The 455,331-nt window shown below is 64.1% G+C and carries 411 protein-coding genes, 8 tRNA genes, 3 rRNA genes, 2 pseudogenes and 1 riboswitch (2 of these 425 cut by a window edge); of the genes and pseudogenes, 177 read left to right on the top strand and 247 right to left on the bottom strand.

All coding sequences use genetic code 11. The annotated features are described in order from the left end of the window. The 5 genes from leuS to ACYUME_RS03365 all read left to right on the top strand — a co-directional run. Positions 1-217, top strand: the 3' end of a protein-coding gene (gene leuS, locus ACYUME_RS03385; protein ID WP_460418054.1) for a leucine--tRNA ligase. Its footprint begins 2,390 nt before the window's first position; only the last 217 of its 2,607 coding nucleotides appear in the window; its start codon lies off the left edge, out of view; it ends in the stop codon at positions 215-217. 61 nt (positions 218-278) lie between these two features. Beyond that, entirely contained in the window at positions 279-884 is a 606-nt protein-coding gene (locus tag ACYUME_RS03380) for an LPS-assembly lipoprotein LptE (protein ID WP_279881328.1), read from the top strand. A gap of 37 nt (positions 885-921) precedes the next feature. Continuing rightward, complete coding sequence (gene holA, locus ACYUME_RS03375) at positions 922-1,959, top strand: DNA polymerase III subunit delta (protein WP_279881326.1); 1,038 nt, start codon at positions 922-924, stop codon at positions 1,957-1,959. A gap of 151 nt (positions 1,960-2,110) precedes the next feature. Further along, a complete protein-coding gene (arfA, locus tag ACYUME_RS03370) occupies positions 2,111-2,275 on the top strand; it encodes an alternative ribosome rescue factor ArfA (RefSeq protein WP_050707056.1) in 165 nt (54 codons plus the stop codon). A gap of 61 nt (positions 2,276-2,336) precedes the next feature. After that, on the top strand, positions 2,337-3,650 hold the full coding sequence (locus tag ACYUME_RS03365; RefSeq protein WP_460418053.1) for a lytic murein transglycosylase: 1,314 nt from the start codon (positions 2,337-2,339) through the stop codon (positions 3,648-3,650). Positions 3,651-3,729: 79 nt separating this feature from the next. Here the strand turns inward: ACYUME_RS03365 and ACYUME_RS03360 are convergent, their stop codons facing one another. From ACYUME_RS03360 to ACYUME_RS03300, 13 genes are all read right to left on the bottom strand, one after another. After that, the gene (locus ACYUME_RS03360; protein WP_460418052.1) at positions 3,730-4,668 is read right to left on the bottom strand and encodes a S66 peptidase family protein; all 939 of its coding nucleotides are present in this window, start codon (positions 4,666-4,668) and stop codon (positions 3,730-3,732) included. 99 nt (positions 4,669-4,767) lie between these two features. Beyond that, on the bottom strand, positions 4,768-5,784 hold the full coding sequence (lipA, locus tag ACYUME_RS03355) for a lipoyl synthase (RefSeq protein ID WP_279806618.1): 1,017 nt from the start codon (positions 5,782-5,784) through the stop codon (positions 4,768-4,770). A gap of 2 nt (positions 5,785-5,786) precedes the next feature. Next, on the bottom strand, positions 5,787-6,434 hold the full coding sequence (lipB, locus tag ACYUME_RS03350) for a lipoyl(octanoyl) transferase LipB (protein ID WP_279881317.1): 648 nt from the start codon (positions 6,432-6,434) through the stop codon (positions 5,787-5,789). Next, entirely contained in the window at positions 6,434-6,709 is a 276-nt protein-coding gene (locus tag ACYUME_RS03345; RefSeq protein ID WP_011535839.1) for a DUF493 domain-containing protein, read from the bottom strand. Before ACYUME_RS03345 ends, lipB begins: the two co-directional genes overlap by 1 nt. 73 nt (positions 6,710-6,782) lie before the next feature. Continuing rightward, a complete protein-coding gene (locus tag ACYUME_RS03340) occupies positions 6,783-7,943 on the bottom strand; it encodes a D-alanyl-D-alanine carboxypeptidase family protein (protein ID WP_279881314.1) in 1,161 nt (386 codons plus the stop codon). A gap of 273 nt (positions 7,944-8,216) precedes the next feature. Next, positions 8,217-9,215, bottom strand: a complete 999-nt coding sequence (locus ACYUME_RS03335) for a septal ring lytic transglycosylase RlpA family protein (RefSeq protein ID WP_279881312.1) — start codon at positions 9,213-9,215, stop codon at positions 8,217-8,219. Beyond that, the gene (mltB, locus tag ACYUME_RS03330; protein ID WP_460418051.1) at positions 9,216-10,226 is read right to left on the bottom strand and encodes a lytic murein transglycosylase B; all 1,011 of its coding nucleotides are present in this window, start codon (positions 10,224-10,226) and stop codon (positions 9,216-9,218) included. A gap of 17 nt (positions 10,227-10,243) precedes the next feature. After that, on the bottom strand, positions 10,244-11,347 hold the full coding sequence (gene rodA, locus ACYUME_RS03325; RefSeq protein ID WP_460419278.1) for a rod shape-determining protein RodA: 1,104 nt from the start codon (positions 11,345-11,347) through the stop codon (positions 10,244-10,246). Positions 11,348-11,385: 38 nt separating this feature from the next. Then, positions 11,386-13,284 carry a penicillin-binding protein 2 gene (mrdA, locus tag ACYUME_RS03320; protein ID WP_460418050.1) on the bottom strand — a complete coding sequence of 633 codons (1,899 nt, stop codon included), beginning with the start codon at positions 13,282-13,284 and terminating at the stop codon, positions 11,386-11,388. Between the two features lie 17 nt (positions 13,285-13,301). After that, on the bottom strand, positions 13,302-13,769 hold the full coding sequence (gene rlmH / locus ACYUME_RS03315; protein WP_258644430.1) for a 23S rRNA (pseudouridine(1915)-N(3))-methyltransferase RlmH: 468 nt from the start codon (positions 13,767-13,769) through the stop codon (positions 13,302-13,304). Between the two features lie 9 nt (positions 13,770-13,778). Then, positions 13,779-14,207 (bottom strand): ribosome silencing factor, encoded by a 429-nt coding sequence (rsfS, locus tag ACYUME_RS03310; RefSeq protein ID WP_279881306.1) that lies wholly within the window; start codon positions 14,205-14,207, stop codon positions 13,779-13,781. Between the two features lie 44 nt (positions 14,208-14,251). Next, positions 14,252-14,911, bottom strand: a complete 660-nt coding sequence (gene nadD / locus ACYUME_RS03305) for a nicotinate-nucleotide adenylyltransferase (RefSeq protein ID WP_460418049.1) — start codon at positions 14,909-14,911, stop codon at positions 14,252-14,254. A 1-nt stretch (position 14,912) separates the two neighbouring features. Next, on the bottom strand, positions 14,913-16,184 hold the full coding sequence (locus tag ACYUME_RS03300; RefSeq protein ID WP_279881302.1) for a glutamate-5-semialdehyde dehydrogenase: 1,272 nt from the start codon (positions 16,182-16,184) through the stop codon (positions 14,913-14,915). 296 nt (positions 16,185-16,480) lie between these two features. Here ACYUME_RS03300 and ACYUME_RS03295 point away from each other — a divergent pair, with 296 nt between their 5' ends. Both ACYUME_RS03295 and ACYUME_RS03290 read left to right on the top strand, forming a co-directional pair. Beyond that, the gene (locus ACYUME_RS03295; protein ID WP_279881300.1) at positions 16,481-17,173 is read left to right on the top strand and encodes a DNA-3-methyladenine glycosylase; all 693 of its coding nucleotides are present in this window, start codon (positions 16,481-16,483) and stop codon (positions 17,171-17,173) included. Positions 17,174-17,176: 3 nt separating this feature from the next. Continuing rightward, positions 17,177-18,493 carry a bifunctional DedA family/phosphatase PAP2 family protein gene (locus ACYUME_RS03290; protein WP_279881297.1) on the top strand — a complete coding sequence of 439 codons (1,317 nt, stop codon included), beginning with the start codon at positions 17,177-17,179 and terminating at the stop codon, positions 18,491-18,493. A gap of 206 nt (positions 18,494-18,699) precedes the next feature. Here ACYUME_RS03290 and ACYUME_RS03285 read toward each other — a convergent pair whose 3' ends face one another. From ACYUME_RS03285 to ACYUME_RS03275, 3 genes are read right to left on the bottom strand one after another with little or no spacing between them, the layout of a single operon-like run. Continuing rightward, a complete protein-coding gene (locus ACYUME_RS03285; RefSeq protein ID WP_279881295.1) occupies positions 18,700-19,290 on the bottom strand; it encodes an LON peptidase substrate-binding domain-containing protein in 591 nt (196 codons plus the stop codon). A 9-nt stretch (positions 19,291-19,299) separates the two neighbouring features. Continuing rightward, positions 19,300-20,016 (bottom strand): LrgB family protein, encoded by a 717-nt coding sequence (locus ACYUME_RS03280; protein WP_279881293.1) that lies wholly within the window; start codon positions 20,014-20,016, stop codon positions 19,300-19,302. Beyond that, positions 20,013-20,375, bottom strand: coding sequence for a CidA/LrgA family protein (locus ACYUME_RS03275; protein ID WP_279881291.1), 363 nt, complete (start codon positions 20,373-20,375; stop codon positions 20,013-20,015). Before ACYUME_RS03275 ends, ACYUME_RS03280 begins: the two co-directional genes overlap by 4 nt. Positions 20,376-20,525: 150 nt before the next feature. On the opposite strand from ACYUME_RS03275, the gene ACYUME_RS03270 reads away from it, so the two are divergent. The 7 genes from ACYUME_RS03270 (at position 20,526) to ACYUME_RS03240 (ending at position 29,643) form a co-directional block, all read left to right on the top strand. Next, a complete protein-coding gene (locus ACYUME_RS03270; RefSeq protein WP_279881288.1) occupies positions 20,526-20,981 on the top strand; it encodes a MaoC family dehydratase in 456 nt (151 codons plus the stop codon). Positions 20,982-21,145: 164 nt separating this feature from the next. Next, positions 21,146-22,879: a C13 family peptidase gene (locus tag ACYUME_RS03265; protein ID WP_460418048.1), complete on the top strand. Its 1,734-nt coding sequence runs from the start codon at positions 21,146-21,148 to the stop codon at positions 22,877-22,879. 27 nt (positions 22,880-22,906) lie between these two features. Further along, the gene (locus tag ACYUME_RS03260) at positions 22,907-23,548 is read left to right on the top strand and encodes an oxidoreductase (RefSeq protein ID WP_279881283.1); all 642 of its coding nucleotides are present in this window, start codon (positions 22,907-22,909) and stop codon (positions 23,546-23,548) included. Between the two features lie 422 nt (positions 23,549-23,970). Further along, positions 23,971-27,621 (top strand): hypothetical protein, encoded by a 3,651-nt coding sequence (locus ACYUME_RS03255; protein WP_460418047.1) that lies wholly within the window; start codon positions 23,971-23,973, stop codon positions 27,619-27,621. A gap of 95 nt (positions 27,622-27,716) precedes the next feature. After that, on the top strand, positions 27,717-28,514 hold the full coding sequence (locus ACYUME_RS03250) for an RHS repeat-associated core domain-containing protein (protein ID WP_460419276.1): 798 nt from the start codon (positions 27,717-27,719) through the stop codon (positions 28,512-28,514). Positions 28,515-28,523: 9 nt separating this feature from the next. Next, positions 28,524-28,781: a hypothetical protein gene (locus ACYUME_RS03245; protein ID WP_279881277.1), complete on the top strand. Its 258-nt coding sequence runs from the start codon at positions 28,524-28,526 to the stop codon at positions 28,779-28,781. A 229-nt stretch (positions 28,782-29,010) separates the two neighbouring features. Next, entirely contained in the window at positions 29,011-29,643 is a 633-nt protein-coding gene (locus ACYUME_RS03240) for an immunity protein Imm33 domain-containing protein (protein ID WP_460418046.1), read from the top strand. Positions 29,644-29,765: 122 nt separating this feature from the next. Here ACYUME_RS03240 and ACYUME_RS03235 read toward each other — a convergent pair whose 3' ends face one another. From ACYUME_RS03235 to ACYUME_RS03220, 4 genes are all read right to left on the bottom strand, one after another. Further along, positions 29,766-30,026 carry a YceK/YidQ family lipoprotein gene (locus tag ACYUME_RS03235; RefSeq protein ID WP_460419274.1) on the bottom strand — a complete coding sequence of 87 codons (261 nt, stop codon included), beginning with the start codon at positions 30,024-30,026 and terminating at the stop codon, positions 29,766-29,768. A 23-nt stretch (positions 30,027-30,049) separates the two neighbouring features. Further along, positions 30,050-30,679: a flavin prenyltransferase UbiX gene (ubiX, locus tag ACYUME_RS03230; protein WP_279881272.1), complete on the bottom strand. Its 630-nt coding sequence runs from the start codon at positions 30,677-30,679 to the stop codon at positions 30,050-30,052. Next, on the bottom strand, positions 30,676-32,025 hold the full coding sequence (gene mpl / locus ACYUME_RS03225) for a UDP-N-acetylmuramate:L-alanyl-gamma-D-glutamyl-meso-diaminopimelate ligase (RefSeq protein WP_279806599.1): 1,350 nt from the start codon (positions 32,023-32,025) through the stop codon (positions 30,676-30,678). The genes ubiX and mpl overlap by 4 nt, the downstream gene beginning before the upstream one ends. A 66-nt stretch (positions 32,026-32,091) precedes the next feature. Next, positions 32,092-34,068, bottom strand: a complete 1,977-nt coding sequence (locus tag ACYUME_RS03220) for a sigma-54-dependent Fis family transcriptional regulator (RefSeq protein ID WP_460418045.1) — start codon at positions 34,066-34,068, stop codon at positions 32,092-32,094. 265 nt (positions 34,069-34,333) lie between these two features. Here ACYUME_RS03220 and exaC point away from each other — a divergent pair, with 265 nt between their 5' ends. The 9 genes from exaC to ACYUME_RS03175 all read left to right on the top strand — a co-directional run bounded on the left by exaC (position 34,334) and on the right by ACYUME_RS03175 (position 43,731). Continuing rightward, positions 34,334-35,854: an acetaldehyde dehydrogenase ExaC gene (exaC, locus tag ACYUME_RS03215; RefSeq protein WP_279881266.1), complete on the top strand. Its 1,521-nt coding sequence runs from the start codon at positions 34,334-34,336 to the stop codon at positions 35,852-35,854. A gap of 229 nt (positions 35,855-36,083) precedes the next feature. Next, the gene (gene eat / locus ACYUME_RS03210; protein WP_279881264.1) at positions 36,084-37,532 is read left to right on the top strand and encodes an ethanolamine permease; all 1,449 of its coding nucleotides are present in this window, start codon (positions 36,084-36,086) and stop codon (positions 37,530-37,532) included. Positions 37,533-37,583: 51 nt separating this feature from the next. Next, on the top strand, positions 37,584-38,984 hold the full coding sequence (locus ACYUME_RS03205) for an ethanolamine ammonia-lyase subunit EutB (RefSeq protein WP_279881262.1): 1,401 nt from the start codon (positions 37,584-37,586) through the stop codon (positions 38,982-38,984). 2 nt (positions 38,985-38,986) lie between these two features. Further along, positions 38,987-39,805 carry an ethanolamine ammonia-lyase subunit EutC gene (gene eutC, locus ACYUME_RS03200; RefSeq protein WP_460418044.1) on the top strand — a complete coding sequence of 273 codons (819 nt, stop codon included), beginning with the start codon at positions 38,987-38,989 and terminating at the stop codon, positions 39,803-39,805. A 105-nt stretch (positions 39,806-39,910) separates the two neighbouring features. After that, positions 39,911-40,369 carry a GNAT family N-acetyltransferase gene (locus ACYUME_RS03195; protein ID WP_279881258.1) on the top strand — a complete coding sequence of 153 codons (459 nt, stop codon included), beginning with the start codon at positions 39,911-39,913 and terminating at the stop codon, positions 40,367-40,369. 352 nt (positions 40,370-40,721) lie between these two features. After that, entirely contained in the window at positions 40,722-41,369 is a 648-nt protein-coding gene (locus ACYUME_RS03190) for a DedA family protein (protein WP_279881255.1), read from the top strand. Between the two features lie 7 nt (positions 41,370-41,376). Continuing rightward, entirely contained in the window at positions 41,377-42,192 is an 816-nt protein-coding gene (locus tag ACYUME_RS03185; protein ID WP_279881253.1) for a M90 family metallopeptidase, read from the top strand. Positions 42,193-42,285: 93 nt separating this feature from the next. Continuing rightward, complete coding sequence (gene ppa, locus ACYUME_RS03180) at positions 42,286-42,813, top strand: inorganic diphosphatase (RefSeq protein ID WP_003255365.1); 528 nt, start codon at positions 42,286-42,288, stop codon at positions 42,811-42,813. Between the two features lie 219 nt (positions 42,814-43,032). Then, a complete protein-coding gene (locus ACYUME_RS03175) occupies positions 43,033-43,731 on the top strand; it encodes a LexA family transcriptional regulator (protein WP_279881252.1) in 699 nt (232 codons plus the stop codon). A 333-nt stretch (positions 43,732-44,064) separates the two neighbouring features. Here ACYUME_RS03175 and ACYUME_RS03170 read toward each other — a convergent pair whose 3' ends face one another. Continuing rightward, positions 44,065-46,995 (bottom strand): TonB-dependent receptor, encoded by a 2,931-nt coding sequence (locus tag ACYUME_RS03170; protein ID WP_460418043.1) that lies wholly within the window; start codon positions 46,993-46,995, stop codon positions 44,065-44,067. 172 nt (positions 46,996-47,167) lie between these two features. On the opposite strand from ACYUME_RS03170, the gene ACYUME_RS03165 reads away from it, so the two are divergent. From ACYUME_RS03165 to ACYUME_RS03140, 6 genes are all read left to right on the top strand, one after another. Further along, positions 47,168-47,707 (top strand): sigma-70 family RNA polymerase sigma factor, encoded by a 540-nt coding sequence (locus tag ACYUME_RS03165; protein ID WP_460418042.1) that lies wholly within the window; start codon positions 47,168-47,170, stop codon positions 47,705-47,707. Next, positions 47,700-48,629, top strand: coding sequence for a FecR domain-containing protein (locus ACYUME_RS03160; RefSeq protein ID WP_460418041.1), 930 nt, complete (start codon positions 47,700-47,702; stop codon positions 48,627-48,629). The genes ACYUME_RS03165 and ACYUME_RS03160 overlap by 8 nt, the downstream gene beginning before the upstream one ends. A gap of 145 nt (positions 48,630-48,774) precedes the next feature. After that, the gene (locus tag ACYUME_RS03155; RefSeq protein ID WP_460418040.1) at positions 48,775-49,491 is read left to right on the top strand and encodes a response regulator transcription factor; all 717 of its coding nucleotides are present in this window, start codon (positions 48,775-48,777) and stop codon (positions 49,489-49,491) included. Beyond that, entirely contained in the window at positions 49,491-50,828 is a 1,338-nt protein-coding gene (locus tag ACYUME_RS03150; protein WP_460418039.1) for a HAMP domain-containing sensor histidine kinase, read from the top strand. Before ACYUME_RS03155 ends, ACYUME_RS03150 begins: the two co-directional genes overlap by 1 nt. 83 nt (positions 50,829-50,911) lie before the next feature. Beyond that, positions 50,912-53,140, top strand: a complete 2,229-nt coding sequence (locus tag ACYUME_RS03145) for a TonB-dependent siderophore receptor (protein ID WP_460418038.1) — start codon at positions 50,912-50,914, stop codon at positions 53,138-53,140. 58 nt (positions 53,141-53,198) lie between these two features. Beyond that, a complete protein-coding gene (locus ACYUME_RS03140; protein WP_460418037.1) occupies positions 53,199-54,104 on the top strand; it encodes an alpha/beta hydrolase in 906 nt (301 codons plus the stop codon). An 11-nt stretch (positions 54,105-54,115) separates the two neighbouring features. On the opposite strand, the gene ACYUME_RS03135 is transcribed toward ACYUME_RS03140, so the two are convergent. Then, positions 54,116-55,072 carry a hypothetical protein gene (locus tag ACYUME_RS03135; protein WP_460418036.1) on the bottom strand — a complete coding sequence of 319 codons (957 nt, stop codon included), beginning with the start codon at positions 55,070-55,072 and terminating at the stop codon, positions 54,116-54,118. A gap of 120 nt (positions 55,073-55,192) precedes the next feature. Next, a riboswitch (FMN riboswitch) is annotated at positions 55,193-55,334 on the top strand. 81 nt (positions 55,335-55,415) lie between these two features. Here ACYUME_RS03135 and ribB point away from each other — a divergent pair. After that, positions 55,416-56,066: a 3,4-dihydroxy-2-butanone-4-phosphate synthase gene (ribB, locus tag ACYUME_RS03130; RefSeq protein WP_460418035.1), complete on the top strand. Its 651-nt coding sequence runs from the start codon at positions 55,416-55,418 to the stop codon at positions 56,064-56,066. A 47-nt stretch (positions 56,067-56,113) separates the two neighbouring features. Here ribB and ACYUME_RS03125 read toward each other — a convergent pair. Both ACYUME_RS03125 and ACYUME_RS03120 read right to left on the bottom strand, forming a co-directional pair. Further along, positions 56,114-56,364 (bottom strand): annotated as a pseudogene (locus ACYUME_RS03125) (DUF3077 domain-containing protein). Continuing rightward, a complete protein-coding gene (locus ACYUME_RS03120) occupies positions 56,361-56,606 on the bottom strand; it encodes a hypothetical protein (RefSeq protein ID WP_460418034.1) in 246 nt (81 codons plus the stop codon). The pseudogene ACYUME_RS03125 and the gene ACYUME_RS03120 overlap by 4 nt, the downstream one beginning before the upstream one ends. A gap of 781 nt (positions 56,607-57,387) precedes the next feature. Here ACYUME_RS03120 and ACYUME_RS03115 point away from each other — a divergent pair. The 4 genes from ACYUME_RS03115 to ACYUME_RS03100 all read left to right on the top strand — a co-directional run bounded on the left by ACYUME_RS03115 (position 57,388) and on the right by ACYUME_RS03100 (position 62,592). Continuing rightward, complete coding sequence (locus ACYUME_RS03115) at positions 57,388-57,630, top strand: exodeoxyribonuclease VII small subunit (protein WP_279881229.1); 243 nt, start codon at positions 57,388-57,390, stop codon at positions 57,628-57,630. Further along, positions 57,627-58,514, top strand: a complete 888-nt coding sequence (gene ispA, locus ACYUME_RS03110; RefSeq protein WP_279881227.1) for a (2E,6E)-farnesyl diphosphate synthase — start codon at positions 57,627-57,629, stop codon at positions 58,512-58,514. The genes ACYUME_RS03115 and ispA overlap by 4 nt, the downstream gene beginning before the upstream one ends. Positions 58,515-58,749: 235 nt before the next feature. Then, positions 58,750-60,645 (top strand): 1-deoxy-D-xylulose-5-phosphate synthase, encoded by a 1,896-nt coding sequence (gene dxs / locus ACYUME_RS03105; RefSeq protein WP_460418033.1) that lies wholly within the window; start codon positions 58,750-58,752, stop codon positions 60,643-60,645. A gap of 60 nt (positions 60,646-60,705) precedes the next feature. After that, entirely contained in the window at positions 60,706-62,592 is a 1,887-nt protein-coding gene (locus tag ACYUME_RS03100) for a TonB-dependent receptor domain-containing protein (RefSeq protein ID WP_460418032.1), read from the top strand. Here ACYUME_RS03100 and ACYUME_RS03095 read toward each other — a convergent pair. The 12 genes from ACYUME_RS03095 to nrdR all read right to left on the bottom strand — a co-directional run bounded on the left by ACYUME_RS03095 (position 62,570) and on the right by nrdR (position 71,386). Next, positions 62,570-63,379, bottom strand: coding sequence for a cobalamin-binding protein (locus ACYUME_RS03095; protein ID WP_460418031.1), 810 nt, complete (start codon positions 63,377-63,379; stop codon positions 62,570-62,572). The two genes, ACYUME_RS03100 and ACYUME_RS03095, sit on opposite strands and share 23 nt — an antisense overlap. Then, positions 63,379-63,798, bottom strand: a complete 420-nt coding sequence (locus tag ACYUME_RS03090; protein ID WP_460418030.1) for an MFS transporter — start codon at positions 63,796-63,798, stop codon at positions 63,379-63,381. Before ACYUME_RS03090 ends, ACYUME_RS03095 begins: the two co-directional genes overlap by 1 nt. Beyond that, positions 63,795-64,412, bottom strand: a complete 618-nt coding sequence (gene ribA / locus ACYUME_RS03085; RefSeq protein WP_279881216.1) for a GTP cyclohydrolase II — start codon at positions 64,410-64,412, stop codon at positions 63,795-63,797. The genes ACYUME_RS03090 and ribA overlap by 4 nt, the downstream gene beginning before the upstream one ends. A 261-nt stretch (positions 64,413-64,673) precedes the next feature. Then, positions 64,674-65,417: a substrate-binding periplasmic protein gene (locus tag ACYUME_RS03080; RefSeq protein ID WP_460418029.1), complete on the bottom strand. Its 744-nt coding sequence runs from the start codon at positions 65,415-65,417 to the stop codon at positions 64,674-64,676. A 16-nt stretch (positions 65,418-65,433) separates the two neighbouring features. Then, entirely contained in the window at positions 65,434-65,937 is a 504-nt protein-coding gene (locus ACYUME_RS03075) for a phosphatidylglycerophosphatase A family protein (RefSeq protein WP_023632630.1), read from the bottom strand. Then, entirely contained in the window at positions 65,934-66,890 is a 957-nt protein-coding gene (gene thiL / locus ACYUME_RS03070) for a thiamine-phosphate kinase (RefSeq protein WP_460418028.1), read from the bottom strand. The genes ACYUME_RS03075 and thiL overlap by 4 nt, the downstream gene beginning before the upstream one ends. An 18-nt stretch (positions 66,891-66,908) precedes the next feature. Next, complete coding sequence (nusB, locus tag ACYUME_RS03065) at positions 66,909-67,409, bottom strand: transcription antitermination factor NusB (RefSeq protein ID WP_460418027.1); 501 nt, start codon at positions 67,407-67,409, stop codon at positions 66,909-66,911. Next, entirely contained in the window at positions 67,406-67,882 is a 477-nt protein-coding gene (gene ribH, locus ACYUME_RS03060; protein ID WP_003255395.1) for a 6,7-dimethyl-8-ribityllumazine synthase, read from the bottom strand. Before ribH ends, nusB begins: the two co-directional genes overlap by 4 nt. A gap of 91 nt (positions 67,883-67,973) precedes the next feature. Next, positions 67,974-69,065, bottom strand: a complete 1,092-nt coding sequence (gene ribBA, locus ACYUME_RS03055) for a bifunctional 3,4-dihydroxy-2-butanone-4-phosphate synthase/GTP cyclohydrolase II (protein ID WP_460418026.1) — start codon at positions 69,063-69,065, stop codon at positions 67,974-67,976. An 18-nt stretch (positions 69,066-69,083) separates the two neighbouring features. After that, positions 69,084-69,749 carry a riboflavin synthase gene (locus ACYUME_RS03050; RefSeq protein WP_460418025.1) on the bottom strand — a complete coding sequence of 222 codons (666 nt, stop codon included), beginning with the start codon at positions 69,747-69,749 and terminating at the stop codon, positions 69,084-69,086. 42 nt (positions 69,750-69,791) lie between these two features. Then, positions 69,792-70,919, bottom strand: a complete 1,128-nt coding sequence (gene ribD / locus ACYUME_RS03045; RefSeq protein ID WP_460418024.1) for a bifunctional diaminohydroxyphosphoribosylaminopyrimidine deaminase/5-amino-6-(5-phosphoribosylamino)uracil reductase RibD — start codon at positions 70,917-70,919, stop codon at positions 69,792-69,794. A 2-nt stretch (positions 70,920-70,921) separates the two neighbouring features. Beyond that, on the bottom strand, positions 70,922-71,386 hold the full coding sequence (nrdR, locus tag ACYUME_RS03040) for a transcriptional regulator NrdR (RefSeq protein ID WP_009685710.1): 465 nt from the start codon (positions 71,384-71,386) through the stop codon (positions 70,922-70,924). 105 nt (positions 71,387-71,491) lie between these two features. Between nrdR and ACYUME_RS03035 the strand changes: the two genes are divergently transcribed. The 3 genes from ACYUME_RS03035 to trxA (ACYUME_RS03025) are packed head-to-tail and all read left to right on the top strand — an operon-like array spanning position 71,492 to position 73,523. Then, on the top strand, positions 71,492-71,944 hold the full coding sequence (locus ACYUME_RS03035; protein WP_460418023.1) for a YbaY family lipoprotein: 453 nt from the start codon (positions 71,492-71,494) through the stop codon (positions 71,942-71,944). Continuing rightward, entirely contained in the window at positions 71,945-72,604 is a 660-nt protein-coding gene (locus ACYUME_RS03030; RefSeq protein WP_460418022.1) for a class I SAM-dependent methyltransferase, read from the top strand. It begins immediately after the preceding gene. 31 nt (positions 72,605-72,635) lie between these two features. Next, entirely contained in the window at positions 72,636-73,523 is an 888-nt protein-coding gene (gene trxA, locus ACYUME_RS03025; protein WP_279887401.1) for a thioredoxin, read from the top strand. Positions 73,524-73,613: 90 nt separating this feature from the next. Here trxA (ACYUME_RS03025) and ACYUME_RS03020 read toward each other — a convergent pair whose 3' ends face one another. Next, on the bottom strand, positions 73,614-73,958 hold the full coding sequence (locus ACYUME_RS03020; protein ID WP_460418021.1) for a hypothetical protein: 345 nt from the start codon (positions 73,956-73,958) through the stop codon (positions 73,614-73,616). Positions 73,959-74,092: 134 nt separating this feature from the next. On the opposite strand from ACYUME_RS03020, the gene ACYUME_RS03015 reads away from it, so the two are divergent. The 5 genes from ACYUME_RS03015 (at position 74,093) to ACYUME_RS02995 (ending at position 78,067) form a co-directional block, all read left to right on the top strand. Continuing rightward, positions 74,093-74,668, top strand: a complete 576-nt coding sequence (locus ACYUME_RS03015) for a DUF2796 domain-containing protein (protein ID WP_460418020.1) — start codon at positions 74,093-74,095, stop codon at positions 74,666-74,668. Continuing rightward, complete coding sequence (locus ACYUME_RS03010) at positions 74,669-75,379, top strand: ABC transporter ATP-binding protein (RefSeq protein WP_460418019.1); 711 nt, start codon at positions 74,669-74,671, stop codon at positions 75,377-75,379. Then, positions 75,379-76,644 carry an ABC transporter permease gene (locus ACYUME_RS03005; RefSeq protein WP_460418018.1) on the top strand — a complete coding sequence of 422 codons (1,266 nt, stop codon included), beginning with the start codon at positions 75,379-75,381 and terminating at the stop codon, positions 76,642-76,644. The genes ACYUME_RS03010 and ACYUME_RS03005 overlap by 1 nt, the downstream gene beginning before the upstream one ends. A gap of 9 nt (positions 76,645-76,653) precedes the next feature. After that, complete coding sequence (locus ACYUME_RS03000) at positions 76,654-77,274, top strand: DUF3299 domain-containing protein (protein ID WP_460418017.1); 621 nt, start codon at positions 76,654-76,656, stop codon at positions 77,272-77,274. A gap of 109 nt (positions 77,275-77,383) precedes the next feature. Then, complete coding sequence (locus ACYUME_RS02995; RefSeq protein WP_279887390.1) at positions 77,384-78,067, top strand: OmpW/AlkL family protein; 684 nt, start codon at positions 77,384-77,386, stop codon at positions 78,065-78,067. Here the strand turns inward: ACYUME_RS02995 and ACYUME_RS02990 are convergent. Then, positions 78,055-79,266 carry an MFS transporter gene (locus ACYUME_RS02990; RefSeq protein ID WP_460418016.1) on the bottom strand — a complete coding sequence of 404 codons (1,212 nt, stop codon included), beginning with the start codon at positions 79,264-79,266 and terminating at the stop codon, positions 78,055-78,057. The genes ACYUME_RS02995 and ACYUME_RS02990 overlap by 13 nt on opposite strands. A 102-nt stretch (positions 79,267-79,368) precedes the next feature. On the opposite strand from ACYUME_RS02990, the gene ACYUME_RS02985 reads away from it, so the two are divergent. Further along, positions 79,369-79,809: a winged helix-turn-helix transcriptional regulator gene (locus ACYUME_RS02985; RefSeq protein WP_279887385.1), complete on the top strand. Its 441-nt coding sequence runs from the start codon at positions 79,369-79,371 to the stop codon at positions 79,807-79,809. Positions 79,810-80,018: 209 nt separating this feature from the next. Here ACYUME_RS02985 and ACYUME_RS02980 read toward each other — a convergent pair whose 3' ends face one another. Beyond that, the gene (locus tag ACYUME_RS02980) at positions 80,019-80,951 is read right to left on the bottom strand and encodes an NAD-dependent epimerase/dehydratase family protein (RefSeq protein ID WP_279887383.1); all 933 of its coding nucleotides are present in this window, start codon (positions 80,949-80,951) and stop codon (positions 80,019-80,021) included. Further along, positions 80,944-81,828, bottom strand: coding sequence for a sugar nucleotide-binding protein (locus tag ACYUME_RS02975; RefSeq protein ID WP_279887381.1), 885 nt, complete (start codon positions 81,826-81,828; stop codon positions 80,944-80,946). The genes ACYUME_RS02980 and ACYUME_RS02975 overlap by 8 nt, the downstream gene beginning before the upstream one ends. Before the next feature lie 270 nt (positions 81,829-82,098). Between ACYUME_RS02975 and ACYUME_RS02970 the strand changes: the two genes are divergently transcribed. From ACYUME_RS02970 to ACYUME_RS02960, 3 genes are read left to right on the top strand one after another with little or no spacing between them, the layout of a single operon-like run. After that, complete coding sequence (locus ACYUME_RS02970) at positions 82,099-83,139, top strand: hypothetical protein (protein ID WP_460418015.1); 1,041 nt, start codon at positions 82,099-82,101, stop codon at positions 83,137-83,139. Positions 83,140-83,155: 16 nt separating this feature from the next. Next, positions 83,156-83,965 carry a TSUP family transporter gene (locus ACYUME_RS02965; protein ID WP_460418014.1) on the top strand — a complete coding sequence of 270 codons (810 nt, stop codon included), beginning with the start codon at positions 83,156-83,158 and terminating at the stop codon, positions 83,963-83,965. A 9-nt stretch (positions 83,966-83,974) separates the two neighbouring features. Further along, positions 83,975-84,814 (top strand): alpha/beta hydrolase, encoded by an 840-nt coding sequence (locus ACYUME_RS02960; protein ID WP_279887376.1) that lies wholly within the window; start codon positions 83,975-83,977, stop codon positions 84,812-84,814. Between the two features lie 147 nt (positions 84,815-84,961). On the opposite strand, the gene ACYUME_RS02955 is transcribed toward ACYUME_RS02960, so the two are convergent. Further along, positions 84,962-85,774 carry a helix-turn-helix domain-containing protein gene (locus tag ACYUME_RS02955; RefSeq protein ID WP_460419272.1) on the bottom strand — a complete coding sequence of 271 codons (813 nt, stop codon included), beginning with the start codon at positions 85,772-85,774 and terminating at the stop codon, positions 84,962-84,964. Between the two features lie 181 nt (positions 85,775-85,955). On the opposite strand from ACYUME_RS02955, the gene ACYUME_RS02950 reads away from it, so the two are divergent. Then, positions 85,956-87,398, top strand: a complete 1,443-nt coding sequence (locus tag ACYUME_RS02950) for an alanine/glycine:cation symporter family protein (RefSeq protein WP_279887374.1) — start codon at positions 85,956-85,958, stop codon at positions 87,396-87,398. 75 nt (positions 87,399-87,473) lie between these two features. Continuing rightward, positions 87,474-88,463 (top strand): asparaginase, encoded by a 990-nt coding sequence (locus tag ACYUME_RS02945; protein WP_460418013.1) that lies wholly within the window; start codon positions 87,474-87,476, stop codon positions 88,461-88,463. Positions 88,464-89,431: 968 nt separating this feature from the next. On the opposite strand, the gene ACYUME_RS02940 is transcribed toward ACYUME_RS02945, so the two are convergent. From ACYUME_RS02940 to ACYUME_RS02845, 20 genes are all read right to left on the bottom strand, one after another. Further along, a tRNA-Sec gene (locus ACYUME_RS02940) sits at positions 89,432-89,527 on the bottom strand. Between the two features lie 6 nt (positions 89,528-89,533). Continuing rightward, positions 89,534-91,456: a selenocysteine-specific translation elongation factor gene (gene selB, locus ACYUME_RS02935; RefSeq protein WP_460418012.1), complete on the bottom strand. Its 1,923-nt coding sequence runs from the start codon at positions 91,454-91,456 to the stop codon at positions 89,534-89,536. Beyond that, on the bottom strand, positions 91,453-92,880 hold the full coding sequence (selA, locus tag ACYUME_RS02930) for an L-seryl-tRNA(Sec) selenium transferase (RefSeq protein ID WP_460418011.1): 1,428 nt from the start codon (positions 92,878-92,880) through the stop codon (positions 91,453-91,455). The genes selB and selA overlap by 4 nt, the downstream gene beginning before the upstream one ends. 135 nt (positions 92,881-93,015) lie before the next feature. Next, positions 93,016-93,936: a formate dehydrogenase accessory protein FdhE gene (fdhE, locus tag ACYUME_RS02925; RefSeq protein WP_279883004.1), complete on the bottom strand. Its 921-nt coding sequence runs from the start codon at positions 93,934-93,936 to the stop codon at positions 93,016-93,018. A 4-nt stretch (positions 93,937-93,940) separates the two neighbouring features. Beyond that, positions 93,941-94,597, bottom strand: a complete 657-nt coding sequence (locus ACYUME_RS02920; protein WP_279883002.1) for a formate dehydrogenase subunit gamma — start codon at positions 94,595-94,597, stop codon at positions 93,941-93,943. Then, positions 94,594-95,544, bottom strand: a complete 951-nt coding sequence (gene fdxH, locus ACYUME_RS02915) for a formate dehydrogenase subunit beta (protein WP_460418010.1) — start codon at positions 95,542-95,544, stop codon at positions 94,594-94,596. Before fdxH ends, ACYUME_RS02920 begins: the two co-directional genes overlap by 4 nt. Beyond that, entirely contained in the window at positions 95,544-98,612 is a 3,069-nt protein-coding gene (gene fdnG, locus ACYUME_RS02910; protein WP_460418009.1) for a formate dehydrogenase-N subunit alpha, read from the bottom strand. The genes fdxH and fdnG overlap by 1 nt, the downstream gene beginning before the upstream one ends. Before the next feature lie 204 nt (positions 98,613-98,816). After that, the gene (locus ACYUME_RS02905; protein WP_460418008.1) at positions 98,817-100,274 is read right to left on the bottom strand and encodes an N-acyl-D-amino-acid deacylase family protein; all 1,458 of its coding nucleotides are present in this window, start codon (positions 100,272-100,274) and stop codon (positions 98,817-98,819) included. A 1-nt stretch (position 100,275) separates the two neighbouring features. Continuing rightward, entirely contained in the window at positions 100,276-101,136 is an 861-nt protein-coding gene (locus ACYUME_RS02900) for a MurR/RpiR family transcriptional regulator (RefSeq protein ID WP_460418007.1), read from the bottom strand. A gap of 11 nt (positions 101,137-101,147) precedes the next feature. After that, positions 101,148-102,497, bottom strand: coding sequence for a GntT/GntP/DsdX family permease (locus ACYUME_RS02895; protein WP_460418006.1), 1,350 nt, complete (start codon positions 102,495-102,497; stop codon positions 101,148-101,150). Between the two features lie 276 nt (positions 102,498-102,773). Next, positions 102,774-103,709, bottom strand: a complete 936-nt coding sequence (gene kdgK, locus ACYUME_RS02890) for a 2-dehydro-3-deoxygluconokinase (RefSeq protein ID WP_460418005.1) — start codon at positions 103,707-103,709, stop codon at positions 102,774-102,776. A gap of 100 nt (positions 103,710-103,809) precedes the next feature. Next, positions 103,810-105,027, bottom strand: a complete 1,218-nt coding sequence (locus ACYUME_RS02885; RefSeq protein WP_460418004.1) for an amino acid deaminase — start codon at positions 105,025-105,027, stop codon at positions 103,810-103,812. Positions 105,028-105,064: 37 nt separating this feature from the next. Then, positions 105,065-105,829 (bottom strand): IclR family transcriptional regulator, encoded by a 765-nt coding sequence (locus tag ACYUME_RS02880; RefSeq protein ID WP_460418003.1) that lies wholly within the window; start codon positions 105,827-105,829, stop codon positions 105,065-105,067. 110 nt (positions 105,830-105,939) lie between these two features. After that, the gene (locus ACYUME_RS02875) at positions 105,940-106,329 is read right to left on the bottom strand and encodes a RidA family protein (RefSeq protein ID WP_186709494.1); all 390 of its coding nucleotides are present in this window, start codon (positions 106,327-106,329) and stop codon (positions 105,940-105,942) included. A gap of 29 nt (positions 106,330-106,358) precedes the next feature. After that, positions 106,359-107,156 carry an amino acid ABC transporter ATP-binding protein gene (locus ACYUME_RS02870; RefSeq protein WP_460418002.1) on the bottom strand — a complete coding sequence of 266 codons (798 nt, stop codon included), beginning with the start codon at positions 107,154-107,156 and terminating at the stop codon, positions 106,359-106,361. Further along, the gene (locus tag ACYUME_RS02865) at positions 107,153-107,815 is read right to left on the bottom strand and encodes an amino acid ABC transporter permease (RefSeq protein ID WP_460418001.1); all 663 of its coding nucleotides are present in this window, start codon (positions 107,813-107,815) and stop codon (positions 107,153-107,155) included. The genes ACYUME_RS02870 and ACYUME_RS02865 overlap by 4 nt, the downstream gene beginning before the upstream one ends. A gap of 10 nt (positions 107,816-107,825) precedes the next feature. Then, the gene (locus tag ACYUME_RS02860; RefSeq protein WP_460418000.1) at positions 107,826-108,488 is read right to left on the bottom strand and encodes an amino acid ABC transporter permease; all 663 of its coding nucleotides are present in this window, start codon (positions 108,486-108,488) and stop codon (positions 107,826-107,828) included. Between the two features lie 52 nt (positions 108,489-108,540). Continuing rightward, positions 108,541-109,389: a transporter substrate-binding domain-containing protein gene (locus tag ACYUME_RS02855; protein ID WP_460417999.1), complete on the bottom strand. Its 849-nt coding sequence runs from the start codon at positions 109,387-109,389 to the stop codon at positions 108,541-108,543. A gap of 336 nt (positions 109,390-109,725) precedes the next feature. Continuing rightward, positions 109,726-110,274, bottom strand: a complete 549-nt coding sequence (locus ACYUME_RS02850) for a single-stranded DNA-binding protein (RefSeq protein WP_279882984.1) — start codon at positions 110,272-110,274, stop codon at positions 109,726-109,728. Between the two features lie 9 nt (positions 110,275-110,283). Then, the gene (locus tag ACYUME_RS02845) at positions 110,284-111,678 is read right to left on the bottom strand and encodes an MFS transporter (protein ID WP_460417998.1); all 1,395 of its coding nucleotides are present in this window, start codon (positions 111,676-111,678) and stop codon (positions 110,284-110,286) included. Positions 111,679-111,807: 129 nt separating this feature from the next. Between ACYUME_RS02845 and uvrA the strand changes: the two genes are divergently transcribed. Beyond that, positions 111,808-114,642 carry an excinuclease ABC subunit UvrA gene (gene uvrA, locus ACYUME_RS02840; RefSeq protein WP_279882980.1) on the top strand — a complete coding sequence of 945 codons (2,835 nt, stop codon included), beginning with the start codon at positions 111,808-111,810 and terminating at the stop codon, positions 114,640-114,642. Between the two features lie 72 nt (positions 114,643-114,714). Here the strand turns inward: uvrA and bfr are convergent, their stop codons facing one another. From bfr to tyrS, 56 genes are all read right to left on the bottom strand, one after another. After that, positions 114,715-115,179: a bacterioferritin gene (gene bfr / locus ACYUME_RS02835; RefSeq protein WP_028690240.1), complete on the bottom strand. Its 465-nt coding sequence runs from the start codon at positions 115,177-115,179 to the stop codon at positions 114,715-114,717. Between the two features lie 163 nt (positions 115,180-115,342). Next, positions 115,343-116,782: a catalase gene (locus ACYUME_RS02830; RefSeq protein WP_460417997.1), complete on the bottom strand. Its 1,440-nt coding sequence runs from the start codon at positions 116,780-116,782 to the stop codon at positions 115,343-115,345. Between the two features lie 171 nt (positions 116,783-116,953). Beyond that, positions 116,954-117,340, bottom strand: coding sequence for a 50S ribosomal protein L17 (gene rplQ, locus ACYUME_RS02825; protein WP_003255451.1), 387 nt, complete (start codon positions 117,338-117,340; stop codon positions 116,954-116,956). A gap of 42 nt (positions 117,341-117,382) precedes the next feature. Beyond that, positions 117,383-118,384, bottom strand: coding sequence for a DNA-directed RNA polymerase subunit alpha (locus tag ACYUME_RS02820; RefSeq protein ID WP_003255452.1), 1,002 nt, complete (start codon positions 118,382-118,384; stop codon positions 117,383-117,385). Positions 118,385-118,406: 22 nt separating this feature from the next. Further along, complete coding sequence (gene rpsD, locus ACYUME_RS02815) at positions 118,407-119,027, bottom strand: 30S ribosomal protein S4 (protein WP_134693401.1); 621 nt, start codon at positions 119,025-119,027, stop codon at positions 118,407-118,409. Positions 119,028-119,042: 15 nt separating this feature from the next. After that, on the bottom strand, positions 119,043-119,432 hold the full coding sequence (gene rpsK / locus ACYUME_RS02810) for a 30S ribosomal protein S11 (protein WP_003255454.1): 390 nt from the start codon (positions 119,430-119,432) through the stop codon (positions 119,043-119,045). 18 nt (positions 119,433-119,450) lie between these two features. Next, the gene (rpsM, locus tag ACYUME_RS02805; RefSeq protein ID WP_003255457.1) at positions 119,451-119,807 is read right to left on the bottom strand and encodes a 30S ribosomal protein S13; all 357 of its coding nucleotides are present in this window, start codon (positions 119,805-119,807) and stop codon (positions 119,451-119,453) included. A 131-nt stretch (positions 119,808-119,938) separates the two neighbouring features. Continuing rightward, complete coding sequence (gene rpmJ, locus ACYUME_RS02800; protein ID WP_002555468.1) at positions 119,939-120,055, bottom strand: 50S ribosomal protein L36; 117 nt, start codon at positions 120,053-120,055, stop codon at positions 119,939-119,941. A gap of 29 nt (positions 120,056-120,084) precedes the next feature. Further along, positions 120,085-121,416, bottom strand: a complete 1,332-nt coding sequence (gene secY, locus ACYUME_RS02795; protein ID WP_003255459.1) for a preprotein translocase subunit SecY — start codon at positions 121,414-121,416, stop codon at positions 120,085-120,087. Next, positions 121,417-121,851 carry a 50S ribosomal protein L15 gene (gene rplO / locus ACYUME_RS02790; RefSeq protein ID WP_011531896.1) on the bottom strand — a complete coding sequence of 145 codons (435 nt, stop codon included), beginning with the start codon at positions 121,849-121,851 and terminating at the stop codon, positions 121,417-121,419. A 3-nt stretch (positions 121,852-121,854) separates the two neighbouring features. After that, complete coding sequence (rpmD, locus tag ACYUME_RS02785; protein ID WP_011531895.1) at positions 121,855-122,031, bottom strand: 50S ribosomal protein L30; 177 nt, start codon at positions 122,029-122,031, stop codon at positions 121,855-121,857. A 2-nt stretch (positions 122,032-122,033) separates the two neighbouring features. Then, on the bottom strand, positions 122,034-122,534 hold the full coding sequence (rpsE, locus tag ACYUME_RS02780) for a 30S ribosomal protein S5 (RefSeq protein WP_011531894.1): 501 nt from the start codon (positions 122,532-122,534) through the stop codon (positions 122,034-122,036). A 3-nt stretch (positions 122,535-122,537) separates the two neighbouring features. Beyond that, the gene (gene rplR, locus ACYUME_RS02775; RefSeq protein WP_011531893.1) at positions 122,538-122,888 is read right to left on the bottom strand and encodes a 50S ribosomal protein L18; all 351 of its coding nucleotides are present in this window, start codon (positions 122,886-122,888) and stop codon (positions 122,538-122,540) included. Positions 122,889-122,898: 10 nt separating this feature from the next. Next, a complete protein-coding gene (rplF, locus tag ACYUME_RS02770; RefSeq protein WP_011531892.1) occupies positions 122,899-123,432 on the bottom strand; it encodes a 50S ribosomal protein L6 in 534 nt (177 codons plus the stop codon). Between the two features lie 12 nt (positions 123,433-123,444). After that, entirely contained in the window at positions 123,445-123,837 is a 393-nt protein-coding gene (gene rpsH / locus ACYUME_RS02765) for a 30S ribosomal protein S8 (protein ID WP_134693400.1), read from the bottom strand. A gap of 209 nt (positions 123,838-124,046) precedes the next feature. Continuing rightward, on the bottom strand, positions 124,047-124,352 hold the full coding sequence (rpsN, locus tag ACYUME_RS02760) for a 30S ribosomal protein S14 (RefSeq protein ID WP_279882975.1): 306 nt from the start codon (positions 124,350-124,352) through the stop codon (positions 124,047-124,049). A 13-nt stretch (positions 124,353-124,365) separates the two neighbouring features. Further along, entirely contained in the window at positions 124,366-124,905 is a 540-nt protein-coding gene (gene rplE / locus ACYUME_RS02755) for a 50S ribosomal protein L5 (RefSeq protein WP_012316517.1), read from the bottom strand. Between the two features lie 20 nt (positions 124,906-124,925). Then, positions 124,926-125,240, bottom strand: a complete 315-nt coding sequence (rplX, locus tag ACYUME_RS02750; protein WP_003255476.1) for a 50S ribosomal protein L24 — start codon at positions 125,238-125,240, stop codon at positions 124,926-124,928. Positions 125,241-125,251: 11 nt separating this feature from the next. Next, a complete protein-coding gene (gene rplN / locus ACYUME_RS02745; RefSeq protein ID WP_008089810.1) occupies positions 125,252-125,620 on the bottom strand; it encodes a 50S ribosomal protein L14 in 369 nt (122 codons plus the stop codon). 23 nt (positions 125,621-125,643) lie between these two features. Then, complete coding sequence (gene rpsQ / locus ACYUME_RS02740) at positions 125,644-125,910, bottom strand: 30S ribosomal protein S17 (protein ID WP_003255478.1); 267 nt, start codon at positions 125,908-125,910, stop codon at positions 125,644-125,646. Positions 125,911-125,912: 2 nt separating this feature from the next. Then, positions 125,913-126,104, bottom strand: coding sequence for a 50S ribosomal protein L29 (gene rpmC / locus ACYUME_RS02735; protein ID WP_002555481.1), 192 nt, complete (start codon positions 126,102-126,104; stop codon positions 125,913-125,915). Continuing rightward, complete coding sequence (rplP, locus tag ACYUME_RS02730) at positions 126,104-126,517, bottom strand: 50S ribosomal protein L16 (protein ID WP_009397508.1); 414 nt, start codon at positions 126,515-126,517, stop codon at positions 126,104-126,106. The genes rpmC and rplP overlap by 1 nt, the downstream gene beginning before the upstream one ends. 12 nt (positions 126,518-126,529) lie before the next feature. Then, positions 126,530-127,216: a 30S ribosomal protein S3 gene (gene rpsC, locus ACYUME_RS02725; protein WP_011531889.1), complete on the bottom strand. Its 687-nt coding sequence runs from the start codon at positions 127,214-127,216 to the stop codon at positions 126,530-126,532. Positions 127,217-127,229: 13 nt separating this feature from the next. Beyond that, positions 127,230-127,562: a 50S ribosomal protein L22 gene (rplV, locus tag ACYUME_RS02720; protein ID WP_003103908.1), complete on the bottom strand. Its 333-nt coding sequence runs from the start codon at positions 127,560-127,562 to the stop codon at positions 127,230-127,232. A gap of 11 nt (positions 127,563-127,573) precedes the next feature. After that, positions 127,574-127,849 carry a 30S ribosomal protein S19 gene (rpsS, locus tag ACYUME_RS02715; protein WP_003255482.1) on the bottom strand — a complete coding sequence of 92 codons (276 nt, stop codon included), beginning with the start codon at positions 127,847-127,849 and terminating at the stop codon, positions 127,574-127,576. A gap of 16 nt (positions 127,850-127,865) precedes the next feature. Continuing rightward, positions 127,866-128,690 (bottom strand): 50S ribosomal protein L2, encoded by an 825-nt coding sequence (gene rplB / locus ACYUME_RS02710; RefSeq protein WP_016393391.1) that lies wholly within the window; start codon positions 128,688-128,690, stop codon positions 127,866-127,868. A 14-nt stretch (positions 128,691-128,704) separates the two neighbouring features. Then, positions 128,705-129,004, bottom strand: a complete 300-nt coding sequence (rplW, locus tag ACYUME_RS02705; protein ID WP_003255484.1) for a 50S ribosomal protein L23 — start codon at positions 129,002-129,004, stop codon at positions 128,705-128,707. Next, positions 129,001-129,603 carry a 50S ribosomal protein L4 gene (rplD, locus tag ACYUME_RS02700; protein ID WP_003255485.1) on the bottom strand — a complete coding sequence of 201 codons (603 nt, stop codon included), beginning with the start codon at positions 129,601-129,603 and terminating at the stop codon, positions 129,001-129,003. Before rplD ends, rplW begins: the two co-directional genes overlap by 4 nt. A gap of 12 nt (positions 129,604-129,615) precedes the next feature. Continuing rightward, positions 129,616-130,251 (bottom strand): 50S ribosomal protein L3, encoded by a 636-nt coding sequence (gene rplC, locus ACYUME_RS02695; RefSeq protein WP_011531887.1) that lies wholly within the window; start codon positions 130,249-130,251, stop codon positions 129,616-129,618. A gap of 80 nt (positions 130,252-130,331) precedes the next feature. Beyond that, positions 130,332-130,643 (bottom strand): 30S ribosomal protein S10, encoded by a 312-nt coding sequence (rpsJ, locus tag ACYUME_RS02690; RefSeq protein WP_003186070.1) that lies wholly within the window; start codon positions 130,641-130,643, stop codon positions 130,332-130,334. 141 nt (positions 130,644-130,784) lie between these two features. Continuing rightward, positions 130,785-131,978, bottom strand: a complete 1,194-nt coding sequence (tuf, locus tag ACYUME_RS02685; RefSeq protein ID WP_182323863.1) for an elongation factor Tu — start codon at positions 131,976-131,978, stop codon at positions 130,785-130,787. A 27-nt stretch (positions 131,979-132,005) separates the two neighbouring features. Beyond that, a complete protein-coding gene (gene fusA / locus ACYUME_RS02680) occupies positions 132,006-134,153 on the bottom strand; it encodes an elongation factor G (protein WP_054893561.1) in 2,148 nt (715 codons plus the stop codon). A gap of 30 nt (positions 134,154-134,183) precedes the next feature. Then, a complete protein-coding gene (rpsG, locus tag ACYUME_RS02675; protein WP_003246741.1) occupies positions 134,184-134,654 on the bottom strand; it encodes a 30S ribosomal protein S7 in 471 nt (156 codons plus the stop codon). A 106-nt stretch (positions 134,655-134,760) separates the two neighbouring features. Continuing rightward, positions 134,761-135,132: a 30S ribosomal protein S12 gene (rpsL, locus tag ACYUME_RS02670; protein ID WP_003255492.1), complete on the bottom strand. Its 372-nt coding sequence runs from the start codon at positions 135,130-135,132 to the stop codon at positions 134,761-134,763. A gap of 211 nt (positions 135,133-135,343) precedes the next feature. Beyond that, entirely contained in the window at positions 135,344-139,543 is a 4,200-nt protein-coding gene (gene rpoC / locus ACYUME_RS02665) for a DNA-directed RNA polymerase subunit beta' (protein ID WP_279882972.1), read from the bottom strand. 64 nt (positions 139,544-139,607) lie between these two features. Beyond that, on the bottom strand, positions 139,608-143,681 hold the full coding sequence (gene rpoB, locus ACYUME_RS02660) for a DNA-directed RNA polymerase subunit beta (RefSeq protein ID WP_460417996.1): 4,074 nt from the start codon (positions 143,679-143,681) through the stop codon (positions 139,608-139,610). A 219-nt stretch (positions 143,682-143,900) separates the two neighbouring features. Then, positions 143,901-144,269, bottom strand: coding sequence for a 50S ribosomal protein L7/L12 (gene rplL / locus ACYUME_RS02655; RefSeq protein WP_011531883.1), 369 nt, complete (start codon positions 144,267-144,269; stop codon positions 143,901-143,903). 78 nt (positions 144,270-144,347) lie between these two features. Next, on the bottom strand, positions 144,348-144,848 hold the full coding sequence (gene rplJ, locus ACYUME_RS02650) for a 50S ribosomal protein L10 (RefSeq protein ID WP_009397369.1): 501 nt from the start codon (positions 144,846-144,848) through the stop codon (positions 144,348-144,350). Positions 144,849-145,045: 197 nt separating this feature from the next. After that, positions 145,046-145,741, bottom strand: coding sequence for a 50S ribosomal protein L1 (gene rplA / locus ACYUME_RS02645; RefSeq protein ID WP_194791184.1), 696 nt, complete (start codon positions 145,739-145,741; stop codon positions 145,046-145,048). After that, positions 145,741-146,172 (bottom strand): 50S ribosomal protein L11, encoded by a 432-nt coding sequence (gene rplK / locus ACYUME_RS02640; RefSeq protein ID WP_084859380.1) that lies wholly within the window; start codon positions 146,170-146,172, stop codon positions 145,741-145,743. The genes rplA and rplK overlap by 1 nt, the downstream gene beginning before the upstream one ends. A 120-nt stretch (positions 146,173-146,292) precedes the next feature. Continuing rightward, positions 146,293-146,826 (bottom strand): transcription termination/antitermination protein NusG, encoded by a 534-nt coding sequence (gene nusG, locus ACYUME_RS02635; protein WP_011531880.1) that lies wholly within the window; start codon positions 146,824-146,826, stop codon positions 146,293-146,295. Positions 146,827-146,835: 9 nt separating this feature from the next. Further along, positions 146,836-147,204: a preprotein translocase subunit SecE gene (gene secE / locus ACYUME_RS02630; RefSeq protein WP_460417995.1), complete on the bottom strand. Its 369-nt coding sequence runs from the start codon at positions 147,202-147,204 to the stop codon at positions 146,836-146,838. A gap of 44 nt (positions 147,205-147,248) precedes the next feature. Continuing rightward, a tRNA-Trp gene (locus ACYUME_RS02625) sits at positions 147,249-147,324 on the bottom strand. Between the two features lie 54 nt (positions 147,325-147,378). Then, entirely contained in the window at positions 147,379-148,572 is a 1,194-nt protein-coding gene (gene tuf, locus ACYUME_RS02620; protein WP_182323863.1) for an elongation factor Tu, read from the bottom strand. Between the two features lie 80 nt (positions 148,573-148,652). After that, positions 148,653-148,728, bottom strand: a tRNA-Thr gene (locus tag ACYUME_RS02615). Between the two features lie 28 nt (positions 148,729-148,756). Next, a tRNA-Gly gene (locus ACYUME_RS02610) sits at positions 148,757-148,830 on the bottom strand. A gap of 24 nt (positions 148,831-148,854) precedes the next feature. Next, a tRNA-Tyr gene (locus ACYUME_RS02605) sits at positions 148,855-148,938 on the bottom strand. Between the two features lie 152 nt (positions 148,939-149,090). After that, the gene (locus ACYUME_RS02600; RefSeq protein ID WP_460417994.1) at positions 149,091-149,516 is read right to left on the bottom strand and encodes a hypothetical protein; all 426 of its coding nucleotides are present in this window, start codon (positions 149,514-149,516) and stop codon (positions 149,091-149,093) included. 7 nt (positions 149,517-149,523) lie between these two features. Further along, on the bottom strand, positions 149,524-150,273 hold the full coding sequence (locus tag ACYUME_RS02595; RefSeq protein ID WP_460417993.1) for a pantothenate kinase: 750 nt from the start codon (positions 150,271-150,273) through the stop codon (positions 149,524-149,526). Then, on the bottom strand, positions 150,263-151,222 hold the full coding sequence (gene birA, locus ACYUME_RS02590; RefSeq protein WP_460417992.1) for a bifunctional biotin--[acetyl-CoA-carboxylase] ligase/biotin operon repressor BirA: 960 nt from the start codon (positions 151,220-151,222) through the stop codon (positions 150,263-150,265). Before birA ends, ACYUME_RS02595 begins: the two co-directional genes overlap by 11 nt. 292 nt (positions 151,223-151,514) lie before the next feature. After that, positions 151,515-151,630 (bottom strand): 5S ribosomal RNA (rrf, locus tag ACYUME_RS02585). 149 nt (positions 151,631-151,779) lie between these two features. Then, positions 151,780-154,672, bottom strand: a 23S ribosomal RNA gene (locus ACYUME_RS02580). Between the two features lie 244 nt (positions 154,673-154,916). Beyond that, positions 154,917-154,992 (bottom strand) — tRNA-Ala (locus ACYUME_RS02575). A 6-nt stretch (positions 154,993-154,998) separates the two neighbouring features. After that, positions 154,999-155,075 (bottom strand) — tRNA-Ile (locus ACYUME_RS02570). Positions 155,076-155,152: 77 nt separating this feature from the next. Further along, positions 155,153-156,689: ribosomal RNA gene (locus ACYUME_RS02565) — 16S ribosomal RNA — on the bottom strand. The 16S, 23S and 5S rRNA genes sit together here with 2 tRNA genes alongside, the layout of an rRNA operon. A 997-nt stretch (positions 156,690-157,686) precedes the next feature. After that, positions 157,687-158,886 carry a tyrosine--tRNA ligase gene (tyrS, locus tag ACYUME_RS02560; protein ID WP_460417991.1) on the bottom strand — a complete coding sequence of 400 codons (1,200 nt, stop codon included), beginning with the start codon at positions 158,884-158,886 and terminating at the stop codon, positions 157,687-157,689. A 213-nt stretch (positions 158,887-159,099) separates the two neighbouring features. Between tyrS and ACYUME_RS02555 the strand changes: the two genes are divergently transcribed. Further along, positions 159,100-160,521, top strand: coding sequence for a peptidoglycan DD-metalloendopeptidase family protein (locus tag ACYUME_RS02555; protein WP_460417990.1), 1,422 nt, complete (start codon positions 159,100-159,102; stop codon positions 160,519-160,521). A gap of 4 nt (positions 160,522-160,525) precedes the next feature. After that, positions 160,526-161,617 carry an anhydro-N-acetylmuramic acid kinase gene (locus ACYUME_RS02550; protein WP_460417989.1) on the top strand — a complete coding sequence of 364 codons (1,092 nt, stop codon included), beginning with the start codon at positions 160,526-160,528 and terminating at the stop codon, positions 161,615-161,617. A 61-nt stretch (positions 161,618-161,678) separates the two neighbouring features. Here the strand turns inward: ACYUME_RS02550 and erpA are convergent, their stop codons facing one another. Continuing rightward, positions 161,679-162,029 (bottom strand): iron-sulfur cluster insertion protein ErpA, encoded by a 351-nt coding sequence (gene erpA / locus ACYUME_RS02545; protein WP_166885563.1) that lies wholly within the window; start codon positions 162,027-162,029, stop codon positions 161,679-161,681. A gap of 166 nt (positions 162,030-162,195) precedes the next feature. Continuing rightward, the gene (gene argC, locus ACYUME_RS02540; protein WP_279887114.1) at positions 162,196-163,230 is read right to left on the bottom strand and encodes an N-acetyl-gamma-glutamyl-phosphate reductase; all 1,035 of its coding nucleotides are present in this window, start codon (positions 163,228-163,230) and stop codon (positions 162,196-162,198) included. Between the two features lie 139 nt (positions 163,231-163,369). On the opposite strand from argC, the gene hemJ reads away from it, so the two are divergent. The 6 genes from hemJ to ACYUME_RS02510 all read left to right on the top strand — a co-directional run bounded on the left by hemJ (position 163,370) and on the right by ACYUME_RS02510 (position 167,782). Then, positions 163,370-163,795, top strand: a complete 426-nt coding sequence (hemJ, locus tag ACYUME_RS02535; protein ID WP_279887116.1) for a protoporphyrinogen oxidase HemJ — start codon at positions 163,370-163,372, stop codon at positions 163,793-163,795. Positions 163,796-163,825: 30 nt separating this feature from the next. Next, positions 163,826-164,782 carry an NAD(P)H-dependent flavin oxidoreductase gene (locus tag ACYUME_RS02530; protein ID WP_460417988.1) on the top strand — a complete coding sequence of 319 codons (957 nt, stop codon included), beginning with the start codon at positions 163,826-163,828 and terminating at the stop codon, positions 164,780-164,782. Positions 164,783-164,834: 52 nt separating this feature from the next. After that, positions 164,835-165,617 (top strand): SDR family NAD(P)-dependent oxidoreductase, encoded by a 783-nt coding sequence (locus tag ACYUME_RS02525; RefSeq protein ID WP_460417987.1) that lies wholly within the window; start codon positions 164,835-164,837, stop codon positions 165,615-165,617. A gap of 64 nt (positions 165,618-165,681) precedes the next feature. Continuing rightward, positions 165,682-166,020 carry a histidine triad nucleotide-binding protein gene (locus ACYUME_RS02520; RefSeq protein WP_460417986.1) on the top strand — a complete coding sequence of 113 codons (339 nt, stop codon included), beginning with the start codon at positions 165,682-165,684 and terminating at the stop codon, positions 166,018-166,020. A gap of 66 nt (positions 166,021-166,086) precedes the next feature. Further along, complete coding sequence (coq7, locus tag ACYUME_RS02515) at positions 166,087-166,734, top strand: 2-polyprenyl-3-methyl-6-methoxy-1,4-benzoquinone monooxygenase (RefSeq protein ID WP_279805750.1); 648 nt, start codon at positions 166,087-166,089, stop codon at positions 166,732-166,734. A 10-nt stretch (positions 166,735-166,744) separates the two neighbouring features. After that, positions 166,745-167,782, top strand: coding sequence for a DUF2157 domain-containing protein (locus ACYUME_RS02510; RefSeq protein WP_460417985.1), 1,038 nt, complete (start codon positions 166,745-166,747; stop codon positions 167,780-167,782). Positions 167,783-167,847: 65 nt separating this feature from the next. Here ACYUME_RS02510 and ACYUME_RS02505 read toward each other — a convergent pair whose 3' ends face one another. After that, the gene (locus ACYUME_RS02505; RefSeq protein WP_213659316.1) at positions 167,848-168,270 is read right to left on the bottom strand and encodes an OsmC family protein; all 423 of its coding nucleotides are present in this window, start codon (positions 168,268-168,270) and stop codon (positions 167,848-167,850) included. A 189-nt stretch (positions 168,271-168,459) separates the two neighbouring features. On the opposite strand from ACYUME_RS02505, the gene crp reads away from it, so the two are divergent. Beyond that, a complete protein-coding gene (gene crp, locus ACYUME_RS02500) occupies positions 168,460-169,104 on the top strand; it encodes a cAMP-activated global transcriptional regulator CRP (protein ID WP_279805747.1) in 645 nt (214 codons plus the stop codon). Here the strand turns inward: crp and ACYUME_RS02495 are convergent. The 4 genes from ACYUME_RS02495 to ACYUME_RS02480 all read right to left on the bottom strand — a co-directional run bounded on the left by ACYUME_RS02495 (position 169,101) and on the right by ACYUME_RS02480 (position 172,455). After that, positions 169,101-169,805, bottom strand: a complete 705-nt coding sequence (locus ACYUME_RS02495; RefSeq protein WP_279887123.1) for a lipoate--protein ligase family protein — start codon at positions 169,803-169,805, stop codon at positions 169,101-169,103. The two genes, crp and ACYUME_RS02495, sit on opposite strands and share 4 nt — an antisense overlap. A 167-nt stretch (positions 169,806-169,972) precedes the next feature. Next, entirely contained in the window at positions 169,973-170,806 is an 834-nt protein-coding gene (trpC, locus tag ACYUME_RS02490) for an indole-3-glycerol phosphate synthase TrpC (RefSeq protein ID WP_279887124.1), read from the bottom strand. Further along, positions 170,803-171,852, bottom strand: a complete 1,050-nt coding sequence (gene trpD, locus ACYUME_RS02485; RefSeq protein WP_279887125.1) for an anthranilate phosphoribosyltransferase — start codon at positions 171,850-171,852, stop codon at positions 170,803-170,805. Before trpD ends, trpC begins: the two co-directional genes overlap by 4 nt. 9 nt (positions 171,853-171,861) lie before the next feature. Continuing rightward, positions 171,862-172,455 carry an aminodeoxychorismate/anthranilate synthase component II gene (locus ACYUME_RS02480; RefSeq protein ID WP_279887134.1) on the bottom strand — a complete coding sequence of 198 codons (594 nt, stop codon included), beginning with the start codon at positions 172,453-172,455 and terminating at the stop codon, positions 171,862-171,864. A gap of 375 nt (positions 172,456-172,830) precedes the next feature. On the opposite strand from ACYUME_RS02480, the gene estP reads away from it, so the two are divergent. Beyond that, a complete protein-coding gene (gene estP, locus ACYUME_RS02475) occupies positions 172,831-174,732 on the top strand; it encodes an esterase EstP (protein WP_460417984.1) in 1,902 nt (633 codons plus the stop codon). A gap of 32 nt (positions 174,733-174,764) precedes the next feature. Here estP and trpE read toward each other — a convergent pair whose 3' ends face one another. From trpE to ACYUME_RS02430, 9 genes are all read right to left on the bottom strand, one after another. Beyond that, the gene (gene trpE, locus ACYUME_RS02470; protein ID WP_279887127.1) at positions 174,765-176,246 is read right to left on the bottom strand and encodes an anthranilate synthase component I; all 1,482 of its coding nucleotides are present in this window, start codon (positions 176,244-176,246) and stop codon (positions 174,765-174,767) included. A gap of 70 nt (positions 176,247-176,316) precedes the next feature. After that, positions 176,317-177,135, bottom strand: a complete 819-nt coding sequence (locus ACYUME_RS02465; protein WP_460417983.1) for a phosphoglycolate phosphatase — start codon at positions 177,133-177,135, stop codon at positions 176,317-176,319. After that, positions 177,132-177,806, bottom strand: a complete 675-nt coding sequence (rpe, locus tag ACYUME_RS02460) for a ribulose-phosphate 3-epimerase (RefSeq protein ID WP_028689018.1) — start codon at positions 177,804-177,806, stop codon at positions 177,132-177,134. The genes ACYUME_RS02465 and rpe overlap by 4 nt, the downstream gene beginning before the upstream one ends. Before the next feature lie 195 nt (positions 177,807-178,001). Continuing rightward, entirely contained in the window at positions 178,002-178,829 is an 828-nt protein-coding gene (locus ACYUME_RS02455; protein WP_279887130.1) for an ABC transporter permease, read from the bottom strand. A gap of 11 nt (positions 178,830-178,840) precedes the next feature. Beyond that, on the bottom strand, positions 178,841-180,088 hold the full coding sequence (locus ACYUME_RS02450; protein WP_279887131.1) for an ABC transporter permease: 1,248 nt from the start codon (positions 180,086-180,088) through the stop codon (positions 178,841-178,843). 149 nt (positions 180,089-180,237) lie between these two features. Further along, positions 180,238-181,272 (bottom strand): ABC transporter substrate-binding protein, encoded by a 1,035-nt coding sequence (locus ACYUME_RS02445; protein WP_279887132.1) that lies wholly within the window; start codon positions 181,270-181,272, stop codon positions 180,238-180,240. Positions 181,273-181,312: 40 nt separating this feature from the next. Next, positions 181,313-182,425 (bottom strand): ABC transporter ATP-binding protein, encoded by a 1,113-nt coding sequence (locus ACYUME_RS02440; RefSeq protein ID WP_279887133.1) that lies wholly within the window; start codon positions 182,423-182,425, stop codon positions 181,313-181,315. 208 nt (positions 182,426-182,633) lie between these two features. Then, positions 182,634-183,263: a response regulator gene (locus ACYUME_RS02435; RefSeq protein ID WP_460417982.1), complete on the bottom strand. Its 630-nt coding sequence runs from the start codon at positions 183,261-183,263 to the stop codon at positions 182,634-182,636. Beyond that, positions 183,260-185,662, bottom strand: coding sequence for a PAS domain-containing sensor histidine kinase (locus tag ACYUME_RS02430; protein WP_460417981.1), 2,403 nt, complete (start codon positions 185,660-185,662; stop codon positions 183,260-183,262). Before ACYUME_RS02430 ends, ACYUME_RS02435 begins: the two co-directional genes overlap by 4 nt. Positions 185,663-185,756: 94 nt before the next feature. Here ACYUME_RS02430 and ACYUME_RS02425 point away from each other — a divergent pair, with 94 nt between their 5' ends. After that, the gene (locus tag ACYUME_RS02425) at positions 185,757-186,755 is read left to right on the top strand and encodes an alpha/beta hydrolase family protein (RefSeq protein ID WP_460417980.1); all 999 of its coding nucleotides are present in this window, start codon (positions 185,757-185,759) and stop codon (positions 186,753-186,755) included. 63 nt (positions 186,756-186,818) lie between these two features. Here the strand turns inward: ACYUME_RS02425 and ACYUME_RS02420 are convergent, their stop codons facing one another. Genes ACYUME_RS02420 through ACYUME_RS02410 form a run of 3 tightly spaced genes read right to left on the bottom strand, consistent with a single transcriptional unit; the run spans position 186,819 to position 189,272 of the window. Next, a complete protein-coding gene (locus tag ACYUME_RS02420) occupies positions 186,819-187,583 on the bottom strand; it encodes a TerB family tellurite resistance protein (RefSeq protein WP_279884826.1) in 765 nt (254 codons plus the stop codon). 1 nt (position 187,584) lies between these two features. After that, on the bottom strand, positions 187,585-188,256 hold the full coding sequence (gene murU / locus ACYUME_RS02415; protein ID WP_279884828.1) for an N-acetylmuramate alpha-1-phosphate uridylyltransferase MurU: 672 nt from the start codon (positions 188,254-188,256) through the stop codon (positions 187,585-187,587). Then, positions 188,253-189,272, bottom strand: coding sequence for an aminoglycoside phosphotransferase family protein (locus tag ACYUME_RS02410; RefSeq protein WP_279884830.1), 1,020 nt, complete (start codon positions 189,270-189,272; stop codon positions 188,253-188,255). Before ACYUME_RS02410 ends, murU begins: the two co-directional genes overlap by 4 nt. A 132-nt stretch (positions 189,273-189,404) precedes the next feature. Here ACYUME_RS02410 and ACYUME_RS02405 point away from each other — a divergent pair, with 132 nt between their 5' ends. The 11 genes from ACYUME_RS02405 (at position 189,405) to ACYUME_RS02355 (ending at position 203,498) form a co-directional block, all read left to right on the top strand. Then, a complete protein-coding gene (locus tag ACYUME_RS02405; protein WP_460417979.1) occupies positions 189,405-192,212 on the top strand; it encodes an LPS-assembly protein LptD in 2,808 nt (935 codons plus the stop codon). Beyond that, positions 192,193-193,512 carry a peptidylprolyl isomerase SurA gene (surA, locus tag ACYUME_RS02400; RefSeq protein WP_279884833.1) on the top strand — a complete coding sequence of 440 codons (1,320 nt, stop codon included), beginning with the start codon at positions 192,193-192,195 and terminating at the stop codon, positions 193,510-193,512. Before ACYUME_RS02405 ends, surA begins: the two co-directional genes overlap by 20 nt. Next, a complete protein-coding gene (gene pdxA, locus ACYUME_RS02395; protein WP_279884835.1) occupies positions 193,509-194,498 on the top strand; it encodes a 4-hydroxythreonine-4-phosphate dehydrogenase PdxA in 990 nt (329 codons plus the stop codon). The genes surA and pdxA overlap by 4 nt, the downstream gene beginning before the upstream one ends. Continuing rightward, a complete protein-coding gene (gene rsmA, locus ACYUME_RS02390; protein ID WP_279884836.1) occupies positions 194,495-195,295 on the top strand; it encodes a 16S rRNA (adenine(1518)-N(6)/adenine(1519)-N(6))-dimethyltransferase RsmA in 801 nt (266 codons plus the stop codon). Before pdxA ends, rsmA begins: the two co-directional genes overlap by 4 nt. A gap of 188 nt (positions 195,296-195,483) precedes the next feature. Continuing rightward, entirely contained in the window at positions 195,484-195,864 is a 381-nt protein-coding gene (apaG, locus tag ACYUME_RS02385; RefSeq protein WP_279884838.1) for a Co2+/Mg2+ efflux protein ApaG, read from the top strand. Further along, positions 195,864-196,730, top strand: a complete 867-nt coding sequence (locus ACYUME_RS02380; RefSeq protein ID WP_460417978.1) for a symmetrical bis(5'-nucleosyl)-tetraphosphatase — start codon at positions 195,864-195,866, stop codon at positions 196,728-196,730. Before apaG ends, ACYUME_RS02380 begins: the two co-directional genes overlap by 1 nt. Then, complete coding sequence (glpE, locus tag ACYUME_RS02375) at positions 196,727-197,056, top strand: thiosulfate sulfurtransferase GlpE (RefSeq protein ID WP_460417977.1); 330 nt, start codon at positions 196,727-196,729, stop codon at positions 197,054-197,056. The genes ACYUME_RS02380 and glpE overlap by 4 nt, the downstream gene beginning before the upstream one ends. A gap of 282 nt (positions 197,057-197,338) precedes the next feature. Next, positions 197,339-199,261: a PrkA family serine protein kinase gene (locus tag ACYUME_RS02370; RefSeq protein WP_279884842.1), complete on the top strand. Its 1,923-nt coding sequence runs from the start codon at positions 197,339-197,341 to the stop codon at positions 199,259-199,261. A 119-nt stretch (positions 199,262-199,380) separates the two neighbouring features. Further along, positions 199,381-200,652 carry a YeaH/YhbH family protein gene (locus tag ACYUME_RS02365; protein WP_279884844.1) on the top strand — a complete coding sequence of 424 codons (1,272 nt, stop codon included), beginning with the start codon at positions 199,381-199,383 and terminating at the stop codon, positions 200,650-200,652. After that, positions 200,649-202,217, top strand: coding sequence for a SpoVR family protein (locus ACYUME_RS02360; RefSeq protein ID WP_279884846.1), 1,569 nt, complete (start codon positions 200,649-200,651; stop codon positions 202,215-202,217). The genes ACYUME_RS02365 and ACYUME_RS02360 overlap by 4 nt, the downstream gene beginning before the upstream one ends. Positions 202,218-202,277: 60 nt before the next feature. Then, positions 202,278-203,498: a multifunctional CCA addition/repair protein gene (locus ACYUME_RS02355; protein WP_460417976.1), complete on the top strand. Its 1,221-nt coding sequence runs from the start codon at positions 202,278-202,280 to the stop codon at positions 203,496-203,498. Between the two features lie 87 nt (positions 203,499-203,585). On the opposite strand, the gene folK is transcribed toward ACYUME_RS02355, so the two are convergent. Beyond that, positions 203,586-204,095, bottom strand: coding sequence for a 2-amino-4-hydroxy-6-hydroxymethyldihydropteridine diphosphokinase (folK, locus tag ACYUME_RS02350; RefSeq protein ID WP_460417975.1), 510 nt, complete (start codon positions 204,093-204,095; stop codon positions 203,586-203,588). Beyond that, on the bottom strand, positions 204,086-204,442 hold the full coding sequence (gene folB, locus ACYUME_RS02345; protein WP_110994292.1) for a dihydroneopterin aldolase: 357 nt from the start codon (positions 204,440-204,442) through the stop codon (positions 204,086-204,088). Before folB ends, folK begins: the two co-directional genes overlap by 10 nt. Before the next feature lie 74 nt (positions 204,443-204,516). Between folB and plsY the strand changes: the two genes are divergently transcribed. Further along, positions 204,517-205,086: a glycerol-3-phosphate 1-O-acyltransferase PlsY gene (gene plsY, locus ACYUME_RS02340; RefSeq protein ID WP_279884852.1), complete on the top strand. Its 570-nt coding sequence runs from the start codon at positions 204,517-204,519 to the stop codon at positions 205,084-205,086. A 25-nt stretch (positions 205,087-205,111) separates the two neighbouring features. On the opposite strand, the gene tsaD is transcribed toward plsY, so the two are convergent. Beyond that, positions 205,112-206,137 carry a tRNA (adenosine(37)-N6)-threonylcarbamoyltransferase complex transferase subunit TsaD gene (gene tsaD, locus ACYUME_RS02335; RefSeq protein ID WP_279884853.1) on the bottom strand — a complete coding sequence of 342 codons (1,026 nt, stop codon included), beginning with the start codon at positions 206,135-206,137 and terminating at the stop codon, positions 205,112-205,114. Between the two features lie 205 nt (positions 206,138-206,342). Between tsaD and rpsU the strand changes: the two genes are divergently transcribed. The 5 genes from rpsU (at position 206,343) to ACYUME_RS02310 (ending at position 214,702) form a co-directional block, all read left to right on the top strand. Next, on the top strand, positions 206,343-206,558 hold the full coding sequence (gene rpsU, locus ACYUME_RS02330) for a 30S ribosomal protein S21 (RefSeq protein ID WP_003255575.1): 216 nt from the start codon (positions 206,343-206,345) through the stop codon (positions 206,556-206,558). Between the two features lie 279 nt (positions 206,559-206,837). Beyond that, positions 206,838-208,826 (top strand): DNA primase, encoded by a 1,989-nt coding sequence (gene dnaG / locus ACYUME_RS02325; RefSeq protein ID WP_279884854.1) that lies wholly within the window; start codon positions 206,838-206,840, stop codon positions 208,824-208,826. Between the two features lie 67 nt (positions 208,827-208,893). Then, complete coding sequence (gene rpoD / locus ACYUME_RS02320; RefSeq protein WP_279884857.1) at positions 208,894-210,744, top strand: RNA polymerase sigma factor RpoD; 1,851 nt, start codon at positions 208,894-208,896, stop codon at positions 210,742-210,744. Between the two features lie 120 nt (positions 210,745-210,864). Beyond that, positions 210,865-214,608 carry an EAL domain-containing protein gene (locus ACYUME_RS02315; RefSeq protein ID WP_460417974.1) on the top strand — a complete coding sequence of 1,248 codons (3,744 nt, stop codon included), beginning with the start codon at positions 210,865-210,867 and terminating at the stop codon, positions 214,606-214,608. Between the two features lie 17 nt (positions 214,609-214,625). Then, positions 214,626-214,702 (top strand) — tRNA-Ile (locus ACYUME_RS02310). A 90-nt stretch (positions 214,703-214,792) separates the two neighbouring features. Here the strand turns inward: ACYUME_RS02310 and gapS1 are convergent. The 3 genes from gapS1 to ACYUME_RS02295 form a co-directional block, all read right to left on the bottom strand. Further along, positions 214,793-216,394, bottom strand: coding sequence for a GapS1 family protein (gapS1, locus tag ACYUME_RS02305; RefSeq protein WP_460417973.1), 1,602 nt, complete (start codon positions 216,392-216,394; stop codon positions 214,793-214,795). A 462-nt stretch (positions 216,395-216,856) separates the two neighbouring features. Continuing rightward, positions 216,857-217,000 carry a phage integrase gene (locus ACYUME_RS02300; protein ID WP_460417972.1) on the bottom strand — a complete coding sequence of 48 codons (144 nt, stop codon included), beginning with the start codon at positions 216,998-217,000 and terminating at the stop codon, positions 216,857-216,859. A 111-nt stretch (positions 217,001-217,111) separates the two neighbouring features. Further along, positions 217,112-217,768 carry a hypothetical protein gene (locus tag ACYUME_RS02295; protein WP_460417971.1) on the bottom strand — a complete coding sequence of 219 codons (657 nt, stop codon included), beginning with the start codon at positions 217,766-217,768 and terminating at the stop codon, positions 217,112-217,114. Between the two features lie 894 nt (positions 217,769-218,662). Here ACYUME_RS02295 and ACYUME_RS02290 point away from each other — a divergent pair. From ACYUME_RS02290 to ACYUME_RS02270, 5 genes are all read left to right on the top strand, one after another. Beyond that, positions 218,663-219,367: an F-box domain-containing protein gene (locus ACYUME_RS02290; RefSeq protein WP_460417970.1), complete on the top strand. Its 705-nt coding sequence runs from the start codon at positions 218,663-218,665 to the stop codon at positions 219,365-219,367. Continuing rightward, a complete protein-coding gene (locus tag ACYUME_RS02285) occupies positions 219,364-219,999 on the top strand; it encodes a hypothetical protein (protein WP_460417969.1) in 636 nt (211 codons plus the stop codon). Before ACYUME_RS02290 ends, ACYUME_RS02285 begins: the two co-directional genes overlap by 4 nt. 15 nt (positions 220,000-220,014) lie before the next feature. Further along, positions 220,015-220,620 carry a hypothetical protein gene (locus ACYUME_RS02280; RefSeq protein ID WP_460417968.1) on the top strand — a complete coding sequence of 202 codons (606 nt, stop codon included), beginning with the start codon at positions 220,015-220,017 and terminating at the stop codon, positions 220,618-220,620. Positions 220,621-220,763: 143 nt separating this feature from the next. Then, positions 220,764-221,138 (top strand): hypothetical protein, encoded by a 375-nt coding sequence (locus tag ACYUME_RS02275; RefSeq protein ID WP_279884863.1) that lies wholly within the window; start codon positions 220,764-220,766, stop codon positions 221,136-221,138. A 188-nt stretch (positions 221,139-221,326) separates the two neighbouring features. Next, complete coding sequence (locus ACYUME_RS02270) at positions 221,327-221,788, top strand: Lrp/AsnC family transcriptional regulator (RefSeq protein ID WP_279884865.1); 462 nt, start codon at positions 221,327-221,329, stop codon at positions 221,786-221,788. Between the two features lie 15 nt (positions 221,789-221,803). Here the strand turns inward: ACYUME_RS02270 and ACYUME_RS02265 are convergent, their stop codons facing one another. Continuing rightward, on the bottom strand, positions 221,804-222,094 hold the full coding sequence (locus ACYUME_RS02265; RefSeq protein WP_279884866.1) for a DUF3077 domain-containing protein: 291 nt from the start codon (positions 222,092-222,094) through the stop codon (positions 221,804-221,806). Between the two features lie 458 nt (positions 222,095-222,552). Here ACYUME_RS02265 and ACYUME_RS02260 point away from each other — a divergent pair, with 458 nt between their 5' ends. The 12 genes from ACYUME_RS02260 to ACYUME_RS02205 all read left to right on the top strand — a co-directional run bounded on the left by ACYUME_RS02260 (position 222,553) and on the right by ACYUME_RS02205 (position 234,745). Further along, positions 222,553-222,915 carry a toxin gene (locus ACYUME_RS02260; protein WP_279884867.1) on the top strand — a complete coding sequence of 121 codons (363 nt, stop codon included), beginning with the start codon at positions 222,553-222,555 and terminating at the stop codon, positions 222,913-222,915. Next, on the top strand, positions 222,893-223,207 hold the full coding sequence (locus ACYUME_RS02255) for a helix-turn-helix domain-containing protein (RefSeq protein ID WP_460417967.1): 315 nt from the start codon (positions 222,893-222,895) through the stop codon (positions 223,205-223,207). Before ACYUME_RS02260 ends, ACYUME_RS02255 begins: the two co-directional genes overlap by 23 nt. A 160-nt stretch (positions 223,208-223,367) precedes the next feature. Further along, positions 223,368-225,050, top strand: coding sequence for a flavin monoamine oxidase family protein (locus tag ACYUME_RS02250; protein ID WP_279884871.1), 1,683 nt, complete (start codon positions 223,368-223,370; stop codon positions 225,048-225,050). Between the two features lie 16 nt (positions 225,051-225,066). Beyond that, positions 225,067-225,849: a carbon-nitrogen hydrolase family protein gene (locus tag ACYUME_RS02245; RefSeq protein WP_279884873.1), complete on the top strand. Its 783-nt coding sequence runs from the start codon at positions 225,067-225,069 to the stop codon at positions 225,847-225,849. Between the two features lie 169 nt (positions 225,850-226,018). After that, the gene (pqqF, locus tag ACYUME_RS02240) at positions 226,019-228,334 is read left to right on the top strand and encodes a pyrroloquinoline quinone biosynthesis protein PqqF (protein ID WP_460417966.1); all 2,316 of its coding nucleotides are present in this window, start codon (positions 226,019-226,021) and stop codon (positions 228,332-228,334) included. Between the two features lie 168 nt (positions 228,335-228,502). Beyond that, on the top strand, positions 228,503-228,574 hold the full coding sequence (gene pqqA, locus ACYUME_RS02235; protein ID WP_003243383.1) for a pyrroloquinoline quinone precursor peptide PqqA: 72 nt from the start codon (positions 228,503-228,505) through the stop codon (positions 228,572-228,574). Between the two features lie 77 nt (positions 228,575-228,651). Next, entirely contained in the window at positions 228,652-229,563 is a 912-nt protein-coding gene (gene pqqB / locus ACYUME_RS02230; RefSeq protein WP_460417965.1) for a pyrroloquinoline quinone biosynthesis protein PqqB, read from the top strand. Between the two features lie 117 nt (positions 229,564-229,680). After that, the gene (gene pqqC, locus ACYUME_RS02225) at positions 229,681-230,436 is read left to right on the top strand and encodes a pyrroloquinoline-quinone synthase PqqC (protein ID WP_279888757.1); all 756 of its coding nucleotides are present in this window, start codon (positions 229,681-229,683) and stop codon (positions 230,434-230,436) included. Next, on the top strand, positions 230,433-230,708 hold the full coding sequence (gene pqqD, locus ACYUME_RS02220) for a pyrroloquinoline quinone biosynthesis peptide chaperone PqqD (protein ID WP_050703489.1): 276 nt from the start codon (positions 230,433-230,435) through the stop codon (positions 230,706-230,708). Before pqqC ends, pqqD begins: the two co-directional genes overlap by 4 nt. 52 nt (positions 230,709-230,760) lie before the next feature. After that, the gene (gene pqqE / locus ACYUME_RS02215) at positions 230,761-231,900 is read left to right on the top strand and encodes a pyrroloquinoline quinone biosynthesis protein PqqE (protein ID WP_460419269.1); all 1,140 of its coding nucleotides are present in this window, start codon (positions 230,761-230,763) and stop codon (positions 231,898-231,900) included. Beyond that, on the top strand, positions 231,881-233,701 hold the full coding sequence (locus tag ACYUME_RS02210) for a S9 family peptidase (protein WP_460417964.1): 1,821 nt from the start codon (positions 231,881-231,883) through the stop codon (positions 233,699-233,701). Before pqqE ends, ACYUME_RS02210 begins: the two co-directional genes overlap by 20 nt. A gap of 246 nt (positions 233,702-233,947) precedes the next feature. Then, positions 233,948-234,745, top strand: a complete 798-nt coding sequence (locus ACYUME_RS02205) for a heparin lyase I family protein (RefSeq protein WP_460417963.1) — start codon at positions 233,948-233,950, stop codon at positions 234,743-234,745. 47 nt (positions 234,746-234,792) lie between these two features. On the opposite strand, the gene ACYUME_RS02200 is transcribed toward ACYUME_RS02205, so the two are convergent. After that, complete coding sequence (locus ACYUME_RS02200) at positions 234,793-234,951, bottom strand: YqaE/Pmp3 family membrane protein (protein ID WP_033696002.1); 159 nt, start codon at positions 234,949-234,951, stop codon at positions 234,793-234,795. A gap of 156 nt (positions 234,952-235,107) precedes the next feature. Then, positions 235,108-236,385: an aspartate aminotransferase family protein gene (locus tag ACYUME_RS02195; RefSeq protein WP_460417962.1), complete on the bottom strand. Its 1,278-nt coding sequence runs from the start codon at positions 236,383-236,385 to the stop codon at positions 235,108-235,110. Between the two features lie 209 nt (positions 236,386-236,594). Between ACYUME_RS02195 and ACYUME_RS02190 the strand changes: the two genes are divergently transcribed. After that, positions 236,595-237,518 (top strand): LysR family transcriptional regulator, encoded by a 924-nt coding sequence (locus ACYUME_RS02190; protein ID WP_460417961.1) that lies wholly within the window; start codon positions 236,595-236,597, stop codon positions 237,516-237,518. A gap of 381 nt (positions 237,519-237,899) precedes the next feature. Here the strand turns inward: ACYUME_RS02190 and ACYUME_RS02185 are convergent, their stop codons facing one another. From ACYUME_RS02185 to bioB, 9 genes are all read right to left on the bottom strand, one after another. Further along, positions 237,900-239,678: an acyl-CoA dehydrogenase C-terminal domain-containing protein gene (locus ACYUME_RS02185; RefSeq protein WP_460417960.1), complete on the bottom strand. Its 1,779-nt coding sequence runs from the start codon at positions 239,676-239,678 to the stop codon at positions 237,900-237,902. A gap of 123 nt (positions 239,679-239,801) precedes the next feature. Beyond that, positions 239,802-241,085, bottom strand: coding sequence for a GGDEF domain-containing protein (locus ACYUME_RS02180; RefSeq protein ID WP_460417959.1), 1,284 nt, complete (start codon positions 241,083-241,085; stop codon positions 239,802-239,804). Between the two features lie 380 nt (positions 241,086-241,465). Then, on the bottom strand, positions 241,466-243,271 hold the full coding sequence (locus tag ACYUME_RS02175) for a phenylacyl-CoA dehydrogenase (protein ID WP_279884006.1): 1,806 nt from the start codon (positions 243,269-243,271) through the stop codon (positions 241,466-241,468). A gap of 268 nt (positions 243,272-243,539) precedes the next feature. Next, positions 243,540-243,836 carry a pyrroloquinoline quinone biosynthesis protein PqqE gene (locus ACYUME_RS02170; RefSeq protein WP_279884008.1) on the bottom strand — a complete coding sequence of 99 codons (297 nt, stop codon included), beginning with the start codon at positions 243,834-243,836 and terminating at the stop codon, positions 243,540-243,542. Positions 243,837-244,015: 179 nt separating this feature from the next. Further along, on the bottom strand, positions 244,016-244,696 hold the full coding sequence (gene bioD / locus ACYUME_RS02165; protein ID WP_460417958.1) for a dethiobiotin synthase: 681 nt from the start codon (positions 244,694-244,696) through the stop codon (positions 244,016-244,018). A gap of 1 nt (position 244,697) precedes the next feature. Further along, the gene (gene bioC / locus ACYUME_RS02160) at positions 244,698-245,522 is read right to left on the bottom strand and encodes a malonyl-ACP O-methyltransferase BioC (protein ID WP_279884012.1); all 825 of its coding nucleotides are present in this window, start codon (positions 245,520-245,522) and stop codon (positions 244,698-244,700) included. Continuing rightward, positions 245,515-246,246 (bottom strand): alpha/beta fold hydrolase, encoded by a 732-nt coding sequence (locus tag ACYUME_RS02155; protein WP_279884014.1) that lies wholly within the window; start codon positions 246,244-246,246, stop codon positions 245,515-245,517. Before ACYUME_RS02155 ends, bioC begins: the two co-directional genes overlap by 8 nt. Beyond that, positions 246,239-247,411, bottom strand: coding sequence for an 8-amino-7-oxononanoate synthase (gene bioF, locus ACYUME_RS02150; protein ID WP_460417957.1), 1,173 nt, complete (start codon positions 247,409-247,411; stop codon positions 246,239-246,241). The genes ACYUME_RS02155 and bioF overlap by 8 nt, the downstream gene beginning before the upstream one ends. Positions 247,412-247,413: 2 nt before the next feature. Continuing rightward, positions 247,414-248,472, bottom strand: coding sequence for a biotin synthase BioB (gene bioB, locus ACYUME_RS02145; protein ID WP_460417956.1), 1,059 nt, complete (start codon positions 248,470-248,472; stop codon positions 247,414-247,416). An 89-nt stretch (positions 248,473-248,561) separates the two neighbouring features. Here bioB and ACYUME_RS02140 point away from each other — a divergent pair, with 89 nt between their 5' ends. The 4 genes from ACYUME_RS02140 to rarD all read left to right on the top strand — a co-directional run bounded on the left by ACYUME_RS02140 (position 248,562) and on the right by rarD (position 252,151). Continuing rightward, positions 248,562-249,299 (top strand): phosphoribosyltransferase family protein, encoded by a 738-nt coding sequence (locus ACYUME_RS02140; RefSeq protein WP_460417955.1) that lies wholly within the window; start codon positions 248,562-248,564, stop codon positions 249,297-249,299. Positions 249,300-249,357: 58 nt separating this feature from the next. After that, the gene (locus ACYUME_RS02135; protein ID WP_279884022.1) at positions 249,358-250,122 is read left to right on the top strand and encodes a TOBE domain-containing protein; all 765 of its coding nucleotides are present in this window, start codon (positions 249,358-249,360) and stop codon (positions 250,120-250,122) included. 102 nt (positions 250,123-250,224) lie between these two features. Further along, the gene (locus ACYUME_RS02130; protein WP_279884024.1) at positions 250,225-251,199 is read left to right on the top strand and encodes a serine/threonine protein kinase; all 975 of its coding nucleotides are present in this window, start codon (positions 250,225-250,227) and stop codon (positions 251,197-251,199) included. 64 nt (positions 251,200-251,263) lie between these two features. Beyond that, positions 251,264-252,151: an EamA family transporter RarD gene (rarD, locus tag ACYUME_RS02125; RefSeq protein ID WP_279884026.1), complete on the top strand. Its 888-nt coding sequence runs from the start codon at positions 251,264-251,266 to the stop codon at positions 252,149-252,151. A 332-nt stretch (positions 252,152-252,483) separates the two neighbouring features. Here the strand turns inward: rarD and ACYUME_RS02120 are convergent, their stop codons facing one another. After that, positions 252,484-253,002 (bottom strand): glycine cleavage system transcriptional repressor, encoded by a 519-nt coding sequence (locus ACYUME_RS02120; RefSeq protein ID WP_279884028.1) that lies wholly within the window; start codon positions 253,000-253,002, stop codon positions 252,484-252,486. Positions 253,003-253,459: 457 nt separating this feature from the next. On the opposite strand from ACYUME_RS02120, the gene ACYUME_RS02115 reads away from it, so the two are divergent. Then, the gene (locus ACYUME_RS02115) at positions 253,460-255,637 is read left to right on the top strand and encodes a malate synthase G (protein ID WP_460417954.1); all 2,178 of its coding nucleotides are present in this window, start codon (positions 253,460-253,462) and stop codon (positions 255,635-255,637) included. 84 nt (positions 255,638-255,721) lie between these two features. Here ACYUME_RS02115 and ACYUME_RS02110 read toward each other — a convergent pair whose 3' ends face one another. After that, a complete protein-coding gene (locus ACYUME_RS02110; protein ID WP_279884032.1) occupies positions 255,722-256,171 on the bottom strand; it encodes a response regulator in 450 nt (149 codons plus the stop codon). A 210-nt stretch (positions 256,172-256,381) separates the two neighbouring features. On the opposite strand from ACYUME_RS02110, the gene ACYUME_RS02105 reads away from it, so the two are divergent. The 7 genes from ACYUME_RS02105 to ACYUME_RS02075 all read left to right on the top strand — a co-directional run bounded on the left by ACYUME_RS02105 (position 256,382) and on the right by ACYUME_RS02075 (position 264,870). Next, positions 256,382-258,319 (top strand): putative nucleotidyltransferase substrate binding domain-containing protein, encoded by a 1,938-nt coding sequence (locus tag ACYUME_RS02105; protein ID WP_460417953.1) that lies wholly within the window; start codon positions 256,382-256,384, stop codon positions 258,317-258,319. After that, positions 258,316-259,026 (top strand): 3'-5' exonuclease, encoded by a 711-nt coding sequence (locus tag ACYUME_RS02100; RefSeq protein ID WP_279884035.1) that lies wholly within the window; start codon positions 258,316-258,318, stop codon positions 259,024-259,026. The genes ACYUME_RS02105 and ACYUME_RS02100 overlap by 4 nt, the downstream gene beginning before the upstream one ends. Positions 259,027-259,314: 288 nt before the next feature. After that, positions 259,315-259,833 (top strand): RNA polymerase sigma factor, encoded by a 519-nt coding sequence (locus ACYUME_RS02095; protein ID WP_460417952.1) that lies wholly within the window; start codon positions 259,315-259,317, stop codon positions 259,831-259,833. Beyond that, positions 259,830-260,786 carry a FecR domain-containing protein gene (locus ACYUME_RS02090; RefSeq protein WP_460417951.1) on the top strand — a complete coding sequence of 319 codons (957 nt, stop codon included), beginning with the start codon at positions 259,830-259,832 and terminating at the stop codon, positions 260,784-260,786. The genes ACYUME_RS02095 and ACYUME_RS02090 overlap by 4 nt, the downstream gene beginning before the upstream one ends. A gap of 211 nt (positions 260,787-260,997) precedes the next feature. Then, complete coding sequence (locus tag ACYUME_RS02085) at positions 260,998-263,430, top strand: TonB-dependent siderophore receptor (protein WP_460417950.1); 2,433 nt, start codon at positions 260,998-261,000, stop codon at positions 263,428-263,430. A 154-nt stretch (positions 263,431-263,584) separates the two neighbouring features. Next, entirely contained in the window at positions 263,585-264,697 is a 1,113-nt protein-coding gene (locus tag ACYUME_RS02080) for a PepSY-associated TM helix domain-containing protein (protein ID WP_460417949.1), read from the top strand. Then, positions 264,694-264,870, top strand: coding sequence for a hypothetical protein (locus ACYUME_RS02075; protein ID WP_198742816.1), 177 nt, complete (start codon positions 264,694-264,696; stop codon positions 264,868-264,870). Before ACYUME_RS02080 ends, ACYUME_RS02075 begins: the two co-directional genes overlap by 4 nt. Positions 264,871-265,054: 184 nt before the next feature. Here ACYUME_RS02075 and ACYUME_RS02070 read toward each other — a convergent pair whose 3' ends face one another. The 8 genes from ACYUME_RS02070 to glnE all read right to left on the bottom strand — a co-directional run bounded on the left by ACYUME_RS02070 (position 265,055) and on the right by glnE (position 275,173). Continuing rightward, entirely contained in the window at positions 265,055-266,497 is a 1,443-nt protein-coding gene (locus ACYUME_RS02070) for a lipopolysaccharide kinase InaA family protein (protein ID WP_460417948.1), read from the bottom strand. Continuing rightward, entirely contained in the window at positions 266,497-267,249 is a 753-nt protein-coding gene (locus ACYUME_RS02065) for a lipopolysaccharide kinase InaA family protein (protein ID WP_460417947.1), read from the bottom strand. Before ACYUME_RS02065 ends, ACYUME_RS02070 begins: the two co-directional genes overlap by 1 nt. Then, positions 267,246-267,980 (bottom strand): lipopolysaccharide kinase InaA family protein, encoded by a 735-nt coding sequence (locus tag ACYUME_RS02060; RefSeq protein ID WP_279884047.1) that lies wholly within the window; start codon positions 267,978-267,980, stop codon positions 267,246-267,248. The genes ACYUME_RS02065 and ACYUME_RS02060 overlap by 4 nt, the downstream gene beginning before the upstream one ends. Then, complete coding sequence (gene rfaP / locus ACYUME_RS02055; RefSeq protein WP_279884049.1) at positions 267,980-268,786, bottom strand: lipopolysaccharide core heptose(I) kinase RfaP; 807 nt, start codon at positions 268,784-268,786, stop codon at positions 267,980-267,982. Before rfaP ends, ACYUME_RS02060 begins: the two co-directional genes overlap by 1 nt. Then, complete coding sequence (locus tag ACYUME_RS02050) at positions 268,783-269,907, bottom strand: glycosyltransferase family 4 protein (protein ID WP_460417946.1); 1,125 nt, start codon at positions 269,905-269,907, stop codon at positions 268,783-268,785. The genes rfaP and ACYUME_RS02050 overlap by 4 nt, the downstream gene beginning before the upstream one ends. Next, a complete protein-coding gene (gene waaC, locus ACYUME_RS02045) occupies positions 269,907-270,965 on the bottom strand; it encodes a lipopolysaccharide heptosyltransferase I (protein WP_279884053.1) in 1,059 nt (352 codons plus the stop codon). Before waaC ends, ACYUME_RS02050 begins: the two co-directional genes overlap by 1 nt. Further along, the gene (waaF, locus tag ACYUME_RS02040) at positions 270,966-272,015 is read right to left on the bottom strand and encodes a lipopolysaccharide heptosyltransferase II (protein WP_460417945.1); all 1,050 of its coding nucleotides are present in this window, start codon (positions 272,013-272,015) and stop codon (positions 270,966-270,968) included. Positions 272,016-272,239: 224 nt separating this feature from the next. Further along, positions 272,240-275,173, bottom strand: a complete 2,934-nt coding sequence (gene glnE, locus ACYUME_RS02035) for a bifunctional [glutamate--ammonia ligase]-adenylyl-L-tyrosine phosphorylase/[glutamate--ammonia-ligase] adenylyltransferase (RefSeq protein ID WP_460417944.1) — start codon at positions 275,171-275,173, stop codon at positions 272,240-272,242. Positions 275,174-275,556: 383 nt separating this feature from the next. Here glnE and aceE point away from each other — a divergent pair, with 383 nt between their 5' ends. From aceE to ACYUME_RS02010, 5 genes are all read left to right on the top strand, one after another. Beyond that, positions 275,557-278,202 carry a pyruvate dehydrogenase (acetyl-transferring), homodimeric type gene (gene aceE / locus ACYUME_RS02030; RefSeq protein WP_279884058.1) on the top strand — a complete coding sequence of 882 codons (2,646 nt, stop codon included), beginning with the start codon at positions 275,557-275,559 and terminating at the stop codon, positions 278,200-278,202. 13 nt (positions 278,203-278,215) lie between these two features. Continuing rightward, positions 278,216-279,850, top strand: a complete 1,635-nt coding sequence (gene aceF / locus ACYUME_RS02025; protein ID WP_460417943.1) for a dihydrolipoyllysine-residue acetyltransferase — start codon at positions 278,216-278,218, stop codon at positions 279,848-279,850. Between the two features lie 504 nt (positions 279,851-280,354). After that, positions 280,355-283,048 (top strand): putative bifunctional diguanylate cyclase/phosphodiesterase, encoded by a 2,694-nt coding sequence (locus ACYUME_RS02020; protein WP_460417942.1) that lies wholly within the window; start codon positions 280,355-280,357, stop codon positions 283,046-283,048. A 178-nt stretch (positions 283,049-283,226) separates the two neighbouring features. Further along, on the top strand, positions 283,227-283,895 hold the full coding sequence (gene msrA / locus ACYUME_RS02015; RefSeq protein ID WP_279886221.1) for a peptide-methionine (S)-S-oxide reductase MsrA: 669 nt from the start codon (positions 283,227-283,229) through the stop codon (positions 283,893-283,895). Positions 283,896-283,898: 3 nt separating this feature from the next. Continuing rightward, entirely contained in the window at positions 283,899-284,513 is a 615-nt protein-coding gene (locus ACYUME_RS02010; protein ID WP_460417941.1) for a glutathione S-transferase, read from the top strand. Between the two features lie 190 nt (positions 284,514-284,703). On the opposite strand, the gene creD is transcribed toward ACYUME_RS02010, so the two are convergent. The 12 genes from creD to pilM form a co-directional block, all read right to left on the bottom strand. Then, positions 284,704-286,032, bottom strand: coding sequence for a cell envelope integrity protein CreD (creD, locus tag ACYUME_RS02005; RefSeq protein WP_460417940.1), 1,329 nt, complete (start codon positions 286,030-286,032; stop codon positions 284,704-284,706). 125 nt (positions 286,033-286,157) lie between these two features. Further along, positions 286,158-286,505, bottom strand: coding sequence for a YgiW/YdeI family stress tolerance OB fold protein (locus ACYUME_RS02000; protein ID WP_279886229.1), 348 nt, complete (start codon positions 286,503-286,505; stop codon positions 286,158-286,160). A gap of 285 nt (positions 286,506-286,790) precedes the next feature. After that, complete coding sequence (hemE, locus tag ACYUME_RS01995; RefSeq protein ID WP_279886231.1) at positions 286,791-287,855, bottom strand: uroporphyrinogen decarboxylase; 1,065 nt, start codon at positions 287,853-287,855, stop codon at positions 286,791-286,793. 252 nt (positions 287,856-288,107) lie between these two features. Then, positions 288,108-289,526 carry an FAD-dependent oxidoreductase gene (locus tag ACYUME_RS01990; protein ID WP_279886233.1) on the bottom strand — a complete coding sequence of 473 codons (1,419 nt, stop codon included), beginning with the start codon at positions 289,524-289,526 and terminating at the stop codon, positions 288,108-288,110. A 122-nt stretch (positions 289,527-289,648) separates the two neighbouring features. Beyond that, complete coding sequence (gltB, locus tag ACYUME_RS01985; RefSeq protein WP_460417939.1) at positions 289,649-294,094, bottom strand: glutamate synthase large subunit; 4,446 nt, start codon at positions 294,092-294,094, stop codon at positions 289,649-289,651. Between the two features lie 375 nt (positions 294,095-294,469). Continuing rightward, the gene (locus ACYUME_RS01980) at positions 294,470-296,071 is read right to left on the bottom strand and encodes an AAA family ATPase (protein ID WP_460417938.1); all 1,602 of its coding nucleotides are present in this window, start codon (positions 296,069-296,071) and stop codon (positions 294,470-294,472) included. Between the two features lie 15 nt (positions 296,072-296,086). Further along, a complete protein-coding gene (gene aroB, locus ACYUME_RS01975) occupies positions 296,087-297,184 on the bottom strand; it encodes a 3-dehydroquinate synthase (RefSeq protein ID WP_279886241.1) in 1,098 nt (365 codons plus the stop codon). 96 nt (positions 297,185-297,280) lie between these two features. Then, the gene (gene aroK, locus ACYUME_RS01970) at positions 297,281-297,799 is read right to left on the bottom strand and encodes a shikimate kinase AroK (protein WP_279886243.1); all 519 of its coding nucleotides are present in this window, start codon (positions 297,797-297,799) and stop codon (positions 297,281-297,283) included. A gap of 4 nt (positions 297,800-297,803) precedes the next feature. Continuing rightward, a complete protein-coding gene (locus tag ACYUME_RS01965) occupies positions 297,804-299,030 on the bottom strand; it encodes a type IV pilus secretin PilQ (RefSeq protein WP_460419267.1) in 1,227 nt (408 codons plus the stop codon). Next, positions 298,996-299,997, bottom strand: coding sequence for a pilus assembly protein PilP (locus tag ACYUME_RS01960; RefSeq protein ID WP_460417937.1), 1,002 nt, complete (start codon positions 299,995-299,997; stop codon positions 298,996-298,998). The genes ACYUME_RS01965 and ACYUME_RS01960 overlap by 35 nt, the downstream gene beginning before the upstream one ends. Then, the gene (locus tag ACYUME_RS01955; protein WP_460417936.1) at positions 299,994-300,533 is read right to left on the bottom strand and encodes a PilN domain-containing protein; all 540 of its coding nucleotides are present in this window, start codon (positions 300,531-300,533) and stop codon (positions 299,994-299,996) included. Before ACYUME_RS01955 ends, ACYUME_RS01960 begins: the two co-directional genes overlap by 4 nt. Then, positions 300,530-301,417, bottom strand: a complete 888-nt coding sequence (gene pilM, locus ACYUME_RS01950; protein ID WP_460417935.1) for a type IV pilus biogenesis protein PilM — start codon at positions 301,415-301,417, stop codon at positions 300,530-300,532. Before pilM ends, ACYUME_RS01955 begins: the two co-directional genes overlap by 4 nt. A 172-nt stretch (positions 301,418-301,589) precedes the next feature. Here pilM and ACYUME_RS01945 point away from each other — a divergent pair, with 172 nt between their 5' ends. Further along, positions 301,590-304,040, top strand: coding sequence for a penicillin-binding protein 1A (locus tag ACYUME_RS01945; protein ID WP_460419265.1), 2,451 nt, complete (start codon positions 301,590-301,592; stop codon positions 304,038-304,040). 186 nt (positions 304,041-304,226) lie between these two features. Here the strand turns inward: ACYUME_RS01945 and ACYUME_RS01940 are convergent, their stop codons facing one another. The 3 genes from ACYUME_RS01940 to rpmE all read right to left on the bottom strand — a co-directional run bounded on the left by ACYUME_RS01940 (position 304,227) and on the right by rpmE (position 306,714). Next, positions 304,227-305,495 (bottom strand): malic enzyme-like NAD(P)-binding protein, encoded by a 1,269-nt coding sequence (locus ACYUME_RS01940; protein ID WP_279886257.1) that lies wholly within the window; start codon positions 305,493-305,495, stop codon positions 304,227-304,229. A gap of 179 nt (positions 305,496-305,674) precedes the next feature. Continuing rightward, a complete protein-coding gene (locus tag ACYUME_RS01935; protein ID WP_460417934.1) occupies positions 305,675-306,496 on the bottom strand; it encodes a thermonuclease family protein in 822 nt (273 codons plus the stop codon). A 2-nt stretch (positions 306,497-306,498) separates the two neighbouring features. Continuing rightward, positions 306,499-306,714 (bottom strand): 50S ribosomal protein L31, encoded by a 216-nt coding sequence (gene rpmE / locus ACYUME_RS01930; RefSeq protein WP_011531746.1) that lies wholly within the window; start codon positions 306,712-306,714, stop codon positions 306,499-306,501. Positions 306,715-306,883: 169 nt separating this feature from the next. Between rpmE and ACYUME_RS01925 the strand changes: the two genes are divergently transcribed. From ACYUME_RS01925 to ACYUME_RS01915, 3 genes are all read left to right on the top strand, one after another. Beyond that, positions 306,884-309,103, top strand: a complete 2,220-nt coding sequence (locus ACYUME_RS01925) for a primosomal protein N' (protein ID WP_460419263.1) — start codon at positions 306,884-306,886, stop codon at positions 309,101-309,103. A 189-nt stretch (positions 309,104-309,292) separates the two neighbouring features. Further along, on the top strand, positions 309,293-311,029 hold the full coding sequence (gene argS / locus ACYUME_RS01920; protein ID WP_460417933.1) for an arginine--tRNA ligase: 1,737 nt from the start codon (positions 309,293-309,295) through the stop codon (positions 311,027-311,029). A 1-nt stretch (position 311,030) separates the two neighbouring features. Beyond that, entirely contained in the window at positions 311,031-311,729 is a 699-nt protein-coding gene (locus tag ACYUME_RS01915) for an SPOR domain-containing protein (RefSeq protein WP_279886264.1), read from the top strand. 40 nt (positions 311,730-311,769) lie between these two features. On the opposite strand, the gene ACYUME_RS01910 is transcribed toward ACYUME_RS01915, so the two are convergent. Further along, positions 311,770-312,195, bottom strand: a complete 426-nt coding sequence (locus tag ACYUME_RS01910) for a TM2 domain-containing protein (protein WP_279886269.1) — start codon at positions 312,193-312,195, stop codon at positions 311,770-311,772. Between the two features lie 157 nt (positions 312,196-312,352). On the opposite strand from ACYUME_RS01910, the gene ACYUME_RS01905 reads away from it, so the two are divergent. After that, the gene (locus tag ACYUME_RS01905) at positions 312,353-312,997 is read left to right on the top strand and encodes a C40 family peptidase (protein ID WP_460417932.1); all 645 of its coding nucleotides are present in this window, start codon (positions 312,353-312,355) and stop codon (positions 312,995-312,997) included. 243 nt (positions 312,998-313,240) lie between these two features. On the opposite strand, the gene ACYUME_RS01900 is transcribed toward ACYUME_RS01905, so the two are convergent. Both ACYUME_RS01900 and ACYUME_RS01895 read right to left on the bottom strand, forming a co-directional pair. Beyond that, the gene (locus tag ACYUME_RS01900) at positions 313,241-314,191 is read right to left on the bottom strand and encodes an IS110 family transposase (RefSeq protein WP_460415301.1); all 951 of its coding nucleotides are present in this window, start codon (positions 314,189-314,191) and stop codon (positions 313,241-313,243) included. 535 nt (positions 314,192-314,726) lie between these two features. Next, positions 314,727-315,722 (bottom strand): type IV pilus twitching motility protein PilT, encoded by a 996-nt coding sequence (locus ACYUME_RS01895; RefSeq protein ID WP_460417931.1) that lies wholly within the window; start codon positions 315,720-315,722, stop codon positions 314,727-314,729. A 65-nt stretch (positions 315,723-315,787) separates the two neighbouring features. On the opposite strand from ACYUME_RS01895, the gene ACYUME_RS01890 reads away from it, so the two are divergent. The 9 genes from ACYUME_RS01890 (at position 315,788) to ACYUME_RS01850 (ending at position 322,350) form a co-directional block, all read left to right on the top strand. Continuing rightward, positions 315,788-316,474, top strand: coding sequence for a YggS family pyridoxal phosphate-dependent enzyme (locus ACYUME_RS01890; RefSeq protein ID WP_279885794.1), 687 nt, complete (start codon positions 315,788-315,790; stop codon positions 316,472-316,474). A gap of 38 nt (positions 316,475-316,512) precedes the next feature. Continuing rightward, positions 316,513-317,331: a pyrroline-5-carboxylate reductase gene (gene proC / locus ACYUME_RS01885; RefSeq protein ID WP_279885792.1), complete on the top strand. Its 819-nt coding sequence runs from the start codon at positions 316,513-316,515 to the stop codon at positions 317,329-317,331. A 10-nt stretch (positions 317,332-317,341) separates the two neighbouring features. Then, entirely contained in the window at positions 317,342-317,932 is a 591-nt protein-coding gene (locus ACYUME_RS01880; RefSeq protein WP_279885789.1) for a YggT family protein, read from the top strand. An 88-nt stretch (positions 317,933-318,020) separates the two neighbouring features. Then, positions 318,021-319,160 (top strand): homoserine O-succinyltransferase MetX, encoded by a 1,140-nt coding sequence (metX, locus tag ACYUME_RS01875; protein WP_279885787.1) that lies wholly within the window; start codon positions 318,021-318,023, stop codon positions 319,158-319,160. A gap of 7 nt (positions 319,161-319,167) precedes the next feature. Further along, positions 319,168-319,788 carry a methionine biosynthesis protein MetW gene (metW, locus tag ACYUME_RS01870; RefSeq protein ID WP_279885785.1) on the top strand — a complete coding sequence of 207 codons (621 nt, stop codon included), beginning with the start codon at positions 319,168-319,170 and terminating at the stop codon, positions 319,786-319,788. A 23-nt stretch (positions 319,789-319,811) separates the two neighbouring features. After that, positions 319,812-320,246 (top strand): DUF4426 domain-containing protein, encoded by a 435-nt coding sequence (locus tag ACYUME_RS01865; protein WP_279885783.1) that lies wholly within the window; start codon positions 319,812-319,814, stop codon positions 320,244-320,246. Further along, positions 320,243-320,839: an RdgB/HAM1 family non-canonical purine NTP pyrophosphatase gene (gene rdgB, locus ACYUME_RS01860; protein WP_460417930.1), complete on the top strand. Its 597-nt coding sequence runs from the start codon at positions 320,243-320,245 to the stop codon at positions 320,837-320,839. Before ACYUME_RS01865 ends, rdgB begins: the two co-directional genes overlap by 4 nt. After that, complete coding sequence (gene hemW / locus ACYUME_RS01855; protein ID WP_460417929.1) at positions 320,836-322,014, top strand: radical SAM family heme chaperone HemW; 1,179 nt, start codon at positions 320,836-320,838, stop codon at positions 322,012-322,014. Before rdgB ends, hemW begins: the two co-directional genes overlap by 4 nt. Positions 322,015-322,023: 9 nt before the next feature. Further along, the gene (locus ACYUME_RS01850; RefSeq protein WP_110735365.1) at positions 322,024-322,350 is read left to right on the top strand and encodes a DUF3392 family protein; all 327 of its coding nucleotides are present in this window, start codon (positions 322,024-322,026) and stop codon (positions 322,348-322,350) included. 632 nt (positions 322,351-322,982) lie between these two features. Here ACYUME_RS01850 and trmB read toward each other — a convergent pair. The 4 genes from trmB to ACYUME_RS01830 all read right to left on the bottom strand — a co-directional run bounded on the left by trmB (position 322,983) and on the right by ACYUME_RS01830 (position 325,255). Further along, on the bottom strand, positions 322,983-323,705 hold the full coding sequence (trmB, locus tag ACYUME_RS01845; protein WP_460417928.1) for a tRNA (guanosine(46)-N7)-methyltransferase TrmB: 723 nt from the start codon (positions 323,703-323,705) through the stop codon (positions 322,983-322,985). A 9-nt stretch (positions 323,706-323,714) separates the two neighbouring features. Continuing rightward, complete coding sequence (locus tag ACYUME_RS01840; RefSeq protein WP_460417927.1) at positions 323,715-324,527, bottom strand: thiazole synthase; 813 nt, start codon at positions 324,525-324,527, stop codon at positions 323,715-323,717. A 53-nt stretch (positions 324,528-324,580) separates the two neighbouring features. Further along, entirely contained in the window at positions 324,581-324,781 is a 201-nt protein-coding gene (thiS, locus tag ACYUME_RS01835) for a sulfur carrier protein ThiS (protein ID WP_279885776.1), read from the bottom strand. Positions 324,782-324,883: 102 nt separating this feature from the next. Then, entirely contained in the window at positions 324,884-325,255 is a 372-nt protein-coding gene (locus ACYUME_RS01830; protein ID WP_460417926.1) for a DUF423 domain-containing protein, read from the bottom strand. A gap of 64 nt (positions 325,256-325,319) precedes the next feature. On the opposite strand from ACYUME_RS01830, the gene mtgA reads away from it, so the two are divergent. Continuing rightward, positions 325,320-326,030, top strand: coding sequence for a monofunctional biosynthetic peptidoglycan transglycosylase (gene mtgA, locus ACYUME_RS01825; protein ID WP_460417925.1), 711 nt, complete (start codon positions 325,320-325,322; stop codon positions 326,028-326,030). A gap of 159 nt (positions 326,031-326,189) precedes the next feature. Here the strand turns inward: mtgA and rpoH are convergent, their stop codons facing one another. From rpoH to ftsY, 4 genes are all read right to left on the bottom strand, one after another. After that, positions 326,190-327,044, bottom strand: coding sequence for an RNA polymerase sigma factor RpoH (gene rpoH / locus ACYUME_RS01820; protein WP_460417924.1), 855 nt, complete (start codon positions 327,042-327,044; stop codon positions 326,190-326,192). Between the two features lie 110 nt (positions 327,045-327,154). Then, positions 327,155-328,183: a permease-like cell division protein FtsX gene (gene ftsX / locus ACYUME_RS01815; RefSeq protein ID WP_460417923.1), complete on the bottom strand. Its 1,029-nt coding sequence runs from the start codon at positions 328,181-328,183 to the stop codon at positions 327,155-327,157. Beyond that, the gene (gene ftsE / locus ACYUME_RS01810; protein ID WP_011531723.1) at positions 328,180-328,851 is read right to left on the bottom strand and encodes a cell division ATP-binding protein FtsE; all 672 of its coding nucleotides are present in this window, start codon (positions 328,849-328,851) and stop codon (positions 328,180-328,182) included. Before ftsE ends, ftsX begins: the two co-directional genes overlap by 4 nt. Further along, complete coding sequence (ftsY, locus tag ACYUME_RS01805; protein WP_460417922.1) at positions 328,848-330,374, bottom strand: signal recognition particle-docking protein FtsY; 1,527 nt, start codon at positions 330,372-330,374, stop codon at positions 328,848-328,850. Before ftsY ends, ftsE begins: the two co-directional genes overlap by 4 nt. A gap of 234 nt (positions 330,375-330,608) precedes the next feature. On the opposite strand from ftsY, the gene ACYUME_RS01800 reads away from it, so the two are divergent. The 6 genes from ACYUME_RS01800 (at position 330,609) to ACYUME_RS01775 (ending at position 337,823) form a co-directional block, all read left to right on the top strand. Continuing rightward, positions 330,609-331,964, top strand: coding sequence for a M16 family metallopeptidase (locus tag ACYUME_RS01800; protein ID WP_460417921.1), 1,356 nt, complete (start codon positions 330,609-330,611; stop codon positions 331,962-331,964). Further along, positions 331,957-333,450 carry a M16 family metallopeptidase gene (locus ACYUME_RS01795; RefSeq protein WP_460417920.1) on the top strand — a complete coding sequence of 498 codons (1,494 nt, stop codon included), beginning with the start codon at positions 331,957-331,959 and terminating at the stop codon, positions 333,448-333,450. Before ACYUME_RS01800 ends, ACYUME_RS01795 begins: the two co-directional genes overlap by 8 nt. Next, positions 333,450-334,052, top strand: coding sequence for a 16S rRNA (guanine(966)-N(2))-methyltransferase RsmD (gene rsmD / locus ACYUME_RS01790; RefSeq protein WP_460417919.1), 603 nt, complete (start codon positions 333,450-333,452; stop codon positions 334,050-334,052). The genes ACYUME_RS01795 and rsmD overlap by 1 nt, the downstream gene beginning before the upstream one ends. A gap of 80 nt (positions 334,053-334,132) precedes the next feature. Then, on the top strand, positions 334,133-335,422 hold the full coding sequence (locus ACYUME_RS01785; protein WP_460417918.1) for a M16 family metallopeptidase: 1,290 nt from the start codon (positions 334,133-334,135) through the stop codon (positions 335,420-335,422). After that, a complete protein-coding gene (locus tag ACYUME_RS01780) occupies positions 335,415-336,770 on the top strand; it encodes a M16 family metallopeptidase (RefSeq protein WP_460417917.1) in 1,356 nt (451 codons plus the stop codon). Before ACYUME_RS01785 ends, ACYUME_RS01780 begins: the two co-directional genes overlap by 8 nt. Positions 336,771-336,830: 60 nt before the next feature. Further along, positions 336,831-337,823: a hydrolase gene (locus ACYUME_RS01775; RefSeq protein WP_460417916.1), complete on the top strand. Its 993-nt coding sequence runs from the start codon at positions 336,831-336,833 to the stop codon at positions 337,821-337,823. 171 nt (positions 337,824-337,994) lie between these two features. On the opposite strand, the gene ACYUME_RS01770 is transcribed toward ACYUME_RS01775, so the two are convergent. Together ACYUME_RS01770 and ACYUME_RS01765 are read right to left on the bottom strand one after the other, a co-directional pair. Further along, positions 337,995-338,849 carry a sulfurtransferase gene (locus ACYUME_RS01770; protein WP_460417915.1) on the bottom strand — a complete coding sequence of 285 codons (855 nt, stop codon included), beginning with the start codon at positions 338,847-338,849 and terminating at the stop codon, positions 337,995-337,997. A 35-nt stretch (positions 338,850-338,884) separates the two neighbouring features. Next, positions 338,885-339,550 (bottom strand): TetR/AcrR family transcriptional regulator, encoded by a 666-nt coding sequence (locus ACYUME_RS01765; RefSeq protein ID WP_279885759.1) that lies wholly within the window; start codon positions 339,548-339,550, stop codon positions 338,885-338,887. A gap of 144 nt (positions 339,551-339,694) precedes the next feature. Here ACYUME_RS01765 and ACYUME_RS01760 point away from each other — a divergent pair, with 144 nt between their 5' ends. From ACYUME_RS01760 to ggt, 6 genes are all read left to right on the top strand, one after another. Next, positions 339,695-341,125: a coniferyl aldehyde dehydrogenase gene (locus ACYUME_RS01760; protein ID WP_460417914.1), complete on the top strand. Its 1,431-nt coding sequence runs from the start codon at positions 339,695-339,697 to the stop codon at positions 341,123-341,125. A 13-nt stretch (positions 341,126-341,138) separates the two neighbouring features. After that, the gene (locus ACYUME_RS01755) at positions 341,139-341,624 is read left to right on the top strand and encodes a twin-arginine translocation pathway signal protein (protein WP_460417913.1); all 486 of its coding nucleotides are present in this window, start codon (positions 341,139-341,141) and stop codon (positions 341,622-341,624) included. 41 nt (positions 341,625-341,665) lie between these two features. Next, a complete protein-coding gene (locus tag ACYUME_RS01750; RefSeq protein ID WP_460417912.1) occupies positions 341,666-343,264 on the top strand; it encodes a GMC family oxidoreductase in 1,599 nt (532 codons plus the stop codon). Positions 343,265-343,375: 111 nt separating this feature from the next. Then, positions 343,376-343,855, top strand: a complete 480-nt coding sequence (coaD, locus tag ACYUME_RS01745) for a pantetheine-phosphate adenylyltransferase (RefSeq protein ID WP_279806894.1) — start codon at positions 343,376-343,378, stop codon at positions 343,853-343,855. Between the two features lie 109 nt (positions 343,856-343,964). Further along, positions 343,965-344,216: a YfhL family 4Fe-4S dicluster ferredoxin gene (locus tag ACYUME_RS01740; RefSeq protein WP_009396754.1), complete on the top strand. Its 252-nt coding sequence runs from the start codon at positions 343,965-343,967 to the stop codon at positions 344,214-344,216. Continuing rightward, positions 344,216-345,898, top strand: coding sequence for a gamma-glutamyltransferase (gene ggt, locus ACYUME_RS01735; RefSeq protein WP_460417911.1), 1,683 nt, complete (start codon positions 344,216-344,218; stop codon positions 345,896-345,898). The genes ACYUME_RS01740 and ggt overlap by 1 nt, the downstream gene beginning before the upstream one ends. Before the next feature lie 90 nt (positions 345,899-345,988). On the opposite strand, the gene mutM is transcribed toward ggt, so the two are convergent. Both mutM and ACYUME_RS01725 read right to left on the bottom strand, forming a co-directional pair. After that, a complete protein-coding gene (gene mutM / locus ACYUME_RS01730) occupies positions 345,989-346,801 on the bottom strand; it encodes a bifunctional DNA-formamidopyrimidine glycosylase/DNA-(apurinic or apyrimidinic site) lyase (RefSeq protein WP_232854886.1) in 813 nt (270 codons plus the stop codon). A 3-nt stretch (positions 346,802-346,804) separates the two neighbouring features. Continuing rightward, complete coding sequence (locus ACYUME_RS01725; protein WP_279888466.1) at positions 346,805-347,623, bottom strand: HDOD domain-containing protein; 819 nt, start codon at positions 347,621-347,623, stop codon at positions 346,805-346,807. Between the two features lie 216 nt (positions 347,624-347,839). Here ACYUME_RS01725 and ACYUME_RS01720 point away from each other — a divergent pair, with 216 nt between their 5' ends. Continuing rightward, positions 347,840-349,036 (top strand): class I SAM-dependent rRNA methyltransferase, encoded by a 1,197-nt coding sequence (locus tag ACYUME_RS01720; protein ID WP_279888458.1) that lies wholly within the window; start codon positions 347,840-347,842, stop codon positions 349,034-349,036. Between the two features lie 274 nt (positions 349,037-349,310). Next, positions 349,311-351,152: a dihydroxy-acid dehydratase gene (gene ilvD, locus ACYUME_RS01715; protein ID WP_460417910.1), complete on the top strand. Its 1,842-nt coding sequence runs from the start codon at positions 349,311-349,313 to the stop codon at positions 351,150-351,152. Between the two features lie 143 nt (positions 351,153-351,295). On the opposite strand, the gene ACYUME_RS01710 is transcribed toward ilvD, so the two are convergent. Continuing rightward, positions 351,296-352,351, bottom strand: a complete 1,056-nt coding sequence (locus ACYUME_RS01710; RefSeq protein WP_460417909.1) for an HAD family hydrolase — start codon at positions 352,349-352,351, stop codon at positions 351,296-351,298. A 247-nt stretch (positions 352,352-352,598) separates the two neighbouring features. Here ACYUME_RS01710 and ACYUME_RS01705 point away from each other — a divergent pair, with 247 nt between their 5' ends. Next, the gene (locus ACYUME_RS01705) at positions 352,599-353,990 is read left to right on the top strand and encodes an L-cystine transporter (RefSeq protein ID WP_279888461.1); all 1,392 of its coding nucleotides are present in this window, start codon (positions 352,599-352,601) and stop codon (positions 353,988-353,990) included. A 66-nt stretch (positions 353,991-354,056) separates the two neighbouring features. Here ACYUME_RS01705 and ACYUME_RS01700 read toward each other — a convergent pair whose 3' ends face one another. The 8 genes from ACYUME_RS01700 to ACYUME_RS01665 form a co-directional block, all read right to left on the bottom strand. Continuing rightward, positions 354,057-356,447, bottom strand: coding sequence for a TonB-dependent siderophore receptor (locus ACYUME_RS01700; protein ID WP_460417908.1), 2,391 nt, complete (start codon positions 356,445-356,447; stop codon positions 354,057-354,059). Positions 356,448-356,561: 114 nt separating this feature from the next. Beyond that, complete coding sequence (locus ACYUME_RS01695; protein WP_279888463.1) at positions 356,562-357,545, bottom strand: FecR family protein; 984 nt, start codon at positions 357,543-357,545, stop codon at positions 356,562-356,564. Further along, positions 357,542-358,075 carry an RNA polymerase sigma factor gene (locus ACYUME_RS01690; RefSeq protein WP_279888464.1) on the bottom strand — a complete coding sequence of 178 codons (534 nt, stop codon included), beginning with the start codon at positions 358,073-358,075 and terminating at the stop codon, positions 357,542-357,544. Before ACYUME_RS01690 ends, ACYUME_RS01695 begins: the two co-directional genes overlap by 4 nt. A 96-nt stretch (positions 358,076-358,171) precedes the next feature. Then, the gene (locus ACYUME_RS01685; protein WP_279888465.1) at positions 358,172-359,194 is read right to left on the bottom strand and encodes a DUF5924 family protein; all 1,023 of its coding nucleotides are present in this window, start codon (positions 359,192-359,194) and stop codon (positions 358,172-358,174) included. Positions 359,195-359,316: 122 nt separating this feature from the next. After that, positions 359,317-360,723: a M16 family metallopeptidase gene (locus tag ACYUME_RS01680; protein WP_279887662.1), complete on the bottom strand. Its 1,407-nt coding sequence runs from the start codon at positions 360,721-360,723 to the stop codon at positions 359,317-359,319. A gap of 30 nt (positions 360,724-360,753) precedes the next feature. Then, entirely contained in the window at positions 360,754-362,412 is a 1,659-nt protein-coding gene (locus tag ACYUME_RS01675; protein ID WP_460417907.1) for a Na/Pi cotransporter family protein, read from the bottom strand. Between the two features lie 352 nt (positions 362,413-362,764). Next, entirely contained in the window at positions 362,765-363,535 is a 771-nt protein-coding gene (locus ACYUME_RS01670) for a TerC family protein (RefSeq protein ID WP_279887660.1), read from the bottom strand. Between the two features lie 72 nt (positions 363,536-363,607). Then, positions 363,608-364,915 (bottom strand): CitMHS family transporter, encoded by a 1,308-nt coding sequence (locus ACYUME_RS01665; RefSeq protein WP_279887659.1) that lies wholly within the window; start codon positions 364,913-364,915, stop codon positions 363,608-363,610. A gap of 269 nt (positions 364,916-365,184) precedes the next feature. On the opposite strand from ACYUME_RS01665, the gene ACYUME_RS01660 reads away from it, so the two are divergent. Further along, complete coding sequence (locus ACYUME_RS01660; protein WP_279887658.1) at positions 365,185-365,589, top strand: GFA family protein; 405 nt, start codon at positions 365,185-365,187, stop codon at positions 365,587-365,589. Between the two features lie 505 nt (positions 365,590-366,094). Here the strand turns inward: ACYUME_RS01660 and aguA are convergent. After that, positions 366,095-367,201, bottom strand: a complete 1,107-nt coding sequence (gene aguA / locus ACYUME_RS01655) for an agmatine deiminase (RefSeq protein ID WP_279887657.1) — start codon at positions 367,199-367,201, stop codon at positions 366,095-366,097. A 224-nt stretch (positions 367,202-367,425) separates the two neighbouring features. Then, positions 367,426-370,326 (bottom strand): aminotransferase, encoded by a 2,901-nt coding sequence (locus ACYUME_RS01650; RefSeq protein WP_460417906.1) that lies wholly within the window; start codon positions 370,324-370,326, stop codon positions 367,426-367,428. 148 nt (positions 370,327-370,474) lie between these two features. Between ACYUME_RS01650 and ACYUME_RS01645 the strand changes: the two genes are divergently transcribed. The 3 genes from ACYUME_RS01645 to ACYUME_RS01635 are packed head-to-tail and all read left to right on the top strand — an operon-like array spanning position 370,475 to position 374,144. Next, positions 370,475-372,289 carry a sensor histidine kinase gene (locus ACYUME_RS01645; RefSeq protein ID WP_460417905.1) on the top strand — a complete coding sequence of 605 codons (1,815 nt, stop codon included), beginning with the start codon at positions 370,475-370,477 and terminating at the stop codon, positions 372,287-372,289. After that, positions 372,286-373,692, top strand: coding sequence for a sigma-54-dependent transcriptional regulator (locus tag ACYUME_RS01640; protein ID WP_279887654.1), 1,407 nt, complete (start codon positions 372,286-372,288; stop codon positions 373,690-373,692). Before ACYUME_RS01645 ends, ACYUME_RS01640 begins: the two co-directional genes overlap by 4 nt. Further along, positions 373,689-374,144 (top strand): thioesterase domain-containing protein, encoded by a 456-nt coding sequence (locus tag ACYUME_RS01635; RefSeq protein ID WP_460417904.1) that lies wholly within the window; start codon positions 373,689-373,691, stop codon positions 374,142-374,144. Before ACYUME_RS01640 ends, ACYUME_RS01635 begins: the two co-directional genes overlap by 4 nt. A 103-nt stretch (positions 374,145-374,247) precedes the next feature. Here ACYUME_RS01635 and cysQ read toward each other — a convergent pair whose 3' ends face one another. Next, complete coding sequence (cysQ, locus tag ACYUME_RS01630) at positions 374,248-375,090, bottom strand: 3'(2'),5'-bisphosphate nucleotidase CysQ (protein ID WP_460417903.1); 843 nt, start codon at positions 375,088-375,090, stop codon at positions 374,248-374,250. Beyond that, positions 375,087-375,653 (bottom strand): ADP compounds hydrolase NudE, encoded by a 567-nt coding sequence (gene nudE / locus ACYUME_RS01625; protein WP_279887651.1) that lies wholly within the window; start codon positions 375,651-375,653, stop codon positions 375,087-375,089. The genes cysQ and nudE overlap by 4 nt, the downstream gene beginning before the upstream one ends. Positions 375,654-375,717: 64 nt before the next feature. Here nudE and yrfG point away from each other — a divergent pair, with 64 nt between their 5' ends. Then, entirely contained in the window at positions 375,718-376,380 is a 663-nt protein-coding gene (yrfG, locus tag ACYUME_RS01620) for a GMP/IMP nucleotidase (RefSeq protein WP_460417902.1), read from the top strand. 83 nt (positions 376,381-376,463) lie between these two features. Here the strand turns inward: yrfG and lysM are convergent, their stop codons facing one another. Then, complete coding sequence (gene lysM / locus ACYUME_RS01615) at positions 376,464-376,904, bottom strand: peptidoglycan-binding protein LysM (RefSeq protein ID WP_186731827.1); 441 nt, start codon at positions 376,902-376,904, stop codon at positions 376,464-376,466. Between the two features lie 174 nt (positions 376,905-377,078). Between lysM and fdhD the strand changes: the two genes are divergently transcribed. The 5 genes from fdhD (at position 377,079) to ACYUME_RS01590 (ending at position 382,891) form a co-directional block, all read left to right on the top strand. Continuing rightward, a complete protein-coding gene (gene fdhD, locus ACYUME_RS01610; RefSeq protein ID WP_279887649.1) occupies positions 377,079-377,906 on the top strand; it encodes a formate dehydrogenase accessory sulfurtransferase FdhD in 828 nt (275 codons plus the stop codon). An 8-nt stretch (positions 377,907-377,914) separates the two neighbouring features. Further along, positions 377,915-380,260 carry an FdhF/YdeP family oxidoreductase gene (locus ACYUME_RS01605; RefSeq protein ID WP_460417901.1) on the top strand — a complete coding sequence of 782 codons (2,346 nt, stop codon included), beginning with the start codon at positions 377,915-377,917 and terminating at the stop codon, positions 380,258-380,260. A gap of 357 nt (positions 380,261-380,617) precedes the next feature. Next, the gene (locus ACYUME_RS01600) at positions 380,618-381,097 is read left to right on the top strand and encodes a glycine zipper domain-containing protein (RefSeq protein WP_279888816.1); all 480 of its coding nucleotides are present in this window, start codon (positions 380,618-380,620) and stop codon (positions 381,095-381,097) included. A gap of 209 nt (positions 381,098-381,306) precedes the next feature. Next, positions 381,307-382,116, top strand: coding sequence for a CheR family methyltransferase (locus tag ACYUME_RS01595; protein ID WP_460417900.1), 810 nt, complete (start codon positions 381,307-381,309; stop codon positions 382,114-382,116). 118 nt (positions 382,117-382,234) lie between these two features. Next, positions 382,235-382,891, top strand: a complete 657-nt coding sequence (locus ACYUME_RS01590; protein WP_279888819.1) for a response regulator transcription factor — start codon at positions 382,235-382,237, stop codon at positions 382,889-382,891. Here the strand turns inward: ACYUME_RS01590 and ACYUME_RS01585 are convergent. Continuing rightward, the gene (locus tag ACYUME_RS01585) at positions 382,881-383,315 is read right to left on the bottom strand and encodes an acyl-CoA thioesterase (RefSeq protein WP_460417899.1); all 435 of its coding nucleotides are present in this window, start codon (positions 383,313-383,315) and stop codon (positions 382,881-382,883) included. The two genes, ACYUME_RS01590 and ACYUME_RS01585, sit on opposite strands and share 11 nt — an antisense overlap. A gap of 105 nt (positions 383,316-383,420) precedes the next feature. Between ACYUME_RS01585 and ACYUME_RS01580 the strand changes: the two genes are divergently transcribed. Together ACYUME_RS01580 and ACYUME_RS01575 are read left to right on the top strand one after the other, a co-directional pair. Beyond that, positions 383,421-383,885 carry a hypothetical protein gene (locus ACYUME_RS01580; RefSeq protein WP_460417898.1) on the top strand — a complete coding sequence of 155 codons (465 nt, stop codon included), beginning with the start codon at positions 383,421-383,423 and terminating at the stop codon, positions 383,883-383,885. After that, the gene (locus tag ACYUME_RS01575; protein ID WP_460417897.1) at positions 383,885-384,157 is read left to right on the top strand and encodes a type II toxin-antitoxin system RelE/ParE family toxin; all 273 of its coding nucleotides are present in this window, start codon (positions 383,885-383,887) and stop codon (positions 384,155-384,157) included. Before ACYUME_RS01580 ends, ACYUME_RS01575 begins: the two co-directional genes overlap by 1 nt. A 57-nt stretch (positions 384,158-384,214) precedes the next feature. On the opposite strand, the gene ACYUME_RS01570 is transcribed toward ACYUME_RS01575, so the two are convergent. Further along, positions 384,215-385,756, bottom strand: a complete 1,542-nt coding sequence (locus ACYUME_RS01570; RefSeq protein ID WP_460417896.1) for a phosphoenolpyruvate carboxykinase — start codon at positions 385,754-385,756, stop codon at positions 384,215-384,217. 179 nt (positions 385,757-385,935) lie between these two features. Then, entirely contained in the window at positions 385,936-386,838 is a 903-nt protein-coding gene (gene hslO / locus ACYUME_RS01565) for an Hsp33 family molecular chaperone HslO (RefSeq protein WP_460417895.1), read from the bottom strand. Positions 386,839-386,946: 108 nt separating this feature from the next. Here hslO and ACYUME_RS01560 point away from each other — a divergent pair, with 108 nt between their 5' ends. Further along, positions 386,947-387,747 carry a phosphatase PAP2 family protein gene (locus ACYUME_RS01560; RefSeq protein WP_460417894.1) on the top strand — a complete coding sequence of 267 codons (801 nt, stop codon included), beginning with the start codon at positions 386,947-386,949 and terminating at the stop codon, positions 387,745-387,747. 40 nt (positions 387,748-387,787) lie between these two features. Here ACYUME_RS01560 and ACYUME_RS01555 read toward each other — a convergent pair whose 3' ends face one another. Then, positions 387,788-388,189, bottom strand: coding sequence for an RNA-binding S4 domain-containing protein (locus ACYUME_RS01555; protein WP_460417893.1), 402 nt, complete (start codon positions 388,187-388,189; stop codon positions 387,788-387,790). A 109-nt stretch (positions 388,190-388,298) separates the two neighbouring features. Here ACYUME_RS01555 and rimB point away from each other — a divergent pair, with 109 nt between their 5' ends. Both rimB and rimK read left to right on the top strand, forming a co-directional pair. Further along, on the top strand, positions 388,299-388,781 hold the full coding sequence (gene rimB / locus ACYUME_RS01550) for a retropepsin-like aspartic endopeptidase RimB (RefSeq protein WP_460417892.1): 483 nt from the start codon (positions 388,299-388,301) through the stop codon (positions 388,779-388,781). After that, positions 388,778-389,683, top strand: coding sequence for a 30S ribosomal protein S6--L-glutamate ligase (rimK, locus tag ACYUME_RS01545; protein WP_046857513.1), 906 nt, complete (start codon positions 388,778-388,780; stop codon positions 389,681-389,683). Before rimB ends, rimK begins: the two co-directional genes overlap by 4 nt. Positions 389,684-389,790: 107 nt before the next feature. Here the strand turns inward: rimK and ACYUME_RS01540 are convergent, their stop codons facing one another. After that, a complete protein-coding gene (locus tag ACYUME_RS01540) occupies positions 389,791-391,104 on the bottom strand; it encodes an ATP-binding protein (protein ID WP_460417891.1) in 1,314 nt (437 codons plus the stop codon). Between the two features lie 94 nt (positions 391,105-391,198). Continuing rightward, positions 391,199-391,939, bottom strand: a complete 741-nt coding sequence (gene ompR / locus ACYUME_RS01535) for an osmolarity response regulator transcription factor OmpR (RefSeq protein ID WP_279882817.1) — start codon at positions 391,937-391,939, stop codon at positions 391,199-391,201. Positions 391,940-392,168: 229 nt separating this feature from the next. Here ompR and ACYUME_RS01530 point away from each other — a divergent pair, with 229 nt between their 5' ends. The 4 genes from ACYUME_RS01530 to ACYUME_RS01515 all read left to right on the top strand — a co-directional run bounded on the left by ACYUME_RS01530 (position 392,169) and on the right by ACYUME_RS01515 (position 397,308). Beyond that, positions 392,169-394,493: a Tex family protein gene (locus ACYUME_RS01530; protein ID WP_460417890.1), complete on the top strand. Its 2,325-nt coding sequence runs from the start codon at positions 392,169-392,171 to the stop codon at positions 394,491-394,493. Next, on the top strand, positions 394,493-394,876 hold the full coding sequence (locus ACYUME_RS01525) for a PaaI family thioesterase (RefSeq protein WP_279882813.1): 384 nt from the start codon (positions 394,493-394,495) through the stop codon (positions 394,874-394,876). Before ACYUME_RS01530 ends, ACYUME_RS01525 begins: the two co-directional genes overlap by 1 nt. A 228-nt stretch (positions 394,877-395,104) precedes the next feature. Next, positions 395,105-396,682, top strand: a complete 1,578-nt coding sequence (gene gshA, locus ACYUME_RS01520; protein ID WP_460417889.1) for a glutamate--cysteine ligase — start codon at positions 395,105-395,107, stop codon at positions 396,680-396,682. Beyond that, on the top strand, positions 396,682-397,308 hold the full coding sequence (locus ACYUME_RS01515; protein WP_460417888.1) for a TetR/AcrR family transcriptional regulator: 627 nt from the start codon (positions 396,682-396,684) through the stop codon (positions 397,306-397,308). The genes gshA and ACYUME_RS01515 overlap by 1 nt, the downstream gene beginning before the upstream one ends. A gap of 154 nt (positions 397,309-397,462) precedes the next feature. Here ACYUME_RS01515 and ACYUME_RS01510 read toward each other — a convergent pair whose 3' ends face one another. The 8 genes from ACYUME_RS01510 to ACYUME_RS01475 form a co-directional block, all read right to left on the bottom strand. Next, positions 397,463-397,678, bottom strand: a complete 216-nt coding sequence (locus ACYUME_RS01510; protein ID WP_008095172.1) for a TOBE domain-containing protein — start codon at positions 397,676-397,678, stop codon at positions 397,463-397,465. A 30-nt stretch (positions 397,679-397,708) separates the two neighbouring features. Then, positions 397,709-398,521, bottom strand: a complete 813-nt coding sequence (gene ssuB / locus ACYUME_RS01505; RefSeq protein ID WP_279882827.1) for an aliphatic sulfonates ABC transporter ATP-binding protein — start codon at positions 398,519-398,521, stop codon at positions 397,709-397,711. Beyond that, a complete protein-coding gene (ssuC, locus tag ACYUME_RS01500; protein ID WP_460417887.1) occupies positions 398,521-399,318 on the bottom strand; it encodes an aliphatic sulfonate ABC transporter permease SsuC in 798 nt (265 codons plus the stop codon). Before ssuC ends, ssuB begins: the two co-directional genes overlap by 1 nt. A gap of 10 nt (positions 399,319-399,328) precedes the next feature. Then, positions 399,329-400,477, bottom strand: coding sequence for an FMNH2-dependent alkanesulfonate monooxygenase (ssuD, locus tag ACYUME_RS01495; protein WP_460417886.1), 1,149 nt, complete (start codon positions 400,475-400,477; stop codon positions 399,329-399,331). A 60-nt stretch (positions 400,478-400,537) separates the two neighbouring features. Continuing rightward, positions 400,538-401,503 carry a sulfonate ABC transporter substrate-binding protein gene (locus ACYUME_RS01490; protein WP_279882803.1) on the bottom strand — a complete coding sequence of 322 codons (966 nt, stop codon included), beginning with the start codon at positions 401,501-401,503 and terminating at the stop codon, positions 400,538-400,540. A 95-nt stretch (positions 401,504-401,598) separates the two neighbouring features. Beyond that, positions 401,599-402,192, bottom strand: coding sequence for an NADPH-dependent FMN reductase (gene ssuE / locus ACYUME_RS01485; protein WP_279882802.1), 594 nt, complete (start codon positions 402,190-402,192; stop codon positions 401,599-401,601). Positions 402,193-402,550: 358 nt separating this feature from the next. Further along, positions 402,551-403,189, bottom strand: a complete 639-nt coding sequence (locus ACYUME_RS01480) for a peroxiredoxin (protein WP_213659137.1) — start codon at positions 403,187-403,189, stop codon at positions 402,551-402,553. A gap of 164 nt (positions 403,190-403,353) precedes the next feature. Continuing rightward, a complete protein-coding gene (locus ACYUME_RS01475) occupies positions 403,354-404,709 on the bottom strand; it encodes an OprD family outer membrane porin (protein WP_279882799.1) in 1,356 nt (451 codons plus the stop codon). A gap of 560 nt (positions 404,710-405,269) precedes the next feature. Here ACYUME_RS01475 and tauA point away from each other — a divergent pair. The 4 genes from tauA to tauD all read left to right on the top strand — a co-directional run bounded on the left by tauA (position 405,270) and on the right by tauD (position 408,835). Continuing rightward, positions 405,270-406,241, top strand: a complete 972-nt coding sequence (gene tauA, locus ACYUME_RS01470) for a taurine ABC transporter substrate-binding protein (RefSeq protein WP_460417885.1) — start codon at positions 405,270-405,272, stop codon at positions 406,239-406,241. 13 nt (positions 406,242-406,254) lie between these two features. Then, on the top strand, positions 406,255-407,034 hold the full coding sequence (gene tauB, locus ACYUME_RS01465) for a taurine ABC transporter ATP-binding subunit (protein ID WP_460417883.1): 780 nt from the start codon (positions 406,255-406,257) through the stop codon (positions 407,032-407,034). After that, positions 407,031-407,870 carry a taurine ABC transporter permease TauC gene (gene tauC / locus ACYUME_RS01460; protein WP_460417881.1) on the top strand — a complete coding sequence of 280 codons (840 nt, stop codon included), beginning with the start codon at positions 407,031-407,033 and terminating at the stop codon, positions 407,868-407,870. Before tauB ends, tauC begins: the two co-directional genes overlap by 4 nt. A gap of 131 nt (positions 407,871-408,001) precedes the next feature. Continuing rightward, the gene (gene tauD, locus ACYUME_RS01455; RefSeq protein WP_460417879.1) at positions 408,002-408,835 is read left to right on the top strand and encodes a taurine dioxygenase; all 834 of its coding nucleotides are present in this window, start codon (positions 408,002-408,004) and stop codon (positions 408,833-408,835) included. Between the two features lie 106 nt (positions 408,836-408,941). On the opposite strand, the gene betT is transcribed toward tauD, so the two are convergent. Both betT and epsC read right to left on the bottom strand, forming a co-directional pair. Further along, positions 408,942-410,903, bottom strand: a complete 1,962-nt coding sequence (gene betT, locus ACYUME_RS01450) for a choline transporter BetT (protein ID WP_460419261.1) — start codon at positions 410,901-410,903, stop codon at positions 408,942-408,944. A gap of 318 nt (positions 410,904-411,221) precedes the next feature. Beyond that, positions 411,222-412,154, bottom strand: coding sequence for a serine O-acetyltransferase EpsC (gene epsC, locus ACYUME_RS01445; RefSeq protein WP_279882789.1), 933 nt, complete (start codon positions 412,152-412,154; stop codon positions 411,222-411,224). Positions 412,155-412,515: 361 nt separating this feature from the next. Between epsC and tcyJ the strand changes: the two genes are divergently transcribed. The 3 genes from tcyJ to tcyN are packed head-to-tail and all read left to right on the top strand — an operon-like array spanning position 412,516 to position 414,750. Continuing rightward, positions 412,516-413,322, top strand: coding sequence for a cystine ABC transporter substrate-binding protein (gene tcyJ, locus ACYUME_RS01440; protein ID WP_279882787.1), 807 nt, complete (start codon positions 412,516-412,518; stop codon positions 413,320-413,322). Next, the gene (gene tcyL / locus ACYUME_RS01435; RefSeq protein ID WP_110735554.1) at positions 413,319-413,987 is read left to right on the top strand and encodes a cystine ABC transporter permease; all 669 of its coding nucleotides are present in this window, start codon (positions 413,319-413,321) and stop codon (positions 413,985-413,987) included. The genes tcyJ and tcyL overlap by 4 nt, the downstream gene beginning before the upstream one ends. Before the next feature lies 1 nt (position 413,988). Further along, entirely contained in the window at positions 413,989-414,750 is a 762-nt protein-coding gene (gene tcyN, locus ACYUME_RS01430) for an L-cystine ABC transporter ATP-binding protein TcyN (RefSeq protein WP_279882784.1), read from the top strand. A gap of 16 nt (positions 414,751-414,766) precedes the next feature. Here the strand turns inward: tcyN and ACYUME_RS01425 are convergent, their stop codons facing one another. The 5 genes from ACYUME_RS01425 to trxA (ACYUME_RS01405) form a co-directional block, all read right to left on the bottom strand. Next, a complete protein-coding gene (locus tag ACYUME_RS01425; protein WP_279882782.1) occupies positions 414,767-415,417 on the bottom strand; it encodes a gamma-glutamylcyclotransferase in 651 nt (216 codons plus the stop codon). Between the two features lie 297 nt (positions 415,418-415,714). Then, positions 415,715-416,683 carry a CDP-6-deoxy-delta-3,4-glucoseen reductase gene (locus tag ACYUME_RS01420; RefSeq protein WP_460417875.1) on the bottom strand — a complete coding sequence of 323 codons (969 nt, stop codon included), beginning with the start codon at positions 416,681-416,683 and terminating at the stop codon, positions 415,715-415,717. After that, positions 416,683-418,149: a 4-hydroxy-3-polyprenylbenzoate decarboxylase gene (gene ubiD, locus ACYUME_RS01415; protein WP_186660587.1), complete on the bottom strand. Its 1,467-nt coding sequence runs from the start codon at positions 418,147-418,149 to the stop codon at positions 416,683-416,685. Before ubiD ends, ACYUME_RS01420 begins: the two co-directional genes overlap by 1 nt. A gap of 206 nt (positions 418,150-418,355) precedes the next feature. Continuing rightward, positions 418,356-419,615, bottom strand: a complete 1,260-nt coding sequence (rho, locus tag ACYUME_RS01410) for a transcription termination factor Rho (RefSeq protein ID WP_011536308.1) — start codon at positions 419,613-419,615, stop codon at positions 418,356-418,358. Positions 419,616-419,924: 309 nt separating this feature from the next. Further along, positions 419,925-420,254 carry a thioredoxin TrxA gene (gene trxA / locus ACYUME_RS01405; protein WP_279882778.1) on the bottom strand — a complete coding sequence of 110 codons (330 nt, stop codon included), beginning with the start codon at positions 420,252-420,254 and terminating at the stop codon, positions 419,925-419,927. A 244-nt stretch (positions 420,255-420,498) separates the two neighbouring features. Between trxA (ACYUME_RS01405) and ppx the strand changes: the two genes are divergently transcribed. Then, positions 420,499-422,001: an exopolyphosphatase gene (gene ppx, locus ACYUME_RS01400; protein ID WP_279882823.1), complete on the top strand. Its 1,503-nt coding sequence runs from the start codon at positions 420,499-420,501 to the stop codon at positions 421,999-422,001. Between the two features lie 123 nt (positions 422,002-422,124). On the opposite strand, the gene ppk1 is transcribed toward ppx, so the two are convergent. Continuing rightward, a complete protein-coding gene (gene ppk1, locus ACYUME_RS01395) occupies positions 422,125-424,356 on the bottom strand; it encodes a polyphosphate kinase 1 (protein WP_279882776.1) in 2,232 nt (743 codons plus the stop codon). A gap of 19 nt (positions 424,357-424,375) precedes the next feature. Further along, complete coding sequence (hemB, locus tag ACYUME_RS01390; RefSeq protein ID WP_279882774.1) at positions 424,376-425,386, bottom strand: porphobilinogen synthase; 1,011 nt, start codon at positions 425,384-425,386, stop codon at positions 424,376-424,378. 208 nt (positions 425,387-425,594) lie between these two features. Between hemB and ACYUME_RS01385 the strand changes: the two genes are divergently transcribed. Continuing rightward, a complete protein-coding gene (locus tag ACYUME_RS01385; protein WP_279882772.1) occupies positions 425,595-426,239 on the top strand; it encodes a DedA family protein in 645 nt (214 codons plus the stop codon). 549 nt (positions 426,240-426,788) lie between these two features. Here ACYUME_RS01385 and ACYUME_RS01380 read toward each other — a convergent pair. Then, positions 426,789-427,367 (bottom strand): annotated as a pseudogene (locus ACYUME_RS01380) (sterol desaturase family protein); the annotation flags it as partial. 113 nt (positions 427,368-427,480) lie between these two features. Here ACYUME_RS01380 and elbB point away from each other — a divergent pair. After that, the gene (gene elbB, locus ACYUME_RS01375) at positions 427,481-428,149 is read left to right on the top strand and encodes an isoprenoid biosynthesis glyoxalase ElbB (protein ID WP_460417869.1); all 669 of its coding nucleotides are present in this window, start codon (positions 427,481-427,483) and stop codon (positions 428,147-428,149) included. 114 nt (positions 428,150-428,263) lie between these two features. Here the strand turns inward: elbB and ACYUME_RS01370 are convergent, their stop codons facing one another. Both ACYUME_RS01370 and ACYUME_RS01365 read right to left on the bottom strand, forming a co-directional pair. Beyond that, the gene (locus ACYUME_RS01370; RefSeq protein ID WP_279809131.1) at positions 428,264-428,716 is read right to left on the bottom strand and encodes a YaiI/YqxD family protein; all 453 of its coding nucleotides are present in this window, start codon (positions 428,714-428,716) and stop codon (positions 428,264-428,266) included. Between the two features lie 180 nt (positions 428,717-428,896). Next, positions 428,897-430,828: an FTR1 family protein gene (locus ACYUME_RS01365; RefSeq protein ID WP_460417867.1), complete on the bottom strand. Its 1,932-nt coding sequence runs from the start codon at positions 430,826-430,828 to the stop codon at positions 428,897-428,899. Positions 430,829-431,045: 217 nt separating this feature from the next. Between ACYUME_RS01365 and ACYUME_RS01360 the strand changes: the two genes are divergently transcribed. From ACYUME_RS01360 to ACYUME_RS01345, 4 genes are read left to right on the top strand one after another with little or no spacing between them, the layout of a single operon-like run. Further along, a complete protein-coding gene (locus ACYUME_RS01360) occupies positions 431,046-432,437 on the top strand; it encodes a COG3014 family protein (protein WP_279882766.1) in 1,392 nt (463 codons plus the stop codon). 15 nt (positions 432,438-432,452) lie between these two features. Further along, on the top strand, positions 432,453-432,821 hold the full coding sequence (locus ACYUME_RS01355) for a YcfL family protein (protein WP_279882764.1): 369 nt from the start codon (positions 432,453-432,455) through the stop codon (positions 432,819-432,821). Between the two features lie 21 nt (positions 432,822-432,842). Beyond that, entirely contained in the window at positions 432,843-433,430 is a 588-nt protein-coding gene (gene lpoB / locus ACYUME_RS01350) for a penicillin-binding protein activator LpoB (protein WP_460417865.1), read from the top strand. Between the two features lie 3 nt (positions 433,431-433,433). Continuing rightward, positions 433,434-434,177 carry a penicillin-binding protein activator LpoB gene (locus tag ACYUME_RS01345; protein ID WP_460417863.1) on the top strand — a complete coding sequence of 248 codons (744 nt, stop codon included), beginning with the start codon at positions 433,434-433,436 and terminating at the stop codon, positions 434,175-434,177. A gap of 141 nt (positions 434,178-434,318) precedes the next feature. Here ACYUME_RS01345 and ACYUME_RS01340 read toward each other — a convergent pair whose 3' ends face one another. The 6 genes from ACYUME_RS01340 to ACYUME_RS01315 all read right to left on the bottom strand — a co-directional run bounded on the left by ACYUME_RS01340 (position 434,319) and on the right by ACYUME_RS01315 (position 440,429). After that, positions 434,319-435,737 carry an efflux transporter outer membrane subunit gene (locus ACYUME_RS01340; RefSeq protein ID WP_460417861.1) on the bottom strand — a complete coding sequence of 473 codons (1,419 nt, stop codon included), beginning with the start codon at positions 435,735-435,737 and terminating at the stop codon, positions 434,319-434,321. Beyond that, complete coding sequence (locus ACYUME_RS01335) at positions 435,734-436,609, bottom strand: HlyD family secretion protein (protein WP_279882754.1); 876 nt, start codon at positions 436,607-436,609, stop codon at positions 435,734-435,736. The genes ACYUME_RS01340 and ACYUME_RS01335 overlap by 4 nt, the downstream gene beginning before the upstream one ends. Next, complete coding sequence (locus ACYUME_RS01330; protein WP_016392395.1) at positions 436,606-436,818, bottom strand: DUF1656 domain-containing protein; 213 nt, start codon at positions 436,816-436,818, stop codon at positions 436,606-436,608. The genes ACYUME_RS01335 and ACYUME_RS01330 overlap by 4 nt, the downstream gene beginning before the upstream one ends. Next, entirely contained in the window at positions 436,815-438,902 is a 2,088-nt protein-coding gene (locus ACYUME_RS01325) for an FUSC family protein (RefSeq protein WP_279882752.1), read from the bottom strand. The genes ACYUME_RS01330 and ACYUME_RS01325 overlap by 4 nt, the downstream gene beginning before the upstream one ends. Then, positions 438,899-439,336, bottom strand: a complete 438-nt coding sequence (locus tag ACYUME_RS01320; RefSeq protein WP_279882750.1) for a MarR family winged helix-turn-helix transcriptional regulator — start codon at positions 439,334-439,336, stop codon at positions 438,899-438,901. The genes ACYUME_RS01325 and ACYUME_RS01320 overlap by 4 nt, the downstream gene beginning before the upstream one ends. A 280-nt stretch (positions 439,337-439,616) precedes the next feature. Further along, complete coding sequence (locus ACYUME_RS01315; RefSeq protein WP_279882748.1) at positions 439,617-440,429, bottom strand: tetratricopeptide repeat protein; 813 nt, start codon at positions 440,427-440,429, stop codon at positions 439,617-439,619. Between the two features lie 206 nt (positions 440,430-440,635). Between ACYUME_RS01315 and ACYUME_RS01310 the strand changes: the two genes are divergently transcribed. After that, complete coding sequence (locus ACYUME_RS01310; RefSeq protein ID WP_279882746.1) at positions 440,636-441,193, top strand: WYL domain-containing protein; 558 nt, start codon at positions 440,636-440,638, stop codon at positions 441,191-441,193. Between the two features lie 90 nt (positions 441,194-441,283). Here the strand turns inward: ACYUME_RS01310 and ACYUME_RS01305 are convergent, their stop codons facing one another. The 7 genes from ACYUME_RS01305 to ACYUME_RS01275 all read right to left on the bottom strand — a co-directional run bounded on the left by ACYUME_RS01305 (position 441,284) and on the right by ACYUME_RS01275 (position 450,214). Next, positions 441,284-442,147 carry an ABC transporter permease gene (locus tag ACYUME_RS01305; protein WP_279882744.1) on the bottom strand — a complete coding sequence of 288 codons (864 nt, stop codon included), beginning with the start codon at positions 442,145-442,147 and terminating at the stop codon, positions 441,284-441,286. A gap of 13 nt (positions 442,148-442,160) precedes the next feature. Then, positions 442,161-443,024, bottom strand: coding sequence for an ABC transporter ATP-binding protein (locus tag ACYUME_RS01300; protein WP_279882742.1), 864 nt, complete (start codon positions 443,022-443,024; stop codon positions 442,161-442,163). Between the two features lie 6 nt (positions 443,025-443,030). Beyond that, a complete protein-coding gene (locus ACYUME_RS01295; RefSeq protein ID WP_460417858.1) occupies positions 443,031-444,050 on the bottom strand; it encodes an ABC transporter substrate-binding protein in 1,020 nt (339 codons plus the stop codon). Positions 444,051-444,068: 18 nt separating this feature from the next. Continuing rightward, positions 444,069-444,968: a TauD/TfdA dioxygenase family protein gene (locus ACYUME_RS01290; RefSeq protein ID WP_460417857.1), complete on the bottom strand. Its 900-nt coding sequence runs from the start codon at positions 444,966-444,968 to the stop codon at positions 444,069-444,071. 340 nt (positions 444,969-445,308) lie between these two features. Further along, entirely contained in the window at positions 445,309-446,685 is a 1,377-nt protein-coding gene (locus tag ACYUME_RS01285; protein WP_279882736.1) for an HlyD family type I secretion periplasmic adaptor subunit, read from the bottom strand. After that, on the bottom strand, positions 446,675-448,831 hold the full coding sequence (locus ACYUME_RS01280; protein ID WP_460417855.1) for a type I secretion system permease/ATPase: 2,157 nt from the start codon (positions 448,829-448,831) through the stop codon (positions 446,675-446,677). Before ACYUME_RS01280 ends, ACYUME_RS01285 begins: the two co-directional genes overlap by 11 nt. Before the next feature lie 45 nt (positions 448,832-448,876). Continuing rightward, the gene (locus tag ACYUME_RS01275; RefSeq protein ID WP_460417853.1) at positions 448,877-450,214 is read right to left on the bottom strand and encodes a TolC family outer membrane protein; all 1,338 of its coding nucleotides are present in this window, start codon (positions 450,212-450,214) and stop codon (positions 448,877-448,879) included. 348 nt (positions 450,215-450,562) lie between these two features. Here ACYUME_RS01275 and ACYUME_RS01270 point away from each other — a divergent pair, with 348 nt between their 5' ends. Continuing rightward, positions 450,563-455,331: the start of an immunoglobulin-like domain-containing protein gene (locus tag ACYUME_RS01270; RefSeq protein ID WP_460417851.1), read on the top strand. It continues 11,854 nt past the right edge of the window; only the first 4,769 of its 16,623 coding nucleotides appear in the window; the start codon lies at positions 450,563-450,565; its stop codon lies off the right edge, out of view.

Genomic DNA, 455,331 nt, shown 5'->3' with positions numbered 1-455,331 from the left:
GGTCGATGAAAGCGCCCTGGTGCAAGACACCGTGACGCTGGTGGTGCAGGTCAACGGCAAGCTGCGCGGCCAGGTGGAAATGCCCGCCGCCGCCAGCCGCGAGGAAATCGAAGCCGCAGCCCGCAACAATGAGAACGTCCTGCGCTTCACCGACGGCCTGACCATTCGCAAGGTCATCGTCGTACCGGGCAAGCTGGTCAACATCGTCGCCAACTGATGGCAACGCCCGCCTGCCGATCCGGCAGGCGGGCGTATTCGGTCCACGAGGGAGCTACAACATGATCAAACGCAATCTGCTGGTAATGGGCCTGGCCGTCATGCTCAGCGCCTGCGGTTTCCAGCTGCGCGGCACCGGCACCAACGAGCTGAGCATCAAGGAGCTGGATCTCGGCGCCCGCAACCAGTACGGCGCGACCGTCATGCAACTGCGCCGCACCCTGGAAAGCAGCGGCGTCAAAGTCTACTCGGGCGCGCCCTACAAGCTGGTGCTGACCAACGAGCAGGAGAGCTCGCGCGCCGCAACCTACACCGGTGGCAGCCGCTCGGCGGAGTTCGAGCTGACTACCGTGCTGAACTACTCGATCGAAGGCCTGAACGACAGCGTACTGCTTGCCGACAAGCTGCAAGTGCAGAAGTACTACGTGTACAACGGCAACAACATCAACGGTTCGGGCCAGGAGGAGAACCAGGTTCGCGAAGAGATGCGTCGCGACCTCGTGCAGGGCATGCTCGCTCGCCTGCAGCAACTGACCCCGGCACGCCTCGACGACCTGCAACGCAAGGCCGACGAACGCGCCAAGGCTGAAGCCCAGGCTCTCCAGGAAGCTCAGCGCGTGCGCGACGAGACGCCTCAGCAGTCGCCGATGGAAATCCCGGCTCCCTGAGCCTGAACGGGGCACCTGAGGTGCCCCGTACCTTGCCATGAAGCTTTCCCCCGCCCAACTCAACAAACACCTGCAAGGCCCGCTCGCGCCCGTCTATATCGTCAGCGGCGACGATCCGTTGCTCTGCCAGGAAGCCGCCGACGCCATCCGCGGCGCGGCGCGCCAGCAAGGCCATGACGAACGCCAGGTGTTCAGCGCCGACGCCAACTTCGACTGGGGCAACCTGCTGCTGGCCGGCGCGAGCCTTTCCCTGTTCGCCCAGCGCCGCCTCCTGGAACTGCGCCTGCCCTCCGGCAAGCCTGGTGACAAGGGCGCCTCGGCCCTGATCGAATACTGTGCCAACCCCGCCGAGGACACGCTGTTGCTGATCAGCCTGCCCAAGCTCGACGGCAGCGCGCAGAAGACCAAGTGGGGCAAGGCACTGATCGAAGGCGCGCACTGCCAGTTCATCCAGATCTGGCCGGTGGACGCCCAGCAACTGCCCCAGTGGATCAACCAGCGCCTCACCCAGGCCGGCCTGTCCGCGCAGCGCGATGCCGTCGATCTGATCGCCGCGCGGGTAGAAGGCAACCTGCTCGCCGCCGCCCAGGAGATCGAGAAGCTCAAGCTGCTCGCCGAAGGCAACCAGATCACCGTGCAGACCGTCCAGGCGGCGGTCGCCGACAGTGCCCGTTTCGATGTGTTCGGGCTGGTCGATGCCATCCTCAACGGCGAGGCGGCGCATGCCTTGCGCATGCTCGAAGGACTGCGCGGCGAAGGCGTCGAACCTCCGGTGATTCTCTGGGCCCTGGCCCGCGAGCTGCGCCTGCTGGCGGGTCTCGCCCAGCAGTTCAGCCAGGGCGTGCCCCTGGACAAGGCCTTCAGCCAGGCGCGACCTCCGGTGTGGGACAAGCGCCGTCCGTTGGTGAGCAAGGCCCTGCAGCGCCTCTCCGCGCAGCGCTGGGCCATGCTGCTGCAAGATGCCCAGCGCATCGATGCGCAGATCAAGGGGCAAGCCGAAGGCTCGCCGTGGACCAGCCTGGCGCGGTTGTCGCTGCTCATGGCCGGACAGCGCCTGGCGCTGCCCGCCGAGTAAGGCACATCGCGGGTCAAGCCCGCTCCCACAGAGGTATCGTGGGAGCGGGCTTGACCCGCGATGAGGGCCACCGCAATAAACACAATCAATTGGCTCACATAGCGCTACAGGCCTAGAGTGCGTCCGCAATCCACCCCACCGGGAACCCGCCATGAGCAAGAAGCCGAAAAAGCACGGCCCCAACAAGGCCAAGTCGATCATCGCCCAACCGCTGTTCCGCTGCCGCCAGGAACGACCGGAAAAGGGCAAAGGCAGCTACCGCCGCGAAGCCTTCCAATCGAGAGATTGGGAGGCTTCCTGCTTTATGGCGGCATGAAAGGCACGAACAGCCCAGTCATGGTATGGTCGGCACCTGACCTGCAATTCTGGATTCGTGCATGCCCTCTCGTCTCACTCTCCGCTGGCAGCCCCGCCAGCTGATCGCGGCCACCAGCTTCATCCTGCTCGTCGCCTGCGCCGAGAAACCTACCGCCGCCGATGCCCTGCCGCTGGCCCCCGCCCAGCCCGCTCCCGTCGTCACGCTGCCTGGCGCCACGCCTGCAGTCGGTACCGAAATCCAGCCTCTGCAGACATTCGCCCAATGGCAGGCGGGCTTCCGCCAACAAGCCCTGCAAGCCGGTATCGGCGCCAGCCTGTTCGATCGCGCCTTCCTCGGCGTCACCCCGGACATGGACGTGATCAAGGCCGACCGCAGCCAACCTGAATTCAGTCGCCCGGTCTGGGAATACCTGGACGGCGCCCTGTCGCCGCTGCGTGTGCGCAATGGCAAGAAACTGCTGGAGCAGAACGCCGAGCTGCTGACCCGTATCGAGCAACGCTACGGCGTCGACCGCCAGGTCCTGGTCTCGGTGTGGGGCATGGAGAGCAACTTCGGTCAGTTCCAGGGCAACAAGTCGGTGATCCGCTCGCTGGCGACGCTGGCCTATGAAGGCCGCCGCCCGCAGTTCGCCCAGGACCAGCTGATCGCCGCCCTGCAGATCCTGCAGAACGGTGATATCCAGCCTGACGCCATGCGCGGCTCCTGGGCCGGCGCCATGGGCCAGACCCAGTTCATCCCGACCACCTACCTCACCCACGCGGTGGATTTCGATGGCGACGGCCGCCGCGACATCTGGAACAGCACCGCGGACGCCCTGGCGTCCACCGCGCACTACCTCCAGGCCTCCGGCTGGAAGCGTGGCCAGCCTTGGGGCTTCGAGGTGCAGGTGCCTGCCGGCTTCGATTACTGGCTGGCCGATGGCAGCCAGCGCAAGAGCGTCAGCGAGTGGTTGCAGCTGGGCGTGAAACTGCCGGCCGGCACCCAGTTGCCAACAGGCAGCAGCCAGCTGTCGGCAGCCCTGCTGCTGCCAGCCGGCGCCCGTGGTCCGGCGTTCCTGGTGCTGGACAACTTCCGCGCGATCCTCAAGTACAACAACTCGTCGTCCTATGCGCTGGCGGTGAGCCTGCTGGGCGATCGCTTCTCCAACTGGGGCTTCATCGCCGGCAGCTGGCCCAAGGATGACCTGCCACTGAGCCGTACCGAGCGGATCGAGCTGCAGACGCTGCTCAATGCCAATGGCCATGAGGCGGGTAACCCGGACGGCATCATCGGCGCCAATACCCGCAAGGCGATCCGCAATGCGCAGCAGGCGCAGGGTTGGCCGGCGGATGGTTATCCGACGCACAAGCTGCTCGATAGCCTGCGTCGCTAGAAACGGGCGGGGGCGCTTTGCGCCCCTTTCGCGACACAAGGCCGCTCCTACAGGGGGTTGTGGCCTGGCCCAAGCAATCTCAAGCCCTGAACAGATCCTGCAATAACACCAGACTCTGCTCTTCGGCATCCAGTCGCACGCTTGCGCCCAACGGCAGGCACACATTCGGATCGCAATGCCCGCTGCGCCAGCCGGCCAGCACCGGCACCCCGAGCGGGCCGAAGATGTCCAGCAGCAGCGGCGTCATCGCCGCCACCGTGATCCCGGCAAAGTCCCCCACCAACACCCCACGCACCCCTTCCAGCTTGCCGGCCAGGCGCAACTGCGTCAGCAAGCGGTCAACACGATAGAGCGGCTCGTTGACGTCCTCGATGAACAGGATGCTGTCGCGCATGTCGACCTCGGCCAGCGTGCCCATCGTGGCCCCGAGCAACGACAGGTTGCCACCGACCAGCCGCCCACTGGCGACGCCAGGCGTCACGCAGGTGAGCGCAAACTCGGCCGGATGGGCGATGGCGTCGCCCGCCCGCAACGCGCCACCCAGCAGCCCGAACAGCGAGCTGACCGTCGGTTCAAGCTTGCCCCCCAGCAGGTCGGCATTGAGCATCGCGCCATGGAAGGTCAGCAGCCCGGCATGCCGGTTGATCGCCGAATGCAACGCGGTGATGTCGCTATAGCCCACCAGTGGCTTGGGGTGACGTCGAATCAGCTCGAAGTCGACCCGATCCAGCAGGCGCATGCTGCCATAGCCCCCGCGCATGCACAGGATGGCGTCGATATCGGGGGCGCTGAAGGCATCGTGCAGATCCTTCAGACGCTGTTCGTCGCTGCCCGCCAGGTAGCCATCGGCCAGCAGCGCGCCAGGGTAGACCCGGCACTGGCGGCCACGGTCCTCGAACCACTGGCGGGCCTTGTCGGCATCCAGTCGTGCCGGCCCCGCAGGGGCGACGATGGCGAATCGGGCATTGCCAGGCAGGGCCTTGGGCAACAGGTTTTCAACAGACTCCAGGCCATTCATCACGCCACTCCTTGCAGCTTGTCGCTTGAAACTTGCAGCTCAAAAAAAATGCCGATGCCACCTTCCGGCGCGCATCGGCATGTTCCGCTCAAGCCTGGCTCAGAGCTTGATCTTGGCTTCGTGAGCCTGCTGGTCGGCGTGGTACGACGAACGCACCAGCGGGCCGGAGGCGACGTTCTTGAAGCCCATCTTGTAACCTTCCTCGGCGAACCAGGCGAAGGTGTCCGGGTGCACGAAGCGCTGTACCGGCAGGTGGTTACGCGACGGCTGCAGGTACTGGCCGAGGGTCAGCATGTCGATGTCGTGCTCGCGCATGCGGTGCATGACCTCGATCACCTCGTCGTCGGTCTCGCCCAGGCCCAGCATCAGACCGGACTTGGTCGGCACATGCGGGACCATCTGCTTGAACTTCTGCAGAAGATCCAGCGACCAGTCATAGTCCGAGCCCGGACGCGCGGCCTTGTACAGGCGCGGCACGGTCTCGAGGTTGTGGTTGAACACGTCCGGCGGGGTCTGCGCGGTGATTTCCAGCGCCACGTCCATGCGACCACGGTAGTCCGGCACCAGGGTCTCCAGCTGCACGCCCGGCGACAGGGCGCGGATCTCGCGGATGCAGTCGGCGAAGTGCTGGGCGCCACCGTCACGCAGGTCGTCGCGGTCCACCGAAGTGATCACCACGTACTTCAGGCGTAGGTCGGCGATGGCGATGGCCAGGTTCTTCGGCTCGTCGACGTCCAGCGGCTTCGGCCGGCCATGGCCGACGTCGCAGAACGGGCAGCGCCGGGTGCAGATGTCACCCATGATCATGAAGGTCGCGGTACCGCCCGAGAAGCACTCGCCCAGGTTCGGGCAGGAGGCCTCTTCGCACACGCTGTGCAGCTTGTGCTTGCGCAGCAGTTGCTTGATGCGGTCGACTTCCGGCGAGACCGGGATACGCACGCGGATCCAGTCGGGCTTTTTCGGCAGTTCTTCGGTGGGGATGATCTTCACCGGGATGCGCGCGACCTTCTCGGCGCCACGCAGCTTCACGCCGGCCTCGACTTTCTTCGGCGCGGGACGCGGGGTCACGTCTTGCGTGGGGATCAGGTTCGGCACGGCTTCTTGCACAGTTGTCATAATCAGTCGATTCCGCCCGTCAGGGTCGTCTGCTCAGCATAGTCGAGGTGCCTGACCAGCTGTCCGCGCAGCCTTGTCCTGACCTCGTCGAGTTCGATCGGACCTGCCTGGTCGCGCAGCTGGGTCATGGCCAGCCCCGCATACCCACAGGGGTTGATTCGGCGGAATGGCGCAAGGTCCATGTCCACGTTCAGAGCAAGGCCGTGAAAGGAACGACCATTGCGGATTCGAAGGCCAAGGGATGCGATCTTCGCACCGTCGACATAGACGCCCGGCGCGTCGGGCTTGGCGTTGGCCTGCACGCCATAGCTGGCGAGCAGGTCGATGAGCGTCTGCTCGATGCGGCTGACCAGTTCGCGCACTCCAAAACCCAGGCGGCGCACATCCAGCAGCAGGTAGGCGACCAACTGACCGGGGCCGTGGTAAGTGACCTGGCCGCCGCGGTCGGTCTTCACCACCGGGATGTCGCCCGGCACCAGCAGATGCTCGGCCTTGCCGGCCTGGCCCTGGGTGAATACCGGCGGATGCTCGACCAGCCAGACTTCGTCCTGGCTGTCCGGGCCGCGTTGCTCGGTAAAGCGACGCATGGCCTCCAGCACCGGTTCATAGGGCTGCAGGCCAAGATCGCGAAAACCGAGACAAGCGGGCATCACAGCACCATTTTCACGATGCCGGTGGCACGCAGGGCGCTGTTGATGTCGTGCAGCTGGTTCTCGCTCTCGGCAACGATATGCAGTTGCACCGTGGTGTACTTGCCTTCCTTGCTCTGGCGCTCGGCCAGGGTCGACAGGTCGACCTTGGCGTGCTTGCTGAGGATCTCGATCACGGTGTCGCGGAAACCGACAACGGTGTCGCCGATCACCTTGATCGGGTAGTCCTCGCAGGGGAATTCGATCTTGTGCGACTTGACGTCTTCTTCGCTCATGGCGGAAACGGCCTCGTAAGCCGTGGCAGCAACATCGCCCCCGCCTGGTTCACGGGGGCGTGCAGGTCACGTATCAGTTGAACAACCCGTAGAAGAACAGGCGGATGCTATCCCACATACGGCCGAAGAAACCAGCTTCCTCCACGCCGTCGAGGGCGATGAGATCGGCGCTGTGAACCACTTTCTCGTCCAGTTTGACTTCCACTTTGCCGATCACGTCACCTTTGGCGATCGGCGCGGTCAGCTGCGGGTTCATGGTCATCGATGCCTGGAGGCGTTTCAATTGGCCTTTAGGCATGGTCATGGTCAGGTCGTTGGCCAGGCCCGCCTTGACTTGGCTGGTGGCGCCCTTCCAGACCGGCGCCTGGGTCAGCTCGGTGCCCTTCTGGTAGAAGGTCTGGGTTTCGAAGAAGCGGAAGCCGTAGGTCAGCAGCTTCTGGGTCTCGGCGGCGCGGGACTGCTCACTGTTGGTGCCGAACACCACGGCGATCAGGCGCTGGCCGTCACGCACGGCCGAGGCGACCATGCAGTAGCCGGCCTCGTCGGTGTGGCCGGTCTTCAGGCCATCGACGGTCTTGTCACGCCACAGCAGCAGGTTGCGGTTGGGCTGCTTGATGTTGTTCCAGAAGAACTCTTTCTGCGAGTAGATGGCGTAGTGCGCCGGATCTTCGTTGATGATCGCGCGCGCCAGGATCGCCATGTCGTGGGCCGAGGAGTAGTGCTCCGGGTTCGGCAGGCCGGTCGGGTTCATGAAGTGGCTGTTGGACATGCCCAGGTCGGTGGCAGTCTTGTTCATCATGTCGGCGAAGGCGTCTTCGCTGCCGGCGATGTGCTCGGACAGGGCGACCGAGGCGTCGTTGCCCGACTGGATGATGATGCCGTGCAGCAGGTCGCTGACGGTGACCTGGCTACCGACCTTGATGAACATGCGCGAACCACCGGTACGCCAGGCGTTCTCGCTGACGGTGACCGGGTCGTTCTCGCCGATCTGGCCACGGCGGATGTCCAGGGTGGCGATGTAGGCGGTCATCAGCTTGGTCAGGCTGGCCGGCGGCAGGCGCTCGTCACCGTTGTTCTCGACCAGCACGTTGCCGCTGGACGCGTCCATGAGTACGTAGGACTTGGCAGCCAGCTGTGGTGGTGCCGGCGTCATCTGCTCCGCCGCGAAGGCAGCGGGCGTGATCATCAGCAGAACGGGCAGGCAAAGTCGTTTGGCAAGGTTGGTGATATTCATCCGTCTCTCGTAAATCGCTAATGGTCTGATGTTCCGTGGGCAAGTTCGTTTGCCCAGCGCCCCGTCAGTCTAGTTCTATGGCCTGCGGCCTGGCCCGCGAGCTGCGGCGTAATGCCGCTGCGGGCAAAACGGGCATTGTACATGCCATTGCCCGGCAATTCATGAACAAACCGACAGATCGGTGTGCTCTGCTTCGCGGGAAAACCCGCTCCCACAGGATCTGTGCAAAACCCTGTGGGAGCGGGTTTACCCACGAAAGGCCCGACGCGTACGTCAGTCAGTGACGACCTTCGCCTGCCCCAGGTTCGCCAGGCGAATGCTGTCCTGGGCCTGCTGGATTTCGCCCTGGCTGTTGATCGGCCCCAGGCGTACCCGGTGCAGGGTCTGCTGGTTGCGCACGATGGAGCTGATGAACACCGGCGCGCTGACCATGGTGCTCAGCTTCGAGCGCAGCAGTTCGGCGGCATCCGGGTTGGCGAACGCGCCCACCTGCAGGAAGCTGCCACCGTTGGCGTTCGGCACGTTGTTGCCGCCCACCTGCACCGGCACCACCGGCGCCGCGTGCTGCTGCGGTGGTGGGGTCCACTGCTCGACCCGGCCAGTGCTGACGGCAATCGGCTGGGCCTGGGCCACCTGCGGCTCCTTGAGCATCATCGGTGGCTGCTGGCCGCGCTGGGCCCACCATTGCTGCGGGTCGATACCTTCGACGCGCACGTGCGCGGTGCCGCTCTCGGCATAGCCGAGCTTCTTCGCCGCGGCGTAGGACAGGTCGATGATGCGATCGGAGTAGAACGGGCCACGGTCGTTGACCCGCAGGATCACGCTGCGTCCGTTGGCCAGGTTGGTCACCCGCACGTAGGCCGGCAGCGGCAGGGTCTTGTGCGCCGCGCTCATGCCATAGAGGTCATAGAGCTCGCCGTTGGCGGTGTTCTGCCCGTGGAACTTGGTGCCGTACCACGACGCGGTGCCCTCGGCGCGGTAGTTGCGCGAATCCTGCATCGGGTAGTAGGTCTTGCCCAGCACCGTGTACGGGTTGGCCTTGTAGTTGCCGGTATGCACGGTCGGGGTGGCGTCGGGAATCTTGTTGACGTCCACGTCCCACCAGGGCGCGCCGTCCTTGTGGGCCCGGTTGATGTCCAGGCCCGGCTGCGCACGCACGGTATTGCCCGTTTGCGGGCTCGAGGGCCGGCTCGAGGAGCAACTGGCCAGGACCAGGCCCACGGCGACGCAAGTCAGCAGTTTTGCGGTATTGAGGGTAAAGAGTTCGCGCATTTACTTGACGCCCCGTGCCAGAACCAGCTGCTGGGAAAGCTGATGCACCGCCATGGCATACATCACGCTGCGGTTGTAGCGAGTGATCGCATAGAAATTCTTCAGGCCCATCCAGTACTCGGGGCCATTTTCACCTTCCAGGCGGAAGGCGGTGACCGGCAGATCATCGCGCAGCGCATCATGACTCGACCAGCCCAACGCCCGCAACTGCGCGACCGTCTTCACCGGCTCGATGCCGCTGGTCAAGCCTTCGTCGACACGCTCGCCGCTCACGTCTGCGCGGCTGACCACAGGTTCCCCGGCGACCCAGCCGTGGCGCTTGAAATAACTGGCGACGCTGCCGATGGCATCGTCCGGGTTGTTCCAGATGTTGATGTGGCCATCGCCGTCGAAGTCCACGGCATAGGCACGGAAGCTGCTCGGCATGAACTGCGGCAGGCCCATGGCGCCAGCATAGGAGCCCTTGAGCGTCAACGGATCGAGCTGTTCTTCGCGGGCCAGCAGGAGGAATTCGCGCAGTTCCTTGCGGAAGAACTCCGCGCGCGGCGGGTAGTCGAAGCCAAGCGTGGACAGCGCGTCGATGACCCGGTAGCTGCCGGTGTTGCGGCCAAAGAAGGTCTCCACGCCGATGATCGACACGATGACCTGCGCCGGCACGCCATATTCCTGCTCGGCGCGCGCCAGCACGGCCTCGTGCTGGCGCCAGAAGTCCACACCCCGGGCGATGCGCGCGTCGGTGATGAACATCGGACGGTATTCCTTCCACGGCTTGACCCGTTCGGCCGGCCGCGAGATCGCGTCGAGGATCGCCTGCTTGCGCTGCACCTCGCGGAACACGCCTATCAACTGCTCGCCGGCAAAGCCGTAGTCGCGGGTCATCTCGCCGACGAATTCGGCCACTTGCGGCGAGCCGTCGTAATCGCCGGCATTGGCCTGCTGGACTGCGCCGAACAGACTCATCGCGCCGATCCACGGCGCCAGACGGGCCGCCCAGCCACGCACTGCTTGCATGAAATTCTTCACCTTTTTCAAACCTGCGCGATCCATTTGCGGTGCGTGTGGATCGACATCAGAACGCCAAACGCTGACAGCAGCGTCACCAACGAAGTTCCGCCATAGCTGATGAAGGGCAGCGGCACGCCCACCACGGGCAGAAGGCCGCTGACCATACCGATATTGACGAACACATAAACAAAGAAGGTCATGGTCAGGCTGCCCGCGAGCAGCTTGCCGAACAAGGTCTGGGCCTGGGCGGTGATCATCAGCCCGCGACCGATCAACAGGATGTAGATCAGCAGCAGCAGGCAGATGCCGACCAGGCCGAATTCCTCGCCGAGCACGGCGATGATGAAGTCGGTGTGGCTCTCGGGCAGGAAGTCCAGGTGCGACTGGGTCCCCAGCAGCCAGCCCTTGCCGAACACCCCGCCCGAACCGATCGCCGCCTTGGACTGAATGATGTTCCAGCCGGTGCCCAGCGGGTCGCTTTCCGGGTCGAGGAAGGTCAGCACGCGCTGCTTCTGGTAGTCGTGCATGACGAAGAACCACATGGCCACCGCCACCGGTACCGCCGCGGCGATCACGCTGACGATCCAGCGCCAGCGCAGCCCGCCCATGAACAGCACGAAGGCGCCGGAGGCGAGGATCAGCAGGGCGGTGCCCAGGTCCGGCTGGCGGACGATGAGGATGAACGGCACGCCGATCAGGATCAGGCTGATCGCCACATGCTTCAGGTGCGGCGGCAGGGTGCGCTTGGACAGGTACCAGGCGATGGTCGCCGGCATGATGATCTTCATGAATTCCGAGGGCTGGAAGCGGATCACCCCGGGGATGTTGATCCAGCGCGTGGCGCCCATGGCGTTGTGGCCCATGACGTCGACCACGATCAGCAGGAACACCCCGGCCAGGTAGGCCAGCGGCACCCAGCGCGCCATGAAGCGGGGTTCGAGCTGGGCGATGACGAACATCGACACAAGGCCGATGCCGAACGAAGTGGCCTGCTTCATCAGCAGGTCCCAGTTCTTGCCGCTGGCCGAATAGAGCACGAACAGGCTGCCGGCGGCCAGGGTCAGCAGGATGAGCAGCAAGGGGCCGTCGATGTGGATGCGCTGCAGGAAGCTGGCGCGTCTGCGCATCACGTCCTCGCTGGAGAGCATGCGGTCGAAGTTGTTCTTCACGGGGCCGATTCCTGGGCGACTGTGGCGGGGGCGAACTCGGGCTTGAGCCGGCCATTCTCGTCGAGCAGCCAGGCATCCATCACCTGGCGCACCACGGGGGCGGCGACGCCGGAGCCGGACTCGCCGTTCTCGACCATCACCGAGACCACGATCCTCGGTGCCTCGGCGGGGGCGAAGGCAACGAACAGGGCGTGGTCGCGGTGACGTTCCTGCAATTTGTTGCGGTCGTACTTCTCGCCCTGCTTGATCGCCACGACCTGGGCCGTGCCGCTCTTGCCGGCGATGCGGTACTGCGAGCCGATGGCGGCCTTGCGCGCGGTGCCACGGGCGCCGTGCATCACCTGCTCCATGCCGTGGGTGACCCTGGCCCAGTCGGACTTGTCGCGCAGGATGATGTTCTCCATCGGGTTCTCGTCCACCGGCGGCTGCCCTTCGATGGTCTTGGCCAGGTGCGGGCGGTTCCACACGCCCTTGTTGGCGATCAACGCGGTGGCCTGGGCCAGTTGCAGGGGCGTGGTCTGCATGTAGCCCTGGCCGATGCCGAGAATCAGGGTCTCGCCGGGGAACCAGGCCTGGCGACGCGTGGCACGCTTCCATTCGCGGGACGGCATCAGGCCCGGCGATTCTTCGAACATGTCCAGCGAGACCTTCTGGCCGATGCCGAACTTGTTCATGTAGGTGGAGAGGCGATCGATGCCCATCTTGTGCGCAAGATCGTAGAAGTAGGTGTCGTTCGAGCGCATGATCGCCACGTCCAGATCCACCCAGCCATCGCCGGTGCGGTTCCAGTTGCGGTACTTGTGGTCGTAGTTGGGCAGTTGGTAGTAGCCCGGATCGAACACCCGGCTGCCCGCGGTGACCACGCCACTGTCGAGACCGGCGATGGCCACTGCGGGCTTGATCGTCGAGCCCGGTGGATAGAGGCCGCGCAGTACACGGTTGAACAGCGGCCGGTCGATCGAATCGCGCAGCTCGGCGTAGGCCTTGAAGCCGATGCCGGTGACGAACAGGTTGGGGTCGAAGCTCGGCTGGCTGACCATCGCCAGCACTTCGCCGGTACGCGGGTCGAGGGCGACGATCGCGCCACGTCGCCCGCCCAGCGCCTGCTCGGCGGCTTCCTGCAGCTTGATGTCGAGGCTCAGCACGATGTCCTTGCCCGGTTTCGGGTCGGTGCGCTTGAGTACCCGCAGCACCCGGCCACGGGCGTTGGTCTCGACTTCCTCGTAACCTACCTGGCCGTGCAGCTCGTCTTCGTAGAAGCGCTCGATGCCGGTCTTGCCGATGTGGTGGGTGCCGCTGTAGTTCACCGGGTCGAGGGTCTTGAGCTCTTTTTCGTTGATGCGCCCGACGTAACCCACCGAATGGGCGAAATGCGCCCCTTGCGGGTAATGACGCACCAGCTGCGCCGCCACTTCAACGCCGGGCAGGCGGAACTGGTTGACCGCGATGCGGGCGATCTGTTCTTCGTTGAGCTCGAACAGGATCGGTACCGGCTCGAACGGCCGGCGCCCCTGCTTCATGCGCTTCTCGAACAGGGCGCGGTCGTCGGGAGTGAGCTCGAGCACCTCGACGATCACATCCAGCACTTCCTGCCACTTGCCGGCGTTGCCGGCGCGCTCGCGGGTCATCACCAGGCTGAAACTGGGGCGGTTGTCGGCCACCACCACGCCATTGCGGTCGAAGATCAACCCGCGGGTCGGCGGGATCGGTTGCACATGCACCCGGTTGTTCTCCGACAGTGTCGAGTGGTAGTCGTACTGGATGACCTGCAGGTAATACAGCCGGGCGATCAGCACGCAGACGAGCAGCACCACCGCCACGGCGCCCACGACGACGCGGTTGCGCACCAGGCGGGCGTCTTTCTCGTGGTCCTTGAGGCGGATCTGCTGCGGCATCGGACAGGCTTACAGGTTCATTTGTGGTAGGGATGCCCGGACAGCACGGTCCAGGCGCGATAGATCTGCTCGCCGATGAGTATCCTTACCAACGGGTGCGGCAACGTCAGCGGCGACAGCGACCAGCGCTGCTCGCTGCGCGCGCAGACTTCCGGCGCCAGCCCTTCCGGGCCGCCCACCATCAGGTTGACCGTGCGCGCATCCAGGCGCCAACGGTCCAGTTCGCCCGCCAGTTGCTCGGTACTCCAGGGCTTGCCATGGACCTCGAGGGTGACGATGCGTTCCCCCGGCTGCACCTTGCCCAGCATCGCCTCGCCCTCCTGACGGATCAGGCGGGCGACGTCGGCGTTCTTGCCACGGGTGTTCAGCGGGATTTCCACCAGCTCCAGCGCAAGCTCCGGGGGCAGGCGCTTGGCATACTCATGCCAGCCTTCCTCGACCCATTTCGGCATGCGCGAGCCGACCGCGATCAGACGCAGACGCACGATGCTTCCTTATTCCCGGTCCTTGAGCTTGTCGGCGTAGTCGTGGGTGTTCTCCGGGCTGTGGTGCTTGCCATCGGCGGCACGGCTCTGCTCGGCACCCAGCCACAGGCGCTCCAGGTCGTAGAACTGGCGGGCGGCGGCGGTCATCATGTGGACGATGACGTCGTTCAGGTCCAGCAGCACCCAGTCGCTGTCGCCCTTGCCTTCTTCGCCCAGGGGCTGGGCGCCCTTGGCCTTGACCGCTTCGCGGACTTTTTCCAGCATCGCGTTGATCTGGCGATTGGAAGTACCGGTGGCGATGATCATGTAGTCGGTCAGGCTGTGCTTGTCGCGCACGTCGATGACCTGGATGTCCTGGGCCTTGACGTCTTCCAGCGCGGCCTTGGTCAGTTCGACCAGCTCTTCGCCACTGATGCCATTGATTTTCTGCTTGGTCATATAAAACTCGTTCAACTCATTGAATGAGGCGCCCACGGGCGCCGTCAGTTGGACACACGATACAGATCATGCGCCTCGATATAGGCCAGTACTGCGTCCGGCACCAGGAACCGCGCCGACTTGCCGCTGGCCAGCAGCTGTCGGATTTGCGTGGCGGACACCGCGAGCGGTGTCTGCCAGACGAACGAAATGTGCCCCGCCGGGCCGGACATGGCGGTGGGATCGCTCTCCGAGCGCGCCGCCAGCAGGTTGCGCAGCTCGTCAGGGGGTTCGACGTCGGCATCCGGGCGTTGCAGCACCAGGATGTGACAGTGTTGCAGCAGCTCTTCCCAGCGGTGCCAGCTGGGCAGGCCGCAGAACGCGTCCCACCCCAGCACCAGGAACAACTGGTCGTGCGTGTCCAGCTCGGCACGGATCGATTCGAGCGTGTCGATGGTGTACGACGGCTTGTCGCGCGCCAACTCGCGGGCATCGACGCTCAGGCAGCCCACCCCGGCCACCGCGCAACGCACCATGGCCAGGCGGTCCTGGGCCGACACTTGTGGCGTGTCACGGTGCGGCGGGCGAGCGTTGGGCAGCAGGCGCAGCTCGTCCAGGCGCATGAACTCGGCCACTTCCAGCGCGCTGCGCAGGTGGCCGATATGCACCGGGTCGAAGGTACCGCCGAGAATGCCGACGCGCCGGACTGCCACAGCGTTGCTCAACTCAGCACGGCTCCTGGCCGCGCAGCTGGCCGTCGCCGATCACCACGTACTTCTCGCAGGTCAGCCCCTCCAGGCCGACCGGGCCGCGGGCATGCAGCTTGTCGGTGGAGATGCCGATCTCCGCGCCCAGGCCATATTCGAAGCCGTCGGCGAAGCAGGTCGGGGTGTTGAGCATGACCGACGCCGAGTCGACCTCGGCGATGAAGCGCCGGGCCTGACCCTGGTGTTCGGTGATGATCGAGTCGGTGTGGTGCGAGCCGTAGTGGTTGATGTGCTCGATGGCCTGCTCCAGGCCTTCGACGACGCGGATCGACAGGATCGCGTCGAGGTATTCGGTGTGCCAGTCGTCTTCGCTGGCAGGCTTGGCGTCGATGATCGCCCGGGTGCGCTCGCAGCCACGCAGCTCGACGCCCTTGTCCTGGAAGCGGCGGGCCATTTCCGGCAGGAAGCGCTCGGCCACGGCCTGGTCCACCAGCAGGGTTTCCATGGCGCCGCAGATGCCGTAGCGATAGGTCTTGGCGTTGAACGCCACGCGCCAGGCCTTGTCCAGGTCGGCATGGGCATCGACGAATACATGGCAGATGCCGTCCAGGTGCTTGATTACCGGCACGCGGGCATCGCGGCTGATGCGCTCGATCAGGCCACGGCCACCGCGCGGGACGATCACATCGACGTACTCCGGCATGCTGATCAGCGCGCCCACGGCCTCGCGATCGGTGGTCTCGACCACCTGCACCACCGCCGGCGGCAGGCCGGCCTCGGCCAGGCCGCGCTGGATGCAGGCGGCAATGGCGCGGTTGGAGTGGATGGCTTCGGAACCGCCGCGCAGGATGGTGGCGTTGCCCGACTTGAGGCACAGGCTGGCGGCGTCGATGGTCACGTTGGGACGCGACTCGTAGATGATGCCGATCACGCCCAGCGGCACGCGCATCTTGCCGACCTGGATACCCGATGGGCGGTAGCTCATGTCGCGGATCGCGCCGACCGGATCCGCCAGGCTGGCCACCTGGCGCAGGCCGGTGATCATGCCGTCGATACGCGCCGGGGTCAGCGCCAGGCGATCGAGCAGCGCCGGCTCCAGGCCGTTCTTGCGGCCGTTGGCCAGGTCCTGTTCGTTGGCTGCAATAAGCTCGGCGCGGGCGGTGTCCAGCGCATCGGCGGCGGCCTGCAGGGCGCGGTTCTTCTGCGCGGTGCTGGCACGGCCGATCACCCGCGAGGCCTCACGGGCGGCGCGACCCAGGCGGGTCATGTAGTCAAGAACGGACTCAGTCATGGGCTCGGTGTCTTGGCGAAGGGGAAATCGGCTGATTATAACTGGCGCGCTCGGGTACGCCCAGCGGCGGGAGGCGGATGGTCGAAAATGGTGGGAGGAATGTGTAGGAAAGATGTAACCACCCGTATCGAAAAACGCCTCAACCTCATCGCGAGGCAAGCCCGCTCCCACGCCAGCCGCGTTGTCCAGGCATTGTCGTGGGAGCGGGCTTGCCCCGCGATGGCGTCAATCTGATTCAGCCTCGATTAAGCCATTCATTGCTATCATCGCCGCCCCGACCACCACGAACCGTCCGCATGTCCGAACCCGCCCCCTGCCCGGCCCGCGCCCTGCCCGACAGCTTCTTCGACCGCGACGCCCAGACCCTCGCCCGCGCTCTGCTGGGCAAGGTCATCCGCCATCGCCACGGCGATCTCTGGCTGGCCGCGCGGATCATCGAGACCGAGGCCTACTACCTCACCGACAAGGGCAGCCACGCCTCCCTCGGCTTCACCGAGAAGCGCAAGGCGCTGTTCCTCGATGGCGGCCACATCTACATGTACTACGCCCGCGGTGGCGACTCGCTGAATTTCAGCGCCCACGGCCCGGGCAACGCGGTGCTGATCAAGTCCGCCTACCCGTGGATCGACGCCATCTCCGACGCCAACTGCCTGGCGCAGATGCAGCTGAACAACCCCGACGCCAGCGGCAACCTGCGTCCCCCCGAACGCCTGTGCAACGGCCAGACCCTGCTCTGCCGGGCCATGGGCCTGAAGGTGCCGCACTGGGATGCGCAACGCTTCGATCCCGAGCGCCTGTACGTCGAGGACTGCGGCATTGCCGTGCCCCGGGTGATCCAGACCACGCGCCTGGGCATCCCCCATGGCCGCGACGAACATCTGCCCTACCGCTTCGTCGACGCCGAATTCGCCCGATTCTGCACCCGCAACCCTCTGCGCCGCGGCCAGGTCGAAGGACGGGATTTCTTCATGCTCGAACAAGGAAACTGAACCATGGGTGAATGGCTCGACAGCCTGACTGCCTGGCTTGGCGCCAATCCACAATGGCTGGGCCTGGCGATCTTCGTGGTGGCCTGCGTGGAATGCCTGGCCATCGCCGGCATCATCGTGCCCGGTACCGTACTGCTGTTCGCCGTCGCCGTGCTGGCCGGCAGCGGAGCCTTCAGCCTGGGCGAAACCCTGTTGCTGGGTTTCTTCGGCGGCATGCTCGGGGACGCGATTTCCTACGGCATCGGCAAGTATTTCCACCAGAACATCCGGCGCCTGCCGCTGCTGCGCAGTCATCCGCAGTGGATCGGCAGCGCCGAGGCGTACTTCCAGCGCTACGGCATCGCCAGCCTGCTGGTAGGCCGCTTCATCGGCCCGCTGCGGCCGATGCTGCCGATGGTCGCCGGCATGTTCGACATGCCGCTGCCGCGCTTCATCGCCGTGAGCCTGGTGGCCGGCGCCGGCTGGTCGGTGGCCTACCTGCTGCCCGGCTGGGCCACCGGCGCGGCCATGCGCCTGCCGCTGCCGGAAGGCTTCTGGCTGGATGCCGGGATCGTCGCCGGCACCCTGGCCGTGCTGATCGGGCTGAGCCTGAGCAGCAGCATGCGCGACCAGCGCCATGGCACCCGTCTGATCGCCGCGCTCAGTGGCGTGGCGCTGGCGGCACTGTTCCTGGGCTGGCCTTACCTGAGCGAGTTCGACCAGGGCCTGATGACGCTGGTACAGGAACATCGCAGTCAGGCCATCGACGGCGCCGTGGTGCTGGTCACCCGACTGGGCGACTTCCGCACCCAGTTCTTCCTGGGCGGCCTGCTGACCGGGCTCCTGCTGCTGGCCCGGCAATGGCGCCATGCCTTGTTCGCCGGCGCGGCACTGATCGGCACGGCGCTGGCCAACGGCTCGCTGAAATGGCTGTTCGCCCGCGCCCGCCCCGAGGTGCTGGCCGACCCGCTGACCAGCTACAGCATGCCCAGCGGCCATAGCTCGGCGTCGTTCGCCTTCTTCCTGGTACTGGCGGTGCTCGCCGGGCGCGGCCAGCCGCCACGCATGCGCCTGACCTGGGTACTGCTCGGCTGCCTGCCGGCACTGGCGATCGCCCTGTCGCGGGTGTACCTGGGCGTGCACTGGCCGACCGATATCCTCGCCGGGGCGCTGCTGGCCTGCTGCGTGTGCGCACTGAGCCTGACCCTGGTGCAACACCGCCAGCCGCTGGTGGCGCTGCCACAGAGGGTGTGGTGGCTGGTGCTGCCGGCGTGCATCGCGCTGCTGGCGTTCTTTGCCCTGCATGCGCTGCCCAAGGCGTTGTTGCGGTATCAGTATTGATACGGCCATTTTGCAGCACCGCGAATCCCTGTAGGAGCGGCCTTGCCGAGGCGTCGGACCGGTCGGAAAGGGGTGCGAAGCGCCCCCAGATCTGCGCATCAAGCTGATATTGTCGGGGCCGCTTTGCGGCCCTTTCCGACCGGTCCGACGCCTCGGCAAGGCCGCTCCTACAGGGATCGCATGGGCCGCTGGGGGAGCGAGCCTGATCAGGCGAACAACTCGCCCTGGATGCGCTCCAGCAGTGCCTGGATCGCTTGCAATCTCAGCTGTGGCGAATCGATGGCCAACAGGTCGAGCTTGTCCTCTTCCATGAACGGCAGCAGGTAGGCCAGCTGGTTGCCCAACGACTGCCGCCCGTCCACGTCGCGGGGCATGTCCAGCGCCTCGACCATCGGGTGCTCGCCAAGGGCCAGCAGCAATGCCAGCAAGTCATCGTCCTGCTCCACCAACGGGCTGTCCGCCAACTCCGGCAGCCACTGCACCTCGCCGACCATCAGCTGGTCCTTGCGCACCTCGGTCTGCTCGACGCGAAACCGCCGCACGCCTTCGACACGAATACCCAGCAGGCCGTTGTCCTGCTGCACGAAATCGCGGATCAGCGCCTCGCAGCCCACCGAAGCCACCATCGGTGGCGCCTTGCCCACCTGCTCGCCTTCGAGGATGCACACCACGCCAAAGCCTTCGCCTTGCTTCATGCAGCGGCCGATCATGTCCAGGTAGCGCGCCTCGAAGATCTGCAAGTCGAGCAGACACCCGGGGAACAGCACGGTATTGAGAGGAAACAGCGGTAGCGTCATATCGAATCCTCAAGCCACCAGGCTGACCGCCAACGGCAGGAACACCGCCGTGGCCACCCCCATCAGGCTCATCGCCAGCGCGGCGAAGGCGCCGCATTCGTCACTTTCCTGCAAGGCCACCGAGGTGCCCACCGCATGGGCGGTCACCCCCAGCGACATGCCCCGAGCCTCGGGGCTCAGCACACCACAGCGGGTCAGCAACGCCGGGCCGAAGATCGCCCCGATCACCCCGGTGATCAGCACGAACACCGCCGCCAGCGCCGCCACGCCGCCAATCTGCTCGGCCACCAACATGGCAATCGGTGAGGTGACCGATTTCGGCGCCATGGTCATCAGGATCATCCGCTCGGCACCGAACCACCAGCCTAGCGCCAGGCATGCCACGGTGGCGAACAGGCCTCCGACTACCAGCGTAGTAAATGTCGGCCAGAACAGTTGGCGGATGCGCCGCAGGTTCAGATACAACGGCACCGCCAGGGCCACGGTGGCCGGCCCCAGGAGGATGTTCATGATCTCGGTGCTCTTGCGGTATTCTGCGTAGTCGATGCCGCAGAGCAGCAGGATGCCGATCACCAGCAGCATCGACACCAGCACCGGCTGCAGGAAGATCCAGCGGGTCTTTTCGAAGGCGGCCAGCACCAGCTGGTAGGCGGCCAGGGTGACACCGATGCCGAACAGCGGGTGATGAATGACCGCCTCCAGGGCGCCGTGCCAGTCAAGGATCATGGCCGCTCCTCGCGCTTGCTCTGGCGATGCATGAGTTTTTGCATCAGCACACCGACGAACACCAGGGTGGCCAGGCACGAGATCAGCAAGGCGCCGACGATGGCCCAGAAGTCCGCGGCGATGTCCTTGGCATAGACCATCACCCCAACGGCCGGTGGCACCAGCAGCAACGGCAGGTAGCGCAGCAGGCTGCCGGCGGCTTCGTTGAGCGGCTTGCCGACCTCGCCACGGATCATCAGGAAGGCCATCAGCAGCAACAAGCCGATGATCGGCCCAGGCAGGATGTGCAGGAACAGGTGGTTGATCGCCGTTCCCAGCAATTGGAACAGCACCAGCCAGGTCAAACCACGCAGCAGCATAAAGACCTCCCTCAGAGCATGGCGGCCATTATAAGCACGCTAAGCAACTGTCTATAAGGCGATATTCGGCGAAAAGCGGGCAACTTGACTGAAACGATTGGCCGTGCTGATCTTGCACCTTCGTACCAAATGACAACCTGGAGAGTCGCGATGCCCTATGTACCGGTTACAGAGCTTTCGCAGTACGTTGGAAAGGAACTGGGACGTTCCGACTGGCTGAAGATCGATCAGCAACGCATCAACCTGTTCGCCGAGGCCACCGGTGATTTCCAGTTCATCCATGTCGACCCCGAGAAAGCGAAGAAGACGCCGTTCGGCACCACCATCGCCCATGGCTTTCTCACCCTGTCGCTGATCCCCAAGCTGATGGAAGACATCCTCGTGCTGCCCGAAGGGCTGAAGATGGTGGTCAACTACGGCCTGGACAGCGTGCGTTTCATCCAGCCGGTGAAGGTCGACAGCAGGGTGCGCCTGAAGGTGGACCTGGGTGAGGTGACCGAGAAGAAACCAGGGCAGTGGTTGCTCAAGGCCAGCGTGACGCTGGAAATCGAAGGCGAAGAGAAACCAGCCTACATCGCCGAACCGCTCTCCCTCTGCTTCGTCTGAGCAGTCACATACCGGCTCGAATCCTGTGGGAGCGGGTTTACCCGCGAATGCGATGGAAGACTCAGCGCCCGATTCGCGGGCAAACCCACTCCCAAGGATGCCCCTCATTCACGCACCTCGGCATTCTGCGGCATACTCGGCGCATCCTTCGCCCGGACTCCGCCATGCGCCCACTGCTGCCCCTGACCTTGATCCTGCTGCTCGCCGCCTGTGGCGAAGGCGAGCCTCTCTCGCCGCCGGACGCACGCCTGCCCGACGGCGGCCGCTACCGCGGCCAGGTGGTCGATGGCCTGCTGCAGGGCGAAGGGCGCATCGACTACCCCAACGGCAGCTGGTACGCCGGCACCTTCAAGGACGGCCAGTGGCATGGCCAGGGGGAGTGGCACGGCAGCAATGGCGAGGTCTATCGCGGCCAGTTCAGCGAAGGCCTGTTCCAGGGTCTGGGCGAGCTGAGCACGCCCGGTAGCCACTACGCGGGCACCTTCAAGCATGGCCGACGCGACGGCGAAGGCACGCTCAAGCAGAACGACCAGACCTACAGCGGCCAGTTCAAGGACGACCAGTACGATGGCGCGGGCCAGCTCGAACTGGCCGACGGCAGCCGCTACCAGGGCCTGTTCGCCAAGGGCAAGCCCAATGGCGCCGGCGTGCGCAGCGACGCCAGCGGCAACCAGTTCAGCGGCCACTTCAGCGACGGCCAGCTGCAAGGTGCCGGCACCTATGACAGTGTCGACGGCGAACAGTACATCGGCGAATTCAAGGACAACCACCTGGAAGGCCGGGGCCGCTACGAGAATGCCGACGGCGATGTGTGGATCGGCGATTTCAAGGACGGCTCGCTGAGCGGCCAGGGTGAGCTGCTGGGCAGCGATGGCAGCCGCTACAAGGGCGGTTTCCGCGAGTGGCGCTTCGCCGGGCCGGGTACCTTGCAGCTGGCCGACGGCAGCCAGTACGTCGGCGGCTTCGCCGATGACGCCTACCATGGCCAGGGCCGCTTGACTCACCCGGATGGCCGGGTCGAGAGCGGCACCTGGGTCAATGGTGTGCGTGTGCGCGATGCCAAGGGCAAGTGGCTCCCCGATCCACTGGAGCTGGCCTTGCTCAATCAGGGCCAGCTACTGGACCAGGCCCTGGCCAAGGTGCCTCGCTCGACCCCACCGGTGCAGCTGTACAGCCTGGTGGTGGCCGGCGATGGCCAGCAGAGCGTGTTCCTGCGCGAGGCCGACTATGTCAGCAACATGCTCAAGGTGCGCTTTGGCGCTCACGGCCAGGTGACCCTGGTCAATCACCGCGACCACATGGTCGACCGCCCCATGGCCACCCGCGAGAACCTCGCCCGCGCCGCACGCATCCTGGCCGAGCGCAGCGGTCCCGAGGATCTGGTGTTCATCTACCTCACCAGCCATGGCAGCCAGGACCACCAGCTGGTGCTCGACCAACCGCGCCTGCAGCTGGCCGACCTGTCCGCCGACGCACTGGCCAGCGCCCTGGCGCCGCTGAAGGACCGCGACAAGGTGATCGTCATCTCTGCGTGCTATTCCGGGGGCTATATCGCCCCGCTCAAGGATGACCGTACCCTGGTCATGACCGCCGCACGCCCAGACCGGGTCTCGTTCGGCTGCTCGGAAGAGGCCGACTTCACCTACTTCGGCGACGCCCTGTTCGCCCAGGCGCTGAACCAGACCGACGATTTGAAACAGGCGTTTGAACTGGCGCGCCAAAGCGTTGCCGAAAGGGAACGAAGGGAAGGTTTCGAAGCCTCGGAGCCGCAGCTCTGGGCGCCGCCGGCAGTGATCAGCCACTGGCAGCGCCTGCGCCGCCAACAGGCCGAACAAGCCCTGCGCAATGAAGCCCAGCCAGCCTCGGGGGAACAGGCGAAAACACCTGGCGCCCACTAAGCTGTGTAGTAACGAGGGAGAGACATCATGTATCTGACGCCTCAACATGTCCTGCTTGCCGGTGCCACGGGTCTGACAGGTGAACACCTGCTCGACCGCCTGCTCAACGAGCCCACCATCAGCCGCGTGCTGGCCCCGACCCGCCGCCCCCTCGCCGAACACCCGCACCTGGAAAACCCGGTGGGCGACCCGGCCGTGTTTCTCCCACAACTGGCCGGTCGCGTCGATATCGCCTTCTGTTGCCTGGGCACGACGCTCAAGCAGGCGGGCTCGGAAAACGCCTTCCGGGCCGTCGACCTGGACATGGTCGTGGCCTTCAGCAAGCGCGCCCGCGAGATGGGCGCGCGCCACCTGCTGGTGATCAGCGCGCTGGGCGCCGATGCGAAGTCGACGATCTTCTACAACCGGGTCAAGGGCGAGATGGAAGAGGCGCTCAAGCAGCAGGACTGGCCACAATTGACCATCGTCCGGCCTTCGTTGCTGCTGGGCGAGCGCCTCGAGCCACGCCTGGGCGAGCGCATGGCGGCGCCCTTCGCTCGCCTGATACCTGGCAAGTATCGCGGCATCGAAGCCTGCACCCTGGCCCGGGCCCTGTGGCGCCTGGCGCTGGAAGAAGAAGATGGCATTCGCGTCGTCGAGTCGGACGAACTGCGCAAGCTGGGCAAATAGTCGGCGTTCCATCCCTCACGGCCCCTTTTGCCGGCGGGGCTCGTCCCGTTCCAGATCCGCTGCGCGCCCGCGCAGCGCCTGTGACGCCCTCTATGCACTGAAAGATGCAAAGTGTTAGCATTCGCATTACGCTGCTGAAGGCTCTACTTCAGTGGTTTCATGGATGATCGACAGATATGGACAGCAAAATTTCGTCTCCCCAGGCGCCCGCTCGCCTGCCCTGCAATGCGCGCCCGACGACAGCCTTGCCTCCAGGCAACCGTGGTTGAGGTCGCTGCCCCAGATACCTGGTCGACCAACCACACCCTCGCTGCCATGGCGTGACTGCTCAGCACAGACCCACCGCACTCGTCCTCCCCCAGTTCGGTGCGATAGCTGACGCTGCGCCATGGACTCAATCAATGAGATGGAAGAAGCACTGGATGGCTTTGAAGTTCCCCCTTTTCACGGCGCGCGCCCGCTGCGGCCTTGCCTGTATCTCGCTGGTCTGCAGCCTGCTTCCAGCTTCACCCGCCTCGTTCGCTGACGAAGAGAGTGGCGGCTATCAGCCTCGACGGGACAACCCGCTCGACTTTGGCGATCAGATAGACCGGGTGGACCTGCGCAGTGGCAACCTGATCTTGCGCAACAAGGATATTTCGATTTCCGGCAATGGCGGGCTCGACCTGGAGGTGTGGCGTCAGTACGACATGCGCTCGGCCTCGTCGGGGCTGGTGGCCACGCACAACAACTCCTGGCGCTGGGCCGCCATGGGACCAGGCTGGAGCATCAGCGTCGCGCCAAGGATATCGGAGCGCATCTATGCGCATGACCATGATTTCCAGAACTACTACGACACCGCGCAGCTGGATGTGATGTGCAACGCCAACAGCCCTACCGGGCGGGATATCCAGCGACCGCTCCTGCAGCTGCCCAACGGCATGGAAGAAGAAATCTTCCCAGGCCCGAACCAGACCGCCTACACCAAGAGCAACTGGAGAATCACCTGCGCCGGAGGCAACCTGCTCGCTCAGGCACCGAACGGTACGACCTACGACTTTGGCACTTACGCTACCCGCAAAGTCGGTGTCTACATGCGTACATCGATGGATGAACGTTACGAGGCGGACCCAATGACCTACGGCAAGGAGTTGCCGCTGGAGATCTATTTCCTGGCCCGCTCCGCGCGTGACACGTCGGGCAATACGCTTACCTATGCCTACCAGCAGTTCGGCCCGGCGATTCCGCCATGGGGCTACCCCAGCGGACCGTCACGCGCCAGCTTCGTGTACCTGGATCCCGGCCCGATCGAGGCAACGGTGGAACGCTCGGCCTTCGTGTTGTCGTCGGTCACGGCCAGCGATGGACGGCAACTGACCTTCAGCTACGATCCGAACACCCGAAAACTGCTTTCGATCCTCGACGGTACCGGCAGGAAGTGGAGCTACGCCTACCAAGGCGCCGACAACTACAACTCCAGGTCCCTTGTCTCCGTCACCCTGCCGACCGGCGAGCAGTGGTCGTACGCCTATGCCCCAGGCGCCTGGCAGGACGAAACCTTCGCGGTCAGGCGTGGCAGCATGGTCAGTGCCCAGCCACGCAAGCTGATCAAGATGACGCTCCCTACCGGTGGTTCGGTCAGCTACACCTACGGCAGCTTCCAGTACATGGGGCGGATCAACCTGCAGCAAGGCGAGCGCATCACCAGCCGCACACTGTCCACCGGCCAGAAGTGGACGTATGCCTTCACCCGTGGCCAGCGCACCTACGACACCACGCAGGTCGATGCCCCGGACGGCAAGTACGTCTACCAGTTCATGGGCCCTGCATTCCTGGACCTGACCGAAAGGGGCATGCCCAGCGCCTACCAGAACAACGCCTGGCAGATCGGCCAGTTGATGTCGGTCACCGACCCCCAGGGCAATCAGGAAAGCTACACCTACGACAAGCGCGAACTGTCGCCCTATGAAGTGTGGGTGGTCGATGTTGGTCGCACCTTCGACGCGAAGTCGTGGGCACCGCTGACGACCAGCCGCACCTATACCCGCGACGGCGCCACCTACAAGACCGTCTATTCGGCCTTCGACGCCTACGGCAACCCCGGTACCCGCACCGAGACCGGCCCCAACGGCGGCAGCCGCACCACCACCCTGACCTGGCACAACGACCCGGCCCGCTGGATCATCGGCCTGCCCAAGGACGAGACCTCCCCGGGCCTGGCCATCACCCGCAGCTATGACGCCAACGGCAAGCTGCTGAACATGACCCGCAACGGCGTGCCCGTCAGCTACACCTACGACGCCCAAGGCAACCTCGCCAGCAAGACCCTGCCCGGCAATCGCGTGCATGGCTACGCCAACTACAAGCGCGGCATCGCCCAGCACGAGACCCAGCCCGAAGGCGTCGTCATCGCCCGCGTCGTCGATGACGCCGGCAACGTCACCGCCTACACCGACGGCGAGCAGCACACCACCCGCTACGCCTATGACGGCCTGAACCGCGTCACCGCCATGACCCCGCCGCTGGGCACCGCGCAGACCACCGCCTACACCGCCACCAGCAAGACCGCCAGCCGTGGCGCCCTGGTGGAAACCACCCAGTACGACCCCTTCGGCCGCGTCGCCAGCACCACCCTCGGCGGCATCACCACCCGCTACGAGTACGACGCCATGGGCCGGCGCAGCTTCGTCTCCGCCCCCAATGCCGCTACCGGCACCCGCTACCAGTACGACCCGCTGGGCCGCCTGACCCGCGTCACCCACGCCGACAACAGCTTCCAGGCCATCGCCTACGGCCCCGGCAGCCGCAGCGTCACCGATGAGCGCGGACAGACCACCACCTACACCTACCGCGCCTATGGCGACCCGAACCAGCCGCAGCTGATGGCCATCGCCGCCCCCGAGCCCAGCGCCAGCGTCATCCTCGCCCGCGACGGCGCCGACCGCCTCACCGCGGTCACCCAGGGCGGCAAGACCCGCACCTACGGCTACAACGCCAACGGCTACCTGACCAGCGTCACCCAGCCGGAAACCGGCACCACCACCTACGGCCGCGACATCGCCGGCAACCTCACCAGCCGCCAGGTCGGCGCCTCCGCCGTGAGCACCTTCGCCTACGATGGCCAGAACCGTCAGGTCACCGCGCTCTACCCCAGCGACGGCCACAGCATCCGCAACACCTACGACCGCACCGGCAAGCTGCTCGCCAGCGTCAGCCCCAGCGGCAACCACAGCATGACCTACGACGCCGCCGGCAACCTGGCCAGCGAAACCGTCGCCCTCGACAGCCAGGTATTCACCGCCCGCTACGCCTACAACGGCAACGACCAGTTGAGCAGCATCACCTACCCGCACTCCGCCCGCGTGGTCAGCTACAGCCCCGATGTGCTCGGCCGCCCCACCACCGTCTCCGGCTACGTCAACAACGTCAGCTACTGGCCCTCCGGCATGGTCCGCCAGATCACCTACGCCAACGGCACCCAGAGCAGCTACGAGCAGAACGCCCGCCTCTGGCCCGCCAGCTTCAGCACCGCCAAGACCGGCGTGGCGACCTACCTGAACAGCGCCTACGGCTACGACGGCAACGGCAACCTGCTGAGCGTCAGCGACAGCGTCGACGGCGCCTTCAACCGCACCCTGGGCTACGACGCCATCAACCGCCTGACCAGCGTCGCCGGCTTCTGGGGCGCCGGCAGCATCGCCTACGACGGCGGCGGCAACCTGCTGCGCCAGACCCTCGGCGGCGCCACCCTCGACTATGCCTACGACGCCCAGAACCGCCTGGCCGCGGTCAGCGGCCTGCGCGCCGCGAGCCTGGGCTACGACGCCTACGGCAACGTCGCCAGCAGCGCCGGCAACAGCTACCGCTACAACGACGTGCCGAACCTGGTGTGCATCAACTGCGCCACGCCCGCGAGCAAGGTCGAGTACCAGTACGACGGCCTCAACCAGCGCAGCAGCGTGACCCGCGCCGGGCGCAAGGTCTACGAGATGCACGACCGTGACGGCAGGCAGCTGATCGAACTCGATGGCGGCACGCTCACCGAATACTTCTACCTGGGCGACAAGCGCATCGCCCAGCGTGTAACCCCATGAACGGACGCCCAGGAACACACAGGATGAATACCTTGAAACACTTCGCCAGGCGGCTGTGCGCCGCTCTCCTTTGCCTGGCCATGGTCAACAGCGCCATGGCCGACGTGGTCACCTATTTCCACAACGACATCTCCGGCAGCCCGCAAGCGGCCACCGACGCCGCCGGCAACCTGCTGTGGAAGGAGAACTACAAGCCCTACGGCGAGAAGCTGAATCGCGCGCCCGCCAGCGCCGGCAACAAGATCGGTTTTCATGGCAAGGCGTTCGACGACGGCACCGGGCTGTCGTACATGGGCGCGCGCTACTACGATCCGGTGCTGGGGCGGTTCATGGGTGTCGACCCGGTCGATTACCAGGAAGACAACCTGCACAGCTTCAACCGCTATGCCTATGCCAACAACAATCCGTACAAGTACGTCGACCCGACGGGTGAATATGCCTTCCTGATTCCAATGGCCGTGTATGCGCTGACCGCATTGTCGGCGGCCCTGACGATCAGCTCGGCGATGAACGGCTTTAGCCAGCAGTCCCAGGGCGATGTCAGCATTGGACCGTTGGCATTTCCCGGCCAGGATATCAGCAGCCCGAACAACTGGAACATCGGCGCAGTTCATGCCGAACAGGATGACACGCTGTCCAAAGACAGAATCGAGCATGGAGAGAAACGCGCTGAACAGGCCAAGACTGACTCACATCGCCAAGTAGGCGACAAGAATCGGGTCGTCGAGACGGGCAAACGTTATCTCGATAACGACAGCGGTCACAATGTTCACGTAAGTGGTGACAGGGTCGTAATTACCGATCAGCATGGCAATACTGTTTCGCAGTTCAAAAATACGAGAAAAAACACCAACAGCCGAGTACAGAGCGGACGTTGGATTCCGCAGGATTGAGGAAGAGAAATGTTCAAGTCCCATCAGATTTGGAAACGCATCGACGATCAGACCGCCGTCATTTACTACTGCTTTGAAGATCTAGGCAACGGTCGGTACTGCGTACAGAACGCCGAATTCGTTCGTCTTCCGATCGATGACAGCGGGATGGCGGCAAAGCGCAGGACAATGGAACTTTTCATCGAGGAGTGCCCATCGGAACGTAGCGACTGGGCGGATACACTTGCAGCGGCGGTCACACTCCACGACGCCGAGTTTGGCAATTAAAAACAAGCCATGGTTCCATTCTCACAACCCTCACCACTGTCAGCTCAGGGCATACGAATATCTGACTGTTAACCGAGGCTGAGGAAAACGAGTTGATTGCAAAAAAGGACTTGCCTATTTTTCTGACTCGGAACGCCAGCATTTCCAGAAAGGCACTCTTGTAACTCTGAATGCTTTGGCTGCCGCCACGCTCGAGGAAGCCAAAGCAGGGTGCAACGAGGCATCAAGCATGAAAGTCAACAGTATCAAGACAGGCTCTGGGCTGACCTTAAGCACTGAAGGACTCGCAAAGCGGTTTGGCTTCGACATCAGCGCGACCATCGACAACCCTGGGCTGGAGGAAGCCGCCATCGACTTTATCGAGTGGGTGGTTCGCTATGTCGAAGCTGGCTTCAAGATCGCGTCAGAAGAGACCTTGGGTTATGGATGCTGGATCACGAAAATGCATCTCAGCGACAGGCGAGAGCTGGTTTTCTTCGAGCAGGAACCTAAAACCGGAGCCTACGTCCCAGGTATCAGTACCACGCTACAGCTATGGTCCGAGCAACAAGCACTGTGTGCCAGGGCAGGCGCGGATTATGTCGCACCTACCTTCGACCAGATGATCGTCATTTCCGATGGTGTCATCGAGGGCGACGCTGCCGAGGGCGTGCGCTATCCATCCCCGGAGCACATGTCTGGCTGGTGGATCACGACAGACCGCTTCAACGACGATATCAAGACCTTGAAGACGGTTCATACGCAACATGTGGCGATCAACCGACCAGACCTTGTGAAATACCTGGGGCTGCCATTTGGCTACCGGTTCCACGGTCCCAGCGACGACGTATGGGCGGACGAAAAAATAACAGTTTGCGTTTGACGCACAGACAGCCCGAACACATTGCCTGGGCGAAGCTGGATTACCACATCAGCCGTACCGCCGATCCAGACACCAACGTAAGCCTTGTGGTCGCCGTGGCTCCGCGCCACTCGACAGGAACATCAGTAGCCGCCAGAAGCCTGGAAACCGATGCCCAGCGCTGTCAGCAACGACAACGGTAGCAACAGCGTATCGAGCAACGCGCTTCCAGGAAGGTCCAGCCCCGGATAGGCCGGAGCCCTGGCCCCGAAGCGGTCCTCAGGGCAGCATCCACCGTTGATCACGTAAAGATCCAGGCGCGTTCCGGCATACACCACCGGCGCTCCCGGCTTGTTGGCATCGAGCGTACGTACCGTGGCGCAGCCCCCGATCTGAGCCAGCATCAGCAGCCCCGCCAGGGTGCGCTTCAATCATCGACTCCGTAGTGATGCTCGCCCCAGCGCGGCAACATGTCCTGGGGGATATGCAGCAGGTTGAGGATGCGCGCCACGACGAAGTCGACCAGGTCGTCGATGGTCTGCGGCTGGTGATAGAAGCCCGGCGCCGCTGGCAAAATCACCGCGCCCATCTGCGACAGCTTGAGCATGTTTTCCAGGTGGATGGTGGAGAACGGCGCCTCGCGCGGCACCAGGATCAGCTGCCGGCGCTCCTTGAGGGTCACGTCGGCGGCACGCTCGATCAGGTTGTTGCAGGCACCCGTGGCAATGGCCGACAGCGTGCCGGTGGAACACGGCACCACCACCATCGCCGCTGGCGCACCGGAACCCGAGGCCACCGGAGACATCCAGTCCTCCTTGCCGTACACGCGAATCTGCCCGTCGGCCGCGCCGGTGTACTCGGTGAGGAACGCCTGCATGGCCTGGGGCTTGGCCGGCAGCACCACGTCGGTCTCGGTGGCCATCACCAGTTGCGCGGCCTTGGAGATGAGGAAATGCACCTCGCGATCCTCGCGCACCAGGCAGTCGAGCAGACGCAGGCCGTACTGCGCCCCGGAGGCGCCGGTCATGGCCAGGGTGATGCGTTCCGGGCCGCTCACTTGAGGGCCTCGGCCAGCTTGCCGTGCAGCCCGCCGAAGCCGCCGTTGCTCATGATCACCACATGGGTACCCGGACGCGCCTGGCCCTTGATCCGTTCGATGATGGCTTCGAGGCTGTCGGCCACCACGCTCGGCACCTTGCACTGCGCGGCGGTGCCCGCCAGGTCCCAGCCGAGGTTCGGTGGCGCGTACCAGATCACCTGGTCGGCATCGTTGACGCTTTCCGGCAGGCCGTCACGGTGGGCGCCGAGCTTCATCGAGTTGGAGCGCGGCTCGATCACCGCGATCACCGGCGCCTCGCCAACGCGCTTGCGCAGGCCATCGAGGGTGGTGGCGATGGCGGTCGGGTGGTGGGCGAAGTCGTCATAGATGGTCACGCCCTGCACTTCGGCGACCTTTTCCATGCGCCGCTTGACGCTCTTGAACGCGCTCAGGCCCTCGATGCCCATGGCCGGCGCCACGCCGACATGGCGAGCAGCGGCCAGGGTGGCCAAGGCATTGGCGACGTTGTGCTGACCGGTGAGCGCCCAGTCGACGACACCCTGCGCCTCACCTTCGAACAGCACCTCGAAGCGCGAGCCGTCGGCGCTGAGCAGGCGTGCCTGCCATTGCCCGCCTTCGCCGGTGGTCTGCACCGGGGTCCAGCAGCCCATGCCGATGACGCGCTCCAGCGCCTGCTCGGTGGTCGGATGGATCACCAGGCCTTCGCTGGGAATGGTGCGCACCAGGTGATGGAACTGCCGCTCGATGGACGCCAGGTCCGGGAAGATATCCGCGTGGTCGAACTCGAGGTTGTTGAGGATCGCCGTGCGCGGATGGTAATGGACGAACTTCGAGCGTTTGTCGAAGAAAGCGCTGTCATATTCGTCGGCCTCGACCACGAAGAACGGCGTATCGCCCAGGCGCGCCGACACCGAGAAGTTCTGCGGCACGCCACCGATCAGGAAGCCCGGGCTCATGCCGGCATGCTCCAGGACCCAGGCCAGCATGCTGCTGGTGGTGGTCTTGCCGTGGGTACCCGCTACCGCCAGCACCCAGCGCCCCTGCAGCACATGGTCGGCCAGCCACTGCGGGCCGGAGACATAGGGCAGTCCCTTGTTGAGCACGTACTCCACCGCCGGGTTGCCCCGCGACATGGCGTTGCCGATCACCACCAGGTCGGGTGCCGGCTCCAGCTGGGCTGGATCGTAGCCTTGGGTCAGCTCGATGCCCTGGGCTTCGAGTTGGGTGCTCATGGGCGGATAGACGTTGGCGTCGGAGCCAGTGACGCGGTGGCCCAGCTCCTTGGCAAGCACCGCCAGCGACCCCATGAAAGTGCCGCAAATACCGAGAATGTGAATGTGCATGATCGACCTCGCAAAACGTCGAGGCAGGGTAGCCCAGGGCGAGGGAAATCGCACCCGCTGTTTCGCTCAACCGGCCCTGGCGATGCCGTGTTTGCGCAGTTTTCGATACAAGGTATTGCGGCTGATGCCCAGGTGCTCGGCGACGCGGGTCATGTGCCAGTGGTTTGCCTCCAGTACGGCGAGCAGCGCATCGCGCTCGGCATGTAGGAGCGGCCTTGTGCCGCGAAAGGGCTGCGCAGCAGCCCCGGCGATTTCAGCGACATGGTCAGGATCCTGGGGCCGCTCTGCGGCCCTTTCGCGACACAAGGCCGCTCCTACAGAGGGCGCGCCATGGCGGACAATTGCCGGGAGATCGGAAAACTCGATATGCGCGCCTTCGCACAACGCCACCAACGTGCGCAGCACATTCCTCATCTGCCGCACGTTACCCGGCCAGGTGAAGTCCAGCAGCGCCTGGCGGGCGGACGGATCGAGAGCGATGGCCTGGCCCTCTGCCTCCTGCGCCAGCAGAAAGTCCAGCAACTGCGCCTTGTCGCTGCGCTCGCGCAGCGCCGGCAACGCCACCTCCAGGCCATTGAGGCGGTAGTAGAGGTCTTCGCGGAAACCACCCTGCTCCACCCGTTCCAGCAGGTCTCGGTGGGTGGCGCTGACGATGCGCACATCCACCGCCTGGGGCTCGCCACCGATGGGCACCACCTGACGCTCTTCGAGTACCCGCAGCAGGCGTGTCTGCAGCGCCAGCGGCATGTCGCCGATCTCATCCAGCAACAAGGTGCCGCCATCGGCCTGCAACAGCTTGCCGCGCATGCCTTCCTTGCGCGCGCCGGTGAAGCTGCCGCCGCGATAGCCGAACAGCTCGCTCTCGATCAGGCTCTCGGGAATCGACGCGCAGTTGATCGCCACGAATGGCTTGTGCCGGCGCGAGCTGGCCTGGTGCATCGCCTGGGCGAAGGCCTCCTTGCCACAACCGGTCTCGCCACGCAGCAGCAGCGGCACGTCACGCTCGAACACTCGCACGGCGCGGCGAAAGTCCTCGCGCAAGGCCGGATCGAGCAGGCAGATACCGGGCTCGCTGGCCTGGGGCAAGGCCACCGGCACCGACCACACCGGTGCTCGCGCCTGACCGCGCAGGCTGGCGAATACCTGACGGCCATCGCAGGTGTGCAGTGGCCAGGCGGTGGTGCCCTGGGGCGTGGCGCGGCTGAACAATTCGTCGTGGCTGCAGGCGAAGAACCTGTCCAATGGCTTGCCGAGCACACCGCCGCGGATGCTGCCCAACAGGTTCAGGGCGCTCTGGTTGGCGGCGCAGATCCGCCCATCGCCATCGACGGCCAGCAGGCCTTCGCTGAACAGCCCGACCGACTCCGCCTGCAGGTGGAAGCGCAGCAACCATTGCTGCTCGAAATGACGCAGGAAGTAGCAGCTTTCGATCATCTTCGCCGACAGGTTGACCAGGGCCATGGTGTGGAACTGGCTCTGGCGTGACAGGTCCGGCCGCGCCGAGGACACGTCGAGCACCGCCAGCAGCTCGCCATGGGGATCGAACACCGGGCTGGCCGAGCAGGTCAGCCCAGTGTGGCGACCCCGGAAGTGCTCGTCCTGGTGAATGGTCAGGGCCTGACGCTCGACCAGGCAGGTGCCGATACCGTTGGTGCCCTCGCGGGCTTCGCTCCAGTCGGCGCCCAGCCACAGCCCGGCGCGCTCGAAGATACGCCGCTCGCTGGGCGCGGTGACGCAATTGAGGATCACCCCGCGGGCATCGGTCAGCAGCACCGCGTGCCCGCTGCCGGACAACTGCTGGTGCAGGCTGTTCATCTCGCTGTCGGCTATCTGCAACACCTGGCGCAGGCGCTCGCGGCTCTCCAGCAGGCGGCCGTGCTCGAGCACGACGGGGGCCTGAGCCCGCGCAGGGTCGAGGTGGTAGTCCTCCAGGCAACGCAGCCAGGAACGGGCGATGGACGGGTCGCTGCCCGGCCCGCTGGCCTGGCCCTGGGCGACCGTGAGCACCTGCTGGGCATGGCGGCTGAACGGATTGCTCTGCATTTGTTGTTGTGCTCCGCAGATAGAGTCCCGCCAGCATCCTCCAGGCGCCGGCGCTTTGCAACGGGGCACTGACCCTGCGGTCACGCCCTGTGTCGAAAACGGTACAAAGTGTCACCCAGACCGTGCCAGCACTGGTACAAGGCAGCGCCGACCTGTCGACAGGGTTGATCCAAGTCATTGATACACAAGGACCTCCAGGCACTGGCCCGACCTTTGCTCTACGCTTGGAAACTCCGCAACAATCACAACGACCAGGAGACACACCATGCGTTACGCACATCCCGGTACCGAGGGCGCGAAGGTTTCCTTCAAGAGCCGCTACGGCAACTACATCGGTGGTGAGTTCGTTCCTCCGGTAAAGGGTGAGTACTTCACCAACACCTCGCCGGTGAACGGCCAGCCGATCGCCGAGTTCCCCCGCTCCACCGCCGAGGACATCGACAAGGCGCTCGACGCCGCCCACGCCGCCGCCGACGCCTGGGGCCGCACCTCGGTGCAGGACCGCTCCAACGTGTTGCTGCGCATCGCCGACCGCATCGAGCAGAACCTCGAACTGCTGGCCATCACCGAGACCTGGGACAACGGCAAGCCAATCCGCGAAACCCTCAACGCCGACATCCCGCTGGCGGTCGATCACTTCCGCTACTTCGCCGGCTGCATCCGCGCCCAGGAAGGCGGCGCCGCCGAGATCAACGAAACCACCGTGGCCTACCATATCCACGAACCGCTGGGCGTGGTCGGCCAGATCATCCCGTGGAACTTCCCGCTGCTGATGGCCGCGTGGAAGCTGGCCCCGGCCCTGGCCGCGGGCAACTGCGTGGTGCTCAAGCCCGCCGAGCAGACCCCGCTGGGCATCACCGTGCTGCTGGAGCTGATCGGCGACCTGTTGCCCAAGGGCGTGCTCAACGTGGTGCAAGGCTTTGGTCGCGAGGCCGGCGAAGCCCTGGCCACCAGCAAGCGCATCGCCAAGATCGCCTTCACCGGCTCCACGCCGGTGGGCTCGCACATCATGAAGTGCGCCGCCGAGAACATCATCCCGTCCACCGTCGAGCTGGGCGGCAAGTCGCCCAACGTGTACTTCGAGGACATCATGCAGGCCGAGCCTGCCTTCATCGACAAGGCCGCCGAAGGCATGGTGCTGGCGTTCTTCAACCAGGGCGAAGTGTGCACCTGCCCGTCGCGCGCCCTGGTACAGGAGTCGATCTACCCGCAGTTCATGGAAGTGGTGATGAAGAAGGTCCTGCAGATCAAGCGCGGCGACCCGCTGGACACCGAGACCATGGTCGGCGCCCAGGCCTCCGAGCAGCAGTTCGAGAAGATCCAGTCGTACCTGAAGATTGCCCAGGAAGAAGGCGCCGAACTGCTGACCGGCGGCAAGGTGGAGCAGCTCGAAGGCGCGCTGGCCAGCGGTTACTACATCCAGCCGACCCTGCTCAAGGGCAACAACAAGATGCGCGTGTTCCAGGAAGAGATCTTCGGCCCGGTGGTCAGCGTCACCACCTTCAAGGACGAAGCCGAGGCCCTGGCGATTGCCAACGACACCGAGTTCGGCCTTGGCGCTGGCGTGTGGACCCGCGACATCAACCGCGCCTATCGCATGGGCCGTGGCATCAAGGCCGGCCGCGTGTGGACCAACTGCTACCACCTGTATCCGGCGCATGCCGCGTTCGGTGGCTACAAGAAGTCCGGCGTCGGCCGTGAAACCCACAAGATGATGCTCGACCACTACCAGCAGACCAAGAACCTGCTGGTGAGCTACGACATCAATCCGCTGGGCTTCTTCTAAACCGCGTCGCCCTTTTCGCGGGTAAACCCGCTCCCACAGGTACAGCATAAAATTCAAAACCAGTGCCGAATCTGTGGGAGCGGGCTTGCCCGCGAAGAGGCCAGACCTGCATAAACCAGAAACCAGGGCGGTTTTCGTGTATCAACCGCTCTGGCCCGCTTCCTGCAAAACGAATCACCAGTGGCCGGCAGTCCCTCCGGCAACCTAAGAAAAACAACAGGTGAACCCTATGCCAAGCGATCATTCCGGCAGCACGCCGGCGAGTTCCTCCGTCGACTTCGAAAAAGTCGGCTCGGACTATTTCCAGCAACGTGAACTGAAAAAAGGCGCCGCCGGCTGGGTCCTGCTGGTGGGCCTGGGCGTGGCCTACGTGATTTCCGGCGACTACGCCGGTTGGAACTTCGGCCTGGCCCAGGGCGGCTGGGGCGGCATGTTCCTCGCCACCTTGCTGATGGCCACCATGTACCTGTGCATGTGCTTCTCCCTGGCCGAGCTGTCGTCGATGATCCCCACCGCCGGCGGCGGCTATGGCTTCGCCCGCAGCGCCTTCGGCCCCTGGGGCGGCTTCCTCACCGGCACGGCGATCCTCATCGAATACGCCATCGCCCCCGCGGCCATCGCCGTGTTCATCGGCGCCTACTGCCAGTCGCTGTTCGGCATCGGCGGCTGGATGATCTACCTGGCCTTCTACATCGTGTTCATCGGCATCCACATCTTCGGGGTGGGCGAGGCACTGAAACTGATGTTCATCATCACCGCCGTCGCGGCCGTCGCCCTGGCGGTGTTCCTGATCGGCATGGTGCCCCATTTCGATGCAGCCAACCTGTTCGACATCGCCAAGACCGACGCCGTGGGTGCCAGCAGCTTCCTGCCGTTCGGCTATGTCGGCGTGTGGGCGGCGATCCCTTATGCGATCTGGTTCTTCCTGGCGGTCGAGGGCGTGCCACTGGCCGCCGAGGAGACCAAGAATCCGAAGCGCGACCTGCCTCGCGGCCTGATCGGCGCGATGCTGGTGCTGCTGGCCTTCGCCCTGCTGATCCTGGTGGTCGGCCCTGGCGGCGCCGGTTCCGAAGCCCTCAAGGCCTCGGGCAACCCGCTGGTCGAGGCGCTGTCGAAAGCCTACGGCGGCTCCACCTGGATGGGCAGCTTCGTCAACCTGGTGGGCCTGGCCGGACTGATCGCCAGCTTCTTCTCGATCATCTACGCCTATTCGCGGCAAATCTTCGCGCTGTCCCGCGCCGGCTACCTGCCGCGCAAGCTCTCGCAAACCAACAAGAGCAAGGCGCCGGTGCTGGCCTTGGTGATCCCCGGGATCATCGGCTTCGCCCTGTCGCTGACCGGCCAGGGCGACCTGCTGATCCTGGTGGCGGTGTTCGGCGCCACGCTGTCCTACGTGCTGATGATGGCCGCGCACATCACCCTGCGCATCCGTCGCCCGAAAATGGAGCGCCCGTACCGCACCCCCGGTGGCATCTTCACCTCGGGCGTCGCCCTGGTGCTGGCCTGCATCGCCGTGGTCGCCGGTTTCCTGGTCGATCCACGGGTGGTGATTGGCGCTGCGGTGATCTATGCAGTATTAATTGCCTACTTTGCTTTCTACAGCCGTCACCATCTGGTGGCCGGTACCCCGGAAGAGGAATTCGCCGCGATCCAGAAGGCCGAAGAGGCCCTGCACTGAGATCGCCGACCCACGCCGCAGGCCAGCCCTGCGGCGCCCTGGAGAGTCTGTATGGCAAGTTTCACCCACACGGTAGGCAACCAGGTCTACCGCTTCGACAGCCTGAAAGAAGTCATGGCCAAGGCCAGCCCGGCCCGCTCGGGCGATTACCTGGCCGGCGTCGCCGCCAGCAACGACGGCGAACGCGTCGCGGCGCAGATGGCGCTGGCCGATATCCCGCTCACGCATTTTCTCAGCGAAGCGCTGATTCCCTACGAACAGGATGAAGTCACCCGGCTGATCATCGACAGCCACGACCGACAAGCCTTCGCCCCGGTCAGCCACCTGACCGTCGGCGGCCTGCGCGACTGGCTGCTCGGCGAGCAGGCCGACGAGCACAGCCTGCGCGCCCTGGCGCCAGGGCTGACACCGGAGATGGCGGCGGCGGTGTCGAAGATCATGCGCGTCCAGGACCTGGTGCTGGTGGCGCAGAAGATCCGCGTGGTCACCGCGTTCCGCGGCACCATGGGGCTGCGCGGGCGGCTGTCGACCCGCCTGCAGCCCAACCACCCGACCGACGAGCCAGCCGGCATCGCCGCCAGCATTCTCGACGGCCTGCTGTACGGCAACGGCGACGCCATGATCGGCATCAACCCCGCCACCGACAGCATCGCCTCGATCTGCGCGCTGCTGGAAATGCTCGACGCGATCATCCAGCGTTACGACATCCCCACCCAGGCCTGCGTGCTGACCCACGTCACCACCTCGATCGAGGCGATCAACCGCGGCGTGCCGCTGGATCTGGTGTTCCAGTCGATCGCCGGCACCGAGGCGGCCAACGCCGGTTTCGGCATCAACCTCAACGTCCTGCGCGAAGGCTACGAGGCAGGCCTGTCGCTCAAGCGCGGCACGGTCGGGCAGAACCTGATGTATTTCGAGACCGGCCAGGGCAGCGCGCTGTCGGCCAACGCCCACCACGGTGTCGACCAGCAGACCTGCGAAACCCGCGCCTACGCCGTGGCCCGCCACTTCAAGCCGTTCCTGGTCAACACCGTGGTCGGCTTCATCGGCCCGGAATACCTGTACAACGGCAAGCAGATCATTCGCGCCGGGCTCGAGGACCACTTCTGCGGCAAGCTGCTCGGCGTGCCCATGGGCTGCGACATCTGCTACACCAACCACGCCGAAGCCGACCAGGACGACATGGACACCCTGCTGACCCTGCTGGGCGTGGCCGGGATCAACTTCATCATGGGCATCCCCGGCTCCGACGACATCATGCTCAACTACCAGACCACCTCGTTCCACGACGCGCTCTACGCGCGCCAGACCCTGGGCCTCAAGCCCGGGCCGGAATTCGAGGCCTGGCTCGGGCGCACCGGCATCTTCACCCAGGCCGACGGCCGCATCCGCTTTGGCGACAACCTGCCGCCAGCCTTCCGCCACGCCCTGGCGCACCTGGGGCAGAGGTAACCATGGAACGACACACGCCCACCCCGGAAAACCCCTGGCTGGCGCTGCGCAACCTGACTCCGGCGCGCATCGCCCTGGGCCGCAGCGGCATCAGCCTGCCGACCGGCGCCCAGCTGGATTTCCAGTTCGCCCATGCCCAGGCCCGCGATGCCGTGCACCTGCCGTTCGACCATGCCGGCCTGCGCCAGCAGCTCAGCGACCGTGGCCGCGACAGCCTGCTGCTGCACAGCGCCGCCAGCGACCGCCACCAGTACCTGCAACGCCCCGACCTGGGCCGGCGCCTGCATGAGGACTCGGCGCAGCGCCTGCGCGAGCATGCCCGGGCCAACCCCGGCGGGGTCGACCTGGCGATCGTCGTGGCCGACGGCCTCTCGGCGCTGGCCGTGCATCGCCACACCCTGCCGTTGCTCGCTCGCTTCGAGGAGCAGGCCGCCGCCGACGGCTGGACCTGCGCCCCGGTGATCCTGGTCGAGCAAGGACGGGTCGCGGTCGCCGACGAAGTGGGCGAACTGCTTGGCGCGCGCATGACCGTGATGCTGATCGGCGAGCGCCCGGGGCTGAGCTCGCCTGACAGCCTGGGCCTGTACTTCACCTATGCGCCCAAGGTCGGCCTGACCGATGCCTACCGCAACTGCATCTCCAACGTGCGCCTGGAAGGCCTGAGCTACGGCATGGCCGCCCATCGCCTGCTGTACCTGATGCGCGAAGCCTGCAGACGACAGCTATCGGGGGTGAATTTAAAGGACGAAGCAGAGGTCCATAGCATCGACAGCGATGACTCTTCGTCAAAAACCGGCAATTTCCTGCTCGGAGAGGGATAAGAAACTGTCATGGAAGGCGGATTGCGCTTCTAGCCTGCATTAGGCAGCATGCACCGAACGCTGCTGGCAATCCGCGTATCCCCAAATGGACTCAGAGGCCCGCCCATGCGCATCATCAAGGCAACCCTGGAACACCTCGACCTGCTTACCCCGCTGTTCGTCAAGTACCGCGAGTTCTACGGGCAACTGCCTTACCCGGACAGCTCACGGTCGTTCCTCGAAAAACGCCTCAAGCGCGGCGAGTCGATCATCTACCTGGCCCTGCCGGACGATGGCGACGACCGCCTGCTGGGCTTCTGCCAGCTCTACCCGAGCTTCTCGTCGCTGTCGCTCAAGCGCGTGTGGATCCTCAACGACATCTACGTGGCCGAGGACTCGCGGCGCATGCTGGTGGCCGACCACCTGATGCGCGAAGCCAAGAAGATGGCCAGGGAAACCAACGCCGTGCGCATGCGCGTGTCCACCAGCAGCGACAACGAGGTGGCGCGCAAGACCTACGAATCCATGGGCTTTCGCAAGGACACCGAGTTCGAGAACTACATCCTGCCGATCAGCCAGGATTGATGCCAGGCGCCCTGGCGCTCTCTTTGGGACAGACGCCCCAATCCGGTACTTCGTGGGAGCGGGCTTGCCCCGCGAACACCGGCACAGCCGGTGCCAGGCACCGCGGCGCTTGATTCGCGGGCAAGCCCGCTCCCACAGGAACCGCGCTGCAGCAGTGTTCCCTCAGGAAGCCCAATTGCCCAGTCGTAACGCTCGGCTACAAACTCTCCCGGCGCATTCCGGACTTCGCCGTATAATGCCCCTCCTGTCATGTGTGAAAAGTTACCTGCTCAACCGGTAGAGCTTTCCAACCCCATGGCGCTGTCCGTCATCGCGCGCCCGTGGAAGCGGGTCAAGAACACAGGTGCTGTACATGGATTTCAACCCGCTGGACCTCATCCTGCATCTCGATGCCTACCTCGATCTGCTGGTCACCAACTACGGCCCCTGGATCTACGCCATCCTCTTCACCGTGATCTTCTGCGAGACCGGCCTGGTGGTGATGCCGTTCCTGCCCGGCGACTCACTGCTGTTCATTGCCGGCGCCGTGGCCGCGGGCGGCGGCATGGACCCGGTGCTGCTGGCCGGCCTGCTGATGGCGGCGGCGATCCTGGGCGACAGCACCAACTACGTGATCGGGCGCACGACGGGTGAGCGATTGTTCCGCAACCCCAACTCGAAGATCTTCCGCCAGGATTACCTGCAGCGTACCCACGACTTCTACGCACGCCACGGCGGCAAGACCGTCACCCTGGCGCGCTTTCTGCCGATCCTGCGCACCTTCGCGCCGTTCGTCGCCGGTATCGCCCACATGCACTACCCGCGCTTCCTGGGCTTCAGCGTGGCCGGCTCGCTGCTGTGGGTCGGTGGCCTGGTGACCCTGGGCTACTTCTTCGGCAACGTACCGTTCATCAAGCAGCACCTGTCGCTGATGGTGGTGGCAATCATCGTCCTGTCGCTGGTGCCGATGATCCTCGGCCTGCTGCGTGGCCGCTTCGGCCGCACGGCCAAAGCCCACTGACAGCCACATGTGGTCGTTCAGCGCCTGGCGACGGCGGCGCACCCTGGCCCGCTACCCGATCGACGCGCAGCTCTGGCAGGCGATCCGTGAGCGACTGCCGCTGCTCGACGGCATCAGCGACGAGGAAGACCGCTGGCTGCGCGAAGCCTGCGTGCTGTTCCTGCACGACAAACACCTGACCACCCTGTCGGGGGTCGAGCTGGACGATGAGCAGCGCCTGTTCCTCGCCGCCCAGGCGCAACTGCCGTTGCTGCACCTGGGCGACCTCGACTGGTACCAGGGCTTTCACGAGATCATTCTCTACCCCGACGACTTCAAGAGCCCCCAGCGCCACCGTGACGCCAGTGGCGTGGAGCACGTGTGGGACGCCGAACACAGCGGCGAGGCCTGGCAGCAGGGTCCGGTGATCATGGCCTGGCCCGGGGTGCTGGCCAGCGGCGGCTGGGAGGCCTACAACCTGGTGATCCACGAGCTGGCGCACAAGCTCGACATGCTCAACGGCGATGCCAACGGCCTGCCGCCCCTGCACAACGGCATGCGCGTGCAAGACTGGGCCCAGGCCATGCAGCAGGCCTACGACGACATGAACCGCCAGCTCGATGCCAACCCGGACGCCGAAACGGCCATCGACCCCTACGCCGCGGAAAACCCGGCCGAGTTCTTCGCCGTCACCAGCGAATACTTCTTCAGCGCGCCCGATCTGCTGCACCAGGCCTATGCGCAGGTCTACCAACAGCTGTCGCTGTTCTACCGACAGGACCCGCTGAAGCGTCTGACGCGCCTGCAGGCCGAACACCCGGACTACCGCGAAAGCCACGTCTGAAACGCCCGCACATCAGGCCGGACGTGGCACCCGCTGTGGGAATGTGCCTATAATCGCCGCCACTTTTTTGATCAAACACGGGGGCATTGCCCAATGAGCTACAGCAAGATTCCAGCCGGCAAAGACCTGCCGAACGACATCTACGTCGCCATCGAGATCCCGGCCAACCACGCGCCGATCAAGTACGAGATCGACAAGGACAGCGACACCCTGTTCGTCGACCGCTTCATGGCCACCCCGATGTTCTACCCGGCCAACTACGGCTTCATCCCCAACACCCTGGCCGACGACGGTGATCCGCTGGACGTGCTGGTCGTGACCCCGTACCCGGTCGCCCCTGGCTCGGTGATCCGCGCCCGTCCGGTTGGCGTGCTGAACATGACCGACGACGGCGGCGGCGACGCCAAGGTCATCGCCGTTCCTCACGACAAGCTGAGCCAGCTGTACGTGGACGTGAAGGAATACACCGACCTGCCGGCGCTGCTGATCCAGCAGATCGAGCACTTCTTCGCGAACTACAAGGATCTGGAGAAGGGCAAGTGGGTCAAGATCGAAGGCTGGGAAGGCGCCGACGCCGCCCGCGCCGCGATCACCAAGTCGGTCGCTGCCTACAAAGGCTGAGCCCGATAGTGAAAAGCCCTGCTTCGGCAGGGCTTTTTTGTGGGCGCGTGCTAAAGCCTCTTCCGAAGTATGGCCTCAAGCCATGTGACACGAAGCAGAAGCAAGGGAATCCTCCTACCCAGTCCTAAGCTCCCTCCTTACAACCCACCATTTTTCCTACAGATCGTCTCTACATCAGGTTGATTTCCACACCATTCGCGGGTGTATAGACTCGGCGCCATGAACACATCCGGCGACCGCCTCAAAGCCCTCCTGCAAGAGTGCAACCTGACCCCTTCGGACTTTGCCGCCCAGCGCAACGTCACCCCTCAGCACGTCAACAACTGGTTCAAGCGCGGCGTGCCATTGGCTCGGCTCGACGAGATCGCCGACCTGTTCTGCGTGAACCGGCGCTGGCTGCGCAATGGTGAAGGCCTCAAGCACCCGGCTCCGCTGAGCGCCGTACCGCCCGTCCCGCCCCACGACATCGCTCTGCCCCCGTTACTGGCGCTGGGTGGCGAGACCGTCGACCTGCCCCTCTACCAGACACATCAGGGCGCGCTGGAGCCGGTGCCCGGGCGCCACCAGTCAATCCCTCGCCAAGTGCTCGACACCCTGAGCGTCCAGGCGGAGAAAGCCATCTGCTTGCATATGCCGACGAACAACATGGCGCCGCTGGTTCCCCAGGGCACGCTCCTGGCCATCGACCGCTCCTTCACCCGAGTCGTCGAAGGCGAGTGCTATGCGCTGCTGCACAACGGCCGCTTGCGGGTCCATCACCTCACCCTGGGCCACAACGGTACCCTGTGCCTGCACAGCCACGACCGGCTCAACCACCCCATCGAGCGCTACACCGCCTACCAGCGCCGGGTCCAGGGCCTGGAGATCCTCGGTTGGGTGTTCTGGTGGGCTTGCCTGCGCCCGGCACGGCCTGATTGACACACCGGGCGGCACTTTTTGCTGGGCATCGCCAGCGCGCCCTAGTATGCTACGCCGCACATCACGCCCCCTGATGGTGCAAGCCGCATTCCAGAGGGTCTGGCGACGCCTCACACAGCCGTCCGCCATCTTTTTCAGGCCATGTTGCCAACCGTTTAAGGCGGTTGCGGCTTATCAAAAATGAGCCAAGACCGTCCCCGAGAAGCCGGCCACAAGCCGGCTTTTTAATGCCTGGCGCAAACAGGCGCCCCGCGTGTTGCCCACCTCTCCCGAGCATACGGATGCGCCGATGCGATCCGCCCGCGAAGCAGGCAACGCGTACCTGCCCGCCACTCAGAACCGCGTCACCATCCCCACCCGCCAGGTCCGCCCCGGCGCCGGCATGAAGCTCTGCGCCAGCGGATCGAGGTAATAGCGGTCCGTGAGGTTCTGCACCGACACATTCAATTCGGTGTGCTCCAGCAGCTTGTACTTGAGGAACAGATCGAACAACGCCACCGAGCGATAGTCGATCTGCGGCGTGGTCGCGCCGGTCTGCCAGGGCTTGTCCATCTGCGCGGTAGGCCCGGAGGTGTAGGTCATGCGCCCACCCACGGTCAGTGCCTCGTCGAAGAAGCGCAGCCCGGTGAGCAGGTTCGCCGAGAAGCGCGGTGGGTTCTGGGTATTGGTGTACGAGCCCATGTAGCTGCCCGGCGTGCAGTCCGGGGTGTCCTGGGTGCGCTGATACTGGTTGGCGCTGGCGCGCAGCTTGGCTGCGAAGGTCGCGTCGCAGGTTTCGGTCTGCAGGTAGTAGGTGGCCGACAGGTCGGCGAACACCCGCCCGGCATCGTAATGCGACTGCAACTCCAGGCCACGGGTGCTGTAGCTGTCGGTGTTGCTGAAGGTCATCCGCCCCCACAGCCCAGGGCTCGGATCGTAGTAGCGAGTGATGTAGTGCTTGATGTCGTTGTCGAAGTACGCAAGCTTCGCCGACAGCGAGTCGCCATCGGTGAGGAAATTGCTGCGCAAGGCGCTGACACCCACTTCCCAGCTACGCGAACGCTCGGGCTTGAGGTGCTTGCCCGGGGTGACCTGCTGGGTGCCCTGGCTGGTCTCGAGCAGCGAAGGCAGGCGCAGGCCCTGGGTGTAGGAGGCATACACGAAGGTGTCGGGCAGGAACTCGACATTGATGCCGAAGGCCGGCGAGAAGCCACCACCGCTGCTTTTGCCCTGTGGGGTGTAGTCATAACCGGTGACCACGTTGGTGATGCTTTCCGGATGCACCACCACGTTGGTCGCGCCGGATTCGTTGAACGGCACGCCATTGAACGGTTCGTTGCTGTTTTCGAAGACGATGCCGTTGTTCAGCCGCGGGTCGGTGGCATCGGTGTACTGGCCGTTCTGGTCGGGGAACCAGGTCATGCTGCCCCAATGCCCCGGGCTGCTGGCGGTGATCCAGCGCATCTTGCGGTCCTCGCGGCGGGCCTCGGCCAGCACGGTGTTGTCCTTGGTCCGATAATGGGCGTAGCGGCCACCGCCCCACAACGTCACCTGTTCGACGGGCTTGTACTCCAGATTGCCGTTGAAGCTGAACTCCTGGCGCGTGGCGTCACGCAGCATGCGGTTGGCATTGATGTCGTGCTGGGTGACCAGCATCCCCTTCTGCGGCTGCAGGTCTTCGACCTGGAAGCCAGCGCCCAGGTCCAGCTTGAAGTCGCCATGGGCGGTGGCAAAGCGCGAGACGTTGCTCAGGTCGCCACCGATACGCCGGTCATCCTGGCGCGCCCAGCTGCGATCAGTGCGGAACAACTGGGACTTGGGGGCCATCCAGGCGGCGCTCAGGCCGGCGGTCTTCGCATGGGTCATCCACAGGCTGCCCGTGAGGTCCACCAGTGGATTGCCTTCGGGCAGGTAGTGATAGCGCGCATTGTAGGTGTCGATATCGACCTCCGACGCCGGGTACTGGTAGATACCCGCCGTGCCGAAGCGGAAGATGTCCGACGGCATGATCTCGCCCATGCGCCCTTCGAAACGGCGATAGCCCAGATCCAGGGTGTGATCGTCGGCCAGCCGCCAGGTGCTCTTGAACAGGTACGAGTCGGTCTTCGACGACGAGTTGAGTACTTCTTCGCCAGCGTTGTAGGTGCTGGCCACGCTGGATTGCTCACGTCCCCAGCGGTCGTAGAGGCGATAGCGGTCCTGGCCTTTCTTGCCGGAGAAATAGTTACCCTGGCTGCGGTGCGCATAGGCCGCCACCAGGTCGACACGCTCGTTGCTGTAGGCAAAGGCCGCACTGCCGGACTGGGCCTCGGAGCCGAACAGGCTGGCGCGGTTGTCCCGTGGCACCGCGCTCAGGTCCTCGTCCCTGGAGTGGCTGTTGCGATGTTCCGGATCGACGCCGTTGTTCCACAGGTTGCCGGTCAGCCGAACGCCAACGCTGTTGCCATCGACCAGGATGTCGTTGACACCGAGCGTGGTCATGTCGACCGTGCCGCCAATCGCGCCGTTACGGATGCTGGGGCCCTTGCTGACGGTCACCTCGCTGAGCAAGTCCGGGTCGACGTAGCTGCGCTGCTGGGTACCGCCGTAGCCGCGGTACACATCCAGCGCCTGCTCCGAACCGTCGACCCGCACCGCGACCCGGCTCTGCCCCTGGATACCGCGAATGTTGACGTCCAGCGCGCCGCCGTTGCGGCTGTCACCGACCTGTACACCCGCCACGCCCTTGAGCATGTCGCCCACCGACACCGTGCCGAAACGGTCGAGGTCGTCCCGCGACAGATGTACCGTCGAACGCGGCGCCCGGTAGGTCTCTTGCTGCGCATCGAGCAACTGGGTCGAGTCGACCACTGTCGGTGTCAGCTCGGTCGCCGCGCCCGTCACCTTGCCCTCCGGGATGAGCACATAGGCGCCACGCGAGCCCGCCAGCAGCTGCAAGCCGGTGTTGGCCAGCAAACGCCGCGCGCCTTCGCGCACGCTGTAGCGCCCCTTGAGCGCCGGGGCGGCGCGCCCACGGGTCAGCTCGGCGTCATAGGACAGCAACATCCCCGACTGGCTGGCGAACACGCCCAGCGAGGTCCCCAGCGGGCCCTGGGCGATGTCATAGTCACGCAGCGTGGCATCGTCCATCTGCGTGGTTTCACGCGGGGTGCTGTCGTTGGCCTGGGCCAGGGGCAGGCCGCCGGCCATCAGGCAGCCGAGCACCGCGCAACGCACGGCGAAGCTGATCGGGGACAGGCGTTGCAAGGGGCGTGAAACAGGGGAAAGCCGAGGGGCTGCGGGCATGCTTTTCTCGCTCGTAAGGTCTGCGCCCGGCACTGGATGCGGGCTCCTGCCCTCTCTGTCGCACGAGTTTGAAAAAGGTATATGCAGGCGATTCGCATTTTCACTTGCCCTTGTGATCCAGGCAAATCTAGTGATAATTGTTTGCATTTGCAGCCCTTGACCTCGTCGAGCCATGACCGCCTTGAAGCCCCCCTATCTGCGCAGCCCACCCTGCGCCGTCACCACGCTGTACCTCGAGAACCATGCCTGGCTGCGCGGCTGGCTGGCGTATCGTCTCAGCTCATGGGGGCGCGGCGTGGCCGACGACCTGGCCCAGGACATCTTCGTGCGCGTGCTCGCCAGCCGCGGCACACTGCCGCCCGAAACCATCCGCCAGCCGCGGGCCTATCTGACCCGCATCGCCAACTGCGTGCTGGTCAGCTGGCGTCGCCGGCACTCGCTGGAACAGGCCTGGCTCCAGGCCCTGGCGCTGGTGCCCGAGGCAGAACAGCCGTCTCCCGAGCAGCAGAGCGTCATCCTCGAGACCCTGCACGAGATCGACGCCATGCTCGACACCCTGCGCCCACGGGTCAGGCAGGCATTCCTGATGGCGACCCTGGACGGCATGAAGCAGAAAGACATCGCCCAGGCCTTGAACATCGCCCTGCCCACGGTGAAGAAATACATCCACGAGGGCTACGTGGCCTGCCTGAGCCAGATGCCCGATGAATGACCAGCCCATTGCCCAGCCTGTACTGGCCAAGGCCGCCTCGTGGCTGCTGCTGATGCAGGAGGGCCCGCTGAGCCCGGCGCAACAGGTCGAACTGGAACACTGGCGGCGCAGCGACCCGCAGCATGAGCGCGCCTGGCATCGCGCCCAACGCCTGCTGTCGCGGCTTGGCACCCTGCCGCCGACGCTGGCCACGCAGACCCTGGCCCGCCCAGCGCACAGCAGCCGCCGTGCGGTGTTGCGCTCCCTGCTCCTGTTGGTCGGCGTGGCGCCCCTGGGCTGGTGGATCTGGCGGCGCGGCATGGCCGGCAGCGATTACCTCACTGCCGTGGGTGAGCGTCGCGAAGTGCTACTGGCCGATGGCAGCCAGCTGTTACTCAACAGCAATACCGCGTTGAGCGTGCGCTTCAGCGCCGAGCAACGCCTGCTGCGCCTGGATCGAGGCGAGATCTACATCGTCACCGCACCCGACCCGCGCCCGCTGCGGGTGCAGACCGAACAAGGGGTGATGGTGGCGCTGGGCACGGCGTTCAGCGTGCGGCAGTTGCCGCAAGAGACTCAGCTCGCGGTCTACGAAGGCGCCGTGCGTATCCAGCCCGAGCGGGCCGACAGCCCGACGGTCATTCATGCAGGGCAACAGGTACTCTTCACCCGCGACCGGCTCGGCCCCATCGAAGCCACGCGCGCGACCCGGCTGGCCTGGCGCAACGGCTTGCTGGTGGCCGACGACATGCCGCTGCTGCAGTGGACCCAAGAGATGATGCGTTACGGCGAGCAAGCCCTGATCTGCGATCCGTCCGTGGTCGATCTGCGTATTTCCGGCACCTTCCCCCTGGACGACCTGCCCCTGGCCTTGGCGATGCTGAGCCAAAGCCACCACCTGCGGACCCGCAGCGAGAGCGCCGGGATATTCATCAGCCGCTGAGCCAGGCTGATGGCCAACCACGGTGCCGCGCTGCCACGCGGTCCCTGTGGGAGCGGGTTTACCCGCGAAACAGGCGCCACCTGACGAATGCCAGCATCCGGCCATTGCCCAGGTGCCGGGCTCAATGGGATGATTCGTATTTGCAATGAATTCTCATCAAGGCCATCCCGTGTCCCCCAAGCTCCTGCTCGCCGAAGACGACCCCCGCCTGCGCATGGGCCTGGAACAGCATTTCCAGCAGCGCGGCTTCACCGTGCAGGCCTGCGAGCATGGCACCCAGGCCCTGACCGCCTTGCAGCAGGGGCGCTTCGATCTGGTCCTGCTGGACATCATGCTGCCCGGCATCGACGGCCTCAGCCTGCTCGACGAGCTGCGCCGGCACCAGGCGGTGCCGGTGATGCTGATGTCAGCGCTGGGCGCCGAACAGGACCGCATCAGCGGCTTCACCCGTGGCGCCGACGACTACCTGCCCAAACCGTTCAGCCTGGCCGAACTGGATGCCCGGGTCGATGCCCTGCTGCGTCGCGTGGCGCTCGACCGCCGCCCAGCGGCGCCCGTGGCGCATGCCAGCCTGCACTTCGACCCCGTCAACCATGACGTTGCCCACCAGGGCCGCAGCGCCGGCCTGACCGGCTCGGAGTACCGCCTGCTGGCAACCTTGCGCGAGCACCCCGGCGAGGCCTTGAGCAAGCCGTTCCTCTACCAGAGCGTGCTGCACCGCCCCTATACCCGTCTCGATCGCGGCCTGGACGTGCATGTCTGCAACCTGCGCCGCAAGCTCGCTGGCATCGGCGCGGGCCATCTGGAAATCCAGGCGGTACGCGGCCAGGGCTACGTCCTGGTGGAAACGGAGCCCCACTGATGCGCCGTCACCCGCTGCTGTGGAAGCTGGCCCTGCTGCAGGTCGGCTTCTGCCTGCTGCTGACCTGGCTGATCTGGACCTGGGGCCTGTCGGTCGAGCGCAGCACCTACTTTCTCGCCCCCGCCGAGCGCGCCTTCCTGGCAGGCTTCGCCGAACAGGCCGAGCAGGCCTGGCACCGTGAGGGCGCAACCGGCGTGGAACGACTGCGCGACCAGTTGCAGCGCCAGGAAGACACCTGGGTGGCCATCGTCGGCCCGCGCCTGGAAAGCCTCGGCACCACGCCGCTGAGCGCCGAGGAAGCCGGCCGGCTGACCTTCATGCGCAAGCTCGACTGGCCGATGAGTCGTCGCCTGCAGGACGAGCTGCCGTACGTGAGCATCGAATTCCCCGATCATCCGCAAGAGGGCCGGCTGGTCATCCAGCTCCCCGAGCACCTGCTGCCCACCGGCCTGACGCCCTGGACCCACGTGGTCACCCATGGCGTGGCTCCGGCGCTGCTCGCCCTGCTGCTGGGGCTAGCGCTGTACCGCCACCTGGTGGCCCCGCTCAACCGCCTGCGCGACCGTGCCGACGCCCTGCGCGCAGACGACCTGGACAGCCCCGGCCTGCCACTGCAGGAGCGCCGCGACGAGCTGGGCGAACTGGCCCAGGCCTTCGAGCACATGGCCGCGCGCCTGCGCCAAAGCCTCGACCAACAACGCCTGCTGCTGCGCACCCTGTCCCATGAGCTGCGCACGCCGCTGGCGCGCCTGCGCATCGCCCACGACAGCGGCCTGCCCGCCGAGCAACTGCGCCAGCGCCTGGACCGCGAGGTGGACGACATGCAGAAACTGCTCGAAGACACCCTCGACCTCGCCTGGCTGGACACCGAGCAACCGCAGCGGGTGACCGAACCGGTGCTGGTGCTGTCGGTCTGGGAAGCCCTGGCCCAGGACAGCTGCTTCGAAAGCGGCTGGACCAGCGAACGGCTGCCATGCGCGCTCGGCCTCGACTGCCAGGTACAGGCGCATCTGGACAGCCTGGCCCAGGCCCTGGAAAACCTGCTGCGCAACGCCGTCCGCCACTCACCGCCTGGCGGCCGGGTCAGCCTGGACGGCTGGCGTGAAGGCCCGCACTGGCACCTGTGCCTGCGCGACCAAGGGCCAGGGGTACCGGAGGACGAGCTCGAACGGATCTTCCAGCCCTATCGCCGCCTGCCGGGCAGCGGCGCCGGCTTCGGCCTGGGGCTGGCCATTGCCCGGCGCGCCATCGAACTACAGGGTGGCCGGCTGTGGGCCAGCAACGGCTATCCCGGCCTGTGCCTGCACCTGCTGCTGCCGGCCAGCGAAAGTGTTTAGAAAGTTAATGCGCTTTACTCTCAAATAAGAGTTATTACCATCTGTGATCTCTTGAATTCAGCCCGCCGTGCCGGAGATCCCACATGTCGCCCCGCCCGCTTCCCTTCGCCCCCTTCCTGCTGCTGTCCAGCTGCCTGCTCAGCGCCGCCGTGCAGGCCGCCAGCCAACCCGAACCGATCGAGCTGGAAAGCCAGAGCGTGGTAGCCACCGCGCTGGAGGAGACCAAGCAGGCACCGGGCGTGTCGATCATCACCGCCGAGGACATCAAGAAACGCCCGCCGGCCAACGACCTGTCGCAGATCATCCGCACCATGCCCGGGGTCAACCTCACCGGCAACTCCACCAGCGGCCAGCGCGGCAACAACCGGCAGATCGATATCCGCGGCATGGGCCCGGAAAACACCCTGATCCTGGTCGACGGCAAACCGGTCGCCAGCCGCAATTCGGTGCGCTACGGCTGGCGTGGCGAGCGCGACACCCGCGGTGATAGCAACTGGGTGCCGGCCGACCAGGTCGAACGCATCGAGGTGATTCGCGGCCCGGCGGCGGCGCGCTACGGCTCCGGCGCCATGGGTGGGGTGATCAACATCATCACCAAGCAGGCCGGCAACCAGACCCACGGCAACATGACCGTGTACCAGAACTTCCCCCAGCACGGTGACGAAGGCGCCACCAAGCGCGTGAGCTTCGGCCTCAACGGTCCGCTGACCGACAGCCTCAGCTACCGGGTGTACGGTAACGTCGCCAAGACCGATTCAGACGACTGGGACATCAACCAGGGCCACCAGTCGGCGCGCACCGGCAACCAGGCCGGCACCCTGCCCGCTGGCCGTGAAGGCGTGCGCAACAAGGACGTCAACGGCCTGCTCAGCTGGCACCTGAGCCCGGAGCAGACCCTCGACTTCGAGGCTGGTTTCAGCCGCCAGGGCAACATCTACAGCGGCGACACCCAGAACACCAACTCCAACAGCACGGTTAAGAACCTGCTGGGCCACGAAACCAACATCATGTACCGCGAGAACTACGCCATCACCCACCGTGGCGACTGGGATTTCGGCAGCACCATGGCCTACCTGCAGTACGCCAAGACCCGCAACAGCCGGGTCAACGAGGGCCTGGCCGGCGGGACCGAAGGCATTTTCAGCAATGCCGATTTCTACACCTCGACCCTGCGCGACCTCACTGCCCACGGCGAGCTCAACCTGCCGCTGCACGCCTGGCGCGAGCAGACCCTGACCCTGGGCAGCGAGTGGAGCCAGCAGAAACTCGACGACCCCAGCGCCAACACCCAGACCACCAGCGAAGGCGGCAGCGTGTCGGGCCTGACCAGCACCGGCCGCAGCACCACCTCGCAGGCCCAGATCTTCTCGCTGTTCGCCGAGGACAATATCGAGCTGCTGCCCGGCACCATGCTTACCCCGGCCCTGCGCTTCGACCACCACAGCATCGTCGGCGACAACTGGAGCCCATCGCTCAACCTGTCCCATGCGCTGAGCGACACCCTCACCCTCAAGGCCGGCATCGCCCGGGCCTACAAGGCCCCGAACCTGTACCAGCTCAACCCCGACTACCTGCTCTACAGCCGCGGCCAGGGCTGCTACGGACAGAGCACCAGTTGCTACCTGCAAGGCAACGAGCATCTCAAGGCCGAGACCAGTGTGAACAAGGAGCTGGGCATCGAGTTCCAGCGTGACGGCTGGGTCGCGGGGCTGACCTACTTCCGCAACGACTACAAGAACAAGATCGACTCGGGCCTGAGCAAGATCGGCAACGCCGTCGGCGGCAGCGGCAGCTACGCCAACGCCGCGATCTACCAGTGGGAGAACATCCCCAAGGCGCTGGTCGAGGGCCTGGAAGGCACCCTGACCATCCCGCTGGCCGAACAACTGAAGTGGAGCAACAACTTCACCTACATGCTCCAGTCGAAGAACAAGGAAACCGGCGACACCCTCTCGGTGACCCCGGCCTACACCCTCAACTCGATGCTCGACTGGCAGGCCAGCGACGACCTGTCGCTGCAACTGAGCGTGGCCTGGTACGGCAAGCAGAAACCCAAGAAGTACGACTATCACGGCGACCGTGTGACCGGTTCGTCCAACGACCAGCTGGCGCCCTACGCGCTGGTCGGCGCCAGCGGCACCTACGCCATCAGCAAGAACCTCAGCGTGACCGCCGGCGTCGACAACCTGTTCGACAAACGCCTGTACCGCGCCGGCAACGCCCAGGGCGTGAACAACATCGAAGGCGCAGGCGCGGCCACTTACAACGAACCAGGCCGCACCCTCTACACCAGCCTGACCGCCTCCTTCTGAGGCCATGCCGCTGCCGCGTCGCCCGACGCGGCAGCGGCGTGCATAACGAGATCGTCTGATGAAAATCCTTCCCCTGATCCTGGCCCTGGCCATGACCGGCCCCGCCCTGGCGCAACCGGCGCCCGAGCAGAAGATGGACAGCAGCGTGCTGCAACGCCAGGACCTGGCCTATCGCTTCAGCCACCTCGACCTGGACTCGCGCGACGGCCAGCGCCACTACCGCCTGTGGATCGGCAAGCCCGACCGCCCCGCGCCCGCCAGTGGCTATCCGGTGCTGTGGATGCTCGACGGCAACGCCGCCATCGGCGCTCTGCAGGCGCGACAACTGGAAAAGCTCGCCGCGGGCCAGGCGCCGCTGCTGGTCGCCATCGGCTACCAGACCGACCAGCGCATCGAGCGTGCCGCCCGCACCTACGACTACACCCCGGTGGTGCCTGGCCTGACCGAGCAGCGCGATCCGCTGACCGGCCAGCCCAGTGGCGGCGTGGATGTGTTCCTCGATCTGCTGGAGCAACGCATGCGCCCGATGGTCGCCGCCACCGCGCCGATCGACCCCGCCCGCCAGACCCTCTGGGGCCATTCCTACGGCGGACTGGCGGTGCTGCACACCCTGTTCACCCGGCCCGGCCTGTTCAGCGAATACGCGGCAGCCAGCCCCTCGCTGTGGTGGCGCGACGGCGCCATTCTCAAAGAAGCACAGGGCTTGCGCGAACGCTTGCCCGACCGGCATCCACGACTGCTGTTGATGCGCGGGAGCGCAGAGCCGCTCACTCCACGCGGCCCGATCCAGGCAGATACGCTACATCCCATACGTGAGCTGACACGGGACCTGGAGCAAGCGAGTGGATTGACGGTATGCCTCGCGCCATTCGAAGGGCTGACCCACGGCGCAATGCTGTCAGCATCGCTACGGCGCGTCGTGGAGGAGATGTCCAACCCACAGCGAACGCCGGCCTGCACCTGATAACAGCCCTCTCAAGGGGCGTGCGTCGGAACTTCGCTGATGCGACAGGGTAACCTGATGAAGCGATAGTCCTCATCACCGTCGGGAACGGCCACCACGGCCAGCTTGAAGCGAATCTGCACGAGAGTCGCGTCCTTCGACACCTGATGTTCCAGGCCGCACGCCTCGGGAGGCAGATGAAACGAGCTGAACACCAGCGCTTGTTTAAGCTTCTGACTGGCGTACGTCGTCGAAACGAGTTGCGATGCCGTGTGCAGCACACCGATCGTGGTGAAGTTCAGCGCGAGCAAGAGAGAGGCTCGTCTAAAATGCGCCAGCCACAGGCGGCAACCTTCGAGTGGGCGTTCTCGTGGGCTCAGATACCCAAGCCGTGCGCTCAACGCCTTGTGCTGTTTTGTCCATTTCGGCCCATACACCAGAAACCAGGACACCAACGCCCCCAGTGGTAGCAAGCCCAACGGCCAGACAATCACCGACACGATCAGTACGAACAGGTTCTGTCCACGCGGAAAAGCATTGGCCTCCAGCCCGGTGAATTGACTGATCGTCGCATCAGCCAACGGACCTGCCAGATAAGGAATCGCGGCACTGATCAGGCCTACCGCCAGCAACAGCACGGCGCGGTACTTCTTCAGCTCACTGCGGATGCCCTGATCTTGCCAGCACAGGAGGAGTCCTCCCAAAGAGACCGCCAGCAACAAGGCATAAGCTATCCAGGGTGCAGGGGGGCATTGAAGAAACTCGATAGTCAGCGCGCACGACACGAAAACAGTAAAGCTCGCGAAGATCAGCAGCGCCATCCAGTCACTGACCGTCGCCGCCTGGCGAAGCATGCGCAGCCTCGCGGCCACTCCCGGCGCATGCGAGGCCTGCCGCCCTTGCATGCGCCACTGCGCGACAAATGACACAGGCAGCGCCAGCACAAACACGGTATTGATCAAAACAAATGCAATGCCCACAACTGCCATTCCCTTGACTCAGTCCTTGACGCACACCACTTGCCTCGGGGCATGCACAACCCCGCATGATACCGCCAAAAGTCGTAGACCAGCCGCTTGCCAACCAGGTGGCACATTGCTGTATGCTTGCCCGGTCTTCAGGGCGGGGTGAAAGTCCCCACCGGCGGTAAATCGAAAGATGAGCCCGCGAGCGCCCCGGCCATGCCGGGGGTCAGCAGATCTGGTGAGATTCCAGGGCCGACGGTCATAGTCCGGATGAAAGAAGGCGTTTGGCAGGGGGCCATCGGTGCGCCCTTGCGCGCGCATTTTGTTCGCCCCGAGACGTTCATCGATCATTCACGAGGAGCGTTTCATGTCCACCATGCATTCCAAGCAATTCCCCAACGTCAGCGCCGCCATCGCCGCCTTCCAGGCAGGGCGCCCTGTCTTGCTGCTCGACGACGACGACCGTGAGGACGAAGCCGACATCGTCGCCGCCGCCGAGAACCTGTCGCTGCAGACCATGGCCATGATGATCCGCGATTGCAGCGGCATCGTCTGCCTGTGCCTGGACGAAGCCACCGTCGACGCCCTGCAGCTGGCGCCGATGGTGCAGAACAACCAGGCCCGCCACGGCACCGGCTTCACCGTCACCATCGAGGCCGCCGAGGGCGTGAGCACCGGCGTGTCGGCCCAGGACCGCATCACCACCATCGAAGCGGCGCTGCGCTCCACCGCGCAAGAGCGGCATATCGTCAGCCCAGGCCATGTGTTCCCGCTGCGCGCCCGCGACGGTGGCGTGCTGGCCCGCCGTGGCCACACCGAAGGCTCGGTGGACCTGGCCCGCCTGGCCGGCCTGCGCCCGGCGGCGGTGCTGTGCGAACTAATGAACCCCGATGGCAGCATGGCTCGCGGCGAGCAGGTGGCGGTTTACGCACGCCAGTACAACCTGCCGGTGCTGACCATCGAGGAACTGGCGCGCTATCGCGAGGCGATGGTCGAGCTGGAAACGGAAATCGCCTGAACCTGTGGGAGCGGGTTTACCCGTGAAGGGCCGCAAGGCGGCCCCACTCACCGCTGCCGATTCAGCCCCAGCTCCATGTCATCGATCAGCCCCTTGGCCAGGCCGCTGAGAATCCGCGCGGCGCTGCCCGCCATCAGATCACCCTCCACTCGGCCTCGGTGGTGAAGTGCGCCACGCAGCCAAGCAGCACCGACAGGTCGCTGAAGGCGTGATCGAATGGGATACCGGGTTTGATGCAGAAAATCTCGAGGCAGGTGGTCTGGCCCTGGGTCGGGCCGGGCTTGAGGTCGGCGCTCATATCGGTGCCCCTTTGGCTCGGGCATGGCGGATCAGGGCCAGTACCAGTTGCGAGAGGATCTCGGCGCTGTCCATCATCACGTCGAGACGGTCGTCGGGCTGGCAGTTCACGTAGGCGTGGACCGTGTCGGCGAGGGTTTCCATCAGCTTGTTGGCCTGGGCCATGGCTTCCTCGGGGGCGAGGTCGCTGATGATGGTGACGTAGGGTATTGGGTAGGGTGGGTCAGGTACTTGTTTTTTCATCTGTTTTCTCTGTGTCAAAGCGAAGAAAAAACCGCCCGTATCCTTCTCACAGATGTGGGTGGCAGCCGTGCGCGAGGTGAGAAGTCCGCGGACACAGAAACGCGGCCAGACCGAAGCCTGCCCACGCACGGCTGCCATGAAAGCAATGCCATGACTGTGTAACTCGCGACGGGCTTCTCACACCCGGTCGCCAAATTTGACGACCCGGCGACGTTACCCCCGGGGTATTTCCCAGCCAATGCGGAGCCTTCCGGCAGGTGCGTAGGATAGGTCTCAAGCGCTGTCAGGCTGAAGGATTTGGTTTCAGATTCGGAATTGTCTTACGGGCTTGGGATGAGGGCTTTCGAGGGTCCGTGGTGGGGCTGCCAGGGGCCTGGCGATAGCTTTGCAGCGCCTGTGAGATCGAGCGCCGCCCGCGCGGCGCATCGCGACGCAAGGCCGCTCCTACATCTGTTTCGGGCCAATTATTCCTGTGAGAGTACCGCTGTCCGCCTTGGCGCATGTCTCAAGGCAGATGGGGCGCCAGCGGTGCCCACGCTGAAACCGCGTCGGGCGAACAAGGCGGACCAGGCAATGGCGCAGGATGGACTGGCCCGAAACAAATGTAGGAGCGGCCTTGCGTCGCGATGCGCCGCGCGGGCGGCGCTCGATCTGATAGGCGCTGCAAGGCCTGCGCCGAACACCACGGCAAAATAAGACCAACGACACCCCCCGGTAATTTGCTCCCCCTGCCCCGCTCTGCTAGTGTCGCGCCGTTCTGAACACCACCGAGACAGTCGCCATGGCCCGCAAAAAAGCCTCCCTCGATTTCGAGCAATCCCTCGCCGACCTGCAAGCCCTGGTCGAGCGCCTGGAGAACGGCGAATTGTCGCTGGAAGAATCGCTGGCCGCCTTCGAGCAAGGCATCGCCCTGACCCGCGATTGCCAAGGCGCCCTGGCCCAGGCCGAACAAAAAGTGCAGATCCTGCTGGAACGCGACGGCGAGCTGAGCGCACAGCCGTTCGACGCGGAGCCGCAGGCATGATCGCCCAGTACCAGGCCAGCGCCCAGGCCCGCGTCGACGCGGCCCTCGAGCCGCTGTTCCAGGCCCCGTCCAAAGAGCTCGAACGCCTCTACGCCGCCATGCGCTACAGCGTGATGAACGGCGGCAAGCGCGTGCGCCCGCTGCTCGCCTACGCCGCCTGCGAAGCCTTCGGCGCCCCGGCTGAACAGGCCAATGGCGCCGCTTGCGCAGTGGAGCTGATCCACGCCTATTCGCTGGTCCACGACGACCTGCCGGCCATGGACGACGACGACCTGCGTCGCGGCCAGCCGACCACCCACAAGGCGTTCGACGAAGCCTGCGCCATTCTCGCCGGCGACGGCCTGCAAAGCCTGGCCTTCGGCGCCCTGCTCGACCCACGCCTGAGCCCGCAGCCAGACGCCATCCGCCTGCAGATGGTCCAGGCCCTGGCCAAGGCCGCCGGCCCCGCCGGCATGGTCGGCGGCCAAGCCATCGACCTCGGCTCGGTGGGCCTGAAGCTCGACCAGCAGGCGCTGGAATACATGCACCGGCACAAGACCGGCGCGCTGATCGAAGCCAGCGTGCGCCTCGGCGCCTTGGCCAGCGGCCGCGCCGGGCAGGCCCAGCTCGATGCCCTGCAAACTTATGCACAGGCCATCGGCCTGGCCTTCCAGGTGCAGGACGACATCCTCGACGTGGAGAGCGATACCGCCACCCTCGGCAAACGCCAGGGCGCGGACATCGCCCGCGACAAACCGACCTACCCGGCGCTGCTCGGACTGCAAGCGGCCAAGACCTACGCCCTGGAGCTGCGCGACCAGGCGCTGGCGACGCTGCAAGGCTTTGGCGAGCACGCCGAACCGCTGCGGGCGCTGGCCCGCTACATCGTCGAACGCCGCCACTAAGGCCTGAGATAGACCCTGTAGGAGCGGCCTCGTGCCGCGAAAGGGCCGCAAAGCGGCCCCGGCGTTTTTTGCGTCAACGCTGAAATCCTGGGGCTGCTGCGCAGCCCTTTCGCGACACAAGGCCGCTCCTACAGGATCCGCGTTGCATTGACCTCTCTGCACACCCGTCCGAATGGGCAGCTTTTCCTACAATGGGGTAAACTGCCGCGTCTTCACACCTATAACGACACGCCTGATGCCCACGACGTTTCAAGAGATCCCCCGCGAACGCCCGGTCACGCCGTTGCTGGACCGCGCCGACACGCCCGCCGGCTTGCGCCGCCTGGCCGAAGCCGACCTGGAGAGCCTGGCCGACGAGCTGCGCCAGGAGCTGCTCTACACCGTGGGCCAGACCGGTGGGCACTTCGGTGCAGGCCTGGGCGTCATCGAGCTGACCATCGCCCTGCACTACGTCTTCGACACCCCGGACGACCGGCTGGTGTGGGACGTCGGCCACCAGGCCTATCCGCACAAGATCCTCACCGGGCGCCGTGAGCGCATGCTCAGCCTGCGCCAGAAGGACGGCATCGCCGCCTTCCCGCGCCGCAGCGAGAGCGAGTACGACACCTTCGGTGTCGGCCACTCCAGCACCTCGATCAGCGCCGCCTTGGGCATGGCCATCGCTGCCCGCCTGCAGAACGACCCACGCAAGTCGATCGCCGTGATCGGCGACGGCGCGCTGACCGCCGGCATGGCCTTCGAAGCGCTGAACCACGCGCAGGAAGTGGACGCCGACATGCTGGTGATCCTCAACGACAACGACATGTCGATCTCGCGCAATGTCGGCGGCCTGTCCAACTACCTGGCCAAGATCCTCTCCAGCCGCACCTACGCCAGCATGCGCGAAGGCAGCAAGAAAGTGCTGTCGCGCCTGCCCGGGGCCTGGGAGATCGCGCGGCGCACCGAAGAGTACGCCAAGGGCATGCTGGTGCCGGGCACGCTGTTCGAGGAGCTGGGCTGGAACTACATCGGCCCGATCGATGGCCATGACCTGCCGACCCTGATCGCCACCCTGCGCAACATGCGTGACCTCAAGGGCCCGCAGTTCCTGCACGTGGTCACCAAGAAGGGCAAGGGCTTCGCCCCGGCCGAGGTCGACCCGATCGGCTACCACGCCATCACCAAGCTGGAGCCGGCCGACAAGCCGGTCGCGCCGAAGAAGGCCAGCGGGCCGAAGTACTCCGCGGTGTTCGGTCAGTGGCTGTGCGACATGGCCGCCGCCGACAATCGCCTGGTGGGCATCACCCCGGCGATGAAGGAAGGCTCGGACCTGGTCGACTTCAGCGAACGCTACCCCGAGCGCTACTTCGACGTCGCCATCGCCGAGCAGCACGCGGTGACCCTGGCCGCGGGCATGGCCTGCGAGGGCGCCAAGCCGGTGGTGGCGATCTACTCCACCTTCCTGCAGCGCGCCTATGACCAGTTGATCCACGACGTGGCGGTGCAGGACCTGGACGTGCTGTTCGCCATCGACCGCGCCGGCCTGGTCGGCGAGGACGGCCCGACCCATGCCGGCGCCTACGACCTGTCGTACCTGCGCTGCGTACCCGGCATGCTGGTGATGACCCCGAGCGACGAGAACGAGCTGCGCAAGATGCTCAGCACCGGCCACCACTACAAAGGCCCGGCCGCCGTGCGCTACCCGCGTGGCACCGGCCCCAACGCGCCGATCAGCGGCGACCTCGAGCCGCTGGAGATCGGCAAGGGCGTGGTCCGCCGCCAGGGCGGCAAGGTCGCCCTGCTGGTGTTCGGCGTGCAGTTGACCGAAGCCTTGCAGGTGGCCGAGCAGATCGACGCCACCGTGGTCGACATGCGTTTCGTCAAGCCGCTGGATGAAGCGCTGGTACTGGAGATGGCCGCCAGCCATGAGCTGCTGGTGACCATCGAGGAAAACGCCATCATGGGCGGTGCCGGCGCCGCCGTCGGCGAGTTCCTCGCCCGCGAGGGCGTGGTCAAGCCGCTGCTGCACCTGGGCCTGCCGGATATCTATGTCGAGCACGCCAAGCCTGCGCAGATGCTGGCCGAGTGCGGGCTGGATGCCGCCGGGATCGAGGCCGCGGTCAAGCTGCGCATGGCCAAGCTCGGCCTTTAAAACCCGATCGCGGGGCAAGCCTGCTCCCACGCGTGGGAGCGGGCTTGCCCCGCGATTGCAATGGAACTGCCCATGAAGATCCGCGCCCTCCCCCTGCTCTGCCTGCCCGCCGCCGCCCTGGCCGCCGAACCCTCCCGCGACGACGCCCTCAAGCTCCCCGATGTGCTGATCAGCGCCAGTCGCCAGGTCGAATCGCGCAGCGCCACCAGCGCCGCCAATACCGTCTTCACCCGCAGCGACATCGACCGCCTGCAACCCAGCAGCGTCACCGACCTGCTCACCCGCGTCCCCGGCGTGCAGGTTGCGCCAACCGGCGGCCGCGGCAGCCTGCCGGGCATCTTCATCCGTGGCACCAAGGCCGCGCAGACCCTGGTGCTGGTCGACGGCGTACGGATCGCCAACGCCACCTCCAGCGACAGCGGCCTGCAGTTCCTCGACATCGACCAGATCGAGCGGGTGGAGGTGCTGCGCGGCTCGCGCTCGGCGGTCTACGGCAGCGACGCCATCGGCGGGGTGATCCAGATCTTCACCCGCCGTGGCGATGGCCAGGGCCTGCACCCGCGCGCGCGCCTGGCGGCTGGCAGCAACCAGACCTGGCAGCGCAGCCTGGGTCTGTCCGGGGGCAGCGGCGCGACGCGCTTCAACCTCGGCGCCAGCCTCGACGAAACCGCCGGGATCGACTGGACCGGCCCGTCGCTCGCCAGCGATGGCGACCACGATGCCTACCGTAATCGCTCGTTCAACCTGAGCCTGAGCCACGCCTTCGACGAGCGCTTCGAGGTGGGTCTGAACCTGCTCGACAGCCGCGGGCGCAGCGAATACGACAATCCGTTCGGGCGTTACGACATGGCCAGTTTCCAGAGCTTCGGCCAGAAACCCTACACCGACTTCACTGTCAGCAGCCTGGGCACCTACCTTGATGCCCAGCTCACCGACGCCTGGCACTCGCGTCTGGAGCTGGGGCACAGCGAAAACCGCGACGACAAGCGCGACAAGCTCAGCGACGAGCGCTTCGTGTTCAACACCTACCGCGACCAGCTGACCTGGCAGAACGACTTCGCGCTGGACGCGCGCAATACCCTGCTGGCAGGCGTCGACTGGTATCAGGATCGCGTCCACGCCAGCACCGATTTCACCGAGGACAGCCGCTTCAACCGCGCCGTGTTCATCCAGCACCGCTTCAGTGGCGAGCACTTCTCCACCGAGCTTGGCGTGCGCCGCGACCAGAACCAGCAGTTCGGTGGCCAGACCACCTGGAGTGGCAGCCTGACGCTGCCGGTCGATGCCGACAACGATGTGCTGCTGTCCTACAGCGAGGGTTTTCGCGCGCCGACCTTCAACGACCTGTACTACCCGCAGTACAGCAACCCGAACCTCGACCCCGAGCGCTCGAAGAGCTACGAGCTGCAATGGCGCAGCCAGCTGAGCCGTGACAGCCGCCTCGAAGCCTCGCTGTACCGCACCGACCTGCGCGACGCGATCGTCTTCGGCGCGGGCTCCATCCCCCGCAACGTGGCCACGGCCCGCATCAACGGCTTCGAACTGGGCCTGGAGCAGCAGTGGGGCCAATGGCGCAGCCAGCTCGGCCTGGCCCTGATCGACCCTCGCGACCGCGACAGCGGACATACTCTCGCTCGCCGCGCACGGCGCACCCTGAGCCTCGACCTGGACCGCCAGTTCGACCGTTTCAACCTGGGCGCAAGCTGGCAGGCGGTGAGCAGCAGCTATGACGACGAGGCCAACCGCAACGCGCTGGGCGGCTACGGCCTGCTCGGGCTACGGGGCGGATGGGCGGCCAGCGACGAGGTCAAGCTGGAGCTCAAGCTCGACAACCTGCTGGACAAGCGCTACAGCCGCGCCCTCTACAGCTTCGACGGCAACCAGCATGGTTACCGCGAAGAGGGTCGCACCTGGCTGCTGAGCGTTACCTGGACGCCGGCGCTCTAGCCGCCAGCAAGGCACACAGCCGGGCGGTGGCCTCGATCATCTGCCCGCTGGGCCGCTCCAGGCCCTTGTCCGGCACCACCAGCAAGCGATCACCGGCCACCGCGCTCAACGTCGGCCAGCGCCGCCAACTGGCCAGTTGCGCCTCGTCGCCGGCCAGGATCACCTCGGGATCGCGCAGCAACACCGACTCCACGCTCACCTGCGGCGCGGGCAGGGCCAGGTCATCGAACACATTGCGCGCCCCGCAGACCCGCAGGGCGTCGCTGACCACTTGCTGGCCGCCCAGGGTGTACAACGGCTTGTCCCAGACCTGATAGAACACCCGCAACGGCGTCTGGCGCCGGTAGCGCTCGCGCAGCGCCTGCAGACGCTCGCGCAGGCCGGCGGCATAGGCGTCGCCCTGCGCGGGGCGACCGATGCGCCGGGCAATGGCCTGGATCTGCCCGATCAGCTGGTCGAGGTCGCCGGGCTCGGCGCTGAACGTGTCGATGCCCAGGCGCCGCAGCTGGTCGCGCTGGGCAGAGGACACACTGCCGGGCCAGAGCAACAGCAGGTCCGGCTTGAGGCTCAGCAGGCGCTCCATGTCCAGCTGGCCATGACGGCCGACCGAAGGCAGATCGCGCAGGGTCGCTGGGCGCTCGCCGCCGTCGAGCAAGCCGACCAGCAGCTCGCCGGCTTCCAGTTCGAGAACGATTTCGGTCATCGACGGCGCCAGGCTGACCACCCGTGGCCCGGCCTCGGCCAGGGCGCCGACGCACAGCAGGACGATGGCGAGAAACGCCCGCATCAGCCGAGCTGGCGCGGCAGGCGATAGAGGTACAGCAACACCACGGTGGACAGCGCCAGCAGGATCCGCGGGACGGCCTCCAGCCCGACCAGCACCGACAGCGCCGCGATCCAGGCCGGGAAACAGGCATGCAGCATGGCCAGGCGGCGTACCCTTGCCAGTTCGATCCAGGCGGCGGGCTCGTCCGCCGTGCCCAGTTGCTTGTCGGTGGCGATCAGCGCCCGTTTGTAGGCGCCGAAGCGCGGCAGGCTGAGAAACATGCTGGCGGCGCCGGCGATGAACAGCGGCATGGCCAGCACCGGGATCAGCGGCTCGCCGCCGCCGAAGGCCCAGGCCATCACCGGCAGCGGCAGCAGGCCGACGGCCAGGTACTGCCACCAGGCCAGGGCCAGCCGGCGCTTCACCTCGCTGCGGGTCACGCCTGGGGCACCTCGCCCTGGTGCTTGTTGCCCATCATGTGGCCAAGCTTGTCGGCCTTGGTGGCCAGGTACAGGCGGTTGTGCGGGTTATGACCGGTATGCAGCGGCACGCGCTCGGCGACCTTGATGTGCATGTCGGTCAGCGCCTTGACCTTACGCGGGTTGTTGGTCATCAGGCGCAGCGATTTCACGCCCAGGTGCTCGAGCATCGGCAGGCACATGCCATAGTCACGCTGGTCGGCGGCGAAGCCCAGGCGCTCGTTGGCCTCGACGGTGTCGGCGCCGCCGTCCTGCAGCTCGTAGGCGCGAATCTTGTTCAAAAGGCCAATGCCACGGCCTTCCTGGCGCAGGTACAGCAGCACGCCGCGGCCTTCGCGGGCGATGGCCTGCAACGCGGCTTCCAGTTGCGAACCGCAGTCGCAGCGCTGGCTGAACAGGGCATCGCCGGTCAGGCACTCGGAGTGCAGACGCCCCAGCACCGGCTCGCCGTCGGCGATGTCACCCAGGCTGAGCACTACGTGCTCACGGCCGGTGGCTTCGTCGAGAAAGCCATGCATGGTGAAGATCGCGAAGGGGGTCGGGAGTTTGGAGGCGGCAACGAAGACGACGGGCACGTGGTGCTCCTGGAAAGTAGGAATTTTCAGATTGGCCGATTGTATCAGCAGCCCGGCGCGGGTGCGCAGGGTGAATATCGTGGCTTAAGATCGAAAAGTTCGATGCTTATGGAACAAGGACCAAATCCTGTAGGAGCGGCCTTGTGTCGCGATGGGCCGCAAAGCGGCCCCCGGGTCTCAGCGAGAAATCAGCCATTGCTGGGGCCGCTGTGCGGCCCATCGCGACACAAGGCCGCTCCTACAAGAACAGCGGTACAAGCCTCAATGCGGCTGGCTATCCACCGTGAACGGATACGGCTGCTTCCAGCGCTCGAAGATCGGCTTCAACTCACCGCTGCGTACCAGCAGCTCCATGCGCCGGTCGAACAGATCGCGCAGGACCTTGCCTTGTTCGCTGCGGGTGAACGCAAGATACAACGGCAGTTCGGCGACATGGCTGCGGCGAAAACGCGTGGGATCGGGCGCCTGGCCAAGCACATAGTCGACCTCGGTGAGCGCATCGATGTAGAAGTCGACCCGGTCGTGCTCGAGCATCGGCAAGATACCTTCTCGGCGCTGGATCTCGCGGGAGTTGCGGACATTGGGCAGGTAGCTGGCATAGTCGTAGCCACGTACCCAGGCCAAGCGGTACTGGCCGATGGTGTCCAGCGTGGGCACCGGCTTGCCGGCCAGGCCCAGGGCGTAGATATGGTCCTGGTCGAAGTGCCAGCGCGGATAGAGGTTGTCGTCGTTCTCTTCCTTGTACGACCCCACCCAGGCGTCCGCCTCGCCACGTTTGACCAGCCCCACCGCACGGCTGTAGGGCGCGCTCTGTACCACGACCTTGACCCCGGCTGGCTCGAACACCTTGCGCAATACGTCCCAGGCCAGCCCGGTGCCGTCGGCGTTGGTATAGTCGATCCACTGCTCGCTAACCAGCCGCACCTGCGTCGGCGTCTCCTGGGCCACCACGCCCGGGCCTGCGACAAACAGCACCAATGCCAGCAACACAGTCCTCAGGCCCATCGCAACGCTCCTTGTATCAGGCCACCGCCCACACCAGAACCTGCATGCCCAGCCAGGCGAACACGCCGGCCAGGATATCGTCGAGCATGATCCCGAAGCCGCCATGCACATGGCGGTCGACCCAGCGGATCGGCCACGGCTTGAGGATGTCGAAGAAACGGAACATCAAGAACCCCGCCAACAGCCACTGCCAGCCTTCCGGCACCAGCCACAGGGTGATCCACATGCCGACGATCTCGTCCCAGACGATGCCTTCATGATCGTGCACGCGCAAGTCGTTCGCCACCTTGCCGCACAGCCACACGCCGAACAGCATGCTGATGCCCAGCAGCAGCCAGTAACCCCAGTCGGGCAGCATCTGCCACAGCGGGATGAACGGCAGCGCCACCAGCGAACCCCAGGTGCCCGGCGCCTTGGGCAGGGTACCGGAGCCGAAGCCGAAGGCGATGAAGTGCCACGGGTTGCGCCAGACCGAAGGCGGAACGAACTCCGCAGGCACCTGGTTGGGGTGGTCGGTCACGGTGTCTCCCTAAAATGTTGATAGCCCCGCTGCACGGGGGTGATGTCCTGGCCTTGGGCATCGAGCAAGGTCACACCCTGCCCTTCGCGCACATGGCCGATGACATGCGCCGTGTCCGGCAGGCTGCAAAGCGCCGCCTGCGGCACGGTGAACGCCAGCACGTAGTCGTCGCCGCCGGTCAGTGCCGCCCAGCGGGCCGCCTCGTCGCCGAGCAGCGCCTGCAAAGCAGCTGACACTGGCACCTGCTCCAGGTTCACCTCGAGGGCGACGCCGGATGCCTTGGCGATATGCCCACAATCGGCCAGCAGGCCGTCGGAGATATCCAGTGCCGCCGTGGCCAGGCCGCGCAGGCGCTCGCCCAGCACCAGCTGCGGCAGCGGCGACCAGTAGTGCTCCAGCAACGGACCGGCCACATCGGCAGCCGCCTCGCGCTCGCCCAGCACCAACGGCAAGGCCCCCGCCGCATTGCCCAGGCAACCACCGACACACAGCAGGTCGCCCGGCTGCGCGCCGCTGCGGCGCAGGGCCTGGCCCGCGGGTACCCGGCCGAACACGGTCACGGTGATGCTCAGCGGCCCACGGGTGGTGTCGCCGCCGATCAAGGTCATGCGGCAACGGTGAGCCATGCGACCGAGGCCATCGGCGTAGGCTTCGAGCCAGTCCGGGGCGAACTCGGGCAGGGTCAGGGCGAGGGTGAAGCCGATGGGCGTGGCGCCCATGGCCGCCAAGTCGCTGGCCGCCACGGCGAGCGAGCGCTGACCCAGCAGCAGCGGGTCGCAGGTGGTGGGGAAATGCACACCGGCCACGAGCGTGTCGGTGGAGATCGCCAGCTGCTCGCCGGCGGGCAGGTCGAGCAGGGCGCAGTCGTCGCCGACCCCCAGGGCCACACCCTCGCCGCCCTGCGCACAAGGCGCGGCGGCGAAGTAGTGACGGATCAGCTCGAACTCACCCATGGCTCGTCAGCGCCGCGATCAGCGCTTGTTCGCCTTGACTTCCGCCTCACGCAGACGCGGAGCCAGCTTGTCCAGCACACCGTTGACGAACTTGTGGCCATCGGTGGCGCCGAACACTTTCGCCAGTTCGACACCTTCGTTGATGACTACGCGGTACGGCACGTCGACGCGCATCATGAACTCCCAGGTGGACAGGCGCAGCACGGCCAGTTCGACCGGGTCGAGCTCTTCCAGCGGGGTGTCCAGGCAAGGCTTGAGGGCCTCGTCGATTTCGCCCTTCTTCGCCGGGACCCCGTGGAGGATCTCGCGGAAGTAGGCACCATCGACATCGGTGAAATCGTTATCGACCCGGAACTGCGCTTCGACCTCGTTCAGCGAATGCTGGGCCATGTGCCACTGGTAAAGCGCTTGCGTGGCGAGCTTGCGGGCTTCGCGGCGCTTGGCGCTTTTCGAGGGCTTGCCGGCATCCGCGGGTTTTGGATCGCGCGGGTTGAAACGATCGCTTTCGTCGCTAATCACTTGGCCTCCAACTGCGCCAGCAGACTGACCATTTCCAGGGCGGACAGGGCAGCTTCGGCACCTTTGTTGCCGGCCTTGGTGCCGGAACGCTCGATGGCCTGCTCGATGGAATCGACGGTCAGCACGCCGAAGGCCACCGGTACACCGAACTCCATGGACACCTGGGCCAGGCCCTTGGTGCATTCGCCCGCCACGTATTCGAAGTGCGGGGTACCGCCACGGATCACCGCGCCCAGGGCGATGATCGCGTCATAGGCGCCCTGCTGGGCGACTTTCTGGGCCACCAGCGGGATTTCGAACGCGCCCGGGGCACGGATGATGGTGATGTCGCTTTCGCTGACGCCGTGGCGTACCAGGGCATCGACTGCACCGCTTACCAGGCTTTCGACGACGAAGCTGTTGAAGCGGCCAACCACCAAAGCATAGCGACCTTTGGGGGCGATGAAGGTACCTTCGATGGTCTTCAGGGTCATTCCGATGTTCTCATCTTCAAGAGCGAGGCCGCGCTGTGGCGGCCTCGGGAGGGTTTGGACTCGAGCGGGAGGGCGATCAGACCGCCTCAAGTCACTCGGAGGGCACGTATTCTACAACTTCCAGATCGAATCCGGATATCGCATTGAACTTCATCGGCGAACTCATCAGGCGCATCTTGCGCACACCGAGGTCGCGCAGGATCTGCGAACCGGCACCGACGGTGCTGTAGGTGGTCGGTGCCTTGGGCTGAGCATCGCCGGCGCTTTCGCGGATATGCGCCAGCAGCACGTCGCCGTCCAGCGGGTGGCCCAGCAGCAGCACCACGCCGCTGCCGGCCTCGGCCACGGCGCTCATGGCCGCGCGCAGGCTCCAGCGCCCCGGCTGCTTGACCATCAGCAGGTCACGCAGCGGGTCCATGTTGTGCACGCGCACCAGGGTCGGCTCTTCGGCGCAGATCTTGTCCAGGGTCAGGGCCATGTGCACGTCGCCTTCCACCGCGTCACGGTAGGTGACCAGGGTGAACTGGCCCAGCTCGCTGTCCAGCGGCTGCTCGGAGACGCGCTGCACGGTGCGCTCGTGGATCATGCGGTAGTGGATCAGGTCGGCGATGGTGCCAATCTTGAGGTTGTGCTCGGCGGCGAACACTTCCAGTTCGGCGCGACGCGACATGGTGCCGTCGTCGTTCATCACTTCGCAGATCACCCCGCTGGGCTCGAAACCGGCCATGCGCGCCAGGTCGCAGGCAGCCTCGGTGTGGCCGGCACGGGCCAGGGTACCGCCAGGCTGGGCCATCAGCGGGAAGATGTGGCCGGGGCTGACGATGTCCTCGGCCTTGGCGTCCTTGGCCGCGGCGGCCTGCACGGTACGGGCGCGGTCGGCGGCGGAGATGCCGGTGGTGACGCCTTCGGCGGCCTCGATCGACACGGTGAACTTGGTGCCGAAGCCCGAGCCATTGCGCGGCGCCATCAGCGGCAACTTGAGCGTTTCGCAGCGCTCGCGGGTCATCGGCATGCAGATCAGGCCACGGGCGTGCTTGGCCATGAAGTTGATGTGCTCGGGCAGGCAGCATTCGGCTGCCATGATGATGTCGCCTTCGTTCTCGCGGTCTTCGTCATCCATGAGGATGACCATTTTGCCCTGGCGGATGTCTTCGACCAATTCTTCGATGCTGTTGAGCGCCACGCGGCACCCCCTTCTCAATCAGGATTTCAAGAAGCCGTTGGCGGCCAGGAAGCTTTCGGTGATGCCACTGCCTTTGCCCGGCTCGGCGGCCTTGTCGCCCAGCAGCAGACGCTCCAGGTAACGGGCCAGCAGGTCGACTTCGAGGTTCACCCGACGCCCGGGACGGTAGTCGGCCATGATGGTTTCGGACAGGGTGTGCGGAACGATGGTCAGCTCGAACTCGGCGCCATCGACTTCGTTGACCGTCAGGCTGGTGCCATCGACGGTGATCGAGCCCTTGTGGGCGATGTACTTGGCCAGCTCTTTCGGAGCGCGCACGCGGAACTGGATGGCACGCGCGTTATCGGCGCGCGAGACGATCTCGCCGACACCATCGACGTGGCCGCTGACCAGGTGGCCGCCCAGGCGGGTGGTGGGGGTCAGGGCCTTTTCCAGGTTGACCCGGCTGCCGCTCTTGAGGTCGACCATGGCGGTACGCTTGAGGGTCTCGACGCTGACGTCGGCCCAGAAGCCATCGCCGGGCAGCTCGACGGCGGTCAGGCACACGCCGTTGACCGCGATGCTGTCGCCGAGCTTGACGTCGCCCAGGTCGAGCTTGCCGGTTTCGACGTAGACGCGCACGTCGCCGCCCTTGGGAGCGAGGCTGCGGATGGTGCCGATGGATTCGATGATGCCGGTGAACATGCGGTTCTCCTCAGGTACGGACTGCGCGAGGCAGGCCAGGCATTATACGCCGCTGGCCGGCAGGGGAACGGCGGTGACTCGCCAGTCATCGCCAACCGCGCGCATTTCGATGATTTTCAGTCGCGGCGCTTCGCTCATCTTCGTCAGCGGCCAGTCCAGCAGCGGGCGGGCTTCAGAGCCGAGGAAGGTGCCGGCGACGAACAACTGGTATTCGTCGACCAGGCCTTGGCGGGCGAATGCGCCGACCAGGCCGGCGCCGGCCTCCAGCAGGATTTCGTTGACCCCGCGCCCGGCCAGGGTGCGCAGCAGTGCCGGCAGATCGACGCGCCCCTCGCTGCCGGGCAGGTTGATCAGTTCATGGCCGGCGGCCGCATAGCGCGGGTCCTCGCCCACGGCAGTCACCACCAGCGCCGGACCGGCCTGGAAGAACGGCGCGTCCAGCGGCAGACGCAGGCGCCCGTCGACCAGCACGCGCAACGGTGGACGCGACAGGGCCAGGGCGGTGAGGGTGTCATCCAGGCCGAGTTCTTCGCCGCGCACGGTCATGCGAGCCTGGTCGAACAGCACGCTCTCGGCGCTGGTCAGTACCACGCTGGAACGGGCACGCAGGCGCTGCACCGCGGCACGCGCCGCAGGGCCGGTGATCCACTGGCTCTCGCCGCTGGCCATGGCGGTGCGGCCGTCCAGGCTCATGGCCAGCTTGGCGCGCACGAACGGCAGGCCCTGCTCCATGCGCTTGAGGAAGCCCGGGTTGAGCGCGCGGGCCTCGGCCTCGAGCACGCCGCTGGCGACTTCGATGCCGGCCTCGCGCAAACGCCGCAGGCCATTGCCGGCCACTTGCGGATTGGGGTCCTGCATTGCCGCCACCACCCGCGCCACACCGGCGTTCACCAGCGCTTCGGCGCACGGCGGGGTACGACCATGGTGGCTGCAGGGTTCGAGGGTGACATAGGCACAGGCGCCACGGGCACGCTCGCCGGCCTGGCGCAGGGCATGGACCTCGGCGTGCGGCTCGCCGGCGCGCACATGCCAGCCTTCGCCGACCACCTCGCCGTCGCGCACGATCACGCAGCCCACGCGGGGGTTGGGGTGGGTGCTGTACAGGCCCTTGCGGGCCAGTTCCACGGCCCGGGCCATGTAGTGGGCGTCGAGAATGGCTTGGCTGGACATGCTTACTCTTTGGCTGGCTCGCGGGCCAGGCGGTCGATTTCTTCGCGGAATTCGTCGAGGTCCTGGAAACGCCGGTAGACCGAGGCGAAACGGATGTAGGCCACCTCGTCGAGCTTGCGCAGCTCGGCCATCACCATTTCACCGACCACCAGCGACTTCACCTCACGCTCGCCGGTGGCGCGCAGGCGGCTCTTGATATGCGCCAGCGCCGCTTCCAGGCGCTCGACGCTGACCGGACGCTTCTCCAGCGCGCGCTGCATGCCGGCGCGCAGTTTGTCTTCGTCGAACGGCTGGCGCGTGCCGTCCTGCTTGATCAGCCGGGGCAGGACCAGTTCGGCGGTTTCGAAGGTGGTGAACCGCTCGCCGCAGGCGACGCATTCGCGCCGGCGGCGCACCTGTTCGCCCTCGGCGACCAGGCGCGAGTCGATGACCTTGGTGTCGTTGGCACCGCAAAACGGACAGTGCATGGTGGCAGGCAACAAAAAAAGGGAGGGCCATGGTAGCGCATTGCACTGGCAAGACAAGCCAAAGGGGTTACCATCCATGCAAATCTGCCCGTGAAGGACTCTTCCATGCATCATCGAGCACTCGTCGTGCTGTGCTGCGCCGCCCTGCTCACCGCCTGCGGCAGCGACCGGCCAAAGCCGGAACAGGCCCCCGCCCCCGTGCCGGCGAAAGTGGCGAAGAAAACCGAACCGCTGGGGCCGCTGCCCGCCTACCAGCGCGAACTGAGCGGCTCGTTGCTGGAAGTCCCGGCAGGCGCCGACGTCGAGCTGGCCCTGCTGGTCATCGACGAACGCGGTCGCCCACAACAGCTGCTGGCCAGCAGCACCCTCACCGGCACCGGCCAGGCCCTGCCCTACCGCCTGCGCTTCAACCCCGAGGCATTTCCCGCTGGCGCGCGCGTCGAACTGCGTGGCCGCGCCAGCCGCTCCGGTCAACTGATCATGCACCTGCCCCCCGTGCGCATCGCCCAGGCGCAAACCCAGGCCACCGGCCCGCTGCGCTTCGAAAAGGCCCCATAAGTGGCGCCGCAAGCCTTGCAGCAAGCCCTCGGCAAGCTGATCGGCGAAGCGCGCCTGGTGACCTGCGAGCTGCCTGGGTCCGCGCTCAAGCTGTGGTTGATCGACGAGCAGAACATGGATCGCGAATTCACCAGCGAGGAAACCCGACGCATCCTCGAAGAGCCGCCCTACTGGAGCTTCTGCTGGGCCAGCGGCCTGGCCATGGCACGCTACCTGGCCGAGCACCCCGAATGGGTGCGCGGCAAGCGTGTGCTGGACTTCGGCGCCGGCTCCGGCATCGCCGGGATCGCCGCCGCCCGGGCCGGCGCGCTAGAGGTGGTGGCCTGCGACCTCGACCCGCTGGCCCTGGATGCCTGTCGCGCCAATGCCGCGCTGAACGGGGTGACGCTGAACTACAGCAGCGACTTCTTCGCCGAGACCGACCGCTTCGACCTGATCCTGGTCGCCGACGTGCTCTACGACCGCGCCAACCTGCCGCTGCTGGACCAGTTCCTCAGTCGTGGCCGCCAGGCCCTGGTGGCCGATTCACGGGTGCGCGATTTCAGCCATCCCCTGTACCGCCCGCTCGGCGTGCTCGAGGCGCTGACCCTGCCGGATCTGGCCGAACCGCACGAATTCCGCCGGGTCAGCCTGTACCACGCCAGCCGCGAGCCCTTATAGTGGAGGCATTCACGGATTTGCGAGAGTCGCGATGAGCCAAGCTCCTGTTAACACAAGCCTGCCATTTATCTTCGATGTCACCGATGCCACTTTCCAGCAACTGGTCATCGAGAACTCCTTCCACAAGCCGGTGCTGGTCGACTTCTGGGCAGAGTGGTGCGCACCGTGCAAAGCGCTGATGCCGCTGCTGGCGAAGATCACCGAGGGCTACCAGGGCGAACTGTTGCTGGCCAAGGTCAACTGCGACGTCGAACAGCAGGTCGTCGCCCAGTTCGGCATCCGCAGCCTGCCGACCGTGGTGCTGTTCAAGGACGGCCAGCCGGTCGATGGTTTTGCCGGCGCCCAGCCCGAATCGGCGATCCGCACCATGCTCGAACCCCACGTGCAGATGCCCGCGCCGCCCACCGCCGCGCCGCTGGAGCAGGCCAAGGCGCTGTTCGCCGAAAGCCGTTTCAGTGAAGCCGAGGCCCTGTTGCAGGTGCTGCTGGGTGAAGACAACAGCAATGCCGAGGCGCTGATCCTCTATGCCCGCTGCCTGGCCGAGCGTGGCGAGCTGGGCGAGGCCCAGGTGGTGCTCGATGCGGTCAAGACCGACGAGCACAAGGCCGCCCTGGCCGGCGCCAAGGCCCAACTGACCTTCCTGCGCCAGGCCGCCAGCCTGCCGGAAGCCGCCGAGCTGAAAAGCCGCCTGGCGCAGAACCCGCAGGATGACGAGGCGGCCTATCAGTTGAGCATCCAGCAACTGGCGCGCCAGCAGTACGAGGCCGCGCTGGAAGGGTTGCTGAAGCTGTTCCAGCGCAACCGGGCCTACGAGAACGGCCTGCCGCAGAAGGCGCTGTTGCAGGTGTTCGAACTGCTGGGCAGCGATCACCCGCTGGTCAGCGTGTACCGCCGCAAGCTCTCTGCCGCGATGTTCTGACCCCCTTCGCGGGCAAGCCCGCTCCCACAGGCATTGCAGTGCAAATCCTCTGGGAGCGGGTTTACCCGCGAAGAGGCAGGAACAAGCAACTCAGCCTACCCAGCGATACACCGGCGCATCCACGCCGCTCTCCACCTTCACCTCGCTGCTATGACGCAAGCGCACCAGCAGCCGCTTGCCCGCCGCCACGTTCCCGGCCAGCCCCTCCAGGCGCTCCAGCAACTCCGGCCCGCTCATCTGCCCCGCCTGGCGCAGCACCTCGCGCGCCGCGTTCCACTGCCCATCGTCCTGGCGCGGTGCCGGACTGGAACTGACCGGCGTGACTGCCACAGGCAGTGGCGTCTCAAGCCGTCGCCCCAACTGCGCCCATTCCTCCGGCGCCAGCTCGAGGGTCAAATCCACCGGCCACTCACCGATCTGTCCACGAATTCTCACGCTGTCTTCCTCGCTCAAGGGCTCGATGCCGCCATGCTCCCATGAAGATGAAACCTGTGCCAGGCAGGCTGGCGATGCCAGGAAAAATTGTTATAACATCACAAAATCTTTCCAAGCCGCCTGTGGAGCCGTCCATGCGTCGTCTGTTGCTCGCCCTGCCCTTCGCCCTGCTGCCCCTGGCCGTGGCCCATGCCCACGGCGACCATGATCATGATCACGCCCATGGCACCCTGGGCGCCCACGAGCATGGCGTGGCCAAGCTCAACGCGGTGCTCGACGGCAACACCCTGGAGCTGGAGCTGGACAGCCCGGCCATGAACCTGGTCGGTTTCGAGCACGCCGCCAGCACCGATGCCGACAAGGCCAAGGTCGCCGCCGCCCGCCAGCAGCTCGAGCAGCCCCTGAAGCTGTTCGGTGTCTCGCCGGCCGCCGGCTGCAAGGAAGAGGCCCAGGAACTGGAAAGCCCGCTGTTCGGCGACACCGCCCATGCCGACGAAGAGGGTGACGAGCATGACCACGACCACCAGCATGCCGACGTCAACGCGCACTACCAGCTGAGCTGTGCCACCCCAGGCAAACTCACTCAGATCGACCTCGGCCCGCTGTTCAAGACCTTCCCGCAGACCCAGAAGATCAACGTGCAGCTGATCGGCCCGAACGGCCAGAAAGGCGTGGAAGCCACCCCCGGCAAGGCCGTGGTCGCGTTCTGAATGAGCCAGGCGCTGATCGAACTGCATGACCTGGTGTTCGCCTGGCCCGGCCAGGCGCCGCTGCTGGAGATCCCGGCATTTCGCCTGGAGCCCGGCGAAGCCCTGTTCCTCAAGGGCCCGAGCGGCAGCGGCAAGACCACGCTGCTTGGCCTGCTGGGCGGGGTCAACCGGCCAGGCCAGGGCACTGTCCACCTGCTCGGCCAGGACCTGGCGACCCTGGGCCAGGGCGCGCGTGACCGCTTCCGGGTCGACCACACCGGCTACATCTTCCAGCAGTTCAACCTGCTGCCGTTTCTGTCGGTGCGGGAAAACGTCGAGCTACCCTGTCGTTTCTCGAAAAGCCGCGCCAAGCGCGCTGCCCAGCGCCATGGCAGCATCGACCAGGCCGCCGCGCAGCTGCTCGAGCATCTGGGCCTGGGCGATCCCGACCTGCTCGCGCGCCGCGCCGACAGCCTGTCGATCGGCCAGCAGCAGCGGGTCGCCGCGGCCAGGGCGCTGATTGGCCAGCCCGAACTGGTGATCGCCGACGAGCCGACCTCGGCGCTCGACGCCGACACGCGCGAGGCCTTCATTCGCCTGCTGTTCGACGAGTGCCGCGCCGCTGGCTCCAGCCTGCTGTTCGTCAGCCATGACCAGAGCCTGGCGCCGCTGTTCGATCGCCATCTGTCCCTGGCCGAACTCAACCGCGCCGCCAAGCCCCGGGAGGCCTGATGTACCTGCTTCGCCTTGCCCTGGCCAGCCTGGCCAACCGCCGTTTCACCGCGTGCCTGACCGCCTTCGCCATCGCCCTGTCGGTGTGCCTGCTGCTGGCCGTCGAGCGGGTGCGTACCGAAGCCCGCGCCAGCTTCGCCAGCACCATCAGCGGCACCGACCTGATCGTCGGCGCGCGCTCGGGTTCGGTGAACCTGCTGCTGTACTCGGTGTTCCGCATCGGCAACGCCACCAACAACATTCGCTGGGACAGCTACGAGCACTACGCCAAGGACCCTCGGGTGAAATGGGCGATCCCTATCTCGCTGGGCGACTCGCACCGTGGCTACCGGGTGATGGGCACCACCACCGACTACTTCGCGCATTACCAGTTCGGTCGCCGCCAGCACCTGCAACTCAGCCAGGGCCGGGCGTTCGCCGACGACCCGTTCGAGGTGGTGCTCGGCGCCGAAGTGGCCGAGGCACTGCACTACAAGCTCGGCGAAAAGCTGGTGCTGGCCCATGGTGTAGCCGCCATCAGCCTGGTCAAGCACGACGACAAGCCGTTCACCGTGGTCGGCGTGCTCGCGCGCACCGGCACCCCGGTGGACCGCACCCTGCACATCAGCCTGGCTGGCATGGAGGCGATCCACATCGACTGGCACAACGGCGTGCCGGCCCGCGGCGCCGGGCGCATCAGCGCCGAGCAGGCGCGCACCATGGACCTGCAGCCCAGCGCCATCACCGCCTTCATGCTCGGGCTCAACAGCAAGATCGCCACCTTCAGCCTGCAACGCGAGATCAACGAGTACCGTGCCGAGCCGCTGCTGGCGATCCTGCCTGGCGTGGCCCTGCAGGAGCTGTGGAGCCTGATGGGCACCGCCGAGCAGGCGCTGTTCGTGGTGTCGCTGTTCGTCGTGCTCACCGGCCTGATCGGCATGCTCACGGCGATCCTCACCAGCCTCAACGAACGCCGCCGGGAAATGGCCATCCTGCGCTCGGTGGGCGCGAGGCCCTGGCATATCGCCGGGCTGCTGGTGCTCGAGGCACTGGCCCTGGCGCTGGCGGGGATCGCCGCCGGGCTGGGGCTGCTGTATGCGGGCATCGCCCTGGCCCAGGGCTACGTACAGGCCAACTATGGGCTATACCTGCCCCTGGCCTGGCCGAGCGCCCACGAGTGGACCTTGCTGGCCATCATCCTCGGCGCGGCGCTGCTGATGGGCAGCGTGCCGGCCTGGCGCGCCTATCGGCAGTCGCTGGCCGATGGCTTGTCGATTCATCTTTAAGAGACAGACATGACCCTAGCCTTCGCCGCCTGCTTCGCGGGTAAACCCGCTCCCACAGGGATCGCCTCGCCTCCTGTGGGAGCGGGTTTACCCGCGAAGCAGGTAACACCAGTCCTTCAGTACCTCCTGCTCGCGCTCCTGGTCGCGCTTTCGCTGCCCCTCTGGGCCGCCGATGCCCGCGAGCTGGACTGGCCCGCCCTGATTCCCGAGGGCGCACCGGTCATCCCGCCGCAACTGACGCCGCTGCACGACCTGTCACAGATCGGCAACGCGCTGGCCGCCGAGGCCGCGCCCGCCGCCCGCCAGCAGGCGCCCAACGCCCCGGTGGTCAAGGCCCTGGATGGCCAGGCGGTGAAGATCCCCGGCTACATCGTGCCGCTGGAAGTCAGCGACGAGGGGCGTACCACCGAATTCCTCCTGGTGCCCTACTACGGCGCCTGCATCCATGTGCCGCCACCGCCGTCGAACCAGATCGTGCATATCTTCAGCGAGATGGGCGTGCGCATCGAGGACCTCTACCAGCCTTACTGGATCGAAGGCACGATGCGGGTCAAGGCCAGCAGCAGCGAACTGGCCGACGCGGGCTACCAGATGGAGGCCGAGAAAATCTACGCCTACGAGCTGAAATGAGCACCGCGCCCGCCCAATGACGCGGCTTCGTTGAGCTGGGTCAAACTTTCTGTTTAGTCGGCTTCGTACCATTGGACTACTCGATTACTCACGTCCTTTGGGAGCTTCCATGAACAAGTCCTTGCTCAGTGCCTCGCTCGTCGCGTTGGCGCTCGCAGCCCCTGTTGCCCACGCCCACCAGGCAGGCGATTTCATCATTCGCTCTGGCGCCATCACCACCGCGCCAAACGAAAACAGCGGCGACATCAAGCTCGACGGCGTCAAGGCTTCGGGCACCAAGGCGACTCTGGACAGCGACACCCAGCTGGGCCTGGCCTTCGCCTACATGCTCACCGACCACATCGGCATCGAGTTGCTGGCCGCCACGCCGTTCAAGCACACCGTGGGCGTGAAGGGCCTCGGCCCAGGCCTGGACGGCAAGCTGGCGGACATCAAGCAGCTGCCGCCGACCCTGTCGCTGCAGTACTACCCGATGGAGCCGTCCTCGAAGTTCCAGCCGTACGCTGGCGTGGGTATCAACTACACCCTGTTCTTCGATGAAGACCTGAGCAGCAATCGCAAGGCGCAAGGCTTCAGCAACATGAAACTGCAGGACTCGGTCGGCATCGCCGGCCAGCTGGGCATGGACTACATGATCACCGACAACCTGCTGTTCAACGCCGCGGTCTGGTACGTCGACATCGACACCAAGGCCAGCATCAACGGCCCGAGCGCCCTGGGCGTCGGCAAGACCAAGGTCGACGTGGACGTCGACCCGTGGGTCTACATGGTCGGCCTGGGCTACAAGTTCTGATCCTGCGGCAAGCCCGCTCCGCCTGGAGCGGGCTTGCTCACCTGCCGCCACAGATGGCCCCAGCAACCCCAGGCCAGCGCACTGATCCCCGCCCCCAACCCGCACACCGCGCCCCAGCCCCACCGCGCGTAGACCCAGGTCGCCGCCACCGCCCCCAGGCCGCTGCCCAGCGAATAGCAACACATGTAGGCGCCGATCAGCCGGCTCGCCATTTCGCTGCGCCCCGCCAGCAGCAGACTCTGATTGGTCACATGCACCGCCTGCACGGCCAGGTCGAGCATCAGCACGCCGAGCACCAGCGCCGGCAGTGACTGTTCGAGGTACGCGCTCGGCCACCAGGACAGCGTCAGCAAGCCCAGCGCCCAGCCGACGACGGCCCGACCATGCCCGCGATCGACCAGGCGACCGGCACGTGAAGCCGCCAGCGCGCCTGCCATGCCGGCCAGGCCGAACAAGCCGATCTGGGTGTGATCGAGCGACAGCGGTGCGGCGCTCAGCGGCAGTACCATCGCGCTCCACAGCACGCTGAATGCGGCGAAGATCAGCAGCGCGAACACCCCATGCCGACGCAGCAACCGGTCATGCCGGTACAGGCGCACCACCGACCCCAGCAATGCCCGGTAGGTAGGCCGCTCACCCTGCAGGCTGGCGGACGGCAGCCGCCAGGCGAGCAGTGCCGCCATCAGCAGCGCAAGCCCTGACGCGCCGAAATACACGCCATGCCAGCCAAACCGGTCGGCCACCATGCCCGACACCAGCCGCGCCAGCAGTATCCCCAGCACCACGCCACTGGTGACCGTGCCCACCGCCTGTCCCTGCTGCGCGGGCGTGGCCAGGGTAGCGGCATGCGCCACCATCACCTGCACCACCACCGCGGCCAGTCCGACCATGGTCAGCGCCGCCAGGAGCATGGCCCAGTCCACGGCCAGCGCCACCGCGAGCAAGGCACCCGCCGACGCCAGCAACTGGCCGAGGATCAGGCGCCTGCGATCGACCAGGTCGCCCAGCGGCACGATCAGCAGCAGCCCCAGGGCATACCCGGCCTGGGTCATTCCCACCACCAGGCCCGTGCGAGCGCTGCCCACCCCCAGGCTGGTCGCCATCGACTCCAGCAGCGGCTGGGCAAGATAGACCGTGGCCACGGCCAGGGCACAGGCGGCGGCCAACAACAGCGTCAATCCACGGGTGAGCGGCGGCATGGGCTGATCCTCGACAAACTGGTTTCTTTTTAAAACCACAAGATTGGCTTTCTAGCAAAGGTGGTTTTAATCTGCAACCAAACTTTCTCCAGGGAACGCGCCATGCTCGACGAAAACAACCAGCAATGCCCCGTGGCCCGCGCACTGCAGGTGCTGGGCGACCGCTGGGCGCTGATGATCCTGCGCGATGCCTTCGATGGCCTGTGCCGTTTCAGTGAATTCCAGCGCAACCTGGGGCTGGCGAAGAACATCCTCGCCGCGCGCCTGAAGCTGCTGGTGGAGGCTGAGCTGCTCGTGCAGCAGCCGGCCTCGGATGGCAGTGCGTACAAGGAATATGTGCTGAGCGAAAAGGGGCGCTCGGTATTTCCGATCGTGATCGGCTTGCGCCAGTGGGGGGAGCGTTACCTGTTCACGGCGGGGGAATCACGCTCGCAGCTGGTCGATGATCGCGGCCAGGCTCTGGAGACGCTGCAGGTGCGGGCCCGGGATGGGCGAGCGGTGGGGCCGGAAGATTGCCGACGGCGGGTGGTCCGGCATGCGTGACGTCATCGCGGGGCAAGCCCCCACAGGGACCGCACTAATCCCAAGCCTTGCGCAACGCCTGTGGGAGCGGGTTCACCCGCGAAGCAAGCGACGCGGTGCTTGGCACCGGCTACGCCGGTGTTCGCGGCTAAAGCCGCTCCCACAGGGACCGCACTGATCCCAAGCCTCGCGCAACTCCCGTGGGAGCGGGCTTGACCCGCGAAGTGAACTCAAGCCTTGCCGAGCAACCGCGCCAGCCCCTCGACGAACGGCGTCGGCTCAGGGAACGTGAAGCGCGTCAGCAAGCGCGAATTGTCCGCCCGCGAATGGCGGATATCCCCCGAGCGGGCCTGGCCGTAGCTGACTGCCGGCAAACCGCCCACCACCTGCTCCAACGCCTTGAGCAACTGATTCAGCGAAGTCGCCTGGTTCAGGCCGATATTCACCGCGCCTTCTTCCACCACCGGCTGCTCGAGTGCCTGCACCATCACCTGCACCAGGTCGCCGACATACAGGAAATCGCGGGTCTGCTCACCGTCGCCGAACACGGTGATCGGCGTACCCCGGGTAGCGCGCTCGCAGAAGATGCTGATCACCCCTGAATACGGCGAGGAGGGATCCTGACGCGGCCCGAAGATGTTGAAGAAGCGGAACACCACCGGCTCCAGGCCATGCTGGCGACGGTAGAAGTCCAGGTACTGTTCGCTGGCCAGCTTGTCCACCGCATAGGGCGTCAACGGCGCCTTGGGCGTGTCCTCGGCGATCGACTGGCCTTCGCCATTGTTGCCGTACACCGCCGCGCTGGAGGCGAACAGCACGCGACGGATGCCATTGAGGCGCATCGCTTCGCAGACATTGAGCGTGCCGATGAAATTGCTCTGGTGGGTCTTCACCGGATCTTCCACCGAGGCCTGCACCGAGGCCACCGCGGCCAGGTGCACCACCGCCTGGCAACCCGCGGCGGCACGCGCGACCAGGGCGGCGTCGGCGACATCGCCTTCGAGCAGTTCCAGGCGCGGATGGCCGAGCTGCAGGTTCTCGCGCTTGCCCGTGGACAAGTCATCGAGGATACGCACCGCGTAGCCTTTCTCCAGCAACGCGTCGCACAGGTGCGAGCCAATGAAGCCGGCACCGCCGGTGATCAGGATGGGGGCGTCAGCCATGTCGGTAGAAACGGTCCAGTAGGGGCGGCAAGCCGGCGCGCCAGGCGCGCGGCTTGATGCCGAAGGTGTGAAGGATCTTCTTGCAGGCCAGCACCGCGTGCTGCGGCTCTTCGCTGGCGTCCGGGCGCGCGGCGTGGGCCTGGGCGGTCGGCGCCTGCACGGCCAGCTGCCGCCATTGCGTGGCTTCGGCGAGGATCGCCTGGCCCAGCGCCAGCGGCGTGGTGGCCTCGTTGCCGGCGTAATGATAGGTGCCCCACAGCGGCGCCTTGCAGTCGAGCTGCTTGAGCACCGAGAGGATGACCCGGGCGGCGTCGTCCACCGGCGTCGGGTTGCCACGCCGGTCATCGGCCAGCAGCAGTTCCTGGGGGTGCTCGGCGCGGGTCAGGAAGCGCCCGAGCGCGCCATCGACGCTCTCGTCGAGCAACCAGCCGAAACGCAGCAGCACATGATGCGGGCAGGTGGCGCGCACGCTCTGCTCGATACGCCAGAGGGCCTGGCCACGCAGCCCGAGCGGCACGGGTTCGTCCTTCTCGCTGTAGGCCGTGGCGCGCGAGCCGTCGAACACACGGTAGCTGGAAGGCTGCACGAGGATGATCTCGTGGTGCTGGCACAGCTCGGCGAGCCGCTCCACCGCGCGCTCCTGCAGGGCCAGACGCTGTTCGCTGACGGACTCGGCCTGGAACCAGTCGAAGTAGTAGGCCAGGTTGACCACCACGTCGGGGCGCTGCTCGTCGAGCAGCAGGGTCAGGCTGGCCGGGTCCCAACCGTGCTCCGGAGGGCGCGGCGCCAGGAAGGCGATGTCTTCCTCGGCCCCGAGGCGAATCAGCGCTTGCCCGAGGGCATTGCCACCACCCAACAGCATCAGGCGCATACGCATAGAGTCAACAGGTCCGGTCAGATCGATGGAGGAAAGGAGCCATTTTGCTGTTTCCGCAGGGGGAAGTCCAACCTGGGCCAGGCACGGGCGCTTTTTGCGCAGATAGGCGCCAGATCCCACCACCCTAGCAACTAGGAAATGACTGATCAAAGACAAGGAATAGTCTGACTTTCGGTTTGCCCGCGCGATAGGTCCAATTGCCGCCTTGCCCATGACCCGAGGTCTCGGACTGGGCTTGCCAGGACAACCCAATGACAAGGATAGAGTCAGATGAACGACCCGGAAGTCGCTTGCGTGCAATTCACCCCCTCCCAAGCCCAGGCGCTGGCCGTTGCCAGCCAGGCACTCGCCGAACTGGGTGGTCCCCAGGCCCAGGGCGCGGCTCGCCAGGCCCGCGCCCACGCCGAACGGCTCACGGCCAGCCTGACGCCCGGCCAGCAAGCGGTGCTGCGACGGTTCGCCCAGGGCAACCTCTCGGCGCTGCTGTTCTCGCAGATGCACGCGCCGGACGATACGCCGCCCGAACAGCTGCCCGCCCTGGCGGAGCTCGAGCAGGACGCCGACTGCCGCTACCTCGCCTCGCGCAACCAGCTGCTGCTGGAACTGGCCCACTATCGTGCCTTCGCCTTCGATATCGACAATGACGGCAAGCTCGTGCGCCTGGTCGCCAACTTCAAGGGCGGCGGCAGCACCCCGCGTCCCGGCGAAAACCGCCAGGCGGCGGTGGAGCTCAGCTCCCACTCAGGCCTCAACCTCGGCCCGCACACCGAAGCGCCCTATAACTGTTCGGTACAAAGCCGACACGGCCACTCGCCCGCCCCCAGCGCGCTGATCCTGACGGCCCGCTGGAACCCGGCAAGGGAGCCGACCCGGATTTTTCCGCTGCCGCCGATCATCGAGCAGCTGGGAACCCTGCACGCCCTGGCGCTGACATCGCCATCGTTCGACTTCAGCCGCAGCGAATGCTTCGTGCAGGGCCAGGGATCGGCTGGCAAGGCCACCTCGATGCTGCAGTTCGACCCCAACGGCGGCTTCAGCATGCGCTACAACGCCTACCGTTTCTCACTCAACGACGGCGCCAGCGAGGCTGCCGCGCGCGCGTTCGATGCCTTCCAGAACCTGCTGGGCTCGACCCCGCCCCTGCCGTTCGTGCTGGAGCCCGGCAACGCCTTGCTGATCAACAACTGCCGGGCCCTGCACGGTCGCGACTCCGTCCAGGACAACCGCCGCCTGCTGGTACGTCTGTTCGCCTACTCGCCCTTCGCCCGCCCGCTGGTGATCAGCGACGACCCGCTGCTCGTTCGCGGCTGACCAGGAGTGTTCGACCGTGCTGGAAACCTTGCCCCAAGCCCTTGATCTGGAACTTCTGCTGCTGCTCGCGGCGGTGGCGTTGTTGGCCGGCTTCTTCGACGCGATTGCCGGAGGTGGCGGCCTGCTCACCCTGCCCATGCTGTTCATCGCCGGTATCGATCCGCTGGCGGCCATCGCCAGCAACAAGTTCCAGGCCGCCTCGGCGACGGTTTCCGCAACCGTCGCCTTTGCCCGCAAGGGCATGATCGATTGGCACAGCGGCCTGCCCATGGCGCTCATGGCGTTCATCGGTGGCGCGCTGGGCGCGCTGTCGGTGAGCCTGGTGCCGCAGGCCCTGCTCCAGGCCTGCGTGCCGGTGTTGCTGATACTCGTGGCGGCCTGGTTCGCGTTCAGCCCGAAACTTCAGGAGCAGCAACGGCAAGCGAAAGTGTCCCTCAGCCTGTTCTGCCTGGGCGTCGCACCGCTGATCGGCTTCTACGACGGGGTGTTCGGCCCAGGCGTCGGTTCGTTCTTCATGCTTGCCTGCGTGCTTCTGCTTGGCCAACACTTGATGCGCGCGGTATGCAGCAGCAAGCTACTGAATGCTGCCTGCAACCTGGGCGCGCTGTCGGTGTTCGCGCTGGGTGGGGCGATCATCTGGCCACTGGCCCTGGCGATGGCCGCCGCGGCGATCGTCGGCGCCCAGCTGGGCGCGCGCTGTGCCGTGCGTTTCGGCACACGCCTGATCAGGCCGCTGGTAGTCTGCGTCTGCTGCGTCATGGCGCTCAAGCTGTTGAGCACACCCGGCAACCCCATCGTCGAATGGCTGAACACTCAATTCTCATAGGAGCAGGAGATGGACCTCGAGCCGAGCGTTGCACCACGCGCCCTCTGGCAATACGACGAACCCGCGCCCGGTCCGGAGCGATTCATCGAAGAACGCTTCGACGGTTATCGCCAGCAGGCCCGTCTGCTGCTGGCGCATACCGAGCGCTCGGCACCGGTGTTCGTCGTCGGCGGCGCCCGGTCGGATTTCACTCGGCTCAATCCGCTGCTTTACCGCCTGCAACAGCGGGGCATCGGCTCGCTGACCGGCAACCTGTCCGGGCACAGCCGGGCAAGCGAACCGGGGGCAAAGGACGCCTCGCTGGCCAGCAACCTGCAGGAAGCCCTGCGTTTTCACCAGCACCTCGACAGCCGCAGCGACACCGTGATCGGCCATAGCCTGGGCGGCGCCCTCGCCCTCAAGCTGGCGGCCCAGCGATCCCAGGTACGCAAGCTGGTGCTGATCTGCCCGGCGGTCTACCCCGATGCGGCCCATGCCGCGCCGTTCGGTCCGGCGTTCAGCGAAGCGATCCGCAAGCCTTTTGCCTTTCTCGACTGCGACAGCTATGCCTTCCTGCGCCAGTTCCAGGGGCGGGTGCTGCTGGTGGTCGGCGAGTACGACGGGCTCAACTCCAAGGTCCACGGCCAGGGCCCCGGCACCTCGGCGGGCACGCGAAACCTGGCGGGGGTGGAGCGTTACAGTCCGATTCCCGAAGAGGTCACCCACACGCTGCTGCGTTCAGTGCCGGCCCGCCATGTGGAGTGCCTGATGCTGACCGATTGCGACCATGGCATCGCCGCGCACCTGCGCGACAGGCCGCAGGTGGCGGACCAGGTGGCCGAGAGCGTGGCGGCGTTCATTCTCGATTGACCGCTTGGTCCTGTCCCTTTGGGGCGGGTTTAGCGGATCGCCGCGCCGCGGCGAAGCAGGCAGCGCGGTGCATGGCACCGGCTTCGCCGGTGTTCGCGGGCAAGCCCGCTCCCACAGGGGCTGCGTCATGCCCGGTGGTGACGGCGCTCACTCGATCTCGAACAGGCCGTTGCTGATCATCCCGGCGCTCAGCCGGTCGCGGATGTCATCATCGATGCGTGGATCGTCCGGGCGGTACAGCTTGATCTGGCGATAGGCATTGATGCGGTTGATCTCCTCGCCCAGGTACTCCCAGACCACCCGGGTGCAGGCCGGGTTGCGCCGGTCACCGCTGGAAACCCCGGTCTTGAGGCCGTTGAGCCGGCTGATGCGGCTCTTGAAGCTGGGGATGAGAATGGTCTGGCTCATCTCGTTGAAGGTCAGCGATTCGTAGTCGATCAGGAACATCCGGTCCTGCAGCTGGAACGCCGCGCCCAGATAACGGCAACGCACCTCGGCATGCTGCTCGAGGCCACTGCTGCGCTCCTGGCGTTCCTGGCGCTCGAACAGAAAGCTGCCACGTTCCTCCCACAGGTGCACCAGCGACACCAGGATCGAGCCCGGCACCGACATGCAGTTGGCGTATTCGAAGTAGTAACCGCAATAGCGCGACAGGTTGCCGGCTTCTTTATGCAGTGGCTTGAACAGTTCGCTGATCGGGTCGTCCTGATTGCCGAAACGCGGTTCCTGGCTGCGCGCGCCGATCAACCGGGCGAACTGTTCGGGCGGCAAGCCCAGCTCGTAATCCTCGACACCAAAGAAGTCGCCGATGCGCTTGAGGTTGTAGGCCGTCGGGCGGCTCTGGCCGCTCAGGTACTTGTTGAATTGCCCGCGGTTGATCGACAGCTGCCGGCAAACCTCCGAGATAGAGCGGTAGTGGCTGCAGGCCAATTTGAGGTTGACAGCGAAATGATCGCCCATGATGCGCGGGTCCAGGTGATGCGAGTGGCGCAAGTCTAGCATCAAGTCGCACCAAAACGGAGCAACCCGCGAAATTGTAACCACAGTTGTCATGGCCAACCATGCGCCCCCAATGAATCGCGGTGCGCCTGCCGCCCGCTGGTCTTTCCACGCGAAGAATAAGAATCGAGGTCATTTTTCAATGCTCGAAGCACTCAACGATTTCCTTTCGGGGAAACTGCTCATCGTGCTGATCGTCGGACTCGGCGGTTATTTCACCATCCGCTCGCGGTTCGTCCAGTTCCGCCACTTCGGCCACATGTTCGGTGTCTTCAAGGAATCCCTTCGCGGCCAGGCAGGCCAACTGAGCTCGTTCCAGGCCCTGATGCTGAGCCTGGCCGGTCGCGTCGGCGCCGGTAACATCGCCGGTGTCGGTATCGCCGTGACCCTCGGCGGCCCGGGCGCCGTGTTCTGGATGTGGGTCACCGCCCTGGTCGGCATGGCCAGCAGTTTCTTCGAGTGCACCCTGGCCCAGGTCTACAAGCGCGCCGATGGCGACGGCCTGTATCGCGGCGGCCCGGCGTACTACATCCTGCATGGCCTGAAGCTGAGAAGCATGGCGATCGTGTTCTCGATCCTGCTGCTGGTCACCTACGGCTTCGCCTTCATCGGCGTGCAGTCGTACACCGTGACCCACTCGCTGCAGAACGCCTTCGGCTTCGAGCCGAGCCGTACCGGCATCGTGCTCGCGGTACTGCTGGCCATCACCTTCATCGGTGGCATCAAGCGTATCGCCGCGGTGTCCGACCTGCTGGTGCCGGTCAAGACCCTGGCCTACATCGGCGTGACCCTGTACGTGATCGGCACCCAGATCGAACACGTGCCAGCGATGCTGGAAACCATCTTCAAGAGCGCCTTCGGCCTTGATCCTGCGTTCGGCGGCCTGCTCGGCAGCGCCATCGTCATGGGCGTGAAGCGTGGCGTGTTCGCCAACGAAGCAGGCCTGGGCAGCGCGCCGAACGTCGCCGCCGTCGCCGCCGTGAAGCACCCGGGCGCCCAGGGCGTGGTCCAGGCCTTCAGCGTGTTCCTCGATACCTTCGTGATCTGCACCTGCACCGCGCTGCTGATCCTGCTGTCGGGCTTCTATACCCCGGGCTTCGAAGGTGACGGCATCGTCCTGACCCAGAACTCGCTGGCCGCCGTGGTCGGTGACTGGGGCCGCCTGTTCGTCAGCGTGGCGTTGTCGCTGTTCGTGTTCACCTGCATCCTCTACAACTACTACCTGGGCGAGAACAGCCTGCAGTTCCTCAGCCGCAACCGCGTGGTGCTGATGATCTTCCGTGGCCTGGTACTGGCGCTGGTGATCTGGGGTTCGGTGCAGAACCTGTCGACCGTGTTCGCCTTCGCCGACATCACCATGACCTGCCTGGCCTTCGTCAACCTGATCGCCCTGGCCCTGCTGTTCAAGGTCGGCCTGCGGGTGATGCGCGACTACGACGAGCAGCGCAAGGCTGGCATCAAGCAGCCAGTGTTCGACGCCAGCAAGTTCGCCGACCTGGACCTGGACCGTGCCGCCTGGCCGGCCATTTCGCCGGCTGAAACAGCCACTGACAAAGCCGACGCCCAGGCGCAGCTGCAGCGCTGATATCCTCCCCTGCCCCAGCCGCCCCGTCCGTGGGCGGCTGCCTCTTCTTTCGCTACATCGCTACGGAATGTCTCCATGCGTGCAGTCAAGAATCTTCTCGTCCTCTATACCGGTGGCACCATCGGCATGCTGCAGACCACCGAAGGCCTGGCGCCCGCCGGCGGCTTCGAAGCGCGCATGCGCGAGCATTTCGCCGCCTGCGGCGATGCGCCGGGGGTGCAGTGGTCGCTGCGTGAGCTGAACCCTCTGATCGATAGCGCCAACATGCAGCAGGGCAACTGGCTGGCGATGCGCGACGCCATCGTCGAGGCGGTCGAGCGCGACGGCCACGATGGCGTGCTGGTGCTGCATGGCACCGACACCCTGGCCTACAGCGCCGCGGCCCTGTCGTTCCTGCTGCTCGGTTTGCCGGCGCCGGTGTTGCTGACCGGCTCCATGCTGCCGGCCGGCGCGCCGGACAGCGATGCCTGGGCCAACCTCGTCGGTGCCCTGGGCTTGTTCGAAAGCGGCCTGGAGGACGGCGTGCAGCTGTACTTCCACGGTCAGCTGCTGCACGGCTGCCGTGCCTCGAAGCTGCGCAGCGAGGCGTTCGACGCCTTCACCGTGCTGCCGCGCCATCGTGAAGGCGAGCGTGCGCGAGAGCTGCCGACCCGCCTGGATTACCGTCAGCCGCGCCAACCGGTGAAGCTGGCGGTCATGCCGGTGTTCCCGGGGCTGGCCGCGGAGCATCTGCGTGGTCTGTTCGACAGTGGCATCCAGGGGTTGGTGCTGGAGTGCTACGGTAGCGGCACCGGGCCGTCCGACGACCAGGCGCTGCTCGACGTGCTGCATGACGCCCGCCAGGGCGGCGTGATGATCGTCGCCATCAGCCAGTGTCCGGAAGGGTCGGTGGTGTTCGACACCTATGCCGCTGGCAGCCGCCTGCGTGATACCGGGCTGGTCAGCGGTGGGGGCATGACCCGCGAAGCGGCGCTGGGCAAGCTGTTCGCGCTGCTCGGGGCGGGGTTGGATGTCCAAGCGGCGGAGCACTGGTTCGCCCTGGACTTATGTGGTGAGCGCGCTTAGGCGCGGTAGCCTTCAGAGCGACACACGAACCGGCTTTGGCTTTGGCTTTGGCTTTGGCTTTGGCTTTGGCTTTGGCTTTGGCTTTGGCTTTGGCTTTGGCTTTGGCTTTGGCTTTGGCGATCAGAAGTCTACCCCCATAGCCCACTAGCGACAGCTGCGCCAGCCCAGGCGCCGCCCGTACCTTCGCGACTTCAGGAGGCCGAACGCAGGCCTTGCGGAGGGAGGTGACGGGCATGGATGCCCGTCAAGCGCTGCGGCCCAGGATGGGCCGTTCAGCGCGGTCCTCCCGGGAGCAAGGCCGGAGTGAGGGGACCCGGAGCGAAGCGTAGGGCCGGATGATGGAGCGCAGCGTTTTTTGGTTACTTTTTGTCGCGTTTGACAAAAAGTGACCCGCCGTAAGGGCGGAAAGGTGACTATGCGTCGTCATCGTAAATGAATGCGCTTACAACTATAAGAACCGCCGCCGATCGTCTTTGACTTTGACTTTGACTTTTAAATATTTTGTTTTGAAAGTTATATGCACATTCATTTGCGATGCCGACGCATAGTCACCTTTCCGCCCTTACGGCGGGTTACTTTTTGAAGGATCAAAAAGTAACCAAAAAATCCTCGCTCCATTCATCCGGCCCCTACGCTTCGCTCCGGGGTTCCCTCGCTCCGTTCTTGCTCCCGGGAGGACCGCGCTGAACGCCCCATCCTGGGGCGCAGCGCTTGACGGGCATCCATGCCCGTCACCTCCCTCCGCAAGAACTCCGCTCGGCCTCCTGAAGTCGCAATTGGCGGCGCCTGAACTATCGCGCGCTTAGAAGCAAGATCAAGATCAAGATCAAGATCAAGATCAAGATCAAGAAACATGAATAGGTTATTTCATTATGACTGACCTATTAGGCCGCTAGATGAAGCGCTGCCGGGAAACAGAAATACTTCCCAACTTTGGGCTTATATCACAAGCCCAAAGTCAAAAGAATTGGCGGAAGGCAGCGGGAGTCGAACCTGCCCGGGAACGGCTGCCGTCCCCAACCGGGTTTGAAGCCCGGCCGCGCCACCGGGCGCGATTGCCTTCCTTGAAATCAGAGCCCGCTCTGCGACTGGGCCAGGGCGCTGTCGCCGCGAATATGACGCTGGTCGCCAACCCGCCGGGTCAGGCCAACGCGGTCGAAGTACTCGAGTATCTGCACACTGCGCTTGCGACCGATGCCCAACATATCGCGAAACACCGCGACCTGCACTATCGGCGATACCGCCGCCTCACGCAACAACAGCTCTGCCATGCGCCTTAGCGTCGCCTCCGGGTAGAACAGGTCACGCACCACCTGGTGCAACAGACCAAGCCGGGCCAGCTTGCGCAACAGCAACCGCACCTCGCCCTCGTCGCAACACTCCTCGGCGGCCAGCACCCGCACCCACGGCGGATCGAACTCACCTGCCAGCAAGCGCGGCAGCAAACGCTCCCATAACGCCGTATCGGCCTCGCTCAGCTGAACCTGATGGTCCGGCAGATGCAACCACGGACCACTGCTACTGATCGCCCCCTCGCCCAGCAACTCGTCCAACAGACTGACAAACGCCGGACGCTCCAGCGCCAGCGCGGTGAAACGGCGCAGGCGGTCGCGGTCCGGCCCGAGCTGGTCAGGTTCCTGCTCATGGAACTGCGCCAGGCGCTGCAGCACTTGCGCCTTGAGCGCCGCCCACTGATGACGAGCGAACAGCAACTGCCCCTGACGGGTGGCGACCACCAGCACCGCGTCCGGCAACTGCCAGGTTTCGCGCAGACGATTGAACTGACGCTCCAGACGCTGTGGGTCAAGCCCTCCCGGCGCCGCATCGAGCAGCGCCGGCAACGCCTGTTCCAGCTCGTCGGCATCACGCAGCACCTGCAACTGACGCAGGCGCGCTTCACTGCGGCGCTGCCGGCTCGGCGCGAACGGATCGAGCACCCGGCCACCGCCCAAGGTGCGCTGGGCACGCTGGTCGCGCAGCACCAAACGATCGCCATGCACGGCCTGCAACGGGGCATTGAGCAGCAACTGGGCGAACATGCGCTGGCCGGCCGCGAGCTGTTCACCTTCCAGCAACGCCACCCGCGCCGTCACATCCTGGGTGCCCAGATGCACATGCACCGCACTGAAATGTTCGAACGTGCGCGTCTCGCCCGGCAACAAGGCCAGCTCGATATCGACCCGCACACTGGGCGCGTGCAACCACTGCGGGACCAACCAGTCGCCGCGGTGCACCTGCTCGACCGCCAGCCGTTCGGCGGCGATGTTCAACGCCACCCGTTGCCCGGCTTCGGCCACCAGCGCCGCCTGGTTCTGCGCATGCAGGCCACGTACCCGCACCGGCTTGCCGGCCTTGCCCAGCAGCAGCGTGTCGCCGGCACTGACCTGCCCGGCCAGGGCTGTGCCAGTGACCACCACGCCCGCCCCGGAAACCGCGAAGGCACGGTCCACGGCCAGGCGGAACCCACCACGCGCACTGCGCCGACGCACCCGCGCCGAAGCGGCCAGCAACGCGGCGCGCAAGGCATCGATACCCTCGCCGTCAAGGCTCGAAACAGGCAGTTGCAGGGCTCCGGCATACGGCCCGGGCGCCAGCAGCGCGCTGACTTGCGCCTGCACCTCGGCCAACCGTTGGGCGTCGACCCGATCGCACTTGCTGATGACCACGAGCGCCTGCGGGATCCCCAGCAGCTCGATGATCGACACGTGTTCGCGGGTCTGCGGCATCACCCCGTCATCGGCAGCCACCACCAACAGCACCAGGTCGATGCCATGGGCGCCCGCCAACATGTTGTGGATAAAACGCTCATGCCCCGGCACATCGATGAAACCGGTCAGCGGCGCGCCCTCGGCCAGGGCGGCATAGCGATAGCCGAGATCGATGGTCATGCCACGGGCGCGTTCTTCCTGGCGTGTGTCACCGACCTGACCGGTCAGGGCCTGGAGCAGCGCGGTCTTGCCATGATCGATGTGCCCAGCGGTGCCGACGATCACTGCACCGGCCCCAGTTGCAAGGCCGCAAGCTGCGCCAGCCACTGGGCTTCGTCATCCAGCTGGCGCAAGTCGAGCCACAGGGCATCGTCGTCGATGCGGCCAAGCACCGGCACCGGCAGGTCGCGCAGGGCACGCTCCAGCACGTGCAGGCCGCGACCGCGCAGCTTCTTCGACACCAGCGGACGCAGACACAGCGCCGCGCTTGGCAGCCGCGCCACAGGCTGACTGCCGCTGCCGATCATGCCCAGGGCCGGTTCGACGCGGACGCTCCATTGCACGCCCAGTCGCGCGGCCAGCTCGGGCGCCAGGCGCTCGGCCTGGGCAGCGATCTCGGCCTGGGGCCGGGTCAGCAGGCGCAGACTCGGCAAGCACTCGGCCAGACGGTCCGGGTTGCGGTACAGCGCCAGCACCGCTTCAAGCGCCGCGAGGGTGATCTTGTCGACCCGCAGGGCACGCTTGAGCGGGTTCTTCTTGATCTTCGCGATCAGTTCCTTGCGCCCGACGATGATCCCCGCCTGCGGCCCGCCGAGCAGTTTGTCGCCACTGAAGGTGACGATGTCGGCGCCATCGGCCAGTGCCTGGCGTACGGTCGGCTCGGCCGGCAGGCCCCAGCGGGTCAGATCGAGCAGACTGCCGCTGCCCAGGTCTTCCAGCAGCGGCAACTCATGTTCATGGGCGATACGCGCCAGTTCCACGGTGGGTACCTGGGTGGTGAAGCCCTGGATGCTGTAGTTGCTGCAATGCACGCGCATCAGCAAGCCGGTACGCGGGTTGATGGCGGCTTCGTAGTCGCGGGCGTGGGTGCGGTTGGTGGTGCCGATCTCGCGCAGCTTCACCCCGGCACGGGCCATGATGTCGGGGATGCGGAACGCACCGCCGATCTCGATCAGCTCGCCACGGGAAATGACGCCCTCCTTGCGTGCCCCCAGGCTGTTGAGCGCCAGCAGCACGGCGGCGGCGTTGTTGTTGACCACGGTGACGGCCTCGGCACCCGTCAGCTCGCGGATCAGGCCTTCGATAAGATCGTCGCGGTCACCGCGCTTGCCGGTGGCCAGGTCGAACTCCAGGTTGAGCGGATAGCGCGCGGCAGTCTGCATCGCCTCGACCGCGACCTCGGGCAGCAAGGCCCGGCCGAGGTTGGTGTGCAGCACGGTGCCGGTCAGGTTGAAGACACGGCGTACCTGGCTGCGCTGCTGGATGGCCAGGCGCTCGCCGGCGCGGCCCAGGAGCACTTCGGCGGCCAGTTCGGCGCTACCGAGCTGACCGAGGCGCGCGGGTTCGCGCAGGTCGTCGAGCAGTTGGCGCAGGGTGGCCAGCACCGAGTCGCGGCCATGGCGGTCGAGCAGTGGGGCACAGACCGGGTGGCGCAGGAGGGTGTCGATGGAGGGCAGGCGTGGGGTGTCGCTGGCGAGGCTTGAAGACATGCGGTACTACCTATGACTGATCCGTTGTCTGGTCGGGTGCAATCGCGGGGCAAGCCCGCTCCCACGCCGATCGCATCCATTGCGTGGGAGCGGGCTTGCCCCGCGATCCGGTTCAACTCGATTGCAGTGTAGACACTACCCCGGCGCCAGCAGCAGGTTGGGGGCCAGCCGATGGAACCCCTCCTCGTCCAGACGCATGTCCAGCGCCAGGCTCGCCAGGTCATCGGCCAGCGGTTCGGCCGCGGCATCGTTCTCCAGGTAGTTCTGCTTCAGGTAGCTCTGGCACCCGGGGCAGCACTCGGCGCGCAGCGGCGCCTTGCCCGGCGCGTGGCGGTCATCCTCGAGGTTGCTGTAGCGCAAGTCCTTGCTCGACTCGCAATACACGCACTTGACCCGCACCACATGCCATTCGCAGGCACACAGCGAGCAAGCCAGGTAACGCAGGCCATTGTGCTTGCCGCGGTTGCGCACCACCCCGGCCATGGCCGGTGATCCGCATGCCGGGCACTGGGCCAGGCTGCCCGCGGGCTTGAGCTCCGGCGCCGGCAGCGCCAGCAGCCAGCTGGACCACGCCGCCTGCAAGGCGGCACCGAGGAAAGGCACCAACGCCGCTGGCACGGCGTCGTACTGACCACCGAGCAAGGCAATGGCCCAGCCCTTGCGCTGGGCATCGTCACTGCCAAGCAGCGTACTCATCGCCTCGGCCAGCGGTCCATCAGGCGGGGCCTCGAAACGCTCAAGCAGCGCCTGCAACCAGACCAGCCACGGCCCTTCACGCACCAGGCTGTCCGCCGCCAGCGGCGGCAATCCATGACTTATGCACAGGCGTTGACGCTCGTCGGCCACCGGCACACCCGCCGGTGGGTTATCCACAAGCTGCTGCTGAATCCGGCAAAGCCTGGCCATCAACCGCAGGTAGTCGCCAAGGGCGTTGCCCTCGGCCAACTGCTCCAGCCGTGCGGCCCGCACGTCGAAGAGGTTGGCCGGCGGCAGGTGCAGGAACGGCGGCATCACCGCCGATGCTTCGATCTGTCCGGGTTCGAGAATCGTGCTCAAACGATCATCCTTCTTTTCCACCGGGGTTACGCGACGTCTTGTCGCCGGTCACCTCCCGGTACCACAGTTCATGGTGCTTACGCGCCCAGGCGCGGCTGACCCAGCCATGCAGCATGGCGCCGATCGAGCCCTTGATCCAGATCCCGGCATAGATATGCACGATGATGCTCAGGATCAGCACGAACCCCGCCAGCGCGTGGGCCAGGGTGGCCAGGCGGATCGCGCCGATATCGAAGAAATGGCTGAAGTACGCGCGCCAGATCACCACGCCACTGAGCAACAGCACCAGCATGCAGGCCAACAAGGTCCAGAACAGCAGCTTCTGCCCGGCGTTGTACTTGCCGATCGGCGGCACGCCTTCTTCCTTGTTGAGCATCACCCGATCGATGCGGCGCAGCCACAGCCGGTCGTTGGCGGTGATGAAGTTGGCGCGCCAGAAACGCAGTACCAGGCCCAGGAAGAACACGAACATCGCCACGCCCATGAACGGGTGCAGGATGCGCGTCCAGGGCCCGCCGCCGAACAGCTGGCTCAGCCAGAACAGCGCCGGATGGAACAGCGCCAGCCCCGACAGCCCGGCCATGATGAACAGGATCGCGACAATCCAGTGGTTGGTCCGTTCGTTGGCGTTGTAGCGCAGGATAGGCTTGTTATCGTTCATGGCCGCTGCTCCCCCTGCCCGCCCGGGCGATTCGGGTCATACACATGCACCGCCGGGTCGACCTGATGCACGCTGTCGTCCACAGGTTCTGGATGCTCGTCCTCTTCGACCCGTTGCGGACCGACGCGCACGTAGTGGAAGAACCCGGCCAGCACCGCCGCGCCCATGGCCAGCAGCGCCAGCGGCTTGCTGAAGCCCTTCCACAGGCCGACCAGCGGGCTGATCACCGGCGCGTCCGGCAGACCGGCGTAGATCCGTGGCGTGTCGGCGTGGTGCAGCACGTACATCACATGAGTGCCGCCGACACCGTCCGGATCGTACAGCCCGGCATTCTCGTAGCCGCGCGACTTCAGGTCGACGATGCGCTCGTCGGCATGCACCTTCATCTCTTCCTTGCTGCCGAAGACGATCGCTCCGGTCGGGCAGGTCTTCACGCAGGCCGGCTCCAGGCCCACGGCCACGCGGTCGGAACACAGGGTGCACTTGTACGCCTTGTGGTCCTTCTGCGAGATGCGCGGGATGTTGAACGGGCAGCCGGTGATGCAGTAGCCGCAGCCGATGCAGTGGTCCTGGTTGAAGTCGACGATGCCGTTGACGTGCTTGATGATCGCCCCTGGGCTGGGGCAGGCCTTCAGGCAGCCCGGCTCGGCGCAGTGCATGCAGCCGTCCTTGCGGATCAGCCACTCCAGGTTGCCGTCGTCACGCTCGTGCTCGGTGAAGCGCATCAGGGTCCAGCTCTCGGCGGAGAGGTCCTGGGGGTTGTCGTAGGTGCCGTGGTTGTGGCCGACCTCGTCACGCAGTTCGTTCCACTCCGAGCACGCCACCTGGCAGGCCTTGCAGCCGATGCACTTGGTGGTGTCGATCAGCTTGGCGACTTCCTGCTGCAGGCGTACCGAAGGTGGCACGGTGGTGGTGGCCGAGCGGGCGATGATGTCTTGGCTGGCCATCAGAGTTTCTCCACTTTGACGAGGAACGACTTGGACTCCGGCGTCTGCGTGTTGCCATCACCGAGGAACGGCACCAGGGTGTTGGTCAGGAAGCCCTGGCGCGTGAGGCCGGTGAAGCCCCAGTGCAGCGGGATGCCGACCTGGTGCACGGTCTGGTTGTTGACCTGCAGCGGACGGATCCGCTTGGTCACCACCGCCACCGCATCGATATACCCGCGCTTGCTCGACACCCGCACCCGGTCGCCGGCCTTGATGCCCTTCTCGCTCGCCAGCACCTCGCCGATCTCGACGAACTGCTCGGGCTGGGCGATGGCGTTGAGGCGGCAATGCTTGCTCCAGAAGTGGAAGTGCTCGGTCAGCCGGTACGTCGTCGCCGCATGGGGGAACTCGTCATGGGTGCCGAGGGTGTCCCACACCGAATCGAAGATCCGCCCGGCCGGGTTGCTGGTGGCCTTCTTGTTCTGCGGATGCAACGGGTTGATGCCGATCGGCGTTTCGAACGGCTCGTAGTGCTCGGGGAACGGCCCCTCGGCCATCTTGTCGACGGCGAAGAATCGCGCCACGCCCTCGGGGTTCATGATGAACGGGTTCATCCCGGCTTCTGGCGGCGAGTCGGCCTTGAAGTCCGGCACATCGGTGCCGGTCCAGGCCTTGCCGTTCCACCACACCAGGCGCTTCTTCTCTGGGTCCCAGGGCTTGCCCTGCGGGTCGCTGGAGGCGCGGTTGTAGAGAATGCGCCGGTTGGCCGGCCAGGCCCAGGCCCAGTTCTGCACCTGGTGCATGCCGTACGGGTCGCTGTTGTCACGCCGGGCCATCTGGTTGCCCTGCTCGGTCCAGCAGCCGGCGAAGATCCAGCAGCCGGACGCGGTGCTGCCGTCGTCCTTCATCTGGGCGAAACCGGCAAGCTGCTGGCCAGCCTTGAGCGTGGCGCCGCTGGCGTCGGCAAGGTCGCTGACCGCCCAGCCGTTCATCTCCTTGGCCAGCTCTTCGGGGGAAGGCTCCTCGGGAATCTTGTACGGCCAGCTGATGTTGAGCATCGGCTGCGGATAGGCGCCGCCCTCCTTCGCGTAGCGCTGACGCAGGCGCAGGAACAGCTCGCTCATGATGTGCACGTCGGTGCGGGTCTCGCCCGGGCCGTCGGCGCCCTTCCAGTGCCACTGCAACCAGCGGCTGCTGTTGACCAGCGAGCCATCCTCCTCGGCGAAGCAGGTGGTGGGCAGGCGAATCACCTCGGTCTGGATGCTGGCCGTGTCGACATCGTTGAACGCGCCGGCATTGCGCCAGAACTCGGAGGTCTCGGTGGCCAACGGGTCCATGATCACCAGCCACTTGAGCTTGGCCAGGGCGGCAGTGACACGGTTCTTGTCCGGCAGCGCGGCGATCGGGTTGAAGCCCTGACACATGTAGCCGTTGACCTTGCCCTGGCCCATCATCTCGAACATGCGCAGCACGTCGTAGGCCGGCACGTCGAGCTTGGGCAACCAGTCGTAGCCCCAGTTGTTCTCGGCGGTGGCGTTGGCGCCGTACCAGGCCTTCATCAGGCTGACGTGGAACTTGCCGTAGTTCTGCCAGTACGACAGCTGTCCAGGGCGCAGCGGCTTGGAGGCGCGCTTGTCGATATAGGCGGCGTAGTCCTGCTCGGCGTCGCCGGCGAGCGTCAGGTAGCCCGGCAGCGAGTTCGACAGCAGGCCCAGGTCGGTCAGGCCCTGGATGTTGGAGTGCCCGCGCAGGGCGTTGACTCCGCCACCCGGCATGCCGACGTTGCCCAGCAACAGCTGCACCATGGCGGCGCTGCGGATGATCTGCGCGCCGATCGAGTGCTGGGTCCAGCCCAGGGCATAGAGGATGGTCATGGTCTTGCCCGGCACCGAGCAGGTGGCGATCTCTTCCCAGACCTTCATCATCTGTTCCTGCGGCATGCCGCAGGTCATGCTCGCCAGCTCCGGCGTGTAGCGACTGTAGTGCTGCTTCATCAGCTGGTAGACGCAACGCGGATGCTGCAGGGTCGGGTCGACCTTGGCATAGCCATCCTCGCCCAGCTCGTAGCCCCAGCCGGACTTGTCGGCGTACACGCGCTTGGCCGCGTCGTAGCCGCTGAACAGCCCGTCCTCGAAGCCGTAGCTGTCTTTGACGATGAACGACACATCGGTGTAGTTGCGCACGTACTCGTGCTGGATCTTGTCGTTGCTCAGCAGGTAGTTGATCAGCCCGCCCATGAAGGCGATGTCGCTGCCGGTGCGAATCGGCGCGTAGTAGTCGGCCACCGAGGCGGTACGGGTGAACCGCGGGTCGACCACGATCAGCCGGGCGTTGTTGTGCGCCTTGGCTTCGGTCACCCACTTGAAGCCGCACGGGTGCGCTTCAGCGGCGTTGCCGCCCATCACCAGGACCAGGTTTGCGTTGGCGATATCGGACCAGTGATTGGTCATCGCGCCACGGCCATACGTCGGGGCAAGACTTGCCACCGTCGGGCCGTGTCAGACACGCGCCTGGTTGTCGAACCCCAGCATGCCCAGCGAACGGATCACCTTGTGCGTCAGGTAACCGGCCTCGCTGGACGCGGCGGATGCGGCGAGAAAGCCCGTGGTCAGCCAGCGGTTGACCGTCTGCCCCTGGGCGTTCTTCTCGATGAAGTTGGCGTCGCGGTCCTGTTTCATCAGGTCGGCGATGCGATCGAGGGCTTCGTCCCACTCGATGCGGGTCCACTCGTTGCTGCCCGGCTTGCGCACCTCGGGGTACTTGAGGCGGTTCGGGCTGTGGATGAAGTCCAGCAGGCCCGCGCCTTTGGGGCACAGGGTGCCGCGGTTGACCGGATGGTCCGCGTCGCCCTCGATATGAATGATGTTCTGCTTGACGTTCTTGCCCGCGTCACCCTGGCTGTACATGATCAGGCCGCAGCCGACCGAGCAGTAAGGGCAGGTGTTACGGGTTTCTTTGGTGTGCGTCAGCTTGAAGTGACGCACCTGCTCGGCGAACGCAGGTGTCGGGGCCATGCCCAACGCCGCTAGGCTCGAGCCTCCAAGGCCGACGGCGGCGACCTTGAAGAATTGCCGACGGTTGAGATCCATCGTGCACTCCTGATCAGGTTCTCGGGCGCGCGGGACTTGGCCGGCGCCTCAGGGACTTCACGGTGGCGGTAGACAGACACCGCCAACTGTTAAGACTAGACAAGATTCCGGGAAGTGCGATGACGGAGGTCAATGGGTGCCGCTATTCCCCAAGCCGGCTCCTACAGGGCCTGCGGCGTTCGTGAGGGTAACGCGCTCCTACCTTTACCTGAAACCCGCGCGCACATCCCCCTCGCGCGCGAGGAAGCGCCCTTCCCTTCTACCGTTCGCCTGGCCGTCGCTGTAACTCAACACGCCGTTGACCCACACCCCCTCGATCCCTTCCGCCGCGCGCTGCGGGCACTGGAAATCCGCCACATCGCGGATGCTCAACGGGTCGAACAACACCAGGTCCGCCCAATGCCCCACACGAATCTCGCCACGTTCCTTCAAGCCAAAGCGTGACGCCGACAACCCGGTCATCTTGTGCACCGCGGTGTGCAGCGGAAAAAGCCCCACGTCACGGCTGAAGTGCCCAAGCACCCGTGGAAACGCGCCCCACAAACGCGGGTGCGGGAATGGATCTTCCGGCAAGCCGTCAGAGCCGACCATGGACAGGGGATGGGCGAGGATTCTCCGCACATCCGCCTCGTCCATGCCGTAGTACACCGCGCCAGCCGGCTGCAAGCGCTGAGCGGCATCGAGCAACGGCACGCCCCACTCAGCGGCGATATCGATCAGGTCACGGCCGCCCACCTCGGGATGCGGCGTGGACCAGGTGATGGTGATGCGATGAGCGTCGGTGACTTGCTTGAGGTCCAGGGTCGAGGAGCTGGCCGCGTAGGGATAGCAATCGCAGCCCACCGGGTGGCTTTTCGCGGCGTGTTCGAGGGCCGCCAGCAACTGCGGGCTGCGCCCCCAGTTACCGACACCGGCACACTTGAGGTGGGAAATGATCACCGGGGATTTCGCGTGACGGCCGATCTGAAACGCTTCGTCCATGGCCTCCAGCACCGGTTCGAACTCGCTGCGCAGGTGGGTGGTGTAGATCGCGCCAAAGGCGTTCAGCTCTTCGGTCAGTTGCATCACTTCATCGGTCGATGCAGAGAAGGCGCTGGCATACGCCAGGCCTGTGGATAACCCCAGCGCCCCGGCTTCGAGGCTTTCACGCAGTTGCTCGCGCATCGCGCTGATCTCGTCCGCCGTGGCGGTGCGCAACAGGTCGTCCAGGTGGTTGCTGCGCAAGGCCGTGTGGCCGACCAGCGCGGCGACGTTCAGCGTGGTGTGGGCCGCCTCGACCGCCGCGCGGTAGTCGCTGAACGTGGGGTAGACAAACGCCGCAGCCGTCCCGAGCAGGTTCATCGGGTCCGGCGGGTTGCCCTTCAGCGTCACCGGCGCCGCGCTGATCCCGCAATTGCCGACGATCACCGTGGTCACGCCCTGGCTGAGCTTGGGCAGCATCTGCGGCTGGCGGATGACGACGGTGTCGTCATGGGTGTGGACGTCGATGAACCCCGGGGCCAGCACGCGGCCGGCGGCATCGATTACGTCGGCGGCGACGGCATCGCGCAGGTCGCCGATGCGCGCGATGCGGCCGTTCAGGATCGCCACGTCGGCAGGGTAGCCAGGGGTGTCGCTGCCGTCGATGACCAGGGCGTTGCGAATCAGCGTGTCGTACTTCATGTCAGTCTCCCAGCGGCAAGTGGTCGTCGCCGCCGCGATAATCGTCGAGGGCGAGCTTGATTCGCCGCAAACGTTCTTGATTGTCTTCGGGGTTGGCCAGCGCCAGTTCGGTGGCGAGCACGTCGATCGCCAGCAGCATGCCGTAGCGCGCCGCAGTCGGTTTGTAGATGAAGGATGTCTCGGCGCCTTGCAGGGGCAGCAACACGTCGGCCAGCAGCGCCAGCGGCGAGTCGGCTCGGGTGATGGCGAGGATGCGCGCGCCGTAGCTGCGGGCCAGCTCAACGGCCTCGAGCAGCTCGGGGGTGAGGCCGGTCAGCGAGCAGGCGATCACCGCGTGCTCGGCACTGAGGCTGGCGGCGGTGACGCGCATCATGACCGGGTCGTGCCACACGGCGATCGGGTAGCCCAGCCGCACCAGCCGCACTTGCAGCTCATCGCTACACAAGGTCGAGCAACCGCCCATGCCGAACGCGTGGATCATCCGCGCCTTGCCCAGCATTTTCACCGCATCGGCGAAGCGCGACTCATCGAACCCCGCCAGATGCTGGCGCAAGGTCGATTCGACATCACCGACGATCTGCCCGTAGAACGCCGACTGCTCGGGTGTGCCCGCCGGGTCGAGGAAACGGCTGCCGACGCCACTGGCCTGAGCCAGTTGCAAGCGCAAGTCGCGCAAGTCACGACACCCCACCGTGCGCGCGAAGCGCGACAAGGTGGCGGTGCTGACGGCCGCCCGCTCCGCCAGTTCGTCGAGGCTGGCGGACGCGGCAAAACCTACGTCCTCAAGCATCAGCCGGGCGATACGCCCTTCGCCGGCGCTGAAGGAATCCTGGCGGACGCGGATCTGGTAGAGGATGTCCATGGCGGCTCCAGCTATAGCAGGTAGGAAAGGCCCACGGTCAGGGCAAACGCGACCACCGAAATGATCGTTTCAAGCACGGTCCAGGTCTTGAAAGTCTGGGTGACAGTCATGTTGAAGTATTCCTTGATCAACCAGAAGCCGCCGTCATTGACGTGGGAAAAAATCACCGACCCGGCACCGGTCGCCAGCACCAGCAACTCCGGGTGCGGGTAGCCCAGCCCAATGGCCACCGGCGCGACGATCCCCGACGCCGTGGTCATCGCCACCGTTGCCGAACCAGTGGCGATGCGCATCAGCGCGGCAAACAACCAACCCATGATCAGCGGCGACAGGTGAAACGCGTGGGCAAGGCCGACCACCTGGTCGGTGACACCGGCGTCCACCAGAATCCGGTTCAGGCCACCGCCGGCGCCCACCAGCAAGGTGATGCTGGCGGTCGGCGCCAGGCATTCGTTGGTGAACTTGAGGATGGATTCGCGATTGAAGCCTTGGGCCAAACCGAGGGTCCAGAAGCTCAGCAAAGTGGCCAGCAGCAAGGCGATCACCGAGTTGCCGATGAACAGCAAGAACTGGTTGAAGCCACTGCCCGGCGTGGAGATCAGGTTGGCCCAGCCGCCGATCAGCATCAGCACCACCGGCAACAGGATGGTCGCCATGGTGATGCCGAACCCCGGCAGGCTGTCGCGCGGCTCACGCTCGAGGAACTGGCGCTCCAGCGGGTTTTGCGCCGGTAACTGGATGCGCGGCACGATGAGTTTGGCGTACAGCGGGCCGGCGATGATCGCCGTCGGCACGCCGATCAGGATCGCGTACATCAGCGTCTGCCCCACCGACGCGTGATACACCTGCACCGCCAGCATCGCCGCCGGGTGCGGCGGCACCAGCGCATGCACCACCGACAAGCCGGCGACCATCGGCAAGCCGACCATCAGGATCGACACGCCAACGCGACGCGCCACGGTGAAGGCAATCGGCACCAGCAACACGAAGCCGACTTCGAAGAACAATGGCAGCCCAACCAGGAACGCGATGCAGACCATCGCCCAGTGCACATTTTTCTCGCCGAAACGGTCGACCAAGGTTCGCGCCACCTGCTCGGCGCCGCCCGACTCGGCCATCATCTTGCCGAGCATCGTCCCCAGCGCCACCACCAGCGCGATGTGCCCCAGGGTTTTGCCGACACCGGCCTCGTACGCCGCCACCACGCCGGATGCCGGCATGCCGGCCAGCAAGGCCAGACCGATGGAGACCAGGGTGATCACGATGAACGGATTGAGTCGGTAACGGGCGATCAGAACGATCAGCGCAATGATGGCGACGGTGGCGTAAACCAGTAGCCAATAGCCGGGGGACAGGGTCATGCGGTACTCCTCGAAAGGGTCACGTCGAATGTTTTGTGAAAGTCATAAAACATTTCCGCTAAGCCTTTTCAAATTGCATGAAACTAATTTTCGTAGAGAGGCAAGCGCTGTCGTAAAGAGACATGGAGGGTCGCTATTTTTGAAATTCAGCCTGGTGGATTTTCATGCTCCGCGCCTTGCGCGCGGCCATGGCGCACTCAGACCGGGCCAGTCATTTGACCCGGTACCTGAGTGTGAACGGTGAGGTTCCAGACGCGATCGACACGCGGCGGCCATTCAGCTTCGGGGAATCAGGGCCCCCGGCTGCTGGATCACCCGGCTCGCCAAGCAATGCCCTGCCGCTGCGGCCTCTGCCGGGCTGGCGCCACGCAGCCGACTGGCCAGATACGCCGCACTGAACGAATCCCCGGCCGCCGTGGTGTCCACCACCCGCTCGACGCGCTGCGCCGGAACCTCGAACGAGGCCTCGTCACAGCGAATCAGGCAGGGCTCGGCGCCGCGCTTGAGGACCACTTCAGGCGTGCCGATTTGCGCGTAGGCCGCGAACACCGCTGGGCAATCGGCAAACCCAAACAGGGCCTGCTCATCGTCCACCGTCAATAGCGCCAGGTCGACATAGGGCAGCACCTCGCGGTACGCCACCTGTGCCTGCTCCACCGTGCTCCACAACCGCGGCCGGTAGTTGTTGTCGAAGACCACCCGCGCGCCCCGCTGGCGAGCCTCTATCAGCGTTTCAAGGAGTTTCTCGCGCCCCTCCTCACCCAGCACCGCCAGGGTAATACCGCTGAAGTACAGCACATCGTAAGCCACCAGCGCCGCCAGAATCGGGGCCGCCGCCGGCGTGGTGAAGCAATCGCGCACGGCGGCTTCGTTGCGCCAATAGAGAAAACGACGCTCCCCCGAGGCATCGGTCTGGATGCAGTACAAACCGGGCAAACGCCCCGGTAAACGCTGGACCATGCCCAGGCCAATGCCTTCGTCGGACCAGCGCTGGCACATGGCATCGCTGAAACTGTCATCGCCCAGCGCGGTGACGTAATCCACGCGGGCGCCATCACCCATTTCCCGCGACAGATAGACGGCCGTGTTCAGGGTATCGCCGCCAAAGCCCTGCTGCAGGCTGCCGTCAGCGCGCTGCTGCAGCTCGATCATGCACTCGCCGATCAACGCGATGCGCGAGGTACCGGAGCCGAGCCTGCTGATCCTATTCATGGTTGTGGGTTCTCGATCGTTCTGCTGTTTCGGGGATGGACAGGCTGCCGCCGCGCGCGAGCATTACGCCCGCGTGGCAGCCGTGCTGCGGCCGCTAACCTTAGAAGCAGGTTTCCAGGCTTTCGATGACGTTCAACTGCTCGTCCACCAGGCAACCGGTGCGCCATTTGTCGAAGGTCAGGCACGGGTGAGAGGTGCCGAACGAGATGATGTCGCCAACCCGCAATTGAACCTCGGGGGCTACCGTCATGAACGCGTGCTGATCCATCACGGCCGTTACCGTGCAGGCACTGACATCGTCGCCGACCGCCGGTACCACACCGGCCCGGTAGCGCAGCAATGGCATCGGCAGCCCGGCGTCATACGCCACGTCGCGCTTGCCCAGGGCGATCACCGCGAAGCCCGGCTCCGGCAACGACTGCACATGGGCCCAGACCTCCAACGCCGGGCGCAGGCCCTCGTGCAGATCGCTGCGACGGTCGAGCACACAGCATTGCGCTTGCTTGTAGATGCCGTGGTCGTGCGCCACGTAACTGCCGGGGCGCAGCACACTGAGGAAACGCCCGGTGGCGTTCTGCGCTTCGAAGGACTCGGCGATCAGGTCATACCAGGCCGACCCCGAGGCGGTGATGATCGGTTGGTCGAGGGCGAAAGCCGCGCTGTCTTGCAACTGCACGGCCAACTGCACCAGCGACGCGGCGAACGCGCGAATCCCGCTGACCGCGTGGTCGCCGTGAATCACCCCTTCGTAGCCTTCGATGCCGGTCAAGGCCAGGGCCGGCTGCGCCTTGATCGCCTCGGCCAGCGCCAGCACTTCGGCCTCGCTGCGGCAACCACAACGGCCACCGACCACGCCGTACTCGATCATGACGTTCAAGCGCAGGCCGCGTGCGGCGAAGAACGCCCCTAGGTCGGCGACGTTGTCCGGGTGGTCGACCATGCAGTGGAAGTCGAATGCCGGGTCGGCCAGCAACTCGGCGATCAGCGCCATGTTCGGCGCCCCCACCAATTGGTTGGCCATCAACACCCGGCGCACGCCATGGGCATAGGCGGCGCGGGTCTGCACCGCGGTGGCCAGGGTGATGCCCCAGGCCCCGGCGTCCAGTTGGCGACGGAACAACGCCGGGATCATGCTGGTTTTGCCATGCGGCGCCAGTTCCGCGCCGCTGTCGCTGACGAACGACTGCATCCAGCGAATATTGTGCTCCAGCGCTTCGCGGTGCAGCACCAGCGCCGGCAGGCTGACGTCGCGCACCAGGCTGGCGCCGGGCTGGCCGATGCCCTTTTCCACGGCGGCGATGTTCAAGGCAGAAGACATGCTCTCACTCCTCACGCACAGCCGCGAACGGCCACGGTCATTCATTGATGCGACGGGCCAGGTTGTTGGCGCTTTCGATCAACACCCGGCGATAGTCGTTGTAGTTGTTCTTGGCATCGGCCCGCGGGGCGACGATGCACAGGGTCGCGATGGCCACGCCGTCACGGTCTTTGACTGGCGCGGCAAAGCAATGGGTAAAAGTGTCGGCGACGCTGTCGAAGGAAAAGAAGCCATCGATGCCGGCCTGGCGGATCTCCTTGAGGAATTGCTCCAGCGGCAGGCGTTCGCCATCGGGCAGGATGAAGTCATCGTGATCGATCAGTTCGACGATCGCCTGGTCGCTCAGGTGCGCCAGCAACAGGCGCCCGGAGGCGGTCCAGGGGATGGGGGCGTCTTCGCCGATGTCCGAGGAAATGCGGAAATGCCGCTCCCCTTCACGCATCAGCGCAACGGTGTACTTGCGCCCGTTGAGCAGGCACATCTGTGCGGTTTCGCGGGTCTGGCTGACGATTTCCTGCAGGGCGTGATCGGCCTCGCGCGTCAGGTCGAAATGCCGCAGGTGGGCCTGCCCGAGAAAATACAGCTGACGGCCGAGGTAGACATGACCGTCCTTGCCCACCTGCTCCAGGATCCGACGTTCCAGCAACGACGCGACCAGTTCGTAGACCGTGGATTTCGGGCTGCCGATACCATGGGCGATATCGTTCGGCCGCAGAGGCTGGCCGACTTCCTTGAGGTAGTCGAGGATATCGAACGCCCGGTCCAAGCCACGAGCCCGGCGCTTGATAGTGTCATCGGTCATTTCAGTGGGTTCCCTTGCTAATTCGTTCGTAGGCGCCGACGCAGGTTGCGCATGCTTGAGATCGGCAAAAGATTGCAGCCTTCGACAACGCCTACAAGTGCCACCGAGCGTCAGCCCTTTTTCTTGTAGGCGATGCAATCGATCTCGACCTTGCAGTCGACCATCATGCTCGCCTGCACACAGGCCCGGGCCGGTGCGTGCTCGGGTTTGAAGTATTCGGAGAAGACTTTGTTGAAGCTCCAGAAATCCCGTGGATCTTCCAGCCATACGCCAGCGCGCACCACGTCTTCGAGGCCATAGCCGGCTTCTTCGAGGATGGCGATCAAGTTGCGCATGGTCTGGTGGGTCTGCTCGACGATGCCGCCGACGATGATTTCGCCATCCACCGCAGGCACCTGACCTGACACGTGCAGCCAGCCATCGGCTTCGACAGCGCGGGCGAAAGGACGGGGCTGGCCGCCACCAGCGGTGCTGCCCGTGCCGTAACGAGTAATGCTCATGGGTGTTTCTCCTGGTTGCAAATTGACTGTTAAAAGCGGGTGCTTTTGAGAAATTCCGCCAAGCGCGGAGACTGCGGGCGCTCGAAAAGGTCCTTGGGAGCCCCCTGCTCCTCGATACGCCCTTGGTTCATGAAAACGATCGTGTCCGAGACTTCAAAGGCAAAGCGCATCTCGTGGGTCACCAGCAACATGGTCATGCCGTCCTCGGCCAGCCCCTTGATGACGCTCAATACTTCGCCCACCAGCTCCGGGTCGAGGGCCGAGGTGACTTCATCGAACAGCATCAGGCTCGGCTTCATCGCAATCGCCCGGGCAATCGCCACGCGCTGTTGCTGCCCGCCAGAAAGCTGACCGGGAAAATGGTCACGGCGCGCCAGCAGGCCCACGCGCTCCAGCCATTTTTCCGCCAGCACCACCGCTTCGTCCTTGTGCAGTTTTTTAACCTTGAGCAGACCCAGGGTCACGTTCTGCAAAGCAGTCAGGTGTGGAAACAGGTTGAACTGCTGGAACGCCATGCCGGTCATGGCCCGATGTCGGGCGATGACGTTTTCCGAGTGGCGCACACGCTTGCCGTTGACCTCGTGGTATCCGATGGACTCACCCTCGAGCAGGATGCGCCCACCCTGGAACTCTTCGAGCATGTTCACGCAACGCAACAGCGTGGTCTTGCCCGAACCGCTGGAGCCAATCAGCGTGACCACGTTGCCGCGCTGCATCGTCAGGTCGACGCCTTTGAGCACTTCGAGCGGACCGTACTGTTTGTGCAGGCCGCGAATCTCCAGCAGGGCCTGGTTGGTGTTCTGGGTAGAAGCTGCAACGTGAGTCATGGCAAGGCCACCCGCTTTTCAATATGCCGGCCGAGTAATTCGATGGCGTAGTTGATGATGAAAAAGAGAAAACCGGCGAACAGGTAGAACTCCAGGGTCATGAACGTCCGGGCAATGATCTGCTGGGTACTCAGCAGCAACTCGGCCACACCGATCACCGAGAGCAAGGTCGAGGCCTTGACGATTTCGGTCGAGGAATTGACCCAGGTCGGCAACATCTGCCGCAAGGCCTGGGGCAACAACACATAGCCCAGCGCCTGATAGAACGTCAGGCCGATGGCCTTGCTCGCTTCCATCTGTCCACGCGGCAGCGCTTGCAACGCACCCCGCACGATCTCGGCGACGTGAGAGCCGCAGAACAGTGTCAGCCCCAGCACCCCGGCCTGGAACGCATTGATCTGCCAGCCCAGCGCCGGCGCCATGTAGAAACAGGCCAGCACCAGCACGAACACGGGCGTGCCACGAATCAGGTCGACGTAGAAACGAAACGGCGCGCGCGCCCAGAACCTGCCGTAGGTCAGCACCAGCCCGGCAACGACACCGATCAAGGTGCCGAGCAAAATCGCCAGGACGGAGCACTGCACACTGGTCAGAAAGCCTGACCACAGGGCTTCGCGGGCGCTCCACAATTCATGCAACCAGCTTGGGGACTCGTACATGAGCACCCTCCTATCGGCGAATCGCCAGACGCTGCTCGAGGTAACGCAGCAGCAGGGCGATGAGGTAGCAGGCCGCGACATAGAGCGCTGTGGTCACCAGCCAGGTTTCAATCACCCGGTAGCTCTCGACATTGATCTTGCGCGCGTAATAGGTCAGCTCCGGCACGGCAATCGCCGCCGCCAGCGAGGTGTCCTTGAACAGCGAAATGAAGTTGTTCGACAAGGCGGGCAGCACATTGCGCAACATCACCGGCACCGTGATGTACACCTTGATCTGCCACTCGCCGAGGCCAATGGCCAACCCCGCCTCGCGCAGGCCCTTGGGAATGCTCAGCAAACCGCCACGGAACACTTCGGTCAGATACGCCCCGGCATACAGCGACAGGGTGATGATGAACGAGGGAATCTTGTCCAGGCGGATCCCCAGGCCTGGTAGCGCAAAGTAGATCAACAGGATCAACACAAGAATCGGCGTGTTGCGGATCACCGTCACGTACAGCGATGCCAGCACCCGCAATGCTCGTTGCTTCGAGAGCAAGGCAAACGCCATCAACAGGCCGATCACGCAACCGATGGCGATCGACACCAGCGCCAGCTCGAGCCCCAGTCCGAGCCCCGCCAGCAAGGTGTCGAAATCACGCCACACGGCGGCAAAGTTCAACTGATAGTTCATGGTCAGCAGTACCTTGAGCGGGGAACGCTAGAGGCGCCCCGCTCTTGCGGAGTCATTTGAATTCGACGGGGAAACCAATGGCCGGGGTAGGCAGCTCGACACCAAACCATTGCTTGAACGACGCCGCGTAGGTCGGGAACTCAACGCCGGTCATGGCTTGGTGCAAGACGGTATTGACGAAATTCAGCCAGTCCTGGTCGCCGCGTTTGACTGCACAGGCGTAGGTTTGCGGGCTCCAGGCATAGGCCGGGCTGCGATAACGACCGGGATTCTGCACCATCAGGTACTTGACCGAAGACTGGTCTGTGGCGGCCGTGTCGGCCCGACCGGAGTTCACGGCCTGGTACATCAGGTCAACGCTGTCGTATTGGTCGACCTTGGCCTTGGGCAACGCCTGGTGCACCAGTTCCTCGGCGTAGACGTTTTGCAGCACGGCCACGGTGACGCTGTCACCTGCCGCTTTCAGGTCTTCGATTTCCTTGTACTTGCTGTTGGCCGGCAGCAGCAGGCCAACGCCTTCGCGGTAGTACGGCAGGGTGAACGCCACTTGCTGCGCACGGCTGGCGGTGACGGTAATGAACTGGCAGCTCATGTCGACCTTGTCGGTCAACAGGTTGGGAATCCGTGCGTCCGACGACTGCACCACGAACTCGACCTTTTCCGGGTCATTGAACAACCCCTTGGCGACCATCCGCCCGATGTCGATATCAAAACCCTGCAACTTGCCATCCGCGCCCTGGAAGTGCCATGGCGCGTTGGTGCTGCCTGTGCCCACGATGAGATGGCCACGCTTCAACACGCTGTCGAGCTTGCTGTCCGCCGCCTGGGCAATGCCCACGACCGCAGCTGAAGCCGCAAAGAGAAAAGCACACGCTCTAAACAAGGAAAGTCGACGCTGCATGACGGGCACTCCTGGAAGTTGTCTATTCCGTTATAGCGGAAGTTAGTTTGCAACAACGGAATAGACGGCAGAAAGTGTGCCATAGCCGAGAAGATAAATCCCAGAGCCATTCGAATATGAAGTGAATCAATAGGATGCGTGCTGCCGCGAGCGCAGCATCAAGGCAAGAACAGCGAGGGCAGTGCTACCAATGACCACATTGGGCGCGTAACGCCCCACATGAGGGCAACTGAAGAGTGGACAAACGAAACCAGGCGCATGCCGCTCGAAAATGAAAAACCCCCGCAAGGCGGGGGTTTCAGGTGAAAGCTTTACACGTAAAGGCTGAGGTACGGCTTAGAACGGAATATCGTCGTCGAAGCTGTCGAAATCAGCGGCTGGCTGCGGAGCGGGCTGTTGCGGCGCCGGGCGCTGCGGGGCCTGCTGCGGGCGTGGAGCCTGCTGACGTGGGGCCTGCTGGTTGTACTGCTGCTGGCCACCACCCTGGTTGTAGTTGCCGCCACCCTGGTTGTACGGATCGCCACCCTGCTGCTGACCCTGCGGACGACCGCCGAGCAGCTGCATGGTGCCGTTGATGTCGACGATGATCTCGGTGGTGTAGCGCTTGATACCGTCCTTTTCCCACTCGCGGGTCTGCAGCTTGCCCTCGATGTAGCACTGCGAACCTTTCCGCAGGTATTCGCCGGCGATCTCGGCGACCTTGCCGAACAGCGAGACGCGGTGCCACTCGGTGCGCTCGACCTTCTGGCCGGACTGCTTGTCGGTCCACTGCTCGCTGGTGGCCAGGCTCAGGTTGGTCACGGCGTTACCGTTGGGCAGGTAGCGGACTTCGGGATCCTGACCGCAGGTGCCGACCAGAATGACTTTGTTAACCCCACGGGCCATAACGTTCTCCTAGGCTTCGCACGCCGAAGAGGCTGGATTCACCAGACGCTCGAGGGTCGCACGGTCCAAAATTTTCGTATCCAGTTTGATGTAGATGGCGGCTTCGTCTGCCACCACCACGGCGTCGGTCACACCCGGCACGGCCATCAGGCGCTCGGTCAGCCCGGCTTCCCGGACCGCTTCTGGCGCCAGCGGCATGCGCAGGCTGGTCACGTAAGGCGGCTCGTTCATGCGCAACGCAGTGATCAGCCACAGGGCGCAAAGGCCCGCGCAACCCAGGAACACCGTGCTCAGGCCACCGTGCTGGAACAACCAGCCACCGATGATTCCTCCCAGCGCGGCGCCGAGGAACTGACTGGTGGAATACACCCCCATCGCAGTCCCCTTGCCACCGGCTGGCGACACCTTGCTCACCAGCGAAGGCAGTGACGCCTCCAGCAGGTTGAATGCGGTAAAGAATACCACGGTGCCGAGCACCAGTCCGCGCAAGTTGTCAGCCCACTGCCAGAAGAACACCTCCACCAGCAGCAGTACACTGACCGCGCCGAGCAGGACGCGTTTCATCTTGCGCTTCTTCTCCCCGTAGATGATGAAGGGGATCATTGCAAAAAATGAAACCAGCAACGCGGTCAGGTACACCCACCAGTGCTGCTCTTTCGGCAGGCCGCCGCGCTCGACGAAGGCCAGGGGCAGCGCGACGAAGCTGGCCATGAGAATGGCGTGCAGGACGAAAATGCCCACGTCCAGGCGCAGAAGGTCCGGATGGCGCAGGGTCGGGCCCAGGGCCTGGCGGGCGACGCCGGACTCGCGGTGCTGCAGGGTCTTGTGGGTGTTGGGCACGACGAAGGCGATCAGGGCGATACCGACCAGGGCAAGTCCCGCGGTGGCGAGGAACAATCCTGACAGGCCAAAGGCACGAGTCAGCAACGGACCGACCACCATCGCCACGGCGAACGACAGGCCGATGCTCATGCCGATCATGGCCATGGCCTTGGTGCGGTGCTGTTCACGGGTCAGGTCCGACAACAACGCCATCACCGCCGCGGAAATCGCCCCCGCGCCCTGCAGGATGCGTCCCGCGATCACCCCCCAGATGGAGTCGGCCTGCGCCGCCAGCACACTGCCCAGGGCGAAGATCACCAACCCCAGGTAGATCACCGGACGGCGGCCGATGCGATCGGAAATCACCCCGAACGGAATCTGCAGCACGGCCTGGGTCAGGCCGTAGGCGCCGATGGCCAGGCCGATCAGCGCGGGCGTTGCGCCGGCCAGGTCCATGCCGTAGGTGGCCAGCACCGGCAATACCATGAACATGCCCAGCATACGAAAGGCAAAGACCAGGGCCAGGCCGCTCGCGGCGCGGGTTTCGCTGCCACTCATGCGCTCGTTGTGGGTGTCGTGCATGGATTAACCTCGTGTGAACCGGCGGCGATTCTATCAGTCCGACGCCTTGGCGGCATATACGCGACGCTTTGCCGCGTACTGGCAGCGCGCCGTATACTCCTTTGTTTATGCCCGCCGAGCGAGGCCGTAGTGGACAAGATCCTGATTCGTGGGGCACGCACCCACAACCTGAAGAACATCGACCTCACCCTGCCTCGGGACAAGCTGATCGTGATCACCGGCCTGTCCGGCTCCGGCAAGTCTTCGCTGGCGTTCGACACGCTGTACGCCGAAGGCCAGCGCCGCTATGTCGAATCGCTGTCGGCCTATGCCCGGCAGTTCCTGTCGATGATGGAAAAGCCCGACGTCGATACCATCGAAGGGCTGTCGCCGGCCATTTCCATCGAGCAGAAATCGACCTCGCACAACCCGCGCTCGACCGTGGGCACCATCACCGAAATCTACGACTACCTGCGCCTGCTCTACGCCCGCGTCGGCACCCCGCGCTGCCCGGACCACGATATCCCGCTGGAGGCGCAAACGATCAGCCAGATGGTCGACCTGGTGCTGGAAAAACCCGAAGGCAGCAAACTGATGCTGCTGGCGCCAGTGATCCGCGAGCGCAAGGGCGAGCACCTGGCGGTATTCGACGAACTACGCGCCCAAGGCTTCGTCCGCGCTCGGGTCAACGGCAAGCTCTACGAGCTGGACGAACTGCCCAAGCTCGACAAGCAGAAAAAGCACAGCATCGATGTGGTGGTGGACCGTTTCAAAGTCCGTGCCGACCTGCAACAGCGCCTGGCGGAATCGTTCGAGACCGCGCTCAAGCTGGCCGACGGCATCGCCCTGGTCGCGCCCATGGACGGTGAAGAAGGCGAAGAGATGATCTTCTCCGCGCGCTTCGCCTGCCCGGTCTGCGGCCATGCGATCAGCGAGCTGGAGCCCAAGCTGTTCTCCTTCAACAACCCGGCCGGTGCCTGTCCGACCTGTGACGGCCTGGGGGTAAAGCAGTTCTTCGACACCAAGCGCCTGGTCAACGCCGAGCTGACCCTGGCCGAAGGCGCGATCCGTGGCTGGGACCGGCGCAACGTCTACTACTTCCAGATGCTCGGTTCATTGGCGGCGCATTACGGCTTCAGCCTCGAGGAGCCGTTCGGCCAGCTCTCGGCGGATCACCAGAAGGTGATCCTGCAAGGCAGCGGCAAGCAGAGCGTCGACTTCAAGTACCTCAACGACCGTGGCGACATCGTCAAGCGCTCGCACCCGTTCGAGGGCATCGTGCCCAACCTCGAGCGCCGCTACCGCGAGACCGAGTCGGCCACCGTGCGCGAAGAACTGGCCAAGTTCCTCGGCACCCAGCCCTGCCCGGACTGCCGCGGCACCCGCCTGCGTCGCGAGGCCCGCCACGTCTGGGTCGGCGAGAAGACCCTGCCGGCGGTGACCAACCTGCCGATCGGCGAAGCCAGCAACTATTTCAGCGACCTGACCCTGACCGGGCGTCGTGGTGAGATCGCCGCGAAAATCCTCAAGGAGATCTGCGAGCGCTTGCAGTTCCTGGTCAACGTCGGCCTCGACTACCTGACCCTGGACCGCAGCGCCGAGACGCTGTCCGGCGGCGAGGCCCAGCGCATTCGCCTGGCCAGCCAGATCGGCGCCGGCCTGGTCGGGGTGATGTACATCCTCGACGAACCGTCGATCGGCCTGCACCAGCGGGACAACGACCGTCTTTTGGCCACCCTGAACCACCTGCGCGACCTGGGTAACACGGTGATCGTCGTCGAGCACGACGAAGACGCCATCCGCCTGGCCGACTATGTGGTGGACATCGGCCCCGGCGCGGGCGTGCATGGCGGGCAGATCGTCGCCGAGGGCTCGCCCGAGGAAGTCATGGCGCACCCCGACTCGCTGACCGGCAAGTACCTGTCGGGGCGCAAGAAGATCGTCGTGCCGGCCAAACGCACACCGCGCGACAAGAAACTCGCGCTCAAGCTCAAGGGTGCGCGCGGCAACAACCTGCAGAACGTCGACCTGGAAGTGCCGATCGGCCTGCTCACTTGCGTGACAGGGGTGTCCGGCTCGGGCAAATCGACGCTGATCAACAATACCCTGTTCCCGCTGGCCGCTACCGCCCTGAACGGCGCGAGCAGCCTGGAGCCGGCCGCCCACACCAGCATCGACGGCCTGCAGCATCTGGACAAGGTGGTCGACATCGACCAGAGCCCGATCGGTCGCACACCGCGCTCGAACCCGGCGACCTACACCGGCATCTTCACCCCGATCCGCGAGCTGTTCGCCGGCGTGCCGGAGTCCCGCTCGCGTGGCTATGGTCCAGGGCGCTTCTCGTTCAACGTCAAGGGCGGGCGCTGCGAAGCGTGCCAGGGCGACGGCCTGATCAAGGTTGAGATGCACTTCCTGCCGGACATCTACGTGCCGTGCGACGTGTGCAAGAGCAAGCGCTACAACCGCGAAACCCTGGAGATCAAGTACAAGGGCAAGAACATCCACGAGGTGCTGGAAATGACCATCGAGGATGCCCGCGAGTTCTTCGACGCGGTGCCGGCCCTGGCGCGCAAGCTGCAGACACTGATGGACGTGGGCCTGTCGTACATCAAACTGGGGCAGTCGGCGACAACGCTGTCCGGTGGCGAGGCGCAGCGGGTCAAGCTGTCACGCGAGCTGTCCAAGCGCGATACCGGCAAGACCTTGTACATCCTCGACGAGCCGACCACCGGCCTGCACTTCGCCGATATCCAGCAGCTGCTGGATGTGCTGCACCGCCTGCGTGACCACGGTAATACCGTGGTGGTGATCGAGCACAACCTGGATGTGATCAAGACCGCCGACTGGCTGGTGGACCTGGGGCCGGAGGGCGGCTCCAAGGGTGGACAGATCATTGCCTGTGGCACGCCGGAGGAACTGGCCGAGAAGAAGCAGTCGTATACCGGGCATTACCTCAAGCCACTGCTGGAACGTGACCGGGCCTGATTCCAGGCCCAACAAAAAAACCCTGTGGGAGCGGGCGAGCCCGCTCCCACAGGGGCATCTGCAATAGCGAAATTACATCTGCGACTGCAGGTAGTTCTCCAGGCCAATGGCCTTGATCAGCCCCTGCTGCTTCTCCAGCCAGTAGGTGTGATCTTCTTCGGTATCGGCCAACTGCGCACGCAGGATGTCGCGGCTGATGTAGTCCTTGTGCAGCTCGCACAGTTCGATGCCCTTGCACAGCGCGGCGCGAACTTTGTACTCGAGCTTGAGATCAGCCTCGATCATCTCTGGCACGGTGCTGCCCACTTCCAGGTCGTCGGCGCGCATGTCCGGCGTGCCTTCGAGCATCAGGATGCGGCGCATCAGGGCATCGGCGTGCTGGGTCTCTTCCTCCATCTCGTGGTTGATGCGCTCGTAGAGCTTGGTCAGGCCCCAGTCTTCGTACATCCGCGAGTGAATGAAGTACTGATCGCGCGCTGCCAGTTCGCCCTTGAGCAACGTGACGAGATAGTTGATTACGTCCGGGTGACCTTGCATCGCCCTGCTTCTCCCTGTGAATACGTCAATGGGACATAGTGTGAACCAGGTTTTGCTCGCGGTCACTGAAAAACGCGCAATTAGAAGCAAAAAATCGGTTAAACAGTAGTGATATTCATTGAAAAACCGCCCAAATGAGGGCGGTTCTTCTTATCACTTCGACTCAGGCGAGATTCACGCCCAACGCCTTGGCGACTCCTTCTCCATAGGCCGGGTCAGCCTTGAAGAAGTACTGCAGCTGGCGCTGCACCACATCTTCGCTCACGCCCGCCATGGTTCCGGCGATGTTAGCGATCAACAGTGCCTTCTGCTCGGCGCTCATCAGACGGAACAGCGCGCCGGCGTGGCTGTAGTAGTCGTCGTCCTCACGGTGATCGTAGCGATCCGCCGAGCCACTCAGGGCCAGCGCGGGCTCCGCGTGGCGTGGCGACTGCTTCGCCGCGCTAGCGTAGCTGTTGGGCTCGTAGTTCGGCGCGCTGCCGTAGCTGCCAGTGGCCATGGAGCCATCGCGCTGGTAGCTGTTCACCGGGCAGCGCGGCGCATTGACCGGCAGCTGCTGGTGATTGGTACCCACACGGTAGCGGTGCGCATCGGCATAGGCGAAGACCCGGCCCTGCAACATGCGATCCGGCGACAGGCCGACGCCCGGGACCATGTTGCTGGGGCCGAACGCCGCCTGCTCGACTTCGGCGAAGTAATTGAGTGGGTTGCGGTTAAGCTCCAGCACGCCAACTTCGATCAGCGGGTATTCCTTCTGCGACCAGGTCTTGGTCACATCGAATGGGTTCTCTGCCCGGGCGGCCGCTTCGGCTTCGCTCATGACCTGGATGCACACGGTCCAACGCGGGAAGTCGCCACGCTCGATGGCCTCGAACAGGTCACGCTGGGCGTAGTCCGGATCGGTGCCGGCCAGGCGGGCGGCGTCGGCCGGCGCCAGGTTCTTGATGCCCTGCTGAGTCTTGAAGTGCCATTTGACCCAGGTGCGCTCGCCCTTGGCGTTGATCAGGCTGTAGGTGTGGCTGCCGAAACCATGCATGTGTCGGTAGCCGTCCGGGATACCGCGGTCGGAGAACAGGATGGTGACCTGGTGCAAGGCTTCGGGAGAATGCGACCAGAAGTCCCACATCATCTGGGCGTTCTTCAGATTGCTCTGCGGGTGGCGCTTCTGGGTGTGAATGAAGTCAGGGAACTTCAACGGGTCACGGATGAAGAATACCGGGGTGTTGTTGCCGACGATGTCCCAGTTGCCTTCCTCGGTATAGAACTTAACCGCGAAGCCACGTGGATCACGCTCGGTATCGGCGGAGCCGCGCTCGCCACCGACCGTGGAGAAGCGCAGGAAGGTTTCGGTGCGCTTGCCGATGGCATCGAACAGCTTGGCACTGGTATAGCCGCTGATATCACGGGTGACGGTGAAGGTACCGTAGGCGCCGGAGCCCTTGGCATGTACGCGGCGCTCAGGGATGTTCTCGCGGTTGAAGTGGGCCAGCTTCTCGATCAGATGGAAGTCGTCGAGCAGCAGCGGGCCACGTGGGCCGGCGGAACGGGAATTCTGGTTGTCAGCAACGGGGGCACCGCTGGCGGTGGTGAGAATCTTGCTCATGGGCTCTCCTTATCGGGTCTCGAACTGCCGGCTAATCGGCTTGGAGAGAGTATTGACGAGCAGTGTTACAAGAACAAATTCATTAAGTGACTTGTATCAATAGAAAATAACAATTCACCAGACAACAAAAAACCGGGCCTAGGCCCGGTTTCTTGTAGCAGACAGAACGTCTTACTCGGCAGCTTCTACAGCACCACCGACCGGACGATCAACCAGCTCGACGTACGCCATAGGCGCGTTGTCGCCAGCGCGGAAACCGCACTTCAGGATGCGCAGGTAGCCGCCCTGACGGGTGGCGTAACGCTTGCCCAGGTCGTTGAACAGTTTGCCAACGGCGGACTTCGAACGGGTACGGTCGAAGGCCAGACGACGGTTGGCTACGCTGTCTTCCTTGGCCAGGGTGATCAGCGGCTCGGCAACGCGGCGCAGTTCCTTGGCTTTCGGCAGGGTGGTTTTGATCAGCTCGTGCTCGATCAGCGACACTGCCATGTTCTGGAACATAGCCTTGCGGTGAGAGCTGGTACGGCTCAGGTGACGTCCACTTTTACGATGACGCATGATTCATTCCTTACCAAACACTACGTTCGGTGATTACGACGATCAGGCAGTCGCCTTGTCGTCTTTCTTAAGACTTGCAGGCGGCCAGTTGTCGAGGCGCATGCCGAGAGACAGACCACGGGAGGCCAGGACGTCCTTGATTTCGGTCAGGGACTTCTTGCCCAGGTTAGGAGTCTTCAACAGCTCTACTTCGGTACGCTGAATCAGGTCGCCGATGTAGTAGATGTTCTCCGCCTTGAGGCAGTTGGCCGAACGTACGGTCAGTTCCAGGTCGTCAACCGGGCGCAGCAGGATCGGATCGATCTCGTCTTCCTGCTCGACCACGACCGGCTCGCTGTCACCTTTGAGGTCGACGAACGCGGCCAGCTGCTGTTGCAGGATGGTCGCGGCGCGGCGGATAGCCTCTTCAGGGTCCAGGGTGCCGTTGGTTTCCAGATCGATGACCAGCTTGTCCAGGTTGGTACGCTGTTCAACACGGGCGTTCTCGACCACGTAGGCGATACGACGCACCGGGCTGAACGAAGCGTCCAGCTGAAGACGGCCAATGCTGCGGCTTTCGTCCTCGTCGGTTTGACGGGAGTCGGCCGGCTCGTAACCGCGACCACGAGCTACGGTGAGCTTCATGTTCAGGGCGCCGTTGGACGCCAGGTTCGCGATTACGTGATCGGGGTTGACGATCTCGACATCGTGATCCAGCTGAATATCGGCAGCGGTAACCACCCCCGAACCCTTTTTCGACAAGGTCAGCGTAACTTCGTCACGACCGTGCAGCTTGATAGCCAGGCCTTTCAGGTTCAACAGGATTTCAATGACGTCTTCCTGTACACCTTCGATCGCGGAGTACTCGTGGAGTACGCCATCGATCTCGGCCTCGACTACTGCACAGCCAGGCATGGAGGACAACAGGATGCGGCGCAGCGCGTTGCCCAGGGTATGGCCGAAGCCACGCTCGAGAGGCTCGAGCGTGATCTTGGCGCGGGTTGGACTGACAACCTGCACATCGATGTGGCGGGGTGTCAGAAACTCATTTACCGAAATCTGCATGGATGCACCTATTTTCTAGCCCTTACTTGGAGTAGAGCTCGACAATCAGGTTTTCGTTGATGTCGGCGGACAGGTCGCTACGAGCAGGAACGTTCTTGAAAACGCCCGACTTCTTAGCAGCATCCACGTCAACCCACTCAACGCGGCCACGCTGCGCGCACAGTTCAAGGGCTTGAACAATGCGCAGCTGGTTCAGCGACTTCTCGCGAACTGCGACCACGTCACCCGGACGAACTTGGTAGGATGGAATGTTTACGGTCTTGCCGTTAACGCTGATCGCCTTGTGCGAAACCAGCTGACGGGACTCGGAACGGGTGGAACCGAAGCCCATACGGTAAACGACGTTGTCCAGACGGCACTCGAGCATCTGCAGCAGGTTCTCACCGGTGGCGCCTTTCTTCGAGGCTGCCGCTTGGTAGTAACCGCGGAATTGACGCTCCAGTACACCGTAGATACGACGGACTTTTTGTTTCTCGCGCAGCTGGGTACCGTAGTCGGACTGACGGCCACGGCGCTGGCCGTGGATACCTGGGGCTGCTTCGATGTTGCACTTCGATTCCAGAGCGCGAACGCCGCTCTTCAGGAACAGGTCAGTGCCTTCACGGCGAGACAGTTTGCATTTTGGACCAATGTAACGTGCCATTTATCTGTCTCCTGATTACACGCGACGCTTCTTCGGCGGACGGCACCCGTTGTGCGGGATTGGCGTCACGTCGGTGATGCTGGCGATCTTGTAGCCGCAGCTGTTCAGTGCACGAACGGCGGACTCACGACCTGGACCTGGACCCTTGACGTTGACGTCGAGGTTCTTCAGACCATATTCCAGCGCAGCTTGACCAGCACGCTCGGCAGCGATCTGGGCTGCGAACGGGGTGGATTTGCGCGAACCACGGAAACCGGAACCACCGGAGGTAGCCCAGGACAGTGCGTTGCCCTGACGGTCGGTGATGGTCACGATGGTGTTGTTGAAAGACGCATGGATGTGGGCGATGCCATCAACCACTGTCTTTTTGACTTTTTTACGAGGACGAGCAGCAGGTTTTGCCATGTCTATATTCCTGGGCGATTACTTGCGGATCGGCTTACGCGGGCCCTTACGGGTGCGTGCGTTGGTCTTGGTGCGCTGACCGCGAACCGGCAGACCTTTACGATGACGCAGGCCGCGGTAGCAACCCAGGTCCATCAAGCGCTTGATCTTCATGTTGATGTCACGACGCAGGTCACCTTCGGTGGTGAACTTCGCGACTTCGCCACGCAGGGTTTCGATTTGCTCGTCGCTCAGATCCTTGATCTTAGCGGCTGGGTTTACACCAGCATCCGCACAGATTTTCTGTGCAGTAGTGCGACCGACACCATAGATGTAGGTCAGCGAGATAACAGTATGCTTGTTATCTGGAATGTTGACGCCTGCAATACGGGCCATTCAGTGGGACTCCAATTGACAGCTACCTACGCCCCGGAAGCCAAGAAATAGGGCGCGAGATAATATCGCTGTAGAAACGAATAATCAACCCAGCAGCACACTAGCTGCTGGGTTTGAAACGCGGATCACACTCAGCCTTGGCGCTGCTTGTGACGCGGTTCCGCGCTGCAGATCACGCGAACGACGCCTTCGCGACGAATGATCTTGCAGTTGCGGCACAGCTTTTTCACCGATGCACGAACTTTCATTACCGACTCCTCGAACCTTAGGAGGTCTATCAGCGCAGCAAGCCGCTGCCGCCGTAGCCTTTCAGGTTGGCTTTCTTCATCAGGGATTCGTACTGGTGCGAAACGAGGTGCGATTGTACTTGGGACATGAAGTCCATCACAACCACTACCACAATCAGCAACGAGGTCCCGCCAAGGTAGAACGGCACGTTTGCTGCCACCACCAGGAACTGGGGCAGAAGGCAGACGGCCATCATGTAAAGAGCACCGAACATGGTCAGACGAGTCAGAACGCCATCAATGTAGCGCGCCGACTGCTCACCAGGACGGATACCCGGAATAAAGGCACCGGACTTCTTCAGGTTTTCCGCTACGTCTTTCGGGTTGAACATCAACGCTGTGTAGAAGAAGCAGAAGAAAATGATCCCTGCACTAAACAGCAGAATGTTCAACGGCTGACCAGGAGCGATCGACTGCGAGATGTCCTGCAGCCAGCCCATACCTTCGGACTGACCGAACCAGGCACCCAGCGAAGCCGGGAACAGCAGGATGCTGCTCGCGAAAATGGCCGGGATTACGCCCGCCATGTTCACCTTCAGCGGCAAGTGGCTGGTCTGCGCAGCGAAAACCTTGCGGCCCTGCTGACGCTTGGCGTAGTGAACGGCGATACGACGCTGACCACGCTCAATGAACACCACGAAACCGATAATCGCTACTGCCAGCAAACCGATAGCGACCAGGGCGAAGATATTGATATCGCCTGTACGCGCAGACTCGAAAGACTGCCCGATTGCTCTCGGAAGACCGGCAACGATACCTGCGAAGATCAACATCGAGATACCGTTGCCCACACCGCGCTCAGTGATCTGCTCGCCCAGCCACATCATGAACATCGCGCCCGCCACGAAGGTCGAGACGGCGACGACATGGAAGCCGAGGCCAGCAGAAAACGCCACGCCCTGGTTGGCCAGACCAATGGACATGCCAATGGCTTGAACCAGCGCCAGGATAACGGTGCCGTAGCGGGTGTACTGGCTGATCTTGCGACGGCCAGCTTCACCTTCCTTCTTCAACTGCTCCAGCTGCGGGCTGACAGCGGTCATGAGCTGCATGATGATCGACGCCGAGATGTACGGCATGATCCCCAATGCAAAGATGCTCATGCGCTCCAGCGCGCCGCCGGAAAACATGTTGAACAAGCTAAGAATGGTCCCCTCATTCTGCCGGAACAGATCCGCGAGACGGTCCGGGTTAATGCCTGGTACCGGGATGTGCGCGCCAATCCGATAGACGATGATCGCCATGAACAGAAAGCGCAGACGAGCCCAGAGTTCCGACATCCCGCCCTTACCGAGCGAAGAGAGAGCACCTTGCTTAGCCATTTATTCCTCGAACTTGCCGCCAGCTGCTTCGATAGCCGCACGTGCACCTTTGGTGACGGCGATACCCTTGAGGGTGACTGCGCGAGTGACTTCGCCCGACAGCATGATTTTCACGCGCTGTACGTGCTGACCGATCACGTTGGCGTCCTTGAGGGACTGAACGGTGATCAGATCGCCTTCCACCTTGGCCAGCTCGGACAGACGCACTTCAGCGCGGTCCATGGCTTTCAGGGAAACGAAGCCGAACTTCGGCAGGCGACGGTGCAGCGGCTGTTGACCGCCTTCGAAGCCTGGAGCGATGGAGCCACCGGAACGGGAGGTCTGACCTTTGTGGCCGCGGCCACCGGTCTTACCCAGACCGCTACCGATACCACGGCCCGGACGGTGCTTCTCGCGACGGGAACCCGGCGCTGGACTCAGATCATTGAGTTTCATCGATTAACCCTCGACCTTCAGCATGTAGTAGGCCTTGTTGATCATCCCGCGGTTCTCGGGAGTATCCTGGACTTCTACAGTGTGACCGATGCGACGCAGACCCAGACCCTTAACGCACAGCTTGTGGTTAGGGATACGGCCCGAGACGCTCTTGATCAGCGTTACTTTTACGGTTGCCATGATCAGAAGATCTCCTCGACAGTCTTGCCGCGCTTGGCAGCAATGGACTCAGGGGATTGCATGGCTTTCAGACCCTTGAAGGTGGCGTGAACCACGTTCACCGGGTTGGTCGAGCCGTAGCACTTGGCCAGGACGTTCTGGACGCCAGCGACTTCCAGGACGGCACGCATTGCGCCACCGGCGATGATACCGGTACCTTCCGAGGCAGGCTGCATGTAGACCTTCGAGGCGCCGTGGGCGGCCTTGGTGGCGTACTGCAGGGTGGTGCCTTTCAGGTCGACCTGAATCATGTTGCGGCGAGCAGCTTCCATGGCTTTCTGGATCGCGGCTGGTACTTCGCGCGATTTGCCACGGCCAAAGCCAACACGACCCTTGCCATCACCTACCACGGTCAGCGCGGTGAAGGTGAAGATACGGCCGCCTTTTACGGTTTTGGCTACGCGGTTAACTTGAACCAGCTTCTCGATGTAGCCTTCGTCGCGCTTTTGATCGTTATTTGCCATAACTTAGAACTCCAGCCCGCCTTCACGAGCAGCATCAGCCAGCGCCTTGACGCGGCCGTGGTACTTGAAGCCGGAACGGTCAAAGGCAACTTGAGATACACCGGCGGCTTTCGCACGCTCAGCTACCAGCTTGCCAACCTTAGTGGCCGCGTCGATGTTGCCGGTGGCGCCATCACGCAGTTCTTTGTCCAAGGTCGAGGCGCTTGCCAGAACCTTGCTGCCGTCGGCCGAAATGACCTGGGCGTAGATGTGCTGCGAGGAGCGGAACACGCACAGACGCACGGCTTCGAGCTCGTGCATTTTCAGGCGTGCTTTGCGAGCGCGACGCAGTCGAGTAACTTTTTTGTCGGTCATTTGCTAGGCCCTACTTCTTCTTGGCTTCTTTACGACGGACTACTTCGTCCGCGTAACGCACACCCTTGCCCTTGTAAGGCTCTGGCGGACGGAAACCGCGGACTTCAGCGGCCACCTGACCTACCAGCTGCTTGTCGATACCCTTGATCAGGATGTCGGTCTGGCTAGGGGTTTCAGCGGTGATACCGGCTGGCAGTTCGTAATCCACTGGGTGCGAGAAGCCCAGAGCCAGGTTCAGGACGGTGCCCTTGGCCTGTGCCTTGTAACCAACACCGACCAGCTGGAGCTTGCGCTCGAAGCCTTGGCTTACGCCCTGGACCATGTTGTTCACCAGGGCGCGGGTGGTACCGGCCATGGCGCGAGCTTGCTGGTCACCGTTGCGAGCGGAGAAACGCAGCTCACCAGCTTCTTCGGTAACTTCAACAGACGAGTGAACGTTCAGTTCGAGAGTGCCCTTGGCACCCTTCACCGAAAGCTGCTGGCCGGCGAATTTGACTTCGACGCCTGCTGGCAGCTTAACGGGGTTCTTAGCGACGCGAGACATGCCTATCTCCCCTTAGAACACTGTGCACAGAACTTCGCCGCCGACACCGGCAGCGCGCGCAGCGCGGTCAGTCATCACACCTTTGTTGGTGGAGACGATAGACACGCCCAGACCGCCGCGTACTTTCGGCAGCTCGGTAACGGCCTTGTACTGGCGCAGGCCAGGACGGCTGGTACGCTTCAGTTCCTCGATGACCGGACGGCCTTCGAAGTACTTCAGTTCGATCGACAGGGAAGGCTTGGCTTCGCCGGTGACTTCGTAGCCAGCGATGTAACCTTCGTCTTTCAGTACTTTGGCAACCGCGACCTTCAGGGTGGAGGAAGGCATGCTTACGACAGACTTTTCAGCCATCTGGGCATTACGGATGCGAGTTAGCATGTCCGCTAACGGGTCCTGCATACTCATGGGCTAGATGCTCCTGATACAAGAATTATTAGCCTTGCGGCTATCACAACCACCCGAGCAGGCAGGGCAAAAAACCCAGGCTCAGGTGAGCCGGTCATTCTAGACACAAGGCAGAAACGAAACAAGCCCCATATAGGGGCTTGTTTCTTTGCGAGGTCACCGGCGGTCGGAAGATCACTCCCCTCGCGCCGGCGGTCACGCCAACCGGATTACCAGCTGGCCTTGACCAGACCTGGCACGTCACCGCGCATGGCGGCTTCGCGCAGCTTGTTACGGCCGAGGCCGAACTTGCGGTACACGCCGTGCGGACGGCCGGTGATGCGGCAACGGTTACGCAGGCGCGCGGCGCTGGCGTCACGTGGTTGCTTCTGCAGGGCGACAACGGCAGCGAAACGCTCTTCAGGAGAGGCGTTCAGGTTGACGATGGTCGCTTTCAGCTCAGCACGCTTCTTAGCGAACTTGGCTACCGTGAGCTGACGCTTCAGCTCGCGGTTTTTCATGCTCTTCTTGGCCATTTTCCTACTCCAATCAGTTGCGGAACGGGAACTTGAAAGCACGCAGCAGAGCGCGGCCTTCGTCGTCCGAACGAGCAGTGGTGGTCAGGGTGATGTCCAAACCGCGCAGAGCATCGATCTTGTCGTAATCGATTTCCGGGAAGATGATCTGCTCTTTCACGCCCATGCTGTAGTTGCCACGACCGTCGAAGGACTTGGCATTCAGGCCGCGGAAGTCGCGAACCCGTGGCAGGGAGATCGCCAGCAGGCGGTCCAGGAACTCGTACATCTTTTCGCGACGCAGGGTCACCTTGACACCGATCGGCCAGCCTTCACGGACTTTGAAGCCCGCGATGGATTTACGAGCGAAAGTCACGACCGGCTTTTGACCGGTGATCTTTTCCAGGTCGGCAACAGCGTGCTCGATGACTTTCTTGTCGCCGATCGCTTCGCCCAGACCCATGTTCAGGGTGATTTTGGTAACGCGCGGAACTTCCATCACGTTCGACAGCTTAAGTTCTTCCTTAAGCTTAGGAGCGATTTCGTTCCGGTAAATCTCTTTCAGTCGTGCCATGGTCTTCTACCTAGCAGTGTTCAAGCATCAACCGCTTTTTGGGTCGACTTGAAGACACGAATTTTTTTACCGTCTTCTACTTTGAAACCAACGCGGTCAGCCTTGTTGGTTTCGCCGTTGAAGATGGCGACGTTGGAAGCGTGCAGTGGCGCTTCTTTCTCGACGATACCGCCCTGGACGCCCGCCATCGGGTTAGGCTTGGTGTGGCGCTTGACCAGGTTGACACCACCGATGACCAGACGGTCGTCAGCGAGAACCTTCAGCACCTTACCGCGCTTACCTTTGTCTTTGCCGGCGATCACGATGATCTCGTCGTCACGACGAATCTTTTGCATGTCGGATCTCCTTAGAGCACTTCAGGGGCGAGCGAGACGATCTTCATGAACTTCTCGGTACGAAGTTCACGGGTCACTGGCCCGAAGATGCGAGTACCGATCGGCTCTTGCTTGGTGTTCAGCAGAACAGCAGCGTTGCCGTCGAAACGAATGATGGAACCGTCAGCGCGACGTACACCGTGGCGGGTACGGACGACAACAGCGGTCATCACCTGGCCTTTCTTGACCTTACCGCGCGGAATTGCTTCCTTGACGGTTACTTTGATGATGTCACCGATACCGGCGTAACGGCGGTGGGAACCGCCGAGCACCTTGATGCACATGACGCGACGAGCGCCGCTGTTATCGGCCACATCGAGCATGGATTGAGTCTGAATCATAAAATTTCTCCGACCCCTAGCCCTTAGACTTCAACAGCGCGTTCGAGGACTTCAACCAGTGCCCAGGACTTGGTCTTGGCCAGCGGACGGGTTTCACGGATGGAAACCTTGTCGCCGATCTTGCACTGGTTGGCTTCGTCGTGCGCGTGCAGCTTAGTCGAACGCTTAACGTATTTACCGTAGATCGGGTGCTTGACGCGACGCTCGATCAGAACGGTGATGGTCTTGTCCATTTTGTCGCTGACGACACGGCCAGTCAGCGTACGGACGGTTTTTTCAGCTTCAGCCATGATCACTTACCTGCCTGCTGGTTGAGCACAGTTTTCACGCGAGCGATGTCACGCTTAACTTGCGAGAGCAGGTGCGACTGCCCCAACTGGCCAGTTGCTTTCTGCATGCGCAGATTGAACTGGTCGCGCAGCAAGCCGAGCAGTTGCTCATTCAGTTGCTGTGCGGATTTTTCACGAAGTTCATTCGCTTTCATCACATCACCGTCCGCTTAACAAAGGAGGTGGCGAGAGGCAGCTTTGCAGCGGCCAGGGCGAAAGCTTCGCGCGCCAGCTCTTCAGAAACACCCTCGATCTCGTACAGGACTTTGCCTGGCTGAATCTGGGCAACCCAGTATTCCACGGAACCCTTACCTTTACCCATACGAACCTCGAGAGGCTTCTTGGTAACCGGCTTGTCCGGGAAGACACGGATCCAGATCTTGCCGCCACGTTTTACGTGACGGGTCAGGGCACGACGTGCCGACTCGATCTGGCGAGCGGTGAGACGACCGCGGGCGACAGCTTTCAGAGCGAACTCGCCGAAGCTGACCTTGCTACCGCGCAGTGCCAGACCACGGTTGTGGCCGGTCATCTGCTTGCGGAATTTTGTACGCTTTGGTTGCAACATTTGGCGTACCCCTTACTTAGCAGCTTTTTTACGAGGCGCTGGTGCTTGAGGCTTCAGCTCTTCCTGGCGACCACCAATTACTTCGCCTTTGAAGATCCAAACCTTCACACCGATCACACCGTAGGTGGTGTGAGCTTCGTAGGTGTTGTAGTCGATATCGGCACGCAGGGTGTGCAGAGGCACACGACCTTCGCGATACCACTCGGTACGTGCGATCTCGGCACCGCCGAGACGACCGCTCACCTGGATCTTGATGCCCTTGGCACCAATACGCATGGCGTTCTGCACGGCGCGCTTCATGGCGCGACGGAACATAACGCGGCGCTCCAGCTGCTGGGCAACGCTCTGAGCAACCAGCATAGCGTCGAGTTCCGGCTTGCGGATCTCTTCGATGTTGATGTGCACAGGCACACCCATCTGCTTGGTCAGGTCCTGACGCAGCTTCTCAACATCTTCACCTTTCTTGCCGATAACGATACCGGGACGAGCGGTGTGGATGGTGATGCGTGCAGTTTGAGCCGGACGATGAATATCGATACGGCTTACGGACGCGCTTTTTAGTTTGTCCTGGAGGTACTCGCGAGTTTGCAGATCCTTCAGCAGGTAATCTGCGTAAGTCGCGCCGTCTGCGTACCAGACGGAGGTGTGCTCCTTGACGATTCCCAGGCGAATGCCAGTGGGATGTACTTTCTGACCCATCTGATCGACTCCGTTACTTGTCCGCAACCTTGACAGTGATATGGCAAGACCGCTTGACGATGCGATCAGCACGGCCTTTGGCACGTGGCATGATGCGCTTCAGCGAACGCCCTTCGTTGACGAAGACGGTGGAGACCTTCAGGTCATCAACGTCTGCGCCTTCGTTGTGTTCGGCGTTGGCAACGGCCGACTCGAGGACTTTCTTCATGATTTCAGCGGCTTTTTTGCTGCTGAAGGCCAACAGGTTGAGCGCTTCGCCCACCTTCTTCCCGCGGATCTGGTCGGCGACCAAGCGGGCTTTCTGGGCGGAGATGCGAGCGCCCGACAACTTAGCGGCTACTTCCATTTCCTTACCCCTTAACGCTTGGCTTTCTTGTCAGCCACGTGCCCACGATAAGTGCGGGTACCGGCGAACTCGCCCAGTTTGTGGCCGACCATGTCTTCGTTCACGAGAACTGGGACATGTTGACGACCGTTGTGTACCGCGATGGTCAGACCGACCATTTGTGGCAGGATCATCGAACGGCGCGACCAGGTTTTAACTGGCTTGCGATCGTTCTTCTCCACCGCCACTTCGACCTTCTTCAGCAGGTGAAGATCGATAAAAGGACCTTTTTTCAGAGAACGTGGCACTGTCGTATCCCTCTAGTTACTTGCGACGACGGACGATCATGTTGTCGGTACGCTTATTACCACGGGTTTTAGCACCCTTGGTTGGGAAGCCCCATGGCGATACCGGATGACGACCACCGGAGGTACGACCTTCACCACCACCATGCGGGTGGTCAACCGGGTTCATGGCAACGCCACGAACGGTTGGGCGAACGCCGCGCCAGCGTTTGGCACCAGCTTTACCCAGCGAACGCAGGCTGTGCTCGGAGTTCGAGACTTCGCCCAGGGTCGCACGGCACTCAGCCAGGACTTTACGCATTTCACCAGAGCGCAGACGCAGGGTCACATAGACACCGTCGCGAGCGATCAGCTGAGCCGAAGCACCAGCGGAACGAGCGATCTGAGCACCTTTACCCGGCTTCAGTTCGATGCCGTGAATGGTGCTACCTACTGGGATGTTGCGCAGCTGCAGGGAGTTACCGGCCTTGATTGGGGCCAGGGCACCTGCGATCAGCTGGTCGCCAGCGCTCACGCCTTTAGGGGCGATGATGTAGCGACGCTCACCGTCTGCGTAGCACAGCAGGGCGATGTGAGCAGTACGGTTCGGGTCGTATTCGATACGCTCGACAGTGGCAGGGATGCCATCTTTGTCGTTGCGACGGAAGTCAACCAGACGGTAATGCTGCTTATGACCACCACCAACGTGACGAGTGGTGATGCGGCCATTGTTGTTACGACCACCAGACTTCGATTTTTTCTCGAGCAGCGGTGCGTGAGGAGCGCCTTTGTGCAGCTCCTTGTTGACCACCTTGACCACAAAACGGCGGCCAGGGGAAGTCGGTTTGCATTTAACGATTGCCATGATGCACCCCTTCCTTACTCAGCACTGCTGCTGAAATCGAGATCTTGGCCTGGCTGAAGGGAGACGATCGCCTTCTTCCAGTCATTGCGCTTGCCCAGACCACGTGCGGTACGCTTGGTTTTACCCAGAACGTTAACAGTCGACACGTTTTCAACTTTTACGTTGAACAGGCCTTCGACAGCTTTCTTGATTTCCAGCTTGGTTGCATCGGTAGCAACCTTGAATACGAACTGGCCTTTTTTCTCAGCCAGAACGGTAGCCTTCTCGGAAACGTGCGGGCCAAGGAGGACTTTGAATACGCGTTCCTGGTTCATCCCAGCAGCTCCTCGAATTTCTTCACGGCCGAGACAGTGATCAACACTTTCTCGTATGCGATCAGACTGACCGGGTCGGAACCTTGAACGTCACGTACATCGACGTGCGGCAGGTTGCGAGCAGCCAGGTACAGGTTCTGATCAACAGCATCCGAAACGATGAGAACATCGCTCAGACCCATGCCGTTCAGCTTGTTCAGCAGGTCTTTGGTTTTCGGGGCTTCAACAGCGAAGTCCTGAACCACGACCAGACGGTCGCTACGCACCAGCTCAGCGAGGATGGAGCGCAGGGCTGCGCGGTACATCTTCTTGTTGAGCTTCTGCGAGTGATCCTGAGGACGAGCTGCGAAGGTTACACCACCGCCACGCCAGATCGGACCACGGGTAGTACCAGCACGAGCGCGACCAGTACCTTTCTGACGCCATGGGCGCTTACCGCCACCGGCTACATCAGAACGGGTCTTCTGCTGCTTGGTGCCCTGACGGCCGCCGGCCATGTAGGCCACGACTGCTTGGTGTACCAGCGTCTCGTTGAATTCGCCACCGAAGGTCAGTTCGGAAACTTCGATCGCCTGAGCGTCATTTACATTGAGTTGCATGTCAGTTTCCCCTTAACCGCGAGCCTTGACAGCCGGACGCACGACCACGTCGCCGCCAGTAGCGCCTGGGACGGCACCCTTGATCAGCAGCAGGTTGCGTTCAGCGTCTACGCGTACTACTTCCAGGGACTGAACAGTCACGCGCTCGGCGCCCATGTGACCGGACATCTTCTTGCCCTTGAATACACGACCAGGAGTCTGGCACTGGCCGATGGAGCCAGGGACACGGTGCGATACGGAGTTACCGTGGGTGTTGTCTTGACCACGGAAGTTCCAACGCTTGATGGTACCGGCGAAGCCTTTACCTTTGGACTGACCGGTTACGTCTACCAGCTGGCCTGCAGTGAAGAGTTCAGCTTTGATCAGATCGCCAGCCTGGAAATCGCCTTCTTCAAGACGGAACTCCCAGACACCGCGACCAGCGGCAACGTTGGCCTTGGCAAAGTGGCCTGCCTGAGCGGCAGTCACGCGCGAAGCACGACGCTCGCCGACAGTGACTTGCACTGCACGGTAGCCATCAGTTTCTTCGGTTTTGAACTGGGTGACACGATTCGGCTCGATCTCGATGACCGTGACCGGAATGGAGACACCTTCTTCGGTGAAAATACGGGTCATGCCCGCTTTTCGACCGACTACACCAATAGTCATGTTGTAAACCTCATGAGTGTACGGGGCTTTCACCCGCTATGGCCGCCCATTTCAGAGCGTTACACGACCAGACCGGAGTCTTAGCCGAGGCTGATCTGCACTTCCACGCCTGCCGCGAGATCAAGCTTCATCAGCGCATCAACGGTTTTATCCGTTGGCTGGACGATGTCCAGAACACGCTTATGAGTGCGAATCTCGTACTGGTCACGCGCGTCTTTGTTGACGTGCGGAGAGACCAGAACGGTGAAACGCTCTTTGCGGGTTGGCAGTGGAATTGGACCACGCACTTGTGCACCAGTACGTTTCGCGGTTTCCACGATTTCCTGGGTGGATTGGTCGATCAGGCGATGGTCGAAAGCCTTCAACCTGATACGGATTTGCTGATTTTGCATTGGATTTCAGACTCCAGGCTGTTCCCATCGGGCGCACTACGCCCGTTAAAAGGAGGCGTGATTCTATAGACGCCCCAATTTAGTGTCAACCCAATAAAAAAAACCCCCGCTGAGCGGGGGTTTTTTCAACCGATCGAGTGATTACTCGATGATTTTGGCTACGACGCCGGCGCCGACGGTACGACCGCCTTCACGGATGGCGAAGCGCAGACCGTCTTCCATCGCGATGGTCTTGATCAGGGTGACAGTCATCTGAATGTTGTCACCTGGCATTACCATTTCAACGCCTTCCGGCAGTTCGCAGTTACCGGTCACGTCAGTGGTACGGAAGTAGAACTGAGGACGGTAGCCTTTGAAGAACGGAGTGTGACGGCCGCCTTCTTCCTTCGACAGGACGTAGACTTCTGCGGTGAACTTGGTGTGCGGCTTGACCGAACCTGGCTTGACCAGAACCTGGCCACGCTCAACGTCGTCACGCTTGGTACCACGCAGCAGGACGCCGCAGTTCTCGCCAGCACGACCTTCGTCCAGCAGCTTGCGGAACATCTCAACGCCGGTGCAGGTGGTGGTGGTGGTGTCACGCAGACCAACGATTTCCAGCGGATCCTGAACGCGGACGATACCACGCTCGATACGGCCGGTAACAACGGTACCACGACCCGAGATCGAGAATACGTCTTCGATCGGCATCAGGAACGGCTGGTCGATGGCACGAACTGGCTCAGGGATGTAGGCATCCAGAGTTTCAACCAGCTTCTTGACAGCGCTGGTACCCATTTCGTTGTCGTCTTTGCCTTCCAGCGCCATACGAGCCGAACCGATGATGATCGGGGTGTCGTCGCCTGGGAAGTCGTAGGTGGACAGCAGGTCGCGAACTTCCATCTCGACCAGTTCCAGCAGCTCAGCGTCGTCTACCAGGTCAGCCTTGTTCAGGAAGACCACGATGTACGGAACGCCTACCTGACGGGACAGCAGGATGTGCTCACGGGTTTGTGGCATCGGACCATCGGCGGCCGAGCAAACCAGGATCGCGCCGTCCATCTGGGCAGCACCGGTGATCATGTTCTTCACGTAGTCAGCGTGACCTGGGCAGTCAACGTGAGCGTAGTGACGAATGTTCGAGTTGTACTCGACGTGAGCGGTGTTGATGGTGATACCGCGCGCTTTTTCTTCCGGAGCCGAGTCGATCTTGTCGAACTCAACGACTGCCGAACCGAATACTTCGGAGCAGACGCGAGTCAGAGCTGCGGTCAGAGTGGTCTTACCGTGGTCAACGTGGCCGATGGTGCCGACGTTAACGTGGGGAAGGGAACGATCAAATTTTTCTTTAGCCACGACAGTGAACCTCTTGCCTAAAGGGGATTAGCCTTGTTTTTTAACGAGTGCTTCGACGATGTTCGACGGAGCTTCGGCGTATTTGGAGAATTCCATGGAGTAGCTTGCGCGACCCTGAGACATGGAACGAACGTCGGTTGCGTAACCGAACATCTCTCCGAGCGGTACCTCAGCAGTGATTACCTTGCCGGACACCGAGTCTTCATTACCCTGGATCATCCCGCGACGACGGCTCAGGTCACCCATCACGTCACCCAGGTAGTCTTCCGGGGTTACAACTTCGACCTTCATGATCGGCTCAAGCACCACGCCACCGCCCTTCTGGGCCAGTTGCTTGGTCGCCATCGAAGCGGCGATCTTGAACGCCATTTCGTTGGAGTCGACGTCGTGGTACGAACCGTCGAATACCGTAGCCTTCAGGCCGAGCAGCGGATAGCCGGCAACAACGCCGTTTTTCATCTGCTCTTCGATACCCTTCTGGATCGGGGCGATGAATTCCTTAGGAATCACACCACCAACGACTTCGTTGGTGAACACCAGACCTTCGGTGATGTTGCCCTTCTCGTCAACGTCCGGCTCCGAGAAGCGGATCCAGCAGTGACCGAACTGACCACGACCACCCGACTGACGAACGAACTTGCCTTCGATCTCGACGTTGGACTTGGTGATCTTCTCGCGGTACGAAACCTGCGGCTTGCCGACGTTGCACTCGACGTTGAACTCGCGCTTCATGCGGTCAACGAGGATGTCCAGGTGCAGCTCACCCATACCGGAGATGATGGTCTGACCGGTTTCTTCATCGGTCTTGACGCGGAACGACGGGTCTTCCTGGGCCAGCTTGCCCAGTGCGATACCCATCTTCTCCTGGTCAGCCTTGGTTTTCGGCTCTACGGAGAGCGAAATTACCGGCTCAGGGAAGTCCATACGCTCGAGGATGATCGGCTTGTCGGCGTTGCACAGGGTGTCACCGGTGGTGACGTCCTTCATGCCGATCAGAGCAGCGATGTCGCCAGCGCGCACTTCTTTGATCTCTTCACGCTGGTTGGCGTGCATCTGCACCATACGACCAACGCGCTCTTTCTTGCCCTTGACCGAGTTGATGACGGAGTCACCGGAGGTCAGGAAGCCCGAGTAGACGCGGACGAAAGTCAGAGTACCCACGAACGGGTCAGTGGCAATCTTGAACGCCAGAGCCGAGAACGGCTCGTTGTCGTCAGCAGGACGCTCGTCGTACTGCTCTGGAGTGACTTCATCCTTCGGCACGTCGATCAGGTCAGGGTGAATACCCTTGATCGCCGGGATTTCGGTCGGAGCAGGCAGGAAGTCGATGACGGCGTCGAGAACCAGGGGAACGCCCTTGTTCTTGAACGAGGAACCGCAGACAGCAGGAACGATCTCGCTCGCCAGGGTACGGGCGCGCAGACCAGCCTTGATGTCTTCGACGGACAGGTCACCTTCTTCAAGGTACTTGTTCATCAGCTCTTCGTTGGCCTCGGCAGCAGCCTCGACCATGTTGCTGCGCCATTCGTTGGCCAGGTCCACCAGCTCGGCAGGAATCTCTTCCTCACGGTAGGTAGTACCCTTGTCGTCGTCGTTCCAGTAGATGGCTTTCATCTTGATCAGGTCAACCTGACCCTGGAAGTCGTCTTCCGCACCGATAGCCAGCTGGACCGGAACCGGGGTGTGACCCAAGCGGTTCTTGATCTGGCCGACAACGCGCAGGAAGTTGGCACCAGCACGGTCCATCTTGTTCACGTAGACAACACGTGGAACGCCGTACTTGTTGGCCTGACGCCATACGGTTTCGGACTGCGGCTCAACACCGGAGGTACCGCAGAACACAACGACCGCGCCGTCGAGTACGCGCAGCGAACGCTCTACTTCAATGGTGAAGTCAACGTGGCCGGGGGTATCGATGACGTTTACGCGGTAGTTGTCGTACTGACCACGGGAACCTTTCCAGAAGGTGGTAACGGCAGCGGAGGTAATGGTGATACCGCGCTCCTGCTCCTGCACCATCCAGTCGGTGGTCGCGGCGCCGTCGTGCACCTCGCCCATCTTGTGGCTCAGACCTGTGTAGAACAGGATCCGCTCGGTAGTGGTAGTCTTGCCCGCATCAACGTGCGCGCAGATACCGATGTTACGGTAGCGGTTAATTGCTGTAGTACGAGCCATAAAGCCCTCGCAAAAAGATTGATGCTTGAATTAGAAGCGGTAGTGCGAGAACGCTTTGTTGGCCTCGGCCATACGGTGCACGTCTTCACGCTTCTTGACTGCAGCACCCTTGCCTTCGGCAGCATCCAGCAGCTCACCGGCCAGGCGCAGAGCCATCGACTTCTCGCCGCGCTTGCGGGCGTAGTCTACGAGCCAGCGCATTGCCAGAGCGTTACGACGGGACGGACGAACTTCAACCGGAACCTGGTAAGTGGCACCGCCGACACGGCGGGACTTTACTTCGACCAGCGGAGCGATGGCGTCGAGAGCTTTCTCGAAGATTTCCAGGGGGTCGCTGTTCTTGCGTGCTTTGACAGTATCCAGGGCACCGTAGACGATGCGCTCGGCTACGGCCTTCTTGCCGCTTTCCATCACGTGGTTCATGAACTTGGCGAGAATCTGGGATCCGTACTTCGGATCGTCGAGAATCTCACGTTTTGCTGCTACACGACGTCTTGGCATGATAAGCCCTCAAACGGTCTTCAGGTTAGCCCGGGACGTGGGTCTTCGACCCCTGCCCGACCTTACTCTTATCGACTCAAAAAAATGGATGTCTGCAAACGACCGATTACTTCGGACGCTTGGTACCGTACTTCGAACGACCCTGGTTACGGCCTTTGACGCCCGAAGTATCCAGAGAGCCGCGAACGGTGTGGTAACGAACACCTGGCAAGTCTTTTACACGGCCGCCACGGATCAGGACGACGCTGTGCTCTTGCAGGTTGTGGCCTTCACCGCCGATGTACGAGGAAACCTCGAAACCGTTGGTCAGACGCACACGGCATACTTTACGCAGTGCCGAGTTAGGTTTTTTCGGCGTGGTGGTGTACACGCGGGTGCACACGCCACGACGCTGCGGGCAGTTCTGCAGCGCAGGAACGTCGGACTTTTCGACCGAACGCTTACGCGGCTGACGTACCAGCTGGTTGATAGTTGCCATCTACTAGCTCCACTGATTGTCTTGCGACTCTATTGTCTTGCAAGAAAGCCAAAAATTGGCGAGACGGAGCCTCACCAAATTTAAGGGTACAAAAGTCTAAAGAGGATCTTGCACCCAGTCAAGACGAGGCCCCGGCCCTCCTCGCCCGGTCATCGGCAACAATTCATGTCACCGATACCCTTGCGAGACGTGCCGGGGCCCTGCCCTGTACTCAGTTACCGCTGGAGTTCAGCGCTTCGGTCAGTGCGGCTTCCACCTCACTGGCGCTCACACGCAGCGGCTTGTCGGCATCACGGCGACGCTTGCGCTCGCTGTGATAGGCCAGACCGGTACCGGCCGGGATCAGACGACCCACGACCACGTTCTCTTTCAGGCCGCGCAGATAGTCGCGCTTGCCGGTTACCGCCGCTTCGGTCAGTACGCGGGTGGTTTCCTGGAAGGAAGCCGCGGAGATGAACGACTCGGTCGACAGCGACGCCTTGGTGATACCCAGCAGCACACGGGTGAACTTCGAGATGAACTTGTCTTCGCTGGCGAGACGCTCGTTCTCGACCAGAACCTGAGTCAGTTCCATCTGGTCGCCCTTGATGAAGCTGGAATCGCCGGACTCGGAGATCTCGACCTTGCGCAGCATCTGACGCAGGATGGTCTCGATGTGCTTGTCGTTGATCTTCACGCCCTGCAGGCGGTAAACGTCCTGGATCTCGTTGACGATGTACTTGGCCAGCGCGCTCACACCCAGCAGACGCAGGATGTCGTGCGGATCGCTCGGGCCGTCGGAGATAACTTCGCCGCGGTTTACCTGTTCGCCTTCGAAGACGTTCAGGTGGCGCCACTTCGGAATCAGCTCTTCGTACGGATCGCTGCCATCGGTCGGGGTGATGACCAGACGACGCTTGCCCTTGGTTTCTTTACCGAAGGCAATGGTGCCGCTGACTTCAGCCAGGATCGAGGCTTCTTTCGGACGACGCGCTTCGAACAGGTCGGCAACGCGCGGCAGACCACCGGTGATGTCACGGGTCTTCGACGTTTCTTGCGGAATACGCGCGATAACGTCACCGACACCGATCTGGGCACCGTCAGCCACACCGACGAGGGCGTTGGCCGGCAGGAAGTACTGAGCAGGTACGTCGGTACCTGGCAGGTACAGGTCCTTGCCAGCAGCATCGACCATCTTGATCGCCGGACGGATTTCCTTGCCTGCGGCAGGGCGATCCTTGACGTCCATCACTTCGATGTTGGTCAGGCCGGTCAGTTCGTCGGTCTGACGCTTGATGGTGATGTTTTCTTCCATGCCCACGAAGGTCACGGTACCTTTCAGTTCGGTAACGATCGGGTGGGTGTGCGGGTCCCACTTGGCGACGATGGCGCCAGCTTCGACCTTCTCACCTTCCTTGACCGAAATCACCGCACCGTAAGGCAGCTTGTAGCGCTCACGCTCACGACCGAATTCGTCGGCAATGGCCAGCTCGCCGGAACGCGACACGGCAACCAGGTTGCCATCGGCACGCTCGACCTGCTTCAGGTTGTGCAGACGCACCATACCGCCGTTCTTCACCTGGACGCTGTCGGCAGCCGAAGTACGGCTTGCAGCACCACCGATGTGGAACGTACGCATGGTCAGCTGGGTACCCGGCTCACCGATCGACTGGGCAGCGATAACGCCGACAGCTTCACCGATGTTCACCTGGTGACCGCGAGCCAGGTCGCGACCGTAGCACTTGGCGCAGATGCCGTAGCGGGTTTCGCAGCTGATCGGCGAACGCACGACCACTTCGTCGATGCTGTTCAGCTCGATGAACTCGACCCACTGCTCGTCCACCAGGGTACCGGCCGGAACGATGACGTCCTCGGTGCCTGGCTTGAACACGTCACGGGCAATGACACGACCCAGTACGCGCTCACCCAGCGGCTCGACAACGTCGCCGCCTTCGATGTGCGGGGTCATCAGCAGACCCTGGTCGGTGCCGCAGTCGATCTCGGTCACGACCAGATCCTGCGCCACGTCTACCAGACGACGGGTCAGGTAACCGGAGTTCGCGGTCTTCAGTGCGGTATCCGCCAGACCTTTACGAGCACCGTGGGTCGAGATGAAGTACTGCAGTACGCTCAGACCTTCACGGAAGTTCGCGGTGATCGGCGTCTCGATGATCGAGCCGTCCGGCTTGGCCATCAGACCACGCATACCGGCCAGCTGACGAATCTGGGCCGCGGAACCACGAGCACCGGAGTCGGCCATCATGTACATCGAGTTGAAGGACTCTTGCTCGACTTCCTTGCCCTCGCGATCGATGACCTTCTCTTTCGAGAGGTTGGCCATCATCGCCTTGGACACTTCGTCGTTGGCCTTGGACCACAAGTCGATGACCTTGTTGTACTTCTCGCCCTGGGTGACCAGGCCGGAGGCGTACTGGCTCTCGATTTCCTTCACTTCGTCGGTGGCGCTGTTGATGATGCGCGCTTTCTCATCAGGGATAACGAAGTCGTTAACACCGATGGAAACACCGGAAATGGTCGAGTAGGCGAAACCGGTGTACATCAGCTGGTCAGCGAAGATCACGGTCTCTTTCAGACCCACCACGCGGTAGCACTGGTTGATCAGCTTGGAGATCGCCTTCTTCTTCATCGGCTGGTTGACGACGTCGAACGGCAGGCCTGCCGGTACAACCTGGAACAGCAGCGCACGGCCGACAGTGGTGTCGACGATGCGGGTGTTCTTGGTGATGCTGCCATCGCGATCTTTCACGGTTTCGTTGATACGAACCTTGATTTTCGCGTGCAGGGCGGCTTCGCCGGCGCGGAATACGCGGTCGACTTCCTGCAGGTCGGCGAACACGCGACCTTCGCCCTTGGCGTTGATGGCTTCACGGGTCATGTAGTACAGACCCAGTACCACGTCCTGCGACGGAACGATGATTGGCTCACCGTTGGCTGGCGACAGGATGTTGTTGGTCGACATCATCAGCGCGCGCGCTTCGAGCTGGGCTTCCAGGGTCAGCGGCACGTGAACGGCCATCTGGTCACCGTCGAAGTCGGCGTTGTACGCGGCGCAGACCAGCGGGTGCAGCTGGATGGCCTTACCTTCGATCAGTACCGGTTCAAAGGCCTGGATACCCAGACGGTGCAGGGTTGGCGCACGGTTGAGCAGGACGGGGTGTTCGCGGATCACCTCGGCGAGAACGTCCCATACCTCTGGCAGCTCGCGCTCGACCATCTTCTTGGCGGCCTTGATGGTGGTCGCCAGACCACGCATTTCCAGCTTGCCGAAAATGAACGGCTTGAACAGCTCGAGGGCCATCTTCTTCGGCAGACCGCACTGGTGCAGACGCAGGGTCGGACCGACGGTAATTACCGAACGGCCGGAGTAGTCCACACGCTTACCGAGCAAGTTCTGACGGAAGCGACCTTGCTTACCTTTGATCATGTCGGCCAGCGACTTCAGCGGACGCTTGTTCGAGCCGGTGATGGCGCGACCGCGACGGCCGTTGTCGAGCAGGGCGTCGACCGCTTCCTGCAGCATGCGCTTTTCGTTGCGCACGATGATGTCCGGCGCCGACAGATCGAGCAGGCGCTTCAGACGGTTGTTACGGTTGATCACCCGACGATACAGGTCGTTCAGGTCGGAGGTCGCGAAGCGGCCGCCATCCAGCGGCACCAGCGGACGCAGATCCGGCGGCAGCACTGGCAGGACGGTCAGGACCATCCACTCAGGCAGGTTGCCCGAACCCTGGAAAGCTTCCATCAGCTTCAGGCGCTTGGACAGCTTCTTGATCTTGGTTTCCGAGTTGGTCTGCGGAATCTCTTCGCGCAGGCGGCCGATCTCGTGCTCCAGGTCGATAGCGTGCAGCAGCTCGCGGACAGCCTCGGCACCCATGCGGGCGTCGAAGTCGTCACCGAACTCTTCCAGCGCTTCAAAGTACTGTTCGTCGTTCAGCAGCTGACCTTTTTCCAGCGTGGTCATGCCCGGGTCGATAACGACGTAGCTCTCGAAGTAGAGCACGCGCTCGATATCACGCAGGGTCATGTCCATCAGCAGGCCGATACGGGACGGCAGCGACTTCAGGAACCAGATGTGGGCGACCGGCGAGGCCAGTTCGATGTGCGCCATGCGCTCACGACGAACCTTGGCCAGGGCAACTTCAACGCCGCACTTCTCGCAGATCACACCGCGGTGCTTGAGGCGCTTGTACTTGCCGCACAGGCACTCGTAGTCCTTGACTGGGCCAAAGATCTTGGCGCAGAACAGGCCGTCACGCTCAGGTTTGAACGTACGGTAGTTGATGGTTTCCGGCTTCTTAACTTCACCGAACGACCACGAACGGATCATTTCAGGCGACGCCAGACCGATGCGGATGGCGTCGAACTCTTCGACTTGACCCTGGTTTTTCAGCAAATTCAGTAGGTCTTTCAAGGCCTTTCCTCCTGGCGGAGCAGGGAGCGGGCATTACCTGCCCCACTCCCCTTCGCGTCACGTGTTATTCGGTTTCCAGATCGATATCGATACCGAGCGAACGGATCTCTTTGATCAACACGTTGAAGGACTCGGGCATGCCCGGCTCCATACGGTGATCGCCATCCACGATGTTCTTGTACATCTTGGTACGGCCGTTCACGTCGTCCGACTTCACTGTGAGCATTTCTTGCAGGGTGTATGCCGCGCCGTATGCTTCCAGCGCCCACACTTCCATCTCCCCGAAACGCTGACCACCGAACTGCGCCTTACCACCCAGCGGCTGCTGGGTAACCAGGCTGTAGGAACCAGTGGAACGCGCGTGCATCTTGTCGTCCACCAAGTGGTTCAGCTTGAGCATGTACATGTAACCCACGGTCACAGGACGCTCGAACTTGTTGCCGGTACGGCCGTCGAACAGCACCATCTGGCCGCTTTCCGGCAGGTCTGCCAGTTTCAGCATGGCCTTGATCTCACGCTCCTTGGCACCATCGAAGACCGGGGTAGCCATAGGCACGCCTTTCTTCAGGTTGTTCGCCAGGGCGAGGATCTCTGCGTCGGTGAACTCTTCCAGGTTCTCCTGACGACCACCGATCTCGTTGTAGATCTCGGTGAGGAAGGTGCGCAGCTCTGCGGCCTTGCGCTGCTCTTCGATCATGCGGTCGATCTTCTCGCCCAGGCCTTTGGCCGCGAGGCCCAGGTGGGTTTCGAGGATCTGCCCGACGTTCATACGCGAAGGTACGCCCAGCGGGTTCAGCACGACGTCGACCGGAGTACCGTGGGCGTCGTGCGGCATGTCTTCGACCGGCATGATTACCGAGACCACACCCTTGTTACCGTGACGACCGGCCATCTTGTCACCCGGCTGGATGCGACGGCGGATGGCCAGGTAGACCTTGACGATCTTCAGTACGCCTGGCGCCAGGTCATCGCCCTGCTGCAGCTTGCGCTTCTTGTCTTCGAACTTGTCGTCCAGCAGACGGCGGCGATCGACGATGTACTGCTGAGCCTTTTCCAGCTGCTCGTTCAGTGCATCTTCGGCCATGCGCAGTTTGAACCACTGGCCGTGCTCCAGACCGTTCAGGACGTCATCGGTGATCACGGTGCCTTTCTTCAGGCCCGCGCCACCGTCGACCACCTGGCCGTTCAGGGCGGAACGCAGACGCTCGAAGGTCGCGCCTTCGACGATGCGGAACTCTTCGTTCAGGTCCTTGCGGATCTCGTCCAGCTGCATCTTCTCGATGGCCAGGGCGCGGCTGTCGCGCTCGACGCCATCACGGGTGAAGACCTGTACGTCGATGACGGTACCCTTGGTGCCGGTCGGCACGCGCAGGGAGGTGTCTTTGACGTCGCTGGCCTTCTCACCGAAGATCGCGCGCAGCAGTTTTTCTTCCGGAGTCAGTTGGGTCTCGCCTTTCGGAGTGACCTTGCCGACCAGGATGTCGCCGGCGCCGACTTCGGCACCCACGTAGACGATACCGGCTTCGTCCAGCTTGTTCAGCGCAGCTTCACCCACGTTCGGGATGTCCGCGGTGATTTCCTCTGGGCCAAGCTTGGTGTCACGGGCCACACAGGTCAGTTCCTGAATGTGGATCGTGGTGAAGCGGTCTTCCTGGACCACACGCTCGGACAGGCAGATGGAGTCTTCGAAGTTGAAGCCGTTCCACGCCATGAACGCGATGCGCATGTTCTGACCCAGCGCCAGTTCACCCATGTCGGTGGACGGGCCGTCGGCCATGATGTCGCCACGTGCGACCACGTCACCCTTGCTCACCAGCGGACGCTGGTTGATGCAGGTGTTCTGGTTCGAACGGGTGTACTTGGTCAGGTTGTAGATGTCCACACCGGCTTCACCGGTCTCGACTTCGTCATCGGCAACGCGAACGACGATACGGCTGGCGTCGACCGAGTCGATCACACCACCGCGGCGAGCAACCACGCAGACACCGGAGTCTCGGGCGACGTTGCGCTCCATGCCGGTACCTACCAGCGGCTTGTCGGCGCGCAGGGTCGGTACAGCCTGACGCTGCATGTTCGAACCCATCAATGCACGGTTGGCGTCGTCGTGCTCGAGGAACGGAATCAACGAGGCAGCGACGGAAACAACCTGCTTCGGCGAAACGTCCATCAGGGTGACGTCTTCCGGCGCCTTGACGGTGAACTCGTTCAGGTGACGAACAGCTACCAGCTCATCGATCAGCTGCTTCTTGTCGTTCATCGCGGCCGAAGCCTGGGCGATCACGTGATCGGCCTCTTCGATAGCGGACAGGAACACGATGTCGTCGCTGACAACGCCTTCCTTCACCACGCGGTACGGGCTTTCCAGGAAACCGTACTGGTTGGTGCGGGCATAGGCTGCCAGGGAGTTGATCAGACCGATGTTCGGACCTTCTGGAGTCTCGATCGGGCACACACGGCCATAGTGGGTCGGGTGTACGTCACGGACTTCGAAGCCTGCGCGCTCACGGGTCAGACCGCCAGGGCCGAGTGCAGAGACACGGCGCTTGTGGGTGATCTCGGAGAGCGGGTTGTTCTGGTCCATGAACTGCGAGAGCTGGCTGGAGCCGAAGAACTCCTTCACCGCCGCCGCGACCGGCTTGGCGTTGATCAGGTCCTGCGGCATCAGGCCTTCGCTTTCGGCCATCGACAGACGTTCCTTGACCGCGCGCTCTACGCGCACCAGGCCAACACGGAACTGGTTCTCGGCCATTTCGCCGACGCAACGCACGCGACGGTTACCCAGGTGGTCGATGTCGTCGACGATACCTTTGCCGTTACGGATGTCGACCAGGGTCTTGAGGACCTCGACGATGTCTTCCTTGCTCAGCACGCCCGAACCTTCGATCTCGGTGCGACCGATACGACGGTTGAACTTCATGCGGCCAACGGCGGACAGGTCGTAACGCTCGGCGCTGAAGAACAGGTTGTTGAACAGGGTCTCGGCGGCATCCTTGGTTGGCGGCTCGCCTGGACGCATCATGCGATAGATCTCGACCAGGGCTTCCAGCTGGTTGCTGGTGGTGTCGATCTTCAAGGTGTCCGAGATGAACGGACCGCAGTCGATGTCGTTGGTGTACAGGGTCTCGATGCGGACGACCTGAGCCTTGGCGATCTTGATCAGCAGCTCGGTGGTCAGCTCGGTGTTGCACTCAGCCAGGATTTCACCGGTGGCCGGGTGAACGATGGCCTTGGCGGTGGTGCGGCCCAGCACGTACTCCATCGGCACGTCGAGTTCTTTCACGCCAGCCTTTTCCAGCTGGTTGATGTGGCGCGCGGTAATACGGCGGCCTTGCTCGACGATGACCTTGCCGCTGCCGTCATGGATATCCATGACCGCAACTTCACCACGCAGACGCTGTGGCACCAGCTCCAGGCTCAGTTTTTCGCCGGAGATGTGGAACACGTTGGTGGTGTAGAAGGTGTTCAGCACTTCTTCAGTGCTGTAGCCCAGCGCGCGCAGCAGCACCGAGGCCGGCAGCTTGCGGCGACGGTCGATACGCACGAACACGCAGTCCTTCGGGTCGAACTCGAAGTCCAGCCACGAACCGCGGTAAGGGATGATGCGCGCGGAGTACAGCAGCTTGCCCGAGCTGTGCGTCTTGCCACGGTCGTGGTCGAAGAACACACCCGGCGAGCGGTGCAGCTGGGACACGATCACACGCTCGGTACCGTTGATAACGAAGGTACCGTTTTCAGTCATCAGGGGGATTTCACCCATGTAGACTTCTTGCTCTTTGATGTCCTTGATCGCTTTGTTCGACGATTCCTTGTCGAAGATGATCAGGCGCACCTTCACACGCAGCGGGACCGCGAAGGTCACACCACGCAGGACACATTCCTTCACATCGAACGCCGGCTCGCCCAGGCGATAGCCGACGTACTCCAGGGCAGCATTGCCGGAGTAGCTGATGATCGGGAATACCGATTTGAAGGCCGCATGCAGGCCGACGTCGCGGAACTGGTCCTTGGATGCTCCCGCCTGCAGGAATTCGCGATACGAATCCAGCTGGATGGCCAGGAGGTAAGGCACATCCATGACGTCCGGCAACTTGCTAAAGTCCTTGCGGATACGTTTTTTCTCAGTGTATGAGTAAGCCATCAGCATTCCCCAGCTTGGTCACCTGCTTGTTTGGCATCTCCCGGCGGGAGCAGCCGAAAATCGTGCAAACCCCTTGGTTTGCGCCACCCTCTTGGGTGTCTTGCAGCTCGTTATCGGGGCCGACCTGATCGGCCACCAATAACGGAAAAAGGCCGGTGGCATAAGCCACCAGCCATCAGCCCTTCGCTCAACGCTCGGACTGTTGTCGCAAAGTCGAAATTACTTCAGCTCGACTTTAGCGCCAGCTTCTTCCAGCTTCTTCTTCGCGTCTTCAGCGGCTTCTTTCGAAACGCCTTCAGCGATAACCTGAGGAGCGCCGTCGACTTTCTCTTTGGCTTCTTTCAGGCCCAGACCGGTCAGTTCACGAACTGCCTTGATCACGTTGACCTTCTTGTCGCCAGCTTCGGTCAGAACGACGTTGAACTCGGTCTGCTCTTCAGCAGCGGCAGCAGCAACAGCTGGGCCAGCGGCAACAGCGGCAGCAGCGGTAACGCCGAAGGTTTCTTCCATCGCTTTGATCAGCTCAACAATTTCCAGAACGGTTTTCTGGCCGATTGCTTCGATGATTTGCTCGTTAGTCAGAGACATGACTTAAATCCTGTATTGGGGTGACAGCCTACGCAGCCATCAAATTAAACGTATGATTTTGAAAGTGTTGCGCGTGCCTTAGGCAGCAGCAGCTTCTTTCTGGTCGCGCAGAGCTGCCAGGGTACGAGCCAGCTTGCTGGTTGCACCTTGGATTACGCTCATCAGCTGTGCGATAGCCTCGTCGCGAGTTGGCAGGGTTGCCAGCACGTCGATCTGGTTAGCGGCAAGGAACTTGCCGTCGAACGCAGCTGCCTTGATCTCGAACTTGTCCTGACCCTTGGCGAACTCTTTGAACAGACGGGCAGCAGCGCCCGGGTGCTCATTGGAGAAAGCGATCAGGGTCGGGCCTTTGAACGCATCGTTGAGGACCGAGAACTCGGTGCCTTCAACAGCGCGCTTGAGCAGGGTATTACGTACGACACGTACGTAAACGCCAGCTTCGCGGGCCTCTTTACGGAGTCCGGTCATTGCGCCTACAGTCACGCCACGGGCATCAGCCACGACAGCGGACAGAGCGACTTTGGCAGCCTCGTTGACTTCAGCGACGATGGCCTTCTTGTCTTCGAGTTTAATTGCCACGGGTTTACTCCTGGTTTCTACCGTTTCATCTGGCCGAAGCCGGATGTCGTTTTGGTGTCTGATTCGCGAACGAATCGGGAGCACCATCTGCGTAGGCTTGAGGTTTAAGGCTTGCGCCGCCTACGGTCTTGGATAGCCCCCGCCAGGCAGGGACCCCAATTTAGTAGCCGGTGCGACCAGGTCGCACCGGCCGAGCATTACACGTTCAGCGAGCTCTGATCGATGATCAGACCTGGGCCCATGGTGGTGCTCAGGGTAACGCGCTTGACGTAGATACCTTTCGAGGAAGCTGGCTTGATACGCTTCAGATCGGCGATCAGGGCTTCAACGTTTTCCTTCAGCTTGCCGGCTTCGAAGCCAACCTTGCCAACGGAGGTATGGATGATACCGTTCTTGTCGGTACGGTAGCGAACCTGACCAGCCTTGGCGTTTTTCACGGCAGTGGCTACGTCTGGGGTCACGGTACCGACTTTCGGGTTAGGCATCAGGCCACGAGGACCCAGGACCTGACCCAGCTGACCTACAACGCGCATGGCATCAGGGGATGCAATGACGACGTCATAGTTCAGGTCGCCGCCTTTCATTTCGGCAGCCAGATCGTCCATACCTACGCGATCAGCGCCGGCAGCCAGAGCGGCTTCAGCAGCTGGACCCTGGGTGAAGACGGCAACACGTACGGTCTTGCCAGTACCGTGCGGCAGCACGGTAGCGCTGCGAACGACCTGGTCGGATTTACGCGGGTCAACACCGAGGTTGACGGCAATGTCGTAGGACTCTACGAACTTGGCAGTCGGCAGCGAAGCCAGCAGAGCAGCGGCTTCTTCGAAGTTGTAGGCCTTGCCTGCTTCGATTTTCTCGGCGATAGCCTTTTGGCGCTTGGTCAGCTTAGCCATTACACACCCTCCACGTTCAGGCCCATGCTACGGGCAGAGCCGGCGATGGTGCGCACAGCAGCATCCAGGTCAGCGGCGGTCAGATCGGCCTGCTTGGTCTTGGCGATCTCTTCCAGCTGAGCACGGGTAACGGTACCGACTTTGACGGTGTTCGGACGGGCCGAACCACTGGCCAGGCCAGCAGCTTTCTTCAGCAGAACCGAGGCAGGGGTGCTCTTGGTCTCGAAGGTGAAGCTACGGTCGCTGTAGACAGTGATGATCACTGGAGTCGGCAGGCCTGGCTCTTGACCCTGGGTACGGGCGTTGAAGGCCTTGCAGAATTCCATGATGTTCACACCGTGTTGACCCAGTGCTGGACCAACGGGTGGGCTTGGGTTGGCCTGGCCGGCCTTTACTTGCAGCTTGATGTAAGCCTGAATCTTCTTAGCCATGAGCTACTCCAAAATCGGGTACGAACGCCAGATGGCTCCCCGGATGACTTGCGTTTTATCCCAGTGACGACAAAACCCCGCAGCACATAGGGCTGCGGGGTATGGGATGCTTCAGTTCCGCTAGACCTTCTCGACCTGGCTGAACTCGAGCTCCACCGGGGTGGAGCGACCGAAAATGAGCACCGCGACTTGCAGGCGACTCTTCTCGTAGTTAACTTCTTCGACACTGCCATTGAAGTCGGCGAATGGACCGTCAATGACACGAACCACTTCACCTGGCTCGAACAGCGTCTTCGGCTTCGGCTTGTCGCTGCCGTCGGCTACGCGACGCAGAATCGCCTCAGCTTCTTTATCGGTGATCGGCGCAGGCTTATCTGCGGTACCACCAATGAAACCCATGACGCGAGGGGTATCCTTGACGAGGTGCCAAGTCCCTTCGTTCATTTCCATCTGGACCAGCACATAGCCAGGGAAGAACTTACGCTCACTCTTGCGCTTCTGGCCGTTGCGCATTTCGACGACTTCTTCGGTCGGGACCAAGATCTCGCCGAACTCGTCTTCCATGCCAGCCAGCTTGACACGCTCGATCAGGGAGCGCATGACATGCTTCTCGTAACCCGAGTAAGCATGAACAACATACCAACGCTTAGCCACGAGACACCCTTAGCCAACGATCAAGGAGACCAACCAACCGAGCAGGGAATCAAGCCCCCACAGCAGCAGCGCCATAACCAGAACGACAGCCACGACAATCAGCGTGGTCTGAGTGGTTTCTTGGCGGGTCGGCCACACGACTTTACGGATCTCGGTACGAGCTTCCTTCGCCAGCGCAAAGAACGACTTACCCTTGGCGGTCTGCAGAGCAACGAAGCCAGCGACAGCAGCCAGAGCAAGGAGCACAAGCACGCGATACAGGATTGGAGAGGCGGAGTAATACTGGTTACCCACAACGCCTACGATTACCAATGCGACGACAGCCAGCCACTTGAACAGATCAAAACGCGATTCTTGGGCTTCAGTTTTGGGAGTCATCAAGGAGGATCCTGTGAGAAGAAAGCCAATCACACCGAGGTGAATGGCAGGTCAGGAGGGAATCGAACCCCCAACCTACGGTTTTGGAGACCGTCGCTCTGCCAATTGAGCTACTGACCTATAACGCTGTATCAGGCCGGCCATTATACCGGCCTGATCAAGTAAATCAACTACTTATTCAATAATTTTTGCTACGACGCCGGCGCCGACGGTACGACCGCCTTCACGGATGGCGAAGCGCAGACCGTCTTCCATCGCGATGGTCTTGATCAGGGTGACAGTCATCTGAATGTTGTCACCTGGCATTACCATTTCAACGCCTTCCGGCAGTTCGCAGTTACCGGTCACGTCAGTGGTACGGAAGTAGAACTGAGGACGGTAGCCTTTGAAGAACGGAGTGTGACGGCCGCCTTCTTCCTTCGACAGGACGTAGACTTCTGCGGTGAACTTGGTGTGCGGCTTGACCGAACCTGGCTTGACCAGAACCTGGCCACGCTCAACGTCGTCACGCTTGGTACCACGCAGCAGGACGCCGCAGTTCTCGCCAGCACGACCTTCGTCCAGCAGCTTGCGGAACATCTCAACGCCGGTGCAGGTGGTGGTGGTGGTGTCACGCAGACCAACGATTTCCAGCGGATCCTGAACGCGGACGATACCACGCTCGATACGGCCGGTAACAACGGTACCACGACCCGAGATCGAGAATACGTCTTCGATCGGCATCAGGAACGGCTGGTCGATGGCACGAACTGGCTCAGGGATGTAGGCATCCAGAGTTTCAACCAGCTTCTTGACAGCGCTGGTACCCATTTCGTTGTCGTCTTTGCCTTCCAGCGCCATACGAGCCGAACCGATGATGATCGGGGTGTCGTCGCCTGGGAAGTCGTAGGTGGACAGCAGGTCGCGAACTTCCATCTCGACCAGTTCCAGCAGCTCAGCGTCGTCTACCAGGTCAGCCTTGTTCAGGAAGACCACGATGTACGGAACGCCTACCTGACGGGACAGCAGGATGTGCTCACGGGTTTGTGGCATCGGACCATCGGCGGCCGAGCAAACCAGGATCGCGCCGTCCATCTGGGCAGCACCGGTGATCATGTTCTTCACGTAGTCAGCGTGACCTGGGCAGTCAACGTGAGCGTAGTGACGAATGTTCGAGTTGTACTCGACGTGAGCGGTGTTGATGGTGATACCGCGCGCTTTTTCTTCCGGAGCCGAGTCGATCTTGTCGAACTCAACGACTGCCGAACCGAATACTTCGGAGCAGACGCGAGTCAGAGCTGCGGTCAGAGTGGTCTTACCGTGGTCAACGTGGCCGATGGTGCCGACGTTAACGTGGGGAAGGGAACGATCAAACTTTTCCTTAGCCATCGATACAGTCCTCCGCAGAAGAAATAGTCATACCGCTGATAAAACAAAGGCAGATATTTTCATATCTGCCTTTGTCTGAATGGAGCTCTTGAGCGGACTTGAACCGCTGACCTCACCCTTACCAAGGGTGTGCTCTACCAACTGAGCTACAAGAGCGAAACACTTTGCGCAACAACAGCAAACTTGGAGCGGGTAGCGGGAATCGAACCCGCATCATCAGCTTGGAAGGCTGAGGTTCTACCACTAAACTATACCCGCGGAGCTTGCGGCTCTCGCTAAAACTGGTGGAGGGAGAAGGATTCGAACCTTCGAAGCTCTCGCAACGGATTTACAGTCCGTCCCCTTTGGCCGCTCGGGAATCCCTCCAGATGTGGCCGGCATTCTATTTGGCTGCCGAACCAGTGTCAAGCTGTTTTTCAAATTTTTTCAATCAAATCTGAAACTTAGCCGCTCTGACACCACTTCCAGCTCAACCACCTGAGTGGTGTTCCCTGCGAAGCGGGCGCCATTCTATCAAGCTATTCAGCAGTTGCAATACCCTCGCACAAAATTATTTTGTGTTTTAAGTCTTTGAAATCCTTGGAAAGACTCACGAGCAGCGCTGAGTCCAGCAAACGCTCGCTTTCAGGCGAAACCTTGAGCCAGAGACCATCAGCTCCTGGCAGCTGACCCGCAATCGGCACCGCGGAGATATCCAGACTCAGCAAGCGCTGGCGCAAGGCATCCAACTGCTCTCGTACCGCCAACCCCCCAACGACCAGGCACTCATCACGACGCCGGGCTGGCGATGCTGCGCCGGTCTCCCGCAAAAGGCGGATTTCCTGCTGGCTACCCTTGTACAGCGACAGCGGCGCGACCTCCTTCACCTTGAGGGGAGCCTGCTGCTGATGCCAGACGTAATAGAAAATGTTCAGCACGACCAATAGAAGAAACAACCAGCGCATAAGCACCTCAGCTCAACGGGCAGGCCATGGCCAGGCCAACGAATACCAGGTCTGGAACAATCCTCGCCTGAGGGGCGGCCTCGCGCACCAAGGGTGCATCACCGCCAGTGAGGAATACCGTGAAGTCCTCACCCCACAACCCCTTGGCCTGCTCGATCTGGGCTCGAGCAAACCCCTGGAGCATCAAGACGCAACCACGCTCGACCGCTTCAACCGTGGAGCGGCCAGGCGCCAGGCTGCTCAATGCCCGCTCGGCCGAGGCATCATCGTAACGAATGCGCCGCGTGTGCGTACGCAACTGGCTGCGCATCAAGGGCATTCCCGGGCATATGTATCCCCCCAGGTGCTCACCGTCGGCGCCGACGAAGTCCGCCTTTGCCGCAGTACCGAAGTCGATGACCAGGCAGGCCCCCTTGGCCAGATGGTACGCACCGAGCGCCGCCAGCCAACGGTCCATGCCCAAGCGCTGGAAATCTTCGTAGCCGTTCCGCACCCCAGCCATTTCCTTCACCGGCTGAGCGACACTCACCACCACACTGAAACTGTTCTGGAGCAGCGCGCACAGCGACGAAGTCTCCTCCTCGCTGCGCACACTCACCATTCGGCAGCCAACCAGGCTCAGAGTGCCAAGCGCTGCGACTGCGGCCAGCAGCGCCTGGTCGGAATCAACGATACCGCCACCAGCGATCGTGGCATCGGCCGGATCGATCACACGCCACTTTATAAAGCTGTTCCCACAGTCGAGCTCAAGAATCATCACGCAACCTCAGACTGAGCTCGCCACCGCTGAAGCTCTTTTCCACACCATCGACCTCAATACGCAAGCCGCCCTGCCCATCCACCCCAAGTGCCACACCATCGATGCGCGTGGTGCCGGCGACCAGCGAGACCCTCCGCCCCTGCCATAGATGCGCCTGCTCCCACTCCTCCTGGAACGCGGCGAATCCATAGCGACGATGACGTGCCAGCTCGTGCTGCAGTTGCTGGCTGAGCATCGCCACCAAGCGATTACGGTCCACCAACTGGCCCGTTTCGCCGCGCATGGAAGTCCATGGCTGGTCGATCTGCTCCGCGCCCTGCATATTCACATTGATGCCGATGCCCAGCACCACATGGCAGACATCCGCCGGATCTCCGACCAGCTCCAGGAGGATACCGGTGATCTTGCGCCCGCCGGCCAGAACATCATTGGGCCATTTCAGCCCGACATCCTTCAGGCCGAACGCCTTCAGCGTGCGCATGACCGCCAGGCCAACCACCAGGCTCAAGCCCTCGAGCTGGCGCATCCCGCCATCGATGCGAAGCACCAGGCTGTAATAGAGGTTTTCGGCGAACGGACTGACCCATTCACGACCACGACGCCCGCGCCCGGCGCTCTGGCGCTCGGCCAGCACCAGGAACGGCGCCGCCTGCCCCTGGGCGGCGAGCCTCAGACCCTCGGCATTGGTGGAGTCGATGGTGTCATGAATGAAGGCCGGCCATGGCTCACCCTCCGAGAACTCGGCGATCGCCTGCGATTCAAGCAGGTTCAGCGGTATTGCCAGCTGATAGCCACGGCCGCGGACCTTGTGAATGGTCAGGTTCAGTTCGCCCTCAAGGTGCTGCAGCTGCTTCCAGACGGCGCTGCGGCTTACCCCGAGGGCGGCCCCCAGGGCTTCTCCGGAATGGAACCGGCCATCCTTGAGGAGATTCAACAACTTCAGCATGCCAGTCTCGACTTGGAATAAGGCTGGCATGATAGCCACGCCCCGAGGGCTTGCATAGGAAAAGGGCTACCGCCGGGCTTGCCGCCGGCACGATCTCTGTAGGAGCGGCCTTGTGTCGCGAAAGGGGCGCGTAGCGGCCCCAGGATTTGTGCATCACGCTGATATCGCCGGGGCTGCTTTGCAGCCCTTTCGCGACACAAGGCCGCTCCTACAGGGGGCGGTTTTGGTTTGGCGGATGCGGAAAAGACAAAACCCCTACCTGCTCGCGCAGATAGGGGTTTTGCGAAATGAATCTTGACGATGACCTACTCTCACATGGGGAAACCCCACACTACCATCGGCGATGCATCGTTTCACTGCTGAGTTCGGGATGGGATCAGGTGGTTCCAATGCTCTATGGTCGTCAAGAAATTCTGTTGCCAGAAGATCCAGATGGATACTCTAGCGAATTCGGATATGTGAATTTGTGGCTCTTTATTTCAAGAGCAGCGAACTTTCGGGTCTTTCGTCTTCACCACCACAATTTGGCTTTCATGCACAAATTGCTTGGGTGTTATATGGTCAAGCCTCACGGGCAATTAGTATTGGTTAGCTCAACGCCTCACAGCGCTTACACACCCAACCTATCAACGTCGTAGTCTTCGACGGCCCTTCAGGGAGCTCAAGGCTCCAGTGAGATCTCATCTTGAGGCAAGTTTCCCGCTTAGATGCTTTCAGCGGTTATCTCTTCCGAACATAGCTACCCGGCAATGCCACTGGCGTGACAACCGGAACACCAGAGGTTCGTCCACTCCGGTCCTCTCGTACTAGGAGCAGCCCCTCTCAAATCTCAAACGTCCACGGCAGATAGGGACCGAACTGTCTCACGACGTTCTAAACCCAGCTCGCGTACCACTTTAAATGGCGAACAGCCATACCCTTGGGACCGGCTTCAGCCCCAGGATGTGATGAGCCGACATCGAGGTGCCAAACACCGCCGTCGATATGAACTCTTGGGCGGTATCAGCCTGTTATCCCCGGAGTACCTTTTATCCGTTGAGCGATGGCCCTTCCATACAGAACCACCGGATCACTAAGACCTACTTTCGTACCTGCTCGACGTGTTTGTCTCGCAGTCAAGCGCGCTTTTGCCTTTATACTCTACGACCGATTTCCGACCGGTCTGAGCGCACCTTCGTACTCCTCCGTTACTCTTTGGGAGGAGACCGCCCCAGTCAAACTACCCACCATACACTGTCCTCGATCCGGATAACGGACCTGAGTTAGAACCTCAAGGTTGCCAGGGTGGTATTTCAAGGATGGCTCCATGAGAACTGGCGTCCCCACTTCAAAGCCTCCCACCTATCCTACACAAGCAAGCTCAAAGTCCAGTGCAAAGCTATAGTAAAGGTTCACGGGGTCTTTCCGTCTAGCCGCGGATACACTGCATCTTCACAGCGATTTCAATTTCACTGAGTCTCGGGTGGAGACAGCGCCGCCATCGTTACGCCATTCGTGCAGGTCGGAACTTACCCGACAAGGAATTTCGCTACCTTAGGACCGTTATAGTTACGGCCGCCGTTTACCGGGGCTTCGATCAAGAGCTTCGCTTGCGCTAACCCCATCAATTAACCTTCCGGCACCGGGCAGGCGTCACACCCTATACGTCCACTTTCGTGTTTGCAGAGTGCTGTGTTTTTAATAAACAGTCGCAGCGGCCTGGTATCTTCGACCGGCATGGGCTTACGGAGCAAGTCCTTCACCCTCGCCGGCGCACCTTCTCCCGAAGTTACGGTGCCATTTTGCCTAGTTCCTTCACCCGAGTTCTCTCAAGCGCCTTGGTATTCTCTACCTAACCACCTGTGTCGGTTTGGGGTACGGTTCCCAGTTATCTGAAGCTTAGGAGCTTTTCTTGGAAGCATGGCATCAACCACTTCGCGCTCTAATGAGCACTCGTCATCAGCTCTCGGCCTTGAGATCCCGGATTTGCCTAAGATCTCAGCCTACCACCTTAAACTTGGACAACCAACGCCAAGCTGGCCTAGCCTTCTCCGTCCCTCCATCGCAATAACTGGAAGTACAGGAATATTAACCTGTTTTCCATCGACTACGCTTTTCAGCCTCGCCTTAGGGACCGACTAACCCTGCGTCGATTAACGTTGCGCAGGAAACCTTGGTCTTTCGGCGTGCGAGTTTTTCACTCGCATTGTCGTTACTCATGTCAGCATTCGCACTTCTGATACCTCCAGCAAGCTTCTCAACTCACCTTCACAGGCTTACAGAACGCTCCTCTACCGCATCACCAGAGGTGATACCCGTAGCTTCGGTGCATGGTTTGAGCCCCGTTACATCTTCCGCGCAGGCCGACTCGACTAGTGAGCTATTACGCTTTCTTTAAAGGATGGCTGCTTCTAAGCCAACCTCCTAGCTGTCTAAGCCTTCCCACATCGTTTCCCACTTAACCATGACTTTGGGACCTTAGCTGACGGTCTGGGTTGTTTCCCTTTTCACGACGGACGTTAGCACCCGCCGTGTGTCTCCCATGCTCGGCACTTGTAGGTATTCGGAGTTTGCATCGGTTTGGTAAGTCGGGATGACCCCCTAGCCGAAACAGTGCTCTACCCCCTACAGTGATACATGAGGCGCTACCTAAATAGCTTTCGAGGAGAACCAGCTATCTCCGAGCTTGATTAGCCTTTCACTCCGATCCACAGGTCATCCGCTAACTTTTCAACGGTAGTCGGTTCGGTCCTCCAGTCAGTGTTACCTAACCTTCAACCTGCCCATGGATAGATCGCCCGGTTTCGGGTCTATACCCAGCGACTAAAGCGCCCTATTAAGACTCGCTTTCGCTACGCCTCCCCTATTCGGTTAAGCTCGCCACTGAATATAAGTCGCTGACCCATTATACAAAAGGTACGCAGTCACCTAACAAAGTAGGCTCCCACTGCTTGTACGCATACGGTTTCAGGTTCTATTTCACTCCCCTCTCCGGGGTTCTTTTCGCCTTTCCCTCACGGTACTGGTTCACTATCGGTCAGTCAGTAGTATTTAGCCTTGGAGGATGGTCCCCCCATGTTCAGACAAAGTTTCTCGTGCTCCGTCCTACTCGATTTCACTGGCAAGAGATTTTCGTGTACGGGGCTATCACCCACTATGGCCGCACTTTCCAGAGCGTTCCACTAATCTCAAACCAGCTTAAGGGCTGGTCCCCGTTCGCTCGCCACTACTAAGGGAATCTCGGTTGATTTCTTTTCCTCAGGGTACTTAGATGTTTCAGTTCCCCTGGTTCGCCTCTTGCACCTATGTATTCAGTACAAGATACTCAGCTTATGCTGAGTGGGTTCCCCCATTCAGAGATCTCTGGATCACAGTCTGTTTGCCGACTCCCCAAAGCTTATCGCAGGCTACCACGTCTTTCATCGCCTCTGACTGCCAAGGCATCCACCGTATGCGCTTCTTCACTTGACCATATAACCCCAAGCAATCTGGTTATACTGTGAAGACGACATTCGCCGAAAATTCGCATTTCGCTCATTGCTGAGCAGAACTCACAAATTTTACCTTAGCCTGAATAACCAGCAGTGAAACTGGCATTCAGTCTATCTATCACATATCCGAATTTTTAAAGAACGATCTGACAAAAGTCAGAAATCAACATTCATCAACGAATGCTCATTTCTAAGTTCTGATCAACTAGACACTACTGCGAAAGTGGTGGAGCCAAGCGGGATCGAACCGCTGACCTCCTGCGTGCAAGGCAGGCGCTCTCCCAGCTGAGCTATGGCCCCGCATATTGGTAGGTCTGGGCAGATTTGAACTGCCGACCTCACCCTTATCAGGGGTGCGCTCTAACCAACTGAGCTACAGACCTATATAGGGTCTTGATCGTCTTCACATATGAATCAAGCAATTCGTGTGGGAGCTCATCAGTAGGCTGATGTCTTCGATTAAGGAGGTGATCCAGCCGCAGGTTCCCCTACGGCTACCTTGTTACGACTTCACCCCAGTCATGAATCACACCGTGGTAACCGTCCTCCCGAAGGTTAGACTAGCTACTTCTGGTGCAACCCACTCCCATGGTGTGACGGGCGGTGTGTACAAGGCCCGGGAACGTATTCACCGCGACATTCTGATTCGCGATTACTAGCGATTCCGACTTCACGCAGTCGAGTTGCAGACTGCGATCCGGACTACGATCGGTTTTGTGAGATTAGCTCCACCTCGCGGCTTGGCAACCCTCTGTACCGACCATTGTAGCACGTGTGTAGCCCAGGCCGTAAGGGCCATGATGACTTGACGTCATCCCCACCTTCCTCCGGTTTGTCACCGGCAGTCTCCTTAGAGTGCCCACCATAACGTGCTGGTAACTAAGGACAAGGGTTGCGCTCGTTACGGGACTTAACCCAACATCTCACGACACGAGCTGACGACAGCCATGCAGCACCTGTGTCAGAGTTCCCGAAGGCACCAATCCATCTCTGGAAAGTTCTCTGCATGTCAAGGCCTGGTAAGGTTCTTCGCGTTGCTTCGAATTAAACCACATGCTCCACCGCTTGTGCGGGCCCCCGTCAATTCATTTGAGTTTTAACCTTGCGGCCGTACTCCCCAGGCGGTCAACTTAATGCGTTAGCTGCGCCACTAAAATCTCAAGGATTCCAACGGCTAGTTGACATCGTTTACGGCGTGGACTACCAGGGTATCTAATCCTGTTTGCTCCCCACGCTTTCGCACCTCAGTGTCAGTATCAGTCCAGGTGGTCGCCTTCGCCACTGGTGTTCCTTCCTATATCTACGCATTTCACCGCTACACAGGAAATTCCACCACCCTCTACCATACTCTAGCTCGCCAGTTTTGGATGCAGTTCCCAGGTTGAGCCCGGGGCTTTCACATCCAACTTAACGAACCACCTACGCGCGCTTTACGCCCAGTAATTCCGATTAACGCTTGCACCCTCTGTATTACCGCGGCTGCTGGCACAGAGTTAGCCGGTGCTTATTCTGTCGGTAACGTCAAAACAGCAAGGTATTAACTTACTGCCCTTCCTCCCAACTTAAAGTGCTTTACAATCCGAAGACCTTCTTCACACACGCGGCATGGCTGGATCAGGCTTTCGCCCATTGTCCAATATTCCCCACTGCTGCCTCCCGTAGGAGTCTGGACCGTGTCTCAGTTCCAGTGTGACTGATCATCCTCTCAGACCAGTTACGGATCGTCGCCTTGGTGAGCCATTACCTCACCAACTAGCTAATCCGACCTAGGCTCATCTGATAGCGCAAGGCCCGAAGGTCCCCTGCTTTCTCCCGTAGGACGTATGCGGTATTAGCGTTCCTTTCGAAACGTTGTCCCCCACTACCAGGCAGATTCCTAGGCATTACTCACCCGTCCGCCGCTGAATCAAGGAGCAAGCTCCCGTCATCCGCTCGACTTGCATGTGTTAGGCCTGCCGCCAGCGTTCAATCTGAGCCATGATCAAACTCTTCAGTTCAATACTGCTTGGGTTTTTAAGAAACCCTAAACTTGGCTCAGCAATCTCAAATGACTATGTGATTTCTCGCATGGCCACTTGTGATGCTGATAATCTTGGCGACTATCAGTCCATACTCACAAGCACCCACACGAATTGCTTGATTCAATTTGTTAAAGAGCGTTTGGTTAAGAGCCTTTCGTCTCAACCGAGGCGCGCATTCTACGCTTTCCTCATTTCGTGTCAAGCGTTTATTTTGAAGTTTTTCGTTTCACTTCAAACACTTGACTCGCTGCGATCTCTCGTAGCGGGAGGCGAATCATACAGCGTTACAACCTGCTGTCAACTGCCTTTTTCACCGCTGCCGATCGTGAGACCGAAACCCTTTCAGCTTCTTCGAACTCGCTAACTCGTTGAATATCAAGGAGTTTCGCGTTCCGTTGTCGCTGGAAGTGGGGCGCATTATAAGGGGATCTGAAAGCGCGTCAACCCTTAATTTCAATATTTTCAAACATTTAGCGAAAAGACCGCGTCAGGGCCGCCAGGGGCCCGCCACAACCCTTGCAGCGCCTATGAGATCGAGCGCCGCCCGCGCGGCGCATCGCGACGCAAGGCCGCTCCTACATTTGTTGCAACGTGCCGAACCTGTCAGGCCATGGTTGCCCGCCTTGGTGCATGCCTTGAGACAGGTGAGGCGCCAGTGGTGCCCACACTGAAACCGCGTCGTACCAACAAGGCGGACCAGGTGATGGCCCAGGAGCGATTGGCCCGAAACAAATGTAGGAGCGGCCTTGCGTCGCGATGCGCCGCGCGGGCGGCGCTCGATCTCATAGGCGCCGGAGAAACCTCGGCGAACACCCCTGATACACACCACCATCCCTCGCCAAACACCTCACCCACACAACCCGATCCCAGGACAGGCCCCTGCCAGCCCTGACACCTATATATAGAAGCCCCAAAAACAAAGCGGGGAGGCCTACCGGCCTCCCCGCTTCTATATAGCTACACCACCAGGCAATCACTCGGCCTTGAGACTGACCCGGGCAAACGCCTTCTTGCCTGCCTGGCACACATGGGTCGCACCAATCACAAACATGAAGTCACGGTCGACCACCGCACCATCCACCTTGACCGCACCAGCGCCGAGCAGATCCCGCGCCTGCGCCGAGTTCTTCACCAGGCCAGCCCGGTTCAGCACGGCGGCGATCGGCAGATCTTCAGCGGCGGCCACTTCAATCTCCGGCAGATCCTCCGGCAACTCGCCTTCCTTCATGCGGTTGCCCGCAGCACGGTGGGCATTGGCCGCAGCCTCTTCACCATGGAAACGCGCCACGATCTCCTCGGCCAGCTTGATCTTGATATCCCGCGGATTGGCACCGTTCTCGACATCCACCCGGAACTGATCGATCTCTTCCATCGAACGGAAGCTCAGCAGCTCGAAGTAACGCCACATCAAGGTGTCAGGAATCGACACAAGCTTGCTGTACATCACCCCAGGGGCTTCCTGGATGCCGACATAATTGCCCAACGACTTGGACATCTTCTTCACGCCATCCAACCCTTCGAGCAGCGGCATGGTGACGATGTTCTGCGCCTCCTGACCGTAGGCGCGCTGCAGCTCACGTCCCATCAGCAGGTTGAACTTCTGATCGGTGCCACCCAGCTCGACATCGGCCTTCAGTGCGACGGAGTCGTAACCCTGCACCAGCGGATAGAGGAACTCATGGATCGCGATCGGCTGGTTGGTGGTGTAGCGCTTGTCGAAGTCGTCGCGCTCGAGCATGCGCGCCACGGTGTACTGCGAGGCCAGGCGAATGAAGTCGGCCGGGGTGAGCTGGTCCATCCAGGTCGAGTTGAATGCGACCTCGGTCTTGGCCGGGTCGAGGATCTTGAACACCTGCTGCTTATAGGTCTCGGCGTTGTCCAGCACCTGCTCGCGCGTCAGCGGCGGACGGGTAGCGCTCTTGCCGCTCGGATCGCCGATCATGCCGGTGAAGTCACCGATCAGGAAGATGACCTGGTGCCCCAGGTCCTGAAACTGACGCAGCTTGTTGATCAGCACCGTGTGCCCCAGGTGCAGGTCAGGCGCGGTCGGATCGAAGCCTGCCTTGATACGCAGCGGCTGGCCGCGCTTGAGCTTCTCCACCAGTTCCGACTCGACCAATACCTCTTCCGCACCGCGCTTGATAAGCGCCAGCTGCTCTTCAACCGACTTCATAGACAGACCCGCAACGCTAGGATTCAAGGGGAGCCAACCATACAAGATCGGCCATCAAATACAAGTTTCGCAAAGGAATGTGACCCAAACGGCGTGCCGCAACGTCTACGCGCCCTTGCGTGAGAATGGATTTGGTTATATTTTATACAGTTATTTCATCTTCATCATGTCATTCATCTTTTCCATTTCACTTTTTTCAAAGTCACCTCACCTATGACCAACGAAACGCCTAAAGCGCCCCCGCTTTATCCGAAAAGCCATCTGTTGGCCGCCAGCGGCATCGCCGCCTTACTCAGTCTGGCGCTGCTGGTATTCCCTTCCAGTGAAGTCGAAGCGAAGAAAACCACCCTCAGCCTCGAGCTCGAAAGCCCGGCCGAGCAACTGAAGGACGAATCCCGGACTGCTCCGCTGGTGCAGGCCGAGCAGAACAGCGATTCGCCATTCGCCCAGATCGAAGGCGACGAGGCGGATACCGCCAAGACCGAGCCCAAAGCGGAACCCGTCGCGGTAGCCAAGCAGGAAGACAAGACCCCAGGCCATCGCGAAGTGGTCGTGTCTCGCGGCGACACGCTCTCCACCCTGTTCAACAAGGTCGGCCTGCCGGCCAACGTCGTCCACGACGTGCTTGCCAGCAACAAGCAAGCCAAGCAGTTCAGCCAGCTCAAGCACGGCCAGGTGCTGCAGTTCGAACTGGACAAGGATGGCCAACTGACCAGCTTGCACAGCAAGGTCAGCGGCCTCGAGACGATCCGCCTGACCCGTACCGACAAAGGCTTCAGCTTCAACCGCGAGATCAGCAAACCCGTCGTGCGCACCGCCTACGCCCATGGCGTGATCAAGAGTTCGCTGTCCGCCTCCGCCCAGCGCGCCGGCCTGTCCCACAGCATGACCATGGACATGGCGCGCATCCTCGGCTACGACATCGACTTTGCCCAGGACATCCGCCCTGGCGACGAATTCGACGTGGTCTACGAGCAGAAGATGATGGACGGCAAGGTGGTCGGTACCGGCAACATCCTCTCCGCCCGCTTCACCAACCGCGGCAAGACCTACACCGCCGTGCGCTACACCAACAAGCAGGGCAATACCAACTACTACACCGCCGATGGCAACAGCCTGCGCAAGGCATTCATCCGCACCCCGGTGGACTTCGCCCGCATCAGCTCGCGCTTCTCGGCCGGGCGCAAGCACCCGATCCTCAACAAGATCCGTGCGCACAAGGGCGTGGACTACGCGGCCCCGCGCGGCACGCCGATCAAGGCTGCCGGTGATGGCCGCATCGAACTGGCCGGCCGCCGTGGCGGTTACGGCAACACCGTGATCATCGCCCACGGCAACTCCTACAAGACGCTCTACGGCCACATGCAGGGCTTCGCCAAGGGCATCAAGACCGGCTCCAGCGTGAAACAGGGCCAGATCATCGGCTATATCGGCACCACCGGCCTGTCGACCGGCCCGCACCTGCACTACGAGTTCCAGGTCAATGGCGTGCACGTCGACCCGCTGAGCCAGAAGGTGCCAATGGCCGACCCGATCGCCAAGTCCGAGCGCCAGCGCTTCAACCAGCAGAGCCTGCCCCTGATCGCCCGCATGGATCAGGAAAAAGCCACTCTGCTTGCCGCCAACAAGCGCTGAGCCCATGGCGCTCTACCTGGGGGTGATGTCCGGCACCAGCCTTGATGGCCTGGACATCGCCCTGATCGAGCAAGACGAGCAGCTGCGGCTGCTCGCCACCCATTACATCCCCATGCCCGTCGACCTGCGTCAGGATCTGCTCGGCCTCTGCGCCAGTGGCCCCGACGAGATCGCCCGCGCAGCCCTGGCGGAAAACCGCTGGGCCACCTTGGCCGCGCAGGGAATCAACCACCTGCTGTCCGCCCAGGGGCTCGCGCCAGATGCCATCCGCGCGATCGGCAGCCACGGCCAGACCATACGCCATGAGCCCGCCCGCGGCTTCACCGTGCAGATCGGCAACCCAGCTCTGCTGGCCGAGCTGACCGGCATCTGCGTGGTAGCCGACTTCCGTCGTCGCGACGTGGCCGCAGGCGGTCAAGGCGCACCTTTGGTGCCTGCATTCCACGAGTCCCTGTTCGCACACCTCGGCCAGCGCCTGGCGGTCCTGAACGTAGGGGGCTTCAGCAACCTGAGCCTGATCGAGCGCGACCAGCCGGTACATGGCTTCGACTGCGGCCCGGGCAACGTACTGCTCGATGCCTGGATCGAACGCAAGCAGGGCCAGGCTTTCGATGCCAATGGCAGTTGGGCGGCCAGCGGCACGCCACAGCATGATCTGCTGAACGCGCTACTGAGCGATCCGTTCTTTGCCGGCAGCGGGCCGAAAAGCACCGGCCGCGAGGTATTCAACCTGCCCTGGCTGGACGCCCACCTCGCCCGCTTGCCGAAATATCGCGACGAAGACGTTCAAGCCACCCTGCTGGAGCTGACGGCAACCAGCATCATCGACTCGCTGCGCCAGGCCCAGGATGGCACCGACGCCCTGCTGGTGTGCGGCGGCGGCGCGCGCAACGGTGCACTCATGGCGCGCCTGGCCGCGCTGCTGCCGGCGGCGAAGGTGGCCAGCACCGCCGCGCACGGCGTGGACCCTGACTGGGTCGAGGCCATGGCCTTCGCCTGGCTCGCCCACTGCTGCCTGGAAGGCATTCCCGCCAACCGCCCCAGCGTGACCGCCGCCAAAGGCCTGCGCATCCTCGGCGCGATCTACCCCGCCTGAGCGGGTCGCAAAATGCAAAACGCCGCGCAATAGCGCGGCGTTTTGCATTACGGTGCAGCGATCAGATCGAGAACGACGAGCCGCAGCCACAGGTAGTGGTGGCATTCGGGTTCTTGATGACAAAGCGTGAGCCTTCCAGGCCTTCCTGGTAGTCCACCTCGGCACCCGCCAGGTACTGGAAGCTCATTGGATCGACGACCAGGGCCACGCCCTCGCGCTCGACGATGGTGTCATCCTCGGCCACATCCTCATCGAAGGTGAAGCCGTACTGGAAGCCCGAGCAGCCACCGCCCGTCACGAACACACGCAGCTTCAGTCGATCGTTGCCCTCTTCGCTGACCAAGGTCTTCACCTTGTGCGCAGCCCCGGGGGTGAACTCCAAAGCCGTGGGGGTGAAGGTTTCGACGCTCATGTTGACTCTCCCGGCGCAGTGCCGCCATAAAACTCGATGGGGCGTATTATCCGCTTGTCCGAGAAAATCGGTCAACAATACGAAAGCTGCAAGTGACAAGCTACAAGCTGCAAGCCAATCGCAACACGATCACTTGCAGCTTGAGCCTTGCAGCTCACCGCCACTCTTAAGGCAGCAGACCGGCGTGGGACAGGCCCATGCGCTCGTCCAGGCCGAACAGGATGTTGAGGTTCTGCACCGCCTGGCCCGACGCGCCCTTGACCAGGTTATCGATCACCGACAGCACCACCACCAGGTCGCCGCCCTGCGGCCGGTGCACGGCGATACGGCAGACGTTGGCGCCCCGCACGCTGCGGGTTTCCGGATGGCTGCCAGCCGGCATCACATCGACGAATGGCTCGTCGGCATAGCGTTTCTCGAACAGCGCCTGCAGGTCGACCGAGGTGTCGGCGACCGTAGCGTACAGGGTGGCATGGATACCACGGATCATCGGCGTCAGGTGCGGCACGAAGGTCAGACCGATGTCCTTGCCGGCAGCCAGGCGCAGGCCCTGGCTGATTTCCGGCAAGTGGCGATGCCCTTTGACGGCGTAGGCCTTCATGCTTTCGCCGGCCTCGCAGAACAGCGAGCCCACGGCGGCACCCCGCCCAGCGCCGCTGACGCCCGACTTGCAGTCTGCGATCAGGCGGGACGGGTCGGCCAGGCCGGCCTCCAGCAGCGGCAGGAAGCCCAGCTGGGTCGCGGTCGGATAGCATCCAGGCACGGCGATCAGGCGCGCCTGGCGGATCTTTTCGCGGTTCACTTCCGGCAAGCCATAGACCGCGTCCTTGAGCAACTCTGGCGCGCCATGCGGCTGACCGTACCACTTGCCCCACTCGACCGCATCCTGCAGGCGGAAGTCGGCGGACAGGTCGATTACCTTGGTCCCGGCCGCCAGCAGTTCACCGGCCAGGGCATGAGCCACGCCATGGGGGGTAGCGAAGAACACCACGTCGCAGGCCGCCAGGGTCTTGCTGTCCGGCACGCTGAACGCCAGGCCGTCGTAGTGGCCACGCAGGTTCGGGTACATGTCGGCAACCGCCACGCCCGCTTCGGAGCGCGAGGTGATGACCGCCACCTCGGCTTGTGGGTGCTGCGCCAGCAGACGCAGCAGTTCGACACCGGTGTAGCCCGTGCCGCCGACGATACCGACCTTGATCATGACGCTTGCCCCTTATCAACGAGACCACTGGAAAGCGCACGATAATAGGGGGCCGAGGCGCCTGTAACAACTCTTCGGATGACCCTTCAGGGCCTTGACCTCTACTATCTGACGACCGTGAAACCTGAAGGAACTCCCCATGCTCTATCTATGGATCAAGGCGCTGCATATCGTCAGCGTGGTCTGCTGGTTCGCCGGCCTGTTCTACCTGCCGCGCCTGTTCGTGTACCACGCCCAGAGCCAGGACAGCATCAGCCTCGAACGCTTCACCACCATGGAGCGCAAGCTGTACCGGGGCATCATGAACCCGGCGATGATCGCCACCTACGTGTTCGGCGGCTGGATGCTCTATCTCAACCCCGGCTGGCTGAGCCAGGGCTGGCTGCACGCCAAGCTGACCCTGGTGGCGTTGCTCACCGTCTACCATCACATGTGCGGTGCCCAGCGCAAGCGCTTCGCCGCTGGCACCAACACCCACGGACATGTCTACTATCGCTGGTTCAACGAAGTGCCGGTGCTGATCCTGCTGGGCATCGTAATTCTGGTGGTGGTCAAACCGTTCTGACGATATCCAGCCACTTACAGGAGTTTTGCCATGGCCTTGGCCCCCTCGCTCGAACGAAAACTGCGCCTGCCTCTGGTGGCGGCGCCGATGTTCCTGATCTCCAACCCTCAGCTTGTACTCGCCTGTTGCGCCAATGGCGTAGTGGGCAGTTTCCCGGCGCTGAACCAGCGTGACAGCGCCGGGTTCAAGGCCTGGCTCGAGGAGATCGAAGCTGGCCTGGCGGCACTGCACCAACCAGCGCCCTATGCCGTCAACCTGATCGTGCACAAGTCCAACCCACGGCTGGAAGCCGACCTGGCGCTGTGCGTCGAACACCGCGTACCGATCGTCATCACCAGCCTGGGCGCGGTGAAGGAAGTGGTCGATGCGGTGCATGGCTATGGCGGGCTGGTGTTCCATGATGTGACCACGCGCCGGCACGCGGAAAAAGCCGCCGAAGCTGGCGTCGACGGCCTGATTGCCGTGGCTGCGGGCGCGGGCGGGCACGCTGGCACCTGGAGCCCACTGGCGCTGCTGGCAGAGATTCGTCAGTTCTTCGACAAGACCGTGCTGCTCTCCGGCTGCCTCAACCACGGCCATGAGCTGCTCGCCGCGCAGGTGCTAGGCGCCGACCTCGGCTACATGGGCACGCGCTTCATCGCCACCCGTGAAAGCCAGGCCGATGAGGCCTATAAACAGATGATCCTCGGTGCCAACGCCACCGACGTGGTGCTGACACCGGCAGTATCCGGTATCCCCGCCAACTTCCTGCGCCAGAGCCTGGAGCAGGCCGGTTATGATCCGGCAGCACTCAAGGGCGCGCACGAGGCCGGCAAGCTCAAGCCAATCGGCGACGAAGCCAAGGCCTGGAAAACGATCTGGTCGGCAGGCCAGGGGGTCGGTGAGATCAAGGACCTGCCCAGCGTCGCCGAGCTGATCGAACGACTGCACGACGAGTACCGCACGGCCCTGGAGAGTAGCTCGCGGCTAGGCAGCAACTTCTTGTAGCGAACCGGCCACGCTGTACACTAGGCGCCCCTTACGCCCCCAGGAGCCTTGCATGACCCGTTACGCCATGATCACCGGTGCTTCCAGCGGCCTGGGCCTGGCCCTGGCGGAAGCCCTGGCACGGCGTGGGCGCAACCTGATCCTGGTGGCACGCCAGCGCGAGACGCTGGAGCCGGTGGCCATCGAGCTGGCCCAGCGGTTTGGCGTCGAGGTGCTGCTGCGCGCCTGCGACCTCAGCCAGCCGCTGCGCCTGTCCGGCTTCGTGCTGGAACTGGAGGAAGGCGAGCGGCGCATCGACCTGCTGGTCAACTGCGCCGGGCTGCGCACCTACGGACCGTTCCTGGCCCATGAGTGGGCAGACGAACAGGACCTGCTCGAAGTCAACATCCTCGCCCTGAGCCGACTGTGCCATGCCATCGGCAACCTCATGGCGATACAGGGTGGCGGGCAGATTCTCAACGTCGCCGGGCTTGCCGGGATCGCTCCCGGCCCCTGGATGGCCGCCTACGCCGCCAGCAAGGCCTATGTGCTGAGCTTTTCCGAAGCACTGCGCGAAGAGCTTCGTCGCGCCGGAATCAAGGTGTCGGTGCTATGCCCGGGGCCGGTGCGCTCGCCCAAGCGTCGCATCCCGCGGCTCGAAGGCGGCAGCCACTGCCCCAGCCCGGAAGAAATCGCCCTGTACACCGTTCGCGCACTGGACAAGAACCGCGCCCTGATCATGCCGGGCCGGCGCAACCGCTGGCTGGCGTTCGCCCCGCGCCTGCTGCCGCGCTGGCTGACGCGCAAGCTGGCCGGGGCAATCCATCGCCGTTACTGCCCGGTCGGCATGGAATAGCCACTGGGCGAGGGGCATCGGGCTCAGTACACTCAGCCCCGACACTCACCATGGAGCACGTGCTGTGGACGATTTATTCCTCAAAATCATCAACCGGGAGATCCCGGCGAAGATCATCTACGAAGACGACCAGGTCCTGGCTTTCCACGATATCGCCCCCCAGGCACCGGTTCACTTCCTGGTCATCCCGAAGAAACATATCCGCACCCTCAACGACCTGACCGAAGAAGACAAAGGTCTGGCCGGCCACATCCTGTTCACCGCCCAGCGCCTGGCCAAGGAGCTCGGTTGCGAGGACGGCTTCCGCGTGGTGATGAACTGCAACGAGCAGGGCGGCCAGACCGTCTACCACATCCACATGCACGTGCTCGGCCAGCGCCAGATGCACTGGCCGCCGGGCTGATCCAAGGCAAGCCCGTCCAAGGGTATTGAGGTAGACTGTCGGGCATCACTTCAGCGGAGGTGCCCGATGGCTACCGAACGTCACTATTCGCCGCTCGACCGCTTGTTGCTGCAGGCCGATACCGCCATGCGCACCTTGCTGCCCTTCAGCGGCCAACCTTCCCGCCCGTCGCCGGCGATCATCCAGCCGGACGCCGAGCTCGACGAGCAGCAGACCCGCCACATCGCCGGCCTGATGCGCATCAACCACACCGGCGAAGTCTGCGCCCAGGCGCTCTACCAGGGCCAGGCCCTGACCGCCAAACTGCCCCAGGTACGCAAGGCCATGGAGCACGCGGCGGAAGAAGAAATCGACCACCTGGCCTGGTGCGAGCAGCGCATCCGTCAGCTCAACAGCCACCCCAGTGTGCTCAATCCACTGTTCTACGGCATGTCGTTCGGCATCGGCGCCCTCGCCGGCCTGGTCAGCGACAAGGTCAGCCTGGGCTTCGTCGCGGCCACCGAGCACCAGGTGTGCAAGCACCTCGACGAGCACCTGGAACAGATCCCCGAGAGCGATGGCAAGTCCCGCGCTATCCTCGAGCAGATGCGCGTCGATGAAGAGCAGCATGCCGAGTCCGCGCTGGAAGCGGGCGGCTACCGGTTCCCGGCGCCCGTGCGGTTCGGCATGAGCCTGCTGGCCAAAGTCATGACCAAGAGCACCTACCGCATCTGAGGCATACGCCATGGAACGCTTCGACGCCAAGGACCTGGCACGCGCCGTGAGCGCCGGCGTGCTGCAGCCGGGACAGGATCGGGCCCTGCTGGACTTCCTGCGCCAGCAGCCACAGAGCAGTGGCAGCTTCCAGCTGGCCCACGTCGCCTTCTACTTCGGCGCCCTGCTGATCATGGGCGCCATGGGCTGGCTGCTCACCGAGGCCTGGATGCGCATCGGCGATAGCGCATTGCTGGTGATCGCGCTGGTCTATATCGCCGGGCTCACCTTGTTCGCCCTGTCCCTGCAGCGCCGCGGCCAACCCATCGCCGCGGGCGTGCTGGCCGCCGTGGCGGTGAGCATCGTGCCGCTGGCGGTCTTCGCCATCGAGCGGCTCGTTGGCTGGTGGCCGATGAACGATGCACAAGGCGACTATCACCAGTACTACACCTACGTGCAGGGCGGCTGGCTGGCCATGGAAGCGGCGACGGTGCTCGCCGGCCTGCTGATGCTGAGGCTGGTTCCCTTTCCGTTCATCGTCATGCCGATCGCCGTGGCACTGTGGTTCATGTCCATGGACCTCAGCGAATGGTTCTACGGCGACCTGTTCAGCTGGGAGCAAAGGCGCACGGTGTCGCTTTGGTTCGGCCTGGGCCTGCTGCTGGTGTTCGTCGTGATCGACGGGCGCACCCGCCGGGACTATGCCTTCTGGGGCTACCTGGCCGGGCTGGCGGCGTTCTGGGGCGGGTTGACGATGATGGACAGCGCCAGCGAGTGGGGCAAGTTCCTGTACTGCCTGATCAACCTGGGGCTGATGGGCCTGGCCGTGCTACTGCGCAGGCCGGTGTTCATGGTGTTCGGGGCAATGGGGGTGGCAGCCTATCTCGGCTACCTGTCGTACGACGTGTTCGCCGATTCGCTGCTGTTCCCCTTGGTGCTGACCTTGATCGGTCTGGGCGTGATCGCACTGGGGCTGCAGTACCAGAAGCGGCGCGAGCGACTCAGCGAAGCGCTGCAGGCGAAGCTGCCGCAGTGGCTGCGGGACGCCTTGCCGGCGTTGCGCCATTGATCGCCTGAGGCCGATATCGCGGGGCAAGCCCCCACAGTGCAAGGGAGCTTGCCCCGCGATCTTTTTCAAGCCAGCTCGACGATTTCGTAACCATGGGTAATTTCCACACCCGCGCGATCGAGCATGATCGAGGCCGAGCAATACTTCTCCGCCGACAGCTCCACCGCGCGCTTGACCTGCGCTTCCTTCAGACCACGGCCCTTGACCACGAAGTTCAGGTGGATCTTGGTAAACACCTTGGGATCTTCACTGGCGCGCTCGGCTTCCAGGAAAGCCTCGCAGCTTTCCACGGCCTGGCGTGACTTCTTGAGAATGCTGACTACATCGAAACTGCTGCAGCCACCGAGGCCGAGCAGGAGCATCTCCATCGGGCGCACCCCCAGATTGCGTCCCCCGGCTTCGGGCGGGCCGTCCATCACCACGACATGGCCGCTCCCCGACTCGCCGAGGAACATTGCTTCACCGGCCCACTGGATGCGTGCCTTCATCTATCCGGACTCCCGATCTCGTAAAAGGGTGTCAGCTTAGTCCTTGTAGCGCTGTCGGAAAAGCTCAAGGCATGTCGCTTTTGTGCCGATGCAGGGGGCAGTGTCTGATAAGCTGGCGCCAAATGACTGGCGCATCTCGCCAGACGATCTATACAAAAGCCAATGCGTCGCATCGAACAGGATTTCGTGATGGTTGCCTCAGCCCTGCCCCCCAAGATCAAGAATATCGACAAGCTCCTGGCGCATTGCCAGCGTCGTCGCTACGCCGCCAAGAGCAACATCATCTGCGCGGGCGACCGGGCCGAGACGTTGTCGTTCATCGTCAAGGGTTCAGTGACCATCCTGATCGAGGACGACGACGGCCACGAAATGATCATCGCCTACCTCAACAGCGGCGACTTCTTCGGCGAACTGGGTCTGTTCGAGCCCGCTGGCCAGGAACACCAGCGTAGCGCCTGGGTGCGTGCCAAGACCGAATGCGAAGTGGCCGAGATCAGCTACGACAAGTTCCGCGAACTGGGCCGGCAAGACCCGGAAATCCTCTACGCCCTCGGCGCCCAGATGGCCCAGCGCCTGCGCAACACCACGCGCAAGGTCGGCGACCTGGCGTTCTTCGACGTCACCGGGCGTGTCGCCCGCTGCCTGCTCGACCTGTGCAAGCAGCCGGACGCCATGACCCACCCCGACGGCATGCAGATCAAGATCACCCGCCAGGAAATCGGTCGCATCGTCGGTTGTTCGCGCGAGATGGTCGGCCGCGTGCTGAAGGATCTCGAAGAACGCAGCCTGGTGCAGGTCAAGGGCAAGACCATGGTGGTCTACGGCACCCGTTAGTCCGTCGGCAGCGCCGCGACTACCTCGGCGTACGCCTGCGACAGGCGCTCGAACCAGGGCGCGGCGGGCACCACTTCGTGCAACGCGATGTGGCTATCGGCCCGCACGCGCTGCTCCAGCCCGCAGCACTCGTTGAAGCGGTTGACCGCCGCGACCATCGCTTCGCGCTCGTTGTCGAGCAACAACGCGCCATGCACCAGCACCACCGGTCGTTTGCCGCCCAACCCCTGGCGCCAGCGCTGGGCGGTGCCGACCAGTTTGCGAGCGTTGAGATTGACGTTGTAGCGACCGTCGCAGAACGCGCCATCGATCTCCCCCACCGAGGCGACTCCCCCCCACTCGCGCAGCACCTCGCACAACGGCAGGCACAGGCGCTCGTAGGCGTTCTCGATACGCCCATGGTCGCCTTCGCTGCGCGGCGCGACGTAGACCAGGGCCACATTCACCGTCGCGTGGGATTGCGGCACCGGTTCGCCGCCAGTCTCGCGCAGCAGCACCGGCCAGCCGGCGACGGCCAGCTCGGCGCAGGCGGCCTCGAAGTTGTCCAGCCGGCTCATGCGCCGCGGCATGACCAGGGCATGGTCGGTCGGGCGCCAGAACAGCACGCCGGATTCACGCTCGCCGCGACAGACGGCCGCCAGCAGGTCTTGCTCGGCGTGCAGGCCCTGTTCGACGGTGAGGGCCAGGGGTTGATCGGTCATTGATCCACCTTTGATGTTGGATTCTCTGGCCTCTTCGCGAAACCCGCTCCCACAGGACCTGCACTCCCATTGAGAGCAACAGAATTCCTGTGGGAGCGGGTTTACCCGCGAAAGGACCGGAACAGGCATACAAAAAAGCCGGCAAGAATTGCCGGCTCTCTGTTCGATCAGTCCAATTGCTGAACGGTCTTCTTCACCTGGTCGGGGAAGAACAGTCGCTGCAGTTCCAGCCCCGGCTGCTCGGCGCGCATGAACGCCTCGCCGACCAGGAACGAATACACCTCGTTGATTTCCATCAGCTCGACGTCAGCCCGATTGAGGATGCCGCTCTCGGTGATCGCCAGGCGATCACGAGGAATGCGCGGCAGCAGGTCGAGGGTAGTCTCGAGGCTGACCTCGAAGGTATGCAGGTTGCGGTTGTTGACCCCCACCAACGGCGTGTCCAGCGTCTTCAGCGCACGCTCCAGTTCATCGCCGTCATGCACTTCGACCAGCACGTCGAGGCCGACGTCCTTGGCCGTGGCGGCCAGCTCGGCCATCTTCACGTCATCCAGCGCCGACACGATAAGCAACACGCAGTCGGCACCCAGGGCGCGGGCTTCGACGATCTGGTACGGATCGACCATGAAATCCTTGCGGATCACTGGCAGCGATACCGCGGCACGGGCCTGCTGCAGGTAGACGTCGGCGCCCTGGAAATAGTCCACGTCGGTGAGCACCGACAGGCAGGTCGCCCCGCCCTTCTCGTAGCTGACGGCAATGTCCGCTGGCACGAAGTGCTCGCGGATCACGCCCTTGCTCGGCGAAGCCTTCTTGATTTCGGCGATCACCGCCGGCTTCTTGCGCTTGGCCTGCTCGATCAGCGCGTTGGCAAAGCCGCGCGGGGCGTCGGCGGCCTTGGCCAGGCGTTCCAGCTCGGCAAGGCTGACCCGCGCGCTGCGCTCGGCCACTTCCTGGAACTTGCGGGCGATGATCCTTTCCAGAACCGTGGGTACACTCATGCTTCGTTCTCCACCTTGAATACCGCGGTAAAGGCGCCCAGTTCCTGCAGCTTTTCCCAGGCCAGCCCGGTATGCACCACGTCGTGGGCCAGTTCCACGCCCTGGGCCAGGGTCATCGCGTGGTCGGCGGCGTACAGCGCGGCGCCAGCGTTGAGCACGATCATCTCGGCGGCCTTCTGGCCGTTCTCGGTCTTGCGCCGCCCCAGGGCGTCACGGATCAGTTCCAGCGACGCCTGTGGCCCCTCGACGGCAAGTCCATGCAGGCTCTGGCTCTTCATGCCGAGGTCTTCCGGCTCGACCCAGTACTCGGTGATCTGGTCATTCTTCAGTTCGGCGACGAAGGTCGGCGCGGCCAGGCTGAACTCGTCCAGGCCATCCTTGGAGTGCACCACCAGCACGTGCTTGCTGCCCAGGCGCTGTAGCACCTCGGCCAATGGGCGACACAGCGCCTGGGTGAATACCCCGACGACCTGGTGCTTCACACCGGCCGGATTCGTAAGCGGGCCGAGCATGTTGAACAAGGTGCGCAGCCCCAGGTCGCGGCGCGGGCCGGCGGCATGCTTCATGGCGCTGTGATGGGTCTGGGCGAACATGAAGCCGATGCCGAGGCTGTCGATGCAGCGCGCCACCTGCACTGGCGTCAGGTTGAGGTAGATGCCCGCGGCCTCCAGCAGGTCGGCACTGCCGCTCTTGCCGGACACCGCGCGGTTGCCGTGCTTGGCCACGGTGCAGCCCGCCGCCGCCAGGACGAAGGCCGAGGCGGTGGAAACGTTGAAAATGTTGGCGCCGTCGCCACCGGTGCCGACGATGTCGACCACGCCGTCGAGGCTCTTGAGCTCGACCTTGTCGGCCAGCTCGCGCATCACCGACACGGCGCCGACGATCTCGTCGATGCTCTCGCTCTTCATGCGCATGCCCATCAGGAAGGCGCCGATCTGCGCCTCGCTGCACTGGCCGGTCATGATCTGGCGCATCACCTCGCGCATTTCCTCGGTGGACAGGTCCAGGTGGCCGACGATACGGCTCAAAGCGGTCTTGATATCCATGATCGGTCCTTAACGGCGGCCGCCGGTCTGCTTGAGGAAGTTGGCGAACAGCTCGTGGCCCTGCTCGGTGAGGATGGATTCGGGGTGGAACTGTACCCCTTCGACATTCAGGGTCTTGTGACGCAGGCCCATGATTTCATCGACGGAGCCGTCCTCATGCGCGGTCCACGCGGTCACTTCCAGGCAATCCGGCAAGGTGTCGCGCTTGACCACCAGCGAGTGGTAGCGCGTCACCGTCAGCGGATTGTTCAGGCCGGCGAACACGCCCAGGTCGCGGTGCAATACCGGGCTGGTCTTGCCGTGCATCACCTGGCGCGCGCGCACCACGTCGCCGCCGAAGGCCTGGCCAATGGACTGGTGCCCCAGGCACACGCCCAGGATCGGCAGCTTGCCGGCGAAGTGCAGGATGGCCTCGATGGAGACACCTGCCTCGCTCGGCGTGCAAGGGCCGGGGGACACGACGATGCGCTCGGGGTTGAGGGCTTCGATCTGGGCGATGGTCATTTCATCATTGCGAATGACCTTGACCTCGGCACCCAGCTCGCCGAGGTACTGCACGACGTTGTAGGTGAAGGAGTCGTAGTTGTCGATCATCAGTAACATCTGCAATCAACCTCTTGAATACTGACTTTTTGATTCGAGCCTTCCACTGCCGGTCACGGGCGCGGGCAGTTGCACGCGAGGCGGCAGGTGAAACGAACGGAAGGCAAACGGGGACGGGCCGGGCGGAGCCGGCAGGGGAAAAGTCAGGCGCGCCAACGCCAACGGGCGACGGCCTTGATAACGCGCATCAAGAGTTTGCTGACGATCAACACGGGGTAGGTCTCGTTCATACGTTCCCGGACAGTAACCTACCGGGGCGGCGGGCGCAATACGCCCGTAAACACGGGGAAACGAACGCGATGACAGGCAAAGACCGGCGATTTGCTATGGTCATGCAGCGTGTCCCGATAAAAACAACGAAAAGGATATTCATGCATGCACAAAGCTCCTTTGCTGCGCACGTCCATCGGTGCCCTGGCGCTGGCTTGCAGCCAGGCGATGGCCGCTCCATCGCCCTACAGCTCGCTGGTCGTCTTTGGTGACAGCCTCAGCGATGCCGGACAGTTTCCCGACCTGACCGGCGGCACCGCCGGCATGCGCTTCACCAATCGAGACGCCGACGGCAACTACGCACCGGTCTCGCCGATGATCCTCGGCGCCAGGCTCGGCCTCGGTGACGCCTCGCTCGGCCCATCCACTTCGCTCACCCACCTGCTGCAGGGATTGCCGGACGGCAACAACTGGGCGGTAGGCGGCTACACCACGCAACAGATCCTCGACTCGATCACCACCACTTCGAAAGCGGTAGTCCCTCCCGGCCAACCTGGCGCCGGCACCGTGCTGCGTGAACGCCCCGGCTATCTGGCCGCAGGACTGGGAGCCGATCCCAGCGCGCTGTACTACCTGACCGGCGGCGGCAACGATTTCCTCCAGGGCCTGGTCACCAGCCCCGCCAGCGCCGCGGCTGCCGGCGCCCGCCTGGCGGCCAGCGCCCAGGCCCTGCAACAGGCCGGCGCGCGGTACATCATGGTCTGGCTGCTGCCCGATCTGGGCCAGACCCCGAACTTCAGCGGCACCCCCCAACAGGGTCCGCTGTCGCAACTGTCCAGCGTGTTCAACCAGTCGCTGGTCAGCCAGCTTGCCGGTATCGATGCCCAGATCATTCCACTGAACGTACCGTTGCTGCTCCAGGAGGCACTGGCCGATCCGACGCAATTTGGCCTGGCCGCCGATCAGAACCTGGTCGGCACCTGCTACAGCGGCAACAGCTGCGCTGGCAACCCGGTCTACGGCGCCAACGGCACCACACCGGACCCGACCCGGTTGCTGTTCAACGACTCCGTGCACCCGACCATCGCCGGCCAGCAACTGATCGCCGACTACGGCTATTCGATCCTGGCGGCGCCTTGGGAACTGACCTTGCTGCCGGAAATCGCCCACGCCAGCATCCGCGCCCACCAGGACGAGCTGCGCAACCAGTGGCAGACACCCTGGCAGGCGCTCGGCCAATGGCAGGCGTTCGTCGCCACCGGCGGCCAGGACCTGGACTTCGGCAGCCAGCGCAGCGCCGCCAGCGGCGACGGACGCGGCTACAACCTGACTCTTGGCGGCAGCTACCGGCTCGACGAGGCCTGGCGCGTGGGCTTGGCCGCCGGGGTTTACCGGCAGAAGCTCGAGGCCGGCCAGCAAGACTCGGACTACAAGCTCGACAGTTACCTGGCCAGCGCCTTCGCCCAGTTCCGCCAGGATCGCTGGTGGGCCGACGCGGCATTGACCGCCGGCCACCTCGACTACCGCGACCTGAAGCGCAGCTTTGCCCTGGGTGTGAACGAACGCAGCGAGAAAGGCGATACCGATGGCGAAGCCTGGGCGGTGACCGCGCGACTGGGTTACAACCTGGCCGCCGCGAGCAGCACCTGGCAGCTGGCACCGTTCATCAGCGCCGACTATGCGCGGGTCAAGGTCGATGGCTACGACGAGAAGAGCGATCGCTCGACGGCACTTGGCTTCGACGATCAGGAACGTACGTCACGTCGACTGGGGGTCGGCTTGCTCGGTAGCGTGCAGATCCTGCCGACGACCAAGCTGTTCGCCGAGGTGGCCCGCGAGCATGAGTTCGAGGATGACCAGCAGGACTTGCGCATGCACCTGACCCGCCTGCCGGCGAACGACTTCACCCTCACTGGGTATACGCCGCACAGCAACCTGACCCGCGCCAGCCTGGGCGTGGCCCATGAACTGGTACCGGGAGTGAATCTGCGGGGGAACTACAACTGGCGCAAGAGTGATGAATTGCGCCAGCAGGGGGTGAGCGTGGCGGTGAGCGTCGACTTCTGAGTGGCCGGGGCTGCTGTGCAGCCCCGATCAAACTACTTGGCGCAGGTCTGCTCGGCCAAGGCCACCGCGCGGAACATCGCCCGGCGCTTGTTGATGGTCTCTTCCCACTCCAGCGCCGGCACCGAGTCGGCGACGATCCCGCCACCGGCCTGCACATGCAGCTCGCCGTCCTTGATCACCGCGGTGCGGATGGCGATGGCGGTGTCCATGTTGCCGTTCCAGGCGAAGTAACCCACCGCGCCACCGTAGACCCCACGCTTGACCGGCTCCAGTTCGTCGATGATTTCCATGGCGCGAATCTTCGGCGCGCCGGACAAGGTGCCGGCTGGCAGGATCGCGCGCAGCGCATCCATCGCGGTGAGCCCTTCGCGCAACTGCCCGGTCACGTTGGAGACGATGTGCATGACGTTGGAGTAGCGCTCGATCACCATCTTTTCGGTCAGGCGCACGCTGCCGGTCGCAGAGACGCGACCGACATCGTTGCGGCCCAGGTCGATGAGCATCAGGTGCTCGGCGATTTCCTTGTCGTCCGACAGCAGGTCGTCTTCCAGCGCGCGATCGGCCTCTTCGCTGGCGCCACGCGGGCGAGTACCGGCGATCGGGCGAACGGTGACCAGGTTGTCCTCGACCCGCACCAGCACCTCCGGCGAGCTGCCGACCACATGGAAGTCGCCGAAGTTGAAGAAGTACATGTACGGCGTGGGGTTGAAGCAGCGCAGGGCCCGGTACAGGTCGATGGGCGCGGCCTTGAAGTCGATCGACATGCGTTGCGACGGCACCACCTGCATGCAGTCGCCGGCCAGGATGTACTCCTTGATGCGATCCACGGCATTTTCATAATCGGCGCGGGTGTAGCTGGAGCGGAACTCCGGCTCCGCGGCTGGCGGGCCACCAAGGTCGAGGCCGCGACGCGGGGCAATCGGCTGGCGCAGGGTTTCCAGCAGCCCTTGCAGACGCGCCTGGCCCTGCTCGAAGGCCTGCGCCTCGGCCGGGTCGACCAGCACGATCGCGTGCATCTTGCCCGCCAGGTTGTCGAACACCACCACGGCATCGGACACCATCAGCAGGATGTCCGGCACGCCCAGCGGATCTGGATTGGGGCTCGCGCCCAGGCGTTTTTCCACGTAGCGCACGCAGTCATAGCCGAAGTAACCGACCAGGCCACCGTTGAAACGCGGCAGCCCCGGAATGTCGGCGACCTTGTAGCGATCCTTGAACGCCTCGACGAAGGCCAGCGGATCCTCGACGTCGTGGCTCTCCACCTCGACCCCGTCCTGCAGGATACTGACATGGTAGCCATGCACCCGCAGCACGGTGCGCGACGGCAGGCCGATCATCGAGTAGCGCCCCCACTTCTCGCCGCCCTGCACGGACTCGAGCAGGTAGGAGTTGGGCTGGTCGGCAAGTTTCAGGTAGATCGACAGCGGCGTGTCGAAGTCGGCCAGGGTTTCGCAGGCCAGGGGGATGCGGTTGTAGCCGGCAGCGGCCAGGCGCAGGAATTCTTCGCGGATCATGGGTAGCCTCGTGGCAAGCAGCAATGGGGTCGGGCAAGCGGACGGGCCGGCAGGCGCCGGCGGGCAGGAGTCAGGCGCGCCAGCGCCAACGGGCCAGGGCCTTGATGACTTTCATCCAGAATTTGCCGGTAACCACCACGTCGTTGTCTCTGCTTTGCGGGGCTTGAAGGTCCGCCAACGTTATCCCAGTGTCGGTGACTAAGCAACCGGGCAGCAGCAGGCGCAGGTCGCTGATCACCAGGCTGGGCGACTCTTCGTCGATGGGCCGCCCATGGTTGTAGCCATAGGTCAGGCCGACACACTGCACACCCGCCGCCCTGGCCGCCAGCACATCGCTGCGCGAATCGCCGACGAACAGCGACTCGGCCGGGGAAACGCCGGCCATTTTCATGACGAACAGCAGCGCCGCCGGGTCGGGCTTCTTCTGCGGGAGGGTATCGCCGCCAATGATCCAGCGGAAGTAACGACCGATCTTCATCTGATCGAGCAAGGGTGCGACGAAGCGTTCGGGCTTGTTGGTGATCAGCGCCATCTCCACGCCTTGCTTGCGCAGCCAGCGCAGGGTGTCGCGCACACCGGGGTAGACCATGGTCAGTTCGTGGTTGTCGGCATAGGCCTCCATGAACAGCGCCAGGGCGCGTTCGGCCAGCTCGTCGTCCACTGCATCGTGGTCGATGCCACCGGCCAGGGCTCGGCGCACCAGCACCTGGGCGCCATTGCCGACCCAGTGGCGCACCGCCTCCAGCCCGGCGGGCGGGCGCCCGAGTTCGAGCAGCGTGCGGTCGACGGCTGCGGCCAGGTCCGGTACCGAGTCGATCAGGGTGCCATCCAGATCGAACATCACCAGCCTGGGCAGCGTCCCCGGGAACAGCTGCTCGAAGCCGCTCATGCGCGTGCCAGCGCCATTTCGGCACGCATCTTGTCGATGACTTCCTTGTAGTCCGGGGCGTTGAAGATCGCCGAGCCGGCCACGAAGGTGTCAGCGCCGGCGGCGGTGATCTCGCGGATGTTGCCTACGTTGACGCCGCCGTCGATCTCAAGGCGGATGTCACGGCCGCTGGCATCGATCAGCGCGCGGGCCTCGCGCAGCTTGTCGAGGGTGCCTGGGATGAACTTCTGCCCGCCGAAGCCTGGGTTGACGCTCATCAGCAGGACCATGTCGACCTTGTCCATCACGTACTTCAGCGCATCCAGGCCGGTGGCCGGGTTGAACACCAGGCCGGCCTTACAGCCGCCGTCGCGGATCAGTTGCAGCGAGCGGTCGATGTGCTGGGAGGCTTCCGGGTGGAAGGTGATGTAGGTGGCGCCGGCCTCGATGAAGTCGCCGATGATGCGGTCGACCGGGCTGACCATCAGGTGCACGTCGATCGGTGCGGTCACGCCGTACTTGCGCAGGGCGCTGCAGACCATCGGACCGATGGTCAGGTTGGGCACGTAGTGGTTGTCCATGACATCGAAGTGGACGATGTCGGCCCCAGCGGCCAGGACCTTGTCGACGTCCTCGCCCAGGCGGGCGAAATCGGCGGACAGAATGGAGGGGGCAATAGCGTAGGGCTGCATGGCGCACCTGTTGGGCAGAATCACGGTGGCGCGCATTGTAACTCAGCGAAGCGGATCGGGGCTGATTGGTATCAACGCAGGCGTAGCAGGTGGTTGAACGGATGGCGTGGGAGCGGGCTTGCCCCGCGATTGCGATGGTGAATTCGATATGCCATCGCGGGGCAAGCCCGCTCCCACGTCACCCGCTTCGAAGAATCATGCCGGCTGCTGGGTTCTCAGCTTTTCGCTACGCCCGCGCAACCACTCCAGGGTCAGCAGCAGAATCACCGAGAAGGCGATCAGCAAGGTGGCCGCCGCCGCGATGGTCGGGCTCAGGTTCTCGCGAATGCCGCTGAACATCTGCCGTGGCAAGGTCGCCTGCTCCGGCCCGGCGAGGAACAGGGTCACCACCACCTCGTCGAACGACGTGGCGAAGGCGAACAGCGCCCCGGAGATCACCCCGGGCGCGATCAGCGGCAAGGTCACCCGACGGAAGGCCAGCAAAGGCGACGCTCCCAGACTGGCCGCCGCACGTACCAGGTTGTAGTTGAAGCCCTGCAGCGTGGCCGACACGGTGATGATCACGAACGGCACGCCCAGCACCGCATGCACCAGGATCAACGACAAGAAGCTGTTGCCCATGCCCAACGGGGCGAAGAACAGGTAGCTGGCCACGCCGATGATCACCACCGGCACCACCATCGGCGAGATCACCAGCGCCATCACCAGCGACTTGCCGGGGAAGTCGCCGCGCGTCAGGCCGATGGCCGCCAGGGTGCCGAACACCATGGCCAGCAGCGTGGCCGCCGGGGCGACGATGATGCTGTTCTTCAGGGCGCGCATCCATTCGGCGGAGGCGAAGAAGTCCTGGTACCAGTGCAAAGAAAAGCCCTGCAGCGGATAGACCAGGAAACTCCCGCTGTTGAACGACAACGGTACGATCACCAGCACCGGCAGCACCAGAAACAGCAAAATCAGGCCGCACAGGATGCGCAGGCTGTAGAACCACACCCGTTCCACGGGCGACATGTAGGGGCTCAGCATGACAAGGCTCCTCAGCTCAGGCGCAGGCGGCTGGCGCCGACCAGCCAGCTATAGATCAGGTACAGCAGCACGGTCGCCAGCAGCAACAGCCCGCCCAGCGCGGTGGCCATGCCCCAGTTGATGCTGGTGTTGGTGTAGAAGGCGACGAAGTAGCTGACCATCTGGTCGTTGGGGCTGCCCAGCAGCGCCGGGGTGATGTAGTAGCCGATGGCCAGGATGAACACCAGCAGGCAGCCGGCACCGACACCGGCGTAGGTCTGCGGGAAGTACACCCGCCAGAAACTGGCGAACGGGTGGCAGCCCAGGGAGATCGCCGCGCGCATGTAGCTGGGCGAAATGCCCTTCATCACGCTGTACAGCGGCAGGATCATGAATGGCAGCAGGATGTGCACCATCGAGATGTACACGCCGGTACGGTTGAACACCAGCTCCAGCGGTTGATCGATGATGCCGATGGCCATCAGCGCGCTGTTGATCAGGCCACCGGACTGCAAGAGCACGATCCACGCCGCCACCCGTACCAGGATCGAAGTCCAGAACGGCAGCAGCACCAGGATCATCAGCAGGTTGCTCTGGCGGGTCGGCAGGTTGGCCAGCAGGTACGCCAGCGGGTAGGCCAGCACCAGGCAGATCACGGTGATCACCACGCCCATCCACAGGGTGCGGGCAAAGATATCCAGGTAGATGGCCTGGTCCGGCGTGGCCTTGGCCAGTTCGCCAAGGTCGTCGATGCGGTGATCGACGGAGGCCAGCAGGTAGAAAGAGGTGACCGTGCTGGTGTTGCGGCGGATCGCCTGCCAGTAGGCCGGATCGCCCCAACGCTCGTCCAGCGCTTGCAGGGCATCCTTGTAGGACCCGGGCTCGGCCTTGAACGGCAGCGCCCGCGCGGTCTTGGCCAGCAGGCTGCGGTAGCCGGCCAGCTCCATGTTCAGGCGCTTGGAAAGGTCGCCCAGGGTCTGGTTCTTGCGCGACTCGGCCAGGTCCTGGCTCAGGGCCTTGTAGACCTCCTCGCCGGGCAGGCTCTTGCCGTCCCACCGCGCCACCGCCTCGACGGTACGCGGCAGGCCGGCGACCACCTCGGGGTTGCCGACGCTCTTGTACAGCAGCGCCGCGATCGGCACCAGGAACACCAGCAGGAGGAACAGCGCCAGCGGCGCGATCAACGCCTGGGCCTTCCAGCGGTTGACCCGCTCGGCATGCTTGAGGCGCTGCTTGAGGCTTTTACCCGCGCCTTCGTTGAGGGGCACTGCAATGGCCATGGCGAACTCCGGGGGAAACAGGGGTAGGGACTCTGTGGGAGCGGCCTTGCGTCGCGATGGGCTGCGAAGCAGCCCCGGCGAGCATGCATGATGCCGAGATCCCGGGGCCGCTACGCGCCCCATCGCGACACAAGGCCGCTCCTACAGGGTTACTTCTTCGCCGCCCAGGCGTTGAAGCGTTGCTCCAGCTGCTCGCTGTTGTCGGCCCAGAAGGCCACGTCGATCTGCACCTGGTTGGCGATGTTCTCAGGCGTGGTCGGCATGTCTTTCTTCACAGCATCGGCCAGCAGCGGGACGGCCTTGGAGTTGGCCGGGCCGTAGGCGATGTTCTCGGAGTAGGTCTTCTGCTGTTCAGGCTGGACGGTGTAGGCGATGAATTTCTTCGCCTCTTCCACATCCTTGGCGCCTTTCGGGATGGCCCAGGCGTCGAAGTCGTAGATGCCGCCGTTCCATACCACCTTGAGGTTGCTCTCTTTCTGCACCGCGGCGATGCGACCGTTGTAGGCCGAACTCATGACCACGTCACCCGAGGCCAGGTACTGCGGCGGCTGGGCACCGGCCTCCCACCACTGGATGCTCGGCTTCAGCTCGTCGAGCTTCTTGAAGGCGCGATCCACGCCCTCCTTGGTGCCCAGCACCTGGTAGACGTCCTTCGGTGCGACGCCATCGGCCATCAAGGCGAACTCCAAGGTGTACTTGGCGCCTTTGCGCAGGCCGCGCTTGCCCGGGAATTTCTTCGTGTCCCAGAAGTCGGCCCAGCTGGTGGGCGCGGTCTTGAGCTTGTCGGCGTTGTAGGCCAACACCGTCGACCAGACGAAGAAGCCCACGCCGCAAGGCTGAATGGCACCCTTGACGTAGTCGCTCTCATTGCCGAACAGGGCCGGGTCGAGCTCCTCGAACATGCCTTCGTCACAGCCGCGCGCCAGCTCCGGCGACTCCACCTCCACCAGGTTCCACGACACGCTGTTGGTATCGACCATGGCCTTCACCTTGGCCATCTCGCCGTTGTACTCCCCGGCGATGATCTTGCCCTTGCCGGCCTTCTCCCAAGGCTCGTAGAACGCCTTGACCTGGGCCGCCTTGTTGGCGCCGCCGAACGACACCACCGTGAGGTCCGCGGCCAGCGTCTGGCCCGCGACAACCAGGCCCAGCGCCAGCGCGGTCAGTTTCAACTGCTTGTGCATTATTGTTCTCTCCACAGTACAGGGTTGGTGAAGCATTCCATCAGTGGGCTTCGGCAATCGGATCGAGCGCGCGGGCGTGCTCCACCGCCCAGCCCAGCGGAACCACATCGCCCACGGCCAGGGCCGGGTCGAGCTCGGCGATCGGCTGCTTCACGAAGAAGTCGGCCTTGCCGCAGACTTCCAGGCGCACGCGCACGTGATCGCCCAGGTAGATGAACTCGGCGACACGGCCCGAGAAACGGTTCACGCAGTTTTCGCCATGGCCGTTGAGGCGTACCCGCTCGGGGCGGATCGACAGGGTCACCGGCTCACCGGCCTGGCCGACGTTCACCGCCAGCGCCTCGACCCGCTCGCCGCGCGGCAACTGCACCTGGCAGCGCTCGCCGTCGCTCGCCAGCAGAGTGCCGTTGAGGCGGTTGTTCTCGCCGATGAAGTTGGCGACGAAGGTATTGCAGGGCGCCTCGTAGAGCGTGCGCGGATCGGCGATCTGCTGGATCTCGCCCTGATGGAACACCGCCACCCGGTCGGACATGGTCAGCGCCTCACCCTGGTCGTGGGTCACGTACACCACCGTCACGCCGAGGCGCTGGTGGATGTGCTTGATCTCCATCTGCATGTGTTCGCGCAGTTGCTTGTCCAGCGCGCCGAGCGGCTCGTCCATCAGCACCAGTTGTGGCTCGAACACCAGGGCACGGGCCAGCGCCACGCGCTGCTGCTGGCCACCGGACAGCTGGCCCGGGTAGCGCTTGGCGAAGGCGTCGAGTTGAACCATGTTGAGCACGCGCTTGACCCGCTCGCTGATGTCGGTCTTGCTCAGGTTGCGCACGGTCAGCGGAAAAGCCAGGTTCTCGGCCACGGTCATGTGCGGAAACAGCGCGTAGTTCTGGAACACCATGCCGATGTCGCGCTTGTGCGGTGGCACGTTGTTGATCGAACGCCCGGCCAGCTGGATTTCACCGGCGGTGGGGGTCTCGAAGCCGGCCAGCATCATCAGGCTGGTGGTCTTGCCCGAGCCGGAGGGGCCGAGCAAGGTGAGGAACTCGCCCTTGCGGATGTCCAGGTTGAGGTCCTTGACGATCAGCGATTCGCCGTCGTAGCTCTTCTGCACACCTCGGAAGCTGACCAGCGTCTCGTTCGAACTCGCCTCGCTCATGCCCTGCACCTTCTTGTTGGAATGACTGCGTGGGCACAGCGTAGAAGAGGCGCAAGCCCTCGCAAATCGGGGGCGCTGAGAGAATGGCATCGTCCGGGCAGAAGATTTGCCGTAGGGATCGCCCTACAAGGATGACGCTTTCAGGACAGACACGTTCCCTTGTAGGCCGCTCCTACAAAGAACCGTGCCAGTTGGGTGCATGTCGCAATCACACCAGCTTGTGCTCCATCGCGTACTTCACCAACTCGGCCAGCGAGTTGACCTTGAGCTTCTGCATCAGCCGCGCCTTGTGCGTGCTGATGGTCTTGTTCGACAGCGCCAGCTGCTGGGCGATATCGTTGACATTGGCGCCCTGGGCCAGGCGCTCGAACACCGAGAACTCGCGCTCGGACAGCAACGTGTGCAGCGGTCGGGTCTCCGTCAGCCCCACCTCGAACACCATGCGGTCGGCCAGGCTCGGGTCGATGTAGCGCCCGCCCCCAGCCACCCGGCGAATCGCCGTGAGCAACAAGGCGGGGTCACTGTCCTTGGTGGCATAGCCAGCCGCTCCGGCCTTCAAGGCACGCGCGGCCATCTGCGCCTCGTCGTGCATCGACAGCATCAGAATCGCCGGCGGGTCGCTCAGCGCGCGAATCCGCGGAATCGCCTCCAGCCCGCTCACTCCCGGCATGGAAATATCCAGCAGCACCACCTCACAGGGGGTTTGCCGCAGCGTTTCGAGCAACTGCTCGCCATTGCCCGCCTCACCCACGACCTGCATGTCCCTGGCCAGGCCGATCAACTGCTTGATGCCTTCCCGGACGATGGTGTGGTCTTCCGCCACCAGCACTCGAATCACGACCCTGCCTCCTGTTCCAAGGGAATCACCACGCTAAGGCTCGTGCCCTCGCCTGGCTCACTGTCCAGCATCACGCTGCCGCCTAGCATCAACACCCGCTCGCGAACCCCCACCAGGCCGAAAGAGGTCGGCCTGGCGGCATCGACGGCGAACCCCACGCCATCGTCGACGACCGTCATGCGCAACCGCCCGGGCTCGTGCACCAGGGCAATCTGCACCGTATGCGCCCGGGCGTGACGCATGACATTGGTCAGCGCCTCCTGGAGGATGCGAAACAGGCTGGTGGCCTTGGCGTCGCTCAAGGGCGGCAGTTGCTCCGGGACCTCGACCAGGCAGGGAATCTGTGTACGGGCCTCGAAGCGTCGGGCCTGCCACTCGATCGCCGAGGCAATGCCGGCATCGAGGATCGGCGGCCGCAGGGCGGTGGCCACGTCACGCACCAGCTGGAACAGCTGCGCGATCAACCGTTTCATGTTGCCCAGCCGCTCGTTGAGCCCTGCATCCAGCTCGGCGTAGGCCAGCTCGCACATCGACACTTCGAGCTTGAGCACCGTGAGCATCTGCCCCAGTTCATCGTGTACTTCGCGGGCGATGCGGGCCTTTTCTTCCTCGCGCACGCTCTCCAGATGCGCCGACAGTTCGCGCAACTGCTCCTGAGAGCCGGCCAACGCCAGTTCGGCCTGCTTGCCCTGGGTGATGTCCCAGACCACGCCGTCCCAGACCATGCGCCCATTGGCCAGGCGGCGGGTGGTCGCCTTGATGTCGGCCCAGCGCTGCTCGCCCTGGCGCGTGAGGATGCGCCCCTGCCATGACCAGTCCCGGTCGCTGGCCAGGGCCAGGTCCTGAACCCGGTGATAGTCGGCACGGTCCTCTGGATGCACCAGGTTGCGCAAGCCCATCTGCGGATGCTGGATCGCCGCCGGGCTGTAGCCGACCAGAGCCTCGCTGCCCTCGCTGATATAGGGAAACTCCGGCTCGCCTTCAGCCGGGTCACGCTCGAGGCGAAACACCAATCCCGGCACGTTGCCGGCGATCCCCTTGAGTCGCGCCTCGCTTTCGCGCAAGGCGGCCAGCGCCCGGCGACGCTCGGTGACATCGACGAGAAACACCACCAGGTACTCGGCATCGCGAAAGCGCAGGAACGACAGCGACAGCTCCACCGGCAGCAAGCTGCCATCCGCGCGCCGACACTGGTTTTCGAACGGCGGCTCGCCCCCGCCACCGGTGCGGGCACGCTTCCACAGCTCGAGCCAGCGATCCATGTTCAGGGTGGGGTCGATATCGCGCAGCGGCCGCTCCAGCAGCACCCCCTCGTCGAACCCGAGCATGCGCTCGGCGGCGTGGTTGGCATAGCGTATGTGGCTGTCCCAGTTGACCCAGAGAATGCCGATCGTGCTCTGATCGATGGAGAACTGGCTAAGGCGCAGCGCCTCTTCACGCACCTGGCGCTCCACCAGGCTCTCGCGAGCCGCCAGCAAGCCGCGCTCCAGGCCACGCTGCTGCCGCCGCTGCCAGACCAGCGTCGTCAGCGCGCCCAGCAACAGCAGCCCGAACAACAAGGCGAGGTTTTGCCAGAAACCGGCCGATTCGGAAAAACGCGGGTACTGCGGTTGCAGCCAGCGCTGGTGCAATTGTTCGAGCGTCTTGGCCGGCATGGCCTGCAGCGCACGCTCGAGCACCTCGGCAAGCACCGGCCAGTCGCGCCTGGAGCCGATGCGCAGCAATTGTGGCAGGCCGATATCGCCCACCACCGCCAGCTCGGCGAATTCGCTTTCGCGCGACAGGCGGCTGAGCTGCGCCTCGTCCATCACGGCAAAGCTGACCTGTCCGCCCTGCACCCACTGCAGCGCTTCGCGCTCATCGGGCACGCCCTGCAGATTGAGATGGGGATAAGTACTGCGCAGGTAATCGGCCAAGGCGCTCGGCATGCGCACCGCCACCCGCTCGTCGGCGGTCAGCTTTTCCAGCTCCACCGCCACGGCGCCGCTGCGCGCGCCTACCACCAGCTGCGGGATGCGCATGTAAGGGTCGCTGAACAGCCATGAACGCAGACTGGCCGGCGTCTGCGTCAGCCCTGGGGCGAAGTCGATCTCGCCGGCCTGCAGCGCATGCTCGAGCGCGGCCTGATCCGGGAAACCGCGCCAACTCAGGTCAAGCCTCAGTGCCTGGGCGATGGCGCCGACCAGCTCGGCATTGACCCCGTAGAACTGTTGCAGCCGACGGTCGAACTGCGCATAAGGCGCCTGCAGCACCAGGCCCACGCGCAGGCCGCGATGCTCGTCAAGCCACTGCGCCTGGGCAGGCTCCAGCACCACGCCCGGCGGCGCCTCGGTCCTGGCCAGAGCGATCAAGGGTAGACACAACCAGCCGATAACCCACAGGCAACGCACTCGCTTCATCTATACGCTCGTCTTGGCAATGACGGCCCATGGCGTGGCCGTCGCGGGCAAATACCATTAGGCTGCCGGTTTGATTCTGGCCTTGGATTGATCGATGTTCACACTTTATCGCACGACGCTGGCAATGTTCTGCCTGGCTTCGGTCCTGCCCCTCGGCGCACAGGCCGCCGACGTCGAAAAACCGCAGGAAGCCGCCGAAGCGAGCGCACCCGCCCCACGTCCGCCGCTGCTCGAACGCAGCCAGGATGATGCCCTGGCCCTCGAACGCCGGGTGCCCAAGGCCGAGCAACAGACCCTGCAGGCCAACGGCGAGGACTTCCTGGCACTGTGGAAGCCGGCCAACGATGCCGACCCGCAAGGCGTGGTGATCATCGTTCCCGGCGCTGGCGAAAGCGCCGACTGGCCCACCGTCGTCGGCCCGTTGCGCCGTGGTTTTCCGGATGTCGGCTGGGGCACGCTGAGCCTGAGCCTGCCCGACCTGCTGGCCGAGCGCCCGCAGGCGCGGGTCGAGGCCAAGCCTGCCGCCGAACCTGAAAAAGAGCAGGGCGAAACGGCACCGGCCAAGGACACCCCGGCCGATGCCAACGCCAACGTGGCCCAGGCAACGGCCCCCGAGGCCGACGCCGCCGAAGGCAGCGACGCGGTGGTCGCCGATGCCCAGGACGGCCAGGCGGATGCCGAGCGCATCTTTGCCCGCCTCGACGCCGCCGTGGCCTACGCCCAGCAGCAGAAGGCCCGCAGCATCGTCCTGCTCGGCAATGGCAGTGGTGCCTATTGGGCCGCAAGCTATCTCAGCGAGAAGCAGCCGCCCCAGGTACAGAAGCTGGTGATGGTCGCCGCCCAGACCCCAGCGCGGGTGGAGCATGACCTGCTGAGCCTGACGCCGACCCTGAAAGTACCCACCGCCGACATCTATTACGCCGTCCGCACCCAGGACCGCGCGGCGGCGCAGCAGCGCCTGCAGGCCAGCAAGCGCCAGCGGGACAGCCAATACCGTCAGTTGTCGCTGATGGCCATGCCGGGTGACAAGGCGTCGGAGCAGGAACAGCTGCTGCGCCGGGTACGCGGCTGGCTGACGCCCAAGGAAGAGTGAGCCGTACCGCGGGACAAGCCCGCTCCTGCAGCGTGGGAGCGAGCTTGTCCCGCGATGGCAAACCTAAAGCCCGCGCCGCTTGCGGATCATGGCAAAGGCCTGGTGCAGCTCGCGAGTATGCTCGGTCGCCTCGCGCACCTTCGCCTCGCTCGCACCGCTGCCCACCAGCTTGTCCGGGTGATGTCGGCTGAGCAACCGCCGGTAGGCCTGCTTGACCTTGTCCGCCTCGGTATCTGGTTCCACGCCCAGCAGCCTCAACGCCACCGCATAGGTCATGACGCCGCCCTCGACCGCAGACTTGCGCGGTTCATATTCCAACGACAAAGCCTGCACCTGGTTACGACTGAGCCCCAGTTGCTGCCCCCAGCCCAACAGCAGGTCACGCTCCTGGCGCCCCGCCTTGCCGTCAGCCCAGACCATGCGCCAACAGGCGCGCAGCGTGCCCTCGGCGCCGTGGGGCTGCAGCTTGATCCGACGCAGATAGTGCCCCAGCTTCCCCTTGCCCGACTTGCCACGGTTGAACGCGGCAATTGCCCGCATCCGCGCAGGCTCCGCCAGGTCAAGACGCGACATTTCCTGGCGCGCCTGCTGAATATGCCCCTCGACCACTCGGCCGTCGCTCTTGGCCAGGCGTCCGAGCAGGACGAACAGCAGCTCCTCGTCGCGCAGCGCCGGGCGCCCGCCCAGGCGCTCGCGCACATCCTCCCATCCCTGCAGACGCAGACGCCGATCCATGGCCTGACCCAGCAGCGCCCCAAGCAATGCCCCGGGGATGCTGGCCACGGCAAAACCGGCACCGGCACCAATCACTGTGCTCGGCCACCACATCTCAGGCGCGCTCGCCGATCAGGCGCTCGACATCGGCCAGACGCTCGAGGGTGCCGACATCGATCCAGTGCCCGCGATAGTGCTCGCCGCTCACTTGCCCTGCGGCCATGGCCTTGCGCAGCAGCGGCGCCAGCTTGAAGGCGCCGGGCAGACAACCCTCGAACAGCGCCGGATCCAGTACCGAGATGCCGCTGAAGGTCAGCGTGCCGGGGGCATCGTCGCCATCGCTCACCTGCCCGTCCGTCAGCCGGAAGTCGCCACGGCCGTGATGGCCGGGGTTGTCCACCAGCACCAGGTGCGCCAGGCCGACCAGTGGAGCGTTCAAGGCGCTGAAGTCGTAGTCGGTCCAGACATCGCCGTTGACCAGCAGGAACGGGGCATCGCCCAGCAGCGGCAGCGCCTTGAAGATCCCCCCACCGGTTTCAAGTGGCTCGCCTTCCGGCGAATAGCGAATGCGCAGGCCGAAGCGGCTGCCATCGCCCAGGTGATCCTCGATCTGCTGGCCGAGCCAGGCGTGATTGATCACCACCTCGGTGACACCCGCCCTGGCCAGCGCCTCGAGGTGGTACTCGATCAGCGGCTTGCCAGCGGCCGGCACCAACGGTTTTGGCGTGTGCAGGGTCAGCGGACGCATGCGCTCCCCCTTGCCTGCCGCCAGGATCATCGCCTTCATGGCCGCGCCTCGCCCTTGAGCTCGGCAATCAGCTGCCCCAGTTCGGCCAGCTCGGGACGACGGGCGATCACTTCCTCTATATAGGCGAAGAAGCGCGGCACGTCGGCGAGGTAGCGTGGCTTGCCATCACGGTGACAGATGCGAGCGAAGATACCGATGACCTTGAGGTGGCGCTGCACGCCCATCAGGTCGCTGGCGCGGTGGAACTCCTCGAACGCTGGCTGCACCGGGATGCCGGCGGCGCGCGCCTTGTCCCAGTAGGCGCGCAACCAGCCTTCCACACGCGATTGCGGCCAGCTGAGGAAGGCATCCTTGAACAGGCAGGTGATGTCATAGGTGACCGGGCCATAGACCGCGTCCTGGAAATCCAGAACCCCCGGGTTGGGCGCACTGTGCATCAGGTTGCGCGGCATGTAGTCGCGGTGCACCAGCACCTTGGGCTGGGCCAGGGCGCTGTCGATCAGCAGCTGGCTGACCCGTTGCCAGGTGGCCTGCTGCACGTCGGTGAAGGCCTTGCCCAGCTCGCGACCCACGTACCACTCGGGGAACAGTTCGACCTCGCGGCGCAGCAGGGCGACATCGTAGCTGGGCAGCGGTGCGTCCATCGGCAGGCGCTGGAACGCCAGCAGCGCATCGATGGCGTCGGCGAACAGGGCGTCGGCGTTGTCCTTGTCGATGATATCCAGGTAGGTCTGCCGCCCCAGGTCGCCCAGCAGCAGGAAGCCGCGCTCCAGGTCCTGGGCATGGATGACCGGCACATTCACCCCCGCCGTGGCCAGCAGGTGGTCGATATCGACGAACGGACGGCAGTTCTCCTGCGGGGGTGGTGCGTCCATGACCACGAAGCTGTGGCCGGCACCCTCCCAGCGGAAATAACGGCGGAAACTCGCATCGCTGCTGGCGGCGGTCAGGTTGCCGCTGGGCACTTCGCCCCAGGCGTTGCTACGGAACAGGCTCTCCAGCTGCCCGGCGAGCCAGGCGGTCAGTTGTTGCAGGCGTACATCGTGATCGGGCATTGCAAGGGTTCTCCGACGGCCCTAGCCGTCAAGCGGGTCATGCTTTATTATCCAGCATCTTTTTCAGACCATCGAGAGGCGTGCGGCCCCCACACGCGGGCAGATGGCACGCAGGAAGCCCGGACTAATAAGATGGCATTGAAATCCCCCGCGTTTCGTAGAAAGTTTCCATTGCTGGTGACTGGCGGTCTGCTGGCCCTGCAACCTCTGGCCACGTCGTACGTGGTGGCGGCCGAGCAGTTCGACTGCCAAGTGTCCGCCTCCGGTGGTTGGGACTGCAAGCCCAAAACCGCTGCCAACCTGCCTCCGCGCCCGGTACATTCGGGTGCGGCCGCCGCGAGCTCGGGCGACGTCGCCGCGACCGAGGCTGAGGCCGAGGCCGAGAAGCCGATGCTGGTCACCGAGGCCAAGGGCCGTGGACTGAAATCGCGCAGCGAAGACTACAGCCACCTGGACTGGGTCCCACGTGACAAGCTCACCCCCGCGCAGTTGGCCGAGACCGGCCCGTACTGCGCCGGCGCCTACATCGAACCGATCCGCCCGGGCATGGACGACTCCACGCCCAAGGACGAGGCGCCCACCTACATCAACGCCAAGGTCTCCAAGTACCAGCAGGAGCAGCAGATCGCCACCCTCGCCGGTGACGTGGTCATGCGCCAGGGCAGCATGCAGGCCGAGGCCGATGAAGCCAACCTGTACCAGACCGAGAATCGCGGCGAGCTCAAGGGCAACGTCAAGATCCGCGACAACGGCACGCTGGTGGTCGGCGACCAGGCGCAGATCCAGCTCGACACCGGCGAAGCCCGGGTCGACAACGCCGAGTACGTGATGCACAAGTCGCGCATCCGCGGCAACGCGCTGTACGCCAAACGCGCGGAAAACGCCATCATCCGCCTCAAGGACGGTACCTACACCACCTGTGAGCCGGGCAGCAACGCATGGCAGCTCAAGGGCAACAACATCACCCTGAACCCGGCCACCGGCTTCGGTACCGCGACCAACGTCACCCTGCGGGTCAAGGATTTCCCGGTGTTCTACACACCGTATATCTACTTCCCGATCGACGACCGTCGTCAGTCCGGCTTCCTGCCGCCGTCGTTCAGCACCAGCAGCGACACCGGCTTCATGCTGGTCACCCCGTACTATTTCAACCTGGCACCGAACTACGATGCCACGTTGTATCCGCGCTACATGGCCAAGCGCGGCATGCTGATGGAAGGCGAGTTCCGCTACCTGACCAAGTCCAGCGAAGGCCAGTTCGGCGGCGGCTACCTCAGCGACCAGGACGATGACCGCGAGCTGCAGACGGACTACAAGAAAGAACGCTGGATGGTCAACTGGCAGCACAAGGGCGGCCTGGACGAGCGCCTGATGACCGAGGTGGACTACACCGACATCAGCGATCCGTTCTACTTCCAGGACCTGGAAACCGACCAGATCGGCGTGCAGAGCCGCGACTTCCTGAATCAGCAGGGCGCTCTCACCTACCGGGGCGACAGCTACACCGCGCGCCTGAACCTGCACGCGTATGAGCTTGCGACCATTTCGCAGATCACGCCATATGATCGGCTGCCGCAGATCACCTTCAACGGCATGCTGCCAGTGCATCCAGGCGGCTTCGATCTCAGCTACGAGACAGAAGCGGTACGCTTTGATCGCGACCTGAAGAATGACTTCGTCAGGGACAAGGATGGCAATCCGGACTTCACCGCGGGCTTCGCGGGACGCCGCCTGGATGAGAACGTCTTCGGCGTTGCCCGTTCCAACGGTACTCGCCTTAACGTAGCGCCGGCAATCAGCCTGCCAATGCAGGCCAGCTATGGTTTCCTCACGCCGAAGTTGAAGTACGTCTATACGCATTACGATCTGGACCTGGACGGCAAGGGTAAGCGCGACCTGATCGACAATCCTGCTCGTGCGGCGCTGGACGGCGACTTCAAGAGCAACCAGAACCGCGACATCCCGATCTTCAGCGTCGACAGCGGCCTGTACTTCGACCGCAACACCCAGCTGTTCGGCACCAACTACCGCCAGACGCTCGAGCCGCGCCTGTTCTACCTCTACGTCCCGTACAAGGACCAGAAAGACATCCCGCTGTTCGATACCAGCGAGAACACCTTCAACTACGCCTCGCTGTTCCGCGACAACCGCTTCAGCGGCTCCGACCGCATCGGCGACGAGAACAAGCTGTCGCTGGGCGTGACCAACCGCTGGATCGAAGACAACGGCTTCCAGCGCCAGCGCTTCAGCATCGGCCAGGCGCTGTACTTCAAGGATCGCAAGGTCCAGCTGCCAGGCATCGACTACCGTACCCGCAAGGACAGCCAGTCGGATGTCTCGCCGTATGCGCTGGAATACGAATACGCCTTCAACCGCGACTGGCGCTTCAACTCGGACTTCAACTGGGACCCGGACAGCCGCAGCACCCGCTCGGGCAGCGCGATGTTCCACTACCAGCCTGAAGACAATCCGAACAAGGTCGTCAACCTCGGCTACCGCTACCGCAACGACCTGATCGTCTACGATTCGGCAACCGGTACCTGGAAAGTCGGCGGTGGCGACTACGGCACCCCGGGCGATCCGAACTACATCAAGGATTACTACAAGATCCAGCAGCACGACTTCTCGGTCATCTGGCCGATCGTGCCGCAATGGAGCGTGATCGCCCGCTGGCAGCACGACTACAACCGCAACCGCACCCTCGAAGCCATGGGTGGTTTCGAGTACGACAACTGCTGCTGGAAGCTGCGCCTGATCAACCGCTACTGGATCGACTACGACGATTTCAGCCAGGCCGTCCCGAACAACGAGAAGGGCGACCACGGCGTCTTCCTGCAGATCGTGCTCAAGGGCCTCGGCGGCGTCGTCGGCAACAAGGTCGAATCGTTCCTGGACCAAGGCATTCAAGGTTACCGTACACGTGAAGAGCAAGCTTATTGATCGTCTGCGCCCGCTGATGCTGGGCGCCGTATTGCTGAGTGGCGCGGCCCATGCCGCGGTGCAGCCCCTCGACCGCGTCGTGGCCATCGTCGACAACGACGTGGTCATGCAGAGCCAGCTGGACCAGCGCGTGCGCGAAGTGCAGCAGACCATCGCCAAGCGCGGTGGTGGTGTTCCACCGACCGGTGCGCTGGAGCAGCAGGTGCTCGAGCGCCTGATCGTCGAGAACCTGCAACTGCAGATCGGCGAACGCTCGGGCATTCGCATCACCGACGAGGAACTGAACCAGGCCGTGGGCACCATCGCCCAGCGCAATGGCATGTCGCTGGAGCAGTTCCGCGCCGCCCTGGCCCACGACGGCCTGTCCTACGACGATGCCCGCGAGCAGATCAAGCGCGAGATGATCATCAGCCGCGTGCGCCAGCGCCGCGTGGCCGAGCGCATCCAGGTCTCCGAGCAGGAAGTGAAGAACTTCCTCAACTCGGACCTCGGCAAGATGCAGATGTCGGAAGAGTACCGCCTGGCCAACATCCTCATCCCCACCCCGGAAGCCGCCAGCTCGGACGACATCCAGAAGGCTGCGCGCAAGGTCGGTGACGTCTACCAGCAGCTTCGTCAAGGCGCTGATTTCGGCCAGATGGCAATTTCCAACTCGGCCAGCGAAAACGCCCTGGAAGGCGGCGAAATGGGCTGGCGCAAAGCCGGCCAGTTGCCACCGGACTTCGCCAAGATGCTCAGCAGCATGGCCATCGGCGATATCACCCAGCCGATCCGCATCCCCAACGGCTTCATCATCCTCAAGCTCGAGGAGAAGCGTGGCGGCAGCGAGAGCATCCTGCGCGACGAAGTGCATGTACGCCACATCCTGATCAAGCCAAGCGAGATCCGCAGCGAAGCCGCCACCGAGCAACTGGCCGAGCGTCTGTACGACCGGATCCAGAACGGTGAAGACTTCGCCGAACTGGCGAAGAGCTTCTCGGAAGATCCAGGTTCCGCGCTCAACGGCGGCGACCTCAACTGGGTCGACCCGAACAGCCTGGTGCCGGAGTTCCGCGAGCAGATGGCCAACGCCCAGCAGGGCATGGTGACCAAGCCGTTCAGGACCCAGTACGGCTGGCATGTGCTGGAAGTCCTGGGCCGCCGCGCCACCGACAGCACCGACCAGGCTCGCGAACAGCAAGCGATGAACGTGCTGCGCAACCGCAAGTACGACGAAGAGCTGCAAACCTGGCTGCGCCAGATCCGCGACGAAGCCTACGTTGAAATCAAGCTGCCTGGCGCCGACCAGGCCGCCCAGTGAAGCCGCTGCGCTTCGCAGTCACGCCCGGCGAGCCGGCCGGCATAGGTCCCGATCTGTGCCTGCTGCTCGCCGCCGAGGCCCAGCCCCACCCCCTGATCGCCATCACCAGCCGTGACCTGCTCGCCGAGCGGGCCACCCAGCTGGGGCTGGCCGTCACCCTGCTGCCCGTCACCCCCGACAACTTCCCGAACCAGGCCGCCCCCGCCGGCAGCCTGTACGTCTGGGATACGCCCCTGGCCAGCCAGGTAGTGACCGGACAGCTGGACAAGGCCAACGCCGCGTTCGTCCTGCAGACCCTCACCCGCGCGGGCCAAGGCTGCCTCGACGGGCAGTTCGCCGGCATGATCACCGCGCCCGTGCACAAGGGCGTGATCAACGAAAGCGGCATCGCCTTCTCCGGGCACACCGAGTTCCTTGCCGACCTCACCCACACCCCGCAGGTGGTGATGATGCTGGCCACCCACGGGTTGCGCGTGGCCCTGGTGACCACCCACCTGCCCCTGCGCGATATCGCCGACGCCATCACTGGCGAACGCCTGGAGCGCGTCACCCGCATCCTGCATGCGGACATGCGCGACAAGTTCGGCATCGCCAACCCACGCATCCTGGTCTGCGGCCTCAACCCGCACGCCGGTGAAGGCGGCCACTTGGGCCGCGAAGAAATCGACATCATCGAGCCGACCCTGGAGCGCCTGCGCGCCGAAGGCATGGACCTGCGCGGTCCATTGCCGGCCGATACCCTGTTTACCCCCAAATATCTGGAGCACTGCGACGCGGTGCTGGCGATGTACCACGACCAGGGCCTGCCCGTACTCAAGTACAAGGGTTTCGGCGCCGCGGTCAACGTGACGCTGGGCTTGCCGATCATCCGTACCTCGGTCGACCACGGCACTGCCCTGGACCTGGCCGGCACCGGCCGGATCGATACCGGCAGCCTGCGCGTCGCATTGGAAACCGCCTACCAGATGGCCGAGAACCGACCATGACCGAGCACTACCAACACCGGGCGCGCAAGCGCTTCGGCCAGAATTTCCTGCACGACGCCGGAATCATCGACCGCATCCTGCGGGCCATCAATGCCAAGGCCGGCGAACACCTGCTGGAAATCGGCCCTGGCCAGGGCGCACTCACCGAGGGCCTGCTGGGCAGCGGCGCGCAACTGGACGTGGTGGAACTGGACAAGGACCTGGTGCCGATCCTGCAGCACAAGTTCGCCGGGCGCGGCAACTTCCGCCTGCACCAGGGCGATGCCCTGAAGTTCGACTTCAACCAGCTGGGAGTGCCCGAGCGCAGCCTCAAGGTGGTCGGCAACCTGCCCTACAACATCTCCACCCCGCTGATCTTCCACTTGCTGGATCACGCCCAGCTGATCCGCGACATGCATTTCATGCTGCAGAAGGAAGTGGTCGAGCGCATGGCCGCAGGCCCGGGTGGCGGCGACTGGGGCCGCCTGTCGATCATGGTCCAGTACCATTGCCGCGTGGAACACCTGTTCAATGTCGGCCCCGGCGCCTTCAACCCGCCGCCAAAAGTGGACTCGGCCATCGTGCGCCTGGTGCCGCACGAAGTCCTGCCCCACCCGGCGAAAAACCCGAAGCTGCTGGAGCACGTGGTGCGCGAAGCCTTCAACCAGCGTCGCAAGACCCTGCGCAACACGCTCAAGGGCCTGCTCGACAGCCAGGCCATCGAGGCCGCCGGCGTCGACGGCAGCCTGCGCCCCGAGCAACTGGACCTGGCCGCGTTCGTGCGCCTGGCCGACAAGCTGGCTGAACAGCAAGCCTGATATCGCCTGTATTGGCCTCTTCGCGGGTAAACCCGCTCCCACAGTGACCGTGTGCGATTCCTGTAGGAGCGGGTTCACCCGCGAAGAGGCCGGTACTGATAACAAAGATCTCAAGCCCTCCCCGCTGGCCCTCCCCCCGTCCAATGGCCTAGACTGCGTTATTGCGTCAGCTCGCCCAAGGCCCTTGCATGTCCGACCCCCGCTACCAGATCGACGTCAGCGTCGTGACCCGCTACCTCAAAGAACAATCCGACCCCGAAAGCAACCGTTTCGCGTTCGCCTACACCATCACCGTGCACAACAACGGCACGGTCACGGCCAAGCTGATGTCCCGTCACTGGCGGATCACCAATGGCGATGGCGAGGTCGAGGAAGTGCGTGGCGCCGGCGTGATCGGCCAGCAGCCGTTGATCGAGCCCGGCCAGAGCCATACCTACAGTAGCGGCGCGGTGATCAGCACGCGCGTCGGCACCATGCAGGGCAGCTACCAGATGTTCGCCGAGGACGGCAAACGCTTCGACGCCGAGATCGCCCCCTTCCGCCTCGCCGTGCCCGGTGCGCTGCACTGATGGCGACGTATGCCGTCGGCGACCTTCAGGGCTGCCTGCAACCGCTCAAATGCCTGCTCGAGCGGGTCAGGTTCGACCCGGCGACCGACCGCCTGTGGCTGGTGGGCGATCTGGTCAACCGTGGCCCCGAGTCACTGGAAACCCTGCGCTACCTGTATTCGATCCGCCAAGCGCTGGTTTGCGTGCTGGGCAATCACGACCTGCACCTGCTGGCCGCCTGGCACAACGTCGAGCGCCTGAAGAAAAGCGACACGCTGCGCGAAATCATCGAAGCCCCGGACGCCGACCAGCTGTTCGACTGGCTGCGCCAGCAGAAACTGCTGCACTACGACGAGCCCCGGGGCATCGCCATGGTCCACGCTGGCATCCCGCCACAATGGACCTTGGGCCGCGCCCTGGAGCTGGCGGCGGAAGTCGAGGAGGTGCTGCGCGACGACAACCGCCTGCAGCCATACCTGGACGGCATGTACGGCAACGAGCCGAACAAGTGGAGCAAGAACCTGACCGGCGTCGAGCGCCTGCGGGTGATCACCAACTACTTCACCCGCATGCGTTTCTGCACCGCCGCCGGCAAGCTCGACCTCAAGACCAAGGAAGGCCTGGACAGCGCGCCGAAAGGCTACAAGCCGTGGTTCGATCATCCTGACCGCCGCTCGCGCCATGTGAAGATCATCTTCGGCCACTGGGCCGCCCTCGAAGGCCGCGTCGACGTCCCCGGCGTGATCGCCCTGGACACCGGCTGCGTGTGGGGCGGCGCGATGACCCTGTACAACGTCGACAGCGGTGAATTCCACCGCTGCGACTGCACCCGCGAGGGCACCCCTCGCCCGCCCTCAACGCACAGCCCTGAAGGAACCGCCCCATGAGCGAATTCAAGCGCATTTCCCCCGAGCAGGCCCTCGCGCTGCGCGCAGAAGGCGCGGTCGTGGTCGATATTCGCGACCCGCAAGCCTTTGCCGCCGGCCACATCACCGGCGCCACTCATCTGGACAATCACTCGGTGGCCGATTTCATCCGCAGCGCCGACCTCGACGCGCCTACACTGGTGGTCTGCTACCACGGCAATTCCAGCCAGAGCGCCGCCGCCTACCTGGTCGGCCAGGGCTTCTCCAACGTCTACAGCATCGATGGTGGCTTCGAGCTGTGGCGCGCCACCTACCCGGCGGAAACCGCCCAGGGTAGCGCTGAATAATTTTTTCATTTTTGCTGCAGCCCGCGCTCGGCGCGGGTTCGCGCCTGACCTGACGAACGGTAGCAGGCGTCTTCTCGCTTCCCCGCCCTTGACCTTGCGTATAACCAACTATCCTTAAGCCCAGGCCATCCAAAAAAGGGGAGAGCCGGTACACCGGCGTGCGGGTCATCGGTAGCGTTCCAAGGTGTTCTGGGGGGTATACAGCAATCGGCGAACCCGGTTGCATGCCAGCATCAGCTGACTGATCCGGCGTCGTCTCCACGTATCGAGCGAGGTGACGTCATGAGCATTTTTAGCCACTTCCAACAACGTTTCGAGTCAACCCGCCAGGAAGAACTTTCGCTGCAGGAGTACCTCGAGCTGTGCAAAGAGGATCGCAGTGCCTACGCATCGGCGGCTGAACGGCTGTTGCTGGCCATCGGTGAGCCGGAGCTGATCGACACCTCAACCAACTCCAGACTGTCGCGAATCTTCTCCAACAAGGTGATCCGCCGGTATCCGGCCTTTGCCGACTTCCACGGCATGGAAGAGTGCATCGACCAGATCGTTTCGTACTTCCGCCATGCCGCCCAAGGCCTGGAAGAGAAGAAACAGATCCTCTATCTGCTGGGCCCGGTGGGCGGCGGTAAATCGTCGCTGGCCGAGAAACTCAAGCAGCTGATGGAAAAAGTGCCGTTCTACGCCATCAAGGGCTCGCCGGTGTTCGAGTCGCCCCTGGGCCTGTTCAACGCCGCCGAGGATGGCGCCATTCTCGAAGAGGAATACGGCATCTCGCGGCGCTACCTGAACACCATCATGTCGCCCTGGGCCACCAAGCGCCTGCAGGAGTTCGGCGGCGACATCAGCAAGTTCAAGGTGGTCAAGCTCTACCCGTCCATCCTCAACCAGATCGCCATCGCCAAGACCGAGCCCGGCGACGAGAACAACCAGGACATTTCCGCCCTGGTCGGCAAGGTGGATATCCGCAAGCTCGAGGAGTTCCCGCAGAACGACGCCGACGCCTACAGCTATTCGGGCGCGCTGTGCCGGGCCAACCAGGGCCTGATGGAATTCGTCGAGATGTTCAAGGCGCCGATCAAGGTGCTGCACCCGCTGCTCACCGCGACCCAGGAAGGCAACTACAACAGTACCGAAGGCCTCGGCGCGATTCCCTACTCCGGAATCCTGCTGGCCCACTCCAACGAATCGGAGTGGCACACCTTCCGCAACAACAAGAACAACGAGGCGTTCATCGACCGGATCTACATCGTCAAGGTGCCGTACTGCCTGCGCGTCAGCGACGAGATCAAGATCTACGACAAGCTTTTGATCAACAGCTCGCTGGCCAAGGCCCATTGCGCGCCGGACACCCTGAAGATGCTGGCCCAGTTCACCGTGCTCTCGCGCCTGAAGGAGCCCGAAAACTCCAACATCTACTCGAAGATGCGCGTGTACGACGGCGAGAACCTCAAGGACACCGACCCGAAAGCCAAGTCGATCCAGGAGTACCGTGATTCCGCGGGCGTCGACGAAGGCATGAACGGCCTGTCGACCCGCTTCGCCTTCAAGATCCTCTCCAAGGTGTTCAACTTCGACCCCCACGAAGTGGCGGCCAACCCGGTGCACCTGCTCTACGTGCTGGAGCAGCAGATCGAGCAGGAGCAGTTCCCTGCCGAAGTCCGCGAGCGTTACCTGCGCTACCTGAAGGAATACCTGGCGCCGCGCTACATCGAGTTCATCGGCAAGGAGATCCAGACCGCCTACCTGGAGTCCTACAGCGAATACGGCCAGAACATCTTCGACCGCTACGTGCTGTACGCCGACTTCTGGATCCAGGACCAGGAATACCGCGACCCGGAAACCGGCGAGATCCTCAACCGCATCGCCCTCAACGAAGAGCTGGAGAAGATCGAGAAGCCGGCCGGCATCAGCAATCCGAAGGACTTCCGCAACGAGATCGTCAACTTCGTGCTGCGTGCCCGGGCCAACAACAACGGCAAGAACCCCAGCTGGCTCAGCTACGAGAAGCTGCGGGTGGTGATCGAGAAGAAGATGTTCTCCAACACCGAGGACCTGCTGCCGGTCATCAGCTTCAACGCCAAGGCCAGCAAGGAGGATCAACAGAAGCACAACGACTTCGTCACCCGGATGGTGGAGCGTGGCTACACCGACAAGCAGGTTCGACTGCTGTCGGAATGGTACCTGCGGGTCAGGAAATCGCAATAAGGCGACACGCTACACGCCGTGCGTCCGCGGCTGGCCTTGCCGGCCCGGACGACGGCGGCTGCTTTTACGTGCAGCTCGTAGCTTGAAGCGTGCAGCTGTTCCCAGCTACCGGAGGGACCATGAGCTACGTAATCGACCGACGCCTGAACGGCAAGAACAAGAGCACGGTCAATCGCCAGCGCTTCCTGCGGCGTTACCGTGAGCACATCAAGAAGGCCGTCGAAGAGGCCGTGAGCCGTCGCTCCATCATGGACATGGAACACGGCGAACAGATCAGCATTCCGGGACGCGACATCGACGAGCCGGTGCTGCACCACGGTCGCGGCGGCAAGCAGACCATCGTCCACCCTGGCAACAAGGAGTTCACCGCCGGCGAGCACATCGCCCGGCCACAAGGCGGCGGCGGTGGCGGCGGCCGTGGCAAAGCCGGCAACTCCGGCGAAGGCATGGACGATTTCGTGTTCCAGATCACCCAGGAAGAATTCCTCGAGTTCATGTTCGAGGACCTGGAGCTGCCCAACCTGGTCAAGCGCCACCTGACCGGCGCCGACACCTTCAAGACCGTGCGCGCCGGCATCGCCAACGAAGGCAACCCCTCACGCATCAATATCGTGCGCACCCTGCGCTCGGCCCACGCCCGGCGCATCGCCCTGACCGGCAGCAGCCGCGCGCTGCTGCGCGAAGCGCAGAAGGAGCTGGCCCGCCTGAAGGTCGAGGAGCCAGACAACTTCACCGACATCCAGGAAACCGAGATCGAGATCGAGCGCCTCAAGGCACGCATCAATCGCCTGCCGTTCCTCGACACCTTCGACCTCAAGTACAACCTGCTGGTCAAGCAGCCCAACCCCAGCTCCAAGGCGGTGATGTTCTGCCTGATGGACGTCTCCGGCTCCATGACCCAGGCCACCAAGGACATCGCCAAGCGCTTCTTCATCCTCCTGTACCTGTTCCTCAAGCGGAACTACGACCGCATCGAGGTGGTATTCATCCGCCATCACACCAGTGCCCGCGAAGTGGACGAGGAAGAATTCTTCTATTCCCGCGAGACCGGCGGCACCATCGTCTCCAGCGCCCTCAAGCTGATGCAGGAGATCATGGCCGAGCGCTACCCGGCCAGCGACTGGAACATCTACGCCGCCCAGGCCTCGGACGGCGACAACTGGAACGACGATTCGCCGATCTGCCGCGACATCCTCGCCAACCAGATCATGCCGCACGTGCAGTACTACACTTACGTCGAGATCACCCCGCGCGAGCACCAGGCGCTGTGGTACGAGTACGAGCGCATCGGCGAAGCCTTCCCCGACACCTTCGCCCAGCAGCAGTTGGTATCGGCCGGCGATATCTACCCGGTCTTCCGTGAACTCTTCCAGCGCAGGTTAGCCACATGAGCGCCAGAGAACAGAGACGCCAACCCATTTCCACCGGCTCCGAATGGACGTTCGAGCTGATCCAGACCTACGACCGCGAAATCAGTCGTCTGGCGGCCCGTTACGCCCTGGATACCTATCCGAACCAGATCGAGGTCATCACCGCCGAGCAGATGATGGACGCCTATGCCTCGGTGGGCATGCCGCTGGGCTATCACCACTGGTCCTATGGCAAGCAGTTCCTCAGCACCGAGAAATCCTACAGCCGCGGCCAGATGGGCCTGGCGTACGAGATCGTGATCAACTCCGACCCGTGCATCGCCTACCTGATGGAAGAGAACACCATGTGCATGCAGGCACTGGTGATCGCTCATGCCTGCTACGGCCACAACAGCTTCTTCAAGGGCAACTACCTGTTCCGCACCTGGACCGACGCCAGCTCGATCATCGACTACCTGGTGTTCGCCAAGCAGTACATCGCCCAATGCGAGGAGCGCCACGGCATCGACGCCGTCGAGGACCTGATCGACTCCTGCCACGCCCTGATGAACTATGGCGTGGACCGCTACAAACGCCCCTACCCCATCTCCGCCGAAGAAGAGCGCCGCCGCCAGAAGGAACGCGAGGAACACCTGCAAAGGCAGATCAACGACCTGTGGCGCACCATCCCCAAAGGGGCGGAAAAGGGCGACGAAAGAGACAACGCGCGCTTCCCCGCCGAGCCCCAGGAGAACATCCTCTACTTCATCGAAAAACACGCACCGCTGCTGGAGCCCTGGCAGCGCGAAGTGGTGCGCATCGTGCGCAAGATCGCGCAGTACTTCTACCCGCAGCGCCAGACCCAGGTGATGAACGAAGGCTGGGCGACCTTCTGGCACTACACCCTGATGAACGACCTGTACGACGAAGGGCTCATCACCGAAGGCTTCATGATGGAGTTCCTGCAGTCGCACACCAGCGTGGTGTTCCAGCCAGGCTTCGACAGCCCCTATTACAGCGGCATCAACCCCTACGCCCTGGGCTTTGCCATGTACACCGACATCCGCCGCATGTGCGAACACCCGACGGAAGAGGATCGCCGCTGGTTCCCGGACATCGCCGGCAGCGACTGGCTGTCGACGATCAAGTTCGCCATGAGCAGCTTCAAGGACGAGAGCTTCATCCTGCAGTACCTCTCGCCCAAGGTAATGCGCGATCTGAAGTTGTTCAGCATTCTCGACGACGACCAGCGCGACGACCTGCTGGTCCCGGCGATCCATGACGAGGACGGCTATCGCACCATCCGCGAGCAACTGGCTGCCCAATACAACCTGGGCAATCGCGAACCCAACGTGCAGATCTGGAGCATCGACCGCCGCGGCGACCGCTCCCTGACCCTGCGCCACCAGCAACACAACCGCAAACCGCTGGGCGATTCCACCGACGAAGTGCTCAAGCACCTGCATCGCCTGTGGGGCTTCGACATCCACCTGGAGACCGTCCAGGGCGAGCAGGTGATGAAAACCCACCACATGCCACCGCGTGGTGAGCACAGCGAAGCCGGCGACTACGGGCGCATGGACCTCGCCGTGGTGCATCACCTCTAGACGCGCCCCACCGCCATTGCTGGCGACAAGGTATCCTGTCGCCAGCAATGGAGGTTGCACATGCAGATCTACAAAGTTGGCGGCGCCGTGCGCGACCGCCTGCTCGGCCTACCGGTCAGCGATATCGACAGACTGGTGGTCGGCGCCACGGTCGAACAGATGCAGGCGCTGGGCTATCGCCCGGTCGGCGCCGATTTTCCGGTGTTCATCCACCCCAAGACCGGCGAGGAATACGCCCTTGCCCGCACCGAGCGCAAGAGCGGTCGCGGTTACGGCGGGTTCACCTTTCACGCCAGCCCCGAAGTCACCCTCGAGCAAGACCTGATTCGTCGAGACCTGACGATCAACGCAATGGCCGAGGACGATCACGGCAACCTGTACGACCCCTACCATGGCAAGGCCGATCTCGAGCAACGCATCCTACGCCATGTTTCGCCGGCATTCGCCGAAGATCCCCTGCGCGTCCTGCGCGTTGCCCGCTTCGCCGCCCGCTTCGCGCCCCTTGGCTTTCGCGTGGCCGATGAGACCCTGGCGCTGATGCGCCAGATCGCCGAGTCGGGCGAGCTGCAGGCGCTGACCGCCGAACGCGGCTGGAAGGAAATCGAACGCGCGCTGATGGAAGAGCAGCCCCAGGTATTCATCGAGGTGCTGCGTGCCTGTGGCGCCCTGAAGGAACTGATGCCCGAGCTCGACGCCCTGTTCGGCGTGCCACAGCCGGCGGCGCACCATCCCGAGATCGACAGCGGCGTGCATACCCTGTCGGTACTGCAACAGGCCGCCCGGCACCATCAGCCATTGACCGTGCGCTGGGCCTGCCTGCTGCACGACCTGGGCAAGGGCACCACGCCCGAGGCGGATTGGCCACGGCACATCGCCCACGAAGTGCGCGGCCTGAAGCTGATCAAAGCGGTGAACCAGCGCTTCAAGGCACCGCGCGACTGCCAGGAGCTGGCGCTGCTGGTGGGCGAATTCCACACCCACTGCCACCGCGCGCTGGAGCTGCGGCCATCGACCCTGCTCGAGCTGCTGCAGAAGTTCGATGTGTACCGGCGCCCGCAGCGGTTCGAGGAGTTCATCACCGCCTGCGAGATGGACGCCCGCGGCAGGCAGGGGCTGGAGGACCGCGATTATCCACAGGCCGCGTACCTGCGTGACGCGGCAAAGGTTGCCAGGGCGGTGGATGTGAAACCGCTGATCGAGCGGGGACTATCGGGACAAGCGCTGGGGGAAGCGCTGAAAAAAGAAAGGCTCCAGGCGCTCAAGGCCTACAAAGACCGTTGATCGTACGGCCTGGTCCGCTCCCACAGGATTCCCACTGCCTCATGCGCGGTGCAGTCCCTGTGGGAGCGGGTTTACCCGCGATGCCGCTCAAGGTTGCGTGAGCTGCAACCCCCGCCACTCGAACGGTACCGGCGCCAGAACCTGGTCGATGCTCGCCTCGTGCCACAGCTGCGCCATGCTCTTGCCAACGCCCGGATGCATCAGCTCCGGTGCCAGCAGCGACAGCGGCCACAGCACGAAGGCATTCTTCAGGATTTCCGCACGCGGCAGCACCAGCCCGTTGAACGTGCCGTGCAAGTCGTCATACATCAGCACGTCGATATCCAGCGGCAAGCCCTTGCGGTCCGGGGCGTAGCGGCCGTTGTCGGCCTCGATGAACTTGAGCCGGCGGTCGAGTTCCAGCAGCGGCAGCTCGGTACGCCCACGCACCACCAGGTTGTAGAACGGGCCGCTCTTGATCCCCACGGCCTGGCTCTCGAACACTGCCGAGCAGTGCATGTCAGCGAGAATCCCCGCCAATGCATCGAGCCCCGCGCACAAGTGCCGCTCGCGGTCGATGTTGCTGCCCAGCCCGAGGTAAACCGTGCTCAGAGACATCCGCGCTCGATCTCCACGCCAACGCCGCCACGAGCCGCCGGGACCGCGCCAGGCTTGGTCAGCTTCAGCCGCACCCAGGGGATGTTGAACTCCGCCATCAGTACCGCCACCAGACGCTCGGCGAAGGTCTCCACCAGCTCGAAGCGCGCCTGCTCGGCGAAGGCCTGGACACGCGCCGAGACACTGGCGTAATCCAGCGCCAGCGACAGGTCGTCACCTGCGGCGGCTGGACGGTTGTCCCAGGCGAAACTCAGGTCCAGGCGCAGGCACTGGCGAATATCCCGCTCCCAGTCATAGGCACCGATCACGGTATCGACTTCCAGGCCTTCGATGAACACTCTGTCCAAGCACTTCTCTCCACAGCACGACAAGGGCGACGGGCGCCGTTAGAATCAGGGCGTCCTCGCCCGGAATAGTTAGCATGTTTTGGTCACTGGCGCTGCTTGCCTACCTGCTCGGCTCTCTGTCCTTCGCCATCGTCCTGAGCCGCCTCAGCGGCAGCCCCGACCCGCGTTCCAGCGGCTCGGGCAATGCTGGCGCGACCAACATGCTACGCCTGGCCGGGCGCAAGCTGGCGATCCTGACGCTGCTCGGCGACCTGTGCAAGGGCATGCTGCCGGTGCTGCTGGCCCGCCTGGCCGGGCTCGACCAGCAGGAGCAGGCCTGGGTCGGCATCTGCGCGGTGCTCGGCCACCTGTTCCCGGTGTACTTCCGTTTCCAGGGTGGCAAAGGCGTTGCGACCGCCGCCGGCATGCTCATGGCGCTGTACTTCCCGGCCGCCCTGCTGGCCATCGGCGCCTGGCTGCTGACGTTCTACCTCACCCGCACCAGCTCCCTCGCCGCGCTGATCGCCACACCGCTGACACTGCCGCTGTTGGCGTGGCGCGAACCCGAGGCGCTGCTGCCGATGACCGTGCTGACCGTGCTGATCGTCTGGCGCCACCGCAACAATCTACGCGACCTGTTCGCCGGGCGCGAACGCCATTTCTGAGGCACTCGCATGAGCCCGGCCCCATTCATACCGCCGGCAGCTGCTCCATCGGCCAGCGCGCCTGCACGCTGATCGCCAGGTCCTGCTGCTGCCCGGCCAGCAGGCGCTGGCAACCGGCATAGGCGATCATCGCGCCGTTGTCGGTGCAGAACCGCGGACGCGCGTAGTAGACGTTGCCCTTGATGCTGGCCAGCATCTCTTCCAGAGAAACGCGCAAGGCCTTGTTGGCGCTCACGCCACCGGCGATGACCAGCCGCTTGAGACCGGTCTGCTTGAGGGCGCGCTTGCACTTGATCGTCAGCGTCTCCACGACCGCCTGCTGGAAGGCGAGCGACACGTCGCTGCGGGTCTGCTCGTTGTCGTCCCCGGCATCGCGGCATTGCTGCCAGGTGTTCAAGGCGAAGGTCTTCAGGCCGCTGAAGCTGAACTGCAGGCCCGGCCGATCGCACATCGGCCGTGGGAACACGAAGCGCCCGGGCGTGCCCTGCTCGGCCAGGCGGGCAATTTCCGGGCCGCCCGGATAATTGAGGCCGATCAGCTTGGCGGTCTTGTCGAAAGCCTCGCCGGCTGCGTCGTCCAGGCTCTCGCCCAACAGTTCGTAGCGGCCGATGCCATCGACCCGCACCAGCTGGGTATGACCGCCGGACACCAACAAAGCGACGAACGGAAACTCCGGCGGTTGTTCCTCGAGCATCGGGGCCAGCAGATGGCCTTCCATGTGGTGGACGCCGATCGCCGGAATGTCCCAGGCGAACGCCAGGGCCTGGGCACAGGAAGCCCCGACCAGCAACGCGCCGACCAGGCCGGGACCCGCGGTGTAGGCGATGGCGTCGATCTCGGTGGCGACGCGGTCGGCCTCTTGCAACACCTGGCGGATCAGCGGCAGCATGCGCTTGACGTGGTCGCGCGAGGCGAGCTCGGGCACCACGCCGCCATAGACGCGGTGCAGGTCGATCTGGCTGAACAGCGCGTCGGCCAGCAGGCCGCGCTCACTGTCGTATAATGCGACGCCAGTTTCGTCGCAGGATGTTTCCAATCCCAGTACTAGCATGGGTCCGTGCCTTGTGGAGGCTGAATTCGAAGGCGCGCATGATAGTCCCCGTGCCCGGTGCCGACCAGCGGTTTTCGATCAGAGGCTTTGCATTCCGGCCAGCTAAGGGTTAACATCCGCAACCCTTGAAAACCGACGTTCTCCAGCACACCTTATGTTTTGCCAGGAGCACGTCTACCCCGGTAATGAATTAAGGTAGCCCTGGATGCCAGCCGTCAAAGTTAAAGAGAACGAACCCTTCGACGTAGCTCTGCGTCGTTTCAAGCGCTCCTGCGAAAAAGCCGGTGTACTGGCTGAAGTTCGTAGCCGCGAGTTTTACGAGAAGCCGACCGCCGAGCGCAAGCGCAAAGCCGCTGCCGCTGTAAAGCGTCACGCCAAGAAAGTTCAGCGCGAACAGCGCCGCGCCGTTCGTCTGTACTAAGTACAGCCGTTCTACGCAAAGCTTCTGCCCCGCCCGGCCTCGTGCCGGGCTGATGGCAGCGGTCGTTTCAAACCCTTGGCCATGCGCCACGGGCGCCCCGGCAAAAGCCACGGGCAACCTGCCTCAACGCGTCAGAACTGGCCACCGGCCAGGCGTGCACGTCCTTTCTGACGAGCCCTTCACGGGCTGGTGACGAGCACACACCCCCTCAAGCATTTCCCCACGCCAAAGCCACGCACAAGCGTTTAGACTTGCCAGCTGCCAGATGACGAGACTGCCATGGCCGGGCTGATTCCCCAGAGCTTCATCGATGACCTTCTCAACCGCACCGACATCGTCGACGTGGTGAGTTCGCGCATCCAACTGAAGAAGACCGGCAAGAACCTGTCCGCCTGCTGCCCGTTCCACAAGGAAAAGACCCCTTCCTTCACCGTCAGCCCCGACAAGCAGTTCTACTACTGTTTCGGCTGCGGCGCTGGTGGCAACGCGCTCGGCTTCGTCATGGACCACGACAACCTGGACTTCCCCCAGGCGGTCGAGGAGCTGGCCCGCGCGGCCGGCATGGAGGTGCCACGGGAGGAAGGCCGCCGTGGCCAGAAGCCGCGCCAGCCGACCGACTCGCCGCTGTACCCGCTGCTCGAGGCCGCCGCCGAGTTCTATCGACAGGCCTTGCGCGGCCACCCCACCCGCAAGGCGGCGGTGGACTACCTCAAGGGCCGCGGCCTGTCCGGCGAAATCGCCCGCGACTTCAGCCTCGGCTTCGCCCCGCCGGGCTGGGACAACCTGCTCAAGCACCTGGGCGCCGACTCACTGCAGCAAAAGGTGATGATCGACGCCGGGCTGTTGATCGAGAACGCCGAAAGCGGCAAACGCTACGACCGCTTCCGCGACCGGGTGATGTTCCCCATCCGCGACAGTCGCGGCCGAATCATCGCCTTTGGCGGACGGGTGCTGGGCGACGACAAGCCCAAGTACCTCAACTCCCCTGAAACCCCGGTATTCCACAAGGGCCAGGAACTGTACGGCCTGTACGAGGCCCGCAAGCACAACCGCAACCTCGACGAGATCATCGTGGTCGAGGGCTACATGGATGTCATTGCCCTGGCCCAGCAGGGCCTGCGCAATGCCGTGGCCACCCTCGGCACGGCGACCAGCGAAGAACACCTCAAGCGCCTGTTCCGCGTGGTGCCCAGCGTGCTGTTCTGCTTCGACGGCGACCAGGCCGGGCGCAAGGCTGCCTGGCGTGCCCTGGAGTCGACACTGTCGAGCCTGCAGGATGGCCGGCGCGCACGCTTCCTGTTCCTGCCCGAAGGCGAGGATCCGGACAGCCTGGTGCGCGCCGAAGGTACCGATGCCTTCCAGGCACGCATCAACCAGCATGCCCAGCCGCTGGCCGACTACTTCTTCGAACAGCTGAGCAACGAGGCCGACCCACGATCGCTGGAAGGCAAGGCGCACATGGTCACGCTGGCCGCACCGTTGATCGAAAAGGTTCCCGGCGCCAACCTGCGCCAGCTGATGCGCAACCGCCTGAAAGACATCACCGGCCTCGACCCGCAGCAGATGGAACAGCTGGCCCAGAGCGCCCCTGCATCCAACGTGCCGGACTACGACCCAGGCTACGACTACGACGCCATGGTCAGCTACACGCCGGACCATGGCGACCTGCAGTACCAGCCCGACTACGCACCGCAACAGCAGGAGCAGCGCCCCTGGACGCCGAACAAGGGCGGCGGCAAGAAACAGTGGGACGGCAAGCCGTGGGACAAGAAAGGCGGCAAGCCCTGGCAGCGCGACGGCCAGCGCGGCGAAGCCCCGCCCCGGGTACCGGCGCCGGTCGAGCCGCCGACGCTCTCGGCCCTGCGCACCCTGCTGCACCACCCGCTGCTGGCCGGCAAGGTCGAGGACGCCAGCCACTTCGCCGACGAAGAACAGCTGTACAGCCAGCTGCTGGTGGCACTGATCGAGGCCGCGCAGAAGAATCCTAAGCTAAGCTCTATGCAGCTGATCGCACGCTGGCATGGCACCGAGCAGGGCCGCCTGCTGCGGGCGCTGGCCGAAAAGGAGTGGTTGATCGATGCCGACAACCTTGAACAACAGTTTTTCGACACTATAACTAGCTTGTCCGCTCGCCAGCGCGAGCGCAGCCTGGAACATCTGCTCAGGAAAGCACGTCAAAGCGAGTTGAGCGCAGAGGAAAAATCTCAGCTGCTGGCCCTGCTGAGCCGCAATGTTCCCGCACAAAACCCGACCTCATCTGGCGCGTGAGGTCCATGCTCGGGTATAATCCTCGGCTTGTTTTTTGCCCGCCAAGACCTTCAGTGGATAGGGTGTTATGTCCGGAAAAGCGCAACAGCAATCTCGTATCAAAGAGTTGATCACCCGCGGTCGTGAGCAGGGCTACCTGACTTACGCGGAGGTCAACGACCACCTGCCAGAGGATATTTCAGATCCGGAGCAGGTGGAAGACATCATCCGCATGATCAACGACATGGGGATCAACGTATTCGAGAGTGCTCCGGATGCGGATGCCCTGTTGTTGGCGGAAGCCGACACTGACGAAGCCGCAGCCGAAGAGGCCGCCGCAGCGTTGGCGGCAGTAGAGACCGATATCGGCCGCACGACCGACCCGGTGCGCATGTACATGCGCGAAATGGGTACCGTCGAGCTGCTGACCCGCGAAGGCGAGATCGAAATCGCCAAGCGCATCGAGGAAGGCATCCGCGAAGTCATGGGCGCCATCGCTCACTTCCCGGGTACCGTCGACTACATCCTCAGCGAATACGATCGTGTCACCTCCGAAGGTGGCCGCCTGTCCGACGTCCTCAGCGGTTACATCGACCCTGACGACAATATCGCCGCGCCGACCGAGGAAGTACCGATTCCAGGTGCCAAGGCCGCCGCCGCGAAGGAAGAAGAAGACGACGACGACGAAAACGCTGAAAGCAGCGACGACGAGGAAGAGGCCGAAAGCGGCCCGGATCCGGTCGTGGCCGCACAGCGCTTCGGTGCCGTCAACGATCAGCTGGTCATCACCCTCAAGGTGCTGAAGAAGCACGGTCGCACGCACGCCGAAAGCATTGGCGCCATGCAGGCGCTGGCCGATCTGTTCATGCCGATCAAGCTGGTGCCCAAGCAGTTCGACGCCCTTGTGGAGCGTGTGCGCGGCGCGCTTGACCGCCTGCGCCAACAGGAACGCGCCATCATGCAGCTGTGCGTGCGTGATGCCCGCATGCCGCGCGCCGACTTCCTGCGCCTGTTCCCGAGCAACGAGACCGACCAGACCTGGTCCGGCGACCTGGCCAAGCGCAACACCAAGTGGGCCGCCGCCCTGGGTGAGAAGGACGCCGCGATCGTCGCCTGCCAGCAGAAACTGATCGACCTCGAGACCGAGACCGGCCTGACCGTGCTCGAAATCAAGGAAATCAACCGCCGCATGTCCATCGGCGAGGCCAAGGCCCGCCGCGCCAAGAAGGAAATGGTCGAGGCGAACCTGCGTCTGGTGATCTCCATCGCCAAGAAGTACACCAACCGCGGCCTGCAGTTCCTCGACCTGATCCAGGAAGGCAACATCGGCCTGATGAAGGCGGTGGACAAGTTCGAATACCGTCGCGGCTACAAGTTCTCGACCTACGCCACCTGGTGGATTCGCCAGGCGATCACCCGCTCGATCGCCGACCAGGCGCGCACCATCCGTATTCCGGTGCACATGATCGAGACGATCAACAAGCTCAACCGCATTTCCCGCCAGATGCTGCAGGAAATGGGTCGTGAACCGACCCCGGAAGAGCTCGGCGAGCGCATGGAGATGCCTGAGGACAAGATCCGCAAGGTGCTGAAGATCGCCAAAGAGCCGATCTCCATGGAGACCCCCATCGGTGACGATGAAGACTCCCACCTGGGCGACTTCATCGAGGACTCCACCATGCAGTCCCCGATCGACGTGGCCACGGTCGAAAGCCTCAAGGAAGCGACCCGTGACGTGCTCTCGGGCCTGACCGCACGCGAAGCCAAGGTGCTGCGCATGCGTTTCGGCATCGACATGAACACCGATCACACCCTCGAAGAAGTCGGCAAGCAGTTCGACGTGACCCGCGAGCGGATCCGTCAGATCGAAGCCAAGGCGCTGCGCAAGCTTCGCCATCCGACGCGAAGCGAGCACCTGCGCTCCTTCCTCGACGAGTAAAAGACCAACCCCGGCCCAGGCCGGGGTTTTTCTTATGTGACAAAAGGTCGTGGGCGGCGCCCTACCACGGGCAGGATGCCCGTCTACACTCGAATCAGTCCCCCTGATCGAGAGGCCGCTATGCCCCTGATGCCGGCCCTCCTGTTGTTGATCCTGCTCGCCTGGAACACAACGGCCGGCGCCTTGACCCTGACTGACGAGGAACAAGCCTGGCTCAGCGCCCACCCGCAGCTGCGCCTGGGCGTCGACGCTTCATGGCCGCCGTTCGAATTTCGCGACCAGGAGGGTCGCTACCAGGGATTGGCCGCCGACTACATCGCCCTGATCCAGGACCGGCTCGGCGTCACGCTCAAGCCGATCGAGCCCAGCTCCTGGACCGAAGTGCTCGAACAGGCACGCAAGAGCCGCATCGACCTGCTACCGGGCATCATGTCCACGCCTGAACGGCAGAACTACCTCGCCTTCACCCGCCCCTACCTGGACTTCCCGATCGTCATACTGGCCCACTCCGGTGGCGCGCAGCCGCGCAACCTCAAGGACCTGTACGGCCTGAAAGTCGCCGTGGTGGAAAACTACGCACCCCACGAACTGCTGCGCACCCATCATCCGGACCTCAACCTGGTGGCGCTGCCCAACGTCAGTTCCGCGTTGCAGGCATTGGCGACCGACGAGGTGGATGCGGTGGTGGGCGACCTTGCCTCGAGCATCTGGAGCCTGCGTCAGCTCAAGCTCGAGGGCCTGTATGTCAGTGGCGAGACCCCCTACCGCTACCAACTGGCCATGGCTGCGCCGCGCAGCCAGAAGGTGCTCGTCGGCATCCTCGACAAGGTCATGGCCGACATGAGCAGCAGCGAAATCAGCCATATCCAGCAGCGCTGGGTAGGCAACGTCGTCGATCAGCGGACCTTCTGGCACGATGTACTGCTGTACGGGCTGCCAGCGGTGCTGGTACTGATGGCGATACTCGCCGTCGTGATCCGCATCAACCGCCGCCTGAGCTCGGAAATATCCCGTCGCATCGCCCTGGAACAGGAACTGCGCAGCAGCGAATACCACTATCGCGGCCTGGTCGAAAGCCTGTCGGCGGTCGCCTGGGAGGCCGACGCCAACGATTTCACCTTCAGCTACGTGTCCCCCCACGCCGAGGACCTGCTCGGCTACCCCATGGGCGAATGGCTCAAGCCAGGCTTCTGGCGCAGCATCCTGCATCCGGAGGATGCCCTGTGGGCGCAGGCCTACTGCGACAGCGAGACGGCGGCCGGGCGTGATCACAGCCTCGACTACCGAGTGATCCGCGCCGATGGACACACCCTGTGGGTGCGCAATATCGTCAGCATGATCGAGCACGGCCACAAGCCGCTGATGCGCGGACTGATGATCGATATCAGCGAAACCAAGCACACCGAGGATGCCCTGCGCCTGTCGGAACAGAAGTTCGCCTCGGTGTTCCAGCAGTGCCCGGACATCCTGATCATCGCCCGGCACAGCGACGGCTGCCTGCTGGAGGTCAACGAAGCGTTCGAGGAACAGATCGGTCTCAGCCCGGCACAAGTGATCGGCCGCACCGCCACCGAGCTGGGCCTGTGGGGCGTCGTGGGCACCGGCCCGGCGCTGCTCGAACGCCTGCACCGCGGCGGTGTGCGCAACCTGGAGATGACCTTCCGCCGCAGCAACGGACAGCTGTTCACCGGCCTGACTTCGGCCGAGACCTTCGACCTGGACAGCACACCGGCCTTGGTGGTGGCCATCCGCGACATCAGCCAGCTCAAGGAAACCCAGCAGAAACTGCAAACCTCCGAAGAAAAGTTCGCCAAGGCCTTCCACGCCTCCCCCGATGGCCTGCTGCTGTCGCGCCAGAGCGATGGCTTGCTGATGGAAGTCAACGAAGGCTTCTGTCGCCTGACCGGCTACGTCATCGAGCCGGGCACGGAACAGACCTCGCTGGACCTGGGCATCTGGGTCGACCTCGGCGAACGCCAGCGCATGATCGAGCAGCTCCAGCGCGACGGATTCGTGCGTGACTTCACCAGCCATCTGCGCCGCAGCGATGGGCAGATCCGTCTGTGCGAGCTGTCGGCGCGACCGCTGCCGATCGGCGGCGTCGATTGCATGCTGACCATCGCCCGGGACATCACCGAACGCCACCTGATGCAGGAGAAACTGCAACTGGCCGCCACGGTCTTCGAAAACACCGCCGAAGGCGTGCTGATCACCGACACCGACCAGCGCATCAGTGCGGTCAACCGTGCGTTCAGCGAAATCACTGGCTACAGCGAAATCGAAGCCCTCGGGCAGACCCCGCGCCTGCTCGCCTCCGGCCAGCACGACAGCGCCTTCTACATCGCCATGTGGCACCAGCTGACCGCCGAGGGCCACTGGCAGGGCGAGATCTACAACAAACGCAAGAATGGCGAGGTCTATCCAGGCTGGCTGACCATCAGCGCCGTGCGCAACCACGAACGCGAAATCACCCACTTCGTCGCCGTGTTCGCCGACATTTCCAGCCTCAAGCATGTCCAGGCCAAGCTCGACTACCAGGCCCACCACGACCCGCTGACCGGCCTGCCCAATCGCGCGCTGTTCGAGAGCCGCCTGCAGTCCGCGCTGAACTGCACCCAGGTCTCCGGCCGTCAGGGCGCGGTCCTGTTCCTGGACCTCGACCGCTTCAAGCACATCAACGACAGCCTCGGCCATCCGGTTGGCGACCTGCTGCTCAAAGGGATCGCCCAGCGCCTCAAGGAACAGGTGCGCGATGTCGATACCGTCGCCCGCCTGGGCGGCGACGAGTTCATCATCCTGTTGCCCGGCCTGCACAAGCCCAGCGACGCCAGCACCATTGCCAACAAGCTGCTGGCCGGCTTCCACGCGCCATTCCAGGCGGGCGAGCACGAGTTCTTTACCAGCGCCAGCATCGGCATCAGCCTGTTCCCACAGGACGGCACCGACGTCGCCACACTGATCCGCAATGCCGACGCCGCCATGTACCGCTCCAAGGCCAAGGGTCGCAATCGCGTCGAGACCTATACTCGCGACCTCACGGCCCAGGCCAGCGAACGCATCGCCCTCGAGCACGAACTGCGCCGCGCCATCGAACGCAACGAACTGAGCCTGTGCTACCAGCCCAAGTTCAGCCTCAAGACCCAGAGCCTGGTCGGCGCCGAAGCCCTGGTACGCTGGACCCACCCCACCTTCGGCGAAGTGCCCCCCGAGCAGTTCATCCACATCGCCGAGGAGAACGGCACCATCCTCCAGCTCGGCGACTGGGTGCTGGAGCAGGCCTGCCGGCAGATGCACGGCTGGAAGAAGACCTACCAGTCCTTCGGCCCGCTCTCGATCAACCTCGCCGGCGCCCAGCTGCGTCAGCCCAACCTGGCCAGACGCATCGAGCAGTTGCTGCGCACCTATCAGCTCAAGGCCGGCGACCTGCAGCTGGAGATCACCGAGAACTTCATCATGAGCCAGGCCGAGGAAGCCCTGAGCGTGCTGCATCAGCTCAAGCAACTGGGCGTGCAGCTGGCCATCGACGACTTCGGCACCGGTTATTCCTCGCTCAGCTACCTCAAGCGCCTGCCGCTGGACATCCTCAAGATCGACCAGTCGTTCATTCGCGGCCTGCCCGACGACCCGCACGACGCGGCCATCGCCCGCGCCATCATCGCCCTGGGGCGCAGCATGCAATTGACGATCATTGCCGAGGGCGTGGAAAACCAGGCACAGCAGCGTTTTCTGGCCGCCGAGGGCTGCGAGCAGATCCAGGGCTACATCGTCAGCCTGCCCCTGCCGCCCGAGGAGTTCGCGGCGACGTTTCTTCGCATAGCACAAACGGATCTTTCGGATGGCACGGTATCGAAACCCTCGTTATAATCCGGCGCACCTGCTGAGGGCCTATAGCTCAGTCGGTTAGAGCAGAGGACTCATAATCCTTTGGTCCACGGTTCGAGTCCGTGTGGGCCCACCACCTTCAAAGCCGCGTACTGCGCGGCTTTCTTCATTTTAGAATCGTAGCCACTCAAGAAATCTTGGCTGCTAACGTCCACAAAACGTCCACCTACTCCGCTGCTGCTTTGTCAAACGCCATGTGCAGATAGCGCAGCAAGTGCGCCCTAGCGCGGACGAGTGAGACAGTCCTGCCCTGCCAAGCCGCCTTGTTGCCTTCCAACATAAACTGCAACCGAGTCTGGCTTTCCTTAGCTCGTGCGGCAAACGAGCCGAGGCTATAGATACGCTTATTTAACTTTTCATGCACAGCCTGAGAGGCAGTAAACCTTTTACCCTCAGGTTTTGATAAGCCTTCTGCGCAATCCATCACCAGTCGCCCAAGATCTGTTCCGACTTTTTCAATTGACGCCAGCATGCTTTCCCATGCGTTGATATTTAAGAATAGTATCCTGCTCAGCGGAACGGGCGTGCACCCGTAGGAATTATTTAACCTCTCTCGTAGGTCAAGATCTATATGTTGGGCAACATCCTCCGCAGTTGCAAACCAAAAATCCTCATGCGTTACAACCACGCACGCAAAATCCTTACCATAGTAATCGCGAACCTGCGAAAGTCTCCACACAGTTTCCTGGCACTGAACTATCGCTTTAATAAAACTATCCTTCAGATCGCGTTTCAGAACCTCCGCATCGAACACCGAGCTAACAATGTCGCTTGGCTCAATAGCCTTGCATTCTACTAATAAATTGATCTCGCCCGGCACTAAAAAATCTGTAGCCTTGCCGGTAACAATGCTGTACTTACGACATATTTCTTTTATGCCACTCTCATTATGTGCTCGCACACCCGCTTCAGCCATCGCAGTACCGACATGTTTTTCCATGCATTCACCGAAGTCCGTTTTAAAATGCCAACCTGGAACCTCAAGCTTCTTCAGCAAACTAGGAATCAACATCCCAATACCGCTAACAAAAAGTTTCGGATGGCAAACGAATAGATTTTCACCACTTAAAATTATAGGCCGCCACCTCAATGGAGTGGTCTGGAAATACTCACTTTGCTGATTCAGAGCATAAGGCAGCCTAAAGCCTTTGAAAAAAGCTGGCAAGTCTTGATCCCTTACTGACACGAGCAGGAGATACCGAGCAATCACATCCATGGAGTAAACAGGATGCAAATGCATAATTACATTATGCAGATTAAAAGCAACAACACCCTTCTTGTTTGTGCAGACCACCGCAATAAAATACAAGCTAATATCATAAAAATCACTAAGACTCAGGCCGTACGCCTCATGGAATTTTTGCGAGTATATTTCTTTTCCACCTGCAAACCATAAAGACTGGCGCAGCAGGGACTTTACCTCCTCAACAAGATCCCGCTGATACCATTCCTGCTGCAGAAACATTGACCGTAATTTTAGCTCAACCCCCCCATATTCAACAGGGCATGCCAAATGCTGAATACGATATAGTTTATTTACTATGACATTAAACTCCTGACTCGACATTGAACGTCCCTTGCCACTTCCTTCAAGCATGCCGAGTTTCAGCATAAAGAAAGTCAGCCAAGGCATCCCGTCAGCCAGGACTTTATTAGTTTGAGCCCAGTGCAGATGATCCAATACGCACTGTAATATCGAGTCTGGCCTGTAGTAGCTTAGCTCGCGCTTAATTCCGCGAATTGTCTTGTCATATTTCTCGACACTCATTTGCTAGCCTCCCACGCGACCGAATTAAAAATCGCCACGCTTATCAAATGACCAGGACTAAAGTGCGCGCACTTTTGAGTCATACTTCACGTCGCATACCTTAACAACTTTTGCAGCGTTAAAATATCGCCACCGCCTATCATATAGCGACTAGCAAAGTGCGCCGCAAACATGACTGAGCTGCCTCTCCGAAAGTTCCAGCCCTGCCTGTCTTATAACATCGCGAAGCTTTGAATAGAAAGATTTAAAAGGCAAAGCGGAGGATAGCCTACGCTGCAGATCTTCGCTAATTTGGATAGTACGATTTTTACTTGACTTATTCTTAATATAATGAACGAGGCAGCTTCGTACTTGACGAGGCAGAAGCCCCTCCGCCCCCCACCTTGCACCAGTGAATAGGCAGACTTCAGCAATTAGCCTGACCTCCGCGCCCTCCTCCAGAGCGACAAGCAACGGTTGAATCTATTCAACATCTAGATACGCCATTTCAGCCTCATCGAATTTTAACTTACGCACTTTAGCCAACGGATTCTCACAGGACCATTCACCAAGTCGCTCCGGTTCGTTGAGCACCGCCCGCAAATACGCCAGTTCATGATTGAACATATTGGCGCTGATCGACTTGGCCGCATCAGAATCTTTGCTGAATCCGCGCCTACCTTGTAGGTTGAACTGCCATCTCTTTGCAACTCAACCTATACAACCCCAAAGTAAAACTCACAGTTCAAGGGTAGTATTACCATTACTCGCGTTACCGACCAACATGTCTCTATGATGGATTTGACCCTCTGTACAGCCAATCCGCCTTAAAATAGTTGAAGTATCGATCTTCAACCTTTCCTTATCAGCCACACTTTGACACAGCTCCCAAACACTAACAGCAGCGGCGCCAGCATTTAACAAAAGCCTTGAATAGTCGTATGAAGAGCCCGTCGCCTCAGGGGTAATAATTAGTGGAGTCTTCTCGTTCACTGACTCCAAGTCCACCATCAGCTCCTGAATCCAAGAGCGCTGCTCCTTACTATACTTATGGGCCACATCAGTAAAATAGCTCTCCAAGAACAAGGGGCTTATGCTATGAGGCATCCTGTGCCTGTATATGCTCTGCCTCTTAGCAAGAGCCTCCATCATTATCAGCAGTTGTTTTAAATACATTCCAACTGACTCCTGAACCTTTATCAAGTCCTCATTACAACAGTCAAATTTATTATTTTCAACTCGCTTCTCTTTCCAGTTCGCAATAAAGAAAGTAGCCGAAACGCCAATTAATGTACCAAACAGCGCGCTCCCCACTGGAATGAATTTATCAAACTCCCCCATGGGCCTAGTTAGCTCAATGTACTGCAGGCACTGATTAAGAGCATCAATATCCATATTTCCTCTTTTCAATAATCATTAATATTACACCCACATAGCAGAGCACACATCCACGAGCATACTTAAAGTTTCAACCACTGACAACTCAACCCGCCAACCAAGCATCTACAATAACCAATACAGGCGCCACAGTTACGACTCATGCAGCAGACATCTCAGCCGCTCAGCCTATAATCGACTACTCCCCAAGCAGCAGTCCAGTTACATTTCCACCACCTTCCTCGCATCGACAGCACTCCACAGCACAGCTTTTTAACTACTCAATTATCGGGAGCACAAATAGTTACCTTGGCGCAACTGTCAGCAAATTCGGAACCTCCGCCTGATCAACGGGGAGACGTAACGCAAGCATCAAAGGCCCAATCTGATCAAGTAAAACTTTTCCCACTGTGTCGTAGGTACTGGCATCGTTTGAAAAGCTTGGACTCGAAAAAAACTCCTTTGGAAATCACTTATCCTCCTCCCGCCCGCGCGCTTCGCCTTGGGGAAAAGTGCAAAGAGCTCGGGCTGTGCAACGTCAGACTACGGCAGGTGCTACGCGGGCCACCAGGGAGGAATGGGCCGCAAGGATTTGCACAGATGTGCAATCAGGTACACCTGCGAGCGTCCACACCGCCAACCTAAACCCGACCCGCATGTACGTACGTATTCAATAAAGTCAGCCCATTGTGGGGTTTTCACAAGGACACCACGCCTTTTTATCGGGCTCATAATCCTTTGGTCCACCGTTCGAGTCCGTGTGGGCCCACCAGATATCAAAAGCCGCGCTATTGCGCGGCTTTTTCGTTTCTTGCTCCCTGACATTCCCGGCAAGATGGCCATTGCGCATCACACACCTGGCCCAGTTGGGTTATGGTGGTCGGCCACGCATGCCACATACAGGGAGTCGTCATGCTGAATGCCATCATGGCCGGCAAGAAACGCGGCACCGGTCTGCAAGGCGAAGCCTTCAGCCCCGAGGAGGCCGAAGGCGCCGAAGATGTAATCACCGCCACTGTTTTCGAACGCCTGGCCTACCTGCCGGATGAGCAGTTCTGCGCCGTGATGCATGACCTGCTCGGCGAGAGCTTCGGGCCGCTGCAAGAGATCCAGTACTGGCCATCCTGGAAGTCCAGGGACAACACCAAGGTCGAGCCAGATCTGGTGCTGCATGACGGGCGCCGCACCGTGGTGGTCGAAGCCAAGCGCCACGACCATCGGGACCAGCAAAGCCCTGCTCAGCTTGCCAGAGAACTGCTGGCAGGCTGGCACGGCGAGCAGCTCGAGGACGGATGCATCCTGCTTGCCCTTGGCGGGCTTAGCTACCCGATCGACAGCGCCCGACTGCGGCTGGAGGACGCCTTGCAGCGAGCACTGGCTGGCCAGAAAGCCTCCCCGTACCGACTGGTCTGTCAGAGCTGGCAGGGCCTCTTTCAGATCCTGCAGCAGCATATCCGCCCCGACGGCCCCACCAGTTGCCAGCGCCTGTTCGACGATATCGCCTCCTGCTACGCCTGGCACGACCTGCGCACTCATGATCGACGCTGGCTGAAAGACTTGCGCAATCGACCGCTCGCAGGCCACCCCGATGTCTTTGCACCATGGAGAATGAAATGACAGGGAATCTGGAACACGCGCTGCTGGACGTCCGCCGCGCCTATCGGCTGCTGGCCGACTACCAGCAGCATCTCTTCGAATTGCTGGGGTACATCCGTGAACGGCTGGGCGCCGTGAACTACTACCACGAATATGTCTACCCGCAACCCAAAGGGCTGGCCGGGCTGGACAAGCGCGATGACAGCGGCCTGCGCTACTTGCCGTTCTACGACCTGGCCGCCATCTGGCTCAGGTTTCCGGGCGAACAACAGGCTCACTGGGACAATCACCTGGCCGGCGACCTGATGTTCGGTGCCTGGGTGCGCAGCGATACCGGCTTCAACAAGCGTGACGGCAGCTTCCTCACCGAGGCCGTCGAAGACACCCGCAGCGAGCTGGTGCTTTCTGTCGTGGTCTGTGAAGAAGATGGCAAGGACATCAACTGGTACCACAACGTCTGGGTGGCGATCAGATACCCCGACAACGGAGAGGTCAACGCCACCGACAAGCCGGGCTATCGGTGCTTCGCCAAGGCCATCCCTCTCGCCGAACTGGCGGACAAGGCATCGATCGATGCGGCCTTGCGAACATGGTGCGCAGACGCCACGGCAAAGCTGGGCACCTCGATTGAGCTCCATCCACAGCACCCTTGAGTACATAAGATCGCCATGGAAAAACAGAACGTCATAAATCAATTCAAAACGGCACACGGCGCCTACATCAGGCTGCTGCTGGAAACCTATCCAACCAAGCATCCCATCACCGACAATTCGAAACTTGGCGATCCCCAGTCATGCGCCTTGGCGGTACAGGTGCAGAGCTGCCTGATCGCGCTTGGCCCCACGGCCCAGCAACGCATGCTGCGCCTGGGGTTCGACCTGCTCTACCCGTTCAACAACATCGTCGATCAGTACAACTGGCGTGCCAGCATCATCGAGCAGAACACCAACTTCACCACCTTTGCCTCGATCGCCATTCGCATCGATGCGGAACTTCAACTGATCGAAAACGTTCTCAAGCTCAGCGACTACAGCGACTACGAAGGCATAGCGAACGACTTGTTCGCGCAATCCAAGACACGCTACACCTCGACCGCCGAAACGCCGGAGCAAGAAAAAAACGAGGTGCCTCCGCCTGATGGCGATCCCAGGCGGATCAAGCAAGAGGTAGACAGCGAGGCCGTGCAGAACCTCCCGAAGCTCGAGCGCAATACCAACATTGCCTCCAACATCGCCAACGTTCTCTCCGCCGGCAAAACACTGCTTGGCCTCTGAGTTCTCATTCGAGCTTGCCCACCAGCCAGAACGGGCAAAGTGCCTTTAGCACACCCGTTCTATTTCGCCATCAACCCCACGTTCCTAGAATCTCTCCATCGCTTCGGCACCGGGTCGGAGCCCAGTGATCGAGGGAACGTCACATGAACATCCAAGGAACGCTTGGGGCCCTGCTGGTCGTACCGATGCTGGCGACGCTCGCCGGTTGCGTGGCACCGGGTTCACAAGGCCAAGGACTGCAGGGCAGCCAGATGGCCAGCAGCAACGCCCCCTGCACGCCTAGCACCACCGACAACCTGATTTCCACCGGCCGCAGCCTGCTGAGCATCGCCAACTCCGTGCTGGAAACCAAGAACAGCTTCAATGGCGACACGGCCACCTACGACCAGCGCATGCAACTGGCCGAGAATGCGCAGAAGGTCAACAAGGGCAACCAGATGCTCGACAACGTCGAGAGCATGACCGCCGGCTTGAAATCGCCCTGCGCCACCGCGACGCAGACCAGCGCCGCACGCTGATCGCCGGCATCGCCAAGCCCGCTGCCAAAGGATTCACGGAGCCCCCAAGGCTTGCGTGAAACCTTCGGCAGCGGGCTTTTTCGCGCTAGGGCGCAAGTATCGCGGCAATGACGTGATCGCCACGCTGGGCGCCTTGCGCGAATCGGTCAGGCTTGCATAGGCTAGCGGCTCGACAAAAGAGACCTACCATGCCGGCCACCTCCTCCATCGCCCTCGACGCCATCGATCGCCAGTTGATCGCCCTGTTGCAGATCAACGCCCGGGAAAGCGTCGCCACCCTCGCCCGCCAGCTGGGGATCGCCCGCACCACGGTGAACTCGCGCCTCGAACGCCTGGAGCGCAACAAGGTGATCACCGGCTATGGCGTGCGCCTGGGCCAACGCCTGCTGGGCGGTGGCCTGCAAGCGTATGTCGGGATCAAGGCGCAACCGCGCTCGGGCAAGGACATCGTCCGCCACCTGAGCGCCATGGGCCAGGTACAGCAGCTGTGCGCGGTCAGTGGCGAATTCGACTATGTGGCCTGGTTGCTCAGCGATTCGCCGGAGCAGCTGGATCAGCTGCTCGACCAGATCGGCAGCCTCGAGGGCGTGGAGAAGACCACCACGTCGATCATCCTCAGCAGCAAGGTCGACCGCGGCCAGCCAGGCTGACCGCAGGCCCGGCGCTCAGGCCTCCATCGCGTCGAGCAGGCCCTCCAGCAGCGCCCGCACCGTTTCCGCCGAATGCAGGATCGACCAGATCATCGCCCGCCCCGCTTCGGGGGCATGGTGCTGGGCGTAGTCGTCGGCGATTTCCTGGATCGCACGGGCCAGCATGCTGGCGTGGACCAGTGCGTCGGCGGCATCGATGCCGGGGCGGACAGTGAAGATGGGGGGATGGCTGGACTCGCAGGAGCAGAAGGATTGCTCGGTGGTCGGGTTCAGTGCGAGGGGTGGGTCGGGGACGATCTTTTTCATAGCGCAGTATCCAAGTTGAGCCAGGGATTACCGCCATCTGCATCCTTCTCACGGGAATAGGGTGGCAGCCATACGCGGGGTGAGAAACCGGTCAACTTGGAATCCGGCCAGGCAAGAGCCTGCCCGCGCAAGGCTGCCATAACGCATACCTCGGCGCTCCAGTTGAAAGTGGGTTCTCACGCCCGATCACCGAATGTGCGGTGACCGGCAAAAACTAACCGCGAAGGTTTACCCGCACAGCCAGACTGGAGCGACAGGGCGAGTAGGATAGATCTCGATAAGTTTGCCGTCTGTAGGAAATGGCCTGACAAGCAGCGACCCACCCGCCTCCCAATGACATATCCGGCAACCCTCTCCTGCCACCTCCCTTTCAATGCACGTTTACGCTGACGGCAAACCGCCCCTATTGACGCATTGGCGATCTCACCACAAACTATACGCGGATCACGTACAAAAGCATGGATGCTCTCTTTGTTGAACTACCCGCTTTCGAGCGCTTTCGCAGCCAGTATCTGGACGATGAGGATTTTCGCTCGCTGCAACGCCTGCTACTGCTGCATCCCCATGCTGGCGATGTCATCAAGGGAACGGGCGGCCTCAGGAAGATGCGCTTCGCCGATGTGCTGCGCCACAAAGGCAAGCGCGGTGGCACTCGGATCATCTACTACTGGTGGTCCGCCGGGCAGCAATTCTGGCTTTTCACGCTCTACGGCAAGGAAGTCCAGGATGACCTGACGCCACACCAACGCCAGGCCCTGAAAAACCTGCTGGAACGCGAATACCTGACGAGGACGACCAATGTCACGCAACATCTTCACTGAACTCACCGAAGGCTTCGACGCTCTCGCCGATGAGCGCGTCGGCAAACTGACCCTGCGTTCACACAAAGTGACCTTCGAAGAACTGGCTCCCCTGGCCCCCAACGAGCTGACCGAACTGCGCCAGCGCCTCAACATGTCACGTGCGGTGTTTGCCGCCTACCTGCGCACTAACGCCCGAACCCTGGAAAGCTGGGAACAGGGCCGCTCCAGACCCAACGCCCAGGCCGTGGCGCTGATCCGGCTGGTACAGAAATATCCGGAGACCGTCGAGCATCTGGCGTCCTTGAGCTGATTCGTCACTATCAAGCAAATCGAAGTCATTAAGACGAAATAAATTACATAACGACGCCAATCTGCATCTTAATTACGAACCCGCCACTTCATAAAATGGCCACCAGGCATTCTCTATACTCAGGCTCCGCCCCCTGCGCAGCCCCTGGCAAGGTCACGACATGAACAAGAACAACCGCCACCCCGCCGACGGCAAGAAACCCATCACCATCTTCGGCCCGGACTTCCCCTTCGCCTTCGACGACTGGCTGGAGCACCCGGCCGGCCTGGGCAGCATCCCCAAGGAGCGCCATGGCGAAGAGGTGGCGATCGTCGGTGGCGGCATCGCCGGGCTGGTGGCGGCCTACGAACTGATGAAACTGGGCCTCAAGCCCGTGGTGTACGAAGCCTCCAAGCTGGGCGGACGGCTGCGTTCGCAAGCGTTCAACGGCACCGACGGCATCGTCGCCGAACTGGGCGGCATGCGCTTCCCGGTGTCGTCCACGGCGTTCTATCACTACGTCGACAAGCTGGGCCTGGAGACCAAGCCCTTCCCCAACCCGCTCACCCCCGCCTCGGGCAGCACGGTCATCGACCTGGAAGGCCAGACCTACTACGCCGAAAAAGCCGCCGATCTGCCTCAGCTGTTCCATGAGGTCGCGGACGCCTGGGCCGACGCCCTGGAAAGCGGCGCACAGTTCGGCGACATCCAGCAGGCCATCCGCGACCGCGACGTGCCACGCCTGAAAGACCTGTGGAACAAGCTGGTGCCGCTGTGGGACGACCGCACCTTCTATGACTTCGTCGCCACCTCGCGCTCGTTCGCCAAACTGAGCTTCCAGCACCGCGAGGTGTTCGGCCAGGTCGGCTTCGGCACCGGTGGCTGGGATTCGGACTTCCCCAACTCGATGTTGGAAATCTTCCGCGTGGTGATGACCAACTGCGACGATCACCAGCACCTGGTGGTCGGCGGCGTCGAGCAGGTGCCCCAGGGCATCTGGCGGCACGTGCCCGAGCGCTGCGCCCACTGGCCCGCCGGCACCAGCCTCAGCGGCCTGCATGGCGGCGCGCCGCGCACCGGGGTCAAGCGCATCGCCCGCGCCGCCGATGGTCGCCTGGCGGTCACCGACAACTACGGCGATGTACGCCACTACGCGGCGGTGCTCACCACCTGCCAGAGCTGGCTGCTGACCACCCAGATCGACTGCGAGGAGTCGCTGTTCTCGCAGAAGATGTGGATGGCCCTGGACCGTACCCGCTACATGCAGTCGTCGAAGACCTTCGTGATGGTCGATCGCCCGTTCTGGAAGGACAAGGATCCGCAGACCGGCCGCGACCTGATGAGCATGACCCTCACCGATCGCCTGACCCGCGGCACCTACCTGTTCGACAACGGCGACGACAAGCCAGGGGTGATCTGCCTGTCCTACGCCTGGATGAGCGATGCCCTGAAGATGCTGCCGCACCCGACCGAGAAGCGTGTGCAGCTGGCCCTCGACGCCCTGAAGAAGATCTACCCGAAGACCGATATCGCCGGGCATATCATCGGCGACCCGATCACCATCTCGTGGGAGGCCGACCCGCACTTCCTCGGCGCCTTCAAGGGTGCGCTACCGGGCCACTACCGCTACAACCAGCGCATGTACGCGCACTTCATGCAGCAGGACATGCCTGCCGAGCAGCGCGGCATCTTCATCGCCGGCGACGACGTGTCATGGACCCCGGCCTGGGTGGAAGGCGCGGTGCAGACTTCGCTGAACGCGGTGTGGGGTATCATGAATCACTTCGGTGGCCAGACCCACTCGGACAACCCAGGCCCGGGGGATGTGTTCCACGAGATCGGCCCTATCGCCCTGGCCGACTGAGCGTAGGAGTAACACCATGCGCATCGCCCTGTTCCAGGGCACGCCAAAGCCACTGGACGTGCCCGGCAATCTCGAGCGCCTGCAGCACCAGGCCCATTTGGCAGCAGCCCGCGGCGCGCAACTGCTGGTGTGCCCGGAGATGTTCCTCAGCGGCTACAACATCGGCCTGGACCAGGTGGAGCGCCTGGCCGAGGCCGAGGACGGTCCCTCGGCCATGAGCGTCGTCGAGATCGCCCAGGCGCACCGCATCGCCATCGTCTATGGCTACCCGGAGCGGGCCGAGGACGGGTCGATCCACAATAGCGTGCAACTGATCGACGCCCATGGCCGCAGCCTGTGCAACTACCGCAAGACCCACCTGTTCGGCGAGCTCGACCGTTCGATGTTCAGCCCGGGCGCCGACCACTTCCCGGTGGTCGAGCTGGACGGCTGGAAAGTCGGGCTGCTGATCTGCTACGACATCGAGTTCCCGGAGAACGCCCGGCGCCTGGCGCTGAACGGCGCCGAGCTGATCCTGGTGCCGACGGCGAACATGACGCCCTACGACTTCGTCTGCCAGGTGACCGTGCGCTCACGGGCGCAGGAGAACCAGTGCTACCTGGTGTACGCCAACTACTGCGGCAGCGAGGGCGAGATCCAGTATTGCGGGCAGAGCAGCATCGTCGGGCCGGATGGCAGCCTGCTGGCGATGGCTGGCCACGAGGAGGGACTGCTGCTGGCGGATATGGAGCGCGAGCGGGTATTGAAGGGGCGGGAGTTGTTTCCCTACCTGGCGGACCTGCGCCGGGATCTGCATTAGCAACGTGGGAGCAGGCTTGCCCCGCGATGCAGTCTATGGCACCGGCTTCGCCGGTTTTCGCGGGGCAAGCCCGCTCCCACGAAGGCCCCGCTAACTCAGTTGGTTATTTTGGCCTGCCCCCGACAGGGCCAGACCAGACAACCTCGCCATTGCGCGCTAGCATGGCGTAATGTCCGACGTCATTCGCCACCTCACGCTCGCCAACGGCCTGCGCCTGACCCTGCGCCACGCCCCGCGCCTCAAGCGAACCGCAGCGGCGCTACGGGTACATGCCGGCAGCCATGATGCCCCCGCCCGCTGGCCGGGTATGGCCCATTTCCTCGAGCACCTGTTCTTCCTCGGCACGCCACGCTTCCCGCAGGCCGACGGCCTGATGCGCTATGTCCAGGCACTGGGTGGCCAGGTCAACGCCAGCACCCGCGAACGCACCACAGATTTCTTCTTCGAAGTACCACCCGCCGCGCTACCCGGTGGCCTGGAGCGCTTGTGTGAGATGCTAGCCGAGCCCGACCTCGATATCGAACGGCAACACCGTGAACGCGAGGTGATCCATGCGGAGTTCATCGCTTGGTCGCGCAATCCGCAGGCCCAGCACCAGTTCCGTCTGTTGCAGTCGGTATCGGCGCGCCACCCGCTGAGTGGCTTCCATGCCGGCAACCGCTACAGCCTTGCGCTGCAAGCGCCCGCTTTCCAGCACGGGTTACGGGCATTCCACCAGCGCTTCTACCAGGGCGGGCAGATCACCCTGAGCCTGGCCGGCCCGCAATCGCTCGACGAACTGGAACAGCTGGGCAAGCGCCATGGCCTGCTGTTCGCCAAGGGGCAGCGCATCATCCCGCCGCCACCACCGCCACTGCTCGAAAAGCCGCTGCGCCAGCCAAGCGCAGACGGCATGGATCACACACTGCTGTTCGCCCATCAAGACCTGCCAGAAGAAGCGGAGCAGGCGCTGGAGTTGCTGCTGAGCCAACTCACCGACAACCGAGCTGGCGGATGGCTGGCCGAACTGCAACGGCGTGGCTGGCTCCAGGACTGCAAGGCCGAGCTTCTTCACGCCCATGCCGGCCAGATGCTCTGGCAGCTTCGGCTGCAACTGAGCACGGGCGCCTCTCTCGTACAAACCTGGGACCTGCTGCATGGCTGGTTGAGTCATCTGCGACAGCAAGATCGCCAGCGTCTGAACGACAGTTTCAGCCAGTTGCAGCAATGCCGCGAGCAGGCCGCCAGTGCGCTGGAACTGGCCCGCCGCGACAGCGCCGACAGGCCGTACCAGGGCCTGGACACACAGGGGCTGGCCGCCTTCGATGCGCTGCTGGCCAGCTTCCCACACAGCCCTGCCGGTCAATGGCATCTGCCTGAAAGCGAGCCGCTGCTGTCCGCCGCGCTGCCTGAGCGCCACGCGCCACTGCCCGCGACCCTCTCGATCAGTTCGTGCCTGCCGGCCTCCCGCCAGTTCGCCGCGCTGTACCTGCGCTGGCAGGTCGCCTCGCCTGCGCGCCCTCGCTTGCTGCCGATCCTCGAACGCAGCCTGCGAGCGTTGCGCCAACGTGCCGAACACGCCTCGCTGCAGCTGGACTTCACGGCCAGTGGCGAGTACTGGCAGCTACGCGCGGCCGGGCATCCACCCGCGGTGATCCGCCTGGTGGAAGAAGCGCTCGCAGACCTGCGCGCCCCGGCGGCGGAGCACTGGTCCGCGCCTGCGCCGACCGAGCTGCCACTGATCCCGATTCGCGCATTGCTCAAGGCGCTGCCAGACGCGCTGCAGGCAGCTGAGGCGAGCGACCTGCTCGCCTCCGGCGTCGAACCGTCAATGCTCGAGGCACTCTGGCAGGGGGCCCGCTGGCAGGGCCTGGCGGTGGGGTTCGATCAGAACCAGCAGGGTGCATTGGGGGCGATACTGCAGGACGTCATGGGACAACCTGGTGAGCCCGCCCCCCCGCGCGCACTCAGCGGGCGACACTGGCGTCACACGCCAACAGCCGGCAGCGAACCCGCCCTGCTGCTGTTCTGCCCGCTGCCCGAACCTCGGCAGGCCACTGGCCGCCTACTCGCCCAGCTCCTGCAGGGGCCTGTCTACCAGCGGCTGCGCGTCGAACTGCAACTGGGCTACGCCGTCTTCAGCGCCTTTCGTCAGGTGCAGGGGCATGCCGGTCTGCTGTTCGGCGTGCAGTCCCCCCATGCCAGCCCGAGTGAAATCCTCGAACATCTGACGAACTTGCTGAAAGAAGGCGTGAGCCTTGACCACGCAAGTCGTCAGCAACTGGCGGATCAGTTCAGCGAGACCGTCATGACCAACGCCGATATCGCGGAATGGGCATGGCAGGCACATATAGCGACACAAAATTCGGATCTTTCCTACGCTGGCGGGTCTATCCTCTCTGTCGAGCAATGCGATCTGGACGCGCTGCTGCGGCAACTGCTCGAGGCGGAGCACGGCTGGCTTTGCCTGGCCAACGCGCCAGCAGCGAACAGCCAGTGGCATTGAAGCGAGCGGATTGTTACCAGGAATGCAATGGCGCTTTTCGAAGAATTAACCTTTCGGTACAAATTTTTCTTGTAAGATAGCGCAATCTCAGCCAATGGAACCTCCTGCCACAGGGGGAGCCAAACCCAGTGACTGACCATCCCACCCCTATCCGGAAGGAGCAAACCTATGTGGACCAAACCTGCATACACCGACCTGCGTATCGGCTTCGAAGTCACCATGTACTTCGCCAACCGCTAAGCGGCAGTAAGCCTCGACGCCTCGGCCAGCCGGGGCGTCGTCGTTTTTCGCCGCGGCTTTTGCCTTAGAGAGTGACCATGTACATCCAGATTCTCGGTTCCGCCGCCGGTGGCGGGTTCCCGCAATGGAACTGCAACTGCGCCAACTGCAAGGGCTACCGCGACGGCACCCTGCGCGCCCAGGCACGCACCCAGTCGTCCATCGCCCTGTCCGACGACGGCGAGCACTGGATCCTGTGCAACGCCTCGCCGGACATCCGCGCCCAGCTCCAGGCGTTCGCGCCGATGCAGCCGGCCCGCGCCCTGCGCGACACCGGCATCGACGCCATCGTCCTGCTCGACAGCCAGATCGACCACACCACCGGGCTGCTGAGCCTGCGTGAGGGCTGCCCGCACCAGGTCTGGTGCACCGACATGGTCCACCAGGACCTGACCACCGGTTTTCCGCTGTTCAACATGCTCGGCCACTGGAACGGCGGCCTGGCGTGGAACCGCATCGAGCTCGAAGGCAGCTTCGTCATCGACGCGTGCCCGAACCTGCGTTTCACCCCCTTCCCGTTGCGCAGCGCCGCTCCGCCCTATTCGCCGCACCGTTTCGACCCGCACCCGGGCGACAACCTCGGCCTGCTGGTGGAGGACACCCGCACCGGCGGCAAGCTGTTCTACGCGCCGGGGCTGGGCCAGGTCGACGACAAGCTGCTGCAGATGATGCACGGCGCCGACTGCCTGCTGGTCGACGGCACGCTGTGGGAGGATGATGAAATGCAACGCCGTGGGGTCGGTACCCGCACCGGTCGCGAGATGGGCCACCTGGCGCAGAACGGCCCGGGCGGCATGCTCGAAGTACTGGACGGCTTCCCGCGCCAGCGCAAGGTGCTCATCCACATCAACAACACCAACCCGATTCTCGATGAAGACTCGCCGGAACGCGCCGAAGTGCAGCGCCGGGGCGTGGAAGTCGCCTTCGATGGCATGAGCATCGAGTTGTAAGGGCAGCCCTTGCACAACGTGGGAGCGGGCTTGCCCCGCGATAGCGATGGTGAGGCTGACGCCGCCATCGCGGGGCAAGCCCGCTCCCACGTATAACGAACCATCACAGGAGCCCCCATGAGCGATGCAATGCCCCTGTCCCCTGCCGAATTCGAGCAGGCCCTGCGCGCCAAGGGCGCCTACTATCACATCCACCACCCGTATCACGTGGCGATGTACCAGGGCCGTGCCACCCGCGAGCAGATCCAGGGCTGGGTGGCCAACCGTTTCTACTACCAGGTCAACATCCCGATGAAGGATGCCGCGATCCTGGCCAACTGCCCGGACCGCGAAGTACGCCGCGAGTGGATCCAGCGCCTGCTCGACCACGACGGCGCCCCAGGCGAGGATGGCGGCATCGAGGCGTGGTTGCGCCTGGGCCAGGCCGTGGGCCTGGACCCGGACCAGCTGCGCAGCCAGGAACTGGTGCTGCCCGGCGTGCGCTTCGCCGTCGACGCCTACGTCAACTTCGCCCGCCGCGCCAGCTGGCAGGAAGCCGCCAGCAGCTCACTGACCGAACTGTTCGCCCCGCAGATCCACCAGTCACGCCTGGACAGCTGGCCGCAGCACTACCCGTGGATCGACCCGGCCGGCTACGAATACTTCCGCACCCGCCTGGGCCAGGCCCGGCGCGATGTGGAACACGGCCTGGCGATCACCCTGCAGCATTACACGACCCGCGAGGGGCAGGAACGCATGCTGGAAATCCTGCAGTTCAAGCTGGATATCCTGTGGAGCATGCTCGACGCCATGAGCATGGCCTATGAACTGAACCGCCCGCCCTATCACAGCGTCACAAGCGAGCGGGTCTGGCACAAGGGGATCGCCCTATGAGTTTCGACCGTCAACAGGTACCCGCCTGGCGCCCCGGCTACCGTTTCCAGTACGAGCCGGCGCAGAAGGGCCATGTGCTGCTGTACCCCGAAGGCATGATCAAGCTCAACGACAGCGCCGGCCTGATCGGCGGGCTGATCGATGGCCAACGCGATGTCGCGGCGATCATCGCCGAGCTGGAACGGCAGTTCCCCGGTGTGCCCGAAGTCGCCGACGACATCGAGCAATTCATGGAGGTGGCCCGTGCCGAACACTGGATCACCCTCGCCTGAGGGCAACCTGCAAAGCCCATCGCAGGGCAAGCCCGCTCCCACGCAAGCGGTCGTGGGAGCGGGCTTGCCCCGCGATCGGATCGGCCTGCCATTGTGGCTGCTGGCCGAACTCACCTACCGCTGCCCGTTGCAGTGCCCGTACTGCTCCAATCCCCTGGACTTCGCCAAGCAGGGCAAGGAGCTGAGCACCGAGCAATGGTTCAAGGTGATGGCCGAGGCCCGTGAAATGGGCGCCGCGCAGATCGGCTTTTCCGGCGGCGAGCCGCTGGTGCGCCAGGACCTCGCCGAGCTGATCGGCGAAGCCCGGCGCCTGGGCTACTACACCAACCTGATCACCTCCGGCATCGGCCTGACCGAGCAGAAGATCGCCGCCTTCAAGCAGGCCGGGCTGGACCATATCCAGATCAGCTTCCAGGCCAGCGACGAGCAGGTGAACAACCTGCTGGCCGGCTCGAAGAAAGCCTTCGCGCAGAAGCTGGAGATGGCTCGCGCGGTGAAAGCCCATGGCTACCCGATGGTGCTCAACTTCGTCACCCACCGGCACAACATCGACAAGATCGACCGCATCATCGAGCTGTGCCTCGCCTTGGAGGCCGACTTCGTCGAACTCGCCACCTGCCAGTTCTACGGCTGGGCGCACCTCAATCGCCTGGGCCTGCTGCCGACCCGTGCCCAGCTGGAGCGGGCCGAGCGCATCACCAACGAGTACCGCGACAAGCTCAAGGCCGCCGGCAGCCCGTGCAAGCTGATCTTCGTCACCCCGGACTACTACGAGGAACGCCCCAAGGCCTGCATGAACGGCTGGGGCAGCCTGTTCCTGACCATCACCCCGGACGGCACCGCCCTGCCTTGCCACGGTGCGCGCCAGCTGCCAGTGCAGTTCCCCAACGTGCGCGACCATGACCTGAAGCACATCTGGTACGACTCGTTCGGTTTCAACCGCTTCCGCGGCTATGACTGGATGCCCGAGCCCTGCCGCTCGTGCGACGAGAAGGAGAAGGACTTCGGCGGCTGCCGCTGCCAGGCCTTCATGCTCACCGGCGATGCCAGCAAGGCCGACCCGGTGTGCGGCAAGTCACCGGACCACGGCATCATCCTCAAGGCCCGCGAAGAAGCCGAGCACGCCACACTGGAGATCGAACAGATGACCTTCCGCAACGAACGCAACTCCCATGTCATTGCCAGGGGCTGAGTTCAGCGCCGCCCAGGCGGTGGCCGCCGGTACCGACTTCGCCGAGCTGAAGGTCGACGAACGCGGGGTGTTCTGGAACGAGTTCCGCCCCGCCGATGGCGCCTGCCGGGTCTGGCACTGGCGTGATCATCAGGCCCGCTGCCTGACCCCGGACGGGTTCAGTGTACGCAGTCGGGTCTATGAGTACGGCGGTGGCAGCTTCTGCCTGGGCGGTGACGGACTGGTGTTCGTCAACGAGAAGGACCAGCAGGTGTATACCCAGGCGCTGGACGGTACCGCCCCCCGCGCACTCACCGACGCCAGCAACTGTCGCTATGGCGATGTGCAGTGGCATGAAGGCCAGGTGCTGGCCGTCGAGGAGCGCCATGGCGAACAGGTCGAGCATCGTCTGCTGAGCTTGACGGCTGGGCATCGCGAGATCCTCGCCGAAGGGGCCGACTTTTACGCCTCTCCCACGCTGAGCCTCGACGGAAGCCGCCTGGCCTGGATCGAATGGAATCGCCCGGCGCAACCCTGGACCGTCACCCGCCTGATGTGCCGCGAACGCAGCCCTTGCGGCGCCTGGGGGGCGGCACACTGTATCGCCGGGCAGGACGAGTCGCTCCAGCAGCCACGTTTCGACAGCGAGGGCCGCCTGTATTGCCTGTCCGACCGGGACGGATTCTGGCAACCCTGGGGCGAGGTCGACGGGCATTGGCAGCGCCTGCCTGCGGCGATGGCTGACCATGCCGCCGCACCCTGGCAACTGGGCGCCAGCACCTGGCTGGCCCTTGGCCCTGCCAGCTATCTGGCCAGCTGGTTCGAGGATGGTTTCGGGCAGTTGGGACTGCGCCACGCCAATGGCGAAATGGCTCGCTTTGCCAGTGCGTACACGCGTTTTCGCAGCCTGGCGCTGGATGACGGACATCTCTATGCCATAGCCGCCTCGCCGATCAGCCCACCGGCAGTGATCGCGGTCGACCGGCGTAGCCATGAGGTCCAGGTGCTCGCCGGCGGTGCCGAAGCGCTGCCTGCCAAGGACATCAGCCTTCCGCAACCGATCCGCTACACCAGTGGCGACGGCATGGCCCATGGTTTCTTCTATCCGGCCATGAACGGCACGGCTGAGCCGTCGCCGTTGGTGGTGTTCATTCACGGCGGGCCCACCTCGGCCTGCTACCCGGTGCTCGACACGCGCATCCAGTATTGGACCCAGCGCGGCTTCGCCGTCGCCGATCTCAACTATCGGGGCAGCAGCGGCTATGGGCGCGCCTACCGTCAGGCACTGCACCTTCGCTGGGGCGCGAGCGATGTGGAGGATGCCTGTGCGGTCGTCAAGCACCTGGCCGGACGCGGCCTGATCGACAGCACCAAGGCTTTCATTCGCGGCGGCAGCGCCGGAGGTTACACCACGCTCTGCGCCTTGGCTTTCCATGATGTATTTCGTGCAGGAGCCAGCCTTTACGGCGTCAGTGACCCGGTTGCGCTGGGCCGCGCCACGCACAAGTTCGAGGGCGATTATCTGAACTGGCTGATCGGTGACCCGCAACAGGATGCCGAACGTTATCGCCAACGCACGCCCCTGTTACACGCCGACAGAATCAAGGCACCGGTGATTTTCTTCCAGGGTGAGCTGGACGCCGTGGTGGTACCGGCGCAGACCCGAAGCATGCTCGCTGCGCTGGAGGCCAACGGCATTCAGACAGAGGCGCATTTCTATCCACAGGAACGGCACGGTTTCCGACACTCGGATAATCTGGCGCATGCCTTGGAACAGGAATGGCGGTTCTTCAACAACGTGATTGCCACTAAACCTGATTAGACTCACGCCCAACATCTATTTCCCGGTCAGCCCTCGAGGGCTGACCTGGTATTTCTATCAGTAGACGTGCGCTGACACCGCCCCTATCCTGCGTCTGTCCTCAATTGACTAGCACTTCCAACAGACCGGCTGAACAGGGTCGTAAAAGAGCCCTTTCGGATAATGGCGGCTTGCCTTTCATAAAGACCTTGATAACTCTAGGGTTTCACACCCCATCGCGCCTAAAGAACCTAAGAGGGTTCGGATATGAAAGTATTGCGAGAACTACTTGATGCCTTGAATTGGCGCGATACAGTCGATACTACGACTGATGATCTGCCAACGGACTTTCTCGATTGGACAGGCACCACGCTGCCAAACAACCCGCAAATACCACAGTCCCAGAAAGATCCACTTGAAATCTTTCGCAGGGTCGAACTGGAAAGCGACAGCAAAATACATGTCGTGCAGGACGCAGAGCGAGGAATGGTCTGGCTTTTCGAAAAGCCCGCCGCGCCCTCCAATCCAATGAGCTATCGCTGTGAATCCAACGGCCTCGTTTCTCAAGGAGCCTCTTATGAGAGCTGGAACGAAGGAGAGACCTACGATATTTCCTGGAGCAGCATGCTCGAGGACACAGACAGCATTACTTATGGAAAATACGTTATTTTCCAGTGGAAGTCATACCCGGAAGGCATTCAGAACTACCCATTCCTCTTCACCGTCCACCAGAATTTTCTGAGGATGATCCACTCCAACAAAGAGGGTAAGTGGATAGAAATATGGCAAGGTCCGATCGAAAGCGGGAAGTGGTTTGATGTAAAAGTCAGGATGCGCTTGTCCAGAGACGAGACGGCGGGCGCATTGATACTCTTCTTCAACGGCGAACCTCAACAATTCCATCACAACAGAGATGGCGAGCGTGAAGTTGCTGATGTATTGGTCTGTCGCACGCTGGACGAAGGTCGCGGCAATTATCCGAAATGGGGCGCCTACAATCGCGATAAAGCCCTGCACGCGATCAGACATTACGTCGACCTGCTACGCATAAAGCGTATTCAATGAGCGAAACCGATGAAGGTCGACCTTCATCGGCAAGCATCCATGACACTTCAGCGCTTGGCGATGATATACACCGCATGCACGATCCCGGGGATATAGCCCAGCAGGGTCAGCAGAATGTTCAGCCAGAACGCGCCAGCGAAGCCGACCTGAAGGAATACGCCCAGCGGCGGCAGGATGATGGCGATGATGATGCGAATGAAGTCCATGCGATGCGCTCCTTGAGGGTGTATCAACACAGACTAGCCATGCCTGGCAGAGGTTCCACCGGGCAAAAAAACGCCCCGGGCCATGCATTTCAGGCCAGGGGCGATGCGCAGGAACGCGAGACGGTTCGTTGAAATTCTCTAGGCCGGCGCAACCGGTCAGGCCGGTACTTCGCGGCGGTTGTGCTGCTGGGCATGCAGGCGGGCGAACGCCCGGGCCAGGCGTAGCAACATCTCGTCGATGTTGCCCTTGCTCACCGTCAGCGCTGGCGAGAAGCGCACCACATCGGGCTGCGCGGCATTGAGCAGCAAGCCCTCGCGCAGGGCCGCCGCCACCAATGCCTGGGCACTGTCCTCACGCAATTGCAAGGCCCACAACAGCCCCTGGCCACGCACCTCGCCCTGGCCGTAGCGACCGGCCAGGCGGCTAAGGCCATCACGCAGATGGCGACCGCTATCCTGGACCTGTTCGAAGAAACCCGGCTCCAGCACGGTGCGCAGCACCGCCAGGCCAGCGGCGCTCATCAGCGCGTTGCCATGGTGGCTGCCTTCCAGCTCGCCCGGCTCGGCGCAGCAGGCCGTGCCACGGGCCAGCAGCGCCGCCAGCGGCACGCCACCGCCCAGCCCCTTGCCCAGCGTGACGATATCGGCACGCACGCCGTAGGTTTCTTCCGCCAATAGCGCCCCGCAACGCCCTACACCGGTCTGCACCTCGTCGAGGATCAGCAGGATGCCCAGTTCGCGGCACAGCTGCTCGACGCCCTTGAGGTATTCGCCGGTGGCCGGAATAACCCCGGCCTCGCCCTGGATCGGTTCGAGCATGATCGCGACAGTCCGCGAATCCACTGCGGCATGCAGCGCCGCCAGGTCGTTGAACGGCACCTTGCTGAAACCAGGCAGGCCCGGCTCGCAGCGATTGCATGGCAGCGGATCGGACGCCGACAACGCCCCCAGGCTGCGTCCATGGCAGCCCTGGCTGGCGGTGATGATGTGATAGGCGCCGCCACGGTGCAGTTGGCCCCATTTGCGCGCCAGCTTGATCGCCCCTTCACAGGCTTCGGCACCACTGTTGAGCAGGTAGGCCTGGTCGCTGCCGGTGCTCCGGCACAGCAGTTCGGCAAGGCTCAGCAGGCCACGGCTATGGTAGCCCGCGCCCGGATTGATCAAGGCCTGGGCCTGGCTGCCCAGCGCCTTGACCAGCACGCTGGGGCTGTGGCCCAGGCTGTTCACCGCGCAGCCCTGGGTGAAGTCCAGGTAGGCATGCCCTTCGCTGTCCCACAACCAGGAGCCCTGGCCGCGCACGAACACCTGCGGCGCACGTTCGACGCCGGGCATCAGCCGCTCGCGGGAAGGCTGCGCGGTGGCCGGCTCGATCACCGGAGCTCGCTTGGGCTCGGCGACGACAGGTGCCGAACGGCGCAGGTTGAACAGGTTCATCGGGGCTCCGACCAATCACGGTGGTGGCGGTCAAGGCTGCGGTCGTATGCCGCTCATGAATATTTTGCCTTGCCTATCAAAAGTGTTTTTCATCCTGGGCAACAATCGCTCGATCAAGCGCTGTAACCCTTTGGAATACGGCGATAGACTAGGCCTCCAGCCGGTTCGCGGCCATTTCGTTTTTTCAGCTTTTTCGATAATCAAATCTTATGGATTTTCGCCAACTGCGTTACTTCGTCGCGGTCTACGAAGAAGGCCATGTCGGCCGCGCCGCCGAACGCCTGTCGCTGTCGCAACCAGCGCTATCCCAGCAGATTCGCCAGCTGGAGCACGGCCTCGACCTGAACCTGTTCGAACGTAGCAACAAGCGCCTGCTGCCGACGCTCGCGGCCCATACCCTGTACAACCACGCCGTGCCCTTGCTCGACGGCCTGCAACGCGCCCACGAGGCCATGGGCAACTTCAAGGGGCAGTCGCTGCGCACACTGGCCATCGGCGTGCTGCAGACCGTACGGCCAAGCCTGGTGCCACGACTGCTGGAGCGGGTACGCAAGGCGCAGCCGCACCTCGTGGTGCAGATCTACGAGCTCTCGGGCTCTGAGATCGAGCGGCGCCTGCTCAACGGCAGCCTGGACATCGGCATCAGCTATCTGCCGCCGCGTCAGCCGGGGTTGCACGGCTTGCTGCTGTACGAGGATGAACTGCAGCTGGTCATCCCCAACACCCACCCGCTGAAAGACTTCAAGAAGGTCTCGATCCGCCAGGCGGCGGAGCTGCCGATGCTGATGCTCGGCGAGGAGTTCCAGATCCGCCAGATCTGGAAGGCGCAATTGGCCAGCCAGGGGCGCAGGCCGCAGGTGCAGGCGGAGATGAACAACATGGCGGGCATTCTCGACAGCCTGGCGCACACGGCCCTGGCGACCATCCTGCCCGGGCGGGCCAAGGATGCCGCGCAGGACGACCAGCAACTGCTGTGGAAACCGCTGAGCGAACCACGAGTACCACTGAGGATCGGCCTGGTGTTCCGTGATGCCCAGCGCCAGCAGGCCTCGGTGGAGCTGCTGCGGGCCTTGCTGGAGGAAGAGGCCGACGCCCGCCAGCTGGGCGTCTCGCCTCTGGACGTGCTGGGCTGAAACACGCGCACAAAGAAAACCCCGCCTAAGCGGGGTTCTCCAGACTGTTTCCCTTTCGATATCCCTATCGCCCCGCCTTCCTGGCAGGAAATCCTTCGTGTCCCTGTTCTATCTGTCTGCGCTTCCTGCGCTACTTCCGTGTAAGGCGTCCTGCTCTGTCCATTGCGCGTCCTGCGCTGCGTCCATGAAACAAAGAGTAACCGTGGATCCAATCTTAGGAAAGAGGCGAAAAGTCACCACGCCATGTAAGCCAAAGCTTACAAAAAAGGCTCATTCGCAAACATGCCGTTCTGCCAAAGCAAAAGGCCGCTCCTGCGGGCGGATGACATCCCCCAGGAACGGCCTTGTGATGCGACGGGCTGCGTAGCAGCCCGTGAATGGTCAGAACTGTGCGGCGTCCAGCAGGTAGAGCGACTCGCTCCCCGCCTTCACCGATGCCACCAGGGAGTGGACCCGTGGCAGCAGGCGGGCGAAGTAGAACCGCGCCGTCCCCAGCTTGGCACCGTAGAAGTCCGCATCCCCTTCAGCGGCCTTGGCGGTGCGCGCCATCAGCGCCCACATGTAGGCATAGGCGACATAGCCGAATGCCTGCAGGTACTCGACCGAGGCCGCGCCGATCTCGTTGGGGTTGCCCTTGGCCTGGTCCAGCACCCAGGCCGTCAGTTCGTCGAGCTGGTCAAGGGATGCCGCCAGTGGCTTGGTGAACTCGCCCAGGTCGCTGCCGGCAGTGGCGATGAACTGGCGGATCTCGTCGGCGAACAGCTTGTAGTAGGCGCCACCGCTGGCCACCACCTTGCGGCCCATCAGGTCCAGGGCCTGAATGCCGTTGGTGCCTTCGTAGATCTGGGTGATGCGCACATCGCGCACCAGCTGCTCCTGGCCCCACTCGCGAATGTAACCATGGCCGCCGAACACCTGCTGGCCATGCACGGTGCACTCCAGGCCCAGATCGGTAAGGAAAGCCTTGGCCACGGGGGTCAGCAGTGCCACCAGTTCCTCGCTGCGCTTGCGGGTCGTGGCGTCTTCGCTGTACTTGGCGGTGTCGAGCTGCATCGCCACGTAGGTGGAGAACGCGCGACCGCCCTCGATCAGCGCCTTCATGGTCAGCAGCATGCGACGCACGTCGGGATGGACGATGATCGGGTCTGCCACCTTGTCCTTGGCCTGCGGGCCAGTCGGGGCGCGGCTCTGCAGGCGGTCGCGGGCGTACTCCACGGCATTCTGGTAGGAGCGTTCGGCCGAGGCCAGGCCCTGGATACCGACGCCCAGGCGCTCATAGTTCATCATGGTGAACATCGCCGCCAGGCCTTTGTTCGGCTCGCCGACGATATAGCCGACCGCTTCGTCGAAGTTCATCACGCAGGTGGCGGATCCCTGGATGCCCATCTTGTGCTCGATCGAGCCGCAATTGGCCGGGTTGCGCGCGCCGAGGCTGCCATCTTCGTTGACCAGGAACTTGGGCACCAGGAACAACGAGATGCCTTTCGGACCCGCCGGGGCGTCCGGAAGCTTGGCCAGGACCAGGTGGATGATGTTCTCGGTGAGGTCGTGCTCGCCACCGGTGATGAAGATCTTGGTGCCGCTGACCTTGTAGCTGCCGTCGGCCTGGGGCTCGGCCTTGGTGCGGATGATCCCCAGGTCGGTGCCGGCGTGGGGCTCGGTGAGGCACATGGAGCCGGCCCAGACGCCGGCATACATGTTCGGCAGGTATTTCTCCTTCAACGCTTCGCTGGCGTGGGCATTGATCGACAGGCAGGCGCCCGCGGTCAGCATCGGGTACAGGCCGAAGGCCAGGCTCGAGGCGTTGACCATCTCTTCGACCTGCGCCGAGATGGCCTTGGGCATGCCCATGCCGCCGAACGCCGGATCACCGCCAACGCCGACCCAGCCGCCTTCGGCGAAGGTCTGGTAGGCCTCGATGAAACCGGCCGGGGTGCGCACCGCGCCGTTGTCCCAGTGGCAGCCCTCTTCGTCGGCGGCGCGGCTCAGCGGGGCGATGGACTTGCCGGTGACCTTGCCGGCCTCTTCCAGCACGGCCATGGCGGTATCCGCATCGACCACCTCGGCCAGGCCGGGCAGCTGCGACCACAGGGTGGCCACGTCGAAGACTTCATTGAGAACGAAGCGCATGTCGCGCAGGGGCGCTTTATATTCAGCCATGACAACCTCTCGCTATCGGGGTCGGGGCGGCCCGTCGGAGCCGCGGCACTGGGATGAACGCAGTGTAACCGAACAACTTTTACGAGACATAGGGTCATCATGCGACTGAATAGTCAGGCATGGTCACGCCATGCGAACCGCCCCACGCTGCGACTGCTGACCGAATGTCATCACGCAGTTGCGCCCCGCGCCCTTGGCGCCATACAGGGCCTGGTCGGCCGATTTGAGCACTTCCTCGGGGTTGCGATGCTCGGCCTGGCGTTCGGCCACACCGATGCTGATGGTCACCGAGACGGTGCTGCTGGCGCTGCCGCCACGGCGCTGCCGTCCGGCTGAGTCGTCCTGCGGGCGGTTGCTCTGGTCGCGCAACTGAATCGCATAGTTGGCGATCATCTCACGCACCGCTTCCAGATGCGGCAGGCATTCTTCGGCCGTCTTGCCCGCGAACACCAGCGCGAACTCCTCACCACCGTAGCGATAGGCACGTCCGCCGCCCGTGACCTTGGACAGGCGGCTAGCGACCAGGCGCAGCACCTGATCGCCGACATCGTGACCGTGGGTGTCGTTGAATTTCTTGAAGTGGTCGACGTCGGTCATGGCGATCACGTAATTGCGCCCCAGTCGCTGCATGCGCTCGTTCAGGGCACGGCGGCCGGGCAGGCCGGTCAGCTCGTCGCGGAAGGCCATCTGGTAAGCCTCGTGGGACACCGCGGCGGCGATCATCAGCATCACCTGGCTGCACATGATGTTGAGGGTGAACGGCAGGATGAAGGTCTTGGGCAACATCCAGAAGATGCCGATCAAGCCGATGATCTGCGCGGCATGCAAGGGCCTTGGCTGGCGCAGGTACTGCACCACCAGCAGGATGAACACAGCGAGGAACAACGGGTAGGCGAGCTGGATCAGGCTCATCCACTGGCCATGCAGCGCAGGCCAGCGGATTTCCGCCAGCCAGCCCAGCAGCGCCTCGGGAAAGCTCTGCTCCAGCGCCACCGCGACGCTGCCCACGGCGAACAGCACGGCGAAGCGGGCAAGCATGTCCTGGGCCAGGTGCGTACGCTCCTGCCAGGCCGCATACAGACCGAACAGCGCCGGCAGCAACAGACAGACCAGGTGGAAGATCACCGCCGCGTCTTCGCGGACCCGGCCATTGTCGCGGTAGAAGTCGGTCTGGGTGTCGAGCAGGAAATAGGCGATGTACACCGTGACCATCAGGAACAGCTCGCGCTGGCGGCGATACACCGCGCAATAGGCGCCGCCCAGCAACAGGACCAAGGTGGGCAATACATTGAACAGCGATGTGAAGAAGACGCTGAGGTCCCTCACATAGGCTGCGGCGAGCCCCGCCAGCAGCAGAATCAGCGAAGGCAGGAAATGGCTCGCGCGTACAGCGGATAGACGAAACAAGGGTAATCTCCGACCCGGCAGATCAATAATGGCATTGTGCCCTTACTTCATCGGCAACGCACATGAATAGATGAGTACAGGTGCCCGCTTTAACGGCAGATCAGAAGCGAAGCTTGAGACTTTCTCGTTACTGGATGCGACATTCCTGATGTTGCGCGATCCGTGTAGGAGCGGCCTTGCGTCGCGAAAGGGCTGCAGAGCAGCCCCAGGATTTCGATGTGAACGCAGAATATGCCGGGGCCGCTTTGCGGCCCTTTCCGACCGGTCCGACGCCTCGGCAAGGCCGCTCCCACAGAGGGCAACGTAAGTCGCAGCTGACGTCCAGGCGAAAAAAAACCGCCTGCCGGTGAGGGCAGGCGGTTTTCATGCAAGCAACCGGCTTAGATGGACAGACCGAAGTCTTCTTCCTTCATCGCCATCAGGTTGTTGGCGCCGGACAGGATCGCCGCCACGTGCGAACGGGTACGCGGCAGGATGCGCTGGAAGTAGAAACGCGCGGTCTGCAGCTTGGCGGTGTAGAACGCCTCTTCGCTGGTGCCGGCCGCCAGTTTCTCGGCCGCCAGGCGAGCGATGTCGGCCCAGAAGTAGGCCAGGCACGCATAGCCGGAGTACATCAGGTAGTCCACCGAAGCGGCACCGACTTCCTCGCGGTCCTTCATCGCGGCCATGCCGATCTTCATGGTCAGCTCGCCCCACTCCTTGTTGATCGCGGCCAGTGGCTCGACAAACTCCTTGGTGGCCTCGTTGCCTTCCTGGGACTGGCAGAACTTGTGGACGATCTTGGTGAAGCCCTTGAGTGCCTCGCCCTGAGTCATCAGCACTTTACGGCCGAGCAGATCGAGCGCCTGAATGCCGGTGGTGCCTTCGTACAGCATGGAGATACGGCTGTCGCGCACGTTCTGCTCCATGCCCCACTCGGCGATGAAGCCATGGCCGCCGTAGATCTGCACGCCGTGGTTGGCGGCCTCGAAGCCGACTTCGGTCATGAACGCCTTGGCGATCGGGGTCAGGAAGGCCAGCAGGGCGTCGGCCTTCTTGCGCTCCTCTTCGTCCTGGCTGTACTTGACGATATCCACCTGCTTGGCGGTGAAGTACACCATCGCACGGTTGCCTTCGGCGAAGGCCTTCATGGTCAGCAGCATGCGACGCACGTCCGGGTGGACGATGATCGGGTCGGCGGCCTTGTCCGGTGCTTTCGGGCCGGTCAGCGAGCGCATCTGCAGGCGGTCACGGGCGTACTTCAGGCCGCCCTGGAACGCCACCTCGGCGTGGGCCAGGCCTTGCAGCGCGGTACCCAGGCGAGCGGTGTTCATGAAGGTGAACATGCAGTTCAGGCCCTTGTTGGCCGGGCCGATCAGGTAGCCGGTGGCGCCGTCGAAGTTCATCACGCAGGTGGCGTTGCCGTGAATGCCCATCTTGTGCTCAAGGGAGCCGCAGCTCACACCGTTGCGCTCGCCCGCGCCGCCTTCGGCGTTGGGCAGGAACTTCGGCACGATGAACAGCGAGATGCCTTTGGTGCCGGCCGGTGCGTCGGGCAGGCGGGCCAGGACGATATGAACGATGTTGTCGGCCATGTCGTGCTCACCGGCCGAAATGAAGATCTTGGTGCCGGAAACCTTGTAGCTGCCGTCGGCCTGAGGCTCGGCCTTGGTACGCAGCATGCCCAGGTCGGTGCCGCAGTGCGGCTCGGTCAGGCACATGGTGCCGGTCCACTCGCCGGACACCAGCTTGGTCAGGTAGGTGTGCTGCTGCTCGGGGGTGCCATGGGCGGAGATGGTGTTCATCGCGCCGTGGGACAGGCCCGGGTACATGCCCCACGACCAGTTGGACTCACCCACCATCTCGCTCAGCGCCAGGCCCAGCGACTCCGGCAGGCCTTGGCCGCCATGGTCGACATCGTGTGCCAGGCTCGGCCAGCCGCCTTCGACGAATTGCTTGTAGGCTTCCTTGAAGCCAGTCGGGGTCTTAACGCCCGATTCGCTCCAGGTGCAGCCTTCCAGGTCGCCGACACGGTTCAGCGGGGCCAGGACCTCTTCACAGAATTTCGCGCCTTCTTCCAGGATCGCGTCGACCATGTCGGGGGTGGCGTCCTGGCAGCCCGGCAGGCTCTGATAGTGCGCCTCATAGCCGAGCAGCTCGTCGCGAACGAAGCGGATATCACGCAAGGGGGCTTTGTAATCAGGCATTGCGATGAACCTCTGTGATGAGTTCGGTAGGGAGACCGCTGATACCGACCAGCTCTTGGCGGCTTTCGGTCAAACAGTTGTTTGAAACTTACGTTTAGGTGGTCTCCTTGTCAAGGTGGGTCAGTAGTGTCATTTAAGCCGCCGAACACGACATTTATGCCAAGCCTCTTCAAACGCATCGCGGGGCAAGCCCGCTCCCACGCAATGTCATCAGACGGGGCGTGGGAGCGGGCTTGCCCCGCGATGCGTTGCCGGACGAGCCGGCAGGTCAGACGTAGGTGTCGATGAAGCGACCGAGCATTTCGTCCGAAGCCTTGGCGACCTTGGCGCCCAGTTCGACTTCATGCTTGCCCAGGGCCAACTGGACGGTGCTGGTGGCCAGGTCCAGTTGCTGGCTGCGGTCGACACCACGCAGGCGTTCGGCCTGGTACTCGGTGGACTGGCCACCGGCCCCGCGCTCGACCGCACCGCTGGCGATCTGTTGGGCGGCCTGGTCGACACGGTTCTGGCCGTTCTGGATGGCGCCAAGGCCCGCGTAGAAAGCGGAGCTCGCATTGATTTCCATGTCAGGACTCCGTGACGCTGAAGGGGAAACAGAGCTTATTAAAGCAGCACATCAGGCAAAAGGCCCGTTTAAATCGCTAATGGCCTAGTGCCATTTAATAGATTGGGCGATGGAACGGTGCCTTTCATTGGCAGCGCCTGGCCATCAGCAATTCATGGGAGCGCCAGATCGAGCAGAGGCTAATCCAGCAGATCCAGCTGCAAGTGCTCGGCCACCGCATCCGGCCCCGCCTGCTTGAGCCAGGGTACACGTCCGAGGCACGGTGCCGGCAAGCGCTCGGCCAGACTGGAGAGGTTCTCTTCCAGGCGCGATGTCCGCGGATCGACGATATTCGCCACCCAGCCGGCCAGTTGCAGCCCGTCCCGAGCGATGGCCTCGGCGCTGAGCAGTGCGTGGTTGATACACCCCAGGCGCACGCCGACCACCAGGATCACCGGCAGTTTCAGGGCGATGGCAAGGTCCGAGAGGTTGGCATGATCGGACAGCGGCACACGCCAGCCACCGGCACCCTCGATCAAGGTGAAGTCGGCACGCTGCCCCAGCACCTGCTGCATGGCATCGCGCAGCGCCGGTACGCTCAGCGCCACGCCGGCTTCGCGCGCCGCCACGTGCGGGGCGATGGCCGGCTCGAAGGCGAACGGGTTGATGGCCTCGTAAGGCAGCTTGATCGAGCTTTCATCGATCAGTGCCAGGGCATCGCTGTTGCGCAGCCCTTTGGGCGTGACCGAGCACCCGGACGCCACCGGCTTGGCCGCCAGCGTGCTGAGGCCGAGCTGACGCGCCGCATGCAGCAGCCCCGCGGCGATGGTGGTCTTGCCGACATCGGTGTCGGTACCGGCGATGAAGTAGGCCTGGCTCATCTCACGACTCCTGCGCCAACGGTTTACGCAACACACCGTAGACCACCTGATAGGTGGCGGGCAGGCCCTGCGGCTGGCGGAACTGCTCGTAGGCCTGCAACAGGCCTTGCATTCGCGCGCGCCCGGTAAGCCCCGATGGACGCCCCGGGTTGAGGTTGTGCGCGCCCAGTGCCTTGAGTTCATGGGTCAGGCTGCGCACATCGGGGTAATGCAACACGTGAGGACGGCGATCCAGTTCGAGCAGATCCAAGCCGCTTTCGGCGCACAGGCGCTGGTAGTCCTCGAAGCGCCGGAAACGATTGACGTGCACCATGCCATCCACCGCCTGCCAGCTGGCGCGCAGCTCGTCGAGGGTGCCCACGCACAGGCTGCTGAACGCCAGCACACCACCAGGACGCAGGGCCCGCCGCGCTTCGCCCAGCACACTGGCGAACTGTCCGCACCACTGCACCGCCAGGCTGCTGAACAGCAGGTCGACGCAACCGTCACGCAAGGGTAGGCGCTCGGCGTCGCCCGCCACATGATGCCGGGCACCGCCCTGCCCGCGGGCATGGCGCAACATGCCCTCGGCGATGTCCACCGCCACGCCGTCGGCGGCGGCGAAACGCTCGCCCAACATCCGACTGAAATGCCCAGTGCCGCTGCCCAGGTCGAGCCAGCGCGCAGGCGTGAACCCGGCGGGCAGCCGCGCCAGCAGCGCCATGCCCACGGCGCGCTGCAGGGCCGCGACACTGTCGTAGCTGGCCGCCGCGCGGGAGAACGAAGCCGCCACCTGGCGCTTGTCCGGCAAGGTGCCGGGCAGGGTTGGGCGGGAAAGATCAGTCATCACCACTCTCATGCAGGAAACTCTTGATGCCCGCTGCCAACTCCTGGGGATACTCCAGCAGGAAGGCATGGGAACTGTCTTCGACCAGGCCGACTTCCACGTCCGGCAGCAGGTCGCTCAGGGCCTTGGCCGCTTCCACCGGTACCAGCGCGTCACTGCCGGCGAACAGATGTAGCTGCGGGCCTCCGTATTGCTCCAGGGCGCTGCGCGTATCGAGGCTGGCCAGCACTTCGAGGCCTCTGGCCAGGTACAGCGGATCGGTGTCGGGCACGCCTACCCCCAGTTGACGCAGCAGGGTGCGCGGTTGCTGCGCGCCCTCGCTGCACAAGGTGCGAAAGCGCTTGAGGGTGACGTGCGTGTGGCTGCGGCAACCATCCAGGAAAGTGCCGAAGGTATCTGCAGCCATGCCGTGCGGCCAGTCCGCCCGGGCCACGAAGCTGGGGTTGCTGGCCAGGGTGAGCAGGCCACAGCAGTGGTCGCCGCGCTTGTGCGCCAAGGCGCTGGCGAGCATGCCGCCCAGCGACCAGCCACCCAGCCACACATCGGTCGGCAACGTGCGGTCCAGGTGTTCGATCCAGGCTTGGGGATCACTGTCGGCCAGTTCCGGCAGGGGCATCAACTCGACTTGCAGGCGTGAATCCTGGGCGCGCAGGCTGGCGGCCAGCGGTTCCAGTGAGGCGGTGCCCAGGCCCCAGCCGGGCAGTAGGATCAGGCGGTTACGCATCGGCGGACTCCAGCTGTGGATGACACTCGGCCAATGCATTCAACAATAGCTGGACCTGCGCCTCGCTGTGGGCGGCGCTCAAGGTCACGCGCAAGCGCGCGCTGCCAGCGGGCACGGTGGGTGGTCGAATCGCCGTGACCAGCAGCCCGCGTTCGCGCAACAGGCGAGACAGCGCCAGCGCCCGCCCCGCATCGCCGATCAGGATCGGCTGGATCGCGGTGTGGCTGTCCATCAGCGTCAGCCCGATTTGCTCGGCGCCCGTGCGGAACTGCCGGATCAACGCGGCCAGGTGCTCGCGACGCCAACGCTCGCGGCGCAGCAACTCCAGGGCCTTGAGGGTGGCGCAGGCCAGCGCCGGTGGCTGGCTGGTGGTGTAGATATAGGGCCGGGCGAACTGCACCAGCGCCTCGATCAGTTCCTCGCTGCCGGCGACGAAGGCGCCGGAAGTGCCACAAGCCTTGCCCAGCGTGCCGATCAACACCGGCACGTCGTCGACAGCGAGACCGAAGTGTTCGACCAGCCCGCCACCGTTGTCGCCGAGCGTGCCGAAACCATGGGCGTCGTCGACCATCAGCCAGGCACCGCGGGCGCGGGCCTCCTTGGCCAGGGCCGGCAGGTCGGCGCAGTCACCGTCCATGCTGAACACGCCGTCGGTGACCACCAGGGTATTGCCGCTGGCCTTGTCCAGGCGGCTGGCCAGGCTGGCCGGATCATTGTGCAGGTAGCGGCTGAAGCGCGCGCCGCTGAGCAGCCCGCCATCCAGCAAGGAGGCATGGTTGAGGCGATCCTGCAGCACCGTGTCGCCCTGCCCCACCAGCGCGGTGATCGCGCCGAGGTTGGCCATGTAGCCGGTGGAGAACAACAGCGCGCGCGGGCGCCCGGTCAGGTCGGCCAGGGCCTCTTCCACCTGATGGTGCGGTGTGCTGTGGCCGATCACCAGATGCGAGGCACCGCCGCCGACACCCCAGCGCTCGGCGCCCTCGCGCCAGGCCTTGATCACTTCAGGGTGGTTGGCCAGGCCCAGGTAATCGTTGCTGCAGAACGCCAGCAATGGCTGGCCGTCGACCACCACCTGCGGCCCCTGTGGGCTCTGAAGCAGAGGACGTTGGCGGTAAAGGTCGGCGGCGCGCCGTTCGGCTAGCCGCGCGGCGAGGTCGAAAGCCATGTTCAGGCCGTGGCTGCGTCGTAGAACAGCTCGCTGCTGCGTTGCTCGACCAGGGCCTGCTCGATGGCCGCCTGGTGTACTTCGTCGGCGTGCTCTTCGCGGGCTTCGGGCAGGATACCGAGGCGGGCGAACAGCTGCATGTCCTTGTCGGCTTGCGGGTTGGCGGTGGTCAGCAGTTTTTCGCCGTAGAAGATCGAGTTGGCGCCAGCCATGAAGGCCAGGGCCTGCATCTGCTCGTTCATCTGCTCGCGGCCGGCGGACAGGCGCACGTGGGACTTGGGCATGAGGACCCGGGCCACGGCCAGCATGCGGATGAAGTCGAACGGGTCGACGTCCTCTTCATCGGCCAGCGGCGTGCCAGCGACCTTGACCAGCATGTTGATCGGCACCGACTCCGGGTGCTCGGGCAGGTTGGCCAGCTGGATCAAGAGGCCTGCGCGGTCGTCCAGCGACTCGCCCATGCCGAGGATGCCGCCGGAGCAGATCTTCATGCCGGCATCGCGCACGTAGGCCAGGGTCTGCAGGCGCTCGCTGTAGGTGCGGGTGGTGATGATGCTGCCGTAGAACTCCGGCGAGGTGTCGAGGTTGTGGTTGTAGTAGTCCAGGCCGGCCTGGGCCAGGGCCTGGGTCTGCTCCTGATCGAGCCTGCCGAGGGTCATGCAGGTCTCCAGGCCCATGGCCTTCACCCCTTTGACCATCTCCAGCACGTACGGCATGTCCTTGGCCGACGGATGCTTCCACGCCGCGCCCATGCAGAAACGGGTCGAGCCGATGGCCTTGGCCCGGGCGGCCTCTTCCAGCACCTTCTGCACTTCCATCAGCTTCTGCTTTTCCAGCCCGGTGTTGTAGTGGCCGGACTGCGGACAATATTTGCAATCTTCCGGGCAGGCGCCGGTCTTGATCGACAGCAGCGTGGAAACCTGCACGCGGTTGGGGTCGAAGTGCGCGCGGTGGACGGTCTGGGCCTGGAACAACAGGTCGTTGAACGGCTGCTGGAACAGCGCCTTGACCTCGGCCAGGGACCAATCGTGACGTGTGGTTGCAATTGCACTGGCGCTCATCGGCGTTTCCTTATCTAGGGTCTGACTGACGCCGGGAGAAGAAAGCCCGCCAGCGCATCACGGATAGCTCGCATAGTCACGGAAGGCCCATGAACTGTCAACCAAGCATAAAGACACTGGTTTACATCTGTACAAATATCAATCAGTCATGCCTGTTGTGTGACGAACCCGCCCTGCAGCCCTATCCGCTATGCATGGCCTGCGAACGCGAACTGCCGTGGCTGGGCCAGCACTGCCGCCGCTGCGCCTTGCCCACGGCCTGCGGCGAACTCGCTTGCATCAGCTGCGAACAGCGTCCGCCAGCCTTCAGTCAGGTGATCGCGCCCTGGTCTTTCGGCTTTCCCATCGACACGCTGGTCAGCCGCTTCAAGCATGCCAGACAGTGGCCCCTGGGCCGGCTGATGGCGCAGCTGCTCGGCCACGCACTGGAGCATCACTACGCAGAAGGCCTGCCGCGCCCCGACCGACTGCTGCCCGTGCCACTGGCCAAGGGTCGGCTGCGCCAGCGAGGTTTCAACCAGGCGGCGATGCTCGCCCACTGGCTGGCCAGGCAATTGCGCCTGCCGTGCGACGAACATCTGCTTGAACGCATCCGTGACACCCCGGCCCAGCAGGTACTTGGCGCCAAGGCCCGTCGGGGCAACCTGCGCCGGGCCTTCGCGCTCGCCAAGGAGGCGGACATCGACGGCCTGCACCTGGCGGTGGTCGACGACGTGCTGACCACCGGCGCGACCGCCCAGGCGCTGGCCCGACTGCTGCGCGGGGCCGGCGCCCGCCGTGTCGATATCTATTGCCTGGCACGCACACCCAAGCCGGATCAGGCTTGACTTGACCCGGTGACGGCGGCAACGTCGCGGGACCTACACAACACCCGAATGCCCGCCCATGTCCCTGCCTGCCCTGCTCACCCAGCACATCGTCCGTCGTCCACAGCGCATCGCCCTGCTGCAGCATGTCGCCGAGCAGGGCTCGATCACCCGCGCCGCCAAGGCCGCCGGGATCAGCTACAAGGCCGCCTGGGACGCCATCGACGAACTCAACAACCTGGCTGCGCAACCACTGGTGGAGCGCAGTACTGGAGGCCGCGGCGGTGGCGGGGCGCGCTTGTCCGCCGAAGGCGAACGGGTCTTGCGCCTGTACCAACGCCTGCAGGCGTTGCAGGCGGAGATTCTCCAGTCCCCCGAGGACAGCAGCGACCTCGACCTGCTCGGGCGCCTGATGCTGCGCACCAGTGCCCGCAACCAGTTGCAAGGACGCATCAGCGGGCTGCGCCGCGAGGGCCGGCATGATCGCATCAGCCTGGCCCTGGGCGGCGGGCTGGAGATCGAAGCGTTGATCACCCGGGGCAGTACCGAGCGCCTGGAGCTGGCGCTGGGCGGCAGCGTGGTGGCCCTGCTGAAGGCGGGCTGGGTGCAGTTGCTGGGCGATGACGAGCAGGCGCAAGCAGGCAGCAACTGCCTGAAGGCCACGGTCGAGGAAATCCTCAGCGAGGAGGACGGGCCGGGCGAGGTACGCCTGGCACTGGGTAACGGCCAGACCTTGTGCGCCATCGCCGAAGCCGCCTGGCTGGCGCAGTACCAGGTGCAACCGGGAAACGAGTTGCGGGTGCAGTTTCATCCGTCGTTCGTGCTGCTGGGGGTGCCGGTCTAGCCCGGCCAGCCCGCGTCCACGGGAGCTTGTGGCCACCGATCTGCGGCAAGGACTGGCCTGGGGTAACATGCCCGCACGCAGTCCCCGCGACCGGAGCCTTTCATGTCCCACCCCTTCGATACCCTCACACCCGACCTCGTGCTGGATGCCGTGGAAAGCCTCGGCTTTCTCAGCGACGCGCGGGTGCTGGCACTCAACAGCTACGAGAACCGCGTCTACCAGGTGGGCATCGAGGACGCACAGCCGCTGATCGCCAAGTTCTATCGCCCTGGGCGCTGGAGCGACGCGGCGATCCTCGAGGAGCACACCTTCACCCGCGAACTGGCCGAGTGCGAAGTGCCGGTGGTGGCACCGCTGCTGCACGAGGGGCGCTCCCTGTTCGAACACCAGGGCTTTCGCTTCACCCTGTTCCCGCGCCGTGGCGGCCATGCCCCGGAGCCGGGCAACCTCGACCAGCTCTATCGCCTCGGGCAACTGCTCGGGCGCCTGCATGCGGTAGGCGCGAGCAAACCCTTCGAGCACCGCGAATCCCTGGCTGTGGACAACTTTGGCCACGCCTCGCTCAAGACCCTGCTCGACGGCAACTTCGTGCCCCGTGAGCTGCTGCCCGCCTATGAGTCGGTGGCCCGCGACCTGCTCAAGCGGGTCGAGGATATCTACGCCCGCACCCCGCACCAGCTGATCCGCCTGCACGGCGACCTGCATCCAGGCAACCTGATGCACCGCGACGACGTCTACCACGTGGTCGACCTCGACGACTGCCGCATGGGCCCGGCCGTCCAGGACCTGTGGATGATGCTCGCCGGCAGCCGCGAGGAACGCTTGGGGCAACTGGCGGAATTGATCGACGGCTACAACGAGTTCCATGACTTCGACCCACGCGAACTGGCCCTGATCGAGCCGCTGCGCGCCCTGCGCCAGTTGCACTACAGCGCCTGGCTGGCACGGCGCTGGGACGATCCGGCGTTCCCGCCAAGCTTCCCCTGGTTCGGCCAACCGCGCTACTGGGGCGACCAGATCCTCGCCCTGCGCGAGCAGATCGCCGCGCTCGATGAACAACCGTTGAAATTGTTCTAGGTCTGGGCCGCGCGCTGTCTACAATAGGCGTCGCTTTATTTAGCTACCTAAGCAAGGATTCTGCATGCACGCCGCCAACCCGCGTCGCGGGTACCTCCTGGGCCTCGGCGCCTACATCATCTGGGGCTTGTTTCCCCTGTACTTCAAAGCGATCCAGAGCGTTCCGGCGGTGGAAATCATCGTCCACCGGGTACTCTGGTCGGCCCTGTTCGGCTCGCTCCTGCTACTGGTGTGGAAACACCCCGGCTGGTGGCGCGAACTGCGCGACAACCCTCGGCGCCTGGCGATCCTCGCGCTCAGCGGCGCGCTGATCGCCGGCAACTGGCTGACCTACGTGTGGGCGGTGAACAATGGCCGCATGCTCGAGGCCAGCCTGGGCTACTACATCAACCCGCTGATCAACGTGCTGCTGGGCATGCTGCTGCTCGGCGAACGCCTGCGCCGCCTGCAATGGCTGGCGGTGGGGCTGGCGGCCCTGGGCGTGGCCCAGCAGGTGTGGCAGGTCGGCAGCTTGCCGTGGGTGTCGCTGGCGCTGGCGCTGTCGTTCGGCTTCTATGGGTTGATTCGCAAGCAGGCGCCCGTGGCCGCACTGCCTGGGCTGGTGGTCGAGACGTGGATGCTGGTGCCCATTGCCATCGGCTGGCTGTTGCTGCACCCGGCCGCCAGCAGCGCCAGCCCTGAGTTCTTCAGCAGCAGCGAGGCGCTGTGGCTGATCGCCGCCGGCCCGGTGACGCTGGTGCCGCTGGTGTGCTTCAACGCTGCCGCCCGGCACCTGCCCTACACCACGCTGGGCTTCCTGCAGTACCTGGCGCCGACCCTGGTGCTGTTGCAGGCGGTGCTGCTGTTCGACGAGCATCTGACGGCGAGCAACCTGCTGGCCTTCGCCTGTATCTGGGGCGGCCTGGCGATTTATAGCGTCGATGCCTGGCTGAGTTTGCGCAAGCGCGCCTGATCAGAAAATAATCAAATCTCTACAGGCCACGGGGGACGTGGCCTGCAGCAAGCGCTCCAAAGGTTATCCACACCCTCGTCCCCGCCGTTTGTGCACAAGCCACTGATTAGTGGACATTTTTTGCTCAAACCTCGCCAGCCCTTGCTGTTACTGGCCTCCAGCGTAGCGCCCCCAGCTTATCCACAGGGGCTTCCCCGTAAAATCGGGATAACCATCTAAGGGCCGCTTCGCGCCCCATCGCGACACAAGGCCGCTCCTACAGGGGATCTCGATTTCCTGTAGGAGCGGCCTTGTGTCGCGATGGGGCGCGAAGCGGCCCCGGCGATCTTGAATCACTCCTCCGGCCGCAGCCGCAACTCCACCATCAGATCATCCGCCAGGCTCTCCAGCCGCGCCTGCAGATCGTCCAACGACAAGGTCAACGGCAACGCCAGCAACGCATCGGCATGGAACAACGGCTCGCTGCTCATCGGTGCTGGCCGCACCTCGGTGCTCAGGCGCTCCACGTTCACCCCTTGCTCGGCCAGCAAACGGGTGATATCACGGACGATACCCGGCCGGTCGTTACCCACCAGTTCCATTGCGATCGGCTTCCAGGTGCAGGACGGCTCGATCCCGCTTTCGGCAATGAGCACACGGATGCCGTGGTCACCCAGTTTATGCAGCGACTCGACCAGCTCGGCGTAGTTTTCCGCCGGCACCGCCACCCGCAGGATCCCGGCGAACTGCCCGGCCATGCGCGACATACGACTTTCCAGCCAGTTGCCGTTGTGATCGGCGATGCACTGGGCGATACGTTCGACCTGACCGGCCTTGTCGGGGGCGATCACAGTGAGTACGAGATGGTCCACGGGCCACTCCTTTCGATTCGCTCGGGGCGCGACAACAGGCCGCGAGACAGGGGTCGATTCAGTATAGGCAAGGCGCGGCAACCTGCCGCAGGACAGTCAGGGATCTTGATCGTGTACTGTTTCAAGATTTATCTGGAACAATCCACCTGTTTTTTGCGAACATACCGTCTCCCAGCGTGACCCTATGCGACCAGTTGGTCGCAGAGCGACGCTTTTAGTCTGATGTTCACCTGCCTGCTGCTTCATGTAGTATGCGTCGACGCGGACTACAAAACGTCGTTTCGATGTCTGCCAAGGCGCCTGTGAAAATACGCCAACCGCCCGCCGATCCGTCTGGCGAGCCGCACCCAGCCGCCCCCGAAGTCCGCGGGCATGCACTGGTGCCGTGTTTAGAGAAGCGCTACAGGCTTAATACGATGAGCGAAAGCGAAATAGCTGAGCAGAGGTGAGGCAAGCAATGACTGGATACGTTCAAGTCGGTGGCCTTCAGGTCGCCAAGGCCCTGTATGACTTCGTCAACGACGAAGCGATCCCTGGAACCGGCGTCAAGGCCGATGCGTTCTGGGCCGGGGCGGAGAAAATCATCAACGACCTCGCCCCCAAGAACAAAGCCCTGCTCGCCAAGCGCGACGAGCTGCAAGCCAAGATCGATGCCTGGCACCAGGCACGCAAAGGCCAGGCCCACGACGCCGCAGCCTACAAAGCATTCCTCCAGGAAATCGGTTACCTGCTGCCACAAGCCGACGATTTCCAGGCCACCACGCAGAACGTCGACGAAGAAATCGCCGTCATGGCCGGCCCGCAGCTGGTGGTGCCGGTGATGAACGCGCGCTTCGCCCTGAACGCCGCCAACGCCCGTTGGGGTTCGCTGTACGACGCCCTCTACGGCACCGACGCCATCAGCGATGCGGGTGGCGCCGAGAAAGGCCAGGGCTACAACAAGGTGCGCGGTGACAAGGTCATCGCCTTCGGCCGTGCCTTCCTCGATGAAGCCGCGCCACTGGCGGCCGGCTCCCACGTCGACTCCACCGGCTACCGCATCGAAGGCGGCAAGTTGGTGGTCGCCCTCAAGGGTGGCAGCAACAGCGGCCTGCGTGACGACGCCCAGCTGATCGGTTTCCATGGCGACGCCAAGGCGCCGACCGCCGTGCTGCTCAAGCACAACGGCCTGCATTTCGAGATCCAGGTCGACGCCAGCACCCCGGTCGGCAGCACCGACGCCGCCGGCGTGAAGGACATCCTGATGGAGTCGGCGCTGACCACCATCATGGACTGCGAAGACTCGGTCGCCGCCGTCGACGCCGACGACAAGGTGATCGTCTACCGCAACTGGCTGGGCCTGATGAAAGGCGACCTGGCCGAAAGCGTGACCAAGGGCGAAAAGACCTTCACCCGCACCATGAACCCCGACCGCGAATACGCCGCGCCCAATGGCGGCAGCGTCACCCTGCACGGTCGCTCGCTGCTGTTCGTGCGCAACGTCGGTCACCTGATGACCAACCCGGCGATCCTCGACGCCCAGGGCAACGAGATTCCCGAAGGCATCCAGGACGGTCTGTTCACCAACCTGATCGCCCTGCACAACCTCAACGGCAACACCAGCCGCAAGAACACCCGCAGCGGCAGCGTGTACATCGTCAAGCCGAAGATGCACGGCCCGGAGGAAGTAGCCTTCGCCGCCGAGATTTTCAGCCGCGTCGAAGACCTGCTCGGCATGAAGCGCAACACCGTCAAGGTCGGCATCATGGACGAAGAGCGCCGCACCACGGTCAACCTCAAGTCGTGCATCAAGGCCGCCGCCGAGCGCGTGGTGTTCATCAACACCGGTTTCCTCGACCGCACCGGTGACGAGATCCACACCTCCATGGAAGCCGGCGCCGTAGTGCGCAAGGGCGCCATGAAGCACGAGAAGTGGATCGGCGCCTACGAGAACAACAACGTCGACGTCGGCCTGGCCACTGGCCTGCAAGGTCGCGCGCAGATCGGCAAGGGCATGTGGGCCATGCCCGACCTGATGGCCGCCATGCTCGAGCAGAAGATCGCCCACCCGCTGGCCGGAGCCAACACCGCCTGGGTACCGTCGCCGACCGCCGCCACCCTGCACGCCCTGCACTACCACAAGGTCGATGTGCAGGCGCGTCAGCGCGAGCTGGCTTCGCGCACCCCGGCCTCGGTCGATGACATCCTGACCATTCCGCTGGCCGCCGACACCAACTGGTCGGCCGAGGAGATCCGCAACGAGCTGGACAACAACGCCCAGGGCATCCTCGGCTATGTGGTGCGCTGGATCGACCAGGGCGTGGGTTGCTCGAAGGTGCCGGACATCAACGACGTCGGCCTGATGGAAGACCGCGCCACCCTGCGCATCTCGGCCCAGCTGCTGGCCAACTGGCTGCGCCACGGCGTGGTCACCCAGGAGCAGGTGCTGGAAAGCCTCAAGCGCATGGCCGCGGTGGTGGACAAGCAGAACGCCGGCGACGCCCTGTACCGCCCGATGGCGCCGAACTTCGATGACAACATCGCGTTCCAGGCCGCCGTGGAACTGGTGGTGGAAGGCGCCAAGCAACCGAACGGCTACACCGAGCCGGTGCTGCACCGCCGTCGCCGCGAGTTCAAGGCGCGCAACGGGCTTTAAGCCGCCAGCAACACATCGCGGGGCAAGCCCGCTCCCACGCCGATTGTCACTCGGCGTGGGAGCGGGCTTGCCCCGCGATCGCTTTCAGCCATGACCCATTCTCAATTCACGTCGCACCAACTCCAGGAGCTTCTCCAGGTCCACCGGCTTGAGCAGGAAATCCACCACGCCCAGGTGCATAACGTCCACCGCCTCCTTCACATCGGTGTCGCCCGACACGACGATGATCGACAGCGCCGCCCGCTCCGATTCGCGAATCTGCCGGATCAGGTCCAGCCCATCATCGGGCTGCATACGCAAATCAGTGATCATCAGGGCAATACGCGGCTCGTAGTGCAGCTTGAACATCGCCTCCTGGGCGCCATCGGCCTGCATGCTCTCGATCCCCCGGCTTTTCAGGTAAAGGCACAATGCATCCCTGTTCACCGGATTGTCGTCCACCACCAGCACCACGGGCTTCGGTGCGACGGGGGCACTCGCCACGGCCAACGCCTCACGTTCGGCGTCACTCAGGATGTCGTCATGCTCAGCCATGGTCATCTCGTCAGAAAAATCGTGCTCACCCTTGAGACCGTAAACCCGCGCAGCCCGGTTCGCCTTTCGTCGGGGCGTTGACAGCGGTGTCTCTAGACTTACGTCCAATGGGCACCGCAAGGCGGCCAGCCGACCATGGAGGCCGAGAACAACAAAGCCGCCCCCTATAGATAGATATATATAGTTCGGCATAGCGATACGGTCAGCTTCATGAGCAAAAAGGACGCCTACCACCTGGCGGGCAGGACAGCAGTGCTGCAAAACATCCAGGGCACCCTGCAGTTCCTGCAGCGTTTCCCGCCCTTCAACCAGATGGAGCACAACCACCTGGCCTTCCTGGTGGAACAATGCCAGCTGCGTTTCTACGCGGCCGGAGAAAGCATCATCAAGCCCGCCGACGGGCCGGTCGAACACTTCTACATCGTCAAGCAGGGGCAAGTGGTCGGCGAGCGTCACCACGTGACCAGGCCAGGTACCGAGACCACCTTCGAGATCACCAGCGGCGAGTGCTTCCCGCTGGCCGCGCTGCTCGGTGAACGGGCCACCCGCACCGAGCACCTGGCCGGCGATGACACGTTCTGCCTGCAACTGAACAAGGCGGCGTTCATCCGCCTGTTCTCGATGTCCGAGGCCTTCCGCGACTTCGCCTTGCGCGGCGTGAGCAGCCTGCTCGACCAGGTCAACCAGCAGGTGCGCCAGCGCGCCGTGGAAACCCTGGGCACCCAGTACTCGCTGAATACACCGCTGGGCGAACTGGCGTTGCGTCATCCGGTGGTCTGCACGGCGGACACGCCCTTGCGCGAAGCCGTGCGGTTGATGCACGAGCAGCAGGTCGGCAGCATCGTCATCATCGATGAGCGGCGGTATCCCATCGGCATCTTCACCCTGCGCGACCTGCGCCAGGTGGTGGCCGACGCCAGCGCCGAGCTGACCGCGCCGGTCGAACGCCATATGACCGCCCGGCCCTTCCACCTCAGTCCTCAGGCCAGTGCCTTCGATGCCGCCATGGCGATGACCGAGCGGCACATTGCCCACGTCTGCCTGGTGGACAACCAGCGCCTGTGCGGGGTGATCTCCGAACGCGACCTGTTTTCCCTGCAGCGTGTCGACCTGGTGCACCTGGCGCGTACCATCCGCCATGCGCCACGACTGGACACCCTGGTGGCGCTGCGCGGCGAGATCGGCCAGTTGGTCGAGCGCATGCTCGCCCACGGTGCCTCGTCGACGCAGATCACCCAGATCATCACCCTGCTCAACGACCACACCGTGTGCCGGGTGATCGAGCTGGCCATGGCCGAACGCGGCGACCCCGGCGTGCCGTTCAGCTGGCTGTGCTTCGGCAGCGAAGGTCGCCGCGAACAGACACTGCACACCGACCAGGACAACGGCATCCTGTTCGAAGCCCGCGACAGCGTCGAAGCCGATGCCATCCGCGCGAAACTGCTGCCGCTGGCGCAATACATCAACCACAACCTCGCCCAATGCGGCTTCACCCTGTGCAAGGGCAACGTAATGGCCGGCAACCCCGAGCTGTGCCTGTCGCGCAGCGAATGGGCACGGCGCTTCGCCGGTTTCGTGCGCGAAGCCAGCCCGGAAAACCTGCTGGGTTCGAGCATCTACTTCGACCTGCGCGTGGTCTGGGGCGATGAGCAGGGTTGCGAGCAATTGCGCCAGTCCTTGCTGGAGCAGGTGGCCGACAACCGCATATTCCAGCGCATGCTGGCCGACAACGCCCTGCGCCAGCGCCCACCGGTGGGGCGCCTGCGCGACTTCGTGCTGACCCGCCAGGGCGACGACAAGGCCGCCACCCTGGACCTCAAGGTGCAAGGGCTGACCCCGTTCGTCGACGGCGCCAGGCTGCTGGCCCTGGCCAACGGCATCAAGGCGTGCAACACCCTGGAGCGCCTGCGCCAGCTGGTGGACAAGGGGGTCATCGAGGCGCTGGACGGCGCCGCCTACGAAGAGGCCTATCACTTCATCCAGCAGACCCGCATGCAGCAGCACCAGCGCCAGAGCCGCGACCACCAGCCCTACTCCAATCGGCTCGACCCCGACAGCCTCAACCACCTGGACCGGCGCATCCTGCGCGAGTCCCTGCGCCAGGCCCAGCGCCTGCAGAGCAGCCTCGCCCTGCGGTACCAGCTGTGAACCTGTTCGCCTGGCTGCGGCCCACGGCGCCGGACCTGGCCGATAACCTGCGCCAGCGCCTGGCCGCGCTGCCCGCGCCGGCTCCGCTGGGGGTCTGCACCCTGCGCGAGCAGCGCTGGGTGGTGCTGGATCTGGAAACCAGCGGCCTGAACCTCAACCGCGACCAGGTGCTGTCGATCGGCGCGGTGGCCATCGAGGACGGGGCCATCGACATGGGCCGGCCATTCGAGCGCACGCTGTACCGCCCCGGGCAGAAGACCAATGCCAGCGTGCTGATCCACGGCCTGGGGCCCAGCGCCCTTGCCGCCGGTTGCGATCCCGCCGAGGCGCTGCTCGACCTGATGACGTTCATTGGCGACAGCCCTGTGCTGGCGTTCCATGCCCCGTTCGACCGGCACATGCTGGCCCGGGCTCTCAAGGACAGCCTGGGACTGCGCCTGCAGCATGGGTTTCTCGATGTGGCGGAGCTGGCACCGATGCTCAACCCCGACACCGTGCTGCGCGAAGCCGGGCTGGACGACTGGGTTGCCCGTTTCGGGCTGGAAGTGCAGGCCCGTCACCACGCCAGCGCCGATGCCCAGGTGACCGCCGAGCTGGCGCTGATCCTCTTCAGTCAGGCCCGGCGCCAGCAACTGGACAGTCCGTTGCAGCTGGAGCAGGGGCTGCGTCAGTGGCGGCGACGCAAAGTCCAGAGTCACGGCCTCTGAGCCATACATCGCCCCTGTAGGAGCGGCCTCGTGTCGCGAAAGGGCCGCAAAGCGGCCCCGGCATTATCCGCTTGATGCACTAATCGTGGGGGTGCTTCGCACCCCTTTCCGACCGGTCCGACGCCTCGGCAAGGCCGCTCCTACAGCAATTGCAGCCTGAAGAGAACCGCAAAACGTTTGCTATTGCTGCTGGCAATCCGATAAGCGTCAATTGCGCCCCCACCCTCGCCTCTGCCACAATCGCGAATAATTATCGTTAGTTAACGCATGCTTCCCGGGGGACGCCTTTTGACGTCTGTACGCAGCCCACACACCGAGCTGGTCGGAACGCTGTACCGCGACCATCGCGGCTGGCTGCTGGCCTGGCTGCAACGCAGCACGGCCTGCCGCCAGCGCGCCGAGGACCTGAGCCAGGACACCTTCGTGCGCCTGCTAGGTCGTGAACGCCTGGACGCCCCCCGCGAACCCCGCGCGTTCCTCGTGGCAGTCGCCAAGGGCCTGCTGTTCGACCACTTCCGCCGCGCCGCCCTCGAGCAGGCCTACCTGGCGGAACTGGCCTCGTTGCCCGAGGCCGAGCAACCCTCCCCGGAAATGCAGCACCTGGTCCTCGAAGACCTCAAGGCCATCGACCGCCTGCTCGGCAAGCTGTCGAGCAAGGCCCGCGCGGCCTTCCTGCACAACCGCCTGGATGGCCTGGGCCACGCCGAGATCGCCGAGCGCCTGGGCGTTTCGGTGTCGCGCGTGCGCCAGTACATCGCCCAGGGCATGCGCCAGTGCTACATCGCCCTGTACGGGCAACCGACATGAACAACGGCCCGGTATCGAGCACGGTGCTGGAAGCGGCCATCGCCTGGAAACTGTGCCTGGACGAAGGCTGCGGCACACCGGACGAGCGCAGTGCCTTCATGCGCTGGCACGCCGCCCACGAAGAGCACGCCCGCGCCTGGCGGCAGTTGGGCATGCTCGACCAGCGTGTCAGCACCGCCGCAGGCCCGGTACGCCACGCCCTGTTGCAATCACGAAGCGGCCTGCGCCAGCGCCTGAGCGGCTTGGGTGGGGGCCTGGCCGGGCTGCTGCTGGTCGGCTGCCTGCTGGTCGGCGCTGGCGTGCCGACCCTGTCGCCGAACTACTGGCTGGCCGACCAGCACACCGGCACGGGCGAAATGCGCACCCTGCGCCTGGAAGACGGCACCTTGCTGAGCCTGAACACCAGGACCGCGGTGGATATCGACTTCCAGGGCGAACAGCGGCTGATCGTGCTGCACCAGGGCGAGATCTCGGTGGAGACCGGCCATGACGACAGCCACCCGTTGCTGGTGCGCACCGAGGAGGGCCGCCTCAGACCACTGGGCACGCGCTTCCTGGTCAAGCGCGAGGACGCCGGCACACGCCTGGAAGTCTTGCAGTCATCGGTGGCCGCCAAGCCGCAGAACAGCGGTGACGAACAGGTCCTGCGCGAGGGCCAGCAGGTGCTGATGAGCGCCGATGGCCTGGGCCGGGTCGGATCCGTGGCGGTCGGCAGCGATGCCTGGACCCGCGGCATGCTGGTGGTGGACAACGTGCGCCTGGCCGACCTGGTGGCCGCGCTCGGCCAGTACCGCAGCGGCCACCTGGGTGTCAGCGACGAAGTCGCCGACCTGCGCGTGAGCGGCAGCTTCCCGCTGACCGACACCGACCTGGCCCTGGCCTCGCTGCAACCGGCGCTGCCGGTGAAGATCGAGCGGCATACGCCGTGGTGGGTGACAGTCTCCGCCAGATAAGCGTCGTGTGCTGCTATTCGCGGGTAAACCCGCTCCCACAGGGAATGCGCCACGCCTGTGGGAGCGGGTTTACCCGCGAATAAGCCAAGGCGATATAGCGCTGAGCGCCACTCGCGCCAACCCTGCCAGATTTTTTTCAAAAGACCCTGTCACTTTCCCAATCTCGCTCGGCAAGGAAGCAGTCAGCACTATTTCGTCGAGGAGCCGCTGCATGTCCCGTGCCGTTGATGCTTTGCTTCGCCCCAGCCTGATGGCCCTGGCCATCGGCCTGGCCACCCCGTTGGCCAGCCCCGCCCTGTTCGCCGCCGAACAGTCCGCCATGCGTGCCTATGATCTGCCCAGCGCACCGCTGGCCAGCACCCTGAACCAGATCGCCAGCCAGGCCGGGATCGCCCTGGCGCTGGATCCGGCATTGGTCAGCGGACGCAACTCGGCACCGGTCAGTGGCCAGTACGACGCTGTCGGCGCCCTGCAGGCCGCCCTGCGCGGTACCGGTCTGCAGCTGCAGCAGAGCAGCGCCGGCAGCTACAGCCTGGTAGCCACGGCCGAGGGCAGCCTCGCGCTGCCGGAAACCAACATCAACGCCAACAGCAGTTACGAAAGCGCATGGGGACCGGTCGAGGGCTACACCGCCAAACGCACAGCCGCCGGTACCAAGACCGACACTGCGCTGGTGGAAGTCCCACGCTCCATTTCCGTGGCCACCCGCCAGCAGATGAGCGACCGCGGCGTGCAAAGCCTGGATGACGCGGTGAAGTACATGCCGGGCATCGTCTCGGCCAGTTTCGGCAGCGACACCCGCTACGACTGGATGCGCGTGCGCGGCTTCGAGCCGACCCAGTTCCTCGACGGCCTGCCCCTGCCCCGCGGTGTGTATGCCAACCCGAAAGCCGAAACCTGGAACCTCGACCGCCTTGCGCTGCTGCGTGGCCCGGCCTCGTCGGTGTATGGCCAGACCCCGCCCGGCGGTCTGCTGGACATGGTCAGCCGGCGCCCCCAGGCCGAGAGCAGCCACGAGATCCAACTGCAGTACGGCAGCGACAACCACCGCCAGATCAACTTCGCCAGCACCGGCAAGATCGATGAGCAGGGCCAGTTCCTCTATGGCGTCAGCGGCGTGGTGCGCGACAGCGGCACGCAGATCGACCACATGGACAACAAGCGCTACAACATCGCCCCGAGCCTGACCTGGAACATCGACGAAGACACCTCGCTGACCTTCCTCAGCCAGTTCACTCGGGACGACACCGGTGCCACCAGCCAGTTCTACCCGATACAAGGCACCAAGATCGACATGCCGTTCGGCAAGGTCTCCCGCCACAAGAACCTGGGCGACCCGGATTACGAATACTACGACCGCACCTATTACGCGCTGGGTTATGCCTTCGAACATCGTTTCAACGATGTCTGGCAGTTCCGCCAGAACCTGCGCTATACCAAGAGCGAGTTGTCGTTCCAGACGCTCACGGTCGGCAGCTACTACCAACCTGATGGCCCTGTGGATAACCAGGGCAACGCCAGCCGCATGTCCACCAACGTCGATGAGGACATCAGCCAGTTCGCCCTCGACAACAACTTCCAGGCCGACTTCGCCACAGGCGATATCAGCCACACCGTGCTGATCGGCCTGGACCACCAGCGCACGGACTCCGACTTCCTCTCCATCTATGGCTTCAACGTGCCGCCCACCAACGTCAACAACCCGGTGTATGGCTTGCCGATCACCCGTCCGGACCGCGCTTCGGCCTATCTGGACTACAACCAGAAAACCGTCCAGACCGGGCTCTACATCCAGGACCAGATGGCGCTCGACAAATGGCGCCTGACCCTGGGCGGGCGTGAGGACTGGGTGCATACCGGCACCACGTTCCTCAACAAGGGCAATGCCACCAACACCCAGCGCGACAAGCAGTTCAGCGGCAATGCGGCGCTCAGCTACGTGTTCGACTCGGGCTTTGTACCGTACCTCTCCTACGCCGAGTCCTTCCAGCCAAGCAGCGGTTCGAGCGCTGACATCGAGAAATCGTTCAAGCCAACCGAAGGCCAGCAATGGGAGCTGGGGGTCAAGTATCAACCGCCTGGCTCCAACACCTTGCTGTCGGCGGCAGTGTACGACCTCAAGCAGAAGAACGTGACCGTCACCAACAATGTGGCTGGGGTGCCCGTCTCCAGCCAGACCGGTGAGGTCAAGGTCCACGGTCTGGAGCTGGAAGCCGTCTCCGATGTCACCGACAACCTGAAAGTGATCGCCGCCTACACCCTGGCCAAGTCCGAAGTGCAGAAAGGGCAGTACAAAGGCAACCGCCTGCAACAGATGCCCAACCAGCAGGCCTCGTTGTGGGCCGACTACACCTGGCATACCGGTGTGCTTGACGGCTTCGGCATTGGCCTGGGCGCTCGTTACACCGGCAACCGCTACGGTGACGAAGCCAACACCTGGCTCGGCAAGAGCAAGGCCTACACTGTGTTCGACGCCGCCGTGCACTACGACCTGGGCCGCCTGGACAACAGCCTCAAGGGCGCCTCGGTGGCGGTCAACGCCAGCAACCTGCTGAACAAGGACTACCTGTCCACCTGCGACGGGTATTACTGCTATTACGGGGACCAACGCAGCGTCGTCGCCAGCGCCACCTACAAGTTCTGAGTGACGGGGCCGCCTTGCGGCCCATTCGCGGGCAAGCCCGCTCCCACAGCAAATGCGCATCCCCTGAGATCGGCGCGTTCCCTGTGGGAGCGGGCTTGCCCGCGAATGGGCTGCACAGCAGCCCCTCGATCCTTCAGGCAAAGACGGAACCGTGATGAAAAGCCAAACCATCCGCCGCTGGTCAGCGATCCACACCTGGAGCAGCCTCGTCTGCACGCTGTTCCTGTTGCTGCTCGCCCTCACCGGCCTGCCGCTGATCTTCCACCACGAACTGGAGCACCTGCTGGGCGATGCGCCGGAGCTGCGCGAGATGCCCGCCGACACCCCGCACCTGGACCTGCAGCAGCTGGTGCTCAAGGCCGAACAGCACCGCCCCGGCGAGGTGATGCAGTACTTCGGCTATGAAGACGACGAGCCCAACGGCGTGGTCGCGATCATGGCCGCCACCGCCGGCACCCACCCCGACGACTCGCACACCTTCATGCTCGATGCGCGCACCGGCGAGGCGGTGGCCATGCCGGCGGCCAACGGCGGTTTCATGATGCTGATGCTGCGCCTGCACGTGGACATGTTCGCCGGGCTGCCCGGCAAGCTGCTGCTGGCGTTCATGGGGGTGCTGTTCATTGTCGCCATCGTCTCCGGCACCGTGCTCTATGCGCCGTTCATGCGTCGCCTGCGTTTCGCCACGGTGCGCCATGAAAAGTCCGCGCGCCTGCGCTGGCTGGACCTGCACAACCTGATCGGCGTGGTCACCCTGACCTGGGCCCTGGTGGTCGGCGTCACCGGGGTGATCAGCGCCCTGTCCGACCTGGTCATCGCCGCCTGGCGCAACGACAGCCTGGCGGCCATGGTCGCGCCGTATCGCGACGCCCCGCCGCTCACCGAGCGCGCCCCGGCCACCGAGCTGCTGCGCATCGCCGAGCAGGCGGCACCGGGCATGCGCCCGGACTTCATCGCCTTCCCTGGCACGCGCTTCTCCAGCGAGCACCACTATGCGGTGTTCATGAATGGCGCCACGAACCTGACCTCGCACCTGTTCACGCCGATCCTGATCGACGCGCGCACCCTGGAGGTGACCGCCGTGGGCGAACGCCCCTGGTACATGGACGCCATGGGCCTGTCGCAACCCCTGCATTTCGGTGACTACGGCGGCCGACCGATGCAGATCCTCTGGGCCGTGCTCGATGTGCTGACCATCATCGTGCTCGGCAGCGGGCTGTACCTGTGGTGGGGCAAGCAACGCAAGCCGCGGGAGGTGCGGGCATGAGCCACAAATCGCAAAGCACCCGCAGGATCTTCGCCTGGCCGGCGTTGATCGCCGTGCTCAGTGCGGCCGGGCTGTTTGCCGCACTGCTCGGGGATGGGGTGTGGGATGTGCTGGCCTGGGTGGGGCTGGGCCTTTCAGCCGGCCTGGGCCTGAGTGGGTTCTGGCGGCGCTAGGCAGCTCTCATGGAACTGCGCATGACGAATTGATTTAGCAGGGACCTGTAGGAGCGGCCTCGTGCCGCGAAAGGGCTGCAAAGCAGCCCCGGCGATCTTTGCATCAACGCTGAAATCCTGGGGCCGCTGCGCAGCCCTTTCGCGACACAAGGCCGCTCCTACAGGGGGCCCGTCAACCGATCGTTCAATCAGCCAAGCGCGGCAACGCCTGGTCCAGTCGCTGGTGCAGCGCGCTGCTGCTCGGCCAGTTGCGCAGCAACCTTGTCCGATCACGGGCAAAAGCGGGAGCGAAGCTGAGCTGGGTGGCGTGCTGGCACATGGCATCCAGGTCGATCAACGACCACTCCCCGTTCTGCCAGAACAGGTTGTGCCCCTTGAAATCGCCATGGCTGATGCGCTCGCGGATCAGCTGCTGCATCACCCGCACCAGCGCCTCGACCTGCTCGTCAGGCGCCTCGCCGCTTTGCACGAAGGGCGCGAAGCATTCGATCAGGTCCGGCCCATCGGCATACTCGGTCACCAGGTAGGCCGTGCTGCGCAGGCCCATCACCCGTTGCTCGAGCACCGCCAGCGGTCGCGGCGTGGCGATGTCGAGGAACTCCAGGCGATGGCCCTCGATCCACGAATGCCAGGCCCGGCTCGGGCGCCAGAAACGCTTGAACCAGTGGGCGGTGTTCTTGATGTTGTAGCGCTTGAGCACCAGTTTGCGCCCAGCGACCTCGATACGCGCCACGCTGGCCGCGCCACCGGTCTTGTACAGGTGGCCCTGGTCGATCAGCGCATCGGCCTGTTCCAGCACCGGCCGCAGCGCCTCGACCTCGCCACGGCGGATCGCCCGCAGCCCGGCAAGACTGCGCTCGACGCTGAACAGCGTGCACTCGCGCCCGGCCTTGTCCAGGTAGTCCTTCAGCCGCCAGGCGCGCACCTTGTCCACCTGCTTCTGCAGCGCCTCCAGTGGCAGCGCATGCTCGGCGTTGGCCAGCACGTAGTGCACCAGCGCCTCTTCGATGAAGGGCTCCAGGCGCTTGGGCAACTGGGCGAAGAACACCCCGAGGTTTTCCAGCACGCGCTGGCGCGACAGCTGCTGACCGGGCGTCTCGGCCTTGATGCCGGCGCCATCGATCAGGTACAGCTGGCCGTCCTGGCGCAGCAGGTTGTCCAGGTGCAGGTCTTCCTGCCACAGGCCCTTGGCATGCATTTGCGCCACCGCGGTCAGCGCCTCGCCCAGCACCTGGTGCTGCTCGTCGGCGAGCATCGGCAGGTGCTCCACCCTGGCCCAGGCATCGCCCAGGCTTTCGGCATGGTCGAGGTACTCGAACAGCAGCCAGCCGCCCTCGCCATCCTTCAGGCCATCGGCCAGCAGGCGTGGGGTGGTCAGGCCCTGCTCGGCCATCAGTCGAGCGCCGTCCCGTTCACGCTGGAAGTGACGGGCGGCATTGGCGCCGACCAGCAGCTTGGCCAGCACCTTGGTTCCGCGCCAGATACCGGCGCCGACATAACGCTGCCCCGGCAGCACGCGCAGCAGGCTGAGCAGTTGCAGGTCGGCGCTACCGGCAGCGTCGGCGAGGGTGACGGTCAGGGGCAATGCCGGGCTACGCCCGGCATCCTTGAGTTCAGACAGGCGCATCAGCGGGCCTCTTTGTGGCGACGGCGTTGCGTCAGGCGTTGCAGCCAGGTGGATACCAGCGCGCTGGTGGCCGGTTGCTCCAGGTAGGCGGCCAGCAGCACGCGCACGTCCGCCTCGTCCCAGGCCCGAGCGCGGCGCAGCAGCGGCTCCAGGTCCTTGACCCGGTCACGCATGCCGAACAACAGCGGTCGGGTCTTCTCCAGGTCGATCAGCTGAGCCTGCCAACCCTCGCGACGTTCGCGCAGGAAGATGTGCTTGGGATAGAAACAGCCGTGCATCTGCCCGGCGCCGTGCAGGGTCCGGGCCAGCTGGCCGCAGGCCTGGAGAATGCCCTGGCGCTGCTCGACAGGCAGTTGCTGCCAGCGACCCAGCCATTGTTCCAGGTCGGTCCACTCGTCCAGTGCCCGGGTCATCAGGATCGCCCGGTGCTGGCCACCCTGCTTGCGCTCGCCGTAGAACACCGCCTGCAAGGCCGGGATATCGAGCTTCTGGTAACGGCTGATGTTGCGAAACTCGCGAGCGAAGGTCGGCTCGCCGAAGGGCCGCTGCAGGCTGCGGGTGAAGTAGTCGCTCTGGCGCTTGAGGTAGTAGCCCTTGCCCTCCAGCTCCAGGCGGAACACGCTGCTCCAGCCGCCACGACCGGTGTTGGGCTCGTCGACGGCGTCCAGCTGCAGGGCCCAGAGCGCCTCGAAATCGCCCAGGCCGTGACGTTGCAGCAGCGCCTGATCGGCGCTGGCCAGGTAATCGGTCATTCCCTTCCCTCGAAAAAGCTCAGCACCTGGCGGATGCGCTTCTTGTCACGCGCGTGCAAGCGCGCGTGCCCGCGATAGCGCAGGTAGAAGCGCAGGCGCTGGGTCGCCGACAGGTGATACTTGGCAACCTTGTCCAGGCACGCCAGATCCTTGATCAGCCGGTGGCGCAGCATGAAGCCGCGCCAGAAATCGCCGGTCGGGCAGTCGATGAAGAATAGCGTGCCTTCGTCGTCCACCAGCAGGTTGCGCCATTTCAGGTCGTTGTGGGCAAAGTGGTGATCGTGCATCACCCGGGTATGCCGGGCCAGCTGGCGGCTGACATGGTCGACCCAGGCCGCATCGCGCAGGCGCGGGTCATTGCGCTCGGCCAGGGCCGAAAGGTCTTCGGTACGCGGCAGCTCGCGGGTGATCATCGCCCCACGGCCAAAAGCCAGGCCCTGGCGCTCCAGGCCCCAGGCGACCACATCGGCGGTGGGAATGCCCCACTTGGCGAACTGCTTGAGGTTCTGCCATTCGGCCTTGACCCGTGGCCGGCCCAGGTAGCGGCGCATGTGCTTGCCGGCGCCGGTGTAGCGTTTGACGTAATAGTTGACCCCGTCGCGCTCGATGCGGATGACCTCGCTCAGCGGGTCACGGGTCAGGCGCTCGCCCGTGATGGCGAACACCGCATCGAGGCTGCCGAAGTCGGCGGCCAGGTGCGCGTACTCCGGCGCCAGGTTCCAGCTCGCCATCAGAGTGCGTCCCCGTAACGTTGCTTGCGGTCGTAGAGTTTCTGCGCCTTGCGCTCCAGCCAGGCGAGCAGCGCGGCCTCGTCCTGGAGCACCTGGCGCAGCGGGCGCTGGAAGTAGCCGCGCAGGAAGCGCAGCTTGTCGCGCCGGGTCAGGCCGATGTCCAGGGCCGAGAAGTACAGGGCGGCCAGGTCCTTGTCGCGCCAGCGGCGGCTGATCCTGGCCCGGGTCTGGGCGCGGTGCAGGTCGATCACCGACAGCTTGAAATCATCCGCCGTCACCGGACGGTCGGTGTGCAGCAGGAAGTGGCAGATATAGCAGTCGCGGTGATTGACCCCGGCGCGGTGCATGCCGCCGGTCATCTTCGCCACTTCGGCGATCAGCGCGCGTTTCAGGCGCGGCTCGGGTGGCTGCTTGACCCAGTCGAGGCTGAAATCTTCCAGGCTGATGGTCGGCGCCAGTTCCTCGGTGATGATGAACGAGTGCTGGGTGGCCGGGTTGCCGCCACGCTCGCCGTAGGCGACCGCGGTCATGGTCGGCACGCCGACTTCATGCAGGCGCTGGATGGCCTGCCACTCCTGGCCGGCGCCGAGCACCGGCAGCTTGGCGCTGAACAGGTTCTTGAAGATCTCGCCCCAGCCGATGCCCCGGTGGATCTTGACGAAGAAGCCCGCGCCATCGACCTCGGTGCGCAGCGTGCGGCGGCCTTCAAGCTCGCGGTACACCTCGCCCTGCAGGCCCTCGACGGCCTCGAAGGGGTCGCGCCCGGCCCACAGGCGCTTGAACGGTTCGGCCAGTATCAGCTTCATGCGGTCTCCTGACCAAGGATCACGTCGGCGGCATGCTGCGGCATGCTGTACAGGTCGGCGGTCTCGGCAAAGGCCACGCCGTTGCGCGACCAGGCCGCGCGGGCCCCGGCGTCTTCGAGCATGCGTTGCAGGTAGTGGTTGAGCTGGTCCTGTTCGAACGGCTCGTCCAGCACCAGGCCGCTGTCGGCCTCGGCGATGTAGTGGGCATAGCCGCAGACCTTGGACACCAGCACCGGCAGGCCGGCGACCAGCGCTTCGAGCAGCACGGTGCCGGTGTTCTCGTTGTAGGCCGGGTGGATCAGCAGGTCGGCGCCGAGCAGGAAGCGCGGAATATCGCTGCGCCCCTTGAGGAACTGTACCTGGTCGCCCAGGCCCAGGGCCGTGCTCTGCACCTGGAACAGCTTGGGGTCGTCCTGGCCGATGACCATCAGCCTGGTGCGCTTGCGCAGTGCCGAGGGCAATGCCGCCAGGGCCTTGAGGCTGCGATCCACGCCCTTGGTCTTGAAGCCCGAGCCGATCTGCACCAGCAGCAGCTCATCGTCGGCCAGGCCGAACTCCTTGCGAAAATCGGCGCGAATGGCATCGGCGTCGGCGGGGCGCCGGCGATCCTGGGAAATGCCCGGCGGCAGCAAGTGGAAACGTGCCTCGGGGGTGTCGTAATGCTTGATGAACAGCGGCTGCTGCACCTCGGAGATCATCAGGATCTCGGTGCGTGCGTCCCTGGCGAACACCGCCCGCTCGTACTCGGCGAAATGGCGGTAGCGGCCCCAGCGACGGTACAGGCCACCGCGCAGGGTCTGGGCCTTGTCCTCGAAGCAGCCGTCAGCGGCATAGTAGACATCCAGACCAGGCATCTTGTTGAAGCCGATCAGGCGATCGACCGGGCGCTTGGCCAGGTCGGCGGCCATCCAGGCACTGAGCTTCTCGTTGCGGCGATGGTTGAACAGCGCCTTGACCGGCGCCACCAGCACCTCGAAGCCCGGTGGAATGTCGCCTTCCCAGATCAGCGTGTACACGCGGATCTGGTGTCCACGCTGCTGGCACTCGAGGGCGATGCGCATGAAGTCGCGCTGCAGCCCGCCAAAGGGGAAATACTTGTAGAGCACAAAAGCCAGTTGCATCAACGAACATCCTCAGCCAGCAGCAGCGCGCTCAAGCGGCCCGCCACATGCTCGGGATTCAGGCGAGTGAAGCACAGCGGCCACTCGCGTTTGAGATCGAACCGGCGCAGGTCCTCGGCGCTCGGTTTGTAGGTGCACTTCTTCTGCAGGCACGGGGCGCAGGGGAAGTCGCTCGCCTGGTGGATCTGGGCGCGTCCGTAGGCACCGGTCAGACCAGGGTTGGTGGGGCCGAACAGCGAGATGGTCGGCACATCCAGGGCGGCGGCCAGGTGGCCCAGGCCGGTATCCACCGCCACGCAGGCCTTGGCCGCCGCCAGCACGCGGGCCACACCCGCCAGGTTCAACTTGGGCAGCACCTGGCAATTGTTCAAGCCTTGGGCAATGCGTTCGGCGCGGGCCTTCTCCGCCGGGTTGCCCCACGGCAGCATCACTTGCAGCTTGCGTCGGCCCATGCGCTCGGCCAGCTCGCGCCAGTAGGCTTCGGGCCAGTGCTTGGTGGCCCAGGTGGTGCCGTGCAGGAACACCACGTAGGGCGCGGCAGGCGGCAGTTGCAGGCGGTTGAGGTCGAGGCCGTAGTTGCCCAGCCCTTCCGGCAGGTCGTAGGCCAGGGCCATGGCGAACAGCTGGCGCACACGCTCCACGGCATGCTGGCCGACGGCGACCGACAGGCGCCGGTCATAGAAGCGACTGGCCAGGCCCTCGCGCGCCGAATAGCGATCCAGGCCGGCCACCGGCGCCTTCACGTAGCGGGTCAGCCAGGCCGACTTGACCAGGCCCTGGGCGTCGATCACCAGGTCGTACCTGTGCTCGCGCAGGCGCTGTTTGAAGGCCTTCCACTCACCGCTCTTGAGCGTCTGCCAGAGGTTCTTGCGCCAGCGGCGGATCGCCACCGGAATCACCTGGTCGACCGCGGGGTGCCAGCTGGGGATCTCGGCGAAACCCTCTTCCACCACCCAGTCGAAACGAATGCCGGGAATGGCATGGGCCGCGTCGGTCAGCGCCGGCAGGGTGTGGATAACGTCGCCCAGCGACGACGTCTTGATGATCAGTACCCGCACTCAGTCGACCTCGGCCACGGTGTCGATCAGGCTCGGCCCGTCGAGGCTGTGCAGGGCGGCGATGACTTTCTCCGGTTCCAGCAGGCGCAGGCAGTTGTAGTGGCCGAAGCGGCAGGTGCGCTCGAAGCATGGGCTGCACTCGATGCCGGTGCGCACCACTTCCACCTGTTCGGCCAGCGGCGGGGTGAAGCCCGGCGAAGTCGAACCGTACACCGCCACCAGCGGGCGATTGAGCGCGGCGGCCACGTGCATCAGCCCCGAATCGTTGGAGACCACCGCACTGGCGCAGGACATCAGGTCGATGGCCTCGGCCAGGGAGGTTTCGCCGGCCAGGTTGCACGACTCCTCGCGCAGGCCCGGGATCAGGCGCTCGCGAATCTGCTCGCCGACCGGGTGGTCGTTCTTCGAACCGAACAGCCAGACCTGCCAGCCCTGGCGGATCATCGCATCGGCAACGCTGGCGTAGTGCTCGGCCGGCCAGCGCTTGGCCTCGCCAAACTCGGCGCCAGGGCACAGGGCCAGCACCGGGCGGTCCAGCTCCAGCCCGAACTTGGCCAGGGCGGCGTCGCGGCTCGCGGTCTCGATCTGCAGGCTCGGGCGCGGATACGGTTTGGGCAACTCGGCGTCCGGCGCGTAGGCCAGGGCCATGAAGCGCTCGATCATCAGCGGATAGCGGGCCTTGTCCAGCTTGCGCACGTCGTTGAGCAGCAGGTAGCGCATCTCGCCACGCCAGCCGGTGCGCTTGGGGATGCCGGCGAAGTACGGCACCAGCGCCGACTTGAGCGAGTTGGGCAGCAGGATCGCCTGGTCGTACTGGCCGGCCAGCGACTTGCCGATGCGCCGGCGCGTGGCCAGCTCCAGCGCGCCGTGGCCGAGCGGGAAGCTCAAGGCCTGGCGCACCTCGGGCATGCGTTCGAGGATCGGGCGGCTCCACTCGGGCGCCAGCACATCGATCACGCAATCGGGGTGCTGCTGTTTGAGGCACTGGAACAGGGTCTGCGCCATCACCATGTCGCCGACCCAGCTGGGGCCAATGATCAGTATTCTCATGCGTTATCCAGAAACATTCGGGGAGGCTGCAGGCTGCGCTACAACCTGGCCTCCCCTCTTTATATTCAGGCTATGTGGCGGACAGTGTACCACCGGTGGTGAGACGACGTTCCTTGGGGCTGCTACGCAGCCCTTTCGCGACACAAGGCCGCTCCTACAAAGGATTGCGTTCCCTGTAGGAGCGGCCTTGTGTCGCGAAAGGGCCGCACAGCGGCCCCAAAATCTCAAGTCAGACCCAGTTCACCCCAGATCCGCCTTACCTCACGACGCTCATCGACAAACTGCGCCGCATCGATCACCCCGGCCTGCTTCTGCAGGGCCTGGCGGTGCGACGCCGAGCGGAACGCCTTGTACACCTCGCGTAGCAGCACGGCGTCGGCGCCGGGCATCAGTCCAGCCTGCTCCAGCTCTTCGAGAATGCGGATGTTGTCGGTCCAGCGCAGTATGGCCGGATGGTCGTGGGACCAGGCCAAAGCGGCGTATTGCACCATAAATTCGATGTCCACGATACCGCCGGCATCCTGCTTGATATCGAACGGCTGGCCGGCCTCGAAGGCGTTGGCCGCAGTGCCTGCGGCAGTGGCCTTGGTGCCCAGGTTGTCGCGCATCTTGGCGCGCATCTCGCTCACTTCGGCGCGCAGCTTGTCCAGGTCTCGAGGCTGGCCGAGCACCTTGGCACGCACCGTCTCGAAGGCACCGGCCACTTGCTTGCAGCCCACCAGCACCCGGGCCCGCACCAGCGCCTGGTGCTCCCAGGTCCAGGCTTCGTTCTGCTGGTAGCGCTCGAAGGCGCCCAGCGAACTCACCAGCAGGCCCGAGGCACCGGATGGGCGCAGGCGCATGTCCACGTCGTAGAGCTGGCCGGAGTTGGTCTGGGTGGTCAGCAGGTGGATGATGCGCTGGCCCAGGCGGGTGAAGAACTGCGCGCCGTCGATGGGCTTGGCGCCGTCGGTTTCGGCGTTCGGGTCGCCGTCATGGATGAACACCAGGTCCAGGTCCGAGCCATGGCCCAGTTCGATGCCGCCGACCTTGCCGTAGCCGACGATGATGAAGCCCGGGTCGCACAGGCTGCCGTCGCTTTTTCGCGGTTGCCCATGACGCGCCACGGTCTGGCGCCAGGCCAGGGCCAGCACCTGGTCGAGAATCGCCTCGGCCAGCCAGGTCAGGTAGTCGCTGACCTTCATCAACGGCAGGTTGCCGCTGATCTCCGAGGCCGCCACCCGCAGACTGTGGGCCAGCTTGAAGTGGCGCAGGGCCTCCATCTGCTGTTCCAGGTCGTCCTCGGGGATGCGCGTCAGGCGTTCGCGCAGCTCGGCGGCCAGCTCCGGCGCCAGCGGCGGGCTGAACAGCCGGCCCTCGTTGAGCAGCTCATCGAGCAGCAGCGGGTAACGGGCGATCTGCTCGGCGATCCATGGGCTGGCGGCGCACAAGGTCAGCAGTCGGCGCAAAGCGCCGGGGTTCTCGGTGAGCAGCACCAGGTAGGCCGAACGCCGGGCCACGGCCTCGACCAGCGGCAGCACGCGCTCCAGTACCAGGTCTGGGTTGTCGTGCTCGACCGCCTGGGCCAGCAGGCGCGGAATGAAAGCGTCCAGGCGCTCGCGCCCGATGCGCTGCATCGAGCGCAGGGTCGGGCTGACCCGCAAGGCGTTGAGCCGACGCAAGGCCTCGGCGGGCTGGCGGAAACCGGCCTCTTCCAACTGGCGCCCGGCGGCGTCTTCGTCCTGGACCTGTTCCCAAAGTGGCGACCATTCGCCGCCGACCACCAGCTCGCCCTCGGCCTCGTCTTCGTCCGGGTCGGCGATCACCTGGCGGAAATGCCAGTCGATGCGCTCGCGCCACTGCATGAGCTGGTCGTGGAAGGCATTCCAGTCGGCGTAGCCGAGCATATAGGCGATGCGCGCGCGATCGGTTTCGTCGTCGGGCAGCATCTGCGTCTGGCGGTCGGCGATGGCCTGGATGGCGTGCTCGGTGTAGCGCAGGAATTCATAGCCCTCGCGCAGCTCGGTCACCACGGCCGGTGGCAGGTAGCCCTGCCCCTCCAGGGTCGCCAGCACCTTCAACAGGGGGCGCTGCTGCAGGCTCAGGTCACGGCCACCGTGAATCAGCTGGAAGGCCTGGGCGATGAACTCCACCTCGCGGATGCCACCGGCACCGAGCTTGATGTTGTCGGCCATGCCCTTGCGCCGCACTTCCTGCTGGATCAGCTGCTTCATGGTGCGCAGCGCCTCGATGGCGGAGAAGTCCAGGTAGCGCCGGTAGACGAACGGCCGCAGCATCTCCTGTAGCTGCGCGCCAGCGGCCTGGTCGCCGGCCACCACCCGCGCCTTGATCATGGCGTAGCGTTCCCAGTCGCGCCCCTGGTCCTGGTAGTACTGCTCCAGGGCATTGAAGCTGAGCACCAGCGCGCCGGCCGAGCCGTAGGGGCGCAGGCGCATGTCGACGCGAAACACGAAACCGTCGACGGTCACCGGGTCGAGGGCCTTGATCAGGCGCTGGCCCAGACGGGTGAAGAACTCCTGGTTGTCCAGCGAGCGCTTGACCCCCTCGGTCTCGCCGCCCTCGGGGAAGGCGAAGATCAGGTCGATGTCGGACGACAGGTTCAGCTCCACCGCGCCAAGCTTGCCCATGCCCAGCACCACCATGTGCTGGGGCTGGCCGCTGCGGTTGCCGATGGGCGTGCCGAACTGCTGGCAATGGCGCGGATACAGCCATTGATAGGCTTCATCGATGCTGGCGTCGGCCAGGTCGGACAGGTCGCGGCAGGTCTCGGCCAGCGCCGCCTGTCGCGTGATGTCGCGCCAGATGATGCGCAGCTGCTGGCGATTGCGCTCGCGACGCAGGTTGCGCGCCAGTTCGTCCTCGCCCTGCGCGGCCAGGGCGGCGGCATTGATGTGCTCGCGCAGCCGCCCCGGCGCATAGGCGCGATCCATCGCCCCGCTCGTCAGCAGCTCGAACAGCATCGCCGGGTCGCGCTGGGTCTGGACCAGGACGAAGTCGCTGGCAGCGGCCACCTGGCCGAACTGGCGCCGATGCTCGGCGCTCAGCGTGTCGAAGTCCAGATCAGGATGGCCAGCCAGGGCATCACGCAGGAACTGTTCATTGCGGGCGACCAGTGGTTGAAGGGCGGCAGGCAGATCGAGCGGCAAAGGCAGGCGCATGGTCTATCCTTGATCGGCGTGAAAGAGAGCGGTTGAGGGGCTGAAACGGGAGCTGGAGCACGGTTGGACTGTCGTACAAAAGTTGTAAATAGCCGAAAAAGACGAAAAATTGGCAAAACCCATCAAGAATCACCCATTCGCGACATGCTCACAACCAACATGAACGTTTTTCCTCACAACCCGGGATGCGACCAAACGTCGCATTTGTGTAGTTTTACTACTACTCCTGATACGCCAAAGCATGAAATGCGAATCCATTTGTAGTAAAACTACACCGCGCCGGATGACTGTCCGGTAATCCAAGAATTCACGACGTCTGCCCATAAGGCCAGTCGCAAACTCAGGCCATCGATTCTGGTGGCCTTTCCGCCCTGGAGCAAGCCATGCAAGACCTCGATCCAATCGAAACCCAGGAATGGCTGGATGCCCTGGAGTCGGTCCTCGACAAAGAAGGCGAAGACCGCGCTCATTACCTGATGACCCGTATGGGCGAGCTGGCCACCCGTAGTGGCTCGCAGCTGCCGTATGCCATCACCACGCCGTACCGCAACACCATCCCTGTCACCCACGAAGCACGCATGCCTGGCGACCTGTTCATGGAACGCCGCATCCGCTCGATGGTGCGTTGGAACGCCCTGGCCATGGTCATGCGCACCAACCTGCGCGACTCGGACCTGGGTGGTCACATTTCCAGCTTCGCTTCCAGCGCCACGCTGTACGACATCGGCTTCAACTACTTCTTCCAGGCCCCGACCGAAGAACACGGCGGCGACCTGATCTTCTTCCAGGGCCACGCCTCGCCAGGTGTCTACGCCCGCGCCTTCATGGAAGGCCGCATCAGCGAAGACCAGATGAACAACTTCCGCCAGGAAGTGGATGGCCAAGGCCTGTCGTCGTACCCGCACCCATGGCTGATGCCTGATTTCTGGCAGTTCCCGACCGTATCGATGGGTCTGGGCCCGATCCAGGCCATCTACCAGGCGCGCTTCATGAAGTACCTGGAAGCCCGTGGCTTCATCCCGGCCGGCAAGCAGAAGGTCTGGTGCTTCATGGGCGACGGCGAGTGCGACGAGCCGGAATCCCTGGGCGCGATCGCCCTGGCCGGCCGCGAGAAGCTGGACAACCTGATCTTCGTCATCAACTGCAACCTGCAGCGCCTCGACGGCCCGGTTCGCGGCAACGGCAAGATCATCCAGGAACTCGAAGGCGTGTTCCGTGGCGGTGGCTGGAACGTCAACAAAGTCGTCTGGGGCCGCTTCTGGGACCCACTGCTGGCCAAGGACACCAACGGTGCCCTGCAGCGCCGCATGGACGAAGTCATCGACGGCGAGTACCAGAACTACAAGGCCAAGGACGGCGCGTACGTCCGTGAGAACTTCTTCAACACCCCAGAGCTCAAGGCCATGGTCGAAGACCTGTCCGACGACGAGATCTGGAAACTCAACCGTGGCGGCCACGACCCGTACAAGGTCTACGCGGCGTACCACCAGGCCGTGAACCACAAGGATCAGCCGACCGTCATCCTGGCCAAGACCATCAAGGGTTACGGTACCGGTGCCGGCGAAGCCAAGAACACCGCGCACAACACCAAGAAGGTCGACGTCGACAGCCTGCGTCACTTCCGTGACCGCTTCGACATCCCGGTCAAGGATGCCGACCTCGAGAACCTGCCGTTCTTCCGCCCGGAAGAAGGTTCGGCCGAAGCCAAGTACCTGGCCGAGCGCCGCGCCGCCCTGGGTGGCTTCGTGCCGCAGCGCCGTGCCAAGAGCTTCAGCGTGCCGACCCCGCCACTGGAAACGCTGAAAGCGATCCTGGACGGTTCGGGCGACCGCGAAATCTCCACCACCATGGCCTTCGTGCGCATCCTGGCGCAGCTGGTCAAGGACAAGGACATCGGCCAGCGCATCGTCCCGATCATCCCGGACGAAGCCCGTACCTTCGGCATGGAAGGCATGTTCCGCCAGCTGGGCATCTACTCGTCGGTCGGCCAGCTCTACGAGCCTGTCGATAAAGACCAGGTGATGTTCTACCGCGAAGACAAGAAGGGCCAGATCCTCGAGGAAGGCATCAACGAAGCCGGCGCCATGTCGTCGTTCATCGCTGCCGGCACCTCGTACAGCTGCCACAACCAGCCGATGCTGCCGTTCTACATCTTCTACTCGATGTTCGGTTTCCAGCGCATCGGCGACCTGGCCTGGGCCGCCGGCGACAGCCGCACCCGTGGCTTCCTGATCGGCGGTACCGCCGGCCGTACCACCCTCAACGGTGAAGGCCTGCAGCACGAAGACGGTCACAGCCACATCATGGCGGGCACCATCCCGAACTGCCGCACCTACGATCCGACCTACGGCTACGAGCTGGCGGTGATCATCCAGGACGGCATGAAGAAGATGACCGAAGAGCAACAGGACATCTTCTACTACATCACCGTGATGAACGAATCCTACCAGCAGCCCGCCATGCCGGCCGGCGCCGAGGAAGGCATCATCAAGGGCATGTACCTGCTCGAGGAAGACACCCGCGAAGCCGCGCACCACGTGCAACTGATGGGCTCCGGCACCATCCTGCGCGAAGTCCGCGAAGCGGCGAAGATCCTGCGTGAAGAGTTCAACGTCGGCGCCGACGTGTGGAGCGTCACCAGCTTCAACGAGCTGCGTCGCGACGGCCTGGCCGTGGAACGCGCCAACCGCCTCAAGCCTGGCCAGAAGCCTCAGCAGACCTATGTCGAAGAGTGCCTGACCGGTCGCAAGGGCCCGGTCATCGCCTCCACCGACTACATGAAGCTGTTCGCCGAGCAGATTCGCCAGTGGGTGCCGAGCAAAGAGTTCAAGGTCCTGGGTACCGATGGCTACGGTCGCAGCGACAGCCGCAAGAAGCTGCGTCACTTCTTCGAAGTCGACCGCCACTTCGTGGTGCTGGCTGCCCTGGAAGCCCTGGCTGACCGTGGCGAGATCGAACCGAAGGTTGTCGCTGACGCCATCGTCAAGTTCGGCATCGATCCGGACAAGCGCAACCCACTGGACTGCTGAGGAGTATTTTTAAGTGAGCGAACTCATTCGCGTACCTGACATCGGCAGCGGTGAAGGTGAAATCATCGAGCTGTTCGTCAAGGTCGGTGACCGTATCGAGGCTGACCAGAGCCTGCTGACCCTGGAGTCCGACAAGGCCTCCATGGAGATCCCCGCGCCGAAGGCCGGCGTGGTCAAGGAACTGAAGGTCAAGCTGGGCGACCGCCTGAAAGAAGGCGACGAGCTGCTGGTCCTGGAAGTCGAGGGCGCCGCTGCGGCGCCCGAGGCTCCGGCCGCTGCCGCCCCGGCTCCAGCTGCTGCCCCGGCACCGGCTGCCGAAGCGGCCCCTGCTCCTGCCGCAGCCCCCGCTGCCGCCAGCGTGCAGGACATCCACGTGCCGGATATCGGTTCGTCGGGCAAGGCCAAGATCATCGAAGTACTGGTCAAGGTCGGCGACACCGTCGAAGCCGACCAGTCGCTGATCACCCTGGAGTCCGACAAGGCCTCCATGGAGATCCCGTCGCCTAGCGCCGGCGTGATCGAAGCCGTGCTGTGCAAGCTGGAAGACGAAGTGGGCACCGGCGACCTGATCTTCAAGATCAAGGCCGCAGGCGCCGCCCCTGCTGCAGCGCCGGCTCCGGCCGCTGCTGCTCCGGCTGCCGCTCCTGCCCCAGCCGCTGCACCTGCCGCCGCCGCGCCGGCTGCTGCGCCTGCTCCAGCTCCGGTCGCCACCGCGCCGGCCGCCGGCAGCAACGCCAAGGTGCATGCCGGCCCTGCCGTTCGCCAGCTGGCTCGTGAATTCGGCGTCGACCTGGGTGCGGTCGCCGCCACCGGCCCGCACGGCCGTATCCTGAAAGAAGACGTTCAGGTTTACGTCAAGGCCATGATGCAGAAGGCCAAGGAAGCTCCAGCCGCCGGTGCTACCGGTGGTGCCGGCATCCCGCCGATCCCTGCCGTGGACTTCAGCAAGTTCGGTGAAGTCGAGGAAGTGGCCCTGACCCGCCTGATGCAGGTCGGTGCCGCCAACCTGCACCGCAGCTGGCTGAACGTGCCGCACGTGACCCAGTTCGACTCCGCCGACATCACCGAGCTGGAAGCCTTCCGCGTCGCGCAGAAGGCCGTGGCCGAGAAAGCCGGCGTCAAGCTGACCGTGCTGCCACTGCTGCTCAAGGCCTGCGCCTTCCTGCTCAAGGAACTGCCGGACTTCAACAGCTCGCTGGCGCCAAGCGGCAAGGCGATCATCCGCAAGAAGTACGTGCACATCGGCTTCGCCGTGGACACCCCGGACGGCCTGCTGGTCCCGGTGATCAAGAACGTCGACCAGAAGAGCCTGCTGCAACTGGCTGCCGAAGCCGCTTCGCTGGCCGAGAAGGCCCGCACCAAGAAGCTCTCGGCCGACGAGATGCAGGGCGCCTGCTTCACCATCTCCAGCCTCGGCCACATTGGCGGCACCGGCTTCACGCCGATCGTCAACGCGCCTGAGGTGGCGATCCTCGGTGTCTCCAAGGCCACCATGCAGCCGGTCTGGGACGGCAAGGCCTTCCAGCCGAAGCTGATGCTGCCACTGTCGCTGTCCTACGATCACCGCGTGATCAATGGCGCCGCCGCCGCGCGCTTCACCAAGCGCCTGGGCGACGTGCTGGGCGACATCCGCACCATGCTGCTGTAACGCTGCACGCTGCCCCTCCCCGGAGGGGCAGCCCCGTTTTCGAGCTGCCACGCTCGTACCTCAACCCCGTCAATTTGGCGGGGCTTTTTTTGTCCGCATGAATGTCACGGCCCTGTAGGAGCCAGCTTGCTGGCGACCAGGTGCATGGTTCGCCAGCAAGCTGGCTCTCATGGAACAAACCATAACTTATTGATTTAGCTAGACCCTGTGGGAGCGGCCTTGCGTCGCGAAAGGGCTGCGTAGCAGCTCCGGCAATTTCGATGATGGCTCGGAATCTGGGGCCGCTACGCGCCCCTTTCGCGACGCAAGGCCGCTCCCACAGGAGATAGTTCCCTGCGCGACAGCGTAGCCCGAAGGGTTGGGTGATCTCCTACAGATTTCATGCAACTGGCCGACAACCTGTTCACAGCATCTCCCACGGCCGCTTGCCAGCCCTGGGGACATGATGCAACCTTGCCCGATGCGCCGTGCTCCAGGCCGCGCCCCTGTTCAAGCGAGTCTTCGATGAAAAGCCAACCCGATGCCGCCAGCCGTGTGGCGGCCGAGGTCGTCACGCAGCTTCCCGTGCCCTCGCGGCTCGGCATGCTGCGTTTCGAACGGCTGAACGAAGCCAGCTGGGCGCTGCTCTACCTCGACCCCGCCTGCGACCGGCAGTTCGGCCTGCCCGCCGCCGAACTCTGCGCCCTGATCGGCTCGCCCTATGCCAGCCTGATGGAGCCCGAGGCCCGCTACAAACTGCACGACGACATCCAGTTGCAACTGGCCCAGCGTGGCTACTACCGGGTGCGCTACACCCTGCACGCCAACCCGATGCCGCTGCGCCTGCTGGAAGTCGGCGAAAGCTACAAGCAGCACAACCGCCAGTTGCTGCGCGGCTACCTGACGGTGATGAACGAACAGGCCGATGACGCCGCGAACCCCGACGCCAACGACCTCGAGTCGCGCAACAGCCGCCTGCAACTGGCCCTGCAGCTGAACCAACGCGCCCAGCAGGAACAGCTCGAGCACCTGGAACGGGTCCGCGCCCAACAGGACCTGATCCTGCGTCTGGCGCGCCAGCGCTACAGCATCGGCAACTCGCTGCTCGAGGCCGCCGAGCTGATCACCCGCAGCGCCTGCGAGATCTACAAGGTCGACTGCGCCAGCATCTGGTACCTCAACGACCAGCGCCTGGAGCCGATCAGCGCCTGGTATCACCGCGAGCAGCGGCACCGCATGCCCGAAGCCATCGATGCCAGCCGCTTCCCCGACTACCTCGAGGCCCTGCACGCCAGTCGTGCCATCGACGCGCACAATGCCAGCCACGACCCGCGCACCCGCGAGATGGCCGAGTCGCTGTACAGCAGCGCCGACAACGCCATGCTCGACGCCAGCATCCGCATCGACGGCCAAGTGGTCGGCGTGCTGTGCCTGGAACAGACAGGCCAGCCACGGGCCTGGCAAACGGATGAGATCGCCTTCGCCGGCGAGCTCGCCGACCAGTTCGCCCAGGTCATCAACAACCACAACCGACGCACCGCCGCCAGCGCCCTGCACCTGTTCCAGCGCGCCGTGGAGCAGAGCGCCAGCGCGTTCCTGCTGGTCAATTGCGACGGCGTGGTGGAGTACGTCAACCCGAGCTTCACGGCGATCACCCAGTACAGCACCGAAGAGGTCCAGGGCCATCACCTGGCCGAGCTGCCAGCCCTGGAAAACCTCAGCGAGCTGCTGTTCGACTCGCCGTCGAGCCTGGCCATGGGCAACAGCTGGCAAGGCGAGTTCAAGAGCCGGCGCAAGAACCTCGAGCCTTACTGGGGCCAGTTGTCGATCTCCAAGGTGTACGGCGACAACCGCGAGCTGACCCACTACATCGGCATCTACGAAGACGTCACCCAGAGCAAGCTGGCCCAGCAGCGCATCGAGCGCCTGGCCTACACGGACAACCTGACCAATCTGGGCAACCGCCCGGCGTTCATCCGCAACCTCGACGAGCGCTTCGCCCGCGACGGCAATACTCCCATCTGCCTGCTGCTGGTGGACATCGACAACTTCAAGCGAATCAACGACAGCCTCGGCCACCAAACCGGCGACAAGCTGCTGATCAGCCTGGCCCGGCGCCTGCGCAACAGCCTGAGCAACGGTGGCAGCCTGGCGCGCTTCGCCAGCAACGAGTTCGCCGTGCTGCTCGACGACACCGCCCTGGAAGACGGCCAGGGCGTCGCCCACCAGCTGCTGCGCACCCTCGACAAGCCGATGTTCGTCGACAACCAGCTGATCAACGTCACCGCCTCCGTCGGCCTGGCCTGCGCGCCACTGCACGGCAGCGACCCGGCCACGCTGATGAAGAACGCGGGCCTGGCCCTGCACAAGGCCAAGGCCAACGGCAAGCACCAGGTCCAGGTGTTCACCGAGGTGCTCAACGCCGAAGCCAGTTACAAGCTGTTCGTCGAGAACAACCTGCGCCGCGCCCTGACCCAGAACGAACTGGAAGTGTTCTACCAGCCCAAGCTGTGCCTGCGCAGCGGCCGCCTGCTCGGCCTGGAAGCGCTGCTGCGCTGGAACCACCCCGAGCGCGGCATGATCCGCCCCGACCAGTTCATCAGCGTGGCCGAGGAAACCGGCCTGATCATCCCCATCGGCAAGTGGGTGGTGCGCCAGGCCTGCCGCATGAGCCAGCAGCTGCGCGAGGCCGGCTTCGGCAACCTGCACGTGGCCATCAACCTGTCGCCCAAGCAGTTCTCCGACCCTGAGCTGGTCAGCTCGATCGGCGGCATCCTCAAGGAAGAAGCCCTGCCACCACACCTGCTGGAGCTGGAGCTGACCGAGGGCCTGCTACTGGAGGCCAGCGAGGATACCCACCGCCAGCTCGACGAGCTCAAGGCCCTGGGCCTGACCCTGGCCATGGACGACTTCGGCACCGGCTACTCGTCGCTGAGCTACCTGAAGAAGTTTCCGATCGACATCATCAAGATCGATCGCAGCTTCATCAACGAGATCCCCGACAACCAGGACGACATGGAAATCACCTCGGCGGTGGTGGCCATGGCGCACAACCTCAAGCTCAAGGTGGTCGCCGAAGGGATCGAGACGCCCGAACAGCTGGCGTTCCTGCGCCGGCACCGCTGCGACGTCGGCCAGGGCTACCTGTTCGACCGGCCGATTCCGGGGCGCGAGCTGAACGAGAAGCTGCGCCGCTATCCGCGTGGGCCGGTGGCCTGACAGCGGGGCCAACCTCGGGCACTATAGACATCACTTGCCTTCTGGGGCTGCTGCGCAGCCCTTTCGCGACGCAAGGCCGCTCCTACAGAAGTGCGCGATCTCCTGTAGGAGCGGCCTTGCGTCGCGAAAGGGCCGCAAAGCGGCCCCAGGTTGTTGAACATCAAATAGAGGAACGGCCATGGTCCTGCGTTCGGAAATCCTGGTGAACAAAAACGTCATGCCCACCGCGGAGCAGGCCCTGCCTGGCCGCGAAACCCCGATGGCCCTGCCTGAGTTCCACTACGTGTTCGAAGGCACGCCATTGCTCGGCCCATTCTTCGAAGGCGATATCGATTTCGCCATCTTCGCCCTGGGCTGCTTCTGGGGCGCCGAGCGCCGCTTCTGGCAGCGCGAAGGCGTGGTCAGCACCGTGGTCGGCTACGCCGGCGGCTTCACCCCCAACCCCACCTATGAAGAAGTCTGCTCGGGCCTGACCGGCCACACCGAAGTGGTGCTGGTGGTGTTCGACAAGAACCGGGTCAGCTATCGCGAGCTGCTGACAATGTTCTGGGAGCTGCACAACCCGACCCAGGGCATGCGCCAGGGCAACGACATCGGCACCCAGTACCGCTCGGCGATCTACTGCACCTCGCCGCAGCAGCTCGAAGAGGCCAAGGCCAGCCGCGACGCGTTCCAGGCCGAGCTGAGCAAGGCCGGCTTCGGCGAGATCACCACCGAGATCGAGCAGGCGCCAACCGTCTATTTCGCCGAGGCCTACCACCAGCAGTACCTGGCCAAGAACCCGGACGGCTACTGCGGTATCGGCGGCACCGGCGTCTGCCTGCCACCCAGCCTGCAAGGCAACTGAGCCATGATCCTGTTCCATTCGCCGCTGTCGCCGTTCGTGCGCAAGGTGATGATCGTGCTGCACGAGACCGGCCAGGTGGGCCGCGTGACGCTGCAGGGCGTGAACATCAGCCCGGTGAGCGGCGACGAGCAGCTCAATCAGGACAACCCGATCGGCAAGATCCCGGCCCTGCGTCTGGACGACGGCAGCGTGCTGCACGACAGCCGGGTGATTTGCGAGTACCTCGACACCCAGCACGTCGGCCTGCCCTTGATCCCTCGGGAAGGCTCGGCACGCTGGCGGCGCCTGACCCTGGCCTCGCAGGCCGACGCAATCATGGATGCGGCGGTGGCCACGCGCTACGAGACCTTCCTGCGCCCGGCAGACAAGCAATGGGAGGGCTGGGTGAACGCGCAGGGCGAGAAGATTCGCCGCGGCCTGGCCAATTTCGAGCGCGAGCACCTGGCGCAAATAATCTCCGGGTTCGATATCGCCTCGATCGGCGTGGCCTGTGCGTTGGGGTATCTGGATCTGCGCCAGCCTGAGTTCGATTGGCGTGGGCAGTACCCGGGCCTGGCGGCGTGGTATGCAGAGGTGAGCCAGCGGCCGTCGATGGTGGCTACAGCTCCGTTAGCCTGAGACTCCGCCAGCGAGGGCTTCGCCCTCGTTTCGCGACACAAGGCTGCTCCTACAGGATTTCGCGATCGTCTGTAGGAGCGGCCTTGCGTCGCGAAAGGGCTGCACAGCAGCCCCAGAATTCACCTCGGTACCACAGGAAACAACAGACCAATCCTCACAGCCAACCACCGCCCGATCTCTCTGTCCTCCCTCATGCCCCCCTCCCCACCCGCGACCAGTCCAGCCGCCGGGTCAGCACCATGAACACGCCAAGCAGCCCGAAGCACAGCAGCGAGCCCATCAGCAGCGCGTAGTCCTCGGCGCTCAGCAACCCATAGAGCAGCGCGTACAACGCCGCCAGCCCTGCCGCAAAGCCCACGCCACGCCCCAGGCTGTGCAGCACATGGGTGAGATAGAAGCCGATCAGCAGTACACAGGCCGCCGCCGACACCCCATACGCCAGGCCAAAGCCCAAGTGCTCGGACAGCGACAGCAAGAGCAGGTAGAAGAACGCCAGGGCCACGCCCACCAGGATGTACTGCACCGGGTGCACGCTGAGGCTCTTGAGCACCTCGAACAGGAAGAAGCCGGCAAAGGTCAGGGCAATGAACAGCAGCGCATACTTGATCGCCCGCTCGCTCTTGAGGTACTGGTCCACCGGATCGATGAAGCTGACACCGAAGGTCGGGCCGGTGAAGTCCGCGCATTGTTGCTTGCTCACGCACTGGCGCAGGGCGTCCTCCAGGTTGGTGGCGAAGAACGAGGTCTGCCAGTGGGCACTGAAGCCCTTGTCATCGATGGCGTGGCGGCTTGGCAGGTAGCTGCCGATGAAGCTTGGGTGCGGCCAGTTGGCACGCATGTCCACCGCACTGCTACGCCCCACCGGCAGCACATGCAGCTGGCCGGTGCCTTGCAGCGCCAGGTCGAACCCGTAGCTGAACTCACGGGCCTGCTGGCCGTCGAGCTGAGGCAGGCCGACATGCACCCCGCCGCGCAGCCAGTCCAGGCCGGTTCCCGCCTCGAACGGCAGGCGTTGCTCGTCAAAGCTCAGTTCGAGGCCGTTCTCGATACCGCGAATATCACTGATGCCCACCACCAGGTAAGGCTTGTCGAAGCGGTAGTCATCGTAGTCCTTGTCGATACCCCAGCGCTCGGGGACCTTGAAGCGCCCGCTGATTCGACTCTTGGCATGGAACAGCCGAGCCTGGTAGATGCCGCGCGAGCGCAGTTCGGTATCCACGGCGATGTCGGCGTCGAAGGTCTCCGGGAGGAAGTACAGGTTGCCGCTAAGGGTGCTCGTCTCCTGGACACGCTCGCCGTCCTTGTCGATCCAACGCCGCTCGTACTTGCGGTATGGCACCACCAGCAACGGGCCGCTGAGCTGCTGGTCGAAGCTCGAACTCTGGGCGATATCGCGCAGCACGTCATCACGCAGGCCCTGCCGTTCGTCGATCAGGCCACCGATCATCAGCAGGGGAATCAGCAACAACAGGATCAGCACGGCGATCAGGCCGAGCTTGAAACCAAGGGTCTTGTTCATCAGGTAGGGCTCCGTTTGCGATGGCGGCAGTGTCTGCCGGCCATGTGGAGCCGATGGGGAGGGAATGTGGAGATTGTGTGGAGAATGGCGCTTGCCCCGCGCAGGCGGGGCAAGTGGCGATCAGGTCAGTTGATGATTTCGACGATATCGACATCCACTTCGCGGCTCATCAGGTGCTTCTCCACCTCGCCGGTCAGCTTGACCTTGGTCTTGTCGTTGAAGGGCGTGGGCGGCAGGTCTTCATCGTCGATCTCGACGGTGATGGTGCCGGTGCTGTCCTTGAACTCGTACTTGTCGTCGTTGTTGATCTTCTTGGTCACGTAGCCCTGCAGCACCACCGGCGTATCGTCGGCGGCATCGTTGGCGGCGGCGACGGTGGTCACGGCCTGGGCGCCGGGACCGGTGTAGCCGGCAGCCAGGGCGGCGGTGCTGAACAGCGGGGCGAGGATCAGGGGCAGGTAACGGGCTTTCATGGTGATCGGGTCCTGTTTGGGTTTCGATGGGGCCAGATTACCGACGATCGCTGAATTGAAGCTTAATGCAAAAAATCGCGGGGCAAGCCCCGCACAGGATCCTCGTTGTCCCAGGCACTGCGCAGTGCCTGTGGGTACGGATTTACCCGCGAAGCAAGCAACGCGCAATCTGGCACCGGCTTCGCCGGTGTTCGCGGGGCAAGCCCGCTCCCACAGGGATCGGCGCCAGGTCGAGGAGTCTGAGCAAGACAGTTGCTCCCACGTGCCCCGCGACAGGCCTGGCGCTTACTGGTGATACTGCGCCGACAGCTCATGCACGGCGTTGATGAACACGCCGGCGTGCTCCGGGTCGACCTCGGGGGTGATGCCGTGCCCCAGGTTGAACACATGGCCGCTGCCCTTGCCGTAGCTGGCCAGGATGCGCGCGACTTCCTTGCGGATGGCCTCAGGCTTGGCGTACAGCACGGTCGGGTCCATGTTGCCCTGCAGCGCCACCTTGTCGCCCACGCGGCGACGGGCGTCGCCAATCTCGCAGGTCCAGTCCAGGCCCAGGGCATCGGCGCCGGCCTCGGCGATGCTTTCCAGCCACAGACCACCGTTCTTGGTGAACAGGATCACCGGCACCTTGCGCCCGTCGTGCTCGCGGATCAGCCCGCTGACGATCTTGCGCATGTAGGCCAGGGAGAACTCCTGGTAGGCCGCCGCCGACAGGTTGCCGCCCCAGGTATCGAAGATCTGCACGGCCTGGGCGCCGGCCAGGATCTGGCCATTGAGATAGCTGGTGACCGACTGGGCCAGCTTGTCCAACAGCAGGTGCAGGGCTTCGGGGTTGTCGTAGGCCATGGCCTTGGTCTTGCGGAAGTCCTTGGACGAACCGCCCTCGACCATGTAGGTGGCCAGGGTCCACGGGCTGCCGGAGAAGCCGATCAATGGCACGCGGCCATTGAGCTCGCGACGGATGGTGCTGACCGCGTCCATCACGTAGCCCAGGTCTTTTTGCGGGTCGGGGATCGGCAGCGCCTCGATGTCCGCCAGGGTGCTGATGACCTTCTTGAAACGTGGGCCTTCGCCGGTCTCGAAGTACAGGCCCTGGCCCATGGCGTCGGGGATGGTGAGGATGTCCGAGAAGAGGATCGCCGCGTCCAGCGGGTAACGGTCCAGCGGCTGCAGGGTGACCTCGCAGGCGAACTGCGGGTTCATGCACAGGCTCATGAAGTCGCCGGCCTTGGCGCGGCTGGCGCGGTACTCCGGCAGGTAGCGGCCGGCCTGGCGCATCATCCACACCGGGGTGACGTCTACGGGTTGCTTGAGCAGTGCACGCAGGAAACGATCGTTCTTCAGGGCAGTCATGTCGGCATCCGGAAAAAAAGTGCGGGCATTTTCTCAGACGCGGGCACAAAAGGCACGGCCATGGCCATTCGTTTTGTCTATCGGATGCCTTGGATCAAGCATTTTTGTATACAAAAAGTATGTAGCCTGACAGGACTTGGGGCCGCTTTGCGGCCCTTTCGCGACACAAGGCCGCTCCTACAGAGGTAACGCGATTCCCTGTAGGAGCGGCCTTGTGTCGCGAAAGGGCTGCGAAGCAGCTCCAACGGTTGATCAGACCTCGAGGTAGTCCAGGATTCCCTCGGCAGCCGTGCGCCCCTCGAAAATAGCCGTCACCACCAAGTCCGACCCCCGCACCATGTCGCCACCGGCAAACACTTTCGGGTTGCTGGTCTGGTGCTTGAACTTGCCCTTCTCCGGTGCCACCACGCGGCCCTGGCTGTCCAGCTGAATGCCATGCTGCTCGAACCACGGCGCCGGGCTCGGGCGGAAGCCGAAGGCGATCACCACGGCATCGGCCGGCAGGATCTCCTCGGAGCCTGGAATCGGCTCGGGGCTGCGGCGGCCACGGGCATCCGGTTCGCCGAGACGGGTCTCGACCACCTTCACGCCCTCGACCTTGTCCTCGCCGACGATGGCGATGGGCTGGCGGTTGTAGAGGAACTTCACGCCTTCTTCCTTGGCGTTCTTCACCTCTTTGCGCGAACCCGGCATGTTCGCCTCGTCGCGACGATAGGCGCAGGTCACCGACTTGGCGCCCTGACGAATCGAGGTGCGGTTGCAGTCCATCGCGGTGTCGCCACCACCGAGCACCACGACCTTCTTGCCCTGCATGTCGACGAAATCTTCCGGCGACTTCTCGAAACCGAGGTTGCGGTTGACGTTGGCGATCAGGAAGTCCAGCGCGTCGTGCACGCCCGGCAGGTCTTCGCCGGGGAAGCCGCCCTTCATGTAGGTGTAGGTGCCCATGCCCATGAACACCGCGTCGTACTCGGCGATCAGCTGTTCCATGCTGATGTCCTTGCCCACCTCGGTGTTCAGGCGGAACTCGATGCCCATGCCGGTGAAGACTTCGCGGCGATTGCTCAGCACGGTCTTTTCCAGCTTGAACTCGGGGATGCCGAAGGTCAGCAGGCCGCCGATTTCCGGGTTCTTGTCGAACACCACCGGCGTCACGCCGGCACGCACCAGCACGTCGGCGCAGCCCAGGCCGGCGGGGCCGGCGCCGATGATGGCGACGCGCTTGCCGGTCGGCTTGACCTTGGACATGTCCGGGCGCCAGCCCATGGCGAAGGCGGTGTCGGTGATGTACTTCTCCACCGAGCCGATGGTCACCGCGCCAAAGCCGTCGTTCAAGGTGCAGGCACCTTCGCACAGGCGGTCCTGCGGGCACACGCGACCGCACACTTCCGGCAGCGTGTTGGTCTGGTGCGACAGTTCCGCCGCGGCCAGGATGTTGCCTTCGGAGACCAGCTTCAGCCAGTTGGGGATGAAGTTGTGCACCGGGCACTTCCACTCGCAATACGGGTTGCCGCAGCCCAGGCAGCGATGCGCCTGCTCCACGGATTGCTGTGGCTTGAAGGGCTCGTAGATCTCGACGAACTCTTTCTTGCGCTGGCGCAGCAGCTTTTTCTTCGGGTCCTTGCGGCCCACTTCGATGAACTGGAAGTCGTTGCTCAGACGTTCAGCCATTTTTCAAACCTCTTAACAGCAGCTGCAAGCTACACGCTGCAAGCCGCAAGACGATCACTTAAGCCGGGCAAACCTCGAACTGCTTCTACTTGCAGCTTGAGGCTTGCCACTTGCAGCTGCTTTTACTGCGGGTTGGCGCGGGTGCTGGACAGCAGTTGCTTGAGGTTGGCCGCCTTCGGCTTGACCAACCAGAAGCGCCGCACGTAGTCGTCCAGGTTCTCCGAGAGCTCACGCCCCCACTCGCTGCCGGTTTCTTCCACGTACTCGCCCAAGACCCGCGCCAGGTGGCTGCGGTAGGCCTCCATCGCCTCGCCACTGATGCGCTGGATTTCCACCAGCTCGTGGTTGAGTTTGTCGACGAAGGTGTTGTCCATGTCGAGCACGTAGGCGAAACCGCCCGTCATGCCGGAACCGAAGTTGTAACCGGTCTTGCCCAGGACGCAGACAAAGCCGCCGGTCATGTATTCACAGCAGTGATCGCCGGTGCCCTCGACCACAGCGTGGGCGCCGGAGTTACGCACAGCGAAGCGCTCGCCCGCGGTGCCGGCGGCGAACAGCTTGCCGCCGGTGGCACCGTACAGGCAGGTGTTGCCGACGATGGCGCTGTGCTGGGTTTCGAACGGGCTGCCGGCAGGCGGCACGATGGTCAGCTTGCCACCGGTCATGCCCTTGCCGACGTAGTCGTTGGCGTCGCCTTCCAGGTGCAGGTGCAGGCCACCGGCGTTCCACACGCCGAAGCTCTGGCCCGCGGTGCCCTTGAAGCGGAAGGTGATCGGGCTGGCCGCCATGCCCTGGTTGCCGTGCAGCCTGGCGATTTCGCCGGAGATGCGCGCACCGATGGAGCGGTCGCAGTTGCAGATGTCGAGGCTGAACTCGCCACCGGCCTGGTCGCGGATCGCCGGCAGGGCCATGGCGACCATCTTCTCGGCCAGCTCGCCCTTGTCGAACGGCGGGTTCTTGTCCACTTCGCAGAACTGCGGCTTGTCCGCCGGGATGTGCGAGCTGCCCAGCAGCGGCGACAGGTCCAGGTGGCCCTGGCGCTCGGTGTCGCCCGGCAGCATGTCGAGCAGATCGGTACGGCCGATCAGCTCGCCCAGGCTGCGCACGCCCAGCTTGGCCAGCCATTCGCGGGTCTCTTCGGCGACGAAGGTGAAGAAGTTGATCACCATGTCGACGGTGCCGATGTAGTGATCCTTGCGCAGCTTGTCGTTCTGGGTGGCGACGCCGGTGGCGCAGTTGTTCAGATGGCAGATGCGCAGGTACTTGCAGCCCAGGGCGATCATCGGCGCGGTGCCGAAGCCGAAGCTCTCGGCGCCGAGAATCGCCGCCTTGATCACGTCCAGGCCGGTTTTCAGGCCGCCGTCGGTCTGTACCCGCACCTTGCCGCGCAGGTCGTTGCCGCGCAGGGTCTGGTGGGTTTCGGCCAGGCCCAGCTCCCAGGGAGCGCCGGCATACTTGATCGAGGTCAGCGGCGAAGCGCCGGTGCCGCCGTCGTAGCCGGAAATGGTGATCAGGTCGGCATAGGCCTTGGCCACGCCAGCGGCAATGGTGCCGACACCGGCCTCGGCGACCAGCTTGACCGACACCAGCGCCTGCGGGTTGACCTGCTTGAGGTCGTAGATCAGCTGGGCCAGGTCTTCGATCGAGTAGATGTCATGGTGCGGTGGCGGCGAGATCAGGGTCACGCCCGGCACCGCATAGCGCAGCTTGGCGATCAAGCCGTTGACCTTGCCGCCCGGCAGCTGGCCGCCCTCGCCAGGCTTGGCGCCCTGGGCCACCTTGATCTGCAGCACTTCGGCGTTGACCAGGTATTCCGGGGTGACGCCGAAGCGGCCAGTGGCCACCTGCTTGATCTTCGAGCTCTTGATGGTGCCGTAGCGGGCCGGGTCTTCGCCGCCCTCGCCGGAGTTGGAGCGCGCGCCCAGGCGGTTCATGGCCTCGGCCAGGGCTTCGTGAGCCTCTGGCGACAGTGCGCCCAGGGAGATACCGGCGGAGTCGAAGCGCTTGAGGACATCCTCCAGCGGCTCGACCTGCTCCAGCGCCAGCGGCTGTTCGGCGACCTTGACCTTGAGCAGGTCGCGGATCATCGACACCGGACGCTGGTCGACCAGCGTGGTGTATTCCTTGAACTTGGCATAGTCACCCTGCTGCACGGCGGCCTGCAGGGTGTTGACCACGTCCGGGTTGTAGGCGTGATATTCGCCACCGTGGACGAACTTGAGCAGGCCGCCCTGCTGGATCGGCTTGCGCGCGCTCCAGGCTTCGCCGGCCAGCAGCTTCTGGTCGCTCTCGAGGTCGACGAAGCGCGCGCCCTTGATGCGGCTGGACACACCCTTGAAGCTCAGGCCAACCACTTCCTCGGCCAGGCCCACGGCTTCGAACAGCTGGGCGCCACGGTACGAGGCGATGGTGGAGATGCCCATCTTCGACAGGATCTTCAGCAAGCCCTTGGAAATGCCCTTGCGGTAGTACTTGAAGACTTCGTCCAGATCGCCCAGCACTTCGCCGGTGCGGATCAGGTCGGCCAGCACTTCATAGGCCAGGTACGGATAGACGGCCGAGGCGCCGAAGCCCAGCAGCACGGCGAAGTGGTGCGGGTCACGGGCGGTGGCGGTCTCGACCAGGATGTTGCTGTCGCAGCGCAGGCCCTGTTCGGTCAGGCGGTGGTGTACCGCGCCGACGGCCAGCGAAGCATGTACCGGCAGCTTGCCAGGGGCGATGTAGCGGTCGCTCAGCACCAGCTGGGTCTTGCCGCCGCGCACGGCCTCCTCGGCCTGGTCGGCGATGTTGCGGATGGCCGCTTCCAGGCCGACGCTCTCTTCATAGTTGAGGTCGATCAGCTGGCGGTCGAAGCCTTCGCGCTCCAGGTTCATCAGCGAACGCCACTTGGCGGGCGAGATGACCGGCGAGCTGAGGATCACCCGCGAGGCATGCTCGGGAGACTCCTGGAAAATGTTGCGTTCGGCGCCCAGGCAGATTTCCAGGGACATGACGATCGCTTCGCGCAGCGGGTCGATCGGCGGGTTGGTCACCTGGGCGAACTGCTGGCGGAAGAAGTCGTACGGCGAGCGCACACGCTGGGACAGCACGGCCATCGGCGTGTCGTCGCCCATCGAGCCGACCGCTTCCTGGCCCTGCTCGCCGAGCGGGCGCAGCACCTGGTCACGCTCCTCGAAGGTGACCTGGAACATCTTCATGTACTGCTTGAGCTGGTCGGCGTCGTAGCTGGCCACGCCCTGGTCGTCGCTCAGGGTCGCCTGGATGCGCGTGGCGTGCTGACGCAGCCAGCGCTTGTAGGGGTGGCGCGACTTCAGGCGGTTGTCGATGGCGTCGGTGTCGAGGATCTGGCCGGTCTCGGTGTCGACGGCGAGGATCTGGCCCGGGCCCACACGGCCCTTGGCCAGGACTTCCTCCGGCTGGTAGCCCCATACGCCGATTTCCGAGGCGATGGTGATGTAGCCGTTGGTGGTGGTCACCCAGCGCGCCGGGCGCAGGCCGTTGCGATCGAGCAGGCACACCGCGTGGCGGCCTTCGGTCATGACGATGCCGGCCGGGCCGTCCCACGGCTCCATGTGCATGGAGTTGTATTCGTAGAAAGCGCGCAGGTCGGCGTCCATGGTCTCGACGTTCTGCCAGGCTGGCGGTACCAGCATGCGCACGCCGCGGAACAGGTCGATGCCGCCGGTGACCATCAGCTCGAGCATGTTGTCCATGCTCGAGGAGTCGGAGCCGACTCGGTTGACCAGCGGGCCGAGCTCTTCGAGGTCGGGAATCTGGTCGTTGGCGAACTTGGTGCGACGGGCCATGGCCCAGTTGCGGTTGCCGGTGATGGTGTTGATCTCGCCGTTGTGGGCGAGGAAGCGGAAGGGCTGGGCCAGCGGCCACTTCGGCAGGGTGTTGGTGGAGAAGCGCTGGTGGAACACGCAGATCGCGGTTTGCAGGCGCTCGTCACCCAGGTCTGGATAGAACGCCGCGAGATCGCGCGGCATCATCAGGCCTTTGTAGATGATGGTCTTGTGCGAAAAACTGCAGATGTAGTGGTCGGCGTCGTGGGCGTTGGCCACGGACGAACGGCGGCGGGCACTGAACAGCTTGATGGCGAATTCCTGGTCGCTCAAGCCTTCACCGCCGATGAACACCTGCTCGATCTGCGGCAGGCGCTCCAGGGCCAGGCGGCCCAGCACGCTGGTGTCGATCGGCACTTTGCGCCAGCCGACCAGCTTGAGACCGGCGTTGACGATCTCGCGGTCCATGTTGGCGCGGGCGGCTTCGGCTTTGACCGGGTCCTGGTTGAAGAACACCATGCCGACGGCGTACTGCTTGGGCAGCTCGACGGCGAAGTGCTCCTGGGCCACGGCACGCAGGAATCGATCAGGCTTCTGCATCAACAGGCCGCAACCGTCGCCGGTCTTGCCGTCGGCGTTGATGCCGCCGCGGTGGGTCATGCAGGTCAGTGCCTGCATGGCGGTTTGCAGAAGGTGGTGACTCGGCTCGCCCGTCATATGGGCGATCAGGCCGAAACCACAGTTGTCCTTGAATTCTTCGGGATGGTACAGACCTGTTTTCATAGACACTTTCTCACCAGGTTCACCTCTCAACCGGAGGCAAATCTCTTTTTTAACAACCACTTACCATCCACGCCGATCAAACGCCAGCTTTTTTGCGGTGGCCATGGAAAACCATTGTTGCACAGCGACAGCGACGCCCACAAATTTTCATGTCTCACCATTGAAAATTTATGTCGCAATTTTGAATGTTTTTGCGCCATGCGTCGTGGTAGCGACTTGGCTCGAGTCTGAAGCGTTTCAGCCAGGACTGCAAGGGAGGGCTTGTGGCCGGCAGTCTGGGACAGAAAAGCCTGCCGCGCTTTGGGCGCAGCAGGCTAGTCGTGAATCAGGATTCGCTCAGCAACTGGGCGGCGGGGTGGTGCCGCCCGGAAGGTATCAGCGGGCCGTGGCCAGCTCTTGTTGGACGCTGCCGACGGTACGTGGCCAAGGTTTACCAGCCTGGACCTTGGCTGGCAAGTTCTTGATTGCCGCAGCGGCGGCGTCGCGGTTGGCGAAGTTGCCGTAGGTGACGACGTATAGCGGCTTGCCCTGCAGGTTTTTCTTGAAGTAGCGATAGTCGCCACCCTGGGCCTTGACGAACGACTGGGCCGACGCCTCGGAGCTGGTGCCGAAGATCTGCACCACATAGTTGCCCGGTTTCTGGCCGGCATACCAACTGCTGTTGCCTGCGCCACCGGCTGCCGGCTTCGCCGCAGGCTTGACGCTGGCGACTTGGGTCGGCGCAGGCGCGGGCTTGGCGGGCGCAACCGGCTTCGTCGGCTGGGTTGCAACTGGCTTCGGCGCAGGTGCAACCGGCTGGGCAGGCGCGCTGGTGACCGGTTGGGCCGGAGCCGGTGCCGGGCTGGCGGTCGCGCCTGCTGGCGGCGCGATGGTGGTCACGGTAGGCGGTACGGCAGCCGAAGGCGCCGAGGGCTGCAAGGCGGTAGTGCCGGCCGGCCCACCCTCTTCCCCTTCACCCATGCCGGCGGCCTGAGCCAGCGGCTCGCGCATCACGGGCTGCGACTGGCCAACCAGCGGCAACGGCATCGGCTGCGAGGAGCCGGAGAACTCTATGGCAGGATTGGCGCCTTGCCCCAGTGGCAGCTGGGCCTGGGCGGCAGGCGCGTCGGTCGGCGCCTTGTCGCCTTTCTTCGGCATCAGGACCGCCGCGCCAACGGCGACCACGACCACAGCGGACAACGCGAGCACGTGTTTCTTAGGCATTTTGAACCCCATGGATGGTCGCTTGACCGTGGTACGGCTGGCGATCATGGCTTCGATCAAGGTGTCGCGGGCGACCTGGTTGATGTTCCCAGGCCAACCGTCGGAGTTTTCGTGGATGTCGACGATCTGCTCGGCAGTGAACACCTCGATACCCCGACCGGCGCCGTCCAGACGCTGCTCCAGGTACTCGCGGGTTTCCTCCTCGCTGTACGGGGCCAGCTCGATGACGTGGAATCGCTCGCCATCGGCATTGAGCTCCTCCAGCCCGGCGATCAGCGAAGGCTCGCCGAACAGGAATACATGCGGGCGCCCTTCGGCCACGCCTGCCGCCAACTCCAGCAACGCTTGGAGTGCCGACTCGTCGAGTTGTTCCGCATCATCCACCAGCAGATAGACTTCCTGACCGGTCAGCGCCAGCTGCACCACCTGCGACAGGATCGCCTGCACCTCCGCTTGTGCCACGTTCAGCGACTGCGCCACCTGCCCGAGCACGCTGGCAGCGTCGCTGGCGCCGCGAGCGGACACCACCACGCTTTGCACCGACTGCTTGTTGGTGCTGGCCACCAGCGCCTGGCGCAGCAAGGTCTTGCCGCTGCCAACAGGCCCTGTGACCGCCAGCATCAGCTGACTGTAGCGCGCCAGGTGGTGCAACTGACCGAGCACCGGCTTGCGCTGGGCGGGGAAGAACTTGAAGCCGGGCACCCGTGGGGCGAACGGATCGTGGCTCAGCTGGTAATGATCGAGAAACGCCTCATCGGCATGCAGACTGGTCATCGCGTTGTCACAACCTCAAAGCTGGGCCACGATCGCGCGGTAATCCGCCGCCAACGTGGCCTGAAGAATCTCTGTCGAATAGTCGTCGGTGACGACGGCCTCGCCCAGCTGGCGCAGCAGCACCAGGCGCAGGCGCCCGTCGAGCACTTTCTTGTCGACCGCCATGTGCTCCATGAAATGCGCCGGGGTCATTTCCTGTGGTGGCACCACCGGCAGTCCTGCGTCCTGCAGCAGGCGAATTGCGCGGTCACGCGCCGGCTGGTCGATCCAGCCCAGGCGCATGGACATTTCCAGGGCCATGACCGTGCCCGCGGCCACGGCTTCGCCGTGCAGCCAGACGCCATAACCCATGTGGGTCTCGATGGCATGGCCAAAGGTATGGCCAAGGTTGAGCGTGGCGCGCACGCCCGACTCGCGCTCGTCGGCACCGACCACGGCGGCCTTGGCCGCGCAGGAGCGGCGGATGGCTTCGGTCAGGGCGACAGAGTCCAGGGCCCGCAGCGCCTGCATGTTGTCTTCGAGCCAGCCCAGGAACGGCTCGTCGCAGATCAGGCCGTACTTGATGACTTCGGCCAGACCCGCGGACAGCTCGCGTTCGGGCAGGGTCTTGAGGCTGGTGGTATCGATCAGCACCGCGTTGGGCTGATAGAAGGCACCGACCATGTTCTTGCCCAATGGATGGTTGATGCCGGTCTTGCCGCCCACCGAAGAGTCCACCTGGGACAGCAGCGTGGTCGGCACCTGGATGAAGTCGACCCCGCGCTGGTAGCAGGCCGCGGCAAAACCGGCCATGTCGCCGATCACGCCGCCCCCCAGGGCGACCACCGTGGTACGGCGATCATGGCGGGCGGTGAGCAGGGCATCGAAGATCAGCTGCAGGGTTTCCCAGTTCTTGTAGGCCTCGCCGTCAGGCAACACCACCGGCAGCACCGAGTAGGCGCCCAGGGTCTTGCTCAGGCGTTCGAGGTACAGGGGCGCGACGGTCTCGTTGGAAACGATGGCAACCTGCCGCCCGGCGATGTGCGGCGCCAGCAGTTCGGGCTGGTCCAGCAGGCCTTCGCCAATGTAGATCGGGTAGCTACGTTCGCCCAGGTCGACCTTTAATGTCTGCATGTATCCCCACAATGTGCTTGGACGCGGCGGCGATGCGGCCCCCGCGCGGTGACGTTCAGCCCCGTCTCGGCGTTGGTCGCCGAGGATAGACCCCGCTCAGCGGGGCGGCAACTTCTGCAGGCGCTCCAGGATGTCCAGCACCACCATGCGCGGTGGCCGTTCGTCGGTTTCCACCACCAGGTCGGCGATCTCGCGATAGAGCGGGTCGCGCGTCTCCAGCAGGGCACGCAGCGTGGCTTCCGGGTTGGCGGTGCGCAGCAACGGTCGGTTGCGATCACGCGAGGTACGTCCCACCTGCTGCTCCACCGAGGCATGCAGGTAGATGACCCGCCCGCCGGCATGCAGTGCGGCACGGTTGGCATCGCGCATCACCGCGCCGCCACCGGTGGCCAGGACCACGCCATCGAGCGCGCAGAGCTCGACGATCATCGCCTGCTCGCGATCACGAAAGCCCGGCTCGCCTTCCTTGTCGAAGATCCACGGGATGTTGGCGCCGGTTCGCAGTTCGATTTCCTTGTCGGAATCCTTGAACAGCAGGCGCAGCTCTTTGGCCAACAGGCGCCCGATGGTGCTTTTTCCAGCGCCCATGGGCCCCACAAGTATCAAATTTCGCACAGAATCAACGACTCACAGCAATCGCCTGGTCACTCATGATACGCGGAGTCAGGAAGACCAGCAGCTCGGATTTTTTCTCTTGTAATGCATCGCGTCGAAACAGCCGTCCAACATACGGCAGATCACCGAAAAATGGCACCTTGTCGACCACTTTGTTCTGCGACGTCGAGTACACGCCACCAATCACAATGGTCTGCCCATCGCTGATCCGGACCTTGGCATTGACCTCGTTCTTGCGTATCGGCGGGACATTGTTCAGCGCGTTGACGAAATCCGGTTCGTCCTTGGTCACCCGCACCTCCATGAGCACCTTGCCGTCCGGGGTGATCTGCGGCGTCACCTCCAGCGACAGCGAAGCCTCGCGAAAGGAAATCGAGGTCGCGCCACTTTTGCTGGTCTCCTGGTAAGGCACCTCAGTGCCCTTGAGGATGCGCGCGGTTTCCTTGTCGGCCGTGACGACCTTCGGCTGGGAGATGATTTCGCCGTTGCCGCTCTTCTCCATGGCACTGAGCTCCAGGTCGAGCAGGATGTCACTGCGCAGCAGGCCCACGCCGAGCCCGCTCGTGGCCCGTTCGACGCCGAGATCGACGAACAACTCGCTACCCAGCCGGCCACCCTGGCCATACAACGGACCACCCCAGCGCACGCCCAGGCTCTTTTCATAGTCGACGCCGGCCTCGACGATACGCGCCTCGATCATCACCTGGCGCACCGGCACATCCAGCTGCGCCACCAGCTTGCGCAGCTCGGCCAGGCGCTCGGCGGGCTGCGTGACCACCAGGGTGTTGGTCCGCGCGTCCACGCCCAGGCTGCCGCGCCCCGTCAGGATGCCGTCATCGGCCAGGCTTGCCAGCAGCAGTTCGGCCAACTCCGACGCCTTGGCATGGCTGACCGGAATCAGTTCACGATGCAACGGTTGCAGTTGCGCCTCCAGCACCTGCTCCTGTCGTGCCCCCTGGGAGCGCTCGGCAAGCTCGGCCAGTGGCGCGACCAGCAGCACATTGCCCTCCTGGCGCCGGCCCAGCCCCTTGCTGCGCAAGACCAGATCCAGTGCCTGGCCCCAGGGCACATCCTCGAGACGCAAGGTGATCCGCCCCTGCACCGCGTCGCTGGCGACCAGGTTGATACCCGCATGATCGGCCATGATCTGCAGCACCGAACGCACTTCCACGTCCTGGAAATTGAGCGACAGCGGTTCATTGCGATGTTCGACCGCCAGCGCCGCCTGCATGCCCAGCAGCAGTATCGTTGCCGCCCCTCCCCGCCTGCATCCCAGCTTCATACCCGACCTCCCTTGGCGCACTCTTGGCAAGTGCCAGAAAGCGCTGGCGATCCTGCCAGCCACCGCCGATGTAGATGCGCTCGCGCACCGTGACCTGCCCCGCGTCGATGGTTTCCACGACCCCGTCATCGCGCCCCAGCCGATCTCCCGCAGCGACTCGATAGATGCGCCCGCCCGAACGCAGCAAGGCCTCATGACGACCGCCTCGGGAAAGGCTGCCGACCATCTCCAGCTGCTCCAGCGGAACGCGAGCGAGCCCATCCTCCGCACGCTGGAATGACCAGGCTCGAAACGGATCGAACGTGCCAGGCGCAATGGATACGCTGGCGGGCTCGTCCGCCAACGCCTGCGGCACTGGCAACGCTTCGTCGGACTGATAGGCATGCAGCTGCACCTGCGCGACCAGCAACCCGGACTCGGCATGCATGGCCAGTTCGAACCGGGATACGCTCAGCAGGCGCAAGCGCCGCAACCATTGCTCCAGCCACGCCCGTAACGCCGGATAATGCCCCCGCACACGCAACTCCAACGGGATCAGTCGATACCCCGAGAGCTGCCGACCATCGAGCACATCGAGACGCTCGAACAGCAGACCGTGCTCATGGCCGGACATCGCCAGCTCGTCGAGCAGCTCACTCATGCCCTCTCCGGCATCGAGCCGCCATCGCTCCATGCCCAGATGCTGCTCGGTCTGCGCCAGCGCTCGCCGCTCGACCTCGAGGTCAGCGATCAGCCCCTCGCGCGCCTTGAGCACCTGCAGCCCCCGCCGCTCCAGCGCCACCGCCTCGGCATATGCCTGGCTCGGCGCCCTGATCCGAATGAAGTAACCCGCCACGACGACCATCAGCACCAGCAGCAGGACCGTCAGCGCCCGGCCCGCCAGCCCCTGCCAACCGGGATGTCGCAGACTCTTCATGGCTCGCTGGCCAACAGACGCGCAACCAGCAGGAATTCGTCGCCCCGTGCCTGGTGGCGAAGGTGTACGAGCTCAAGGTCCCGTATATCTCCCATTCGCTGCAGCCCGCGCATGAACTGTGCGACCACCGAGGCCGACGCCGCCAACCCGGTCAAGCGCAAACGCTCCTCCTCCAGGGAGATCTCGATCAATTGCGCACCTTCGGGCATGGCCTGCTCGAGACCACGGAACAGATCAGGTATCAACGCCTGCCCGCCGCGCAACGTCGCCAATGCGCTTCGCTGCGCCTCGACAGCATGGCGGGCCTCCCGCAGCTGATCGATCCGTGCCGCTGTCGTCTCCAGTCTGTCGAGCGCCACCTGCTGTCTGCTCACCGCCTCGACCTGTCGCGCCAGGCGGGCACGGGCCGCCTGGTCGAGCGCCATCACCGCAAGCAGCGCCGCCACCAGGCTGGCCACCAGCACAAGCTGAAAACGTCGTACGGCACTCGCCCTGCGCTGCTCGCGCCACGGCATCAGGTTGAGTCGCACCTTCATGCCAGCCCTCCCAGCGCGAGCCCATAGACCAGCGCCATGGAAACGCCCACTGCCTGGGTACCGCCCAGCCCCGCCAGCAGGGTCGGGCAGGCGCATCGACAGGGCACCCCGAGCCGCTCGGCAAGCTGCCCCGCCTGCTTGGCACCGCCCAGGCGGCCAGTCAGCAGCAGTTCGGTGGACTGGAAGCCGCACAGTCGCCAGAGGCGCTCGGCACCCTCCAGCCACTGATCGGGTGACGTCAACACGACCTGCTGGCGCTGCGCCAATCCTTCGCCTTGCCAGCCATGCATGACCATTTCGCCAGCATCCAACTGGAGAATGACCGTGTCGGCACACCCCTCCGGCACCAGCGCTCGGCGCAACGCGATACTGTCCACTTCCACCGCCATCACCCGTAGATCGGCCTGCGCGAACAACTGCTCGAGCGGGTCGATCTGGCTTTGCCGGCACGCGGCGACCAGTACGTCGAACTGCCTCGGGTCGTCTGCGGACACACCCAGCAGCTGGAAGTCCAGGGCAAGATCGTCCAACGGAAAGGGAAAAAGCCGATCGGCCTGGTCGAGCAGGCGAGACTCGACACCGCCTTCGCCCACGCCGACGGGCATCCGGCAAACCTTGCAGATCACCTGGGAGGCCGGCAGAGCCAGCGCCACCTGTCGTTGACCGGTCGCACAACGGGCATGCGCCTGACGCAGCGTCCTGACCAGCAGCTCGGCGTCATCCAGCGGGTGCGGTCCACGCGGCGGTGACTCGAAGGGTTCCTGCGCCCAACCGGCAACCTGGTAGCGCCCACGTCGGCGATGCAGCTGCAGCATTCGTATGGAGTCGTGGGCGATTTCCACACCCAGCAGTGAACCCGCTCCCCTGCCAAAGCGTCCAAGCATGACTGTCACTTCCTTTTCGGCGTCAGCCCGCGCCATCGCCGCGCAGGCGGTCATCGCCCGGTCCCGGGCGGTCACCCGGTGGGGCGAAAATTGCTTATAATGCCCAGCGAATTTTCCTGTCCGCCGGCCCTGCGCGCCCTTCACTCCTCAACCAGGACACCCCAAAGCCTTGATACGCCTGCTGAAGTTTTTCTGGTGGTCTTTCGTCGCAGTCATCTGCGCGCTCGTACTCGGTGTGAGCGGTGCGTTTCTGTATCTTAGTCCCAGCCTGCCCTCGGTCGATTCGCTCAGAAGCGTCCAGTTGCAAATCCCCCTGAGGGTGTACAGCAGCGATGGCAAGCTGATTGCCGAGTTCGGCGAAATGCGCCGCTCTCCCATCAAGTTCGAGGAAATTCCCCCACAGTTCATCCAGGCGCTTCTCTCGGCCGAGGACGACAATTTCCTCAACCACTACGGCGTCGACCCGAGCAGCCTGATGCGTGCCGCCACGCAGCTGCTCAAGTCCGGACATATCCAGACCGGTGGCAGCACCATCACCATGCAGGTGGCGAAGAACTTCTTCCTCACCAGCGAACGCAGCTTCTCGCGCAAGACCAACGAAATCCTCCTGGCCCTGCAGATCGAGCGCGAGCTGACCAAGGACGAGATCCTCGAGCTGTACGTCAACAAGATCTACCTGGGCAACCGTGCCTACGGCATCGATGCGGCGGCGCAGGTGTACTACGGCAAGTCGATCCGTGACGTCAGCCTGGCGCAGATGGCCATGATCGCCGGCCTGCCCAAGGCGCCGTCGCGCTTCAACCCGCTGGCCAATCCGGTGCGCGCCAAGGAGCGCCGCGACTGGATTCTCGGGCGCATGTACAAGCTCGGCAAGATCGACGAAGCCAGCTACCAGGCCGCCCTGGCCGAACCGCTGAACGCCAGCTACCACGTGCCGACCCCGGAAGTGAACGCCCCCTATGTCGCCGAGATGGCCCGCGCCGAGATGGTCGGCCGCTACGGCAGCGACGCCTACACCGAGGGCTTCCGGGTCACCACCACGGTGCCGAGCGACATGCAGCGAATGGCCAACAACGCAGTGCTCAACGGGCTTTCCGAGTACGACGAGCGCCATGGCTACCGTGGTCCGGAATCACGCTTCCCCGGCAAGCCCCGCGCCGCCTGGCTGCAGGAGCTGAGCAAGCAGCGCACCCTTGGCGGGCTGGAGCCGGCGATCGTCACCCAGGTCGAGAAGAACGGGCTGAAGGTGATGACCCGTGGCGGCTTGGAAGAGGAGGTGCTCTGGGACACCATGAAGTGGGCGCGCCCGTACCTCAACAGCAACGCCCAGGGACGCTCGCCGCAGTCCCCGGCCGACGTGGCCCAGGTGGGCGACCTGATCCGCATCCAGCGCCTGGACGACGGCAAGCTCAAGTTCAGCCAGGTGCCGGGCGCCCAGAGCGCGCTGGTGACCCTCGACCCGAGCAATGGTGCGATTCGCGCCCTGGTCGGCGGGTTCTCCTTCGAGCAGAGCAACTACAACCGCGCCATGCAGGCCAAACGCCAGCCAGGTTCGAGCTTCAAGCCCTTCGTCTATAGCGCGGCCCTGGACAGTGGCTACACCGCCGCCAGCCTGGTCAACGACGCTCCGATCGTGTTCGTCGACGAGTACCTGGACAAGGTCTGGCGCCCGAAGAACGACACCAACACCTTCCTTGGCCCGATCCGCATGCGCGAGGCGCTGTACAAGTCGCGCAACCTGGTATCGATCCGCCTGCTGCAGGCCATGGGCGTGAACCGCACCATCGACTACATCGCCAAGTTCGGCTTCAACAAGCAGGATCTGCCGCCCAACCTGTCGCTGGCACTGGGCACCGCGACCCTGACGCCAATGGAAATCGCCACCGGCTGGAGTGCGTTCGCCAACGGCGGCTACAAGATCAACCCGTACCTGATCGAGCGTATCGAGAGCCGCAATGGCGAGACGCTGTTCACCGCCAATCCGCCGCGCGTGCCTCAAGGGCAGCAGGACCAGGCCGGCGCTGCCGCCCCCGAGCAGGCGATCAGCGTCGCACCGATGCCGGGCGAGGCGCTCTCCGCCGCCGCCCCGAGCGCCCCGGTGGCGCAGGCGCCGGTGCTGGCCGAGCAGATCATCGATGGCCGCACCTCGTACATTCTCACCAGCATGCTGCAGGACGTGATCAAGCGCGGCACCGGCCGCCGTGCCTTGGCGCTCGGGCGCTCGGACCTGGCGGGCAAGACCGGCACCACCAACGAGTCCAAGGACGCCTGGTTCTCCGGCTACAACGCCGACTACGTCACGACCGTATGGGTGGGCTTCGACCAGCCAGAAACGCTGGGGCGCCGCGAGTACGGCGGCACCGTGGCCCTGCCGATCTGGATGAGCTTCATGGGCGCGGCGCTCAAGGGCATGCCGGAGCATCCGCCAGCCGAGCCGGAGGGCATTCTCAGCCTGCGCGTGGACCCGGTCAGCGGCCGCGCCGCCACGCCGAGCACGCCTAACGCCTACTTCGAGCTGTTCAAGGCCGAGGACACCCCGCCTTCGGTGGACGAGCTGGGCAATGGCGTGGCGCCAGGCAGCCCGCTGCCAGCGGATGAAGCGGCGCCGATGGATCTGTTCTGATCAGGCAAACGACAACCGCAAAGGCAACTTCGATCCTGTGGGAGCGGGTTTACCCGCGAAGGCTTCAGCGAAGCCACAGATTATTTCGCGGGTAAACCCGCTCCCACAGTGGCTTCGGTGAACCCAAAAACAAACAAAAAGCCCCGGTTCTCACGAACCGGGGCTTTTTCATGTCGCTACAACGGATTAACCGTTGAACACATCATCCACGCTTTTCAGCGGGTAGTGCTTCGGATACGGCAGGGTGGCCACGCCGGACTCGATGGCGGCCTTGGCCACGGCATCGGAAACCACGGTGATCAGGCGTGCATCCAGCGGCTTCGGAATGATGTACTCACGACCGAACTCCAGGGCCTGCACGCCGTAGGCGTCGCAGACTTCCTTGGGCACTGGCAGCTTGGCCAGGTCCTTCAGGGCGATGGCGGCGGCGATCTTCATTTCTTCGTTGATGCGCTTGGCGCGAACGTCCAGGGCACCGCGGAAGATGAACGGGAAGCCCAGCACGTTGTTGACCTGGTTCGGGTAGTCGGAACGACCGGTGGCCATGATCACGTCGCTGCGGGTGGCGTGGGCCAGCTCCGGCTTGATTTCCGGATCCGGGTTCGAGCAGGCGAACACGATCGGGTTGGCCGCCATCGACTTCAGGCCTTCGGGGCTCAGCAGGTTCGGACCAGACAGGCCGACGAACACGTCGGCACCGTCCAGGGCGTCGGCCAGGGTGCGCTTGTCGGTGGCGTGGGCGAACTGGGCCTTGTACTGGTTCAGGTCGTCACGGCCGGCATGGATCACACCGCTACGGTCGATCATGAAGATGTTCTCGACCTTGGCGCCCATGCTCACCAGCAGCTTCATGCAGGAGATGGCCGCGGCGCCGGCACCCAGGCAGACGATCTTGGCGTCTTCGAGTTTCTTGCCGGCGATTTCCAGGGCGTTGATCATGCCGGCGGCGGTAACGATCGCGGTGCCGTGCTGGTCATCGTGGAATACCGGGATGTCGCACTGCTCGATCAGGGTGCGCTCGATCTCGAAGCACTCCGGTGCCTTGATGTCTTCGAGGTTGATGCCGCCGAAGGTGATGGAGATGCGGCGAACGGTGTCGATGAAGGCCTGCGGGCTTTCCGATTCGACTTCGATGTCGAACACGTCGATACCGGCGAAACGCTTGAACAGAACACCCTTGCCTTCCATGACCGGCTTCGAGGCCAGCGGACCCAGGTCACCCAGACCAAGGATCGCGGTACCGTCGGAAATCACCGCGACCAGGTTGCCCTTGCCGGTGTATTTGTAGGCCAGCTCCGGATCACGGCCGATCTCGCGCACAGGCTCGGCGACGCCCGGGCTGTAGGCCAGGGCGAGGTCACGGGCAGTGGCGGTTGGCTTGGAGAGCTCGACGCTCAGTTTCCCCGGACGAGGCTGAGCGTGGTATTCGAGAGCGGCGGTTTTCAGGTCTGACATGATGGGCATTCCGCTATTTACTGTTCTGACGGACCGCCGAGGATACGCAAAGTGCCGGGGGGCGACAAGACTGCCCGGTCACTATGTGTCAAGGCCTTTAGCCTACGACTTTACGCTATAACCCACGGGGCTTACGGGAGCCAGTGTGTACAATCCAATAGCAAAATGTCTACAACTATTTAGCCAGAAAGGCGCTCCAACATGCTCGGGTCGGTCAAGGGCAACACCCAGCGCCGCTGCCCAGGCTTGAGCCCTCCCTTGCGGGAACGGTCCAGCACCCAGCCACGCGCCTCGACCTGGCGCCCCTTGAGGTTAGCGAAGAAGCTGGCAGGGAAGTTGCGCTGCAGACGAGCGGGTATCTGCAGCACCACGGCGTCGTCGAGTTCCAGCCAGACGCCGCCGCGATTGCGTTCGATGCCGTTGATTTTGCCGCCGATGACGGCAAAGCCAGACTGCCGCAGATCCTGCGTCCGCTGCACCGGCGACTGCCGCCAGATCCCCGCTCTGGCCTTGCGCGCCTGCTGCTCGGCCTGATGCTGGCACGCCGCCAAGTCCACGTTGGGCGCAACGGCGACCCGGTAGCCAAGGCCTTCGCTGAGCAGTTGCGCCTCCATATTGTCGCCATTGCGGCTATACAGATGCGCCAGGGTGCGCCCGTACTTGTCCTTGGACTCGACACCCGGAACCAGCCCGACACGGCCGTCGCTGGCCTTGACCAGCGCCTGCAGCCGCCGCTTCGCCGCCTCGGCATAGGGCTCGCTGGTCCGCCCCTTGCGGCCGATCTCAGGGGCGTTGATACCGATCAGCCGCACACTGCGGCCGTCGACCAGGCGCACGGTGTCGCCGTCGACCACGCTGCGCACGGCCACCTGTTGTGGCTGACCGGGTAGCGGACAGAACGCTTGCGCGGGAAAGTGCCAGATCGCGCCCACAAAAAAGGCGCTCACGAGGAGCGCCTTCTTTTGCGGCAACGCGAACCTCGAAAGATTCGCCATGCGCATGATTACTTCTTGGTACCGAACATACCGAAGCGATCGGCGAACTTCTGTACGCGACCACCGGTGTCCAGGACTTTCTGCTTACCGGTGTAGAACGGGTGGCACAGGTTGCAAACGTCGATCGCCAGGACGCTGCCCAGGGTCGAACGGGTTTCAAACTTGTTGCCGCAGCTGCAGGTGACTGCAACTACTTCGTAGTTCGGATGAATATCTGCTTTCATGGTCACTTCCTCGAGCTGCGTGCCGCCACCCAACACCTATTGTTGAATACCGCACGTAATTAGGCGGCGAATAATACCAGAGCGCCGGGCCAACGCAAGTTGTCGCTTGCACCGACCGTCGTCTGCTAGGCTCGCCTGATTCGTGAAATACCCTCCAGAGACCTTCCGCGTGTCCGACGTCATCCTGCGCCTTGCCTTGCCCTCGCCCCTGCGTCGCCTGTTCGACTACCGGGCCACCGCGAGCATGGCGCGCCAGGCACTGACCCCCGGCATGCGCATCCGCGTGCCGTTTGGCCGCCGCGAGATGATCGGCGTGCTGGTGGAAGTCGCCGAGCGCAGCGAAGTGCCCGCCGACAAGCTCAAGCCGGCCAGCGCGCTGCTCGACCCGGTCTCGCCACTGCCACCGGCGCTGTTCAAGCTGTGCCTGTGGACAGCCCAGTACTACCAGCACAGCCTGGGCGACACCCTGAACTGGGCGCTGCCGACCCTGCTGCGCCAGGGCGAACCCGCCGAGGCGCGCCAGGAGCGCTTCTGGCACGTCGCCTCCGGCGCGCGCCTGGAAGACCCTCGCATCGCCCGCGCGCCGCGCCAGCGCGACGCCCTCAAGACCCTGTCGCAACACCCGCACGGCGTGGCCCACAGCCTGCTGAGCAAGCTCGGCCTGAACAAGGACAGCCTCGACCTGCTGCTGGCCAAGGAGCTGGTCGAGGTCGAGGTGCGGCGCCACCTCCCTGCCCCTCGCCACGAGCACTGGCTGGCGCAGCCGGAACTGCCGCTCAACGACGAGCAGCGCGCCGCCTTCGAGGCCGTGCGTGCAGGTTTCGGCGCGTTCCACGCCTTCCTGCTGGCCGGCGTCACTGGCAGCGGCAAGACCGAGGTGTACCTGCAACTGATTCGTGAAACCCTCGAAGCCGGCAAGCAGGCCCTGATCCTGATTCCCGAGATCAACCTCGGCCCGCAGACCCTGCAACGCTTCGAGCAACGCTTCAACGCGCGCATCGCCCTGCTGCACTCGGCGGTGGGCGACCGCGAGCGCCTGGATGCCTGGCTGGCGGCCCGCGACGGCGACGCCGACATCATCATCGGCACTCGCTCGGCGCTGTTCACGCCGATGAAGAACCCGGGCCTGATCATCATCGACGAGGAACACGACGGTTCCTATAAACAGCAGGAAGGCCTGCGCTACCACGCCCGCGACCTGGCCGTGGTGCGGGCACACCAGGAAAACACCCCGATCCTGCTGGGCTCGGCCACACCGTCGCTGGAAAGCCTGCACAACGCCCACAGCGGCCGTTACGGCCTGTTGCGCATGAATCAGCGCGCCGGTGGCGCCAAGGCCCCACGTTTCCTGCGCCTGGACGTGCGCAGCCTGCCGCTGGACAGCGGTATCAGCGGCCCGCTGCAGCAAGCCATCCGCCAGACGCTGGAAGCTGGCCAGCAAGTGCTGGTATTTCTCAACCGCCGCGGTTTCGCCCCTACGTTGCTGTGCCACGACTGCGGCTGGCTCTCCGAGTGCCCGCGCTGCGACGCGCGCATGACCGTGCATCAGCGCTCCGCCGTGCTGCGCTGTCACCATTGCGGCTACGACGAGCGCCTGCCGCTGCAGTGCCCGCAGTGCGCCCACGTCGACCTGCGCCCGGTGGGCGCCGGCACCGAGCGGGCCGAGGAGCGCCTGAAGGTGCTGTTCCCCGAGTACCCGATCCTGCGCGTGGACCGCGACAGCACCTCGCGCAAGGACGCCATGCACAACCTGTTCGCCACCATCCAGCGCGGCCAGCCGAGCATCCTGGTCGGCACCCAGATGCTGGCCAAGGGGCACCACTTTCCGCGGGTCACCCTGGTGGCCATCCTCGACGCCGACGGCGGGCTGTTCTCCGGCGACTTCCGCGCCAGCGAGCGCATGGCCCAGCTGATCGTGCAGGTCGCCGGGCGGGCCGGGCGGGCCGAGGAGCCGGGCAAGGTGATCGTGCAGACCCACCTGGCGGACCACCCGCTGCTGGTGCAACTGACCGAGCAGGGCTACTTCGCCTTCGCCGAGCAGGCGCTGAGCGAGCGCCGCGCCGCCGGCCTGCCACCCTTCGCCCACCTGGCGCTGCTGCGCGCCGATGCGCACAAGCCAGGCCAGGCCGAAGGCTTTCTCGACGAGGCCTGCGCCGCCGCCGAGCGCGTGCTCGCCGAGCAAGGCCTGCACGGCATCGAGCTGCTGGGGCCGGTCCCGGCGCCCATGGAGCGACGGGCGGGGCGCTTCCGTGCGCAATTGTTGCTCCAGGCCAATGCCCGGGCACCGCTGCATCGACTGATCAGTGCCTGGTTGCTAGTGTTGGAGCAGATGCCTTCGGGGCGGCAAGTACGCTGGTCGCTGGATGTCGACCCGGTCGACCTGTACTGACTGCTTCAGGGTTGTCGTGGGAGCGGGCTTGCCCCGCGATGGCGTCATCGCGGGGCAAGCCCGCTCCCACGCCGACAATGGCCTGTGCCCCAAAAGGTTGGCAACCCGCCCCCGGCAACGGATAATGCCCAGTTTTTCCACCTGCGCATCGAAGCGCTGCACCGCGCTTGCGGTCGAAAAGAGAACCCCATGAAAGACACCATTCGCCAGCTGATCCAGCAAGCCCTCACCCAACTCGTCACCGACGGTGTGCTGCCTGACGGGCTGACGCCGGCGATCCAGGTGGAAAACGCCCGGGACAAGACCCACGGTGACTTCGCCAGCAACATCGCCATGATGCTGGCCAAGCCGGCCGGCATGAAGCCACGCGACCTGGCCGAGAAGCTCATCGAGGCCCTGCCGGCCAGCGCCGACATCACCAAGGTCGAGATCGCAGGTCCTGGCTTCCTGAACTTCTTCCAAAACACCGACGCCCTGGCCTCCCGCCTGGACGCGGCCCTGGCCGACGGACACCTGGGCGTGCGCAAGGCCGGCCCGGCCGAGAAGGTGGTGATCGACATGTCGGCGCCGAACCTGGCCAAGGAGATGCATGTCGGCCACCTGCGCTCGACCATCATCGGCGACAGCGTGGCCCGCGTACTGGAGTTCCTTGGCGACACGGTGGTCCGCCAGAACCACGTGGGCGACTGGGGCACCCAGTTCGGCATGCTGCTGGCCTACCTCGAAGAGAACCCGATCACCAGCGACGAGCTGTCGGACCTGGAGAACTTCTACCGCGCCGCCAAGAAGCGCTTCGACGAATCCGAGGACTTCGCCACCCGCGCTCGCGGCCTGGTGGTCAAGCTGCAGGCCGGCGACCCGGAGTGCATGGCCCTGTGGACGCGCTTCAAGGACATCTCGCTGTCGCACTGCCAGAAGACCTACGAGCTGCTCAACGTCAAGCTGACCATGGCCGACGTGATGGGCGAGAGCGCCTACAACGCCGACCTGGCCAACGTGGTCGCCGACCTCAAGGCCAAGGGCCTGCTGGTCGAGGACCAGGGCGCCCAGTGCGTGTTCCTCGAGGAATTCAAGAATGCCGAAGGCGAGCCGCTGCCGGTGATCGTGCAGAAGGCCGACGGCGGCTACCTGTACGCCACCACCGACCTGGCCGCCGTGCGCTACCGCAGCAATAAACTGAACGCCGATCGCGCCCTGTACTTCGTCGACCAACGTCAGGCCCTGCACTTCAACCAGGTGTTCGAAGTGGCCCGCCGCGCCGGCTTCGTCGGCCATCCGATGAAAATGGAGCACATGGGCTTCGGCACCATGAACGGCGCCGATGGCCGTCCGTTCAAGACCCGCGACGGCGGTACCGTCAAGCTGATCGACCTGCTGACCGAGGCCAAAGACCGCGCCTACGCGCTGGTCAAGGAAAAGAACCCGTCGCTGGCCGAGGACGAACTGCGCCACATCGGCGAAGTGGTCGGCATCGGCGCGGTCAAGTACGCCGACCTGTCGAAGCACCGCACCAGCGACTACAGCTTCAACTTCGAGCTGATGCTCAACTTCGAAGGCAACACCGCCCCGTACCTGCTGTACGCCTACACCCGCGTGGCTGGCGTGTTCCGCAAACTGGGCAAGGGTTTCGACGAAGTCGAGGGCAAGATCGTCCTGCAGGCGGCCCACGAGCAGGACCTCGCCGCGCGCCTGGCGCAATTCGGCGAAATCCTGAACAACGTCGCCGAAAAAGGCACGCCACACGTGCTGTGCAGCTACCTGTACGACCTCGCCGGCCTGTTCTCCAGCTTCTACGAGAACTGCCCGATCCTGTCCGCCGAAACCGCCGAACAGCAGCAGAGCCGCCTGCGCCTGGCCGCCCTGACCGGTCGCACCCTCAAGCAGGGCCTGGAGCTGCTCGGCCTGGAAACCCTGGAGCGCATGTAAGTTGGCTGCAAAGAAAAAGCCCGCGCCAAAGCGCGGCGCCAGCCGTCACCAGCCACCCGCCAAGCAGCCGATCCCGGGCTGGGTGTGGCTGGCGGTCGGCCTGACCGTGGGTGCATTCATCGTGTTCCTGATGAAGCTCGAACCGGGCGGCGAGGACATCAAGCGCACCAAGCCCGAGCAGCAAAAATCGGAGAAGGTCGAGGCGAGCAAGACCACCACCCCGACACCACAGCAGCCGGTGAAGCCGAAGTACGACTTCTATACCCTGCTGCCGGAGTCGGAGGTGATCGTGCCGCCAGAAGCGGTGCCAGAGAAGACGCCACCGGTTCCGGCGCAACCGCCCGTGCCGAGCACGCCGGTCACGCCCGCCGAAGCGGCGAAGATCGACACCGCTCGCGCCCAGGCCGCCCTGATGGGGCAGACGCCGCCGCCGGCCCCGCCGGTGATCAAGCCGGCGACCACCACCCAGTTCTTCCTGCAGGCCGGCTCGTTCCGCAAGCAGGCGGACGCCGACAAGGTCCGGGCGCAGATCATTCTGCTCGGCCAGGCGGTCAAGGTGGAGTCGGGCACGGTCAAGGAAGAGACCTGGTACCGCGTGATGGTCGGCCCGTTCAGCAACCGCGAACAGTTGACCGTGGCGCAGAAGCAACTGGCTGGCGCGGGCTTCAGCAACCTACTGCTGCAACAGCGCCGCCAGTGACGAAAAAGGCCTTGCCGCTTTCAGCGACAAGGCCTTTTTTTCATACCCGGCGCCGCTCGGCGTTGACCTGGGAAATCTGGCTGTTGAGCGTCCAGAAGTCGTACAGCACGCCCAGCAGGAACAAGCCGCCGGTGAACAGGTAGAGCAGCGCGCTGATCCACTTGCCCTGGTACAGGCGATGCACGCCGAAGATGCCCAGGAAGGTCAGGAGAATCCACGCCAGGTTGTAGTCCACGCCACCGGACTCGAAACGCATGTCCGCCTCGCGGTCCATCGACGGGATCAGGAACAGGTCGATCAACCAGCCGATGCCCAGCAAGCCCAGGGTGAAGAACCAGATCGTCCCGGTGATCGGCTTGCCGTAGTAGAAGCGGTGCGAGCCGGTGAAGCCGAATATCCACAACAGATAGCCGAGGACCTTGCTGTGGGTGTCGTGCGCAGGCGCACCCTGTTGATAACCATTCATTCGAAGCCCTCGTGGGTTAGCCGAAAATTTTCTAACGGAAAATGTGACTTTTCCGTTTCGACCCGACATATGGTACGTGGTCGAGCGACCAACGGATCAGAATTTGATCAAAAAGCTGTTATAAAGTTGCGCGCCAACACTTATAAGAGCTTCATCTATGCCACCTTTCTTCAAGACATGGCTGACCCTCTGCCTTTTATTGCCCCTGGCCGCCCACGCCACCAATCGTGAGCAACGACTTCCCAGCGGATTCACCGGCTACACGACCAATGCCGACACCTCGGTGAAACGCACCCCGATCCAGTACCGCAAAGCGACCTTGCAGGCCCGTCCGGCCAACGCCGCCAGGCAACATGACGTAGGCATGCAGGCCGTGGCGATGTCGCCGAAGCAGAGCAGCGAAGTGCTCAGCCGCGCGGTGAACGTACTCGGCACACCCTATCGCTGGGGTGGCAGCAGCCCGAAGAAAGGTTTCGACTGCAGCGGCCTGGTCAAATACGCCTTCAACGATGTGGCCGACGTCGATCTGCCGCGCACCTCCAATGCCATGGCTCAGGGCCAGGGCGTGAAGGTGGCCAAGAGCGACCTCAAGCCTGGCGACCTGATCTTCTTCAACATCAAGAGCCGCCGGGTCAACCATGTGGCCATCTACCTGGGCAACGATCGCTTCATTCACGCGCCACGCACCGGCAAGCGGGTGAGCATCGACAGCCTGGAGAAGCCTTACTGGCAGAAGCACTACGTGGTGGCCAAGCGAGTGCTGCCCAAGCAGCAACAGGCGCTGAGCCTGGCCAAGCGCTGAAACGCCCAGCAGTCCCTGCGGGAGATCGCCCAGCCCGTTGGACTGCCCTGTCGCACAGGGAACCATGCTTGCGCGGCCAGTGCGTACCCTGTGGGAGCAACTGTCTTACGCAATTTTTAGAATCTGGCGCGATCCCTGTGGGAGCGGGCTTGCCCGCGAACACGGGCGAAGCCCGTGCCATCCACCACGGTGTTGGCTTCGCGGGCAAACCCGCTTCCACGCTGATCGCGCAGCGTTCTGGATTTACGTTGTACTTTCAGGTTGCGGCAGCACCAGGTCGCGCCATGATGTGCCCGTTCTGAGCATGGCATTTAGCCGTACGATGAAAGTCCTCATGCAGGCCACGATAGCAACCTTGGGAAGCTTCCCCCGCTCGCGCAGTGACTCATAACGCGCCTTGAGTGCTGGGTTGTACTTCATCGCCACAATGCATGCCATGTACAGCGATCGCCTGACCGCAAATCGCCCACCAGAGATAGAACGCTTGCCCACGGACTTCCCGCTGTCGTGGTTGAAGGGCGCGACCCCGACCAGGGAGGCAATTTCTCTGGATTCAACCCGACCTAGCTCCGGCAGCAGCGCTATTAATTTGCCCGCTGTCACCATCCCAATGCCTTTCACTGTGATCAGCTGGGCAACCCGTTCGTCGTTCAGCATCGCGGTTTGCTGTTCGATCTCGCACTCAACCAGTTTGATCTGCGTCTTGAAGTGCTTCAGGTTGGCATTCAGGTAGTTAGCAACTGCAGTCGATTGCACCTGCTTCAGGCGTCGCAGGTCGTCATCTCGTTGTTGAACCAACCGATCACGTTGCTGAAGCAGCTCTCGCAGAAGCGCTCGTTCTGGGCTGACTCGCAGAGAGGGTTGATCTGGAATGACTTCGGCATAGTGCGCCAGAACTTCGGCGTCGATGGCGTCGGTCTTGGCCTTGATGCCCAAAGAGTCAGCGAATGACCTGGCCCGCCTGGGATTGACGCGTATGACCTTGTAGCCAGCGTCCTGTAGAAAACGCATGACATCTCGCTCGTAGCCACCCGTTGCCTCTAACAGGACGCGCTTGATACTGAGCTTGCGAAGGCTCTTCAGTAGCACCTCAAAGCCTCTCGGATCATTGCTGATATGCAGTTTGATGCCCTGGGGCCGCACCGCAGCATCGAGCGAGATACTGGATACATCGATACCCAAGAAGGAAGCCATCACCAAAACCTCCTAAACTCAACACAGTGAGAGGACTTTGGCTTGGCCCACGCTTGTGATTCGAGATCAGAGCCGCATCCAACTGTTCGGGCTCTCGCCAAAGTGGAACGGTGAATGGCAGCTTGTGCTCCCACGCGTGCTCAAGGCACCTGCGGCATTCAGCTCTTGCCATTCACCGCTCTCACTCCAGATTCTAATCCCACCTCAAGACACAAGCGGCTTTAGCCGCGAAGCAAGCGACACGGTGGATGGCACCGGCTGCGCCGGTGTTCGCGGCTAAAACCGCTCCCACAGGTACCACGCCAACCTGTAGGAGCGGCCTTGCCGAGACGTCGGACCGGTCGGAAAGGGCTGCGCAGCAGCCCCGGGATTTCAGCGTTGTTGCAAAGATCGCCGGGGCCGCTTTGCGGCCCTTTCCGACCGGTCCGACGTCTCGGCAAGGCCGCTCCTACAGAGATCACGCCAGTTAAGAAATCTCAGCAAGACAGTTGGTCCCACAGGGGCTGCGGTGCACTTTTAGCCGCTGTGGACGTTCCTAGCCCACTATCAAACCCCGCGCCTCCAACGCCTGCATTGCCCCCTCCATCGTGCGCATCCCCACCGCGGCGCCGGCCTGCATCAACGAATGGATCTGCGCCAGCCGCCCTTCGCGGATCAGATTGCGCACGGCGGGCGTCGCCACCAGCAGCTCCCTCGCCGCGACCCTGCCACCACCGACGCGCCTGACCAGCACCTGCGCCACCACCAACCGCAGCGACTCCGCCAGCATCATGCGCACCAGCGGCTTCTCTTCGGCGGCGAACACTTCCACCAAACGATCGATGCTGTTGAGCGCCGAGCGCGTATGCACGGTTGCCAGCACCAGGTGCCCGGTTTCCGCCGCGCGCAATGCCAGGCGGATGCTCTCCAGGTCACGCAGCTCGCCGAGCATGATCACGTCGGGGTCCTGACGCAGCGCACTGCGCAATCCCTGGGCAAAGTCGCGGCAGTCTCTACCCACTTCCCGCTGGTTGACCAGGCTGCGCCGGCCTCGATGAACGAACTCGACGGGATCTTCCAGGGTGACGATATGCAGCGCGTGCTCGCGATTGATCTGGTCGACCAGCGCCGCCAGGGTGCTCGACTTGCCACTGCCCGTCGGCCCGCCGACCAGCACCAGGCCGTCCCGCTGCCGACCCATGAGCTGGAACACATCGTGTAGATCGAGCTCATCGAGGCTCGGTACCCGCGCCGGAATCAACCGCACGCTCGCCCCAGGCCCATTGCGCTGGCGGAACAGGTTCAGCCGAAAACGGCCCAGCGCCGGCAAGACCAGGGCGAGATCCAGCTCATCACCAGACGCCCACTGTCGGCGCTGCCCTTCATCGAGCAGGCTCGCCAGGCCCTGCTCAAGGGTCTGGGCAGCAAGCACCGGCAGCGTCATGCGCCTCAGCTCGCCATCGAGGCGCAGCAACGGCTGCTCGCCTGCGGCCAGGTGCAGGTCGCTGGCCCCGGCAGCCACGGCCCGGGCCAGCAGGTCGGTCACATCCATGAGACTCCCCAACGGCGATCAAGCAGGTAGAATGCCGCAGACCCCAAAGCCGTCGGCGACGAACCATGTCCACCCTAGCAGACAACATTGACGCCATTGCCGCCCGCATCGACAGCGCAGCCAAGGCCGCCGGGCGCGACCCGGCCAGCGTCCAGCTGCTGGCAGTCAGCAAGACCAAGCCCGCCAGCGCCATACGCGAGGCCTGCGCCGCCGGACTGCGCGATTTCGGCGAGAACTACCTTCAGGAAGCCCTGACAAAACAACAGGCACTTTCCGACCTGCCCTTGATCTGGCACTTCATCGGCCCCATCCAGTCGAACAAGACCAAGGCCATCGCCGAGCATTTCGACTGGGTACATTCCGTGGACCGCCTGAAGATCGCCCAACGCCTGTCCGAGCAGCGCCCTGCCGGCCTCGCGCCGCTGAACATCTGCCTGCAGGTGAACGTCAGTGGCGAGGACAGCAAGTCCGGCTGCGCGCCCGCCGAACTGCCAGCCCTGGCGCAGGCGGTGAACGCCCTGCCCGGCCTGCGCCTGCGCGGCCTCATGGCGATTCCGGAGCCGACCGAAGACCGCGCCGAGCAGGAGGCCGCCTTTGCCATCCTGCGCCAGCTCCAGGCACAGCTGGGCCTTGGCCTGGACACCCTGTCGATGGGCATGAGCCACGACCTGGAAGCCGCCATCGCCCAAGGCGCGACCTGGGTGCGCATCGGTACCGCCCTGTTCGGTGCCCGCGACTACGGCCAGCCCTGAATCCATGCTTAACTCACTCTTTCCCTCAAGGACCTGACATGAGCAAGACTCGTATTGCCTTCATCGGCGCCGGCAACATGGCCGCCAGCCTGATCGGCGGCCTGCGCGCCCAGGGCCTGGACGCCGCGCAGATCCGCGCCAGCGACCCGGGTGCCGAGACCCGCGCGCGAATCCAGGCCGAGCACGGCATCGAAGCCTTCGAAAGCAACGCCCAGGCCATCGACGGCGTGGACGTGATCGTCCTGGCGGTCAAACCGCAGGTCATGAAGGCGGTCTGCGAAACGCTGAAGCCGAACCTGAAGGCCGGCCAGCTGGTGGTTTCCATCGCCGCCGGTATCACCTGCGCCAGCCTGCAGGCCTGGCTGGGCGCGATCCCGGTGGTGCGCTGCATGCCCAACACCCCGGCGCTGCTGCGCCAGGGCGTCAGCGGCCTGTACGCCACCGGGGAAGTGTCCGCCGAGCAACGCCAGCAGGCCGAACAGCTGCTGTCGGCTGTCGGCACCGCCTTGTGGCTGGACGAAGAGCAACAGCTCGATGCCGTCACCGCCGTCTCCGGCAGCGGCCCGGCCTACTTCTTCCTGCTGATCGAAGCGATGACCGCCGCCGGCGAAAAACTCGGCCTGCCGCGTGAGACCGCCTCGCAACTCACCCTGCAAACCGCCCTGGGCGCCGCCCGCATGGCGGTGGCCAGCGACGTCGACGCCGCCGAACTGCGCCGCCGCGTGACCTCGCCGGCCGGCACCACCGAAGCGGCAATCAAATCGTTCCAGGCCAGCGGCTTCGAGGCGATCGTCGAGCAGGCACTGCAGGCCGCGGCGAAGCGTTCCGCCGAGCTGGCCGAACAACTGGGCAAATAAGGAGCCATCGATGAATGCATTGTCCGGCGCCGCGATCTTCGTGGTGCAAACCCTGGTCAGCCTGTACCTGGTGATCGTCCTGCTGCGCTTCGTGCTGCAACTGGTCAAGGCCGACTTCTACAACCCGCTCAGCCAGTTCGCCGTGCGCGCCACCCAGCCGCTGCTCAAGCCGCTGCGCCGGGTGATCCCCAGCATCGCCGGCCTGGACACCTCGTCGCTGGTGCTGTCGATCGTCATCCAGGCGCTGCTGATGGCCTTCGTGCTGATGGTCACCTACGGCACCTTCGGCGACATCCTGCACCTGCTGATGTGGTCGATCCTGGGCATCACCTCGCTGTTCCTGAAGATCTTCTGGGTGGCGATGATCGTGATGGTGATCGTCTCGTGGGTCGCGCCCAACAGCCACAACCCGGCCGCCGAGCTGGCCTACCAGATCAGCGAACCGGTGCTGGCGCCGTTCCGTCGCCTGGTGCCGAACCTCGGCGGCATGGACATCTCGCCGATCTTCGCCTTCATCGCCATCCAGGTGATCCAGTCGTTCCTGATGCCCCAGCTGGCTGCCTACGCCGGCATGCCGCAAGAGCTGTGGCGGATGATCTGACCCTGCCTGCAACCGGCGGCAAGCCTTCGCTTGCCGCTGGGGGTAGCGCTCTTTAGACTTACGCCTCCGTCAAGCGTGAGCAGGGTCGATGTCCACTGTCCTTCCCGAAGATTCCGTCGGTCTGGTAACACCGCAAATCGCCCGGTTCGATGAACCGCTGGCCCTGGCCTGTGGCCGTTCCCTGGCCACCTACGAGCTCATCTACGAAACCTATGGCACCCTCAACAGCACCGCCAGCAACGCGGTGCTGATCTGCCATGCGCTGTCCGGCCATCACCATGCCGCCGGCTACCATGCCACCACCGACCGCAAGCCGGGCTGGTGGGACAGCTGCATCGGCCCCGGCAAGCCGATCGACACCAACCGTTTCTTCGTGGTCAGCCTGAACAACCTCGGCGGCTGCAACGGCAGCACCGGCCCCAGCAGCATCAACCCGGTCACCGGCAAGCCCTACGGCGCCGATTTCCCGGTGCTGACCGTGGAGGATTGGGTGCACAGCCAGGCACGTCTGGCTGACCGCCTGGGGATCCAGACCTGGGCCGCCATCGTCGGTGGCAGCCTCGGCGGCATGCAGGCCCTGCAGTGGACCATCACCTACCCGGACCGCGTGCGCCATTGCGTGGACATCGCCTCGGCGCCCAAGCTGTCGGCGCAGAACATCGCCTTCAACGAAGTCGCGCGCCAGGCCATCCTCACCGACCCCGAGTTCCATGGTGGCTCGTTCCAGGACCAGGGCGTGATTCCCAAGCGCGGCCTGATGCTGGCGCGCATGGTCGGTCATATCACCTACCTGTCCGACGACTCGATGGGCGAGAAATTCGGCCGCGAACTCAAGAGCGACAAGCTCAACTATGACTTCCACAGCGTCGAGTTCCAGGTCGAAAGCTACTTGCGCTACCAGGGTGAGGAGTTCTCCGGCCGCTTCGACGCCAACACCTACCTGCTGATGACCAAGGCGCTGGACTACTTCGACCCGGCGGCGGCTCACGGTGGCGACCTGGCGGCGACCCTGGCCCATGTCACGGCGGATTACTGCATCATGTCGTTCACCACCGACTGGCGCTTCTCGCCGGCCCGCTCGCGAGAGATCGTCGATGCCCTGATGGCGGCGCGCAAGAACGTCTGCTACCTGGACATCGACTCGCCCTACGGCCACGACGCCTTCCTCATCCCGACACCCCGCTACATGCAGGGCTTCGCCAACTACATGAACCGCATCGCTGTCTGAGGACCCCATGAGAGCCGACCTGGAAATCATCCAAGACTGGATCCCCGCCGGCAGCCGGGTACTCGACCTGGGCTGCGGCAACGGCGAACTGCTGGCCTCCTTGCGCGAGCGCAAGAACGTCACCGGCTATGGCCTGGAGATCGACGCCGAGAATATCGCCGCCTGCGTGGCCAAGGGCGTCAACGTCATCGAGCAGGACCTGGACAAGGGGCTGGGCAACTTCGCCAGCAACAGTTTCGACGTGGTGGTCATGACCCAGGCCCTGCAGGCCGTGGAGTACCCCGACCGCATCCTCGACGAGATGCTGCGGGTCGGCCGCCAGTGCATCATCACCTTCCCCAATTTCGGCCACTGGCGCTGCCGCTGGTACCTGGCGACCAAGGGTCGCATGCCGGTCTCGGACTTCATGCCGTATACCTGGTACAACACGCCGAACATCCACTTCTGCACGTTCGAGGACTTCGAGAACCTGTGCCACGAGCGCAGGGCCAAGGTCCTCGACCGCCTGGCGGTCGACCGTCTGCACCGTAACGGGTTGGGCGGGCGGCTTTGGCCTAATCTTCTAGGTGAGATCGGTATCTATCGAGTCAGCAGCCCGGGCCTGCAGGAGCATCAGCTCGCGGTCTGACCGTCGCGAACGGAGGAATGATCATGCGTCGACTAGCACTGTTTCTGATCAGCCTGTGCCTGGCCTTGCCGGTGCTGGCTGCCGATGCCGCCAGGCCCGAGCGCAAGGAAGTATTCGGCGACGTGACGGTCCATTACAGCGCCTTCACCTCGAGCATGCTGCAACCGGACATCGCCGCCGCCACGGGGCTCACTCGCAGCAAGAACCAGGGTGTGCTCAACATCGCCGTGATCAAGGCCGGCAAGCCAGCCATGGCGGTGGTCAGCGGTACCGTGAAGGACCTCACCGGGCGCAGCAACCCGCTGTCGTTCAAGCAGATCACCGACCAGGGCGCGGTGTACTACATCGCCCAGTTCAAGATCGAACAGGCCGAGACCGTCACCTTCGACCTCAACATCGAGTCCGGCGGCGTCAGCCATCCACTGAGCTTCAACCAGGAAGTGTTCCCAGGCGAATGATGAATTTCCAGCAACTCGTATTGGCCAGCCACAACGCCGGCAAACTCAAGGAACTGCAGGCCATGCTCGGTGACTCCGTGCAGCTGCGTTCGATCGGCGAATTCAGCCAGGTGGAGCCGGAAGAGACCGGCCTGTCGTTCGTCGAGAACGCCATCCTCAAGGCGCGCAATGCAGCACGCATCTCCGGCCTGCCGGCCTTGGCCGACGATTCCGGGCTGGCGGTGGACTTCCTCGGCGGCGCGCCAGGCATCTACTCGGCGCGCTACGCCGACGGCAAGGGCGACGCGGCGAACAACGCCAAGCTGCTCGAAGCGCTCAAGGACGTACCTAAAGACCAGCGCGGCGCGCAGTTCGTCTGCGTCCTGGCCCTGGTGCGCCATGCCGACGACCCGCTGCCGATCCTCTGCGAAGGCCTGTGGCATGGCAGCATCCTGTTCGAGGCCAGCGGCGAGCATGGCTTCGGCTACGACCCGCTGTTCTGGGTCCCCGAGCGCAACTGCTCCAGCGCCGACCTCGCCCCGGTCGACAAGAACCAGCTCAGCCACCGCGCCCGCGCCATGGCCCTGCTGCGTCAACGTCTGGGCCTGGCATGACCGAGAAGTTGTTCGTACCACCGGCGAGCCTGGTCCTTTCCGAGCTCCCGCCGCTGTCGCTGTACATCCATATCCCCTGGTGCGTGCGCAAGTGCCCTTATTGCGACTTCAACTCGCACCAGGCCGGCCCGTCGTTGCCGGAAACCGAGTATATCGACGCCCTGCTGGCCGATCTCGATCAGGAACTGCCTGCCGTCCAGGGCCGCCCGATCAGCACGATCTTCTTCGGTGGCGGCACACCGAGCCTGTTCAGCGCCGATGCCCTGGGCCGATTGCTGCGCGGCGTGGAACAGCGCATCCCGTTCGCTGCGGACATCGAAATCACCCTGGAGGCCAACCCCGGCACCTTCGAGCAGGAGAAGTTCAAGGCCTACCGCCAGACCGGCATCAACCGCCTGTCCATCGGTGTGCAGAGTTTCCAGCCGGCCAAGCTGGAGAAGCTCGGGCGCATCCACAATGGCGATGAGGCCGTGCGAGCCGCCGACATGGCGCGTGCGGCAGGCTTCGACAACTTCAACATGGACCTGATGCACGGCTTGCCGGACCAGTCGCTCGACGACGCCCTGGGCGACCTGCGTCAGGCCATCGAGCTGGCGCCGACGCACCTGTCCTGGTATCAGCTGACCGTAGAGCCGAACACGGTGTTCTGGAACCAGCCGCCTGAGCTGCCCGAGGACGACATCCTCTGGGATATCCAGGAAGCCGGCCAGGCGCTGATGGCCGACCACGGTTACCGCCAGTATGAAGTCTCGGCCTACGCCCAGGCCGATCGCGCCGCGCGGCACAACCTGAACTACTGGCGCTTCGGCGACTTCATCGGTATCGGTGCCGGGGCCCATGGCAAGCTGTCGTTCCCCGACGGGCGCATCCTGCGCACCTGGAAGACCCGACTGCCCAAGGACTATCTGAACCCGGCCAAGCCCTTCAAGGCCGGGGAAAAGCTGCTGCCAGCCGATGAGCTACCCTTCGAGTTCCTGATGAACGCACTGCGCCTCACCGATGGCGTGGAAGCCGAGCTGTTCAGCCTGCGCACCGGCCTACCCCTGGCGCAACTGGCCGAAGCCCGCCGTGAAGCCGAACAAAAAGGCCTTTTGCGGGTCGAACCGGATCGACTGGCGGCCACGCCGCGCGGCCAGCTGTTCCTCAACGACCTGCTGCAGTACTTCTTGAATTAAGGATGACCCATGGACCTGGTACTTGACCTGCTCTCGACCGTTTCCCGCTGGAGCCGCAGCAACCTGTCGGAGATCTCGCTGGCCCTGGTGGGCTGCCTGCTGGTGCTGTTCGGCACCGACATCAAGGGCTGGGTGGAAGGCCGCCTGGGTGGGCTGGCCGGGGCCTTGCGCGTGCCGTTCATGGCGCTGCTGGTGATGATCGGCAGCGGCGCGGCGCTGATCTATGCGACGCCGTGGGTCGTGAAGGGGCTGGGACAGTTCAACAACTATGCGCTGGCACCGGTGCTGCTGGTGGTGCTGGTGTTGATTGGCGTGGTCGCCGATCGCCGGGGTTGAGCGCTCGCTAAAAGCTACCCTGGAGAGCCAGGGCAGCTTCTCACCCGACTAGCCCTTAGCGGGGATCGTCAAAGTGATCGCGTAGGAAGTCCCTGACGGTCCTGAAAACAACTAGGATCCGAACCAGCTTCCAGACACGGCTCAGCGTATTCAGCAAACGCTTCATATGCCTTGGCCTCCGTGTTGGCTGGGCCAATCTTCCAGCGCCTGACCGGCACTTCGACGCCTTCGGAAATCGTGTGAACCATCTCCAGTGAAGCGGCCAGGTGGATGGCCCTTCGAAAACTCCACCGGCGCGGTTCGTGGGCCGCGTCGAAGGGGCCGAGACAACGGATTGAATTCGTTCCCGGCCCGACACTGGAAAGAATCACATGAGAGCGGCGTGATCTTACGCTTTCTGAAAAGGTGAAGCTGTTACTCGCCCAGTCACACGTAATGCTGGATATTTCCACGATTGACGCGACCTCCAGGCAACCCTAGTATTTGAACCGTGAACTGTCTCCAGTGAAACTGAAACACGCAGGTTGAGGATTCGTAACCCGAAGCCCGCATAAAAAAACCGCCCTTCTCAAGGCGGTTTTTTTGTACCTGCAATTTCGCAGGTTTGAAGGGCTGCTCCGAACGAGCCCGGCTCAGCTCACCTTCTCGAATTTCAAGTCCCACACCCCATGCCCAAGGCGCTCACCACGGCGCTCGAACTTGGTGATCGGACGCTCTTGCGGGCGTGGCACGTAGGCGCCATCAGCCGCCTGGTTGCGATAGCCTGGCGCTGCGCTCATCACTTCCAGCATGTACTCGGCATAGGGCTCCCAGTCGGTCGCCATGTGGAATACGCCACCGGGCTTGAGTTTGCGGCGCACCAGCTCGGCGAACTCCAGCTGAACGATCCGGCGCTTGTGATGACGTGCCTTGTGCCACGGATCCGGGAAGAACAGCATCAGGCGATCGAGGCTGTTGTCGGCCACGCAGCGGTTGAGCACTTCGATGGCATCACAGTCGTACACCCGCAGGTTCTTCAGGCCCTGGGTCAGCACGCCGTTGAGCAACGCGCCGACGCCCGGACGGTGCACTTCGACTCCGATGAAGTCCAGCTCCGGCGAGGCGGCGGCCATTTCCAGCAGCGAATGGCCCATGCCGAAACCGATCTCCAGGGTGCGCGGCGCCGAACGGCCGAACACCTGGTCGTAGTCCACCGGGCTGTCGACCAGCGGCAGAATGAACAGCGGGCCGCCCTGGTCCAGGCCGCGCTGCTGGCCTTCGGTCATGCGCCCGGCACGCATCACGAAACTCTTGATGCGGCGGTGCGGGCGGGCTTCGCCGTCTTCGGTGAGCGGCGTTTCTTGCGATTCAGTCATCTGGGGCTCTTACTTGATCAGACCTTCCAGCGGCGAGGACGCGCTGGCATAGAGTTTCTTCGGCATGCGCCCGGCGAGATACGCCATGCGGCCGGCAAGGATGGCGTGCTTCATGGCCTCGGCCATCAGCACCGGCTGCTGGGCGTGGGCGATGGCCGAGTTCATCAGCACCGCCTCGCAGCCCATCTCCATGGCGATGGTGGCGTCGGAGGCGGTACCCACGCCGGCATCGACCAGCACCGGCACCTTGGATTCCTCGAGGATGATCTGCAGGTTGTAGGGGTTGCAGATACCCAGGCCGGTGCCGATCAGGCCGGCCAGCGGCATGACGGCGATGCAGCCGGCCTCGGCCAGCTGGCGGGCGATGATCGGGTCATCGCTGGTGTAGACCATCACATCGAAGCCGTCCTTGACCAGCACTTCGGCGGCCTTGAGGGTTTCGATCACGTTGGGGAACAGGGTCTTCTGGTCGGCCAGTACTTCCAGCTTCACCAGCGTCCGGTTTTCGTGGGACTTGTGGCCATCGAGCAGCTCACGGGCCAGGCGGCAGGTACGCACCGCCTCGACCGCATCGAAGCAGCCTGCGGTGTTCGGCAGGATGGTGTACTTGTCGGGCGACAGCACATCGAGCAGGTTCGGCTCGCCGGCATTCTGGCCGAGGTTGGTGCGACGCACGGCAACGGTGACGATCTCGGCACCCGAGGCCTCGGTGGCCAGACGGGTCTCTTGCATGTCACGGTACTTGCCGGTGCCGACCAGCAGGCGCGACTGGAAAGTGCGCCCGGCCAGGACGAAAGGCTTGTCGCTGCGAACGTTGCTCATCGATGTTCCTCTGGAAAGGTTACGGGGCTTTCGGGTGAGTCGGCGGGAGGCGCTCAACCACCGCCAATGGCATGAACCACTTCGACCTGGTCGCCTTCGCTCAACTGCGTGCTCTCGTGCTGGCTGCGCGGCACGATGTCCAGGTTCAGTTCCACCGCCACCCGGCGACCGGCCAGCTCCAGCCGGCCCAGCAGCGCCGCGACGCTTTCGCCCTCGGGCAGTTCGTAAGGTTCACCGTTCAGTTGAATGCGCATGCGCACGGCCACCATTGTTCTTTGGGGCCCGCATTCTAGCCCCGATCCACCCTGCAACCCAAGGGCGACGCGCGCCATTAGTCGCGATTGTGGACCGTTCGGTCAGCCCAGGCGCCAGGCGGCCAGCCCCAGGCAAAGCCAGCCGGCGAGAAAGCACAGGCCACCGATGGGCGTGATCATGCCAAGCTTGCCCAGCCCGCTGAGGGTCAGCACATAGAGGCTACCGGAGAACAGCACGATACCTGCCGCGAACAGACCACCCGCCCAGCCCACGAGACGCCCGGGCAGATGCACCGACAACACGGCCACGGCCAGGATCGCCAGGGCATGCACCAACTGATAGGTGACGCCAGTGTGGAAGATCGCCAGGTAGTCGGCGCTGAGGCGGTTTTTCAGGCCATGGGCGGCGAAGGCGCCGAGGGCGACGCCGGTAAAGCCGAAGAACGCGGCGAGCATCAGGAAGCTGCGAAGCATGGGACGACTCCTCGGGAGGGGTCTGTATAATGGCCCGTTCCAACGGTCCGGCCAAGCCATCACCATGCTGTCATCCCTCCTCCGCCGCCTCTACCGCGCCCTGCTCTGGTTCGCTGCCGGCAGCATTGCCGTGGTGCTGGTACTGCGCTGGGTGCCGCCGCCCGGCACCGCGCTGATGGTCGAGCGCAAGGTGGAGTCGTGGTTCAGCGGCGACCCCATCGACCTGCGGCGCGACTGGACGCCGTGGGAGGACATCTCCGACGAGCTCAAGGTCGCGGTCATTGCCGGCGAGGACCAGAAGTTCGCCAGCCACTGGGGCTTCGACATCCCCGCGATCCAGGCGGCACTGGCCTACAACGAGCGTGGCGGAAAGGTGCGCGGTGCCAGCACCCTGACCCAGCAGGTGGCCAAGAACCTGTTCCTGTGGTCCGGGCGCAGCTGGCTGCGCAAGGGGCTGGAAGCCTGGTTCACCGCGCTGATCGAGCTGTTCTGGTCGAAGGAGCGGATTCTCGAGGTCTATCTGAACAGCGCCGAGTGGGGCCCAGGAGTCTTCGGCGCTCAGGCGGCGGCGCGCTATCACTTCGGCATCGACGCCAGCCGCCTCACGCGGCAACAGGCCGCACAACTCGCGGCGGTGCTGCCAAGCCCGATCAAGTGGAGCGCCAGCCGGCCAAGCGCCTATGTGGCCAGCCGGGCGGGATGGATTCGCCGGCAGATGAGCCAGCTGGGTGGGCCGAGCTACCTGATGCAGCTGGATACTTCGCGCAGGCTTTGAGACGAGCGGGCTTTCGTGGGAGCGAGCTTGCCCCGCGATAGCCTCTTCATTCGCCGCATCGCCATCGCGGGGCAAGCCCGCTCCCACGCGCCACAACACACGAAAAAGCCGCTGCCTCTTGCGAGAACAGCGGCTTTTTTACTCCAAGCCAAGCGCCGATCAGATCGCGATCAGTGCCTTGACCTTGTTCATCGCGTTCTTCTCCAGCTGGCGAATACGCTCGGCCGAAACGCTGTATTTCTCCGCCAGCTCATGCAACGTGGCCTTTTCTTCGGCCAGCCAGCGCTGATAAAGAATATCGCGACTGCGATCGTCCAGGCCTTGCAGCGCTTCATGCAGGTTGCTGGTGGAGTTGTCGCTCCAGTCAGCGTCCTCGAGCTGCACGGCCGGGTCGTAACGGTGGTCTTCCAGGTAATGCGCAGGCGACTGGAAGGCACTGTCGTCATCGGCTTCCGCCGCTGGGTCGAAGGCCATGTCCTGGCCACTCAAGCGGCTTTCCATCTCACGTACTTCACGGGGCTCGACGCCGAGGCTTTCGGCCACGCGATGCACTTCGTCGTTGTTCAGCCAGGCCAGGCGCTTTTTCTGACTGCGCAGGTTGAAGAACAGCTTGCGCTGGGCCTTGGTGGTGGCCACCTTGACGATGCGCCAGTTACGCAGGATGAACTCATGGATCTCGGCCTTGATCCAGTGCACCGCGAAGGACACCAGACGCACGCCCATTTCCGGGTTGAAACGCTTTACCGCCTTCATCAGGCCGACGTTGCCTTCCTGGACCAGGTCGGCCTGGGCCAACCCGTAGCCTGCATAGCTACGGGCGATGTGTACGACGAAACGCAGGTGGGCCATCACCATTTGCCGAGCGGCCTCGAGATCCTGCTCGTAGTAGAGACGCTCGGCCAGTTCACGCTCCTGCTCCGGTGTCAGCAGGGGAATGCTGTTCACCGTGTGCACATAGGCTTCCAGGTTTGCACCGGGAACCAGGGCATAGGCAGGTTGCAACGAATTGGTCATTCAAGTACCTCCGGCTTACAGACTCATGCCTTTTGGGCACTGCCAGCATAGACAAGAAACTGTTGTACAAGTTCCATAATGAAAAATTTGTCAATACTGGCCAAGAAACATTATCGCGGCGCCAGCTCGTTCAGATGACGAGCGACCGCGATCCATGCACCGATATACCCCAACAGCACCGCGCCGATCAAGAGTGAAAGACCGTCCGAAGCGGGAACGCCGCCCAGGGCGAAATCACTGCCGTACAAGCCGGAAAGCCCCACCACCGCGTCGTTGAGCCAGTCCAGGCCGAAGGCCAGGATGCCCCAGGCCAGCACGCCAGCGCCCAGGCCATAGAGCGCGCCCATGTACAGGAAAGGCCGGCGCACATAGCTGTCGGTGCCACCGACGAGCTTGATCACTTCGATCTCGACCCGACGGTTTTCGATATGTAGACGAATTGTGTTACCGATTACTAACAACAATGCGGAAATCAGCATCACCGCCAGGCCGAAGACAAAGCGATCGCCCAGTTTCAGGATCGCCGCCAACCGCTCGACCCACAGCAGGTCCAGTTGTGCCACCTCGACCCGCGGCAACTCGGACAGGCGTTGGCGCAAGGCATCGAGGGCCGGCTTGTCGACCTCGGTCGGCGTCACCACCACCACTCCCGGCAGCGGGTTGTCCGGCAACTCGCGCAAGGCCTCGCCCAGACCGGACTGCTGCTGGAACTCTTCCAGTGCCTGCTCGCGGCTGATGTATTGTGCCTCGGCAACGCCAGGCATGCCCTTGATCTCGTCGCGCAGGGCCTCGCCGTCGCGACTGCTGGCGTCGAGCTTGAGATACAGCGAAATCTGTGCCGCGCGCTGCCACGAGCCGCCGAGCTTCTCGACATTCTTGAGCAGCAGCGACAGGCCCATGGGCATGCTCAGCGCCACGGCCATCACCAGACAGGTGAAGAAGCTGCCGATCGGTTGCTTGCCCAGGCGGCGCAGGCTGTCCGCCAGGCTGGCGCGGTGGCTTTCCAGCCAGGCATGCAGCAGGGTACGGAAATCCGGACCATCGTCGTCATGCTCGCCGCGTTTTTTCTTGCCCGGTTGCGGGTCGGCGGCCTTTGGCGCGACGCGCTCGGAAACCTTGGGTGTACGTGTCGTGCTCATTGTCCGGCCTCCCCATCACCGATCAAGCGGCCGCGTTGCAGCGTCAGCATGCGGTGGCGCATGCGCGCGATCAGCGCCAGGTCGTGGCTGGCGATCAGCACGGTAGTGCCCAGGCGATTGATGTCCTCGAACACGCCCATGATCTCGGCGGCCAGGCGCGGGTCGAGGTTACCGGTGGGTTCGTCCGCCAGCAGCAGGGCCGGCTGGTGGACGATGGCGCGGGCGATGCCGACGCGCTGCTGCTGGCCGGTGGACAGGTCGGCCGGGAACAGCTCGCCCTTGTCGCTCAGCGACACGCGCTCCAGCGCCGAATCCACGCGCTTGGCAATCTCGGCCTTGGACAGCCCGAGAATCTGCAACGGCAGCGCGATGTTGTTGAACACGGTGCGGTCGAACAACAGCTGGTGGTTCTGGAACACCACGCCGATCTGCCGGCGCAGGAACGGAATCTGCGCGTTGCTGATCTGGCCCAGGTCCTGCCCGGCCAGCAGCAGCTTGCCGCTGGTCGGACGCTCCATGGCCAGCAGCAGGCGCAGCAGGGTGCTCTTGCCGGCGCCTGAGTGACCGGTGACGAACAGGAACTCGCCACGCCGCGCCCGGAAGCTCAGTTCGTGCAGGCCGACATGGCCGTTGGGATAGCGCTTGGCTACCTGTTCGAATCGGATCATGAAGGTTCCCGCTCGGCGAACAAAGCCTTGACGAAGGGTTCGGCCTCGAAGGTGCGCAGGTCATCGATACCTTCGCCCACACCAATGAAGCGGATCGGGATGTTGAACTGCTTGGCCAGGGCGAAGATCACCCCGCCCTTGGCGGTGCCATCGAGCTTGGTCAGGGCCAGGCCAGTCAGTTCGACACTCTGGTTGAAGTACTTGGCCTGGCTGATGGCGTTCTGCCCGGTACCGGCATCGAGCACCAGCAGCACCTCGTGCGGCGCCTCGGCGTCGAGCTTGCCGATCACCCGACGGACCTTCTTCAGCTCTTCCATCAGGTTGTCCTTGGTGTGCAGGCGACCGGCGGTGTCGGCGATCAGCACGTCGATATTGCGAGCCTTGGCGGCCTGCACGGCATCGAAGATCACCGAGGCCGAGTCGGCGCCGGTGTGCTGGGCGATCACCGGGATCTGGTTGCGCTCACCCCATACCTGCAGCTGCTCCACCGCCGCGGCGCGGAAGGTGTCGCCTGCGGCGAGCATGACTTTCTTGCCTTCGAGCTGCAGCTTCTTGGCCAGCTTGCCGATGGTGGTGGTCTTGCCGGCGCCGTTCACGCCGACCACCAGGATCACATAGGGCTTGCTCTGCGCCTCGATCTTCAGCGGCTGCTCGACCGGGCGCAGCAGCGCGGCCAGTTCGTCCTGCAGCGACTTGTACAGTGCGTCGGCGTCGGCCAGCTGCTTGCGGGCGACTTTCTGGGTCAGGTTCTGGACGATGGTCGAGGTCGCCTCGACACCGACGTCGGCAGTCAGCAGACGGGTCTCGATCTCATCGAGCAGGTCGTCGTCGATGACCTTCTTGCCGAGGAACAGGCTGGCCATGCCTTCGCCAATGCTGGCGCTGGTCTTGGACAAGCCTTGCTTGAGGCGAGCGAAGAAGCCGGGCTTGTTCGGCTCGGTGGCGGCAGGCACGACGACAGGCTCAGGCTCAGGCTCCGCGACCGGCGGCACCGGCTCGGGCTCGGCCACCGGGACGGCTTCAGCCACCACCATCGGGGCGACTGCCTCAGGGGCCGGGCGCTCGGGGATGGCAGGCGGGGCCTTGGGTTCGAGGTCAGGCACCAGGGCCACCGGCTCTTCCGCGACCGGCAGCACCAGATTGCTGACCGGAGCCGCCAGGGCCGGCTCTGCCACAGCCGTTGGCAGGTCCGCCGCATTCGCGGGCAAGCCCGCTGCCACAGGGGGCGGCGGCACCTGAGCGATTACGGCGACAGGCTCAGGTTCGGTTGGCGCGCCAACCGGCACAGGCTCGGGCGCTTGTGCCGTGGCGACGGGCTCTGGCTGGGCAGGCGCGGGCGCTTCGGGCACCGGCGCGGACTGCTCGGCGACCGGCGCAGACACCACCGGCTCTTCGACAGACGGTTGAGGGGCTTGCGGCTGTTCGGCGACAGGTTGCTCCGGCTTCTTGCGGAACCAGCTGAACAGGCCTTTCTTCTCGCCAGCCGCGGCCGGCGCTTTTTTGTCGTCGTTGGAACCAAACATGGAAGACGGCTATCTCAGGGTAGCGATGGGCCAGCAGTGGCGCATCGGGAATTCTTTACTCACGCAGAACAGACTGCCGGAAAGCCAGCGGGTTCATGCGCAGCGTTTTGTCATATGGGCCTGTGGGCCAGAACGGCGACAGGCATGGTCGCCAGGCAACCGGATCAGTATCCTAGCACCTCCTGGCCCGCCGACGCTAAACCCAAGCGGGCCGCCGAACAGGTTGAACACCGTATGAATGCTCTAGCCCGCCGCGCCGCTGGCCTGTTGCTCGGCACGCTGTGCCTGCCGCTGACGGCCCTCGCCGCCGATGTGCAACCCACCCACGAATTCATCCTCGACAACGGCCTGAAAGTGGTCGTGCGCGAGGACCACCGCGCCCCGGTGGTGGTCTCGCAGATCTGGTACAAGGTCGGCTCCAGCTACGAGACGCCCGGCCAGACCGGCCTGTCCCACGCCCTGGAACACATGATGTTCAAGGGCAGCGCCAAGGTCGGCCCCGGTGAGGCCTCGCGCATCCTGCGCGATCTTGGCGCCGAAGAGAACGCCTTCACCAGCGATGACTACACCGCCTACTACCAGGTGCTGGCCCGCGACCGTCTGCCGGTGGCCTTCGAGCTGGAAGCCGACCGTCTGGCCAGCCTGCGCCTGCCGGCCGACGAGTTCAGCCGGGAAATCGAAGTCATCAAGGAAGAGCGCCGCCTGCGCACCGACGACCAGCCGAACGCCAAGGCCTTCGAGCTGTTCCGCGCCATGGCCTACCCGGCCAGCGGCTACCACACCCCGACCATCGGCTGGATGGCCGACCTCGAACGCATGAAAGTCGAGGAGCTGCGCCACTGGTACGAATCCTGGTACGCACCCAACAACGCCACCTTGGTGGTGGTAGGCGACGTCAAGCCCGAGGAGGTCAAGGCCCTCGCGCAGAAGTACTTCGGCCCCATTGCCAAGCGCTCCGTGCCACCGAGCAAGTTGCCGCTGGAGCTGGCCGAACCCGGCCAGCGCCAGCTTACCCTGCACCTGCGCACGCAGTTGCCCAGCCTGATCTACGGCTTCAACGTGCCGGCCCTGGCCACCGCCAAGGACCCGCGCAGCGTCAACGCCCTGCGCCTGATCTCGGCACTGCTCGACGGCGGCTACAGCGCCCGCATGCCGGCGCGCCTGGAGCGTGGCCAGGAGCTGGTGGCCGGCGCGTCGTCCGGCTACAACGCCTTCACCCGCGGCGACAGCCTGTTCCTGATCTCGGCCACGCCCAACGTGCAGAAGAACAAGACCCTGGCCGAGGTGGAGAAAGGCATCTGGCAACTGCTCGACGAGCTCAAGACCACGCCGCCCACCGCCGAGGAGCTGGAGCGCGTGCGCGCCCAGGTGATCGCCGGGCTGGTCTACGACCGCGATTCCATCAGCAGCCAGGCCACCACCATCGGCCAGCTGGAAACCGTCGGCCTGTCCTGGAAGCTGATCGACAGCGAGCTCGACGATCTCAAGCGCGTGACCCCGGAAGACATCCAGGCCGCCGCCCGCACCTATTTCACCCGCGAACGCCTGAGCGTTGCCCACGTACTGCCCGAGGAGTCCGCCCATGAGTGATCGCAGCGCACCGCGCTACACCCTGTTCGGCCTGGCGATCATCGTGCTGGTGGTGGCGCTCGCCCTGCTGCTGGCGCGCCCGGCCCAGTCCGGCAGCGACAACCCGCCGACCACCGCGGCCCGCCCGGCCAATACCCTGCAATCGCTGGCCGAGCTGGACGGCAAGGCGCCCAACCGCCGCCAGCTGAACATCCAGGACTGGACCACCGCCGAAGGCACCCGCGTGCTGTTCGTCGAGGCCCATGAACTGCCGATGTTCGACCTGCGCCTGACCTTCGCCGCCGGCAGCAGTCAGGACGGCGACACCCCGGGCCTGGCCGCGCTGACCAACGCCATGCTCAACGAAGGCGTGGCCGGCAAGGACGTCACCGCCATCGCCGAAGGCTTCGAAGGCCTGGGCGCCGACTTCGGCAACGGGTCGTACCGCGACATGGCCGTGGCCACGCTGCGCAGCCTCAGCGCCACGGACAAGCGCGAACCGGCGCTGCAACTGTTCACCGAAGTGGTCGGCAAGCCGACCTTCCCTGAGGACGCCCTCAAGCGCATCAAGAACCAGTTGCTGGCCGGTTTCGAGTACGAGAAGCAGAACCCCGGCAAGATCGCCGGCAAGACCCTGTTCGCCAACCTGTACGGCACCCATCCCTACGCCCACCCCAGCGACGGCACGGCCGAGACCATTTCCGGCATCACCCTGGCGCAGCTGCGCGCCTTCCATGGCAAGGCCTACGCCGCTGGCAACGCAGTGATCGCCCTGGTCGGCGATCTCAGCCGCGCCGAGGCCGAGGCCATCGCCGCCCAGGTTTCCGCCGGCCTGCCCAAGGGCCCGGCGCTGGCCAAGCCTGAACAGCCTGTCGCGCCCAAGCCGGGCGTGACTCACGTCGACTTCCCGTCCAAGCAGACCCACTTGATGCTGGCCGAGCTGGGCATCGACCGCAACGATGCCGACTGGCCGGCACTGTCGCTGGGCAACCAGATCCTCGGCGGCGGTGCTTTCGGTACCCGCTTGATGAGCGAAGTGCGCGAGAAACGTGGCCTGACCTACGGCGTGTACTCGGTATTCAGCCCGATGCAGGTGCGTGGTCCGTTCATGATCAACCTGCAGACCCGCGCCGAACTCAGCGAGGGCACGCTCAAGCTGGTCCAGGATATCCTCGCCGACTACCTGAAGAACGGCCCGACGCAACAAGAGCTGGACGACGCCAAGCGTGAACTGGCCGGCAGCTTCCCGCTGTCCAATGCCAGCAACGCCAGTATCGTCGGCCAGCTCGGCGCCATCGGTTTCTACAACCTGCCGCTGAGCTGGCTGGAAGACTTCATGCAGCAGTCCCAGGCGCTGACCGTCGAGCAGGTCAAGGCGGCCATGAGCAAGCACCTCGCGGCGGACCAGCTGGTGATCGTCACCGTCGGGCCGAAGGTAGCGCAGCAGCCGCTGCCAGCCCCCACTGACAAACCCGCCGAGCAGCCGCTCGGCGTACCGGAGCACTAATGGCAAGACCCAACACACCCGCGCGCCCGGCCCCGGGCGCCAGCAAGGGCCCCGGCCAGTTGCGCATCATCGCCGGCGAGTGGCGCAGCCGCCGCCTGGCGGTGCCGGAAGGCGAGGGCCTGCGGCCAACGCCCGACCGCGTGCGCGAGACCCTGTTCAACTGGCTGGCGCCGTACATCGAAGGCGCCCTGGTGCTCGATGCCTTCACCGGCAGCGGCGCCCTGGTGCTCGAAGCACTGTCGCGCGGCGCCGAGAACGCCGTGGCGCTGGACAGCAACCCGGCGGCCATCGCCAACCTCAAGCACAACCTCGAACTGCTGCGCTGCCCGCGCGGACAGATCCTGCAAAGCGATGCCCTGCGCTATCTGCAAGGCCCGGCCAAGCAGCAATTCGACGTCGTGTTCCTCGACCCGCCCTTCCACCAGGACTTGCTGGCCAATGCCTGCAACCTGCTGGAGCAAGGCCAGTGGTTGCGCGAGCAAGCGTGGATCTACACCGAAAGCGAGGCCGCGCCTTCGACGCTGCCGATGCCCGGCAACTGGCGCCTGCACCGCGAGAAGAAGACTGGCCAGGTGCATTACGCGCTATGGCAACGTGGCTGAGCGGCATATCTAAGTAACACCTGCGGCCATGCCGCATCGCTGAAGCTGCTCCTCATTTACCGCAGAGGAGCACTTCAGCCATGTCCAATGCCTCACCGCCATCGCCTGCCGCCTCGGCCGTGCAGCATTTCCAACTCGCCAACGGCCTGCAGGTCTGGCTGCGCCAAGACCCACGAGCGCCAGTGGTCACCGCGCAGCTCTGGTACCACATTGGTTCCAGCGACGAAACACCCGGCAAGACCGGGCTGTCCCATGCCTTGGAGCACCTGATGTTCCAGGGCAGCGGCAAGCTCACGCCCGACCAGTACCAACACGCCATCTCGCGCCTGGGCGCCACGCCGGATGCCTATACGACGAAGGACGGCACCGCGTTCGAGATGAGCCTGCCGGTGCCACGCCTGGAAACCGCGCTGGAGATCCTGGCCGACTCCATGCGCAGTGCCACGCTTGGCGAGTCGGAATTCCCCAAGGTGCTCGACGTTATCAAGGCCGAGCGTCGCAGCCAGATCGACAACAGTGTCGAGCAGATCGCACTCGAACGCATTCGCCAGGCCGCCTATGGCGGCAGCGGCTACGCCACCCCGGTGATCGGCCATGCCGCCGACCTGGAGCGCCTGCGGCTGGAGGATGTGCGTGGCTGGTACGACACGTGGTACTGGCCCAACAATGCCTCGCTCATCGTTGTCGGCGCCATCGGGCTCGACGCCCTGCGAACGCTGGTGGAGCGGCAGTTCTCCGGCATTGCCCAAGGTACCCTGCCCCCCAGGCCACTCCCGCGTCTGGCCCGACCGGCCGCCCAGCAGCGCTTCACCCTCGAACACCCGATCCTCAAGACCGGCGTCGCGATTGCCTTCCCGGCCCCCAGCCTGGCCACGACGACACAGCCAGGTCAGGCGTTCGCGCTACTGTTGCTGCGGGAGGTGCTCGCTAGCCGGCTGCACTGCACGCTAGTGCGCAACAGCCCGGTCCTGTCCTCGGCGAATGTCTATTACAACCCGCTGCAGCGGGGCGATAGCCTGTTCGCCCTGTACGGTTTTCGCAACGACGAAACCGACACCGAACAGGCCCTCGGCCTGGTCAGCCAGCAGATCGAGCGCCTCAGGCAGGCGCCTACCGACACCAGCGAACTGGAACGGCTCAAGGCCCGGCTGATGGCCCAGGAAGTCTTCGCCCAGGACAGCCATGCCGCCCAGGCTTGGCTGCTGGGCCTGTACGCGAGCAGTGGCCTTGACCCTGCGCAAACCACCCAGCGCCTCGACAGCATCCGCGCATTGACCAGCCAGGACATGCGCCAGGCAGCCGAGACCTGCCTGGCGGCAGACTCGGCGAGCGTCATGATCCTGCAAAAGGAGCAGAACCCAGATGAGTGATCTTTCCGTACCTCAAGGCCGAGCGCAGGGCTTCGGCGGACTGACCAGCCTGCCCGCCGAAGGACCGCCGGCGATTCCCGAGGCGAAGCTCGCCATCGAGCAATGGACCACTCCCCAGGGCACCAGGGTGCTATTCGTGGCAGCCAGCCACCTGCCCATGCTGGACCTGAAGCTGCGCTTCGATGCCGGTAGCGCGCACGATGGTCCGCACCCTGGCCTGGCGGCGGTGACCCTGGAGATGATCGACCAAGGGAGCATGAGGTTCACCGGCAAGCAGATCGCCGAAAAGTTGGAGGCCCTTGGCTGCGAACTCTCCAGGGCGTCACGGGCTGAACACAGCACGTTGTCGCTGCGTTGCCTGTCATCGGTCGACTTGCGCAAGCAGGCCATCGACCTGCTGAGCGACATCGTCGGGCGCCCGCTGCTGGCCAACGAGCAGTTGCAAGAAGCCCGGCGCAAATGGCGGGATACGCTGAGCCAGCGCCAGCAGCACCCCGTGTTCGCCTTGCGGCAGGCGCTCTTCGACCAGCTCTACGGCCTGCATCCTTATGCTACTCACTATCTGGGTGGTTCCCTGCGGGAGATCGATGCGATCAGCTCGCAACAGGTCGTCGACTTCTACCACCGCGCCTACTCGGCGCAGAACCTCAGCATCACCCTGGTAGGTGACCTCACCCGGGCCGAGGCCGAACGCCTTGCCCTCGAGATCAGCCATGTCCTGCCCAACGCGGACTTTACCCACGGGCTGCACAGTCCTGCCGAAAACGTGGCCCAGAGCGTTCACATCGAGAGACCTGGCACCAACTGCTGGGCCGGGCTCGCGCTGCCGGTCGAGGCAGAGGACGCTGACCGACCAGCGCTGACGGCGGCCATGCACATTCTCGTGGGGGGGTCGCAGTCGCGCCTGCCCCGAGCCCTGCGGGGCAGGCACGGGACCAGCTACAGCGTGCAGGGCGGTATCATCCGCAACCGCTTCGCCGAAACGTTCACGGTGCAGTGGGACGTTGCCCCCGAGCTGGTCCAGGCCTCCCAGGCATTGGCCGCGCAGGTCATCGCCGAGTTCATCGAGTCGGGGCCATCGGCGTCGGAGCTGAGCCTGGCGCAGGAGGCAATCGCCAGCGAGTGGCTCCGGCAATCGGCGAGCAATGCCGCACTGGCCCATGAATTGAACAACACGGCTCGATTCACCAGCGATCCCGTCCGGACGCTTTCGCAACGCTGGGAGCAACTGCGCAACCTGAACACCGAGGACCTGCGCACGGTACTGGGGCGCTGCCTTTCGCCACAGCGCATGGTCAGGGCCAGCGTCGGCCCTTCGGCCACGCAGCAGGCGCTGCCCGACCAATAGCGCACTTACAGTGGCGGTGTTTCATGGCACTCTAGGAAGGCACATCACGAGCCACCCAGCATGCCCAGCCTCACCGCCACCTTCCGCCCGGCCACTGGCCTGTCCAATCCCCATCTGCAGACGTTGTGGGGCCCGCTCTGGCGCAAGCTCCCGGACCTGGCGCGCGATCGCGAGCGCCTGTGGCTGGCCGACGGCGACTTCCTCGATCTTGACTGGCATGGCCCACATCAGGTCGATGCGCCTCTGGTGCTGGTGCTGCATGGACTGACCGGGTCGTCCAACTCGCCCTATGTCAAAGGCCTGCAACTGGCCCTGCAGGCTCGAGGCTGGGCCAGCGTCGCGGTGAACTGGCGCGGCTGCTCGGGTGAGCCGAACCTGCTGGCGCGCAGCTACCACTCAGGCGCCAGCGAAGACCTGGCCGAGACCATCCGCCATCTGCGCGCCCTGCGGCCACTGGCACCGTTGTATGCGGTTGGCTATTCGCTAGGTGGCAACGTGCTGCTCAAGTACCTAGGGGAAAGCGGCTCGGCCAGCGAACTGCAAGCGGCGGTGGCGGTCTCGGTGCCGTTTCGCCTGGATCAATGCGCCGATCGTATCGGCCTGGGCTTCTCGAAGATCTACCAGGCGCACTTCATGCGCGAGATGCTGGCCTACGTGCAAGACAAGCAACGGCACTTCCATGACAACGGCCACCACGAAGGCCTGGCCGCGATCGAGCGCCTGGGTTCGCTGCGCAACCTACGCACCTTCTGGGACTTCGATGGCAAGGTCACCGCGCCACTCAACGGTTTCAGCGATGCCCACGACTACTACCGCCGGGCATCCAGTCGTTACTACCTGGGAGAAAACCGCACGCCAACGCTGATCATCCATGCCAGCGACGATCCCTTCGTGTTCGGCCACAGCCTGCCGAACGCCAATGAGCTGGCGGCCGGGACCCAGTTCGAACTGCACAGCCGGGGTGGGCATGTGGGATTCGTGGATGGCAGCCTGCGCAATCCGGGGTATTACCTGGAACGGCGGATTCCGCAGTGGCTGGTCGACGGGCGCTAGACCCCATCCTGGGATATGGAGAGGGCTTGCCCCGCGATCGCAATGCCGCCCTCGCAGCCAGCCCTTTCAAGGTCGTTGCAGGTGTGAGGGCTATCGACCGAGTTGGGGTCGCAAGGTGTTCGCCGATAGATTTGCAGCGGACACCTTGAAAGGGATACCCCACAGCGAAGCTCAGTCGCCCGTCGCCACGCCACGCTGCGGATCATTGATCCATTCGCTCCACGACCCGGCATACAACCGACCCAGCGGGTACCCCGCCAAAGCCAGCGCAAACAGATTGTGGCAAGCCGTCACGCCAGAGCCGCAATAGGCCACCAGGTCATCTGGAGAACGCCCCGCCAGTTGCTCGGCGAACCGCTGCTTGAGCTTGTCGGCCTGCAGAAAACGCCCATCGGCGCCAAGGTTGTCGGTGAACGCCGCGCACTGCGCCCCCGGAATATGCCCAGCCACCGGGTCGATCGGTTCCACCTCGCCGCGAAAACGCGGCAGCCCACGGGCATCGATCAAGGTCAGCGCGGGATCACCCAGGCGCTTGCCAAGGTGCGCGGCATCGATCAGCAGCTTCATGTCCGGCTCCCCGCTGATGTTGCCCTCGCGGCGCACCGGCGAGTCCAGGCTCAACGGCAGGTGCGCGGCATGCCAGGCCTTGAGCCCGCCATCGAGGATGAACACTGCGTCGCGCTTGCCAAGCCAGGCCAGCAGCCACCAAGCCCTGGCGGCGAAAGCGCCCGGGCCGTCGTCGTAGAGCACCACCTGGCTGTCGTTGTCCACGCCCCATTCGCGTAGGCGCTCTACCAGCCGATGCGGATTCGGCAGCGGATGACGCCCGGTATGGCCCTTGATCACTGGGCCGCTCAGGTCACGTTCGAGATCGGCGAAGTGTGCCCCGGCGATATGCCCCTCGGCATAGCTGCGTTGGCCGTAGTCGATATCTTCCAGGGCAAAGCGGCAATCGAGGATCACCAGGCCGGGCGCGTCCAGGCGCTCGGCCAGCTGTTGCGGGGTGATCAGTTGCGCAAGGGGCATGACAATCTCCTGATGAATGGCTCGAAGACCCCGGATCAGTGCTCCAGGGCCTGGTTGAACGGGACGTGGAACTCATCGCACAACGCCTGCACCGCAGCACTCGAGCCCGGGGTGACATACCCCAGCTCCAGCACCACCACCTGATAGACGCCGCGCATGAACGCTTCTTCACCCAGGTGCGCGGAGTGCTCCCGGGTGGTGCTGAGAAAGCGCACCCAGGAGGTCAGCACGATCCACGCGTTGATGGTCAGCGACTCGATCTGCGCGGCATCCATGGCCAGGATGCCGGCCTCGACGAAGCCGCGGTAGATCGCCTGGCCCTGCTGCAGGCAGCGCCGGGAAAAGCGCCGGTAGCGGGCGGCCAGTTCCGGATCGCTTTCGAGCAGGTGCTCGAGGTCGCGGTGCAGGAAGCGGTAGTTCCACATCGCCGCCAGCAGCGCCTTGAGGTAGAAGCGCTTGTCCTCGACGGTGGCGACACGCCCCTGGGGCGGGCGCAGGAAGCTGTCCACCAGCTCTTCGTACTGACTGAACAGCAGGGCGATGATCGCCTGCTTGTTGGGGAAGTGGTAGTACAGGTTGCCGGGCGAGATCTCCAGGTGCGCGGCGATGTGGTTGGTGCTGACGCAACGTTCGCCCTGCTGGTTGAACAGCTCCAGGCTGCTCTGCACGATGCGCTCTCGGGTGTTCATGCGCGGGGCCATGCTCAGCTCCAGTCTCAAGCTCCAATGATCGGTCCCATCTTACGGCTTCCAGCGCGTACGGGCACCGCCAACCCGGTGAAAAATAATGCACGATGGTGCCAATTAGAGTATATGCTCTATTCACTCACCCCGCCTGGAGCCGCCATGACCTCGCCTGCCGTTCTCCCCGTCGTGCAATCCGACCTCGACCTGCCAGCGACGTTCGACGCCCAGCGCCAGGCATTCGCCGGCAATCCCATGCCGCCGGCCGCACAGCGCCGGCAGTGGCTCAGGAGCTTGCGCGAGGCGCTGCTGGCCGAACAGGAGACCTTGATCGCGGCCATCGATGCCGACTTCAGCGGGCGCAGCCGCGACGAGACCCTGATCGCCGAACTGATGCCGTCGATCATGGGCCTGCGCGATGCCGAAAAGCAGCTCGGGCGCTGGATGCGGCCCTCGCGACGCAAGGTCGGCCTGGCCTTCCAGCCCGCCAGCGCGCGGGTGCAGTACCAACCGCTGGGCGTGGTAGGGGTCATCGTGCCGTGGAACTACCCGCTGTTCCTCGCCATCGGCCCGCTGACCGGCGCCCTGGCGGCGGGCAACCGGGTCATGCTCAAGCTCAGCGAATCCACGCCGGCCACCGGCCAGGCGCTCAAGACCCTGCTCGAGCGCGTGTTCCCCAGCGACCTGGTCAGCGTGGTGCTGGGCGAGGTGGAGGTCGGCCAGGCCTTCGCCCGCCTGCCGTTCGATCACCTGCTGTTCACCGGCGCCACCAGTGTCGGCCGTCATGTGATGCTGGCCGCCGCGCAGAATCTCACCCCGGTGACCCTGGAACTGGGCGGCAAATCGCCGGCGATCGTCTCCAGCGACGTGCCGCTGGACACCGCCGCCGAGCGCATCGCCTTCGGCAAGACCCTCAACGCAGGCCAGACCTGCGTCGCGCCTGACTATGTGCTGGTGCCCCGCGCGCGCCTGGAGCCCTTCGCCGACGCCTACCGACGCGCCGTGCAGCGCTTCTATCCGCGCATCACCGACAACCCCGACTACAGCGCGATCATCAACGAGCGCCAACTCGCACGCCTGAATCACCTGCTGCAGGACGCCCGCGAGCACGGCGCGCAGGTGCTCGACCTGTACCCCGACGAGCCACGCCAGGGCCGCCAGCTGCCGCCGCACTTGCTGCTGCAGGTGAACGACAGCATGCAGGTGATGCAGGACGAGATCTTCGGCCCGTTGCTACCGCTGGTGCCCTACGACCGCCTGGATGACGCGCTGGCCTACATCAACCAGCGCCCTCGTCCCCTGGCGCTCTACTACTTCGGCTACGACCGCGGGGAGCAGGCCCGGGTGCTGCGCGATACCCACTCCGGCGGCGTCTGCCTCAATGACACCCTGCTGCACGTGGCCCAGGATGACCTGCCATTCGGTGGTATCGGACCCTCCGGCATGGGCCACTACCATGGCCATGAAGGCTTCCTGACCTTCAGCAAGGCCAAGGCCGTGCTGGCCAAGCAGCGCCTCAATGCCGCCAGGGCGATCTACCCGCCTTATGGCAAAGCCTTGCAGCGTCTGGTCTACAAACTGTTCATCCGCTGAGGGCAGGCACGGTATGCAGCGTCGCGACCTGCTCAGATTCAGCCTGGGCGCCAGCCTGTTCCTCGGCGCCACCAGCCTGGTCGGCTGCTCGAAGCAGACGGCCTCGCCCGGTTACCACGTCCTGCGCGATGACGACCTGCCCCTGCTGCAGGCCCTGGCTCCCATAATCCTGGCGGGCACCCAGGCCTCCACGGAGCAGGTACTGAAAAGCCTCGACCACAAACTGGCGGCTCTTTCACCGGCCATGCTCAAGCTGACCCGGCAGTTGTTCGACGTGCTCACCCTGCCCTTGACCCGAGGCCCACTGACCGGCATCTGGGGCGGCTGGGCCAGCGCCACCAGCAACGATGTGGAAGATTTTCTCGAACGTTGGCGCGACAGCTCACTGGACCTGCTGCGCCAAGGGCATGCCTCGCTGCTGCAACTGCTGCTCATGGCCTGGTACGAACGCCCCGAGTCATGGGCCGCCTGTGGCTACCCAGGCCCACCGAAGATCTGACCCTCCCACAGGGATGCCCTCGCTCTCCTGGAGACCTGCCAATGCCCGTCCCCGATCCGTTTCGCCAAGGCCTGGAAAGAGGCTGGACCACTCACGACGGCTCACGCCTGGAGCAGGACCAGACCCTCGAAGCCGACGTCGCCATCATCGGCAGCGGCGCGGGCGGCGCCACCACCGCCGAACGGCTCAGTGCGGCGGGTTTCAAGGTACTGCTGATCGAGGAAGGCCCGCTCAAGACCAGCAGCGACTTCCATCTGCTGGAGCATGAAGCCTACGCCGAGCTCTACCAGGAAGGCCTGGGCCGGCTGAGCAAGGATGGCGCCATCACCATCCTGCAAGGCCGCGCGGTGGGCGGCACCACCCTGGTCAACTGGACGTCGAGCTTCCGCACGCCTGCACAGACCCTGGCGCACTGGGCCCGGGAACATGGCGTCAAAGGCCTGGACAGCGAGGCGATGGCACCCTGGTTCGAGCGCATGGAGCAGCGCCTGGGCATCATCCCCTGGCCGGTGCCGCCGAACGCCAACAACGATGTCCTGCGTCGCGGCTGCGAGGCGCTGGGTCACCGCTGGGCGGTGATCCCACGCAACGTGCGCGGATGCTGGAACCTGGGCTACTGCGGCATGGGCTGCCCGGTCAACGCCAAGCAGTCGATGCTGGTCACCAGCATCCCCGCCACCCTGGAACACGGTGGCGAGTTGCTCTACCTGGCCCGCGCCGAGCGCTTCAGCCACGACGGCCAGCGCATCGACCACCTGCAGTGCCTGGCACTGGACCGCCAGGGCATCCAACCCACCGGCCGCCAGATCAAGATCCGCGCCGGCCACTACGTACTGGCCGGCGGCGGCATCAACAGCCCGGCGCTGCTGCTGCGCTCCGACGCCCCTGACCCGCACCAGCGCCTGGGCAAGCGTACCTTCCTGCACCTGGTCAACTTCAGCGCCGCGCAGTTCGAGACGAAGATCGACCCCTATTACGGCGCGCCGCAGTCGATCTACAGCGACCAGTTCCAATGGCAGGACGGCATCACCGGCCCGATCGGCTACAAGCTCGAGGTCCCGCCGTTGCACCCGGCCCTGGCCAGCACCCTGCTCGGAGGGCATGGCCGGGACAATGCCCTGCGCATGGCCGAACTACCGCATACCCATGTGATGCTGGCGCTGCTGCGCGATGGTTTCCACCCTGACAGCCCGGGCGGCCAGGTGGAGCTGCGCGGCGATGGCTCGCCGGTACTCGACTACCCTGTCACCGACTACCTGCGCGACGGGCTGCGCCGGGCCTGGCACAGCATGGCGCAGATCCAGTTCGCCGCGGGTGCCCGCCAGGTGATGCCGGTACACGGCGATGCCCGCTACGTCACCGACGCGACACAGGCGCAGGCCATGATCGACAAGCTACCCCTGGAGCTGCTGCGCATGCGCCTGGGCAGTGCCCATGTCATGGGCGGCTGCGCCCTGGGCGAGGACCCGCGCCAGGCGGTGTGCGACAGCCTGGGCCGGCATCACCAGCTGGAAAACCTGTCGATCCACGACGGCTCGCTGTTCCCCACCAGCATCGGCGCCAACCCACAGCTTTCGGTCTACGCCCTGACCGCCATGCTCAGCGAGGCGCTCATCGGCCGCCTGGCACCCGGCACATGACAGCCAATACCCATGCTGTCTATAGTGCCATCGGCCAGCCACGCGACTTGGCCGGGCGCAATCGCTGCGCTACCATCCGACTCCCCAACGCACTCCAGCCAGGATGACGCGATGAACCGAGTGTTGTACCCGGGTACTTTCGACCCCATTACCAAAGGCCATGGCGACCTGGTCGAGCGCGCCTCGCGGCTGTTCGACCACGTGATCATCGCCGTGGCGGCCAGCCCGAAGAAAAACCCCCTGTTCCCGCTGGAGCAACGGGTGGCGCTGGCCCGCGAGGTCACCAAGCACCTGCCCAATGTCGAAGTCATCGGCTTCTCCACCCTGCTGGCGCATTTCGCCAAGGAGCAGGGCGCCAATGTCTTCCTGCGTGGCCTGCGCGCGGTCTCGGACTTCGAGTACGAGTTCCAGCTGGCCAACATGAACCGTCAGCTGGCGCCGGACGTCGAGAGCCTGTTCCTGACGCCATCGGAGCGCTACTCGTTCATTTCCTCGACCCTGGTCCGGGAAATCGCCGCGCTGGGCGGCGATATCACCAAGTTCGTCCACCCCGCCGTGGCCGACGCCCTGACCGAACGCTTTCGCAAGTAGGCTTCGCGTCCACGATGTCGCGCCCGCGTGCACTGCGGGCGCGAATCCGGCACAATTGCGCCCATCGCTTTGAAACATGCCCGGGCCCGATGCCCAGGCCGGAGTCCCCATGTCCCTGATCATCACCGACGATTGCATCAACTGCGACGTCTGCGAACCCGAGTGCCCGAACGCCGCCATCTCGCAAGGCGAAGAGATCTACGTGATCGACCCCAACCTGTGCACCCAGTGCGTGGGCCACTACGACGAGCCACAGTGCCAGCAGGTCTGCCCGGTGGACTGCATCCCCCTGGATGAAGCCCACCCGGAAACCGAAGAAGAGCTGATGGCCAAGTACCGTCGGATCACCGGCAAAGCCTGATGCCGTTCGTCGCGGCACTGCGCCATGCCGTCGCCGGCGCCGTCCTCGCGCTGCTGGCGACCGGCGCCCTGGCCGAAGGCCCGGGCCGGGCGGCGATCGCCAGCCCGCACAGCGAAGCCACCGCCGCCGCCGCGCAGATCCTGCGACAGGGCGGCAACGCCTTCGATGCCGCCGTGGCCATCGGCGCCGCGCTGGCCGTGGTCGAACCCTACGGCTCGGGCCTGGGAGGCGGTGGTTTCTTCCTTCTGCGCGAAAGTGCCGATACCCCTCGCTATGCCTTCCTCGATGCCCGTGAGCGCGCCCCCGCAGCCGCCCGGGCGGACATGTACCTGAAGGACGGCAAGGTCCAGCCGGGCCTGTCGATCAACGGGCCGCTGGCCGCCGCCATTCCCGGCCTACCCCAGGCGCTGGCCGACCTTGCCGCCAGCCATGGCAGGCTGCCGCTCAAGGACAGCCTGGCCCCGGCCATTCGCCTGGCCAACCAAGGCTTCGCCGTCGATCGCGTCTACCGCGACCGCGCCACCATGCGCCTGAGTGCCTTGCGTGACGACCCCGAGAGCGCCCGGCTGTTTCTTACCGCCAACGACGTGCCGGCCTTGGGCACGGTGATTCGCCAGCCGGAGCTGGCCGCGACCCTGCAGCGCATGGCCGAGCAGGGTCGCGATGGTTTCTACCGAGGGCCGATGGCCGAGCGCCTGGTCGCGGGCGTGCGCACGGCGGGCGGGGTCTGGAGCCTGGATGATCTGAGCGGCTATCGCACCGTCTGGCGTGAACCGCTGCGCTACCCACTGGCCGACCAGCGCGAGCTGATCAGCAGCCCGCCGCCTTCGGCCGGCGGCATCGCCCTGGCCCAGAGCCTGGCCATGCTCCAGCGCCTGCCCTGGCAGAGCGCCGAGCCGGTGCAGCGCAGCCATTACGTGATCGAGGTCCTGCGCCGCGCCTACCGTGACCGTGGCCTGCTGGGCGATCCGGACTATGTGAGCAACCCGGTCAACCGCTTGCTGGCGCGCCAGTACCTCACCGGGCTGGCCGACAGCATCGACGTGCGCCAGGCCACCCCCAGCAGCGCCCTGCCGCCCTCCCCGGCCTGGCGTGAAGGCGATCACACCACGCATTTCGCGGTGATCGACGCCGAGGGCAATGCCGTGTCCGCCACGCTGTCGGTCAACCTGCCGTTCGGCGCCGCGTTCAGCGTGCCGGGCACCGGCGTGGTGCTGAACAACGAGATGGACGATTTTGCCGCCGATCCCGGCGGCAGCAACAGCTACGGCCTGGCCGGCAGCCAGGCCAACGCAGTGGCGGCGGGCAAGCGGCCCTTGTCGAGCATGAGCCCGACCTTCATCGAAAGCCCCAGCCAGTTCGCCAGCTTCGGCACCCCGGGCGGCAGCCGGATTCCGAGCATGGTGCTGCTGTCGGTGCTGGGGTTCCTGGAAGGCAGGCCGGTGGCCGAGTGGCCGGCGACGCCGCGCTACCACCATCAGTACCTGCCGGATGTGGTGGAGCATGAACCGGGGACGTTCAGTGCAGGGCAGAAAGCCGAGCTTGAAGGGCGTGGGTATCGGCTGAAGGATGTTGGGCGCCAATACGGGAATCAGCAGGTGCTGTACTGGGACAAGGCTGGCGGGACCGTGGAGGCGGCCAGTGATCCCAGGGGTGTAGGCCAGGCGGCGGTAGTCGACTGATCCGGCCCTATCGCGGGGCAAGCCCGCTCCCACGACTGGCTTGGCTCGCTTTCGTGGGAGCGGGCTTGCCCCGCGATAGGGCCTGAAGCATTAACGCTGGCATTTCGGGCAGAACACGCTCGCCCGCTGCCCCAGCTTCACTTCACGCAACTCGGTGCCACACAGCTTGCACGGCTGGCCACCGCGTCCATAAACGAACAATTCCTGCTGGAAGTACCCCGGCTGCCCATCGCCACCGATGAAATCGCGCAGGGTCGTGCCGCCCTGCTCGATGGCCGCCGCCAGCACTCGCTTGATCTCGATCGCCAGCTTCAGGTAACGCGCCCGGGAGATCCCGCCCGCCTCGCGGCGCGGGTCGATCCCGGCGGCGAACAACGCCTCGGTGGCGTAGATGTTGCCCACGCCCACCACCACCGCGTTGTCCATGATGAACGGCTTGACCGCCATCGACCGCCCGCGGGACAGCTGGAACAGCCGCTCGCCGTCGAACAGATCGGTCAACGGCTCCGGCCCCAGGCGGATCAGCAGCTCGTGGTTGAGTGGATCGAGGCTCCAGAGCATGGCGCCGAAGCGACGCGGGTCGGTGTAGCGCAGCATCAGCCCCGATTCGAGCTCGATATCCACATGTTCGTGCTTGGCCGCAGGCAGCCCCAGCTCGACCAGGCGCAGGTTGCCCGACATGCCCAGGTGGCTGATCAAGGTGCCGACCTCGGCATTGATCAACAGGTACTTGGCTCGACGCTCGACGCTGACGATGCGCTGGCCCGACAGGCGCACGTCGAGATCCTCCGGGATCGGCCAGCGCAGGCGCCGGTCGCGTACCACCACGCGGCTGACGCGCTGACCTTCAAGGTGCGGCGCGATACCCCGCCGCGTGGTCTCGACCTCTGGCAACTCCGGCATGGCTCAGTGCCCACCCATTTCGCGAATGTTGTGCTTGAGCTGCTCGAAGTCGTATTCGGTCAGGCCGATGTAGTCCAGCACCAGCGACCCGACCACGTTCCACTCGTGGTCCTCGCTCTGGTTGCCGAGCACGCGGTAGGACGCGCAGATGTGCTCGGCCATCTTCAGCACCGCCAGCAGGTTCTTCAGCTGGGTCTGGGTGTTGCGCGAAGACTCGTCGCGAAACACCGCCAGGGCGTTGTGGTGGTTGGCGATGGCAGCGCTGATGTGCTCGGGCAGGCGCCAGGACTTGGCGGTGAAGTAGCCGACCACCGAGTGGTTGGTGTTGAACACGCGGTTCTCGGTGTCCACCACGCGGACTTCGTCATTGGCCTTGGCGTAGGACTCTTCCAGCACGTCCATGTAGTTGGGGAAGCGCTTGTGCATCAGCGGCACGCCGCAGTCGTGGAACAGGCCCAGGGTATAGGCCTCGTCCACCGCCTGGATGCCAGTGCGCTTGGCCAGGGTCAGGCAGGTCATGGCCACGTCCTGGGCGGTGTCCCAGAAAGGATTGAGGGTGACGATGGTCTCGTCGCTCATCTCGCCCTTGATCGACTGGGCGTTGATCAGGTTGATGATCGAGCGGCTGCCCAGCAGGTTCACCGCGCGCTGGATCGAGCCGATCTTGTTCGACAGGCCGAACTGCGCCGAATTGACCAGTTTGAGCAGGGCGCCGGACAGGCCCGGGTCCTGGCTGATCAGCTTGGCGATGGTCTCCAGGTCCGGGTCGGGCATGTACTGCTCGAACTGCAGGTCGACCATGATCTGCGGCTGCGGCGGAATGGTGATGCCTTGCAAGGCTTGCTGGATCTGTTCGGCGGTAAGTTCCTGGGACATGGGTACGCACTCGGTAAGGACGGAGGATTCTAACCCTGTACGCCGGCAGGGCAACTATCAGTGGATCGTTGGATCCAAGCTTTTCTTTAACGTGGGAGCGGGCTCCACAGCGCATCGGGGGCCAACGCGGTATACTCCCGCTCTTTTTCCCGGAGCGACGTCATGTCCCTGCCCAGCCTTCGTCTCAAAGCCAACGCCGACCGCCGCCTGCGCGCCGGCCACCTGTGGGTCTACAGCAATGAAGTCGACGTCGCCGCGACCCCGCTGCAGGGCCTGAAGGCCGGCCAGCAGGCCATTCTCGAAGCCGCCAACGGCAAGCCCCTGGGCGTTGTGGCCATGAGCCCGAACAACCTGATCTGCGCCCGCCTGCTGTCGCGCGATGCCAAGCTGCCGCTGGACAAGTCGCTGCTGGTGCACCGCCTGAACGTCGCCCTGTCGCTGCGCGAGCGCCTGTTCGACCAGCCGTGCTACCGCCTGGTCTACGGCGACTCCGACCTGCTGCCGGGCCTGGTGGTCGACCGCTTCTTCGACATCCTCGTGGTGCAGCTGGCCTCGGCCACCATGGAAGCGCACAAGGACGACGTCATCGCCGCCCTGGTCCAGGTCCTGAAGCCAAGCGGCATCCTGTTCAAGAACGACTCCGCCGCCCGTGACGCCGAAGGCCTCGGCCGCTATGTCGAGACCGTCTACGGCGAAGTCCCGGACTGGGTCGCGCTGGAAGAGAACGGCGTGAAGTTCGAAGCCCCTGTCCGCGAAGGCCAGAAGACCGGCTGGTTCTACGACCACCGCATGAATCGCGCGCGCCTGGCGCCGTACGTCAAGGGCAAGCGTGTGCTCGACCTGTTCAGCTACATCGGTGGCTGGGGCGTGCAGGCCGGCGCGTTCGGCGCCAGCGAAGTGTTCTGCGTGGACGCCTCGGGCTTCGCCCTGGACGGTGTCGAGCGCAACGCCGCGCTGAACGGCATCAGCGACAAGCTGACCTGCATCGAAGGTGACGTGTTCGAGGCCCTGCGCGAGCTGAAAGCTGCCGAAGAGCGCTTCGACGTGATCATTGCCGACCCGCCCGCCTTCATCAAGCGCAAGAAGGACCTGAAGAACGGCGAGGCCGCCTACCGCCGGCTCAACGAACAGGCCATGCGCATGCTGAGCAAGGACGGCATCCTGGTCAGCGCCTCGTGCTCGATGCACCTGCCCGAGGACGACCTGCACAACATCCTGCTGACCAGCGCCCGCCACCTGGACCGCAACCTGCAACTGCTCGAACGCGGCGGCCAGGGCCCGGACCACCCGGTACACCCGGCCATCGCCGAGACCCGCTACATCAAGAGCATCACCTGCCGGTTGCTGCCAAACAGCTGATCTCTGCCAAAAAGGGCCGCCCAGCGGCCCTTTCCTGCCGCAATCCCCCCACGAACCCTGCACATCTGCATTCCCTCACCACGCCAGCGGTGTAGAATCGGCCTATTCATCGCCAGACATCCCCGGCGGGTTTATGAGCTCTGGTCGAGCCTGCGGCGATCCCGCGCGGTCCTTCGATCCCCATCCGTGCCTGTGGCAACCGGCCTTCGGCGTATTTAGGACAAGAGAAGCTCACTCCCTTTTTGTGACGTGATTTAGCCGCCAGGAGCGCTCCATGCCTGATTATCGTTCCAAGACCTCCACCCAAGGCCGCAACATGGCCGGCGCCCGCGCCCTGTGGCGCGCCACCGGGATGAAGGACGAAGACTTCAAGAAACCGATCATCGCCATCGCCAACTCGTTCACCCAGTTCGTCCCGGGCCACGTGCACCTGAAGGACCTGGGCCAGCTGGTCGCCCGCGAGATCGAGCGCGCCGGGGGCGTGGCCAAGGAATTCAACACCATCGCCGTGGACGACGGCATCGCCATGGGCCACGACGGCATGCTGTACTCGCTGCCCAGCCGCGAGATCATCGCCGACGCCGTCGAGTACATGGTCAACGCCCACTGCGCCGACGCCATCGTCTGCATCTCCAACTGCGACAAGATCACCCCCGGCATGCTGATGGCCGCCCTGCGCCTGAACATCCCGGTGATCTTCGTCTCCGGCGGCCCGATGGAAGCCGGCAAGACCAAGCTGGCCAGCCACGGCCTGGACCTGGTCGACGCCATGGTGATCGCCGCCGACTCCAGCGCCAGCGACGAGAAAGTCGCCGAGTACGAGCGTAGCGCCTGCCCGACCTGCGGTTCGTGCTCGGGCATGTTCACCGCCAACTCGATGAACTGCCTGACCGAAGCCCTGGGCCTGGCCCTGCCGGGCAACGGCTCGACCCTGGCCACCCACTCGGACCGCGAGCAGCTGTTCCTCACCGCCGGCCGTACCATCGTCGAGCTGTGCAAGCGCTACTACGGCGAGAACGACGAATCCGTGCTGCCGCGCAGCATCGCCAACTTCAAGGCGTTCGAGAACGCCATGATGCTCGACATCGCCATGGGCGGCTCGACCAACACCATCCTGCACCTGCTGGCCGCGGCCCAGGAGGCCGAGGTGGACTTCGACCTGCGCGACATCGATCGCCTGTCGCGCAAGGTGCCGCAGCTGTGCAAGGTGGCGCCGAACATCCAGAAGTACCACATGGAGGACGTGCACCGCGCCGGCGGCATCTTCAGCATCCTCGGCTCGCTGGCCCGTGGCGGCCTGCTGCACACCGACCTGCCGACCGTGCACAGCCCAAGCATGGAGGAAGCCATCGCCAAGTGGGACATCACCCAGACCGACGATGAAGCCGTGCATACCTTCTTCAAGGCAGGCCCGGCCGGCATCCCGACGCAGACCGCGTTCAGCCAGTCGACCCGCTGGGAAACCCTCGACGACGACCGCGAGAACGGCTGCATCCGCAGCTTCGAGCACGCCTACTCGCAAGAAGGCGGCCTGGCCGTGCTGTACGGCAACATCGCCCTGGACGGCTGCGTGGTGAAGACCGCCGGTGTGGATGAGTCGATCCATGTGTTCGAAGGCACCGCGAAGATCTTCGAGAGCCAGGACAGCGCGGTGCGCGGCATCCTCGCCGACGAAGTGAAGGCCGGCGACATCGTCATCATCCGCTACGAAGGCCCGAAAGGCGGCCCGGGCATGCAGGAGATGCTCTACCCGACCTCGTACCTGAAGTCCAAGGGCCTGGGCAAAGCCTGCGCCCTGCTCACCGACGGCCGCTTCTCCGGCGGTACCTCGGGCCTGTCGATCGGCCACGCCTCGCCGGAAGCCGCCGCAGGCGGTGCCATCGGCCTGGTGCGCGACGGCGACAAGGTGCTGATCGACATCCCCAACCGTTCGATCAACCTGCTGGTCAGCGACGAAGAGCTGGCCGCGCGTCGCGTCGAGCAGGACAAGAAAGGCTGGAAGCCGGTCGAAGTACGCCCACGCAAGGTGACCACCGCGCTGAAGGCCTACGCCCTGCTGGCCACCAGTGCCGACAAGGGTGCGGTGCGTAACAAGGCGATGCTCGACGGGCTGTGAGGCGCCGAAGGCAATAAAAAACCGGCGCCTGGTGCGCCGGTTTTTTTATACCTGTGCGGGCCCTTTCGCGGGTAAACCCGCTCCCACAGGGCAGTGAACATCCTGTGGGAGCGGGTTTACCCGCGAAGATGCCAGCACAAGACCTACTGGATCTGCTCTGGCGTGACGATCACCCAGTTCTTGTCCGCCGTCACCGGCAACCCTTCCTTGGCCTGGGCCGCCGCGTTCTTCGCGATCATCCCATTCAACTGGTCCATGTACTTGGCCTTGCGGTTTATCCACAGGTGGATGCCGCCCTTGCTCACATCGACGCCATGGAACTGCATGTAACCATCGCTGGTTGGCGTATCGCCCCCCACCAACACCGGCTTCTTCCACTCGTCGATATAGGTCAGGATGGCCGCCTGCTTGCCGGCCATCCAGGTCGCCGGGGTCCACAGGTACGGGGTCAGTTCCAGGCCTTCGTTGGCCTTGGGGTCATAGTGCCCGGCGCTGATCTGCTTGCGCGCGGTGGTCAACTGGCCCGTGGCGCGGTCCTTGAGCAGCAGGCTGACGCCAATCACGTTCTCGGGTTTGACGTTGTAGCCGTACTTGGGATCGGCGGCGACCATGCGCACCAGCTCTTCCGAGGCCGCCGAGATCACGTACACCTCGATGCCGTTCTCCATCAGCTTGTTGTAGAGCTCGGCCTGTCCAGTGAACACCTTCGGCGGCTGTACCTCGATGGTCTTGACCTGATCTCCCTCGAAGTAGGTGCTGGGAATCGGCTTGCCCGAGGCCATCAGCTCGTCGACCTGCTGCTTCAGCTCCTTGAGGGTGAAGCCCGAGAATACCTGGGCCACCCACGGGTAGCAGACCATGTCGTCGAGCTCGCACAGGCGGTAGTAGTAGCTGAACAGGCTCTCCTTGTGTTCGGCGGTGTCCTTGAACGGCATCAGCCTGAGCGACGGGTCGAGCTTGTCGCGGGTCAGCAGGCCCTTGTTTTCCATGAACGGCAGCAAGGCTTCCTCGAGGTCGAAGCGATAGCTGGTGTTGTCCATGTCGAACACCGCGTAGTTACCCTTGTTGGCGTTGGCGGCAATCATCGCATCGAGCTTCTGGGCCGCTTCGCTCGGCCAGTGCTTGAGTTCGGTGGCCGCCCAGCTGCCGGCACTGAGCAACAGGGCCAGGCCGCCGGCGAGCATTCTCGGAGCAGACATCATGTGCAGTTCTCCTATGGACGTGGCCGCTCAACCCTAGACCCGATCGATGACGAACAGGCATTCACGACCGACGCCGAGGCACCTGTAAACGTCATGTTCATTGCCAGCCACGACATGGCGTTATTCCATAAGCGACTATGCAAATTCCTTTTAGATATAAATTCGTTTGTTTTCAGGCTGTTAGCATTTCCGTTCGCAATCGCTCACAGAGGCGATGCCTCTTCCGCCTTTTCCTGGAGCTTCAATGAACCTGCCGCTGTCTCTCAACCTGCTGGCGTTCCTGGCCTTGCTGCTGGGCCTGGCGCAAACCCGCCGCACCGACTGGAGCCTGGCCAAGAAGGTCCTGCTGGGCCTGGTGCTGGGCGTGCTGTTCGGCCTGGTCCTGCACACGCTCTACGGCGCCGGCCATCCGGTGCTCAAGGCGACCATCGCCTGGCTCGACCTGGTCGGCAATGGCTACGTCGGCCTGCTGCAGATGATCGTCATGCCGCTGATCTTCGCCTCGATCCTCAGCGCCGTGGCCCGCCTGCACAACGCCTCGGCCCTGGGCCGGATCAGCGTGCTGAGCATCGGCACCCTGCTGCTGACCACCGCCATCGCCGCGCTGATCGGCATCGCCCTGACCAACCTGTTCGGCCTGAGCGCCGAGGGACTGGTCGCGGGCGCCCAGGAAAGCGCCCGCCTGCAGTCCATCCACAGCGACTACGCGGGCAAGGTCGCCGACCTCAACATCCCGCAGCTGCTGCTGTCGTTCATCCCCAGCAACCCGGTGGGCGACCTGGCCCGGGCCAAGCCGACCTCGATCATCAGCGTGGTGATCTTCGCCGTGTTCCTGGGCCTGGCCGCGCTGCAACTGATCAAGGACGACAAGGACAAGGGCGAGCGCGCGCTGTCGGCCATCGACGTGCTGCAAGCCTGGGTGATGCGCCTGGTGCGCCTGGTGATGAAACTCACCCCCTATGGCGTGCTGGCACTGATGACCAAGGTGGTGGCCAGCTCCAACCTCGAGGACATCCTCAAGCTGGGCAGCTTCGTGGTGGTGTCGTACATCGGCCTGGGCCTGATGTTCGTGGTCCACGGGGTGATCCTGGCACTGACCGGCGTCAGCCCGCTGCGCTTCTTCCGCAAGGTGTGGCCGGTGCTGACCTTCGCCTTCACCAGCCGCTCCAGCGCCGCCAGCATTCCGCTGAACATCGAGGCGCAGACCCAGCGCCTGGGCGTGCCGCAGTCGATCGCCAGCTTCAGCGCCTCGTTCGGCGCGACCATCGGCCAGAACGGCTGCGCCGGTCTGTACCCGGCCATGCTCGCGGTGATGGTCGCTCCGGCGGTGGGCATCGACACCTTCGACCCGCTGTGGATCGCCACCCTGGTGGCCATCGTCACCCTCAGCTCGGCCGGCGTGGCCGGCGTGGGCGGTGGCGCGACCTTCGCCGCGCTGATCGTGCTGCCGGCCATGGGCCTGCCGGTGGAGCTGGTGGCCTTGCTGATCTCGGTGGAGCCGCTGATCGACATGGGCCGCACGGCGCTGAACGTGAATGGGTCGATGACGGCGGGGGTGGTTACCAGCCAGTTGCTGAAAGAGACCGACAAGCGCGTGCTAACCAGTGATGAGCATGCCGAACTGAGCCACTCCTGACACTCATCGCGGGGCAAGCCCGCTCCCACGCCGTGGGAGCGGGCTTGCCCCGCGATGAGGCGGAACTCAATACGTCGCCCGCAGCTTCAACGTCAGGTTGCGCGGCTCGCCATAGAAGTTCGAGCCCCAGGCACTGTCCACGCGCTCGTAATAGACCCGGTCGAACAGGTTGTTGGCGGTCAGCGTCGCCGACAGGTGCTTGTTGAAGCGATAACCCACCTGCGCCGTGGCCACGCTGTAGCCGCCCTGGACGAAGTCCACGCCATTGCGCGTGTAGTAGGTGGAGCTGACCACCCGCACACCACCACCAACACTGAACCCTTCCAGCGGCCCATCGGCGAACGCATAGCGCGTCCACACATTGAAGTTGTGCTTGGGCGTGATGCTGATGCCCTGATAGTCGGCCTGGCGCCCCGACTCCAGGCGGGTGAAGGCGTAGCCGGTGCTGACGCTCCAGTTGTCGGTCAGGTTGCCGGACAGCTCGGTTTCCCAACCCTGGCTGCGCACCTTGGCCTGGGCTTCGTAGAACGGCGTCTGGCCGATCTGCTGGGCGCGGTTCTCGTCGTAGATGCGGAACACCGACACGCTGCCGTTCAGGCGGCCATCGAAGAATTCGCGCTTGAGCCCCAGCTCGTACTGCTTGCCTTCGCGTGGCGCGACCGTGCTGCTGCCGGCGGCGAGCTGGGTTTGCGGCTTGTAGACGGTGGTGTAGCTGGCATAGGCCGACAGCTCAGGGGTCAGCTTGGCGACCAGCGCTCCGTACGGGATCACCTTGCGCCGCACGCTGGTATGCGGATTGGAGAACTCGTTGAAGAACGGGTTGGCATTCTGGCCGTCGCTGTCGAACCAGATCACCCGGCTGCCGAGGATCACGTCCAGCCAGTCATTGGCGCTGATCTTGGTGCGCCCATACAGCCCGTACTGGTTCGACTTGGACGAGTTGCCGTTGACCATGTCGTAGTCGACCCTGGGAATGTCGATGCTGCCCGGGTCGAACACATTGATGTCGAAGTACTCCTGGCCGCCGTAGCGAAAATCCTTGTCCACATGCTGGTAGTCGGCGCCCACGGTGAGCTCGTGGGTACGCCCGAACGCCTCGAACGGCCGCGTCACGAAGCTGTCCAGGCCCAGGGTCTTGATATGGGTGTAGTAGTTGTAGGCCACCGCCGAACTGGCGCCGGTCTCGGGATTCACCGAACCGTCGGTCCAGGTGAAGTCGCGCGTCGGCGTCTCGGCGTCGCGATAGGTCAGCGAGGTCTTGAACTGGCCGCCGTCGTCCAGCGCATGGTCGACCTCGAAGAAGCTTTCCCAGACCCGCTCGTCCAGCTCGTTCCACTTGGCGTCGACGAAGGTCGAGCGCTTGACGTCGAGCAACTTGCCGCTGTCGTAGGCCGGCAGGCCGAACGCAGGCACCGACTTGTTGCGCTGGTAGGCGCCGCCCAGGGTCAGCGTGGTGGCCGGCGACAGGTCGTATTCCAGGCGCCCGTACATCATCGGGCGCTCGTTCTGGGCGTAATCGACGAATGCCTGGTTGTTCTCGTAGGCGGTGACGAAGCGCCCGCGCAGGCTGCCGTCGCTGTTGATCGGCCCGGTGACATCCACCGTGGAGTGGTAGCGGTCGTAGGTGCCCGCCGACAGCTCGCCGGACAAGGCGAACTGCCCCAGCGCCCGCTTGCGCACCAGGTTGATGGTGCCGCCCGGCTCGCCCGCGCCCTGGTACAGACCGGACGGCCCGCGCAGCACTTCGACACGGTCGTACATGGCCAGGTCGAATGCCGTGGCCATATCACCCTGGCCGGTGGGCTGGGTGACGCCATCGACCTGCACCATGTCGACCGGGAAGCCACGCATGTACACGTCATTGAGGTTGGAGCCGGTGTTGTAGCTCTTGATCGTGGTACCGGTCACCTGCCGCATGGCGTCCTGCAGGCTGTTCATGTTCTGGTCGTCCAGGCGCTGGCGGGTCATTACCGAGACCGACTGCGGGATGTCCTTGAGCTTCTGCTCGCCCTTGCCGATGGTCAGCGCACTGGTGGTGTAGGAACCCGTCCCCTCGGTAGTGGCACCCAGCTGCGTGCTGTCGATCTTCACCGCGCCCAGCTGCATGGAGGTATCGTCCGCCGCGCGCTGGCGCTCCAGGGTGACGCTGTCGCCATCGATGTAGGCCGCGCTCAGGCCGGTGCCCTGGAGCAGCCGGGCCAGTGCCTGCTCCTGTGGGTAACTGCCGCGCAGGCCCGACGAGCGCAGGCCTTGGGTGAACTCGCCCGGCACCAGTACCTGCAAGCGGGTGACCGCGCTGAACGCCGCCAAGGCCGAGTCCAGCGACTGCGCCGGGATGTCGAAACGGTAGACCTGCGCCTGCGCGGCCGCGATGGCCTGCCCAGGTCCGGCCAGGCTGGCGCTGCCCAGTGCGATGGCCAGGCCGAGCGCGGCCCGAGTGGCGGTGGTTTTCATCAATGGAGCTCCCCGAAATCGTCCAAGTCGTCGATGGGCGCGCACCGTCTGAGAGTGCTTATTATTTGCGCCTACGAATTCAAGGACGACGGCCCTGGGAAAATCCCCGAAACTTTTTCAACCTTCGCGCAGAACGCGCAAATAGGGGGTGAACTGCTGTGCCTGCACGCCCAGGGTGTGGCTCAGGGCCTTGAGCACGGCCTGCGGCTTGTCGATGTCGAACACCCCGGACACCTTGCGCTGACGCAGGGCATCGCCCAGCACCAGCGTCTGGCCAGGCCAATAGCGGTTCAGCTCGGCGACCACCTCCGCCAGCGGCTGCTGGCTGAATACCAGCTGTCGCTCGCGCCAGGCAAAAGCGCGGCTGGGCTCGAAGCCATGCACGGCACCAGGCCCTTTGGCCATGTATTCCACAGCCTGCCCCGGCTGGAGCTGCACCTCGGGGCCGCCGCCGACCCGCACCTCGACCTTGCCCTGGGCGAGCTGCACGCGGGTCTGCCCGTCGCCCTGAGCGACGCTGAAGCGAGTGCCCAGCACACGCACCTGACCCTCTCCTGAGCGCACCACGAAAGGTCGCGCGCTATCACGCGTCACCTCGAACCACGCCTCGCCGCGCAGCAGGCGCACACGCCGCTCGCCCGCCGTCAGCTCGACCTGCAGCGCGCTGTCGGTATTGAGCTGGATGCGCGAGCCGTCTTCGAGCTGCACGCTGCGTGATTCGCCCGTGGTGGTGGCATAGTCGGCGCGCCAACGGTCCAGCCAGGGCGTCTGGCTGACCAGCAGCCCCAGCATCACGACGGCCGCGGCCGCACTCGCCAGCCGCGGCCAGGCCCGGCGTCGGGGCGCTCGCCAGCTAGCCTGCTGCTGTTCACGCACCTGCCTGGCCGGTGCCTGCAGAGCCCCCAGCAGGCCAAGCACGTCTTGCCAGGCCTGCGCGTGCGCTATCCCCTGCGCCCGCCACACGGCGAACGCCTCCCGCTCGGCCGGGGTAACGTCCTCGGCTTGCAGGCGGTAGTACCAGGCCGTCGCCTCGGCGAACAGCTGGTCGCTGTCAGGGATATCGCTCATCGGGACAATCGCATTCTCGGGGTCGCGGCTCATGGGCGTGGCGTCCTTACCGTACCGGCCAGTTGCGCCTGGATGCTAGCCCGACACTCGAGCAGCGCGCGGCGCAGCTGGTATTCGACGCTGCGCGCGGTGATGTTCATGCGCTCGCCGATCTCGCGGTAGGTGCAACCGTCGACATGATAGAGCAGGAAGATTTGCCGGGTCGCCTCGGGCAGGGCCTGGATCGCCGCCTGCATCAAGGCCTGGTCCTGCTGCGCGGCCAGCTGGTCCTCGGCGCCGGGCGCGTCGCAGGCCAGCTCCTCGCTGGGCTCGCCAGCCTCCAGCCGCTCGCGGCGAATGGCCTGGCGCTGATGATCGCGAACCAGGTTGCTGGCGATGGTGAAGAGAAAGGCCGGCAGGTTGTCGATCTGCTTGTCCGCAGGCAACCGCGCCAGACGCAGGAACGACTCCTGGGTCAGGTCGGCGGCCACCTGGGTGTTGCCGGTGCGCCGCGCGACGAAGGCTTCGAGGGCCTTCTTGTGCTCGCTGAACAACCGGGCGATCTGCTTGTTCCACGACGACACGGCGCATCCTGGCTCAGAGTCTCAAGAGGCGTGCACGCTAGCAGAAGATGAGACATATTCGCAATTGTCACCTGCCACGCTCGGCGCTGCCCTCACTCACCCAGCCGCTGCATCCTCGACTACCTTGAAGCGCAGCACGCCAATCACCTGCCCGTCCTCGGTCAGCACCCGTACCTGCCACTTGCCCACCGGGTTCGTCGGGAAATTCTGCTTGTGGGTCCAGGCCCGGTAGCCTTCCTTGCGCCCACCGTGAATGTCCAGGGCGATGCGGTCCACCTCTTTGCCGTTCAGCTGCCAGACATGATAGATCCGCTCGTTCAGGCCACGAGGCGCGTTGATGGCGGTGTAGGCGTACAGGCCGCCGCTGCGGATGCGGCTGGCGGCCACCTCGTCCAGCGACGCGCCCGGCTGGCGGTTGAGCACTTCGGTGCTGATGGCCACATCGGTCATCCACAACGTGGCCGGTGGCACCCAGGAACGCAGCAACCAGCCGCCGCCGCCCACGGCCAGGGTCACCAGCACCAGCGCCGCGCCACGGCGCCAGTTGTTGATCGGAAAGCTGCTGGCCAGGCTCGGGAACGACAGCACCATCGCGGCGATCAGCGCCAGCCTGAAGCTCTGCGCGGTGGTCAGGTGCAGGATGATCGGCAGCGCCGTGAGCAACGCGGCGAACAGGGTCAGGGTATGCAGCGCGAGGAACAGCCAGCGCCGTGGCGCCAGCCACTTGTAGTACAGCGGGTCGACGATGGAGATCAGCCCGGCGGCGCCGAGCAGGCCGGTGAACACCAGCTGGCCGCTGTTCCAGGTGGTGGTGATGAAGAAGAACGGCAGGACAAAGAACAGGCTTTCCTGGTGGATCATCTGCGTCGCGTAACGCAGCAGCGGCTGTGGAATCTCACGCTTGAAGGTACGGGCGAAGAGGCCGGTGAGGGTGTTCTCCAGCATCAGCCAGACCCAGCTGACCAGCATCAGGATGGCGATCCAGCTGGCCAGGCCGGCCTGACGGTCGACCAGGATGAAGCTGCCGATCCCCGAGAGGAAACCGCCGAGCGCGATGATGCCAGGGTAGCGTTTGAGCAGTTCGATGATGCGCAGGATGAAGCTGGGGATCGGGGGCATGGGTTTACAACAGGAAAAGGCGTGTTCGAGGCGTCGTGGGAGCGGGCTTGCCCCGCGATGACTCCATCGCGGGGCAAGCCCGCTCCCACGCAGACGCTGTTGGCCGACAGGATACCGCCGAATCACGGCTCCCGTGTAGCACCACTGGGGCGTTTGGCCATCACCCGGCGCCGGCGGATCAGCCCCGCGGCGAGGATCAGCCCCAGCACCAGCGCCAGCAGCCCGTACAACTCGTCATAGCCGAGCAACGGCTGCTCGATGCGCAGGTACCCAGGTTCCTTGAGCAGTTCGCGCAACGCGGCGTCGGCCTGCTTGAGGCTGACCTGCCGCAGCTGCCGGACCGGATCGCTGAAACGCCCGTCCTCGTAGGCGTTGAGCGCCCCCCAGTAGTAGTCCGCCAGTGCCGCGTTGCCCTGGGTAGTCCAGCTCTCGCGAGCGATCGCCGCCTCCTTGACGCGGGCGAAGGTGTCCGGGTCCAGGCCGTGCTTGCGCAGGTGCTCGAACAGTTGCCCTAGGACTTTCAGCGCCTCGTCGACGTCCTGGCGCTCCAGATCGGCATTGAGGCTGAGCAGACCGCTGTCGCCGAAGCTTTCCCGTTGCACCGATGGGCCATAGGACAACCCATGACGCAGGCGCAGCTGATCGTAAAGCGCCCAGTCCAGGTAGCGCGACAGCAGCTCCAGGGTCTGGTCGTGGCCCTCCTCCAGTGTCGGCTCGATGAACAGCCAGTGCAGCTTGACGTTGTCGCCCAGCCAGCCGTGGGTCAGGTCACGACGCTGCTCGGCCTGCTGGCTGATGCTCTCGAGGTTGCGCCGCTCCTGCGGCTCGGTGGCGGGCAGCTCGCCGAAGGTGCGTTCCAGGTAGGCCGGCAGCAGGCGGTCCAGGCCGCCGACGACGATCAGCGACATGTTGTTGGCGGCGTACCAGTGCTCGCGCAGGTGCTGCACCTGCTCCAGGGTCATGTCGTCGAGGTTGGAGCGCTCCGGGCATTTGAGGCCCAGTTCGCTGGCCAGCTGGTCGCTGGCCGGGTGGCCGATGTCCTGGCGGTCGAGCCAGCGCTGCAGGCGACCGTAGTGGCCGCCATCCTCGCGCTCGATGATGGCCTTGGCGGTGGCCAGCGCCTTGGCGTCGATGCGCGTGTCGCGGATGATCGCCAGCAGCAGGTCGAGCACCTTGCGCTGGTTACGGGCCGGGGCCTCGATGACGAAGGTGGTGTCGGCGCCGCTGGTGTAGGCGTTCCACTCGCCGCCGAGGGCCTGCATGCGCTCTTCCAGGCCACCCTCGCCGGTGTCGTCGATACCACTGAACAGCAGGTGTTCGAGCAGGTGCGGCAGCTCGCGCTGGTCGCAGTCGAAATCGTCGAGACCGACCCCGACCACCAGGCGGATCGACACATGGTCGCGCTCGTAGCCGGACTTGAGGATCACCTGCAGGCCGTTGGGCAACAGGTACCCCTCCACCCGCGAGCGGTCGAGGGCCAATGTGGGCAGGCTGCAGATCAGCAGGCAAACGAACATCAGGCAACGCATGGGCGAGCTTCGGTCTCCGGGTGCGTGGGCTCAGGGTTGGCGGGCTTCGTCCGGCACGCTGTCGAGCATCAGCCCGCCGGTGTCGGTGCCGCCCAGTACCACATAGGCACTGCTGCAGAACAAAGAGTTCAACCGCTTCATGTCGGCAATGAGCTCCAAGTGTAGCGAACTGGTCTCGATACTCTGCACCACTTTACGTTGCAGGCGGCTGACATGGGCGTGGGCCAGGCGCCGCTCCTGGGCGCGGAAGCGGCGTTTCTCGCGCAGCAGCTGGCGCGCGCTCTCAGGGTCGGCGCTGAGAAATACCGACAGGCCCAGACGCAGGTTGGCCAGCAACTGCTCCTGCAGGCCGGTCAGTTCTTCCAGGCCGGTCTGCGAGAACTCCCGGCGCTGCGAGGTCTTCTGCTGCTGCACCTTGCGCAGCATGCGCTCGATCAGGTCGCTGGCCAGCTTGAGGTTGATCGCCAGCTCGATGATCTCGGCCCAGCGTCGGTTGTCCTGCTCGCCGAGGTCTTCGCGCGGCATCTGCGCCAGGTACAGCTTGATGGCGTTGTACAAGGCTTCGGCATCTTCGCCGAGCGCCCGCACCTGCTGCGGCATCGCCGGCTGGGTGCCGCGCAGCGCGGCGAGCATGGCCTCGAGCAGGCTGTCGACGATATCGCCCAGGCGCAGGGTCTCGCGCACGGCGTTGGCCAGCGCCAGGCTGGGGGTGGTCAGCGCGGTCGGGTCCAGATGGCGCGGCTGGGTGTGGCCATTGCCGTTGTCGCAGTCGGGCAGCAGGTAACTGCACAGCCGGCCCATGGGCTTGACCGTGGGCAGCATGAGCAGGCAGCGCACGCTGTTGTAGAGCAGATGAAAGCCAATCACCAGTTCCTGGGGGCTGAAGGTCAGGCTGTCCATCCAGTCCACCAACGGGTGCAGCACCGGGATGATCAGCACCAGGCCGATCATCTTGTACAGCAGGCTGCCCAGCGCCACCCGGCGCCCGGCGCTGTTCTGCAAGCTGGTGGTGAGGAAGGCGAGCAAGCCACTGCCGATGTTGGCACCGATCACCAGGCCGATGGCCACCGGCAGGCTGATCACCTCGGCACCGGCCAGGGTCGCGGTGAGCAGCACGGCGGCCAGGCTCGAGTAGGAAATCATCGCGAACAGCGCGCCGACCAGGGCATCGAGCAGGATGTCGCCGGTCAGCGAGGCGAACAGCACTTTCACGCCCTGGGCGTGGGTGATCGGCGCGGCGGCGTGCACGATCAGCTGCAAGGCCAGGATGATCAGGCCCAGGCCGATGCCCACCCGGCCCATTTGGCCGGCGCGGGTCTGCTTGCGCGAGAGAAAGAAGATCACCCCGAGGAAGATCAGCAGCGGCGACAGCCAGGACAGGTCGAAGGTCAGCACCCGCGCCATCAGCGCGGTGCCGACGTCGGCGCCGAGCATGATCGCCAGGGCCGGGGTCATGGCCATCAGGCCCTGGCCGACGAACGAGGTGACCAGCATGGCGGTGGCGTTGCTGCTTTGCACCATGGCGGTGACCAGGATCCCGGCGATGAACGCCAGCGGGCGCTTGTCCATGTTCTGGCCAAGCAGCCGGCGCAGATTGGAGCCGTAGACCCGCAGGATGCCGGTACGCACGATATGGGTGCCCCACACCAGCAACGCCACGGCGGAGAGCAGGTTGAGCAGAGTCAGCATGGTCGGGCCCCCTGTTCTTCTATGCCCCTGGGCGGGGCCAATGGGTGGTGCGGTGAGCCTGGCCCGGGGGTGGGCTGGTTTTTTCAGTGCTCACTGAAGCTTTAGTTGTTTTGCACGGCAGTCGCCAGCTTGGCATGACTGAAATCTATTTGAAACACGGGTGGCCTGTAGGAGCGGCCTTGCCGGGGCGCCGGACCGGCCGGAAAGGACCGCAGAGCGGTCCCGACAATCTTGCATGATGCCAAGATCCTGGGGCCGCTGCGCGCCCCTATCGCGACACAAGGCCGCTCCTACAGGGGGCGTGGATGCGAAAAAGGGCCCCGAAGGGCCCTTTTGTACCGCGCTCCTGATCTTACTGACCCGGAATGTCCTTGCGCAGTTTCACCGCGTCGGGTTCTTCACCCTTCTTGCGCGCCGCCGCAGTGCGCATGCGGATGTTGATCGCCTCCACCGCCAGCGAGAAGGCCATGGCGAAGTAGACGTAGCCCTTGGGCACATGCACGTCCAGGGATTCGGCGATCAGCACGGTACCGACGACGATCAGGAACGACAGCGCAAGCATCTTCAGCGACGGGTGCTTGTCGATGAAGTCGCTGATGGTGCCGGCGCAGAGCATCATCACCAGCACCGCGACGATGATCGCGGCGATCATCACCGGCACGTGGGAAACCATACCCACCGCGGTGATCACCGAGTCCAGCGAGAACACGATGTCGATGATGGCGATCTGGATGATGGTGTAGAAGAACTTGCCGCCCGCGCCCTTGGGCTCGTCCGGGCTTTCGTCCTCGCCTTCCAGGCCGTGGTAGATCTCTTGCGAGCTTTTCCACAGCAGGAACAGGCCGCCGAAGAACAGGATCAGGTCGCGACCGGAAATGCCCTGGCCGAACACGTGGAACAGGTCGTCGGTCAGGCGCATGACCCAGGTGATCGACAGCAGCAGCAGGATCCGCGTGACCATCGCCAGGGCCAGGCCGAAGATCCGCGTGCGCGGCTGCAGGTGCTTGGGCATGCGGCTGACCAGGATCGAGATCATGATGATGTTGTCGATCCCGAGCACGATCTCAAGGGCCGTGAGGGTGAAAAAGGCAACCCAGATTTCCGGGCTGGTCAGCCATTCCATGTGTATTCCTTCGAGCAGTAAAGGCAAAGCGCCCAAATGACGGGCGCTTTGCGGTTGGATGATGCGCTTGTATTACAGACTGCTGAACAGCGGGAAAGTCCCCAGGGCCAGCGCGCCGAACATTATGCACAGGCACACCAGCACTGCCCACTTGAGGGTGAAGCGCTGGTGGTCGCCGAACTCGATGCCGGCCAGGGCCACCAGCAGGTAGGTGGAGGGTACCAGCGGGCTGAGCAGGTGTACCGGTTGCCCGACGATCGACGCGCGGGCCATCTCCACCGGGGTGACGCCGTAGTGGCTGGCGAACTCCGACAGCACCGGCAACACGCCGTAGTAGAAGGCGTCGTTGGACATGAAGAAGGTGAACGGCATGCTGACGATCGCGGTGATCACCGCCATGTACGGGCCGAACGCCTCCGGAATCACCGCCAGCAGGCTCTTGGACATGGCATCGACCATGCCGGTGCCCGACAGGATGCCGGTGAAAATGCCGGCGGCGAAGATCAGCCCGCTCACGGCCAGCACACTGGAGGCATGGGCGGCGATGCGGTCCTTCTGCTGTTGCAGGCATGGGTAGTTGACGATCATGGCGATGCTGAAGGCGATCATGAACAGCACCGGCAGCGGTAGCGCGCCAGCGATGAGGGCGACCATCAGCGCGGCGGTCAGCGCGCCGTTGAACCAGATCAGCTTGGGCCGACGGGCTTCGGGGAACTGCGAGACACTGATCTCGCTGTGGTCGATGTCGTCGGTCGGCAGGTGCAGCTCGCCCAGGCGGGCACGCTCGCGCTTGCCGTACCAGTAGGCGATCGCCAGGATCGCCGCCACGCCGAAGGCCATGGCCGGGATCATCGGCACGAAGATGTCCGACGGATCGACGTGCAGGGCGCTGGCGGCACGGGCGGTGGGCCCGCCCCAGGGGGTCATGTTCATCACCCCGCCGGCGAGAATGATCAGCCCGGCCATGATCCGTGGGCTCATGCCCAGGCGGCTGTACAGCGGCAGCATGGCGGCGCAGCAGATCATGTAGGTGGTGGCGCCGTCACCGTCGAGGGACACCACCAGGGCCAGCACCGCGGTACCGACCGAGACTTTCAGCGGGTCGCCCTTGACCAGCTTGAGGATCTTGCGCACGGCCGGGTCGAACAGGCCGGAGTCGATCATCAGGGCGAAGTAGAGAATGGCGAACATCAGCATCACGCCGGTGGGCGCGAGCTTGCTGATGCCTTGCAGCATCATCGGGCCGATGTCGCTGTAGAAGCCCCCGAACAGGGCGAACAGGATCGGTACCAGGATCAAGGCGATCAAGGCCGACAGGCGCTTGGTCATGATCAGGTACATGAAGGTGATGACCATGGCGAAGCCGAGGAAGGTCAGCATGGCGGTACTCCAGGCGTGGCGCGGCGAAAGGAAGGACGATTCGGGCGGATCAGCGCGTCAGGCGCTGCGCGGGGAGTAGGCGCGGAGGTACGGCGGGAAGGCGGGCACAGGAAAACATCGGGAATCACCATTGTTGTTGTTGATTGGGCCGGGCACGGAAGATTGCGCGTGCCCTGGCTGACCGGTCTGCTGCCGGTGGTGGCGCTATCCTATGTGGGCAAGCTTTCAGCCAGCTTTCGCCCTGGATCAGGCGACGGGAGGTCATGTCGATGTCGGAAGTCGTCGAGGGTGGGTGCCATTGCGGCGCTCTACGGTACAGGCTGCAGGGCGACCTGGGCGATGTCGCGCACTGCCATTGCTCGATCTGCAGGCGGGTCAGCGGCGGCACGCTGGTGACCTGGGTCACCCTGCCCCTGGAGGGTTTTCAGTGGCTGGCTGGCTCGCCTCAGCGCTACATGGCGCCGGATACCTGCAGCCGCTATTTCTGCGGCAATTGCGGCGCGCATGTGGCGCTGGTGACCGCGCAGAGTCCTGAAACGATCGATGTGACCGTGGCGACACTGGATCACCCGGAGCAGGTGCCGGCCAATCGGCATATCTGGATGGGCAGCCGGTTGCCGTGGTTGCAGGTCGACCAGGGGTTGCCCGAGGAGGACGAGGAAAGCCTTGGATAGGGCCATTCGAGCAAGGCAGTTGCCCCTGCGCAGACCGGCCAGGTCAACGAGTCATGAGCGCCAGACGAAAACGCCACCGCGAAAGCGGTGGCGTTCTTCGTTGCGACGGGATCCTTCCCGGTCAGTGCCAGACAGCCAGCAGAGCTTCCAACTCGGCATCGCTGATCAGCCCCTGAGGGTATCGCCCGTCCAGCAGACGTCGTGGGTCGGTCTTCCTGACCCGGTTGCTTCCATGGTGCTTCAACCACTGCGCCAAGACCTTCAGCGATTCGTGATTCACCGCCGATGGGGGCAAAGCCGACTCACTTGCTGCATTCATTTCAACACGTACTCCCTGGGCCCGTGAGCGGCTAACTTACGTAAGGTTTGTTACAGAACGGCGTATAGCTATCCCTCTGAAACACAATGAAAAATCAATACAAGAGCTGTGCCATTGCGCCCCACCGACCGTCGCCCGCAAACAAAAAGGCCCGTCATGCGACGGGCCTTTTCGGTGGCGGGCGGATCAGCGCTTGACCGGCGCCGGCTGCTGCTGGGTCAGGCAGTGGATGTTGCCACCGCCAAGCAACAGCTCGCGGCCTGGGATCATCACCACCTCATGGTCCGGGAAGACCTTGGCCAGAATCGCTCTGGCCTGGGCATCGGCAGGGTCGTCGAAGCTCGGGGCGATGATCCCGCCATTGACGATCAGGAAGTTCACGTAGGAACCGGCCAGGCGCACCGACGGGTCGCGCTCCTGGCTGCCGGCCACGTGATCGACGCCGGCGCACTCCGCTTCGGTGGCGAACAACGGGCCGGGGATCGGCATCTTGTGCACCACGAACTCACGGCCCTTGGCGTCACGGGTGTTTTTCAGCACCTCGTACGCGGCATGGCAGCGCGCGTAGTTGGGGTCCTGGGGATCATCGGTCCAGGCCAGTAACACTTCGCCGGGGCTGACGTAACAGCAGAAGTTGTCGACATGACCGTCGGTCTCGTCGTTGTACAGGCCGTCCGGCAGCCAGACGATGGTCTCGACCGCCAGGTGCTCGCGCAGGATCTCTTCGATCTGCTCGCGGTTCAGGTGCGGGTTGCGGTTGCGGTTGAGCAGGCACTCTTCGGTGGTGATCAGGGTGCCTTCGCCGTCGACATGGATCGAACCACCCTCGAGCACGAAGCCTTCGGTGTGGTAGCGCTGCACGCGCTCCATCTCCATGACCTTGGCGGCCAGCTCTTCGTCGCGGTTCCACGGTGCGTACAGGCCGCCGTCGAAGCCGCCCCAGGCGTTGAAGCCCCAGTCCACGCCCCGTACCTCGCCGTGGTCGTTGATGACGAAGGTCGGACCGGTGTCACGTACCCAGGCGTCGTCGTTGCTGATCTCGACCACGCGGACGTTCGGCAGGTCGAGCTGGCGACGGGCGTTCTCGTACTGGCCGGCGGACACCGCCACGGTCACCGGCTCGAAGCGGGCGATAGCCTTGGCCAGGGTCACGTGCGCGGCCTGCGCCGGCTTGCCGCCCAGGCGCCAGTTGTCCGGGCGCTCGGGCCAGACCATCCATACCTGGGTCTGCGGGGCCCACTCGGCGGGCATGTGGAAACCGTCGGCGCGGGGGGTCGAGTTGAGCGTTTTCATCGATGACCTCTAGAACAAGTTTCGAAGGGAGGGGCCCGCGACGCAAGGCCGCTCCCACAGGTCGAACGCTATCCCTGTAGGAGCGGCCTTGCGCCGCGAAAGGACCGCAAAGCGGTCCCGGCTGCTTTATGACGAACACTTATATCCGATAAATATCGACTTTAAAAGCAGGCGACGAGACCGTTTCTGCATAAGGCGCCATTGAAAATCGATAAGAATCGATTTCACAAGCCCTCACCCAGAATCCGCTCCACGCTGTCGACAAAGTAGTCCACGCTCGCCCGCGTGGTGCACATCGGCGGCTTGATCTTGAGAATGTTCAGGTAGTCGCCGGTCGGCTGCATGAAGATCCCCAGGTCGCGCAGGCGATCGCACAGGATCATGGTCTCCTCGGTCGCCGGTTCCAGCGTCTGGCGATCGCGCACCAGTTCCAGCCCCAGGTAGAACCCGGAACCATGGGCGGCGCCGGCAAGCGGATGTTTATCGACCAGCGCCTGCAGACGCGCCTTGAAATGGCGCCCCACGTCCCGCGCGTTGTCCCACAGCCCCTCGTCACGCATCACGTCCAGCACCGCGATGCCGATCCGGCAACTGACCGGGCTGCCACCGGCCGAGGAGAAGAAGTAGCCCTCGGCCTCCAGCGCCTCGGCGATTTCGCGGCGGGTGATCACCGCGCCCAACGGCTGGCCGTTGCCCATGCCTTTGGCCATGGTGATGATGTCCGGCACCACGCCCTGCTCCTCGAAGCCCCAGAAGTACTCGCCCAGGCGTCCGTAGCCAACCTGCACCTCATCGGCGATGCACACCCCGCCACGCTGGCGCACCTTGGCGTAGGCCTCGCGCAGGTAGCCCGGCGGCAGCGAGATGCCACCGGCGTTACCGTACACCGGCTCGCAGATCATGCCCGCCAGCTGGCGGCCCCGGGCATCGAGGTCGGCCAGCTTGGCATCGACATCGCGCAGGTAGTCGGCGGCGCTGTCGGCACCCCGGAAGCGACCACGGAAGGTGTTCGGTGCCTCCACCGGGTGCACCCAGTCCGGTCGGGTCTCCAGGGCCTGGGGGTTGTCGGCGATGGAAGTGGAGATCGCATCGGTGGCCACCGACCAGCCATGGTAGGCCTCGAGCACGCTGAGCAGATCGCGTCCGCCACTGTAGGCCCAGGCCAGGCGGATCGCCAGGTCATTGGCCTCGGTGCCGCTGTTGACCAGGAACACCCGGTCGAAGCCTGCCGGGGCCACGTCCAGCAGGCGCTCGGAGAACTCGGCGATGGCCGCGTAGTGGAAACGCGAGTTGGTGTTGACCAGCGACCACTGGCGCGCCGACTCGGCGACCATGCGCGGATGGCCGTGGCCGAGCACCGCGACGTTGTTGAGCATGTCCAGGTACGAGCGGCCCTGCATGTCGATCAGGTAGTTGCGCCAGCCGCGTTCGATGTGCGGCGGCTGCGCGTAGTAGTGCTTCTGCGAACGGGCGAAGCTGGCATCGCGGCGGGCCAGCAGGGCCTGTGGGTCGACCAGCGGCTCGGCGTCGCAGTCCAGGCCCAGCAGCGCGCGCGGCGACGGGCACAGGGCCAGCCAGGCGGCGGCCTGGGATGGAGGGGCGAAGAAGGGCGGACGGGCCTCGCCGTCCAGGCACAGTTGCACGCTGAGGAAACCACAGGTGGCGCCCAGCGCTTGCCCCTTGCCCAGCGCCTGGCCGTTCGCTGGCGCGGCTTCCAGGCCATCGAGGTACAGGTCCCACTGCGCGGTGCGCAGGTAGCCACGGCCATCGCCCAGGCGCTGCCAGACACCCGCCTCGGGCGCTTGCAGCGCGGTACCGGGCGGCAGGTTCAGCTCCACGCCCAGGGCGCAGGTCGCCGGTTCATCGGGCCGGTCGATGTGGGTCTGCGACAGCCGGTACTGACCGTACAGGCTGCAGGCCGGGCCGGGCTGAGCGGCGAGCAATCGCTGGTCGAAACCCGGTTGTTCCCAGTTGCCGGCTTCGCAGTGCGGGCTGAGCACGCCCAGATCGACGCGCGCGACCGGCTGCCCCGCCAGCTCCGGCACCAACGCGGCGCAGCCAGCAAAGTCGACGGTATCTGGTGCCCGGCCCGCCGCTTGCAGGATTGCCGCCTCCATCAATGCCACGGGCACGGCGCAGGCGGTATCGAAGATCTCCCATTCATGGGCAATGTTGTCGCGGGTGTACTGGTTGCCGGGGTCGACCGTCAGTTGCTGCTCGCTGCTGAGCACCAGCACCGCGGCGCGGTTCAGCACCAGCGGCCACAAGGCACGCAGCTCGGCGTCCTGCAGTGGGTTGATGGCGTGGTAGGCGCTGATCGCCGGCAGGATGCGCAGTGGGTCGCCTTCGGCATGGTGCAGCAGCGCGGCGCAGGTCACCGACAGGTCGGCGATGCGCCAGGTACGCAGCAGGTCACCGAAGTCGATGACACCTTGCACCTGCCACTGGCGCTCGCCATCGCGCGCCCAGACCACATTGTCGTCGGTGATGTCCAGGTGCACGGCTTGCAGCGGCAGCCGCTCGATCAATGGTTGCAGGCGTGCGGCGGCTGAACCGGCGACCTGCTCGACCTGAGCGCGGCGCCGCGGATCCTGCAGGACCGGCAGCAGGTGCGCGATCAGCGCCTGGGCGTGGCGGGGATCCCACTGCAAGGTGCGCTCGAGCCCCGGATGATCGAAGCCGGCCAGGGCCTGGTCGACCTTGGCGCAGAGCGCCCCGAGCTCGGCCATCAGGCGGGGCGCCATGTGCTTGAGGCGCGTGAGCGGCTGGCCATCGATATAGTCGAGCAGGCGTACGCGCAAGGCCTGCCCGTCGATGTCCAGCGCCAGCAGGTCCTGGCCATCGCTGGCGGGGCGCACCGCAGGCACCGGCAGCCCCTGCTCGCGCAGATAACCCAGCGCGGCATGCTGGGCTTGCAGCTCCACCTCGGCGTAGCTGGCATGGCAGGCCTTGAGCACGTAGCGCGCTGCGGCGCAGTCGACGCGCCAGTTCAGGTCCTGCTGGCTGCCCAGGACGTGCAAGTCGCCCTGCAGATCGTAATGCGCGCGCAGCAAGGCATGGACCCGGGCCTCGTCGAGCGACGGGGCGGGCAGGCTGGAACGCTGGATCAGGGTGGCAAGCGACATGGCGGGGACCTCGTTTTTTTCCGTATATCGCCATCAGCCGGGACGATTGGCAAGCAGGCGACGTGCAAACACGATCGGCGTGCCTGCAAACACCTCGATCGCCAACTGTCGCATAATTGCGCCAGACCCCATTGGCGCCCCTATCGCGATGATTGCCAGACCCACACCTCCCCGCCGCCCCCGCTGGCGCAGCCTGGCCCTGCTGGCGCTGTGCCTGGCCCCACTGCTGTGGCCGCTGCATCACCTGGCCGAACGCTACTACCAGGACGAACTGGCCTCGCAGAACCGCCAGACCCTCGACCTGTACGTCGCCAACCTGCTCGGCACCCTGCACCGCTACGAAACCCTGCCGCAGATCCTCGGCGACCTGCCGGCGCTGCGCGGCGTGCTGGCCGACCCGTTCAGGCTCGAGGCGGTGACCAACGCCAATCGCCTGCTCAAGGAGATCACCCGCCAGACCGGTGCAGAGGTGATGTACCTGATGGACGTCAGCGGCAACACCCTGGCCGCCTCCAACTGGGACAAGCAGGACAGCTTCGTCGGCCGCAACTTCTCCTTCCGCCCATACTTCATCGAAGCGATGGACGGCCATCTGGGGCGTTTCTTCGGCCAGGGCACCACCTCGGCCAAGCGCGGTTACTTCTTCGCCGCCGCCGTGCACGACCGCGACAAGGTGATCGGCGTGCTGGTGGTCAAGGTCGACCTCGACCACACCGAAACCCTCTGGGGTCGCACGCCGGAACAGTTGCTGCTGACCGACCAGAACGGCGTGGTGGTGCTCACCTCGCGCCCGGATTGGCGTTTTCGCGCCACCCGCGAGCTGACCGAGGCCGAACGCCAGGCCATCGTCGCCATCCAACCCTACCCGACCCAGGCGCCGCAGCCCTTGAGCCTCAATCGCGAGGCCTGGCTCACCCAGACCCGCGACATCGAGGAAACCGGCTGGCAGGTGAACATCCTCGCTCCGCGCACCCTGGTCGACCGCTCGGTGCAGACGGTCATGGCCATCGGCGGCGGCGCGCTGCTGGTGACCATGCTCCTGGCCGGCCTGGTGATGCAGCGCCGCCGCCACTACATCGACCGCATCGACTTCGAGGCTCGCGCCCGCCAGGAACTGGAGCAGCGCGTGGCCGAACGCACCGCCGACCTCGAAGGCCTCAACACGCGACTCAAGAGCGCCGTGCTCGAACGCGAGAACGCCCAGCAGGAATTGGTGCGCGCCCAGGACGAACTGGTCCAGGCCGGCAAGCTGTCGGTGCTCGGCACCATGTCGGCGAGCATCAGCCACGAGCTGAACCAGCCCCTGGCCGCCATCCGCAGCTACGCCGAGAACGCCGAGATCCTGCTCGACCATCAGCGTACCGAGGACGTGCGCGGCAACCTCAAGCTGATCGGCGAGCTGACCGGGCGCATGGCCTCGATCATCACTCACCTGCGCGCCTTCGCCCGCCGCGACCAGCACGCGCCGGAAAGCGTGGCCCTGCAACCGGCACTGGACGATGCCCTGGCGCTGCTGGCAAAGCGGCGCCGAGCGATGGCCGTGGAATTGGTGCGCGACCTGCCCGAGGCCACGCTGTGGGTGCAGGCCGGCGAGACCCGCCTGCGCCAGGTGCTGGGCAACCTGCTGGCCAACGCCCTCGACGCCCTCACCGAAAAAGCCAATCCGCGCAAGCTGTGGCTGAGTGCCGAACGCCAGGATGACTGCGTCTACCTGTACATTCGCGACAATGGTCCGGGTTTCAGCCGCCAGGCCCTGGAGCATGCCAAGGAGCCGTTCTTCACCACCAAGACCCGCACCCAGGGCCTGGGGCTGGGGCTGGCCATCTGCGAAAGCCTGATGCATGCGCTGGGCGGCGAGCTGCTGCTGGGCAACCACCCGGAAGGCGGCGCGTTGCTGACCCTGCGCCTGCGCGTGGCCAAGCCCGGCGCCAACCTGCAATCTTCGGAGGACACCTCGGCATGACCGAGACACTGATCGACAGTCGCGCCCAGGTGGTCCTGGTCGATGACGACCCGCACCTGCGCCAGGCCCTGAGCCAGACCCTGGACCTGGCCGGGCTCAAGGCTGTGCCCCTGGCCGACGCCCAGGGCCTGGCTGGACGCATCGAAGAGGACTGGCCTGGCGTGGTGGTCAGCGATATCCGCATGCCCGGCATCGATGGCCTGCAACTGCTGGAGCAACTGCACGCCCGCGACAGCGAGCTGCCGGTGCTGCTGATCACCGGGCATGGCGATGTGCCGCTGGCGGTGCAGGCGATGCGCGCCGGTGCCTATGATTTTCTCGAAAAACCCTTCGCCAGCGACGCCCTGCTCGACAGCGTGCGCCGTGCCCTGGCCCTGCGTCGCCTGGTGCTGGACAACCGCAGCCTGCGCCTGGCCCTGAGCGACCGCCAGCAGTTGGCCACGCGCCTGGTCGGCCAGTCACCGGGCATGCAGCGCCTTCGCGAGCAGATCGGCGCCCTGGCCGGCACCCGCGCCGATGTGCTGATCCTGGGCGAAACCGGCGCCGGCAAAGAGGTGGTGGCCCGCGCCCTGCACGATCTGTCGAGCCGCCGCGATGGCCCGTTCGTGGCGATCAACGCCGGCGCCCTGGCCGAGTCGGTGGTCGAGAGCGAACTGTTCGGCCATGAGCCCGGCGCATTCACCGGGGCGCAGAAACGCCGGATCGGCAAGTTCGAGTTCGCCAACGGCGGCACGCTGTTCCTCGACGAGATCGAGAGCATGAGCCTGGACGTGCAGGTCAAGCTGCTGCGCCTGCTGCAGGAGCGCGTGGTCGAACGACTCGGTGGCAACCAGTTGATCCCGCTGGATATCCGCATCATCGCGGCAACCAAGGAAGACCTGCGCCAGGCCGCCGACCAAGGGCGCTTTCGCGCCGACCTGTACTACCGCCTCAATGTCGCGCCGCTGCGCATCCCTGCGCTACGCGAGCGTGGCGATGACATTCTCGTGCTGTTCCAGCATTTCGCCGACGCCGCCAGCGAACGCCACGGCCTGCCGCCCCATGGCCTGCAACCGGCGCAGCGCGCCATGCTCCTGCGCCACGACTGGCCGGGCAACGTCCGTGAGCTGCAGAACGCCGCCGAACGCTTCGCCCTGGGCCTGGAGCTGGCCCTGGACGGCCAGGCGCCCAGCGCCGCCGCTGACATCCAGATACCCACGTCAAGCGGCAACCTCAGCGAACAGGTCGAGCAGTTCGAACGCTCGCTGATCGCCGCCGAGCTGACCCAGCCGCACAACTCGATGCGCAGCCTTGCCGAAGCGCTCGGCATCCCGCGCAAGACCCTGCACGACAAGCTGCGCAAGCACGGCCTGAGCTTCGACGGCGGTGCTGGGCACGACGACCAGGAGGACAACCGTCAATGAGCGCCGATAGCCAGTACCTGCAATCGGTATTGCACAGTGATATTCCGCTGACCCGCGAGATGGGGATGGAAGTGATCGATTGGCGGCGGCACTGCCTGCGCCTGAAACTGCCGCTGGCACCCAACGTCAACCACAAGAGCACCATGTTCGGCGGCAGCCTGTACTGCGGCGCCGTGCTGGTGGGTTGGGGCTGGCTGCACCTGCGCCTGCGTGAATTGGGGATCGATGACGGGCATATCGTCATCCAGGAAGGGCAGATCAGTTATCCGCTACCGGTCACGGGTACGGCGGTGGCACAGTGCCCGGCGCCGGACGAGAAGACCTGGGAGCGGTTCCTGACGATGTACCAGCGGCGCGGGCGAGCGCGGCTGACGCTGGAGACGGTGGTGAGCAACGAGGGTAGCGACGAGCCTGCTGTGAAGTTCAGCGGGCAGTACGTGTTGCATCGATGAAAGCAGATAACGTGGGAGCGGGCTTGCCCCGCGACGAGGCCAGTCAGGACAACTGGGCAGCCTGCTATGGCCCCATCGCGGGGCAAGCCCGCTCCCACGTGCGTCACACTTTGGGGTCAGCTGAGGACATGCTCAGTTCGACCAACGCCTTCCGCCAACCGGCAGCCTTGGGCAACGCCAGGAAAAACGGATTGAGCAACGACTCCCGCGCCGGATAGCGGAACGGCAACCCATCCAGCCCGATCACCTCGCCCCCGGCCCCTTCCAGCACGCCCTGAGCAGCTGCGGTATCCCACTGCGAGGTCGGCGCCAGGCGTGGATAGCAGTCGGCACTGCCTTCGGCCAACAGGCAGAACTTCAGCGAGCTGCCGATGTTGGCCAGTTCCAGCTCACCCACCGCACTGCTCAGGCCGGCCAGCAGGGCCTCCTGCTGCGGGCTGGAATGGCGGCGGCTGGCAACGACGGTGAAGTTCGCCCCCGGCGGCGGCGCATTGCGCACCTGGATCGGCTGCTCGGCACCGCCGCGCTCCACACGCCAGGCCCCGAGATCGCGGCCGCCGAAATAGCAGCGGCCATTGGTCGGCATCGCCACCACGCCGAACACCACCTCGCCATTCTCGATCAGCGCGATGTTGACGGTGAACTCCTCGCTCCCGGCAATGAACTCCTTGGTGCCATCCAGCGGGTCGACCAGCCACCAGCGCTGCCAGCCTTGGCGGGTGGCCAGCGGGATCTCGCAGTCTTCCTCGGACAGCACCGGGATCTGCGGCGCCAGCGCCTGCAGGCCCTCGGCGATCACCCGGTGGGCCGCCAGGTCGGCAGCGGTCACCGGCGAATCGTCGGCCTTGCTGGTCACCGCCACATCGGCGCGCCAGAACGGCAGGATCGCCTCGCCAGCCGAGCGGGCGAGCAACACCACGTCCTGCATCAACTGCTTATCGCTCATACGCTCAGCACCCCACGCTGGATCAGCAGGTCACGCGCCAGGTACAGCGCCGCCAGCGCCCGGCCTTCGGTGAACTGCGGGTGCATGGCCAGGGCCGAGAGTTCGCGCAGGTTGACCTTGTCGACCCGCATCGGCTCGGGCTCGTCGCCCTCCAGGCGCTCTTCATACAGATCGGTGGCCAGCACCACCTGAATCTTCTGGCTCATGTAGCCCGGCGACAGCGACAGCTCGGTCAGGTGTTCCAGCTGCCGCGCGCCGAAGCCGGCCTCTTCCTTGAGCTCGCGGTCGGCGGCGGCCAGCACGTCCTCGCCCGGCTCGATCAGGCCCTTGGGCAGGGACAGCTCGTATTCGTCGGTTCCACCGCAGTATTCCTCGACCAGCACCGCGTGCTCGGCGTCGAGCATCGCCACGACCATCACCGCGCCGTAGCCATTGCCACGGCCGACCAATCGCTCATAGGTGCGCTCGGTGCCGTTGGCAAAGCGCAACTGCACGGCTTCGACGCGGAACAGGCGGCTGCTGGCGACGATCTCGCGGCTGAGGACGGTGGGTTTCTGGCGCATGGGGCGGCTCCTTGGCGTGAACGGGTTACTATACCGTGGCTTGCCGACTGATCGAGAGTTTCCCATGCCTGTTCTCCCCTGGTCCGCCATCGACACCGTCCTGCTGGACATGGACGGCACCCTGCTCGACCTGCACTACGACAACCGCTTCTGGCTGGAACACCTGCCCCAGCGCTACGCCGAGCTGCATGGCGTGAGCCGGGCCATGGCGGAGCTCGAGCTGCGCCCGCTGTTCGAGCGCCATGCCGGCACGCTCAACTGGTACTGCCTGGACTTCTGGAGCCGCGAACTGCGCCTGCCGATCCGTGAGCTGAAGCAGGAGATCGCCGATCTCATTGCCCTCAAGCCGGATGCCGACACCTTTCTCGCGGCAGTGCGCCAGGCGGGCAAGCGCGTGGTGATGATCACCAATGCGCACCGCGATTCGCTGTCGCTGAAGCTGGAGCGGGTGGAACTGGCACCGTACTTCGAACGGCTGATCAGCTCACATGACTACGGGTACCCGAAGGAGAGCCCGCAGTTCTGGGACGCCTTGCAGGCGGATATCGGCTTCGAACCGGCGCGCAGCCTGTTCATCGACGACACCCTGGCGATCCTGCGCAGCGCGCGACGTTTCGGGGTGGGGCATCTGTTGGCGGTGCGCCAGCCGGACAGCCGGGCCGAACCGCGCGATACCCAGGAGTTCGCGGCGGTCGAGGATTATCGGGATTTGTTGACTGGGCTGTAGGCCCTATCGCGGGGCAAGCCCGCTCCCACGAGTGCTTCGTCGTGAAAGCGGGGTCGTGGGAGCGGGCTTGCCCCGCGATGAACTCAATCAGGAATACGCAGTACCTGCCCTGGATAGATCTTGTCCGGATGCTTGAGCATCGGCTTGTTCGCCTCGAAGATCTTGTTGTACTTGTTGGCGTCACCATAGACCCGCTTGGAGATGGCGCTCAAAGTGTCACCTTTCTCGACCTCGACGAACCGTGCCGCCTGGGCGATAGGCCCGGTTACGGTGATCTGGTCATCCACCGAGGCAACGCCGGCGATGTTGCCAGCGGCCAGGATGATCTTCTCCTTCTCCTCCTGGCTGGCAACCTCACCCTTGAGAATGACCTTGTCTCCCTCTACAGTGGCCGAGATGTTCGGGTTGCCCAGGCCAACGTCCTGGACGTGCTTCTTCAACTGCTCCTCGGCATTGGCATTGCCCGGCGTCAGCAGGTCGATCAACTTCTCGCCGGCTTCCTTCACGAAACTGAACAGGCTCATGTAGCGCTCCTTCGATGGTGAATCCATGGAAGCAGGAGTCTAGGCCAGGATCGAGCAAACCGCCCCACTGCGACCAATCGACGCGCTCTATCACGGCATAGATGCTAGCGATTAGACGGCACCTGCCCAGCGGCCTAGGCTTGTGGGGTCAAACTGCCGCCGGTATTCGCTCCGATGAACAGCAAGCCCCCGGTCTGCGCGGCGTCCACGCCTCTTGCCCTGCCCGCCGCCAGCAACACCTACGACTATGTCCAGCTCGACGACGCCGCCAGCGACAGCACGCCGCTGGCCGAGGAAGTGGCCCTGGCAATCGTCTACAACGGCCTCAACCAGGCAGTGATGCTGGTCAGCCCCACCGACCTGGAAGACTTTGCCGTCGGCTTCAGCGTGGGCAGTGGCATCGTCACCGGCACCGATGAAATCTACGATGTGAAGCTGTCCGGCAGCGGCTCGGCGCTCTACGCCGACCTGGAGATCTCCAGCCGCGCCTTCTGGAACCTGAAGAACCAGCGCCGCCAGCTGGCCGGCACCAGCGGTTGCGGCCTGTGCGGCGTCGAGGCCCTGGAGCAGGCACTGCCCGAGTTGAACGTGCTGCCCGGCGCGCCCTTGCCACCGGCCGAGTGGCTCAAGGACCTGCGCCAGCGCATCGATGCCTTCCAGCCGCTGGGCCAGCATTGCGGCGCAGTGCACGCGGCGCTGTTCATGGACCGTGACGGCCAGCTGCTGCTGGGCCGTGAGGACATCGGTCGGCACAACGCCCTGGACAAGCTGATCGGCGCCCTGCTGCGCCAGCGCATCGACAGCACGGGTGGCCTGGCCATCGTCACCAGCCGCTGCAGCCTGGAGCTGATCCAGAAAGTCCTGCGCGCCGGCATCCAGACCCTGGTCAGCCTCTCCGCGCCCACGGGCCTGGCCCTGCAATGGGCGCGCAAGCACAACCTCAACCTCATCCACCTGCCCAAACACAGCGCACCGCGTGTGTTCAGCCCTGCGGCGGAGTAGCAACAGCCGTGACCTCCTACGAAAAACTGCCAGACAACGCCCCCGCCTCCGCCCCTCGCTACAAACCCTACCCCGGCCCTGCCGGCGGCTGGGGCGCGCTGCGCAGCGTGGCCAAAGCCTGGGTCGGTAGCGACAACGCCCTGAAGAACATTCGCGCCCTGCTCAAGACCAACCAGAACGGCGGCTTCGATTGCCCCGGCTGTGCCTGGGGCGACTCGCCCGAGAGCGGCATGGTCAAGTTCTGCGAGAACGGCGCCAAGGCGGTCAACTGGGAAGCCACCAAGCGCCGCGTCGACGCGGCGTTCTTCGCCCGCTACAGCGTCAGCGCGCTGCTCCAACAGAGCGACTACTGGCTCGAATACCAAGGTCGCCTGACCGAACCGATGGTCTACGACCCGACCACCGACCGCTACCAGCCGATCGACTGGGAATCCGCGTTCGCCCTGATCGCCCGACACCTGAACGCCCTGGCCAGCCCCGACCAGGCCGAGTTCTACACCTCCGGCCGCGCCAGCAACGAGGCGGCGTACCTGTACCAGCTGTTCGTGCGCGCCTACGGCACCAACAACTTCCCCGACTGCTCGAACATGTGCCACGAGGCCAGCGGCGTGGCCCTGGGCCAGAGCGTCGGCGTGGGCAAGGGCACGGTCACCTACGATGACTTCGAGCACGCCGACGCGATCTTCGTCTGGGGCCAGAACCCCGGCACCAACCACCCGCGCATGCTCGATCCGCTGCGCGACGCCGTGAAGCGCGGCGCCCAGGTGGTCTGCGTCAATCCGCTCAAGGAGCGCGGCCTGGAGCGCTTCCAGCATCCGCAGAACCCGCTGGAGATGCTGACCAACACCGACCGGCCGACCAACACCGCGTTCTTCCGCCCGGCCCTGGGCGGTGACATGGCGCTGCTGCGCGGCATGGCCAAGTTCCTCCTGCAGTGGGAGCGCGAAGCCCAGGCCAACGGCGAGCCGGCGATCTTCGATCATGCCTTCATCGCCGAGCACGGCCATGGCGTGGATGAATACCTGGCGGTGGTCGATGCCACCTCGTGGCAACAGATCCAGGCGCAATCGGGCCTGACCCTGGCCGACATCGAGTTGTCGGCACGCATGTACTGCAAGGGCAAGCGCGTGATCATGTGCTGGGCGATGGGCATCACCCAGCATCGCCACTCGGTGCCGACCATCCAGGAAATCGTCAACCTGATGCTGCTGCGCGGCAACCTCGGCGTGCCGGGCGCTGGCCTGTGCCCGGTACGCGGGCACAGCAACGTGCAAGGTGACCGCACCATGGGCATCAACGAACGCCCGCCGGCGTTCCTGCTCGATGCCCTCGAGAAGCGCTTCGGCTTCCCGGTGCCGCGCCACAACGGCCACAACACCGTCGAGGCGATCCACGCCATGCTCGAAGGCCGGGCCAAGGTGTTCATCGGCCTGGGCGGCAACTTCGCCCAGGCCACCCCGGACACCGAACGCACCGCCCAGGCCCTGCGCAACTGCGAGCTGACCGTGCATATCAGCACCAAGCTCAACCGCAGCCACCTGGTCCACGGCAAGCAGGCGCTGATCCTGCCGTGCCTGGGTCGCACCGACATCGACCAGCAGGGCGAAGGCCCGCAGGCGGTGACGGTGGAAGACTCGTTCAGCATGGTCCACGCCTCCAACGGTCAGCTCAAGCCGCTGTCCAGGCAGATGCGCTCGGAGCCCGCCGTGGTCGCCGGCATCGCCGCGGCCACCCTGGGCACGCGGCCGGTGGACTGGCACTGGCTGGTGGCCGACTACGACCGCATCCGCGCGCTGATCGCCGACACCATCCCAGGCTTTGCCGACTTCAACGCGCGCCTGCGCCTGCCCGGTGGCTTCTACCTGGGCAACAGCGCCGGCAGCCGTCAGTGGAAGACCGCCAGCGGTCGCGCCAACTTCAAGGCCAACCTGCTGCCCGACAGCTTGCTCGACGAGCGTGTGCGCGCCAGCGGCCAACTGCCGGACCTGATCATGCAGTCGATGCGCTCGCACGATCAGTACAACACCACCATCTATGGCATGGACGACCGCTACCGTGGCGTGCGCGGCCAGCGCGACGTGCTGTTCGCCAACGAGGCCGACATTGTGCGCCTGGGTTTCCAGCCTGGGCAGAAGGTCGACATCGTGTCGCTGTGGGGTGATGAACACGTGCGCCGGGTACATGGCTTCACGCTGCTGGCGTTCGACATTCCCGCCGGCCAGGCGGCGGCCTACTACCCGGAAGTGAATCCGCTGGTGCCGCTGGAGAGCATCGGCGATGGCAGCCATACGCCGACGTCGAAGTTCATCGCCATCAAGCTGGAGCGGGCGCGGGACGACGGGCGGATTATCTGATGCCCTGCGCCGCCCCCCTGTAGGAGCGGCCTTGTGTCGCGAAAGGGCCGCGCAGCGGCCCCGGCGATATTTGCTTGATGCACAAATCGTGGGGGCGCTTCGCACCCCTTTCGCGACACAAGGCCGCTCCTACAGGGCAAGCGCGGATACCGAGCAACTGCCCACAAAAAAGCCCTGTTCCGCAACGGTTCAGGGCTTCGTCATAAATACCTCAGACAGCCGAAAATCGAGAAAGTTTCACACATAATTCAATAAGTTAGAGAATTGTGTACAACTCGTGCTACTCGTCGGATTCCGGTTGCCAGCCGCCTCGGCGAGCCTCAAATTCCGCCTCGTCATCCCTCTGAGGCTCTCTTGATGAAGAAGTACTCCTCGATTCTGTTGTTGTCTTTCGGTCTGCTCAGCGGCGTTGCCATGGCAGGCGGCACCACCGAAGCCGGCATTGGCGGCGCATTGGGTGGGGTACTGGGCTCCGTGGTGGGCAACTCCATCGGTGGTAGCACCGGCGGCGCCATCGGTGCCGGCTTGGGCGGCGCGGCCGGCGGTGCCCTGGGTGCCGACAAGCGCCAGCGTGGCGAAGCCGCCATCGGTGGCGCGCTGGGCGCGGCGGGCGGCAACGTCGTCGGTCGCTCCGTGGGCGGCACCACCGGCAGCTACATCGGTGCGGCGGCAGGCGGCGGCGCCGGTGGCGCGCTCGGCAACTACATGGGCAACAAGGCCGATGAGGACGAACGCCGTGATTCGCGCCGCTACCGTCGCGACTACGATGACCGTCGTCACTACGACCGCGGCCACCACTACGGGCACCGCAAGCACAAGCGCCACTGGCGCGACTGATCGCCAGGCTTGCGCCTGACGCCTAAGGCCCTGCCCTCACCGGCAGGGCCTTTTCGTTTGCGTACGCACCGAAGGATTAGGGGCGGCCCCGATATGGAGGCTACTGGCCACTAGTTATCATCGCCGTCTCGACCATGCACAGGACGCAGGGAATGCGCGCGATCATCACCCACCCCTTCTGTTCACTCCGAGGCAGGGAGGGCTGAAGGATGCCCAGCCGTCGCCCGCCCCTGCTCAGCGAAGCCTGCTTCGCGAGCATTCGCCAGCGGGTCATGTTGGCCACGGGCATCCAACTGGCCGATGACCGCCGTAGCGTCGTCGCCATGCGCCTGCACAAGCGGCTCAAGGCCTTGCAGCTGACGGACTTCGAGCGCTACCTCGCGCTGCTCGACACGCCCCCGGGCGCAGACGAGCACGAACAGTTGCTGCGTCTGCTGGTGGCGCGCGACAGCTACTTCTTCCGCGAACATCGTCATTTCGAATGCCTGTCTCGCTGGCTGGCCGAACTCGACCGTCCCGCCCGTCTATGGAGCGCGGCTTGCGCCACCGGGGAAGAAGCCTGGAGTCTGGCCATGGTCGCCGCCGAGCATGCCCGCCATCCGGGCTGGCAAGTGCTGGCCAGCGACTTCGACCGGCAAGTGCTGGAAAGCGCCGACGCTGGCATCTACGACATCGCCCAGGCCCGCTATTTTCCCGAAAGCTGGCTGAGCCGTCACTGCCTGTGCGGTGTCGGTGAGATGGCCGGCCGACTACAGGTCGCGCCAGCCTTGCGCAAGCAGGTACGCTTCGAGGCGATCAACCTGATCCGCCCGCTGCCTGAACATCTTGGCAGCTTCGACGTCATCCTGTTGCGCAACCTGCTGTCGAGCCTGGCGCCGCGCTACAGGCTCGAAGTGCTCCAGCGTCTGCTGGCGCACCTGCGCCCCGGCGGCCTGCTGATCATCGGCCACAGCGAAAGCATCCACGCGCTCGGCCTGCCCCTGCGGCCGCTACTGCCATCGGTGTTCGAACGCCTATGATGAGAGGCACTGCCGCGCCAACCGGCAGACAGGGACTGATCGCGCACCCGCGCGGCAGTACGCTTTCGGAACGAGCAGGCCTGCCGCCCACCTTCCCTTGCGAAACAGGCCCTTATTCATGCCTTGCCGAATCCTGCTTGCCGACCATTCGCCGCTCTTCCGTGCCGGCCTGCGTGCCTTGCTCGAACAGAAGAAAGACTTCGTCGTGGTAGGCGACACCGGCGACGCCATGACGGCCGTGAGCCTGGCGGAAAAACTCAAGCCGGACATCGTGGTGCTCGACATGAGCGGCGAGCTGGACAGCCAGCAGGCCCTGCAGGAGCTGTTCATCCGCGCGCCCGCCAGCCGCGTGCTGATGTTCTCGCCGCGCTCGGAGCTGGATCATGTGATGAGCTGCCTGCAACTCGGCGCCCACGGGTTCCTGCTCAAGAACGCCACGGTGAGCGAACTGGAACAGGCCCTGCAGGCCCTGCGCGGTGGCGGCCAGTACCTGTCGTCGGCGGTGCTGCCGATGGTCATCGGCCAAGCGCTCAAGCACAGCCGCAAGCGTGTTGCCAGTCAGGCCCAGACGCCACCACTGACCACCCGCCAGCTGGAGATCCTGCGCCTGATCGCCCGCGGCGAGACCACCCGCTCCATCGCCGAAGGCCTGGGCCTGAGCATCAAGACCATCGAGGCGCACCGCTCGCAGATCATGCACCGCCTGCAGATCCACGACGTGCCCGGCCTGGTGCTGTTCGCCGTGCGCGAAGGCATCATCCGCCTCAACGATTGAGCGACAGCCCGGCGAGGATCAGTTGCAGGGCCTCGGGCAGCGCCGCCGGTCGCCCTGAGGCCCGCTCGATAAACACCTGGACCACGGTGCCCGCCGCGCAAGCCTCGGCTTCCCCCGGGCGGAACAGTGCCAGACGGTACTCCACCGTGCTTCCGGCCAGGCGGGTGACGCCCAGGCCCACCTCAAGCACGTCGGGAAATCCCGGCAGGGCGAAGAAATCCGCCGCCGAGCTGACCACGAAGCCGGCCAGCTCGCCGTCGCGCAGGTCCAGTTCGGCCTGCTCTACCAGAAATGCCTGGATGGCGGTCTCGAAGAAGCCATGCACGGTGAAGCCGGCGAGGTGACCGTTGTGGTCGTTGTCCTGCGGGCGGGTGAGGATGGGATGGAAATGGGAGAAGGCGGAGCGTTGGGGGGATTCTGTCATGAGGACAACCTGTATTCCTTTGCATGTCAGAGAAGCTTCCCACATAGACTTGGGAACGCCTATAGTCGCAATCAACAGTAGATTGCATAAGATGGTACGCGTCCCATGAAGCCGAGACATACACCCGTGCCGACCCTGCAACTGGATCATGCCCACCTCAGCCGCCTGGCTGAAAGCCGTCGAATCAACGCCACCCACATCGTTGGGCAACCCGGAGGCTGGGCAGTCCAGGTGGATGTCGACGATCAGGAGCACGTACTCACCGCACAGCGTAGCGGCAACGTCCGGCTGTTCAAGAAGCTCGAGACACTGGTCAGCTACCTGCATGATCTGGGTATCGACCATTTCGAAGTCGACAGCTCGATCTGGGATCCGCGACAGACCGCCACCTACCAGCGGCCGGATCGCGCCCAGGCACTGAAAAGGGCCCATGAGGCGGCAGCCTACGACGCCTGGTTCAGCGAACAGGTCGAAGCCAGCCGTCGCGATCCATCCCCCCCGCTGGATGACGAAGACGTCGAGAAGTTCTTTGCCGCCCGCCGAGCCGAGCTGAGAGCCAAGAACCGCTGATGCGCCTTGTCTGGTCGACAATGGCTCGCAACGATCGTCTGCGCATCATGACCGTCGTTGCGCAAGACAACCCGGCAGCGGCGCAAGCACTGGATGAAGCCTTCAGGGACAAGGCCAGACGCGCCGCTCGCAATCCTCGCCTGTACAAGCCCGGCAGATGCGTCGAAACACACGAAGTCGTGGTAACACCCAACTACGTGATGATCTACCAGGTACAGGAGGACGAAGTCGAAATCCTCCGGATCCTGCATGCACGGCAACAATGGCCTTGACATCAAAAACGAAAAAGCCGCCCCGAAGGGCGGCTTTTCATCCGAACCGGCAGCAGCTTACAGCTGCGGGCCAGCAGCCTTGATGGCGTCGGAAACGTCGAACTTCTTGAAGTTCTCGGTGAACAGGCCGGCCAGGCCCTTGGCGGCTTCGTCGTAGGCAGCCTTGTCAGCCCAGGTGTTGCGTGGGTTGAGCAGTTCGGTCTCGACGCCTGGAACAGCCTTCGGCACGTCCAGGTTGATGATGTCCAGGTGCTCGGTCTCGGCACCGACCAGCGCGCCGCTCTGGATGGCCGCGATCACGCCACGGGTGGTCGGGATGCTGAAGCGCTTGCCAACGCCGTAGCCACCACCGGTCCAGCCGGTGTTGACCAGGTAGACCTTGGAGCCGAACGCCTTGATGCGCTTGATCAGCAGCTCGGCGTAGACGCCGGCCGGACGCGGGAAGAACGGTGCGCCGAAGCAGGTGGAGAAGGTCGACTTGATGCCGCCGCCCGAACCCATTTCGGTGGAACCGACCAGCGCGGTGTAGCCGGACAGGAAGTGGTAGGCCGCCTGCTCGTTGTTCAGGATCGACACCGGAGGCAGGACGCCAGTCAGGTCGCAGGTCAGGAAGATGACCGCGTTCGGCTCGCCGCCCAGGTTCTCTGCCGAGACCTTCTCGACGTGCTCCAGTGGGTAGGCCGCGCGGCTGTTCTGGGTCAGGCTCACGTCGGCGTAGTCGGCGTGCTTGTTGGCGTCGATGACGACGTTTTCCAGCACCGCGCCGTGCTTGATGGCTTTCCAGATGACCGGCTCGTTCTTCTCGGACAGGTCGATGCACTTGGCGTAGCAACCGCCTTCGATGTTGAAGACCACGCCTTCGCCCCAGCCGTGCTCGTCGTCACCGATCAGGTAACGGCTTTCGTCGGCCGACAGGGTGGTCTTGCCGGTGCCGGACAGGCCGAAGAACAGGGTCACGTCGCCCTCTTCGCCGATGTTGGCGGCGCAGTGCATCGGCAGCACGTCGGCGGCCGGCAGCAGGAAGTTCTGCACCGAGAACATGGCCTTCTTCATTTCACCGGCGTAACGCATGCCGGCGATCAGCACCTTCTTCTGGGCGAAGTTGATGATCACGCAGCCATCGGAGTTGGTGCCGTCACGCTCAGGCACGCACTCGAAGTTGGCGACGTTGAGGATCTGCCACTCACCACGGCCAGCCGGGTTGTACTGCTTGGGGTTGATGAACAGGCAACGGCCGAACAGGTTCTGCCAGGCGGTCTGGGTGGTCATCTTGACCGGCAGGTAGTGCTCGGCCGCAGCGCCTACGTGAACGTAGGAAACGAAGTGATCCTGGGCGTTGTTGAACGCCTCGACGCGGTCCCACAGGGCATCGAACTTGTCGGCCGGGAACTTGCGGTTGATCGGGCCCCAGCCAATCTGGTCCTGGGTGGACGGTTCTTCGACGATGAAACGGTCAGCCGGCGAACGACCGGTGCGATGACCGGTTTCCACCACCAGTGCGCCAGTATCGGCCAGCACGCCTTCACCGCGTTGCAGCGCTTCTTTTACCAGGTCATCGACGCTCAGGTCGGTGTACACGGTGTTGTTGGCTTGCGTCATGAGATACCCCATCCGGCCCGAGGCCGAGTGCTCCAAACGTTTTGTAGTTGTCTTGAAAAAACTACTACAGCGAAAAAAGTGGCCGGATTATGCCAGAAACGCCCAAAAAAAGTAGGCCCCTCCTGTCAGAACCGCGCTTTTGCGCAATTCGACAGGAGTTTCTCCTGTAGTTAATCGTTTCAGTGCTGAGTTTCCGAGGGCGCCTCGGTGCCGCCGCCAGCAAACAATTGCGCCACATCGCTTGCATCGAAGAGATAGCGTTCGTTGCAGAACTGGCAATCGATCTCGACCTGGCCGCCACACTCTTCCACCAACTGCTTGGCATCATGCTCGCCGAGACTCACCAGGGCGTTGCCGGAACGCTCGCGCGAGCAGCTGCACTTGAAGCGTAGCGGCTGGATGTCGAACAAGCGCACGGCGTCTTCGTGGTACAGGCGGTGCAGCATGGTTTCGTTATCCAGACCGAGCAGCTCCTCGGCCTTCACGGTGTTGGCCAGGGCCTTGACGTGAGCCCAGCTTTCATCGCGCTCCTCGCTGTCCTTGTGGATCTCGGCCGGCAACTGCTGCACCAGCAGGCCACGGGCGCGCACGCCATCGGCGGCCAAGGTGATGCAGGTGTTCACCTGCTGCGACATGACGAAGTAGTTGGTGAAGCACTCCGACAGATCCTTGCCGTCCAGCTCGACAGTGCCCTGATAGCGCTGGCCGTTGACCGGAATGATGGTCAGCACCAGGTGGCCGCCCGGCATCAGATCGGCAAGGCTCGCGTCATCCTTGATCTGCTCGGCTTCGTAGCGCGCCAGACCGCGGATGTCGTGTTCGCTGGTGTACTCGATGGCCAGCAGTGGTACCGGGCCCTGGGACTGCGCCTGGAGGACCAGCAGCCCATCGAACTTCAGGGTGCCAACCAGCAAGGCCGCGGCGGCCATCAGCTCACCCAGCAGATGCTTCACCGGCTGCGGGTATTCGTGCTTGGCCAACACCTCGGCGTAGCTGTGTTCGAGCACGACCATTTCGCCACGTACGTCGCGGTCGTCGAACAGGAAGCGTTGGGTGAAATCGGTATCTGGCAAGTCGCTCATGGTTGTCTGGCTTTCTAAAAATGATTACAAAATAATTACAGGAGACTGAAAGGTCCGTCGCAGAGCGCTCACGAGGCGCTCATTTCCTGCTGGAGATCGAGGTATTTTATGGATAATCGACCACTGTTCCAAGCAAGGTGGTCCTGGGGACCCTTGGCAGCCTGCACCCTGCTGCCCATCGCACTACTGTGTTTCTGGTTGTGGCCCGTTGGCCAGATCCTGTGCCTGACTTTCGACGAGTGGCTGTTCCACAGCCTCAATGCGCCACTGGCCGACAACCTGGTCTGGCGGTCGATCTGGGCGGTCGGCAGCCTGCGCCCCTTCGACATCCTGGTCGGCCTGATCATGCTGTCGCTGCTGATCCGCGGCGATTGGGTGTTCAAGGCCACCCAGGTGCGCCAGGCGTTTTTCGGCTTCCTGGTCACCCTACTCCTCTTAGTGGTGGTTCGCGCGTTGTTTTCCAAGTGGGTCAGCGCAATGGGCTGGCAGCACAACAGCCCATCGATGGTGTTCGACAATGCCGTGCACCTGAGCGACTTCTATCCGAACCTGGAGTCGAAGTGGGAGCTCAAGGACCGCTCCAGCCAGAGTTTCCCCGGGGACCATGCCTCGGTGCTGCTGGTCTGGGCGCTGTTCATGAGCCTCTTCAGCCGCCGCCTGGCGCAACACCTGGTGATCTGGGCATTGGCGTTGCTGTTCATGATGCCGCGCCTGGTGGCCGGCGCCCACTGGGGCCAGGACGACTATATCGGCGGCCTGCTGATGGCGGTGCTGGCCCTGGGCTGGAGCTGCCACACACCCTTGGCGGCCAAGGCCAGCGCGGCACTGGTGCGTTGGACCGCGCCGTTGTTCAACCTGCTTGGTAAGCTGCCGCTGGTCGGGCGGATGAGCGTCGTGCGCGCTGCCTGATCGATCGCAGGGCAAGTCGCAGCGACTTGCCCTGCGATGATTACTCGAAGCTGCCATGCAACTGGTGAATCTGCCGCCGCTGCTTCTTGTTCGGCCGCCCATCGGTGGTCATGCCCAGTGCTCCAGCCTTGCGCATCTCGGCTGCCTGCTCGCGGCGCTTCACGCTCTCGGCGGTTTCCTCATACAGCATCTGCGCCTCGGGTGCCCCGCGCCGCACCGCCGCTAACGCCTTGACCACCACCGTGCGCTCGTCGAACCCGGTACGCAGCACGAACTCGTCACCCACCCGGGGTTCCTTGCCGGGCTTGCAGCGCTCGCCGCGACAGTGCACCTTGCCGCTCTCGATAGCCGCCTTGGCCAGGGCGCGAGTCTTGTAGAAGCGCGCCGCCCATAGCCATTTGTCCAAGCGGACCTTGTCGTCGTCTTCAGGCTTTTGTGCCATGGTTTTTCCTCGAATTCTGTCTTTCACGGAACTGTACTACCGTGACAGACGGATGCAAAAAGTCCGTGCCGTCATTACAGTTCACCACCTCATCCGCAGGGCACGCTTCGTGAAGACATTTGACCACCTGACTGTGATCGGCCTGCGCGAGTGGGTCGCCCTGCCCGACCTCGGTGTTGCAGGCCTGCGCGCCAAGATCGACACCGGCGCCAGCACCTCCAGCCTGCATGCCACCGAGGTCGAGCCGTTCGAGCGCGATGGCCTGCCATGGGTGCGCTTCACCGCGCACCTGGGCTCGGTGGTGCAGTTGCGCCACCGCCGCTGCGAAGCACCGCTGGTGACCATGAAGACCATCAAAAGCTCCAACGGCCATGCCCAGACCCGTTACGTGATCCGCACGCCCCTGGCGCTCGGCGACCGGGTCTGGGAAGTCGAATTCACCCTGGCCTGCCGCAAGAGCATGCGCTATCGCCTGCTGCTCGGCTCGAAGGCGCTCATCCATGGCCAACTGGTGGTCAACCCCGGCCTCAAGTACGTCCAGGACAAACCGGCCTTCCCGGCCACCCTTTTCCCTGTCACAGGTGCTGCATGAAGATCGCTGTGCTGTCGCGCAATCCGCGTCTGTATTCCACCCGCCGCCTGGTCGAGGCCGGTACCCAGCGGGGCCATGAAGTGGTGGTGATCGATACGCTCCGGGCCTACATGAACATTGCCAGCCACAAGCCGCAGATCCACTACCGCGGCAAGCCGCTGGAAGGCTTCGATGCGGTGATTCCGCGCATCGGCGCCTCGGTCACCTTTTACGGCTGCGCGGTGCTGCGCCAGTTCGAGATGATGGGCGTGTACCCGCTCAACGAATCAGTGGCCATCGCCCGTTCGCGGGACAAGCTGCGCTCGCTGCAACTGCTGTCGCGGCGCGGCATCGGCCTGCCGGTCACCGGCTTCGCCCACTCGCCGGACGACATTCCCGACCTGATCCAGATGGTCAACGGCGCGCCGCTGGTGATCAAGGTGCTCGAAGGTACCCAGGGCATCGGCGTGGTGCTGTGCGAGACCACCAAGGCCGCCGAATCGGTGATCGAAGCGTTCATGGGCCTGAAGCAGAACATCATGGTCCAGGAGTACATCAAGGAGGCCGGTGGCGCCGATATCCGCTGCTTCGTGGTGGGCGACAAGGTGATCGCCTCGATGAAGCGCCAGGCCAAGCCGGGCGAGTTCCGCTCCAACCTGCATCGCGGTGGCGTGGCCAGCCTGATCAAGATCACCCCCGAGGAACGCATGACCGCCATTCGCGCGGCGAAGGTCATGGGCTTGAGCGTGGCGGGCGTGGATATCCTGCGTTCCAACCACGGGCCGCTGGTGATGGAGGTGAACTCGTCGCCGGGGCTGGAAGGCATCGAAGTGACCACCGGCAAGGATGTGGCCGGGATGATCATCGAGCATCTGGAGAAGAACAGCGGGCCGAATCAGACACGGACCAAGGGCAAGGGCTGATGGCGCCTTTACGGGCCTCTTCGCGGCTAAAGCCGCTCCCACAGAGAACATGCAAAAACCTGTGGGAGCGGCTTTAGCCGCGAAGAGGCCCGTACAAACAACAACGATCAGACAGCATTACGCGGCAGCAACAACCCCAACGGCAACCTCACCCGCGCCTCGATCCCGCCACCGGAGCGGTTGCGCAACTCGACATTACCGCCATGCTGCGCGGCGATCCGCTTGACGATCGCCAGCCCCAACCCGGTGCCCTTGCCGCCCCGCGCCCGGTCACCACGGATGAACGGGTTGAAGATGGTCTCCAGCTCCGACTCGTCGATCCCGGTGCCACGGTCCAGCACGCTGAGCACCACGTAGGGCGCGCTCTGGTCGCCCGACACATAGGCCGCCACCTCGACCCCCTTGCCGGCATGATGCAGGGCGTTGCCGATCAGGTTGCCGAGCATGCGCTTGAGCGACACCCGCCGCAGCGGGAACGGTGGAATAGGCTCCAGGCACAGGCGCACCTGCTCTTCGTGCTGGTTGTAGGGCGCCACCACTTCGTAGATCAAGTCGTTGAGGTCGACCTCCTCCACCGGCTCGTCGCGCCCGTCGCGGATGAACGCCAGGAACTGGTCGAGAATCGCGTCCATGTCCTCGATGTCCCGCACCATGTCCTCGCTGAGATCGCTTTCGCTGCCCATCAGCGACAGCGACAGGCGCAGCCGGGTCAGCGGCGTGCGCAGGTCATGGGACACCCCGGCCAGCATCAGCTCGCGCTCGCGCCCGGCCTGCTCGACATCCTCGGCCATCTGGTTGAACGCCCGGTACACTTCGGTCATCTCACTGGGCGTGTCGCTGATCGGCAGGCGCACGCTGCGGCCCTGACCGAGCTGGCGCGCGGCGAACACCAGGCGCTTGAGCGGCTGGTTGAGCTGACGCACGAAGATCCAGGCCGAGGCCGTGGACAGCAGGCCGATGGCCAGGAACCAGCCCAGCACGTTCCAGATCTTCTGCCCGCGCAACGGATGCGGGTAAAGCGGCACCTTGAGCCAGTCCGGGCCCAGGCTCGGCGCGTTGACCCACAGGGCCGGCGGCGCATGAATGCGCAGGCGCACTTCGGTGTCCTCGCCCAGCTCGGCCTGCATCTGCCGCTGGTAGATCTCGCTGTAGGGCCAGTGCTGCTCGCCCTCTGGCACGCCGGCGCCGGTAACGCGGATCAGCCCGGCCGCCTCGGCGATCTGGTCACGATTCTCTTCATCCGCGGCCCAGTAGGCGCGCAGCGTCAGGGCCACGCCATGGCTGTACTGGCGATCGACCAGCACGTCCTCGTTCATCAGCAGGTACACGAGTGTCAGTGCCTTGGAGAACAGCACGACGATCAGCACCAGCCAGAGGGTGCGGGCGAAGAAGCTTTGCGGGAACCACAGGGGCGTTTTCATCGATCAACTACTGTGCTGAAAAGGCCGGCTGCCATAGACGAAAACAGGGCGACTCGCATGAGTCGCCCTGTTGCACCCTGACGAGCCGGCAGGCTCATTTGCCGGCGTTTCCGTCCGGCACGAAGACGTAGCCCACACCCCATACGGTCTGGATGTAGCGTGGCTTGGACGGGTCGGGCTCGATCATTCGCCGCAGGCGCGAGATCTGCACGTCGATGGAGCGCTCCAGGGCGTCCCACTCGCGGCCACGGGCCAGGTTCATCAGCTTGTCGCGGGTCAGCGGCTCACGGGCGTGCATGACCAGTGCCTTGAGCACGGCGAACTCGCCGGTGGTGAGCATGTGCGTCTCGTCGCCACGCTTGAGCTCGCGGGTGGCCAGCGACAGCTCGTAGTCGCCGAAGGTGACGGTCTCTTCCTCGCTGCCCGGCGCACCCGGCACGCTCGGGGCCTGGCGGCGCAGCACGGCCTTGACCCGGGCCACCAGTTCATCGGGGTTGAATGGCTTGGCCAGGTAGTCGTCGGCACCCAGTTCGAGGCCCTTGATGCGGCTCAGCTCATCGCCCTTGGCGGTGAGCATGATGATCGGGATCTGGTTGTTCGACGCGCGCAGGCGCTTGCAGGCAGACAGGCCGTCCTCGCCCGGCAGCATCAGGTCGAGCACCACCAGGTTGAACACTTCACGGGCCAGCAGGCGGTCCATCTGTTCGACGTTGGGCACGGTGCGCACGCGGTAGCCCTTGCTGGTGAAGAACCGGTCCAGCAGGTTGCTCAGGCCCGGGTCGTCGTCGACGATGAGAATCTTTTCGCCTTCTGTGGCGCTTGCGGTGCTGGTCATGAATTACTCCTCTGATATCGCCGCGCATTATGGCGTAGCCATTGCCGCGCGTGCCGTGTGCATTGTTAGCAGATTTTTCCCCCGGCGCCAGTTCGGCGCTGTGTTCAGCTGGCGCGGCGCCATCACCGCAAGCCCGGCGCGATGGGTATAATGCGCGGCTTTCACCCAGCGTCGCCGGGCCTGAGCGCCCAACCGCGGCCTCGCATTCACTATTTGTCAGGTGGTTTTCATGGACAGCATCAACAGCCGTATCGCCGAGGAACTGGGCGTGCGCCCACAGCAGGTCGAAGCGGCCGTGGGCCTGTTGGACGAAGGATCGACCGTGCCCTTCATCGCCCGTTACCGCAAGGAAGTGACCGGCAGCCTGGACGACACCCAACTGCGCCACCTGGAAGAGCGCCTGCGCTATCTGCGCGAGCTCGACGAGCGCCGCGCCAGCATCCTGGCGAGCATCGAGGAACAGGGCAAGCTGACCCCGGAGCTGGCCCGCGAGATCAAGCTGGCCGACACCAAGACCCGCCTCGAAGATCTCTACCTGCCGTACAAGCAGAAGCGCCGCACCAAGGGCCAGATCGCCCTGGAGGCTGGCCTGGGCGAGCTGGCCGACGGCCTGTTCAACGACCCGCAGCTGAACCCGGAAAGCGAAGCGGCACGTTTCGTCGACGCCGAAAAAGGCGTGGCCGACGTCAAGGCCGCCCTGGAAGGCGCCAAGTACATCCTCATGGAGCGCTTCGCCGAGGACGCCGCCCTGCTCGACAAGCTGCGCGGCTTCCTCAAGCAGGAAGCGGTGCTGACCGCCCGCGTGGTGGCCGGCAAGGAAGAGGAAGGCGCCAAGTTCCGCGACTACTTCGCCCATGACGAACTGCTGCGCACCGCGCCGTCGCACCGCGCCCTGGCGATCTTCCGCGGGCGCAACGAAGGCGTGCTGAGCGCCTCGCTGAAAGTCGGCGAGGAGTTGCCGGGCACCCTGCACCCGTGCGAGCTGATGATCGGCAACCATGTCGGCATCGAGAACCGCAACCGCCCGGCCGACAAGTGGCTGGGCGAGGTGGTGCGCTGGACCTGGAAGGTCAAGCTGTACACCCACCTGGAAACCGACCTGTTCGGCGAGCTGCGCGACAACGCCGAAGGCGAGGCGATCAACGTCTTCGCCCACAACCTGCACGACCTGCTGCTGGCCGCTCCGGCCGGCCCGCGCGCCACCCTGGGCTTCGACCCGGGCCTGCGCACCGGCTGCAAGATCGCCGTGGTCGACGCCACCGGCAAGCTGCTGGACCACACCACGGTCTACCCGCACGCGCCGAAGAACGACTGGGACCGCACCATTTCCATCATGGCCGCGCTGTGCGCCAAGCACTCGGTCGAGCTGATCGCCATCGGCAACGGCACCGCCAGCCGCGAGAGCGACAAGCTGGTGGCCGAGCTGGTCAAGAAATACCCGGCGCTGAAGATCACCAAGATCATGGTCTCCGAGGCCGGCGCCTCGGTGTACTCGGCATCGGAGCTGGCGGCCCGCGAATTCCCGGACCTCGACGTGTCGATCCGTGGCGCCGTGTCGATCGCCCGCCGCCTGCAGGACCCACTGGCCGAACTGGTGAAGATCGATCCGAAATCCATCGGCGTCGGCCAGTACCAGCATGACGTGTCGCAGGTGAAGCTGGCTCGCGGCCTGGACGCCGTGGTCGAGGACTGCGTGAACGCCGTGGGCGTGGACGTCAACACTGCGTCGGTGGCGCTGCTCACGCGCATTTCCGGCCTCAACGCCACCTTGGCGCAGAACATCGTCGCCCACCGCGACGCCAACGGCCCGTTCAGCACCCGCGCGGCGCTGAAAAAAGTCAGCCGCCTGGGCGAGAAGACCTTCGAACAGGCCGCCGGCTTCCTGCGCGTGATGAACGGCGACAACCCGCTGGACGCCTCGGCGGTACACCCGGAGGCCTACCCGCTGGTGCAGCGCATCGCCGCCGACACCGACCGCGACATCCGTTCGCTGATCGGCGACAGTGGCTTCCTCAAGCGCCTGGATCCGAAGAAGTTCACCGACGAGACCTTCGGCCTGCCAACCGTCACCGACATTCTGCAAGAGCTGGACAAGCCAGGTCGCGACCCGCGTCCTGAGTTCAAGACCGCCACCTTCCAGGATGGCGTCGAGGACCTCAAGGACCTGGAGCCGGGCATGATCCTCGAGGGCGTGGTGACCAACGTCACCAACTTCGGCGCCTTCGTCGACATCGGCGTGCACCAGGATGGCCTGGTACACATCTCGGCGCTGTCGGAGAAGTTCGTCAAGGACCCGCGTGAGGCGGTCAAGGCCGGCGACGTGGTCAAGGTCAAGGTCATGGAGGTGGATATCCCGCGCAAGCGCGTCGGCCTGTCCATGCGCATGAGCGACACCCCGGGCGAGAAGGTCGAGGGCAACCGCGGCGGCAACCGTGGCAATGGCGGCAACCGCCAGCAGCAGGCGCCGCGCCAGCGCGAAACCACCACCGCCGCGCCGGCCAACAACGCCATGGCGGCGCTGTTCGCCAACGCCAAGCAGCTGAAGAAGAAGTAATGGACGTTTCCAGCGAATACGTCGAAAGCGCCTTCAGCCAGCTCCTCGGCTGCCGCCTGCAACGCCTGGACACCGGCGTTGCCGAGGTGGCCCTGGCGCTGGCGCCGCACCTGCGCAATCGTGGGCAGAAACTGCACGGCGGGGCGATCTTCAGCCTGGTCGATATCACCATGGGCCTGGCCTGCTCGGCCAGCCACGGCTTCGACCAGCAGAGCGTGACCATCGAATGCAAGATCAACTACATGCGCGCCGTCAGCGAGGGCGAGGTGCTGTGCACCGCTCGGGTGCTGCATGCTGGCCGGCGCACGCTGGTGGTCGACGCCGACGTGCTTCAGGGCGACAAGCTGGTGGCCAAGGCGCAGGGAACCTTCGCGGTTCTCTAGCTGACGTAGCATCATCTGCGGTATTTTCGGCGTAATGCTGTAAGCCATCGCGGGGCAAGCCCGCTCCCACCAGGGTTGTACAACCTGTGTGGGAGCGGGCTTGCCCCGCGATCGAATGCGCCGGAATCGAGCAAACCAGGCGACAACGCCAGTTCCTTTCCCAACTACCCTTGTAGACCGTTATCTCTACCCCCATATTGGGGCGACTGACGCGTGAAGGAATCCATCTTGAGCGACCTCCTCAACCGCCGCCTGAGCCTGCTCGGCGACAATATCGACCTGCTCAAGCAGTGCCTGCACGGCATTGAGCGCGAATGCCTGCGCGTGACCGACGACGGTCGCCTGGCCCAGACCCCGCACCCCGAGGCCCTGGGTTCGGCGCTGACCAACGAGCAGATCACCACCGACTATTCCGAGTCGCTGCTGGAGTTCATCACCCCGGCCCTGGCCGATCCGGCCAAGGTGCTCGAAAACCTCGAGCAGATCCACCGCTTCGTCTACACCAAGCTGGGCGACGAATACCTGTGGAGCCCGTCGATGCCCTGCGCGCTGCCGGCCGAAGAGGACATCCCAATCGCCGAGTACGGCAGCTCGAACATCGGCAAGCTCAAGCATGTCTATCGCAAGGGCCTGGCCCTGCGCTACGGCCGCACCATGCAGTGCATCGCCGGCATCCACTACAACTTCTCCCTGCCCGAGGCGCTGTGGCCATTGCTGCGCGACGCCGAAGGCGGCGAGCAGGACGACCGCGACTACCAGTCCTCGGCCTATATCGCCCTGATCCGCAACTTCCGCCGCTACAGCTGGCTGCTGATGTACCTGTTCGGCGCGTCCCCGGCCCTGGACAAAGGCTTCCTGCGCGGCCGCCCGCACCAGCTCGAAGAACTCGACGCCGAGACGCTCTACCTGCCCTACGCCACCAGCCTGCGCATGAGCGACCTGGGCTACCAGAGCAACGCCCAGGCGGGTCTTACGCCCTGCTACAACAACCTGGCCAGCTACACCGACAGCCTGCGCAAGGCGGTGGGCACGCCCTACCCGCCCTATGTCGAGATTGGCACGCACAAGGATGGCGAGTGGGTGCAGCTGAACACCAACATCCTGCAGATCGAGAACGAGTACTACTCGAACATCCGCCCCAAGCGCGTCACCTACACCGGCGAGCGGCCGATCCAGGCCCTGACCGCCCGTGGCGTGCAGTACGTGGAAGTGCGCTGCCTGGACATCAACCCGTTCCTGCCGGTGGGTATCGACCTGACCGAGGCGCGCTTCCTCGACGCGTTCCTGCTGTTCTGCGCCCTGGAAGAAAGCCCGCAGCTGGACAACGGCGAGTGCGGCCAGTGCACCAGCAACTTCCTCACCGTGGTCAAGGAGGGGCGTCGCCCGGGGCTCGAGCTGCAGCGCAACGGCCAGCCAGTCGCCCTGAAGACGTGGGCCACCGAGCTGATCGAGCGCATCGGCCAGCTGGCCGGGCTGCTCGATCGCACCCAGGGCGGCAACGAGCACGCCAAGGCGCTGGAAGCACAGCAGGCCAAGGTAGACGACCCTGAGCTGACGCCATCGGCCCAGGTGCTGGCACGCATGACCGAACACGACGAGACCTTCGTCCAGTTCTCCCTGCGCCAGAGCCGTCAGCACGCCGAGACCTTCCGCGAGCAGCCGCTGAGCGCCGAGCAGCAACAGCATTTCGAATCCCTCGCCCGAGAGTCGCTGGCCAAACAGTCCGAGCTGGAGCAGGAGGAAGTCGGCGACTTCGACCTGTTCGTCGGCGCCTACCAAGCCAGCATCCTGGCCATCAGCAACTGATGAACCGCCCCGCCACCCCGCGCAAACCGCGCGCTAGCAGCCAGGCCAGGATCGAAGCGATCCTGGCCGCGGCTCGCGAGCTGCTGGCCGGACAAGGGGTAGCGGGGCTGTCGATCTACAGCGTGGCGGAACGGGCGCAGATTCCGCCGTCGTCGGTATATCACTTCTTCGCCAGCGTGCCGGCCCTGCTCGAAGCGCTGACCGCCGACGTTCACCGGGCTTTTCGCGAAGCGCTGAATGCGCCGATCGACAGCACGGCGTTCGGCACTTGGCACCAGCTATCGCGGCTGATCGAGCAGCGCATGCTGGACATCTACACCGAGGACGCCGCGGCGCGGCAACTGATCCTCGCCCAGCACGGGCTGAGCGAAGTGGTGCAGGCCGACCGTCAGCACGACCTGGAGCTGGGCGAGCTGATGCACCGGTTGTTCGACCGGCATTTCCAGTTACCAACAATGCCTGGGGATGTGGATGTGTTCGCGCTGGCGATGGAGCTGAGCGACCGGGTGTATGCCCGCTCAATGCAGTTGCATGAAGCGATCACGCCGCGCATGGCCGAAGAGGGCATGCGGGTGTTCGAGGCGTACCTGGGGCTGTATCTGCCGCCTTATCTGGCCAAGCGCTGATCCTGAGCCCTGCAAAAATCCTGTAGGAGCGGCCTCGTGTCGCGAAAGGGCCGCAAAGCGGCCCCGGCGATCGTTGCATCAACGCTGAAATCCTGGAGCCGCTCCGCGCCCCTTTCGCGACACGAGGCCGCTCCTACAGGGACCGTGCAAGACTTCAGAGCTTGGCGATGGACACCTCGGTCGATTTCACGAAGGCGATCACCTCGCTGCCCACCTGCAATTCCAGCTCCTTCACGGAGCGGGTGGTGATCACCGAAGTGACGATGCCGGAGGCGGTCTGCACGTCGATTTCCGACAGCACCGGGCCTTCGAGGATTTCCTTCACGGTGCCTTTGAACTGGTTGCGAACGTTGATGGCTTTGATGGTCATGGCTGATTTCCTTTTTCGGTCTTCGGGGGTTCAGTGAGCCCAACGCAGCTGCGTGGGCAAAGGGGCTACAGGTTCCGGCTCGGGCGGGGTGCCCGGGACGGACAGGACACGGTGGAGCACTTCGCTTTCCAGCGCCGCCAGGCGGTGCGAACCACGCACCCTGGGCCTGGGCAGGTCGACCACCAGGTCGAGGCCGACGGCGCCGTCTTCGATCAGGATCACCCGGTCGGCCACGGCAACGGCTTCGCTGACATCGTGGGTGACCAGCAGCACGGTGAAACCATGCTGGCGCCACAGGCGCTCGATCAGTTGCTGCATCTCGATGCGGGTCAGGGCATCCAGCGCGCCGAGCGGTTCGTCCAGCAGCAACAGGCGCGGCTGGTGAATCAAGGCCCGGGCCAGGGCTACCCGCTGCTTCTGGCCGCCGGACAAGGCCGCCGGCCACTCGTTGGCGCGCTCGGCCAGGCCGACCGCCTCCAGGGCTTGCAAGGCGCGGGGGCGCCAGTCGCCGGACAAGCCCAGGCCAACGTTGTCGATCACCTTCTTCCAGGGCAGCAGGCGCGCGTCCTGGAACATCAGCCGGGTATCCTCGCGGGCCTCGGCCAGCGGCGCCGCCCCAGCCAGCAGCTCACCGGCGCTGGGCTGGTCGAGGCCCGCCAGCAGGCGCAGCAAGGTGCTCTTGCCGCAGCCGCTGCGACCGACGATGGCGACGAACTGGCCGGCCGGGATGTGCAAATCGATACCGCGCAGCACTTCGCGCTGGCCGAAGGTCCGGCGCAGGTCGTTGGCGGCGAGTGGGATGCCACGCAGCAGGCGCGGCGGCTGTTCCTTGAGCACGGTCATCATGCGCCCTCCTTCTTCGCCACCTGGTACGCCGGGTGCCAGCGCAGCCACACCCGTTCCAGGCCTCGGGCGGCGAGGTCGGCGAGCTTGCCGAGCACCGCGTACAGCACGATGGCCAGCACCACCACGTCGGTCTGCAGGAACTCGCGGGCATTCATCGCCAGGTAGCCGATGCCGGAATTGGCCGAGATAGTCTCGGCGACGATCAGCGTCAGCCACATGAAGCCCAGGGCGAAGCGCACGCCGACCAGGATCGACGGCAGCGCCCCCGGCAGGATCACCTGGCGGAACAGGGCGAAGCCCGACAGACCATAGCTGCGCGCCATTTCCACCAGCGCCGGATCGACGTTGCGAATGCCGTGATAGGTGTTGAGGTAGATCGGGAACAGCGTGCCCAGCGCCACCAGGAAGATCTTCGCCGACTCGTCGATGCCGAACCACAGGATCACCAGCGGGATCAGTGCCAGGTGCGGCACGTTGCGGATCATCTGCACCGAGCTGTCGAGCAGGCGCTCGCCCCAGCGCGACAGGCCGGTGATGAAGCCGAGCAACAGGCCGAGGCTACCACCGATCAAAAAGCCCAGGCCGGCGCGCCAGCCACTGATGGCCAGGTGGGTCCAGATCTCGCCGCTGCGCACCAGCTCGACGCCGGCGCTCAACACTGCGCTCGGCGCCGGCAGGATGCGAGTCGACAGCCAGCCGGCGCTGACCGCCAGCTGCCAGACGGCCAGCAGCAGCAACGGCAGGGCCCAGGGCGCCAGGCGTTGCGGCCAGGTGGTCGAGGATGCACGACTCATGTTCCGCCCCTCAGCTCTGCGACACGGACTTGGGCAGGATGTCGTTGGCGACCATTTCGCCGAACGGGCTCACGTAGCCGCCGCTCTTGGGCTGCTCGGGGCGCTGCACGTCCAGGTGCGGGAACAGCAGCTCGGCGACTCGATACGACTCTTCCAGGTGTGGATAGCCGGAGAAGATGAAGGTATCGATGCCCAGGTCCGCATATTCCTTGACCCGTGCCGCGACGGTCGGGCCATCACCCACCAGCGCCGTGCCGGCACCGCCGCGCACCAGGCCGACACCGGCCCACAGGTTGGGGGCGACCTCCAGCTTGTCGCGCTTGCCGCCGTGCAAGGCGGCCATGCGCTGCTGGCCGACCGAGTCGAAGCGCGCCAGGGAAGCCTGGGCGCGGGCGATGGTGTCGTCGTCCAGGTGCGAGATCAGCCTGTCGGCGGCGGCCCAGGCTTCTTCATTGGTTTCCCGCACGATCACGTGCAGGCGGATGCCGAAGCGCACTTCGCGCCCCTGGGCGGCAGCTTTCTCGCGCACCTGGGCGATCTTCTCGGCCACCGCGGCCGGTGGCTCGCCCCAGGTCAGGTACAGCTCGACCTGCTCGGCGGCCAGGTCCTGGGCGGCGTCCGACGAGCCGCCGAAGTACAGCGGCGGGCGTGGCTGCTGGATCGGCGGGTAGAGCAGCTTGGCGCCCTTCACCTGGATGTGCTTGCCGTCGTAGTCGACTGTTTCGCCTTCGAGCACCTTGCGCCAGATGCGGGTGAACTCCACCGACGCTTCATAGCGCTCCTGGTGGTTCAGGTGCAGGCCGTCGCCGGCCAGTTCGTCCGGGTCACCGCCAGTGACCAGGTTGAACAGCGCCCGGCCATTGGACAGGCGATCCAGGGTGGCGGCCTGGCGCGCGGCCACGGTCGGCGAGATGATCCCCGGGCGCAGGGCCACCAAGAATTTCAGGCGTTCGGTCACCGGGATCAGCGACGCGGCCACCAGCCAGGAGTCCTCGCAGGAGCGACCGGTGGGGATCAGCACACCGCCGAAGCCCAGGCGATCGGCAGCCTGGGCGATCTGCGCCAGGTAGCCATGGTCGACGGCGCGGGCGCCTTCGCTGGTACCCAGGTACTTGCCGTCACCATGGGTGGGGAGGAACCAGAAGATGTTCAAGCTCATTGGAGTTGTCTCCTCAAGGGTGGCTCAAACCGGGGCGGCGCCCCGGCACGGGCGAATCGTTCAAGGCGCGCTGGCGACCTTGGCCGGGGGTGTCCAGATCACGTCCTTGATGCTCAAGGGCTTGGGAATCAGCTTCAGGGCCTGGAAGGTGTCGGCGATCTTCTGCTGCGCGGCAATCACCTCGGGCGTGAGCGGCGCGGCGCCGTAGCCCTGGCGCTTGACCGAGGTCAGGGTGATGTCGGCGGGCAGGCCAAGCAGCGGCGCCACCTGGTCCGTGACCTGCTGCGGGTTGGCCTGGGACCACTCGCCCACGGCACGCACTTCCTCGACCAGGGTGTTGATCACGGCCGGGTGCTGGGTCGCGTAGCCGCGAGTGGCCAGGTAGAACTGGTGGTTGTCGACCAGGTCCTTGCCGTCACGCAGGGTGCGGGCCTGCAGTTGTTGTTCGGCAGCGGCCTGGTACGGGTCCCAGATCACCCAGGCATCGACACTGCCACGCTCGAAAGCGGCGCGGGCATCGGCGGGGGGCAGGTAGACCGGCTTGATGTCGGCATAGGTGAGGCCGGCGTCCTCGAGGGCGCGGACCAGCAGGTAATGCACGTTGGAGCCTTTGTTGAAGGCGACTTTCTTGCCCTTGAGCTCCTTCACCGACTGGATCGGCGAGCCCTTCGGCACGAGGATCGCCTCGCTGTGCGGCGCGGGCGGCTCGTAGGCGACGTAGAGCAGATCGGCGCCCGCGGCCTGGGCGAACACCGGTGGCGTTTCACCGGTCACGCCAAAGTCGATCGAGCCGACATTGAGCCCTTCGAGCAGCTGCGGGCCGCCGGGGAATTCGGTCCATTGCACCTGGATGCCCTGCTCGGCCAGGCGTTTCTCCAGCGTGCCCTTGGCCTTGAGCAGCACCAGGGTGCCGTATTTCTGGTAACCGATGCGCAGGCTTTCGGCCTGGGCCTGGCTGATGGCGCCGAAGGACACAGCCGCCGCGAACAGGGCGACCAGACCACGACGCAAGAAGATGGTGCGCATGGCGCTCTCCTGTGCGAGTTGGGTTCGGGTAGCACCTGCTTGCCTCGTTGGCGGGCGAGTAAGGTGGGAACAGCGATGAAACGGTCAGGCCTGGTTCAGATGCTCCAGCGGGCACTGAGCAGGCGTTCGTTGAGCAGCCCCGGCGCGACTGGCCGAGGCCGGCGCGCCAGGGCGCCGTGGAACGTTTCCAGCGAATCTTGCAGACGCTGCTCCAGCGCCGGTGCCAGTTGCGCGGGCTTGCCGCCTTCGCCGTAAGCGATCTGGCCGTCGTCGGCGAAGATCCCTTGCAGGGTCTCCTGCGCCTTGAGAGCAGACAGCACCGGCTTGAGCGCGTAGTCCACCGCCAGCATGTGGGCGATGCTGCCGCCAGTAGCGATCGGCAGTACGATCTTGTGCTCCAGGGCGCGCTCGGGCAGCAGGTCGAGCAGGGTCTTCAGCGCGCCGGCGAACGATGCCTTGTACACCGGGGTGGCGACCACCAGGCCGTCAGCCTGGGCCACCAGTTCGTTGAAGTGGCGCACCTGCGGGCTGTCGAAGCGCGCGTGGAGCAGGTCCTCGGCGGGGAACTCCCGCACCTGGAAGGTCACCACCTCGACGCCACGCTCCTGCAGCCAGTCGCGCGAGCGTTCTAGCAGCACACCGGAGCGTGAACGAAGACTGGGGCTACCACCGACAGAAACAACCAGCATTGAAAGCGCTTCCTTCGATTCGATTGCAGGGCCGCGAGGGGTTGGCCCCGCTGGATGGAAGTGACATTAACAGCTCGTCACATATATCTATAAATCATATTTTCGTATTTATTTATTCCACTTGGAGATATTGAGGCATACCTCTGTAGGAGCGGCCTTGTGTCGCGAAAGGGCTGCGCAGCGGCCCCAGAATCTCAGCAGAGGTGCAGAAAATGCCGGGGCCGCTATTGCGGCCCTTTCGCGACACAAGGCCGCTCCTACAGGGGGATATGCGTAGCTTTCTGACAGACATAAAAAAGGGCCGTCGAAACGGCCCGAAGATCCCTGCTTGGCTAAGAGCAATGCAACGAAGAATTCCTCAGCGGTTAGGTTGCGGGGTCAGACGCAGATAGGGTTTCACGGCCCGATACCCTTTCGGGAAGCGCTGCTTGATTTCGTCCTCGTCCTTGAGCGACGGCACGATCACCACTTCGTCGCCGTCCTGCCAGTTGCCTGGCGTGGCGACCTTGTAGTTGTCGGTCAGCTGCAGCGAGTCGATCACCCGCAGGATCTCGTTGAAGTTGCGCCCGGTACTGGCCGGATAGGTAATGGTCAGACGCACCTTCTTGTTCGGATCGATGACGAACAGCGAGCGCACGGTCAAGGTGTCGCTGGCATTGGGGTGGATCAGGTCGTACAGGTCGGAGACCTTGCGGTCGGCGTCGGCGATGATCGGGAAGTTGACCACGGTGTTCTGGGTCTCGTTGATGTCATCGATCCACTTGTGGTGCGAGTCGACCGGATCGACCGACAGGGCGATGGCCTTTACGCCACGCTTGGCGAAGTCTTCCTTGAGCTTGGCGGTCAGGCCCAGCTCGGTGGTGCACACCGGGGTGAAGTCGGCCGGGTGGGAGAACAGCACGCCCCAGCTGTTGCCCAGCCATTCGTGGAAGCGGATCTTGCCGGCGCTGGAATCCTGTTCGAAATCGGGGGCGATGTCGCCGAGTTTGAGGCTCATGGAAGCGGCTCCTGTGCTGTGTCTGGCCTTGTGGGTTCAATGTGCCTGCACTGGATAAAAAACAAAAAGAATAAATATCGATTTATTTATAACTATTTTGCATACGAAACTGCAGGCACAAAAAAGCCTCGCACTAGGCGAGGCTTCTTCTGTGCAACGACGACTTACATGAAGTTGTAAGTGTAGTTGAAGATCAGACGGGTCTGATCCTTGTCGACCGGGGCTTCACCCTCGCCGCGGTAGATACCGTGACGCAGGCTGGCGCCCAGGCCTTTGAGAGTACCTTCCTGAATGACGTAGTCGACACGGGCGTCACGCTCCCACTCGTGGTAGGTACCGTTGCCCGACACGTTACGGATGTCATCGCCACGCAGATAGGAGATGGCCGCCTTCAGGCCCGGTACGCCAACGCGTGCGAAGTCGTAGCTGTACTGACCGAAGGTGGTATTGGTACCGGCGCGGGCGAACTGGTTGATCATGCTGTCGGTGAACAGGTAGAAGCTGGCACCGCCAGCGCCTTCCGGACGACCGTTGCCATCGGTGACCGAACCTTGGTTCAACCAGACGAAACCACCGTCATCGCTGACTTGCTGGTGGCCCAGCATCAACGCATGACCACCCAGGGTGTAGGTGAACATCGCGGACCAGGTCTTGTTGTCGACCTTGCCGTCGTTCTTCTCGTAGCCACCGTTGTTGTTGAAGTTGTACGCGCCAGGGCCACCGTTCTTGCCGTCGCTGCTGCTGTCGAAGTAGCGCAGGTCGGTCTTGAACGATTGGTCGTCAGCGATCTTGAAGACGTGAGTGGCACCCAGGAAGTGCTGCTTGTAGAAGTCTTCCAGGTTCGAGTAGTAGTACTGCAGGGTCAGGTCCGGGGTGACCTTCCAGTCCAGGCCGCCGTAACGGAACTTGTTGCTGTCGGCGGTAGCGCCGTTGACCGACAGGCCGGTGCGGTTGCTCGAAGCACGCCCCATGGCATGGGTCAGCTGACCGGCGTTGATGGTCAGGTTGTCGATTTCTTTCGAGGTGATGGTGCCACCTTCGAAGGTCTGCGGCAGCAGACGACCATCGTTGGCTACCAGGATCGGCAGGTTAGGCGCGAGCGCGCTACCAAAGTGAGCTTCGGTCTTGGAGAACCGCGCCTTGGCGTTACCGCCGATGCGTGCCCACTGGCTTGACGAGGAACCGTCGGTATCGCTCGGGAAGAAGGTGCTGCTGTTCGGGTGACGACCACGGCCGCCATCCAGGTGAATGCCCCACAGCGCCTGAACATCGACACCAAAGCCTACGGTGCCTTCGGTGAAGCCGGACAGGTAGTCCAGCTTGAAGCCTTGGCCGACTTCGCGGTTGTCACCACCGCGACCGCGTGCGCTGTCCGGCAGGTTGACTTCACGGTTGTCGTCGTTGAAGTACATGGTGCGCGAGCTCAGGGACAGCTTGCTGTCCTCGATGAAACCTGCAGCGCCTGCTTGTTGGGCGAGAACCCCCATTGCCACGGCCAGAGCCAGGCTGGACTTGTACATGTTTTGCTCCTCTACGTTCTAATTTTTGTGCGTCTCAAGCGGCGGGATCTACTGCCCCACTCGCCCGGATTGGCGATTTAGCACCAAAGCGTGACCGCCAAGTCAATCGCTAACGATCGATCTGCGACTTTGGTCTAACCCGCCGACCTGCGCTACAGGATAATGACAATCCTATAAATCCAAAATGACCGTTTTATGAATCTGTAAGATTTTTACGGAATAACTTTGGAACCTTTACTGCCATTAGTTGTATCGACGACGTCAATCATACCTTTAGGTTATTTGCAAACGTTTGCCGTAGAGCGGGCCGATCCCCGCCAAGCGCAGCCGAAAAAGGCTAGCAGGAGATCCGCATTGCGCCAGTCCGTTGGGGATCGCCCAGGTAACCGCTCCCACAGGGGCAAGCTGAATCAATGAAGTACGACGGGTTCCCTGAGAGCCGGCAGGCCTTCAGAGCATTTGGCTTTTAAGCTAATGCTAAAAAGTTATTTACTTTAGATTTCTTAGATCATCTAGTCTTCTCGCCATCCACCCCCGAATGCCTGACGAGAGGTTCAACCATGATCCCGCACGCTCCGCTGCGCCTGTTCGCCGCCCTGACCCTCGCCAGTGCCAGCTGGCTGGCCCAGGCCGCCGACCTGACGGTGGCCTACCAGACCACCGTCGATCCGGCCAAGGTGGCCCAGGTCGATGGCGCCTATGAAAAGGACAGCAAGGCCAGCATCGACTGGCGCAAGTTCGACAACGGCGCCGACGTGATCACCGCCGTCGCCTCGGGCGACGTGCAGATTGGCTACCTCGGCTCCAGCCCACTGGCCGCCGCCGCGACCCGCAAGCTGCCGGTCGAGACCTTCCTGATCGCCACCCAGATCGGCGCCGGCGAAGCCCTGGTCGCCCGTGACGGCATCAAGACCCCACAAGACCTGATCGGCAAGAAAGTCGCCGTGCCGTTCGTCTCCACCGGCCACTACAGCCTGCTCGCCGCGCTGAAAAGCTGGAACATCGACCCGTCGAAGGTACAGATTCTCAACCTTGCGCCCCCGGCCATCATCGCCGCCTGGAAGCGTGGCGACATCGACGCCACCTATGTCTGGGACCCGGCACTGGGCGTGGCCAAGGAGAACGGCAAGGTGCTGATCACCTCGGGCGAGCTGGCCGAAAAAGGCGCACCGACCTTCGACGCCTGGATCGTGCGCAAGGACTTCGCCGCCAAGCACCCGGAAATCGTCAAGTCGTTCGCCAAGGTGACCCTCGACGCCTACGCCGACTACCGCAAGGACCCTCAAGCCTGGCTGGCCGACAAGGACAACGTCGCCAAGCTGGTCAAGCTGTCCGGCGCCAAGCCTGCCGATATCCCGGTGCTGCTGCAGGGCAACGTCTACCCGCTGGCCTCCGACCAGGCCAGCGCGCTGGGCGCGCCGACCACCCAGGCGCTGACCGACACCGCCACCTTCCTCAAGCAGCAAGGCAAGGTCGACGCCGTGCTGCCGGACTACTCGCCGTACGTCAGCGCCCAATACCTGCCCAACTGATCCGGAGCCTGTCATGGCCTTGCTCGAACTGGAGCGCATCAGCGCACAGTACCCCGGCGCCACCACCCCGGTGCTGGACGACATCAACCTGAGCCTGGGCCCGCGCCAGCTGCTGGTGGCCCTTGGGCCGTCCGGCAGCGGCAAGACCTCGCTGCTCAACCTGATCGCCGGCTTCGTCGCCCCCAGTGGCGGGCGCATCAGCCTCGATGGCGTGCCGGTGCAAGGCCCTGGCGCCGAGCGCGGCGTGGTGTTCCAGGACGATGCCCTGCTGCCCTGGCAGGACGTGCTCGGCAACGTCGCCTTCGGCCTCGAGCTGGCCGGCGTGCCCCGTGCCCAGCGTGAAGCCAAGGCCCGCGAGATGCTGGCGCTGGTCGATCTGGCCGGCTTCGGCGACCGGCGCATCTGGCAATTGTCCGGCGGGCAGAAGCAGCGCGTGGGCCTGGCCCGGGCGCTGGCCGCCGACCCACGGGTGCTGTTGATGGACGAGCCGTTCGGCGCCCTCGATGCCTTTACCCGCGAACAGATGCAGGAGCTGCTGCTGCAGGTCTGGCAGCGCACCGCCAAGCCGGTGTTCCTGATCACCCATGACATCGAGGAAGCCGTTTTCCTCGCCAGCGAGCTGGTGCTCCTGGCGCCCAATCCCGGGCGCGTGGTCGAGCGCCTGCACCTGGACTTCGGCCAGCGCTACGCCGCTGGCGAATCGGCCCGGGCGATCAAGTCGGATCCGCGCTTCATCGATACCCGCGAGCACGTGCTGGCGCGGGTGTTCTCGCAACGTCAGGAGTGCGCATGAGCAGCATCGAATTGCCGGCCGCCACCAAGCAGGCACCACGCACGCCTCCGGTCGTGAAAACCCGCAAGCCCTTGCCGACCCGCTGGATCAGCGCCCTCACCCTGGCCACCCTGCTGCTGGCCTGGTGGCTGGTGACCGCCGCCGGCTGGATCGAGCCGCTGTTCCTGCCCTCGCCCGCCGATATCCTGGCCAAGGGCTGGACGCTGCTCACCCAAGGCTACATGGACGCCAGCCTGTGGCAGCACCTGGGCGCGAGCCTGAGCCGCATCGGCGTGGCGCTGGTGGCGGCGACCCTGACCGCCATCCCGGTCGGCCTGGCCATCGGCTACAACCGTGTGGCCCGTGGCATCCTCGACCCGTTGATCGAGTTCTACCGACCGATTCCGCCACTGGCCTACCTGCCGCTGATCGTCATCTGGTGCGGCATCGGCGAACTGTCGAAGGTCCTGCTGATCTACCTGGCGATCTTCGCCCCGATCGCCATCGCCACCGCCACCGGCGTGCGCACCGTGGACCCGGCCAAGCTGCGCGCCGCGCAGTCGCTGGGGGCGACCAAGGCCCAGCTGATCCGCCACGTGATCCTGCCCAGTGCCTTGCCGGACATCCTCACCGGCATTCGCATCGGCCTTGGCGTGGGCTGGTCGACCCTGGTCGCCGCCGAGCTGATCGCCGCCACCAGCGGCCTGGGTTTCATGGTGCAGTCGGCGGCGCAGTTTCTGGTCACCGACGTGGTGGTGCTGGGGATCCTGCTGATCGCCGTGATCGCCTTCGCCCTGGAAATGGGCCTGCGCGCCCTGCAGCGCAAGCTGGTGCCCTGGCATGGCCAGAGCCACTGATATCAGACCTCTTCGCGGGTAAACCCGCTCCCACGATGGTCACCGCATTTCCCTGTGGGAGCGGGTTTACCCGCGAAGAAGCCCACGCGATTTTCGCCCCTTTGGCACACGAACACTCAAGCGAGACCGACATGAGCCTGACCGTTACCCCCTTGAGCCCGGCATTGGGCGCGCAGATCAGCGGCGTGGACATCAGCCGCGACATCACCCTCGAACAGCGTGACGCCATCGAGCAGGCGCTGCTCCAGCACCAGGTGCTGTTCTTCCGCGACCAGCCGATCACCCCCGAGCAGCAGGCCCGCTTCGCCGCCCGCTTCGGCGACCTGCATATCCACCCGATCTACCCCAACGTGCCGGAAACCCCGCAGGTGCTGATCCTCGACACCGCGGTCACCGATGTGCGCGACAACGCCGTCTGGCACACCGACGTGACCTTCCTGCCCACCCCGGCGCTGGGCGCGGTGCTCAGTGCCAAGCAGCTGCCGGCCTTTGGTGGCGACACCCTGTGGGCCAGCGGCATCGCCGCGTTCGAGGCGCTGTCGGCGCCGCTGCGCGAAATGCTCGATGGCCTGACCGCCACCCACGATTTCACCAAGTCGTTCCCGCTGGAGCGCTTCGGCACCACCGCCGACGACCTGGCGCGCTGGGAAGCGACCCGGCGCAACAACCCACCGCTGTCGCACCCGGTGGTGCGCACCCACCCGGTCAGCGGGCGCAAGGCGCTGTTCGTCAATGAAGGTTTCACCACGCGGATCAACGAGCTGAACGAGCAGGAAAGCGAAGCGCTGCTCAAGCTGCTGTTCGCCCATGCGACGCGGCCGGAGTTCAGCATTCGCTGGCGTTGGCAGGAAAATGACGTGGCGTTCTGGGACAACCGCGTGACCCAGCATTTCGCGGTGGATGACTACCGGCCGAACCGGCGGGTGATGCATCGGGCGACCATTCTGGGGGATGCGCCGTTCTGAAAGATGGGCTTTGCCAGCGCCATCGCATTCGCGGGTAAACCCGCTCCCACAGGGTCTGCGCAGTCCTTGTGGGAGCGGGTTTACCCGCGAACAGGCCGGAACAGGTCTACCTGACCAGATGCAGGTACTGCATGTGCCGCTCGTACTGGTCGAGGATGTCGTTGATGATCTGTTCCTTGCTGTAGCCCACCAGATCATAGTTCTGGCTGCCTTCGCTCAAGTGCACCTCGGCCCGGTAGTAACGGCGGTTCTTCAACTCTTGCGTCCCCAGCCCACCCAGCGCGAACGACGGCGTGAAGTAGCCACGCATCTGCACCTGGTAGATGAACGGCTGCTCCTCGCCATGGCCGATCTTCAGGCTGACGTTGTCGTGGCTCGGGTCGTCCTGGGTGATCAGCACCAGGCCTTTCTGCTCGAACACCTCGCGCACCTCGGCGATCGCCGGACGCACCACGTCGTCCATGAAGCGATACACCTCGTCCCGTGACGGGAAATGCACCGCCTGGCTCAGGCGCTGACGCCAGCCGCCACGACCGCGCCGAGTCTGCGCGAACGGCGCCAGCGAGTGCATCTGCGCGATCTGCCGCTGGCTTTCCAGGTAGAAGGCCTTGTGCAGCCCCCACATCATGCACAGCAGGATCAGCGAGAACGGCAGCGAGGTCAGCACCACCGCCGATTTCAGCGAGTCGATGCTGCCGGCGAACAGCAGGCCGATGGTGACCAGCGCGGTCATCGCGCCCCAGAAGATGCGCAGCCAGTTCGGGCCGTCCTCGTCGGCGCCGCCGCCCTTGGCCGACAGCGTCGACAGCACCACGGTGCCGGAGTCGGCCGAGGTGACGAAGAACACGAAGCTGATGAACACCGTCACGGCGATCACCGTCTTGCTCCACGGGTAGGTTTCCAGCAGCAAGTACAGGCTCATCGACGGGTCGTCGATGGCCGACTGGCCGAGGGCGGTCATGCCGTGATTGAGCACCTGGTCCAGCGCGCTGTTGCCGAAGATCGACATCCACGCCAGGGTGAAGCCCAGCGGGATCAGCAGCACGCCGAAGACGAACTCGCGAATGGTCCGGCCCCGGGAGATGCGGGCGATGAACAGCCCCACGAACGGCGCCCAGGCAATCCACCAGGCCCAGTAGAACACCGTCCAGCCACCCAGCCAGTCGCGGTTCTCGCCGTAGGCGTAGACATCGAAGCTCTTGCGCGGCAAGGCGCCGAGGTAATCGCCAAGGTTCTGGATCAAGGTGTTGAACAGATGCTGGGTAGGGCCGGCGAACAGCACGAACAGCAGCAATGCGCAGGCCAGGAACAGGTTGATGTCGCTCATCACCCGCACGCCCTTCTCCACCCCGGCGACAGCCACGGCCACCGCCGCGCCCATCATCAGGGTGATGAGGATCACCTGCACCCACTGGCTGTGGCTGATGCCGAACAGGTAGTCCAGGCCGGCGTTCAGGTGCAGCACACCGAAGCCCATGTCGGCACCCAGGCCGAACACCGTGGCGATGATGCCGAAGCCATCCACCGCGTAGCCGATCGGACCGTTGATGCGCTTGCCGATCAGTGGGTACAGCGCCGAACGCAGCGCCAGCGGCAGGTTGTGACGGTAGGCGAAGTAGGCCAGCGCCATGCCGACGAAGGCGAACACGCCCCAGCCGTGCAGGCCCCAGTGCAGGAACAGGACCTGCATCGCCTGGCGTCCGGCCTCGGCCGTGCCCGCCTCGCCTTGCGGCGGCTGGAGCATGTGGGTCAGCGGCTCGGAGACGCAGAAGAAGAACAGGGTGATGCTGATGCCGGCGGCGAACAGCATGCCGGCCCAGGACAGGTAGCTGAACTCGGGTTCGTCGTGGTCGGCACCGAGCTTGATCTTGCCGTAGCCGGACAAGGCGGTGACCACCACGAAGACCAGGTACAGGGTCATGGCCAGCATGTAGTACCAGCCGACCGTGTTGGCCGCCCAGTTCTGCGCCGCCAGCAACCATTCACCCGCCGCTTGTGGGAAGGCGATGACCACCAGGCCGAAAAGGAGGATGAAACTTGCCGCGAAGTAGAACACGGGGGGGTTCATGCGGATCTTGCCATTGGCAAGGTCGGGGGTCGGTGCACTCATCGAACGGGCACCTCGTCGAAGGACGTGAGGTTCGGATTGAACGGGTTCAGCAAAGGCGATTCCTCCTTTTGAACACCGGCAATGGACCAGCGTTTTTCGTTGAACAAGCGTTCAAGTTAAACATGGATCGGCTTTCAATGCGACCCGATGCCGCTGGGCGGGGCATCGGCGGCGGCCCCTTCGCGGGTAAACCCGCTCCCACAGGATCGCGCTGTCAGTCAGTTCAGCGCGATCCTGTGGGAGCGGGTTTACCCGCGAAAAAAGCCGGGGCAGAGCTCAGCTCTTGTCCTGGCAATCCAGTTGCAGGTTGGCCTGGGTAATGTTGCTGTCCGCCGGCACGCTGCGAGTCAGCCACACGTTGCCGCCGATGGTCGAACCCTTGCCGATGGTGATCCGCCCCAGGATGGTCGCACCGGCATAGATCACCACGTCGTCCTCGACGATCGGATGGCGTGCCAGGCCCTTGTGCAGGGTGCCCGACTCGTCGCTGGGGAAGCGCTTGGCGCCCAGCGTCACAGCCTGGTAGATGCGTACCCGCTCGCCGATGATCGCTGTCTCGCCGATCACCACGCCGGTGCCATGGTCGATGAAGAAGCTCGGGCCGATCTGCGCGCCGGGGTGGATGTCGATGCCGGTGGCCGAGTGCGCCAGCTCCGAACTGATACGCGCCAGCAGCGGCAGGCCGGCCCGGTACAGATGATGGGCCAGGCGGTGGTGGATGATCGCCAGGATGCCGGGGTAGCACAGCAGCACCTCGTCGACGCTGCGCGCCGCCGGGTCGCCGTGGTAGGCGGCGAGCACGTCGGTGTCCAGCAGCACGCGCAGGGCCGGCAGGGCCGCGGCGAAGTCCTGGATCAGGCGCAGGGCGTGGCCATCGACGTCGCTGACCTCGGTCTTGCCGTGGCGCGCCGCGTAGCGCAGCTCCAGGCGGGCCTGGGCCAGCAGCGCGGTGAGCGCGGCGTCGAGGGTGTGGCCGACATAGAAGTCTTCGCTCTCTTCACGCAGGTCCACCGGGCCCAGGCGCATGGGGAACAGCGCGCCGCACAGCTGCTCGAGAATCTGCCGCAGCGCCTCGCGCGACGGCAGCTCGCGCCCACCCTGCTCGCCGCTGCTGCGGCCATTGCTGCTGCGCCATTGTTCACGGGCGCTGCGCAGGCCGCTGACGATGCCCTGCAGTTGCCAGTGCCCGGTTGATGGTTGTTCGCTCACGGTGTTTCTCCTGCCAGGCGGCTTTCTCGATATGTACACGTTCCCTGTAGGAGCGGCCTTGTGTCGCGAAAGGGCCGCGCAGCGGCCCTGGGATCTTCGCGCAGAAGCATCTATCGCCGGGGCCGCTGCGCGCCCCTTTCGCGACACAAGGCCGCTCCTACAGGGAGGGTGTAAGCCACGATACGTCAAATCTGCCTCTTGGAAAAAACAACGCTTTATTCCATCCTGAGCTAAGTCGGGCATAAGCCCATGAAAAATGAAAAACAGGAATAACAACCTGATTTTTTATTATTTCCCGACCTATAAAGCCCACCTCTATAGTCGCCACCTCACTACTTCCACAACAAGCGCGGGGCATGCCATGACCAAATTCGCCAAACCCCTTATCAACGCCAGCCTGGCGCTCCTGCTCGGTGCCGGCCTGCTCGGCCAGGCCTTCGCCGGCGAGCAGCTGAAAACCATCCAGGAGAAGGGCGTGATCAACGTCGGCCTGGAAGGCACCTACCCGCCATTCAGCTTCCAGGACGAGAACGGCAAGCTGACCGGCTTCGAGGTCGAGCTGTCGGAGTTGCTGGCCAAGGAGCTGGGGGTCAAGGCCAAGGTCCAGCCGACCAAGTGGGACGGTATCCTCGCCGCCCTGGAGTCCAAGCGCCTGGACGTGGTGATCAACCAGGTGACCATCTCCGACGAGCGCAAGAAGAAGTATGACTTCTCCGAGCCCTATACCGTTTCCGGCATCCAGGCCCTGGTGCTCAAGGGCAGCGACAACGAGAAGAACATCAAGACTGCCGCCGACCTCGGTGGCAAGAAGGTCGGCGTCGGCCTGGGCACCAACTACGAGCAATGGGTGAAACAGGACGTGCCGACAGCCGATGTCCGCACCTACGAAGACGACCCGACCAAGTTCGCCGACCTGCGCAACGGCCGTATCGACGCCATCCTGATCGACCGCTTGGCCGCGCTCGAGTACGTGCAGAAAACCGCCAAGGACAAGAAGCCGACCGCGCTGGCCGGCGAGAAATTCTCCAAGCTGGAATCGGGCGTGGCCCTGCGCAAGGGCGAGCCTGAACTGCTCGACGCGCTGAACAAGGCCATCGACAAGCTCAAGGCCGATGGCACGCTGGCCAAGCTGTCCGAGAAATACTTCGGTGCCGATGTCACCAAATGATCGCTGAAAGCCTGCAACTCGTTGTCGATTCCGCGCCCTTCCTGCTAAAGGGCGCGGGTTATACCGTGCTGCTCAGCGTCGGCGGCATGTTCTTCGGCCTGGTGCTGGGCTTCGCCCTGGCGCTGATGCGCCTGTCGAAGATCCTGCCGCTGGACTGGATCGCCCGCATCTACGTGTCGTTCTTCCGCGGCACGCCGCTGCTGGTGCAGCTGTTCGTGATCTATTTCGGCCTGCCGCAGATCGGCATCGAGCTCGATCCGATCCCGGCGTCGCTGATCGGCCTGTCGCTGAACATGGCGGCGTACATCTGCGAAATCCTCCGGGCGGCGATCTCGTCGATCGACCGTGGCCAGTGGGAAGCGGCGGCCAGCATCGGCATGACCCGTACCCAGGCCATGCGCCGAGCGATCCTGCCACAGGCGCTGCGCACCGCGCTGCCGCCGCTGGGCAACAGCTTCATCTCGCTGGTCAAGGACACAGCCCTGGCGGCGACCATCCAGGTGCCCGAGCTGTTCCGCCAGGCCCAGCTCATCACCGCGCGGACCTTCGAGGTCTTCACCATGTACCTGGCTGTCGCGGTGGTCTACTGGATCCTCTGCAGCATCCTCGCGCACTTCCAGAACCGCATGGAAGCGCGGGTCAACCAGCACGACCAGGAGCATTGAGATGATCGTCGTAGAAGGCCTGACCAAACGGTTCAAGGGCCATACCGTGCTCAACGGCATCGACCTGACCGTGCAGCCCGGCGAAGTGGTGGCCATCATCGGCCCGAGCGGCTCGGGCAAGACCACCTTCCTGCGCTGCCTGAACCTGCTGGAAACGCCCGACGCCGGGCGCATCCAGATCGGCGACATCAGCATCGACGCCAACCGCCCCCTGGGCGGTCAGCAGAGTGCGATCCGCCGCTTGCGCCAGCAGGCCGGGTTCGTGTTCCAGAATTTCAACCTGTTCCCCCATCGCACCGCCCTGGAGAACGTCATCGAAGGGCCGGTGATCGTCAAGAAGACGCCCCGGGACAAGGCCATCGAGCTGGGCAAGCGCCTGCTGGCCAAGGTCGGCCTGGCGGGCAAGGAAGACGCCTACCCACGGCGCCTGTCCGGTGGCCAGCAGCAGCGGGTGGCGATCGCCCGCGCCCTGGCCATGGAGCCTGAGGTGATTCTGTTCGACGAGCCCACTTCGGCGCTCGACCCCGAACTGGTGGGTGAAGTGCTGGAGACCATCCGCGGCCTGGCCGAGGAAAAGCGCACGATGATCATCGTCACCCACGAAATGAGCTTCGCCCGCGACGTGGCCAACCGAGTGATCTTCTTCGACAAGGGTGTGATCGTCGAACAGGGCGAGGCCAAGGCGCTGTTCGCCAACCCGAGGGAAGAGCGCACCCGCCAGTTCCTGCGCAAGTTCCTTGGCACCGCCGCCGCCCAGGAGTGAGCCGGTTGCGCGAGGTTCACACCTCGCGCAAGTTGTGGCAGCGCCGAAAGCGCGCCTCCAGGCTGCGATCCGGCATCTGGTGGCTGCGCAGGGCATTGAGGGTCTGTTCCACGTACTCGCGCGTCGTGCCGTAGCGCCCTTTGGCGCTGGCGAGGATCTGGCTGAGCAAGGTGTCCGGCAGGTTGCCGGCATAGCACGGCAGGTGCCGCTCCAACACGAAGCCCAAGGCCTGCACCTTGCTGCCGTCGCTCAGGCGACAGCTCAGCCAGTGCGGACGGTAGGCTGGGTATGGCATCTCGCGTTGCCACAGGGCCATCAGTGAGTCGTCCAGGTTGCTTTCATCGAGGCGGTAGGCGAACCCACTGCAGGAACCACCGCGGTCCAGGCCGAATACCAGCCCCGGGCACTCCGGGGTACCGCGGTGTTCGTGGGACCACAGGTACAGGCCACGGTGATAGCCATGTACCCGGGCCCTTTGGCGTTCGACCGAGCTGCATTCAGGGCGCCAGATCAGCGAGCCGTAGGCGAACAACCAGACCGGGCCACCCTCGTGCTGGGACATGGTCTCGCGCATCGAGCGCTGCAATTGTTCGGGGGTGAGTTGTTGACCGAAGTCGAGCGACGGCGGATAGGAGACTTGCCAGGATGAACTTTCAAGTGTCGACATGGGCTGCCGCCAATATGTCCTGTGGACTACGAAGTTACGCGTTGCACTGCTGTTACTGCAGAGGCTTGGCTGTCGCTTTCGCGGGTAACCCCGCTCCCACAGAGCCTGTGGGAGCGGGGTTACCCGCGAAGGCCCTGGCGCCTAACGTAAGGGAGAACGCACTTCTGGCTCAAGCCCGAACAGATAATTTCATGCAATCTTCCGCCGAACGGGAAGTAATGTTTCGAGTATAGCGAAAGTTATTAACCCTATCGGCAACAATGCACGCCATATAATCAACAGGAAAAACTTCGGTTATTAACCCCGCGGCGCGTATGCAAAGACATCGGCGCGCATGCGGTGGGCATCCATGCCGGCCTCGACCAACGCATCAAGGGTGGCATAGACCATGTTCGGCGAGCCGCTGGCGTAGACGTGCACCTGGTTCAGGTCGCTGATGTCCTCGCACACCGCCTCGTGCAACAGGCCACAGCGCCCTTCCCAGCCGCAGAGGTCGCTGACCACCTTGTGCAGGAACAGGTTGGGCAGGCGCTCCCACTCGTCCCAGTGCTCGATCTCATAGAAATCCTCGGGCCGGCGCACCCCCCAATACAGGTGCACCGGATGCTTGAAGCCCTGCGCACGGCAGTGTTCGAGCAAGCTGTGCATCTGGCCCATGCCGGTGCCAGCGGCGATCAGCACCAGCGGGCCGTCGGGCAGCTCCGCCAGGTGAGCGTCGCCGAATGGCAGCTCGATGCGCGCCAGGCCATTGCGCTGCAGCTGCTGGATCAGCTGCACGGCGCTGCTTTCCCGGGCCAGCACATGCAGCTCCAAGTCACGACCACCGTGGGGCGCCGAGGCGAGGGAGAAGGCCGCCTTGTCCATGCCCTCGCGCTCGATCATCAGGTACTGCCCCGCGTGGTAGCGCGGCGGCTTGCCGGCTGGCGCGCGCAGGCGCACGCGCCAGACGTCGCCACCGACCTCGACGCATTCGCTCACGGTACAGGCCAGCTTGCGCACCGGCAGCTCGCCCAGGGCCAGCACACCATCCCACAGCAACACGCAGTCCTCCAGCGGCTCGGCGATGCAGGTGAACAGTTCACCGTGATCGCGGACTTGGCCTTCCTGGCGAACACTGCCTTCCACCAGCAGCGCGGCACACACATGGCAGTTGCCGTTGCGGCAGCTGCTTGGGCAGTCGTAGCCCAGGCGCCGCGCCGCATCCAGAATCCTTTCACCCGGTTCGACCGCCAGTACCGCCCCGGAAGGCTGCAAGGTTACCTGCATCAATCTATTCCCAACTGGTCCCACAACTCATCGATACGGCGGGTGACGGCCTCGTCCTTGACGATGACCCGGCCCCATTCGCGTGTAGTCTCGCCTGGCCACTTGTGGGTGGCGTCCAGGCCCATCTTCGACCCCAGGCCCGACACCGGCGACGCGAAGTCGAGGTAGTCGATCGGGGTGTTGTCGATCATCACCGTATCACGCTTGGGGTCCATGCGCGTGGTGATGGCCCAGATCACATCGTTCCAGTCACGGGCGTTGATGTCGTCGTCGGTAACGATAACGAACTTGGTGTACATGAACTGTCGCAGGAACGACCACACACCCAGCATGACGCGCTTGGCGTGGCCTGGGTACTGCTTCTTCATGGTCACCACCGCCATGCGGTACGAGCAGCCCTCGGGCGGCAGGTAGAAGTCGGTGATCTCGGGGAACTGCTTCTGCAGGATCGGCACGAACACTTCGTTCAGCGCCACGCCGAGGATCGCGGGTTCATCCGGTGGTCGACCGGTGTAGGTGCTGTGGTAGATCGGTTTCTGCCGGTGGGTGATGCGCTCGACGGTGAATACCGGGAAGCTGTCCACCTCGTTGTAGTAACCCGTGTGGTCGCCGTAAGGGCCTTCCGGGGCCATCTCGCCGGGGTGGATCACGCCTTCGAGGATGATCTCGGCGGTAGCCGGCACCTGCAGGTCGTTGCCACGGCATTTGACCAGTTCGGTACGGTTGCCGCGCAACAGACCGGCGAAAGCGTATTCGGACAAGGTGTCTGGAACCGGCGTAACCGCGCCGAGAATGGTCGCGGGGTCCGCACCGAGGGCAACGGCCACGGGGAATGGCTGGCCTGGGTGCTTTTCACACCATTCGCGGTAGTCCAGCGCCCCACCGCGATGGCTCAGCCAGCGCATGATCACCTTGTTGCGGCCGATCACCTGCTGGCGGTAGATACCCAGGTTCTGGCGGTCCTTGTTCGGCCCGCGAGTCACGGTCAGGCCCCAGGTGATCAGCGGCGCCACGTCGCCCGGCCAACAGTGCTGGATCGGCAACTGGCCCAGGTCGACGTCGTCGCCTTCGACCACGATTTCCTGGCACACCGCGTCCTTGACCACCTTCGGCGCCATGGACACGACCTTCTTGAAGATCGGCAGTTTCGACCAGGCGTCCTTCAGGCCCTTCGGCGGCTCAGGCTCCTTGAGGAACGCCAGCAGCTTGCCGATCTCGCGCAGTTCCTCGGTCGATTCGGCGCCCATGCCCATGGCCACGCGCTCGGGGGTGCCGAACAGGTTGCCCAGCACCGGGATGTCGAAGCCGGTGGGCTTTTCGAACAGCAACGCCGGGCCCTTGGCGCGCAGGGTGCGGTCGCAGACTTCGGTCATTTCCAGGACAGGGGAGATGGGAACCTGGATGCGCTTGAGTTCACCGCGCTGTTCCAGGCCACGGATGAAGTCGCGCAAATCGCGATACTGCATGCAAGGGCCTCATGTTGGGCGTATCGGTCGGGGGTGCAGAGTGTAGCGCCGTTCACGCCTGGTTTGGGGGCAAAAATGAAAAGGGGCCGCTTCGCGACCCATCGCGACACAAGGCCGCTCCTACAGGGGGATGGATAATCCTGTAGGAGCGGCCTTGTGTCGCGATGGGCTGCGCAGCAGCCCCATTCGGTTCCAGTCTGAAACGCTTACTTGCGCTTCATCGACAGGAAGAACTCATCGTTGGTCTTGGTCTGCTTGAGCTTGTCGACCAGGAACTCGATGGCGGCGATCTCGTCCATCGGGTGCAGCAGCTTGCGCAGGATCCACATGCGCTGCAGTTCGTCGTCGGCGGTCAGCAGCTCTTCGCGGCGAGTACCGGACTTGTTGATGTTGATGGCCGGGAACACGCGCTTCTCGGCGATGCGACGGTCCAGCGGCAGCTCCATGTTGCCGGTACCCTTGAACTCTTCGTAGATCACTTCGTCCATCTTCGAGCCGGTCTCGACCAGCGCGGTGGCGATGATGGTCAGCGAACCGCCTTCCTCGATGTTACGCGCGGCACCGAAGAAACGCTTCGGCTTCTCCAGGGCGTGGGCGTCGACACCACCGGTCAGCACCTTGCCGGAGCTCGGGATCACGGTGTTGTAGGCACGGGCCAGACGGGTAATCGAGTCGAGCAGGATGACCACGTCCTTCTTGTGCTCGACCAGGCGCTTGGCCTTCTCGATGACCATCTCGGCAACCTGCACGTGGCGGGTCGGCGGCTCGTCGAAGGTCGAGGCGACCACTTCGCCGCGCACGGTGCGCTGCATCTCGGTCACTTCTTCCGGGCGCTCGTCGATCAGCAGGACGATCAGGTGGCACTCGGGGTTGTTACGGGTGATGTTGGCCGCGATGTTCTGCAGCATGATGGTCTTGCCCGCTTTCGGCGGGGCGACGATCAGGCCGCGCTGGCCTTTGCCGATCGGGGCGCACAGGTCGATGACACGACCGGTGAGGTCTTCGGTGGAACCGTTGCCGGCTTCCATCTTCAGGCGCTTGTTGGGGAACAGCGGCGTCAGGTTTTCGAAGAGAATCTTGTTCTTCGCGTTTTCCGGACGGTCGAAGTTGATGGTATCGACCTTCAGCAGGGCGAAGTAACGCTCGCCTTCCTTCGGTGGACGGATCTTGCCGACGATGGTGTCGCCGGTGCGCAGGTTGAAGCGACGGATCTGGCTGGGCGAAACGTAGATGTCGTCAGGGCCGGCCAGGTAAGAGGCATCCGCCGAACGCAGGAAACCGAAACCATCCTGGAGAATCTCCAGCACGCCGTCACCCGAGATCTCTTCGCCGCTTTTCGCATGCTTTTTCAGCAGGGCGAAAATCACGTCCTGTTTGCGCGAACGGGCCATGTTTTCGATGCCCATCTGTTCGGCCATTTCCAAAAGATCGGTAATCGGCTTTTGCTTGAGTTCTGTCAGGTTCATAAGGGGAGTGACGTAATCATGTAAGGAAGGGAGAAATTAAGCGTTGGCTTAATGAGGCCGCGCCGCAAGATGGCGACAGGATCGCGTACTGATTCGAATTAGGGATGCTTCGGCGACGGCGTGCAGAGGGCACTGGAGAAGCAGTGCGAGGCCGAATGTAACACTTGCTTTTTTCGACGTCTAGTGGTTTTGGCCACCGTTTTCCGGGGCCATCCGTCTGGATGGGCACGATAGCGGGGCTCGCCGGCCCTCACGGAAAATACCTACGACAGATAAAGAAAAGCCCCGCATCTGCGGGGCTTCATCAAATCACAGGCTGGCGTCGAGGAACGCCTTGAGCTGCGACTTGGACAGTGCGCCGACCTTGGTGGCCTCGACGTTGCCGTTCTTGAACAGCATCAGGGTCGGGATACCACGCACGCCGTGCTTGGCCGGGGTTTCCTGGTTTTCGTCGATGTTCAGCTTGGCGATGGTCACCTTGCCTTGGTATTCAGCGGCGATGTCGTCCAGTACCGGCGCGATCATCTTGCATGGGCCGCACCATTCAGCCCAGTAGTCGACCAGCACCGCGCCTTCGGCCTTCAGTACGTCGGCTTCGAAGCTGGCGTCGGTGACATGTTTGATAAGATCGCTGCTCATGGATATCTCCAGGTCGTAAGCACAAAAAAACGTTGCCCATCATAGCCGCACCCAGGCGCGACAGGAAGCCACGGACGATTGAGTGTAACTATAGTTGTGCAAGACACCGCGAATCGAAACCGTCATGTCGCGGTCATAACATTGCTATGACATTGCCATGCATCAAGCCGCGCAGTGCCGCGCGTTGGCGTATGGCCGCGATCGTGGCACGATTGCCGGGTTAACGACCGAGAACCTCCAGATCATGCCGCATACCACCGCGAAGAACCTGTCTCTGATCGCCGCCATCGACCTAGGCTCCAACAGCTTCCACATGGTCGTGGCCAAGGCCCATCATACGGAAATCCGCATTCTTGAAAGGCTTGGCGAGAAGGTTCAGCTGGCTGCCGGCATAGACGACGAACGCAAGCTCAGCGAAGAAGCCATTCAGCGCGGGCTCGAATGCCTCAAGCGCTTCGCCCAGCTGATCAACGGCATGCCGCAGGGCTCGGTGCGCATCGTCGGCACCAACGCCCTGCGCGAGGCCCGCAACCGCAACGAGTTCATCCAGCGCGCCGAGGCCATTCTCGGCCACCCGGTGGAGGTCATCTCCGGCCGTGAAGAGGCGCGCCTGATCTACCTGGGCGTGTCCCACACCCTGGCCGACACCCCCGGCAAGCGCCTGGTCGCCGACATCGGTGGTGGCAGCACCGAGTTCATCATCGGCCAGCGCTTCGAGCCGCTGCTGCGCGAAAGCCTGCAAATGGGCTGCGTCAGCTTCACCCAGCGCTACTTCCGCGACGGCAAGATCACCCCGGCGCGCTACGCCCAGGCCTACACCGCCGCGCGCCTGGAACTGATGAGCATCGAGAACGCCCTGCACCGCCTGACCTGGGACGAGGCCATCGGTTCGTCCGGGACCATCCGCGCCATCGGTGCGGCGATCAAGTCTGGCGGGCTGGGCAATGGCGAGGTCAACGCCGAGGGCCTGGCGTGGGTCAAGCGCAAGCTGTTCAAGCTCGGGGACACCGACAAGATCGACTTCGAAGGGGTCAAGCCCGATCGCCGGACCATCTTCCCGGCGGGCCTGGCCATCCTCGAGGCGATCTTCGACGCGCTGGAGTTGCAGCGCATGGAGCATTGCGACGGCGCCCTGCGCGAGGGCGTGCTGTTCGACCTGCTGGGTCGCCACCACCATGAAGACGTGCGCGAACGCACCCTCAACTCGCTGATGGAGCGTTACCACGTCGACCAGGGCCAGGCAGCGCGCGTGGAGCGCAAGGCCTTGCATGCCTTCGACCAAGTAGCCAAGGCATGGGGCCTGGAAGAGGGAAACTGGCGCGATCTGCTGGGCTGGGCGGCGAAAATCCATGAAATCGGCCTGGATATCGCTCACTACCATTATCACAAGCACGGCGCCTACCTGATCGAGCACTCCGACCTGTCCGGCTTCTCTCGCGAAGATCAGCAGATGATGGCGCTGCTGGTGCGCGGCCATCGCCGCAACATCCCCAAGGACAAGTTCAACGAACTCGGCGATGAAGGCATCAAGCTGCTGCGCCTGTGCGTGCTGCTGCGCTTCGCCATCCTGTTCCACCACATCCGTGGCACCCAGCAGATGCCGAAAGTGGTGCTGCAGGCGGGCGACAACAGCCTGGAGGTCGTATTCCCCGAAGGCTGGCTGGAACAGAACCAGCTGACCCAGGCCGACTTCGCCAACGAGGCGGAGTGGCTGGCGCGGGTTGGGTTTGTGCTGAGCGTGCGCTAAAGACCAAAGGGGGGCGCTTTGCGCCCCTTTCGCGACACAAGGCCGCTCCTACAGGGAATCGCGATCGCCTGTAGGAGCGGCCTTGTGTCGCGAAAGGGCCGCAAAGCGGCCCCCATGTCGGTACTAGCGAACGTTCAGCACCGGATTGCTCAGCCGCTCAAGCAGCGTCGCCTGGGCACTGCGCGGGTTCTGGTTGCCGGTCGGCGTGCTGCGCACGTAGCGCCCGTCCGGCTGCAGGGTCCAGGCCTGGGTGTTGTCGGTCAGGTACAGCTCCAGCTCCTTCTTCACCCGCAGCAGCAGCTTCTTGCCCTCCACCGGGAAGCAGGTCTCGACGCGCTTGTCGAGGTTGCGCTCCATCCAGTCGGCGCTGGACAGGTAGATCTGCTCCTCGCCGCCATTGAGGAAGTAGAACACCCGGGTGTGCTCGAGGAAGCGACCGATGATCGAGCGCACGTGGATGTTGTGCGACACCCCCGCAATGCCCGGGCGCAGGCAGCACATGCCGCGCACCACCAGGTCGATGCGCACGCCCGACTGGCTGGCCTTGTACAGCGCCTTGATGATCTTGGCGTCGGTCAGCGAGTTGAACTTGGCGATGATGTGCGCCGGCTTGCCTTCCAGGGCGAACTGGGTCTCCCGGGCGATCATGTCGAGCATGCCTTTCTTCAGGGTGAAGGGCGCGTGCAGCAGCTTCTTCATGCGCAGGGTCTTGCCCATGCCGATCAGCTGGCTGAACAGCTTGCCGACGTCCTCGGTGAGGGCGTCGTCGGAGGTCAGCAGGCTGTAGTCGGTGTAGAGGCGGGCGTTGCCGGCGTGGTAGTTGCCGGTGCCCAGGTGCGCGTAGCGGACGATCTCGCCCTGCTCGCGACGCAGGATCAGCATCATCTTGGCGTGGGTCTTGAAGCCCACCACGCCGTAGATCACCACCGCGCCGGCAGCCTGCAGGCGGCTGGCCATCTGCAGGTTGGACTCTTCGTCGAAGCGCGCGCGCAGCTCGATCACCGCGGTGACCTCCTTGCCGTTACGCGCCGCGTCCACCAGGGCGTCGACGATCTCCGAGTTGGCCCCGGAGCGGTACAGGGTCTGGCGCACGGCGAGCACGTGCGGGTCCTTGGCGGCCTGGCGCAGCAGGTCGATCACCGGGGTGAACGACTCGAACGGGTGCATCAGCAGCACATCCTGCTTGCCGATCACGCTGAAGATGTTGTCGGCGTTCTGCAGCAGCTTGGGGATCGCCGGGGTGAACGGTGTGTACTGCAGCTCCGGGTGGCTGTCGAGGCCGGTGATGCTGAACAGGCGGGTCAGGTTGACCGGGCCGTTGACCTGGTACAGCTCGCTCTCGCTCAGGCTGAACTGCTTGAGCAGGTAGTCCGACAGATGTTTCGGGCAGGTGTCGGCCACCTCGAGGCGCACGGCATCGCCATAGCGCCGCGAGAACAGTTCACCCCGCAGGGCGCGGGCAAGGTCGTCGACTTCCTCGGAGTCCAGCGCCAGGTCGGCGTTGCGGGTCAGGCGGAACTGATAGCAGCCTTTGACCTTCATGCCCTGGAACAGGTCATCGGCGTGGGCGTGGATCATCGACGACAGGAACACGTAGTTGTCGCCTGGGCCACCGACCTCCTCCGGCACACGGATCACCCGTGGCAGCAGGCGTGGCGCCGGGATGATCGCCAGGCCAGAGTCGCGGCCGAAGGCATCGACACCTTCGAGCTCGACGATGAAGTTGAGGCTCTTGTTCACCAGCAGCGGGAACGGGTGAGTCGGGTCGAGGCCGATCGGGGTGATGATCGGGGCGATCTCGTCGCGGAAGAATCGACGCACCCAGGTCTTGAGCTTGGGCGTCCAGTAGCGACGGCGGATGAAGCGGATGGCGTGCTTCTCCAGCTCAGGCAGCAGCACGTCGTTGAGAATCGCGTACTGACGATCCACCTCGCTGTGCACCAGCTCGCTGATGCGCGCCAGCGCCTGGTGCGGCTGCAGACCGTCGGCGCCAGCCTGCTCACGGGCGAAATTGATCTGTTTCTTCAGGCCGGCCACGCGGATCTCGAAGAACTCGTCCAGGTTGCTGGAAAAGATCAGCAGGAACTTCAGGCGCTCGAGCAGCGGGTAGGACTCGTCCAGCGCCTGCTCCAGCACACGGATGTTGAACTGCAGCTGCGACAGCTCGCGATGAATGTACAGGCTGCTGTCGTCCAGGCTTGGCACGGCGATCGCCGGGGCCGGGGCCGGAGCGGGCGCGGCGGCTTCCGCCACCGGCTCGGGGGGCGCCGGCAGATCAGGCGGGGTCTGCAGCATCTCTTCGGGCACGGCCTGGACTTCCTTGATAGCGACAGGGTTGAGCTCTTCGTTGTTCATCTGACGTTCCTGGAGAGCGTTACTGCCCTCTCATCAATTGAGCGGCACGCACGGCGAAATAGGTCAGGATGCCATCGGCGCCTGCCCGTTTGAATGCGGTGAGGGATTCGAGGATCACGGCCTCGCCGAGCCAGCCGTTCTGGATCGCTGCCATGTGCATGGCGTACTCGCCGCTCACCTGGTAGGCGAAGGTCGGCACCTTGAACTCGGCCTTCACGCGGTGAACGATGTCCAGGTACGGCATGCCCGGCTTGACCATTACCATGTCGGCGCCTTCGGCCAGGTCCGTGGCCACTTCGTGCAGGGCCTCGTCGCTGTTGGCCGGGTCCATCTGGTAGGAAGCCTTGTTGGCCTTGCCCAGGTTCAGCGCCGAGCCGACCGCGTCGCGGAACGGACCGTAGTAGGCGCTGGCGTACTTGGCCGAGTAGGCCATGATGCGCACGTTGACGTAGCCGGCCTCTTCCAGGGCCTGACGGATCGCGCCGAGCCGGCCGTCCATCATGTCCGACGGGGCCACCACCTGGGCGCCGGCCTCGGCGTGGGACAGCGCCTGGCGTACCAGGGCTTCGACGGTGATGTCGTTCTGCACGTAGCCCTCTTCATCGAGGATGCCGTCCTGACCATGGGTGGTGAACGGATCCAGGGCCACGTCGGTGATCACCCCCAGCTCAGGGAAGCGGGCACGCAGGGCGCGGGTGGCGCGCTGGGCGATGCCGTCCGGGTTCCAGGCTTCGGCGCCGTCGAGGGATTTCTTCTCGGTTGGGGTCACCGGGAACAGCGCCAGCGCTGGAATACCCAACTCCACCCAGCCCTGTGCGGCCTCCAGCAGCAAGTCGATCGACAGGCGTTCGACACCTGGCATGGACGGCACTTCCTCGCGACGACCCTCGCCGTCCAGCACGAATACCGGAAGAATGAGGTCATCGACGGTCAGGGTGTTTTCGCGAACCAGGCGACGGGAAAATTCGTCCCGACGGTTGCGACGCAGACGAGTGGCAGGAAACAGACGATTGGCGGGGGTAAAGCTCACGGCAGACTCCTGAGCCCGCGCAGGCGGGCTAGCGCGACAGTTATAAGCGGCCATTATGACGCCTGTGTTACACCTAAGGGCAACCCTGCGACTTGTGGCCGCAGTCATTGTCCGTGCAGGGGATCTTCACGTCGAGACGCATTAGGACACTTTCCCGATCGCGCCCGAAGGGGTAGGCTGCGCGTTCATTTCGCCAGCACGCCTGAAAATGCTTCAACAATTCCTGAACGATTTCGGCTACTTTGCCCTTTTTCTCGGCACGTTCTTCGAAGGCGAGACCATCCTGGTACTCGCGGGGTTTCTTGCGTTTCGCGAATACATGGATATCAAGCTGGTGGTCCTGGTGGCCTTCTGCGGCAGCTATGCCGGTGACCAGCTGTGGTACTTCATGGGGCGCCGCCACGGGCGCAAGATCCTTGCCCGCAAGCCGCGCTGGCAGGCCATGGGCGACCGGGCGCTGGAACACATCCGCCGCCATCCGGACATCTGGGTGCTGAGCTTCCGCTTCGTCTACGGCCTGCGCACGGTGATGCCGGTGGCCATCGGCCTGTCGGGCTATCCGCCGCGCCGCTACCTGTTGCTCAACGGCATCGGCGCCGCGGTCTGGGCCCTGGCCCTGGGCCTGGCGGCCTACCACTTCGGCGCCATCCTCGAAGGCATGCTCGGCAGCATCAAGAAGTACGAGCTATGGGTGCTCGGCGGCCTGCTGGTGCTGGGCCTGCTGCTCTGGCTGCGCCGGCGCTTTCGCAACAGCCGCGCTGAGCGCCGCGCGGCGGCAGAGAGCCAGGCCACCGAGGCTGAGCAGGCTGTAGACCACGAGCAGCAGCCAGAACAACGGCGTGACCAACGCTAATCCGAACGCGCCGGCCAGGTAGAGAGCCGGCGCATTGAGCAGTAACCGCAGCTGTTCCAGCCGCCCCGCCCAGGGCCGGTTCTCCAGCATGGCACCGAGCACGAACAGGCCGAACGCCATCACCGCCCAGCCCAGCACCAGCGCCGTGGCCGGTACCCGCTCCGCCACCTCCATCAGATAACTGCCCAGCGCCACATAGACCGCGAACTGCGCCGTCACGTAGAGCTGCTGCGCGCCGCCCAGCGGGATGGCGAACTTGCGAAACGCACCCAGGTCCTGCTTGGGCTGTGGATAAGCCGCCGCCACGTCCGCCGGACGCCAGCCGGTGGGCATGAACCAGATGCGCAGCTTGTCCCACCAGCTGCCGGCGCGCCGGGCGTCATGCCAGAGCTGGGCGTAGAACTGCACGTTGGCCCACAACGGGTTCCAGCTGGCCAGGGGCGTGGTCACGCCGAAGATCACCGGCTCGCGTTCGTCCTCTTCCTGGAAGGTGCCGAACAGCCGGTCCCAGATTATGAACACGCCACCGTAGTTGCGATCCAAGTACAGAGGATTCTGCGCATGGTGGACACGATGGTTGGACGGCGTGATGAAGAGCCACTCGAGCCAGCCCAGCTTGGGCACATGGCGGGTGTGCACCCAGAACTGGTACAGCAGGTTCAGCGATGCCACGGTGATGAACACCAGCGGTGGCACGCCCAGCAGCGCCAGCGGCAGGTAGAAAATCCACGAGAAGATGAAGCCGCTGCTGGTCTGGCGCAGCGCGGTGGTGAGGTTGTACTCCTCGCTCTGGTGATGCACCGAATGCGCCGCCCACAGCACGTTGCGCTCGTGGCCCAGGCGGTGCAGCCAGTAATAGCAGAGGTCGTAGAGCACGAAGGCGACCAGCCACACCCACCAGGCGTCCGCCGGCAGCCGCAGCACGGCCAGGTGTTCCCAGGCCAGCGCGTAGGTCACCAGCCCCACGCCCTTGGTCAGCAGACCGGTGCTGGTGGACAGCGCGCCGGTGCTGAGGCTGTTGATCGAATCGGCGAGCTGATAGTTGCGCCGCCCGCGCACGCGGTCGGCGATCAGCTCCACCGCGATCAGCACGAAGAAGAACGGCACGGCCAGCAGAATCAGGTCCATGAACGGCCACCTCCAAGGTCATCCATGAAGATTAGGCCGCCCGGGAGGCAAATCCCATGGATACATCTGCCAAACTAGAGGACATTTAGCGCCTCGACACTGGAGTAATGAGCATGACGAAAAAAGTTGCGGTGATTCTGTCCGGTTGCGGCGTGTACGACGGCGCCGAAATCCACGAGAGCGTGATCACCCTGCTGCGCCTCGACCAGCGTGGCGCCCAGGTGCAGTGCTTCGCGCCGAACATCGCGCAGATGCACGTGATCGATCATCTGACCGGGGAAGAAATGCCCGAATCGCGCAATGTCCTGGTGGAGTCGGCGCGCATTGCCCGGGGCGAGGTCAAGGACATTCGTGAAGCCAAGGTCGAGGACTTCGACGCATTGATCGTTCCAGGCGGTTTCGGCGCGGCGAAGAACCTGTCCAACTTCGCCGTCGAAGGCGCCAACTGCACCGTGCAACCGGACGTGCTGGCCCTGGCCGAGGCATTCGCCGATGCCTGCAAGCCGGTCGGCCTGATCTGCATCTCGCCGGCCCTGGCGGCAAAGATCTATGGGCCGGGCGTGGTCTGCACCATCGGCAATGACGCTGGCACAGCGGCGGCGGTGGTCAAGATGGGCGGTACCCATGAAGAATGCGATGTGCATGACATCGTCGAGGACGTGCAGCGCAAGCTGGTGACGACCCCAGCGTACATGGAGGCCAAGTCCATCAGCGAAGCGGCGGGCGGTATCTACAAGCTGGTGGACCGGGTGCTGGAACTGACCCACGAGAACGACCAGTAGATCCCCGGGGGCGCTTTGCGCCCCTTTCGCGACACAAGGCCGCTCCTACAGAAATGCGCTGAACCTGTAGGAGCGGCCTTGTGTCGCGATGGCCTGCGCAGCAGGCCCGGGCAGCTACGCCTTCGACAAGCGGGTCAGGATCCGGTCCAGGGCATTGGCGAACGCCTGCTTCTCGCGCTCGCCATAGGGCGCCTGGCCACCGCCGACCTGGCCCTGCTCGCGCAGCTCGGTGAACAGGTTGCGCACCGCCAGGCGCTCGCCCATGTTGCGCTCGTCGAACTCACGCCCACGCGGATCCAGCGCCGCCACGCCCTTCTTGATCAGGCGGTCGGCCAGCGGCACGTCGCTGCAGATCACCAGCTCGCCCGGCACGGCGTTTTCCACCAGATAGTCGTCGGCTGCATCCATGCCACTGGGCACCACGATCAGCCGCACGCAGGCGAAGGCCGGCTTGATCTGTGGTTGGCCGGCGACCATCACCACCTCCAGCTTGCGCTTGAGGGCGAACTTGACGATCAGGTCCTTGGCCGCCTTGGGGCAGGCGTCGGCATCGATCCATATACGCATGGGGGGTTGTTTCCTGGGTTTGGCGGATGGCCATTGTCGCAGGTTCGGCCCTATCGCGGGTAAATCGGGGCGCCGAACCGCCGCTCCCACAGGGAGTTCACCATCGCAGAGGACAGCGCAGCTCCTGTGGGAGCGGCGGTTCGGCGCCCCGATTTACCCGCGAAGAAACCACCACCGATCTCAGCTGGCCGCGGCCCGGCGTTTCTCGGCCAGCCGGCTGCGCCCATAGAGGAGCACGATCGCCAGCAACGCCACCGCCTGCGCCCCCAGCGAATAGGCATCGGCATGGATCCCCAGCCAGTCGAACTCGAAGAACGCCACCGGCCGCGTGCCCAGCACACCGGCCTCCTGCAGCGCCTTGACGCCATGCCCGGCGAACACCACCGACAGCGCGCACAGCAGCGCCGCGTTGATGCTGAAGAACAGCGACAGCGGCAGCTTGGCCGAGCCGCGCAGGATCACCCAGGCCAGGCCCACCAGCAGCACCAGCGCCGTGGCGCCACCGGCCAGCACCGCCTGGTGCCCGGCCGGCCCTGCCTGCAGCCACAGGGTTTCGTAGAACAGGATCACCTCGAACAGCTCGCGGTACACCGAGAAGAACGCCAGCAAGGCAAAGCCGAAGCGCCCGCCGCCACTGACCAGGCTGCGCTTGATGTAGTCCTGCCAGGCGGCGGCGTGGCGCCGATCATGCATCCACACGCCCAGCCACAGCACCATCACCGCGGCGAACAGCGCCGTGCAGCCCTCCAGCAACTCGCGCTGGGCGCCGCCCACGTCGATCACATAGGCCGCCAGGGCCCAGGTGGCGAAACCGGCGACCAGCGCCAGGGCCCAGCCGATATTGACGCTGCGCACAGCCGACTGCTGGCCGGTATTGCGCAGGAAGGCGAGGATCGCCGCCAGCACCAGGATCGCTTCGAGCCCTTCGCGAAGCAGGATCAACAGGCCGGAGATGTAGCTCAGCGACCAGCTCAGGCCATCGCTGCCCAACAGCTTGGCGGCCCCCTCCAGATGCGCCTTGGCTTCGCCCAGGCGTTGTTCGGCCTGGGCCACCGGCAGGCCGTCCTGCAGCGACTGACGGTAGGCCATCAGCGATTTCTCGGTATCCTTGCGCGCCTGGGTGTCGATGTTGTCGAGGGAGCTCTCCACCAGCTCGAAGCCTTCCAGGTACGCCGCCACCGACAGGTCGTAGGCCTGGTCGTGGTCGCCGGCGCGATAGGCCGCCAGGCTCTTGTCCAGGGTGCTGGAGGTGTATTCGAGCAGTTGCGCCGGCCCGCGCTTGACCTGCGGCGGCTGGGCACGCTGGGCGCGGAACGCGGCCACGGCGCCAGGGCCTTCGCTGGCGGCGACTTCGGCCGGGGTCTGGCGGGCCAGGTCGGCGAGGTTCCAGGTCTTGTCGCCCTTGGCCGCCTGCGGATCGGCGGTGAAACTGGCGATGTACGCCGCCACGTCCCAGCGCTGGCGCTCGTCCAGCTGGTCGGCGAACGAGGGCATCTCGGTACCCTCGATGCCCAGGCCCAGGGTGTTGTACAGGTCGAACAGGCTCAGCTGGTCGAGGCGCTCGGCACTGCGCAGGTTGGCCGGTGCCGGCTCCAGGCCCACGCCGGCGGGGCCATCGCCCAGGCCGGTATCGCCGTGGCAGATCGAGCAGTTCTGCGCATAGAGCGACGCGCCCCGGGCCGGATCGGGGGTGATCACCGGCGCCTGACTGACCTCGTAGGCCACGGCCAGGCGCGCACCCAACTGGCGAGCCTGACGCGCGACACCGGCACCATCCTGGCGCTGGTCGATGGCCTGGCGAAGATCCTGCACGCCCTGCTCCAGCGCGCCACGCTCGGCGTTCTCCGGCAAGCCCTTGATCAGCTCGGCCAGCACACCGCTGAACTCCTGCTGTTCGCGGTATTCCCCGTCGTCCACCACCTTGCCGTCGTGCACGGTGGGCGGGTAGTCGGCACCGATGTAGTCCAGCAGGTGCAACGCCTTGGTCGCATCGGCGGGCGCCTCGGCCAACGTCAGGGAGCTGCACAGCGCCAGCACCGGACCAAGCACCAGGGCAAGCAGACGGGAACGGGAAATCATGGCCAGTCTCGACGGGAATACGAAAGAGAACATTGTTCACTTCCACTCTCCATCGCTCAAGGCTGGCGGGCAGATTTCATGAAAAATCCTGCAACGAAATTGACTGATAAAACGTATTGACCCGTCTTTTTCCGCGAATGATGGCACCCACGTAAAAATGCGAATCAATTAGCCATCACCGCGCTACTACTTTGGATATAATCCCGCCCCGCCAAAGCGGCTCAACTGTTTCAGGGAAAGAAGTAGTCCGATGTTATCCCGTGTCTTGACCCTCGCGACCCTGGTCGCCGCCGTGCAACTGACCGGTTGCTCGGTTTTCCGCAACTACGACAGCGAACTGCAGGAGACCAACCGGCAGTTGGCCACCGGCAACGTCGAGGCCGCCCTCGCCCTGCTGGAAAGCAACAACAAAGGCGAGCAGAAAGACCTGCTCTACTACTTCGAGAAGGGTGAGCTGCTGCGCTCCAAGGGCGACCTCAAGGGTAGCCAGGAGGCCTGGCGCCACGCCGACAGCGTCGTGTTCCAGTGGGAGGAGTCGGTCAAGCTCGACACCGACAAGTACCTCAGCCAGTTCGGCAGCTACCTGGTCAACGACAAGGTGCGCCGCTACGAGGGCTACGACTACGAAAAAGTCATGCTGACCACGCAGATGGCCCTGAACCTGCTGGCACAGAACGACTTCGACGGCGCCCGCACCGAGATCAAGAAGACCCACGAGCGCGAGGCGGTCATTGCCGAACTGCGCGACAAGGAATACCTCAAGCGCGAGCAGGAGGCCGAGAAGCAAGGCATCAAGACCGAGTACAAGGAGCTGCAGGGCTATCCAATCGCCAGTCTCGACGCGCCGGAGGTGGTCGGCCTGAAGAACAGCTACCAGAGCGCGTTCAGTCACTACCTGTCCGGTTTCGTCTACGAGGCCCTCGGCGAGAAAGGCCTGGCCGCCCCAGGCTACCGCAAGGCCGCCGAGCTGCGGCCGAACACGCCGCTGCTGGAGCAGGCATTGCTCGAACTGGACCACGACAGCGCCAAGGCCGCTGAAAGCGACGTGCTGATCGTGGTGCAGAGCGGCCTGGCGCCAGCCCGCGATTCGATCCGCATCCCGATCCCGCTACCGATCCAGGACAACCTGGTGATCACCCCGCTGTCGTTCCCGATCATGCGCGAAGACACGTCCACCGCGCCCCTGAGCGAGATCCGCCTCGACGACAAGGCCCTGGCCCTGACCGCGCTCAACAGCACCAGCGCCATGTCGCGCCGCGCCCTGCGCGACGACATGCCGGGCATCATCCTGCGCACCAGCGTGCGCGCCATCAGCCGTGGCGTGGCGCAAAAGAACCTGAACCAGACCAACCCGATGGCCGGGCTGGTGGTAGGCCTGGCCTCCACCGTGCTCGAAGGCGCCGACACCCGCACCTGGCGCACCCTGCCCGACCAGACCCAGGTGGCACGGGTTCGTCTCAAGTCCGGTGCACACCGCCTGAACCTGCCGTCGAACCTTGGCGGCACCCAGGTCACGGTGAACGTCGATCGCCCCTACCAGGTGGTGAGCCTGCGGGTGATCGGCAGCCGCGTATTCGCTGGCGGCCCGGCCGTCGAAGTCACTCCGCAGGCCACAGCCCAGGCTGTCGCCAGCCTCAAGTAACCGCAAGGATCGAACATGCGCAAAACATGCCTCGCCCTGGCCGCCATCGCCCTCCTGGCTGGCTGCGCCACCCCACCCCCGGCTCCCGGCAGCGCCGCCAGCAAGGTGGTGACCATGGGCCAACTGGATGACATCGAGGTCGGCCAGATGCGCGTCGCCCGCGAAAACGGCTTTCTCACCGTCAGCGTGGCGCTGACAAACACCAGCCGCAGCAACCAGACCCTCTTCTATCGCTTCGCCTGGCTGGGCAGCGATGGCTTCCCGGTGGCCGACGAGGAGAGCTGGAAAGCCCTGCCGCTGTACGGCAAGCAGGCCAAGATCCTGCCCGCCATCGCCCCGACCCCTGCTGCCCGTGACTTCCGTTTCGAAGTCCACACCCGGTAACCCCTTTCAGGAGCACGTTCCATGTTCGCACGCCTTTCCCTCGCCGCCGTCGCCATCGCCCTGGTCAGCGGCTGCAGCACCCCATCGCCGGTCCTCGGCGGCAAGAACATCAGCTACGGCGACAGCAAGGCCGTCGAGCTGGTGACCAACGAGTTCGGCTCCACCGACCTGCAGATGATCGCCGAGAGCATGACCCGCTCCCTGGCCCAGTCCGGTGTGCTGCACGGGCGCCCGGTGGTGCAGGTGTACGACGTGAAGAACAAGACCAGCGAGTACATCGATACCCGCGAGATCACCACCTCGATCAAGACCCAACTGATGAAGTCCGGCGCCGCTCGCTTCGCCAGCGACAACACCGACATGCAGAGCCAGGTCGACCAGCTCAAGCTGCAGAACCAGAGCGGCCTGTACAAGAAGCAGACCGTGGCCAAGACCGGCAACATGATCGCCGCCAAGTACCGTCTGGAAGGCTCGATCAGTTCGATCGTCAAGCGCAGCAGCGACTACAAGGACGTGTTCTACAAGTTCAGCCTGCAGTTGGTCGACGTGGAAAGCGGCCTGGCCGAGTGGATGGACGAAAAAGAAATCCGCAAGACCACGGAGCGCTGATCGATGCGTGCATGGATGGCAATCATCGGCCTGGCCTGCGCCTTCGGCGCGCAGGCGGCCCCCAAGGTGGCGGTGACCGACCTGGCCTATCAAGCGCAGGTGGAGGAATACATCCACACCATCAACGCCCAGAGCAGCGGCCAGGCTGGCATGTACCACGCCAGCGGCCAGTCGAGCTACAGCGAGTACGAGAGCCTCAACAGCTACATCGAGCAGACCGAGCTGCGCAAGTTCGGGGGCGACATCAAGGGTGAGATCCTCAAGACCGGCATGTTCCAGCTGGTCCAGGGCCGTCCCTACACCGCCGACTCGAAGGAAGACGTGTACGACGTGATCCGGCGCATCAAGAACGGCGCGTTCAAGGGCGCCGACTACGTGCTGTTCGGCACCCTGTCGGACATCGACTTCCAGCAGGACATCAACTCGCTGGACCACACCGACAGCTACTCGGCGGTGCTGGGCCTGACGGTGGTCGCCGACTTCAGCCTGATCGACACCCGCACCTACGAGATCACCTCGGCGTTCACCGCCATGGGTGAAGGGCAGGACACCAAGCTGGTCAAGGGCCAGGACCGCCGCGTGACGCTGAACCGTCCGCGGGTGGTGCGTGATGTATCGAAGGCGCTGGGCGAGGATGTGGCGCAGCAGTTGGCCGAGCAGTTGGGCGGCTCGGTGCCCGGGCAGCCGAAGCAGCCGCGTGGCCGGGACAACCTGCCGCCGGATGAGCCGGCGCGGGTGCTGAACTAGGCCACACGCAATCCCTGTAGGAGCGGCCTTGTGTCGCGAAAGGGCCGCATAGCGGCCCCGGGGCTTCAGAAGTGATAAATAAATCGCTGGGGCTGCTCTGCAGCCCTTTCGCGACACAAGGCCGCTCCTACAGGGGAACCATCAAGGTCTGGCACTGCCCTTCCAGCCGCCACCCAAGGCCAGGAACACGCCGATCTGCCCCATCGCCACCTGGCTGTTGGCCGCCGCCAGCTGCGCCCGCACATCGGTGTAGGTGCGCGTCGCCTGCAAGTCCGCCAGGAACGACTCACGCCCCACCTGGTAACGCAGATGGGTCTGATCCGCCGACTCCTTGGCCGAACGCTCCGCCTCGGCCAGCGCATCGCGCCGATCCAGCAATGCGCTGTACTGTGCCAGCCGTGTCTGTGTCTCGCGGATGGCGTTGAGCACCACCCCGTCGAAATGCGCCAGCGCCGCCTGGGTCGAGGCTTCGCCCATGCGGATGCGCGCACGGGTGCCATTGGTGGGAATGTTCCAGCTGATCTGCGGGCCGAAGCCCCAGCGGTTGGTCGCAGGCTCGCCGAGGTTGTCGAGGATGCCGATGGTGCCCACCTGAGCGCCAATGCTGATATCCGGGTACAACGCGCCGGTGGCCACGCCGATGGTGGCAGTGGCCGCCGCCAGCTGGCGCTCGGCCTGGCGAACGTCCGGGCGACGCTTGAGCAGGGCCGCGCCATCACCGACCGGGATCAATTGCGCCAGGTGCGGCAGCTCGGCGCAATCGGCGGTACCGGCAGGCAGCTGTTCGACCGGCTTGGCCAGCAGCGCGGCCAAGGTGTACAGCCCGGCCTCGCGCTCGGCCTTGAAGCGTGGCAACTCGGCGCGCAACGATTTGAACTGGGTTTGCGAACGGGTCACCTGGGTCTCGTCGCCACGCCCGGCGTCGCGCAGGCGCTGGGTCAGCTGCACGCTCTGCTGCTGCAAGTCCAGCGACTCATGGGCGATGTGATACTCCTCGTTGGCCGAGCACACCTGGGTATAAGCCTTGACCACGTCGGCCACCAGGGTGATGCGCGCGGTATCGGCGGCGGCCTGCACCGCGTCGGCGTTGGCCTTGGCGGCCTCGGTGCCGCGCTTGAGGGTGCCCCACAGGTCGAACTGGTAGCTGGCGCTGATGATCGCTTCGCCGATGTTGGCCACCGGCACCTTCTCCGGCAGCAGGAACGCTTCGCCGGACTCCTGCAGGCGCTGCGCGCCCAGTTTCACGCCGCCATTGAAGCCACCCTGGGACTCGGCCACCTCTACCTGGGCGCGGGCCTTGGCGATGTTGGCGGCGGCCACGCGTAGCTCGGTGTTGGCACTCAGGGCCTGACGCACCAGCTCGTTGAGCCGTTGATCCTGGTACAGCTGCCACCAGTCCTCGGGCACCGGCGCCGAGACCACGCTGTCGGCGTCCTGGCGCAACGGGCCATTGAGGTCGCCGCGCTGCACGGCGGCATCCTTGGGCAGCTGGTAATCAGGCCCGACCATCATGCAGGCACCGAGGGACAGGCACAGCCCCGCCAGGATCAGTCGCTTCATGGGCGCTGGCCCTCGACGATCGACACCGTGGCGGTACGCCCGGCGATCATGCGGAAGTCTTCCGGCACGTCGTCGAAGGCGATGCGCACGGGAATGCGCTGGGCCAGGCGCACCCAGCTGAACGCCGGGTTGACGTTGGGCAGCAGGTTGGCGCCGCTGCTGCGGTCGCGATCCTCGATGCCGGCCGCCAGGCTCTGCACGCGACCGCGCAGGTGGGTGTTGTCACCCATCACACGGATGTCCACCGCGTCGCCGATATGAATGCCACCGAGCTTGGTCTCTTCGAAGTAGCCATCGACGTGGTAAGAGGCGCTGTCGACCACCGACAGCACCGGTCGCCCGGCACTGACGAACTCGTGGGCGCGCGGCGCTCGGTCGTTGAGGTAGCCATCCACCGGGCTGCGCACCACCGAGCGGTCGAGGTTGAGCTGGGCCACATCCACCTGCACCTGGGCCTCGTTGACCGCCGAACGGGCGCGGGCTTCGCGGGACTGGCTCTCCTCCAGCTGCTCGGCCGCCACCAGGTTGCCCAGCTTGCGGTTGCGCTGCGCCTCGCGGGAGGCCTGGGCCAGGGTTTCCTGGCGCTCGGCCAGGGTCGCCTTGGCCTGGCGCAGGGCCAGGGTGAAGCGGTCCTGATCGATGGTGAACAGCACATCGCCACGCTTGATGGTCTGGTTGTCGCGCACCTCGACCTTCTGGATCAGCCCGGAAACATCCGGGGCGATCTGGATCACGTCGGCGCGGATATGGCCGTCGCGGGTCCAGGGGGCGAACATGTAGTACACCACCATCTGCCACACGAGCACGGCGGCGAAGGTCACTACCAGCAAGGTCAGGACCACGCGGCCCAGGGTCAGCAAAGGTTTTTTCATGGCAGCATCAGGCTTCGGCAAAAGTGGTCCACCGCGCCAAGCAGCACGGCATACAGAGCAACGTTGAACAACGCCCGGTGCCAGACCAGGCGGTAGAAATGCAGGCGCACCAGCACCGCATGCACCCCGAGGAACAGCAGGTAGGTGCCAAACATCATCACCAGCAGCGTGGGCAGGAACACCCCGCTGATATCCAGTTCACCGATCACAGGGGCGCTCCGTCGAGGCCGGGGGGCAGTTGCGTTTGTTCGGCAGGCTCGAGCATCACCTCGACACCCGGCAGCAGCGCCAGGCGCAGTCCGCTCAGGGCATGCAGCAGGTGAGTGCGGGCGTCGCCGCGTTCGTACAGTTCGTCCAGGTTCAGCGCCTGGCGCGCACCCTCCATGTTGCGCAGCAGCGTGGCCGGGGCATGCAGGCGACGGTTGGCGCGCAGGCAGGCGGCATAGTGCGCGCCGACCTCCTCGATCACCGTCCGCAAACGCTCGCGGGCCTGCTGGCCTGCGCGGGGCATGTAGGCCAGCAGGTCGAGCAGGTTCAGGCCCACGCGCAGGTCGCGCAGGGCCACGCCGCTGTCCTGGCCGGTCTGCGACAGCCGCGGCAGGTGCTGCATCAGGCGATCGAGCATCTGCACGCCGACCTGGCGGTGCTCGGCCAGGGTGGCCGGTTCGGTCATCTCGACGATGTCGCGCCAGGCGAAGCGGGTCATGCGCTTGGCCGCCAGCTCCACGCCGAACGGGCGCACCACCAGGGTCCAGATGAAGGCGAACAGCAGGCCCACGGGGCCCGCCAGATTGGCGTTGATGAAGGTGAAGAAGTCGGCGTCATAGGCGCCCTGGATGCTGATGAAGGTCGAGGTGTTGACGATGGTCAGCAAGGTGCCGAGGTAAAAGCGCGGCTGCACGGTCAGGGTGCCGACGCAGATGAACGGCACGGCGAAAGCCAGCACCAGCATCGGGAAGTCGTGCAGGTTGGGCAGCACCAGGAACAGGTACAGGCTGGAGAAGATCACCGACATCAGGGTCCAGAAGAAGAACCGGTAGATCTGCGGCGCCGGGTCGTCCATGGCGGCGAAGAAGCTGCACGACACGGCGGCGAGGATCACCGCGCTGGCGCCGTCGTTCCAGCCCAGGCCGATCCACAGGCCGCAGGCGACGACGATGGCGGTGACGGTGGAGAACACCGAATAGAGCATCAGGCCACGGTCGAAGAACGGCGTCAGGCGGGCCAGGCGCCAGTGGCGGTAGACCGCGCGCCACGGCGTGGCGTCGTCCTTGCGCAGGGCATGCTGCAGGCTGCAGCAGTCCTGCCAGAGGTCGACCCATTCGGTCAGACGGTAGAGGGCATTGGACAGCAGCAGCTCGGCGCGCTGATCGAGAGCCGCGGCGCCGGGCTGCAAGCGGTCGATCTGTTCGTGCAGGGCGGTCCAACGGGCCACCGAGGCGCTGTCGGCGGTGCCCTTGAGCCATTCACGGGCAGCGTCGAGCACCGATTGCAGTTGGCTGAACTGCTCGGGCGCGCGCGCCTGGAGGGCGATCAAGGCATCGTCGAGGGCATCGATCACCGGCAACAGGTGGATCATCCGCCCGCGCAGTTCACGGGCGTTCTTCAAGGTGTGGGGGCCGGCGCCTTCGTGGCCGAGCTGGCCGATCATCGGTTCCAGCGAGTTGAACGTGGCGACCATCGTCCCGCGCATGCCGCCGACCCTGTCGGTGCCGGCCTCACGGGCGAGGTAGGTGTCGCTGTAGCGGATGGCCTCGCTGAACCAGCTGTCGGCCGCGCCGAGTACCACCGGCGCCAGGCGACGCGGCCAGAACACCGCGCCGACCACCGCCGCGCAGACGATGCCCAGGCAGATCTCCTGGGCACGGGACGAGGCCACGTCGAACACCGCCAGCGGGTTGTCGACCACGGCCAGGGCGATCATCGGCAAGGTGTAGCCGGCCAGCATCAGCACATAGTTGTTGGCGGTGCGCAGGTTCAGCGAGAGGAACAGCAGGGTACCTGTCCACAAGGCAATGGCGATGCTCAGCAGCAGCGGCGATTGCACCAGCGGCGGCACCAGCAGGATCGCCCCGCCTGCACCCAGCAACGTGCCCAGGGCACGGTACAGCGCCTTGGAGGTGGTTGGGCCGAGGAACGGGCTGGAGACGATGTAGACCGTGGCCATGGCCCAATAAGGGCGCGGCAACTGCATCAGCAAGGCGATGTACAAGGCAATCATCGACGCGGCGAAGGTGCGCACGCCGTAGAACCAGTCGCGAGCCGGGGGCACGGAGCTGAAGAAACCGTTCATGGCAGCATGTCCGCCTGCTCGAAGGCGTGGATGACCCGCAACGTGGCCTCCAGGTCGGCCTGGTCGATGCCCTGGAGCACCTCACGGCGCAAGCGCACCAACTCGCCTTCGATGGACTCGGCCAGGGCGCGGCCCTCGACGGTCAGGCTCAGGGCCTTGGCGCGACGGTCCAAGGGGTCTTCGCTGCGACACACCAGGCCGGCCTTGCACAGCTGGTCGAGCAGGCGGACCAGCGACGGGCTTTCCAGCCCGGCCGCCTGGGCCACCGCCACCTGATGCACGCCGTCGCCCAGGCGCACGATCATCAGCAGCGGCACGGCGCAGGCTTCGGAAATGCCGTAGCCGGTCAGGGCCCCCTGGCACAGGCGACGCCAATGCCGGGCGGCCACGACCATGCCGCTGCTGATTTTCAGGTGCAGTGCGTCGAGGGACATGTGGGAACCGAGGATATTCATAGTTTGCTAACTATCAATATACGCCCTGCCCACCCCCTGTCGTCAACCAGGGGTGATGGAGGGAGTGGATGAAAGGTTGTTCATCTGCCCGCCATCCGGTCGGATAACGCGATCCCTGTAGGAGCGGCCTTGTGTCGCGAAAGGGCCGCAAAGCGGCCCCAGCGATCTTCGCATCAACGCTGAAATCCTGGGGCTGCTACGCAGCCCTTTCCGACCGGTCCGACGCCTCGGCAAGGCCGCTCCTACAGGGGACACGCCGTCAAGGCTGGATCTGATCTTCCAGCTTCATGGTCAGCGCCAGCGTGCTGCCCAGCTTGATCGCCTGGTCGCGCCACCCCAGGTAACGCGCCACGTCGCGGCTGCTGAAATGCACAGCCAGCTCCTCGGCGGCCTGCATCACCCCGGTCGCCGCCGCCAGCTCCAACCAGTACAGCGCGGCCCGGATATCCGCCTCGACATACAGGCCATGCAGCAACCGATACCCCACCTCGAAACGGCAACGCGTCTCGCCCTGCCGGGCTCCGCGCAGGAACCACTGGTAGGCTTCGCCTGGATCGACCTGCCAGTCCTGAGCGCCATCGCACACCTCTTCCTCGTACAGGTCGCCCAGCGCGGCGGCGGCCAGCGGCATGCCACGCTCGAAGGCATGGCGGTAGTACTCGGCGGCATTGGCGTAGCAGATCTCCACCCCCTTGCCGAAGTAATGCTGCTGGCCGAGGTTGAACCATGCCGCGGCATTGCCCTGCAGGGCGGCCATGCGCAGCAAGTGGCCGGCCAGCACGGTATCGCCACGCCAGTACTTGCCGTTGAGCCAGATCCACCCCAGGTCGTTGAGCGCCGCGACGTTGCCCAGCAGAGCCTGGCGGCAAAGATCGTAGTAGACCGCCTGCAGGTCGACCGCTTCGTCCAGGCGATCGATCAGGCCGAAACGCTCACCGCACAGCGCCTGCTGGCTGGGAATGCCGATCCCGGCAAACAGCCGATGGCGCTGCCCCGGACGGGCCGGCGCCGGGGCGATCCGCTCGGGTAGCAGCCGGGCGAGCAGCGAATGGATATTGCTGGCGGCAGACATGTTCATCCTCATTGAACGACCCACAGCTCCAACCTCCACTGTGATGAGGCGTGATTCTGCGCGATGGCACGACAAAACCTGTCGCGAACGATTTGATCTCAGGCAACCAATTGCATCTTCCTTGATCTGAGCAGGCTGTGGCCAATTGCCATGCCCTGCCCGTGCCGCCATCCTATGCCGGCAAGCCTAGACAAGGACGTTTCCTTTTGCCGTTCGCCACCACCCGTGCCACCCTCAGCCGCCAATGGGCGTTGTTGCGCCAACTGCCCAGCCGCTCTCCCGGGATCACCAGCGCCGAACTGGTGTGGCGCCTGCGTGACGTGGGTTTCAATATCAGCAAGCGCACGGTGGAACGCGACCTCAACGAGCTGTCGCTGATTTTCCCGCTGGAACGCAACGACAAGAGCATTCCCTTTGGCTGGCACTGGTCAGCCAACGCGGGCGCCGAATTGCGCGGGAACTTCGATCTGCAGGGGTATCTGCGCGGCGAGTCGTTGCAACCCGGGCATGAGGGTGGCATCGAGTTGCAGGCGTGGGTCAGCGACCTGCTGGCTCGCCGTCTGCGCGAGGCGCCGCTGACCGCCGACATGCAGCTGACCGCCCTGCAGCAGGGGCACCGGTTGCGGGCGACGGTGGCGGATGGCTGGCCGCTGCGCTGGTGGCTGCTGAGCCAGGGGGATGGGCTGGTGGTGGAGGCGCCGCAAGAGCTTCGCGATGAGATCGCGCGGACATTGGCCAGTGCGGCGGCGCAATACCTGGAGTGACTGGAGGCCCAATCGCGGGGCAAGCCCGCTCCCACGATGACCCTGACTCTGTGTGTGGGAGCGGGCTTGCCCCGCGATCGGCCCGAATATCTAGCGCTGCATCCCCCAGCGCCGCACCGTCAGCCGCTCCAGGGTGTTGAACACCAGCCCCTCCACCAGCAGGCCGATCAGGATCACTACCGCCAATCCGGCGAACACCTTGTCGGTGTACAGCTCGTTGCGGTTCTGGAAGATGTACCAGCCCAGGCCGCCCTTGCCACTGCTGGCGCCGAACACCAGCTCGGCGGCGATCAGCGTGCGCCAGGCGAAGGCCCAGCCAATCTTCAGCCCCGACAGGATCGACGGCAGCGCCGCCGGCACCAGGATGTGCAGCACCAGGCGCAAGCCACGCAGCCCGTAGTTGCGCCCGGCCATGCGCAGGGTCTCGGACACGCCGAGAAAGCCCGCGTAGGTGTTCAGCGCCAATGCCCAGAGCACCGAGTGCACCAGCACGAAGATCAGGCTGTTGTCACCCAGGCCGAACCAGAGCAGCGCCAGTGGCAGCAACGCGATGGCGGGCAGCGGGTTGAACATCGAGGTGAGGGTGCCGAGCAGGTCACGCCCCAGTTGGGTCGAAACGGCCAGGCTGGTCAGGCCGAAGGCCAGGACAATGCCCAGTACATAGCCCTTGAGCAGCACCACCAGCGATACGCCGACCTTGGCCGGCAGCTCGCCGCTCAGCAGCCCTTCCCACAATGCGCTGGCGGTCTGCAGGAAACTCGGCAACAACAGGTCGTTGCCGGTATAGCGGGCCACCGCCTCCCACAGCACCGCCAGCAGCACCAGGATCAGCGCCTTGCGCAGCCAGCCTTGTTGCCACAGCCGTTGCGCCACCGGCAGTTCGCGCTCCAGCGGCACGCCGGGCAAAGGCTGCAGCTGCACTTCGTATTCCTGGCGTACAGGGGTCGTCGTCATGCCCTGGCTCCTGTCAGTAAGCGATGCGGATGTCGTTGAAGCCCAGGTCACCCGCTTGCTCCGAGGCGTCGGCCTCGTCGAACAGCAGCCGGTGGATACGCCGAGCGCTGGCCTGGAAGTCGCTGCCACCGAGGCTGCCGAGGTCGTACTGGTGGCTGTGCACCTCCGCCCGCACTCGCCCGGGATGCGGTGACAGCAGCAGGATGCGATTGCCCACCACCAGCGCCTCTTCGATGGAGTGGGTGACGAACAGCAGGGTGAAGCGCACCTCGTCCCACAGCAGCAGCAGTTCTTCCTGCATCTTGCGCCGGGTCAGCGCGTCGAGCGCGGCGAACGGCTCGTCCATCAGCAGGATCTTCGGTTGCGTGGCCAGTGCCCGGGCGATGGCCACACGAGCCTTCATGCCACCCGACAAGGTATGCGGATAGGCGTCGGCGAAGGCGGCCAGGCCGACCTTCTCCAGATAATGCAGCGCCCGCTCCTCGGCCTCGCCGCGCTTGAGCTGGCCGGACACCAGCAACGGGAACATCACGTTCTGCTTCACCGTCTTCCACGGCGGCAGCTGGTCGAACTCCTGGAACACCACGATACGGTCCGGCCCCGGGCCGCGCACCGGCTGACCCTGGAGCAGAATCTGCCCCTCCCGTGGCTCGATGAAGCCGGCCACGGCCTTGAGCAAGGTGGACTTGCCGCAGCCGGACGGGCCGAGCAAGACGAAACGGTCGGCGCGGTCGACCGCGAAGCTGACCTGGTGAGTGGCCCGCACCACGCGCTGGGCGGTGCGGTATTCAAGGCTCAGGTTGTCCACCGCCAGCAGCGGTGGGCTGGCGACACGGCTCAGGTTGCTGGCCGTGTGGCCTGGCAATGGGGCGGTCATCGGCTGTCAGCTCCCTTGCAGCGGGCGTTCATCCTGGAAGAAGTAATCCTTCCACGACTCGGGCTTGTTCTTGATCGCGCCGACCCGGTAGAGGAACTCGGCCAGCTTGTAGGTGTTCTTCGGCGTGACCGTGAATTCGTACCGTGGGTTGTCGATCAGCTTGATCAGCGCCTCCCGGTCGATCTTGGCCTTGGTCACGCGGATGTAGGTGTCGGCGGCAGCGGCCTTGTCCTTCTGGGCGAAGTCGGCGGCTTCGGCGAGGGCATCGACGAAGGCCTTGTAGGTCTTGGGGTTGTCCTTGCGGAATTTCTCGGTGGCGAACAGCAGGGTCGGTGAGTTGGGGCCGAGCAGGTCGTAGCTGTCGAGCACCACGTGCACGTTCTTGTTGGCCAGCACCTGGTCCTGGAACGGCGGGTTGGAGAAGTGCCCGTTGAGCTCGGTGCCGCCGGCCAGCAAGGCCGCGGTGGCGTCCGGGTGCGGCACCGCCAGGGTGTACTTGTCGAGGCGGTTGTATTCCTTGTCGCCCCACTGCCGGGCGGCGGCGTACTGCAGGAAGCGCGACTGCACCGATACGCCCACCGCCGGCACCGCGATACGGTCCTTGGCGGAGATATCGGCAATGGTCTTCACATTGGGGTTGCTGCTGACCAGGTAGTACGGGAAGTTGCCCAGCGAGGCCACGGCCTTGACGTTCTGCCGGCCGCGGGTTCGATCCCACACGGTGAGCAGCGGCCCTACGCCAGCGCCGGCGATGTCCACCGAGCCTGACAGCAGCGCGTCGTTGATCGCCGCGCCGCCGGACAACTGGGCCCAGTCGACCTTGATGTCGATGCCCTGCTCCTTGCCGTGTTTCTCGATCAGTTGCTGGTCACGCACCACATTGAGCAGCAGGTAGACGATGCCGAACTGTTCGGCGATGCGGATCTGACCTTCGGCGTGGGCCATGGTGGGCGCCGCCAGGCTGCCGACGACCAGACTGGCACCCAGGCCGATACTTGCCGCCAGGCGGCTGATGGAGTTGCGCATGGTGTATTTCCTCAGTCGTCAGAACGGGGCATCGCCCTGGATGGTGGTGCGGTACAGCTTGCGGCGCAGGTGCGCGGGGCAGCCGGTGGCCAGGTGGATCAGCGAACGGTTGTCCCAGAACACCAGGTCGTGCGGCTGCCATTGATGGCGGTAGATGTTCTGCTCCAGCACGCTCAGGGCGTACAGCTGTTGCAGCACGTCGCGGCTCTCGTCATCCGGCAGACCGACGATGCGGGTGGTGAAGCCTTCGCTGACGAACAGCGCCTTGCGGCCGTTCTCCGGATGGGTACGCACCACCGGATGGATGACCTCCTGGACCTGGGCCAGTTGCTCGGCGGTCAGCGTCGGGCGCCAGTTGCCTGCGAACTTGGTCTCGGCGTAACGGGCGGTGTAGGAGTGGGCGGCGCTGCGGCCCTCGACGACCCGACGCAGGGCCTCGGGCACCGCGTCCCAGGCCTTGTGCATGTCGGCGAACAAGGTGTCGCCGCCCTCGCTGGGCAGCTCCTGGGCATGCAGCATCGAGCCCAGGCTCGGCAGCTCCTTGTACGACAGGTCCGAGTGCCAGAACTTGCCGGCATCGCCCAGGCCGACGTTGCGGCCGTCCTCGACGATGTTGGACACGATCAGGATCTCGGGATGGCCGGCGAGCAGGAACTGCTTGAGCACATGGATCTGCAGCTCGCCGAAACGGCGGCTGAAGGCGATCTGCTGTTCGGGGGTGATGCGCTGGTCGCGAAACACCAGGACGTGATGGTCCAGGTGGGCGCGGTGGATACGGGTGAAATCCTCGGCATTGACCGCACGGGCCAGGTCGAGACCGATGATCTCGGCACCGACGGCGCCGGGGAACGGGCGGATGTCGAAGGTTTGCGGCAGGGCGCTGTCGATGGTCGACAAGGCGTTCGAGGCGGCTGGCATTGTTCACTCCCACGCAGTGCGCGACTTCAGGGCGCGCAACGATCGGAAACGCACGGGGATTGCCCGTGTGGGTTCGAGTCGTGCGGCGCGCCGATTGGTCGGCGGGTACGCAGTGGGGTGACTATAAAGTCATAAGAACAGGATTTTAAATACCGTTACGTCATATCCATATGAAGGGGTTGCGCCTTCATGCCATGCGCCGACCTGTAGGAGCGGCCTTGTGTCGCGAAAGGGCCGCGAAGCGGCCCCGGCGATCTTTGCATCAACGCTGAAGCCCTGGGGCCGCTTCGCGGCCCTTTCGCGACACAAGGCCGCTCCTACAGGGATCGCGCAGACACGATCAACGCTCGCGCAAGGCTTCCGAACGGGCCTTGATGATCGGCTTGAGCAGGTAGCTCATGATGGTCTTCTTACCCGTCATGATATCCACCGTGGCCACCATCCCCGGGATGATCAGCAGCGGTTTCTCGTCCGTGCCCAGATGGCTCTTCTCGGTACGCAGCTTGATCAGGTAGTAGGTGGTCTTCTTGTCTTCATCGGTGATGGTGTCGGCGCCGATCTGCTCGAGCTTGGCCTTCATCCCGCCGTAGATGGTGTAGTCGTAGGCGGTGAATTTGACCGTGGCCTCCTGGCCCGGGTGCAGGAAGGCGATGTCCTTGGGCAGGATCTTCGCCTCGACCACCAGGGTGTCGTCCAGCGGCACGATCTCGATGATGTCGCTGCCCGGCTGGATCACCCCGCCGATGGTGTTGACCAGCAGCTGCTTGACGATGCCGCGCACCGGCGAGGTGACCATGGTGCGGTGCACGCGGTCATCCAGCGCCTTGCTGGTGGCGGTGGCCTTGTTCAACTCGGTACGGGCCTCGTTGAGCTGGGTAAGGGCATCGCTGCGGAACTTGCCACGGGTCTCTTCGATCTTGCTTTCGACCTCCTTGATCGCCGCCTCGGCACGCGGGATGGCCAGCGCGGTGGAGTCCATCTGGCCGCGGTTTTCGACCTCGGCGCGACGCAGGCGCAGCACTTCGACCTGGGAGATCGCGCCTTGGGCCACCAGCGGCTCGGACATGGCGATTTCCTGACGCAACAACTGCAGGCTGTTGGCGTACTGGGCGCGCTTGGAATTGAACTCACGCAGCTCCTGCTGCTTCTGCACCAGTTGCTGCTGCAGGCCGCCGATCTCGTCCTGCAACTGCTGGCGCCGGCTCTGGTACAGCGATTGTTCGTTGGCGGCCTGGCTCGGCGCGGCCTTGCGCAGCTCTTCGTCGATCTGCAGCGGCTTGTCCTCGACCTCGGCCGTCAAGCGCTGCACGCGCAAGGCCATGGCCAGGCGCGAAGCCTCGGTCTCGCCGACGTTGGAGGCAAAGCGGGTTTCATCCAGGCGCAGCAGCGGTTGCCCGACCTCGACGATCTCCCCTTCCTTGGCGAAGATCTCCGCGACGATGCCGCCTTCGAGGTTCTGGATCTTCTGTACCTTGGACGACGGGATGGCCTTGCCCTCCCCGCGCGTCACCTCGTCGATGGGCGCGACACTGGCCCAGACGATCAGGAACAGGAAGAACGCGATCACGCCCCAGATGGTCAGGCGCACCACGCGCGGCGCGTCTTCGATCAGCGCCTTGTTGACCTCGGGAAGAGGCTGTCCGGAAAGCGATTCAGAGCCCTTGAAGTAGCGGCGCAGGTTGTCTTTGAAACGCCCGATATCCAGCTTATGCAACACTGATCTGCCCCTTCTTCAGCGCATCCATGACGGCGGCTTTCGGGCCATCCGCGACGATCTGTCCACGATCGATGACGATCAACCGGTCCACCAGCGACAACAGCGAGGCACGGTGGGTGACCAGCAAGACGGTCTTGCTTTCGATCACCGCCGCCAGGCGCTGCTTCAGGCGCTCTTCGCCGGTGTTGTCCATGGCACTGGTGGGTTCGTCGAGCAGCAGGATCTGCGGGTTGAGCAGCAGTGCGCGGCCCAGGGCGACGTTCTGCCGCTGGCCACCGGACAGGTTCTGCCCGCGCTCGCCGACCTGCAGCTCGTAGCCGTCGGGGTGCAGGCGGGCGAACTCATGCACGCCGGCCAGCTCGGCCGCCTGCAGGATGAGCTCGTCCTCGATGTAGCGGGCACCACTGACCAGGTTGTCGCGCAGGGTGCCGGCCAGCAGCTGGATGTCCTGTGGCACGTAGCCGATGTTGTGGCGCAGCTCGCTGACGTCGATCTGGCGGATGTCCACGCCGTCGACCAGCAGCGAACCGTTGTCGGGCTCGTACAGGCCAACGATCAGCTTGGCCAGCGAGCTCTTGCCCGAACCGCTGCGGCCGATGATGCCGACCTTTTCGCCCGGGCGGATATTCAGATTGATGCCCTTGAGTGCCTTGTTCTGCTGGTTCGGGTAGGTGAACTCGACGCCGCGGAACTCGATGGCGCCCTGCAGCACCTGGCGGCTCAGCGGACGCTCCTCGAAGTTGCGCTCCTGTGGCAGCTCCATCATCTGGTTGGTGGCGACCATGGTCACCTTGGCCTGCTGGTAGCGGGCCAGCAAGCCGTTGAGCTGGCCCAGCGGGCCGAGGGCACGGCCGCTGAGCATGTAGCAGGCCACCAGGCCGCCCATGCTGAGGTTGCCGTCGATGATCAGGTAGACGCCCACGCAGATCATCGCCACGCCGGCCAGTTGCTGGATCAGCGCGGTGATGTTCATCGCCAGGCCCGACAGCACCTTGACCCGCAGCTCCAGGCGGCTGAGCGTGCCGAGAGTCTGCTCCCACATGTACTGGCGCTCGCTTTCGGCGTTGTTGACCTTGACCGCGTCCAGCCCGGCGAGAGTCTCGATCAGGCTCGACTGGCGCTCGGACGCCAGCGCCATGGTGCGCTCCATGGTCGCCATCAGCGGCTTCTGCAGGGCATAGCCGATACCCAGGGCCAAGGGGAAGGCCAGGATCGGAATCCACACCAGGTGCCCGCCGATGATGGCGATCACCATCAGGATCAGCAGGGTGAACGGCAGGTCGATCAGACTGGTCAGGGTCAGCGAGGCGAGGAAATCGCGCAGGCCCTGGAACTCATGGATGTTCTGGGCAAAGCTGCCGACCCGCGCTGGCCGGTACTTCATGGCCATGCCGACGATGCGCTCGAACAGCGTCGCCGAGATGATCAGGTCGGTCTTCTTGCCGGCCAGGTCAAGGCAGAGGCTGCGCAGCCCCTTGAGGATCAGGTCGAAGACATAGGCGCCGGCGATGCCGATCGCCAGCACCCACAGGGTCGAGGTGGCCTGGTTGGGCACCACGCGGTCGTACACGTTCATCACGAACAGCGGCGCGGCCAGGGCGATCAGGTTGATCACCAGACTGGCGGCGATGGCATCGATGTACAGCCATTTGCTGCGCAGCAGCGTGTCGCGGAACCATGAGCGCGCGCGCGGGATCAGGTTGCCGTGGTTGACGTCGAACTTGTGCTGCGGCTGGGCGAAGAACACCTTGCCGCTGTAGTCCCCAAGCAGCGCCTCACGGGTAACGTGCACTTCGCCGCCATCGCTCTCGCTGAGCAGCAGACGGGCGGTGTCTTCGTTCTCCCAGCCGAGCAGGACGGCGCAGCGGCCTTCCTTGAGCAGCAGCATCGCCGGCATGGCGATGCTGGGGATCTGCTCGAGCTTGCGTTGCAGGAGGCGGCCCTGCAGCCCCGCCCGGGCGGCGGCACGGGGCAGCAACTCGGCGGTCAGGCGTTGCGAGGGCAAAGGCAACCCGGTGGTCAGCATGGCCCGGCTGGCGGGTTTCTGATGCAGGACACACAGGGTCAGCAGACTGTCCAGCAGCGGGTCGTCATGCTGACTGCGTGGATCGTGGCTGAGTTGGACTCGACTGACTTCGGATTCCACGCGGCGCTCTCTTCATCCTTGCGGGTTAGGTCAAGGCGCGCCTGTTCAGTTCATGCCTGGCAGGTTCACCTTGGGTTTCAGGTCATTCTGCACAACGGATGCCATCGGGGCTACGACACCCTGGCTCTTGAGCAGCTGGCCAATGGTCGCCTTGATTCGGTACTGAGTAAACATTTGTGTGTTCTTCACCTCTACCAGACGACGCTGGGCGGTGAAGGTTTCATTCTCGCTGTCGAGCAGGTCGAGCAGGGTTCGCTCGCCCAGGCCGAACTGCTGCTGGTAGGCACTGCGCACGCGGTTGCTGTGGTCGACGTACTGCTGGGCGATCGGCACCTGGGCGTTGGCGTTCTCCATAGCGTTCCATGCCAAGCCTAACTCCTCATTGAGCTGGCGCAAGGCGTTGTTGCGAATATCCAGCGCCTGGTTGGCCAGGTACGACTTCGATTCCAGGTCCGCCTTGTTGCTGCCACCGGCGTACAGGTTGAAGTTCATGCGCAGCATGGCTTGCCATTCGTTGTTGTGGCCGACGGCGCCATCGAGGTTGTTGTCTGCCGTTCGTCCGAGTTCGGCATCGAAACGCGGATAGAACGTAGACTTCGCAGCCTCGTATTGCTTTTCAGCGGCAGCGATGTCCGATTCGGCCGAGCGCAGGATCGGGCTGTCCTCGACCAGCTGATGGCGCGCCTCGTCGAGCGAGGCCGGCAGCAGGTCGACAAACGGCGCTGGCGTGCTTAACTGGTCGGGCATTTGTCCGACGACGCTCAGGTAGTTGGTGTTGGCGTCCGCCAGGTTGGTCTGCTCGGTGAGCAGGTTGTTGCGGGCCTGGGCCTGGCGCGCCTCGGCCTGGTCAAGGTCAGCCATGCGACCCACGCCACGACTAGTACGCAGCTTGATCTGGTCGAGGATCCGGTCGTGGTTGCGCAGGTTGTCTTCGGCCAGGCGCACCATCTCGCGGCGGGCCAGCACGTCCAGGTAGACCTGGGCGACGGTCAGCGCGGTGCGCTCGGAGGTCCCCAGCAGGGAATAGGCGCGGGCATTGACGGTAGCTTGTTGACGTCCTACTTCGCTGGAGGTGGCGAAACCGTCAAAAACCATCTGCCGCAGGCGAATGGCCGACTCGCCACGGTTCAGCGTCTCCCAGCGGTTGCGCGTGCTTGGGCTGTCGGTGCCCTCGCGACCATAACCGGCGGTCACATCCACCCGCGGCAAATAGCCGCCCTGGGCGGCGCGCAGCTGATGGTCGGCAGCCACGCGGGCGTTCACGCCGGCCTGGATTTCTGGATGCACCTCAAGCGCCTTCTGCATGGCTTCGGGCAAGGTTTGTGCTTGAACGAACGAGGCGGCGAGAGCGAAAGGAAGAGCGGTGAACAGTGACGCACGCATTTTTACTGGTTCCCGAGAGAGCTGTTGTCCCAAATCACAGCCGAAGCTGTGCCTGCCCTGGAAAATGGCAAACCCTGATCCTTGAGTAGGAAGCTTCCGAATAGGCAGTGCGATTAATACGAAAGAAAGGGCTGTAGGTCGCCAAATATCAATGTGACATTAGGTTGGCGATTGTTTAGGATGGCAGCCAGAAGGTCAATAGTTTGGCATAAAGTTAATCGCCAATAGTTATAGACGTAAAATTGACGCAAAAGCGCGTCAAAACATTATTGAAACATTCCATCAGTCGCCGCCTTCGAATGCCGGCCAGGCATGGAAGCCAACTGAACGGGTAGTCCGGAGAGTCCAATGAGCACTGTTGTTGCCATCGTCAAAAGCATTGTTGGCCAAGTCATCGCAGTTTCCCCAGAAGGCATCCGGCGCCTACTGATCGAAGGCGACCGCCTGTTTGCCGGCGAGCAGGTCGACACCGGCATGGGCGGCGCGGTCACCCTGGAGCTGGCCGACGGCCGCCTGCTCGACCTGGGACGCGAAACCCAATGGAGCGCCGACACCCCCGACAGCAGCACCGACCTGAGCCAGGCCACCGCACAGGCAGCGCCCTCGGTCGAAGAGCTGCAACAGGCCATCGCCGCCGGCGCCGACCCGACCACTGAGCTGGAAGCCACCGCGGCCGGCCCTTCGGCGGCAGGCGGCGGCTCCGTCGGCGGCGGACACAGCTTCGTGATGCTGCAGGAGACCGCCGGGGTGGTCGACCCGAGCATCGGCTTCCCCACCGGCCCCATAGGCTTCGCCACGGGGCAAGGTAGCGAGGAAGTGGGCGGGCTGGATGCGAACAACACCATCACCACCACCAATGTACCGCTCACCACAGGCCTGACCCTGAGCGCCACCCCCTCGATCACCGAGGCGGGTGGCGTCGTCGTCTATACCGCCACCGTCGGCCAGCCTCCGCTGACCAACCTGACCGTGACCCTGTCCAACGGCGCAGTCATCGTGATCCCGGCCGGCCAGACCACCGGCACCGTCAACGTCAACATTCCGGCCAACGACACGCCTTATATCGATGGCGGCCAGATCTCCGCGACCATCACCGGCACCAGCGGTGGCAACGGACTGATCATCACCCCGGACACCACGCCGGCGGTGACCCAGATCACCGATACCGTCGACACCACCACCGCCACCCTGACCGCCACGCCGAGCGTGACCGAAGGCGGCGTGATCACCTACACCGTGACCCTGACCAACCCAGCCCAGACTCCAGTGACCGTTACCCTGTCCAACGGACAGACCGTCACCATCGAGGCGGGCAGGTCTTCTGGCAGTGTCGATTTCCAGACTCCGCCAAACGATGTCTATAACAACGGCAGCAACGTAAGCACCACGATCACGGGGGCAACGGGCGGCAACTTCGAGAACCTGGTAGCGAGCCCGACACCGGCCCAGACCACCATCACCGACTCGGTCGATACGACCACAGCGACCCTCACCGCTACCCCAAGCGTGACCGAGGGCGGCGTGATCACCTATACCGTGACCCTGACCAACCCGGCCCAGACCGAGGTCACCGTCACCCTGTCCAATGGCCAGACCATCACCGTGAAGGCGGGCGAGTCGACCGGCAGCGTCGACTTCCAGACCCCGGCCAACGATGTATTCGTCAATGGCAGCACGGTCTCTACCAGCATCACCGGCGCCACCGGCGGCAACTTCGAAAAGCTGGAGCCCGACACGACGCCGACGCAGACCGTGATCAGCGACAGCATCGACACAGTGACCGTGAGCATCGCCAGCAATGGCAACGTGACCGAGGCCGAACAGCCGACCTTTACCGTTTCGGTCAGCCAGAAGCTCGATCATGACCTGACCGTGACCTTGTCCAACGGCGCCACCGTGGTCATCGCCGCGGGCCAGACCGAGGCTACCTACAGCCTGCCCGCACAGGGCGATGACGTCTTCAAGGACGCGGGCTCCGTCACCCTCGGCGTGACCGACGCCAGCGTTGCCGGCAAGACCTTCGAGAAGCTGGAACTCGGTGGCGATGCCACCGTGCAGATCAGCGATACCGTCAGTGAAGTCGTGGCCACCTTGTCTGCCGACAAGACCACGGTTTCGGAAGGTGGCCAGATCACCTACACCGTGACCCTGACCAACGCCCAGGGCCTGGCGGTCAACGGCCACAATGGCCTGACCTTCACCCTCACCGATGGCACCAAGGTCACCATTCCGGCCGGCAGCGCCAGTGGCACCTTCACCATTACCGCACCGGATGACGTGTTCGTCGGCGGTCAGCCTTCGATCGTCAACAAGATCGAATCGGTGGTTGGTGACGACAACTTCGAGAAGTTGACCCTGGGTGATAACACCATCACCACCACCGTGACGGACGAGCCGGGTACCGGCACTCCAGGCACCGACAACGAAGGCGACAAAGTCACCGTCACTATCGTGGGCAAAGGCGGTGTCACCGAAGACCAGCAGCCAGCCTTCACCGTCAAAGTCAGCCAGAAGCTGGACCACGACCTGACCGTGACTTTGAGCAACGGCGATAAGGTCGTTATTCCTGCCGGCCAGACCGAAACCGAGTACAAGGCCAAGGCCCAAGGCGACGACGTCTTCAAGGACGGCGACACCCTCACCGTCGGCATCACTGATGCCGCCGTTGATGGCAAAACCTTCGAAAACCTCGAACTGGGCGGTGACGCTTCGGTTCAGATCACCGACACCATCAGCGAAGTTGTCGCCACCTTGTCTGCGGACAAGACCACCGTCACCGAAGGCGGCCAGATCACCTACACCGTGACCCTGACCAACGCCCAGGGCCTGTCGGTCACCGGCCACAATGGCCTGACCTTCACCCTCTCCGATGGCACCAAGGTCACCATCCCGGCCGGCAGCGCCAGTGGCACCTTCACCATCACAGCGCCGGACGATGTATTCGTTGGCGGTCAGCCTTCGATCGTCAACAAGATCGAATCGGTGGTCGGCGACGACAACTTCGAGAAGCTGACCCTGGGTGATAACACCATCACCACCACTGTGACTGACGAGCCGGGTACCGGTACTCCGGGCACCGACAATGAAGGCGACAAAGTCACCGTCACTATCGTGGGCAAAGGCGGTGTCACCGAAGACCAGCAGCCAGCGTTCACCGTCAAAGTCAGCCAGAAGCTGGACCACGACCTGACCGTAACGTTGAGCAACGGTGACAAGGTCGTTATTCCTGCCGGCCAGACCGAAACCGAGTACAAGGCCAAAGCCCAGGGCGACGACGTCTTCAAGGACGGCGACACCCTGACTGTCGGTATCACCGATGCTGCCGTTGATGGCAAAGCCTTCGAAAACCTCGAACTGGGCGGCGACGCTTCGGTTCAGATCACCGACACCATCAGTGAAGTCGTGGCCACCTTGTCTGCCGACAAGACCATCGTCACCGAAGGCGGCCAGATCACCTACACCGTGACCCTGACCAATGCCCAGGGCCTGGCGGTCACCGGCCACAACGGCCTGACCTTTACCCTCACCGACGGCACCAAGGTCACCATTCCAGCTGGCAGCGCTAGCGGGACCTTCACCATCACGGCGCCAGATGACGTATTCGTCGGCGGTCAGCCGAGCATCGTCAACAAGATCGAGTCGGTGGTCGGCGACGACAACTTCGAGAAGCTGACTTTGGGTGATAACACCATCACCACCACCGTGACGGACGAGCCGGGTACCGGTACTCCAGGTACCGACAACGAAGGCGACAAGGTCACCGTCACCATCGTTGGCAAAGGTGGCGTCACCGAAGACCAGCAGCCGGCCTTCACCGTCAAGGTCAGCCAGAAGCTGGACCATGACCTCACCGTGACGTTGAGCAACGGTGACAAGGTCGTGATCCCAGCCGGTCAGACCGAAACCGAATACAAGGCCAAGGCCCAGGGCGACGACGTGTTCAAGGACGGCGATACCCTGACCGTCGGTATCACCGATGCTGCCGTTGATGGCAAAGCCTTCGAAAACCTCGAACTGGGCGGCGATGCTTCGGTTCAGATCACCGACACCATCAGCGAAGTGGTCGCGACCCTGACCGCAGACAAGACCACGGTTTCGGAAGGCGGCCAGATCACCTACACCGTGACCCTGACCAACGCCCAAGGCCTGGCGGTCAACGGCCACAACGGCCTGACCTTCACTCTGACCGATGGCACCAAGGTCACCATCCCAGCCGGCAGTGCCAGCGGCACCTTCACCATCACCGCGCCGGACGATGTGTTCGTCGGCGGCCAGCCTTCGATCGTGAACAAGATCGAATCGGTGGTTGGTGACGACAACTTCGAGAAGCTGACCCTCGGCAAAGACGAAGTGAAAACCGAGGTTACCGACGAGCCAGGTACCGGCACTCCGGGCACTGACAACGAAGGCGACAAAGTCACCGTCACTATCGTGGGCAAAGGCGGTGTCACCGAAGACCAGCAGCCAGCGTTCACCGTCAAAGTCAGCCAGAAGCTGGACCACGACCTCACCGTGACGTTGAGCAACGGCGACAAGGTCGTGATCCCGGCTGGCCAGACCGAAACCGAGTACAAGGCCAAGGCCCAGGGCGACGACGTCTTCAAGGACGGCGACACCCTGACTGTCGGCATCACCGATGCTGCCGTTGACGGCAAAGCCTTCGAAAACCTCGAACTGGGCGGTGACGCTTCGGTTCAGATCACCGATACCATCAGTGAAGTCGTGGCCACCTTGTCTGCGGACAAGACCACCGTCACCGAAGGCGGCCAGATCACCTACACCGTGACCCTGACCAATGCCCAGGGCCTGGCAGTCAACGGCCACAACGGCCTGACCTTCACCCTCACCGATGGCACCAAGGTCACCATCCCGGCCGGCAGCGCCAGTGGCACCTTCACCATCACGGCGCCAGATGACGTATTTGTCGGCGGTCAGCCGAGCATCGTGAACAAGATCGAATCGGTGGTCGGCGACGACAACTTCGAGAAGTTGACCCTCGGCAAAGACGAAGTGAAAACCGAGGTTACCGACGAGCCAGGTACTGGTACTCCGGGCACTGACAACGAAGGCGACAAAGTCACTGTCACCATCGTTGGCAAAGGCGGTGTCACCGAAGA

It is taken from the genome of Pseudomonas sp. microsymbiont 2 (assembly GCF_054788395.1).
This window is presented reverse-complemented; position numbering and strand designations above follow the sequence as displayed.

What these genes read in the sequence shown, in the direction of transcription:
- ACYUME_RS03380 (WP_279881328.1), top strand. Translation starts at nt 279, where the DNA reads ATGATCAAACGCAATCTGCTGGTAATGGGCCTGGCCGTCATGCTCAGC.
- holA (WP_279881326.1), top strand. Translation starts at nt 922, where the DNA reads ATGAAGCTTTCCCCCGCCCAACTCAACAAACACCTGCAAGGCCCGCTC.
- arfA (WP_050707056.1), top strand. Translation starts at nt 2,111, where the DNA reads ATGAGCAAGAAGCCGAAAAAGCACGGCCCCAACAAGGCCAAGTCGATC.
- ACYUME_RS03365 (WP_460418053.1), top strand. Translation starts at nt 2,337, where the DNA reads ATGCCCTCTCGTCTCACTCTCCGCTGGCAGCCCCGCCAGCTGATCGCG.
- ACYUME_RS03360 (WP_460418052.1), bottom strand. Translation starts at nt 4,668, where the DNA reads ATGAATGGCCTGGAGTCTGTTGAAAACCTGTTGCCCAAGGCCCTGCCT.
- lipA (WP_279806618.1), bottom strand. Translation starts at nt 5,784, where the DNA reads ATGACAACTGTGCAAGAAGCCGTGCCGAACCTGATCCCCACGCAAGAC.
- lipB (WP_279881317.1), bottom strand. Translation starts at nt 6,434, where the DNA reads ATGCCCGCTTGTCTCGGTTTTCGCGATCTTGGCCTGCAGCCCTATGAA.
- ACYUME_RS03345 (WP_011535839.1), bottom strand. Translation starts at nt 6,709, where the DNA reads ATGAGCGAAGAAGACGTCAAGTCGCACAAGATCGAATTCCCCTGCGAG.
- ACYUME_RS03340 (WP_279881314.1), bottom strand. Translation starts at nt 7,943, where the DNA reads ATGAATATCACCAACCTTGCCAAACGACTTTGCCTGCCCGTTCTGCTG.
- ACYUME_RS03335 (WP_279881312.1), bottom strand. Translation starts at nt 9,215, where the DNA reads ATGCGCGAACTCTTTACCCTCAATACCGCAAAACTGCTGACTTGCGTC.
- mltB (WP_460418051.1), bottom strand. Translation starts at nt 10,226, where the DNA reads ATGCAAGCAGTGCGTGGCTGGGCGGCCCGTCTGGCGCCGTGGATCGGC.
- rodA (WP_460419278.1), bottom strand. Translation starts at nt 11,347, where the DNA reads ATGCGCAGACGCGCCAGCTTCCTGCAGCGCATCCACATCGACGGCCCC.
- mrdA (WP_460418050.1), bottom strand. Translation starts at nt 13,284, where the DNA reads ATGCCGCAGCAGATCCGCCTCAAGGACCACGAGAAAGACGCCCGCCTG.
- rsfS (WP_279881306.1), bottom strand. Translation starts at nt 14,207, where the DNA reads ATGACCAAGCAGAAAATCAATGGCATCAGTGGCGAAGAGCTGGTCGAA.
- ACYUME_RS03300 (WP_279881302.1), bottom strand. Translation starts at nt 16,184, where the DNA reads ATGACTGAGTCCGTTCTTGACTACATGACCCGCCTGGGTCGCGCCGCC.
- ACYUME_RS03295 (WP_279881300.1), top strand. Translation starts at nt 16,481, where the DNA reads ATGTCCGAACCCGCCCCCTGCCCGGCCCGCGCCCTGCCCGACAGCTTC.
- ACYUME_RS03290 (WP_279881297.1), top strand. Translation starts at nt 17,177, where the DNA reads ATGGGTGAATGGCTCGACAGCCTGACTGCCTGGCTTGGCGCCAATCCA.
- ACYUME_RS03285 (WP_279881295.1), bottom strand. Translation starts at nt 19,290, where the DNA reads ATGACGCTACCGCTGTTTCCTCTCAATACCGTGCTGTTCCCCGGGTGT.
- ACYUME_RS03280 (WP_279881293.1), bottom strand. Translation starts at nt 20,016, where the DNA reads ATGATCCTTGACTGGCACGGCGCCCTGGAGGCGGTCATTCATCACCCG.
- ACYUME_RS03275 (WP_279881291.1), bottom strand. Translation starts at nt 20,375, where the DNA reads ATGCTGCTGCGTGGTTTGACCTGGCTGGTGCTGTTCCAATTGCTGGGA.
- ACYUME_RS03270 (WP_279881288.1), top strand. Translation starts at nt 20,526, where the DNA reads ATGCCCTATGTACCGGTTACAGAGCTTTCGCAGTACGTTGGAAAGGAA.
- ACYUME_RS03265 (WP_460418048.1), top strand. Translation starts at nt 21,146, where the DNA reads ATGCGCCCACTGCTGCCCCTGACCTTGATCCTGCTGCTCGCCGCCTGT.
- ACYUME_RS03260 (WP_279881283.1), top strand. Translation starts at nt 22,907, where the DNA reads ATGTATCTGACGCCTCAACATGTCCTGCTTGCCGGTGCCACGGGTCTG.
- ACYUME_RS03255 (WP_460418047.1), top strand. Translation starts at nt 23,971, where the DNA reads ATGGCTTTGAAGTTCCCCCTTTTCACGGCGCGCGCCCGCTGCGGCCTT.
- ACYUME_RS03250 (WP_460419276.1), top strand. Translation starts at nt 27,717, where the DNA reads ATGGCCGACGTGGTCACCTATTTCCACAACGACATCTCCGGCAGCCCG.
- ACYUME_RS03245 (WP_279881277.1), top strand. Translation starts at nt 28,524, where the DNA reads ATGTTCAAGTCCCATCAGATTTGGAAACGCATCGACGATCAGACCGCC.
- ACYUME_RS03240 (WP_460418046.1), top strand. Translation starts at nt 29,011, where the DNA reads ATGAAAGTCAACAGTATCAAGACAGGCTCTGGGCTGACCTTAAGCACT.
- ACYUME_RS03235 (WP_460419274.1), bottom strand. Translation starts at nt 30,026, where the DNA reads ATGCTGGCTCAGATCGGGGGCTGCGCCACGGTACGTACGCTCGATGCC.
- mpl (WP_279806599.1), bottom strand. Translation starts at nt 32,025, where the DNA reads ATGCACATTCACATTCTCGGTATTTGCGGCACTTTCATGGGGTCGCTG.
- ACYUME_RS03220 (WP_460418045.1), bottom strand. Translation starts at nt 34,068, where the DNA reads ATGCAGAGCAATCCGTTCAGCCGCCATGCCCAGCAGGTGCTCACGGTC.
- exaC (WP_279881266.1), top strand. Translation starts at nt 34,334, where the DNA reads ATGCGTTACGCACATCCCGGTACCGAGGGCGCGAAGGTTTCCTTCAAG.
- eat (WP_279881264.1), top strand. Translation starts at nt 36,084, where the DNA reads ATGCCAAGCGATCATTCCGGCAGCACGCCGGCGAGTTCCTCCGTCGAC.
- ACYUME_RS03205 (WP_279881262.1), top strand. Translation starts at nt 37,584, where the DNA reads ATGGCAAGTTTCACCCACACGGTAGGCAACCAGGTCTACCGCTTCGAC.
- eutC (WP_460418044.1), top strand. Translation starts at nt 38,987, where the DNA reads ATGGAACGACACACGCCCACCCCGGAAAACCCCTGGCTGGCGCTGCGC.
- ACYUME_RS03195 (WP_279881258.1), top strand. Translation starts at nt 39,911, where the DNA reads ATGCGCATCATCAAGGCAACCCTGGAACACCTCGACCTGCTTACCCCG.
- ACYUME_RS03190 (WP_279881255.1), top strand. Translation starts at nt 40,722, where the DNA reads ATGGATTTCAACCCGCTGGACCTCATCCTGCATCTCGATGCCTACCTC.
- ACYUME_RS03185 (WP_279881253.1), top strand. Translation starts at nt 41,377, where the DNA reads ATGTGGTCGTTCAGCGCCTGGCGACGGCGGCGCACCCTGGCCCGCTAC.
- ppa (WP_003255365.1), top strand. Translation starts at nt 42,286, where the DNA reads ATGAGCTACAGCAAGATTCCAGCCGGCAAAGACCTGCCGAACGACATC.
- ACYUME_RS03175 (WP_279881252.1), top strand. Translation starts at nt 43,033, where the DNA reads ATGAACACATCCGGCGACCGCCTCAAAGCCCTCCTGCAAGAGTGCAAC.
- ACYUME_RS03170 (WP_460418043.1), bottom strand. Translation starts at nt 46,995, where the DNA reads ATGCCCGCAGCCCCTCGGCTTTCCCCTGTTTCACGCCCCTTGCAACGC.
- ACYUME_RS03165 (WP_460418042.1), top strand. Translation starts at nt 47,168, where the DNA reads ATGACCGCCTTGAAGCCCCCCTATCTGCGCAGCCCACCCTGCGCCGTC.
- ACYUME_RS03160 (WP_460418041.1), top strand. Translation starts at nt 47,700, where the DNA reads ATGAATGACCAGCCCATTGCCCAGCCTGTACTGGCCAAGGCCGCCTCG.
- ACYUME_RS03155 (WP_460418040.1), top strand. Translation starts at nt 48,775, where the DNA reads ATGAATTCTCATCAAGGCCATCCCGTGTCCCCCAAGCTCCTGCTCGCC.
- ACYUME_RS03150 (WP_460418039.1), top strand. Translation starts at nt 49,491, where the DNA reads ATGCGCCGTCACCCGCTGCTGTGGAAGCTGGCCCTGCTGCAGGTCGGC.
- ACYUME_RS03145 (WP_460418038.1), top strand. Translation starts at nt 50,912, where the DNA reads ATGTCGCCCCGCCCGCTTCCCTTCGCCCCCTTCCTGCTGCTGTCCAGC.
- ACYUME_RS03140 (WP_460418037.1), top strand. Translation starts at nt 53,199, where the DNA reads ATGAAAATCCTTCCCCTGATCCTGGCCCTGGCCATGACCGGCCCCGCC.
- ACYUME_RS03135 (WP_460418036.1), bottom strand. Translation starts at nt 55,072, where the DNA reads ATGGCAGTTGTGGGCATTGCATTTGTTTTGATCAATACCGTGTTTGTG.
- ribB (WP_460418035.1), top strand. Translation starts at nt 55,416, where the DNA reads ATGTCCACCATGCATTCCAAGCAATTCCCCAACGTCAGCGCCGCCATC.
- ACYUME_RS03120 (WP_460418034.1), bottom strand. Translation starts at nt 56,606, where the DNA reads ATGAAAAAACAAGTACCTGACCCACCCTACCCAATACCCTACGTCACC.
- ACYUME_RS03115 (WP_279881229.1), top strand. Translation starts at nt 57,388, where the DNA reads ATGGCCCGCAAAAAAGCCTCCCTCGATTTCGAGCAATCCCTCGCCGAC.
- ispA (WP_279881227.1), top strand. Translation starts at nt 57,627, where the DNA reads ATGATCGCCCAGTACCAGGCCAGCGCCCAGGCCCGCGTCGACGCGGCC.
- dxs (WP_460418033.1), top strand. Translation starts at nt 58,750, where the DNA reads ATGCCCACGACGTTTCAAGAGATCCCCCGCGAACGCCCGGTCACGCCG.
- ACYUME_RS03100 (WP_460418032.1), top strand. Translation starts at nt 60,706, where the DNA reads ATGGAACTGCCCATGAAGATCCGCGCCCTCCCCCTGCTCTGCCTGCCC.
- ACYUME_RS03095 (WP_460418031.1), bottom strand. Translation starts at nt 63,379, where the DNA reads ATGCGGGCGTTTCTCGCCATCGTCCTGCTGTGCGTCGGCGCCCTGGCC.
- ACYUME_RS03080 (WP_460418029.1), bottom strand. Translation starts at nt 65,417, where the DNA reads ATGGGCCTGAGGACTGTGTTGCTGGCATTGGTGCTGTTTGTCGCAGGC.
- thiL (WP_460418028.1), bottom strand. Translation starts at nt 66,890, where the DNA reads ATGGGTGAGTTCGAGCTGATCCGTCACTACTTCGCCGCCGCGCCTTGT.
- ribH (WP_003255395.1), bottom strand. Translation starts at nt 67,882, where the DNA reads ATGACCCTGAAGACCATCGAAGGTACCTTCATCGCCCCCAAAGGTCGC.
- ACYUME_RS03050 (WP_460418025.1), bottom strand. Translation starts at nt 69,749, where the DNA reads ATGTTCACCGGCATCATCGAATCCATCGGCACCATCCGCAGCCTCGCT.
- ribD (WP_460418024.1), bottom strand. Translation starts at nt 70,919, where the DNA reads ATGTCCAGCCAAGCCATTCTCGACGCCCACTACATGGCCCGGGCCGTG.
- nrdR (WP_009685710.1), bottom strand. Translation starts at nt 71,386, where the DNA reads ATGCACTGTCCGTTTTGCGGTGCCAACGACACCAAGGTCATCGACTCG.
- ACYUME_RS03035 (WP_460418023.1), top strand. Translation starts at nt 71,492, where the DNA reads ATGCATCATCGAGCACTCGTCGTGCTGTGCTGCGCCGCCCTGCTCACC.
- trxA (WP_279887401.1), top strand. Translation starts at nt 72,636, where the DNA reads ATGAGCCAAGCTCCTGTTAACACAAGCCTGCCATTTATCTTCGATGTC.
- ACYUME_RS03015 (WP_460418020.1), top strand. Translation starts at nt 74,093, where the DNA reads ATGCGTCGTCTGTTGCTCGCCCTGCCCTTCGCCCTGCTGCCCCTGGCC.
- ACYUME_RS03010 (WP_460418019.1), top strand. Translation starts at nt 74,669, where the DNA reads ATGAGCCAGGCGCTGATCGAACTGCATGACCTGGTGTTCGCCTGGCCC.
- ACYUME_RS03005 (WP_460418018.1), top strand. Translation starts at nt 75,379, where the DNA reads ATGTACCTGCTTCGCCTTGCCCTGGCCAGCCTGGCCAACCGCCGTTTC.
- ACYUME_RS03000 (WP_460418017.1), top strand. Translation starts at nt 76,654, where the DNA reads ATGACCCTAGCCTTCGCCGCCTGCTTCGCGGGTAAACCCGCTCCCACA.
- ACYUME_RS02995 (WP_279887390.1), top strand. Translation starts at nt 77,384, where the DNA reads ATGAACAAGTCCTTGCTCAGTGCCTCGCTCGTCGCGTTGGCGCTCGCA.
- ACYUME_RS02990 (WP_460418016.1), bottom strand. Translation starts at nt 79,266, where the DNA reads ATGCCGCCGCTCACCCGTGGATTGACGCTGTTGTTGGCCGCCGCCTGT.
- ACYUME_RS02985 (WP_279887385.1), top strand. Translation starts at nt 79,369, where the DNA reads ATGCTCGACGAAAACAACCAGCAATGCCCCGTGGCCCGCGCACTGCAG.
- ACYUME_RS02980 (WP_279887383.1), bottom strand. Translation starts at nt 80,951, where the DNA reads ATGGCTGACGCCCCCATCCTGATCACCGGCGGTGCCGGCTTCATTGGC.
- ACYUME_RS02975 (WP_279887381.1), bottom strand. Translation starts at nt 81,828, where the DNA reads ATGCGTATGCGCCTGATGCTGTTGGGTGGTGGCAATGCCCTCGGGCAA.
- ACYUME_RS02970 (WP_460418015.1), top strand. Translation starts at nt 82,099, where the DNA reads ATGAACGACCCGGAAGTCGCTTGCGTGCAATTCACCCCCTCCCAAGCC.
- ACYUME_RS02960 (WP_279887376.1), top strand. Translation starts at nt 83,975, where the DNA reads ATGGACCTCGAGCCGAGCGTTGCACCACGCGCCCTCTGGCAATACGAC.
- ACYUME_RS02955 (WP_460419272.1), bottom strand. Translation starts at nt 85,774, where the DNA reads ATGGGCGATCATTTCGCTGTCAACCTCAAATTGGCCTGCAGCCACTAC.
- ACYUME_RS02950 (WP_279887374.1), top strand. Translation starts at nt 85,956, where the DNA reads ATGCTCGAAGCACTCAACGATTTCCTTTCGGGGAAACTGCTCATCGTG.
- ACYUME_RS02945 (WP_460418013.1), top strand. Translation starts at nt 87,474, where the DNA reads ATGCGTGCAGTCAAGAATCTTCTCGTCCTCTATACCGGTGGCACCATC.
- selA (WP_460418011.1), bottom strand. Translation starts at nt 92,880, where the DNA reads ATGTCTTCAAGCCTCGCCAGCGACACCCCACGCCTGCCCTCCATCGAC.
- ACYUME_RS02920 (WP_279883002.1), bottom strand. Translation starts at nt 94,597, where the DNA reads ATGAACGATAACAAGCCTATCCTGCGCTACAACGCCAACGAACGGACC.
- fdxH (WP_460418010.1), bottom strand. Translation starts at nt 95,544, where the DNA reads ATGGCCAGCCAAGACATCATCGCCCGCTCGGCCACCACCACCGTGCCA.
- ACYUME_RS02905 (WP_460418008.1), bottom strand. Translation starts at nt 100,274, where the DNA reads ATGAAGTACGACACGCTGATTCGCAACGCCCTGGTCATCGACGGCAGC.
- ACYUME_RS02900 (WP_460418007.1), bottom strand. Translation starts at nt 101,136, where the DNA reads ATGGACATCCTCTACCAGATCCGCGTCCGCCAGGATTCCTTCAGCGCC.
- ACYUME_RS02895 (WP_460418006.1), bottom strand. Translation starts at nt 102,497, where the DNA reads ATGACCCTGTCCCCCGGCTATTGGCTACTGGTTTACGCCACCGTCGCC.
- kdgK (WP_460418005.1), bottom strand. Translation starts at nt 103,709, where the DNA reads ATGAATAGGATCAGCAGGCTCGGCTCCGGTACCTCGCGCATCGCGTTG.
- ACYUME_RS02885 (WP_460418004.1), bottom strand. Translation starts at nt 105,027, where the DNA reads ATGTCTTCTGCCTTGAACATCGCCGCCGTGGAAAAGGGCATCGGCCAG.
- ACYUME_RS02880 (WP_460418003.1), bottom strand. Translation starts at nt 105,829, where the DNA reads ATGACCGATGACACTATCAAGCGCCGGGCTCGTGGCTTGGACCGGGCG.
- ACYUME_RS02875 (WP_186709494.1), bottom strand. Translation starts at nt 106,329, where the DNA reads ATGAGCATTACTCGTTACGGCACGGGCAGCACCGCTGGTGGCGGCCAG.
- ACYUME_RS02870 (WP_460418002.1), bottom strand. Translation starts at nt 107,156, where the DNA reads ATGACTCACGTTGCAGCTTCTACCCAGAACACCAACCAGGCCCTGCTG.
- ACYUME_RS02865 (WP_460418001.1), bottom strand. Translation starts at nt 107,815, where the DNA reads ATGTACGAGTCCCCAAGCTGGTTGCATGAATTGTGGAGCGCCCGCGAA.
- ACYUME_RS02860 (WP_460418000.1), bottom strand. Translation starts at nt 108,488, where the DNA reads ATGAACTATCAGTTGAACTTTGCCGCCGTGTGGCGTGATTTCGACACC.
- ACYUME_RS02855 (WP_460417999.1), bottom strand. Translation starts at nt 109,389, where the DNA reads ATGCAGCGTCGACTTTCCTTGTTTAGAGCGTGTGCTTTTCTCTTTGCG.
- ACYUME_RS02850 (WP_279882984.1), bottom strand. Translation starts at nt 110,274, where the DNA reads ATGGCCCGTGGGGTTAACAAAGTCATTCTGGTCGGCACCTGCGGTCAG.
- ACYUME_RS02845 (WP_460417998.1), bottom strand. Translation starts at nt 111,678, where the DNA reads ATGCACGACACCCACAACGAGCGCATGAGTGGCAGCGAAACCCGCGCC.
- bfr (WP_028690240.1), bottom strand. Translation starts at nt 115,179, where the DNA reads ATGCAAGGTCACCCGGACGTAATCAACTATCTCGTCACGTTGCTCAAG.
- ACYUME_RS02830 (WP_460417997.1), bottom strand. Translation starts at nt 116,782, where the DNA reads ATGAGCAAGATTCTCACCACCGCCAGCGGTGCCCCCGTTGCTGACAAC.
- rplQ (WP_003255451.1), bottom strand. Translation starts at nt 117,340, where the DNA reads ATGCGTCATCGTAAAAGTGGACGTCACCTGAGCCGTACCAGCTCTCAC.
- ACYUME_RS02820 (WP_003255452.1), bottom strand. Translation starts at nt 118,384, where the DNA reads ATGCAGATTTCGGTAAATGAGTTTCTGACACCCCGCCACATCGATGTG.
- rpsD (WP_134693401.1), bottom strand. Translation starts at nt 119,027, where the DNA reads ATGGCACGTTACATTGGTCCAAAATGCAAACTGTCTCGCCGTGAAGGC.
- rpsK (WP_003255454.1), bottom strand. Translation starts at nt 119,432, where the DNA reads ATGGCAAAACCTGCTGCTCGTCCTCGTAAAAAAGTCAAAAAGACAGTG.
- rpsM (WP_003255457.1), bottom strand. Translation starts at nt 119,807, where the DNA reads ATGGCCCGTATTGCAGGCGTCAACATTCCAGATAACAAGCATACTGTT.
- rpmJ (WP_002555468.1), bottom strand. Translation starts at nt 120,055, where the DNA reads ATGAAAGTTCGTGCATCGGTGAAAAAGCTGTGCCGCAACTGCAAGATC.
- secY (WP_003255459.1), bottom strand. Translation starts at nt 121,416, where the DNA reads ATGGCTAAGCAAGGTGCTCTCTCTTCGCTCGGTAAGGGCGGGATGTCG.
- rplO (WP_011531896.1), bottom strand. Translation starts at nt 121,851, where the DNA reads ATGAAACTCAATGATCTGAGTCCAGCGCCGGGTTCCCGTCGCGAGAAG.
- rpmD (WP_011531895.1), bottom strand. Translation starts at nt 122,031, where the DNA reads ATGGCAACCGTAAAAGTAACGCTGATCAAGAGCGTCTCGGGCCGTATC.
- rpsE (WP_011531894.1), bottom strand. Translation starts at nt 122,534, where the DNA reads ATGGCAAATAACGATCAAAAGCGCGACGAAGGCTACATCGAGAAGCTG.
- rplR (WP_011531893.1), bottom strand. Translation starts at nt 122,888, where the DNA reads ATGACCGACAAAAAAGTTACTCGACTGCGTCGCGCTCGCAAAGCACGC.
- rplF (WP_011531892.1), bottom strand. Translation starts at nt 123,432, where the DNA reads ATGTCTCGCGTCGCTAAGAACCCCGTTAAGCTGCCAGCAGGCGTCGAA.
- rpsH (WP_134693400.1), bottom strand. Translation starts at nt 123,837, where the DNA reads ATGAGTATGCAGGACCCGTTAGCGGACATGCTAACTCGCATCCGTAAT.
- rpsN (WP_279882975.1), bottom strand. Translation starts at nt 124,352, where the DNA reads ATGGCCAAGAAGAGCATGAAAAACCGCGAGCTGAAGCGTCAGCTCACG.
- rplE (WP_012316517.1), bottom strand. Translation starts at nt 124,905, where the DNA reads ATGGCACGACTGAAAGAGATTTACCGGAACGAAATCGCTCCTAAGCTT.
- rplX (WP_003255476.1), bottom strand. Translation starts at nt 125,240, where the DNA reads ATGCAAAAGATTCGTCGTGACGACGAGATCATCGTGATCGCCGGCAAA.
- rplN (WP_008089810.1), bottom strand. Translation starts at nt 125,620, where the DNA reads ATGATTCAGACTCAATCCATGCTCGATGTGGCCGATAACAGCGGCGCT.
- rpsQ (WP_003255478.1), bottom strand. Translation starts at nt 125,910, where the DNA reads ATGGCTGAAGCTGAAAAAACCGTCCGTACGCTGACTGGCCGTGTCGTC.
- rpmC (WP_002555481.1), bottom strand. Translation starts at nt 126,104, where the DNA reads ATGAAAGCGAATGAACTTCGTGAAAAATCCGCACAGCAACTGAATGAG.
- rplP (WP_009397508.1), bottom strand. Translation starts at nt 126,517, where the DNA reads ATGTTGCAACCAAAGCGTACAAAATTCCGCAAGCAGATGACCGGCCAC.
- rpsC (WP_011531889.1), bottom strand. Translation starts at nt 127,216, where the DNA reads ATGGGTCAGAAAGTACATCCCACTGGCATTCGCCTGGGAATCGTCAAG.
- rplV (WP_003103908.1), bottom strand. Translation starts at nt 127,562, where the DNA reads ATGGAAGTAGCCGCTAAGTTGTCGGGCGCTCGCATCTCCGCCCAGAAA.
- rplB (WP_016393391.1), bottom strand. Translation starts at nt 128,690, where the DNA reads ATGGCAATCGTTAAATGCAAACCGACTTCCCCTGGCCGCCGTTTTGTG.
- rplW (WP_003255484.1), bottom strand. Translation starts at nt 129,004, where the DNA reads ATGAACCAGGAACGCGTATTCAAAGTCCTCCTTGGCCCGCACGTTTCC.
- rplD (WP_003255485.1), bottom strand. Translation starts at nt 129,603, where the DNA reads ATGCAACTCAATGTAAATGACGCTCAGGCGATCGAAGTTTCCGAACTG.
- rplC (WP_011531887.1), bottom strand. Translation starts at nt 130,251, where the DNA reads ATGACTATTGGTGTAGTCGGTCGAAAAGCGGGCATGACCCGTATTTTC.
- rpsJ (WP_003186070.1), bottom strand. Translation starts at nt 130,643, where the DNA reads ATGCAAAATCAGCAAATCCGTATCAGGTTGAAGGCTTTCGACCATCGC.
- fusA (WP_054893561.1), bottom strand. Translation starts at nt 134,153, where the DNA reads ATGGCTCGTACTACAGCAATTAACCGCTACCGTAACATCGGTATCTGC.
- rpsG (WP_003246741.1), bottom strand. Translation starts at nt 134,654, where the DNA reads ATGCCAAGACGTCGTGTAGCAGCAAAACGTGAGATTCTCGACGATCCG.
- rpsL (WP_003255492.1), bottom strand. Translation starts at nt 135,132, where the DNA reads ATGGCAACTATCAACCAGCTGGTACGTCAGCCGCGTAAGCGTTCGGTC.
- rpoB (WP_460417996.1), bottom strand. Translation starts at nt 143,681, where the DNA reads ATGGCTTACTCATACACTGAGAAAAAACGTATCCGCAAGGACTTTAGC.
- rplL (WP_011531883.1), bottom strand. Translation starts at nt 144,269, where the DNA reads ATGTCTCTGACTAACGAGCAAATCATCGAAGCAATCGGCCAGAAAACC.
- rplA (WP_194791184.1), bottom strand. Translation starts at nt 145,741, where the DNA reads ATGGCTAAGCTGACCAAGCGCCAAAAGGCTATCGCCGAGAAAATCGAA.
- rplK (WP_084859380.1), bottom strand. Translation starts at nt 146,172, where the DNA reads ATGGCTAAGAAGATTCAGGCTTACATCAAGCTGCAAGTAAAGGCCGGC.
- secE (WP_460417995.1), bottom strand. Translation starts at nt 147,204, where the DNA reads ATGACTCCCAAAACTGAAGCCCAAGAATCGCGTTTTGATCTGTTCAAG.
- tuf (WP_182323863.1), bottom strand. Translation starts at nt 148,572, where the DNA reads ATGGCTAAGGAAAAGTTTGATCGTTCCCTTCCCCACGTTAACGTCGGC.
- ACYUME_RS02600 (WP_460417994.1), bottom strand. Translation starts at nt 149,516, where the DNA reads ATGCGCTGGTTGTTTCTTCTATTGGTCGTGCTGAACATTTTCTATTAC.
- ACYUME_RS02595 (WP_460417993.1), bottom strand. Translation starts at nt 150,273, where the DNA reads ATGATTCTTGAGCTCGACTGTGGGAACAGCTTTATAAAGTGGCGTGTG.
- birA (WP_460417992.1), bottom strand. Translation starts at nt 151,222, where the DNA reads ATGCTGAAGTTGTTGAATCTCCTCAAGGATGGCCGGTTCCATTCCGGA.
- tyrS (WP_460417991.1), bottom strand. Translation starts at nt 158,886, where the DNA reads ATGAAGTCGGTTGAAGAGCAGCTGGCGCTTATCAAGCGCGGTGCGGAA.
- ACYUME_RS02555 (WP_460417990.1), top strand. Translation starts at nt 159,100, where the DNA reads ATGACCAACGAAACGCCTAAAGCGCCCCCGCTTTATCCGAAAAGCCAT.
- ACYUME_RS02550 (WP_460417989.1), top strand. Translation starts at nt 160,526, where the DNA reads ATGGCGCTCTACCTGGGGGTGATGTCCGGCACCAGCCTTGATGGCCTG.
- erpA (WP_166885563.1), bottom strand. Translation starts at nt 162,029, where the DNA reads ATGAGCGTCGAAACCTTCACCCCCACGGCTTTGGAGTTCACCCCCGGG.
- argC (WP_279887114.1), bottom strand. Translation starts at nt 163,230, where the DNA reads ATGATCAAGGTCGGTATCGTCGGCGGCACGGGCTACACCGGTGTCGAA.
- hemJ (WP_279887116.1), top strand. Translation starts at nt 163,370, where the DNA reads ATGCTCTATCTATGGATCAAGGCGCTGCATATCGTCAGCGTGGTCTGC.
- ACYUME_RS02530 (WP_460417988.1), top strand. Translation starts at nt 163,826, where the DNA reads ATGGCCTTGGCCCCCTCGCTCGAACGAAAACTGCGCCTGCCTCTGGTG.
- ACYUME_RS02525 (WP_460417987.1), top strand. Translation starts at nt 164,835, where the DNA reads ATGACCCGTTACGCCATGATCACCGGTGCTTCCAGCGGCCTGGGCCTG.
- coq7 (WP_279805750.1), top strand. Translation starts at nt 166,087, where the DNA reads ATGGCTACCGAACGTCACTATTCGCCGCTCGACCGCTTGTTGCTGCAG.
- ACYUME_RS02510 (WP_460417985.1), top strand. Translation starts at nt 166,745, where the DNA reads ATGGAACGCTTCGACGCCAAGGACCTGGCACGCGCCGTGAGCGCCGGC.
- ACYUME_RS02505 (WP_213659316.1), bottom strand. Translation starts at nt 168,270, where the DNA reads ATGAAGGCACGCATCCAGTGGGCCGGTGAAGCAATGTTCCTCGGCGAG.
- crp (WP_279805747.1), top strand. Translation starts at nt 168,460, where the DNA reads ATGGTTGCCTCAGCCCTGCCCCCCAAGATCAAGAATATCGACAAGCTC.
- ACYUME_RS02495 (WP_279887123.1), bottom strand. Translation starts at nt 169,805, where the DNA reads ATGACCGATCAACCCCTGGCCCTCACCGTCGAACAGGGCCTGCACGCC.
- trpC (WP_279887124.1), bottom strand. Translation starts at nt 170,806, where the DNA reads ATGAGTGTACCCACGGTTCTGGAAAGGATCATCGCCCGCAAGTTCCAG.
- trpD (WP_279887125.1), bottom strand. Translation starts at nt 171,852, where the DNA reads ATGGATATCAAGACCGCTTTGAGCCGTATCGTCGGCCACCTGGACCTG.
- ACYUME_RS02480 (WP_279887134.1), bottom strand. Translation starts at nt 172,455, where the DNA reads ATGTTACTGATGATCGACAACTACGACTCCTTCACCTACAACGTCGTG.
- estP (WP_460417984.1), top strand. Translation starts at nt 172,831, where the DNA reads ATGCACAAAGCTCCTTTGCTGCGCACGTCCATCGGTGCCCTGGCGCTG.
- trpE (WP_279887127.1), bottom strand. Translation starts at nt 176,246, where the DNA reads ATGATCCGCGAAGAATTCCTGCGCCTGGCCGCTGCCGGCTACAACCGC.
- ACYUME_RS02465 (WP_460417983.1), bottom strand. Translation starts at nt 177,135, where the DNA reads ATGAGCGGCTTCGAGCAGCTGTTCCCGGGGACGCTGCCCAGGCTGGTG.
- rpe (WP_028689018.1), bottom strand. Translation starts at nt 177,806, where the DNA reads ATGCAGCCCTACGCTATTGCCCCCTCCATTCTGTCCGCCGATTTCGCC.
- ACYUME_RS02455 (WP_279887130.1), bottom strand. Translation starts at nt 178,829, where the DNA reads ATGCTGAGCCCCTACATGTCGCCCGTGGAACGGGTGTGGTTCTACAGC.
- ACYUME_RS02450 (WP_279887131.1), bottom strand. Translation starts at nt 180,088, where the DNA reads ATGGCCATTGCAGTGCCCCTCAACGAAGGCGCGGGTAAAAGCCTCAAG.
- ACYUME_RS02445 (WP_279887132.1), bottom strand. Translation starts at nt 181,272, where the DNA reads ATGCACAAGCAGTTGAAACTGACCGCGCTGGCGCTGGGCCTGGTTGTC.
- ACYUME_RS02440 (WP_279887133.1), bottom strand. Translation starts at nt 182,425, where the DNA reads ATGAGCGAGGCGAGTTCGAACGAGACGCTGGTCAGCTTCCGAGGTGTG.
- ACYUME_RS02430 (WP_460417981.1), bottom strand. Translation starts at nt 185,662, where the DNA reads ATGAAGCGAGTGCGTTGCCTGTGGGTTATCGGCTGGTTGTGTCTACCC.
- ACYUME_RS02425 (WP_460417980.1), top strand. Translation starts at nt 185,757, where the DNA reads ATGTTCACACTTTATCGCACGACGCTGGCAATGTTCTGCCTGGCTTCG.
- ACYUME_RS02420 (WP_279884826.1), bottom strand. Translation starts at nt 187,583, where the DNA reads ATGTGGTGGCCGAGCACAGTGATTGGTGCCGGTGCCGGTTTTGCCGTG.
- murU (WP_279884828.1), bottom strand. Translation starts at nt 188,256, where the DNA reads ATGAAGGCGATGATCCTGGCGGCAGGCAAGGGGGAGCGCATGCGTCCG.
- ACYUME_RS02410 (WP_279884830.1), bottom strand. Translation starts at nt 189,272, where the DNA reads ATGCCCGATCACGATGTACGCCTGCAACAACTGACCGCCTGGCTCGCC.
- ACYUME_RS02405 (WP_460417979.1), top strand. Translation starts at nt 189,405, where the DNA reads ATGGCATTGAAATCCCCCGCGTTTCGTAGAAAGTTTCCATTGCTGGTG.
- rsmA (WP_279884836.1), top strand. Translation starts at nt 194,495, where the DNA reads ATGACCGAGCACTACCAACACCGGGCGCGCAAGCGCTTCGGCCAGAAT.
- apaG (WP_279884838.1), top strand. Translation starts at nt 195,484, where the DNA reads ATGTCCGACCCCCGCTACCAGATCGACGTCAGCGTCGTGACCCGCTAC.
- ACYUME_RS02380 (WP_460417978.1), top strand. Translation starts at nt 195,864, where the DNA reads ATGGCGACGTATGCCGTCGGCGACCTTCAGGGCTGCCTGCAACCGCTC.
- glpE (WP_460417977.1), top strand. Translation starts at nt 196,727, where the DNA reads ATGAGCGAATTCAAGCGCATTTCCCCCGAGCAGGCCCTCGCGCTGCGC.
- ACYUME_RS02370 (WP_279884842.1), top strand. Translation starts at nt 197,339, where the DNA reads ATGAGCATTTTTAGCCACTTCCAACAACGTTTCGAGTCAACCCGCCAG.
- ACYUME_RS02365 (WP_279884844.1), top strand. Translation starts at nt 199,381, where the DNA reads ATGAGCTACGTAATCGACCGACGCCTGAACGGCAAGAACAAGAGCACG.
- ACYUME_RS02360 (WP_279884846.1), top strand. Translation starts at nt 200,649, where the DNA reads ATGAGCGCCAGAGAACAGAGACGCCAACCCATTTCCACCGGCTCCGAA.
- ACYUME_RS02355 (WP_460417976.1), top strand. Translation starts at nt 202,278, where the DNA reads ATGCAGATCTACAAAGTTGGCGGCGCCGTGCGCGACCGCCTGCTCGGC.
- folK (WP_460417975.1), bottom strand. Translation starts at nt 204,095, where the DNA reads ATGTCTCTGAGCACGGTTTACCTCGGGCTGGGCAGCAACATCGACCGC.
- plsY (WP_279884852.1), top strand. Translation starts at nt 204,517, where the DNA reads ATGTTTTGGTCACTGGCGCTGCTTGCCTACCTGCTCGGCTCTCTGTCC.
- tsaD (WP_279884853.1), bottom strand. Translation starts at nt 206,137, where the DNA reads ATGCTAGTACTGGGATTGGAAACATCCTGCGACGAAACTGGCGTCGCA.
- rpsU (WP_003255575.1), top strand. Translation starts at nt 206,343, where the DNA reads ATGCCAGCCGTCAAAGTTAAAGAGAACGAACCCTTCGACGTAGCTCTG.
- dnaG (WP_279884854.1), top strand. Translation starts at nt 206,838, where the DNA reads ATGGCCGGGCTGATTCCCCAGAGCTTCATCGATGACCTTCTCAACCGC.
- rpoD (WP_279884857.1), top strand. Translation starts at nt 208,894, where the DNA reads ATGTCCGGAAAAGCGCAACAGCAATCTCGTATCAAAGAGTTGATCACC.
- ACYUME_RS02315 (WP_460417974.1), top strand. Translation starts at nt 210,865, where the DNA reads ATGCCCCTGATGCCGGCCCTCCTGTTGTTGATCCTGCTCGCCTGGAAC.
- gapS1 (WP_460417973.1), bottom strand. Translation starts at nt 216,394, where the DNA reads ATGAGTGTCGAGAAATATGACAAGACAATTCGCGGAATTAAGCGCGAG.
- ACYUME_RS02300 (WP_460417972.1), bottom strand. Translation starts at nt 217,000, where the DNA reads ATGTTCAATCATGAACTGGCGTATTTGCGGGCGGTGCTCAACGAACCG.
- ACYUME_RS02295 (WP_460417971.1), bottom strand. Translation starts at nt 217,768, where the DNA reads ATGGATATTGATGCTCTTAATCAGTGCCTGCAGTACATTGAGCTAACT.
- ACYUME_RS02290 (WP_460417970.1), top strand. Translation starts at nt 218,663, where the DNA reads ATGCTGAATGCCATCATGGCCGGCAAGAAACGCGGCACCGGTCTGCAA.
- ACYUME_RS02285 (WP_460417969.1), top strand. Translation starts at nt 219,364, where the DNA reads ATGACAGGGAATCTGGAACACGCGCTGCTGGACGTCCGCCGCGCCTAT.
- ACYUME_RS02280 (WP_460417968.1), top strand. Translation starts at nt 220,015, where the DNA reads ATGGAAAAACAGAACGTCATAAATCAATTCAAAACGGCACACGGCGCC.
- ACYUME_RS02275 (WP_279884863.1), top strand. Translation starts at nt 220,764, where the DNA reads ATGAACATCCAAGGAACGCTTGGGGCCCTGCTGGTCGTACCGATGCTG.
- ACYUME_RS02270 (WP_279884865.1), top strand. Translation starts at nt 221,327, where the DNA reads ATGCCGGCCACCTCCTCCATCGCCCTCGACGCCATCGATCGCCAGTTG.
- ACYUME_RS02265 (WP_279884866.1), bottom strand. Translation starts at nt 222,094, where the DNA reads ATGAAAAAGATCGTCCCCGACCCACCCCTCGCACTGAACCCGACCACC.
- ACYUME_RS02260 (WP_279884867.1), top strand. Translation starts at nt 222,553, where the DNA reads ATGGATGCTCTCTTTGTTGAACTACCCGCTTTCGAGCGCTTTCGCAGC.
- ACYUME_RS02255 (WP_460417967.1), top strand. Translation starts at nt 222,893, where the DNA reads ATGTCACGCAACATCTTCACTGAACTCACCGAAGGCTTCGACGCTCTC.
- ACYUME_RS02250 (WP_279884871.1), top strand. Translation starts at nt 223,368, where the DNA reads ATGAACAAGAACAACCGCCACCCCGCCGACGGCAAGAAACCCATCACC.
- ACYUME_RS02245 (WP_279884873.1), top strand. Translation starts at nt 225,067, where the DNA reads ATGCGCATCGCCCTGTTCCAGGGCACGCCAAAGCCACTGGACGTGCCC.
- pqqF (WP_460417966.1), top strand. Translation starts at nt 226,019, where the DNA reads ATGTCCGACGTCATTCGCCACCTCACGCTCGCCAACGGCCTGCGCCTG.
- pqqB (WP_460417965.1), top strand. Translation starts at nt 228,652, where the DNA reads ATGTACATCCAGATTCTCGGTTCCGCCGCCGGTGGCGGGTTCCCGCAA.
- pqqC (WP_279888757.1), top strand. Translation starts at nt 229,681, where the DNA reads ATGAGCGATGCAATGCCCCTGTCCCCTGCCGAATTCGAGCAGGCCCTG.
- pqqD (WP_050703489.1), top strand. Translation starts at nt 230,433, where the DNA reads ATGAGTTTCGACCGTCAACAGGTACCCGCCTGGCGCCCCGGCTACCGT.
- ACYUME_RS02210 (WP_460417964.1), top strand. Translation starts at nt 231,881, where the DNA reads ATGTCATTGCCAGGGGCTGAGTTCAGCGCCGCCCAGGCGGTGGCCGCC.
- ACYUME_RS02205 (WP_460417963.1), top strand. Translation starts at nt 233,948, where the DNA reads ATGAAAGTATTGCGAGAACTACTTGATGCCTTGAATTGGCGCGATACA.
- ACYUME_RS02200 (WP_033696002.1), bottom strand. Translation starts at nt 234,951, where the DNA reads ATGGACTTCATTCGCATCATCATCGCCATCATCCTGCCGCCGCTGGGC.
- ACYUME_RS02195 (WP_460417962.1), bottom strand. Translation starts at nt 236,385, where the DNA reads ATGAACCTGTTCAACCTGCGCCGTTCGGCACCTGTCGTCGCCGAGCCC.
- ACYUME_RS02190 (WP_460417961.1), top strand. Translation starts at nt 236,595, where the DNA reads ATGGATTTTCGCCAACTGCGTTACTTCGTCGCGGTCTACGAAGAAGGC.
- ACYUME_RS02185 (WP_460417960.1), bottom strand. Translation starts at nt 239,678, where the DNA reads ATGGCTGAATATAAAGCGCCCCTGCGCGACATGCGCTTCGTTCTCAAT.
- ACYUME_RS02175 (WP_279884006.1), bottom strand. Translation starts at nt 243,271, where the DNA reads ATGCCTGATTACAAAGCCCCCTTGCGTGATATCCGCTTCGTTCGCGAC.
- ACYUME_RS02170 (WP_279884008.1), bottom strand. Translation starts at nt 243,836, where the DNA reads ATGGAAATCAATGCGAGCTCCGCTTTCTACGCGGGCCTTGGCGCCATC.
- bioD (WP_460417958.1), bottom strand. Translation starts at nt 244,696, where the DNA reads ATGAGCCAGGCCTACTTCATCGCCGGTACCGACACCGATGTCGGCAAG.
- bioC (WP_279884012.1), bottom strand. Translation starts at nt 245,522, where the DNA reads ATGACTGATCTTTCCCGCCCAACCCTGCCCGGCACCTTGCCGGACAAG.
- ACYUME_RS02155 (WP_279884014.1), bottom strand. Translation starts at nt 246,246, where the DNA reads ATGCGTAACCGCCTGATCCTACTGCCCGGCTGGGGCCTGGGCACCGCC.
- bioF (WP_460417957.1), bottom strand. Translation starts at nt 247,411, where the DNA reads ATGGCTTTCGACCTCGCCGCGCGGCTAGCCGAACGGCGCGCCGCCGAC.
- bioB (WP_460417956.1), bottom strand. Translation starts at nt 248,472, where the DNA reads ATGAGCGCCAGTGCAATTGCAACCACACGTCACGATTGGTCCCTGGCC.
- ACYUME_RS02140 (WP_460417955.1), top strand. Translation starts at nt 248,562, where the DNA reads ATGAACTGTCAACCAAGCATAAAGACACTGGTTTACATCTGTACAAAT.
- ACYUME_RS02135 (WP_279884022.1), top strand. Translation starts at nt 249,358, where the DNA reads ATGTCCCTGCCTGCCCTGCTCACCCAGCACATCGTCCGTCGTCCACAG.
- ACYUME_RS02130 (WP_279884024.1), top strand. Translation starts at nt 250,225, where the DNA reads ATGTCCCACCCCTTCGATACCCTCACACCCGACCTCGTGCTGGATGCC.
- rarD (WP_279884026.1), top strand. Translation starts at nt 251,264, where the DNA reads ATGCACGCCGCCAACCCGCGTCGCGGGTACCTCCTGGGCCTCGGCGCC.
- ACYUME_RS02115 (WP_460417954.1), top strand. Translation starts at nt 253,460, where the DNA reads ATGACTGGATACGTTCAAGTCGGTGGCCTTCAGGTCGCCAAGGCCCTG.
- ACYUME_RS02110 (WP_279884032.1), bottom strand. Translation starts at nt 256,171, where the DNA reads ATGGCTGAGCATGACGACATCCTGAGTGACGCCGAACGTGAGGCGTTG.
- ACYUME_RS02105 (WP_460417953.1), top strand. Translation starts at nt 256,382, where the DNA reads ATGAGCAAAAAGGACGCCTACCACCTGGCGGGCAGGACAGCAGTGCTG.
- ACYUME_RS02090 (WP_460417951.1), top strand. Translation starts at nt 259,830, where the DNA reads ATGAACAACGGCCCGGTATCGAGCACGGTGCTGGAAGCGGCCATCGCC.
- ACYUME_RS02085 (WP_460417950.1), top strand. Translation starts at nt 260,998, where the DNA reads ATGTCCCGTGCCGTTGATGCTTTGCTTCGCCCCAGCCTGATGGCCCTG.
- ACYUME_RS02080 (WP_460417949.1), top strand. Translation starts at nt 263,585, where the DNA reads ATGAAAAGCCAAACCATCCGCCGCTGGTCAGCGATCCACACCTGGAGC.
- ACYUME_RS02075 (WP_198742816.1), top strand. Translation starts at nt 264,694, where the DNA reads ATGAGCCACAAATCGCAAAGCACCCGCAGGATCTTCGCCTGGCCGGCG.
- ACYUME_RS02070 (WP_460417948.1), bottom strand. Translation starts at nt 266,497, where the DNA reads ATGCGCCTGTCTGAACTCAAGGATGCCGGGCGTAGCCCGGCATTGCCC.
- ACYUME_RS02065 (WP_460417947.1), bottom strand. Translation starts at nt 267,249, where the DNA reads ATGACCGATTACCTGGCCAGCGCCGATCAGGCGCTGCTGCAACGTCAC.
- ACYUME_RS02060 (WP_279884047.1), bottom strand. Translation starts at nt 267,980, where the DNA reads ATGGCGAGCTGGAACCTGGCGCCGGAGTACGCGCACCTGGCCGCCGAC.
- rfaP (WP_279884049.1), bottom strand. Translation starts at nt 268,786, where the DNA reads ATGAAGCTGATACTGGCCGAACCGTTCAAGCGCCTGTGGGCCGGGCGC.
- ACYUME_RS02050 (WP_460417946.1), bottom strand. Translation starts at nt 269,907, where the DNA reads ATGCAACTGGCTTTTGTGCTCTACAAGTATTTCCCCTTTGGCGGGCTG.
- waaF (WP_460417945.1), bottom strand. Translation starts at nt 272,015, where the DNA reads ATGAGAATACTGATCATTGGCCCCAGCTGGGTCGGCGACATGGTGATG.
- glnE (WP_460417944.1), bottom strand. Translation starts at nt 275,173, where the DNA reads ATGCGCCTGCCTTTGCCGCTCGATCTGCCTGCCGCCCTTCAACCACTG.
- aceE (WP_279884058.1), top strand. Translation starts at nt 275,557, where the DNA reads ATGCAAGACCTCGATCCAATCGAAACCCAGGAATGGCTGGATGCCCTG.
- ACYUME_RS02020 (WP_460417942.1), top strand. Translation starts at nt 280,355, where the DNA reads ATGAAAAGCCAACCCGATGCCGCCAGCCGTGTGGCGGCCGAGGTCGTC.
- msrA (WP_279886221.1), top strand. Translation starts at nt 283,227, where the DNA reads ATGGTCCTGCGTTCGGAAATCCTGGTGAACAAAAACGTCATGCCCACC.
- ACYUME_RS02010 (WP_460417941.1), top strand. Translation starts at nt 283,899, where the DNA reads ATGATCCTGTTCCATTCGCCGCTGTCGCCGTTCGTGCGCAAGGTGATG.
- creD (WP_460417940.1), bottom strand. Translation starts at nt 286,032, where the DNA reads ATGAACAAGACCCTTGGTTTCAAGCTCGGCCTGATCGCCGTGCTGATC.
- ACYUME_RS02000 (WP_279886229.1), bottom strand. Translation starts at nt 286,505, where the DNA reads ATGAAAGCCCGTTACCTGCCCCTGATCCTCGCCCCGCTGTTCAGCACC.
- hemE (WP_279886231.1), bottom strand. Translation starts at nt 287,855, where the DNA reads ATGACTGCCCTGAAGAACGATCGTTTCCTGCGTGCACTGCTCAAGCAA.
- ACYUME_RS01990 (WP_279886233.1), bottom strand. Translation starts at nt 289,526, where the DNA reads ATGGCTGAACGTCTGAGCAACGACTTCCAGTTCATCGAAGTGGGCCGC.
- gltB (WP_460417939.1), bottom strand. Translation starts at nt 294,094, where the DNA reads ATGAAAACAGGTCTGTACCATCCCGAAGAATTCAAGGACAACTGTGGT.
- ACYUME_RS01980 (WP_460417938.1), bottom strand. Translation starts at nt 296,071, where the DNA reads ATGACCAGTCTGCATGCCGATGAGGCGTTTCTCGATCATTACCAGCTG.
- aroB (WP_279886241.1), bottom strand. Translation starts at nt 297,184, where the DNA reads ATGCAGACATTAAAGGTCGACCTGGGCGAACGTAGCTACCCGATCTAC.
- ACYUME_RS01965 (WP_460419267.1), bottom strand. Translation starts at nt 299,030, where the DNA reads ATGCAGGCGGCGCTGGCGGTCGAACATCGCAATGAACCGCTGTCGCTC.
- ACYUME_RS01960 (WP_460417937.1), bottom strand. Translation starts at nt 299,997, where the DNA reads ATGAAGAGTCTGCGACATCCCGGTTGGCAGGGGCTGGCGGGCCGGGCG.
- ACYUME_RS01955 (WP_460417936.1), bottom strand. Translation starts at nt 300,533, where the DNA reads ATGAAGGTGCGACTCAACCTGATGCCGTGGCGCGAGCAGCGCAGGGCG.
- pilM (WP_460417935.1), bottom strand. Translation starts at nt 301,417, where the DNA reads ATGCTTGGACGCTTTGGCAGGGGAGCGGGTTCACTGCTGGGTGTGGAA.
- ACYUME_RS01940 (WP_279886257.1), bottom strand. Translation starts at nt 305,495, where the DNA reads ATGTCAGACCTGAAAACCGCCGCTCTCGAATACCACGCTCAGCCTCGT.
- ACYUME_RS01935 (WP_460417934.1), bottom strand. Translation starts at nt 306,496, where the DNA reads ATGCGCATGGCGAATCTTTCGAGGTTCGCGTTGCCGCAAAAGAAGGCG.
- rpmE (WP_011531746.1), bottom strand. Translation starts at nt 306,714, where the DNA reads ATGAAAGCAGATATTCATCCGAACTACGAAGTAGTTGCAGTCACCTGC.
- argS (WP_460417933.1), top strand. Translation starts at nt 309,293, where the DNA reads ATGAAAGACACCATTCGCCAGCTGATCCAGCAAGCCCTCACCCAACTC.
- ACYUME_RS01910 (WP_279886269.1), bottom strand. Translation starts at nt 312,195, where the DNA reads ATGAATGGTTATCAACAGGGTGCGCCTGCGCACGACACCCACAGCAAG.
- ACYUME_RS01905 (WP_460417932.1), top strand. Translation starts at nt 312,353, where the DNA reads ATGCCACCTTTCTTCAAGACATGGCTGACCCTCTGCCTTTTATTGCCC.
- ACYUME_RS01900 (WP_460415301.1), bottom strand. Translation starts at nt 314,191, where the DNA reads ATGGCTTCCTTCTTGGGTATCGATGTATCCAGTATCTCGCTCGATGCT.
- ACYUME_RS01895 (WP_460417931.1), bottom strand. Translation starts at nt 315,722, where the DNA reads ATGGATGTGACCGACCTGCTGGCCCGGGCCGTGGCTGCCGGGGCCAGC.
- ACYUME_RS01890 (WP_279885794.1), top strand. Translation starts at nt 315,788, where the DNA reads ATGTCCACCCTAGCAGACAACATTGACGCCATTGCCGCCCGCATCGAC.
- proC (WP_279885792.1), top strand. Translation starts at nt 316,513, where the DNA reads ATGAGCAAGACTCGTATTGCCTTCATCGGCGCCGGCAACATGGCCGCC.
- ACYUME_RS01880 (WP_279885789.1), top strand. Translation starts at nt 317,342, where the DNA reads ATGAATGCATTGTCCGGCGCCGCGATCTTCGTGGTGCAAACCCTGGTC.
- metX (WP_279885787.1), top strand. Translation starts at nt 318,021, where the DNA reads ATGTCCACTGTCCTTCCCGAAGATTCCGTCGGTCTGGTAACACCGCAA.
- metW (WP_279885785.1), top strand. Translation starts at nt 319,168, where the DNA reads ATGAGAGCCGACCTGGAAATCATCCAAGACTGGATCCCCGCCGGCAGC.
- ACYUME_RS01865 (WP_279885783.1), top strand. Translation starts at nt 319,812, where the DNA reads ATGCGTCGACTAGCACTGTTTCTGATCAGCCTGTGCCTGGCCTTGCCG.
- rdgB (WP_460417930.1), top strand. Translation starts at nt 320,243, where the DNA reads ATGATGAATTTCCAGCAACTCGTATTGGCCAGCCACAACGCCGGCAAA.
- hemW (WP_460417929.1), top strand. Translation starts at nt 320,836, where the DNA reads ATGACCGAGAAGTTGTTCGTACCACCGGCGAGCCTGGTCCTTTCCGAG.
- ACYUME_RS01850 (WP_110735365.1), top strand. Translation starts at nt 322,024, where the DNA reads ATGGACCTGGTACTTGACCTGCTCTCGACCGTTTCCCGCTGGAGCCGC.
- trmB (WP_460417928.1), bottom strand. Translation starts at nt 323,705, where the DNA reads ATGACTGAATCGCAAGAAACGCCGCTCACCGAAGACGGCGAAGCCCGC.
- ACYUME_RS01840 (WP_460417927.1), bottom strand. Translation starts at nt 324,527, where the DNA reads ATGAGCAACGTTCGCAGCGACAAGCCTTTCGTCCTGGCCGGGCGCACT.
- thiS (WP_279885776.1), bottom strand. Translation starts at nt 324,781, where the DNA reads ATGCGCATTCAACTGAACGGTGAACCTTACGAACTGCCCGAGGGCGAA.
- ACYUME_RS01830 (WP_460417926.1), bottom strand. Translation starts at nt 325,255, where the DNA reads ATGCTTCGCAGCTTCCTGATGCTCGCCGCGTTCTTCGGCTTTACCGGC.
- mtgA (WP_460417925.1), top strand. Translation starts at nt 325,320, where the DNA reads ATGCTGTCATCCCTCCTCCGCCGCCTCTACCGCGCCCTGCTCTGGTTC.
- rpoH (WP_460417924.1), bottom strand. Translation starts at nt 327,044, where the DNA reads ATGACCAATTCGTTGCAACCTGCCTATGCCCTGGTTCCCGGTGCAAAC.
- ftsX (WP_460417923.1), bottom strand. Translation starts at nt 328,183, where the DNA reads ATGAGCACGACACGTACACCCAAGGTTTCCGAGCGCGTCGCGCCAAAG.
- ftsE (WP_011531723.1), bottom strand. Translation starts at nt 328,851, where the DNA reads ATGATCCGATTCGAACAGGTAGCCAAGCGCTATCCCAACGGCCATGTC.
- ftsY (WP_460417922.1), bottom strand. Translation starts at nt 330,374, where the DNA reads ATGTTTGGTTCCAACGACGACAAAAAAGCGCCGGCCGCGGCTGGCGAG.
- ACYUME_RS01800 (WP_460417921.1), top strand. Translation starts at nt 330,609, where the DNA reads ATGAATGCTCTAGCCCGCCGCGCCGCTGGCCTGTTGCTCGGCACGCTG.
- ACYUME_RS01795 (WP_460417920.1), top strand. Translation starts at nt 331,957, where the DNA reads ATGAGTGATCGCAGCGCACCGCGCTACACCCTGTTCGGCCTGGCGATC.
- rsmD (WP_460417919.1), top strand. Translation starts at nt 333,450, where the DNA reads ATGGCAAGACCCAACACACCCGCGCGCCCGGCCCCGGGCGCCAGCAAG.
- ACYUME_RS01785 (WP_460417918.1), top strand. Translation starts at nt 334,133, where the DNA reads ATGTCCAATGCCTCACCGCCATCGCCTGCCGCCTCGGCCGTGCAGCAT.
- ACYUME_RS01780 (WP_460417917.1), top strand. Translation starts at nt 335,415, where the DNA reads ATGAGTGATCTTTCCGTACCTCAAGGCCGAGCGCAGGGCTTCGGCGGA.
- ACYUME_RS01775 (WP_460417916.1), top strand. Translation starts at nt 336,831, where the DNA reads ATGCCCAGCCTCACCGCCACCTTCCGCCCGGCCACTGGCCTGTCCAAT.
- ACYUME_RS01770 (WP_460417915.1), bottom strand. Translation starts at nt 338,849, where the DNA reads ATGCCCCTTGCGCAACTGATCACCCCGCAACAGCTGGCCGAGCGCCTG.
- ACYUME_RS01765 (WP_279885759.1), bottom strand. Translation starts at nt 339,550, where the DNA reads ATGGCCCCGCGCATGAACACCCGAGAGCGCATCGTGCAGAGCAGCCTG.
- ACYUME_RS01760 (WP_460417914.1), top strand. Translation starts at nt 339,695, where the DNA reads ATGACCTCGCCTGCCGTTCTCCCCGTCGTGCAATCCGACCTCGACCTG.
- ACYUME_RS01755 (WP_460417913.1), top strand. Translation starts at nt 341,139, where the DNA reads ATGCAGCGTCGCGACCTGCTCAGATTCAGCCTGGGCGCCAGCCTGTTC.
- ACYUME_RS01750 (WP_460417912.1), top strand. Translation starts at nt 341,666, where the DNA reads ATGCCCGTCCCCGATCCGTTTCGCCAAGGCCTGGAAAGAGGCTGGACC.
- coaD (WP_279806894.1), top strand. Translation starts at nt 343,376, where the DNA reads ATGAACCGAGTGTTGTACCCGGGTACTTTCGACCCCATTACCAAAGGC.
- ACYUME_RS01740 (WP_009396754.1), top strand. Translation starts at nt 343,965, where the DNA reads ATGTCCCTGATCATCACCGACGATTGCATCAACTGCGACGTCTGCGAA.
- ggt (WP_460417911.1), top strand. Translation starts at nt 344,216, where the DNA reads ATGCCGTTCGTCGCGGCACTGCGCCATGCCGTCGCCGGCGCCGTCCTC.
- mutM (WP_232854886.1), bottom strand. Translation starts at nt 346,801, where the DNA reads ATGCCGGAGTTGCCAGAGGTCGAGACCACGCGGCGGGGTATCGCGCCG.
- ACYUME_RS01720 (WP_279888458.1), top strand. Translation starts at nt 347,840, where the DNA reads ATGTCCCTGCCCAGCCTTCGTCTCAAAGCCAACGCCGACCGCCGCCTG.
- ilvD (WP_460417910.1), top strand. Translation starts at nt 349,311, where the DNA reads ATGCCTGATTATCGTTCCAAGACCTCCACCCAAGGCCGCAACATGGCC.
- ACYUME_RS01710 (WP_460417909.1), bottom strand. Translation starts at nt 352,351, where the DNA reads ATGTCTGCTCCGAGAATGCTCGCCGGCGGCCTGGCCCTGTTGCTCAGT.
- ACYUME_RS01705 (WP_279888461.1), top strand. Translation starts at nt 352,599, where the DNA reads ATGAACCTGCCGCTGTCTCTCAACCTGCTGGCGTTCCTGGCCTTGCTG.
- ACYUME_RS01695 (WP_279888463.1), bottom strand. Translation starts at nt 357,545, where the DNA reads ATGAGCCGCGACCCCGAGAATGCGATTGTCCCGATGAGCGATATCCCT.
- ACYUME_RS01685 (WP_279888465.1), bottom strand. Translation starts at nt 359,194, where the DNA reads ATGCCCCCGATCCCCAGCTTCATCCTGCGCATCATCGAACTGCTCAAA.
- ACYUME_RS01680 (WP_279887662.1), bottom strand. Translation starts at nt 360,723, where the DNA reads ATGCGTTGCCTGATGTTCGTTTGCCTGCTGATCTGCAGCCTGCCCACA.
- ACYUME_RS01675 (WP_460417907.1), bottom strand. Translation starts at nt 362,412, where the DNA reads ATGCTGACTCTGCTCAACCTGCTCTCCGCCGTGGCGTTGCTGGTGTGG.
- ACYUME_RS01670 (WP_279887660.1), bottom strand. Translation starts at nt 363,535, where the DNA reads ATGGAATGGCTGACCAGCCCGGAAATCTGGGTTGCCTTTTTCACCCTC.
- ACYUME_RS01665 (WP_279887659.1), bottom strand. Translation starts at nt 364,915, where the DNA reads ATGCTGACCTTCCTCGGCTTCGCCATGGTCATCACCTTCATGTACCTG.
- ACYUME_RS01660 (WP_279887658.1), top strand. Translation starts at nt 365,185, where the DNA reads ATGTCGGAAGTCGTCGAGGGTGGGTGCCATTGCGGCGCTCTACGGTAC.
- aguA (WP_279887657.1), bottom strand. Translation starts at nt 367,201, where the DNA reads ATGAAAACGCTCAACTCGACCCCCCGCGCCGACGGTTTCCACATGCCC.
- ACYUME_RS01650 (WP_460417906.1), bottom strand. Translation starts at nt 370,326, where the DNA reads ATGTCGCTTGCCACCCTGATCCAGCGTTCCAGCCTGCCCGCCCCGTCG.
- ACYUME_RS01645 (WP_460417905.1), top strand. Translation starts at nt 370,475, where the DNA reads ATGATTGCCAGACCCACACCTCCCCGCCGCCCCCGCTGGCGCAGCCTG.
- ACYUME_RS01640 (WP_279887654.1), top strand. Translation starts at nt 372,286, where the DNA reads ATGACCGAGACACTGATCGACAGTCGCGCCCAGGTGGTCCTGGTCGAT.
- ACYUME_RS01635 (WP_460417904.1), top strand. Translation starts at nt 373,689, where the DNA reads ATGAGCGCCGATAGCCAGTACCTGCAATCGGTATTGCACAGTGATATT.
- cysQ (WP_460417903.1), bottom strand. Translation starts at nt 375,090, where the DNA reads ATGAGCGATAAGCAGTTGATGCAGGACGTGGTGTTGCTCGCCCGCTCG.
- nudE (WP_279887651.1), bottom strand. Translation starts at nt 375,653, where the DNA reads ATGCGCCAGAAACCCACCGTCCTCAGCCGCGAGATCGTCGCCAGCAGC.
- yrfG (WP_460417902.1), top strand. Translation starts at nt 375,718, where the DNA reads ATGCCTGTTCTCCCCTGGTCCGCCATCGACACCGTCCTGCTGGACATG.
- lysM (WP_186731827.1), bottom strand. Translation starts at nt 376,904, where the DNA reads ATGAGCCTGTTCAGTTTCGTGAAGGAAGCCGGCGAGAAGTTGATCGAC.
- fdhD (WP_279887649.1), top strand. Translation starts at nt 377,079, where the DNA reads ATGAACAGCAAGCCCCCGGTCTGCGCGGCGTCCACGCCTCTTGCCCTG.
- ACYUME_RS01600 (WP_279888816.1), top strand. Translation starts at nt 380,618, where the DNA reads ATGAAGAAGTACTCCTCGATTCTGTTGTTGTCTTTCGGTCTGCTCAGC.
- ACYUME_RS01595 (WP_460417900.1), top strand. Translation starts at nt 381,307, where the DNA reads ATGCCCAGCCGTCGCCCGCCCCTGCTCAGCGAAGCCTGCTTCGCGAGC.
- ACYUME_RS01590 (WP_279888819.1), top strand. Translation starts at nt 382,235, where the DNA reads ATGCCTTGCCGAATCCTGCTTGCCGACCATTCGCCGCTCTTCCGTGCC.
- ACYUME_RS01585 (WP_460417899.1), bottom strand. Translation starts at nt 383,315, where the DNA reads ATGACAGAATCCCCCCAACGCTCCGCCTTCTCCCATTTCCATCCCATC.
- ACYUME_RS01580 (WP_460417898.1), top strand. Translation starts at nt 383,421, where the DNA reads ATGAAGCCGAGACATACACCCGTGCCGACCCTGCAACTGGATCATGCC.
- ACYUME_RS01575 (WP_460417897.1), top strand. Translation starts at nt 383,885, where the DNA reads ATGCGCCTTGTCTGGTCGACAATGGCTCGCAACGATCGTCTGCGCATC.
- ACYUME_RS01570 (WP_460417896.1), bottom strand. Translation starts at nt 385,756, where the DNA reads ATGACGCAAGCCAACAACACCGTGTACACCGACCTGAGCGTCGATGAC.
- hslO (WP_460417895.1), bottom strand. Translation starts at nt 386,838, where the DNA reads ATGAGCGACTTGCCAGATACCGATTTCACCCAACGCTTCCTGTTCGAC.
- ACYUME_RS01560 (WP_460417894.1), top strand. Translation starts at nt 386,947, where the DNA reads ATGGATAATCGACCACTGTTCCAAGCAAGGTGGTCCTGGGGACCCTTG.
- ACYUME_RS01555 (WP_460417893.1), bottom strand. Translation starts at nt 388,189, where the DNA reads ATGGCACAAAAGCCTGAAGACGACGACAAGGTCCGCTTGGACAAATGG.
- rimK (WP_046857513.1), top strand. Translation starts at nt 388,778, where the DNA reads ATGAAGATCGCTGTGCTGTCGCGCAATCCGCGTCTGTATTCCACCCGC.
- ACYUME_RS01540 (WP_460417891.1), bottom strand. Translation starts at nt 391,104, where the DNA reads ATGAAAACGCCCCTGTGGTTCCCGCAAAGCTTCTTCGCCCGCACCCTC.
- ompR (WP_279882817.1), bottom strand. Translation starts at nt 391,939, where the DNA reads ATGACCAGCACCGCAAGCGCCACAGAAGGCGAAAAGATTCTCATCGTC.
- ACYUME_RS01530 (WP_460417890.1), top strand. Translation starts at nt 392,169, where the DNA reads ATGGACAGCATCAACAGCCGTATCGCCGAGGAACTGGGCGTGCGCCCA.
- ACYUME_RS01525 (WP_279882813.1), top strand. Translation starts at nt 394,493, where the DNA reads ATGGACGTTTCCAGCGAATACGTCGAAAGCGCCTTCAGCCAGCTCCTC.
- ACYUME_RS01515 (WP_460417888.1), top strand. Translation starts at nt 396,682, where the DNA reads ATGAACCGCCCCGCCACCCCGCGCAAACCGCGCGCTAGCAGCCAGGCC.
- ACYUME_RS01510 (WP_008095172.1), bottom strand. Translation starts at nt 397,678, where the DNA reads ATGACCATCAAAGCCATCAACGTTCGCAACCAGTTCAAAGGCACCGTG.
- ssuB (WP_279882827.1), bottom strand. Translation starts at nt 398,521, where the DNA reads ATGACCGTGCTCAAGGAACAGCCGCCGCGCCTGCTGCGTGGCATCCCA.
- ssuC (WP_460417887.1), bottom strand. Translation starts at nt 399,318, where the DNA reads ATGAGTCGTGCATCCTCGACCACCTGGCCGCAACGCCTGGCGCCCTGG.
- ssuD (WP_460417886.1), bottom strand. Translation starts at nt 400,477, where the DNA reads ATGAGCTTGAACATCTTCTGGTTCCTCCCCACCCATGGTGACGGCAAG.
- ACYUME_RS01490 (WP_279882803.1), bottom strand. Translation starts at nt 401,503, where the DNA reads ATGCGCACCATCTTCTTGCGTCGTGGTCTGGTCGCCCTGTTCGCGGCG.
- ssuE (WP_279882802.1), bottom strand. Translation starts at nt 402,192, where the DNA reads ATGCTGGTTGTTTCTGTCGGTGGTAGCCCCAGTCTTCGTTCACGCTCC.
- ACYUME_RS01480 (WP_213659137.1), bottom strand. Translation starts at nt 403,189, where the DNA reads ATGAGCCTCAAACTCGGCGACATCGCCCCCGATTTCGAACAGGATTCC.
- ACYUME_RS01475 (WP_279882799.1), bottom strand. Translation starts at nt 404,709, where the DNA reads ATGTACAAGTCCAGCCTGGCTCTGGCCGTGGCAATGGGGGTTCTCGCC.
- tauA (WP_460417885.1), top strand. Translation starts at nt 405,270, where the DNA reads ATGATCCCGCACGCTCCGCTGCGCCTGTTCGCCGCCCTGACCCTCGCC.
- tauB (WP_460417883.1), top strand. Translation starts at nt 406,255, where the DNA reads ATGGCCTTGCTCGAACTGGAGCGCATCAGCGCACAGTACCCCGGCGCC.
- tauC (WP_460417881.1), top strand. Translation starts at nt 407,031, where the DNA reads ATGAGCAGCATCGAATTGCCGGCCGCCACCAAGCAGGCACCACGCACG.
- tauD (WP_460417879.1), top strand. Translation starts at nt 408,002, where the DNA reads ATGAGCCTGACCGTTACCCCCTTGAGCCCGGCATTGGGCGCGCAGATC.
- betT (WP_460419261.1), bottom strand. Translation starts at nt 410,903, where the DNA reads ATGAACCCCCCCGTGTTCTACTTCGCGGCAAGTTTCATCCTCCTTTTC.
- tcyJ (WP_279882787.1), top strand. Translation starts at nt 412,516, where the DNA reads ATGACCAAATTCGCCAAACCCCTTATCAACGCCAGCCTGGCGCTCCTG.
- tcyL (WP_110735554.1), top strand. Translation starts at nt 413,319, where the DNA reads ATGATCGCTGAAAGCCTGCAACTCGTTGTCGATTCCGCGCCCTTCCTG.
- tcyN (WP_279882784.1), top strand. Translation starts at nt 413,989, where the DNA reads ATGATCGTCGTAGAAGGCCTGACCAAACGGTTCAAGGGCCATACCGTG.
- ACYUME_RS01425 (WP_279882782.1), bottom strand. Translation starts at nt 415,417, where the DNA reads ATGTCGACACTTGAAAGTTCATCCTGGCAAGTCTCCTATCCGCCGTCG.
- ACYUME_RS01420 (WP_460417875.1), bottom strand. Translation starts at nt 416,683, where the DNA reads ATGCAGGTAACCTTGCAGCCTTCCGGGGCGGTACTGGCGGTCGAACCG.
- ubiD (WP_186660587.1), bottom strand. Translation starts at nt 418,149, where the DNA reads ATGCAGTATCGCGATTTGCGCGACTTCATCCGTGGCCTGGAACAGCGC.
- rho (WP_011536308.1), bottom strand. Translation starts at nt 419,615, where the DNA reads ATGAACCTGACAGAACTCAAGCAAAAGCCGATTACCGATCTTTTGGAA.
- trxA (WP_279882778.1), bottom strand. Translation starts at nt 420,254, where the DNA reads ATGAGCAGCGATCTTATCAAACATGTCACCGACGCCAGCTTCGAAGCC.
- ppx (WP_279882823.1), top strand. Translation starts at nt 420,499, where the DNA reads ATGCCGCATACCACCGCGAAGAACCTGTCTCTGATCGCCGCCATCGAC.
- ppk1 (WP_279882776.1), bottom strand. Translation starts at nt 424,356, where the DNA reads ATGAACAACGAAGAGCTCAACCCTGTCGCTATCAAGGAAGTCCAGGCC.
- ACYUME_RS01385 (WP_279882772.1), top strand. Translation starts at nt 425,595, where the DNA reads ATGCTTCAACAATTCCTGAACGATTTCGGCTACTTTGCCCTTTTTCTC.
- elbB (WP_460417869.1), top strand. Translation starts at nt 427,481, where the DNA reads ATGACGAAAAAAGTTGCGGTGATTCTGTCCGGTTGCGGCGTGTACGAC.
- ACYUME_RS01370 (WP_279809131.1), bottom strand. Translation starts at nt 428,716, where the DNA reads ATGCGTATATGGATCGATGCCGACGCCTGCCCCAAGGCGGCCAAGGAC.
- ACYUME_RS01365 (WP_460417867.1), bottom strand. Translation starts at nt 430,828, where the DNA reads ATGTTCTCTTTCGTATTCCCGTCGAGACTGGCCATGATTTCCCGTTCC.
- ACYUME_RS01360 (WP_279882766.1), top strand. Translation starts at nt 431,046, where the DNA reads ATGTTATCCCGTGTCTTGACCCTCGCGACCCTGGTCGCCGCCGTGCAA.
- ACYUME_RS01355 (WP_279882764.1), top strand. Translation starts at nt 432,453, where the DNA reads ATGCGCAAAACATGCCTCGCCCTGGCCGCCATCGCCCTCCTGGCTGGC.
- lpoB (WP_460417865.1), top strand. Translation starts at nt 432,843, where the DNA reads ATGTTCGCACGCCTTTCCCTCGCCGCCGTCGCCATCGCCCTGGTCAGC.
- ACYUME_RS01345 (WP_460417863.1), top strand. Translation starts at nt 433,434, where the DNA reads ATGCGTGCATGGATGGCAATCATCGGCCTGGCCTGCGCCTTCGGCGCG.
- ACYUME_RS01340 (WP_460417861.1), bottom strand. Translation starts at nt 435,737, where the DNA reads ATGAAGCGACTGATCCTGGCGGGGCTGTGCCTGTCCCTCGGTGCCTGC.
- ACYUME_RS01335 (WP_279882754.1), bottom strand. Translation starts at nt 436,609, where the DNA reads ATGAAAAAACCTTTGCTGACCCTGGGCCGCGTGGTCCTGACCTTGCTG.
- ACYUME_RS01325 (WP_279882752.1), bottom strand. Translation starts at nt 438,902, where the DNA reads ATGAACGGTTTCTTCAGCTCCGTGCCCCCGGCTCGCGACTGGTTCTAC.
- ACYUME_RS01320 (WP_279882750.1), bottom strand. Translation starts at nt 439,336, where the DNA reads ATGTCCCTCGACGCACTGCACCTGAAAATCAGCAGCGGCATGGTCGTG.
- ACYUME_RS01315 (WP_279882748.1), bottom strand. Translation starts at nt 440,429, where the DNA reads ATGTCTGCCGCCAGCAATATCCATTCGCTGCTCGCCCGGCTGCTACCC.
- ACYUME_RS01305 (WP_279882744.1), bottom strand. Translation starts at nt 442,147, where the DNA reads ATGACGACGACCCCTGTACGCCAGGAATACGAAGTGCAGCTGCAGCCT.
- ACYUME_RS01300 (WP_279882742.1), bottom strand. Translation starts at nt 443,024, where the DNA reads ATGACCGCCCCATTGCCAGGCCACACGGCCAGCAACCTGAGCCGTGTC.
- ACYUME_RS01295 (WP_460417858.1), bottom strand. Translation starts at nt 444,050, where the DNA reads ATGCGCAACTCCATCAGCCGCCTGGCGGCAAGTATCGGCCTGGGTGCC.
- ACYUME_RS01290 (WP_460417857.1), bottom strand. Translation starts at nt 444,968, where the DNA reads ATGCCAGCCGCCTCGAACGCCTTGTCGACCATCGACAGCGCCCTGCCG.
- ACYUME_RS01275 (WP_460417853.1), bottom strand. Translation starts at nt 450,214, where the DNA reads ATGCGTGCGTCACTGTTCACCGCTCTTCCTTTCGCTCTCGCCGCCTCG.